357 protein-coding genes, 3 tRNA genes, 2 rRNA genes, 3 pseudogenes and 1 riboswitch (2 of these 366 cut by a window edge) are annotated in these 406,927 nt (G+C 64.5%); of the genes and pseudogenes, 191 read left to right on the forward strand and 174 right to left on the reverse strand.

Annotated features, from left to right (window positions below; genetic code table 11):
• The 3 genes from ABH922_RS09375 to ABH922_RS09385 all read right to left on the reverse strand — a co-directional run.
• Positions 1 to 529 carry the 5' portion of an AMIN-like domain-containing (lipo)protein gene (locus tag ABH922_RS09375; RefSeq protein ID WP_424806655.1) on the reverse strand. It extends 77 nt beyond the left edge of the window, so 529 of the gene's 606 nt are visible here — the first part of the coding sequence; the start codon lies at positions 527 to 529; the stop codon falls past the left edge of the window.
• Between the two features lie 84 nt (positions 530 to 613).
• Positions 614 to 1,249 (reverse strand): response regulator, encoded by a 636-nt coding sequence (locus ABH922_RS09380; protein ID WP_424806656.1) that lies wholly within the window; start codon positions 1,247 to 1,249, stop codon positions 614 to 616.
• Positions 1,246 to 2,445, reverse strand: coding sequence for a sensor histidine kinase (locus ABH922_RS09385; RefSeq protein WP_424806657.1), 1,200 nt, complete (start codon positions 2,443 to 2,445; stop codon positions 1,246 to 1,248). The genes ABH922_RS09380 and ABH922_RS09385 overlap by 4 nt, the downstream gene beginning before the upstream one ends.
• A 109-nt stretch (positions 2,446 to 2,554) precedes the next feature.
• On the opposite strand from ABH922_RS09385, the gene ABH922_RS09390 reads away from it, so the two are divergent.
• Positions 2,555 to 2,728 carry a hypothetical protein gene (locus tag ABH922_RS09390; RefSeq protein ID WP_424806658.1) on the forward strand — a complete coding sequence of 58 codons (174 nt, stop codon included), beginning with the start codon at positions 2,555 to 2,557 and terminating at the stop codon, positions 2,726 to 2,728.
• Positions 2,729 to 2,732: 4 nt separating this feature from the next.
• On the forward strand, positions 2,733 to 3,434 hold the full coding sequence (locus ABH922_RS09395; protein ID WP_424806659.1) for a GAP family protein: 702 nt from the start codon (positions 2,733 to 2,735) through the stop codon (positions 3,432 to 3,434).
• A gap of 13 nt (positions 3,435 to 3,447) precedes the next feature.
• Here ABH922_RS09395 and ABH922_RS09400 read toward each other — a convergent pair whose 3' ends face one another.
• Both ABH922_RS09400 and ABH922_RS09405 read right to left on the reverse strand, forming a co-directional pair.
• Positions 3,448 to 4,374, reverse strand: a complete 927-nt coding sequence (locus ABH922_RS09400; RefSeq protein WP_424806660.1) for a hypothetical protein — start codon at positions 4,372 to 4,374, stop codon at positions 3,448 to 3,450.
• On the reverse strand, positions 4,371 to 4,727 hold the full coding sequence (locus ABH922_RS09405; RefSeq protein WP_424806661.1) for a GntR family transcriptional regulator: 357 nt from the start codon (positions 4,725 to 4,727) through the stop codon (positions 4,371 to 4,373). The genes ABH922_RS09400 and ABH922_RS09405 overlap by 4 nt, the downstream gene beginning before the upstream one ends.
• A gap of 144 nt (positions 4,728 to 4,871) precedes the next feature.
• Here ABH922_RS09405 and ABH922_RS09410 point away from each other — a divergent pair, with 144 nt between their 5' ends.
• From ABH922_RS09410 to ABH922_RS09455, 10 genes are all read left to right on the forward strand, one after another.
• Complete coding sequence (locus tag ABH922_RS09410) at positions 4,872 to 5,624, forward strand: YebC/PmpR family DNA-binding transcriptional regulator (RefSeq protein WP_424806662.1); 753 nt, start codon at positions 4,872 to 4,874, stop codon at positions 5,622 to 5,624.
• 126 nt (positions 5,625 to 5,750) lie between these two features.
• Positions 5,751 to 6,320 (forward strand): crossover junction endodeoxyribonuclease RuvC, encoded by a 570-nt coding sequence (ruvC, locus tag ABH922_RS09415; RefSeq protein WP_424806663.1) that lies wholly within the window; start codon positions 5,751 to 5,753, stop codon positions 6,318 to 6,320.
• On the forward strand, positions 6,317 to 6,916 hold the full coding sequence (ruvA, locus tag ABH922_RS09420) for a Holliday junction branch migration protein RuvA (protein WP_424806664.1): 600 nt from the start codon (positions 6,317 to 6,319) through the stop codon (positions 6,914 to 6,916). Before ruvC ends, ruvA begins: the two co-directional genes overlap by 4 nt.
• Positions 6,913 to 8,010, forward strand: coding sequence for a Holliday junction branch migration DNA helicase RuvB (gene ruvB / locus ABH922_RS09425; RefSeq protein ID WP_424806665.1), 1,098 nt, complete (start codon positions 6,913 to 6,915; stop codon positions 8,008 to 8,010). Before ruvA ends, ruvB begins: the two co-directional genes overlap by 4 nt.
• 138 nt (positions 8,011 to 8,148) lie before the next feature.
• Positions 8,149 to 8,511 (forward strand): preprotein translocase subunit YajC, encoded by a 363-nt coding sequence (gene yajC / locus ABH922_RS09430; RefSeq protein ID WP_424806666.1) that lies wholly within the window; start codon positions 8,149 to 8,151, stop codon positions 8,509 to 8,511.
• Positions 8,512 to 8,678: 167 nt separating this feature from the next.
• A complete protein-coding gene (gene secD / locus ABH922_RS09435; protein WP_424806667.1) occupies positions 8,679 to 10,424 on the forward strand; it encodes a protein translocase subunit SecD in 1,746 nt (581 codons plus the stop codon).
• Positions 10,421 to 11,638, forward strand: coding sequence for a protein translocase subunit SecF (secF, locus tag ABH922_RS09440; RefSeq protein ID WP_424806668.1), 1,218 nt, complete (start codon positions 10,421 to 10,423; stop codon positions 11,636 to 11,638). The genes secD and secF overlap by 4 nt, the downstream gene beginning before the upstream one ends.
• Position 11,639: 1 nt before the next feature.
• Positions 11,640 to 13,367 carry an ABC transporter substrate-binding protein gene (locus tag ABH922_RS09445; protein ID WP_424806669.1) on the forward strand — a complete coding sequence of 576 codons (1,728 nt, stop codon included), beginning with the start codon at positions 11,640 to 11,642 and terminating at the stop codon, positions 13,365 to 13,367.
• Between the two features lie 35 nt (positions 13,368 to 13,402).
• Positions 13,403 to 13,954, forward strand: a complete 552-nt coding sequence (locus ABH922_RS09450) for an adenine phosphoribosyltransferase (RefSeq protein ID WP_424806670.1) — start codon at positions 13,403 to 13,405, stop codon at positions 13,952 to 13,954.
• 98 nt (positions 13,955 to 14,052) lie between these two features.
• Complete coding sequence (locus tag ABH922_RS09455; protein ID WP_424806671.1) at positions 14,053 to 16,464, forward strand: RelA/SpoT family protein; 2,412 nt, start codon at positions 14,053 to 14,055, stop codon at positions 16,462 to 16,464.
• A gap of 52 nt (positions 16,465 to 16,516) precedes the next feature.
• On the opposite strand, the gene ABH922_RS09460 is transcribed toward ABH922_RS09455, so the two are convergent.
• The 5 genes from ABH922_RS09460 to ABH922_RS09480 all read right to left on the reverse strand — a co-directional run bounded on the left by ABH922_RS09460 (position 16,517) and on the right by ABH922_RS09480 (position 20,157).
• Positions 16,517 to 17,083 carry a hypothetical protein gene (locus ABH922_RS09460; protein ID WP_424806672.1) on the reverse strand — a complete coding sequence of 189 codons (567 nt, stop codon included), beginning with the start codon at positions 17,081 to 17,083 and terminating at the stop codon, positions 16,517 to 16,519.
• The gene (locus ABH922_RS09465; protein WP_424806673.1) at positions 17,080 to 17,586 is read right to left on the reverse strand and encodes a flavodoxin domain-containing protein; all 507 of its coding nucleotides are present in this window, start codon (positions 17,584 to 17,586) and stop codon (positions 17,080 to 17,082) included. Before ABH922_RS09465 ends, ABH922_RS09460 begins: the two co-directional genes overlap by 4 nt.
• A gap of 164 nt (positions 17,587 to 17,750) precedes the next feature.
• Positions 17,751 to 18,554: a peptidylprolyl isomerase gene (locus ABH922_RS09470; RefSeq protein WP_424806674.1), complete on the reverse strand. Its 804-nt coding sequence runs from the start codon at positions 18,552 to 18,554 to the stop codon at positions 17,751 to 17,753.
• Positions 18,554 to 19,279 (reverse strand): peptidylprolyl isomerase, encoded by a 726-nt coding sequence (locus ABH922_RS09475; protein WP_424806675.1) that lies wholly within the window; start codon positions 19,277 to 19,279, stop codon positions 18,554 to 18,556. Before ABH922_RS09475 ends, ABH922_RS09470 begins: the two co-directional genes overlap by 1 nt.
• Positions 19,279 to 20,157 carry a peptidylprolyl isomerase gene (locus ABH922_RS09480; protein ID WP_424806676.1) on the reverse strand — a complete coding sequence of 293 codons (879 nt, stop codon included), beginning with the start codon at positions 20,155 to 20,157 and terminating at the stop codon, positions 19,279 to 19,281. Before ABH922_RS09480 ends, ABH922_RS09475 begins: the two co-directional genes overlap by 1 nt.
• Before the next feature lie 205 nt (positions 20,158 to 20,362).
• Here ABH922_RS09480 and ABH922_RS09485 point away from each other — a divergent pair, with 205 nt between their 5' ends.
• From ABH922_RS09485 to ABH922_RS09500, 4 genes are all read left to right on the forward strand, one after another.
• Complete coding sequence (locus tag ABH922_RS09485; RefSeq protein WP_424806677.1) at positions 20,363 to 21,043, forward strand: MBL fold metallo-hydrolase; 681 nt, start codon at positions 20,363 to 20,365, stop codon at positions 21,041 to 21,043.
• Between the two features lie 15 nt (positions 21,044 to 21,058).
• The gene (hisS, locus tag ABH922_RS09490; RefSeq protein WP_424806678.1) at positions 21,059 to 22,330 is read left to right on the forward strand and encodes a histidine--tRNA ligase; all 1,272 of its coding nucleotides are present in this window, start codon (positions 21,059 to 21,061) and stop codon (positions 22,328 to 22,330) included.
• Positions 22,320 to 22,949, forward strand: a complete 630-nt coding sequence (locus tag ABH922_RS09495) for a hypothetical protein (protein ID WP_424806679.1) — start codon at positions 22,320 to 22,322, stop codon at positions 22,947 to 22,949. Before hisS ends, ABH922_RS09495 begins: the two co-directional genes overlap by 11 nt.
• Positions 22,950 to 23,032: 83 nt before the next feature.
• A complete protein-coding gene (locus tag ABH922_RS09500; protein ID WP_424806680.1) occupies positions 23,033 to 24,022 on the forward strand; it encodes a malate dehydrogenase in 990 nt (329 codons plus the stop codon).
• Positions 24,023 to 24,055: 33 nt separating this feature from the next.
• On the opposite strand, the gene ABH922_RS09505 is transcribed toward ABH922_RS09500, so the two are convergent.
• Both ABH922_RS09505 and ABH922_RS09510 read right to left on the reverse strand, forming a co-directional pair.
• Positions 24,056 to 25,525, reverse strand: coding sequence for a hypothetical protein (locus tag ABH922_RS09505; protein WP_424806681.1), 1,470 nt, complete (start codon positions 25,523 to 25,525; stop codon positions 24,056 to 24,058).
• Entirely contained in the window at positions 25,522 to 25,854 is a 333-nt protein-coding gene (locus ABH922_RS09510) for a type VII secretion target (protein ID WP_424806682.1), read from the reverse strand. The genes ABH922_RS09505 and ABH922_RS09510 overlap by 4 nt, the downstream gene beginning before the upstream one ends.
• Before the next feature lie 367 nt (positions 25,855 to 26,221).
• On the opposite strand from ABH922_RS09510, the gene ABH922_RS09515 reads away from it, so the two are divergent.
• Entirely contained in the window at positions 26,222 to 26,608 is a 387-nt protein-coding gene (locus tag ABH922_RS09515; RefSeq protein ID WP_424806683.1) for a nitroreductase/quinone reductase family protein, read from the forward strand.
• A 119-nt stretch (positions 26,609 to 26,727) separates the two neighbouring features.
• Complete coding sequence (otsB, locus tag ABH922_RS09520) at positions 26,728 to 27,513, forward strand: trehalose-phosphatase (RefSeq protein WP_424806684.1); 786 nt, start codon at positions 26,728 to 26,730, stop codon at positions 27,511 to 27,513.
• A gap of 140 nt (positions 27,514 to 27,653) precedes the next feature.
• On the opposite strand, the gene ABH922_RS09525 is transcribed toward otsB, so the two are convergent.
• A complete protein-coding gene (locus ABH922_RS09525) occupies positions 27,654 to 28,382 on the reverse strand; it encodes a TetR/AcrR family transcriptional regulator (RefSeq protein ID WP_424806685.1) in 729 nt (242 codons plus the stop codon).
• Positions 28,383 to 28,461: 79 nt separating this feature from the next.
• Here ABH922_RS09525 and ABH922_RS09530 point away from each other — a divergent pair, with 79 nt between their 5' ends.
• Complete coding sequence (locus ABH922_RS09530) at positions 28,462 to 28,839, forward strand: VOC family protein (protein ID WP_424806686.1); 378 nt, start codon at positions 28,462 to 28,464, stop codon at positions 28,837 to 28,839.
• Between the two features lie 68 nt (positions 28,840 to 28,907).
• On the opposite strand, the gene ABH922_RS09535 is transcribed toward ABH922_RS09530, so the two are convergent.
• From ABH922_RS09535 to ABH922_RS09545, 3 genes are all read right to left on the reverse strand, one after another.
• Positions 28,908 to 29,699 (reverse strand): ABC transporter permease, encoded by a 792-nt coding sequence (locus ABH922_RS09535; RefSeq protein ID WP_424806687.1) that lies wholly within the window; start codon positions 29,697 to 29,699, stop codon positions 28,908 to 28,910.
• A complete protein-coding gene (locus ABH922_RS09540; protein ID WP_424806688.1) occupies positions 29,699 to 30,652 on the reverse strand; it encodes an ABC transporter ATP-binding protein in 954 nt (317 codons plus the stop codon). The genes ABH922_RS09535 and ABH922_RS09540 overlap by 1 nt, the downstream gene beginning before the upstream one ends.
• Positions 30,653 to 30,831: 179 nt before the next feature.
• Positions 30,832 to 32,322, reverse strand: coding sequence for an MFS transporter (locus ABH922_RS09545; RefSeq protein ID WP_424806689.1), 1,491 nt, complete (start codon positions 32,320 to 32,322; stop codon positions 30,832 to 30,834).
• Between the two features lie 110 nt (positions 32,323 to 32,432).
• On the opposite strand from ABH922_RS09545, the gene ABH922_RS09550 reads away from it, so the two are divergent.
• From ABH922_RS09550 to ABH922_RS09565, 4 genes are all read left to right on the forward strand, one after another.
• Positions 32,433 to 33,185, forward strand: coding sequence for a TetR/AcrR family transcriptional regulator (locus ABH922_RS09550; protein WP_424806690.1), 753 nt, complete (start codon positions 32,433 to 32,435; stop codon positions 33,183 to 33,185).
• A gap of 60 nt (positions 33,186 to 33,245) precedes the next feature.
• Entirely contained in the window at positions 33,246 to 34,148 is a 903-nt protein-coding gene (locus tag ABH922_RS09555) for an NADP-dependent oxidoreductase (RefSeq protein ID WP_424809615.1), read from the forward strand.
• 14 nt (positions 34,149 to 34,162) lie between these two features.
• A complete protein-coding gene (gene proS / locus ABH922_RS09560; RefSeq protein WP_424806691.1) occupies positions 34,163 to 35,602 on the forward strand; it encodes a proline--tRNA ligase in 1,440 nt (479 codons plus the stop codon).
• A 168-nt stretch (positions 35,603 to 35,770) separates the two neighbouring features.
• Positions 35,771 to 37,453 carry an ABC-F family ATP-binding cassette domain-containing protein gene (locus ABH922_RS09565; RefSeq protein WP_424806692.1) on the forward strand — a complete coding sequence of 561 codons (1,683 nt, stop codon included), beginning with the start codon at positions 35,771 to 35,773 and terminating at the stop codon, positions 37,451 to 37,453.
• 11 nt (positions 37,454 to 37,464) lie between these two features.
• Here the strand turns inward: ABH922_RS09565 and ABH922_RS09570 are convergent, their stop codons facing one another.
• Positions 37,465 to 38,079 carry a hypothetical protein gene (locus ABH922_RS09570; RefSeq protein ID WP_424806693.1) on the reverse strand — a complete coding sequence of 205 codons (615 nt, stop codon included), beginning with the start codon at positions 38,077 to 38,079 and terminating at the stop codon, positions 37,465 to 37,467.
• A gap of 493 nt (positions 38,080 to 38,572) precedes the next feature.
• On the opposite strand from ABH922_RS09570, the gene ABH922_RS09575 reads away from it, so the two are divergent.
• Positions 38,573 to 39,118, forward strand: coding sequence for a transglycosylase family protein (locus tag ABH922_RS09575; RefSeq protein WP_424806694.1), 546 nt, complete (start codon positions 38,573 to 38,575; stop codon positions 39,116 to 39,118).
• Positions 39,119 to 39,220: 102 nt separating this feature from the next.
• Here ABH922_RS09575 and ABH922_RS09580 read toward each other — a convergent pair whose 3' ends face one another.
• Positions 39,221 to 39,910, reverse strand: coding sequence for a TetR/AcrR family transcriptional regulator (locus ABH922_RS09580; RefSeq protein WP_424806695.1), 690 nt, complete (start codon positions 39,908 to 39,910; stop codon positions 39,221 to 39,223).
• Positions 39,911 to 40,135: 225 nt separating this feature from the next.
• On the opposite strand from ABH922_RS09580, the gene ABH922_RS09585 reads away from it, so the two are divergent.
• The 4 genes from ABH922_RS09585 to ABH922_RS09600 are packed head-to-tail and all read left to right on the forward strand — an operon-like array spanning position 40,136 to position 45,189.
• Positions 40,136 to 41,716: an amino acid permease gene (locus ABH922_RS09585; RefSeq protein ID WP_424806696.1), complete on the forward strand. Its 1,581-nt coding sequence runs from the start codon at positions 40,136 to 40,138 to the stop codon at positions 41,714 to 41,716.
• A 1-nt stretch (position 41,717) separates the two neighbouring features.
• Positions 41,718 to 42,560 (forward strand): urea amidolyase associated protein UAAP1, encoded by an 843-nt coding sequence (locus ABH922_RS09590; RefSeq protein ID WP_424806697.1) that lies wholly within the window; start codon positions 41,718 to 41,720, stop codon positions 42,558 to 42,560.
• Positions 42,557 to 43,210 (forward strand): urea amidolyase associated protein UAAP2, encoded by a 654-nt coding sequence (locus ABH922_RS09595; protein WP_424806698.1) that lies wholly within the window; start codon positions 42,557 to 42,559, stop codon positions 43,208 to 43,210. The genes ABH922_RS09590 and ABH922_RS09595 overlap by 4 nt, the downstream gene beginning before the upstream one ends.
• Positions 43,207 to 45,189 carry a 5-oxoprolinase/urea amidolyase family protein gene (locus ABH922_RS09600; protein WP_424806699.1) on the forward strand — a complete coding sequence of 661 codons (1,983 nt, stop codon included), beginning with the start codon at positions 43,207 to 43,209 and terminating at the stop codon, positions 45,187 to 45,189. Before ABH922_RS09595 ends, ABH922_RS09600 begins: the two co-directional genes overlap by 4 nt.
• A 193-nt stretch (positions 45,190 to 45,382) precedes the next feature.
• On the opposite strand, the gene ABH922_RS09605 is transcribed toward ABH922_RS09600, so the two are convergent.
• The 9 genes and pseudogenes from ABH922_RS09605 to ABH922_RS09645 form a co-directional block, all read right to left on the reverse strand.
• Positions 45,383 to 45,985 (reverse strand): cysteine hydrolase family protein, encoded by a 603-nt coding sequence (locus tag ABH922_RS09605; RefSeq protein ID WP_424806700.1) that lies wholly within the window; start codon positions 45,983 to 45,985, stop codon positions 45,383 to 45,385.
• Positions 45,986 to 46,016: 31 nt separating this feature from the next.
• Positions 46,017 to 46,943, reverse strand: coding sequence for an MFS transporter (locus tag ABH922_RS09610; RefSeq protein ID WP_424806701.1), 927 nt, complete (start codon positions 46,941 to 46,943; stop codon positions 46,017 to 46,019).
• A gap of 139 nt (positions 46,944 to 47,082) precedes the next feature.
• A pseudogene (locus tag ABH922_RS09615) lies at positions 47,083 to 47,427 on the reverse strand (MFS transporter); the annotation flags it as partial.
• The gene (locus ABH922_RS09620) at positions 47,420 to 47,866 is read right to left on the reverse strand and encodes a MarR family winged helix-turn-helix transcriptional regulator (protein ID WP_424806702.1); all 447 of its coding nucleotides are present in this window, start codon (positions 47,864 to 47,866) and stop codon (positions 47,420 to 47,422) included. The gene ABH922_RS09620 and the pseudogene ABH922_RS09615, both read right to left, overlap by 8 nt.
• Before the next feature lie 244 nt (positions 47,867 to 48,110).
• The gene (locus ABH922_RS09625; RefSeq protein WP_424806703.1) at positions 48,111 to 48,905 is read right to left on the reverse strand and encodes a Fic/DOC family protein; all 795 of its coding nucleotides are present in this window, start codon (positions 48,903 to 48,905) and stop codon (positions 48,111 to 48,113) included.
• A complete protein-coding gene (locus tag ABH922_RS09630; RefSeq protein WP_424806704.1) occupies positions 48,902 to 50,335 on the reverse strand; it encodes a putative nucleotidyltransferase substrate binding domain-containing protein in 1,434 nt (477 codons plus the stop codon). The genes ABH922_RS09625 and ABH922_RS09630 overlap by 4 nt, the downstream gene beginning before the upstream one ends.
• 170 nt (positions 50,336 to 50,505) lie before the next feature.
• A complete protein-coding gene (locus ABH922_RS09635; RefSeq protein WP_424806705.1) occupies positions 50,506 to 50,982 on the reverse strand; it encodes a hypothetical protein in 477 nt (158 codons plus the stop codon).
• 34 nt (positions 50,983 to 51,016) lie between these two features.
• Positions 51,017 to 51,382: a RidA family protein gene (locus ABH922_RS09640; protein ID WP_424806706.1), complete on the reverse strand. Its 366-nt coding sequence runs from the start codon at positions 51,380 to 51,382 to the stop codon at positions 51,017 to 51,019.
• Positions 51,383 to 51,452: 70 nt separating this feature from the next.
• Positions 51,453 to 51,785, reverse strand: a complete 333-nt coding sequence (locus tag ABH922_RS09645) for a winged helix-turn-helix transcriptional regulator (RefSeq protein WP_424806707.1) — start codon at positions 51,783 to 51,785, stop codon at positions 51,453 to 51,455.
• A gap of 95 nt (positions 51,786 to 51,880) precedes the next feature.
• On the opposite strand from ABH922_RS09645, the gene ABH922_RS09650 reads away from it, so the two are divergent.
• The 5 genes from ABH922_RS09650 to ABH922_RS09670 all read left to right on the forward strand — a co-directional run bounded on the left by ABH922_RS09650 (position 51,881) and on the right by ABH922_RS09670 (position 57,982).
• Positions 51,881 to 52,495, forward strand: a complete 615-nt coding sequence (locus ABH922_RS09650; protein ID WP_424806708.1) for an NADPH-dependent F420 reductase — start codon at positions 51,881 to 51,883, stop codon at positions 52,493 to 52,495.
• Between the two features lie 69 nt (positions 52,496 to 52,564).
• Entirely contained in the window at positions 52,565 to 52,819 is a 255-nt protein-coding gene (locus ABH922_RS09655; RefSeq protein ID WP_424806709.1) for a hypothetical protein, read from the forward strand.
• Between the two features lie 144 nt (positions 52,820 to 52,963).
• Complete coding sequence (locus ABH922_RS09660) at positions 52,964 to 53,986, forward strand: Rv2578c family radical SAM protein (RefSeq protein WP_424806710.1); 1,023 nt, start codon at positions 52,964 to 52,966, stop codon at positions 53,984 to 53,986.
• A gap of 61 nt (positions 53,987 to 54,047) precedes the next feature.
• Positions 54,048 to 55,442: a 3' terminal RNA ribose 2'-O-methyltransferase Hen1 gene (locus tag ABH922_RS09665; protein ID WP_424806711.1), complete on the forward strand. Its 1,395-nt coding sequence runs from the start codon at positions 54,048 to 54,050 to the stop codon at positions 55,440 to 55,442.
• Positions 55,439 to 57,982, forward strand: a complete 2,544-nt coding sequence (locus ABH922_RS09670; RefSeq protein WP_424806712.1) for a polynucleotide kinase-phosphatase — start codon at positions 55,439 to 55,441, stop codon at positions 57,980 to 57,982. Before ABH922_RS09665 ends, ABH922_RS09670 begins: the two co-directional genes overlap by 4 nt.
• 18 nt (positions 57,983 to 58,000) lie before the next feature.
• Here the strand turns inward: ABH922_RS09670 and ABH922_RS09675 are convergent, their stop codons facing one another.
• Positions 58,001 to 59,230: an MFS transporter gene (locus ABH922_RS09675; protein WP_424806713.1), complete on the reverse strand. Its 1,230-nt coding sequence runs from the start codon at positions 59,228 to 59,230 to the stop codon at positions 58,001 to 58,003.
• Positions 59,231 to 59,299: 69 nt separating this feature from the next.
• On the opposite strand from ABH922_RS09675, the gene ABH922_RS09680 reads away from it, so the two are divergent.
• Complete coding sequence (locus ABH922_RS09680; protein WP_424806714.1) at positions 59,300 to 60,355, forward strand: substrate-binding domain-containing protein; 1,056 nt, start codon at positions 59,300 to 59,302, stop codon at positions 60,353 to 60,355.
• Complete coding sequence (locus ABH922_RS09685) at positions 60,352 to 60,996, forward strand: hypothetical protein (protein ID WP_424806715.1); 645 nt, start codon at positions 60,352 to 60,354, stop codon at positions 60,994 to 60,996. The genes ABH922_RS09680 and ABH922_RS09685 overlap by 4 nt, the downstream gene beginning before the upstream one ends.
• Positions 60,997 to 61,555: 559 nt before the next feature.
• On the opposite strand, the gene ABH922_RS09690 is transcribed toward ABH922_RS09685, so the two are convergent.
• Entirely contained in the window at positions 61,556 to 63,109 is a 1,554-nt protein-coding gene (locus tag ABH922_RS09690) for an MDR family MFS transporter (protein WP_424806716.1), read from the reverse strand.
• A 30-nt stretch (positions 63,110 to 63,139) separates the two neighbouring features.
• Positions 63,140 to 63,769 (reverse strand): TetR/AcrR family transcriptional regulator, encoded by a 630-nt coding sequence (locus ABH922_RS09695; protein WP_424806717.1) that lies wholly within the window; start codon positions 63,767 to 63,769, stop codon positions 63,140 to 63,142.
• A gap of 293 nt (positions 63,770 to 64,062) precedes the next feature.
• Here ABH922_RS09695 and ABH922_RS09700 point away from each other — a divergent pair, with 293 nt between their 5' ends.
• Positions 64,063 to 64,467 (forward strand): DUF1622 domain-containing protein, encoded by a 405-nt coding sequence (locus ABH922_RS09700; protein ID WP_424806718.1) that lies wholly within the window; start codon positions 64,063 to 64,065, stop codon positions 64,465 to 64,467.
• 4 nt (positions 64,468 to 64,471) lie between these two features.
• On the opposite strand, the gene ABH922_RS09705 is transcribed toward ABH922_RS09700, so the two are convergent.
• The 3 genes from ABH922_RS09705 to ypfJ all read right to left on the reverse strand — a co-directional run bounded on the left by ABH922_RS09705 (position 64,472) and on the right by ypfJ (position 66,810).
• Complete coding sequence (locus ABH922_RS09705; protein ID WP_424806719.1) at positions 64,472 to 65,188, reverse strand: SRPBCC domain-containing protein; 717 nt, start codon at positions 65,186 to 65,188, stop codon at positions 64,472 to 64,474.
• Between the two features lie 2 nt (positions 65,189 to 65,190).
• The gene (locus ABH922_RS09710) at positions 65,191 to 65,805 is read right to left on the reverse strand and encodes an ArsR/SmtB family transcription factor (protein ID WP_424806720.1); all 615 of its coding nucleotides are present in this window, start codon (positions 65,803 to 65,805) and stop codon (positions 65,191 to 65,193) included.
• 72 nt (positions 65,806 to 65,877) lie between these two features.
• Complete coding sequence (gene ypfJ / locus ABH922_RS09715) at positions 65,878 to 66,810, reverse strand: KPN_02809 family neutral zinc metallopeptidase (RefSeq protein ID WP_424806721.1); 933 nt, start codon at positions 66,808 to 66,810, stop codon at positions 65,878 to 65,880.
• Positions 66,811 to 66,977: 167 nt separating this feature from the next.
• Here ypfJ and aspS point away from each other — a divergent pair, with 167 nt between their 5' ends.
• Both aspS and ABH922_RS09725 read left to right on the forward strand, forming a co-directional pair.
• Positions 66,978 to 68,765: an aspartate--tRNA ligase gene (gene aspS / locus ABH922_RS09720; RefSeq protein WP_424806722.1), complete on the forward strand. Its 1,788-nt coding sequence runs from the start codon at positions 66,978 to 66,980 to the stop codon at positions 68,763 to 68,765.
• A gap of 207 nt (positions 68,766 to 68,972) precedes the next feature.
• Positions 68,973 to 70,154 (forward strand): phosphotransferase family protein, encoded by a 1,182-nt coding sequence (locus tag ABH922_RS09725; protein WP_424806723.1) that lies wholly within the window; start codon positions 68,973 to 68,975, stop codon positions 70,152 to 70,154.
• A gap of 38 nt (positions 70,155 to 70,192) precedes the next feature.
• Here the strand turns inward: ABH922_RS09725 and ABH922_RS09730 are convergent, their stop codons facing one another.
• The gene (locus ABH922_RS09730) at positions 70,193 to 70,573 is read right to left on the reverse strand and encodes a nuclear transport factor 2 family protein (RefSeq protein WP_424806724.1); all 381 of its coding nucleotides are present in this window, start codon (positions 70,571 to 70,573) and stop codon (positions 70,193 to 70,195) included.
• A 171-nt stretch (positions 70,574 to 70,744) separates the two neighbouring features.
• Here ABH922_RS09730 and ABH922_RS09735 point away from each other — a divergent pair, with 171 nt between their 5' ends.
• The 11 genes from ABH922_RS09735 to aroQ all read left to right on the forward strand — a co-directional run bounded on the left by ABH922_RS09735 (position 70,745) and on the right by aroQ (position 83,237).
• Positions 70,745 to 72,091, forward strand: coding sequence for a replication-associated recombination protein A (locus tag ABH922_RS09735; RefSeq protein WP_424809616.1), 1,347 nt, complete (start codon positions 70,745 to 70,747; stop codon positions 72,089 to 72,091).
• A gap of 76 nt (positions 72,092 to 72,167) precedes the next feature.
• The gene (gene alaS / locus ABH922_RS09740; protein WP_424806725.1) at positions 72,168 to 74,840 is read left to right on the forward strand and encodes an alanine--tRNA ligase; all 2,673 of its coding nucleotides are present in this window, start codon (positions 72,168 to 72,170) and stop codon (positions 74,838 to 74,840) included.
• A gap of 2 nt (positions 74,841 to 74,842) precedes the next feature.
• Positions 74,843 to 75,376, forward strand: a complete 534-nt coding sequence (gene ruvX, locus ABH922_RS09745; protein ID WP_424806726.1) for a Holliday junction resolvase RuvX — start codon at positions 74,843 to 74,845, stop codon at positions 75,374 to 75,376.
• On the forward strand, positions 75,373 to 77,001 hold the full coding sequence (locus ABH922_RS09750; protein WP_424806727.1) for an endolytic transglycosylase MltG: 1,629 nt from the start codon (positions 75,373 to 75,375) through the stop codon (positions 76,999 to 77,001). The genes ruvX and ABH922_RS09750 overlap by 4 nt, the downstream gene beginning before the upstream one ends.
• A gap of 1 nt (position 77,002) precedes the next feature.
• On the forward strand, positions 77,003 to 77,818 hold the full coding sequence (locus ABH922_RS09755; RefSeq protein ID WP_424806728.1) for a shikimate dehydrogenase: 816 nt from the start codon (positions 77,003 to 77,005) through the stop codon (positions 77,816 to 77,818).
• 87 nt (positions 77,819 to 77,905) lie between these two features.
• A complete protein-coding gene (locus ABH922_RS09760) occupies positions 77,906 to 78,541 on the forward strand; it encodes a prepilin peptidase (RefSeq protein WP_424806729.1) in 636 nt (211 codons plus the stop codon).
• 165 nt (positions 78,542 to 78,706) lie between these two features.
• The gene (locus ABH922_RS09765) at positions 78,707 to 79,858 is read left to right on the forward strand and encodes a diguanylate cyclase domain-containing protein (RefSeq protein ID WP_424806730.1); all 1,152 of its coding nucleotides are present in this window, start codon (positions 78,707 to 78,709) and stop codon (positions 79,856 to 79,858) included.
• 90 nt (positions 79,859 to 79,948) lie between these two features.
• Positions 79,949 to 81,136 carry a chorismate synthase gene (aroC, locus tag ABH922_RS09770; protein ID WP_424809617.1) on the forward strand — a complete coding sequence of 396 codons (1,188 nt, stop codon included), beginning with the start codon at positions 79,949 to 79,951 and terminating at the stop codon, positions 81,134 to 81,136.
• Positions 81,137 to 81,167: 31 nt separating this feature from the next.
• Positions 81,168 to 81,677, forward strand: coding sequence for a shikimate kinase (locus ABH922_RS09775; RefSeq protein ID WP_424806731.1), 510 nt, complete (start codon positions 81,168 to 81,170; stop codon positions 81,675 to 81,677).
• Positions 81,678 to 81,702: 25 nt separating this feature from the next.
• On the forward strand, positions 81,703 to 82,812 hold the full coding sequence (gene aroB, locus ABH922_RS09780; RefSeq protein ID WP_424806732.1) for a 3-dehydroquinate synthase: 1,110 nt from the start codon (positions 81,703 to 81,705) through the stop codon (positions 82,810 to 82,812).
• Complete coding sequence (aroQ, locus tag ABH922_RS09785; RefSeq protein WP_424806733.1) at positions 82,809 to 83,237, forward strand: type II 3-dehydroquinate dehydratase; 429 nt, start codon at positions 82,809 to 82,811, stop codon at positions 83,235 to 83,237. Before aroB ends, aroQ begins: the two co-directional genes overlap by 4 nt.
• Positions 83,238 to 83,299: 62 nt before the next feature.
• Here aroQ and ABH922_RS09790 read toward each other — a convergent pair whose 3' ends face one another.
• Positions 83,300 to 83,905: a B-4DMT family transporter gene (locus tag ABH922_RS09790; protein WP_424806734.1), complete on the reverse strand. Its 606-nt coding sequence runs from the start codon at positions 83,903 to 83,905 to the stop codon at positions 83,300 to 83,302.
• 111 nt (positions 83,906 to 84,016) lie between these two features.
• Here ABH922_RS09790 and ABH922_RS09795 point away from each other — a divergent pair, with 111 nt between their 5' ends.
• From ABH922_RS09795 to ABH922_RS09885, 19 genes are all read left to right on the forward strand, one after another.
• Positions 84,017 to 85,111, forward strand: a complete 1,095-nt coding sequence (locus ABH922_RS09795) for a M24 family metallopeptidase (protein ID WP_424806735.1) — start codon at positions 84,017 to 84,019, stop codon at positions 85,109 to 85,111.
• A gap of 34 nt (positions 85,112 to 85,145) precedes the next feature.
• Complete coding sequence (gene efp / locus ABH922_RS09800; RefSeq protein WP_424806736.1) at positions 85,146 to 85,709, forward strand: elongation factor P; 564 nt, start codon at positions 85,146 to 85,148, stop codon at positions 85,707 to 85,709.
• On the forward strand, positions 85,710 to 86,207 hold the full coding sequence (gene nusB, locus ABH922_RS09805) for a transcription antitermination factor NusB (RefSeq protein WP_424806737.1): 498 nt from the start codon (positions 85,710 to 85,712) through the stop codon (positions 86,205 to 86,207).
• 163 nt (positions 86,208 to 86,370) lie between these two features.
• Positions 86,371 to 86,985, forward strand: coding sequence for a bifunctional pyr operon transcriptional regulator/uracil phosphoribosyltransferase PyrR (gene pyrR / locus ABH922_RS09810; RefSeq protein ID WP_424806738.1), 615 nt, complete (start codon positions 86,371 to 86,373; stop codon positions 86,983 to 86,985).
• On the forward strand, positions 86,982 to 87,926 hold the full coding sequence (locus ABH922_RS09815) for an aspartate carbamoyltransferase catalytic subunit (protein WP_424806739.1): 945 nt from the start codon (positions 86,982 to 86,984) through the stop codon (positions 87,924 to 87,926). The genes pyrR and ABH922_RS09815 overlap by 4 nt, the downstream gene beginning before the upstream one ends.
• Positions 87,923 to 89,293: a dihydroorotase gene (locus tag ABH922_RS09820; RefSeq protein WP_424806740.1), complete on the forward strand. Its 1,371-nt coding sequence runs from the start codon at positions 87,923 to 87,925 to the stop codon at positions 89,291 to 89,293. Before ABH922_RS09815 ends, ABH922_RS09820 begins: the two co-directional genes overlap by 4 nt.
• A 5-nt stretch (positions 89,294 to 89,298) precedes the next feature.
• Positions 89,299 to 89,865, forward strand: a complete 567-nt coding sequence (locus ABH922_RS09825) for a transporter (protein ID WP_424806741.1) — start codon at positions 89,299 to 89,301, stop codon at positions 89,863 to 89,865.
• Complete coding sequence (carA, locus tag ABH922_RS09830; protein ID WP_424806742.1) at positions 89,862 to 91,037, forward strand: glutamine-hydrolyzing carbamoyl-phosphate synthase small subunit; 1,176 nt, start codon at positions 89,862 to 89,864, stop codon at positions 91,035 to 91,037. The genes ABH922_RS09825 and carA overlap by 4 nt, the downstream gene beginning before the upstream one ends.
• Complete coding sequence (gene carB / locus ABH922_RS09835; RefSeq protein ID WP_424806743.1) at positions 91,037 to 94,393, forward strand: carbamoyl-phosphate synthase large subunit; 3,357 nt, start codon at positions 91,037 to 91,039, stop codon at positions 94,391 to 94,393. The genes carA and carB overlap by 1 nt, the downstream gene beginning before the upstream one ends.
• Positions 94,390 to 95,211, forward strand: coding sequence for an orotidine-5'-phosphate decarboxylase (pyrF, locus tag ABH922_RS09840; protein ID WP_424806744.1), 822 nt, complete (start codon positions 94,390 to 94,392; stop codon positions 95,209 to 95,211). Before carB ends, pyrF begins: the two co-directional genes overlap by 4 nt.
• Positions 95,212 to 95,292: 81 nt before the next feature.
• Positions 95,293 to 96,489, forward strand: coding sequence for a glycosyltransferase 87 family protein (locus ABH922_RS09845; RefSeq protein WP_424806745.1), 1,197 nt, complete (start codon positions 95,293 to 95,295; stop codon positions 96,487 to 96,489).
• 367 nt (positions 96,490 to 96,856) lie between these two features.
• Complete coding sequence (mihF, locus tag ABH922_RS09850; protein ID WP_003944825.1) at positions 96,857 to 97,177, forward strand: integration host factor, actinobacterial type; 321 nt, start codon at positions 96,857 to 96,859, stop codon at positions 97,175 to 97,177.
• 60 nt (positions 97,178 to 97,237) lie between these two features.
• Positions 97,238 to 97,834, forward strand: a complete 597-nt coding sequence (gene gmk / locus ABH922_RS09855; RefSeq protein ID WP_424806746.1) for a guanylate kinase — start codon at positions 97,238 to 97,240, stop codon at positions 97,832 to 97,834.
• A gap of 89 nt (positions 97,835 to 97,923) precedes the next feature.
• Positions 97,924 to 98,214, forward strand: coding sequence for a DNA-directed RNA polymerase subunit omega (gene rpoZ, locus ABH922_RS09860; RefSeq protein WP_424806747.1), 291 nt, complete (start codon positions 97,924 to 97,926; stop codon positions 98,212 to 98,214).
• The gene (coaBC, locus tag ABH922_RS09865; RefSeq protein ID WP_424806748.1) at positions 98,211 to 99,515 is read left to right on the forward strand and encodes a bifunctional phosphopantothenoylcysteine decarboxylase/phosphopantothenate--cysteine ligase CoaBC; all 1,305 of its coding nucleotides are present in this window, start codon (positions 98,211 to 98,213) and stop codon (positions 99,513 to 99,515) included. The genes rpoZ and coaBC overlap by 4 nt, the downstream gene beginning before the upstream one ends.
• 193 nt (positions 99,516 to 99,708) lie before the next feature.
• Positions 99,709 to 100,923 (forward strand): methionine adenosyltransferase, encoded by a 1,215-nt coding sequence (gene metK, locus ABH922_RS09870; protein ID WP_424806749.1) that lies wholly within the window; start codon positions 99,709 to 99,711, stop codon positions 100,921 to 100,923.
• 40 nt (positions 100,924 to 100,963) lie between these two features.
• Positions 100,964 to 102,982: a primosomal protein N' gene (locus ABH922_RS09875; protein WP_424806750.1), complete on the forward strand. Its 2,019-nt coding sequence runs from the start codon at positions 100,964 to 100,966 to the stop codon at positions 102,980 to 102,982.
• 165 nt (positions 102,983 to 103,147) lie between these two features.
• Positions 103,148 to 103,798 (forward strand): PadR family transcriptional regulator, encoded by a 651-nt coding sequence (locus ABH922_RS09880; RefSeq protein WP_424809618.1) that lies wholly within the window; start codon positions 103,148 to 103,150, stop codon positions 103,796 to 103,798.
• Positions 103,799 to 103,919: 121 nt separating this feature from the next.
• Positions 103,920 to 104,891, forward strand: a complete 972-nt coding sequence (locus ABH922_RS09885; protein WP_424806751.1) for an esterase/lipase family protein — start codon at positions 103,920 to 103,922, stop codon at positions 104,889 to 104,891.
• A 68-nt stretch (positions 104,892 to 104,959) separates the two neighbouring features.
• On the opposite strand, the gene ABH922_RS09890 is transcribed toward ABH922_RS09885, so the two are convergent.
• A complete protein-coding gene (locus ABH922_RS09890) occupies positions 104,960 to 105,166 on the reverse strand; it encodes a hypothetical protein (protein ID WP_424806752.1) in 207 nt (68 codons plus the stop codon).
• Positions 105,167 to 105,413: 247 nt separating this feature from the next.
• Here ABH922_RS09890 and fmt point away from each other — a divergent pair, with 247 nt between their 5' ends.
• From fmt to ABH922_RS10020, 26 genes are all read left to right on the forward strand, one after another.
• Positions 105,414 to 106,337 (forward strand): methionyl-tRNA formyltransferase, encoded by a 924-nt coding sequence (gene fmt / locus ABH922_RS09895; RefSeq protein ID WP_424806753.1) that lies wholly within the window; start codon positions 105,414 to 105,416, stop codon positions 106,335 to 106,337.
• Positions 106,334 to 107,782, forward strand: a complete 1,449-nt coding sequence (locus ABH922_RS09900; protein ID WP_424806754.1) for an RsmB/NOP family class I SAM-dependent RNA methyltransferase — start codon at positions 106,334 to 106,336, stop codon at positions 107,780 to 107,782. Before fmt ends, ABH922_RS09900 begins: the two co-directional genes overlap by 4 nt.
• 67 nt (positions 107,783 to 107,849) lie before the next feature.
• Positions 107,850 to 108,197, forward strand: a complete 348-nt coding sequence (locus ABH922_RS09905; RefSeq protein WP_424806755.1) for an MmcQ/YjbR family DNA-binding protein — start codon at positions 107,850 to 107,852, stop codon at positions 108,195 to 108,197.
• Between the two features lie 63 nt (positions 108,198 to 108,260).
• Positions 108,261 to 108,944: a ribulose-phosphate 3-epimerase gene (rpe, locus tag ABH922_RS09910; RefSeq protein WP_424806756.1), complete on the forward strand. Its 684-nt coding sequence runs from the start codon at positions 108,261 to 108,263 to the stop codon at positions 108,942 to 108,944.
• An 8-nt stretch (positions 108,945 to 108,952) separates the two neighbouring features.
• Positions 108,953 to 110,005, forward strand: a complete 1,053-nt coding sequence (gene ribD, locus ABH922_RS09915) for a bifunctional diaminohydroxyphosphoribosylaminopyrimidine deaminase/5-amino-6-(5-phosphoribosylamino)uracil reductase RibD (RefSeq protein ID WP_424806757.1) — start codon at positions 108,953 to 108,955, stop codon at positions 110,003 to 110,005.
• A 4-nt stretch (positions 110,006 to 110,009) separates the two neighbouring features.
• Positions 110,010 to 110,618 (forward strand): riboflavin synthase, encoded by a 609-nt coding sequence (locus tag ABH922_RS09920; protein ID WP_424806758.1) that lies wholly within the window; start codon positions 110,010 to 110,012, stop codon positions 110,616 to 110,618.
• A gap of 100 nt (positions 110,619 to 110,718) precedes the next feature.
• Entirely contained in the window at positions 110,719 to 111,993 is a 1,275-nt protein-coding gene (locus ABH922_RS09925; protein WP_424806759.1) for a bifunctional 3,4-dihydroxy-2-butanone-4-phosphate synthase/GTP cyclohydrolase II, read from the forward strand.
• The gene (gene ribH / locus ABH922_RS09930) at positions 111,990 to 112,487 is read left to right on the forward strand and encodes a 6,7-dimethyl-8-ribityllumazine synthase (protein ID WP_424806760.1); all 498 of its coding nucleotides are present in this window, start codon (positions 111,990 to 111,992) and stop codon (positions 112,485 to 112,487) included. Before ABH922_RS09925 ends, ribH begins: the two co-directional genes overlap by 4 nt.
• Positions 112,484 to 112,951, forward strand: a complete 468-nt coding sequence (locus ABH922_RS09935) for a PH domain-containing protein (RefSeq protein WP_424806761.1) — start codon at positions 112,484 to 112,486, stop codon at positions 112,949 to 112,951. Before ribH ends, ABH922_RS09935 begins: the two co-directional genes overlap by 4 nt.
• Positions 112,952 to 113,036: 85 nt before the next feature.
• Entirely contained in the window at positions 113,037 to 115,208 is a 2,172-nt protein-coding gene (gene uvrC / locus ABH922_RS09940; RefSeq protein WP_424806762.1) for an excinuclease ABC subunit UvrC, read from the forward strand.
• Positions 115,209 to 115,237: 29 nt separating this feature from the next.
• Entirely contained in the window at positions 115,238 to 116,104 is an 867-nt protein-coding gene (rapZ, locus tag ABH922_RS09945; protein WP_424806763.1) for an RNase adapter RapZ, read from the forward strand.
• The gene (locus ABH922_RS09950) at positions 116,101 to 117,171 is read left to right on the forward strand and encodes a gluconeogenesis factor YvcK family protein (protein ID WP_424806764.1); all 1,071 of its coding nucleotides are present in this window, start codon (positions 116,101 to 116,103) and stop codon (positions 117,169 to 117,171) included. Before rapZ ends, ABH922_RS09950 begins: the two co-directional genes overlap by 4 nt.
• Positions 117,162 to 118,145, forward strand: coding sequence for a DNA-binding protein WhiA (whiA, locus tag ABH922_RS09955; protein WP_424806765.1), 984 nt, complete (start codon positions 117,162 to 117,164; stop codon positions 118,143 to 118,145). Before ABH922_RS09950 ends, whiA begins: the two co-directional genes overlap by 10 nt.
• Before the next feature lie 165 nt (positions 118,146 to 118,310).
• On the forward strand, positions 118,311 to 119,330 hold the full coding sequence (gene gap, locus ABH922_RS09960; protein WP_424806766.1) for a type I glyceraldehyde-3-phosphate dehydrogenase: 1,020 nt from the start codon (positions 118,311 to 118,313) through the stop codon (positions 119,328 to 119,330).
• Between the two features lie 18 nt (positions 119,331 to 119,348).
• A complete protein-coding gene (locus ABH922_RS09965; protein ID WP_424806767.1) occupies positions 119,349 to 120,560 on the forward strand; it encodes a phosphoglycerate kinase in 1,212 nt (403 codons plus the stop codon).
• Positions 120,561 to 120,566: 6 nt separating this feature from the next.
• Positions 120,567 to 121,352: a triose-phosphate isomerase gene (gene tpiA / locus ABH922_RS09970; RefSeq protein ID WP_424806768.1), complete on the forward strand. Its 786-nt coding sequence runs from the start codon at positions 120,567 to 120,569 to the stop codon at positions 121,350 to 121,352.
• A 180-nt stretch (positions 121,353 to 121,532) separates the two neighbouring features.
• Positions 121,533 to 121,766, forward strand: a complete 234-nt coding sequence (secG, locus tag ABH922_RS09975) for a preprotein translocase subunit SecG (protein ID WP_424806769.1) — start codon at positions 121,533 to 121,535, stop codon at positions 121,764 to 121,766.
• Between the two features lie 73 nt (positions 121,767 to 121,839).
• Positions 121,840 to 124,614 (forward strand): phosphoenolpyruvate carboxylase, encoded by a 2,775-nt coding sequence (gene ppc / locus ABH922_RS09980; protein ID WP_424806770.1) that lies wholly within the window; start codon positions 121,840 to 121,842, stop codon positions 124,612 to 124,614.
• 836 nt (positions 124,615 to 125,450) lie between these two features.
• On the forward strand, positions 125,451 to 125,909 hold the full coding sequence (locus ABH922_RS09985; RefSeq protein ID WP_424806771.1) for a helix-turn-helix transcriptional regulator: 459 nt from the start codon (positions 125,451 to 125,453) through the stop codon (positions 125,907 to 125,909).
• Positions 125,906 to 126,316 (forward strand): VOC family protein, encoded by a 411-nt coding sequence (locus ABH922_RS09990; protein WP_424806772.1) that lies wholly within the window; start codon positions 125,906 to 125,908, stop codon positions 126,314 to 126,316. The genes ABH922_RS09985 and ABH922_RS09990 overlap by 4 nt, the downstream gene beginning before the upstream one ends.
• A 60-nt stretch (positions 126,317 to 126,376) precedes the next feature.
• Positions 126,377 to 128,785 carry an ATP-binding cassette domain-containing protein gene (locus ABH922_RS09995; RefSeq protein WP_424806773.1) on the forward strand — a complete coding sequence of 803 codons (2,409 nt, stop codon included), beginning with the start codon at positions 126,377 to 126,379 and terminating at the stop codon, positions 128,783 to 128,785.
• A gap of 182 nt (positions 128,786 to 128,967) precedes the next feature.
• Complete coding sequence (locus ABH922_RS10000) at positions 128,968 to 129,915, forward strand: DUF4132 domain-containing protein (RefSeq protein ID WP_424806774.1); 948 nt, start codon at positions 128,968 to 128,970, stop codon at positions 129,913 to 129,915.
• The gene (locus ABH922_RS10005) at positions 129,912 to 134,681 is read left to right on the forward strand and encodes a hypothetical protein (protein WP_424806775.1); all 4,770 of its coding nucleotides are present in this window, start codon (positions 129,912 to 129,914) and stop codon (positions 134,679 to 134,681) included. Before ABH922_RS10000 ends, ABH922_RS10005 begins: the two co-directional genes overlap by 4 nt.
• Positions 134,678 to 135,823 carry an ATP-binding protein gene (locus tag ABH922_RS10010; RefSeq protein WP_424806776.1) on the forward strand — a complete coding sequence of 382 codons (1,146 nt, stop codon included), beginning with the start codon at positions 134,678 to 134,680 and terminating at the stop codon, positions 135,821 to 135,823. Before ABH922_RS10005 ends, ABH922_RS10010 begins: the two co-directional genes overlap by 4 nt.
• Complete coding sequence (locus ABH922_RS10015; protein ID WP_424806777.1) at positions 135,820 to 139,275, forward strand: DUF5682 family protein; 3,456 nt, start codon at positions 135,820 to 135,822, stop codon at positions 139,273 to 139,275. The genes ABH922_RS10010 and ABH922_RS10015 overlap by 4 nt, the downstream gene beginning before the upstream one ends.
• A complete protein-coding gene (locus ABH922_RS10020; protein ID WP_424806778.1) occupies positions 139,251 to 141,014 on the forward strand; it encodes a hypothetical protein in 1,764 nt (587 codons plus the stop codon). The genes ABH922_RS10015 and ABH922_RS10020 overlap by 25 nt, the downstream gene beginning before the upstream one ends.
• A gap of 20 nt (positions 141,015 to 141,034) precedes the next feature.
• On the opposite strand, the gene ABH922_RS10025 is transcribed toward ABH922_RS10020, so the two are convergent.
• A complete protein-coding gene (locus ABH922_RS10025) occupies positions 141,035 to 141,355 on the reverse strand; it encodes a TfoX/Sxy family protein (protein WP_424806779.1) in 321 nt (106 codons plus the stop codon).
• A gap of 39 nt (positions 141,356 to 141,394) precedes the next feature.
• Here ABH922_RS10025 and ABH922_RS10030 point away from each other — a divergent pair, with 39 nt between their 5' ends.
• Positions 141,395 to 141,535: a hypothetical protein gene (locus ABH922_RS10030; protein ID WP_424806780.1), complete on the forward strand. Its 141-nt coding sequence runs from the start codon at positions 141,395 to 141,397 to the stop codon at positions 141,533 to 141,535.
• Positions 141,536 to 141,728: 193 nt separating this feature from the next.
• Here the strand turns inward: ABH922_RS10030 and ABH922_RS10035 are convergent, their stop codons facing one another.
• The 6 genes from ABH922_RS10035 to tkt form a co-directional block, all read right to left on the reverse strand.
• Positions 141,729 to 142,076 (reverse strand): iron chaperone, encoded by a 348-nt coding sequence (locus ABH922_RS10035; protein ID WP_424806781.1) that lies wholly within the window; start codon positions 142,074 to 142,076, stop codon positions 141,729 to 141,731.
• A 557-nt stretch (positions 142,077 to 142,633) separates the two neighbouring features.
• Positions 142,634 to 143,374, reverse strand: coding sequence for a 6-phosphogluconolactonase (gene pgl / locus ABH922_RS10040; protein ID WP_424806782.1), 741 nt, complete (start codon positions 143,372 to 143,374; stop codon positions 142,634 to 142,636).
• Positions 143,367 to 144,275, reverse strand: coding sequence for a glucose-6-phosphate dehydrogenase assembly protein OpcA (gene opcA / locus ABH922_RS10045; protein WP_424806783.1), 909 nt, complete (start codon positions 144,273 to 144,275; stop codon positions 143,367 to 143,369). Before opcA ends, pgl begins: the two co-directional genes overlap by 8 nt.
• Positions 144,275 to 145,819: a glucose-6-phosphate dehydrogenase gene (zwf, locus tag ABH922_RS10050; RefSeq protein ID WP_424806784.1), complete on the reverse strand. Its 1,545-nt coding sequence runs from the start codon at positions 145,817 to 145,819 to the stop codon at positions 144,275 to 144,277. The genes opcA and zwf overlap by 1 nt, the downstream gene beginning before the upstream one ends.
• A 4-nt stretch (positions 145,820 to 145,823) precedes the next feature.
• Complete coding sequence (gene tal / locus ABH922_RS10055) at positions 145,824 to 146,948, reverse strand: transaldolase (protein WP_424806785.1); 1,125 nt, start codon at positions 146,946 to 146,948, stop codon at positions 145,824 to 145,826.
• Positions 146,949 to 146,953: 5 nt separating this feature from the next.
• Positions 146,954 to 149,053, reverse strand: a complete 2,100-nt coding sequence (gene tkt / locus ABH922_RS10060; protein ID WP_424806786.1) for a transketolase — start codon at positions 149,051 to 149,053, stop codon at positions 146,954 to 146,956.
• Between the two features lie 200 nt (positions 149,054 to 149,253).
• Here tkt and ABH922_RS10065 point away from each other — a divergent pair, with 200 nt between their 5' ends.
• Entirely contained in the window at positions 149,254 to 150,237 is a 984-nt protein-coding gene (locus tag ABH922_RS10065) for a heme o synthase (RefSeq protein ID WP_424806787.1), read from the forward strand.
• A gap of 59 nt (positions 150,238 to 150,296) precedes the next feature.
• Here ABH922_RS10065 and ABH922_RS10070 read toward each other — a convergent pair whose 3' ends face one another.
• On the reverse strand, positions 150,297 to 151,262 hold the full coding sequence (locus ABH922_RS10070; protein ID WP_424806788.1) for a quinone oxidoreductase family protein: 966 nt from the start codon (positions 151,260 to 151,262) through the stop codon (positions 150,297 to 150,299).
• A 104-nt stretch (positions 151,263 to 151,366) separates the two neighbouring features.
• Here ABH922_RS10070 and ABH922_RS10075 point away from each other — a divergent pair, with 104 nt between their 5' ends.
• On the forward strand, positions 151,367 to 151,735 hold the full coding sequence (locus ABH922_RS10075; protein WP_424806789.1) for a hypothetical protein: 369 nt from the start codon (positions 151,367 to 151,369) through the stop codon (positions 151,733 to 151,735).
• Between the two features lie 77 nt (positions 151,736 to 151,812).
• On the opposite strand, the gene ABH922_RS10080 is transcribed toward ABH922_RS10075, so the two are convergent.
• Positions 151,813 to 152,790, reverse strand: a complete 978-nt coding sequence (locus ABH922_RS10080) for a COX15/CtaA family protein (protein WP_424806790.1) — start codon at positions 152,788 to 152,790, stop codon at positions 151,813 to 151,815.
• Between the two features lie 211 nt (positions 152,791 to 153,001).
• On the opposite strand from ABH922_RS10080, the gene ABH922_RS10085 reads away from it, so the two are divergent.
• A complete protein-coding gene (locus ABH922_RS10085; RefSeq protein WP_424806791.1) occupies positions 153,002 to 155,227 on the forward strand; it encodes an NADP-dependent isocitrate dehydrogenase in 2,226 nt (741 codons plus the stop codon).
• Positions 155,228 to 155,300: 73 nt separating this feature from the next.
• On the opposite strand, the gene ABH922_RS10090 is transcribed toward ABH922_RS10085, so the two are convergent.
• Genes ABH922_RS10090 through mptB form a run of 3 tightly spaced genes read right to left on the reverse strand, consistent with a single transcriptional unit; the run spans position 155,301 to position 158,829 of the window.
• Entirely contained in the window at positions 155,301 to 156,140 is an 840-nt protein-coding gene (locus tag ABH922_RS10090) for a multidrug ABC transporter permease (RefSeq protein WP_424806792.1), read from the reverse strand.
• Positions 156,141 to 156,154: 14 nt separating this feature from the next.
• Positions 156,155 to 157,096, reverse strand: coding sequence for an ABC transporter ATP-binding protein (locus tag ABH922_RS10095; protein ID WP_424806793.1), 942 nt, complete (start codon positions 157,094 to 157,096; stop codon positions 156,155 to 156,157).
• Entirely contained in the window at positions 157,093 to 158,829 is a 1,737-nt protein-coding gene (gene mptB / locus ABH922_RS10100; protein WP_424809619.1) for a polyprenol phosphomannose-dependent alpha 1,6 mannosyltransferase MptB, read from the reverse strand. Before mptB ends, ABH922_RS10095 begins: the two co-directional genes overlap by 4 nt.
• 133 nt (positions 158,830 to 158,962) lie before the next feature.
• On the opposite strand from mptB, the gene ABH922_RS10105 reads away from it, so the two are divergent.
• The 8 genes and pseudogenes from ABH922_RS10105 (at position 158,963) to ABH922_RS10140 (ending at position 180,195) form a co-directional block, all read left to right on the forward strand.
• On the forward strand, positions 158,963 to 159,754 hold the full coding sequence (locus ABH922_RS10105) for a helix-turn-helix transcriptional regulator (RefSeq protein ID WP_424806794.1): 792 nt from the start codon (positions 158,963 to 158,965) through the stop codon (positions 159,752 to 159,754).
• 128 nt (positions 159,755 to 159,882) lie between these two features.
• Positions 159,883 to 161,361: a Fe-S cluster assembly protein SufB gene (gene sufB / locus ABH922_RS10110; protein ID WP_424806795.1), complete on the forward strand. Its 1,479-nt coding sequence runs from the start codon at positions 159,883 to 159,885 to the stop codon at positions 161,359 to 161,361.
• On the forward strand, positions 161,361 to 162,575 hold the full coding sequence (gene sufD, locus ABH922_RS10115) for a Fe-S cluster assembly protein SufD (RefSeq protein WP_424806796.1): 1,215 nt from the start codon (positions 161,361 to 161,363) through the stop codon (positions 162,573 to 162,575). The genes sufB and sufD overlap by 1 nt, the downstream gene beginning before the upstream one ends.
• 55 nt (positions 162,576 to 162,630) lie before the next feature.
• Entirely contained in the window at positions 162,631 to 163,446 is an 816-nt protein-coding gene (gene sufC / locus ABH922_RS10120; RefSeq protein WP_424806797.1) for a Fe-S cluster assembly ATPase SufC, read from the forward strand.
• A gap of 6 nt (positions 163,447 to 163,452) precedes the next feature.
• On the forward strand, positions 163,453 to 164,742 hold the full coding sequence (locus tag ABH922_RS10125; protein WP_424806798.1) for a cysteine desulfurase: 1,290 nt from the start codon (positions 163,453 to 163,455) through the stop codon (positions 164,740 to 164,742).
• A gap of 3 nt (positions 164,743 to 164,745) precedes the next feature.
• Positions 164,746 to 165,184 (forward strand): annotated as a pseudogene (sufU, locus tag ABH922_RS10130) (Fe-S cluster assembly sulfur transfer protein SufU); the annotation flags it as partial.
• Positions 165,185 to 165,374: 190 nt separating this feature from the next.
• Positions 165,375 to 165,797, forward strand: a complete 423-nt coding sequence (locus tag ABH922_RS10135; RefSeq protein WP_424806799.1) for a metal-sulfur cluster assembly factor — start codon at positions 165,375 to 165,377, stop codon at positions 165,795 to 165,797.
• A 247-nt stretch (positions 165,798 to 166,044) separates the two neighbouring features.
• Positions 166,045 to 180,195 carry an amino acid adenylation domain-containing protein gene (locus ABH922_RS10140; RefSeq protein WP_424806800.1) on the forward strand — a complete coding sequence of 4,717 codons (14,151 nt, stop codon included), beginning with the start codon at positions 166,045 to 166,047 and terminating at the stop codon, positions 180,193 to 180,195.
• Here ABH922_RS10140 and ABH922_RS10145 read toward each other — a convergent pair.
• The 3 genes from ABH922_RS10145 to ABH922_RS10155 are packed head-to-tail and all read right to left on the reverse strand — an operon-like array spanning position 180,192 to position 182,949.
• Entirely contained in the window at positions 180,192 to 181,010 is an 819-nt protein-coding gene (locus ABH922_RS10145) for a Ku protein (RefSeq protein WP_424806801.1), read from the reverse strand. The two genes, ABH922_RS10140 and ABH922_RS10145, sit on opposite strands and share 4 nt — an antisense overlap.
• 36 nt (positions 181,011 to 181,046) lie before the next feature.
• Positions 181,047 to 182,162, reverse strand: coding sequence for a lycopene cyclase family protein (locus ABH922_RS10150; protein ID WP_424806802.1), 1,116 nt, complete (start codon positions 182,160 to 182,162; stop codon positions 181,047 to 181,049).
• A gap of 7 nt (positions 182,163 to 182,169) precedes the next feature.
• Positions 182,170 to 182,949, reverse strand: coding sequence for an SDR family oxidoreductase (locus tag ABH922_RS10155; protein ID WP_424806803.1), 780 nt, complete (start codon positions 182,947 to 182,949; stop codon positions 182,170 to 182,172).
• Between the two features lie 130 nt (positions 182,950 to 183,079).
• On the opposite strand from ABH922_RS10155, the gene ABH922_RS10160 reads away from it, so the two are divergent.
• Positions 183,080 to 184,711: an ABC-F family ATP-binding cassette domain-containing protein gene (locus ABH922_RS10160; RefSeq protein WP_424806804.1), complete on the forward strand. Its 1,632-nt coding sequence runs from the start codon at positions 183,080 to 183,082 to the stop codon at positions 184,709 to 184,711.
• A gap of 62 nt (positions 184,712 to 184,773) precedes the next feature.
• Here ABH922_RS10160 and ABH922_RS10165 read toward each other — a convergent pair whose 3' ends face one another.
• Both ABH922_RS10165 and acnA read right to left on the reverse strand, forming a co-directional pair.
• Entirely contained in the window at positions 184,774 to 185,340 is a 567-nt protein-coding gene (locus tag ABH922_RS10165; RefSeq protein ID WP_424806805.1) for a TetR/AcrR family transcriptional regulator, read from the reverse strand.
• A 99-nt stretch (positions 185,341 to 185,439) separates the two neighbouring features.
• Complete coding sequence (gene acnA / locus ABH922_RS10170; RefSeq protein ID WP_424806806.1) at positions 185,440 to 188,244, reverse strand: aconitate hydratase AcnA; 2,805 nt, start codon at positions 188,242 to 188,244, stop codon at positions 185,440 to 185,442.
• Positions 188,245 to 188,686: 442 nt separating this feature from the next.
• Between acnA and ABH922_RS10175 the strand changes: the two genes are divergently transcribed.
• From ABH922_RS10175 to ABH922_RS10220, 10 genes are all read left to right on the forward strand, one after another.
• Entirely contained in the window at positions 188,687 to 189,262 is a 576-nt protein-coding gene (locus ABH922_RS10175) for a DUF6676 family protein (protein WP_424806807.1), read from the forward strand.
• Between the two features lie 464 nt (positions 189,263 to 189,726).
• On the forward strand, positions 189,727 to 191,322 hold the full coding sequence (locus ABH922_RS10180) for an NlpC/P60 family protein (protein WP_424806808.1): 1,596 nt from the start codon (positions 189,727 to 189,729) through the stop codon (positions 191,320 to 191,322).
• A gap of 130 nt (positions 191,323 to 191,452) precedes the next feature.
• Positions 191,453 to 192,613: an AAA family ATPase gene (locus tag ABH922_RS10185; protein ID WP_424809620.1), complete on the forward strand. Its 1,161-nt coding sequence runs from the start codon at positions 191,453 to 191,455 to the stop codon at positions 192,611 to 192,613.
• Positions 192,610 to 193,581 carry a DUF58 domain-containing protein gene (locus ABH922_RS10190; protein WP_424806809.1) on the forward strand — a complete coding sequence of 324 codons (972 nt, stop codon included), beginning with the start codon at positions 192,610 to 192,612 and terminating at the stop codon, positions 193,579 to 193,581. Before ABH922_RS10185 ends, ABH922_RS10190 begins: the two co-directional genes overlap by 4 nt.
• Positions 193,582 to 194,562, forward strand: coding sequence for a VWA domain-containing protein (locus ABH922_RS10195; RefSeq protein ID WP_424806810.1), 981 nt, complete (start codon positions 193,582 to 193,584; stop codon positions 194,560 to 194,562).
• An 84-nt stretch (positions 194,563 to 194,646) separates the two neighbouring features.
• Positions 194,647 to 195,396, forward strand: coding sequence for a 3-oxoacyl-ACP reductase FabG1 (fabG1, locus tag ABH922_RS10200; protein WP_424806811.1), 750 nt, complete (start codon positions 194,647 to 194,649; stop codon positions 195,394 to 195,396).
• A 65-nt stretch (positions 195,397 to 195,461) separates the two neighbouring features.
• Complete coding sequence (gene inhA / locus ABH922_RS10205) at positions 195,462 to 196,259, forward strand: NADH-dependent enoyl-ACP reductase InhA (protein ID WP_424806812.1); 798 nt, start codon at positions 195,462 to 195,464, stop codon at positions 196,257 to 196,259.
• A 71-nt stretch (positions 196,260 to 196,330) separates the two neighbouring features.
• A complete protein-coding gene (locus ABH922_RS10210; protein ID WP_424806813.1) occupies positions 196,331 to 197,392 on the forward strand; it encodes a ferrochelatase in 1,062 nt (353 codons plus the stop codon).
• A 46-nt stretch (positions 197,393 to 197,438) separates the two neighbouring features.
• Positions 197,439 to 197,942: a hypothetical protein gene (locus tag ABH922_RS10215; protein ID WP_424806814.1), complete on the forward strand. Its 504-nt coding sequence runs from the start codon at positions 197,439 to 197,441 to the stop codon at positions 197,940 to 197,942.
• A gap of 252 nt (positions 197,943 to 198,194) precedes the next feature.
• Entirely contained in the window at positions 198,195 to 199,907 is a 1,713-nt protein-coding gene (locus ABH922_RS10220) for a hydrogenase maturation protein (protein ID WP_424806815.1), read from the forward strand.
• On the opposite strand, the gene ABH922_RS10225 is transcribed toward ABH922_RS10220, so the two are convergent.
• Positions 199,897 to 200,688 (reverse strand): hypothetical protein, encoded by a 792-nt coding sequence (locus ABH922_RS10225; protein WP_424806816.1) that lies wholly within the window; start codon positions 200,686 to 200,688, stop codon positions 199,897 to 199,899. The two genes, ABH922_RS10220 and ABH922_RS10225, sit on opposite strands and share 11 nt — an antisense overlap.
• Positions 200,689 to 200,755: 67 nt before the next feature.
• Here ABH922_RS10225 and ABH922_RS10230 point away from each other — a divergent pair, with 67 nt between their 5' ends.
• Genes ABH922_RS10230 through ABH922_RS10240 form a run of 3 tightly spaced genes read left to right on the forward strand, consistent with a single transcriptional unit; the run spans position 200,756 to position 203,351 of the window.
• Positions 200,756 to 201,583 (forward strand): DUF3097 domain-containing protein, encoded by an 828-nt coding sequence (locus tag ABH922_RS10230; protein WP_424806817.1) that lies wholly within the window; start codon positions 200,756 to 200,758, stop codon positions 201,581 to 201,583.
• A 52-nt stretch (positions 201,584 to 201,635) separates the two neighbouring features.
• Positions 201,636 to 202,067 carry an NfeD family protein gene (locus ABH922_RS10235; protein WP_424806818.1) on the forward strand — a complete coding sequence of 144 codons (432 nt, stop codon included), beginning with the start codon at positions 201,636 to 201,638 and terminating at the stop codon, positions 202,065 to 202,067.
• Positions 202,068 to 203,351, forward strand: a complete 1,284-nt coding sequence (locus ABH922_RS10240; RefSeq protein WP_424806819.1) for an SPFH domain-containing protein — start codon at positions 202,068 to 202,070, stop codon at positions 203,349 to 203,351.
• A gap of 76 nt (positions 203,352 to 203,427) precedes the next feature.
• On the opposite strand, the gene ABH922_RS10245 is transcribed toward ABH922_RS10240, so the two are convergent.
• From ABH922_RS10245 to ABH922_RS10255, 3 genes are read right to left on the reverse strand one after another with little or no spacing between them, the layout of a single operon-like run.
• A complete protein-coding gene (locus ABH922_RS10245; RefSeq protein ID WP_424806820.1) occupies positions 203,428 to 203,961 on the reverse strand; it encodes a hypothetical protein in 534 nt (177 codons plus the stop codon).
• Positions 203,962 to 204,018: 57 nt separating this feature from the next.
• Positions 204,019 to 204,615, reverse strand: coding sequence for a hypothetical protein (locus tag ABH922_RS10250; protein ID WP_424806821.1), 597 nt, complete (start codon positions 204,613 to 204,615; stop codon positions 204,019 to 204,021).
• Between the two features lie 31 nt (positions 204,616 to 204,646).
• Positions 204,647 to 205,354 carry a TVP38/TMEM64 family protein gene (locus tag ABH922_RS10255; protein WP_424806822.1) on the reverse strand — a complete coding sequence of 236 codons (708 nt, stop codon included), beginning with the start codon at positions 205,352 to 205,354 and terminating at the stop codon, positions 204,647 to 204,649.
• Between the two features lie 400 nt (positions 205,355 to 205,754).
• Here ABH922_RS10255 and mutA point away from each other — a divergent pair, with 400 nt between their 5' ends.
• From mutA to ABH922_RS10275, 4 genes are all read left to right on the forward strand, one after another.
• Complete coding sequence (gene mutA, locus ABH922_RS10260) at positions 205,755 to 207,647, forward strand: methylmalonyl-CoA mutase small subunit (protein ID WP_424806823.1); 1,893 nt, start codon at positions 205,755 to 205,757, stop codon at positions 207,645 to 207,647.
• Positions 207,644 to 209,896, forward strand: coding sequence for a methylmalonyl-CoA mutase (scpA, locus tag ABH922_RS10265; RefSeq protein ID WP_424806824.1), 2,253 nt, complete (start codon positions 207,644 to 207,646; stop codon positions 209,894 to 209,896). Before mutA ends, scpA begins: the two co-directional genes overlap by 4 nt.
• Before the next feature lie 17 nt (positions 209,897 to 209,913).
• Positions 209,914 to 210,915: a methylmalonyl Co-A mutase-associated GTPase MeaB gene (gene meaB / locus ABH922_RS10270; RefSeq protein ID WP_424806825.1), complete on the forward strand. Its 1,002-nt coding sequence runs from the start codon at positions 209,914 to 209,916 to the stop codon at positions 210,913 to 210,915.
• A 214-nt stretch (positions 210,916 to 211,129) separates the two neighbouring features.
• Entirely contained in the window at positions 211,130 to 212,131 is a 1,002-nt protein-coding gene (locus ABH922_RS10275; protein WP_424806826.1) for an RCC1 domain-containing protein, read from the forward strand.
• An 83-nt stretch (positions 212,132 to 212,214) separates the two neighbouring features.
• Here ABH922_RS10275 and ABH922_RS10280 read toward each other — a convergent pair whose 3' ends face one another.
• Together ABH922_RS10280 and ABH922_RS10285 are read right to left on the reverse strand one after the other, a co-directional pair.
• Positions 212,215 to 213,249 carry a nucleoside hydrolase gene (locus tag ABH922_RS10280; RefSeq protein WP_424806827.1) on the reverse strand — a complete coding sequence of 345 codons (1,035 nt, stop codon included), beginning with the start codon at positions 213,247 to 213,249 and terminating at the stop codon, positions 212,215 to 212,217.
• Positions 213,242 to 213,718 carry an OsmC family protein gene (locus ABH922_RS10285; RefSeq protein ID WP_424806828.1) on the reverse strand — a complete coding sequence of 159 codons (477 nt, stop codon included), beginning with the start codon at positions 213,716 to 213,718 and terminating at the stop codon, positions 213,242 to 213,244. The genes ABH922_RS10280 and ABH922_RS10285 overlap by 8 nt, the downstream gene beginning before the upstream one ends.
• A gap of 94 nt (positions 213,719 to 213,812) precedes the next feature.
• Between ABH922_RS10285 and ABH922_RS10290 the strand changes: the two genes are divergently transcribed.
• On the forward strand, positions 213,813 to 214,337 hold the full coding sequence (locus ABH922_RS10290) for a DUF3558 domain-containing protein (protein WP_424806829.1): 525 nt from the start codon (positions 213,813 to 213,815) through the stop codon (positions 214,335 to 214,337).
• A gap of 71 nt (positions 214,338 to 214,408) precedes the next feature.
• Positions 214,409 to 214,738, forward strand: coding sequence for a hypothetical protein (locus ABH922_RS10295; RefSeq protein ID WP_424806830.1), 330 nt, complete (start codon positions 214,409 to 214,411; stop codon positions 214,736 to 214,738).
• Between the two features lie 183 nt (positions 214,739 to 214,921).
• Here ABH922_RS10295 and ABH922_RS10300 read toward each other — a convergent pair whose 3' ends face one another.
• From ABH922_RS10300 to ABH922_RS10340, 9 genes are all read right to left on the reverse strand, one after another.
• Entirely contained in the window at positions 214,922 to 215,362 is a 441-nt protein-coding gene (locus ABH922_RS10300; RefSeq protein WP_424806831.1) for a PaaI family thioesterase, read from the reverse strand.
• A gap of 44 nt (positions 215,363 to 215,406) precedes the next feature.
• Positions 215,407 to 216,750, reverse strand: a complete 1,344-nt coding sequence (locus ABH922_RS10305) for a CoA transferase (RefSeq protein WP_424806832.1) — start codon at positions 216,748 to 216,750, stop codon at positions 215,407 to 215,409.
• A 46-nt stretch (positions 216,751 to 216,796) separates the two neighbouring features.
• Positions 216,797 to 217,669 carry a 3-methyladenine DNA glycosylase gene (locus ABH922_RS10310; protein WP_424806833.1) on the reverse strand — a complete coding sequence of 291 codons (873 nt, stop codon included), beginning with the start codon at positions 217,667 to 217,669 and terminating at the stop codon, positions 216,797 to 216,799.
• A gap of 3 nt (positions 217,670 to 217,672) precedes the next feature.
• Positions 217,673 to 218,761, reverse strand: a complete 1,089-nt coding sequence (locus tag ABH922_RS10315) for a hemolysin family protein (RefSeq protein WP_424806834.1) — start codon at positions 218,759 to 218,761, stop codon at positions 217,673 to 217,675.
• Positions 218,754 to 220,139 carry a hemolysin family protein gene (locus ABH922_RS10320; protein WP_424806835.1) on the reverse strand — a complete coding sequence of 462 codons (1,386 nt, stop codon included), beginning with the start codon at positions 220,137 to 220,139 and terminating at the stop codon, positions 218,754 to 218,756. The genes ABH922_RS10315 and ABH922_RS10320 overlap by 8 nt, the downstream gene beginning before the upstream one ends.
• 310 nt (positions 220,140 to 220,449) lie before the next feature.
• On the reverse strand, positions 220,450 to 221,886 hold the full coding sequence (locus tag ABH922_RS10325; RefSeq protein ID WP_424806836.1) for a GuaB1 family IMP dehydrogenase-related protein: 1,437 nt from the start codon (positions 221,884 to 221,886) through the stop codon (positions 220,450 to 220,452).
• A gap of 3 nt (positions 221,887 to 221,889) precedes the next feature.
• The gene (locus ABH922_RS10330; RefSeq protein WP_424806837.1) at positions 221,890 to 222,771 is read right to left on the reverse strand and encodes a DMT family transporter; all 882 of its coding nucleotides are present in this window, start codon (positions 222,769 to 222,771) and stop codon (positions 221,890 to 221,892) included.
• A 5-nt stretch (positions 222,772 to 222,776) separates the two neighbouring features.
• Complete coding sequence (locus tag ABH922_RS10335) at positions 222,777 to 224,270, reverse strand: DEAD/DEAH box helicase (RefSeq protein WP_424806838.1); 1,494 nt, start codon at positions 224,268 to 224,270, stop codon at positions 222,777 to 222,779.
• Between the two features lie 89 nt (positions 224,271 to 224,359).
• Positions 224,360 to 226,489: an MMPL family transporter gene (locus ABH922_RS10340; protein ID WP_424806839.1), complete on the reverse strand. Its 2,130-nt coding sequence runs from the start codon at positions 226,487 to 226,489 to the stop codon at positions 224,360 to 224,362.
• Positions 226,490 to 226,584: 95 nt separating this feature from the next.
• Between ABH922_RS10340 and ABH922_RS10345 the strand changes: the two genes are divergently transcribed.
• Complete coding sequence (locus ABH922_RS10345) at positions 226,585 to 227,058, forward strand: MarR family winged helix-turn-helix transcriptional regulator (RefSeq protein ID WP_424806840.1); 474 nt, start codon at positions 226,585 to 226,587, stop codon at positions 227,056 to 227,058.
• A gap of 97 nt (positions 227,059 to 227,155) precedes the next feature.
• Here ABH922_RS10345 and gndA read toward each other — a convergent pair whose 3' ends face one another.
• The 4 genes from gndA to ABH922_RS10365 all read right to left on the reverse strand — a co-directional run bounded on the left by gndA (position 227,156) and on the right by ABH922_RS10365 (position 232,436).
• Entirely contained in the window at positions 227,156 to 228,613 is a 1,458-nt protein-coding gene (gndA, locus tag ABH922_RS10350; RefSeq protein ID WP_424806841.1) for an NADP-dependent phosphogluconate dehydrogenase, read from the reverse strand.
• A 212-nt stretch (positions 228,614 to 228,825) separates the two neighbouring features.
• Positions 228,826 to 230,694, reverse strand: coding sequence for a DEAD/DEAH box helicase (locus ABH922_RS10355; protein ID WP_424809621.1), 1,869 nt, complete (start codon positions 230,692 to 230,694; stop codon positions 228,826 to 228,828).
• A gap of 349 nt (positions 230,695 to 231,043) precedes the next feature.
• Entirely contained in the window at positions 231,044 to 231,997 is a 954-nt protein-coding gene (locus ABH922_RS10360; RefSeq protein ID WP_424806842.1) for a M56 family metallopeptidase, read from the reverse strand.
• 49 nt (positions 231,998 to 232,046) lie between these two features.
• On the reverse strand, positions 232,047 to 232,436 hold the full coding sequence (locus ABH922_RS10365) for a BlaI/MecI/CopY family transcriptional regulator (protein ID WP_424806843.1): 390 nt from the start codon (positions 232,434 to 232,436) through the stop codon (positions 232,047 to 232,049).
• Between the two features lie 162 nt (positions 232,437 to 232,598).
• Between ABH922_RS10365 and ABH922_RS10370 the strand changes: the two genes are divergently transcribed.
• Positions 232,599 to 235,172, forward strand: a complete 2,574-nt coding sequence (locus ABH922_RS10370) for a bifunctional lysylphosphatidylglycerol flippase/synthetase MprF (protein ID WP_424806844.1) — start codon at positions 232,599 to 232,601, stop codon at positions 235,170 to 235,172.
• A gap of 15 nt (positions 235,173 to 235,187) precedes the next feature.
• Here the strand turns inward: ABH922_RS10370 and ABH922_RS10375 are convergent, their stop codons facing one another.
• Genes ABH922_RS10375 through ABH922_RS10385 form a run of 3 tightly spaced genes read right to left on the reverse strand, consistent with a single transcriptional unit; the run spans position 235,188 to position 238,614 of the window.
• Complete coding sequence (locus ABH922_RS10375) at positions 235,188 to 236,036, reverse strand: ABC transporter ATP-binding protein (RefSeq protein ID WP_424806845.1); 849 nt, start codon at positions 236,034 to 236,036, stop codon at positions 235,188 to 235,190.
• Entirely contained in the window at positions 236,033 to 237,115 is a 1,083-nt protein-coding gene (locus ABH922_RS10380) for a FecCD family ABC transporter permease (protein WP_424809622.1), read from the reverse strand. Before ABH922_RS10380 ends, ABH922_RS10375 begins: the two co-directional genes overlap by 4 nt.
• A 38-nt stretch (positions 237,116 to 237,153) precedes the next feature.
• Positions 237,154 to 238,614 carry an iron chelate uptake ABC transporter family permease subunit gene (locus tag ABH922_RS10385; protein ID WP_424809623.1) on the reverse strand — a complete coding sequence of 487 codons (1,461 nt, stop codon included), beginning with the start codon at positions 238,612 to 238,614 and terminating at the stop codon, positions 237,154 to 237,156.
• A gap of 210 nt (positions 238,615 to 238,824) precedes the next feature.
• On the opposite strand from ABH922_RS10385, the gene ABH922_RS10390 reads away from it, so the two are divergent.
• Together ABH922_RS10390 and ABH922_RS10395 are read left to right on the forward strand one after the other, a co-directional pair.
• Positions 238,825 to 239,607, forward strand: coding sequence for a hypothetical protein (locus ABH922_RS10390; protein WP_424806846.1), 783 nt, complete (start codon positions 238,825 to 238,827; stop codon positions 239,605 to 239,607).
• A gap of 254 nt (positions 239,608 to 239,861) precedes the next feature.
• The gene (locus ABH922_RS10395) at positions 239,862 to 240,290 is read left to right on the forward strand and encodes a PaaI family thioesterase (protein WP_424806847.1); all 429 of its coding nucleotides are present in this window, start codon (positions 239,862 to 239,864) and stop codon (positions 240,288 to 240,290) included.
• 103 nt (positions 240,291 to 240,393) lie between these two features.
• Here ABH922_RS10395 and ABH922_RS10400 read toward each other — a convergent pair whose 3' ends face one another.
• Both ABH922_RS10400 and ABH922_RS10405 read right to left on the reverse strand, forming a co-directional pair.
• Entirely contained in the window at positions 240,394 to 241,794 is a 1,401-nt protein-coding gene (locus ABH922_RS10400; RefSeq protein ID WP_424806848.1) for an NAD(P)/FAD-dependent oxidoreductase, read from the reverse strand.
• Between the two features lie 816 nt (positions 241,795 to 242,610).
• Complete coding sequence (locus ABH922_RS10405) at positions 242,611 to 243,420, reverse strand: helix-turn-helix domain-containing protein (RefSeq protein ID WP_424806849.1); 810 nt, start codon at positions 243,418 to 243,420, stop codon at positions 242,611 to 242,613.
• Positions 243,421 to 243,561: 141 nt separating this feature from the next.
• On the opposite strand from ABH922_RS10405, the gene ABH922_RS10410 reads away from it, so the two are divergent.
• Both ABH922_RS10410 and ABH922_RS10415 read left to right on the forward strand, forming a co-directional pair.
• The gene (locus tag ABH922_RS10410; RefSeq protein WP_424806850.1) at positions 243,562 to 244,521 is read left to right on the forward strand and encodes a phosphotransferase enzyme family protein; all 960 of its coding nucleotides are present in this window, start codon (positions 243,562 to 243,564) and stop codon (positions 244,519 to 244,521) included.
• A gap of 549 nt (positions 244,522 to 245,070) precedes the next feature.
• The gene (locus tag ABH922_RS10415) at positions 245,071 to 246,168 is read left to right on the forward strand and encodes a diguanylate cyclase domain-containing protein (protein ID WP_424806851.1); all 1,098 of its coding nucleotides are present in this window, start codon (positions 245,071 to 245,073) and stop codon (positions 246,166 to 246,168) included.
• A 13-nt stretch (positions 246,169 to 246,181) separates the two neighbouring features.
• On the opposite strand, the gene ABH922_RS10420 is transcribed toward ABH922_RS10415, so the two are convergent.
• Both ABH922_RS10420 and ABH922_RS10425 read right to left on the reverse strand, forming a co-directional pair.
• On the reverse strand, positions 246,182 to 246,652 hold the full coding sequence (locus ABH922_RS10420) for a DUF5709 domain-containing protein (protein WP_424806852.1): 471 nt from the start codon (positions 246,650 to 246,652) through the stop codon (positions 246,182 to 246,184).
• Between the two features lie 44 nt (positions 246,653 to 246,696).
• Positions 246,697 to 247,053 (reverse strand): hypothetical protein, encoded by a 357-nt coding sequence (locus ABH922_RS10425; RefSeq protein ID WP_424806853.1) that lies wholly within the window; start codon positions 247,051 to 247,053, stop codon positions 246,697 to 246,699.
• A gap of 189 nt (positions 247,054 to 247,242) precedes the next feature.
• Between ABH922_RS10425 and ABH922_RS10430 the strand changes: the two genes are divergently transcribed.
• Positions 247,243 to 247,581, forward strand: a complete 339-nt coding sequence (locus ABH922_RS10430) for an RNA polymerase-binding protein RbpA (RefSeq protein ID WP_424806854.1) — start codon at positions 247,243 to 247,245, stop codon at positions 247,579 to 247,581.
• Between the two features lie 71 nt (positions 247,582 to 247,652).
• Here ABH922_RS10430 and lnt read toward each other — a convergent pair whose 3' ends face one another.
• The 3 genes from lnt to ABH922_RS10445 form a co-directional block, all read right to left on the reverse strand.
• The gene (gene lnt / locus ABH922_RS10435) at positions 247,653 to 249,149 is read right to left on the reverse strand and encodes an apolipoprotein N-acyltransferase (protein ID WP_424809624.1); all 1,497 of its coding nucleotides are present in this window, start codon (positions 249,147 to 249,149) and stop codon (positions 247,653 to 247,655) included.
• A 65-nt stretch (positions 249,150 to 249,214) separates the two neighbouring features.
• On the reverse strand, positions 249,215 to 250,822 hold the full coding sequence (locus ABH922_RS10440; RefSeq protein ID WP_424806855.1) for an amidohydrolase: 1,608 nt from the start codon (positions 250,820 to 250,822) through the stop codon (positions 249,215 to 249,217).
• An 18-nt stretch (positions 250,823 to 250,840) separates the two neighbouring features.
• Entirely contained in the window at positions 250,841 to 251,401 is a 561-nt protein-coding gene (locus ABH922_RS10445; RefSeq protein ID WP_424806856.1) for an FxsA family protein, read from the reverse strand.
• Between the two features lie 182 nt (positions 251,402 to 251,583).
• Here ABH922_RS10445 and ABH922_RS10450 point away from each other — a divergent pair, with 182 nt between their 5' ends.
• The gene (locus tag ABH922_RS10450; RefSeq protein ID WP_424806857.1) at positions 251,584 to 252,270 is read left to right on the forward strand and encodes a hypothetical protein; all 687 of its coding nucleotides are present in this window, start codon (positions 251,584 to 251,586) and stop codon (positions 252,268 to 252,270) included.
• A 22-nt stretch (positions 252,271 to 252,292) separates the two neighbouring features.
• Here the strand turns inward: ABH922_RS10450 and ABH922_RS10455 are convergent, their stop codons facing one another.
• Together ABH922_RS10455 and ABH922_RS10460 are read right to left on the reverse strand one after the other, a co-directional pair.
• Positions 252,293 to 252,952: a response regulator gene (locus tag ABH922_RS10455; RefSeq protein ID WP_424806858.1), complete on the reverse strand. Its 660-nt coding sequence runs from the start codon at positions 252,950 to 252,952 to the stop codon at positions 252,293 to 252,295.
• Positions 252,953 to 253,045: 93 nt separating this feature from the next.
• A complete protein-coding gene (locus ABH922_RS10460; RefSeq protein ID WP_424806859.1) occupies positions 253,046 to 254,209 on the reverse strand; it encodes a sensor histidine kinase in 1,164 nt (387 codons plus the stop codon).
• A gap of 38 nt (positions 254,210 to 254,247) precedes the next feature.
• Between ABH922_RS10460 and ABH922_RS10465 the strand changes: the two genes are divergently transcribed.
• The 3 genes from ABH922_RS10465 to ABH922_RS10475 are packed head-to-tail and all read left to right on the forward strand — an operon-like array spanning position 254,248 to position 257,923.
• Positions 254,248 to 255,015 (forward strand): TSUP family transporter, encoded by a 768-nt coding sequence (locus ABH922_RS10465; protein ID WP_424806860.1) that lies wholly within the window; start codon positions 254,248 to 254,250, stop codon positions 255,013 to 255,015.
• 29 nt (positions 255,016 to 255,044) lie between these two features.
• Complete coding sequence (locus tag ABH922_RS10470) at positions 255,045 to 256,565, forward strand: TldD/PmbA family protein (RefSeq protein ID WP_424806861.1); 1,521 nt, start codon at positions 255,045 to 255,047, stop codon at positions 256,563 to 256,565.
• Positions 256,562 to 257,923, forward strand: a complete 1,362-nt coding sequence (locus ABH922_RS10475) for a metallopeptidase TldD-related protein (RefSeq protein ID WP_424806862.1) — start codon at positions 256,562 to 256,564, stop codon at positions 257,921 to 257,923. The genes ABH922_RS10470 and ABH922_RS10475 overlap by 4 nt, the downstream gene beginning before the upstream one ends.
• Before the next feature lie 4 nt (positions 257,924 to 257,927).
• On the opposite strand, the gene ABH922_RS10480 is transcribed toward ABH922_RS10475, so the two are convergent.
• Positions 257,928 to 259,088: an erythromycin esterase family protein gene (locus ABH922_RS10480; protein ID WP_424806863.1), complete on the reverse strand. Its 1,161-nt coding sequence runs from the start codon at positions 259,086 to 259,088 to the stop codon at positions 257,928 to 257,930.
• 111 nt (positions 259,089 to 259,199) lie between these two features.
• Here ABH922_RS10480 and ABH922_RS10485 point away from each other — a divergent pair, with 111 nt between their 5' ends.
• Positions 259,200 to 259,901: a MerR family transcriptional regulator gene (locus ABH922_RS10485; protein WP_424806864.1), complete on the forward strand. Its 702-nt coding sequence runs from the start codon at positions 259,200 to 259,202 to the stop codon at positions 259,899 to 259,901.
• On the opposite strand, the gene ABH922_RS10490 is transcribed toward ABH922_RS10485, so the two are convergent.
• Positions 259,898 to 260,095: a hypothetical protein gene (locus ABH922_RS10490; RefSeq protein WP_424806865.1), complete on the reverse strand. Its 198-nt coding sequence runs from the start codon at positions 260,093 to 260,095 to the stop codon at positions 259,898 to 259,900. The genes ABH922_RS10485 and ABH922_RS10490 overlap by 4 nt on opposite strands.
• Positions 260,092 to 260,760: a LysR family transcriptional regulator gene (locus ABH922_RS10495; protein WP_424806866.1), complete on the reverse strand. Its 669-nt coding sequence runs from the start codon at positions 260,758 to 260,760 to the stop codon at positions 260,092 to 260,094. The genes ABH922_RS10490 and ABH922_RS10495 overlap by 4 nt, the downstream gene beginning before the upstream one ends.
• Positions 260,761 to 260,872: 112 nt before the next feature.
• On the opposite strand from ABH922_RS10495, the gene ABH922_RS10500 reads away from it, so the two are divergent.
• Positions 260,873 to 261,436 carry an MFS transporter gene (locus ABH922_RS10500; RefSeq protein ID WP_424806867.1) on the forward strand — a complete coding sequence of 188 codons (564 nt, stop codon included), beginning with the start codon at positions 260,873 to 260,875 and terminating at the stop codon, positions 261,434 to 261,436.
• Complete coding sequence (locus ABH922_RS10505; protein ID WP_424806868.1) at positions 261,390 to 262,058, forward strand: MFS transporter; 669 nt, start codon at positions 261,390 to 261,392, stop codon at positions 262,056 to 262,058. Before ABH922_RS10500 ends, ABH922_RS10505 begins: the two co-directional genes overlap by 47 nt.
• 493 nt (positions 262,059 to 262,551) lie before the next feature.
• Here ABH922_RS10505 and ABH922_RS10510 read toward each other — a convergent pair whose 3' ends face one another.
• Positions 262,552 to 262,932: a PPOX class F420-dependent oxidoreductase gene (locus tag ABH922_RS10510; RefSeq protein ID WP_424806869.1), complete on the reverse strand. Its 381-nt coding sequence runs from the start codon at positions 262,930 to 262,932 to the stop codon at positions 262,552 to 262,554.
• A gap of 239 nt (positions 262,933 to 263,171) precedes the next feature.
• Here ABH922_RS10510 and ABH922_RS10515 point away from each other — a divergent pair, with 239 nt between their 5' ends.
• A complete protein-coding gene (locus ABH922_RS10515) occupies positions 263,172 to 264,812 on the forward strand; it encodes a GMC oxidoreductase (protein WP_424806870.1) in 1,641 nt (546 codons plus the stop codon).
• A gap of 20 nt (positions 264,813 to 264,832) precedes the next feature.
• On the opposite strand, the gene ABH922_RS10520 is transcribed toward ABH922_RS10515, so the two are convergent.
• From ABH922_RS10520 to ABH922_RS10540, 5 genes are all read right to left on the reverse strand, one after another.
• Positions 264,833 to 265,030, reverse strand: a complete 198-nt coding sequence (locus ABH922_RS10520) for a hypothetical protein (RefSeq protein WP_424806871.1) — start codon at positions 265,028 to 265,030, stop codon at positions 264,833 to 264,835.
• 246 nt (positions 265,031 to 265,276) lie between these two features.
• A complete protein-coding gene (locus ABH922_RS10525; RefSeq protein ID WP_424806872.1) occupies positions 265,277 to 265,579 on the reverse strand; it encodes a hypothetical protein in 303 nt (100 codons plus the stop codon).
• A 572-nt stretch (positions 265,580 to 266,151) separates the two neighbouring features.
• On the reverse strand, positions 266,152 to 267,699 hold the full coding sequence (locus ABH922_RS10530) for a glycoside hydrolase family 71 protein (protein WP_424806873.1): 1,548 nt from the start codon (positions 267,697 to 267,699) through the stop codon (positions 266,152 to 266,154).
• A 370-nt stretch (positions 267,700 to 268,069) separates the two neighbouring features.
• Positions 268,070 to 269,122 carry an NAD(P)/FAD-dependent oxidoreductase gene (locus ABH922_RS10535; protein WP_424806874.1) on the reverse strand — a complete coding sequence of 351 codons (1,053 nt, stop codon included), beginning with the start codon at positions 269,120 to 269,122 and terminating at the stop codon, positions 268,070 to 268,072.
• A complete protein-coding gene (locus tag ABH922_RS10540; protein ID WP_424806875.1) occupies positions 269,119 to 269,637 on the reverse strand; it encodes a VOC family protein in 519 nt (172 codons plus the stop codon). The genes ABH922_RS10535 and ABH922_RS10540 overlap by 4 nt, the downstream gene beginning before the upstream one ends.
• Before the next feature lie 178 nt (positions 269,638 to 269,815).
• On the opposite strand from ABH922_RS10540, the gene ABH922_RS10545 reads away from it, so the two are divergent.
• Positions 269,816 to 270,352, forward strand: a complete 537-nt coding sequence (locus ABH922_RS10545; RefSeq protein ID WP_424806876.1) for a DUF2716 domain-containing protein — start codon at positions 269,816 to 269,818, stop codon at positions 270,350 to 270,352.
• 4 nt (positions 270,353 to 270,356) lie between these two features.
• Here ABH922_RS10545 and cobN read toward each other — a convergent pair whose 3' ends face one another.
• Positions 270,357 to 273,977 carry a cobaltochelatase subunit CobN gene (cobN, locus tag ABH922_RS10550; RefSeq protein WP_424806877.1) on the reverse strand — a complete coding sequence of 1,207 codons (3,621 nt, stop codon included), beginning with the start codon at positions 273,975 to 273,977 and terminating at the stop codon, positions 270,357 to 270,359.
• Positions 273,978 to 274,200: 223 nt separating this feature from the next.
• Between cobN and cobG the strand changes: the two genes are divergently transcribed.
• The 5 genes from cobG (at position 274,201) to ABH922_RS10575 (ending at position 278,356) form a co-directional block, all read left to right on the forward strand.
• The gene (gene cobG, locus ABH922_RS10555) at positions 274,201 to 275,343 is read left to right on the forward strand and encodes a precorrin-3B synthase (protein WP_424806878.1); all 1,143 of its coding nucleotides are present in this window, start codon (positions 274,201 to 274,203) and stop codon (positions 275,341 to 275,343) included.
• A 19-nt stretch (positions 275,344 to 275,362) separates the two neighbouring features.
• Positions 275,363 to 275,989, forward strand: a complete 627-nt coding sequence (locus ABH922_RS10560) for a precorrin-8X methylmutase (protein ID WP_424806879.1) — start codon at positions 275,363 to 275,365, stop codon at positions 275,987 to 275,989.
• Positions 275,986 to 277,473, forward strand: a complete 1,488-nt coding sequence (cobJ, locus tag ABH922_RS10565) for a precorrin-3B C(17)-methyltransferase (protein ID WP_424806880.1) — start codon at positions 275,986 to 275,988, stop codon at positions 277,471 to 277,473. Before ABH922_RS10560 ends, cobJ begins: the two co-directional genes overlap by 4 nt.
• An 85-nt stretch (positions 277,474 to 277,558) precedes the next feature.
• A complete protein-coding gene (locus ABH922_RS10570; RefSeq protein ID WP_424809625.1) occupies positions 277,559 to 277,858 on the forward strand; it encodes an HNH endonuclease in 300 nt (99 codons plus the stop codon).
• 90 nt (positions 277,859 to 277,948) lie between these two features.
• Entirely contained in the window at positions 277,949 to 278,356 is a 408-nt protein-coding gene (locus ABH922_RS10575; RefSeq protein ID WP_424806881.1) for a DoxX family protein, read from the forward strand.
• Here the strand turns inward: ABH922_RS10575 and ABH922_RS10580 are convergent.
• The 4 genes from ABH922_RS10580 to ABH922_RS10595 all read right to left on the reverse strand — a co-directional run bounded on the left by ABH922_RS10580 (position 278,334) and on the right by ABH922_RS10595 (position 281,258).
• Complete coding sequence (locus ABH922_RS10580; RefSeq protein ID WP_424806882.1) at positions 278,334 to 279,479, reverse strand: RNA polymerase sigma factor; 1,146 nt, start codon at positions 279,477 to 279,479, stop codon at positions 278,334 to 278,336. The genes ABH922_RS10575 and ABH922_RS10580 overlap by 23 nt on opposite strands.
• Before the next feature lie 6 nt (positions 279,480 to 279,485).
• Entirely contained in the window at positions 279,486 to 279,893 is a 408-nt protein-coding gene (locus ABH922_RS10585) for a YciI family protein (RefSeq protein ID WP_424806883.1), read from the reverse strand.
• 40 nt (positions 279,894 to 279,933) lie between these two features.
• Positions 279,934 to 280,233 carry a hypothetical protein gene (locus ABH922_RS10590; protein WP_424806884.1) on the reverse strand — a complete coding sequence of 100 codons (300 nt, stop codon included), beginning with the start codon at positions 280,231 to 280,233 and terminating at the stop codon, positions 279,934 to 279,936.
• Positions 280,234 to 280,358: 125 nt separating this feature from the next.
• A complete protein-coding gene (locus ABH922_RS10595; protein ID WP_424806885.1) occupies positions 280,359 to 281,258 on the reverse strand; it encodes a LysR family transcriptional regulator in 900 nt (299 codons plus the stop codon).
• A gap of 78 nt (positions 281,259 to 281,336) precedes the next feature.
• On the opposite strand from ABH922_RS10595, the gene ABH922_RS10600 reads away from it, so the two are divergent.
• Complete coding sequence (locus ABH922_RS10600) at positions 281,337 to 282,308, forward strand: aldo/keto reductase (RefSeq protein WP_424806886.1); 972 nt, start codon at positions 281,337 to 281,339, stop codon at positions 282,306 to 282,308.
• A gap of 4 nt (positions 282,309 to 282,312) precedes the next feature.
• Here the strand turns inward: ABH922_RS10600 and ABH922_RS10605 are convergent, their stop codons facing one another.
• The 7 genes and pseudogenes from ABH922_RS10605 to ABH922_RS10635 all read right to left on the reverse strand — a co-directional run bounded on the left by ABH922_RS10605 (position 282,313) and on the right by ABH922_RS10635 (position 288,115).
• Positions 282,313 to 282,831 (reverse strand): DUF1990 domain-containing protein, encoded by a 519-nt coding sequence (locus ABH922_RS10605; protein ID WP_424806887.1) that lies wholly within the window; start codon positions 282,829 to 282,831, stop codon positions 282,313 to 282,315.
• Positions 282,828 to 283,469, reverse strand: a complete 642-nt coding sequence (locus ABH922_RS10610) for a ScbR family autoregulator-binding transcription factor (protein WP_424806888.1) — start codon at positions 283,467 to 283,469, stop codon at positions 282,828 to 282,830. The genes ABH922_RS10605 and ABH922_RS10610 overlap by 4 nt, the downstream gene beginning before the upstream one ends.
• A 65-nt stretch (positions 283,470 to 283,534) precedes the next feature.
• Positions 283,535 to 284,512 carry a HAMP domain-containing protein gene (locus ABH922_RS10615; protein ID WP_424806889.1) on the reverse strand — a complete coding sequence of 326 codons (978 nt, stop codon included), beginning with the start codon at positions 284,510 to 284,512 and terminating at the stop codon, positions 283,535 to 283,537.
• Positions 284,513 to 284,604: 92 nt separating this feature from the next.
• Positions 284,605 to 285,363 carry a cobalt-precorrin-6A reductase gene (locus tag ABH922_RS10620; protein WP_424809626.1) on the reverse strand — a complete coding sequence of 253 codons (759 nt, stop codon included), beginning with the start codon at positions 285,361 to 285,363 and terminating at the stop codon, positions 284,605 to 284,607.
• Positions 285,363 to 286,112, reverse strand: coding sequence for a precorrin-4 C(11)-methyltransferase (gene cobM, locus ABH922_RS10625; protein ID WP_424806890.1), 750 nt, complete (start codon positions 286,110 to 286,112; stop codon positions 285,363 to 285,365). Before cobM ends, ABH922_RS10620 begins: the two co-directional genes overlap by 1 nt.
• A complete protein-coding gene (gene cbiE, locus ABH922_RS10630) occupies positions 286,109 to 287,368 on the reverse strand; it encodes a precorrin-6y C5,15-methyltransferase (decarboxylating) subunit CbiE (RefSeq protein ID WP_424806891.1) in 1,260 nt (419 codons plus the stop codon). Before cbiE ends, cobM begins: the two co-directional genes overlap by 4 nt.
• A pseudogene (locus tag ABH922_RS10635) lies at positions 287,365 to 288,115 on the reverse strand (SDR family NAD(P)-dependent oxidoreductase). Before ABH922_RS10635 ends, cbiE begins: the two are co-directional and overlap by 4 nt.
• Positions 288,116 to 288,145: 30 nt before the next feature.
• Between ABH922_RS10635 and ABH922_RS10640 the strand changes: the two are divergent.
• Positions 288,146 to 288,562: a PPOX class F420-dependent oxidoreductase gene (locus ABH922_RS10640; protein ID WP_424806892.1), complete on the forward strand. Its 417-nt coding sequence runs from the start codon at positions 288,146 to 288,148 to the stop codon at positions 288,560 to 288,562.
• Here ABH922_RS10640 and ABH922_RS10645 read toward each other — a convergent pair.
• Positions 288,559 to 289,695 carry a M24 family metallopeptidase gene (locus ABH922_RS10645; RefSeq protein ID WP_424806893.1) on the reverse strand — a complete coding sequence of 379 codons (1,137 nt, stop codon included), beginning with the start codon at positions 289,693 to 289,695 and terminating at the stop codon, positions 288,559 to 288,561. The genes ABH922_RS10640 and ABH922_RS10645 overlap by 4 nt on opposite strands.
• A gap of 37 nt (positions 289,696 to 289,732) precedes the next feature.
• Here ABH922_RS10645 and ABH922_RS10650 point away from each other — a divergent pair, with 37 nt between their 5' ends.
• Positions 289,733 to 290,695 (forward strand): 5'-3' exonuclease, encoded by a 963-nt coding sequence (locus ABH922_RS10650; RefSeq protein WP_424806894.1) that lies wholly within the window; start codon positions 289,733 to 289,735, stop codon positions 290,693 to 290,695.
• Here ABH922_RS10650 and ABH922_RS10655 read toward each other — a convergent pair whose 3' ends face one another.
• The 7 genes from ABH922_RS10655 to pafA form a co-directional block, all read right to left on the reverse strand.
• Positions 290,696 to 291,526: a DUF4333 domain-containing protein gene (locus ABH922_RS10655; protein ID WP_424806895.1), complete on the reverse strand. Its 831-nt coding sequence runs from the start codon at positions 291,524 to 291,526 to the stop codon at positions 290,696 to 290,698. It abuts the gene before it with no gap.
• A gap of 119 nt (positions 291,527 to 291,645) precedes the next feature.
• Positions 291,646 to 294,417, reverse strand: coding sequence for a DEAD/DEAH box helicase (locus ABH922_RS10660; protein WP_424806896.1), 2,772 nt, complete (start codon positions 294,415 to 294,417; stop codon positions 291,646 to 291,648).
• Positions 294,418 to 294,466: 49 nt separating this feature from the next.
• On the reverse strand, positions 294,467 to 295,498 hold the full coding sequence (gene tatC / locus ABH922_RS10665; protein ID WP_424806897.1) for a twin-arginine translocase subunit TatC: 1,032 nt from the start codon (positions 295,496 to 295,498) through the stop codon (positions 294,467 to 294,469).
• 73 nt (positions 295,499 to 295,571) lie between these two features.
• Positions 295,572 to 295,841, reverse strand: a complete 270-nt coding sequence (gene tatA, locus ABH922_RS10670; RefSeq protein ID WP_424806898.1) for a Sec-independent protein translocase subunit TatA — start codon at positions 295,839 to 295,841, stop codon at positions 295,572 to 295,574.
• A gap of 126 nt (positions 295,842 to 295,967) precedes the next feature.
• Positions 295,968 to 296,945: a helix-turn-helix transcriptional regulator gene (locus ABH922_RS10675; RefSeq protein WP_424806899.1), complete on the reverse strand. Its 978-nt coding sequence runs from the start codon at positions 296,943 to 296,945 to the stop codon at positions 295,968 to 295,970.
• Positions 296,942 to 297,976, reverse strand: a complete 1,035-nt coding sequence (locus ABH922_RS10680) for a helix-turn-helix transcriptional regulator (protein ID WP_424806900.1) — start codon at positions 297,974 to 297,976, stop codon at positions 296,942 to 296,944. Before ABH922_RS10680 ends, ABH922_RS10675 begins: the two co-directional genes overlap by 4 nt.
• Before the next feature lie 89 nt (positions 297,977 to 298,065).
• On the reverse strand, positions 298,066 to 299,424 hold the full coding sequence (gene pafA, locus ABH922_RS10685) for a Pup--protein ligase (RefSeq protein ID WP_424806901.1): 1,359 nt from the start codon (positions 299,422 to 299,424) through the stop codon (positions 298,066 to 298,068).
• A 145-nt stretch (positions 299,425 to 299,569) separates the two neighbouring features.
• Between pafA and ABH922_RS10690 the strand changes: the two genes are divergently transcribed.
• On the forward strand, positions 299,570 to 300,997 hold the full coding sequence (locus ABH922_RS10690) for a bifunctional phosphatase PAP2/diacylglycerol kinase family protein (protein ID WP_424809627.1): 1,428 nt from the start codon (positions 299,570 to 299,572) through the stop codon (positions 300,995 to 300,997).
• 65 nt (positions 300,998 to 301,062) lie between these two features.
• Here the strand turns inward: ABH922_RS10690 and prcA are convergent, their stop codons facing one another.
• From prcA to dop, 4 genes are all read right to left on the reverse strand, one after another.
• On the reverse strand, positions 301,063 to 301,830 hold the full coding sequence (gene prcA, locus ABH922_RS10695) for a proteasome subunit alpha (protein WP_424806902.1): 768 nt from the start codon (positions 301,828 to 301,830) through the stop codon (positions 301,063 to 301,065).
• Positions 301,827 to 302,660, reverse strand: coding sequence for a proteasome subunit beta (gene prcB, locus ABH922_RS10700; protein ID WP_424809628.1), 834 nt, complete (start codon positions 302,658 to 302,660; stop codon positions 301,827 to 301,829). The genes prcA and prcB overlap by 4 nt, the downstream gene beginning before the upstream one ends.
• A 35-nt stretch (positions 302,661 to 302,695) precedes the next feature.
• A complete protein-coding gene (locus ABH922_RS10705; RefSeq protein ID WP_424806903.1) occupies positions 302,696 to 302,890 on the reverse strand; it encodes a ubiquitin-like protein Pup in 195 nt (64 codons plus the stop codon).
• A gap of 117 nt (positions 302,891 to 303,007) precedes the next feature.
• Complete coding sequence (gene dop / locus ABH922_RS10710; RefSeq protein ID WP_424806904.1) at positions 303,008 to 304,507, reverse strand: depupylase/deamidase Dop; 1,500 nt, start codon at positions 304,505 to 304,507, stop codon at positions 303,008 to 303,010.
• 57 nt (positions 304,508 to 304,564) lie between these two features.
• Here dop and ABH922_RS10715 point away from each other — a divergent pair, with 57 nt between their 5' ends.
• Positions 304,565 to 305,122: an NUDIX hydrolase gene (locus ABH922_RS10715; protein ID WP_424806905.1), complete on the forward strand. Its 558-nt coding sequence runs from the start codon at positions 304,565 to 304,567 to the stop codon at positions 305,120 to 305,122.
• A 1-nt stretch (position 305,123) separates the two neighbouring features.
• Here the strand turns inward: ABH922_RS10715 and ABH922_RS10720 are convergent, their stop codons facing one another.
• Both ABH922_RS10720 and arc read right to left on the reverse strand, forming a co-directional pair.
• Entirely contained in the window at positions 305,124 to 305,801 is a 678-nt protein-coding gene (locus ABH922_RS10720) for a TIGR00266 family protein (RefSeq protein WP_424806906.1), read from the reverse strand.
• A 110-nt stretch (positions 305,802 to 305,911) separates the two neighbouring features.
• On the reverse strand, positions 305,912 to 307,687 hold the full coding sequence (arc, locus tag ABH922_RS10725; RefSeq protein WP_424806907.1) for a proteasome ATPase: 1,776 nt from the start codon (positions 307,685 to 307,687) through the stop codon (positions 305,912 to 305,914).
• A gap of 194 nt (positions 307,688 to 307,881) precedes the next feature.
• On the opposite strand from arc, the gene ABH922_RS10730 reads away from it, so the two are divergent.
• The gene (locus tag ABH922_RS10730) at positions 307,882 to 308,403 is read left to right on the forward strand and encodes a hypothetical protein (protein WP_424806908.1); all 522 of its coding nucleotides are present in this window, start codon (positions 307,882 to 307,884) and stop codon (positions 308,401 to 308,403) included.
• A 65-nt stretch (positions 308,404 to 308,468) separates the two neighbouring features.
• On the opposite strand, the gene ABH922_RS10735 is transcribed toward ABH922_RS10730, so the two are convergent.
• Entirely contained in the window at positions 308,469 to 309,497 is a 1,029-nt protein-coding gene (locus tag ABH922_RS10735; RefSeq protein ID WP_424806909.1) for a tRNA (adenine-N1)-methyltransferase, read from the reverse strand.
• A gap of 87 nt (positions 309,498 to 309,584) precedes the next feature.
• Between ABH922_RS10735 and ABH922_RS10740 the strand changes: the two genes are divergently transcribed.
• Entirely contained in the window at positions 309,585 to 310,475 is an 891-nt protein-coding gene (locus tag ABH922_RS10740; protein ID WP_424806910.1) for a RecB family exonuclease, read from the forward strand.
• A gap of 1 nt (position 310,476) precedes the next feature.
• Positions 310,477 to 311,283, forward strand: a complete 807-nt coding sequence (locus ABH922_RS10745) for a thioesterase family protein (protein WP_424806911.1) — start codon at positions 310,477 to 310,479, stop codon at positions 311,281 to 311,283.
• A gap of 38 nt (positions 311,284 to 311,321) precedes the next feature.
• On the opposite strand, the gene hisG is transcribed toward ABH922_RS10745, so the two are convergent.
• The 6 genes from hisG to metH all read right to left on the reverse strand — a co-directional run bounded on the left by hisG (position 311,322) and on the right by metH (position 318,656).
• On the reverse strand, positions 311,322 to 312,173 hold the full coding sequence (hisG, locus tag ABH922_RS10750; protein WP_424806912.1) for an ATP phosphoribosyltransferase: 852 nt from the start codon (positions 312,171 to 312,173) through the stop codon (positions 311,322 to 311,324).
• A gap of 99 nt (positions 312,174 to 312,272) precedes the next feature.
• Positions 312,273 to 312,536 carry a phosphoribosyl-ATP diphosphatase gene (locus tag ABH922_RS10755; protein ID WP_424806913.1) on the reverse strand — a complete coding sequence of 88 codons (264 nt, stop codon included), beginning with the start codon at positions 312,534 to 312,536 and terminating at the stop codon, positions 312,273 to 312,275.
• A 58-nt stretch (positions 312,537 to 312,594) separates the two neighbouring features.
• Positions 312,595 to 313,455: a pseudouridine synthase gene (locus ABH922_RS10760; protein ID WP_424806914.1), complete on the reverse strand. Its 861-nt coding sequence runs from the start codon at positions 313,453 to 313,455 to the stop codon at positions 312,595 to 312,597.
• A gap of 58 nt (positions 313,456 to 313,513) precedes the next feature.
• Positions 313,514 to 314,374, reverse strand: a complete 861-nt coding sequence (locus ABH922_RS10765; RefSeq protein ID WP_424806915.1) for a rhodanese-related sulfurtransferase — start codon at positions 314,372 to 314,374, stop codon at positions 313,514 to 313,516.
• A gap of 12 nt (positions 314,375 to 314,386) precedes the next feature.
• Complete coding sequence (locus tag ABH922_RS10770) at positions 314,387 to 315,094, reverse strand: HAD family hydrolase (RefSeq protein WP_424806916.1); 708 nt, start codon at positions 315,092 to 315,094, stop codon at positions 314,387 to 314,389.
• The gene (metH, locus tag ABH922_RS10775) at positions 315,087 to 318,656 is read right to left on the reverse strand and encodes a methionine synthase (RefSeq protein ID WP_424806917.1); all 3,570 of its coding nucleotides are present in this window, start codon (positions 318,654 to 318,656) and stop codon (positions 315,087 to 315,089) included. Before metH ends, ABH922_RS10770 begins: the two co-directional genes overlap by 8 nt.
• Positions 318,657 to 318,707: 51 nt before the next feature.
• On the opposite strand from metH, the gene ABH922_RS10780 reads away from it, so the two are divergent.
• The 5 genes from ABH922_RS10780 (at position 318,708) to ABH922_RS10800 (ending at position 328,292) form a co-directional block, all read left to right on the forward strand.
• The gene (locus ABH922_RS10780; protein ID WP_424806918.1) at positions 318,708 to 319,715 is read left to right on the forward strand and encodes a PAC2 family protein; all 1,008 of its coding nucleotides are present in this window, start codon (positions 318,708 to 318,710) and stop codon (positions 319,713 to 319,715) included.
• Between the two features lie 311 nt (positions 319,716 to 320,026).
• Positions 320,027 to 321,112 carry a helix-turn-helix domain-containing protein gene (locus ABH922_RS10785; protein WP_424806919.1) on the forward strand — a complete coding sequence of 362 codons (1,086 nt, stop codon included), beginning with the start codon at positions 320,027 to 320,029 and terminating at the stop codon, positions 321,110 to 321,112.
• A gap of 114 nt (positions 321,113 to 321,226) precedes the next feature.
• The gene (locus ABH922_RS10790; protein WP_424809629.1) at positions 321,227 to 322,678 is read left to right on the forward strand and encodes a TIGR02677 family protein; all 1,452 of its coding nucleotides are present in this window, start codon (positions 321,227 to 321,229) and stop codon (positions 322,676 to 322,678) included.
• Positions 322,675 to 324,117 (forward strand): DUF2398 family protein, encoded by a 1,443-nt coding sequence (locus ABH922_RS10795; RefSeq protein ID WP_424806920.1) that lies wholly within the window; start codon positions 322,675 to 322,677, stop codon positions 324,115 to 324,117. The genes ABH922_RS10790 and ABH922_RS10795 overlap by 4 nt, the downstream gene beginning before the upstream one ends.
• A complete protein-coding gene (locus ABH922_RS10800) occupies positions 324,114 to 328,292 on the forward strand; it encodes a TIGR02680 family protein (protein WP_424806921.1) in 4,179 nt (1,392 codons plus the stop codon). The genes ABH922_RS10795 and ABH922_RS10800 overlap by 4 nt, the downstream gene beginning before the upstream one ends.
• Positions 328,293 to 328,351: 59 nt before the next feature.
• Here the strand turns inward: ABH922_RS10800 and ABH922_RS10805 are convergent, their stop codons facing one another.
• Entirely contained in the window at positions 328,352 to 328,807 is a 456-nt protein-coding gene (locus tag ABH922_RS10805; RefSeq protein WP_424806922.1) for a DoxX family protein, read from the reverse strand.
• Positions 328,808 to 328,924: 117 nt separating this feature from the next.
• Positions 328,925 to 330,166 carry a cysteine--1-D-myo-inosityl 2-amino-2-deoxy-alpha-D-glucopyranoside ligase gene (gene mshC, locus ABH922_RS10810; RefSeq protein ID WP_424806923.1) on the reverse strand — a complete coding sequence of 414 codons (1,242 nt, stop codon included), beginning with the start codon at positions 330,164 to 330,166 and terminating at the stop codon, positions 328,925 to 328,927.
• Positions 330,167 to 330,297: 131 nt separating this feature from the next.
• On the opposite strand from mshC, the gene ABH922_RS10815 reads away from it, so the two are divergent.
• From ABH922_RS10815 to ABH922_RS10825, 3 genes are all read left to right on the forward strand, one after another.
• Positions 330,298 to 331,413 (forward strand): lipase family protein, encoded by a 1,116-nt coding sequence (locus tag ABH922_RS10815; RefSeq protein ID WP_424806924.1) that lies wholly within the window; start codon positions 330,298 to 330,300, stop codon positions 331,411 to 331,413.
• Positions 331,414 to 331,488: 75 nt separating this feature from the next.
• Positions 331,489 to 331,926, forward strand: coding sequence for a MarR family winged helix-turn-helix transcriptional regulator (locus ABH922_RS10820; protein WP_424806925.1), 438 nt, complete (start codon positions 331,489 to 331,491; stop codon positions 331,924 to 331,926).
• Between the two features lie 517 nt (positions 331,927 to 332,443).
• A complete protein-coding gene (locus ABH922_RS10825) occupies positions 332,444 to 334,507 on the forward strand; it encodes a DUF262 domain-containing protein (RefSeq protein ID WP_424806926.1) in 2,064 nt (687 codons plus the stop codon).
• A 465-nt stretch (positions 334,508 to 334,972) separates the two neighbouring features.
• On the opposite strand, the gene ABH922_RS10830 is transcribed toward ABH922_RS10825, so the two are convergent.
• The 4 genes from ABH922_RS10830 to ABH922_RS10845 are packed head-to-tail and all read right to left on the reverse strand — an operon-like array spanning position 334,973 to position 338,021.
• Positions 334,973 to 335,779 (reverse strand): SCO1664 family protein, encoded by an 807-nt coding sequence (locus tag ABH922_RS10830; protein WP_424806927.1) that lies wholly within the window; start codon positions 335,777 to 335,779, stop codon positions 334,973 to 334,975.
• A 3-nt stretch (positions 335,780 to 335,782) separates the two neighbouring features.
• On the reverse strand, positions 335,783 to 336,382 hold the full coding sequence (locus tag ABH922_RS10835) for a DUF3090 domain-containing protein (RefSeq protein ID WP_424806928.1): 600 nt from the start codon (positions 336,380 to 336,382) through the stop codon (positions 335,783 to 335,785).
• A gap of 42 nt (positions 336,383 to 336,424) precedes the next feature.
• Entirely contained in the window at positions 336,425 to 337,114 is a 690-nt protein-coding gene (locus ABH922_RS10840) for a histidine phosphatase family protein (RefSeq protein ID WP_424806929.1), read from the reverse strand.
• Between the two features lie 58 nt (positions 337,115 to 337,172).
• On the reverse strand, positions 337,173 to 338,021 hold the full coding sequence (locus ABH922_RS10845; RefSeq protein ID WP_424806930.1) for an undecaprenyl-diphosphate phosphatase: 849 nt from the start codon (positions 338,019 to 338,021) through the stop codon (positions 337,173 to 337,175).
• A 225-nt stretch (positions 338,022 to 338,246) separates the two neighbouring features.
• On the opposite strand from ABH922_RS10845, the gene ABH922_RS10850 reads away from it, so the two are divergent.
• The 5 genes from ABH922_RS10850 to ABH922_RS10870 all read left to right on the forward strand — a co-directional run bounded on the left by ABH922_RS10850 (position 338,247) and on the right by ABH922_RS10870 (position 342,898).
• Entirely contained in the window at positions 338,247 to 339,182 is a 936-nt protein-coding gene (locus ABH922_RS10850) for an aldo/keto reductase (protein WP_424806931.1), read from the forward strand.
• Between the two features lie 77 nt (positions 339,183 to 339,259).
• Positions 339,260 to 339,946, forward strand: a complete 687-nt coding sequence (locus ABH922_RS10855) for a heme oxygenase (biliverdin-producing) (protein ID WP_424806932.1) — start codon at positions 339,260 to 339,262, stop codon at positions 339,944 to 339,946.
• Positions 339,943 to 340,950 (forward strand): heme/hemin ABC transporter substrate-binding protein, encoded by a 1,008-nt coding sequence (locus tag ABH922_RS10860; RefSeq protein ID WP_424806933.1) that lies wholly within the window; start codon positions 339,943 to 339,945, stop codon positions 340,948 to 340,950. Before ABH922_RS10855 ends, ABH922_RS10860 begins: the two co-directional genes overlap by 4 nt.
• Positions 340,947 to 342,023: a FecCD family ABC transporter permease gene (locus ABH922_RS10865; protein WP_424806934.1), complete on the forward strand. Its 1,077-nt coding sequence runs from the start codon at positions 340,947 to 340,949 to the stop codon at positions 342,021 to 342,023. Before ABH922_RS10860 ends, ABH922_RS10865 begins: the two co-directional genes overlap by 4 nt.
• Positions 342,020 to 342,898, forward strand: coding sequence for a heme ABC transporter ATP-binding protein (locus ABH922_RS10870; RefSeq protein WP_424806935.1), 879 nt, complete (start codon positions 342,020 to 342,022; stop codon positions 342,896 to 342,898). Before ABH922_RS10865 ends, ABH922_RS10870 begins: the two co-directional genes overlap by 4 nt.
• Here ABH922_RS10870 and ABH922_RS10875 read toward each other — a convergent pair.
• Positions 342,820 to 343,281, reverse strand: a complete 462-nt coding sequence (locus tag ABH922_RS10875) for a hypothetical protein (protein ID WP_424806936.1) — start codon at positions 343,279 to 343,281, stop codon at positions 342,820 to 342,822. The two genes, ABH922_RS10870 and ABH922_RS10875, sit on opposite strands and share 79 nt — an antisense overlap.
• A gap of 205 nt (positions 343,282 to 343,486) precedes the next feature.
• Between ABH922_RS10875 and ABH922_RS10880 the strand changes: the two genes are divergently transcribed.
• From ABH922_RS10880 to ABH922_RS10890, 3 genes are read left to right on the forward strand one after another with little or no spacing between them, the layout of a single operon-like run.
• Positions 343,487 to 344,512 (forward strand): hypothetical protein, encoded by a 1,026-nt coding sequence (locus ABH922_RS10880; RefSeq protein WP_424806937.1) that lies wholly within the window; start codon positions 343,487 to 343,489, stop codon positions 344,510 to 344,512.
• On the forward strand, positions 344,512 to 344,760 hold the full coding sequence (locus ABH922_RS10885; protein ID WP_424806938.1) for a DUF5703 family protein: 249 nt from the start codon (positions 344,512 to 344,514) through the stop codon (positions 344,758 to 344,760). The genes ABH922_RS10880 and ABH922_RS10885 overlap by 1 nt, the downstream gene beginning before the upstream one ends.
• Positions 344,761 to 344,817: 57 nt before the next feature.
• Complete coding sequence (locus ABH922_RS10890) at positions 344,818 to 345,888, forward strand: quinone-dependent dihydroorotate dehydrogenase (RefSeq protein WP_424806939.1); 1,071 nt, start codon at positions 344,818 to 344,820, stop codon at positions 345,886 to 345,888.
• Positions 345,889 to 345,949: 61 nt separating this feature from the next.
• Here ABH922_RS10890 and ABH922_RS10895 read toward each other — a convergent pair whose 3' ends face one another.
• Complete coding sequence (locus tag ABH922_RS10895) at positions 345,950 to 346,486, reverse strand: YbhB/YbcL family Raf kinase inhibitor-like protein (RefSeq protein ID WP_424806940.1); 537 nt, start codon at positions 346,484 to 346,486, stop codon at positions 345,950 to 345,952.
• A 57-nt stretch (positions 346,487 to 346,543) separates the two neighbouring features.
• The gene (locus tag ABH922_RS10900) at positions 346,544 to 347,896 is read right to left on the reverse strand and encodes a M20/M25/M40 family metallo-hydrolase (protein ID WP_424806941.1); all 1,353 of its coding nucleotides are present in this window, start codon (positions 347,894 to 347,896) and stop codon (positions 346,544 to 346,546) included.
• Positions 347,897 to 348,013: 117 nt separating this feature from the next.
• On the opposite strand from ABH922_RS10900, the gene ABH922_RS10905 reads away from it, so the two are divergent.
• From ABH922_RS10905 to ABH922_RS10935, 7 genes are all read left to right on the forward strand, one after another.
• Positions 348,014 to 348,099: transfer RNA gene (locus ABH922_RS10905), tRNA-Leu, on the forward strand.
• Positions 348,100 to 348,271: 172 nt separating this feature from the next.
• Positions 348,272 to 348,357: transfer RNA gene (locus ABH922_RS10910), tRNA-Leu, on the forward strand.
• Positions 348,358 to 348,464: 107 nt separating this feature from the next.
• Positions 348,465 to 349,979: an SDR family NAD(P)-dependent oxidoreductase gene (locus tag ABH922_RS10915; protein ID WP_424806942.1), complete on the forward strand. Its 1,515-nt coding sequence runs from the start codon at positions 348,465 to 348,467 to the stop codon at positions 349,977 to 349,979.
• Between the two features lie 216 nt (positions 349,980 to 350,195).
• The gene (locus tag ABH922_RS10920; RefSeq protein ID WP_424806943.1) at positions 350,196 to 350,606 is read left to right on the forward strand and encodes a universal stress protein; all 411 of its coding nucleotides are present in this window, start codon (positions 350,196 to 350,198) and stop codon (positions 350,604 to 350,606) included.
• A 43-nt stretch (positions 350,607 to 350,649) separates the two neighbouring features.
• Positions 350,650 to 351,900, forward strand: a complete 1,251-nt coding sequence (locus ABH922_RS10925) for a saccharopine dehydrogenase family protein (RefSeq protein WP_424806944.1) — start codon at positions 350,650 to 350,652, stop codon at positions 351,898 to 351,900.
• Positions 351,901 to 352,163: 263 nt separating this feature from the next.
• A complete protein-coding gene (locus tag ABH922_RS10930) occupies positions 352,164 to 353,846 on the forward strand; it encodes a hypothetical protein (protein ID WP_424806945.1) in 1,683 nt (560 codons plus the stop codon).
• A complete protein-coding gene (locus tag ABH922_RS10935) occupies positions 353,846 to 355,009 on the forward strand; it encodes a metallophosphoesterase (protein WP_424806946.1) in 1,164 nt (387 codons plus the stop codon). Before ABH922_RS10930 ends, ABH922_RS10935 begins: the two co-directional genes overlap by 1 nt.
• A gap of 22 nt (positions 355,010 to 355,031) precedes the next feature.
• On the opposite strand, the gene gcvP is transcribed toward ABH922_RS10935, so the two are convergent.
• The 15 genes from gcvP to ABH922_RS11010 all read right to left on the reverse strand — a co-directional run bounded on the left by gcvP (position 355,032) and on the right by ABH922_RS11010 (position 370,390).
• Complete coding sequence (gcvP, locus tag ABH922_RS10940; RefSeq protein ID WP_424806947.1) at positions 355,032 to 357,890, reverse strand: aminomethyl-transferring glycine dehydrogenase; 2,859 nt, start codon at positions 357,888 to 357,890, stop codon at positions 355,032 to 355,034.
• 208 nt (positions 357,891 to 358,098) lie between these two features.
• Positions 358,099 to 358,217: riboswitch (glycine riboswitch) on the reverse strand.
• Between the two features lie 72 nt (positions 358,218 to 358,289).
• Positions 358,290 to 358,880 (reverse strand): MerR family transcriptional regulator, encoded by a 591-nt coding sequence (locus ABH922_RS10945; RefSeq protein ID WP_424806948.1) that lies wholly within the window; start codon positions 358,878 to 358,880, stop codon positions 358,290 to 358,292.
• Between the two features lie 262 nt (positions 358,881 to 359,142).
• Complete coding sequence (locus ABH922_RS10950; RefSeq protein ID WP_424806949.1) at positions 359,143 to 359,616, reverse strand: bifunctional nuclease family protein; 474 nt, start codon at positions 359,614 to 359,616, stop codon at positions 359,143 to 359,145.
• 112 nt (positions 359,617 to 359,728) lie between these two features.
• Positions 359,729 to 360,466 (reverse strand): MerR family transcriptional regulator, encoded by a 738-nt coding sequence (locus tag ABH922_RS10955; RefSeq protein WP_424806950.1) that lies wholly within the window; start codon positions 360,464 to 360,466, stop codon positions 359,729 to 359,731.
• Entirely contained in the window at positions 360,466 to 360,984 is a 519-nt protein-coding gene (odhI, locus tag ABH922_RS10960; protein ID WP_424806951.1) for an oxoglutarate dehydrogenase inhibitor Odhl, read from the reverse strand. The genes ABH922_RS10955 and odhI overlap by 1 nt, the downstream gene beginning before the upstream one ends.
• Positions 360,985 to 361,152: 168 nt before the next feature.
• Positions 361,153 to 361,557: a glycine cleavage system protein GcvH gene (gene gcvH / locus ABH922_RS10965; RefSeq protein ID WP_424806952.1), complete on the reverse strand. Its 405-nt coding sequence runs from the start codon at positions 361,555 to 361,557 to the stop codon at positions 361,153 to 361,155.
• A 44-nt stretch (positions 361,558 to 361,601) separates the two neighbouring features.
• Positions 361,602 to 362,369, reverse strand: coding sequence for a DUF881 domain-containing protein (locus tag ABH922_RS10970; RefSeq protein WP_424806953.1), 768 nt, complete (start codon positions 362,367 to 362,369; stop codon positions 361,602 to 361,604).
• Between the two features lie 45 nt (positions 362,370 to 362,414).
• Positions 362,415 to 362,765 carry a small basic family protein gene (locus ABH922_RS10975; protein WP_424806954.1) on the reverse strand — a complete coding sequence of 117 codons (351 nt, stop codon included), beginning with the start codon at positions 362,763 to 362,765 and terminating at the stop codon, positions 362,415 to 362,417.
• A gap of 13 nt (positions 362,766 to 362,778) precedes the next feature.
• Positions 362,779 to 363,645, reverse strand: a complete 867-nt coding sequence (locus ABH922_RS10980) for a DUF881 domain-containing protein (RefSeq protein ID WP_424806955.1) — start codon at positions 363,643 to 363,645, stop codon at positions 362,779 to 362,781.
• A complete protein-coding gene (locus ABH922_RS10985; protein WP_424806956.1) occupies positions 363,642 to 364,241 on the reverse strand; it encodes a CDP-alcohol phosphatidyltransferase family protein in 600 nt (199 codons plus the stop codon). Before ABH922_RS10985 ends, ABH922_RS10980 begins: the two co-directional genes overlap by 4 nt.
• A gap of 102 nt (positions 364,242 to 364,343) precedes the next feature.
• Positions 364,344 to 364,955: an NUDIX hydrolase gene (locus ABH922_RS10990; RefSeq protein ID WP_424806957.1), complete on the reverse strand. Its 612-nt coding sequence runs from the start codon at positions 364,953 to 364,955 to the stop codon at positions 364,344 to 364,346.
• A 165-nt stretch (positions 364,956 to 365,120) separates the two neighbouring features.
• Positions 365,121 to 367,622, reverse strand: a complete 2,502-nt coding sequence (pepN, locus tag ABH922_RS10995) for an aminopeptidase N (protein WP_424806958.1) — start codon at positions 367,620 to 367,622, stop codon at positions 365,121 to 365,123.
• A 104-nt stretch (positions 367,623 to 367,726) separates the two neighbouring features.
• The gene (thiD, locus tag ABH922_RS11000) at positions 367,727 to 368,527 is read right to left on the reverse strand and encodes a bifunctional hydroxymethylpyrimidine kinase/phosphomethylpyrimidine kinase (RefSeq protein WP_424806959.1); all 801 of its coding nucleotides are present in this window, start codon (positions 368,525 to 368,527) and stop codon (positions 367,727 to 367,729) included.
• A gap of 95 nt (positions 368,528 to 368,622) precedes the next feature.
• Positions 368,623 to 369,270, reverse strand: coding sequence for a response regulator (locus ABH922_RS11005; protein WP_424806960.1), 648 nt, complete (start codon positions 369,268 to 369,270; stop codon positions 368,623 to 368,625).
• On the reverse strand, positions 369,263 to 370,390 hold the full coding sequence (locus tag ABH922_RS11010) for a sensor histidine kinase (protein ID WP_424806961.1): 1,128 nt from the start codon (positions 370,388 to 370,390) through the stop codon (positions 369,263 to 369,265). Before ABH922_RS11010 ends, ABH922_RS11005 begins: the two co-directional genes overlap by 8 nt.
• A gap of 222 nt (positions 370,391 to 370,612) precedes the next feature.
• Between ABH922_RS11010 and ABH922_RS11015 the strand changes: the two genes are divergently transcribed.
• From ABH922_RS11015 to ABH922_RS11030, 4 genes are all read left to right on the forward strand, one after another.
• Positions 370,613 to 371,071: a hypothetical protein gene (locus ABH922_RS11015; protein WP_424806962.1), complete on the forward strand. Its 459-nt coding sequence runs from the start codon at positions 370,613 to 370,615 to the stop codon at positions 371,069 to 371,071.
• Positions 371,072 to 371,331: 260 nt separating this feature from the next.
• Complete coding sequence (locus ABH922_RS11020; RefSeq protein ID WP_424806963.1) at positions 371,332 to 371,763, forward strand: PPOX class F420-dependent oxidoreductase; 432 nt, start codon at positions 371,332 to 371,334, stop codon at positions 371,761 to 371,763.
• 178 nt (positions 371,764 to 371,941) lie between these two features.
• The gene (locus tag ABH922_RS11025; RefSeq protein WP_424806964.1) at positions 371,942 to 372,415 is read left to right on the forward strand and encodes a MarR family winged helix-turn-helix transcriptional regulator; all 474 of its coding nucleotides are present in this window, start codon (positions 371,942 to 371,944) and stop codon (positions 372,413 to 372,415) included.
• 91 nt (positions 372,416 to 372,506) lie between these two features.
• Positions 372,507 to 373,694 carry a CE1758 family FMN-dependent luciferase-like monooxygenase gene (locus tag ABH922_RS11030; protein WP_424806965.1) on the forward strand — a complete coding sequence of 396 codons (1,188 nt, stop codon included), beginning with the start codon at positions 372,507 to 372,509 and terminating at the stop codon, positions 373,692 to 373,694.
• Between the two features lie 856 nt (positions 373,695 to 374,550).
• Here the strand turns inward: ABH922_RS11030 and ABH922_RS11035 are convergent.
• Positions 374,551 to 374,754 (reverse strand): hypothetical protein, encoded by a 204-nt coding sequence (locus ABH922_RS11035; protein ID WP_424806966.1) that lies wholly within the window; start codon positions 374,752 to 374,754, stop codon positions 374,551 to 374,553.
• Here ABH922_RS11035 and ABH922_RS11040 point away from each other — a divergent pair.
• The 3 genes from ABH922_RS11040 (at position 374,753) to ABH922_RS11050 (ending at position 377,267) form a co-directional block, all read left to right on the forward strand.
• Positions 374,753 to 375,532 carry an alpha/beta hydrolase family protein gene (locus tag ABH922_RS11040; RefSeq protein WP_424806967.1) on the forward strand — a complete coding sequence of 260 codons (780 nt, stop codon included), beginning with the start codon at positions 374,753 to 374,755 and terminating at the stop codon, positions 375,530 to 375,532. The two genes, ABH922_RS11035 and ABH922_RS11040, sit on opposite strands and share 2 nt — an antisense overlap.
• Positions 375,533 to 375,693: 161 nt before the next feature.
• The gene (locus ABH922_RS11045) at positions 375,694 to 377,031 is read left to right on the forward strand and encodes a glycosyltransferase 87 family protein (protein ID WP_424806968.1); all 1,338 of its coding nucleotides are present in this window, start codon (positions 375,694 to 375,696) and stop codon (positions 377,029 to 377,031) included.
• Entirely contained in the window at positions 377,028 to 377,267 is a 240-nt protein-coding gene (locus ABH922_RS11050; protein ID WP_424806969.1) for a hypothetical protein, read from the forward strand. The genes ABH922_RS11045 and ABH922_RS11050 overlap by 4 nt, the downstream gene beginning before the upstream one ends.
• Positions 377,268 to 377,297: 30 nt before the next feature.
• On the opposite strand, the gene ABH922_RS11055 is transcribed toward ABH922_RS11050, so the two are convergent.
• A complete protein-coding gene (locus tag ABH922_RS11055) occupies positions 377,298 to 377,786 on the reverse strand; it encodes a DUF1801 domain-containing protein (protein ID WP_424806970.1) in 489 nt (162 codons plus the stop codon).
• A gap of 263 nt (positions 377,787 to 378,049) precedes the next feature.
• Here ABH922_RS11055 and ABH922_RS11060 point away from each other — a divergent pair, with 263 nt between their 5' ends.
• Positions 378,050 to 378,472 carry a DUF4926 domain-containing protein gene (locus ABH922_RS11060; protein WP_424806971.1) on the forward strand — a complete coding sequence of 141 codons (423 nt, stop codon included), beginning with the start codon at positions 378,050 to 378,052 and terminating at the stop codon, positions 378,470 to 378,472.
• Positions 378,473 to 378,942: 470 nt separating this feature from the next.
• On the opposite strand, the gene ABH922_RS11065 is transcribed toward ABH922_RS11060, so the two are convergent.
• Together ABH922_RS11065 and ABH922_RS11070 are read right to left on the reverse strand one after the other, a co-directional pair.
• The gene (locus tag ABH922_RS11065; RefSeq protein WP_424806972.1) at positions 378,943 to 379,935 is read right to left on the reverse strand and encodes a hypothetical protein; all 993 of its coding nucleotides are present in this window, start codon (positions 379,933 to 379,935) and stop codon (positions 378,943 to 378,945) included.
• Between the two features lie 680 nt (positions 379,936 to 380,615).
• Entirely contained in the window at positions 380,616 to 381,461 is an 846-nt protein-coding gene (locus ABH922_RS11070) for a helix-turn-helix domain-containing protein (RefSeq protein WP_424806973.1), read from the reverse strand.
• A gap of 139 nt (positions 381,462 to 381,600) precedes the next feature.
• Between ABH922_RS11070 and ABH922_RS11075 the strand changes: the two genes are divergently transcribed.
• The 4 genes from ABH922_RS11075 (at position 381,601) to ABH922_RS11090 (ending at position 385,061) form a co-directional block, all read left to right on the forward strand.
• The gene (locus tag ABH922_RS11075) at positions 381,601 to 382,566 is read left to right on the forward strand and encodes an aldo/keto reductase (RefSeq protein ID WP_424806974.1); all 966 of its coding nucleotides are present in this window, start codon (positions 381,601 to 381,603) and stop codon (positions 382,564 to 382,566) included.
• A gap of 33 nt (positions 382,567 to 382,599) precedes the next feature.
• Positions 382,600 to 383,757, forward strand: a complete 1,158-nt coding sequence (locus tag ABH922_RS11080; protein WP_424806975.1) for an NAD(P)/FAD-dependent oxidoreductase — start codon at positions 382,600 to 382,602, stop codon at positions 383,755 to 383,757.
• A gap of 412 nt (positions 383,758 to 384,169) precedes the next feature.
• On the forward strand, positions 384,170 to 384,568 hold the full coding sequence (locus ABH922_RS11085; protein ID WP_424806976.1) for a hypothetical protein: 399 nt from the start codon (positions 384,170 to 384,172) through the stop codon (positions 384,566 to 384,568).
• 1 nt (position 384,569) lies between these two features.
• Positions 384,570 to 385,061: a tyrosine-type recombinase/integrase gene (locus tag ABH922_RS11090; protein ID WP_424806977.1), complete on the forward strand. Its 492-nt coding sequence runs from the start codon at positions 384,570 to 384,572 to the stop codon at positions 385,059 to 385,061.
• A 235-nt stretch (positions 385,062 to 385,296) separates the two neighbouring features.
• Here ABH922_RS11090 and ABH922_RS11095 read toward each other — a convergent pair.
• Positions 385,297 to 385,370: transfer RNA gene (locus ABH922_RS11095), tRNA-Pro, on the reverse strand.
• A gap of 232 nt (positions 385,371 to 385,602) precedes the next feature.
• On the opposite strand from ABH922_RS11095, the gene arr reads away from it, so the two are divergent.
• Positions 385,603 to 386,031 (forward strand): NAD(+)--rifampin ADP-ribosyltransferase, encoded by a 429-nt coding sequence (arr, locus tag ABH922_RS11100; RefSeq protein WP_424806978.1) that lies wholly within the window; start codon positions 385,603 to 385,605, stop codon positions 386,029 to 386,031.
• A gap of 104 nt (positions 386,032 to 386,135) precedes the next feature.
• Here the strand turns inward: arr and der are convergent, their stop codons facing one another.
• The 19 genes from der to ABH922_RS11195 form a co-directional block, all read right to left on the reverse strand.
• Entirely contained in the window at positions 386,136 to 387,563 is a 1,428-nt protein-coding gene (gene der, locus ABH922_RS11105; protein WP_424806979.1) for a ribosome biogenesis GTPase Der, read from the reverse strand.
• Positions 387,560 to 388,222, reverse strand: a complete 663-nt coding sequence (cmk, locus tag ABH922_RS11110; RefSeq protein WP_424809630.1) for a (d)CMP kinase — start codon at positions 388,220 to 388,222, stop codon at positions 387,560 to 387,562. The genes der and cmk overlap by 4 nt, the downstream gene beginning before the upstream one ends.
• A gap of 29 nt (positions 388,223 to 388,251) precedes the next feature.
• Complete coding sequence (locus ABH922_RS11115; protein ID WP_424806980.1) at positions 388,252 to 389,628, reverse strand: pseudouridine synthase; 1,377 nt, start codon at positions 389,626 to 389,628, stop codon at positions 388,252 to 388,254.
• Positions 389,629 to 389,721: 93 nt separating this feature from the next.
• Entirely contained in the window at positions 389,722 to 390,438 is a 717-nt protein-coding gene (gene scpB / locus ABH922_RS11120) for an SMC-Scp complex subunit ScpB (protein ID WP_424806981.1), read from the reverse strand.
• Positions 390,435 to 391,298, reverse strand: coding sequence for a segregation and condensation protein A (locus ABH922_RS11125; protein WP_424806982.1), 864 nt, complete (start codon positions 391,296 to 391,298; stop codon positions 390,435 to 390,437). Before ABH922_RS11125 ends, scpB begins: the two co-directional genes overlap by 4 nt.
• On the reverse strand, positions 391,298 to 392,161 hold the full coding sequence (locus tag ABH922_RS11130) for a ParA family protein (RefSeq protein ID WP_424809631.1): 864 nt from the start codon (positions 392,159 to 392,161) through the stop codon (positions 391,298 to 391,300). The genes ABH922_RS11125 and ABH922_RS11130 overlap by 1 nt, the downstream gene beginning before the upstream one ends.
• A 223-nt stretch (positions 392,162 to 392,384) precedes the next feature.
• The gene (xerD, locus tag ABH922_RS11135) at positions 392,385 to 393,308 is read right to left on the reverse strand and encodes a site-specific tyrosine recombinase XerD (RefSeq protein ID WP_424806983.1); all 924 of its coding nucleotides are present in this window, start codon (positions 393,306 to 393,308) and stop codon (positions 392,385 to 392,387) included.
• A gap of 2 nt (positions 393,309 to 393,310) precedes the next feature.
• The gene (locus tag ABH922_RS11140; RefSeq protein ID WP_424806984.1) at positions 393,311 to 393,943 is read right to left on the reverse strand and encodes an NUDIX domain-containing protein; all 633 of its coding nucleotides are present in this window, start codon (positions 393,941 to 393,943) and stop codon (positions 393,311 to 393,313) included.
• Positions 393,944 to 393,949: 6 nt separating this feature from the next.
• On the reverse strand, positions 393,950 to 395,707 hold the full coding sequence (locus ABH922_RS11145) for a CTP synthase (protein ID WP_424806985.1): 1,758 nt from the start codon (positions 395,705 to 395,707) through the stop codon (positions 393,950 to 393,952).
• Between the two features lie 180 nt (positions 395,708 to 395,887).
• The gene (locus tag ABH922_RS11150) at positions 395,888 to 396,841 is read right to left on the reverse strand and encodes a copper transporter (protein ID WP_424806986.1); all 954 of its coding nucleotides are present in this window, start codon (positions 396,839 to 396,841) and stop codon (positions 395,888 to 395,890) included.
• The gene (steA, locus tag ABH922_RS11155; RefSeq protein ID WP_424806987.1) at positions 396,838 to 398,019 is read right to left on the reverse strand and encodes a putative cytokinetic ring protein SteA; all 1,182 of its coding nucleotides are present in this window, start codon (positions 398,017 to 398,019) and stop codon (positions 396,838 to 396,840) included. Before steA ends, ABH922_RS11150 begins: the two co-directional genes overlap by 4 nt.
• An 88-nt stretch (positions 398,020 to 398,107) precedes the next feature.
• Positions 398,108 to 399,886, reverse strand: coding sequence for a DNA repair protein RecN (gene recN, locus ABH922_RS11160; RefSeq protein WP_424806988.1), 1,779 nt, complete (start codon positions 399,884 to 399,886; stop codon positions 398,108 to 398,110).
• 2 nt (positions 399,887 to 399,888) lie between these two features.
• Positions 399,889 to 400,836 (reverse strand): NAD kinase, encoded by a 948-nt coding sequence (locus tag ABH922_RS11165; RefSeq protein ID WP_424806989.1) that lies wholly within the window; start codon positions 400,834 to 400,836, stop codon positions 399,889 to 399,891.
• On the reverse strand, positions 400,833 to 401,696 hold the full coding sequence (locus tag ABH922_RS11170) for a TlyA family RNA methyltransferase (RefSeq protein WP_424806990.1): 864 nt from the start codon (positions 401,694 to 401,696) through the stop codon (positions 400,833 to 400,835). The genes ABH922_RS11165 and ABH922_RS11170 overlap by 4 nt, the downstream gene beginning before the upstream one ends.
• 1 nt (position 401,697) lies before the next feature.
• Positions 401,698 to 401,928, reverse strand: coding sequence for a hypothetical protein (locus tag ABH922_RS11175; protein ID WP_424806991.1), 231 nt, complete (start codon positions 401,926 to 401,928; stop codon positions 401,698 to 401,700).
• 73 nt (positions 401,929 to 402,001) lie between these two features.
• Entirely contained in the window at positions 402,002 to 402,988 is a 987-nt protein-coding gene (locus ABH922_RS11180) for an HAD-IIA family hydrolase (RefSeq protein ID WP_424806992.1), read from the reverse strand.
• On the reverse strand, positions 402,985 to 403,980 hold the full coding sequence (locus ABH922_RS11185) for a hypothetical protein (RefSeq protein WP_424806993.1): 996 nt from the start codon (positions 403,978 to 403,980) through the stop codon (positions 402,985 to 402,987). The genes ABH922_RS11180 and ABH922_RS11185 overlap by 4 nt, the downstream gene beginning before the upstream one ends.
• 61 nt (positions 403,981 to 404,041) lie before the next feature.
• Positions 404,042 to 404,158 (reverse strand): 5S ribosomal RNA (gene rrf, locus ABH922_RS11190).
• A 172-nt stretch (positions 404,159 to 404,330) separates the two neighbouring features.
• Positions 404,331 to 406,927 (reverse strand): 23S ribosomal RNA (locus tag ABH922_RS11195); it runs 536 nt beyond the window's last position.

Consider the following 406,927-nt stretch of genomic DNA (forward strand, 5'->3'; position numbering starts at 1 on the left):
TGCCGATGAAAGTCTGCGCGATCGCGCTGCGGCTCGGACAGCTGACAAGCGCGACAACTGCCGACGTATCGCGTGTAGTCGACTGCTTCAGTGGCAGTTCGTGATTCGACTCGACCCCGGTCAGGTCCATCTGCACGACACACGAACCCGAAATCTGAATCGGCGCGTCGGTGCCGTATCGAAGCGGCGTCTGTACGAATCGGGCGGACCAGCCCACTGATCCGCTGCCGTCGAGGTTGAAGACGACGGTGTCGCCCGTGTCGGTCTGCCCGAAGTTCACGGAGTTCAGCGACGGGAGCGGCGGGGTGGGAGGCGGTCCCTGTTCGGGCTGGTTCGGCGCGAGTGACGGTGTGGTGGGCTGGGCCGCGACATCACCGAAGCTCACGTTCCCTGACAACGACTCGAACTGCCTGCACGCCGGACCGGCGGCATCGGCGTCTCGGGTGTGCGCGCCACACGCCGCGGCGAGGATCACCACCGGAACGACGACCGTGAGTGTGGCGAATGTGCCCAGCCGGGATGTGGTCACGAATCCGCCCCTTCGTCGGCCATCGTCGAATTCTATTCCGAATCTTCACGTTTGACGGTGTTTTCGCCGGTCACACGTCTGGTTTCACAGGCCGAGTTCATGAGCGAGGATCGCTGCCTGTACCCGCGAGGTCAGGTTCAGCTTCGAGAGCACCCGCGACACGTGCGTCTTCACCGTCGGCGCACTCACCCCGAGTCGGTGAGCGAGCTCCGCGTTGGACATACCGGTGCCGAGTAGTGCCAGGACTTGCCGTTCTCGACCCGTGAGTTCACCCAAGCCCGCCGGAACAACCGAAGTGGGGGCACTTCGGACGAATTCGCCGATCAACGTCCTCGCGGCCTGCGGTGCGAGCACGCCGTCGCCCGCCGCGACGCTGCGGACGGCGTGAGTCAACTCGTCCGCAGAGGCGGTCTTGAGCAGGAACCCCGACGCTCCCGCTCGGAGCGCCCCGAAGACGTACTCGTCGAGGTCGAACGTCGTCAGGATCAGAACGTTGCTACGCGTCGAACCGGTGATCTGCCGGGTTGCCTCGATCCCGTCGACTCCGGGCAGGCGAATGTCCATCAGGACTACGTCCGGTTGATGGGTTCGCACGACCGTCACCGCCGACGCGCCGTTGCCGGCTTCGGCGACCACTTCCATGTCCTCCTCGCGGCTGAGGATCATCGACAAACCGAGCCGGATCGCGGCATGGTCGTCGATCAGTGCCACCGTGATCATGATGTGCGTCCTCCTGGGGCTCGGACCGGTAGAGATGCGCGAACCACCCACGTTCCGCCGTCTGCACGTGCGTCGAGAAATCCGCCGAGTAGTTCCGCTCGGTGGCGCATGTTGGCCAAGCCGTGTCGCAGGGTCGACGAATCCGGATTGTGGGTGACCGCCGGGTTCGACATCTCGACACGGACCGTGTCGCCGCCGAGTTCGATTGTCAAGGTGATCGGGGCGCTCGGAGCGTGTGTGAGAGCGTTGGCCAGTGCCTCCTGGATGATGCGGTAGACAGTGTGATCGACGATGCTCGGTATCTCGCCGACGTCGATGCGCGCATCCACCTCGCTTCCCGCAGCTCGTGCCGCGTCGATCAGGACGGGAAGGTGAGCCAGTCGTGGGGGAGCGGCCCGAGAATCGGGATCGGAGCCGGGATCGGCAGCATGCAAGAGTTCGATCATCGAACGCATCTCGGAAAGTCCTGCGACACTGCTGGATCGGATCGACGTCAGGATCAGGCGCAGTTTCTCGTCGGCGCGACCTGCCGGCGATGTCAGAGCGGCTTCGGAGTGGATCGCTATCGCGGACAGATGACTGGCGATCACATCGTGCAGATCGCGGGCCATCGTCGTGCGTTCGTGTGCGATTGCGGCGTCGCGGTCCAGGGCGGCCAATGCTTCACGGATACGCGATTTCTCACGTTCGGCCTCGGTGATCTCACGTTGTCGGCGGATGGTCAGCGCCCACCACATCGGAGTTCCGAAGAACAACGCGGACACCAATGCGACCGCAGCGGCGGTGCCGACGTCGGCAGTTGTGACGTACACCGCTCCGGTCAGCACCGTCAAAGCGCCTGAGGTGGCGGCGAACACCATCCGGCTCAGTCTGCCGCTACCGTATCGAATCGCGGCATAGACGATGTCGGAGAAGACGAGCCACATCGGCAGAGTGGGGCCGAGGGCCGTGTCGACCGCGAGAAGGACCGAGCCGGCGGCGAATGCAGTCGCCGAATGCTTCCGCCGTAGCGACGTGATCGCACACACTACGGCGAGAAGTGCGACACGGGCTGTCAGCGGAACGTCGGCTACGCCGGTGACGTCGGTCCACATACGGCCGAGCCCGGCCAGATAGAGAGTCACCCCGGCCGCGAACAGCCCGAGAGCGATCAGCAGATCACCCCATTTGACGATATGCGGGCTCGACGTCGACACGAAGTCCATCTCAACACACACCGACATCCGACTCGTCATCCGAAATGATGACGCAACGCCGATCCCGACGGCCGATGTGCGGGGCCTTCCCACACCACACGCTTGACGGATGAAACTACGCATCGAGGTGGCTGTCGGGATTCTGTTGGTTCTCGGAGGTGGTGGACTGTGCCTTTTTGCGCGCGACGCCGAGTTCTTCTGGTTCAGCGGTGGACCGCTCGGAGCGGTGCTCGTGATCGTCGGCGTATACGACTTGGTCAACGCGGCGCGCGGCCAGGACTGACTCGATGGACACCGCTCTACTCGCTCCGCTGGTCGCGCTTGCCCTCGTCGACAGCACGAGTATCGGGACCCTGGTCGTTCCGGTGTGGATGATGCTCGTTCCCGGACGGCCTCCGGTTCGTCGGTTGTTGCTCTACCTCGGGGTGCTCGGCACGTTCTATCTGATCCTGGGACTGGTTCTCCTCGCTCTGACGCGAGGTGTCCGGGTAGCGGCAGTCGACGTACTGGACCGTCCCGGCGTGCAGGTGGGCCAACTGGTTCTGGGAGTTGCGCTGTTCGCGTGGAGTTTCCGATTCGATTCCGCGAAGCGGAGAGAAGCCGGCGTCCCCGATCGACTTCGGCAGTGGCGCGGTCGGGTATCGGATCCGAACGGGTCGTCGCCCGCGGTGGCCGGACTGGCCGTCGCGGCCGGTGTCGCCGAAGTGGTGACGATGCTGCCGTATCTGGCTGCGATCGCGATGGTCGCCGCCGCCGAGCCGTCGATCGCCGTGTCGATTGTTCTGCTGGCGGGATACTGCCTGGTGATGGTGCTGCCGGCGATAGTGCTGCTGCAGATCCGGCTCGTTGCAGGGGCGCGCCTCACCAAGCCCCTGGCTCAGCTCGACAGCTTTGTGTCCGAGCACGGCGACACGGCGATCGGATGGACGTTCGGTCTCGTCGGTTTCTATCTCGCGGCCGATGCCGCATCCGCCCTGTTCGTGCGGTGAGTGATCGACATTGTCAGGAGGTGCGCGCCTGGATCAGTGAGTTGATCAGCCGGACACCGCCTTCCGGGTTGTCGACCGTGACGGCGAACTGTCGACCGTTCTCCAAGATCAGGACGATCGCGGCGCCCGATCGCAGGACGACGGCGGTTCCCTTGGAGCTGAGCCGGTATCCCCAGCCGCCCCAGTCGCTCGGACGGATGTCGTCCATCGACGCGGACCGGATCCGGGCGACGGGAATCTTCTTCCACCGCACGCCCCAGGAACTGATGGTCACACCCTGGCGGTTCACCCGGACGGTGACCGAGGCGAATGCCGTGGTGACGATCGTGGTCAGCCCCATGATCGCAGCTACCCACCACTGCGAATAGACGGCAGTCGCGACGGCGAGTCCGGTCATGGCGACGGCAATGAGCCACGGCCAGACGCTGCGAGCCTGTCCGATCCAGACGGCGCGCTCCGTTGCGGCGAGCGGGGTGTCCAACGTCGGAGTGGGAAGTGGCGAGTCCCCTTCGGCGCGTTGCCGATCGATCAACAGATAGGCGGCGATGCCGACGGCCATCGCGGCGATCGGTGCGATGATCCACCATCCCAGCCGCGCGTCCTGTGCGGATCCGGCGTCGAGGGTCAATGCGACGCTCAGAATCCAGATGGTGGCAAACGTGGCGCTGGTGATCGAGGTCAGCGCGAGGAACAGCGGTGCGTTGTCACTCTGCCTGATAGCCACGGTGATCGCGATCGCGACGGCGATGACCGAGAGTGTCAACGACCACGCGAAAAACGTTGAGGTTGTGCTGAATCCGTCGGGAGTCGACCCGGACCAATGGCTGGCGACGGTCTCGGGGAGATTGTCGCCCCACGCCAGGCGGGCGATGATCAGTGCAACGGTCGGAACGAGTGTCAACGAGGCTGAAGTCCACAACCGGACCTTGCTGGTGGTCATCGTGAGTTGATCTCCTTGATGAAGTCGAGCATCTGGGTGGTGTCGAGGCCGATGGCACGCGCTTGCCGCACGAATTCGCGTGCCGACTCGTCGAGAGCGGCCCGGCCGGAGTCGAATTCGGCACGAAGGACGGCGCCACGACCGCGTCGTAGATCGATGAGTCCGTCGTCACGCAATGCGGCGTAGGCGCGAAGCACGGTGTGCAGGTTGACGTCGATCGACTCGGCCAGCGCGCGGGCCGACGGCAGACGGTCGCCGGGCCCGATCTCGCCTCGGATCACGGAGCCGCGAACCCCGGCCGCGATCTGATCGGCGAGCGGGGTCGTGGAGGCGTGATCGATTCGAATGAGCATTGTTTGCATTCTATGCAAACAATGCGCGATTTTGTCAATTTTCGCGGGGGATGCAGCGAACCGCGACGTGGGGCGGGTAACATCGGCAGAGCTGAAACCGCGCATTCGGCGTGCGCAACACAGCAGGAAAGGGGCTTGAATCGCATGAGCGGCCACTCAAAATGGGCCACCACCAAGCACAAGAAGGCTGTGATCGACGCACGTCGTGGCAAGTCCTTCGCGAAGCTGATCAAGAACATCGAGGTGGCGGCACGAACCGGCGGTGGCGATCCCACGGGCAACCCCACCTTGTTCGACGCCATTCAGAAGGCGAAGAAGACGTCGGTCCCCAACGACAACATCGAGCGCGCGCGCAAGCGTGGTGCCGGTGAAGAAGCCGGCGGAGCCGACTGGCAGACCATCATGTACGAGGGGTACGGACCCAACGGGGTGGCTGTCCTGATCGAATGCCTCACCGACAACCGCAATCGTGCAGCCGGTGAAGTGCGTACGGCGATGACGCGCAACGGTGGCAACCTTGCCGATCCGGGTTCGGTCTCGTACCTGTTCGCCCGCAAGGGCGTCGTGACGCTCGAGAAGAACGGCCAGTCCGAGGACGACGTTCTGACGGCTGTGCTCGACGCCGGGGCCGAAGAGGTGACCGATCTCGGTGAAAGCTTCGAAATCGTCAGTGAGCCACAGGATTTGGTGGCAGTACGCTCCGCGCTGCAGGAAGCGGGCATCGACTACGATTCCGCCGATGCCGACTTCCGGGCGTCCGTCGAGGTTCCGCTCGACGTCGACGGGGCACGCAAGATCTTCAAGCTCGTGGACGCTCTCGAAGATTCGGACGACGTGCAGAACGTCTACACGAACATCGATCTGTCCGACGAGGTCCTCGCGGCCCTCGACGACTGACCGATCCGATCATCGACCCGGCCGTGACGGTGTCCGTCGCGGCCGGGTCGCGTGTTGATACGCCGAGGTGCACTCCGGCACCGCTAAGCTATCGAACAGTTGTTCGGTGTGGAGAGGTGTGATGGAGTGCGGGTGCTCGGAGTGGATCCAGGCTTGACCCGGTGCGGGTTGGGCGTGGTCGACGGCAGCCAGGGGCGGACAGTACGTCCGATCGCGGTCGACGTCGTCAGAACACCCGCCGACATGGAACTCGGTTCGCGTCTTCTCCGGATTTCCGACGCCGCCGAGTTGTGGATCGACGAGTACAAGCCGGAGGTCGTGGCCATCGAGCGGGTGTTCGCCCAGCACAACGTCAGTACGGCGATGGGTACGGCTCAGGCCGGCGGCGTGGTCGCTCTCGCTGCTGCCCGGCGCGGCATTCCCGTCTGCTTCCACACCCCCAGTGAAGTGAAAGCCGCCGTCACCGGAAGCGGTAACGCGGACAAGGCGCAGGTGACCGCGATGGTCACTCGGATTCTCCGCCTCAAGACAGCGCCCAAACCAGCTGACGCCGCCGACGCTCTCGCACTGGCGATCTGCCATTGCTGGCGTGCCCCGATGATCGAACGGATGGCCCGCGCCGAAGCGATGGCCGCCGAACAAATGCGCAAATACCAGGCAAAACTGGCTGAGACGAAGAAGGCAGGTACGCGATGATCGCGTCGGTACGCGGCGAGGTGATCGAGATTGCTCTCGACCACGCAGTCATCGAGGCTGCAGGGGTGGGTTACCGGGTCAATGCAACTCCGGCCACCCTCGGCGCGCTGCACCGAGGAAACGAAGCGCGACTGTTCACGACGATGATCGTGCGCGAAGACTCCATGACCCTGTACGGATTCTCCGACACCGAGTCCAAAGATCTGTTCAGCCTTCTGCAGACGGTCTCGGGAGTGGGGCCACGACTGGCGATGGCCACCTTGGCCGTTCTCGAGCCCGACGCTCTGCGGCGTGCCCTGTCCGAGGGCAATCTGACGGCGCTGACCCGCGTTCCCGGAATCGGCAAACGGGGCGCCGAGCGCATGGTCGTGGAATTGCGGGACAAGGTGGACTCCGTACCCGCTTCGGGTGGCGCAGCTCCCGGTCACATCGCAGGCAGCCCGATCCGAGACCAGATCGTCGAAGCACTCGAAGGTCTCGGGTTCCCGCTCAAGCAGGCCGAGCAGGCCACGGACACAGTGTTGGCCGAATCGCCCGAGGCGACTACGTCGGTGGCCTTGCGGTCGGCACTGGCACTTCTCGGTAAGACCCGATGAACTTCGATCCGGGCGAAGACTTCGAGGACGAATCGCCGGTCAGTGCGGAACTGGTGTCCGGGGACGGGGAGGTCGAGGCAAGCCTGCGGCCCAAGAGTCTGGACGACTTCATCGGGCAGCCGCGAGTTCGTGAGCAACTACAGCTCGTCTTGACCGGCGCGAAGATGCGGGGTAGCACCCCGGACCATATTCTGCTGTCCGGTCCACCCGGCCTCGGTAAGACGTCGATGGCGATGATCATCGCCGGCGAGCTCGGCTCGTCACTGCGATTGACGTCCGGACCGGCCCTCGAACGTGCCGGTGATCTGGCGGCCATGCTCAGTAACCTCGCCGAAGGCGATGTCCTGTTCATCGACGAGATACACCGCATCGCCCGTCCGGCCGAGGAAATGCTCTATCTGGCGATGGAAGACTTCCGAGTCGACGTCGTCGTCGGAAAGGGCCCGGGCGCAACGTCCATTCCACTCGAAGTGGCACCTTTCACCTTGGTCGGTGCAACCACCAGGTCGGGCGCACTGACCGGTCCGCTTCGCGACCGATTCGGTTTCACCGCGCACATGGATTTCTACGAGCCCGACGAACTGCAACAGATCCTCATGCGGTCGGCCGGAATCCTGGGCGTCGACATCGACGTGGTTGCGGGCGCGGAGATCGCGCGACGCTCCCGCGGCACGCCACGTATTGCGAACAGATTGCTGCGCCGTGTGCGCGACTTCGCCGAGGTTCGCGCCGACGGAGTTGTGACGGTCGAGGTCGCCCAGGCAGCGCTGGCCGTCTACGACGTCGATCAACTCGGGCTGGACCGATTGGATCGGTCCGTGTTGTCGGCACTGGTGCGCTCCTTCGGCGGCGGCCCGGTCGGAGTGTCGACGTTGGCCGTCGCCGTAGGCGAGGAGCCCGCGACGGTGGAAGAAGTATGCGAACCGTTCCTGGTGCGGGCGGGCATGATCGCGCGAACTCCCCGCGGGCGGGTGGCCACGGCTGCGGCATGGACGCAGCTCGGTATGACACCGCCACCCGATGCAGCCGCCGGTGGTATCGAAGTTCGGGTCAACGAACCGCAGGCGACACTCTTCGACTCCGACGACGGGTGATCCGTGGCGCCTGCGACCGGTCTCTGCGGAGGATCTGTCGGGAATCCGGACGAAGTAATGGCACACTGGTCTATTGCGTAGGTCCAACCGGGACCGACGTGGCGAAAAACGTGCAACAAAACCGAGGTTGATCATCACATGGAATTGCTCTTTCCCCTCCTGATTCTCGCGCTACTGGTGCCCATGTTCCTGGGCATGCGAAAGCAGAAGAAGGCGATGGCTGCTACCAGCGAAATGCAGGACTCGCTACAGGTGGGTGACCGAGTGCAGACCACGGCCGGTCTCTTCGCCACCATCGTCTCTCTCGACGACGACACCGTGGACCTGGAGATCGCCGACGGTGTGGTCTCGACCTGGTCTCGACTGGTCATCCGAGAGAAGGTCGTCGAGTCTGACGAATACGACGATGACGACTACGACGAAGACGAATACGACGATTCGGATTCCGAGGTCGAAGAGACGTCGGCGGACACCGAAATCCGACTGACCAAGGATTCCTGAACCCACGGCACTGGAACATGGTCGAGCGCGATGGGCTCGTGATCGTGTTCCGGTGACGGCGAGGATCGGTGTGATCGCCCGTCGATCGTCCGTTGCAGTTCGAACGTCGCAGCTCGAGTGGTGTTCAACCGCGCTTGTCCTGCACCTATTGAGGAGACTTGAAAATCGTGGCACCTTCCACCGGAACGGTGCATCCGGTCCGCTACCTGGCCCTTTTCGGGGTCTTGGTGGTGGCGCTGTATGCCCTGGTGTTCTTCACTGGCGATAAATCGGGCACACCGAAGCTCGGCATCGACCTGCAGGGTGGAACGCGCGTGACGTTGACCGCGCGCACACCTGACGGCAGCGCTCCGAGTCAAGACAGCCTCAGACAGGCACAGGAGATCATCGAGACCCGTGTGAACGGGCTCGGGGTGTCCGGCTCCGAGGTGGTCATCGACGGTGACAACCTCGTCATCACCGTTCCCGGCGACGACAGTGCGCAGGCCAGATCGTTGGGCCAGACCGCGCGGCTGTACATCCGACCGGTAACCGGCGCGATCGACGTCGCCACCCGCGACGCGAACACGAACGCGACACCCGAGTCGCCGACATCGGGTTCGCCGCCCGCCGACGCCCCGCCCGCCGACGCCCCGCCCGCCGACGCCCCGACTGCGGATGCTCCGGCCCCGCAAAACCGGCCGTTCCCGGCGCAGGCTCCGACGACACCTGATGCCCCGCCGAGTACCGATGCCACTCCCGCTGCTCCGACGACGACACCGCCGGACGCCACACCGGACGACGCCACCGCAGGCGACGCAGCGGCAGCTGAAATCACCGCAGCGCGTGCGCTCCGGCAGAGCGACGATCCGGCAGTGCAGCAGCAGGCCATGGCCGGCCTCGACTGCTCGGTCGCCGATCCGCTGCGCGGTAACGACGATCCGTCGCTGCCTTTGGTGGCCTGCTCGCAGGACGGTCAGATAATTTATCTCCTCGGACCGTCGATCATCGACGGGCAGGAGATCTCCGATGCCTCGTCGGTGTTCAACTCCCAACAGTCCCGCCACGAGATCAGCTTGTCGTTCAAGACGACCGGCAGTAACACCTGGGCACAGTTCACCTCGGCGAACATCGGTAAGCAGGCTGCCTTCACCCTCGACTCCAAGGTCGTGAGTGCGCCTACCATCCAGGGCGCGACCCCGGCGGGTAGTGCAACCTCGATCACCGGAAGTTTCACGGCGGAGAGTGCGAAAGAGCTTGCAAACACGTTGAAGTACGGTTCGCTGCCGCTCTCGTTCGCGGCATCGGAGGCAGAAACCGTCTCGGCGACACTGGGCTTGGCGTCGTTGCAGGCGGCCTTGATCGCCGGCGCTGTCGGTCTCGTTCTCGTTCTGGTGTACTGCCTCGTGTATTACCGAATGCTCGGCGTCTTGACGGCGTTGTCACTGATCCTGTCCGGAATCATGGTCTACGCGATCATGGTCCTACTCGGCAGATACATCGGATTCAGTCTCGATCTTGCCGGCATGGCAGGTTTGATCATCGGTATCGGTATGACTGCCGACTCCTTCGTGGTCTTCTTCGAACGCATCAAGGACGAGATGCGTGAGGGCCGAAGTTTCCGTTCGGCGGTGCCACGAGGTTGGGCCAGGGCGCGACGGACAATTCTGTCCGGCAACGCCGTGAGCTTCATCGCGGCTGCCGTGCTGTACGCCTTGGCCGTCGGGCAGGTGCGCGGGTTCGCGTTCACCCTCGGATTGACCACCATTCTCGACGTCATCGTGGTGTTCCTGGTGACCTGGCCATTGGTCAGCATGGCCTCACGTTCGGCGTTCTGGTCGAAGCCCAGCGTCAACGGACTGGGTGCCGTTCAAGAGGTTGCCCGCGAACGTAAGGTTGCCGCCGCAGCGTCGGCGAAGGAGACACGAGCATGAGCGAGTCCAACAACTCCGGCAAGGATGTGTCGGTGGAACCCGAGGTTCGGTCCGGCCTGACCGATTCCGGAGTCGACCAGTCGACCATGCCTCAGCACAGCTGGCTCTCTCGCCTGTACACCGGTACCGGTGGTTTCGAGGTGGTGGGTCGACGGAAGTTCTACTACGCATTGACCGGTGCAATCGTCTTGATCGCGTTACTGAGCATGCTGGTGCGCGGTTTCACGTTCGGTATCGACTTCGAAGGCGGGTCCCGAATTCAGTTCCCGTCGGACGGAAATGTCGATACCTCGCAGGTCGAGACGGTCTACAACAATGCTGTCGGATTCGATCCGGTCAGCGTGCAGACGGTCGGATCCGGTTCGGGCGCCACTGTTCAGATTCGCTCGGAGACCCTCGACGACAACCAGGTCAACTCGCTGCAGAGTGCGCTGTTCGATGCCTTCCAACCCAAGGACAAGGACGGTAATCCGTCGGCGAGCGCAGTCAGTTTCGCCGACGTCAGTGAGACGTGGGGCGGTCAGATCACGAAGAAGGCGCTCATCGCGCTGATCGTGTTCCTGGTGATCGTCAGCGTGTACATCGCAATCCGCTTCGAGCGGGACATGGCGACCGCGGCGATCGTGGCGTTGTTCTTCGACATCGTCGTCACGGCAGGTGTCTATTCGCTGGTCGGGTTCGAAGTCACTCCCGCGACAGTGATCGGTTTGTTGACCATTCTCGGATTCTCGCTCTACGACACCGTCGTCGTCTTCGACAAAGTCGAGGAGAATACGCGTGGTGTCCTGCATCTGACTCGCCGAACATACGCCGAACAGGCCAATCTCGCCGTCAACCAGACCTTGATGCGCTCTATCAACACGACGGTCATCAGTGTGCTGCCCGTGATCGCGTTGATGGTGGTCGCGGTGTGGATGCTCGGTGTGGGTACTCTCAAGGACCTCGCGCTGGTGCAGTTGGTCGGTATCACTGTCGGCGCGTACTCGTCGATATTCTTCGCCACACCGCTGTTGGTGAGCATGAAGGAGCGCTGGGGACCGGTATCGGTGCACACCCGTAAGGTCCTGGCCCGGCGGGCCACCTTGGCCGAGAAGGGTGCACCCGTCGCGGTGGCAGCCGGTGCCGTCGAGGCGCCGAAGACGCGGAAGGCCGTGAAGTCAGCGCCGCAGCCCGGCGTTCGGCCGACCGGAAAGCGCAACAAGAAGGGGCACTGACATGCGGCCGGCCAGGCGGGTAGTGGTTCGTTCGCTCTCGCTCCTCGCCGCCACATCCGTGGCGGCGGGGTCGCTGGCGGCGTGTTCGCAGGAATCGGAACAGATTCCGTCGATCGGTTACGCGATCGACAACACGATCACCACGTTCAATGCGAACACGACGGCAGGCTCGGTATCGGGCGCGCTGGCGGCCCTCGGGCGGGTGTTACCCGGCTTCACCTATACCGGTCCGACCGGTGCTCCCGTTGCCGACACCGACATCGGCACCGCAGTCGAGGTACCGGGTGACACACTCACCGTGTCGTACACGTTGAACCCGGCGTCGGTGTACTCGGACGGTGTCCCTCTCTCGTGTGACGATCTCGTTCTCACCTGGGCGGCCTCGAGCGGACGATTCACCGCGGAGGTCGACGGTGTGGAGAAGCCGCTGTTCGACGCCGCCAGCACGGTGGGCTACTCGGACATCGACCGAATCGACTGCCAACCGGGTGCCAAGGACGCAACGGTGGTGTTCAAACCCGGTCGCACGTTCACCGAGTGGCGCTCCTTGTTCGGTGCCACCGCCCTGATGCCGTCGCATGTCGTGACCGAACGAACCGGGGTGCCTGACGTGGTGGCAGCGGTGCGCAGCGGTGATGTCGACGAGTTGACGAAGGTCGCGGACTTCTGGAACACCGGTTGGACGTTGCTTCCGGGAGCACTCGACACGTCGTTGCTGCCGTCGTCGGGCCCGTATCGCATCGACTCGTACACCGAGGACGGCGGCCTCGTGCTCGTGGCCAACGAACGATGGTGGGGAAACAAGCCGGCCACCGATCGGATCGTGGTGTGGCCACTGGGTGTCGATCTCACGGATCTGACGGCACATTCGATCGAGGTGGTCGATGTGGCGTCCGGCGGCGTCGACAATGTCGGCGATATCGCCGGGTACACGGTCGAGCGGGTGCCGTCCCGGTCCGTCGAGCAGTTCGTTCTCGGTTCCGACGGCGTATTCGAAGGCGAAGCGGCACGGCGTGCTTTTGCCTCGTGTGTGCCGCGGTCGTCGTTGTTCGAGACGTTCGGCGTCACCGCGGGCGCCCCGACGGTGGGCGTGGGTGCCGGCCTGATCGATTCGCGATTGACAGCGCCGGACGCTCTCGTCTATCGCGAGGCCGCAGCTACGGACGGAGACCGTTTCGTAGATGCCGACGTCGGAGCCGCCCAGTCGGCGTTGGCGGACGCCGGCCTCGAAACGATGACGATACGGATAGGCTATCTCGCCCCCGACCCGGTACGCGCCGAGATCGTCACGCAGGTGAAACAGGCGTGCGCGCCGGCTGGAATCTCGGTCGAGGACGCGGGCCGGGAAGGCTTCGATCCGACCTCGTTGGGGCGCGGTGACGTCGATGCGGTCCTTGCCGGCACGGCCGGTGCGGCCGGTGCGGCCGGAACTGCGGGCATGCTCGACGCGCGGGCCGCCCTTCGATCGGACAACGGATCGAATTTCGGTGGGTACCGTAATCCTCGGATCGATCAAATCGTCGATCAGCTCAACACCGATCCGAACACCGTTGCCCAACTCGGGTTGTCGGTGGAGGCAGAAAACATTCTCTGGCGTCAGATGCCCACGATTCCCCTTTTCGATCAGGTGCGTAGCGTGGCAGTGGCGGAGGGAATGGAAGCAGTGGTAACGAACCCGACTCGCTCAGCGACCGGCTGGAACATGGATAGATGGGTTTTACGTAGATGACGGTCTCGAATGACTTCGTATCGGACAGAGCGGACATGTCCGAGGACGAACTGGCCTCGCTGCACAGCGCGGCCGCCAACGCTGTGGTGCGGTTGACCAGATGGGCGGACAATTTTCCCGGGCCCGGTGTCCGGTTCGCGGATCTCACACCGGTATTCGCGGACGCCGAAGGATTCGGTGCCGTGCTCGACGCGCTGGTGGCGTGTGCCCCGGATGCCGACACCATTGCCGCGATCGACGCCCGCGGATTTCTCCTGGGAGCGGGTGCCGCGGCCCGGATGAGGGCCGGCGTCGTCGCAGTTCGCAAGGTCGGTAAGTTGCCGCCACCGGTGCTGTCGCGTTCGTACAGTCTCGAGTACGGTTCGGCGACGCTGGAGATTCCGGCCAACGGCTTCGATCTGACCGGGCGGAATGTTCTCGTGATCGACGACGTTCTCGCTACCGGCGGAACGTTGGAGGCAGCTGTTCAGTTGGTGGAACTGGCCGGCGCGAACGTGATCGGCATCGCGGTCGTTCTCGAAATCGAGGATCTAGGGGGCCGTGAGCGGTTCGTGAAGTACCCGGTGACGTCGCTGGTTACCGTCTGAGTACTAAAGTTGGATTCTGGGGGTCGCGGCCGACGCCCAGGGCAACGGCTCTCGGTAGGGTGGTTGCCTGAACCAACTCGGTGGTAGGAGGTGGCGACATGACGTCGAATCTTGATCGATCAGAGAACTCCGGTGCACAGTCACGAGGTGCAGGGACCGTCGCCGTACCGGACACGGCTGCGGTGTCGTCCGGTGTATCGGACGGATCGGATCCGTCGCACACCTCCGGCAATCGGGGAGGGCAGTCACTGGCCGTTCCGGCGTCGGCGTCTCGGCGGGTGCGGGCGCGACTGGCCCGTCGCATCACCGGGCAGCGTAACGCTGCTGTTCGCCCGGTTCTGGAACCGTTGGTCAGTTTGCACCGTGAGCTGTACCCCAAGGCGGATCTGGCGCTTCTGCAGCGTGCCTACGATGTAGCCGAAGATCGCCATTCGAGTCAGTTTCGAAAGTCCGGTGACCCGTACATCACGCACCCGCTGGCGGTGGCGAGCATTCTCGCCGAGTTGGGGATGGACACCACCACGTTGGTGGCAGCACTCCTGCACGACACCGTCGAGGACACCGGGTACTCGCTCGAAGAGCTGACCAAGGACTTCGGTGACGAGGTAGCGCACCTCGTCGACGGTGTCACCAAACTCGACAAAGTCGTGCTCGGCACGGCCGCCGAGGGTGAGACGATCCGGAAGATGATCATCGCCATGGCGCGTGATCCTCGGGTGCTGGTGATCAAGGTCGCGGACCGTCTGCACAACATGCGTACGATGCGGTTCCTGCCGCCCGAGAAGCAGGCGCGAAAGGCTCGAGAGACACTCGAAGTCATTGCGCCGCTTGCGCATCGACTCGGTATGGCCACCGTCAAGTGGGAACTCGAAGACTTGTCGTTCGCGATCCTGCATCCCAAGAAGTACGACGAGATCGTTCGACTGGTCGCCGATCGGGCGCCGTCGCGGGACACGTATCTGGCGAAGGTGCGCGCGGAGATCAATTCGACCCTGACGGCATCGCGGATCAATGCGGTGGTGGAAGGGCGTCCCAAGCACTATTGGTCCATCTATCAGAAGATGATCGTCAAGGGGCGCGACTTCGACGACATTCATGACCTCGTCGGCGTCCGGATCCTGTGCGAGGAAGTGCGTGACTGTTATGCCGCCGTCGGCGTCGTGCACTCGCTATGGCAACCGATGGCAGGTCGGTTCAAGGACTACATCGCGCAACCGCGCTACGGGGTGTACCAGTCGTTACACACGACGGTGGTCGGCCCGGAGGGCAAGCCCCTCGAGGTGCAGATTCGAACGCAGGACATGCACCGCACGGCGGAGTTCGGTATCGCGGCGCACTGGCGATACAAGGAGACCAAGGGCAAGAACTCCGGTGACATCGCCGAGGTCGACGACATGGCGTGGATGCGTCAGCTGTTGGATTGGCAGCGTGAAGCCGCCGATCCGGGCGAGTTCCTCGAATCGCTGCGGTACGACCTCGCGGTCAAGGAGATCTTCGTCTTCACCCCCAAGGGCGACGTGGTGACGCTGCCTGCCGGTTCCACGCCGGTGGACTTCGCGTACGCAGTACACACCGAGGTCGGTCACCGCTGTATCGGTGCCAGGGTGAACGGCCGGTTGGTGGCGCTCGAACGTCACCTCGACAACGGTGAAGTGGTCGAGGTTTTCACTTCGAAGGCGGCTACCGCCGGCCCGAGTCGGGACTGGCAGACATTTGTCGTCTCGCCCCGCGCGAAGGCGAAGATCCGGCAGTGGTTCGCCAAGGAACGGCGCGAGGAAGCTCTCGAATCAGGCAAGGATCAGATCGCCAAGGAAGTGCGGCGCGTCGGACTTCCGTTGCAGCGCTTGATGAATGCCGAGTCGATGGCATCCATTGCGCACGAGTTGCGTTACCCGGACGTCTCCGCGCTGTACACCGCGGTGGGGGAAAGCCAGGTCTCCGCGCACCATGTGGTGCAGCGTCTGGTCGCACATCTCGGTGGCGTGGGCGCGGTCGAGGAAGAACTCGCCGAGCGTTCCACGCCGTCCACGATGCCGATGCGTACCCGCAGTACCGCCGACTCCGGGATCCTCGTTCCGGGTGCGCCGGGCACCGTCGCGAAGCTCGCCAAATGTTGCACACCCGTGCCCGGGGACGCGATCTTGGGCTTCGTCACTCGCGGCGGCGCGGTCAGTGTGCACCGGACCGACTGCACCAACGCCAATTCGCTACACGATCAGTCCGAGCGGATCATCGACGTCGAGTGGGCGCCGTCCGCGTCGTCGGTGTTCCTGGTCGCGATCCAGATCGAAGCGCTGGATCGGCATCGGTTGCTCTCGGACGTGACGAAGGCGATCGCCGACGAGAAGGTCAACATCTTGTCCGCGTCGGTGAACACGTCCGGTGATCGGGTCGCGATCAGCAAGTTCACCTTCGAGATGGGTGATCCGAAGCATCTGGGTCACGTTCTGAACGTGGTGCGCAATGTCGAGGGTGTCTACGACGTGTATCGGGTGACGTCTGCATCCTGACGAGAGGTGACGGGTAGGTCGGGCAGAGGATCTGCTCGGCATACCTCGTTCTTCACGGACTGCGTTGCGCTGCCAGGATTCCGGCGTGCCAGCCGGGTGCTCGCCCTCGGTTCGGGGGATGGACGCCGGTGAGGTCGACGCCGCTTCGAGTCAGTACCCACGAGATGACGGAGTTCGAGTTCCACATGTCTCCGGTGCCGAGTTCGTCTCGGCCCCACACCAGTACCGGAACGGAGTGGATCAAGGCGACGACGCGAGCCGCTGCGCCAGGATCGGTGGACAGGTGCTGCGGGCTGGACACTGCCTTGTCGACGTCGTCGATCGTTCCGTTCTTCCAGCAGTGCACCTCGTAGCGGAAGTACCTCGATCTCCCCGCCCACCGGGTTCCGACCGGACCTCGGGCGACTATGCCCCGACCGGGTTGAGTGTGCTGCCACGCGGGAGTCATCTCGACGACGTGGACGTCCGTGTCCACCGTGACCGTCAGGGCGCTGTGGAACAGAGGACGCGGAGTTCGACGCGTCCACCATGCGCTGACCTGCTCGTAGGCGACACCGTTGGCGTGGACCACGCGCCCACCGGCCCCGAGTGGTAGCCAGTAGATGTCGACGGAACTCACGGTGACGTCGGCGGCGCGGCGAGTGTCTCGCCGATGCGGTCGGCCCACGCCTCGACGTCGTCGAACGAGCGGAAATCGCCTTCGGTGGCGTGTGCGGCCCTGGTGGCAAGGCGTTCCCCGAACGGGAGGACGGTGGGGTCGAGCTTGCCGCCGAACATGTGATGCTCCACAGCCCACGGGGTATTGATCCACTTCAGGTTGTCGGCGTTGTCGCCAGGAGTGATCGGGCCGCTGGAAAACAACCATACGGGACGGCTTCGGAGTGCGTCGAGGTCGCGTTCGACGAGCCGTGTTGCATCTTTCAGCCACTTTCCCAGATAGATCGCACTGCCGAGTACCACCGCATCGTAGGACGCAGCGGTCTCGACGTCGTGGGCCGGGACGACGTCGATCTTCGGGTCGATACCGCGAGAGCGTAGGTGGGATTCGAGTGCGACCGCCAATCGTGCTCCGATGTCGGCGGTGGCACCGTGTTTGCTTGCCGTGGTCACCAGCACTCTCATGACAGTCCCCATTTCGTCGGTGAGAGAAAAGCTAGCCGCCCCAAGACTTTAATGTCCGATTTTTCGTGATCGAGTGGTGTAGATCTCTCAGGTCAGTCGACGTGCGCCATGACAAAGGGTGGTGTGAGAATCGTTCTCACACCACCCATTTCGTCTATCTCAGATCAGTTGACCGTGGCGGTCTCGATCGTGATCGGCGTGGCGGGTGCACCGCCGCCTGCGGGCATCGATCCGTCGTCGCCGCCCGCCGCGATCTTTTCGACGGTGCTCAGACCGGCGTCGTCGATGGTGCCGAACACCGTGTAGCTGGGCGGCAGTACCGAATCCTCGTAGACGAGGAAGAACTGGCTGCCGTTGCTACCTGGCCGGCCGGAATTCGCCATGGCGAGCGTGCCCCGCGGGTACACGACAGGTAGCGAGAGATCGGGATCGTTCTCGGCATACGTGGTGGTGGGGTACTCGTTGTCGAAGCCGTAACCGGGACCACCCGTGCCCTGGCCGGAAGGATCGCCGCACTGCAGGATCTGTAGGCCCGGGCTGGTCACCAGACGATGACACGGAGAGTCGTCGAAGTAGTTCTGCTCCGCCAAGCTCACGACGCTGTTGACGGTGCAGGGCGCTTGTGCCCTGTTCAACTGCATTCCGATCGGACCGGCGGTGGTCGACAACGAAACGGTGACCGTTCCCTCCGTCGACACTCCGGTGGTGCTGGGCGGATTGACGGTCTTGGCGGCGCCGGGCGCCGTCGGGTACGAGCAGTCCACGGTTGCCGCCGCAGGTGCTGGTACCGGTGGGAGCGCCTGGAACTGCGACATGTCGAGCGGGGGCGCCACCCTAGTCGTCGTGGTCGTCTTCGACGTGGTGGCATCGGAGGACGTTGCCGCCGAGCCCGAATCAGTGCTCGAACAGCCGGCGAGCAACAGTGCCGCTGCACCCGCAGTGGCAACCATCAGGGGGATTCTTCGCATCAGTCGAGCCTCACAGTCTTGATGTCAGTGGTCAGAATGGGTGTGCCGTCGCGGCTCGGGGTGGCCCCGCCCGCCGCGATCTTGTCGAGGGTGGACAGGCCGCTCGCGTCTACGGTTCCGAACACGGTGTATTGGGGTGGCAGTCGAGAATCGCCGTAGACCAGGAAGAACTGGCTTCCGTTGCTACCCGGCGCGCCGGTGTTCGCCATCGCCACCGCCCCGCGTGGATAGGTGACGGGTTTGTCGACTGCTCGATCTCCCCGGTCGTACGCGGTGGTGGGGAATTCGTTGTCGAAGCCGTATCCCGGACCACCACGGCCGGTGCCCGACGGGTCACCGCACTGAAGCACCTGCAGCGACGGACCGGTGGTCAGACGATGACAGGTGGTGTCGTCGAAATAGCCTTGGTACGCCAGACTGGCGAAGCTGTTGACGGTGCAGGGGGACAGGGTGCCGTCGAGCGCCACGCCGATCGGGCCGTGATTCGTAGCGATCGCGGCGGTTGGAGTTGCATTCGGCGCGATGGTCGATATCGCGTCGACGAGCGGTGGCGTGTTCGTCCTGGCTGCGGTGGACCCGTCGTCCGGGTACGCACACGAGACCGTCGCCGGGAGAGCGGTCCGCAAGCCCGCAGGCATCGAGCCTGCGGGCTGCGAACTCGAACAGCCGACCAGCAGCAGTGCCGCTGCGCCTCCAGCGGCGAATGCCGCTGGAGAGCGCAACATCAGTCGACTCTCACGGACGTGAACTCGATCGGCAGGTTCGGCTTGCCGCCGCCGGCCGTCATCGATCCGTCGTCTCCACCTGCGGCGACCTTCTCGATGGTGGCCAGGCCCGTATCGTCGATAGTGCCGAACACGGTGTAGTTCGGCGGGAGTTGGGAATCGCCGTAGAGAAGGAAGAACTGGCTTCCGTTACTGCCCGGCGCACCGGTGTTGGCCATGGCAATGGTTCCACGCGAGTAGGTGACCGGCGCGGACAATGCCGGGTCGCCGTCGGCATACTGATCGGTCGGGAATTCGTTGTCGAAGCCGTATCCCGGACCACCGGATCCGGTTCCGCTGGGATCACCGCACTGCAAGATCTGCAACCCGGTCGTCGACAAGCGGTGGCACGGCGTGTTGTCGAAATAGCCCTGCTGGGCGAGGCTGACGAAGCTGTTCACCGTGCAGGGGGACAGCGTGCCGTCGAGGTTCAGTCCGATGTTGCCCTGTGTCGTCTCGATGCTGATGCTGGGCGTTGCGTCGGGTGCGGTGGCCGGGATGCCCTCTGTTCGAGGAGGATTGGCGGCCTTGGCCGGGGTCTGGCCGTCGGCAGGGTACGAGCAGGAGACTGTGTCGGGTAGCGGAGTGGAACGGCCGACCGGCATCACTGCGGCCGACTGCTCCGATGCGGCGGTCGTATCGGTGGCGCTCTCGGACGTGTCGTCGTTCCCGGTGTTCAACCAGACCAGGCCTGCCACCACTGCGACCACGACAACCACGCCGAGCGCCGATCCGGCAATCGTCATCTGCTTGCGCTTGCGTGCGCGCTCGGCGCGACGTTCGAGCTGACGCTCGAGTTTCCGTTTCGCCGTCTCCCGGCGTTGCTCGTTACTCGGCACTGCAGTAGTCCTCCGTATCGCGGGTGGATCCAGGATGGATCGTGGTCCGGCCGGTCGCGGGTGGTCGCGTATCGGCGCCGGCATGGTGTTCAACTCGTCGTCAGAGTCTCCCATTGCAACCTGAGAACTTGCTGGCGGGGCAGCCGCTTAGGCTGTAACCGATACCGTGTTACTCGTTTCCGCCCTTCGAAGAGGAGTTGCCCCCGTGCTCGTCACTGGTTTTCCGGCCGGGATGTTCCAAACCAACTGCTACATACTCGCCCAGGACGGCTCACGCGAGTGCGTGGTCGTCGATCCGGGCCAGGACGCAGCCGAGCCACTCTTCGAGTTTCTGGGCTCCGAGGACCTGACCGTCACGGCTGTGCTGCTCACACACGGACACCTCGACCACGTGTGGTCGGCGCGGGCGGTCTGCGAGAGATTCTCGGTTCCGGCATACATTCATCCGGACGATCGATACATGCTCAGTGACCCGGCGCGCGGCATCGGACCGACGATGAAGCAGTTCATCGATGGAATGACGTTCACAGAACCCGACGAGGTGATCGAGTTGGCAGACGGTGACAAGATCACCGAAGCCGGTATCACCTTCGTCGTGGATCACACTCCGGGACACACTCAGGGCTCCGTCGTACTGCGCACCCAGGCCGGCACCGACAGCGCGCCGGTTGATCTGGCCCTGACCGGTGACACGTTGTTCCAAGGATCGATCGGCCGAAGTGATCTGCCCGGCGGAAATCACGAGCAGCTGCTCGACTCGATCGCCCGTAAACTTCTGGTGCTCGGTGACGACACCGTGGTGCTTCCCGGCCACGGGGGCAACAGCTCCATCGGTGCCGAGCGAGCCTCGAATCCGTTTCTCGTTGGACTCAGCGGACAAGAATAAGGAAAAGTAACACTCGTGAGTAAAGCCAGCACCTTCTCCGCGCCCAAAGGCATCCCCGACTACGTCCCTCCGCAATCCGCCGAATTCGTCGCCGTTCGTGACGGTTTGACTCGTGCGGCCCGTCTGGCAGGGTACGGGCACATCGAGTTGCCGGTGTTCGAGGACACCAGCCTGTTCGCTAGGGGCGTCGGTGAATCCACCGATGTCGTGAGCAAGGAGATGTACACTTTCGCCGACCGCGGCGACCGTTCGGTCACGCTGCGTCCCGAGGGGACCGCAGGCGTCATGCGTGCTGTCATCGAACACAACCTCGACCGCGGGCAATTGCCGGTCAAGGTCAGCTATGCGGGACCGTTCTTCCGGTACGAGCGTCCCCAGGCAGGTCGTTACCGTCAGCTGCAGCAGGTCGGGGTGGAGGCTATCGGAATCGATGATCCGGCCCTCGACGCCGAGGTGATCGCGATCGCCGACGCCGGTTTCCGTTCCCTCGGGCTCGGCGGGTTCCGCCTCGAGATCACCTCTCTCGGTGACGAGACCTGCCGGCCGCAGTACCGCGAGCTCCTCCAGGAGTTCCTCTTCGCGCTCGATCTCGACGAGGACACGCGTCGGCGAGCCGAGATCAACCCGCTGCGGGTGCTCGACGACAAGCGTCCGGACGTCCGGGAGAAGACCGCAGGAGCTCCGCTCATGCTCGACCACCTCTCGGAAAGCTGCAAGGCGCACTTCGACGAGGTCCTGGCACACCTGGATGCGATGGGTGTCCCGTATGTGGTGAACCCGCGGATGGTTCGCGGACTCGACTATTACACCAAGACGACCTTCGAGTTCGTCCACGACGGTCTGGGCGCCCAGTCGGGCATCGGTGGCGGTGGCCGCTACGACGGCCTCATGGAGCAGCTCGGCGGGCAACCGTTGTCCGGCATCGGATTCGGTATCGGTGTCGACCGGACGATGCTCGCTCTCGAGGCCGAAGGCAAGTCCGTTGCCCCGCCGGCCCGGGTGGACGTCTTCGGCGTTCCGATGGGTGACGATGCCAGAGCCAAACTCATGGTTATCGCACACCAGTTGCGTGGCAACGGTATTCGGGTGGACCTCGCCTACGGCAATCGCGGTGTGAAGGGCTCGATGAAGGCCGCGGATCGTTCGGGTGCGGCAATCGCGCTGGTTCTGGGTGAGCGTGAACTCGACGAGGGCGTCGTTGTGGTCAAGCATCTCGGCACCGGTGAGCAGGAGTCGGTCGCTCTCGATCAGGTTGTCGATCGGGTCGGGGCCATCGTTGTCCACTGAGGCCGACGCGGTTTCCCTCGATCTGGTTCCGGTCGCGCTGATCGCGCCACGGCTGAAGAAGTTCGCGGTCGCCGTGGTCGTGTTGGGCGTCGTCGTCGGACTGGTTGTGAGTGTGTTCGCATCGACGACGGCCGCACTGGTGGTCGGCTTCATGATTGCCGTCCCTACGTCGGTGTCCGTTCTGTTGACGTTGCGGCGCCATATCTCCTTGTACGGCAATCATATTCGGGCACAAGTTGGTCTTCGGTCGCATGATGTGGACGTTGCCGAACTGATGTCGGTGACTCTGGCGATTCGTTCCGGCCGGATCAGTGAGGTGAGCGTGCACCTGACCGACAGCCGATCGAGTGTCCGTATCCCGCTGGCCCTCTACACGGCGGGCGGAGGGCGGGAGTTGGATATACTCGCGCTTCGCAAGTTGGCGGACGCATTGGCGCTGGGGGAGTTGGCGTCAGCGGCCGCATTGTCCTCGGTATTGATCGAACAACTCCGGGCGGAGGCGCGTGGCGCCGGCCTCGAGGAGCGGCCACTCTACCGGGCCGTCGAGATGGTCAGGGCAGCCGGCCGGGTGCCGAAAACCACACTGACGGATCAGGAATTGGCAGGTTTGGTCGGCTAGCGTGGGTTTCGATCGTACAGCGAAGTCGAACGGACGCCGCCAAGAGTATCGGCGGTGTCGCGCACACCATCGAGGAGACGGCAATGAGCGTTGTGCCTGTAACAGTCACGGTGACCGGGGCGTCAGGACAGATTGCGTACAGCCTGCTCTTTCGAATCGCGGCGGGCGAGATGCTCGGAGCCGACGTTCCGGTTCGATTGCGGTTACTGGAAATCCCGGCGGCGGTGTCGTCCGCCGAGGGCGTCGCGATGGAACTCGACGACGGCGCGTTTCCGCTGCTCACGTCCGTGGACATCACCGACGATCCCGCTGCTGCATTCGCCGGATCGAGTGTCGGTCTTCTGGTCGGGGCGCGACCGCGGTCCAAGGGAATGGAGCGTGCTGATCTGCTCAGTGCCAACGGGTCCATCTTCACTGCTCACGGCAAGGCGATCAACGACAACGCCGCATCGGACGTGAAGATTTTGGTGGTCGGCAATCCCGCGAACACGAACGCACTGATCGCGATGAACAACGCTCCCGACGTGCCTGACTCACGTTTCACCGCGCTGACTCGGCTCGACCACAACCGGGCAATCGCGCAGTTGGTGAACAAGACCGGTGCACCTGCAGCATCGGTGCGGCGAGTATCCATCTGGGGAAATCACTCCGCCACCCAGTATCCGGACCTTTCGCATGCGACTGTCGACGGAAAGCCGGCGTTGGCAGTTGTGGACGATCAGCGGTGGGTCGAGGACGACTTCATCCCGACAGTTCAGTCCCGTGGCACCGCCATCATCGCAGCTCGTGGTTCGTCGTCGGCAGCGAGTGCGGCCAGCGCGTCGATCGATCACGTTCGTGATTGGGTGCACGGCACTGCTCCGGGCGACTGGACGTCGATGGCGGTGCGTTCGGACGGTTCGTACGGGGTACCCGAGGGACTGATTTCCTCGTTCCCGGTGATCTGCGCGGACGGTGGCTTCGAGATCGTCCGAGATCTCGAAGTCGACAGCTTCTCGCGATCGCGGATCGAGGTGTCCGTCGGCGAACTCGAGCAAGAGCGGGCGTCGGTGCAAGAGCTGGGTCTGATCTGATCCGTGCTTTCGCACCGAGAGGTGCCCGCTGATTCAGTCGAAGAAGTACTGTTCGGCGGTCTCGGCTCCGAGCACGGCTGGGGTGATCTTGGGGAGGCCGTCGAGAATGGAATCGTCACCGAGCCCGAGGAGATAGCCCGGCGCTGTGTGTGTCGTTTCTTCCTGGCCACCTGCACCGCGGGCGCCTGCACCCATCATGCCGCCGCCGGCTACTCCCGGTCCTGACGTACTGCTCCCGAGGGCGCCGGCCGCCGACCCCGGCGACGACGTGCCACTGCCGTGAGCCTGGCCAGGAGCGAGACCGGTGGTGGCGCGCAAACCGCCGGCCCCGAGTGGGCCGGCGCCGGCCGCGCCGCCGCCGGCCCACGCACCTGCCGATCCGGCGGTCGGCGTCACACCCGCCGATGACGGGGCCGAAAGACCCCCAGCGCCCCACGCCCGATCTGTGCCGACCGGTAGTGCGCCACCGGCATGCGCTGCCGTCGTCTGGCTGGGACTGGAGTTCGAGTCGTACGGAGCGGCCACGGATCGGCCGGTCCCGACGCCGGCATCGGCTCGGCTCGGCTCGGCCGAGCCGACGAGCCGATTGATTCCGTCGGTGAGGGCGCGTGGGTCGGACATCTTCGATACCGCTTCGCCGATCGGTGCGGCCGGTACAGGTATGGGTCCGGCAAGCGCGTTCATGGCTGCGGTGTGCCCGAACATCTCACCCCGGGTTTGGGTGACAGCCGCTACGGCTGCTTGCAGATGCTCGACGGCGGAGGCGATCAGCATTGCCTGTCCGGGTGGCGTCAACGCTACGGGTGCTGCCGCGATTACCGTGCTTGCGAACGACTCGGCGATAGCGGCCAGGTGTGCGTTACCGCGTTGGACGGATTCGGCCGCGGCAGCAGTGGTGTTCGAGATGGCGACCCCGCGGTCGCTGAGTTCGGAGCCGCTGCGTTGCGCGGACTGTACAAGGTCGGTGGTTGCTTCGTGGGCGTTGCTCTTCCACGTCTGGCCCACATCGGCGAGCCCATTTCGGGAGAGCCCCATCGCCTTGTCGATCAGCGACGATGCCTGATTGAAGATTGCGACCGGGTCTATGCCGCTGAACGTGCCGGTGCCCAAACCCTTCGCGAGATCGAGGAGCGAACCGACAAGCTCGGTGACGCCCGGTATGGCGGGAAGCCCGGCCCCGGACATCAAGGATTCGATCGGGTTGGGCGCAATCACAGGGGCTGGTGCCGGCAGAAGAAAATTTGGTACCGACGGCAAAACCGGAAGCGAAGGGAGCAGGGAACCGAGGTTCGACAAGCCGGAGAGGTCGGGCAGTGCCGGCGTCAGCGTGGATAGATCGGGCGGTGGCGGCAAGACGGGCATGTCCATTCCCAGGACCGGAGCGAAAGCCGACTGTTCGATCGCGTCGACAGCGAGCGTCCCGATCGGAGTGTCGAGAGCAGGGCCCACGACGCCGCCCTGGAGGAACTCGAGAACGGTGGTGTGGTCGTCGTCATCGCTCATGCCAGGGCTCCCGCGGCTCCACCGGCGCGGCGTAGGGCATTGCCGTGATCGGAGTCGGTGCGGTCGTAGGTCTCGGCGGCGGCATCCACCGCAGCGCCGGTGCCGGCGTAGAACGCGGCGAGTGATGCGACATCGCGAGTGTGCGTGGACTGCGCCCGGGCAAAAGCTTCGAGAAACTCGAGACCGATCGGACCGACTGCCGGTCCCACGGTGGCCAGATTGGTCTGTAGATCCACGGCTGCGGCATTGGCGATGTGACCTGCGGCCTCGACGGATGTGGACCCGTACTTGCGGATATCGTCGGTCACAACTCTAAGTTCGCTCATCATTACCCCCCAGTTGGTAAGCGTCGAGAGAACTCTAACGGACACCGAACCTTTCTTGTGCGACCAACTCTCCACCCCGTCCCGAAAAATGCGGCATACACGATCAAATAGCGGCAGGTGTGGACGATCGGGTAGGTCGTTTTCGGACTTCAGGCCCACAGTCGCAGCATCGAACGTGGTGGCCGGTGCCGATATCTTCCATGACCGGGAGCGAACTGACGGCCACCGCCGCGCCCGGCCGGGGACTGATCACGTTGAAAATCAAGAGCTTTGGCGATATGCGAAAATTCGCGCCAGGTTGTCCGGTCACACCCGCTCGGATCCGCCGTCGACTGATCGTTGCGTGGATCCGGAGTGCGATACTGAGGCGGTGACGGTAGAGAACGCGTCCTGCGTATGGTTGACCACTCTTCGGTCGGATGGATCCCCGCACACGACGCCGGTGTGGTTTCTGTTGCACGAAAACATATTTTGGATCGTCAGTTCGACGGCAAACGCGAAGGTTCGGAACCTCGCGGCAGATCCGCGAGTCTCGATCGCAGTCGACGGCTCCGCCTCCGACGACCCGCGGGTAGCGGAAGGTCTCGCCACTGTTCATCACGAGATCGAGAGGTTCGATCGTCTCGTGAGGTTGTTTGCCGTCAAGTACGGCGGCTGGGATGCCACCGACGAATCGCTGGACGGTCCGCGAGTGCTGGTCGAAGTCCGTGTCACGAGATGGTTGCTCGGGCCGAACCGGACGCACGGGGGAATGTAACGCGATGGGTTCGGTGGGCCCGACGAATCGGCGGCCTAATCGGTGGAGCCGACACCGTTTCTCGACGGCGACGTGTACTGCCGGTTCGTCGGGTTCGGATTGTTTGACAGACTTGGGACATGAGAACCGCATCGGACGTCATCGCTCGTCTGGCCGCAGACCCCGTGCACTCCGCCCTGATCATGGACTTCGACGGAGTGCTGGCTCCGATCGTCGACGATCCGTCCAGCAGTGCCTTACTTCCCGGTGCCGCCGAGGTGTTGACCGCGCTGTCTAGCCGACTGGCTCTCGTGGGCTTGCTTTCCGGCCGCCCGGTGTCGTTCTTGCGAGACCGCGTCAGTGGCGACGGATTGGCTCTGATGGGTTCTTACGGGGTGGAGACGTGGACTTCCGAGGGGGTCGAGGTGCTCGATTCCGTGGCGGCATGGATGCCGGCCGTGGCGGCGGCCGAGGCCGAACTTCGCCACGCGTTCTCCGGTTCCGCGTTCGAGGGAATCCATGTCGAGTCCAAAGGCCTTGGGGTTGCCGTGCACTGGCGTCGCGCGCAGGATCGCAGTGCGGCATCGAAGAACGTCCACAGTATTACGGTGGCGGTCGCGCAGCGGACGGGGTTGAGACTCGAGCCGGGCAAGATGGTCGAGGAATTGCGTCCACCCGTGAACGAAGACAAGGGGACGGGGTTGCGGCGCGCGGTAGCTGTCGCACAGGTGAGGACGGTCGCCTATGCGGGTGACGATCGGGGCGATCTCCCGGCCTTCGCTGCTGCGTTGGCGATGGGCGGAGAAGCGCTGGTGGTGCGCGGCGCAGACATTGCCGACGAGGTTGCGGCAGTAGCCGGTGTGATGATCGACGGGCCGCACGCGTACTTGGAATGGATGACGGACTTGGCTCGGGAGTTGGCATGAGGATTCGGGCGCGCTCGCAGCGGGCTTGCTCGTGACGTCCCCGGCCCAGTGCGTGCCTGGCATGCAATGCACGCACAGGACCTGTGGTGCCGAACAGTCGGTTCAGCGATGCCGCAGTTGTCGGTAACTCCGCGGTTCGGTCAACTCTGTGTGTTGACAAGTGATTCCAAGGCGTCCACAACGCGGGCCAAGCCGAAAGTCCACGCCGCATCGGGGCTGTACGGGGCGTTCATGGATTCTCCGGCTGCGGCCCCCACTCGTTGTGCGAGCGGGAAGTCCTCGCCGAGATAAGTTTTCAGGCGTTCGTTCCAGAGGTACCAGACATCTGCCATGTCGGCCGCATGCGGATCCGGGCGTCGCGCCTGGGCGGCTGTGCGGGTGAAGTCCGTGACGAACGTCAATGCCGCATCTCGCTCGACATCGTCGAGGTTCGTTCCGTCGAACGCGTGAAGTTCGTGGTCGTACTTCGCGATGGTGCCGGGCCCCAGGGCCGAGCGCTGGTCGGTCACGTCGATCAACCACCAGTGACGTGTGTACAGGGCGAGATCGGCTTCGGCGATCTGTTCGACGCGTGCCTGCCAGTCGTCGGTGACATAGGGATCGCGGCGCTGGCCGGCGCGGACGGCGTCCGCCATGAGGACGAGGAGGTCGGTGCGCGTGCCGATATGGGTGTACACCGCCATGGGGGAGATGCCGAGTTCGGAGGCCAGCTTTCGCACCGTCAGTGATTCGAGCCCCTCGGCGTCCGCCAGATCGATGGCGCAGTCGACGGTCCGCGACGTTGTCACTTTGGCTTTGGGGCCGCGGCTTCCGTCTCGCGGCGCGTGCGGATGGGCACGCCAGAGCAGGTCGATCAACTCGCGTGGCACGTGTACCTCCTCGGATCGAAAATACAGGAGCTCCCAAAACGATGTACATTGTATATAGTTATTCTATCGGGAGGGCATCATGAAAATCACCGGAACCGCGCTGTCTCTCAATGTGGACGACGTCGATGCGTCGGCTCGATTCGCGAAAATTCACTTCGGCTTCACCGAATCGATGTCCGACGACGGCTTCGTCTCACTCGCGCACCCCGATATCGACGTCAACGTGGTGTTCCTTCGCGTCGGACTGGGAACGTTCAAGCCCGAGTCGATTGCCGGATCGGCTGGGCAGGGATTACTGATCGCATTTGTCGTGGACGATCTCGACGCCGAATTCGCCCGGATATCCGCAGCTGGTGCCACTGTGGTCACCGAACCGGAGACAGAGCCGTGGGGAGAGCGGTACTGCCAGTTCTCGGACCCCAACGGAATCGTGTGGCAGCTCGTCCAGTGGATGTGACCGACTGACGGTGGGTGTACCGACGGACATCTCGTGTCGGTACACCCTCGAAGGTCCGAGCGCGTGGCTCAGGCGTCGCGTCGATCCGCAACGACGAGGCCTGCGCCGAAGACGACCAGGACGAACGCCGCGAAGTAGATCAGGCTTCCCCATGGTCCCCAATGGAAATTGGTGCCCGAGGTGTTACCCAGGAAGTGATCGGCGTTCGCGAACGGCAGGAACGGCGTCACGGCGCGACCGAATGAGCCGAACATTCCGAACAGACTCTCGATCAGGAGTGGCCACAGGAGCAGCAGGGCGATGGCTCCGGCCGACTGGCGAAGCAGGGTGCCGACGCCGATCGCGAGGATCACGCACAGGAAGGCGAAGATCGGGACGCCGTAGACGGCACGCCAGGCGTCGGCGCTGTCGAGAGCCAGGTTGACGGACCCTTCGGTGCCGGCGGACCACCTGGTGACGGCGAGCGCGCCGAACATCAGGACAAAGGTCAACAGCGCGCCGAACGAGCCGAGCAGAGCGACTTTTGCGATCAGGACGGATCGGCGATCGGGTACGGCTTGGAATGTGGTTCGGATGACACCGAAGCGATACTCGCTGGTCACAGCTAGCGCGGCCATGATCATCAACACCATGATTCCGAAGCCGGACACTCCGAGACCTGCCTCGGCGAAGGTGGGTAGGAACTTCTCGAGATCCGAGGTTCCCTCGGCTGCGTGGTCGTTGTAGGAGCTGATGCTGGAACTGGACGAGCGGCCGATCATCCACGCGACGCCTAGTGCGAGGGCGATGATGATGACCGTGCACCACAGGGGTGACTTGGTGGTGGTGATCTTGATTCTTTCAGCACTGAGGACAGCCATTACAGTGCACCTCCCATGGAATTGTTCTGTGCGCCGTCGACTCCGGTCGCCTGGTACTGGACATCGTCACCGGTGAGTTTCATGAAGGCATCCTCGAGTGAGCCCTGATGAGAAGCCAACTCGTACAACATGATCCCGTTCGATCCGGCCAGACCACCGATCACGTCGGTGGTGGAATCGACCACCACCAATGCCGGCGCCGCGCCGGTACCGTCCTCGCGGACGGTGAGCCCCTGCGAGGTCAACACACTGCGCAGTGCATCCAGTTGCGGGCTACGAACACGCACCGTGGACTCCGAGGAGCGATCCACGAATTCCTGGACCGAGGAATCGGAGATCAACCGGCCCCGACCGATGACCACCAGATTCTCCGCCGTGAGCGCCATCTCGGTGAGCAGGTGCGAGGACACCAACACCGTGCGCCCCTCGGACGCCAAGCGCTGCATGAACTTACGGATCCAGACGATGCCCTCGGGGTCGAGACCGTTGACCGGCTCGTCGAACAACAAAATCTTCGGATCCCCCAGCAGCGCCCCGGCCAAGCCGAGTCGCTGCGACATCCCGAGGGAGAATCCGCCCGCTTTCTTGCCCGCGACCTCGGACAACCCGACCAGCCCGAGGACCTCGTCGACGCGGGACTTGGGAATCGAGTTCGATGCCGCCATCCACTGCAGGTGGGCCCGCGCACTGCGGTTCGGGTGCACCCACTTCGCGTCGAGCAGTGCGCCGACGGTCCGTAGCGGGTCTTTGAGTTCGCGGTACGGTTTGCCGTCTACCAGCGCCTGCCCGGCCGTGGGGCGGTCCAAGCCCAAGATCATGCGCATCGTGGTGGACTTTCCGGCGCCGTTGGGTCCGAGGAACCCGGTCACCACCCCCGACTTGACCGTGAACGTCAGATCGTCCACCGCTTTGGTGGGCCCGTATGCCTTGGTCAATCCCCTCAGTTCAATCATGAGGAGAACTCTTCCCGAGCGGGAGCAAGGTACGCATCGTCCCGGGGGATGACATGGACCCTGAAGTTTTTTCCGTCTCGGGTCAGGGAATACCCTTTGGCGGACCGATCCGCCGTGGCGGTCGAAGTACTGGATTGCCGTAGTCGTGCGCGGCCAGGATGGAACGCGCACTTCGTGTGTCAGCGCTCCGACCCGCTGTCGAGGGCGACGGGGGTTGTCCGTGATTCGGCGCGCGAAGCGACCCGGGTGCGAGTAATCGCCCACCCGACGAGTGCGGCGGCGACAAGTGTGATCGTGAGAGCAGCGATCGTGACGGCCTGCCGGAATTCGGCGGTCTGGTGCGGACTCCAGTTCGAGGCGGCGATACTGCCGGTGAACATCGCGGCGAGGATGGTTCCGGTGGCAGCGATACCCACACCGGTGGCTACCTCGCTGGAAGTGTCGACCAGGGCGGCGCCGATAGTGGTCCGGTTCTCCGGAAGACCACGAAGCACGTTGGTTCCGGCGACAACACCGTTCACCCGCATGCCGGCGGCCACCAGCACCAGCGCGACGGCGACCCAGATGTATCCGAGACTGCCGAGTAGGGCGTAGACGGCAAGACCGACCACCACAGTGACCGCGCTGATCCAGGCAGATCGTTCGAAACCGGCCCATTTGACGAAGGGATTGACGAACGCACTACCAGCGATGAGCACCACGACCTGGGGAAGCATGCCGAGTGACGCGAGCGCGGGCGGCCAGCCCCAGTCCAGCTGCAGCTGCAGGGTCACGAGATAGCCGAGACCGGCTGTTGCCAGACCCGTTGCGGCCTTGAAGGCCAGGCCGCTCGAGACCAAGGGGAGTGCGACGAGTTCAAGGTCGATGAGCGGATACCTGGCCGATCGTTCGCGTAGGACGAAGGTGAGCGCTCCGGTCACGGCCACCGCGGTGACACCCCACGGGATCGTCGATCCGGCGCCCTGATGTTCGAACAGCGTCGGGGCCAGAAGAGCCGCCACGATGGTCACGGTGCCGAGAACGGCTCCCAGGACGTCGAGTGGGTCGCGGTGGAGATCGGTTGCCACATCTGCGGCGACTCCGAATCGCACACTGACGATCGCGAGAACTGCGACGGGTACGTTGATCAGCAACAGGACCTGCCACGGGGCTATCTCGAGGACGAGTCCTCCCACTGTGGGGCCGATGGCGAGCCCGACCAGGCCCACCGTCGAAATGAGAGTAATTGCGCGTACCCGTAATTCGTCGTCCTTGAACAGGCGGAAGGCCAGCGCCATCGATCCCGGCGTGGTCATCGCTGCTGCAATGCCCATCGCGGCGCGGACGGCGATGAGTTGCTCGGAGGAGGCGACAAATGCGGTGGCCAGGCTCGAAATGCCCAGTAGGCCAAGGCCGATGAGCATGATACGGCGTCGACCGAAGCGGTCGGCCATTGCGCTGAACACCAGCATCAATCCGCCGAACACCACGGAGTATGCGCCGGTCACCCACTGCAAGGAGGTGGTCGACGCGTTCAGTTCACGCCCGATGGTCGGGAGGGCGACATTGAGAATCGAATTGTCGAGCATCTCGATCAGGAACACCGCGGACAGGCCGGTCAAGGCCAACCAGGCCGCCCGTAGCGACCGGGGTGAGCGCGGGGCCGCCGCGCCGTCGTCGGTGACGTACATCTGTCCTTCTTTCGTTCGGGGAATGAGAGCAACACTGAAGCGAACAGTGTTCGTTAACGAACACTGTTCTATAGACAAACGCTGTTCGTGTCAACTGTTAGAATGAAGAAATGGTCGACAAGAACGCTTCGAGTGACATCGCTGCCCGAGACCGATGGGCAGCACAGATCGCGGCATTGGACGACAAACGCGCCGCCCCGCGGCAGCGCAAGGTGCCTATCACGGTTGACCGGATAGTCGATGCCGCATTGGAACTCGTCGAGACGGAAGGTTTCGACGCTTTGACCATGCGGCGGGTCGCCGTTGCCTTGGACACCGGTCCGGCGTCGCTTTACGCGCACGTGCGTAACAAGGCGGACCTCGACGGACTGTTGATCAGCGAACTGTGCGCGCGGGTGAACCTACCGACGCCGGAAGCCGCACGATGGAAAGAGCAGTTCCGCGACGTGTGCGGGCAACTGCGCGAGAACTACCTTCGATACCCAGGCATCTCGCGGGCCGCGTTGGGAGGGGTTCCGAACAGTCTCGACACCGTTCGGATCAGCGAGGGGATGCTCACGATCCTTCTGTCGGGGGGAGTGGTGCCGCAATCTGCGGCCTGGGCAATCGATGCGGCATTCCTCTATGTCAGCGCGTACAGCTTCGAAGTGTCGCTGAGGTGGCATGCGGAGCAGGACGTCGACGGCCGAATCGTCGACCGGGACGAGGTGGTCGCGCGGTTCGAAATGCTTCCGGTGGAACGCTTCCCCAATACTGTCGCGTATGCGCGGGAGTTGACCTCCGGTGACGGGCACGAGCGTTTCGACTTCACGCTCGACCTCCTCCTCGACGGGTTGACCGCGACCGCGCAGCGCCGGGAATAGTCTCGGAAGTTGATATTTCCACTCGATGACACGACCGCCAGGTCGAGACAGGAGTCGATGATGAAAGCAGCCGCTTTTCGCAGTTTCGGGGGTCCGGAAGTTCTGGAGATCGTGGATCTGCCCGACCCTCACGCAGGTCCAGGCCACGTGCGAATAGCGGTGCGTGCGGCCGGAATCAATGCCAGTGACTGGAAGAAGCGTCAAGGCCTGATGGATCAGGTGCTGCCTCAGACCATGGGCTACGAGGCCGCCGGCATCGTGGACGAGGTGGGCGACGGCGTCACCGATGTGAACGTCGGCGATCGAGTTTTCGGGTTCACCACCGACGGGGCGGCGCAGGCAGAACTGGCGGTGCTCTCGTTTTTCGCGCCGATCCCGGCATCGCTCGACTTCGCAGGTGCCGCCGCCTTGCCATCTGCTGTCGAGACGGCCGTCCGCACTCTCGACCAGCTCGGTGTCGTCGAGAACAGCACGGTGTTGATCAACGGCGCGTCCGGGAGCGTCGGAAGCGCAGCCGTCCAGTTCGCGGTCGCGCGTGGCGCACAGGTGATCGGCACCGCCAGTCCTGCCAACCACGAGTATCTGCGCGGCCTCGGAGCGTGGCCGGTCGCCTACGGCGAAGGTTTCGTAGAGCGCGTCCGTACGCTGGCGTCGAGCGGCGTCGACGTGGCACTCGATGTCGCAGGTAGTGGAGTGTTACCCGAACTCGTCGATCTCACGGGCGGAGCGAACCGAGTGATCACCGTCGCCGACATCGACGGCGCCCTGAAGTACGGAGTGCGCTTCAGTCGAGGAGACTCCGGTCGCGCGATCCACGCGCTTGCCGAGGTAGGACCGTTGATCGAGTCCGGGCGATTCTCACTTTCCGTCGGGCAGACCTTTTCACTCGTCGACGTGATCGAGGCGCACCGAGTCGGCGAAGCCGGACGGGTTCGCGGAAAACTGGTGCTGCTCGTCGAATGAAGTAGTGTCGGCGCATGGTGCGGGACGAACGCGGCGTGACCGATCAAAGTGAGGACTTCGCGGCCTGGTACAACGAGGTCGTGTTCAAAGCTGGTCTGGTGGATCGAGGGCCGGCCAAGGGCACCATGGTCATCCGACCGTACGGTTATCGAATCTGGGAGCTGTTGCAGTCCGAACTCGATCGACGCATCAAGGACACCGGGCACCAGAACGCGTACTTCCCGATGCTGATTCCGCAGAGTTACCTCGGCCGCGAAGCCGAGCATGTCGAAGGATTCTCGCCGGAGTTGGCGGTGGTCACTCACGCCGGCGGTAAGGAGCTCGACGAGCCGCTGGTGGTGCGTCCGACATCGGAGACGATCGTCGGCGAGATGATGTCCAAGTGGATCAACTCGTACCGTGACCTTCCATTGCTCCTCAATCAGTGGGCGAACGTAGTCCGATGGGAGCTGCGGCCACGAATGTTTCTGCGTACCACTGAATTCCTCTGGCAGGAAGGACATACTGCGCACGCCGACGAGAGTGCCGCGCGGGCCGAGACGATGCTCGCCCTGGGCATCTATCAGGAGGTGGCGCGTGATCTGGCGGCGATGCCGGTTGTTCCGGGCACCAAGACGCCGGGCGAACGGTTTGCCGGCGCAGTGGACACGTTCACGATCGAGGGCATGATGCGTGACGGTCGTGCACTGCAGGCAGGAACCTCGCATTACATGGGAACAAAATTCGCCACCGCGTTCGATATCCGCTACACGGGGGACTCAGGTCGAGACGAACTGTGCCACACAACGTCCTGGGGCATGAGTACCCGCATGCTCGGTGGGCTCGTGATGACGCACGGTGACGACAAGGGTTTGGTCCTCCCGCCGCGTCTGGCGCCGTACCAGGTGGTGATCGTTCCGATCACTCGTGGCGACGACACCGCGGTCGACGAGGCTGCTTCCGAGGTGGCGGCACGCCTACGCGCCGCCGGCGTTCGAACACACGTCGATTCTCGTCCACAACTTTCACCAGGTTTCAAATACAACGAGTGGGAGATGCGCGGTGTCCCGATCCGGCTGGAACTGGGTCCGCGAGACCTTGAAGCAGGCAGCACGTTGATGGTCCGGCGGCTCGGAGCCGTCGGTAAAGAGGCAATGCCGATCGCCACTCTGGCCGAGACCATCCCCGCTGTGCTGGACGAGTTCCAGGACTTCCTACTGGCCCGTGCCACGCAATTCAGGGACACCCGCACTCGGACGGCGGAGAACTGGAACGATTTCGTGGACGCCGTGTCGACGGGATGGGCGCGATCGCTGCACTGTGGAGGTTCTACCTGTGAGGCCGAGATCAAATCGCTCACAGGGGCTACTCCTCGATGCGTACCCCTCGACGGTGACCGAACAGTCGGCCCGTGCGTTCGATGTGGCGTCCAATCGGCGTACGGCACGCGAGTTTTCTTCGGCCGGGCGTACTGACGACGTGTATCGGGCTCGACCGACGGAGATCTTCGGCGGTCACGACGCCCGCCGAAATCATGTGAAATAATCTGCGTCGTAGCCGATTGCGGGCATCAGCACGGTACATGCGTTGCGCAGGCGTTTAATCGCTTGGCAATGCCCGCCTCGATAGGGTTCTCTTGGGTAGTGAGTCATATCAACATTGCCGACGTCGAATATTTCCTGCCGGACGGACGGCAGTTGCTCAGCGGAGTCAGTTTTCGAGTCGGCAACGGAGCCAAGACGGCGCTGATAGGCCCCAACGGCACCGGGAAGACCACGCTGCTACGCATCATCGCAGGTGATGCGACTGCTGACGAAGGAGCTGTCACCCGATCCGGAACTCTGGGAGTGATGCGCCAGTTCATCGGTCAGGTTCGCGACGATTCGACAGTCCGCGACCTTCTCCTCTCGATATCGCCGGCGCAGGTTCGTGACGCCGCCCATGCCCTCGACGCGACCGAGAACGCGATGATCGAGCGCGACGACGAGCCCAGTCAGATGGCGTATTCGCACGCCCTCGCCGACTGGGCCGATGCGGGCGGATACGAGATGGAGGACTTCTGGGACAAGGTGACCACGTCAGCTCTCGGAATGCCGTTCGACCGGGCGAAGTGGCGTGCTGCGGACACGCTCAGCGGTGGCGAACAGAAGCGGCTCGTACTCGAGGCCCTGTTCGCCGGGACGGACGAGGTACTTCTTCTCGACGAGCCGGACAACTATCTCGACGTGCCCGGTAAACGATGGTTGGAGAAGACGATCTCCGAGTCGCCCAAGGCCGTACTGTTCGTCAGTCACGACCGCGAGTTGATCGCGAACTCCGCGACTGACATCGTGACGTTGGAACCGGGTGCGAGCGGCGCTACCGCGTGGACCCACGGCGGCGGCCTCGCCGACTACCATCAGGCCCGCGAGGACCGCAATGCGCGCTTCGAGGAGTTGCGCAAGCGGTGGGACGAAGAACACGCGAAACTTCGTGCGTTGGTCTTGCGTCTACGCGAGAAAGCGAAGTTCAACGACGGCGTCGCCGCGCGCTACCACGCATCACAGACCCGTCTGGCGAAGTTCGAGGATGCCGGTCCACCCGAGGCGATTCCATTGCAACAGAAGGTGACGGTTCGACTGCACGGCGGCCGGACAGCCAAGCGCGCCTTGGTGTGTACCGATCTGGAGCTGACCGGACTCATGCAGCCGTTCGACACCGAGATCTGGTTCGGCGATCGCGTTGCGGTTCTGGGATCCAACGGTTCGGGTAAGTCCCACTTCCTCCGACTGCTCGCCGGTGGCGGCACCGACCCCGGAACCGAACATCAGCCGGTCGAAGCACTGGATCTTGCTCCGGTCGTACACAGCGGTACCGCCGTGCTCGGCGCGCGAGTCCGCCCGGGACTGTTCGCTCAAACCCACACTCGTCCGGATCTGATTGGAAACACGCTGCTCGCGATCTTGCATCTGGGGGACGAACATCGGGACGGGATGGGGCGCGAAGCTGCGAGCAGGGCGCTCGATCGATACGGACTCTCGCAGTCTGCCGAACAGATGTACGACGACCTCTCCGGTGGACAGCAAGCCCGCCTGCAGATCTTGTTGCTCGAATTGTCGGGCGCGACCATGCTTTTGCTCGACGAACCTACCGACAACCTCGATTTACATTCTGCCGATGCGCTCGAACAAGGTATTACGCAGTTCGCGGGAACCGTGATCGCCGTGACCCACGATCGCTGGTTCGCTCGGGGGTTCGACAGATTTCTGGTGTTCGGATCCGACGGCCAGGTCTACGAGAGCGATTCACCGGTGTGGGACGAGAAGAGAGTCCAGCGGGCGCGTTGACCGGATGCCACTCAGCCGCGGAGCGGTGGCAGTGCGTCGGTCAGCGCGCGCAGTAGCTCGCCGTCACTGCGGTACGGGCGCGGCGGCGGAAAGCGGTCGGACTCGAGTGGGTCCGGAAAATCCCATAGCACGCGGCCGGAGTCGAGAGCATCGATGGCCGAGTACCACTGAGCGAGCGGTTCGGCGAGCCTGGCGTGGAGGTCGAAATTTCGACGACGCCGCGTGGGGTCACTCTCGCGTCGGCGGACGAGTTGATCGGTCGGTGGAATCGATATCACCGTCAGGTCGGCGAACCCGAGCCGCTCCTGAGCGAAAGCGATCTCGACTGCCGCCAGTTCGTGTTCGAACCGTTCGGGTGGTCCTGCACCGATTCTGGCCAGGCTCCAGCTGTAGTGCAGTTTCAACGGGTCGCTGTCACACAAGGCGATACCGGACACGGATTCCAGTTCAACTGCGTTCGACCACCGTTGTGAATTGACTTCTACCCAGTACATCGCCTGGATGGGCAGATCGGTGCCGTTCGGTTCGGTTCCCGTCGGCTGATACTCCGGGACGAACCTCTCGGCGTGAGATCGGCACCATGTCGTCTTGCCCGTGGCGCTGGGCCCTTCGACGGCGATGATCATCTGCTTATTGTCCATGGGTCTCGCGAGTGCCGGGTCGGCATCGACCCGTGTGTTCCGCGATGGGTGGTTGCCGACCTCACTTCTCGGCTTTCGCTAACACTGGAGTGCATTTTCGGCGTTGTGCGACACGGCCGATTTCAGTGTTGTAGACCACATTTTTTCAGTGACGATTGCCACATAACGAACGGATAACGATCGGTATGGTTGAAGCTCCAATCTAAACGGTGAGCTGGGCGTTCCGGGCATGTCGGGCGATTTTTCTTGCACGTTCGTACCAAAAAACCGACCGTGACCAATCCGTGACCATCACCTACGGTCGTTGACAGCCCGAATCAACCGGGCACACTCCGACCCGCAACCGCGTACTTCTGCCCCGCGGGTCCGGAACTCCCGAAACCTTCGCGGGGCAGAAGTGCAACAGACGTCTTGATCGATCCCGACTTGTTTCTCCGTCGGATCGACGCCGTCCGCGGTCGCGGAGAGGATTTACCTGATGACCAGCTTCACCTTCAAGCGCGCCCTCGGCGCTGTTGCAACCGCCGGTGCAGTCGTCGCCATCCCCCTCGCGATGAGCACCGGAACCGCGTCGGCTGCCGGCCACGACTGGTCCGGTGTCGCCAACTGCGAATCGTCCGGAAACTGGGCGGCCAACACCGGTAACGGCTTCTACGGTGGCCTGCAGTTCACTCAGAGCACCTGGAATGCCTATGGTGGATCGGGCAACGCTGCCAATGCCAGCCAGGCCGAGCAGATCCGCGTGGCCGAGAACGTTCTCGCCGGTCAAGGTGTCGGGGCGTGGCCGGTCTGCGGCAAGTACCTCACCAGTGGCACCACTGCCGGTGGCGCTCAGGCTGCCGCTGCACCCGTGAAGGCCGTGGAATCGGCACCCGTCGCTCACACCGGTAGCGGAAACTACGTCGTCAAGGCGGGGGACACTCTCTCCAAGATCGCCAGTGCGCATGGTGTTTCGCTCGCGGCCCTTGCCGGGCAGGTGTCGAACGTCAACCTGATCTACCCCGGACAGACGTTGTCCGTGTAGATCGCAGGCAGACGTTGTCTGTGTAGATCGCAGGCAGACGTTGTCTGTCTGTGTTGGAACCGCAAACGCGTGGGGTAGGAAGAACTCCGCGTGTTTGCGGTTTCACTGCGTCGAGGGCTGTGCGGCTGGAGTTTGGGTAGTGTGCGAGGCGTTGCCCGTCTCGCGGATGAGATCGGCGGCGTTGCTTCTGGCGTCGGCGAGGCTGTCGGCCAGTCCGAGTACGCGAACAGCTGCCGAGGCGATGATGTCGGCCTCCGGTAGTTCCGTCTGGTCGGCGCGCGCAGCGATAACACTCTCGACCAGTCGAAAAGGTAGATCCGAAAGCTGGTTGTCACTGTCGACGCACTCTCGTGCCAGGGACCGGTAGTGGTCTCTGAGTAGTTCCCGGTCGGTGCGAAATGCCGAGAACCGATCGCTGCGAAGTTCGGGCAGTAGATAGAGCGCGCCGAGATTCCAGCGCTCGGAGATCAACTGTTCGGAATCGAGGTACGCCAGTGCGTAGAGCTTGGTGGGAGCAGGGGCGTCGACTGTAGCGAGTTGATCGGCGAATCGAAGAGCCGGTGTGATCGTCCCCTCGAGCAGGGACAGGAGAATGTCGTCCTTGGTCGCGAAGTGGTTGTAAAGCGACGCTTGCCGCATTCCCACTGCTTCGGCGATATGACGGGTCGAGGTCGCGGCGAAGCCTCGCGTGGTGAAGAGTTCGGCAGCGGCGTCGAGAATTTCCGCCCGTGCAGTCCCGCCCGGACGTCGACGGGCGGTCAGTCGAGGTCTTCCAGGGCCGACGTTGGTCACATCTCCATAGTGGCATTTTCACTCTCCCGCGGTGATCATCGGCGGGTGCGGGCGCGTCGTGACCGGTTGTGAGCATTTGGTCATCTGTCTGAAACCTGATCAACGAAGCTGTTACAGAATTCGGTGAATCGTATACGCGGGTGTCACCTGCGGCGGCTGGATTTCGCGAAAACTGTCAATTGACAGTTATTCGACTCCGATCCTCTTCGTCGAAGGAGTACTCCGTTGAGTGCAACAATCCCGGCGGTACCGCCCGACACAACGTCTGGGCAGTCGCACACCACATCTGCGCTCGATACGCCGCCACACGACGACGGAGACCTCGCGGAGTTCGGCTACGAGCAGCAACTTCATCGATCGTTGGGGAAGTTCGCGTCGTTCGCGGCCGGCTTTTCCTTCGTCTCCATTCTGACCACGATCTTCCAATTATTCGGCCTTGGTTTCGGATTCGCTGGTCCCGCCTTCTTCTGGACGTGGCCGGTGGTCTTCCTCGGTCAGTTCATGGTGGCTCTCAATTTCGCGGAACTTGCTGCCCGGTACCCAATTTCAGGCGCGGTCTACCAGTGGTCCAGGCGGATGGGGGGTGAGATCGTCGGCTGGTTCGCCGGGTGGTTCATGATTCTCGCCCAGATTGTCACCGCTTCGGCAGCGGCGATCGCCTTGCAAGTGGTACTGCCCAACGTCTGGAGCGGGTTCCAGATCATCGGCGACGACAGCGCGCTCACGTCGTCGAGTGGGGCCGCGAATGCGGTTCTGCTCGGTTCGGTGCTGCTGGTTCTCACCACGTTCATCAACTGCATCGGCGTCAACTGGATGTCGCGAATCAACAACATCGGCGTGACCTGCGAGATCGTCGGCGTGATCGCTGTGGTCGGAATGTTCTTCACCCACGCGCAGCGTGGTCCGGACGTGGTTTTCGACACCGGTACCGCGGGCGGTCACGGTGGCTATGCCTGGGCGTGGATCATGTCCGGTCTCATGGCTGCGTACGTCATGGTGGGCTTCGGATCGGCCGGAGAACTCGCCGAGGAGACCCGCAATCCTCGCCGCGTCGCACCGCGCACCATTCGCCTCGCACTGTCCGCCTCGGCACTCGGTGGTGGGTTGATGATCCTCGGCGCGTTGATGGCAGCGCCGTCGCTGACCGACGGTCGTCTCGCGTCCGAAGGTCTGCCGTACGTGCTCACCTCGATCCTGAGCTCACCGTGGGGCACTGTGTTGCTGATCGACGTGTCCATCGCAGTGTTCGTGTGCACCTTGGCAATTCAGACAGCCGCATCCCGGCTGATGTTCTCGATGGCGCGCGACGGTCGGCTGCCTGCTTCACCACTGCTCGCGAAGGTCAATGCCCGCACCGGCACACCGATTGCACCTTCCATCCTCATCGGTCTGATCTGCATTGCCGTGCTGGCCGTCAATGTCGGTAACTCGGCAATCTTCGCGACGTTGTCCAGCGTCTGCATCATCTTGATCTACCTCGCGTACCTGATGGTGACGGTACCGCTGCTGGTACGACGACTGAAGGGTTGGCCTGGCACCGCAGCCGGCCCGAAGTTCGACGCGGAAGGGGGCAAGCTCTTCACGCTGGGTATCTGGGGTGTGCCCGTCAACATTGCCGCCGTCCTGTACGGCGCACTGATGGTGATCAATCTGTCCTGGCCGCGCGCCGAGATCTTCAACCCCACTGGCGAATACCCGATTCTGCAGTGGGCCGCGCCCATCACCGTCGCCGCAGTCGTGGCTGTGGGAATCGCATGCTTCCCACGCGGTCGCGCCACCCCCAACCCCGTCACGATCGGAGCCTGACATGAGTACCCCGAGCACCGGAACTACCGCTGGGGCGCGCGAGCACGCCCGCTCCCAAGCCGGAACCGTCACCGATTCCATGCCCGTCCTGCCTGCCACTCGGTGGCCGGACCCGCCCACCGATGTTTCTGCCGATCGCCTGACCTGGGCGGAGACGGTGCCGGGCGGGCGTTACACGAGTAAGGTTCTCGGCCGCGGTACGCGGTTGCGGCTTCGTGACCTTGCCGGGCATGCTTGCGCCAACATCCTGCTCTACCGCGCCGACGCACCCTGGGAGCGGCTCAACGTCGCCGACACCGTGAAGGTGCCGTGGCAGGCCTACATCGGAGTAGGGCACCCACTGCTCTCCGATCAGGGCCGCGTGCTGGCTACTGTGGTCGCCGATTCCTCCGGTCGTCACGATGCTTTCTGCGGGACCACCTCACGCGCGGGCAACGAGGCGAAATACGGTCAAGGATCGCTGCACAGCGCTGCGCCGGCGGGGCGAGAGCTCTTCACGGTGGCCGCGGCGAAGAACGGTCTCGAGCCCCGAGACATCGCGCCGCCTCTCTCGTTCTTCCACGGAGTGACGGTCGAAGCCGACGGCGTGCTCACCAGCACCGGGTCGGCCGGCGCCGACACCGCAGTAGACCTTCTCATCCACCTGCCCGTCATCGTGATGATCGCCAACACCGCGCACCCACTGGATCCGGCGGCGGAGTTCCCCACGACGGCCCTCGAAGTGCTCGCCTGGGATGCGGTCCACGAACTACGGGTCCTCGCCGAACGAGGACCGGAATATCAACGTGCAGTGCTCAATACCGAAGATGCCTGGATTGCTTCGCAGCTGGAGGAGATCGCATGACCGCCACCCTGGATGTTCCCGCTCTCGTTCCCGGAACGGTGATCCTCGACGAGATAGCCGAGGCGTTCGGACCCTGGTCGGCGGTCGTTCGAGCCGGCGATGTGCTGACCATCGTGGATCTGCACGGCAACCAGGCGGTCGACACGCTGATCTATGCCGCCGACGATCTCGCGCTTCGATATTCTGCTGCGGCGACCGTCATGACGCAGCGCAATCTGTTTCTCACCACCGGTTCCGTCCTGCGTAGCGACGACGGCACCGCGCTTATGACCTTGGTTGCCGACGAAGTGGGCAATCACGACACCGTCGGCGGCGCCTGCTCGCAGGAATCGAACACACTCCGGTACGGCCATCACACCAAACACCAGCACGCGTGCGTCGAGAATTTCCTGATCGAAGGCGCCAAGTGGGGGATTGGCAAGCGAGATCTGGTGTCCAACATCAACTTCTTCATGAACGTGCCCGTCGACCCCGACGGAACCCTCGGCATCGTCGACGGGCTCTCGGCGCCGGGTAAACGGCTCGCGCTTCGGGCCGAACGAGACGCTCTCGTTCTCGTATCCAACTGCCCACAGATCAACAACCCGTGCAACGGCTTCGATCCGACCGAAGTTCGCATGATCGTCACCAGGCCGGAGGCAACCGAATGAACACCAAACTCACCGTCGTTCGGCCGGGGATGCTCGCCACCGTTCAGGACTATCCGGGACGTATCGGATACTGGCAGATCGGGGTTCCGCCATCGGGGCCGATGGACGACCTGTCGTTTCGGTTGGGAAACACCGCGCTCGGAAACCCCGAAGGCGCACCCGGAATCGAATGCGCGATGGCCGGACCCGCGCTGACCTTCGACGAGGACACGACAGTCTGTGTCACCGGCGCACCCGTGCCGGTGTTGGTCGACGGCGTGGCCCACGCCCAATGGCGACCGGTTCACGTTCCGGCAGGGGCGACGCTCGACGTCGGAACTGTCAGCGGTCCGGGTCTTCGACTCTACGTGCTCGTCCGGGGCGGCATCGAGACCGACGACTACCTGGGCAGCGCCTCGACGTTCACACTGGGAAAATTCGGTGGTCACGAAGGGCGAACATTGCGCGCGGGTGACGTACTGACGCTCGGCCAAGCGGCCGGATCGCCGGAATCTGTTCCTGGCGAGCATATCCCGTCCATTCATACCCGGTGGGAACTTGCTGTGACGGAAGGCCCGCACGGGGCGCCGGAGTTCTTCACCCGTGCAGACATCGAGACACTGTACGAGACCGACTACGAGGTGCACTTCAATTCCGATCGCACCGGGGTTCGTCTGGTCGGGCCCAAGCCGGATTGGGCGCGGACCACCGGAGGTGAAGCGGGGCTGCATCCGTCGAACATTCACGACAACGCCTACTCCGTCGGTGCGCTCGACTTCACCGGGGACACCCCGATCCTGCTCGGGCCGGACGGGCCGAGCCTCGGCGGTTTCGTCTGCCCCGTCACCGTTGTGTCCGCAGACCGCTGGAAGCTCGGTCAATTGGCTCCCGGAAACACCGTTCGCTTTGTGCCGGTACGTGCAGAACGGGCCGCCTCGCGCCGCGACCTGGGAGTATCGCGTCGTGCGTCCAGCTCGATCGTTCATTCGACGGGAGGCGACGGCGACGACGGGGTGATCGCCCGCCGTGACGGCGACACGACGGTGACGTATCGGCGCTCGGGCGAGGACAACGTCCTGGTCGAGTACGGCGAGATGAATCTCGATCTGGCGTTGCGGGCGCGAGCGCATGCGCTGCATCAACGGCTCGAACTCGAGAAGCCGGCCGGACTGCTCGATCTGACGCCCGGAATTCGCAGCCTGCAGGTGCGAGTCGATCCCGACGTGCTGCCGATTCCGAAACTCATGGCGATGCTCGGTGACGTAGAGGACACGTTGCCCGCCGCCAACGAACTGGTCGTGCCCAGTCGCACGGTTCGGATGCCGTTGTCGTGGGACGACCCCGCCACTCGTGAAGCGATCCAGCGCTACATGCACGGTGTGCGTGCCGATGCGCCATGGTGCCCGTGGAACATCGAGTTCATTCGCCGGATGAACGGCCTCGAGTCGGTGAACGACGTGTTCGACACCGTCTTCGGCGCGGACTACATGGTCCTGGGACTCGGTGACGTCTACCTCGGCGCGCCGGTCGCCACGCCACTCGACCCGCGACATCGCCTCGTCACCACCAAGTACAACCCGGCCCGAACCTGGACCCCGGAAAACGCCGTCGGAATCGGTGGGGCGTATCTGTGCATCTACGGAATGGAGGGTCCGGGCGGCTACCAGTTCGTGGGCCGTACGACGCAAGTGTGGAATCACCGGCACCCGGAGAAGTCAGGCCCTTTCGAAGAAGGCACTCCCTGGCTGTTGCGCTTCTTCGACCGAATCTCCTGGTACCCCGTCGAACCCGAGGAACTCCTCGACCTACGTGCCGACACCGCTGCCGGACGCGGTGCAGGTGTGAGCATCGAAGACGGCAGCTTCTCGCTCGCCGAACATCAGGACTTCCTGGCTTCGAACTCCACGTCGATCGAGAAATTCCGGGCGATGCAGACAGTCGCGTTTGTCGCCGAGCGGCAGCGTTGGTCGGAGGCGGGGGAGTTCTCGATTCCTCGATGACACCGGAACTCCTCGGTGACACCGGAACTCCTCGGTGACACGGGAACGGTAATCGCGACACCCATCGAGACGCCGTCGGTGCGGTCCGCCACTTGCCCCCGGCGTAGTCCGTGATCGAGAATTCAGGCGATGATCTCGTCGCACGTGTGCTGGGGGAGGAAACCGTTGAAGCCCTCGCACGTAGAGATCAGACCTACCTCTCCTGGGTAGTACCGTCTCGTTGGAACGGCGCGGACAGTCGCGCGGTGAATCCCGGCGTTCGCGCCCACTCCTCGGTGGTGACAACTCGACCGCGCCGAGTGAACACGTCGTTGAGCAGGGTTTCGTGCAGGTTCGGGTTGCGGTCGGCACAGGCATCGGAGAGAACGGTGATCTCGTAGTCGAGGTCGGCGGCCTGCAAGACGGTGGACAGTACTATGCCGCCGGTTGCGACGCCGGCGAGGACGAGATGGGTGAGGTCCTGCGCGTGGAGAATTTGCCGAAGATCGTTTCCGGCGAAGGCGCTGATCCGGTTCTTGAAGACGACGAGCTCACCTTCCTGTGGTGCGACGTCAGGATGGAAGGCCGCACCAGGGTCGTCGTTGGTGAACAGGTGCGTCGGCAAAGAGCCGAAAATCTTGTTGCGAGGATGGACGTCGGTGTGTCCGGAGCGTAACTGTAGAGCCACGTGAATCACGGGAATGCCGGCTTTTCGGGCGGCCCGAAGTGCGTGGGCAGCGTGTGGCAGGTACGTATCGGGGACGTGAGCAAGGTGGCTGAGTTGAAGATCCATCAGGAGCAGCGCAGTGCCGGTCACGGTAGGCCTTTCGGGTTTGTATGTCGGTCGGTCAGGAGGCGACGGAATCTGTCGGGCGAGTACGAGTGAGGCTACGGTCGAAAACCGTGACGAGGAAGAAGAGTCCGCCGGCGGCCAGCATGATCCACGCCAGATGGTGCATCCCGCCGGTGTCGGCGTTCTCCCCGAAGGACGACGCGGTGGCCGCGGAAGCGATCATCGAGCCGATGTATGCGAACGTCCGCAGAAGCCCGAAAGACGAGGCGGTGCGTTCGGGATCGGCCTGGAAGTAGACGGAGTTCTGCAAGGCAAGGTTGTTCAATCCCTGCGGTATTCCGAAGATCAACGCAACCAGTAGCAACATCCACAGGGGGCTGCCGCCGGTGAGAGTGAGCATCAGCAAGCAGGCGACGATCTGGCCGAGACCGCCGATCACCAATTTACTCTTCACGCCCTGGCGGCGACCGAAGACTATCGAGATGCCGATCCCCGTGAGAAACAACGGTATTTGCACCAGACCGGCATGGAACGCGGACAGGCCGAAGCCCTCTTGGGTCCATTGGGTGAAGCCGTAGAGAAATGCGTAGCTCACGACATACGCGACGATCGCCCGACCGTAGGTGGCAAGAAGGGCCGGGTTTCCTCCGAGAACTCGCAGATCGATGAAGGGGTACTGCGCTCGCAGTTCGCGGAACGCGAACGCGGCGCCCGCGAAGACGGAGATCGTCAGTAGATACCAGCTCGAGACGCGCAGGTTCATCAGGAACAGCAGTAACGACACGAGCATCGCGCAAAACAGTCCCATCCCGGGAAGATCGAGTCGGCTCACGAGCCGTCTGCTCTGGGGCGGTGCGGCGGCAGCCTTGGGTAGGCGGAGGTACCCGAGGAGCAGGGCGACAAGTGCGAGTGGGATGTTGAGAGCGAAGGTAGCCCGCCAGCCACCGAATTCGATGAGCAGCCCGCCCAGGAGTGGGCCCACGGACAGCGACCGTCTGACTGGCGACAGCCAGCGCCGTCAGCACTGCGTTGGGATTCTTCTCGCCGGTGCGTTGGGACTCACTCCGCAGCAACGCCATTGAAGCGGGATAACCGGCGCACGTTCCGAAACCGAGGAGCACACGCGCTGCTATCAGAACCGCGATGTTCGGCGCGAGCATTCCCACAACGCCGGCGAGTCCGACGAAGGCGGTACCGGCAAGGTAGACCCGTCGGGGTCCGAAGATGTCGATGAGACGCCCCATGATCGGCTGGCCGAGCGACGTCGCCAGGTACAGGGCGGATACCAGCCACGCGGTGTGCGACGGCGGTGCACCCAGTGCCCGCCCGATGGGGATCAGGGCGACCGCGATGATCGTGGAGTTGACGGGGTTGAGAATCGAACCCAGGATCATCGCAGGCAGCAGCCGTCGGTTGAAGCCCGGCTTCGTGGGTTCGTCGGTTACATCGGGTGCTCGTTCAGTCATCGGTCAACCGGTTCAGCACCGACATGGCTGCGATCACGGTCAGTCGTTCTTCCTCGGTGCACCTGACCTGTAATTGTCCGGTCAGCCATTCCTGCCGAGCCGTGCGTCCTTCCTCTACACGTCGACTACCCGCTGCGGTCAAGCTGAGCAGTACCCGTCGACCGTCGTCGGGATCAGGTCGCCGCTCCACCAGTCCGGAAGTCCCTAACGAGTTGACGGTGGCCGTCATGGATTGATGACGAACACCCTCGACAGTGGCCAACTCGGCCGCCGTCATTCCGGGCGTATCGGATAGTCGGGCAAGAACCGAAGCCTGACCCAGGGTGATGTCTTCAGCCTCTGCCGCCCGCAGAATTCGGCGTCGTAGACGACTGATCACAGTGCGAACCGCCTGGGATGCCTGGGCTGAGGTCGAGGACAACGGTGAATTCTCGGTCACCTCCTCACGGTAATTTATACAGGTAAAACTGTCCAGTTTTACCTGTATAAACTCAGGGTTGTCCGAATATCGACGGGGGACTGTATCTGGGTGGTGAAGCTCGGCGCCATGGGCGCCAGGCCAATGGGCAACGTCGGATTCTGTGCCGTCGAGGATGGCGACGGACTTACCGGCGCCTAGCTGTACGCACTGCTGTCGAGTGAGAATCCGGAGTCGCTCACCACGGCGAGGGTCGCCCGCATCCTCACCGCGTCGACGCTGGTGTCAGTGCCCGCGTGAAAACGCTCATGAACGGGCGAGGCGACGCGGTACCTGTTGCTCGGAACGGCGCCGAATCTCGCGACGCCGACACCCAGTCGGTTCGCGAGACGACCGACAGGTCGAGCCGGTAGGCGGTATCGAGGGTCAGGCGATGTAGAAACAGAGTCCCGGTGCGGCCGTTTCCTTCTCGAAACGGGTGCGCGTGATTGAGAGCCGCGTATATCTCGGCCAGCGCGAATACGGTCGACCCGTGATCGAGGCTCGGCCAGTCGAATCCGGAAATCGTCTCGTCGACGGCGGCGAGGTAACCGCGGATCGTCGACACCGGCGCAAAGGTAGCCGTGCCTTTTCTGATGTCGACGGTCCGGATGTGCCCCGACCACCGGTACAAATCCTGAAAAACGTGCTGGTGGAGGAGCAACAGCTCCGCAGAGTCGCGAGTGTGGGGAACATGATCGCGGCCCAGGTGCGCTTCGCCGAGCCGAAGCGCGGACACGGCGAACTCGAGTGACTGCAGAGCCGCGGGATCACGCAACCCGAAACTGTTCTCGAGCACCGACGTCCCGCGATAGACGTACGGCGCCGCGCGCCGCCACCAAGTCCTGGCCCTCGGTCTCGTCGACATTGCCAGTGCCCGAGCGAGTTCCTGTTCGAAATACTCACGCCGAGAAAGGGTGCCACCGAGCACGGCTCCCAGTTCGTCGATCTGCTGGTCACTCGGTTGCCAGCCCTCGAGCCGCTCGGCAGCCAGAACATGTTCGAGTGCAGTCGAACTCACGGCTCGATATCCGGTAAGGCGGCCGCTGTCGACGCATATTCCAGACGTCGTTGCACGCCTGCGACTTCGCGAACCGCATTACTCAACAGGCTGCGCGAGAGTGGCGTCAGATCGGCGACGACGATTTCGTCGGTGGGAGGATTACCGGCCGCGAACTGATCAGCTTGGTGACGCACCCGGATCTGTTGTAAAACTTCGAAGGACTCGATCAACACCTGGGCGTCGTCGTCGAGCAGGAAACCGCTGCCCGCTGCAGCCTTGAGGCGTTCGAGCGTCGAACTGGTGCGCGCACCCACCGAGATTCCCGCCCAGCGGGCGATGTTCACGATCGGCTGCACAGCCGTGGACTTGAGATCCACCGTTCCCGTGCGACGGGTGACCACGTCCCGGAAGGAATGAAGTTTCGCCTTCTCGCCCACCGCTTCGCGAAGCAGCACACGCATCACCGCTGGGTGAAGGCGTAATTGGTCCAATGCCGCCGGACGCGGATCGAGAGTCGGATCGCCGGCCACCACGCGTGCGTCGGCGAGCATCGACAGCATGACCAGCGCCTGATCCTGATACGGGTTGGACACCCACTTCTCGAGAGCCGTTCGCCACTGCGGAAGAGTGCGGGCAAATCGACTCTGGGTGGCAACCGCGTTCTTGGTATCGCGCGGGAATCCGCACAGGTCGAGAATGTCGTGGATACGTTTCGCGGCAGCCGCACCGTCACGATGTGAGGCCCCGCCCCAGACCAGTGCGCTGTCGATGTCCGACGAGGGAAGTGCTTCGCGACGGGCGACACTACCGAGCGACAACCAGGCGAAGTCGGGGCCTCCGTCGCCACCGACCACCAATTCGATGGCGCGCCGGACGGTGACGTCGATCAGCACAGCCAAGGTTGCACCGATGTCGAGTGGTGACACCCGAGAAGTCACCAATTCGGTGACCAGCACCGGAACCGCCCGCGCCTGCTCGATCAGATCGGCGTCGTCGACCGCGTTGGCCAGTGCGGCACGTAGTTCGAAACCCTGATTGGTCGCCGATGTCAACAAGTCGCTCAACTCGAGCACACCTAGCAGGATGCCGTCGTCGGCGACCACCGGCAGATGCCGGAGCCCGTGTTCGAGCATGTCCGTCACGGCGTCGGCGCCCAGTCGATCCGGGTGGACGGTGACGGCGGACGGTGTCATCACGGTGGAGACCGGTAGTCCCACGTCGACTCCGCCGACTATGACGCGACTGCGCAGATCACCTTCGGTGAGAATGCCGTAAGCATCTGTGTCGGTGGGGATTACCACAGCGCGGCGACCGGCGTCCGTCATCATCGTCGCGGCATCGCGGATCGATCTGTGCGCATCGCAGACAATTGCCGGGCCGTGCAGAAGATCTCGCACCCGACGCAGGGCGGAGCTCGAACTGCCATCTCCTGTGCGGGGCCGCGTCATGAAGTCATTCTTGCAGGTGCGTCCGGTTCTGGTGTACGCCAGGGCCGCGACGTCTCACAGATCGCCGAGCGAGGTGCCGATACGGATACCGCATATGCGAGATCAACGATCAGATGTGCGTTGCAGCCCGCCATCGCCATCCGCACCGGACTGGCCTCGCATTGATCGAATTACTCGAAGTATTTGTCCCACAATGGATTTACTGGAAAACTGACGAACTCGGCGTGTCGGTTCACCAGGTAACGGCGCCGCAACTGCACGCTGATCGAATGGGCCCACTCCGGATTCGAGACCGATCCCGGATCGCGCTGCAAGGGCATGACCGCGTCCGCCTCCACGGCGACCGGTCCCACCGAGAACAGCCCGCGCCGGTCATCGCGCGAGAGCGGTAACGCCGCGATCTCGTGATGGCGTTCGGCAGCGTCTTCGAGGCGGGGGAGTCCGGCTCCGCGCAGTGTCGAGATAGCGCCGAGAGAGGCAATTGTCTGCACGTCGTGACTGCTCAGCGACCTCCCGCATACTGCGAACACGGACTCTCCGGACGCCGCGGTCGCGACGCCCGGAGACCGCAATGACACGGTCGCACCCATCTCCACCAGCAGGGGAACGAGCCGAGTCGACGTGATCGCGCCAGACTGTGCTCGCATCACTACGCCGCGAGGCTACCGGATCGGGTCTGTGTCAGCTCAGAACTGCGTCAGCTTCGATTTCGATCAACAGCGCGGAGTCGATGAGAGAGCTGACCTCGAGGATCGTTGTCGCGGGGCGAATCGCACCGAACACCTCACCGTGAACCAGCGCGGCCTGTTCCCACTGCGACATGTCGCGCAGATAGATCCGAGTACGGATGACGTCGTCGAGCGAAGCGCCCGCATCGGCGAGAGCTGCCTTCACGGTCTCGAGTGCTGCGCGGGTTTGATCGGCGAGGGTGTCACCAGGCGCTGTGGTGCCTGAGACCGCAACCTGGTTACCGACCCGGACTGCGCGCGAGTATCCGATCTTGGGCTCCCACTCGGAGCCCGAACTGATGTTGATTCTGTTCGACATTGTGATCATTCTGCCAACTGCGCCGGCGACCACGGGTTCGGCCCCGCCACACCTCCGTCAGCGCGGGTGTTCATTGTGTTGCCGTGGTCCAGTCCGCCAACGCCCGCAGCGGCCCGTCGACGAACGACCGGCCCTGACCGCTCAGTGCGTAGTCGACGCGCAGTGGCGCCGACGGAATTTCGATACGAACGATCAACCCTCGCCCGAGCAGTCGGGTCAGCGACTCGGTCAACGATTTGTCGCTGATCGACAGAAGCCGGCGTAGGACCTCACGCCGGACGGGGCCTTCGGTCAGTTCGGCCAGAATCAGCGGATCCCACTTGTGCGCGAACACCTGGATCGAGTCGCGCAATCGGCAGTCCACCGCGAACAGATCGCCGTACGTGTTTCGGTCCGGGCTCATCGCTCGATCGTACGAGATGGTTCCCTACCGGGCGGTGTGTCGCGCACACCTACCGTGGCAGTCGTAGGGTTTCGCCACGACAGGACGGATCGGACATGAAAATCGCGATCGCAGGGACCGGCGTGATGGCCCGAATCTTGGGGCAGGTGTGGGCGGAGTCCGGTCATCAGGTGACCGTGGCCGGCCGAGATCGAACAAAGGCACGGGGGCTCGCCGACAGGTACGCACTGGAAGTCGCAGAATTGTGTCATTTGGCCGACACCGCAGATACCGTCCTTCTGGCGATATCTGCCGACGGAGTCGAAGAGGTACTCGACGTGCTCGGTGCCCCGACCGGTGCGTTGCGGGGCAAGGTCGTCGTCGATCCGATCAACGACGTCACACACGGAATCGGCCGGCTTCGACGGCGAACGGGTTCGATGTCCGACATCGTTGTCGGGCGCAGCCCAGGGGCGAAGGTGGTCAAAGCTCTGAATCTGCATCCGGCCGATCATTGGCAGTGCAACCGCGACTCGAAGTCGATCGTGCCGATCGCAGGGGACGAGCAGGCCGCGCTGGACACGGTCGGAATTCTGGTCGAAGACCTGGGGGCCAGAGCATTCACCCTCGGCCGACTCGGCCGCGCTCGTCAGTTGGAAGAAGTAGCCGGATTTGTCATAGCGTCGAGTTTCGCGGGGCTCGACCCTCGGATGATGTTACCGGGAGCATGAGGGTGGGAATGCCCGGTTCGTCGACGAGTCGGTTTCGAGGAAGTTCATGCAGACCAACGGTTCTCGAAAATGAATCACCTTCGACACCTCGACCGGTACCAGGATCACGTGCCGGACTACCGCGTACCGACGTGGTACTCGTGGTCGATCAGGACGAGCGTCGACGAAAGCGCCGCCGGGCAACTGCGGTTCGAGATTCAATTCGACCGGCCTCGACTTGCCGGCGTCATCGGGTCCGACGACGGGGACCAGACGCTTCACGGAACGACGAGTGGCGACCTTCGGCGGCCGCTGTACGGACCGGTTCGGAGGAGAATCTGGTGACCCGGTCGGCGGGACTCGTCATGCCGGTCCCGCTGGTGTGACACGCCTGCCGTCCGATGTCCCAATCTGTCAAAGGCGAGGTGGGGGCCTGTCGGCACCGTGTCCGTCTTGACAGGCCTTAGAACAAGTGTTCGACTTTGTGATATGAGGTGGTCGGGTCAGGCATTGGATGCGGATGACGGCGCGCTGCCCGGACTCGAACGGGCCGGGCTGGTGCGCTCGGTACAGACGCCGGAATTCGAAGGCATCACCTTCCACGAGGTGCTGTGCAAGAGCGCACTCAACAAGTTACCCGAAGACTCTGCGCTGCCGTTCACCTTCACGGTCAACGCATTTCGCGGTTGCTCGCATGCCTGCCGGTACTGCTTTGCGCGGCCGAGTCACGAGTATCTCGACCTCGACGCCGGCCTGGACTTCGACTCCCAAGTGGTGGTCAAGACCAATGTTGCAGCCGTTCTGCGAAAGGAGTTGGCACGAAAATCGTGGAAGCGCGATCCCGTGGCGTTGGGGACCAACACCGATCCGTATCAGCGGGCCGAAGGACGATATCGGCTGATGCCGGGGATCATCCGGGCGCTCACCGAGTCGGGAACCCCGTTTTCGATCCTCACCAAAGGGACGCTACTTCGACGCGATCTGCCACTGCTGAAGATGGCTGCCGAGCAGGTCGATGTTTCGATAGGCGTCTCGCTCGCCATTCACAACGCCGAGTTGCAGAAGCAGATCGAACCCGGAACTCCCTCTACTCGTGCACGTCTGGACTTGATTCGCGCCGTCACCGATCTGGGATTTTCCTGCAACGTGATGGTGGCGCCGGTCATTCCGTTCCTCACCGACTCCAACGAAGACCTCGACGGTCTCCTGGCCGCCATCGCCGACGCGGGGGCAACCGGAGTCACCGTGTTCCCGATGCATCTTCGGGGAAGTACCCGAGGGTGGTTTCTGAACTGGTTGTCCGAGCAGCATCCGGCCCTGATCCGGCGGTACCGCGAACTGTACGGTCGCGGCGCCTACGTCACGCCCGAGTATCGCCGCTGGCTCAGTAGGCGTGTGGAACCGCTGGTCGATCAATACGGGCTGGGTGGGCGGTCCGAACACCGCCCCGTGCAGACACCTGCAGTCGAACGCGAATTTGTCGGGGCCGCAGTGGCGCTCACGCTCTTCTGAACGTAGGCACGCTCGGTTAATTCGAAGGCGCTGCGGCGGCACCGCAGGGTAGATTCAGCCGGTGCTGCTCACCCTGACCTCCACCTCTACTGCGGACTGCCCCGACGCGACTGCGTTGAGTTATCTTCTGCACAAGCATCCCGAGCGGGTACAGGTATTCGATCTTGCAGTCGGCACTGCCACGGTTCTGTATCCAGAGGCGTCGGTAACGCAGACGACCATTGCAGTGATGGTGGACGTCGATCCGATCGATTTGGTACAGAGTAGATCTCGGCGCGGAAATGACAGCTTCGCACTCGGGCAGTATGTGAACGATCGGCCCTATGCGGCGTCGTCGATTCTGGCCGTGGCGCTCTCGAAACTGTTCGGCACCGCACTGTCCGGGGCGTGTAAGTCACATCCGGAGTTGGTCGGAACCGACCTGGCTCTGACGGTGTCGATTCCGGTGGTCCCGTGTGGCGGCGATCCGGGATTGCCGCGCCGCCTGTTCGAGCCACTCGGCTGGGACGTGAGGACAACGGCGGTGGAGCTCGATCCGGAACTTCCCCAGTGGGGTGACGCCGACTACGTTTCGCTCACCCTGTCCGGGGAACTCACCGTGCAGCAAGCGCTTCGGCACCTCTATGTTCTGCTCCCGGTGCTCGACGACGTCAAACACTACTGGGTGGGGGCGGACGAGGCCGACAAACTGGTCCGGGTTGCCGGACAGTGGTTGCCGTCGCACCCCGAGTCGTCGCTGATCATGTCCCGTTACCTGGCACGTCAGCGTGAACTGGTGGAATCGGTAGTCGACCGCTTGATCCCCGATGTCGCGCAGCAACCTGGCAAGGTATCGCGTCCGGAACCTTCGCCGGCCAGGCTCCGCGTCGACACCGTGGTGGACACATTGCGGCAGTTGCCTGTTCGCCGGGTCGTCGACATCGGTTGTGGTGAAGGGAAACTCCTCGAAGCGTTGATGCCCCATGCCCAGTTCGATCGACTCCTCGGCGTCGAAGTCAGCTCTCGTGAACTCGTTCGTGCGCAGCGCAGACTGAAGTTGACCGAACTCTCCGACGTCCAGCGGGAACGGGTGTCGCTTCTGCAGTCGTCGGCGACGTATCGCGACACGAGGCTGAAAGGATTCGACGCGGTCGTCCTGATGGAAGTGATCGAGCACATCGACGTGCCACGCCTGCCGGCGCTCGTGCGCTCGGTATTCACCGATGCGTCGCCGCAGACGGTCATCGTGACCACACCCAACGCGGATTACAACGTCCTGTACCCGGGATTGGCCGAGGGGGAGTTTCGGCATCCGGACCACCGGTTCGAATTCACCAGAAAACAATTCGCAGCGTGGACCGACATGACCGCGACCGACCGAAGCTACGCGGTGACCGTCGAGTTCATCGGAACAGTCGATCCCGATCTCGGTGGTCCCACCCAGATGGCGATCTTCACGAAGGAAGCACGCACATGACGGACTACGAGATCCCTGACCTCGCCCTTGTCGTCCTTGTCGGCGTCAGCGGCTCGGGCAAGTCGACTTTCGCGGCAGACCATTTCGGTGCGTACGAGACGTTGTCGAGCGACCGGTGCCGCGCGCTGGTCAGCGACGACCCCAACTCGCAGGACGCCACCGCCGACGCCTTCGAACTGTTGGAGTTCACGGCGGCAAAGAGATTGAGCCGCGGACGGCTCACAGTCATCGACGCCACCAATGTCCAGCCTGCGGCGCGCAAGCGACTCGTCGCATTGGCACGTGATCACGATGTCCTTCCGGTCGCGGTGGTGCTCCACGTTCCCGAGTCCGTGTGCGCTGCGCGCAACGACGCCCGCCCGGGCCGTTCATTCGGACGCGATGTGATCCGTCGTCAGCACCAACAGCTGACCCGGTCGTTGCGGGGCCTCGGCAAAGAAGGCTTCCGCACCGTCCACATCCTCTCCGGTGTGGACGCGGTCTCCGACGCGAACTTCATCCGGATGCCCCTACGCAGCGATCTACGCACGAATCACGGACCGTTCGACGTCATCGGCGACATCCACGGATGCCGGCGCGAGTTGGAATCGTTACTCACCGCGCTCGGATACACGCTCGAGTACGGGCCGGACGGGGCAGCAGTGAACGCTGCGCCTCCTGCCGGTCGAACCGCGGCCTTTCTCGGCGACTACGTCGATCGCGGCCCGGACTCGGTGGGAGTGCTGCGTCTCGTCATGGCGATGACGGCGGCAGGTCACGCCATTGCGGTTCCGGGTAACCACGAGAACAAACTCGTGAAGGCGCTGCGCGGGAAGAAGGTCACCCTGAGCCACGGGTTGGCGGAAACGCTCGACCAGTTGGCAGGCGAGTCCGACGAGTTCCGCCGCGAGGTCGCACAGTTCTGCGACGGGCTGGTGGCACACCTCGTCGTCGACGACGGTCATCTCGTTCTCGCACACGCCGGATTGAAGGAGGCGTATCACAACCGGGCGTCCGGGCGGGTGCGCAGTTTTGCACTGTACGGCGACACCACCGGCGAGACCGACGAATTCGGCCTGCCGGTTCGATACCCGTGGGCCCAGGACTATCGAGGATCGGCGACGGTGCTCTACGGGCACACCCCGGTGCGCGAGGTGGAGTGGATCAACAACACGGCCTGCCTCGACACCGGTTGCGTGTTCGGCGGATCACTTACCGCGATGCGCTATCCGGAACGAGAAATCGTCTCGGTCCCGGCCGAGCGGGTCTGGTACGAACCGACTGTGCCCTTGGCGCCGCCGACCCGGGCACCCGATGTTCTCGACCTCGACGACGTTCTCTTCACCACCGGTGTGGACACCGAACTGCGGGGACGAGTGTCCGTCCGGCCGGAGAACGCAGCCGGTGCGCTGGAAGTGATGAGCCGCTTTGCCGTCGCGCCGCAGTGGTTGCGGTATCTGCCGCCGACGATGGCGCCCTGCGCCACCGCCAACTCCGACGACTACCTCGAGCATCCGTCGACGGCGTTCGAGGCGTATCGCGCCGCGGGAGTCGAGACGGTGATTTGCGAAGAGAAGCACATGGGCTCGCGAGCGGTCGCGCTCGTGTGCCGGACCGCGGATGTCGCCCGCAGTCGATTCGACGCACCTGACTCGCTCTCGGGAATGGTGCACACCCGGACCGGGCGGCAGTTCTTCGACGATGATCTGACCCAGCACTTGCTCGACGATATCGCGTCGGCGTTCACCGCTGCGGGCCTCTGGGACGAGCTCGATACCGATTGGGCACTACTCGACTGTGAACTGTTGCCGTGGAACGTGAAAGCGGAAGGACTTCTGCGGTCGCAGTACGCCGCTGTCGGCGCGGCAGGTCGCACCGATCTGAGTGCTCGATCGGCAGTACTGGCACAGGTGACTGCGCGAGGTCTCGACGTCACCGAACTGTCCGAGCAGACGGCGAACCGGGCGCACAGCATCAACCGATTCACCGAGGCATACCGACGGTACGTGTGGTCGACGACGGGACTGGACGGGGTGCGCCTCGCGCCGTTCCAGCTCCTCGCCACCGAGGGACGTTCGTACGAGAAACACGATCACGAATGGCACCTCGCGCTTGCCGACCGCTTGGCCGCGGTGGACCCTCGTCGATTCGCCACGACGAGGCGAACAGTGGTCGATCTCGGTGCCGACGATTCGGTGGTTGCGGCAACCGCGTGGTGGGAGCGATTGACCGGTGACGGCGGTGAAGGGATGGTGGTCAAACCGCTCGCCAATCAGCTTCACGGTCCGCGGGGGTTCAATGCTCGCGTGCAACCGGGAATCAAGGTTCGTGGTCGGGAGTACCTGCGCCTGATCTACGGTGCCGACTATCTGGAACCGTCGACTCTCACGCGGTTGCGCAATCGGAATCCGGGACACAAACAGTCGATGGCTCTACGGGAGTACGCGCTCGGCATGGAGGCCGTCACCCGGCTCGTCGATCGTGAACCGTTGTGGCGGGCGCACCAGGCGGTGTTCGCGGTGCTGGCCCTCGAATCCGAGCCCGTCGACCCGAGGCTGTAGTCCGAAAGAGTGGACCCGTCAGTTCGATCGATCCGCTACGACCGGGTCGGGGGAGTGGGGTGTGCGTTCCTGTTCGCGTGGAAACCCGCGTCGGCCGACGAGTACGACACCGAAGGCCCCGAGCATGACAGCCGCACCGATGCCGGCAATGTACGTCAGTCCGCCGTTGTCGACGATTCCAGCACCGAGAAGTGCCCCGGTCGCGATCGCGACCTGGAACACGACCACGTACACGGCGGACGCCTGGTCGGTCCCGATCGGAACGGCGCGCAGCACCGACGACTGGAGGCAGATGGGAATTGTGGTGTACGCCGCGCCCCACAGAATTGTGGCGAGAACGGCGAAGAACCCCACCGACGGTGCCAGGAGCCAGAAAACGGCCAGAGCGCCGGCGACTGTAGCGATCGAGCTCAGGGTGAACAATCGCGCTCTGCGGTCGTAGAACTTTGCGGCCGCCCACACTCCCAGCGCTCCGGCTGTGCCGTACAGCAGGAGCATCATCGTCCGGACGGTGCCGGACGAGCCGAGGCTTTGTTCGACCAACAGCGTGAAATAGGTGTAGGCGGCAAAATGTCCGAGGGCCGCGAGCAGTGTTGCCGTGCAGATGACGGCGAGGGCGCGACGCATGGCCGGTGTCTGCCTCGGTTTGTTCACCGCGGAGCTCTCACCGGCATCGACCGGCATGGTGGGTAGTGCGCGATGCAGCGCGAGAGCAATGAGTACGGCGGCGAGTCCGATTGCCGCCGGAGCGGTTCGCCAGCCCCACGACTGCCCGATTGCCGAGGACAGTGGCCCGCCGAGAACGAGGGCGAGCGACATGCCGGCGTACACCGTCGCGATCGCCTTGCCTTGTTGTGCGCGCGGCACCAGCGCTGCTGCCACCGGTGCGACCACTGCCCAGAACACCCCGTGTGTGCCTGCGCACAGCAGGCGCGCTGCCACGAGCATCGGGTAGTTGACGGCAAGGGCAGCAACGAGTTGCGAGACCGCCAGGACTGCCACGGTGAGTACCACGACGCGTCGGCGTGGCCAGGTCTTGATCGCTGAGATCAGCGGCAAGGTCAGCGCCGCGACCCCGTACGCGTAGAAGGTCAGCAGCAGTCCGACCCTGCCCTCGGTGACGGCGAGGTCGGAGGAGATTTCGGTCAGCAGTCCGACGGGCAGCATTTCCGCCGTGACGTAGACGAACGCGGCTGCAGCCAGGGTGGCCAAGCGCAGCGTGGTTGCGGTTGATGCACGGTCGATCATGGTGTGTAACGATACATGTATCGTTACACAAGCGATAGTGCCGATGTGTACGCCGGTATGCTCGCGGTCATGGACACTCGAGTGCAGCGTTCCTCCCGGCCGACGATGGCGGATGTCGCCAAGGCCGCGGGAGTGTCGGTGATGTCGGTGTCGTACTCGTTCGCGCAGCCGGACAGGGTGTCGGAATCGACGCGATCCAAGGTTTTCGCCGCTGCGGAAGAGCTCGGATATTCGGGTCCGAATCGTGCCGCGCAGTCGTTGCGGAGTGGGAAGTTCAACAACATCGCGGTCGTCTTCAGTGAGAAATTGACCTATGCGTTCGAGGATGCGGTCGCACGCCGGTTTCTGTCCGGGATCGCCGACGCCTGCCTCGACGCCAACGCCGGCCTGATGATGCTGCCCAACTCGGGCCGGCCGGGTGATCTCGACCGGGTTCGCGATGCGGCGGTCGACGGGTACATCGTGTGGACCACCGCGATCGACGATCCGATTCTCGATGCGATTGCCGGAACCGGAAAGCCTGCGTGCATCCAGGGCGGCCCCGTCCACGAGGGCCTCGATCTGGTTGCCATGGACGACATCGAGGGTGCGGTGGCCATCGCCACGGTCGGACTGGTGGGATCGACACGGCCGACGGTGATCAGCGTGCCGTGGGATCGGGAACGTCGGTCGGACATCCGAATGGACGTGGCGCCGGAGGAAGCAGTCTTCCCGGTACCTCGGCACCGACTCACCGGTTATGTGCGCGCCGTCCGCGACGCGGGTCTCGAGTGGAATGCGGTGCGCGTAGGAATCGCCGCAGTCAACGAGAGAAGTGAAGGCGCGCGCCTCGCACGCTTGCTTCTCGACGTGCCGGCGAGTCGTCGACCGGACCTCGTATTGGCCATGACCGACGAACTCGCGCTCGGTGCCCTCGACGCCGTCCGGGAACTGGGCTGCGCGGCGCCGGACGATGTCGCCGTCGTCGGATGGGACGATATCGAAGCGTCCGCGACTGCCGGACTGACCACGGTGCGGCAGTCGCTGTTCGATCAGGGGCGGAACGCGGCCAGAGTGGTGCTCGGTCTGGACGAGCGGGTCGAACCGGTCGAGTGGTCGATCCGTCGGAGAACCTCGACCCGATGATCACGCCGGTGGTGATCGGCAGTATGAAAATCCGATGGTTCGCCCCACCGGAATTGGGGGAGACGATCAGGTGGGGGTTGTTCTGGAATCCGGGGTGTGCGACCAGGTGGGTTGCGCTCACGCCGCCGTGGGCCGTCACCGCTACGGTTCGGTCGAGCTCGAAGCCCCGGACGACGCGGCTGGGTCGTGATTCATCGGTCGACATCGCGGTGCAGCCCTCGATCGGACACCTCGGTTCGTTGCAGTTCATGTTCGACGCGGACATGCCGGTCCCGTCGAGGATCGACGTGTCAGGAGCGCTGATTCTCAATGCCGGGACCTCCCGGAAGGGGCCGATCCTCGGCCAGGTGTGGGCTGATTTCGACGACGACGCTGTCACGGTCGGGGTGGTACGGCGGCTTCGGTTGATGTCGGTCGAGTCGGACGTGCGACCAGATGCGTCGCTGCCGCACGGAACCACGTGGGGTTGGGCTACGCGGCAGTTCCTCCCCGGCACCGAAAGGTTTTACGAACTTCGTCGAGCGCCGAAGGCTCTCGCCTCCTACCCATTGACCGATCGCGCGAACGGAGCGTGGCGAGAGAGCTTCCTCGTGGTGGACGTGGAAACTGATCAATCGCGAAGTCGTAAATCGGTGCGATAGTCGCTAAATCGACTGTCGGCGCACGAGTGTGATCCGGATACCTCATCCAGGCAGAACTTGTTCGTCGTCATTGCTCGCGCAGTAGTGCGGCGGGGTGATCCACAGCCCCGGTAATGTCGCTGACACGTCGCGGGCGCGCTTGCATCTCGCCCCCGGCATTGGCCGGCCGGGGGCGAGTCGCCGTACGAGATCGATCGCTCAGCCGAGTCCGGTGGGGGAGGGTGGCGGTCTGGACGGTCGTCGTCAATCCGGTCGAGGGGCGATGCGCGGGTGCGCGTGGAGTACGCGACCGCCGCCGAGTGGGCCTGCGACTGTGGACGATTTCTGGTCATCTCTCCGGCGGGTTCGCTTCTGCTATTCATCTGCCAATGACGGAACTACACAATTTACCGAACTTTGGCTATGTCAGATGCGCACGCAACAACGGTTCACAGTCACCACTGAACTCACCACCACATCACTAGCTGAGCATCGGGCAACGAAGGTAGGGACCGGAAAATGCCGTACGGCCCGGGCGAGCGATCCGGGCCGTACGGCATGTCGGTGTAGTGGTGTTCGGTCAGTCGAGGGGAGCGGCCGACCGGTCGATGGTGGTTGCCAATGGCTTTTCCGTGACGAACAGCAGCAAGATCACCGCTGCGATGACCAGCGGAACGAGGTACATGAAGATCGGGGCGAGCGCGTCGTTGTACGACCCGACGATGATTTCGCGAACTCGAGCGGGCAACTTCCAGAGAACTTCAGGTGTGAGTGAGTTCGCGTCTCCACCGGCCGACGCACCTGCGGGCAGTCGTTCGGACAGAAGATTGGTCAATCGTGAGGCGAAGAGACTGCCGACTACCGCGCTGCCGAGTGATGCCCCGATCTGGCGGAAGAAGTTATTCGAGGCCGTCGCTGTGCCGACTTCGCCTGCCGGGAAGGTGTTCTGCACGATCAGAATCAGGATTTGCATGACCAGCCCCAGTCCGACGCCCATGAGTGCGATGTACAGGCCGAACACGACCAGTGACGTCGACGGGGTCAGGCGCGAAAGTAGTACGAGGGCGACAGCCACGATCGAGGTGCCGACGATCGGGAAGACCTTGTACCGACCGGTGCGGCTGACCAACTGGCCGGATCCGATAGACGCGACCAGCAGGCCTGCCATCATCGGGATCATCATCAGCCCGGCTTCGGTGGCGTTCTTTCCGGTCACCATCTGGATGTACGTGGGCAGGTAAGCCAGTGCACCGAACATCGCGATGCCGATCACCAGACCGGCGGAGGTGGTGAGAACGAAATTCTTCTGGGCGAACAGGTGCATCGGAATAACCGGTTCGGCGGCGCGGCGTTCGACGTACACGAATGCGACTGCCGCAACAACGGATCCGATCATCAGGCCGATGATGATGCCGGAGCCCCACGCGTAGGTGTTGCCGCCCCAGGTGGTGAAGAGAATCAGACAGGTGGCTGCAGTGGCTACCAGGGCCATCCCCAGGTAGTCGATTCGAGGCTTACCGCGGTTCGGCTTGGGTAGGTGAAGGAATGCGACAGCGCTGGCGATGGCGAGCAGGCCGAGCGGAATGTTGATCCAGAAGGCCCATCGCCAACCGATGCTCTCGGTGAACCAGCCGCCGAGTAGCGGGCCTGCCACCGACGCCAGGGCGAACACGCCACCCATCGCACCCATGTAGCGGCCGCGCTGACGTGCAGGGACGACGTCGGCGATGATTGCCTGGGACAGCAGGATCAGCCCGCCACCGCCGAGCCCCTGAACGGCGCGGCCGGCGATGAGAGTGGTCATGTCATGGGACATGCCCCCGATGATCGAGCCGACGATGAAAATGCTGATTGCGCCGATGAACAGGCCTTTTCGGCCGATCAAGTCGCCCATCTTGCCGTACACCGGCATCATGATCGTCGAAGCGAGAATGTACGCGGTGGTGACCCACACCATGTGGTTCACCCCGTGCAGCTCGCCGACGATGGTGGGCAGGGCAGTACTGAACACCATCTGATCCAATGACGCCAACAGCATGGTGATCATCAGGCCGACGAATACGAGAATCAACGCTCGTTTGTCGGTCGGTGCGTCGACTTCGGTGCCGGTCGGCGCAGCTTCTCGGGTGGACATAGGCATCCTTTGTGAATTAGTGGTGATTTTTCACTGATCCGAGCGTAGGACTCGGGCCATGAGTTCGAGGGCGGGATCGACAAGTTCGGTGCGCGGACTTGCGCGCTCGCTCTTCTGCCATTGACGGAACACGTACCGCATTGCAGCTCCGGCGATGACGACCGTCACGGTGGCCTCGTCGATCGCCGCGGTGTCGTCGAGTAGCCGATGTCCCGGGCGCTGCAGCAGTTCCTGGGTGAGTGTCCGGGTGAGCGTGTCTTCCAGTTCGTGGAATGCGGCCAGATGTTGTTGGAGCAGGGCTGGATGTCGATCGAAGATCTGGCGACGATGTACGAGGATGTCCGGCCGCTCGTCGACCAGTCGCATGGCTTCCTCGAACACGGCAAGTGCGCCGCGAAGGGGATCTTCGGGATGCTCGGCGAGGAGCGTGGTCATGATTTCGGGTGCGGGAACTCTGAGCATCAACCCACCGATGGCGGCGTCCTTGGTGGGGAAGTAGTTGAAGAACGTGCGAGTCGAGAGGTTGCATCTTTCGCAAATGCGCTCGACAGTGACATTTTCGTACCCGAGTTCGAGCACGAGTTCCACTGCGGTTTGTTCGATCTGTTGTCGGGTGGCGATTCTTTTCCGCTCGCGCAATCCCGGTGTCTCGTGCCCCATTTCGACAATTATTGCACACCATGCAATATTTCAGCCACTGCAATATTTGGTCAAAGAATACACAAAGAGCAGGCAAAGAAGGGGGCCAAGTGCGTTCGCTGCGCGCGCATTGAATACATCGACGACGCAATAGAGGCGTTCTACGCAAGACTGCACGGGGGTACCGGCTGCCGCAGCGGTTGAATGTCCTGGCGGGTGGACAGGTGTGCGCCCTGGGGGCGTTGAATGAAATTCATTCGACGATGGCGGCGCGTCCGCTCGACTTGTCCGATTCCGGACCCGAACATGTCCTCATGAACACCACACGATTCTTCGAGCTGGTCACCGAGTGGTTGGAGGTTCTCGGAGTAATCGCGATCGTGATCGGTATGGTGTTCGCCTTCACCATTGCCGGCCGGGCGTGGGCGCGCACCAAAGACGGTGCTTCGGCGTTTCGCACACTTCGGGAAACCCTGGGGGCGGTGATTCTGTTGGGACTCGAGATTCTGGTGGCCGCGGATCTGGTGAAGACCGTGACGTCGACGCCGTCGCTGACCGACGCCGCCGTGCTCGGACTCATCGTGTTGATCCGAACCGTTCTGAGTCTGTCCATCCAGATCGAGATCGACGGCGTACTCCCGTGGCGTAAGGCGCTGACGTCGAGTCCGGAACTGCTCGCCCGCGCAGTGCGACGATCAACCTCCGAACCCGACTCCTAGATCATCAGCCGAAAACCCCGTCGAGCCAGGTCTGCCAAGCCGCCGTCGTGGCATTACCGTCGGTGCCGGCGGCGAACAGATGGTGCGCAGCATCGACCGTGCCGCCGAAGGCATTTCGGCCGTAGAATCGCAACAGTGCGCTCTCGCTCCGCAGGCCGGTGAACCAGTCGTCGAGGTAGTCGACAACGACGTCGACAGGCTCGAGCCCGGGAACGCCGACGGTGAGAGTGTCGCCGACAGCCGTGGTCGGCCCGATGCCGAGCGCGGTGCGTAACACGTCGACGCCGTCTCGGGCGCTCGACGATTCCGGACCCTCGACGGTGACGTAGGTGGCGGTCCGACCGGCGAAGTATCGAAGGTACTGGCCGAGGCTGTGCAGATAGAAGTCGGTGTGTTTGCTTGCACCGTCGTACTGGTTGTCCCAGTCCTGTGTGAAGACGCCCTCGTGAACGTAGCGAACGACAGCAGTGCTGTTGTCGTGTCCTTCGACGACGTATTCGAGATTGTTGAACCAGCCGTCAGGGCCTTCCACACGGATGGCCAGTTCGGTGGGGGGTTCCCACGTGGCGATGACCGGGCTGTCCGGGCGGCTACCGTCGGCCGGAAATTCCAAGGGGGAGGGGAACATCCACCCGCCGGTTTCCGCGGAGATCGCGGCCCAAATCTGCTCGGGTGTTCCGGGTACGACTACTTCGCGGCGGATCTCGAAATTCTCGGGCATCACTACTTCTCCGTTTCGGTCGAGTCGAGTGTTGTCGGTGTGGTGAGGCTGGGATGCAACGCGACTACCAGTCGGTGTCTGCGGCCGGTTTCGGCGTTGCCGTCGTGATACTTGGCGACAAGTGAATTGACGGTCTCGCCGAGTTCGACGGCAAACGCAGCACGGTCGGCGGCGGTCCCGAACGTCACCTCGCTGTCGATGGAGTACGACGCCAGCGGCTTCCCTGCGGCGGTGGCCCTCGCGATGAGCTCGCCGACCTCGCGGACGAGGCGCGACGCCAGAGTGACGAGCCAGCGGGCGGAAAGTTGATCGGGGAACCTGCTCGGATCGGGAGCGAGCGCAGACAATGCGGCGGGGGAGATCACGTACGACGCGGCGCTGGCCTGCATGATCCGCTCGGTCATATTTCCGCGTTTGCGTTCCTGCACCAGTTCGACGAGCCCGTGCTCTTCGAGGGTGCGCAGGTGATAGTTGACCTTCTGTCGAGTGAGGCCCACGCGTGCCGCCAACGACGTAGCCGACCCCGGTACGGCGAGTTCGGCCAGTATCTTCTGGCGCACCGGATCGAGCGTGGCTTCTGCCACGGCCGCTCGATCGATGACTGCTACCTCCAACATGAGAAAACCATTCCACCGACAATGAGATCTGTCAAGACAAAAAAAATTGTCGGCGGAATGGTTCTCCGACGGTCACTTCAGTTTCAGGCCGGGCGGGTTGTTCAGATCCCGAGTCGAATAGGTGTCGCACGAGGAGACCTGTCCGGACTGATATCCGGTCAGGAACCACTTCTGGCGCTGCTCGGAGGAGCCGTGCGTCCAGCCCTCCGGATTGACGCGGCCGGTGGCCGCCTTTTGGATCCGATCGTCACCGACCGCCGACGCTGCCGAGAGTGCGTCACGAATGTCGTTTTGAGACAACGGCTTCAGGAATGGCTGCCCGGACTTGCCGTTGGGTATCGAATCGGCGAAGTGCGCCCACACACCGGCATAACAGTCTGCCTGCAGTTCGGTCCGGACTGCGCCGGACTGCTCGCCCTGCGGGTCGGCCTGCGCACGGCCGATGTCGCCGAGTTGGTTCTGGATATGGTGGCCGAACTCGTGCGCGACGACGTACTCCTGGGCCAACGGTCCGCCACTCGAACCGAAGCGATCCACCAGAAGTTGGAAGAACGACGTATCGAAATACGCCGTCTTGTCGGCCGGGCAGTAGAACGGCCCGACGTCACTCGACGCCTGTCCGCACCCGGTGTTCACCGAACCGCTGAACAACACGACGTCGGGGCGTACGTAGGGCGTTCCGGTCTGGGTGAGCAGTTCCTGCTGCCACACGTCGTCGAGGCTGCCGACGGTCAACGCCACCCGGCAGTTGACGTCGGTGTTGGCCTGGGCGCCGGTGCAGTCGTCCACCGAGTTCAGTCCGGTGGACGAACTCGTGGTCTCGTCCGAGCTGCTCAGCCCGCTAAGGAACGAGCCGGGATCACCGCCGAACAGCAGCGCCAGGATCAGCACGACGATGCCGCCCGCCCCGCCGCCGATCGCCAGTTTCCCGCCCCGACCGCCACCCCCGCCGCCCTGAACCTGAACGCGCCCCGCTTCGCCGCGGGCCCCCTCGTTGAAGGTCATCTGTGTTCGCTTTCTTCTCGCCTGGCCACCATGGAATATGTGCTTGCGCTCACGTCCGGACATAGCTTCGCATGAGACACGTGGTCCGCGTTTCCGCTCTGCCCACTTCGCTCCGTAGGATCGCAGGCAAAGTAGTCGATCGTCGGCTGTATTTCGAAAGGAATCTCGTGCTGCGCACACATCTCGCCGGTTCATTGCGACCCGAGCAGGCAGGGCAGACAGTTACGCTCACCGGTTGGGTCGCCAGGCGTCGTGATCACGGCGGAGTGATCTTCATCGATCTTCGTGATGCGTCCGGAGTGTCGCAGGTCGTCTTCCGCGCAGGTGACGTCGCCGAGCAGGCCCACCGTTTGCGTGCGGAGTACTGCGTCCGCGTGACCGGCGTCGTCGAGGTTCGTCCGGAAGGCAACCAGAACTTCGAGATCCCCACCGGTGCTGTCGAGGTCAATGCCACCGAACTCGAGGTACTCAACGAGAGTGCGCCGCTGCCGTTCCAGCTCGACGATCAGGTCGGCGAGGAAGCGCGTCTGAAATATCGCTATCTCGATCTGCGTCGCGAAGGACCCGGACACGCAATTCGTCTGCGCTCCAAGGTGAGTGCCGCCGCCCGTGGGGTGCTGGCGAGCCATGAATTCGTCGAAGTGGAGACGCCCACGTTGACGCGTTCCACCCCGGAGGGTGCACGCGACTTCCTCGTTCCGTCGCGTCTTCAGCCGGGCAACTTCTACGCGTTGCCCCAGAGCCCGCAGTTGTTCAAGCAGCTCCTGATGGTCGGCGGTATCGAGCGGTACTACCAGATTGCCCGCTGCTACCGTGACGAGGACTTCCGTGCGGACCGCCAGCCGGAGTTCACGCAGCTCGACGTCGAGATGTCCTTCGTGAACCAGGACGACGTGATCCTGCTCGCCGAGGAAATCCTGACGGCGCTGTGGAAGCTGGTCGGTCACGAGATCAAGACTCCGATCGCGAGGATGACCTACGACGAGGCGATGCGCCGCTACGGCAGCGACAAGCCCGATCTGCGTTTCGGCATCGAACTGGTCGAGTGTGCCGAATTCTTCAAAGACACCAGCTTCCGTGTCTTCCAGGCCGAGTACGTGGGCGCCGTCGTCATGCCCGGTGGTGCGAGCCAGCCGCGCAAGCAGCTCGACGCGTGGCAGGAATGGGCCAAGCAGCGCGGGTCCAAGGGATTGGCGTATGTGCTGGTCGGTGAGGACGGCACCCTCGGCGGACCTGTCGCCAAGAACCTGACCGACGCCGAACGCGCCGGCCTTGCCGCCCACGTCGGCGCGCAGCCGGGCGACTGCATTTTCTTCGGTGCAGGGGCGACCAAGTCCACCCGCGCACTGCTCGGTGCGGCGCGCGGCGAGATCGCTCGCAAGAAAGACCTCATCGACCCCAAGGCGTGGGCATTCGTGTGGATCGTCGACGCGCCGATGTTCGAACCGGCCGCCGACGCCACCGCGTCCGGTGACGTCGCTCTCGGGCATTCCGCGTGGACTGCCGTGCACCACGCCTTCACCTCGCCCAAACCGGAGTTCTTCGACACCTTCGACACCGATCCCGGGTCGGCGTTGGCGTACGCGTACGACATCGTCTGCAACGGCAACGAGATCGGTGGTGGCAGTATCCGTATCCACCGTCGCGACATCCAGGAGCGGGTGTTCGGCGTCATGGGTATCACAGAGGAAGAGGCACAGGAACAGTTCGGCTTCCTCCTCGACGCGTTTGCGTTCGGCGCGCCACCGCACGGCGGAATCGCGTTCGGCTGGGACCGCATCACCGCGTTGCTCGCCGGCGTGGACTCGATCCGAGAGGTCATCGCCTTCCCGAAGTCCGGCGGCGGCGTGGATCCGCTCACCTCTGCGCCTGCAGCGATCTCGCTCCAGCAGCGCAAGGAATCGGGCATAGACGCGAAGCCCGAGAAGAAGGACGACGACGCGCCGAGCGCGTAGGCATGTAGGTCGGACAAGTGTCCGGGTACCGAATCATCACGGTGCCCGGGCATTTTGTTCGTCTAGGTGAAATTCGTTTCCGGGCACGATGATTGCGCTATCAACGCTGATAGATCCGGTTTGTGGGCGGTTTTGCCGGTGCCTCCTCGAAATCAGTGGCGGCAAGTGTGCCGTGAGCGTGATCGCTAACGGGTAGGTTGGTCTGTGATGACAGCAATACTGGCAGACCCCGTTTCCGAAGTCGTCGCGGCAGCCGAGCACCTGCTCGCTCGCCGAACCGGCGCACCCGTGACCCTGGTGGATCCCGTGGACCTGGGGGGCAGTGGACGTACCATCGTATTGAGGGTTCGGGTGGACGAGAATCCGTTCTCCTTGCCCAGGACTCTGGTGATCAAGCAGGTTCGCAACTCCTTCGACGGTGGCGCCAAGACGGTGATCGCCCAGTCCACGGACGGCGCGCGCTCGTTCGACTCCGGCGCCGCGTTCCTCCGCGAAGCGGTGTCTTACCAGTTCGCCAACGCATTGGCGAAGGATGCGCGTCCAGGTGCGCAATTGCTTGCATCCGATCTGAACTCTCAACTTCTCGTGCTCAGTGATCTGGGAGATTCGACGCCGATCAGCGCGCTACTGGAAGACCCGGACCCCGACACCGTCACGAATACGCTCATGGCCATGGCCCAGGCAATGGGCCGCATGCACGCCGCAACCGTTGGTCGCGAGGGAGATTTCACGGCCCTGCTGCGTCGAGCGGACGTAGGGCACTACTGCGACGAGATCTCCGACCAGGTCGGCCGCGTCGTCGCCGAAGTACCGTCCCTGCTGGCCGAACTTCTGGGCGTCGACGTCGACGCCGAGGTGACCTCGCAAGTCGATCGCGGACGACAGTTGTTCAGCGGCGGACGTTTTCGGGCATTCAGCCCGTCCGATCTGTGCCCGGACAACATCATCGTCAACGACGAGGGTGTTCGGTTCCTCGACTACGAGTGGGGCGGCTATCGGGACGCGACGCTCGATATCGCCCATTCGCTCGTGTCGTTCCCGGGCTGCCTGTGCAGTGTGGATCTCACCGAGGAGCGAGCGTCGGCAATGGTCGACGCGTGGCGCGCCGAAGTGGTAGGTATGTGGCCGGCACTCGCGGACGAGGCAGAGTTGGGGCGTCGCCTCGTCGAGGCGCAACTTATCTGGGTCTGGCTCAGTACGTATCTGTTTCTGCCCGAAGATCATTCGCGTATCGCTGCGGTCCGTGAACATCACCTGTCGATACCCCGCGCCGAGGCACTGATCGTTCGCTGGGAACGCCTTGCCAGGGCGGCAGACGTTACCGGCAACACGGCGGTCGCATCACACTCGCAGCAGATGGTCACGGCACTTCGAGCCCGCTTCAGCTGAGCCGCGGCGGGCGCGTGCGCGGCCCGCCGCGAGTAGGGTCAGTTGTCTTCGAAGAGATCGTTCTCGGACAGATCAGTTGCCGCGAGAGCTGCGGCAAGGCTGTCGTGCCGGAACGTGGACGTGACCTGATCGCGTACTACCCGAAATGCCGAGGCGACCGTCTGCGGCTTGTCCGGCTCGGCCGCCCATGTCTCGGTCTGCTCCGCCACGACCACCCCGTGGTGGACGTACAGGGCGCCCGGGATCAGCGTCACGTCTGCAGTTTCGGCCCATTCGCGTAGTGCCGCGAGGCCTTGTCCTGCGCCTTTCGGGCCTGCTACCTCGATGTCGTCGCTCGACAGTTTCAGCAGGGTGTCGGTATCGCGGTTGTTGAGTGCGTCGTGCCACGCGAGGACGGTGGCGATCTCGGAGGTGCTCATGGCGACCACGCTATCGAATCCGCTGCGCCGGTGCGTGTGGCGTCACGGCTTCGGCGACAGATTTCGCGTGGCGTCGGTGTGCTCCAGTAACGTCGGGCCGTGAGTGATTGGCAGGGTGAAGGTGACGTGGAGGACAGCGGACTGTTCGAGGCTCCGCAGATCGAGGAGGACGTGGCCGACGAGCCGCGCGCTGTGTCGGTGCCGCGATCGGAGCCGATGGCCGTGGATCTGAGCGCTCCGCTGGCGGTGCGGATGCGTCCCCGCACGCTCGGAGAAGTCGTCGGTCAGCAACACCTGCTCGGCCAGGGGGCGCCGCTGCGACGTCTGGTGGAAGGTTCCGGGGCGGCCTCGGTGATGCTGTACGGTCCGCCGGGTACCGGAAAGACCACCTTGGCGTCGTTGATCTCGGGGGCTACCGGTCGACGCTTCGAGGCGATGTCGGCATTGTCGGCCGGGGTCAAGGAAGTTCGCGGTGTCATCGAACTTGCCCGCCGACGACTACTGGGCGGTGAACAGACTGTCCTGTTCATCGACGAGGTGCACCGCTTCTCCAAGACGCAACAGGATGCACTTCTCGCGGCGGTGGAAAATCGAATCGTGTTGTTGGTGGGCGCCACCACCGAGAATCCGTCGTTTTCCGTGGTCTCGGCCTTGCTCTCGCGTTCGCTGGTGCTGCAGTTGCAGTCGCTGACACCCGCCGACGTGCAGGAACTGCTCGAACGCGCAGTGACCGACGAACGCGGTTTCGGCGGCTCGGTGACCGTCGAGGACGACGCGATGGACCATCTGGTGCGGCTGGCGTCCGGTGACGCCCGCCGTGCTCTGACTGCGCTCGAAGCCGCGGCCGGTGCCGCCCTCGACACCGCGGACGGCGAGTCGGGCCCGGCCGTTGTGGATCTCGCGACGGTCGAGGCGAGCGTCGACAAGGCGGCGGTGCGCTACGACCGGGCCGGAGATCAGCACTACGACGTCATCAGTGCGTTCATCAAGAGCATCCGCGGCTCCGACGTCGACGCCGCGCTGCACTACCTGGCTCGAATGCTGACCGCGGGGGAAGACCCTCGCTTCATCGCACGGCGGCTGATGGTCCATGCCAGCGAGGACATCGGCATGGCCGATCCGATGGCATTGCAGACCGCGGCGGCTGCCGCACAGGCCGTGCAGCTGATCGGGATGCCCGAAGCCAGGCTGGCGTTGGCGCAGGCGACCATTCACCTGGCCACCGCGCCCAAGTCCGGTGCGGTCACCGCGGCACTCGGTGCGGCCATGGCAGACGTGGCCGCCGGAAAATCCGGTTTGGTGCCACCACATCTACGTGACGGCCACTACAAGGGTGCCGAGGCCCTCGGTAACGCGATCGGCTACAAGTACCCACACGACACGCGTGATGGCGTTCTGCGGCAACAGTATCCGCCGGACGACCTGGTCGGCGTCGACTATTACGAGCCCACCAACCACGGCAACGAGCGGGAGATAGCGGATCGGGTGGTGAAGCTGCGCCGGATCGTCCGAGGCTGAGTCCCGGAAAAGTAGCTGCATCGACGCGATAGTCTGGACACCCGTAGCTCGACGTCTTGAAGGTAAGGAACGGTTAGTGCAAACCCACGAGATCCGCAGGCGATTCCTCGACCACTTCGTCAAGGCCGGCCACAGCGAGGTTCCCAGCGCGTCGCTGATTCTCGATGATCCGAACCTTCTGTTCGTCAATGCGGGCATGGTGCCGTTCGTGCCGTACTTCCTCGGCCAGCAGACCCCGTCCTACACCCGTGCCACCTCGGTGCAGAAGTGCGTTCGCACCCTCGACATCGAGGAAGTGGGCATCACCACCCGTCACAACACGTTCTTCCAGATGGCAGGCAACTTCTCCTTCGGCGACTACTTCAAGAAGGACGCCATCGCCCTGGCCTGGCAGTTGTTGACCGGATCGGTCGAAGACGGCGGCTACGGCATCGACCCGACGCGCCTGTGGGCAACCGTCTACCTCGACGACGACGAAGCGTTCGCGATCTGGCGTGACGAGGTCGGCGTGCCGGAAGAGCGCATTCAGCGCCGCGGTATGAAGGACAATTACTGGTCCATGGGTATCCCCGGCCCGTGCGGCCCGTGCTCGGAGATCTTCTACGACCGGGGCCCCGAATACGGCGTCGAAGGTGGCCCGGAGGCCGACGAGGACCGCTACATCGAGATCTGGAACCTCGTGTTCATGCAGAACGAACGCGGTGAAGGCACCAACAAGGGCGACTATCAGATCCTCGGACCGCTGCCGAAGAAGAACATCGACACCGGCATGGGCATCGAGCGTGTCGCGTTCCTGCTTCAGGGCGTCGAGAACGTCTACGAGACCGACCTGCTCCGCCCGGTGATCGAGAAGGCGGCCGAGCTGACGGGCAGCGTCTACGGTGCCGATCACACTTCCGACGTGCGCTTTCGCGTCATCGCCGACCACGCGCGCACGGCCGCGATGTTGATCGCGGACGGCGTCAACCCGGGTAACTACGGCCGCGGTTACGTGCTGCGCCGGTTGTTGCGCCGCATTGTGCGCTCGGCCAAACTACTCGGCAGTGAGCAGCCCACGATGCGTGAGTTCATGGTCGTCGTCCGCGACACCATGGCCCCTTCGTACCCGGTGCTCGAGAGTGATTTCACGCGAATCGAGAACGTCGCAGTCGGCGAAGAGACCGCATTCCTCAAGACCCTGGCCTCGGGTTCGGCGTTGTTCGAAGGTGCCGCGGACGCGGTCAAGTCGTCCGGCAAATCCGTCATCGGCGGTGACCAGGCGTTCGCGCTGCACGACACCTATGGCTTCCCGATCGACCTGACCCTGGAAATGGCTTCGGAGGCCGGGCTTTCGGTCGACGAAGACGGTTTCCGCACGCTCATGGCCGAGCAACGCAAGCGCGCCAAGGACGACGCCCAGGCACGAAAGCACGCCCACGCCGACCTCACCGTCTACAAAGAGCTCCTCGATCGCGGGCCCACCGAATTCACCGGCTTCGACGAGCTGGTCTCCGAAGCGCGGGTGCTCGCGCTCATCTCGGACGGCGTCCGCGTACCCGTCGCCACGGCCGGTCAGTCCGTGGAGGTGATCGTCGATCGGAGCCCGCTGTACGCGGAGTCCGGTGGACAGATCGCGGACATCGGTACCCTCACCGCACCCGGCTTCGAAGCGCGCGTCGACGACGTGCAGAAGATCGCGAAGAAGGTCTGGACTCACAAGGTCACCATCGGCAAGGGCGAGATCGCCGAGGGCGATGCGCTGCTCGTGCACGTCGACGCGCAGTGGCGCAAGGGCTCGACTCAGGGCCACTCCGGCACGCACATGGTGCACGCGGCGCTGCGTCAGGTGCTCGGCCCCAACGCCGTCCAGGCCGGCTCGTTGAACAAGCCCGGATACCTCCGTTTCGACTTCTCCTGGCAGGGCGCGCTGTCGGAGTCGCAGAAGCAGGACATCGAAGCCGTCACCAACGAAGCGGTGGCAGCGAACTATGCGGTGAACACCTTTGTCACCGACCTGGACAAGGCCAAGGCGATGGGCGCGATGGCGCTCTTCGGCGAGAACTACGGCGACGAGGTCCGGGTCGTCGAAATCGGCGGACCGTTCTCGATGGAACTGTGCGGCGGTACCCACGTCGGCAGCTCCGCGCAGATCGGTCAGGTCACGCTGCTCGGTGAGCAATCCGTCGGCTCCGGCATCCGGCGCGTCGAGGCGTACGTCGGCCTCGACTCGTACCGGTACCTGGCCAAGGAACGCGCGTTGATGGCCGGTTTGTCCTCGTCGCTGAAGGTGCCGTCCGAGGAAGTTCCGGCCCGCGTCGAGGCGTTGGTCGAGCGTCTCAAGGTAGCCGAGAAGGAACTCGAACAGACCAAGGCGAAGGCGGTTCTCGCCGCGGCCGGCGATTTCGTCGCCAAGGCCACCCGAATCGGGGGCGTTCTCGTGATCGCAGAGCCGGCTCCAGCCGGCGTCGGCGGTAACGATCTGCGCGCTCTCGTCACCGACGTCAAGGGGCGTCTCGGTACCGAACCTGCCGTCGTTTCGCTCCTCGGTGATGTCGACGGCAAGGTGCCGTTCGTCGTCGCCGTGAGCAAGGCCGCCCAAGCTCTCGGCATCAAGGCCGGCGATCTGGTCGGGTCCTTCGGCCCGAAGATCGGCGGCCGAGGCGGCGGAAAGCCGGATATGGCACAGGGCTCCGGGTCCGACGCCGCAGGAATCCCCGCAGCCCTCGATGCGATCCGGGACCGCGTCGGAGAGCTGGCGAGCGGAAGCTGACGGTGGCGACCCAACCGGGCCCCGACCGTCCGGGTGTCGACGATCCGGGGCGCGGCCGACGAATCGCGATAGACGTCGGAAGCGTCCGGATCGGAGTCGCATCGAGCGACCCGGACGGCATTCTGGCCACACCGGTCGAAACGGTCAGCCGATCCAAGGAACGCGGTCCCGACGCGCCCGATATTCGGCGCATTATCGACATCGTCGCCGAGTACGAGGCCGTGGAGGTTATCGTCGGACTGCCACAGACGCTGCGCGGTGAGCACGGTAAGGCTGCCGGCATCGCAACCGCGTTCGCGAAACGACTGCAACGAGCAGTAGAACCGATACCGGTGCGATTGTCCGACGAGCGACTGACCACAGTCACCGCAGCACGCAACTTGCGTGAGAGCGGCGTCAAGGCTCGCGGACAGCGCCCGATGATCGACCAGGCCGCTGCGGTGGAAATCTTGCAAGGGTGGTTGGACGAGCGGAGTAGAGCAGTGACACCAGTGGAGTCGTCAGGCGACGCATCCGCAGGGGAGGATGGTCGGTGAGCGGGCGTTGGGACGAGGGCGACCCACAGCAGACCGACCGACACGAGGCGTATCAGGCCGGCTGGCGGGAGCCGACCCCGACGGACGGACGGGATCGACAGCACGACGGCCGTGATCTCCACGATGATGGGTACAGCCCTGATGCCTACCGTCCCGACGAGCACAGCGCTGACGGGGCCGGGCACGACCGACACGAGCAGCGTGCACCTCACCTCGCGGAACCGCACCGAACCGACGCCCGCGACCCGGGGGGCGCTCCCGGCAGCGCGCAGTATCCATCCGACGCCCGCGATCGGTACTCCCGTGGTCGATACGAGCCACAACAGCAGGAACCGGCGCCGGGGCGCCGATACGAACGGTCGTTCGACTACGACAACACCGAGACCGTCGTCATGCGGGCGCTGCCACAGAGTATCGACCCGCCGCACACATCCCGCTCCCAAGCCCGCAAGAACCGCGAGGCCCGTGACAAGCGCGCCAAACGTGGCAAGAAAGTCGGCGTGCTGGCGATCCTGGTCCTGGTTCTCGCAGTCCTGGGCGCCGGAGCGTACGGAGCTTTCTGGTATTTCGATCGCACCAGCGCGCCGGCCGACTTCGCCGGCCCCGGTGGTGCTCCCGTGGTGATTCAGGTGCACAGCGGCGATACCGCCACCGAGATCGGCGGTGCCCTCGCGGCCAAAGACGTGGTCGCCAGCTCCGCTGCGTTCTACAACGCCGCAGTAGCCAACCCGACCGAGATATCGAAGGTTCAGCCCGGGTTCTACCAAGTCCCCGTCCAGAGCAAGGCCTCGGATGCACTCGATGCCCTGATCGCACCCGATTCCCGTGTCGGGTACGTCGTCGTGGCCGAGGGCCGCCAATTGCACGATTCGCGGGACGTGCAGACCGAGGCGGTCAAGAAGGGCATCTACAGCCTGATCGCCGAGGCCAGTTGCGTGGGTCCGGCTGATTCACAGAAGTGTGTTTCGGCCGACGATCTCAACGTGGCCGGTGCCTCACCCGATCTGACGGCACTCGGAGTGCCGCAGTGGGCCATGTCTTCGGTGCAGGGTGTTCCGGACAAGGACCGGCAGCTCGAAGGTCTCATCGCCGCGCGCAGTTGGGATTTCGACCCCACCGCGTCACCGACCGACATCCTGCGCGCTCTGGTCGAAGGCAGTGCGGCGCAGTACGAATCGACTGGCATCCTCACCGCGGGAGCCGGCGTGGGATTGACGCCGTACCAGCTTCTGGTGTCGGCATCCTTGGTCGAACGCGAGGCTCTGCCGGTGGACATGTCGAAGGTTGCCCGCGTGATCGTCAACAGGCTTGCCGTGGGTCAGCCGCTGCAGTTCGACTCCACCGTCAATTACTCGTTGGACACCACCGAAGTGGCCACCACCGACGAGGACCGCGCCCGTGTGACTCCGTGGAACACGTACGCCATGCCCGGACTGCCCGCCACGCCTATCGCATCGCCGAGCCTGGACGCACTCAGAGCCGTCGAGGCGCCCGCGGACGGTGACTGGTTGTATTTCGTCACGATCAACAAGGAAGGCCAGACGCTGTTCACGCACAGTTATGAGGAACATCTCGCCAACATTCAACTGGCACTCGAGAGCGGCATCCTCGACAGTGGTCGTTGAGGTGAGCGGGCCGCGTAAAGCCGCCGTCCTCGGGTCGCCGATCGAGCACTCGAAGTCCCCGTTACTGCATCGGGCGGCGTACGAATCCCTCGGCCTGACCGGATGGACGTACGAGCGGATCGAGTGCACCGGCGAGCAGTTGCCGGCGTTGGTCGAGAGTCTGGGACCGGAATGGGTCGGTCTGTCGGTGACCATGCCGGGCAAGATCGCGGCCCTCGACTACGCCACTGAGCGAACCCCGCGGGCTGTCACGATCGGTTCGGCGAACACCTTGGTCCGTATCGACGGTGGGTGGCGGGCAGATTGCACGGACGTCGACGGCGTCAGTGGCGCTCTGATCGCCGGTGGTGTCGGCGATCTGACGGACTCGTCGGCTGTGGTGATCGGGGCCGGCGGAACAGCCCGCCCCGCACTGGTGGCTCTTGCGGACCTGGGCGTGGCGTCGGTCAGTGTCGTCGCGCGGGACGCCGGTCGCGCGTCGGGGGCGATCGACTGTGGAGCGTCGGCGGGACTCGAGATCGATTTCGTGGCGTTCGACGACCCGCGTCTGGGCGAAGTGTGCGCGGACTCGTCCGTGCTCGTGAGCACGGTCCCGGCGGTTGCCGCTGAACCGTTCACCGGGCAGTTGAGTCGGGCGAGGTTCGTCCTGGACGCGATCTACGATCCCTGGCCGACGCCGTTGGCTTCGGCCGTGGCGGCATCGGGCGGCATCGTGATCGGTGGTTTGGCGATGCTCCTGAATCAGGCGTTCGGGCAGGTGGAGCAGTTCACCGGTATGCCGGCACCGCGAGAGGTGATGGCGGCCGCGTTGCTCTGACATCGCAGATCGTCCACAGTCGGTGGTGTTTTCCACAGACCGATTTCACCGGGGCGTAACAAACGTCGATCGGTGAATGCTCGATGCATGTCGGGAACAAGCGTTGTCGAGTTGTCGGCCTGGGCTGTGACCGGCGCTGGTGCCGGACGGGTGGCCAGGTTCCTGGTCGAGCGATGGTTGCGGACTGTGCTGCCCTCGGCACGTCTGCCGCCGAGAATGTGTGAGCTGTCCGTAGCAGTAGGCTGGCCGGCTCTCGCATTCGTGGACACGTCCTCACTTACGCACCTTGTCGGTGGTGCTCTGTTGCTGTGGTGGTGTACTACGGTGTCCGCCGTGGACGTGACGGTCCGGCGGCTTCCGAACGTGTTCACCATGCCGGGCTATGCGGGTGTGCTGCTCTGGGCGGCGGTCGTCGATCAGCTCGGTGCGGCTCTCGTCGGTTCGGCCATGCTCGCCGGCGTTCACCTCACGATGTATCTGGTATCCCCAGGTTCGATAGGTGCCGGGGATGTGAAACTTGCTCTTGCCCTCGGCGGTTCGACAGCCATGCTCGGCTCTCAGGTCTGGCTGGGCGCAGCGGCACTCGCACCGGTCCTCACCGCGACCGCAGGCGCCGTGACCGTTCTGGCGAGGCGACGCGGGCCGTGCGGGGAGCGCACGTCCCTTCCGCACGGTCCTTCGATGTGTGCGGCGACGATGACGTCGTACATCGCGCTCACCTGAATCCGATACTGCGGACCGCCGCCCCTAAAAGAGCAAAAGGATCATATAGGTCATACATCACAAAAGGTTGCAAATTATGATTGCCTGTTCAACTATTTGTTGATAACTGATTATTCGCTGACTGGTGGGGGTCGGTGAGTTGTTCGTCCTGTGTGAGGAGTTGTCATGATCCGCCGTGAACCGATCGTCGTGAGCGGTCCAGGTGGCGCACAACGAAACTCCAGTTCAGTCAGGATGTGGTGGCGGCAGCCGTTCGAGTTCGATCACAGGCAGCGACTCCTGCGCGAACGCGGGCTCCTCGGGTCGACTCGAATGATCGTCCAGATCGGTCTCGGCTTCGGGTTCGGATTCCTGATCCTGATCCAGTTCGTCCCGGACGTCGTGACCACCCCCGTGGAACGGGTGATCACGGTCTTCGGAGCGCTGGGCGTGTCGTACTGCTTCCGTACCTGGTCGGATTCGCGGATCGGCCCGTCCGAGGGACGATCCGCGGAGTTTCTTCTGATCACGAACGCGGTGATCGGCATGGTGTTGCTCGCCGGGGTGAACTCGCAACTTCTCGCCACGACGGGGGTCGTTCTCTACGCGGTTCTGTCGCTGTACGCCGCTCTGTTCCACAGCCCTCGGATGTTGGCTGCGCAGTTGACGGTGGCGGTAGCGGTCGGGGCGGTCACGACAGCGGCGGCGACTCCAGTCCTCGACTCGACCGGTATCTTGATCGTTCTCGCAGTCTTCGTGGTCACCGGAGTCTTGTTCGCCTCGTCCGTGGTCCTTCACATGGCCCTGATGCACCTGTCCGACGACGCGGACCAGGCCAGGGTTGATCCCTTGACGGGTTTACTCAATCGTCGCGGGTTGTCGGAAGCCAGGGCGGCTCTGATCGAGTCACGTGCTCGAGGTCGCTCGACCTTCGTCGTCATGGTCATCGATGTCGACGGATTCAAAGATCTCAACGACGTACACGGGCACGGCGCCGGCGATGCGGCATTGTCGGTCGTCGCCGAACGGATGGCAGTGGAAGTCGGCTCCGACGGCCTCCTCGCCCGGACCGGTGGCGACGAATTCGTGGCGATTGTCGAGGCAACGACGGATTCGGCCACGAGGGTGGCGACGAGGGTTCACGATGCCGTGCATTCGCCGCGGGACGCCCGACCGCTGACAGCGAGTACCGGGGTGTACGACGTCTGCACAGAGTTGGCATTGTTCAAAGACGCCGAGATCTTCGACCTGGCGATTCATCGTGCGGACACCGCCATGTACCGAGCGAAAAGACAGGGCGGTAATCGCATTGCCTGGACCGACACCGCGTGGCAATGACGAGGGCCGTCAACGGTTGGTCCGGGCGGTGCATGCCCGCGGCAGGGCCACCGTGACGACGTACGCCGGTGACGTGGAAAGATGGGCGACGTGCTGCGTTGGATAACTGCCGGAGAATCCCATGGTCCCGCCCTCGTCGCGATGCTCGAGGGCATGGTCGCGGGGGTCGAAGTGACCTCTGAGGCCATCTCGTCCGAACTTGCCCGTCGTCGACTCGGTTACGGCCGTGGCGCCCGGATGAAGTTCGAAGCCGACAAGGTGACGATCATCGGTGGTGTGCGCCACGGATTTACGCTCGGCGGCCCGGTGGCCATCGAGATCGGCAACACCGAATGGCCCAAGTGGGAAACCATCATGTCTGCCGATCCGGTCGATCCGGATCTGCTCGCCGATCAGGCCCGCAACGCCCCGTTGACGCGCCCGCGTCCCGGCCACGCCGATTACAGCGGCATGCTCAAGTACGGCTTCAACGACGCCCGCCCTGTTCTCGAACGGGCCAGTGCCCGTGAGACTGCCGCCCGCGTCGCGGCCGGAACCGTTGCGCGGGCGTTCCTGCGGCAGGTCTTCGGTGCCGAGGTGGTCTCGCACGTCATTTCCATCGGCGCGTCCGAGCCCTACGTCGGTCCGGCGCCCGAGGGCAAGGATCTGGACGCGATCGACGCCAGCCCGGTTCGCGCCTTCGACAAAGCGGCCGAAGAGTCGATGATCGCCGAGATCGAAGCGGCCAAGAAGGACGGCGACACTCTCGGTGGCATCGTCGAGGTCGTCATCCACGGACTTCCCGTCGGTCTCGGTACCTTCGTCAGTGGCGCCGAGCGCCTCGACGCACGACTCGCGGCCGCCCTCATGGGCATTCAGGCCATCAAGGGTGTCGAGGTCGGTGACGGCTTCGAGACCGCACGTCGGCGCGGCAGCGAGGCACACGACGAAATCCGTCCGGGTCCGGACGGCATCGTGCGCGCCACCAACCGTGCCGGCGGTATCGAAGGCGGTATGACCAATGGTGAGGCCCTGCGAGTGCGGGCCGCGATGAAGCCGATCTCGACGGTTCCGCGTGCGTTGGCGACCGTGGACATGGACAGTGGTGAGGAAGCCGTCGCGATTCATCAGCGAAGTGACGTGTGTGCGGTTCCGGCCGCCGGTGTCGTCGCCGAATCGATGGTCGCGTTGGTCGTCGCGCAGGCAGCTCTCGAAAAGTTCGGTGGTGATTCCATTGACGAGACCACTGCCAACTACCGACGCTACGCCCACGGCATCGCATCCCGTCCGCCCCGCTGAGGACGCCGGCAGCATCGAGGTACCGGTGTCGATGAAGCCGATGGCCGTCCTGATCGGGCCGCCCGGCGCCGGGAAGTCGACCATCGGTCGGCGCTTGGCGCAGGCTTTCGACGTCGAACTCGTCGACACGGACGCCGAGATCGAACGTACCGAGGGGCGGACGATCCCGGAGATCTTCAGCCAGGACGGGGAACCTCGGTTCCGGGAGATCGAAGAGTCCGTCGTGCGTGACGCCTTGGTCGGTACGGACGGCATCGTTTCGCTCGGCGGCGGGGCGATCCTCTCGGACCGGACCCGCGAGCTGCTCGAAGGGCACACGGTGGTGTATCTCGAGATCAGTGTCGCCGAAGGGCTGCGCCGGACGGGGGCGAACAATCATCGACCGTTGCTCACCGGCGGCGATCCGAAGGTGAAGTATCAGGAGCTGATGCGCCGTCGTAGGCCGTTGTACCGGCGGGCGGCCACGATCAGGATCAGGACGGACGGGCGCAGTCCGGCTCGGGTCGTCGCTCAGTTGGTCTCGAAAATCGAAGACGCATGAACAAGCGGAGTGGAGCAGTGAAGCAGTGACCGAACCCGTACGTGTAGAGGTGAAGACCGCACATCCTTACCCGGTCGTGATCGGCCGCGGGCTGCTCGGCGACCTGGTGGCCGAGGTCGAAGGCGTGCGCACGGTCGCGATCTTCCATCAGCCCCCGCTCGCGGAGACGGCCGAGGCCGTACGGGCTGCTCTGGCGGAGAAGGGAATCGACGCACACCGCATCGAGATTCCGGACGCCGAAGAGGGGAAGGATCTGGCTGTCGCCGGGTTCTGCTGGGACGTGCTGGGCAAGATCGGCCTGACGCGAAGTGATGCGATCATCAGCCTGGGCGGCGGAGCTGCCACCGACCTGACCGGTTTCGTCGCGGCCACCTGGATGCGTGGGGTGAAGGTCGTTCACGTGCCCACCACCCTGTTGGCGATGGTCGACGCGGCCGTGGGCGGCAAGACCGGCATCAATACCGAGGCGGGCAAGAATCTCGTCGGGTCGTTCCACGAACCCGGTGCGGTGTTCATCGACCTCGCCACGCTCGAGACGGTGCCGCGCAACGAAATCATCGCAGGCCTGGCCGAGGTGATCAAAACCGGTTTCATCGCCGATCCCGTCATCCTGGATCTGATCGAAGCAGATCCGGAAGCGGCGCTCGATTCTGCGGGAACTGTTCTGCCCGAACTGATTCGGCGTTCCGTCGAGGTCAAGGCGAAGGTTGTCGCCGCCGATCTGCGCGAGTCGGATCTGCGGGAGATTCTCAACTACGGGCACACTCTCGGGCATGCGGTCGAGCGTCGTGAGCGGTACAAATGGCGTCACGGCGCGGCCGTCTCCGTCGGTCTCGTGTTCGCCGCCGAACTCGGCCGGCTGGCGGGCCGGCTCGACGATGCCACCGCCGATCGCCACAAGTCGATTCTCGACCTCGTCGGACTGCCCACCTCGTACGACGGCGACGCGTTCGGTGACCTGCTCAAGGGTATGCAGACCGACAAGAAGAACCGTGCCGGGCTGCTTCGGTTCGTGGTACTCGACGGTCTCGCGAAGCCCGGTCGTCTGGAAGGGCCTGATCCGTCGCTACTGGTGGCAGCTTTCTCGGCCATCGCTCGCGATCCGAGGCCTGCGGGCGGAACGGTCCTGTTGTGAGGATCAACGTCGTCAACGGACCGAATCTCGGTCGCCTCGGCAAGCGGCAGCCCGAGGTCTACGGATCGACCACCCACGAGGATCTGGTCGACCTGTGTGTCGAGGCAGGCAAGGAACTCGGCGTCGAGGTCGTGGTTCGCCAGAGCGATCACGAAGGTGATCTGCTCGGGTGGATTCACGAGGCGGCGGACGCCGGGGAACCGGTGATTCTCAACGCGGGCGGGCTGACTCACACGTCCGTGGTGCTGCGCGACGCGTGCGCCGAGCTCACGGCTGGGCTGGTGGAAGTGCACATCTCGAACGTGCATGCGCGAGAAGAGTTTCGGCACAACTCCTACCTGAGCCCGATCGCCACAGGTGTCATCGTCGGCTTCGGCGTCGCGGGCTACCTGTTGGCGATCAGGTTTCTCGCCGAGCGCGACTGAGCCGAGAACGAGCAGCGGGCCCCGGAGATCTCCGGGGCCCGCTGCTCGTTCTCGGTGCTCGGCTACGGACGACTACCCGGGTCCGCCGCCGGAAACGATGTGGTCGGGGCGTCGGAATCTGCGACCGACGCATCGGCCCCGACGTAGGCATGCTGCCCGGTGGGGGAGTCGTGGCCGTCGCCGACCGGCACCGGCTCGCGACGGCGCTCGTGCGACGGCACCTGCGGTGCGGTGCCGTTCTTGCGCTGTTCGCGGCTGACGAAAAAGCGGCCGACGGTGACGGTGAGCATCGCCGGAACGAAGATCAGCAGGATGGTGAAGGCCGCGCCGGACGTCACTTCGAAGAACAGGCCCTGCTGGGTCAGTTCGAGCGCCGGGATCAGGCTGAGCAGCCAGCTTGCGGCGCCTGCGACGAGTCCGCCGACGATTCCGGCCCTGAGCCACACCACTGTCAGATCCGCGCCGTCCTCGGGTTCGGGGAAGGCGCGGCGATCACGGATGCCGTCGATGCCGCCCCAGATCAAGGCGACGACGACGACGATCACCAGTGACGACCAGCGCAGTGTCGATCCCTGTAGCGGCCATTGGGCGATGGCAGCCCCGAGTAGCGCACGAAATACGACATGTACCAGGCTCATGCCGAGGCCACGTACCAACCAGGCGTTCATGACTACACAGTAACGAGAACTACGTGCACACGTGGCGTAACCCACACAGCGGTTCGGTCGGCGTCGGATTCGGCCGAAAACACGCATCGGCGATGCGAGTACCTTCTTGTCATGACGTTCGATTTCTCCTCTCGCCGCGAAGCCCTTCGACGTGTACTCCGCGAACGTGACCTGGACGCGATTCTCGTCACAGACCTGCTCAACATCCGGTACCTGACCGGGTTCACCGGATCGAATGCCGCGCTGGTGGTCGGTGCTACCGACGCAGTGTCGTCCGAGGACGACACGGTCATCTGCACGGACGGTCGCTACGTCAGCCAGGTGGCGCAGCAGGTTCCCGATCTTCGCGCCGAGATCGACCGGTCCAGCGCGGCCAGGCTGATCGAGACGACGTCGGCACCGACACTCGCGTTCGAAGCTCATGTCGTGACGTTCGCTCAGCATCGGTCGTGGACGGAATCGTCACCGGCCACGCAGTTCGTACCGGTGAGCGGGCTGGTGGAACAACTGCGCATGGTCAAGGACGAATCCGAGATCGCGTTGTTGCGTCAGGCGTGTACTGCCGCTGACGTCGCGTTGGTGGAGTTGATCTCGCGAGGCGGTCTCCGGCCGGGACGCACCGAACGTGAAGTGCGCCGCGACCTGGAGAATCTGATGCTCGATCACGGCGCGGACGGAATCTCCTTCGAGACCATCGTGGCGGCCGGGCCCAATTCGGCGATCCCGCATCACCGTCCGACGGACGCCGTTCTCGCGTCGGGAGATTTCGTGAAGCTCGACTTCGGCGCTCAGGTCGGCGGTTACCACTCCGACATGACGCGTACCTACGTTCTCGAGACTGTTTCCGAGTGGCAACGGGACTTGTACGAGCTCGTCGCACACTCGCAGCGAGCCGGACGTGAGGCGCTGGCCGTGGGAGCGGAATGCGCCGCTGTCGACGCCGCCGCCCGAGCGGTGATCGAAGATGCAGGCTACGGCGAGTTGTTCCTGCACGGCCTCGGACACGGCGTCGGCCTGGAAATCCACGAAGCACCGGGAATCGGCAAGCTCGGCACCGGTACACTTCTTTCCGGCGCGGCGGTGACCGTCGAGCCGGGCGTGTACTTCTCCGGTCGCGGAGGTGTGCGGATCGAGGACACGCTCGTTGTTCGTGAGCAGGGGCCAGAGCTGCTCACACTGACCGCAAAAGACCTTACCGTCGTCTGAGACGGTTCCCGACCCCCTAGGAGACGCGAAGCAAGTGGCTTCCACCAGTGATTTCAAGAATGGTCTGGTTCTGCAGATCGAAGGCCAGCTGTGGACGATCATCGAGTTCCAGCACGTCAAGCCCGGCAAGGGTCCTGCCTTCGTGCGCACCAAGCTCAAGAACGTGCTCTCGGGCAAGGTAGTGGACAAGACGTTCAACGCCGGTGTGAAGGTCGAGACCGCCACGGTCGACCGTCGGGACATGACGTACCTGTACCACGACGGTAGCGACTACATCTTCATGGACGGTGACACCTACGACCAGGTCTCGATCAGTGAGGCGACCGTCGGCGAGCAGTCCCGGTTCCTGCTCGAGAACATGGCCGTCCAGGTAGCGACCCACGAAGACGTTCCGCTCTTCGTCGAGCTCCCGGTCACCGTGGAGTTGATCGTCAAGCACACCGATCCGGGCCTACAGGGCGACCGTTCCACCGGTGGCACCAAGCCGGCAACCCTCGAGACGGGCGCCGAGATCAACGTGCCGCTGTTCATCAACACCGGCGACAAGCTCAAGGTCGACTCCCGTGACGGCAACTACCTCGGGCGTGTGAATTCCTGAGTGTCCGGACCGCATAAGAAACTCGGTGCTCGCCACAAGGCGCGCAAGCGTGCTGTCGACTTCCTCTTCGAAGCCGAAGCTCGTGACCTCGATCCGGTAGCCCTGGCGTCGGAGCGTTCGGATCTCTCCGTCAAGGACGACGCCGTCGCGCCGGTCGCGACGTACACGGTCACCCTGGTGTCCGGCGTCGCGGAGAATTTGGATCGTATCGATCAGGTCATCTCCTCGCACTTGCAGGACTGGACGCTCGAGCGGCTACCTGCAGTCGATCGAGCGATTCTGCGTATCGCCGTGTGGGAGTTGTTCCACGCCACCGACGTGCCGCCCGTCGTGGCCGTCGACGAGGCCGTCGAACTGGCGAAGCAGCTCTCGACCGACGACTCGCCGGGATTCGTCAACGGAATCCTCGGGCAGGTCGTTCTGGTGGCGCCGCAGGTTCGATCGGCCGCTGCCGCGACGTCGCAGCGGGCTCGGGAAGCCGACTCGGGTAACGAGTAGCGAGTAGTTCCACCACCTGCCGTGCGCACCGAGTGTGTCTGCACACAGTTCGCTCGAACGCTGGGTTCGCACGGCAGGGATCAGGTCTGTCGGCTGATAGGGTGGGGAACCGTCAGACATCCTTTAACGATCCGTCCCGTGAGGCGGAGAAGGAGGTCGCTGCATGAGCGTGCCCGAAGGGTCTCGCCCATCCGATCTTGCAGGTACGGAAAACGCGTCCGAGATCCGCGAATTGTTGTCCGCCCAGGATGTGGGCCGGACCGTCGCTCGGATAGCGCACGAGATCATCGAGAAGACTGCACTCGACGGCGGCGACGGTACGGCGCCTCGTGTGGTTCTGATCGGCATCCCCACTCGCGGCACCACGCTCGCGACTCGGCTGCGGGACAAGATCGAAGAGTTCTCCGGAGTGCGTACTCCCATCGGATCGCTCGACATCACCCTCTACCGCGACGATCTGCGCACCAAGCCACACCGTCCCCTCGAACGGACGTCCGTCCCCGACGGCGGCGTGGACAACGCCTTGGTCGTTCTGGTCGACGACGTCTTGTTCTCCGGCCGCACCGTCCGCTCCGCTCTCGACGCATTGCGCGATCTCGGTCGCCCGCGCGCGGTGCAGCTGGCAGTTCTGGTCGATCGCGGCCACCGCGAACTGCCGCTGCGGGCCGACTACGTCGGGAAGAACGTGCCCACCGCTCGTACGGAGGACGTGAAGGTCCTGCTGCACGAGCACGACGGTCGTGACGCCGTGGTGATCTCCGGAGGTAAGAGCGCGTGAAGCATCTTCTCTCCATCGCGGATCTGAACCGTCGGTCCGCGACCGAACTGCTCGACGAGGCGCAGCGTTTCGAGCAGGCTTTACTCGGCCGTGAGGTACGCAAGCTCCCGACGTTGCGTGGCCGGACGGTCATGACGGTGTTCTTCGAGAATTCCACCCGCACCCGCGTGTCGTTCGAGGTGGCGGGCAAGTGGATGAGCGCCGACGTGATCAATGTCAGCGCCTCCAGTTCCTCGGTGTCCAAGGGCGAATCCCTGCGTGACACGGCGATGACGCTGCGCGCGGCGGGTGCGGATGCCTTGATCGTGCGGCATCCGGCGTCGGGGGCGGCCCATCAGATCGCCAAGTGGACGTCCAGTGCCGAGGACGGTGGCCCGGCGGTGATCAATGCCGGTGACGGTACACACGAACATCCCACCCAGGCACTGCTCGACGCCCTCACCTTGCGTCAGCGTCTCGGTGAGATCGAGGGCAAACGGATCGCGATCGTCGGTGACATCCTGCACAGCCGGGTGGCGCGCTCGAATGCCCTGCTGCTGTCGATGCTCGGCGCCGAGGTGGTGCTCATTGCCCCGCCCACACTGCTTCCCGTCGGCGCCCAGAGTTGGCCGGTCACCATTGCGCATTCGCTCGACGCGGAACTGCCCGGACTGGACGCGGTGCTGATGCTGCGCGTGCAGGCCGAGCGGATGAACGGCGGTTTCTTCCCCTCACAGCGTGAGTACTCGATCAACTACGGGCTTTCGGAAAAGAGACTGGGGATGTTGGCCGAGCACGCGGTAGTCCTGCATCCCGGCCCGATGCTGCGTGGTATGGAAATTGCGTCCGCTGTCGCAGATTCACCCAAAGCTGCTGTACTGCAACAGGTTACCAATGGTGTGCACATGCGGATGGCCGTCTTGTTCCGACTCCTCGTCGGCTCCGAGGACGGTGCGCTGTGACCACGATCCAGAACGGAGATTCGGCAGTGAAGGTCCTGATCAAGGACGTACTGGTCTACGGCGAGGGTGATCCCGTCGACGTACTGGTCGGCGACGGAGTCATCCTGGCCATCGGTGTCGGGCTCGATTCCGACGAGGCGACATCGGCCGACGAGATCATCGACGGCAGTGGTCAGGTGCTCCTGCCCGGTTTCGTCGACCTGCATACGCACCTGCGTGAGCCGGGTCGCGAGGACACCGAGACCATCGAGTCCGGTTCTGCCGCAGCGGCACTCGGCGGCTACACGGCCGTGTTCGCGATGGCGAACACCAACCCGGTTGCCGATTCGGTGGTCATCACCGATCACGTGTGGCGACGAGGACAGGAAGTCGGCCTGGTCGACGTTCACCCCGTCGGCGCCGTCACCGTCGGTCTGAAGGGCAAGCAGCTTGCCGAGATGGCGACCATGGCCGCCGGTATCGGCAAGGTCAAGGTGTTCTCCGACGACGGACACTGTGTCGACGATCCGCTCATCATGCGCCGCGCCCTCGAGTACTCGAGCTCCCTGGGTGTACTGATCGCCCAGCACGCGGAGGAGCCGCGCTTGACCGTCGGCGCCATCGCCCACGAAGGGCCGACAGCTGCCCGGTTGGGTCTGGCCGGATGGCCGCGCGCGGCCGAGGAATCCATCGTCGCTCGCGATGCCCTGCTCGCTCGCGATGCCGGTGCTCGCGTGCACATCTGTCACGCATCCACTGCGGGAACCGTAGAGCTGATGAAATGGGCTCGCGGTCAGGGTATTTCGATCACCGCCGAGGTCACCCCCCATCACCTGCTGCTCGACGACTCGCGCCTCGAGACGTACGACGCGATCAACAAGGTCAACCCGCCGCTGCGCGAGGCCAGTGACGTCGCCGCGCTGCGGCAGGGTTTGGCGGACGGTGTCATCGATTGCGTCGCGACCGATCACGCGCCCCACGCCGAGCAGGACAAGTGCTGCGAATTCGCTGCTGCCCGTCCCGGCATGCTCGGCCTCGAGACGGCGCTGTCCATCGTCGTGCAGACGATGGTCAACCCGGGCCTGCTGGACTGGCGCGGCGTCGCCCGGGTCATGAGCGAGCGACCTGCCGCCATTGTCGGTCTCGACGATCAGGGCCGTCCCCTCGAGGTGGGGGAGCCGGCCAACCTGACGCTGGTCGATCCGAAGGCCGAATGGACCGTCCACGGCCCGGACCTGGCGAGTGTCGCACATAACACTCCGTACGAGTCGATGACGTTGCCTGCCCGGGTCACGACCACACTGTTACGTGGCCGTATCACCGCACACGACGGAGCAGCGCGGCCCAGAAGCGAGAGCGGGCTTCTGAACAGCAGCAGTGGGAAGTAGGCGTCATGGAGAGAGCACTCTGGATCATCGGCTTGGCGATCTTCTGGGTCGCGATGATCGGCCTGATGTTCGTCGGTTGGCGTGGGCGCGCCAAACGACAGAAGGACCGAATCGGGGAACTCCCGCCGGTTCCCAAGACTCTCGGTGAACTCCTCGTCCTTCCCACCACCGGCCTGTACGTGGGCAGCACCATCGCACCGAGCTGGCAGGACCGCATCGCGGTCGGCGATCTGGGTTTCCGCTCCACCTGCGAGATCTCCCGCTATTCCGGCGGAATCCTCGTCGAGCGCGACGGTGCGTCGGCGATCTGGATTCCGGAGAAGTCGATTCGCGCGGTACGCACCGAGAACGGCCTCGCCGGCAAGGTGATGAGCAAGGACGGCGTCCTGGTAGTCCGCTGGGAGCTGCCGAGCGGCACCGAGATCGACACCGGCGTACGTGGCGACGACAAGCAGGTCTACCCGGACTGGGTGAAGCCACTCGCACCCGCGAACGCGGCACCCGCGACAAGCACGAACAACAACGAAGACGCGAGCTCCGGCGAGATCGAGCAGAACGGAAAGAACGCATGAGCGGCTTTGACCACAGCCCCGCAGTACTGGTCCTGGAAGACGGACGGGTATTTCGCGGAACCACCTTCGGTGCGGTCGGACAGACCTTGGGTGAAGCGGTGTTCAGCACCGGCATGACCGGCTATCAGGAAACGCTCACCGACCCCAGCTACCACCGCCAGATCGTGGTCTCCACGGCGCCGCAGATCGGTAACACCGGCTGGAACGACGAGGACGACGAATCGGTCGGCCCGACCGGAGAGCGTGCAGGCGCGAAGATCTGGGTTGCCGGGTACGTGGTCCGTGATCCGTCCCGGGTCACCTCGAGCTGGCGCGCGACAGGTTCGTTGCAGGCCAAGCTCGAAGAGCAGGGCATCGTCGGGATCGCCGGAATCGACACCCGCGCCCTGGTCCGGCACCTGCGCACCCGCGGCTCGATGAAGGCCGGAATCTTCTCCGGTGACGCTCTGGCTGCCGACGACGAATTGGTCCGGCGGGTTCAGGATCAGCCGACCATGCTCGGTGCCGATCTGGCCGGTGAGGTTAGCACCACCAGCGGTTACGTCGTCGAACCCAAGGGTGGCGAGGCGCTGTACACGGTGGCCGCCATCGACCTCGGTATCAAGACCAACACCCCGCGCATGTTCGCCGAGCGCGGTATCCGCGTGCACGTGCTGCCGTCCACCGCCTCGCTCGAGCAGATCCTCGACCTGAAGGCCGACGGCGTGTTCCTCTCCAACGGCCCCGGCGACCCGGCCACCGCCGACGGCGCCGTGCACCTCACCAAAGAGGTCATCGGACAGGGCATTCCGCTGTTCGGTATCTGCTTCGGCAACCAGATCCTCGGCCGTGCCCTCGGTCTGAGCACCTACAAGATGAAGTTCGGCCACCGTGGCATCAACATCCCGGTGATCGAGCATCAGACCGGCCGCATCGCGATCACCGCGCAGAATCACGGCTTCGCCCTCGAAGGCGAAGCCGGCCAGGAATTCGACACCCCGTTCGGCCGCGCCGTCGTCAGCCACACGTGTGCCAACGACGGAGCCGTCGAAGGTGTTCGCCTATTGGATGATTCGGCCTTCTCGGTGCAGTACCACCCCGAGGCTGCCGCCGGCCCGCACGACGCCGCCTACCTCTTCGACCGCTTCACCAACCTGCTTGCCGCACGGAAAGAAACCGGAGTCAAGAACTAATGCCACGCCGCAGCGATCTCAAGCACATCCTGGTGATCGGCTCCGGTCCGATCGTCATCGGTCAGGCCTGCGAGTTCGACTACTCGGGCACCCAGGCCTGTCGGGTCCTGCAAGAGGAGGGCCTACGCGTCAGTCTGGTCAACTCCAACCCGGCCACCATCATGACGGACCCCGAGTTCGCCGACGCCACCTACGTCGAGCCGATCACGGCCGAGTTCCTCGAGAAGGTCATCGCGAAAGAAGCTCTGCAGGGCAACAAGATCGACGCCGTCCTCGCGACGCTCGGCGGTCAGACCGCACTCAACGCCGCAGTGGCCCTGCACGAGCAGGGCATCTTGGAAAAGTACGACGTCGAGCTGATCGGCGCCGACTTCGATGCCATCCAGCGCGGTGAGGATCGGCAGAAGTTCAAGGACATCGTCGCCAAGGTCGGCGGCGAGTCCGCGAAGTCGGCCGTCTGCTACACGATGGACGAAGTGCACGCCACGGTCGCCGAACTCGGCTACCCGGTTGTCGTGCGACCGTCGTTCACCATGGGTGGCCTCGGCTCCGGTATGGCCTACGACGTCGACGATCTCGAGCGGATCGCCGGTGGCGGTCTGGCCGCGTCGCCCACGGCTAACGTCCTGATCGAGGAATCCATCCTCGGCTGGAAGGAATACGAACTCGAACTCATGCGGGACAGTCGCGACAACGTCGTGATCGTCTGCTCCATCGAGAACGTGGACCCGGTCGGTGTCCACACCGGCGACAGTGTGACGGTTGCGCCGGCGATGACGCTGACCGACCGCGAATACCAGGCGATGCGCGACCTCTCCATCGACATCCTGCGTGAGGTGGGCGTCGACACCGGCGGCTGCAACATCCAGTTCGCGATGGACCCCAAGGACGGCCGCCTGGTCGTCATCGAGATGAACCCGCGGGTTTCCCGCAGCTCGGCCCTGGCGTCGAAGGCGACCGGTTACCCGATCGCGAAGATGGCCGCCAAGCTCGCCATCGGCTACACCCTCGACGAGATCGTCAACGACATCACCAAGGAAACCCCGGCCTGCTTCGAGCCGACGCTCGACTACGTCGTCGTCAAGGCGCCGCGGTTCGCGTTCGAGAAGTTCCCCGGAGCCGACGGAACGCTGACCACCACGATGAAGTCGGTAGGCGAGGCCATGAGCATCGGCCGCAACTTCACCGAAGCCTTCGGCAAGGTCATGCGTTCACTCGAGACCAAGCGGGCCGGTTACTGGACCGGCGCCGACATCGAGACCGAGAACCTGGACACACTGCTCGCCGACCTGAGCGTGCCGCAGGACGGCCGCATGTACGGCATCGAGAAGGCATTCGCCCTCGGCGCCACGGTAGAGCAACTCTTCGACGCCACCAAGATCGACCCGTGGTTCCTCGACCAGTTCCAGCAGATCCACGAGCTCGGTGAAAAGCTGCGCGCGGCAGAGTCTTTCGACGAAGCTGCGCTGCGTCAGGCCAAGTACCACGGCCTCTCGGACCGTCAGATCGCATCGCTGCGCCCCGAACTCGGCGGTGACACCCACGCAGGTGAGGACGCGGTCCGCGCGTTGCGCGATCAGCTCGGTGTCCGCCCGGTGTACAAGACCGTCGACACCTGCGCCGCCGAGTTCGAAGCCAAGACGCCGTACCACTACTCGACGTACGAGCTCGATCCGAACGCCGAATCCGAGGTTGCTGCGCAGAACGAGCGTCCCAAGGTCCTGATCCTCGGATCGGGCCCCAACCGCATCGGCCAGGGCATCGAGTTCGACTACTCGTGCGTGCACGCCGCACAGACGCTGTCCGAGGCCGGGTACGAGACCGTCATGGTCAACTGCAACCCCGAGACCGTCTCGACGGACTACGACACCGCTGATCGGCTGTACTTCGAGCCGCTCACGTTCGAAGACGTCTTCGAGGTGTACCGGGCCGAAGCCCAGTCCGGTACCGTCGCCGGCGTCATCGTCCAACTCGGCGGCCAGACCCCGCTCGGCTTGGCGAAGCGTCTCGAAGCGGCAGGGGTCCCCATCGTGGGAACCAGCCCCGCCGCCATCGACCTCGCCGAGGACCGCGGCGAATTCGGCCGTGTCCTGACCGAAGCCGGTCTGCCTGCGCCGAAGTTCGGTACCGCCACCACTTTCGACGGTGCCCGCGACATCGCCGCCGGCATCGGCTACCCGGTGCTGGTGCGCCCGTCGTACGTGCTCGGTGGCCGCGGCATGGAGATCGTCTACGACGAGGCGTCGCTGGCGAACTACATCTCCCGCGCCACGGAGATCTCCGACGACCGGCCCGTGCTGGTCGACCGCTTCCTCGAAGACGCGGTGGAGATCGACGTCGACGCTCTGTGCGACGGCACCGAGGTGTACCTGGGCGGCGTCATGGAGCACATCGAGGAAGCCGGCATCCACTCCGGTGACTCCGCGTGTGCGCTGCCGCCCATCACGCTGGGCCGCGCCGACCTCGAGAACGTCCGCCGCTCCACCGAGGCTCTGGCCAAGGGCATCGGCGTCAAGGGTCTGCTCAACGTGCAGTACGCCCTCAAGGACGACATTCTCTACGTCCTCGAGGCGAACCCGCGTGCCAGCCGCACTGTCCCGTTCGTGTCCAAGGCCACTGCCGTGCAGCTTGCCAAGGCATGCGCCCGCGTCATGCTCGGCGAAACCATCGCGGAACTGCGGGCCAACGGCATCCTGCCGCCGGCGGGCGACGGCGGGAATACCCCGGCCGGCGCTCCCATCGCCGTCAAGGAAGCCGTGCTGCCGTTCAACCGCTTCCGCCGGGCCGACGGTACCGGTGTCGACACCCTGCTCAGCCCGGAGATGAAGTCCACCGGCGAGGTCATGGGCATCGACTTCGACTTCGGTACCGCATTCGCGAAGTCGCAGACCGCCGCGTACGGTTCACTGCCCACCACCGGAGCAGTGTTCGTCTCGGTAGCCAACAAGGACAAGCGCTCGCTGATCTTCCCGGTCAAGCGCCTCGCCGACCTCGGATTCACCATCCTTGCCACCGAAGGCACCGCAGACGTTTTGCGGCGCAACGGAATCGAGTGCACCAACGTCTTCAAGCAGTCCGGTGAAGACGTGCCCGCAGGTGCGGAAACCATCGTCGACCAGATCAAGAGCGGCGCGGTCGCCATGGTCATCAACACCCCGTACGGAAACTCCGGCCCACGCGTCGACGGCTACGAGATCCGCAGTGCCGCGGTCGCGTCGAACATTCCGTGCATCACGACGGTGCAGGGTGCCTCGGCCGCGGTGCAGGGCATCGAAGCCGTTCTGCGCGGCGACATCGGGGTGCATTCGCTGCAGGAGTTGCACGCGGGCCTACGTCAGCCGGCGTCGCAGTCGTGACGCACGGTTTCGGTCACCGTCTCCGGTCCGCGATCGCGGACCGGGGGCGGCTGTGTGTGGGCATCGACCCTCATCCCGGTCTTCTCGATGCATGGGGACTGCCTCGCAGCGCCGACGGGCTCGAGACGTTCGCCGAGATCTGTGTCGAGGCGTTCGCGGGCGAGGTCGGTCTGGTCAAACCCCAGGTTGCATTCTTCGAGGCCTACGGCAGTGCCGGGTATGCCGTCCTCGAACGCACCGTCTCGGTGCTCCGTGATGCGGGCACTCTCGTCGTCGCCGACGCCAAGCGTGGCGACATCGGATCGACGATGGACGCGTATGCACAGGCCTGGCTCGGTGAATCACCGTTGGCGTCGGATTCGGTGACCGTATCGCCGTACCTGGGATTCGGTGCGCTCACTCCCGCACTCGATCTTGCTCGTGAGCATGGACGCGGCATCTTCGTCCTGGCCCGTACCTCCAATCCGGAAGGCGGGGGGCTGCAGCAGTCGTCGGCAGGTGGAGTGTCGGTCGCCCAGTCGGTCGTGGACGACGCGGTCATCGCCAACGGCGACGGCCGGGACACGGTGGGCCTGGTCGTCGGGGCCACTCGTGACCACGGCTTGGATCTGAGTGCCTTCGGCGGTCCGATCCTGGCGCCAGGACTGGGTGCCCAGGGCGCGTCGGCCACCGATCTTGCCGAGATCTTCGCCGGATCCACCGAATTGCTGCTCCCCAATTCCTCCCGCGGGGTACTGGCCGCGGGACCGTCGGTATCCGCGCTCCGTGCCGCCGCCGCTCGCACCCGGGACGAGATCGAAGCTGCATTGGCGAGCTGACCGGTGAACGCTCGCGGCCGGTCGCCGGCAGAAGGTCGTGAGCTTTTCTCCGGTAAAGCGACTCGGTGGTACCGTCCGGCGGTGAGTCGTTGGTGGCAGGTCGTTCTACTCGTAGTTGCGTGTGCGTTGCTGGCCACCGGTTTTCAAGCCCTCACCGGGGTGCATGGTGACGATCTCGCGGTGTACCGCACCGCCGGACAGGCCGTGTTGGACAGATCGAATCTGTACGACGAGTCGTTCAACGCGAGACTGCCGTTCACCTATCCGCCGTTCGCGGCATTGGTCGCGGTGCCGGTGGCTCTGGGTTCGTGGGGTGCGGTCCAGTGGGGATGGAGCTTTCTGAGCCTGCTGATGTTGGCCGCGATCATCGCGCTCAGCTACCGTGGCGTAGCGCTGACCCGTCGACGACCGGTGGCGGTGTACGTCGGGTTCCTGATTCTGTGGACGGCGACGTCGCCGGTCTCCGACCATCTGGGATACGGGCAGGTCGGTCTGTTCCTGACGTTGCTGTGCCTCGTCGATGTCCTGGCGCGGCCGAGATGGTTGCCGGCGGGGGTCCTGGTCGGCATCGCCGGCGCGGTCAAACTGGTTCCTCTCGTCTACCTCGGGTACTACCTGATCACCGGGAGATGGCGAGCCTTCGCCGGCGGAATCGCCGGCTTCCTCGGCGCCACCGCGCTCGGCTTCGCGATCCTGCCGCAGCAGTCGATCGACTACTTCGGCCACATCGCGTCACTGTCCGGTCGGGTCGCGGTCGGCGATCCCACTGTGTTCGGCAACCAGTCCGTCCGAGGCATGGAACTGCGGATTCTGCCGGACTCGCTCGTGAGTCCGGTGTGGCTGCTCTCGTGCCTGGTCCTGGGGGCGTTCGGGATCTGGGCTGCTCGCCGTGCGCAACGCGAGCGCGGTGACCTCGCCGGCTTCACCGTCGTCGCCGTGCTCGCGGCTGCCGTGACGCCGATCGCGTGGACCCATCATTTCGTCTGGCTGGTCCCGGCGATCGGGGTGCTACTGACCCCGATCGCCGGTACCGGTGCGCAGATGCGTGCGGTGTCGCGGTGGGCGTGGGCGGCAACCGGCTTCACCTTCGTCGTAGTACTGCTTCGTTTGCCCAGGATCGGCTCGGATCTCGATGTTCCTATCGTCGGGTTCCTGTTGGAGAATTCGCTGCTCTGGGCGAGCTTGGTGGTGGTGGTAGCGCTGGCGGCCCCGGATTTCGGGCGTCGAGCCGCCGTTCGGGACGGGGGCTCGGGCCCGAAAGCGGTGCACTCGGGCTGAGAACCGGTCGCGACACGCGCGTACTCGCCGAAATCGGTCGATTTTTTTCACTGTGTTCGCGAGCACGTTCGACTGGCGACGGAAAATCGGCATCCGGCTACACGTTCTCCGACGCACTGTTTCCGAATTATGTTTTCCAGCAACATAATTCGTGAAGTGAATCGAGCGGAGCCCGCCGTGACGCCGCCGCTGTCGATTCGTCGGGTTCGAACATGGTCGAGCTGTTCGCGGCACGCATAACCCACTGCGATCTGCATCGAACCGCGGGGGGTGGGTTAGCAATTCGCGCTCAGCGTGAGTACGGTCGCTATCGCTGCTGGTTATCAGCGGAATAGACAAAATTTGTACACGACGAGACGGAGGAACCGTGGCCCTTCCCCAGTTGACTGATGAGCAGCGCGCTGCTGCTTTGGAGAAGGCAGCTGCTGCCCGCAAGGCCAGGGCTGAGCTCAAGGAGCGCCTGAAGCGTGGCGGCACCGACCTCAAGCAGGTCCTCAAGGACGCCGAAGACAACGAAATCTTGGGCAAGATGAAGGTTTCGGCTCTGCTGGAGGCACTGCCGAAGGTAGGCAAGGTCAAGGCACAGGAAATCATGACCGAGCTGGAGATCGCTCCGACCCGTCGCCTCCGTGGCCTCGGTGATCGGCAGCGCAAGGCTCTGCTCACCAAGTTCGACTTCGAGGCCTGAGCCGAGAAGTGATGAGTACTGACGCATCAATGGTGACGATTGCCGCGACAACCACGTTTCATGAGTGCTGAGGCTGTGTCAGAGAGCAATACCGCAGGACAGAGGGGTCGGCTGGTAGTACTGGCCGGCCCTTCGGCTGTCGGTAAGTCCAGCGTCGTTCGTGAACTGCACACTCGGCTCCCGGAACTGGTGTTCAGCGTGTCCGCGACCACTCGTGACCCCAGGCCGGGCGAGGTGGACGGCAAGGACTACCGCTTCACGTCGAAGGCGGAGTTCCAACGGATGATCGACTCCGGGGAGCTGCTCGAATGGGCGGAAATCCACGGCGGATTGCAACGCTCCGGAACGCCGGCCGCACCGATCGAAGCCGCACTCGCCGCCGGTAAGCCGGTGCTCGTCGAGGTGGACCTGGCCGGGGCGCGCGCGGTCCGCACAGCCAAGCCCGACGCGGTACTGGTGTTCATGGCGCCGCCGAGTTGGGACGTCCTGGTGCAGCGACTGACCGGTCGCGGGACCGAAACGGAGGACGTCGTCGCCCGAAGGCTCGAGACCGCACGGGTGGAATTGGCAGCGCAGGGCGAGTTCGACACGGTCATCGTGAACGAGGATGTCAGCCGCGCTTGCGACGAGTTGGTATCCTTGTTGGTCGGTAACTGATTTCCATCGTGTATGACGGATACCCAAACGATTCCGGCGTGTTTCACGCGAGCCGATCTTCAATCGAATCAATTTCAGGAGACATAAGAGTGAGCAGCATTTCACCCGCAGGCCAGGGCGCTCTGCCTGCCTACGACACCCCGCTCGGTATCACCAACCCGCCGATCGACGAGTTGCTCGAACGTACGTCGTCGAAGTACGCCCTGGTCATCTACTCGGCCAAGCGTGCCCGCCAGATCAACGACTACTACAACCAGCTCGGGGACGGCATCCTCGAGTACGTCGGGCCCCTGGTCGAGCCGGGCTTGCAGGAGAAGCCGCTGTCCATCGCCCTGCGCGAAATCCACGCTGATCTCCTCGAGCACACCGAAGGCGAGTGAGCGCTGCATCTGCCACGCCCGCACCCGGCTCGGGTAGCGGGTCGGTGGCGGAGGGGTCCGTTACGGCTCGTAAACGAGTCGTCGTCGGTGTCGGGGGCGGAATCGCCGCGTACAAGGCGTGCGCGATCATCCGCAGCTTCACCGAGAGTGGTCATCACGTACGTGTGATACCCACTCCGTCCGCACTCGAGTTCGTCGGTCGTGCGACCTTCGAGGCGCTGTCCGGAAACCCGGTACACACCGGTGTCTTCTCCGATGTTCCGCAGGTTCCGCACGTTCGATTGGGGCAAGAAGCCGATCTCGTCGTCATCGCGCCGGCAACGGCAGATCTGATGGCGCGCGCCGCAACGGGCCGTGCCGACGACCTCCTGACCGCCACCTTGCTCACGGCTCGCTGTCCGGTCGTGTTCGCCCCCGCCATGCACACCGAGATGTGGGAACACCCTGCGACGGTCGCCAATGTCGCCACCCTGCGTTCGCGTGGTACGCACGTCGTGGAACCGGCGTCCGGGCGCTTGACCGGTAAGGACACCGGCGCAGGTCGTCTACCAGAACCCGACGAGATCGTCGCACTGGCGTCGCTGCTCCTCGAACGTGGTGACGCCCTGCCACGCGACCTCGAAGGCAAGCGTGTGCTGATCACCGCCGGTGGTACCCGCGAACCGTTGGATCCCGTTCGATTCCTCGGCAACCGGAGTTCGGGCAAGCAGGGCTATGCGTTGGCGCGGTTGGCGGCGCAGCGCGGTGCCGAGGTGACGCTGATCGCCGGATACACCTCCGATCTGACCGATCCCGCTGCCGTGGACGTCGTCCACGTCAAGACGGCCGACGATCTTCGTCTGGCCGTGCAGAAGCACGCCCCCGGTCACGACGGCATCGTGATGGCCGCGGCAGTGGCCGACTTCCGTCCCACCACGGTCCAGGGGAGCAAGATCAAGAAGGGGGCCGACGAACCCGATTCGATAGCCCTCACTCGTAACCCCGACATCCTGGCCGGGCTCGTCGAATCCCGTCGTGACGGTGAGCTGGACAAGAACACGGTAATCGTCGGATTCGCTGCCGAAACCGGCGACGCACACGGTGACGTGCTCAGCTACGCCAGATCCAAACTCGCGCGCAAGGGCTGCGATCTGCTCGTGGTCAACGCCGTGGGGGAGGGCAAAGCGTTCGAGGTGGACCACAACGACGGCTGGCTACTGGGGTCGGACGGTTCGGAGTCGGCACTCGAACACGGATCGAAGGCGTTGATGGCCAGTCGAGTGCTCGATGCACTGGTCGGCCTGTTGACCGAGCGCGCCTGACCGATGAGAGGTTCGCCACCGATTTCGGGTGAGCGTAAGGGTGTTGCGTCGGCGCCGCAGCCGTTATCGTCGGCTCGGTCCGGCATCTGTTACACGCACGGCCTGCCCGATGCAGGAAATCGGCCACCGGACGGTGGCTTCGATACTTCACTAGGCTGTAAGTCAATCAACTCAGGCGTCGAGAGGGAGATCTGTGAGCAAGTCCGGTAGTCGGCTATTCACCAGCGAGTCCGTGACCGAGGGTCATCCGGACAAGATCTGTGACGCGATCAGCGACTCGATTCTGGATGCACTCCTGACGCAGGACCCGCGTGCGCGCGTCGCCGTGGAAACGCTGGTGACCACCGGTCAGGTGCACGTCGCCGGTGAGGTGACGACCTCCGCGTACGCCGACATCCCGCAGATCGTTCGCAACACGGTTCTCGAAATCGGTTACGACAGCTCCGCGAAAGGCTTCGACGGAAACTCGTGCGGAGTCAACGTCGCGATCGGTGCCCAGTCGCCGGAGATCGCGCAGGGTGTCGATCACTCTCACGAAGCACGGGTCGACGGTGTCGACGACGACGAGATCGACCGTCAGGGCGCAGGCGATCAGGGTTTGATGTTCGGCTACGCCACCCGTGACACCCCGGAACTGATGCCGCTTCCCATCGCGTTGGCTCACCGGCTCTCCCGTCGCTTGACCGAGGTCCGCAAGTCCGGTGTCCTGCCGTACCTGCGCCCGGACGGTAAGACCCAGGTCACCATCGAATACGACGGCGACAAGGCAGTTCGGCTCGACACGGTCGTCATCTCCACCCAGCACGCGGCGGACATCGACCTGGACAACCTGTTGACACCCGATCTTCGCGAGAAGGTTCTCAACTCCGTCCTCGCGGACGTGAACCTTGCCGAGTTGGACACCTCCGACGTTCGTCTTCTGGTGAACCCGACGGGCAAGTTCGTCCTCGGCGGGCCGATGGGTGACGCCGGTCTGACCGGCCGCAAGATCATCGTCGACACCTACGGCGGTATGGCTCGTCACGGCGGTGGCGCATTCTCCGGAAAGGACCCGTCCAAGGTCGACCGCAGCGCCGCATACGCGATGCGCTGGGTGGCCAAGAACGCGGTGGCCGCCGGTCTCGCCGATCGCATCGAAGTTCAGGTTGCCTACGCCATCGGCAAGGCGGCACCGGTCGGTCTGTTCGTCGAGACCTTCGGTACCGAGAAAACAGATCCGGCGCGGATCCAGAAGGCGATCACCGATGTCTTCGACCTGCGCCCCGGTGCGATCATCCGCGACCTGGATCTGCTTCGCCCGATCTACGCGCAGACCGCCGCGTACGGCCACTTCGGCCGCACCGACATCGATCTGCCGTGGGAGAACACCGACCGTGCGGACAAGCTGCGTAGCGCAGCCGGTCTCTGATCGGGAGCACGCAGGTCACCGACATACGGGCGGAGCGTGAGTGGGCGCAGAGAGAGTAGCGGCAGATGTCGATCCGGTCGCCCGGGTCCTGCCGATTCTTCCGCTCGCTCACCTCGACCGGGAGTTCGACTATCTCGTTCCCGCCGACATCGAAGCGGATGCGCAACCCGGAGTTCGGGTACGCATCCGCTTCGCCGGTCGTCTGGTCGACGGCTTCATTGTCTCGCGGGCTGCGACGAGTGAGCACCAGGGTAAGTTCGGCTGGCTCGAACGCGTCATCTCACCGGAACGGGTACTGACGACGGAAATCGGTGTGTTGGTCGACCGCGTGGCCGAGCGTTATGCCGGCACCCGTGCGGACGTACTGCGGCTCGCGGTTCCTCCACGTCACGCCAAAGTCGAGGGCGAGGACCGGGAGTCGGCGGGGGATCTACCATCCGTCGAGCTCTCGGAATCGGGATGGGACCGATACCAGCACGGCGGCGCCTTCGTCACTGCAGTCCGCGAAGCTCGTAATCCTCGCGCTGTGTGGCAAGCGTTGCCGGGGGAGAACTGGCCGCTGCGAATCGCCGAGTTGGCGGCCCTGGTCGCATCGTCGGGAAAGAGCGCGGTTCTCGTCGTACCCGACCAACGAGACCTCGATCGGGTGGTCGCCGCCTGTACGGGTGTCGTGGGCGAGCGCGCGGTCGTGGGGTTGTCGGCGGGATTGGGACCGGCCATGCGGTACCGCCGGTGGTTGGCGGCACTTCGCGGAACCGCCCGCATCGTCGTCGGCACCCGCAGCGCGGTCTTCGCCCCCACTCCGGACACGGGTCTGGTGGTGGTGTGGGACGACGGCGACGACAATCTCTCCGAACCACGTTCGCCGTACCCGCACGCTCGCGAAGTCGCGGTCCTTCGTGGACATGTAGCCGGCTGCGCCGTCCTGATCGGAGGGTTCTCCCGTACCGCGGAATCCCAAGTGCTCGTCGACTCCGGATGGGCGCACGATCTGGTTGCGTCCCGTGACGTCGTTCGTGCCCGATCTCCCAAGATCACCGCGCTGGCGGACAGCGATCAGGCGCTCGCCCGTGATCCCGGCGCCCGCGCGGCGCGACTACCCGCGATCGCCTTCGCCGCCGCCCGGCGTGCGCTCGGTGCGGGGCGCGGGGTTCTGGTGCAGGTTCCCCGTCGTGGGTACGTCCCGACTTTGGCCTGCGGTAAATGTCGCGCGCCCGCACGCTGTCGTCGGTGCAACGGACCGCTGGCGCTCCCGGCCGCGGCCGGCCCGGACGGTGCGGGAACCCCCGCGTGTCGATGGTGCGGTGTGGCCGATGCGGCGTATCGGTGTCATGCCTGTGGTGCGAAGGCACTGCGCGCCGTCGTGGTGGGGGCCGGACGCACCGCAGAAGAGCTCGGCCGCGCGTTTCCGGGGGTGAAGGTGGTGCTCTCCGGCGGCGGTGACGTGATCAAGGAGCTCGCTCAGGGGCCGGCGCTGGTGGTCTCGACGGTCGGAGCGGAGCCGGTGATGACCGGCGGGTTCGGAGCGGCGCTCCTTCTCGACGGATGGGCCCTTCTGGGAAGACCGGACTTGCGAGCGGCCGAGGAGACGCTGCGACGGTGGATGACCGCTGCGGCAATGGTGATCCCGCTGGCCGAAGGTGGCGAGGTCGTGGTGGTCGCGGACTCGGGTATCCCGACGGTGCAGGCACTGGTGCGATGGGATCCGGTGGGGCACGCGCGGTCCCAACTCGACGAGCGCGACGAGGTCGGGTTTCCGCCGGCGGTGCACATGGCGGCGATCGACGGTGGAGCGGCGGCGATCGCGGAGTTGGTCGACTCGGCCGAACTCCCGTCGAGCGCAGAACTGCTCGGTCCAGTGGAATTGCCTGCAGGAGAGCGCCTTCCCTACTCCGGCGACGACGAGGACGGGGTGGCTCCGGAACGAATGTTGGTGCGGGTGCCTCGCAAAGACGGTCGCGCGCTTGCCGACGCGCTGGCTCATGCCAGGGCCGCGCGGAGTGCGCGAAAGTCGTCCGGTCCGGTCCGGATCCAGATCGATCCGCGACGGATCGGTTGACAGGCCGGTTGTCGGCAAGTTGTTGCGTGCGACTTTATGACGATATATCGTCGAACTATCAACGATAGGGAGATGATCATGGAAGCAAGTTTTCCCGCCGAGGGAATGTTCGGACGCCGCGGATTCTTCGGTGGTTTCGGGCGCGATCTGCGCCCGCCGTTCGTGATGTGGGTGCCCACCGACGACGAGAACGAGGAGGGGCACAGTGGCCGTCGCGGTCATCCGCACGAGCGCCCGGACTTCGGCGACATGCCGAAGCGGGGTCACCGGCGCGGACGGTTCGGGCCCGACGGCGGGCCGGGGCCCGGATTCGGCCCCGGCGCTCAGTTCGGGCGCGGACGAGGACGAGGCGGGCGAGGACGTCGAGGTGACGTCCGGGCGGCGATCCTGCTCCTCGTCGCCGAAGAGCCGATGCACGGATACGAGCTCATCCAGCAGATCGTCGAACGTAGCGGTGGCGTGTGGAAGCCGAGTCCCGGCTCCATCTACCCGGCCCTGTCCCAACTCGAGGACGAAGGTCTGGTGATCATCGAGAAAGTCGCCGGACGCAAGACCGCCAAACTCACCGAAGAAGGCGTCACATACGTCGCCGAGCACCGCGCCGACCTCGGTGCACCCTGGGACGACGTCCGTCGCAGCGTCGGTGCGCCGGACCAGGATCTGCGCGAACTCATCGGCCAACTGATGGGCGCGGCGGGGCAGGTAGCGGCCGTCGGAACCGCCGCGCAGGTCAGCGCCGCCGCCGAAGTTCTGGTGGAGGCGCGTAAATCCCTGTACCGAGTCCTGGCAGGCGACGATTCGGCAGGTACGGCTTGACAGTCCGCTTCGGCAGCAGGGGTTCAGTGGCCGTCCGGGCTCCGGACGGCCACTGCCACGCGCTCTGATCAGCTTGGTGCTACCTTTACCTTCGTTCGGGACTCAGGCGGAGGAGAACACGGTGTCGGCAGTCATACGAATCTCCAGTCTTGCGTTCACCGGCGCTCTCGCTCTGGTAATCGGCACCAGTGCTCCGGCGTCGGCACTCGAACCGATGGCCGTCCCGATGCAGGCCGGACCCGCTCAGCTCACCCGCACGGCGGCTGCGGCGTACTCGGACACCCATGCGGACGCCGCACCCGCCGGCTCCAACGACTTCGACTGCGAGCCGACGCAAGCCCACCCGCGGCCGGTGGTGCTCGCACACGGCACCGATGCGAACGCGTACCGGGACTGGGCGGCACTTTCTCCAGCACTGGCAGCCGACGGCTTCTGCGTCTTCGTACTCAACTACGGCGGCGAACCGGACAAGACTGATTACGGCACCGGTGACATCACGGCCAGCGCAGCAGATTTCGGTACGTTCGTGCAGCAGGTGCTGGACGCGACCGGTGCCGATCAAGTCGATGTGGTCGGCTATTCCCAGGGCGCCACCGTCTCGCGGTACTACGTCAACACCCTCGGGGGCGCGTCGAAAGTGGGACATTGGGTCGGACTGGCATCACCCACCTACGGAGGTGTGATGTATGGCCTCGTGCCGCTCGTCCAAGCGATCCCGGGCGGGGAGGACGCCGTCGGTGCGCTCTTGTCGACCGCGGTGCGACAGCAGATGCAAGGCTCGGATCTACTGCGCACCGTGAACGAACCGTCCGACACCGTGCCGGGGGTGCAGTACACCACCATCGGTTCGCGAGTCGACGAGATGATCCAGCCGACCTCGAACATCGCCCTCCGCGGTGAGGGTGCACAGAACATCGTTCTACAGGATCTTTGCCCGCAGAACCTGAGCGGGCACTTCCGGATGCCGTACGACCCCTTCGTGATCGACACGGTCCGCATCGCTCTCGATCCCGCCGCCGAGCGGCACGCACCGTGCACCGTCGTGCCACTCGGCGCGGACATTGCCCAGGTGATCGTCGACGCCAATTCGTGAGCTGACGCCGAAGTCTCGAACGGGAAACGTTACGAGGTCACTCGGCGAGCTTCGCGGTGGCGTGCGCCTCAGGACGAACTGTTGGTGCCCAGGTCCTCGACGGTTGTGACGTCGAATGTCGCCTTCGTATGCTCACCGTCGGCGTCGCTGACGCCGTAGAGCGCCGCCAACTCGTCCACCGGTTTTACCGAATACGCCATCTCGAACTTTGCTGCCGATACCCGCCGTCGACGTTTCTGCCTGCGATCGGTGATCCAGAATCCCGGCGGCGCCACCCGACAGTCGATACCGACCTTCGGCGAATGCGCAGTGTTCTGATCATAGGCAGTGTTCTGATCAAAGAACGTGCCGAGAATGCGACCCGGCGCGGCGCGTGGTCATCGGGCGCCGTTCAGGTCTTTAGACTGGCAGTTCCAACCGCCGACACATCCGGGAGCATTTTCGTGAGTTGCAGTCCACCGCGTTCGACAAGCCGATCGGCGAAACAGAGTCCGAAGAGCCCGACGAAGCGGGGGAACTGACATGCGGGTCGTGTTCGCCGGAACACCTGAACCGGCGGTCCCCTCGCTGCGGCGGCTGATCGAATCGGACCGGCACGAGGTGGTTGCCGTCGTGACTCGCCCCGACGCGGTCGCCGGTCGTGGTCGTAAACTCACGCGTTCCCCGGTCGGCGCGCTCGCCGACGAACACGGCATCCCGGTGCTGACGCCGGCCAAGGCCTCCGACGAGGAATTCGCCGCCGAACTGGCGCGCCTCGAGCCTGACTGCGCACCCGTCGTCGCGTACGGGAACCTGCTGCCGCAGAACATCCTCGACATCCCGCGCTTCGGCTGGGTCAATCTGCATTTCTCACTGCTCCCCGCATGGCGCGGGGCAGCACCCGTCCAGGCCGCGATCAGCGCCGGGGACGAGGTCACCGGCGCGAGTGCGTTCCAGCTCGAAGCCGGAATGGATACCGGCCCGGTGTTCGGCGTCATGACCGAGCGGATCCGTGACACCGACACTGCCGGGGACCTTCTGGGCCGACTCGCCGATCACGGGGCCGGCCTGCTGGTGTCTGTTCTCGACGGCATCGAGGCAGCTGAGATCAACGCCGTCCCGCAATCCGAGGACGGAGTGTCGTACGCGCCCAAGGTTACCGTCGATGCCGCCCGGGTTCGATGGAATGTTCCCGCGGCCACCGTGGACCGGCACATCAGGGCTGTCACACCGGCCCCCGGCGCCTGGACCACGATCGGGGACCTTCGGATCAAACTAGGCCCGGTGAGCGTCACCGACGAGGTGTTGGCGGCCGGCGAGATCTCGGTGCGCAAGGATGGTTGCTACATCGGTACCGCGACTACCGCGGTACGACTCGGGCAGATTCAGCCCCCGGGCAAGAAATTGATGTCGGCAGGGGACTGGGCACGCGGTGCCCGACTCGACGCGGAGGTACGAGCACAGTGACCGAATCACGACGACCGGCCCGGCGGGCACAGAGCCCCGCCGCAAAATCCTCCGGCGGCGGCGCGGGCCGCAAACCGAAGCAGGCCAAGCGCCCCGATCCGGCTACGGCCGGGCTCGATCAACCGCGCCTGGCGGCACGCGACGTGCTGCGTGCGGTCCGCGAGCGGGACGCGTATGCGAACCTGGTGCTGCCCGGTTTGCTTCGTGACCGCAAACTCGACGCACGCGATGCGGCGCTCGCGACGGAACTGGCCTACGGCGCCGCTCGCGCGCAGGGGTTGTTGGATGCCGTGATCGCACACGCCGCCGGGCGCCCGATCGAGGAGATCGACGGCACCCTGCTCGACGTGCTCCGTCTGGGTTCGTATCAACTTCTGCGTACCCGCGTGGCCCCGCACGCTGCCGTTGCCACGTCCGTGGATCTGGTGCGCGCCGAGAACGGCCAGGGTCGTGCCGGGTTCGTCAACGCCGTGCTGCGCCGGGTGTCCGAACGCAGCCAGGACGAGTGGGTGGAACTGTTGGCCCCGACGGATCCGGTGGGACGACTGGCGTTCGAGCATGCTCATCCGATCTGGATCGCACAGGTGTTCGCCGATTCACTCGGGCCTGCTGCCGGCGAACTCGAGGAGGTTCTGATCGCCGACGACGCCCGGCCGGCGGTGCACCTGGTGGCCCGCCCGGGGGAGATCTCTGCCGAGGAGCTCGCGCTGGTCACCGGTGGTGAGATCGGCCCGTACTCGCCGTACGCCGTGCACCTCGACGGCGGCGATCCCGGACAGCTCGACGCAGTTCGCCAGGGTCTCGCCGGGGTACAGGACGAGGGCAGTCAGTTGGTGGCCCGGGCGCTGTCGTTGGCACCGCTGGAAGGCGACGACGCAGGCCGTTGGCTGGATCTGTGCGCCGGACCCGGCGGCAAGGCAGCGCTGCTCGGGGCATTGGCCGGCATCGAGGGCGGCCGTCTGGACGCCGTCGAACCGGTCGAGCATCGCGCCGAGCTGATCCGCAAGACCACTCGTGAGCTTCCCGTCGACGTGCGCGTCGCCGACGGCCGTGAGTCGGGGCTCGAGCCCGGGTACGACCGCATTCTCGTCGACGCTCCCTGCACGGGCCTCGGAGCCCTACGGCGGCGTCCGGAGGCGCGGTGGCGTCGTCAGCCGAGCGATGTCGCCCCGTTGGTGAAGTTGCAGCGCGAATTACTCGCCGCGGCAATCGAATTGGTTCGTCCGGGCGGGGTGGTGCTGTACTCCACCTGCTCGCCGCATCTGTCGGAGACCGTGGCGGTGGTCGCGGATGCGGTCCGACGCCACGGTGTCGTGGAACTGGACACCAAAGACCTGGTTCCCGGCGTTTCGGATACGGGTGAGGGGACGGCGGTGCAGCTGTGGCCGCACCGGCACGGTACCGACGCGATGTTCATGGCCGCCCTGCGTAAACCGTTGGGCTGATGCCCGGTGCGCCTTTGCGGTAGTGCGGACTACCGCAAAGGCGCACGGTGTGGCTATGGTGCCATACATGGTTACGTGGGAACGGGTAGTCGTACTGGGATCGGCATTTCCTTCGGTGGAAGAGTCGACCTCGTACAACACACCGGCTTTGAAGGTGGCGGGAAAGACTTTCGCCCGGTTACGAACGGAAGCGGAGGGCGCACTGGTGGTCATGTGCGGTCTCGACGAGAAGGAAGCTCTGCTCGCCGGCGGTGGAGCAGCGTTCTTCACCACCGATCACTATCATGGTCACGGCTCGATCCTGGTTCACCTGGAACTGATCGACGAAGTCCAATTGTCGGAAATGCTCGAGGACGCCTGGCGGATCAAGGCTCCGGCAAAGGTTCGTAAACTCCGGTCGACCGCATCGCGGTGACCGGCGGGCGGAGCCTGGACGGGCGTGCACGGACGGCTATGTCTCACAGCTAAACTCTCGAACGTGCCTTCACCGATGATTGCTCCGTCCATCCTGTCCGCCGACTTCGCTCGCCTCGCCGACGAAGCCGCCGCCGTAGCCGGCTCCGACTGGCTGCACGTCGATGTGATGGACGCGCATTTCGTGCCCAATCTGACTCTGGGTCTGCCGGTGGTCGAGAGCCTGTTGAAGGCGACGGACATTCCACTGGACTGCCACTTGATGATCGAGAACCCGGAGCGGTGGGCACCGCCGTACGCGGAAGCGGGCGCGTACAACGTCACGATTCACGCCGAAGCCACCGACGATCCGCGTTCGGTGGCCCGCGACATCCGCGCCGCAGGCGCCAAGGCCGGACTGAGCATCAAACCCGGAACACCCATCGACGACTACCTCGAGATCCTCGCGGATTTCGACACGCTGCTCATCATGAGTGTGGAGCCGGGTTTCGGCGGGCAGTCCTTCATGCCCCAGGTTCTCGACAAGGCACGCACCATTCGCAATCTCGTCGATTCGGGGGAGTTGACCCTCCTCGTCGAGATCGACGGCGGCATCAACGCAGCCACCATCGAGCAGGCCGCCGAGGCCGGTGTCGACTGTTTCGTCGCCGGTTCCGCGGTGTACGGGGCGAGCGATCCGGGTGCGGCGGTGCGCAAACTCCGCACCCAGGCCGCATCGGCGTCACCGCACCTGACGTTGTCGGTCTGAGCGCCGTGATGGCCAAAGGTGGACAGGCGTCGTCGGCCGATCTCGACGCCGCGATGCAGATCGCCCTGGCCGCAGCGGATTCCGCTCGCGGCTTCACCAGCCCCAACCCCCCGGTGGGGGCGGTGATCCTTGCCGTCGACGGCACCATCGCCGGCGTCGGCATGACGCAGCCGCCCGGCGGGCCGCATGCGGAGATCGTGGCGCTGTCCGAGGCCGGCTCGGCCGCTCGTGGTGGCACGGCGGTCGTGACCTTGGAACCGTGCAATCACCAGGGCCGAACGGGGCCGTGCTCGCAGGCACTGATCGAGGCAGGTGTCGCCGCGGTGGTCTACGCCGTCGGTGATCCCAACCCGGAAGCAACCGGCGGGGCCGCGACGTTGATGCGCGCCGGAATCAGCGTCAGTTCGGGATTGCGGGCGCCGGAGGTGGAAGCCGGACCATTACGGGCCTGGCTGCACAAACAGCGCACCGGCCGTCCGCACATCACCTGGAAGTACGCCGCCAGCCTCGACGGGCGTAGTGCTGCCGAGGACGGGACCAGCCAGTGGATCACCGGACCTCAGGCACGGGCGCGAGTGCATGCTCAGCGCGCGCAGCTCGACGCGATCATCGTCGGCACCGGCACGGTCCTCGCCGACGATCCGTGGCTCACCGCTCGCCAACCCAACGGTGAACTCGCTGCGCACCAGCCCGTGCGGGTGGTCGTCGGTAAACGTGAAGTACCTTCGACAGCAGCCATTCTCGATGACACCGCGCCGACGCTGGTGCTCGACACCGACGACATCGACGAGGTGATCGCCGCCCTCGGTGAGTACACCGACGTCCTCCTCGAAGGCGGTCCGCGTCTGGCCGGGGCGTTCCTTGCCGCCGGGTACGTCGACGTCATCGAGGCGTACATCGCGCCCATCCTCCTCGGCGCCGGGGCGTCGGCGCTCGTCGATGCCGGCGTGCACTCCATTGCCGATGCCCGCCGATTCCGGCTCGAATCCGCGGTAACGATCGGCCCCGATATTTTGTTGAGTCTGGTTCCGGAGATTTCCGCTCCGGGGAACGAGGAGTAGAAGCGTGTTCACAGGAATTGTGGAAGAACTCGGCGAGATCGTCGCCAAGGACGAACTGGTCGATGCGGCGCGCTTCACCGTGCGCGGACCCCTGGTCACCTCCGATGCCGGGCACGGCGATTCGATCGCCGTCAACGGTGTCTGCCTGACTGTCGTCGACATTCTCGCGGACGGTTCCTTCACCGCGGACGTCATGAAGGAGACACTCGACCGTTCCAGCCTCGCCAAGCTCGACGTGGGCAGCCGCGTCAATCTCGAGCGGGCGGCAGCGCTCAACAGCCGTCTCGGCGGCCACCTGGTTCAAGGTCACGTCGACGGCACCGGGCATGTCATCGCACGGTCGCCGTCCGAGAACTGGGAGGTCGTGCGCATCGCGCTGCCCGATTCCATTTCCCGGTACGTCGTCGAGAAGGGCTCGATCACGGTCGACGGTGTCTCGTTGACGGTCTCGGCACTGGGCGGGGAGAAGGGGTTCGAGTATTTCGAGATCTCGCTGATTCCCACCACCTTGGAGCTCACGACGCTGGGCACGGCTCCGGTCGGTACGCCGGTCAATCTCGAGGTGGACGTGATCGCCAAGTACGTCGAGCGCCTGCACGCCGCCGGGCGATAAAACACTCCGGCCCGCCGGGTCGTAGGGTTGTCAGTGCATCCCTCGGATGTACTCGTAGTATTCGATGACGTAGTAAGTCAAGACTTTGGAGTGCGAGCACGTGACCAGGTTCGACAGTATCGAGCGGGCAGTAGCGGACATCGCTGCAGGTAAAGCAGTAGTGGTCGTAGACGACGAGGATCGTGAGAACGAGGGCGATCTGATCTTCGCCGCGGAGAAGGCTACCCCCGAGTTGGTGGCGTTCATGGTCCGGTACACCTCCGGCTACCTGTGCGTACCGCTCGACGGCGACGACTGCGATCGTCTCGGCCTGCCGCCCATGTACGCGACGAATCAGGATAAGCACGGCACCGCGTACACGGTGACCGTCGACGCCCGTGAGGGCATCGGAACCGGTATCTCGGCGTCCGACCGGGCGGCGACGATGCGTCTGCTCGCCGACCCGAACACCGGGGCCAACGACTTCACCCGTCCGGGCCACGTCGTGCCGCTGCGCGCCAAGGAAGGCGGAGTACTCCGGCGCCCCGGTCACACCGAGGCCGCCGTCGACCTGGCCCGGATGGCAGATCTGCGCCCAGCCGGCGTGATCTGCGAGATCGTCAGTCAGAAGGACGAAGGCGCGATGGCTCAGACCGACGAGCTGCGCGTCTTCGCCGACGAACACAACCTTGCGCTCATCTCGATCGCCGACCTGATCGCCTGGCGTCGTAAGCACGAGAAGCACGTCCTGCGGATCGCGGAGGCCCGCATCCCCACCCGTCACGGCGAATTCACCGCCGTCGGCTACACGAGCATCTACGACGAGGTCGAACACGTCGCGCTCGTCCGCGGCGACATCGCCGGCCCGGACGGTGACGGCACCGATGTCCTGGTCCGGGTGCACTCGGAGTGTCTGACCGGTGACGTGTTCGGTTCGCTGCGTTGCGATTGCGGGCCGCAGCTCGACGCCGCACTGGACATGGTCGCTCAGGAGGGTCGCGGAGTCGTGCTGTACATGCGCGGACACGAGGGGCGTGGGATCGGGCTCATGCACAAGCTGCAGGCGTATCAACTCCAGGACGCCGGCTCGGACACCGTCGATGCCAACCTCGAGCTCGGCCTGCCCGCCGACGCCCGCGACTACGGTATCGGCGCTCAGATTCTCGTGGACCTGGGCATCACCTCGATGCGTCTGCTCACCAACAACCCGGCCAAGCGTGTCGGTCTGGACGGATACGGCCTGCAGATCACCGATCGGGTGCCGATGCCGTTGCGAGCCAATGCCGAGAATCTGACGTATCTGCGGACCAAGCGTGACCGGATGGGCCACGACCTGATCGGGCTCGACGAGTACGAGGCCGCACAGAAGGTGTCGGAAAACGGGGGTGCGGTGTGAGTGGCGAAGGCCAACCGGATCTCGCCATCGGCGAGGCGAGGGATCTGAAGCTGGGGATCGTCGCCGGACAGTGGCACCAGACCATCTCCGAAGCGTTGATCGCGGGTGCGTACCGGGTGGCCGAGACCGCCGGGATCGCCGACGTGACGCTGGTGCGGGTGGCGGGCGCAATCGAACTGCCGGTCGTCGCACAAGCACTGGCCCGAACTCATGACGCCGTGGTCGCCCTCGGTGTCGTGATTCGCGGTGGGACGCCGCACTTCGAGTACGTGTGTGATGCGGTCACCGCCGGTCTCACCCGGGTGTCGCTGGACGAGAGCACCCCGGTCGGGAACGGTGTTCTCACCACGAACACCGAGCAACAGGCACTCGACCGTTCCGGTCTGCCGGGCAGCGTCGAGGACAAAGGCGCGCAGGCGTGCGCGGCGGCGTTGGACGCAGCGGTCACCCTGCGCACCCTGCGCGGGCCGGCCGCCGGGAGTGCGCTCCGATGAGTGCCACCGCGAGCGGGGAGTGGGAGTTCGTCGCGGCTCCTCGGAAATCGAAGCGGTTCGCGATCGGTGTGGCTGCACTGTTGGTCGTCATTCACCTCACGCTCGCGTTGCTGCTCCGGCAAGGGTCGACGGGCGTCTACTTTCGGACCGCGGATCAGTTGGCCATGGCATTGATCGGTCTCGTTCTCGCCGGTGGTGTATTGATGCTCACTCGCCCGCAGGTGAAGGTCGGTGCCCGCGGTATCGCAGTGCGCAACATCCTGGGCGAGAAGATCGTCGACTGGGATCTGTTCGAGGGATTGTCCTTCCCGGACGGCGCTGCCTGGGCTCGGATCGAACTACCCGACGACGAGTACATGCCGGTCATGGCGATCCAGGCAAACGATCGCGAGTACGCGGTGGCTGCCGTCGAACGATTCCGGGAGTTGGCAGACCGCTACGACGTGGTGCCGTCCGAGTCCTGAACCCGGCCGGTCAGGCCGGACGGTTGCGGGGCTCGGTGGCGGGTGTCCGGTCGTTTCGGTCGGAGGCGGCGACTAACGTGGAAGCGTGCCGGATCCCTCTACTTACCGCCCCGCGACCGGAACGATTCCGGTGGCTCCCGGAGTGTACAAATTTCGTGATCCACATGGTCGGGTCATCTACGTCGGCAAAGCGAAGAGTCTTCGCTCGCGCCTGAACTCGTACTTCGCCGACGTCACGTCCCTGCACCCGCGAACTCGGCAGATGGTGACAACGGCGGGAAGCGTCGAGTGGACTGTCGTCAGTACCGAGGTGGAGGCACTTCAGCTCGAGTACAACTGGATCAAGGAATTCGATCCGCGGTTCAACGTGCGGTACCGGGACGACAAGACGTATCCCGTTCTGGCGGTGACGCTCAACGAGGAGTTTCCGCGTTTGTTCGTCTACCGCGGCCCGCGCCGACGAGGCGTGCGGTACTTCGGCCCGTACTCGCATGCCTGGGCGATTCGCGAGACCCTCGACCTGCTGCTGCGGGTGTTCCCCGCTCGTACCTGTACGACAGGGGTGTTCAAGCGGCACAACCAGATCGGGCGTCCCTGCCTGCTCGGGTACATCGACAAGTGCTCGGCGCCTTGCGTCGGACGAGTCAGCGCCGACGAGCATCGACAGATCGTCGACGATTTCTGCGACTTTCTCGCCGGCCGTACCGACAAGCTGGTGCGCGATCTGGAGAAGCGGATGCAGCAGGCCGCCGAAGATCTCGACTTCGAGACCGCAGCCCGGCTGCGAGACGACATCGGAGCGCTCCGCAAGGCACTCGAGAAGCAGGCCGTCGTCCTCGGCGACGGGACGGACGCCGATCTGGTGGCGTTCGCCACCGATGATCTCGAGGCCGCTGTCCAGGTGTTTCATGTTCGCGGTGGGCGAGTTCGCGGCCAGCGTGGCTGGGTCGTGGAAAAGGCCGGTGACGCCATCGACTGGGCGGCGCTCGACGCCGAATCGGACCTCCCTCTGCTGGTCGAGCAGTTCCTCACCCAGTTCTACGGGGAACAGGCCTCGCTGGATCCGGGAACCGGCCCGGAGAGTGGAACGAGCGCAGTTCCGAAGGAGGTTCTCGTCCCGGTCATGCCACCCAATGCATCCCAGATCCAAGCCTGGCTCAGTGATCTCCGCGGATCCCAGGTCCAATTGCGGGTGCCGCAGCGCGGCGACAAGAAGGATCTGGCCGACACGGTTGCACGCAACGCCAAGGAAGCTCTCGCTCAACACAAGCTCAAGCGGGCCGGTGATTTCACCTCGCGCTCGGCCGCACTGCAAGGCATCCAGGAGGCGCTCGACCTCGATTCGGCGCCGCTGCGGATCGAGTGCATCGACATCAGCCATGTTCAGGGCACCGACGTGGTGGCGTCGTTGGTCGTCTTCGAAGACGGGCTGCCCCGTAAATCCGACTACCGGCACTACGCAATCAAGGAGGCTGCCGGCGACGGACACTCCGACGACGTCGCGTCCATCGCCGAGGTCACCCGGCGCCGGTTCCTGCGGCACAACCGTGATCTCGGGATCCTCGCGAACTCTGCGGCGGGTATGGACGCCGACGGAGGTGACCTCGCACCCGACGCCGCGATCGATCCGCAGACCGGACGACCACGGCGCTTCGCCTATCCGCCCAACCTGTTCGTCGTCGACGGCGGCCAACCCCAGGTGACGGCGGCAGCTGCGGTGCTCGACGAGTTGGGAGTCACCGACGTCGCGGTCGTCGGTCTGGCCAAACGACTCGAAGAGGTCTGGGTACCGGGTGAGGAGGACCCGGTGATCCTGCCCCGAACGAGCGAATCCTTGTACCTGCTCCAACGTATCCGTGACGAGGCGCACCGCTTCGCCATCACTTTTCACCGCAGCAAACGCTCACGCCGGATGACGGCGTCGGCACTGGATTCGGTGAAGGGGTTGGGCGAGACGCGGCGAACCGCACTGGTCACTCATTTCGGTTCGGTCGCGAAACTGAAAACGGCGACGGTCGAGGAAATCACGGCGGTGCCCGGCGTCGGTGCGACGACAGCGCGGGCGGTCCTGGCGGCTCTGAACAGCGAACCGTCGGACACCGTGAGTACGCCGGATCGGGCTTCCGGTGCGGTGGTAGGAGATGATGAGGTCGACGCACACCGCGTCGCCGTCGATCGGCCCGTCGTGACCGAGGCCGAACCCGGCGGTGAGGGGCGAGAATTGTCCATGCCGACGACAGGGCCGAGTACACAGTGAGCACAGAGCGCGCACAGGAAAGTCGAACCATGGAATTCCTTCTGGTGACCGGGCTTTCCGGTGCGGGATTGAGTACCGCGGCGAAGGTACTCGAGGATCTGGGCTGGTATGTGGCCGACAACCTGCCACCTGAGTTGATCTCGCGGATGGTGGGTCTGAGCCTGACCTCGGACCCGCCCGTCGACCGCCTCGCCGTGGTCATCGACGTTCGCAGCCGCCTGTTCACCGGGGATCTCGGCTGGGTTCTGACCGAACTCGAAGCCGAACCGGTCACCACGCGGGTGTTGTATCTCGAGGCGTCCGACGAGGTCTTGATACGCCGCTTCGAGCAGGTCCGGCGCAGTCATCCGCTGCAGCACGACGGGGTGGACGGCACCTTGTCCGAGGGGGTTGCGGCCGAGCGGCGGCAGTTGGCGGTGGTGCGTGCGGCTGCCGATCTGGTGATCGACACGTCTGCGTTGAAGGCCCACGAGCTGCGACAGAAAATCGAATCCGCCTTCGGTAACGACGCCAACGGGACCATGAAGGTGACCGTGCAGTCTTTCGGGTTCAAGTACGGACTACCGATGGACGCCGACCTGGTGTGCGATGTGCGCTTCCTACCCAATCCGCACTGGATTCCGGAACTGCGTCCGCACACCGGCCAGGATGCGGACGTGCGTGACTATGTGCTCTCGCAGGACGGCGCGCAGGACTATCTCGACACCTATCTGCATCTGCTCGAGTTGACGATCGCAGGGTATCGCCGAGAAGGGAAGCGCTACATGACAATTGCGGTTGGATGCACCGGGGGTAAGCATCGCAGTGTTGCGATGAGCGAGGCGTTGACGCGCAGACTCGGTTCGACCGACGCCATCGCGGTCGGTGTCGTGCATCGAGATCTGGGGCGAGAATGAGCAGCAACGAGGACAGCGCCGTCGGTGGTGCGCCGGCGATCGTCGCGCTCGGCGGCGGCCACGGACTCTTCGCGACGTTGCAGGCCGTCCGCCGGCTGACCCCGGACGTGACGGCCGTGGTGACGGTCGCCGACGACGGTGGTTCTTCGGGAAGGTTGCGCGCCGAGCTGGGTGTCATTCCGCCGGGGGATCTGCGGATGGCATTGGCAGCGCTCGCCGCGGACGATCCGAACGTCGACGACTGGACTCGCACCATTCAGCACCGCTTCGGTGGCGTCGGCGCGCTCGCCGGTCACTCCGTGGGCAATCTCATCCTCGCCGGACTGACGGAGGTGTTGGGCGATCCGGTCGCGGCACTCGACGAGATGGTCCGTTTGCTGCGGATTCGTGGGCGGGTGCTGCCGATGTCCCCGATCGCCCTCGACATCGAGGCCGACGTGCAAGGACTCGAGGACGATCCACGGGTCAGCCGGTGCATTCGTGGGCAGGTCGCGGTCGCCACCACACCGGGCAAGGTCAGGCGGGTACGCCTCCTGCCGTTCAGCCCACCGGCGTGCCCGGAGGTGATCACCGCCGTCGATCGTGCCGACCTGGTGGTGCTGGGCCCGGGATCGTGGTTCTCGAGTGTTATTCCTCACGTTCTCGTTCCCGAACTGCTCGATTCGCTCTCGTCTACTTCGGCACGAAAAGCGCTCGTGCTCAACCTTGCGCCGGAACCGGGGGAGACCGCCGGATTCTCCGCGGAGCGGCACCTGCACGTACTCTCCCAACATGCGCCCGGTTTTCGGGTCGACTTCGTCGTGGTGGATTCGGCGTCGGTACCCCCGGGCCGCGAACGTGAGCACCTGCAACGCACTGCAGGCAATCTCGGCGGCAAGGTCATGTTCGCCGATGTCGCGAACCAGACCGGGGAGTCCGCTCACGTCCACGACCCCGTCAAACTCGCGCAGGTGTTGGCGGACTTGATCGACGTCGACGACCCGATTGCGGCGGCAGGGGTCCGTCGACAGGCACCACAGACACAGCATTCGGCAGTAGAGCAGAGGGAGAACGCTTCGTGGCAATGACAGCGGAGGTCAAGGACGAACTGAGCCGGCTGGTGGTGACGCAGGTGAGTTGCCGCAAAGCCGAGGTCTCCGCCTTGCTGCGGTTCGCCGGTGGCCTTCACATCGTTGCCGGTCGAGTAGTGGTGGAGGCGGAGGTGGATCTCGGATCCACCGCGCGGCGGCTCCGGCGCGAGATCTTCGACCTGTTCACCTACAGCGCCGACGTGCACGTGCTCAGCGCGGGCGGTCTACGTAAATCCGCGCGGTACATCGTGCGAGTGGCCAAGGAAGGCGAAGCACTCGCCCGCCAGACCGGTCTGCTGGATCTGCGCGGACGGCCGGTGCGCGGACTGCCGGCGCAGGTTGTCGGCGGCACCGTCGGCGACGCCGAGGCGGCATGGCGCGGGGCGTTCCTCGCGCACGGGTCGCTGACCGAGCCCGGCCGATCGTCCGCACTCGAAGTGAGCTGCCCCGGGCCAGAGGCAGCGCTGGCTCTGGTCGGCGCTGCACGCCGATTGGGTATCTCCGCGAAAGCCCGCGAGGTACGCGGAACCGATCGAGTGGTCATCCGCGACGGCGAGGCGATCGGTGATCTCCTGACCAGAATGGGTGCGCAGGACACGCGGTTGGTGTGGGAGGAACGGCGGATGCGTCGGGAAGTGCGCGCTACCGCGAACCGGCTCGCGAATTTCGACGACGCCAACCTGCGACGCTCGGCGCGGGCGGCTGTCGCGGCAGCCGCCCGGGTCGAACGTGCGCTCGAGATTCTGGGCGAGGACGTCCCGGATCATCTCGCGGCAGCCGGTGCGTTGCGCATCGAACATCGGCAGGCATCGCTCGAAGAGCTGGGTCAGCTGGCCGATCCACCGATGACCAAAGATGCGGTGGCAGGCCGGATTCGGCGTCTGCTCTCGATGGCCGACCGTAAAGCGAGGGATACCGGGATCCCGGACACGGAATCGGCGGTCAGTGCGGAGTTACTCGAAGAGGGCTGAGCCACTCGGCCGAGTCTGCACAGGGTGGGCTGCGCAGACTCGGGCCTCGCACATTAGGGTAGGAGTGACATCGACCGATGGACCCCACGGAAGTCCATGCACACATGGATTCGATTCACGCGTGGGTAGAAGTGCACACCAGAATCATGGGCAAAGGAGCCAATTGTGACTGTCCGGGTAGGCGTAAACGGTTTCGGCCGTATCGGACGTAACTTCTTCAGGGCGGTGGACGCACAGAAAGCACTGGGCACCACCGACATCGAGATCGTCGCGGTCAACGACCTGACCGACAACGCAACTCTGGCTCACCTTCTCAAGTACGATTCGATCCTCGGCCGTCTGCCGTACGACGTTTCGCTCGACGGCGACGACACCATCGTCGTCGGCGATCAGCGCATCAAGGCACTCGCGCACCGCGGACCGTTGAACGAGCTTCCCTGGGGCGAGCTGGGCGTCGACGTCGTCGTCGAGTCCACCGGCATCTTCACCGACGCAGCCAAGGCCAAGGGCCACCTCGAAGCAGGTGCCAAGAAGGTCATCATCTCGGCTCCGGCCAAGGGCGAAGACATCACCATCGTCATGGGCGTGAACGACGACAAGTACGACGGCAGCCAGAACATCATCTCCAACGCCTCGTGCACCACCAACTGCCTCGGCCCCATCGCCAAGGTCCTCGACGACGAGTTCGGCATCGTCAAGGGTCTGATGACCACGATCCACGCGTACACGCAGGATCAGAACCTGCAGGACGCACCGCACTCGGATCTGCGTCGCGCTCGCGCTGCCGCACTGAACATCGTGCCCACCGGCACCGGTGCAGCCAAGGCCATCGGCCTGGTTCTCCCGCAGCTTCTCGGCAAGCTCGACGGCTACGCACTCCGGGTGCCGATCCCCACAGGTTCGGTCACCGACCTCACCGCGAACCTGCGCACGTCGGCCACCGCCGACGAGATCAACGCCGCGATGAAGGCCGCAGCCGAGGGCCCCCTCAAGGGCATCCTCAAGTACACGGACGCTCCGATCGTCTCCTCGGACATCGTCACCGACCCGCACTCGTCGATCTTCGACTCGGGTCTGACGAAGGTCATCGACGACCAGGTCAAGATCGTGTCCTGGTACGACAACGAGTGGGGTTACTCCAACCGTCTGGCCGACCTCATCGGCCTCGTCGCCAAGTCCCTGTAGAGCGGAGTTTCGATAACAGTGGCAGTTCAGACGCTGAAGGATCTGCTGGACGCCGGGGTAGAGGGGCGCACCGTTCTGGTGCGTTCCGACCTCAACGTCCCGTTGGATGGCGGAGAGATCACCGACCCGGGCCGTATCGTCGCGTCTGCTCCCACCCTGCGGGCTCTGGCCGAGGGCGGAGCGAAGGTCATCGTGACCGCGCACCTCGGTCGTCCCGACGGTCAGCCCGATCCCAAGTTCTCGCTCGCACCGGTGGCGGCGAAGCTGTCCGAGATCCTCGGACGCAACGTGCAGCTTGCCGGTGACGTCGTGGGACAGGACGCGCTGGCTCGATCCGAAGGACTCACCGACGGTGACGTCCTGCTGCTCGAGAACATCCGTTTCGACCCTCGCGAGACCAGCAAGGACGAAGCCGAGCGAGTCAAGCTCGCCAAGGCTCTCGTCGAGCTGGTCGGTGACGACGGCGCATTCGTCTCCGACGGATTCGGCGTGGTGCACCGCAAGCAGGCGTCGGTCTTCGACGTGGCCAAGTTGCTCCCGCATTATGCGGGGTACCTGGTCGGTGCCGAGGTCGAGGTGCTGGCCAAGCTCACTCAGGACGCCGAGCGTCCGTACGCGGTGGTGCTGGGCGGCTCCAAGGTCTCGGACAAGCTGGCTGTCATCGAGGCGCTGGCCCCGAAGGTCGACACACTGGTGATCGGCGGCGGAATGTTCTACACGTTCCTCGCCGCTCAGGGTGTGTCCGTGGGTAATTCGCTGTGCGAAGAGTCCATGATCGACACCTGCAAGGATCTTCTCGATCGGTACGCGGACGTCATCCACATCCCGCAGGATGTCGTGGTCGCGGACTCCTTCTCGGCTGACGCCGAATCGAAGATCGTCTCGTTCAGCGAGATTCCGGACGGTTGGATGGGTCTGGACATCGGGCCGGAGTCGGTCAAGCGTTTCGCGGCGATCCTGCGCGGCGCGAAGACGGTGTTCTGGAACGGTCCGATGGGTGTGTTCGAGTTCCCGAAGTTCGAGGCCGGTACTCGCGGAGTCGCCGAGGCGATCGTCGAAGCCACCGAGGGCGGCGCGTTCAGCGTTGTCGGCGGCGGAGATTCGGCTGCCGCGGTCCGTCAGCTCGGAATCCCGGACGAAGGTTTTTCGCACATCTCCACCGGCGGCGGTGCTTCCCTCGAATACCTCGAGGGCAAAGAGCTTCCCGGCATCGCAGTATTGGAAGGCTGATCGCACATGTCACGTAAGCCGTTGATCGCCGGCAACTGGAAGATGAATCTCAATCACCTCGAGGCCATCGCCCTGGTGCAGAAGATCGCTTTCGCGTTGCCCGCGAAGTACTTCGACAAAGTGGACGTCACGGTCATCCCGCCGTTCACCGACATCCGAAGCGTCCAGACGTTGATCGAGGGTGACAAGCTCCTGCTCACGTACGGCGCACAGGACGTCTCGGCTCAGGATTCGGGCGCGTTCACCGGTGAGATCAGCGGTGCGATGCTGGCCAAGCTCGGCTGCACCTATGTCGTGGTCGGACACTCCGAGCGTCGCACCCTGCACGGGGAGACCAACGAGACCGTTCTCGCCAAGACCAAGGCGGCGCTGAAGAACTCCATCACCCCGATCGTATGCATCGGGGAAGGCCTCGAGGTTCGCGAAGCGGGCGATCACGTCGCCTACAACGTCGAACAGCTGAAGGGCTCGCTCGCCGGTCTGAGCGCGGAGGAGATCGCCAAGATCGTCATCGCGTACGAGCCGGTCTGGGCCATCGGAACCGGCCGCGTCGCCAGCGCCGAGGACGCACAGGAAGTGTGCGCCGCGGTGCGCCGGACGGTCGGTGAACTTGCCGACGCCGAGGTCGCTGCCGGTGTGCGGGTCCTGTACGGCGGGAGCGTCAGCTCGAAGAACGTCGGCGAGATCGTCGGACAGAGTGACGTGGACGGCGCACTGGTCGGCGGAGCTTCGCTCAAGGCCGACGAGTTCGCGTCGCTGTCGGCGATCGCTGCAGGCGGACCGCTGCTCTGATCGGCTGATTCGCAGACAGAATACCCCTGCGGGTGCGTGGCGCACGGTCACCCACCCGCAGGGGTGTATCGGTACCGGTACACCCCGGCAACTGCGGGTGTGTGGTCGGGTGAGCCGCATCCGCCTGTATGGTGTTACCGGTTGTAGTTGTCCCTATTGGATTGGCGGACGTAAACAGACATGAAACTGTTCTTGGATATCCTGCTGGTCGTCACCAGCTTGCTTCTCATCCTGTTGGTGCTGCTGCACCGCGGTAAGGGCGGCGGTTTGTCGAGCCTGTTCGGCGGCGGTGTCCAGTCCAGCCTTTCCGGTTCGACCGTGGTCGAGAAGAACCTCGACCGGCTGACCGTGTTCACGGCCGCGATCTGGGTTATCTCGATCATCGGTATCGGATTGGAAATCAAGTTCGCCTGAGGCGGTCGCCACATTCCGCCACCTGGAACCCCGCCATCGAGCGGGGTTCTTCGTTTCGGTCGATAATTGAACAATGACCGAAATTGTCTCTGTTCGAGAAACACCGCGTGAAGCCACCGAGCCGCTGCGTGAGGATATTCGGCTTCTCGGGGGAATTCTCGGACAGATAGTTCGAGAACAGTCCGGTGATCACGTGTTCGAGCTCGTCGAGCGGGCCCGGGTCGAGTCCTTTCGGGTCCGCCGGTCCGAGATCGACCGCGCCGAGCTGATCTCGCTGTTCGCCGGGATCTCCACCGACGACGCCATCCCCGTCATCCGCGCCTTCAGCCACTTCGCTCTCCTGGCGAACCTCGCCGAGGACATCCATCGCGAGCGCCGCCGGGCCATCCATCTGGGTGCCGGTGAACCGCCTCGGGACAGTACCTTGGCAGCCACCTATACCAAACTCGATGCGGCATCGCTTGATTCCGATATCGTCGCACAGGCGTTGCAGGGGGCACTCGTCTCACCTGTCATCACCGCTCATCCGACGGAGACCCGCCGCCGCACCGTCTTCGAGACACAGACGCGCATCACCGAGCTGATGCGCTATCGCGAGCGCACCGCTCTGACGCCCGACGAAACTGCGGACGTCGATCTGCAATTGCGTCGGCAAATTCTCACGCTCTGGCAGACCGCGCTGATCCGACTGTCCCGCTTGAGAATTCAGGACGAAATCGAGGTGGGTCTGCGGTACTACGATGCGGCCCTGTTCGAGGTGATTCCGACTATCAACGCTCAGGTTCGCAAAGCCCTGCGTGGGCGCTGGCCCGAAGCGGATCTGCTGCCCGAACCGATCCTGCGTCCGGGCTCGTGGATCGGCGGCGACCGCGACGGCAATCCGTACGTCACCGGGGAGATCGTGACGCGAGCGACGACGCGGGCTGCCGCTACGGCACTCGGCCACCATCTGGCCGAACTCGAGCATCTCGAGCGTGAATTGTCGATGTCTGCGCGGCTGGTGGCGGTCACACCCGAATTGGATCTGTTGGCGTCGCTCTCCGGCGACAATTCGGCGTTTCGTGCCGACGAACCGTACCGGCGTGCGGTACGCGGAATCCGAGGCCGTCTCACCGCGACCGCACTGGCCGTACTGGGCGAGTTGCCCCCGCATGCCCTCGACGTCGGACTCGAGGCGTACTCGGAACCCGGCCAACTGCAGCACGATCTGTCGACCATCGACACCTCGCTACGTCGCTACGGTGACGAGACGATTGCCGACGACCGGTTGGATCGGCTTCGAGAATCGGTGGAGGTGTTCGGATTCCACCTGTCCGGGCTGGATATGCGCCAGAACTCCGAGGTTCACGAGACGGTTGTGGCCGAACTGCTGGCGTGGGCCGGGGTGCACCCGGACTACACGTCGCTGTCGGAGGCGGACCGGGTCGAGTTACTGTCGGCCGAACTGGTCACCCGCCGCCCGTTGACGACACCGGACGCCGAGTTCTCGGAGCTGACCACCAAGGAACTGGCGATCCTGCATGCCGGTGCCCGCGCGGTTCGACTTCTCGGGGCGGCAGCAGTACCCAACTACATCATCAGCATGTGTACCTCCGTCAGCGACATGCTCGAGGCCGCCGTCCTACTCAAGGAGGTCGGCGTCTTCGATCCGGGAATCGGCGGCCAACCGTCGTCACCGATCGGGATCGTGCCGCTGTTCGAAACCATCGAGGATCTTCAAGGCGGAGCGAAGACACTGCTCGCCACCCTCGCCGTCCCGGTGTATCGGGCTGTCGTCGCAGCCCGCGGTGACAGCCAGGAAGTCATGCTCGGATACTCCGACTCCAACAAGGACGGCGGGTACCTCGCCGCCAACTGGGCGCTCTACCGCGCCGAGCTGGAACTGGTCGAAGCGGCACGTACCAGCGGAATCCGATTGCGCCTCTTCCACGGGCGCGGCGGCACCGTCGGACGCGGCGGCGGACCCAGCTACGAGGCGATCCTCGCGCAGCCGCCTGGCGCCGTCGCCGGTTCGCTGCGGATCACCGAGCAGGGCGAGGTGATCGCCGCCAAGTACGCCGAACCGCGCCTGGCGCACCGAAACCTCGAGACGTTGATCGCGGCGACCATCGAGTCCACACTGCTCGATGTCGAAGGGCTCGGTGACGACGCCGAGGCCGCCTACGCCGTCTTGGACGACCTGGCCGCCCTGGCCCGGACCGCATACAGCGAACTAGTCCACGACACACCGGGATTCGTGCAGTACTTCGAGGCATCGACACCCGTTGCGGAGATCGGGGCTCTCAACATCGGTAGCCGTCCGGCGTCCCGCAAACAGACCAAGGCCATCTCCGACCTACGTGCCATTCCGTGGGTGCTCTCGTGGAGCCAGTCGCGGGTGATGCTGCCAGGCTGGTACGGCACGGGAGCCGCCTTCGAGCGGTGGATCGACGGCGACGCCGACCGCCTCGCGACACTGACGCGACTGTACGAGAAGTGGCCGTTCTTCCGCACGGTGCTCTCCAACATGGCGATGGTGATGTCGAAGTCCGATCTGGGATTGGCGGCGCGGTACGCCGAACTGGTTCCCGACGTCGAATTGCGCGAGCGTGTTTTCGGAATGATCTCCAACGAACACGAGCGGACCGTGCGAATGTACAAGGCCATCACCGGTTTCGACGATCTGTTCGCCGACAACTCCGGCCTCGAGCGTTCGGTCCACAACCGTTTCCCCTACCTCGAACCGCTCAATCATCTACAGGTCGAACTTCTCCGTCGTTACCGTTCCGGAGACGAGGATGACCAGGTGCGGCGCGGAATCCAGTTGACGATGAACGGCCTGGCCACCGCACTGCGCAACAGCGGCTAGGTGCCGGTGTCCGTCAGATCGGTAGCGGTACCCCGCTGCTGGTCCGACGGACGGGTGCCCGGACCTCAGTTCTCGACGTGCGTGACTGCTCGTCCGGGGAGTTCACCGCGACTACCTACTGAACGCAATCAGACCGGTTCGAATCTCCGATGGATGTGAAGCCCGCGTGCGATAGGTGGACCCGCGCACTCGTCCCGCTACCGCCATCACCCGATGGCGAGGAAAATTGGACGGCACGAGATTTCGAGACGCACATCTGCAGTTGTGCGGATGTGCGAGCTGAATCTTTCCTTCCGGCGTCATTGCTGGTGTACCGCACTGTGCTGACGTGGTGGGCGGTGTGGGTCAGGTGGCCCGGAACGTGCGTGCCGCAATGGTGTCCTTCTTGTTGTTCTGGACGTTGTGAAAGGCGGTGGCCGCTCACCTCTCGGCGGGAGGGCGGCCACCGCGCCCGCGTGTGCAGGTGCAGGGTCGGAAGGTCCGGTTCTACGACCCGGATACGCCGAGATGGCCGGCCGGGCACGCAGCGGACCACGAACGTAAGCGCCGCAAAGAAACATAACGTACGTTCACCCCGAAACGGACGATGCCCGCCAGTGCCGACACGGCAGACGAGACAGTGATGCCGGTCGGCATCGTGAGTTACCCGATGCTCAGGTGTCTTGGCTGCTGTACCGCTGGACTGTTCCTGTCTCCGGATACTTCGTCCTCGTCCTACATGCCGTGCGTCAGGGCGGTCAGGCACAGAGCAACGACGACAAGCCGTCGGCGGCGACCGAGCATCCGCCATCGGCCCCGGATGGCCAAGGCCGGCCGGGAATGGCACCATCTCCCAGGTGACCCGTGCACCTGCCACCGAGGAACGGCTACGCGAACTTGCGGTGCTGCGGCGCGTGCGAGATCGTATCGACCGCGAATACGCGAAACCGCTCGACGTCGAGGCGCTCGCCCGTCATGCGCACATGTCGGCCGGTCATTTCAGCCGCAAGTTCCGTCTCGCCTACGGCGAATCACCGTACGGCTATCTGATGACGCGGCGTATCGAACGCGCGATGGCGCTGCTGCGCCGCGGTGACTTGAGTGTCACCGAAGTCTGTTTCGCAGTTGGTGGCTCGTCGCTCGGGACGTTCAGCAGCAAGTTCACCGACCTCGTCGGAATGCCGCCCGGTCGCTATCGCGCGGAGATGGCGGGTACGACGGCGGGGATGCCGTCGTGTGTGGCCAAGCAGGTGACCACACCGATCAGGAATCGAGAAGCGCCTGCCACCGCATCGGCACTAGCCTCGAAAACATGACACTCACCATTGCCTCGACCTTCCTTCCGCACACCGACCCGGACGCCTCCGTGGCGTTCTACCGTGACTCGCTCGGCTTCGAGGTTCGAGCCGATGTCGGCTACGGCGACAACCGTTGGATCACCGTCGGCCCTGTCGACCAGCCGGGTACCTCCATCGTTCTGGAACCTCCGTACGCCGGTCCGGGCGTCACCGACGACGAGCGTGGCACGGTCACCGAGATGATGGCCAAAGGCACTTTCGCCCGAGTTATCCTGGCGACCGACAACCTCGACGCCACTTTCGAACGAGTGCAGGCCACGGGCGCCGAGGTGGTGCAGGAGCCGACCGAGCAGCCGTACGGGGTGCGTGACGCCGCGTTCCGTGACCCGGCGGGCAACCTGATCCGGATCAACGAGGTCAAGTGAGCTGGTCGGCTACAGTTTTCGAGCTACACCAGTGACCGACCGACACGAGATGGGGACGCGATGAGCACGGGCACGAGGGCCGGATCCAAGCGAGCTGCAACGAAGTCCACTCCGGCCGGGCACGTGGCCGACACCCACGATCTGATCCGGGTTCAGGGCGCGCGGGTGAACAACCTGCAGGACATCAGCGTCGAAATCCCGAAGCGCCGGCTGACGGTGTTCACCGGCGTATCCGGATCGGGCAAGAGTTCACTGGTGTTCAGCACCATTGCCGCCGAGTCGCAGCGCATGATCAACGAGACGTACAGTACGTTCGTTCAGGGTTTCATGCCGGCACTGGCGCGGCCCGACGTGGACGTCCTGGATGGTCTGACCACGGCGATCATCGTCGATCAGCAGCGGATGGGGGCCGACCCGCGTTCGACCGTGGGCACGGCTACCGATGCCAACGCGATGCTGCGCATACTGTTCAGCCGGCTCGGAAAGCCGTATGTGGGTTCACCACAGGCTTTTTCGTTCAACGTCGCCTCCATGTCCGGTGCAGGTGCCGTCACGGTCGAGAAGGCGGGCCGCCAGACGAAAGAGCGCCGCAGCTTCAGCGTCACCGGCGGTATGTGTCCACGGTGCGAGGGCAGGGGAGCGGTCAGCGACATCGATCTGACCGCGCTCTACGACGAGAACAAGTCACTCGACGAGGGTGCCTTGACGATTCCGGGCTACAGCATGGAGGGCTGGTACGGCCGCATCTACCGTGGCTGTGGTTATTTCGATCCGAACAAACCGATCCGAAAGTTCACGAAGAAGGAACTCGACGATCTGCTGTACCGGGAGCCGACCAAGATCAAGGTCGAAGGCATCAATCTGACGTATTCGGGGTTGATCCCGCAGATCCAGAAGTCGTTCCTGTCCAAAGACGTGGACGCATTGCAGCCGCACATCCGGGCGTTCGTGGACAGAGCAGTCACATTCACCGTCTGCCCCGAGTGCGAGGGTACCCGGCTCAGTGCGGCAGCGAGGTCGTCGAAGATCAAGGGCGTCAGCATCGCCGACGCCTGCTCGATGCAGATCAGTGACCTCGCGGTATGGGTTGCGGGGTTGAGGGAACCGTCGATGGCGCCGCTGCTGACCACCCTGAGCGAGACCCTCGACTCGTTCGTGGAGATCGGTCTCGGATACCTGAGCCTGGACCGGCCGTCGGGAACACTGTCGGGTGGTGAAGCACAGCGGACCAAGATGATTCGTCACCTGGGATCGTCGCTGACCGACGTCACCTACGTCTTCGACGAGCCGACGACCGGGCTGCATCCGCACGACATCGCGAACATGAACGATCTGTTGCTGCGACTGCGAGACAAGGGCAATACCGTGCTCGTCGTCGAACACAAGCCGGAGACCATCGTGATCGCCGATCACATCGTCGACCTCGGTCCCGGCGCCGGGAGCGGCGGCGGAAGCGTCTGCTTCGAGGGCACCGTCGACGGACTGCGGGAGAGCGACACCATCACCGGACGCCACTTCGACGACCGCGCCGCGATCAAGGATTCGGTACGCATCTCCACCGATGCACTCGAAATTCGGGGCGCGAACTCACACAACCTGAAGGACGTCGACGTCGACGTGCCACTCGGGGTGCTGGTCGTGGTGACGGGGGTGGCCGGTTCGGGCAAGAGTTCACTCATCCACGGCTCGCTGGTCGGCCGCGAGGACGTGGTGTCCGTCGACCAGGGTGCCATCCGGGGATCACGGCGAAGCAATCCGGCGACGTACACCGGTCTGCTCGAGCCGATCCGCAAGGCGTTCGCGAAGGTCAACGGCGTCAAGCCCGCGTTGTTCAGCTCCAACTCCGAGGGCGCGTGCCCGACCTGTAACGGCAACGGAGTCATCTACAGCGATCTGGCGATCATGGCCGGGGTCGCGACCGTGTGCGAGGAGTGCGAAGGTAAACGGTTCCAATCCGATGTCCTCGAATACAAGCTGGGAGACAAGGACATCAGCGAGGTTCTGGCGATGTCCGTCGCCGAGGCCGAGGCGTTCTTCTCCGACGGCGAGTCGAAAATCCTTCCGGCGCACAAGATTCTCGTGCGCCTGGTCGACGTGGGTCTCGGATATCTCAAGATCGGGCAGCCGTTGACGACGCTGTCCGGTGGTGAGCGTCAGCGCCTCAAGCTCGCCACGCACATGGGCGACAAGGGCGGGGTGTACGTCCTGGACGAGCCGACCACCGGTTTGCATCTCGCCGACGTCGACCAGTTGCTCGGTCTGCTCGATCGTCTGGTCGACTCGGGTAAATCGGTGATCGTCATCGAGCACCATCAGGCGGTGATGGCGCACGCGGACTGGATCATCGATCTGGGCCCCGGTGCCGGTCACGACGGTGGCCGGGTCGTGTTCGAAGGCACGCCCGCCGATCTCGTTGCTGACCGCTCCACCCTCACCGGCGAACATCTCGCGGCCTACGTCAGCGCCTGACAAGGTCGGGGCCGCAGGCCCCGGCCGGGATCGTCACCGCGTTCCGGCCGGCGGAGCGCCGTCCCGAGCAGCTCTGCGTCCACACACAGCCCCACACCTCTCGCCCGGCGGGACTGGGCCACTTGGTCGTAGCCCTCTGCAATAATCCATCCCGAGAATTAGCTGATGAGTTGCACTTCCGAATGTTTGCGGTTGTTGCGTTCGTCTACGGGAGGAACAGCGAATTGGCAGAGCAGGCGTTGGTCGACAGTGAGCCGAGTGAAGTCGGGTCTGCGACATGGACACCGATCGCCGGGCACGCCGGCTACGAGTGCACGGTGATCGACGGCCGGATCGCTGTCCGGAACAAGGGCAAAGTACTGCGGTCGGTGCCCTCGCGGGTCAAGGAGTCCAGCGAGGTGCTCGACCTCGGCAGGTTACTCGACTGGCTCGAAGTGCACCGGCGTGAATGCCGAGCCGACATCGAGGCATGGGTCGGTCGATCCGCGAGAATTCCCGAGGCCGTCCTACTCGGAATCTGGTCGGATTCGGCATGGTCGGAACTCCTCCGCGATCTTGTCGTCGTGGCAGAAGACGGAACCAACGGCCTCCTTCGCGGCGTCGATCCGGAATCAGGGATCGGAATCGTCACTCTCGACGGCGAATCGGTGTGGGCAAGCTCCCCGCACTGGAACATTCCGCACCCGGTCCTGATCGAGGATCTGCCGGACTACCGTGAGCTGGCCTCGCAGCTGAACATCGAACAGCAGATCGCCCAACTGTTCCGGGAGACCTACATCCGTGACGCGGCGGTGCATCCGGATACTTCGACGCAGATCGACGACTACAGCGACGCCCGCTTCGAGGAGCTGCGATTCGCCACCGGAAGATCCGGTTCCGGCGGGTATGCGGTACGCGGCGGATACGCCTGTCTCACGGTTCGCGAGCGGAGTCGGGATCTGCAAGCGCGGTTCTGGATCGGCTCGGACGCCCCGGATTCCGAGACCTGGACCGGTGATCTGTGCTGGGTTGACGAGAAGGAGCGCGTTCTGGCTCTGGCCGACGTGGGCCCGGTCGCTTACTCGGAAGGTGTCCGCATGGCCGCGTACATCTACGCGGGCCGCACCATCAGCGAGGAGAACGGTCGGTGACCACCGAATTCTGGACCGTCGCCGCGGATACGGCAGGTGCCGACGAGCTGACCGTGAGGACGTACGGTCACGGCGCTCTCGGTGATCGCCGGGTGGTTCGCCTGGTGCCCGGGAATGTCGGGGAGGCCGAGGATCTGGCGTTGGACTACCTCGGGTTCGAGACGCCGCAGGTGATCGCTGCAGGCGCGACCGCCAAGCGCACCATCGGCTTTCCGGCCTGGACCTTGGTGTACGACAGGCCGAACGCGGCCTATGCGCTGTCGATGGTCAAGGAATTCACGCGCCTTCGCGCTCTGGCCGGCAAGCGTGCCGGGTTCGCCCGTGACGGGTTCGTCGAATTGTCCACGAGGATCGCCGACCGCGCGCCCCGGACGCTGCCGACGTTCTTCGAGGAGGCGGGCCGCGCATTCGTCGAGGCCGGAAATCCGTCGTTCGCGGCGGGCATGTTCGGCAAGGCGAGAGCAGCGGAGGGGATCTACGCGCTCGAGGTGGACGAGGAGCGACTGCGAGAGGTGTTCCTCGAATTCGCTTTTGCGGGTGCGCTGACCGGTAAGTCGATGACCGACTACTCCAAGGCCCTGGCGACACGCAACTCCGCCGAAGTCGCTTACCTTCTCTTTCGACAGTTGTGCGTTCGCAGAACTGCGGGAGGGTTGGTTCCGTACGCCGGACTCGTCGCAGACCTGCGCAAACTCGGCAAGTCGGCAGGAGTCGGCGCGGACGAGGTGGACTCGATCCTGGTGGAGTTGATCGAGTACCCGGCCCTGGGACAGGCACCTGCAGCCTTCTGGAGGTCGGCGCGAACGGCCGTGGGGAAACTGGCACGCGACAACCCGTCCGTTTGTCGCCGGATGCTCGAGATCATGCCACAGGAGACCTACACCGCGACGTTCGCGGAAGAATGGCTCTCGCTGCTGGCCGACGCCGGATCGCTCGAGCTACTCCGGGACGCGGAGTCCGGCTTTCCCTCCGACGGCGCGGCGGGCTGGCTCAACCGCTACGTGCGCTTGCGCGCCGGAAACTACCGAGCGCGCTCGGCCACGCTCTTGGATCTCGTCGGTCAACTCGCGCCCAGACTGAGAGCGGAGAACACGCCGATCGAGGTGTCGGGCCGGTGGCAGGTCACCGAACTCGATCTCCTCGACCTGGCGATCGCCGAAGACATCCCCGTCGTCGTGTCCGCAGACAGCGATCGCTGTGCTCTCAGCGCGTGGATCGCCGACGACCAGCCCGGACGTCGCCACCTCACGGCATTGCAGACTTCGCGGTATTCGACCATCCTGCGCAGCGGCCTGGACGAGATGTTCGGGGGCATCGGTGACGGCACACCCGCCGAAGCCGCCGTTCGCGACAAGCCGCTGGTCGAGATCGCACTGAGCGTGGACGGTTTACGCGACGAGGCAGTGTCCTGGTTGCGGGATCTGCTCGCCGACGCAGTCGGCGGCGGCATCCCGCAACTGTCGCACTTCGTGAACCATTTCGCCGCACTCAACAGCATGGCATTGCACCGTGAGGCGCAGTTCGTCGAGGAATTCACCAATCTGACCGGTAGTCGAGAACTGTCGGCCGCATCGGCGCTCACGCGCAGCCTTCGTATCGGTCTTTTCGCCGAGATGGGTTGGCCTGCATTCGAACACGCTGTCGCCGGACTTCTTCCCGATATGCAGCGCCGCACCAGCAACAGTGACGATCGCAGCGTCGACATTCGAGCGAGTTGGCCCCATGTCGTCTTGTCCAACGGCAGTGAGGCCGTGGTGGTCGGCGCCACCGCAGAAGTGGCACGGCACACCTTCGCCGTACCGAGTGCGTTCGCGCCGTCGAGTTGGTCCACACCGTCGGCGGTATGGGTCGACGGCGAGTTCCTCGTGCGCTGGTACTCGGCGGGAGGCGGGTACAAGGGCTATTGGTCATCGCGCCCGCACGAGGTGTTCGACCTCGCTGACGGCGCGTGGCAGTGGCGTGGGCACGATGTTCAGCTGCCGCTCCCCGGTGGCGGTATCACCACAGCAGGCAAGCCCTTCCATGCCGGGGAGAAACGCAGCTACGACACCAAAGCCGTGGCGGGTGACGGAACCGACTACTGGATACTGCACGCGGCCGACCGGACTCTCGGTTGGTACGAATTCGATCCGACACTCGGTACCGTCGGGCGTGCCGCATCGCCTCCGTTCTTCACCGCCGGCCTCGAATCCGAAGACGAACTCGACGTGCTGCGTTCGTTTCAGTTGCCTCTCGATGCACCGAGGTCTCCGCTCGGAGTGTCGTCCGGGACGGTAGGGCTACGAGTGTCCTCGCGTGGTGGACAGGTCACCGCCGTTCGCGTCGACGGCAAGTCCGCGACCGTCACCCGCAGTCCTGCCTGCTGGGAGGTGGATGGCCAAGTAGCCGTTGTGGACTGGCCGGGCAGCGACACCGTTCTGCAGGTCGTCGACGGTGGTGCCGGCTGGATGCTGACCACCGCCGACGGCGCCGTGATCAGCGACAGATACCGAAATCCGGTGTCGCATCAGATCGCTGACAGGTTTAAGCTACCGCCGACGCTCTGGTGGAACTACCTCGAGCCGCGAGACCTCGCCGGTTCGGCAGCGCTGCGCACCTTCACGATCGAGCGGGCCGTCGCCCTTCTCGACGCGGTGTCCGCGGCGCCCACATCGGAAGACGCTCTGTCCGCTGTCGGGAAGGAGTGTCCTGAAATTACTGCGCCGCAACTGGTTCGAAAAATCCTCGAGGCCGTTCGTGAAGCGGAACGGAATGCGGAATGCCTCGAAGTGCTGAGTGCACCCCCGACGCGACGCGACGACGACCTTCCTTCCGACGACGCACTCACCGCACTCGCCCGCCCCTTCGAAGCACACCGCTACCACTACTACTACGGCGGAAACAACACCGCGAAGACGGTCAGGTGGGCAGATCAGGCCGGGCGCGCACTGGCCCTGCTCGCCGAGGGCATCGCCGCCGCTGACGGTGAGCTGACGTCGGGGGGCGCGGACTGGCTACGCCCGCTGCAATGGTGGCCGGCGCTGACGGTGTCCGCTCTCTCACCGGCGGCTGATCCGGCCGCACGTCTCGCCCTGGCCGGGCTTCTCGAATTTGCCGTCGACCGAGGGCTCTTCGATCCGGAGCAGCGCTGGTACGCAGTGTCGCGGATCGGTGAATGGAACGAGCCGACCGGTATCGAAGTCCGGGACGGGACCCCGGTGGCGATGCTCCGATCCGGCGGCCGCTACGACCACCCGCGAACCGGTGGTCTGCTCTCACTTCGGTCCGGTCTCGCCCTACCCGCAGTCTTCGACGAATCACGTGCACTCACCAGGTACGGTGACGCCGAACGTGTTCGAGCGGCAGTGGAGGTGCTGCGCGGGGCCGCCTGCGTGCCGTGGCAACCCGACCGAGTCGACGAGCTGGCCGCGCGGACCGGGCTCGGGCGTGCCGAGTCCGCACTGGTCCTGCTCGGGTTCGCGACGTTCGGTACCCAGCAGTCGACCGCCGAACTCAAAGAGATACGGGCGCTGGTCGCTGTGTCGGCTGCAGAGTTCACGGCGGCGTCGAGAGCGCTCACGAACATCGACGCCGACCAGCGGGCCGAGATTCTCGGTGCTGCGCTACCCGCGGATCCACGACAACTCGTGACCGACGGCTACCTACTCGATGCCCTGGCTGCGCTGTGGTCCGACGTCGTCGGTGTTCGGCGGCAACTGCCGGATGCACTGCTCGTGGAATCGAACCGCGCTCTCCAACACGGTGATGCCGAGATGATCGGATCACTGCTCAACTCCGAATCGACCACCTGGTTGCACGGCGATTCGACAACTGATCTGTCCGACCCCCATGGCGTCCGTTCCGCGCGTGAACACTCCTTCTCCGGCGACCGACTTCCGTCCGTCCTCCGGGTGATGCGATGGTTGACCTATCAGTTGGACGGAGATTCACCACTGCGAGCGCATCTCGATCAGGCGCGGGAGTTGACGGCCCGGCGGTTGGCCGCTCCGGGGTTGCTGTGTCAGATCGGGTACGCCGAGGAACGCGGTGTCACCAAGTTGCTTCGAACGGTGTTCACGAGTCTGAGCCCCGGTGATCGGGTTCCCGAGCCGAAGCCGGCCACTGATCAGGTCTTCGACCTCGGTGTACTGGCAGTGGTCGTGAACCATGCGTCCGCGTCGCTGTGGGTTCGCCCGGCACGACTGGCCGATGCGCCTGCAGGTTTGGCGGACCTGCTCGCACCCTTCGAATCCGGGTGGACGACGTGCCTGCACGAGGTCGAGACAGTGCAGGCACTGTGCACGAGGGAGTCGGGGTTCGCCGACACCGGGTACATCGGTGAGGGCCGTGATCCCCGAAGGAGCGCAGCTGCCGTGGTGCAGGCAGTGGCGGACGAACATGGTCTTTCCGAGCAGGCGGCAACCTACTACCTCCAACTGGCGGCGCTACCGGATCCGACGGATGCCCACGTCAAAAGATGGAACGAGTGGAAACCGAAGGATCTGAGTTCCGCTCGCACCGAACTCGTAGCGTCCGGGTTGTGCGTCGAGGCCAAACGTGCCAGAGCCGGACGTTCGGTGTTTCTCCCTGGGGCATGGCTCGAGCTGCGCGCGCCGCGGATTCCGGTCGAGCAGAGCAAAGTTCATTTGTTCGGCTACGAGATCGGTGCTTCCCTGGGCGGTTCGGCATTGGTTCCGACGGCGTCGTTGCCGCAGCTCTTCGAGCAGGTATGGGCTGATCGGGGATCGAGTTCTCTTACGAAACAACCGAAATCAGGTGGACAATGACCACACCACCGACGGGTGTGCCCGAAAAGGATTTCGCCGAAGAACTCGAATTCCTCGCCGCCTACGACGACGGCCCACGGCCACCGGGTTGGGTGCTGACCCCACGTGCAGTGGTGACGTTCGTGTGCGGTTCGAGCGAGCCGTTGTCTCTGCCGGCCGGCGCGAAGCGCAAGGGTCTGACGCCGAGGATGGCCGTCAGCGGCAAGTTCGTCGGCGACCGCGCACTGATCGAGCGCTGCGTGGTCACCCTTGCCGGGGAGCGGGGGCTGATGTTGGTCGGCGAACCGGGAACGGCGAAGTCGATGCTCTCGGAACTACTGTCCGCCGCGATCTGCGGAACCAGCGCGCTGGTCGTGCAGGGCACGGCCGGAACCACCGAGGATCAACTGCGGTACGGCTGGAACTACGCGCTGCTGCTCGCGAAGGGGCCGACCCCCGAAGCGCTCGTCGCCTCGCCGGTGCTCACCGCGATGCGTACCGGAGCCGTCGCGCGGGTCGAGGAGATCACCAGGTGTCTCCCCGAAGTGCAGGACTCGTTGGTATCGGTACTGTCCGACCGGCGCATGTCCGTGCCGGAGTTGACCACCGAACATGCCCACACGATCGCCGCGCAACCGGGCTTCGCGGTGCTCGCCACCGCCAACCTCCGCGACCGTGGTGTCAACGAGATGTCCTCCGCGCTCAAGCGGCGCTTCAACTTCGAGGTGATCCCGCCCATCGCCGACGCGCAGGCCGAAACCGAGTTGGTGCGTCGGCAGGCGAGCGCAGCGGTCGCCAGGTCGGGGGCGCAGTTCAGCGTCGACGACGCCGTGCTCGACGCCCTGGTGACAGTGTTCCGCGACCTGCGTACCGGCCGCTCCGACGAGGGGTGGGCGGTGGAACGGCCGACGGCGGTGATGAGTACCGCCGAGGCAGTCGCGGTGGCGACCTCGATCGGATTGGCGCAGGCGTACCTGGCCAACAGTGCCGGTGACCCGCTCGAATATCTTCCGGGAAACCTGTTCGGAGTCGTCCACAAGGACGAGGCTGCGGATGCGGAACGGTTGATCGGTTACTGGGATTCGGCGGTGCGTCGGCGGGCCGAGGCCGGTCATCGGATGTGGCGGTCGCTGTGGGATCTGCGGGAGAAACTCGAGCGATGACCGGCGACGTCGTGCAGATACGCCGCGACATCTCAGAACAGGTAGCTGCGGTTGTCGCCTCGACGAGGCCCTATCTGATCGGTGTTCGGCACCATTCGCCGGTACTCGCCGCCGCCGTACCGGCCCTGCTCGACGGATTCGGCCCGCAGGTCGTCGTCGTGGAATTCCCCGCCGATTTCCAGTCCTGGATCGAGCATCTTGCCGATCCGCGACTGGTGACACCGGTGGCGCTGGCCGGCGTGCACGACGATCGCATCAGCTTCTACCCGTTCGCCGATTTCAGCCCGGAACTCGCCGCGATCCGGTGGGCGGCGGCGAGGAACATCCCGGTGATAGCCGGGGACCTGCCGCTGGCCTCACCCGCCCGAACCGGCAGCCCGGCAAGCGAATCCACCGGATCGAATCGAAGAATCGAAGCGCCGACCGGCCGGGCCGGGGACGACGCGTGGGATCGTCTCGTCGAAATCGGCGCCCCCGACTCGTCGCCGGAACAGATCCGAACCGCAGCGATCGCCTACGGCTGGGCGATCCGAGCGGCGACGCCACAGATCGGCCCTTCCGATCTCGCCCGCGAGAAGTACCTGCGTGACTGCATCGCAGGACGTACCGAAAGCCGGGTCGCCGCAGTGATCGGCGCATTTCACGCCCCGGCGCTGACGCACACTCGTGACGAGGGCACGCCCCACTCGGGCGTCGGCGAACCGGCGCCTGCAGGCGCGGTGACGACGTCCCTAGTTCCGTACACCTTCACGCTGCTCGACGACCGCTCCGGATATCCGGCCGGCATTCGCGATCCGCAATTCCAACAGGCGGTATGGCAGTCCGCCAACGACGTCGACGCGCTCGAGCGCTCGATCGCACGTCTGATCGTGGCAGTCTGCCGGGAGATCCGCCGCGACGGCGAACCGGCCGGGCCGGCCGAGGCGCGGGAGGCGATTCGCGTCGCCGGTGATCTCGCACGTCTGCGGAACCTGCCTGCACCGGGACGCGGCGAAGTGGTCGAGGCACTGCAAACAGTTCTGGCCGGCGGCGATGTCCTGGGGCGTGGACGGCTCGTCGCCGCTGCGATGGAACGGATCTTGATCGGAGACCGTCGCGGCGCGCTCGCCCCGGGCACCCCGGTGTCCGGACTCCTGCCCGCCGTGGACGACGAACTGCGAAGTCTGCGGCTGCCGAACTCGACGTCCCCGGAGCGCAAGGAGCGCCGCCTCGACCCGTTGCGTTCGGATTTGGACCGTCGGCGCACGGTAGCGCTGGCCAGACTGGCGGTACTGGGAATCCACTACGGCGACCGCATCGACGGGGGAGTAGGCGTCGGCGGGACCGACACCCTGACCATTCGAACGCAGATGCAGTGGACACCGGCCACCGAGGCCGGTCTTCATGCCGCGTCGACGGCTGGAGTGACTCTGGAATCGGCCGCGACCGGACGCCTTCAGATCAGCCGGGATCGAGAGATCCATTCCGGTGGGCCGACTCTCGGTGAATCGAGTGTCGGCTTGATGGAGGCCGCAGAATGCGCGATCGCGGAGTTGGTCGACCGTCGTATCGGAGACCTCGAACGGGCGCCGGTCGTTCAACTCGGAGATGTCGTGCACGCGCTGTCCGCACTCGGTCGGATTCGTGCAGGTATCGGCGGCGTCGACGTCGTAGGAGATCTCGACGACCGGGCGAGGCGGGTGGCCGGCCAACTGCGAGCTGCCGGGCTTCGAGCTTTGAGCGGGTACGCCAACTCGGTGGACGAAGACGATGTGTCCGCCGTGGTGGGTATCTGCCGAGCGGTCGACCGCGACGCGGATTCACGCCGACTGCGAGTAGTCCTGGACAATTTCCGCCGTCACGGATCTCCGATGATGGGTGCGGTGGCGGTGGCGACGTCGATGCTTCTCGAACACGTCGACGACGAGACCGGTGCCCGAATGGTGGGCAGTTGGTTCGACACCGCGCTCGACCTGCACGGGCGGGCGGCACTGCGGGCGCGACTACGCGGACTGCTGCGGGCATCGGGCCCGCTCCTCGAATCGGGCAGCGCAGTTCTCGTCGGTCTCTGCGAGCGCGTCGAGTGGCTTCCCGACAACGACTTCGTCGCCCGACTGCCCGCACTGCGTGGCGGCTTCGACGCACTCAGCCCGGCGGACAGATCACGCCTGTTGCACACGATCCGCCGTCGATATCCCGACGAGGCCGACCGCACGACGTCGATGGATCCGGCTGCGACGGCCGTCGCTGCCCGCGCGGATATCGCGGGTGCTGACGCGGCCCGCGCCATGGGTCTGGCAGTGCCGTCCACGGCAGGTTCCGTCCCGGACAGATCCACGGATCGATCCCACGCGAACACACCAGATTCTCGCCCGACGTCTGCGTTCGGGCCACTGGACCGGTGGCGGCTGATCCTCGGCGCCGGTCGGACGGCACTCCCACCCCGAGCGGTTGCCTACGCCGACGCCCTCGACCAGATGTACGGCCGCGGGCGCGGTGAAGGTTCAGGGCCGTCGATCGGGACCGACGATGCGCCGCCCACCCCGAACGTACGGGAACGGGCGCAGGAGCTTGCCGCGATGTTCGACGCCGACGTCTACGCAGAAGTGCTCTCCGAGATCGTGATTCGCGGAAACCCGGATGCGGCACAGCTGTTGGAATCCGCGACCGTCCGTCCGTCGGTGGAACTGTTGACCGCGATGTTGACCCTCGCCGGGGGCCTACCGGAATCACGGCTCGCACGCCTTCGACCGGTGGTCGCCACCGTCGTCGCCGAGCTGACCCGCGCGCTCGCCGGTCGCCTCCGCCCTGCGTTGAGCGGGATCAACGTAGGGCGGACCACGACCAGGCGCACCAACCGACTCGACCTACGAGCGACGACACGCGCGAACCTGCACACCGCACACGATCGTGGGGACGGAGTTCTGGTGCTCGCACCGCAACGAGCGCTGTTCCGAGCCCGGGCCGCACGAAGCGTCGACTGGCATCTGGTGGTCGTCACCGATGTTTCCGGTTCCATGGAGGCGTCAACCGTGTGGGCGGCATTGACCACGGCGATACTCACCGGGGTGCCGGCGCTGGACGTGCGGTTCTTGACATTTTCCACCGAAGTCGCCGACCTGACCGAACACGCCGGGGACCCGTTGTCGCTGCTGCTCGAGATCCAGGTCGGCGGCGGAACGAACATCGCGAAAGCACTTCGTGTCGTCCGGCAGAGCATCACCGTACCGTCGCGAACCCTTGTCGTCGTGGTGAGCGACTTCGAAGAGGGTGGGCCACTCGGATCGCTGTACGGCGAGGTCCGTGCCTTGATCGACTCGGGGGTCCGACTGTTGGGATGCGCAAGCCTCGACGAGAGCGGAAACGCCAGGTTCAGTGCCGACGTCGGTGGCGGTCTGGCAGCAGCAGGTATGCCGGTGGCGGCGCTGTCACCGGTGCGTCTGGCCGAGTGGATCGGGTCGAAGATCTCGTGACGGTTCCCCTGTCGCTACCCGAGATCGACGCCGGCGTCGTCGCAGTGGCGATCGACGAGCTGCCGACCCGGCTGCAGAAGAGAGTCGATGCGGTGATCGCCACCCGCAAGGACTGGGTGCTCGCCGCCTCGGACAGCGGGATTCGCGTGACCGTGGCCGGTGAGATCGTCGTGGACCTCGCCGTCACCGGTAACCTGGTCGACTCCGCGGTCTGTTCCTGCCTGTTGTCGCCGCGATGCGCGCACCGCGCTGCCGTTCTGAGCGCCTGCCCGCCCGTCGAGCTGGCTGTCACCGCTCACTCGGCCGTCGCCTCGGACGCGAGGCATATCACGATCTCGGCGGCCCACCGCGACGCAGCTCGACAATTGTGGAATGCCGCCGCGGTCGTCGTCGAAAATGGTTGCACAGCAACAGGTGCCACCGATCGTGCAATTCTGTTGCGGGCCGTTCACGCAGCGCGGGCCGTCGGTATGCACCGTGGTGCACGATCAGGATCCGAGCTCGCGGAACAGCTTCGACGATTCGGCGAACGGTCGGCGGAGTTCTCACTCGCAGGCCTGCACGAATCGGCCGTGGACACTCTGCTCGCAAGTTTTCTGGTGGCGACCAGGGAGACGTTGACCGGCGTCGAGATCGGCACGGCCAGGCGGATCTACGAACCGGTCGGCGGCCTGCAGTTGTCTGGCATCGTCTCCGAACCCGTCGCCACGGCCGGTGGTTATGCGGGCGTCGTGACCTGGATGGTCGATTCGAGTGGCGTGCGGTACTCGATGGGTGACGTGCAACCCGGCGGTGTCGAACGCTGTGTTCCGGATCTTCCGGTCGCACTGGTCGGTTCGGGAATCGATCATCAGGGCCTGGTCCGGCACGGCCTGACACTCAGTGGTGCCACCGTCACCGACAGCGGGCGATTGGGGCGGGGATCGCGGGTCGCCACAGTTCTGGGAGTAGTCGCGGATCGAGCGTGGTCCTCGGACGTGGTCGGGAAATTGTTCGACGTACCCGTCCGGGAGCAGCTGGCCGGTGCACTTGCCCACTCCGCCGACCACACCGGTCGACACGGCTTGATCTGCTGCACCGTCGAGGTATCCGGAGCCACGGAGCACACGGTCCGCGTGGTGTCGGACGGGTGGCCTCTGGATCTGACCGTACCGCCGGGTCTGTCCGCACTCGCCTATGCGCACAACCTTCGACAACTCGGGCGGGTGCCAGGCGCACAGCTGCGTCTGGTGGGGCGGGTCGCCGCTGACAGGCCAGGGCAGATCGTCGCCCTCGCCGTCAGTACAGGCGGGCATGGCACCAGCGGGAACGTTCGAAATCTGGCGTGGGATGCGATCACACACGCCGAGCTGACCGCGTCGGTGCGACCACCTGATTCACCGACGATCATGTCGGAAGCAGCAGCCGAGCGGCGCGGCCAGGCGGGTGAGCCCGGCGCTATTGCTGCGCCACTGGCGCGCGCGAGTGATCGGCTACATCAGGTGCTTCGGGGAGGCCGACGGATGGCGACAGGCGCGGCCTGTGTCCGCGATGCGGACGTCTTACGCGCCTCCGCGATGCCATACCTTGCCCAGGCGGTTTCCGAATTGTCGTCAGCGGCGCAGGCTCCCGATCGCGACGAATTCGGTCGCCGCGGTGCGGAGAACAGCGAGCGATTCTCCATAGCCTGGTTACGGGCCGCTGTGATGGTGACCGCAAGTCGAGACCACTCACTGCACGAGTCCTGGGGGATCCGATAGTGTCCGCCGCCGCCGGGTAGTCAACGCGCGAAATCGAGAGCTTCTTTGATCCAACCGTCGAATTCGATGTTCGAACTGGTGCCCCTGCGGTCGACAGACACCCATCCTCTGCTCATCGGTTTTCCGCGCATCTCGGGCCAACTTGCGCCCGTACGAGTGAGTAGTTGGTCCACCCGCTCGGGATCGACCCGCACCATGATGTTGCCGTGCGAATTTGCGTTGGCGGCAATCTTTCCGCTCACCAGGAAACTGATGCCGCCGAACATCTTCACCTCACTGACGTCGTCCTCGTCTGCGAGAGCATCGCGTATCCGTTGCGCAAGTGCCTTGTCGTAAGCCATCTGGGAACTCCTTCGGCGTTGGAGTCCAGGCTAGAGCAGATGGCGAAGATGTGCCTGCGGGTCATCGAGGCCACGGCGCCAGTCGGGAAACCAGGTCGAGCTCTCCCCAATGCGCACGGCGGACCCCCACGCACCGATCTCGAGAAGGTGGGCTCCCGCAAACGCGTCAAGAACGGGTGAATGCGTGGCGATCCTGTGTCCACCAGATCATCGAGGAGCGCCGACAGAGTCGGGGTGCCGCGAAGACCATCTGCGCAACAGCCGGAACTGTCATCGGCCTCGTCGACGGATCGTGGCCGCCGTGGTATCCGCATGTGATCGGCCGGATGGGTTGTCTGTCCACGAACGCAGTCTCCCAGGATTTCGGATCGACTCACCACTGCCGGCCGGCGAGTTGCGTGACTATTCGTCGTATCACATCGAGTGGGATCGGCCGGCTCAGCGGAAATTTAACCGTCGATCTCCCCGATCGATAAGCGTCGACGACCCTCTCGAATTCGACATCGCCGGCCGGTACCGGATACAGCGAGATGTGGTGCTTCCATCCGGCGAAATGCACGAAGTTCCGCCCGTCGACCGTCAACGTGGGAATTCGATATCGGATCGTTTCACCGAGATCGGGAATCGTGTCGTGAATCGCCTGACGGACACTGTCGAGAAGTGGCTGCACGTCGACGGGAAACGACCCGATGTATTCGTCGATCGTTGTCCAATCGGTCATGCACGGATATTAACTCGACGAGGTGCCACACTGCCCGTTCGGCAGGGCGGGAATAGTGGAAGGTTTTGCATGCCAATGGCGTATGGCCGCCGACGATATGTGCCGGTACCTTGGCGGACCGCTCACGCTGGGAGGAGAACCGTTGACGGTTCTCGCGGTCGGAGGAGTCGTAATCGTCATTGCTGCCACCTTCTGGGGACAGCGAATCGAACTGGGGTGGCGAGAGTCTCGCGAAGTGAAAGCGGATGCAACGACCTCATCGGTGCCGCCGACCCGTGGTTGACGACGGTTGGGGCGGAACCGAATCGTCGACCGCGGCGTCCAAGGTAGTGATCACTCGGGCAAGCACGCGGTTGGGGGAGAGATGAATCGTTGCGCAGCACACGGCACCGGCTGGAGAAATGGAATCTCGGGGACGAGAACTGTTTCGTCACAGCTTCGTTCGCGTCAGACCGGGATTCGGTGCTGCAGCGGCAATCCTGCCGGCGGCAGTGCTGTCGACGCTCCACCCGGTCGGGAGCCGCCCGAAGACGACCCCCGACCGGTCTGAGGTCAGATCACGGAAGCCTCGACGCCGCGTCCGTGTCGAGGAACCAGCGGGTGGTCTCCGACCCGGTGGCGCCGGCACACGGCCAGTCCACAGCGGCAGCGCCGCCCAGAGCCTCGGCGACAGCCTCGGCTTTGGCGCCACCCGAGACCAGCAACCACACCTCGCGAGCACGGCGAACGGCGGGCAGCGTCAACGTGATTCGCACCGGCGGCGGCTTGGGGGAGTCCGTGACCGCGATGACGAAACGAGAGTCCTCACGCACGGCGTCGGTGTCGGGGAACAGCGAGTTCACGTGCCCCTCACCACCCATGCCGAGCAGGTGGACGTCGAACGCCGGCACGTGCTCACCGTGTGCCTGAGCTGCAAGTAGCTGCTCGTAAGCGGTAGCCGCGCCGTGCGGATCGTCGCCGTAGATGCCGTCGGACGCAGCCATCGGGTGCACGCGATCCGGATCGACGGGCACATGATCGAGCAACGCCGCACGAGCCTGGACTTCGTTGCGTTCCGGATCTCCGGAGGGCAGGAAACGTTCGTCACCCCAGTACAGGTCGACGCGAGACCAGTCGACGTCACCGGAGGCGGTCCGCAGCTGCGCCAACAACGCGATCCCGGCGCCGCCGCCGGTCAATACGATCGACGCGAACCCGCGCTCGTTCTGGGCGGCAACGATCGTCTCGACCAACCGAAGGGCGGCCGCGTCCACGAGCCCGTCGACATCGGCGTACTTTTCGACTGCGATCTCATTCATAGGTGACCTTCTCGAGGCCTGCGAGTGCCTCTTCGTAGATTTCGTCCGGATCGAGTCGACGCAATTCCTCGGCGAGACAATCACGGGTTTCGCGGCGTCCCAACGACACCAGTGCATCGGGCTGCCCGGTGCGGCTCAACGTCGCCGTCGTCCCTTCCTGCGGACGGCTGATGGAGATGCTGTGATCACCGAGTTTGAGTTCGACGGCGAGTTCACCGGTACGTCGAATGACCGGCCCGTCGATCTTGGCTGCCAACCAGCCGGCCAGAATATCGAGTGCAGGTTCGGTTTTCAGGCCCGACACCACCGCTGAGGTGATCTTCTCGTGTGGTGGCTGATCCAGAGCCGACGCCAGCAGAGCGCGCCAGTACGTGATCCGGCTCCACGCCAGGTCGGTGTCGCCCGCCGTGTACGACACCAACCGACTCTTGATGGTGGCGGTGGGATCCGGCGCGCCGGTGGCATCGGTGATGCGCCGGATCGCGAGCTTGCCGACCGGGTCCTTCGCCGGGGTCTCGGGTGCCTCGAGCGGCCACCAGGCCACGACGGGTGTGTCCGGCAACAGGAACGGGATGACGACGCTGCTCTCGTGATCGGCGAGCGGACCGTAGAGGCGAAGGACCACTACCTCCGACGCGCCGGCATCACCGCCCACACGAATCTGGGCGTCGAGGCGAGGTTCACTCTGCTCGTCGCCGCGCAGCAGCACGATGACGCGGCAAGGGTGTTCGCGACTGGCCTGATTGGCAGCCTCGATGGCTGCTTCGGCGTTCCCGTTGTCGCGAGTGCACACGACCAGAGTGAGTACCCGAGAGAGCGAGACGGCGCCGCCGGTGGTGCGCACTTCCACCAGCTTCTTGCTCACCTGCACTGTGGTGGTGGACGGCAAATCGACAATCACTAGGGTCGCCTCCATTCGCGTCCGGTACGGTTCAACATTTCGTCCGCCGAGTGCGGACCCCAGGTGCCGGCCTCGTACGGTTGCGGCTTGCCACCTGCTGCCCAGTATTCGAGAACGGGATCGAGTATCTCCCAAGACAATTCGACCTCGGCGTTCACCGGGAACAGTGACGGTTCCCCGAGGAGGACGTCGAGGATGAGGCGTTCGTACGCCTCGGGCGAGGACTCCGTGAACGCCGTCCCGTACGAGAAGTCCATGTTGACATCTCGTACTTCCATGCTCGAGCCCGGAACCTTGGAACCGAATCGCATGGTGACGCCCTCGTCGGGCTGCACTCGGATGACCAACGCGTTCTGGCCGAGATCCTCGGTCATGGTCTGATCGAACGGCAGATGCGGCGCCCGCTTGAACACCACCGCGATCTCGGTGACCCGGCGTCCGAGACGTTTGCCGGTGCGCAGGTAGAACGGCACCCCGGCCCAGCGGCGGGTATCGACCTCGAGTGTGATTGCCGCGAAGGTCTCGGTCGTGGAATCGGCCGCGAAACCGTCTTCCTCGAGAAGTCCGATCACGGGCAGACCACCCTGCCACCCGCCCGCGTACTGGCCGCGAGCAGTGGTCTCGTCGAGGGGTTCGGCGAGACGGGTGGCAGAGAGGACCTTGATCTTCTCGGCCTGCAAGTTCAGCGGTTCGAAGCTGATGGGTTCTTCCATCGCGGTGAACGCCAGAAGTTGCAGCAGATGGTTCTGGATGACGTCGCGGGCAGCGCCGATCCCGTCGTAGTATCCGGCCCGACCACCGAGACCGATGTCCTCGGCCATGGTGATCTGGACGTGATCGACGTAATGGGCGTTCCAGATCGGATCGAACAACTGGTTTGCGAACCGCAACGCCAGAATGTTCTGGACTGTTTCCTTGCCCAGATAGTGATCGATACGGAAAACGCGGTCCTCAGGGAAGACCTTGTTGACCACCGCGTTGAGTTCGCGAGCACTTTCCAGATCGTGACCGAACGGCTTCTCGATGACCACTCGTCGCCACTGTCCGTCCTCGCCGTGTGCGAGCCCGGAAGCCGACAGCTGTTCCAACACCTGAGGAAATGCATCCGGTGGGATCGCCAGGTAGAAACCGTGGTTACCGCCGATCCCACGTTCGTCGTCCAACTTCGCGAGCGTGGCGGCCAGATTCTCGAAGGCTTCGGCTTCACCGAAACTGCCCTTGACGAACCGGATACCTTCGGCGAGCCGCTCCCAGACATCCTGACGGAACTCGGTGCGGGCACCGGCCTGCACCGCATCGAGGACCACACCGGCGAAGTCCTCGTCGGACCAGTCGCGTCGAGCGAACCCGATGAGAGCAAATCCGGGCGGCAGTAACCCGCGGTTGGCGAGATCGTAAATGGCGGGCATCAGCTTTCGGCGCGCGAGATCACCGGTCACACCGAAGATGACCAGAGCGCACGGCCCCGCGATATGGGGGAGCCGCTTGTCCGTGCTGTCTCGAAGAGGGTTGACCCACTCGGCTGCCGCCGCGGAATCGCTCATCTGGTCAGCTCTTCTGCGTTGCTGCGCGCAGCTGCTCGGCGGTGGCGTCGAGAAGCTCATTCCACGAAACCTCGAACTTGTCGACGCCCTCGGTCTCGAGGACGGCGAACACGTCGACGAGATCGATGCCCACCGCAGTGAGCTGATCGAAGATCGCCTGAGAGTCCTGGGCGGTGCCCGAAATGGTGTCGCCGGTGACCTCGCCGTGATCGGCGAGAGCGTCGAGAGTCTTCTCCGGCATGGTGTTGACCGTGTTCGGAGCAACCAGTTCGGTTACATACAGGGTGTCCGAGTAGTCCGGGTTCTTCACGCCGGTGGACGCCCACAACGGACGCTGCGCCTTGGCGCCGTCGGCGATCAGAGCCTGGAATCGCGGCTGCACCTCGAAGATCTGCTGGTAGGCGTTGTAGGCCAGGCGGGCATTGGCGAGTGCAGCCTTGCCGCGCAGCTCCAGCGCCTCCGGGGTGCCGACAGCGGTGAGTCGGTTGTCGATCTCGGAGTCGACGCGCGAGACGAAGAAGGAGGCAACCGACTCGATTTTCGAGATGTCGCGCCCGGCCGCCTTCGCGGCGTCCAGTCCGTCGAGGTAGGCGCCCATGACGGCTTCGTATCGCTCGACCGAGAAGATCAGCGTCACGTTGACGCTGATGCCTTCGCCGATGACCTTGGCGATGGCGGGGATACCGGCCAACGTCGCGGGAATCTTGATCAGGACGTTCGGACGGTCCACGATCTTGTGCAGCTCGATCGCCTGCGCGATCGTGCCGTCCGTATCGTGAGCCAGCCGCGGATCGACTTCGATGGACACGCGCCCGTCGACGCCGTTGGACGCCTCGAACTGCGGGGCCAGGATGTCGCAGGCCGCACGCACGTCGTCGGTGGTGACGGCAGTGATGGTGGCGTCGACGTCGGCCCCGCGTTGGGCCAACTCGCGAACCTGAGCGTCGTAGTCCGAGCCCTTGGACAGAGCCGCCTGGAAGATCGACGGGTTGGTGGTGACACCCACGATGGACTTGGAGTCGATCAGGTTTTGCAGGTTACCCGACTGGATGCGATCGCGTGAGAGATCGTCGAGCCAGATGGATACTCCTGCAGCGGAGAGCTTTTCGGTGTTCACGTTCTGAGTCATCGAGATCATCCCTTCAGGGCGGCGAGGGAGCGCTGCGCGGCTGCGACAGTCGCGTCGGCGGTGATGCCGAACTCCCGGAACAAGGTCTTGTAATCGGCGGAAGCGCCGTAGTGCTCGATCGACACGGCCTGGCCCGCATCGCCGAGAATGCGCCACCACGGCATGGCGATGCCGGCTTCGACCGACACACGAGCGCGGACGGCAGGCGGAATCACCTCGTCGCGGTACGCCTGATCCTGCTCGAGGAACCAGTCGAGGCACGGAACGGACACGACGCGGGTGGCGACTCCCTGAGCCTCGAGGGTCTCCCGAGCCTGCACTGCGAGGTGCAGTTCGGAACCGGTTGCCAACAGCACGACCTCCGGGGCACCGTTCGCGGCGTCGGCGAGCACGTATGCGCCCCGCTTGACGCCCTCGGCTGCCTTCTCCTTGGTGCCTTCGAGGACCGGGACGTCCTGACGGGTCAGCGCCAGCGCGGTCGGGCCGTCCTTGTGTTCGAGCGCTGCCTGCCAGGCGAACGAGGTCTCGTTGGCGTCACCGGGGCGCACGACCGACAGGTTGGGGATGGCACGCAGTGCCGCGAGGTGCTCGATCGGCTGGTGCGTCGGACCGTCTTCGCCGACACCGATGGAGTCGTGGGTCCAGACGTAGGTGACCGGCGTCTTCATGATCGCGGCGAGGCGAACGGCAGGGCGCATGTAGTCGGAGAACACCATGAACGTTCCGCCGTACGGGCGGGTCGGACCGTGCAGCGCGATGCCGTTGAGGATGGAGCCCATCGCGTGCTCACGGATACCGAAGTGCAGGGTGCGGCCGTACGGTTCGGCATTCCAGTCGCTGGTGGAGATGGACGTCGGACCGAACGAATCGGCGCCCTTGATGGTGGTGAGGTTGCTACCGGCCAGGTCGGCGGAGCCGCCCCACAACTCGGGCAGAACCGGACCCAGGGCACTCAGCGCAGCACCCGACGCCTTACGCGTGGGGATACCCTTCGCGTCAGCCTCGTAGGTGGGCAGTGCATCCGTCCAGCCGGCCGGGAACTCGCCGGCGTGCAGCCGGTCGAAGAGTGCCTTGCGCTCGGTCTCGCGAGCGGCCCAGGCGTCGAACTCGACCTGCCACGCCTTGCGCGCATCCGCACCGCGGGCGACGACCTCACGGGCGTGAGCCAACGCGTCGGCGTCGACGTCGAAGGATTTGCTCGGATCGAAACCGAGAGCCTCCTTGACCGCTGCCACGCCCTCGACACCCAGGGCCGAGCCGTGGACGTCACCGGTGTTCATCTTCGGTGCCGGGTATCCGATGATGGTGCGGAGCAGAATGATCGACGGGCGATCGACGACGGCCTTCGCCGCCGCGACGGCGTCGAGGATGCCGGAGACGTTCTCGCCACCGAGCACGTGCTGGACGTGCCAGCCGTACGCCTCGTAGCGCTTGCCGACGTCCTCACCGAGAGCGATCGCGGTGTCGTGCTCGATGGAGATCTTGTTGTCGTCGTAGAAGACGATCAGGTTGCCCAACTCCTGGACGCCGGCCAATGACGATGCCTCGGAGGTGACGCCCTCTTCGATGTCGCCGTCGGAGGCGATCACGTAGATGTGGTGATCGAAGGGAGATTCGCCTGCGGCGGTTTCGGGATCGAACAACCCGCGCTCACGCCGCGCAGCCATTGCCATCCCGACGGCGGACGACAGGCCCTGACCGAGCGGGCCGGTGGTCATCTCGACGCCGACGGTGTGCCCGACCTCGGGGTGGGCCGGTGTCAGTGAATCCCAGGTGCGCAATGCCTCGATGTCCGACAGTTCGAGGCCGTAGCCCGACAGGTAGAGCTGGGTGTACAGCGTCAGGGACGAGTGCCCGCAGGAGAGGACGAAACGATCGCGGCCGACCCACTTCGCGTCGGAAGGGTCGTGGCGCAGGACTCGCTGAAAAAGGGTGTACGCCAACGGCGCCAAGCTCATGGCGGTTCCGGGGTGGCCGTTGCCGACCTTCTGAACGGCATCGGCCGCGAGCACGCGGGCGGTATCGACAGCCTTGGTGTCCAGGTCGGTCCAGTCCGAGGGGTGGACTGGTTGCGTGAGGACGTGGATCTCGTCTGTGATCGACACTGGCAGATGTCTCCTGACATGGTGTACGTGGATTGCGAGGGTGGGGTGTCCCTCCACTGCATCTGCCAGCCTAATGGTCCTGGCACTGCGGGTCGATTCGGTTCCGACATGGCCGCGGTCTACCATCGTCCGTAGTAGAAGAAAGTGTCAGCCAAGGTCGTGAAGAGATAGTGCGGTAACGCGTGGTGCAAGGAGAGAACGTGCGGACAGGGCAACAGCCGACCGGACATGGCTTCGGCAGCCCCAGTGCCGCCCCGCGAGCAACCAACACCGCGACGGTGTGGGGTCGAGCAACGGGCAAGGTTCTGGCATACATCGCGCTCACGAAGCCGCGAGTGATCGAATTGCTGTTGGTGGCAACCATTCCGGCAATGCTGTTGGCCGATCGAGGATCGGTCGATCTGGTGCTGATCCTGAGCACGCTGTTCGGTGGCTGGATGGGTGCGGCGAGCGCCAATTCCCTGAACTGCGTGGTCGACGCCGACATCGACAAGGTCATGAAGCGCACCGCCAAGCGGCCACTCGCCCGCGAGGCGGTACCCACCCGAAACGCGCTGGTCTTCGGACTGGTACTCGGGGTGGCGTCGTTCGCCTGGCTGTGGTGGCGGGCGAACCTGCTGGCCGGTATTCTCGTCGTGATCACCATCGCGTTCTACGTGCTGATCTACACCATGATCCTCAAGCGCCGGACCTGGCAGAACGTCATCTGGGGTGGCGCCGCCGGCTGTATGCCCGTCCTCGTGGGCTGGGCAGCGGTCACCGGTTCGTTGAGCTGGGAACCGGTGGTGTTGTTCCTGATCATCTTCTTCTGGACGCCGCCGCACACCTGGGCGCTCGCCATGCGATACAAGGAAGACTACGAAGCGGCCGGTGTTCCGATGCTGCCGGTGATCGCCACCGAAGAGCATGTCACCAAGCAGATCCTGTACTACAGCTGGGCCATGGTGATCACCACCCTGCTACTGGTCCCGGCATCGGGTGTCGTGTACGCGGCGGTCTCCGTCCTCGCCGGAGCCTGGTTCCTGCTCATGGCGCATCAGCTCTACCGCAGCGTCCGGGGCGGCGCGGCCGTCAAGCCGCTGCGCCTGTTCCTGCAGTCCAACAACTACCTGGCCATCGTCTTCGTGGGCCTTGCCCTCGACTCGGTCTTCGGGTTGCAGACGATCGCCGACATGCTCAACTGACCCTGCTGTGCGCCTTTGTCAACCGCCCGCGGTCGACAAAGGCGCACAGCAGGTATTGGTCAGGGGATCAGAACTATCGATCCCGTTGTCGCTCGGCCTTCCAGATCACGATGCGCAGTTGCCGCGTCGGCCAGCGGATACTGCGCGCCGACCCGGATGTCGAGAGTGCCTGCCGCGATCGCGTCGAACACTTCCCCGGCCCGCCAGGTCAACTCCTCACGAGTGCGGATGTGATGGCCCAGCGTCGGCCGGGTCAAGAACACCGAACCGGACGAGTTGAGTCGCTGCGGATCCACCGGCGGAACCGGACCACTCGCGGCTCCGAACAGGGCGACCGTTCCGCGGATCCGGACCGACGCCAAGCTCGAATCGAACGTCGTCGCACCGACCCCGTCGTAGGCCGCTGCCACACCCTCCCCGCCGGTCAGGTCGCGTACCCGTGCCGCCACGTCGTCGTCGTATCGCAGGACGTGGGATGCGCCGGCCGCGCGTGAGAGGTCCGCTTTCGCGTCGGAGGACACCGTGGTGATCACCGTGGCACCCAGGCTGACGGCCATCTGGGTGAGAATCAGTCCCACCCCACCTGCGCCGGCGTGTACGAGCACCGCGTCGCCGCCCCGGATCGGATAGGTGGAGTTGGCGAGATAGTGCGCTGTCATGCCTTGGAGCAACGCGGAGGCCGCTGTCGGGGCAGGAACACCGGCGGGCACTTTCACGGCCACAGCGGCGGGAACAGACACCTTCTCGGCATAGCTGCCGGCCACCGCCGCCCAGGCGACGCGATCGCCCACCTCGAAGTCGGTGACGCCCGAACCGACGGACTCGACGACGCCGGTGCCCTCGTCCCCCGGAACGTAGGGGAGTGGACGCGAATACTGGCCGGTTCGGAAATAGGTGTCGATGTAGTTGACGCCGATCGCGTCGGTACGGACGAGGAGATCGTGTGCATCAGGTGTCGGGTCGGGAAGCTCGGTCGGGATCAGGACGTCGGGTCCACCGGTTTCGGTGACATGTATTGCGCGCATGAGTCCTGTTCTACACGCGAGCCACGGTGTATTGCACCCGCGCCGCAGTGGCGACTGTCGGTGCCTGCCTTCACCGGCGTGCTACCGACCAGTATGGTCGAACCATGAGCACCGATACCGAGAAGTCGGACGCGACCCCGTCCGCACCTGCGCCGGCCTTGCCGAAGTCGACGGTCAAGGCGATCGCCACGTTCGTCGCCGATCACGGCGGCTCCGCCAGTGCCGTCATCCAACCGGTCGGCGGGTCCGGTGTCCGCATCACCCTGGTCGGCGCCGACGGAATCCTCGGTGACCAGGTGGTCGCGGATCTGGCCACGGCCAACGCGGTGGTCGCGTCCTTCGACACCGTCACCGTTGCCGAATGGGAACGAGAGATCACCAGCATCGTCACCCCTGCGCCGGGGCACTGGAAGAAGATGGCCGGGTGGGTCGCACATCAGACGCGTTTCCCGAAACCCCGTAACGAAATCTAGGCAGACGCAGACGCGGGCTGCCGGTGAGCATCACGCTCACCGGCAGCCCGCGTCTGCATTCGAGGACCGAGTTCGGGTCAGGACGGCGCCGCAACCGCGTCGGGTGACCTGTCGAACTGACGAGTTTTCCCCGCCGCCCAGACCGCCGCCGTCGCCGCGGTGCACAAACCGGCACCGGCGACGTGCATGACCACGAGAGCGGAAGGCACATTCGTGAAGTACTGCACGATACCGATCAGGGACTGCGCGAGTATGAGCACCAGCAGAACTTTCAGGCGCAGCTTCACCGCCGCCGACGTACCCATCGCGTACAGCCCGAAGGTCAAGCCCACGATCAGAGCCAGATAGCCCACCAGCATCTGCGAGTGCAGATGAACGAGCGTCACGATCTCGATGCCCAGACGCGGTACGGTGCGCTCGATGTTCTTGTCACCCGCGTGCGGGCCGGCTCCGGTGACCAACGTTCCCGCTACCAGGACACCCGCCAACGCGACGGCGGACAGGGCGGTGAGCCAGCGCAACGGACGAGCCGTCACCGTCAACGTCGTGGCATCGTCCGGTTCGGAGATCCGGGCGTACATCACGGTCGCGACCCACACCATCAACATCGACGCCACCAGGTGAATGGCCACTGTCCACCACAGCAGCCCGGTCAGGACGGTGATGCCGCCCATGATGGCCTGCAGGACCGTTCCGAGCGGCATCATCCACGCGTAGACGATTACTTCGCGACGGCGTCGAGCGCGCGTGACCGCCAAGACCACGGCCGCTGCCGTGACCACCACCACGAAGGTCAGCAGTCGATTGCCGAACTCGACAGCCTGGTGCAGTACCGCGACCTCGCCGTGGCCGACGGGAACGAAACTTCCCGGGAAGCACTGGGGCCAGGTGGGGCAGCCGAGCCCGGACGCCGTCACCCGAACCACTGCGCCGGTGACAGCGATGCCGCCCTGCGTCAGGATCACGATGAACGCGATGATCTTCTGCGTTTTCAGCGAGGGGAGAGGTAGTCGATCCACCACGCGCAAGAACCCGGCATACACACTGTTCGCCACATGGACGATCGTAGAGTGCGGTCAACTACACAGTGTCGTTGGGGGCGTGCCCGGGTGGGTGTGGACGACTCCCGTCGGTGCGTTCGGGTCGGCCGAAGTAGTCCGATCCGGCCAGTGGTCAGCACACGTGCGGGTCGAGTGTTTAGGGTTGACGTCGGACGCAGTCACACGAAGACGATGCGTCTAACGGACACTGAGGCGAAGGCGAAACATGAAGGCAAAAAAGCCGACTATCATTTACACGCTGACAGACGAGGCACCGATGCTCGCGACACACGCGTTTCTTCCGGTCGTACAGGCATTTGCCGGTGCGGCCGAAATCGACGTCGAGTCGTCGGACATCTCGGTAGCCAACCGTATACTCGCAGAGTTCCCCGATTACCTCGAAGAGAACCAGCGTGTAACGGACAACCTGGCGGAACTGGGTCGACTGACGCAGTTGCCCGAGACCAACATCATCAAGTTGCCGAACATCAGCGCGTCGGTACCCCAGTTGCTGGCAGCCATCGACGAGCTGCAGGCCAAGGGCTACGCAATTCCCGACTACCCGGGAAATCCGAAGACCGACGAGGAAATCGTGATCCGCGACCGATACACCAAGTGTCTCGGCAGTGCGGTGAACCCCGTCCTGCGCGAGGGCAACTCGGATCGGCGCGCGCCGAAGGCGGTCAAGGAATACGCCCGCAAGCATCCGCACAGCATGGGTAAGTGGTCGATGGCGTCACGTACCCACGTCGCACACATGCGGGAAGGCGATTTCTACCACGGTGAGAAGTCGACCGTGGTCGACGGTGACCGTGACGTCAAGATGGAGCTGCTCACCGCAGACGGCGAGACCATCGTGCTCAAGCCCAAGGTGTCCCTCACCGACGGCGACGTGATCGACAGCATGTTCATGAGCAAGAAAGCGCTGATCGACTTCTACGAAGAGCAGATGCAGGACGCCTACGAGACGGGCGTCATGTTGTCACTGCACGTCAAGGCGACCATGATGCGGGTTTCGCACCCGATCGTGTTCGGCCATGCCGTCCGGGTCTTCTACAAGGACGCGTTCGCCAAGCACGGTGAACTGTTCGAGGAACTCGGCGTCAACGTCAACAACGGTCTGTCGGATCTGCACGCCAAGATCGACACGCTCCCGGCCTCCAAGCGCGACGAGATCGTCGAGGATCTGCACAAGTGCCATGAGCACCGCCCGGAACTGGCGATGGTCGACTCTGCACGTGGAATCTCGAACTTCCACTCTCCGAGCGATGTCATCGTGGACGCGTCGATGCCCGCGATGATCCGCGCCGGCGGCAAGATGTGGGGAGCGGACGGTCGTCCGAAGGACACCAAGGCAGTCAACCCGGAGTCCACGTTCGCCCGGATCTACCAGGAGATGGTGAACTTCTGCAAGACGAACGGTGCGTTCGATCCCACCACGATGGGTACCGTTCCCAACGTCGGCCTGATGGCGCAGAAGGCCGAGGAGTACGGATCTCACGACAAGACGTTCGAGGTTCCGACGGCCGGCGTCGCCAACATCACCGATCTCGCCACTGGTGAGGTGCTGTTGACGCAGAACGTCGAAGAGGGCGACATCTGGCGGTTGTGCATCGTCAAGGATGCTCCGATCCAGGACTGGGTGGCGTTGGCCGTTCGGCGCTCACGCGAGTCCGGAATGCCGGTCGTCTTCTGGCTCGATCCGTACCGCCCGCACGAGAACAACCTGATCACCAAGGTGCGCACGTACCTCTCGGATCACGACACCGAGGGTCTCGACATCCAGATCATGTCCCAGGTTCGTGCCATCCGGTACACGATGGAGCGGCTGGTTCGCGGCCTCGACACCATCTCCGCAACGGGCAACATCCTGCGTGACTACCTCACCGACCTGTTCCCGATCATCGAGCTCGGTACCAGTGCGAAGATGCTCTCGATCGTTCCGCTCATGGCGGGTGGCGGCCTGTACGAAACCGGTGCGGGTGGTTCGGCGCCCAAGCACGTCAAGCAGCTGCTCGAAGAGAACCACTTGCGCTGGGACTCCCTCGGTGAATACCTGGCTCTTGCCGTCAGTCTCGAGGATCTCGGACGCAAGACCGGAGACGCCAAGGTATCGGTTCTGGCGAAGGCACTGGACGCGGCCACCGGCACGTTGCTCGAGAACAACAAGGGTCCTTCACGCTCGACGGGCGAACTCGACAACCGCGGCAGCCAGTTCTACCTCGCCCTGTACTGGGCGCAGGAGTTGGCGCAGCAGACCGAGAGCCCGGAACTGGCAGCGCATTTCGCTCCGCTGGCGCAGCGGTTGGCCGAGAACGAAGACGTCATCGTCAAGGAACTCAACGATGCGCAGGGCAAGCCGGTCGATATCGGCGGCTACTACCTCCCTGATCCCGAAGCCGCTTCTGCCGTCATGCGGCCGAGTAAGACCTTCAACGAGGTCCTGGCTTAGGTGAATTCGGCACCTGTGAGTGGAAAAGTGTTGCCCAGCATCCTTTTCCACTCACGGGTGCTCGTGTGTCGATTCAGACGAACTTGAACCATCGGGCCGCGCACAGTCCGCCCACGCCGGCCCAGACGATCAGAACGAGTACCGAGAACCAGTCGACGGACGACGCGAGCGCGGAGTCGAGCGCATGAGCGAGCGCTCCGGACGGCACGATCCGCACCAGGACGTGTACTGCGCCGGGCAGATCGTCACCGGCGAACGCGACGCTGCCGATACCGAGCATGACGAACCAGAGGATGTTGGCCAGGGCGAGAATGATCTCCGCCCGCAAGGTACCGCCGAGCAGTAGCCCCAGAGCCGCGAACATGACCGTCCCCAGAGCGATCATCACGGCGCCGACTGCCAGTTCGGCAATCGACGGTCGCCACCCGAGGGCGAGACCGATCGCACCGAGCAGCACCGATTGCAGAGCCACCACGATGATCACCGCGGAGCTCTTTCCCGCGATGACGCCCCATGTGGGGAGCGCAGTGGCGCCCAGACGTTTGAGGGCACCGTAGCGACGGTCGAACCCGACGGCGATGGCCTGGCCGGTGAACGCGGTCGACATGATCGCAACCATCATCACACCGGGAAGTACCGTGTCCACTCGTGACTCACCGAGGTCGCCGACGGGCAGGAGAACCAGACCGATCAGCAGGGTGATCGGAATGAACATCGTGAGCAGAAGTTGCTCACCGTTACGCAGCAGCAACGTCAGTTCGAGCCGCGTCTGGGCGGCCAGCATCTTCGCTGCGGAATTGGGGCGCGGGTCGGGACTGAACGTGCCCGGGGCGAAACGGTTCTCTGCCAACCGCCGGTCCCTGGCACCGTTCGATGCTGTTGTTGCGCGATTGTTCGATGCTGTGTCGTTCATGGTTTTGATCACCGTCATCCCCTCAGTTCCCGACCCGTCAATTCGAGGAAGACATCTTCCAAACTTCGTTGATCCACGCGAATGTCGTTGATCAGGACGTCTTGATCGGCGCACCACTGTGCCACGGCCGCCACCGTGGACGGCGCGATGGCGCCTTCGACGACGTACGTTCCGGGGTTGGATTCCTCGATCCGGAATCCGGGCAGTGCCCTCTGCAAGGCGTCGAACCTCAGTCCGGGAAGGGTGCTCAGGCGTAACTGTCCTTCAGCGCCCTTGCTGGTGACTTCTGCGGGCGTTCCGGATGCGACGATCCGCCCGTGGTCGATGATGACGAGTTCGTCGGCGAGTGCCTCGGCCTCGTCCATGAGATGGGTGGTCAGTAGGACACTGACCCCGTCGCGGCGCAATGCGTCGATCAACTCCCACACCAGAAGGCGCGCTTGTGCGTCCAAGCCGGCAGTCGGTTCGTCGAGGAAGACGAGCTCGGGCCGTCCGACCAGTGCGCACGCCAACGACAGTCGTTGTTGCTGTCCGCCCGAGAGTCGGCGGTACGGAGTCTTGCGTGCATCGGTGAGTCCGAGCTTGCCCAGTAGCCATTGCGGGTCGAGCGGATCTGCGGAGTATGCGGCCACCAGGTCGAGCATTTCGCCGGCTTTCGAGCCGGGGTAGGCGCCGCCACCTTGAAGCATCACGCCGATCCGCGAACGTACGTCGCCCGAGTCTGCTATCGGATCGAGCCCGAGCACCCGGACAGTTCCCGAATCAGGAGCGACGAAGCCCTCGCACATTTCGACGGTGGTGGTCTTACCTGCCCCGTTGGGGCCGAGGAGCGCCACCACCTGGGCGGTTTCGACGGTGAGATCGATGCCGTCCACGGCTCGAACGCCGTCGAAGGATTTGACGACACCGCTGATATGGACGGCCGGCGTCGACGATCTGGAAGCTCTCGAGGTCACGGGGAATCAGCGTAAGCCCCCGTCGGGGAGCCACCGCCCACCGGTCCGGGTTTCGTGATTTCCGCTACTGGCTCCTCGACGCGCCAGGGCAGAGTATTTCGGGTGAAGACGATGAGGGTGCCTGCGGTGAAAATGGTGGCGATCGCGGCCTGCACGATCATGAACGGCAAGTACTCGGCTCCGTTGGACATCAGCATGACGCTGACGACGGAGGTGAACACGACCGCGGGTACCCGGAACGCCGGCGCCGTAGCCCAGGCGGCGAGGGGAAGGATCGCCCACAGCAGGTACCAGGGTTGCACCACCGGGAAGAGGAGCACGATGGCGCCGAGCGCGATGCCGAGGCCGCCGACGGCGTGGAGGCGACCCATGTACACCGAGATCAGCATCCGTCCGGTGATGATCGCAGCCATCAGATAGGCGATCGGGCGAGTGATACTCAAGATCGCGGTGGTGTGGTCGCCGAGGCCGAGCAACACTCCGACGAGTCCGGTTCCCACTCCGAGAATTGTCGGTATCGACATCCAGCTCCGCACGACGGTCGCAGTGCCGAGGGTGTGAATCCATCCCATACCGAGTCCGCTCGCGGCACTGACGAAGAACGTCACCGCCGCGGCCACGATTGCGAGTAACACGGCCGCCCCGAGGAAGGCCTTCCAGGTGCCGCCCCAGCGACGGGCCAGCGCCATACCCACGAACCCGAGGGCGAGCAGCGACGGGATCTTCACGGTCGACGACAGGGCGATGAGCCCGGAACCGGCGATCAGCAACGCCAGTGATCGCCCGCGTATCGGACCGGCGCCCTCGACCGCACGTAGTGCCACCTCGATTCCGGCGAGCATCAGCCCGAGCATCAGGGCCTCGTTGTGAATACCGGCGACCAGGTGGAAGAGCAGCAGCGGGTTGGCGGCGCCGAGCCAGAGCGAACTGACGGCAGAGACCCCGCACCGTTTGGCCAACCGGGGCAACGCCCACACGATCAACGCGACGCCCGCGAGAGCGAGTAGTCGATGCAAGAAGATTCCGGCCACGATGTTGTCACCGGTCAGGGAGCTGATTCCGCGGCCGATCCACAGGAAGAACGGCCCGTACGGTGCCGGCGTGTCCCGCCAGATCGTCGGCACCGTTCTGGTCAGGACGTTGTCGACACCGAGAGCGGCTTTGGGACCGATCACGTACGGGTCGAGCCCGCGCGCCGCGATTTCGCTCTGTGCCAGATACGAGTACACGTCGCGGCTGAACATCGGTGGTGCGACGGTCAGCGGCAGTATCCACAGCAAGAGTGTGCGGTCGAGCTGGGACCGGCTCATCCGTCTGGGCGCGCCGCGTCTGGTGCGGAGGTCGCCGACCGCGAATCGTCCCATCAGCAGCCACGCCAGGACCACCAGTACCGTGCCGGTCATCGTCATGGTCAGCGCGACCGTCGGCATCCGGCCCGGAAGGCTCAGGACTCGAAGGCCCGCCGTCGGATTCTGCAACACGGGCTGGGCGCCTGCACCGAGTGCGCCGACTGCCATGAGAACCGCGCCGGTGGCCCCGAAGCGTCGGATACCACGCAGCTGTGCGGTTTCCTTCGCGTTGAGACCGGGGCGCTCGTCCTCGTCGCCGTGCAGAGCAGCGGCTCGGCTGGGGCGCGGTGCGGATCCGAACGGGCGGATGCCGATGACGGAGAGGAACAGAGACTTGGGCTTGTCCAGCAGAATCGCTCGTGCGGACAGCGCGGTCGTCGTCATCGCTCGCGCTGACTGTGCGGTCGTCGTCGGCTCGGGGGTCTGCGGCACAACTGGCAGCGTAGCGGCTCGCGGAAGTGGTTCAGACAACCACGAACAACGGCGACCGACCCGTTATTCCCGAATGTAATGCAGGATGCCCTTAGTAGACCTGCGAAAAGAATTCCGTCACACTTGTGTTGTGAAAAGAAATGCGACAGGCACTCGAAAGCAGGAAGTTGCAGGTCAGCCCTCTGCAGCGGCCTCGTCGAGTCCTGCCGCACATCCGGTGACGGTCAGTGTCGAAGGCCAGACTCGCGCAGCAGTGGTCAAGTTACTGCTCGAAGAAGGTCCGATCACGGCCTCCGAGATCGGTACTCGTCTGGGTGTGAGTGCGGCGGGTGTCCGACGTCACCTCGACGCACTCATCGAGTCCGGCGAAGCCCGCACCGCGTCGGTATCCGCTCTACGTCAGCGTGGACGCGGACGCCCGGCCAAGCAGTTCCAGATCACCGCCACCGGACGCGGGCGTCTCGGTCATGCGTACGACGACCTTGCCGGTGCCGCCATGCGGCAACTGCGTGAGATCGGCGGTGACGCGGCCATCGAGGAATTTGCCAAACGGCGGGTGGCGGCGATCGTCGGTGACGTCGAGGCCGCCGATCCCACGAAGATCGACACTGTCGAGGCAACGGCCGACGCCATTGCCGAAGCGTTCAACGCGGTCGGATTCGCCGCCTCCACCAGGCCGGTCGGAAACGGTGTGCAGATCTGCCAACACCACTGCCCGGTTTCTCATGTAGCAGAAGAGTTTCCAGAACTCTGCGACGCCGAACAGGAGGCGTTTCGACAACTACTCGGAACGCACGTCCAACGGCTCGCGACCATTGCGAACGGTGATTGCGCCTGCACGACGCACGTGCCGCTCGTGCCCAGCGGGAGCAGATGACGACGTTCCCGCGCTCGACAAGATTTTCAGCAGCTAGTTCGTCACCGTCAGAACTGCTCGTCCGCCGCGACCAGCCCTCGCCGCAGCAGAGCAGCCGTCAAGAGAACAAGACTCCGGAAGGAGCTCGCATGACCGTCACATCAGACCAGGCGACCACCGCTGCAGCAGGTAGCAGCGCCGCGGCTGCAGGCACCGAGCCGCTCACGCAGGAAGAGACCATCGCGTCCCTCGGCCACTACGGCTACGGCTGGTCCGATTCCGACGTCGCGGGAGCCAGCGCCCAGCGCGGGTTGTCCGAGGCTGTCGTGCGGGACATCTCCGCCAAGAAGAGCGAGCCCGAGTGGATGCTCGACATCCGTCTCAAGGCGTTGCGCACCTTCGACAAGAAGCCGATGCCGAACTGGGGCTCCGACCTCGAAGGCATCCACTTCGACAACATCAAGTACTTCGTGCGCTCGAGCGAGAAGCAGGCCGAGTCGTGGGAAGACCTGCCTGAAGACATCAAGAACACGTACGACAAGCTCGGCATCCCCGAGGCGGAGAAGCAACGCCTCGTGGCCGGCGTCGCAGCGCAGTACGAGTCCGAGGTCGTCTACCACTCGATCCGTGAAGATCTCGAGCAGCAGGGTGTCATCTTCCTCGACACCGACACCGGTCTGCGTGAGCATCCTGAGCTGTTCAAGGAATACTTCGGCTCCGTCATCCCGGCCGGCGACAACAAGTTCTCCGCGCTCAACACCGCCGTGTGGTCCGGCGGCTCGTTCATCTACGTCCCGCCGGGAGTCCACGTGGACATCCCGCTGCAGGCGTACTTCCGGATCAACACCGAGAACATGGGTCAGTTCGAGCGCACCCTGATCATCGTCGACGAAGACGCATCCGTGCATTACGTCGAAGGTTGCACCGCACCGATCTACAAGTCCGACTCGCTGCACTCCGCCGTTGTCGAGATCATCGTGAAGAAGGGCGGCCACTGCCGCTACACGACCATCCAGAACTGGTCCAACAACGTCTACAACCTGGTCACCAAGCGCACCAAGGTCGAAGCCGGTGGATCGATGGAGTGGGTCGACGGCAACATCGGTTCCAAGGTCACCATGAAGTACCCGGCCGTGTGGCTGATGGGTGAGCATGCTCGTGGTGAGGTTCTCTCCGTCGCCTTCTCCGGTGAGGGACAGCATCAGGACACCGGCGCCAAGATGCTCCACCTCGCGCCGTACACGTCGTCGACGATCATCAGCAAGTCCGTCGCTCGCGGCGGTGGCCGCGCGTCGTACCGCGGTCTCGTGCAGGTCAACAAGGGTGCGCACGGCTCCAAGTCGACGGTCAAGTGTGATGCACTGCTGGTCGATCAGATCAGCCGCAGCGACACCTACCCGTACGTCGACATCCGCGAGGACGACGTCACGATGGGTCACGAAGCCACCGTCTCGAAGGTCAGTGACGACCAGCTCTTCTACCTGATGAGCCGCGGACTGACCGAGGACGAGGCCATGGCCACCATCGTGCGTGGATTCGTCGAGCCCATCGCGAAGGAACTCCCCATGGAGTACGCGCTCGAGCTCAACCGCCTTATCGAACTTCAGATGGAAGGGGCAGTGGGTTAGTGACCACGCCAGAGACCGGAGTAATCGGAGCTGTCGTCGGGGAGAACCCGACCGCTCCCACCAAGGGTGCCGCCACGGGTTCACCCATCACGAACAAGGGCGAGCAGTTCTCGTCGTACGACGTCAACGCCTTCGAGGTTCCAGGAGGCCGCGACGAGATCTGGCGGTTCACACCGCTGCGTCGTCTCCGTGGCCTGCACGACGGCAGTGCCGTTGCCAATGCGTCGGTGACCGTGGATGTCGAGTCCGGCAGTGACGTCACCGTCGAGACGGTCGGACGCGACGACGAGCGCCTCGGAACGGCCGGAGTTCCCGCCGACCGTATTGCAGCGCAGGCATATTCGAGTTTCGACGCTGCGACGGTTCTGTCGGTGGGCGCCGAGGTCGAGGTGGACAAGCCTGTCGTGATCACGGTCACCGGCCCCGGCGCCGGTAACGTCGCCTACGGCCACACCCAGATTCGGCTGGCGCAGTTCGCCAAGGTCACGGTCGTCATCGACCAGCGCGGCAGCGGAACATTCGCCGAGAACGTCGAATTCGTGGTCGGCGACAGCGCTCAGCTGACCGTGGTCGCCATTCAGGACTGGGCTGACGACGCCGTGCACGTGACGTCCCATCACGCCCGTCTGAGCCGCGACGCGGTACTGCGCTACACCTCGATCAGCCTCGGCGGTGACTTGGTACGACTTTCCGCCACCGTCAAGTACGACGGTCCGGGTGGCGACGCCGAACTGCTCGGCCTGTACTTCGCCGACGCCGGTCAACACTTGGAGCAGCGTCTGCTGGTTGATCATTCGCAGCCGAACTGCAAGTCCAACGTGGTCTACAAGGGCGCTCTGCAAGGTGAGCCGGGCAAGCCGGACGCGCACACCGTGTGGATCGGAGACGTTCTCATCCGCGCCGCAGCCGAAGGCACCGAGACGTTCGAACTCAACCGCAACCTCGTCCTCACCGATGGGGCACGCGCGGATTCCGTGCCGAACCTCGAGATCGAGACCGGGGAGATCGTCGGTGCCGGGCACGCCAGTGCCACGGGACGTTTCGACGACGAGCAGCTGTTCTATCTGCGTGCTCGCGGCATCCCGGAGGACCAGGCGCGTCGCCTGGTCGTGCGCGGGTTCTTCCACGAGATCATCAACAAGATCGCTGTACCCGAGGTGCGCGATCGCCTCGAAGCCGCGGTCGAAGCCGAACTCGCCGCTGTCGGTTCCTGACCGCGACGCGCTCGGCTCCCCACCGCACGGATACTTCCCATCTTGAAGGAATTTCATGTCTACCAGTGACAACACCACGGAAAACCCCACCTCGGTTCTCGAGGTTCGTGACCTGCACGTCGAGGTCGCCAACTCCGATGCGAACGCCGATCCCATCCAGATCCTCAAGGGCGTCGACCTCACGGTCCGCTCCGGTGAGACCCACGCGATCATGGGCCCCAACGGCTCGGGTAAATCGACGTTGTCGTACGCCATCGCCGGTCACCCCAAGTACCAGGTGACCTCGGGCTCGATCACCCTCAACGGTGAAAACGTTCTCGAGATGAGCGTCGACGAGCGCGCCCGCGCCGGTCTGTTCCTCGCCATGCAGTACCCCGTCGAGGTACCCGGCGTGTCCATGTCCAACTTCCTGCGCACCGCAGCGACTGCCGTGCGCGGCGAGGCTCCCAAGCTCCGCCACTGGGTCAAGGAAGTCAAGGAAGCGCTCGGCGAACTCGAGATCGATCCGTCGTTCATCGAGCGGTCCGTCAACGAAGGCTTCTCCGGTGGTGAGAAGAAGCGCCACGAGATCCTGCAGCTGGGCATGCTCAAGCCGAAGATCGCTATCCTCGACGAGACCGATTCCGGCCTCGACGTCGACGCTCTGCGTACCGTCTCCGAGGGCGTGAACCGTTACAAGGAGCGTGAGAACGGTGGCGTTCTGCTGATCACGCACTACACGCGCATTCTGCGCTACATCACCCCCGACTTCGTTCACGTTTTCGTCAACGGTCGCGTCGTCGAGTCCGGTGGACCGGAACTGGCCGACGAACTCGAGACCAACGGCTACGTTCGTTTCACTGCGGACGTGCCCGCTACTCAGGGAGCGTAATCCACGATGACCACCTCGGTGCGTGAGCTCGACGTCATAGGAGTTCGGGCCGATTTCCCGATTCTGGCGCGGACGGTGCGCGACGGAAAACCCTTGGTGTACTTGGACTCCGGTGCCACATCGCAGCGACCTGTCCAGGTTCTCGATGCGGAACGGGAGTTCTTGACCACGTGCAACGCGGCCGTGCACCGGGGTGCTCATCAGCTTGCCGAAGAGGCGACCGACGCCTACGAGAACGCCCGCGCCGCCATTGCGGCGTTCGTGGGTGCCGATACCGACGAACTGGCGTTCACGAAGAACGCCACCGAAGCCTTGAACCTGGTGACGTACGTCCTGGGCGACGACCGCTTCGATCGACATGTCGGCCCCGGTGACGAGATCGTCATCACCGAACTCGAACATCATGCGAATCTGGTTCCGTGGCAGGAGCTTGCGCGTCGTACCGGTGCAACGCTCCGGTGGTACACCATTACCGACGACGGGCGGATAGACCTGGACTCGCTGGAGTTGACGGATGCGGTGAAGGTGGTTGCCTTCACACATCAGTCCAACGTCACCGGCGCCGTGGCGCCGGTCGAGGAACTGGTGCGTCGGGCCCGAGCGGTCGGCGCTCTCGTAGTGCTCGACGCCTGCCAGTCGGTGCCGCACATGCCGGTCGACTTCCATGTGCTCGACGTGGATTTCGCGGCGTTCTCCGGTCACAAGATGCTCGGCCCCACCGGAATCGGGGCCCTGTACGGGAAGGCCGCGCTGCTGGCGGCTATGCCCCCGTTCATCACCGGAGGGTCGATGATCGAAACGGTCACGATGGAGGCGACGACGTACGCCGCCCCGCCGCAGCGTTTCGAGGCAGGCACCCAGATGACGTCGCAGGTGGTCGGTCTCGGTGCTGCCGTCGACTACCTGAACACTTTCGGGATGGACGCCGTCGCCGCCCACGAGCACGTGCTGGTGGAGGCTGCGCTCACGAAACTGTCGGCGATCGACGGTTTACGGATCATCGGGCCGCTGACGGCGGAAAACCGTGGCGGAGCGATTTCTTTCGTCGTGGACGGTATTCACGCCCATGACCTGGGGCAGATTCTCGACGACGACGGTGTCGCCATCCGCGTCGGGCATCACTGCGCGTGGCCGCTGCACCGTAAGTTCGGTGTCGCGGCGACAGCACGGGCGTCGTTCGCGCTGTACAACACGGTGGCGGAGATCGACGTGCTGGCGGCGGCGATCAGGCGGGCTCAGCAGTTTTTCGGCACCGCCGACGGGGAATTTTTCGGGGTCACCGAGGAGTTGAGCTGAATCATGCGCATGGAGCAGATGTATCAGGAAGTGATCCTCGATCACTACAAGCATCCGCACGGCCGCGGACTCCGTGAACCGTTCGGTGCGCAAGTGCACCACGTCAATCCGACGTGCGGCGACGAGGTGACACTTCGGGTTCAGATCGACGATGACGGAACGGTGTCCGACGTCTCCTACGACGGGCAGGGTTGCTCGATCAGCCAGGCGTCGACCTCGGTGCTCAACGACCTGGTGATCGGGATGCAGGTCACCGAGGCGCTGAGGACGGTGACTGCGTTCAGCGAGATGGTGAGCAGTCGCGGAACCGTCGAGGGTGACGAGGATGTGATCGGCGACGGCATCGCGTTCGCCGGTGTGGCGAAGTACCCGGCGCGTGTGAAGTGTGCGCTGCTCGGATGGATGGCTTTCAAGGACGCGGTCGTTCAGATCGTCGACGGCGGAGCCGCTGGTGTGCAGGACGGCGGAGCCGCTGGTGTGCAGGTCGGCGGAGCCGCTGGTGTGCAGGTTGGCGGAGCCGCTGGTGTGCAGGTTGGCGGAGCCGCTGGTGTGCAGGTCGGCGGAGCCGCTGGTGTGCAGGACGGGACGTCCGAATTGGTCGACACGGCAGTTTCAAGTGGAGGACAGGGATCATGACCGAGACACAGGCAACACAGGACGCCGAGGTGGGTACGCCGGCGAATCCGAACCCCGATTCCACCGCTGAGTTCGGTGGGGCCCAGGGCAGTGGCACTGTGCCCTCGCCGGAGCGGCTGGACGAGCTCGAAGAGGCGATGCGCGACGTCGTCGACCCCGAACTGGGCATCAACGTGGTTGACCTCGGTTTGGTGTACGGCTTGTTCGAGGACGAGGGGGTCGTGACCATCGACATGACTTTGACGTCGGCGGCGTGTCCGCTGACCGATGTGATCGAAGATCAAGCCCGTGGTGCGTTGGTGCGTAGTGATCTCTGCACGGACATGAAGATCAACTGGGTGTGGCTGCCGCCGTGGGGGCCGGACAAGATCACCGAAGACGGACGCGAACAATTGCGCGCATTGGGTTTCACAGTCTGACGCCTGCCGTCTGGCAGAATAACTGAACAAGCTTCTATCGGAGTGTCGGCACCGTTCGAGGTGCCGGCACTCCGGTTTGTTTCCCCGGGACCTAGTGTCATTATATAGAGGACAATAGTCCCGAATGGACGTTTGGTGTGGATTCGGATTTCGGAGCTGCACCACGGGCTCCTCACGGCTCGGGGCGGTCGGTGGGGGAGTAATTTCGTCCGTCTGCATCATGACGAGCCATACAAGGGAGATACGCGTGGAAGGCAGTCCCGATCGAGGATTCGCATCAGTTCATCCCATCGATGCCTTCCCGCTCTCGGCCGCTCAGCATGCGCTGCTCGTCGCCCAGCAGCTTCGACCGGAAGTTCCGGTATGCATCGCCCAGTATTTCGACATCTCCGGTGCTCTCGACCTCGATGCGCTGGTCACAGCCTCGAAACGGGCTGGACGGGAGATCGGATCCGGGTACCTTCGACTGGTCGAGATCGACGGGATCGTCATGCAGTACGTCGACCCCGAATTGCAGGACACCCTCACCGTGGTCGATCTGCGAGCGGAAGCCGATCCGGCAGCGGCCGCGCGCAGGTGGATGCACGACGAGTACACACGCCCGGTCGACCCACTCCGCGAGCGAATGGTGCTGCTGGCCGTTCTGATACTCGACGACGGTCACCACTACTGGTACAGCCGGATCCACCACGTCGCGCTCGACGGGTTCGGCGCCATGGCGATGATGAGCCGCGCTGCGGAAATCTACACGGCTCTCGTCCTCGGGCATCCGGTGCCGGAGCTGGTTGCCGAATCGTTGCAGTCCCTCGTCGGGTCGGAAGCGGATTACCAGCATTCGTCCCGGCGGGCTCGCGATCGTGAGTACTGGCACGGGAAGATGCGACGGGCAGGCGCAGCCACGTCACTTGCCGGCAGATCCGCCCCGTCGACCGTCCGCACCCGGCTGAGTTCGGTCACGGTACCCAGAGCGCTCGGGTCGGCGATCTACCGCGGCGCCGACAGACACGACGTGAGCACCGCAACCCTGATCGTCGGTGCCCTCGCCGCGTACCTCGCTCGCGCTGTCGGTGTCCGGGACGTGACACTTAGCCTGCCGGTGTCGGGGCGAACCACCAAAGCTGCCCGCCGATCCGGCGGCATGATGTCGAACGTCGTACCGATCACATCCAGAGTCGATCCGACTCTGGATGTGGGATCACTCCTCAGGGAGATGAAGCTCGAGCTCACCGGCGCGCTCCGCCACCAGAAGTACCGGTACGAGGATCTTCGCCGTGATCTCGACCTGACCGGGGACCGGGTGGTTCGGCGCGATTTCGGTGGCCCGCTGGTCAATCTGATGCTTTTCCACACCGGCGTCGTCCTCGGGGACGCACACGGACTACTCCGAGTTCTCGCGACCGGTCCGATCGAAGACCTGTCGGTCAACGTGTACCAGACGTCGACCGGGTCCGAGTTGCAGATCGATTTCGTGGCCAATCCCGACCTGTACTCCGACGACGATCTCGCCCGCCATCACCACCGGTTTCTCGAGTTCCTGGACCTGTTCTGCGCGGCATCGACGACGACACAGTTGATGAACGTCGACCCGGAGTCCGCGTCGACGTGGGTCGGGCGAGTACAGCAGGCCACCAACCTCGAATACTGGACCGCGAAACTCGCCGTCCCGGCCGAAGAACTCGGACTTCCGGTAGCCGAATCCGGTGGCCGGTCCACCACCGCCGTCGTCGTCGAACACGAGATGCTCGCGCAGCTCGACGCGTTGGCGGAAGCGGCGGGTACGAGCCTGTTCGTGGTGCTCCACACCGCGATGACCGGGCTTCTGCGCCGTCTGGGTACCTCGGAGGAGGTGTCGATCGGAGTATCGGTTCGCGGGTACGGTGCCAACAATCCGGATGATTTCGTCTCGATGTTCGCCAACCAACTCGTGTTGCGGACCGCTGTCTCGCCCACATCGTCGATGGCGGCGCTGATCCGCACCGTGGACTCCGTCGCCGTCGAGGCGCTCGAACACGCCGACATCCTGTTTTCCGCGGTGACCTCGGCGATCGGCGAACGAAAGTCGGTTGATCCAGGTCCGTCGTTTCGGGCGATGATCTGCTTCGAGGAGCCGGTGGACGCGCATCCGGGCTTCCCCGGACTGATGGTCGGTGCTCCCATCGCCTCGGATCTGGCATGTGTACCCGAACTGTTGATCTCGCTGTCCGTCCCCACCGGTTCGGGTGAAGGTACCGACCGTCGGATCACCGGACTCCTCGATTGGTTGGGCCCGGCGGATCAGGCTGCCGACCTCGCAGATAGGTTCCTGCGAATTCTCACCGCGATGATCACCACCCCGGACGGAGCACTCGCTGCCGTCGACCTCCTTCGGCCGGACGATCGACTGGCGCTGGTGCCGCCTGCGCTGCCCGCGGCGACCACCCGTACGCTCGTCGAGGTCTTCTCGGCTGCTGCGGCCGAGTTCTCCGATACCGACGCCGTCGTCGCCGATTCGGTTCGGATCACGTACCGCGAACTCGACGAGCGGTCGAACCGTCTGGCGCGCAAGCTGATCCGCCTCGGTGTGCGCAGCGAGTCGATCGTCGGAGTGATGCTCGGAAAATCGGTCGACCTGGTAGTTGCCGTGATCGCCGTACTCAAAGCCGGCGGTGCGTACCTGCCACTGGACCGCGCGCACCCGGCCGACCGGATCGCCTACATCGTCGCCGATGCGAAGCCGGTCGCCGTCATCACCGACGACGCGAAGCCGGTCGCGGGCATCACCGACGACACCGGCGACGAGCTTGGGGCGGTTCCCTCGATCGGGGTCGATGCCGACGGATATTCGGAGGCGGCGATCACCCCGTCCGGTTTTCACTCAGCGGCAAATCTGGCCTATGTCATCTACACCTCGGGTTCCACCGGACGTCCCAAGGGTGTTGCCGTCACCCACGAGACGGTGGTGCGACTGTTCGAGAACACCCGCACCGACTTCGACTTCGGGCCGAACGACGTGTGGACGATGTTCCATTCGTTCGCGTTCGACTTCTCGGTCTGGGAACTGTGGGGTGCCCTCCTGCACGGCGGACGGTTGATTCTGGTCGACCACGATCTGGCCCGCGATCCGGAGAAGTTCCGTGCCGTCGTCGCCGCCGAAGGTGTGACCGTACTCAACCAGACGCCGTCGGCGTTCTACCAGTACATCGAGGCTGATCGGATCGCCGACTCCACCACGAGTCTGCGATACGTGATCTTCGGCGGCGAAGCGCTGGACGTGCGCCGGCTCGATCGTTGGTACGGGCGTCACACGGACTCGGTCCCGCAATTGGTGAACATGTACGGCATCACCGAAACCACGGTGCACGTAACACGTTTCGACCTCGATGCCACGACGACAGCTCCGGTATCCGGAAGCCGAATCGGGGACGCCATCGACGGGCTGCGGGTCTATCTCCTCGACGACCGGCTGGCACCGGTACCGGTCGGCGTGGTCGGCGAAATCTACGTCGCGGGCGGGCAACTCGCCCGCGGCTATCTCAGTCGCCCGTCGCTGAGCGCCGGCCGGTTCGTGGCCGATCCGTTCACGTCGGACGGTCGACGCCTGTACCGCTCGGGTGATCGAGCCCGTTGGGCGGCGCCAGGGCGCCTCGAATACGTCGGACGTGGCGATGCGCAGGTCAAACTGCGCGGATACCGGATCGAACTCGGTGAGATCGACGCCGTCATCCGCAGTGCGCCGGAGATCGTCGAGGCGGTCACGGTGGTGGCCCCTACCCCGGCCGGCGGCGCCCTGGTGACGTACGTGACCGCTGGGTCCTCCCGGGTGGACACCGAGGTGCTCCGCTCGTGGGCGGGTGAGCGCTTGCCGTCGTACATGGTTCCCGACGCTGTCATGACAATCGACTCGATTCCGCTGACCACCAACGGCAAACTCGATCATCGTGCACTACCGGCGCCGATTCTGGGTTCCGTCACCGACTTCCGGCCACCGGTCACCGAACACGAGATCCTGGTGGCGGAGACTCTCGCGGACGTACTCGGGTGTGAGCCGCTCGGGCTCGACGACAGTTTCTTCCGGCTCGGCGGAAACTCACTCGTCGCCACGACTGTGGTCGCCCGGCTGGCCGAGGCGACCGGTTCCCGTATTCCATTGCGGGCGTTCTTCGATCAGCCCACAGTTGCCGGTATCGCCGCGGCGATGGATCGAGAGTCCGTGACGACGGCCGCTGAAGCGATCGGACCGCAGCCTCGACCCGATGTGCTCGATTTGGCCCCGGCGCAGCAACGCTTGTGGTTCCTGAACCGGGTGGCCCCGGAGTCCGGCGCCTACAACATCCCGTTTTCGGTGTCTTTGCGTGGCGCGATCGATGTCGACGCTCTCGAAGCCGCCCTCGGTGACGTGGTGGCCCGGCACGAATCCCTGCGCACGATCTTTCCGCAGCCGGGGGAGTATCCGGTGCAGCAGATCCTCGACGTCGACCACCCCGCGACACCGCTGACACGGATCGAGTCGACCCGCCGAACGGTGAACGCGCAGATCCACGAGTTCGCTTCGGCGGGATTCGACCTGCGCACCGAACGTCCGCTGCGTTGGATCCTGATGGACGTCGTGGACGGCGACGAGTCGATCCTCGTGCTGGTCCTGCACCACATCGTGGCCGACGGATGGTCACTTGCACCGTTCGCCGCTGATCTGACGGCAGCGTACGCAGCCCGAGCCGCCGGCGCCGCGCCGCACTGGCCGCCGCTGCCCCTGCAGTACGCGGACTACGCGCTCCGGCAACGCGAATTTCTCGGTGATCTCGCAGACCCGGGCTCGCCTGCCGCACGACAGATCGCGTTCTGGACCGACACCCTGCACGGCGCGCCCGCGCAACTGGAACTGCCCACCGACCGACCTCGGCCGCTGGACCCGACGATGCGCAGCGCGCATACGAACTTCGGGATCGACGCATCGACTCACCGACGGCTGACGGCTTTCGCGTCAGGACGCGAGGCCACCACGTTCATGGCCGTGCACGCCGTTTTCGCGCTACTGCTCGCCCGCTACGGCGCCACCGACGACATCGTGATCGGTACCCCGGTCGCCGGCCGCGGCGAGCGGTCTCTCGATCTGCTGGTCGGCATGTTCGTCAACACGCTGCCGCTGCGGGTTCGGGTAGATCGCGATGCGTCGTTCGAGAAGTATCTCGACGCGGTCCGGTCCGTCGACGTGGATGCGTTCGCCCATGCGGACGTACCGTTCGACGTGGTCGTCGACGCACTGCAGGTGGAGCGGACGAGCGCACACCATCCGGTTGTCCAGGTGGCGATCACCTCCCGCATCGTCACCGCACACACTGCCGAGGTGGCCGGTGTGTCGATGACGGCCTCGGCGATCGACACCGGGATCGGCAAATTCGATCTCGAACTCACGATCACCGAACGCACGTGCACCACCGAACTCGGGTCGGTCGAGCCGGACGGCATCGACGCCACCTTCACGTACACCAGTGAACTGTTCGACGCCGCGACGATCGAGGCGCTTGCCCGTAACTTCGTGACACTGCTCGAATCGGCGCTGGCGCAACCGTCGACCCAGGTCGGTGACTTACCGCTGCTGAGCAGCGGCGAACGTGAGCGCATTCTCCCGAAGGTCGGTTCGGACCCGGAACCGCAACGCACTCTCGCACGGATACTCGAAGCGACAGCCGCTGCCGTACCCGATGCGGTGGCGCTCGAGGGCGCCGACCATTCACTGACGTACCGCGAGCTCGACGAGCGCTCCAATCAGCTTGCTCGATACCTGATGGATCTGGGAGTGGGAGCGGAAGCGCCTGTCGCGCTCGCACTCGAACGCAGTATCGCGTCGGTCCTCGCGGTGTGGGCGGTCACCAAGGCCGGCGGTGTCTTCGTGCCTGTCGATCCCCGGTATCCAGCCGATCGCGTCGCCCACATGCTCGACGATTCCGGAGTTCGGATCGGTATCCGGTCGGCCGGGCCACATGCCACCGAGCACGACGCCGTGTTCTGGATCGACCCGAGCGAGTCGGTGGTGTCCGCGGACATCGACACGTACCCGACCTCACCGGTCACGGACGACGAACGAACCGCCCCGATCGGAACCGCGTCGGCGGCATACGTCATCTACACCTCCGGTTCCACCGGAGTGCCCAAGGGCACCGTTCTCACCCATTCGGGACTGGCCAACCTCGCCCGCGAACAGCTCGACCGGTACCGGATCGACTCCAGTTCGCGCACTCTGCATTTCGCGTCACCGAGTTTCGACGGCGCTGTGCTGGAACTGCTCCTTGCCGGTGCGAGTGGCGCGACGACGGTGATCGCACCCGCCGACGTGTTCGGTGGTGACATGCTGGCAGCGTTCCTACGGGAGCGGGCCGTCACCCATGCGTTCGTCACGCCGACGGCGCTGGCCACCGTCGATCCCGACGGTCTCGGAACCCTCCAATGCGTCGTCGTGGGCGGCGACGTGTGCACACCGGAACTCGTCGAGAGTTGGGGTCGGGACCGTCGTCTGCACAATGGGTACGGACCTACCGAAACCACTGTCATGGTCGCGATCAGCGATCCGCTCGAACCCGGCGATCCGATCACGATCGGCGGACCGATCAGAGGGATCGACGCTGTGGTGCTCGACTCGCGGCTGCAACCCGTCCCGGTCGGGGGGGTGGGCGAGTTGTACATCGGCGGACCGGGGGTGGCCCGCGGCTACCACCGCCGGACGTCGCTGACCGCAGCCCGTTTCATCGCCCACCCGTACCGCAGTGACGGCTCGCGGATGTACCGAACCGGTGATCTGGTGCGCTGGACCGAACATCTGACCCTGCGGTACGTCGGCCGCAGCGACCACCAGATCAAGATCCGTGGATTCCGCATCGAACTCGGTGAGATCGACGCCCGCCTGATGGAATATCCGGCGGTGACGTTCGCCACGACGATCGGTGTGGACGGCGCCACCGGAACCGTCCTCGCGTCCTACGTGACCACTGTCGACGGCGGCGAGGACACGGCGCCGCTGTTCGATTTCCTGGCACGCACCTTGCCGCCCTACATGATTCCCGCGACGATCACGCACATCGAGACGATTCCCCTCACTCCGGTCGGAAAACTCGATCGCGCCGCCTTGCCCCGTCCGGTACCGCGCAGTCGGGGAACGGAGCGGCGAGAGCCCGCAGCAGGTCTGGAACGGACCGTCGCCGACGTATTGGCCGCACTTCTCGACGTCGCCGACGTCGGCGCCACCGACAGCTTCTTCGATCTCGGCGGCAATTCGTTGATCGCCACGCAACTGACGGCCAGGTTGGCCGCCGCCACCGGATTCGACGTCGACGTCCGCACCGTCTTCGAGGCTCCCACCGTCGAGGGGCTCGCGGCTCGACTGGGCTCCGGCTCTCAACGAATCGACGACCGTCCGGCGTTGACCGCGCAGGATCGTCCGGAGCGGGTGCCGCTCTCGGCGGCCCAGCAGCGTCTGTGGTTCGTCAACCGCTTCGACCCGGCGTCACCGAGTTACAACATCGCCTTCTCGATCCGCCTCACCGGGCGTATCCACGCCGACGTCCTGGAGGCGGCACTCACCGACGTGATCGCCCGGCACGAATCCCTGCGCACCACCTACGCCGAGGATTCCGAGGGATCCACGCAAATCGTGCACCCCGTCGATGCCGTCGAGTTCTCGTTGCAGCGCGGCGTGGGTTCCGACGACTCGACCACCGCAGCGGCCCGCTTCGCGGCGCGAGGGTTCGACATGGCGATCGAGCAGCCGATCCGTGCGCTGCTGGTACCTGACGGGGCGCAGTCACACGTCCTCGTCGTGGTCGTGCACCACATCGCATTCGACGGTTGGTCGCTGACACCGTTTGCCGCCGACTTCGCTCAGGCGTTCGCCGCGCGGACGGTGGGCGAGGCACCCACATTCACGCCGCTCGCAGTGCAGTACGCCGACTATGCGCTCTGGCAACAACAGTTGTCGGGTCGCATCGACGACCCGGACACCCGCGCCGGACGCGAACTCGCATTCTGGCTCGACACCCTGGCCGGTGCGCCCGAAGAGTTGGCACTTCCCACCGACCGACCTCGCGTCGGACGCGCCGATACGTCCGTCGGAACCGTCCCCGTCCGGATCGACCCGGAGGTGTCGTACCGGTTACGGGCCCTTGCAGCGCGTACCGGGATCACCCAGTTCATGGTGCTGCACGCGATCGTGAGTGTGGTCCTGGCGAAACTCGCCGCGACCGACGACATCGTGATCGGCACCCCGGTCGCGGGCCGGGGCAACCCCGAACTGGACGCGCTCGTGGGAATGTTCGTCAATTCGGTGGCGCTGCGGACCCGCGTCGACGCCGAACTCACCTTCGCCGACCACCTCGCTGTCGTGCGCGATGTGGATCTGGCCGCGTTCGCGCACACCGACCTGCCGTTCGAAAACCTGGTGGACGCGCTCGCCCCGGATCGCTCGACGTCGAAACACCCTGTGTTCCAAGTGATGCTCTCCTACCATCAGAATCTGACCGCCACCCGCATGACGGTGCGCGACGTGCTGTTCGAGGCCCAGTCGCTCGAGCCGATCGCCGCGAAATTCGATCTGGAACTGACCTTGATCGACGACGGCCGCGACGGTACCGCGCTCGAAGGTTCGCTGCGATACGCGCACGCCCTGTTCGACCGGAACACCGCGGCGGCGATCGCCACCCGATTCGAGCAGGTCGCCCGCGCGGTGACCACCGATCCGGGTCTACGGATCGCCGATGTCGACGTCCTCACACCGGACGAAAGATCGGCCCTGACGCCGGTACGCGGGCGTCATTGGCAGCAGACCCGCACCCTGCCCGACCTTCTCACCGCCGCCGCGACCAAGGCTCCTGACGCGGTGGCAGTCGTCGACGGGAACCGCACCGTCACCTATGGTGAGCTACTCGGACGCGCGTGCACCCTGGCGCGGCGGTTGACCGTCGAGGGAATCGGTGCCGAAGACATCGTCGCGATCGCCATCCCCAGATCCGTCGAATCGGTACTCGCCCTGTGGGCGGTCGCCTTGACCGGTGCCGCTTTCGTACCGGTCGATCCCCGGTATCCGACGGACCGCATCCTGCACATGCTCGTCGACTCGGGTGCAAGTCGCGGCCTGACCACGACAGCAGAGGTGGACGCCCTCGCGCGGACCGTTCCGTGGATGATCCTCGAACCGGTCGACGAAACGCGGATCGAACAGTTCGTTCCCGCGGCGCCGATCCACGTCGACAACGTCGCTTACATCATCTACACCTCGGGTTCGACCGGAAAACCCAAGGGGGTGAGCGTCACCCACCGCGGGCTCGCGGCACTGGCCGCCGAGCAGACCCAACGCTACGACATCGACGAAACGTCACGGACGCTCCATTTCTCCTCACCGAGCTTCGACGCCTCGATCCTCGAACTGCTCCTCGCCGTCGGCGTCGGCGCGACGACGGTCATCGCCTCGCCGCAGATCTACGGCGGCGACGACCTGGCCCGGTTGGTGACCGAACAGCAGGTCACCCACGCGTTCATCACACCGTCGGCGCTGGCGTCGGTGAATCCGGACGGACTCGACGTGCTCCGCTCGGTGGTCGTCGGCGGCGAGGCCTGCCCGCCCGACCTGGTCCGCAGATGGGCGCCCGGCCGCCGGCTCTTCAACGGGTACGGACCCACCGAGACCACCGTCATGGTCTGCATCAGTGACGCGTTGACGGTGGGCGCGCCGGTCACGATCGGCGGCCCCGTCCGAGGAGTCGCCGCCCTCGTTCTCGACTCGTCCGGACATCCCGTCCCGCGGGGCGTGCGCGGCGAGCTCTACATCGCCGGCCTCGGCCTCGCCCGCGGCTACCACGATCGACCCGGCCTGACCGCCTCCCGCTTCGTCGCAGCGCCGTTCGGGCCGGCCGGATCGAGGATGTACCGCACCGGAGACATGGTCCGATGGACGGCGACCGGTGAAATCGAATACCTCGGTCGCTCCGACCATCAGGTCAAGATCCGCGGGTTCCGCATCGAACTCGGCGAAATCGACGCCGTGCTCTGCACATATCCGGGAGTCGACGTCGCGGTGACGGTCGACATCACCTCGCCGGCCGGACAGACCGTCCTCGCCTCGTACGTGGTGTGGGCGGGGGAGCCGGACGTGCCTGCGCTGCTCGCACACGCGAAAGCCGCACTACCGGCCTTCATGGTTCCCTCCTCCGTCACCGCCGTGGACCTACTGCCGCTGACTCCGGTCGGCAAACTCGATCGCAGTGCGCTCCCACAGCCACAGACCGTCCAACGCACCGTCGAGCCACCGTCCTCCGACCTGGAGCGGATGATCGCGTCGGCGATCGAGGAACTGCTCGACTGCGGACCGGTGGGCGCGCGCGACAGCTTCTTCGAACTGGGCGGCAACTCACTGCTGGCAACTCGACTGGCAGCACGCTTGAGTGAGTCCGTCGGAACTGACATCTCGGTTCGAGTCCTCTTCGAGCACAGCGAAGTCCGAGCCCTGGCCGCCTATCTCGCCACCGCCGAGCGGGCGATCGGGCTGCCGCCGATCACCCCGCGAGAGCGCTCGACGCAGATTCCCCTCTCGTACGCCCAAGCCCGCATCTGGTTCCTCAACCAGCTCGACACCGGCTCGGCCGCCTACAACGTCCCGGCAGCGCTGGTCCTGGACGGCGCGCTCGACATCGCCGCCATGGACAACGCGATACTCGACGTGATCACCCGACACGAAATCCTGCGAACCGTGTTTCCCGACACCGCTTCCGGCCCGATCCAGGTGGTGCTCGAACCGCGCCGCATCCTCGAACGAGGAGGATCGTCGACCTCGCCCACGCAGTTCGCCGCCCGTGGATTCGACGTGAGCAACGAGATCCCGATCCGTGCGCTACTGCTCGAATCGGCACCCGATCGGCACGTCCTCGTCGTCGTGATTCACCACATCGCCGCCGACGGATCGTCGATCACACCGTTGCTGCGCGATCTCGTCACCGCCTATCTCGCGCACACCAGCGGCTCGGCTGCGCCGAGTGAACCGTTGCCGATCCAGTTCGCGGACTTCGCGTCGTGGCAGCGTACTGCCCTCGGCAGCGCCGACGATGCGTCCAGCGTGCTCGGCATCCAGGCACAGTTCTGGCGCAACACACTGCACGGAGCACCGGATTTGATCGACCTGCCCACCGATCGACCCCGTCCACAGACCCAGTCGCTGGACGGAGCACACGTCCGGTTCACTGTCGCGGAGCAGACCCGCGCCGCCGTGACGGCCTTGGCGGCAGCGTCCGGATCGACGCCGTTCATGGTCCTGCACGCGGCGTTCGCGGTGCTTGTGGCACGGCTGTCCCGCAGCACCGACGTCGTGATCGGCTCGCCCGTCGCCGGTCGCGGGAAGCGGGTGCTCGACGATCTGGTCGGCATGTTCGTCAACACGGTGGCGCTACGGACCCCCGTCGATCTCTCCGATCGGTTCGTCGATTTCCTCGACACGGTGCGCGCGGTGGACCTCGACGCGTTCGCGCACGCCGACATTCCGTTCGAGCAAGTCGTGGAAGTGACCTCGCCGCCTCGCACCACCGACCGCCACCCGCTCTTCCAGACGGCTGTCTCGTTCCACTCCGAAGTCCGGACCGACTTCGCCTTGCCCGGCCTCGCCGTGCAGGTGCAGGAAATCGCTCCGGACATCGCCAAGTTCGACCTGCAGTTGACGATCGTGGAGCAGGGCGCCGGGTACGCTGCGACATTCACCTACGCGCGGGCACTGTTCGACGCGGACACCGTGGAGCGATTCGCCGACATGTTCACCGCGGTCCTCGGCGCGCTCACCGCAGCCCCGACCACTGTGATCGGTGACGTGTGCCTCGAATCGCCCCGAGCGCCACAGGAAACCCTCGACCCGCCTGCCGCCACCCTTGCGGAGTTGCTGATGCGGGCGGCCGCCGATCCGGACGCCGTCGCCGTGGTGGACGTGGCCGGTGCCCGACAACTGACCTACCGGGAACTCGATCGGCGCTCCGACGCACTGGCGTGGGCTCTGATCGGGCGGGGAGTGCGGTCGGACGTAGTCGTCGCCATCGCACTGGCCCGGTCGGTGGACTACGTGGTGGCCCTGTGGGCAGTGGCGAAAGCCGGCGGCGCCTTCCTGCCCGTCGACCCGTCCTACCCGGCCGACCGGATCACCCACATGCTCGCCGACAGCGGGGCGGCCCTCGGCCTCACCGTCGGAGCACACCTCGATCGCCTGCCGGGAGCATCTACCTGGACGGTGATCGACACACCCGAATTCCAGGCCGAACTCGAACGTGCCGTCCCGGACGCACTACCCGAGGTCCCCCTCGAACTCGGCCACCCCGCCTACCTGATCTACACCTCCGGCTCCACCGGCCTGCCCAAGGGCGTGTTGGTCACGCACGCCGGCTTGGCAGCCCTGGCCGCCGAACAACGCGAACGATTCTCGATCGAACCGACGTCGCGGACACTCGGTTTCGCCTCACCCAGTTTCGATGCGTCGATCCTGGAACTGCTCCTGGCCGTCGGAGCCGGCGCCGCCATGGTCATCGCACCCCCGGACGTGTACGGCGGCACCGAACTGCACGAGTTGCTGCGCCGCGAACGAGTCAGCCATGCCTTCGTGACCCCCGCGGCTCTGACGACCGTCGACCCGGCCGGACTCGACGACCTCGAGGTGATCGTCGTCGGCGGTGACGCCTGCACCGCGGAACTGGTGTCCCGCTGGGCGGCGGACCGACAGATGTTCAATGCGTACGGACCCACCGAGGCAACTGTCGCTGTCACCGTCAGCGACGCCCTCACCGTCGGCGAGATCCCCGACATCGGGCGCCCGGTCCGCGGTGTCGAGACACTGGTCCTCGATGCACGACTGCACCGGGTACCCACCGGGGTGGTCGGTGAGCTCTACGTGTGCGGTCCGGCGCTGGCACGCGGCTACGTCGGGCGAGCGGCCTTGACGGCGTCGATGTTCGTCCCGCACCCCGACGGTAGGCCGGGAACCCGGATGTACCGCACCGGCGACCTGGTGCGGGAAGCATCCGACGGCTCACTGTCCTATCTCGGTCGATCCGACAACCAGGTGAAGGTGCGTGGATTCCGAATCGAACTCGGCGAGATCGACGCCGTCCTCGCAGCCGCAGCCTCGGTGCGGTCCGCGCTCTCCGTCGTGATCGGTACCGGCGGTGACGCCCGAATCGTGTCGTACCTCGTTCCCGAGGCCGGGCACGAACTCGACACCACGCTCGTCCGGCGCCATGCGGCGACGTCGCTTCCGACGCACATGGTCCCGTCGCAGGTGGTCGTCATCGACACGATTCCGCGAACACCCGCCGGGAAGATCGACCGCGACGCGCTACCCGAACCCATTCGGGAGCAGACGGCAGGACGTCGACCGGCCGACGCGCGGGAGATCGCGATCAGCGCCGCGTTCGCCGACATTCTCGGCCTCGACACCGAAGCGGTGTTCGCCGACTCCGATTTCTTCGACCTCGGCGGAACCTCGTTGGCGGCGACGCGGCTGATGACCGCGATCGAAGAACACACCGGACGATCGATCCCGGTGTCGTGGATCTTCACCGATTCGACCCCGGAAACCCTCGCACGCCGACTCGGCACCCAACCGACCCACACCGACACCGCGGCCGGACTCGGAGTGCTGCTGACACTGCGTGAAGGTGGTAACGCGGAACCACTGTTCTGCATCCACCCGGCAGTGGGACTCGCCTGGTGCTACGGCGCCCTGAGCAACCACGTCGATGCCGACCGGCCACTGTACGGACTGCAGTCGCCTGCCCTCACCGACCCGGACTTCGAGGCGGCCTCCGTCGAGGAACTCGCTGCCCGGTACGTCGAGGAAATCCGCGCCGTCCAGCCGCACGGTCCCTACCATCTGCTCGGCTGGTCGATCGGCGGACTCGTCGCGCACGCTGCGGCCGTACAACTACAGCACGCGGGGGAGCTCGTCGGCGGGCTGATCATGCTCGACAGCTATGTACTGACCGACCCCGACATGACGGGCGCCCGGCCCTCACTCGGCGAACTGGTCGGTGGACTCGGCGTCGACGTCTCGGGTGTCGAGGATCTCGACGCCGACGACGCCGCTCGGCTGCTGCGCGGTGTGGTGGGCGAGCATCCGCTGGTGTCGAGGGACCGGATCTCGCGGCTGTTCGACGAGTACTCGTCGGGCGCGGACCTCGCTCACCGTTATCGCCCGACACGGTACGACGGCGACCTGTTGTTCTTCTCCGCACAGCCGGTCGAGTTCGATCCGTCGCGGACCGCGTCGGCCTGGCGTCCGTTCACCTCGGGCGCCATCGTGGACCATCCGATCCCGACCTCGCACGCCGACATGTTCACCGACGCCGGAGTCGAGATCTTCGGTCCGTTGATCCAGCGAGCGCTGAACGAGCGGGCCGCGGTGCTCTAGGCGCGTTTCTTGTCTCCGCCGTGCGCCTTGGCCTCGTCGACGCTGCGCTGCAACGCGGCCACGAGATCCACCACGTCGGCGTCGGCACCACCCTCGACGACCTCGGCCGCCGGGATCACCTTCTTGCCGCCGTTCTCGATCATCTCGTCGAGCAACTGCCGGAGCTGGAGTTGGTAGTCGTCGGAGAACTCCGTCGGATCGAAATCTCCCGCCATGCTGTCGACGAGTGTCTGCGCCATGGTCAGTTCTTTCTCCTTCGGCGGCTCCACCCCGTCGAGGGAGGGGAACTCCGCCGCCCGCACCTCGTCCGGCCACAGCAGCGTCTGGATCACCAGTACGCCGTCTCGGGTCCGCATCGCCGCCAGCCGGGTTTTCTGACGCAACGTGAAATGAACCAGCGCGGTCCGGTCACTGTCCGCCAACACCGTCGAGAGCAACACATACGCCTTCGGGGAAGCGGAATCAGGTTCGAGGAAGTAGCTCTTCTCGAACAGCACCGGATCGATCTGCTCGGTCGGAACGAACTCCAATACCGGAATTTCGTGCTTCTCCGCCGCCGGGAGCTTGTCGAAATCCTCGTCGTCGAGGATCACCCGCGAACCGTCCTCGGCGTCGTACGCCTTGTCGATGTCGGCGAACTGCACGATGTTCCCGCACTCGGAGCACACCCGGTTGTACTTGATCCGGCCGCCGTCCTTGGCGTGGACCTGATGAAATTTGACGTCGTGATCCTCGGTCGCGGAGTACACCTTCACCGGAACGTTGACCAGACCGAACGCTATCGAACCTTTCCAAATCGATCGCATGCCCTCCATGATGGTCGCCCTGGCGGGTTCGTGCGCGACAAACCGTCAGCGCAGAGGAGCCCGCAGCAGGGTCCGGCGCACCCGCGGCGATGACGACCGCAACATCGCCGTCATCGCTTTCGCGGCGCCGACCACGTCACGTCGGTCGGACAGGTACGCCCGTTGGGCCTCGATCGGCAGCGCGAAGAACACGTCGAAGAACGCCGCTGCGTCCTCGTGATGCAGCGTCAGCAGCGCCGTGACGCCGACCCGGCGCAGTGCGTGCACTGCCCGCGCGGTCGGCGGCCACAACACGGCGTTCGGATCGCGTCCGTTCACGATCGCCGCCGCCGCACCGTCGGCTTCGGACAGAGCCGCCGCCACGCTGTACCCCGTACCGGGATGCATCATCGCAGCCGCAGCACCGAACCGGATTGGTCCGCGCCGTGCACGCGAACCCTCGACGGAAAACCGCACCCCCTCGACATCGGCATCAGCGGGGACATCGCAGCCGCGGGCCCCGAGGCGGGCGTGCAAGCGGCGGCGGAGTTCGGACAGGGCGAGCGGTGGCCGTCCCACCAGACAGGTTTCCTCGAGGAGGATGCGATCGTCGTCGAGGGGGACGGCGTACAGAAAGGACGGCGCGTCGCCGAGAACGGTGCCGTTGTCGGCCCGCCAGTCCATGAACCAGGCCTCCTGCCCGCCGAGTGCCGGCGCTGCCGACTCCCGATCGAGGACCACGCCGTACGCGGTTTGTCGCGCGGCGTGGGTGTTGCGAGAACTGCCGCGCGCGTCGACGATCACCGCACCGGTGAATTCGGCTCCATCCGCCGTTCGGACGGTGTTGTTGTCGACACTTTCCGCTCTCAACGTCTTGAACTGCACGGATGACGACGACAGAAATGATTGCAGTTTGGATGTATTCAATACAACATAGGTGCGATCGAGTGTTCGGGTCCGGGTGGCCCACACAGCCGGCCGTTCGGTCCGGCTCGCGACGACACCGTCGGCCACCCATTCGGGCAACTCGTCCTCCCACATCGCGTAGGTGGGAGTCCAAGCTCGGTCGGCGCGCGGATCGAGAACCGTCACCGACAATCCCCGCACCGCACACCTGTATGCGAGCGAGCGCCCTCCCGGGCCGCCGCCGAGAACCACCACATCGGTGTCGAATCCCGCCATGTGCGAGTTACCGGGACCCGGTGGCGAGAAGTCCACCGTCCACACGCACCGTCTCGCCCGTGATCCACGACGCCGCATCCGAGACGAGGAAGCCGATCAGCCCGGCAACGTCCTGAGGGGTACCCAGGCGCCGGAGCGGATAACCAGCCGACACCGTTTCCTCGCCCGCCGCCACCAGTGCCGCGGCAAACTGCGTCTTTACCACCGCTGGCGCCACCGCATTCACCCGGATCGACGGACCCAGCTGCCACGCCAACTCCTCCGTCAAGCGGATCAGTGCGGCCTTCGATGCACCATAGGCGGCGATCACCCCCGTCGAGCGAATTCCCGCCACACTCGCCACGTTCACCACCGCGCCGCCGTGCGCACCCATCCACGCCCGATGGGCGTGCTGGATGTACCCGAGCGCGGCCACGACGTTGACGTCGAAGATCTTGCGCACCGCGTCGAGATCGGCGTCCATCAGCGAACCGAACACCGGATTGATACCTGTGTTGTTGATCAGGATGTCGAGCGAACCGAATTCGGTGACCGCCAGATCGACGGCGTCGGCCCGCGCCTGTTCGTCGGCGGCGTTGCCCGCGAACGCGAGCACCGTGCCACCGTGGCCGAGTGCGGTCAGCTCCGCAGCCGCCGCATCGAGAGGCTCGCGTGTGCGGGCGGTGATCACGACATTCGCGCCGCGGGCGAGAAATTCGGCCGCCACGGCCTTGCCGATACCTCGACCGGCCCCGGTCACGAGGGCGGAGCGGCCTTCGAGATCACGAGTTCTGGATTCACTGGTCATGTCCCGGACGTTAGCGGATTCACAGTCCGATGGTCGGAACTTGCCTCGGAGCACGGTAAAATCGGTGGTTCTTGTGTTTGCCGCCAGGCATCCTTACACCCGATAGTGCAATTTTTCTGAGGAGTTCTGCTTGATTACCGCCACTGACCTCGAAGTTCGTGCCGGTGTCCGCACACTTCTCACCGCTCCCGGCCCGTCACTGCGTATCCAGCCGGGTGACCGTATCGGTCTGGTCGGTCGTAACGGTGCGGGTAAGACCACCACGCTGCGAATCCTCGCAGGCGAAGGTGAACCGTATGCGGGAGCCGTCGTCCGCACCGGAGACCTGGGCTACTTGCCGCAGGACCCCAAAGAGGGCGACCTGAGCGTCCTGGCCAAGGACCGGGTGCTCTCCGCCCGCGGACTGGACACCATGCTCCGCGAGATGGAGAAGCAGCAGATCCTGATGGGCGAGGTGCTCGATCAGGAATCGCAGGACAAAGCCGTCCGCAAGTACGGACAACTCGAAGACCGGTTCTCGGCACTGGGCGGATACGAAGCCGAAAGCGAGGCAGCGCGCATCACCAGCAGCCTCGGCCTCGAAGACCGCATCCTCGGACAGCCCCTGAGCACCCTCTCCGGCGGACAGCGTCGACGCGTCGAATTGGCCCGCATTCTCTTCGCGGCCTCCGACGGCAGCGGCGCTCGCTCCGACACGACGCTGCTCCTCGACGAACCCACCAACCACCTCGACGCCGATTCCATCACCTGGCTGCGTGGATTCCTCCAGAACCACGAGGGCGGTCTCGTGGTCATCAGCCACGACGTGGACCTGCTCGACGACGTCGTCAACCGGGTGTGGTTCCTCGACGCCGTGCGCGGTGAGGCCGACGTCTACAACATGAATTGGAAGAAGTACCTCGACGCCCGCGCCACCGACGAACAGCGTCGTCGCCGTGAGCGTGCCAACGCCGAGAAGAAGGCAGGGGCGCTGCGCATCCAGGCCGCGAAGATGGGCGCCAAGGCCACCAAGGCCGTCGCCGCCCAGAACATGGCCAAACGAGCCGACAAGCTGATGGCCAACCTCGACGCCGAACGTGTCTCGGACAAGGTGGCGCGCATTCGTTTCCCCGAACCGGCCGCCTGCGGCAAGACGCCGCTGATGGGCAAGAACCTCACCAAGGTGTACGGCTCGCTGGAGATCTTCACCGGTGTCGACCTTGCTATCGACCGCGGCTCACGAGTAGTGATCCTGGGACTCAACGGTGCCGGTAAGACGACCCTCCTGCGTATTCTCGCCGGCGCGGAGAAAGCTGACGCGGGTGAGTTGATCGGCGGTCACGGACTCAAGGTCGGCTACTTCGCGCAGGAACACGACACCCTCGACGACAACGACTCGGTGTGGGAGAACATCCGCCACGCGGCCCCCGACACGGGGGAGCAGGAGCTGCGATCGCTGCTCGGCGCGTTCATGTTCACCGGGCCGCAACTCGAGCAGCCGGCGGGAACCCTCTCCGGTGGTGAGAAGACCCGTCTGGCGCTGGCCGGTCTGGTGTCCTCGGCCGCAAACGTCCTGCTTCTCGACGAGCCCACCAACAACCTGGACCCGATCTCGCGTGAGCAGGTCCTCGACGCACTGCGCAGTTACACCGGCGCCGTCGTCCTGGTCACCCACGACCCGGGTGCTGCCGAGGCGTTGAACCCGGAGCGCGTCATCCTGCTGCCCGACGGCAACGAGGACCACTGGTCGCAGGAGTACCTGGAACTTATCCAGTTGGCGTAAACGCCGGTGCGCCTTTGGCGGTAGTCGGACGGACCGGCAAAGGCGCACCGGGGCTGCGCCCCCTACTCTCGTCGGCGCACCGATTCCTCGACCAGGTCGAGCACGGCCGACAGGTTCTGGCTGCCGTGACCGGACGCCATTCGGGCGACAAGGCCGTCCATCACCAGATCCAGGTAGCCGATCAGAACCTCGGTGGGAACGTCGTCCCGTAGACGGCCGGCTGATTTCTGACGGGCCAGACGTGCACTGGTCGCTTCCGTCAACTCCGCCGATCGCTGTGACCATTTGACGCGGAAATCGGTGTCGTTGCGCAGCCGCCGCGCGATCTCCAGTCGCGTACCGAGCCAGTCGAATTGATCCGGTTGTGCAAGCATGTCGCGCATGACCTGCACGAGCCCCTCTTCGGCGACCACATCGGCCATACGGCTCGCATCTTCGCTCGCCAGTGCCAGGAACAGGCCGTCCTTGTCCTTGAAATGATGGAAGATGGCTCCGCGTGAGAGCCCGGTGACCTCTTCGAGTCGTCGAACGGTGGCCCCGTCGTAGCCGTACTCCGCAAAGCAGCGGCGAGCGCCGTCAAGTATCTGACTGCGCCGTGCCGCGAGATGGTCTTCACTGACCTTGGGCACGTCTGTTGTCCTCGTCTCGCGCTTCTCGGTGCTCGTACACACGTGGCGGACTCAGCACCTCGCTGAGTCCGCCACGTGGGGTAGAGCAGGGCTCGTTTACTAGCCCCGGATCATGTTGCGGAGCACGTACTGCAGGATGCCACCGTTGCGGTAGTAGTCCGCCTCACCGGGGGTGTCGATGCGAACGACCGCGTCGAACTCGACCTTCTCGCCGTTCTCGCGCGTCGCCGTGACCTTCATGGTCTTCGGGGTGACGCCCTCGTTCAGCTTCTCGACGCCGACGATGTCGAACGTCTCGGTTCCGTCGAGCTTGAGCGACGCGGCGGACTCGCCGGCCGGGAACTGCAGCGGGACCACGCCCATGCCGATGAGGTTGGAGCGGTGGATGCGCTCGAACGACTCGGTGATGACGGCCTTGACGCCGAGCAGGCTGGTACCCTTGGCGGCCCAGTCACGCGAGGATCCGGAGCCGTACTCCTTGCCGCCCAGGACCACCAGCGGGATGCCGGCCGCCTGGTAGTTCTGCGACGCGTCGTAGATGAATGCCTGCGGTGCGCCGTCCTGCGTGAAGTCGCGGGTGTATCCGCCCGAGACGTCGTCGAGGAGCTGGTTCTTCAGCCGGATGTTCGCGAACGTTCCGCGAATCATGACCTCGTGGTTACCGCGACGCGAGCCCAGGGAGTTGTAGTCCTTGCGCTCGACGCCGTGCGAGTCGAGGTACTGCGCGGCGGGAGTGCCTGCCTTGATCGGGCCTGCCGGGCTGATGTGGTCGGTGGTGACCGAGTCGCCGAGCAGGGCCAGGACGCGGGCGCCGGTGATGTCGGTGACCGGAGCCGGATCCATGGTCATGCCGTCGAAGTAGGGTGGCTTCCGCACGTAGGTGGAGTTCTCGTCCCATTCGAAGGTGGAGCCTTCGGGGGTCTCGAGGTTCTGCCAGCGGCTGTCGCCCGCGAAGATGGTCGCGTAGGACTTGCGGAACATGTCCTGATCGATGGCCGACTTGATGGTCTCTTCGATTTCCTGCGTGGACGGCCAGATGTCCTTGAGGAAGACGGGGTTGCCCTCGTGATCGGTGCCGAGCGAGTCGGTCTCGAAGTCGAAGTCCATCGTGCCGGCGAGGCCGTATGCGATGACCAGCGGCGGGGAAGCGAGGTAGTTCATCTTGACGTCGGGGGAGATGCGTCCCTCGAAGTTGCGGTTACCGGAGAGCACGGCGGTCACCGAGAGGTCGTTGTCGTTGATCGCCTTCGATACCGCCTCGGGCAGTGGACCGGTGTTACCGATGCACGTGGTGCAGCCGTAGCCGCCGAGGTAGTAGCCGAGCTTCTCGAGGTACGGCCACAGACCGGCCTTCTCGTAGTAGTCGGTGACGACCTGCGAGCCCGGAGCCATGTTGGTCTTGACCCACGGCTTGGTGGACAGGCCCTTCTCGACGGCGTTGCGGGCCAGCAGTGCGGCTCCGAGCATGACCGACGGGTTGGACGTGTTGGTGCAGGACGTGATGCCGGCGACGACGACGGCGCCGTGATCGAGAACGAACTCGCCTGCCTCGTCGGAGACGACGCGAACCGGCTTGCTCGGGCGGCCTTCGGCTCCGTTCGCCGCGGACAGCACGTCGACTGCTCCGTCGTCGGCGAAGGAGAGCACGGCCGGGTCGGACGCGGGGAAGGACTCTTCCACTGCCTCGTCGAGCTGCGTGTGCGAGGTCGGAAGGTTCTCTTCCACGTAGTTGTGGATGTCCTTACGGAACGCAACCTTGGACTCCGACAACAGGATTCGGTCCTGCGGACGCTTCGGGCCGGCGATCGAGGGAACCACGGTTCCCAGATCGAGCTCGATGTACTCGGAGAAGACGGGCTCCTTGTCGGGATCGTGCCACAGGCCCTGTTCCTTGGCGTACGCCTCGACGAGAGCGAGCTGCTCGTCGCTGCGACCGGTCAGGCGCAGGTAGTCGATCGTCTCGCTGTCGATCGGGAAGATCGCTGCGGTGGAACCGAATTCGGGGCTCATGTTGCCCAGGGTCGCGCGGTTCGCTAGCGGAACCTCGGCGACGCCCTTGCCGTAGAACTCGACGAACTTGCCGACGACGCCGTGCTTGCGCAGCATCTCGGTGGCGGTCAGCACCACGTCGGTGGCGGTCACGCCGGGCTTGATCTCACCGGAGAGTTTGAAGCCGACGACGCGGGGGATGAGCATGGAGACCGGCTGGCCGAGCATGGCTGCCTCGGCTTCGATGCCGCCGACACCCCAGCCGAGCACGCCGAGGCCGTTGACCATGGTGGTGTGCGAGTCGGTGCCGACACAGGTGTCGGGGTACGCCTGACCGTTACGGGACATGACCGTCGGTGCCAGGTACTCGATGTTGACCTGGTGGACGATACCCATTCCGGGGGGAACGACCTTGAAGTCGTCGAATGCGCCCTGGCCCCAACGAAGGAACTGGTAACGCTCGCCGTTGCGCTCGTACTCGAGGTCGACGTTGCGCTCGAGGGCGTCGGCCTGGCCGAAGACGTCGAGGATGACCGAGTGGTCGATGACCATGTCGGCGGGGGAGAGTGGGTTGACCTTGTTCGGGTCGCCGCCGAGGGTGGTGACGGCCTCACGCATGGTGGCGAGGTCGACGACACAGGGGACGCCGGTGAAGTCCTGCATGATCACGCGGGCCGGCGTGAACTGGATTTCGATGCTCGGTTGAGCTGAAGGATCCCAGCTCGCGATGGCACGGATGTGATCCGCGGTGATGTTGGCACCGTCTTCGGTGCGGAGAAGGTTCTCGGCGAGAACCTTCAGGGAATAGGGCAATTTCTCGGTGCCGGGGACGGCCGCGAGGCGGAAGATCTCGTAAGAGTTCTCACCGACCTCGAGGGTTCCCTTGGCTCCGAACGAATCGATACTGGTGCTCACGTCTGCTCCACTCGTCTATGAGGGTCGCTACCGACGGGGCTGTGTCGGCAGCTGAAGCGAGGTACTTCGGATCAGGTGGTTCCATCCGTAGCTCACGCCGATCGCACAGTTCGCGTGAGAACTGTCCGAACATCGGAGCTGCAGTGTGGACCCGGCCTGTCCCGGTGGTACCTCTCGGTACAAGTCTAACAGTACGCTTGTCCTGTGAGAATTCGGGGCAAGTCGACCGAATCAATCTTGGTGCAGTAACGGAACCGGCGCAACGCGGGCGAGGACCGGGTGCGCGGATGGACCACGGGCGTGTCGGACGGGTACGGACGGGTCCGACTCCTCGTGACGGTATGGTGCATTTCAGGCCGGTTGGGGGTCGGCTGCCGCCCTTGACCGCGAATGCCGACCACAAGCAGTCGTGACCGACATTCGCACAGCACCCGGATGAGAGATGTCTGCCGCTAACAATCACCTAGTTGTCCTCGCACAATCACCTGTGCATCTCGCTCTTCCCGGGAACGTCGACGTCGACGAGGTGCTCGCCGACGTCGCCGTCGACGGTGTCTTCGCGCCCGCCGCCGACGTACCCGGTCTGACGACAGTCGTCGCGGATGCGCGCGAGCGAGGTGTGGAGCTGAGTGTGGTCGTACTCGACAGCAATCCGGACCGCGACTCCGATCTGCGGGATCTCGCGACCACGGTGGGTAAGTCCGAAGGCGGAACAGTTCTGGTGCTCAGTCCCAACTGGATGGGCACGTACAGTGACTCGATCAGTCGTGTCGAGTTGGAGACCGCGCAGGATCGTTCCTTCGGCGAGAGCGCGGCGACCACTGCGGAGCGTTTCACACACGAGATCGTCGAACCCGGTCCGCCGTGGGCGGCGTACACCGTTGTGATCGTGGCTGTCGTCGCGGCGTTCGTCGGCGCGGTATTTCTGACCAAATGGCGCAAAGCGCACGACGTCACACAGAATTCGGACACGGTAGAGCATCCGACGCGCCCGGACGTCGGATCCACTTCGAGCTGATCGGATCGTGGTCGACGGCCGTGCCGAGTGCAGGGTTCAGACGCCGTTTCCGTGGTCAGGCCCTCACGATGGATCTGTTCCGCACCCGCGTCGCCTTCTGGTTGCATAAATACTGTTTGTGTTATTTGTGGCTGGAGTTTCCAAAGGTCTCTCGAGTGTCGTACGGTGCAACTGGCACTTTTTGGGGAAGAAGTGTCGCAGACAAGTTCGTGATGTCAGACCGTGCGTGTACGGTGCCGTGGTTTTCGGCCCCGGAGACCACGGTCCGGTTGACGATCGACGCAAGGACTCCGGCCGAGGGAAGCCGGCCGGCCGTCGTGGGTCGTCGACGTGGCATCAGATCTGTGTGCGCATTCCCTCCCCGCACGGATCGGCGACTCTGCGGGCCGTGGCGAACACGCGAGGGAGAGTTATTTGTGAGGCAAGTAACGGGCAGTCGACCGCGTCGGCGCCGATCTTCCGGTGTGTCGTTCCGCGGTATCCAGGTTGCCGTCGGGCTGGGCCTGGTCAGTGCTCTCATCGTAGTCACCCCCGCAGCGGCTGTTCCGCCGCCCCCGCCCAATCCCAGTGACGCCGACATCTCGGCCGCCGATTCCCAGGTATCGGCGGGGGTGGGAACGGTCAGCGCGCTGATCAACGAGGTCGCCGCCGCGGACCAGCAGTTGTCCGCGCTCGACGACGATGTCGCAGTCAAACGCGAGGAAGTCAACAAATCGCTGGTCGATCTGCAGAACGCCAGGTCGGCCGCTGATGCAGCAGCTCAGGCTGTGACGATCACGAAACAGGCCTTGCAGGACGCCTCCGCGCAGATCGAGGTTGCGCAGAACGATTTCGACAAGTACGCCCGTTCCAGTTACGTCAAGGGAACCAATACCTCGTCCATCACGTCGTTCCTCGACGCCAAGGGCCCGGCCGACGTTCTCGATCGAGCGCAGGTGCTCAAACTTCTCGCCAATACCCAAAGTGCGGTTCTCGACGGCCTGCAGCGTGCGCGCACCGAGCAGGCCAACCGGGACTCCGCGACCCGCCAGGCCAAGCAGCAGGCGGACGCCGCGGCCGAGATAGCTGCCAATCTCAAGGATCTCGCCGAGCAGGCCATCGCCGTCGCACGCAACGCCCTCGCCCAGCAGGTGGCCAAGAAGGCGTCGATCGAAGCGGAACGCAATTCCGCGCAAGCTCAACTCGACGCCGCGCGCAACGCGGTCGCGGGCTTGCAGAACCAACGCCAGGCCTACGCGACGTGGGACGAGCAGCGGCGGGCCGAGGAAGCCCACCAAGCGGCACTCGAAGCTGCTGCCAAGGAAGCTGCGGTTCAGGCCGCGGCGCGGGCGGCGGCGGATCAGGCGGCCAAGGACCGGGCCGCGGCGTTGGCTGCCGCGCAACGCCCCCACACCGCGGTGGACGATCCCGACCCCACGGTGATCCCCGATATCGACGTGCCGTCCATCCCGGGGACCGGTGGTACGACGGTCACGACACCGACGACCGGCAACTCGGCGCCTGCCGCACCGACGACCGGCAACTCGGCGCCTGCCGCACCGACGACCACTGCGCCGACGACTGCCCCTGTCGTGGCAACGCCCAAACCGACCACGACGACTGTGGCGCCGAAACCGAGTACCCCGTCGGTGACCGGAGGCGCAGCGATCGAATCGGTCATCGATCGAGGGATGTCGCAGCTCGGAGTGCAATACGCGTGGGGAGGTGGAAACGAGAACGGGCCGACCAAGGGCATTCGCGACGGCGGCGTCGCGGACAGTTACGGAGACTTCAACAAGGTCGGATTCGACTGCTCGGGGCTGATGATCTACGCCTTCGCCGGTATCGGTATCTCCCTGCCGCACTACACCGGCTACCAGTACACGGCGGGCAAGCAGGTGCCGTCGTCGGAGATGAAGCGTGGGGACATGATCTTCTACGGACCCAACGCCAGCCAGCACGTCGCCCTCTATCTCGGCAACGGTCAGATGCTCGAGGCGCCGCAATCCGGTTCGAGCGTGAAGGTCTCGCCTGTTCGTTGGGGCGGCATGACCCCGTACGTCGTGCGGATGGTCTCCTGAGTGCGGGTGCGGCGCGCGGCGGCTCCGGCATCGAATGCGCGGACCTGGAATAGTTGACTCGGTACGCTTCGATGTCAGAACTTTTCTAGGTGAAAGCGATGGATACTCGGTGACCTCAGGTGACGATTCGATCGGTTCGACCGGCGCGAACGGCAACGGTTCGGTGGACGGGCAGGCGACGTCTCTGGCAGCCGATGTTCAGACACTCGAGCGGGTGATCTACGAGGTCAAACGCGTCATCGTCGGGCAAGACCGGTTGGTGGAACGGATTCTGGTTGGCCTGCTCGCCAGAGGACACGTTCTCCTCGAGGGCGTACCGGGTGTGGCGAAGACCTTGGCCGTGGAGACGTTCGCGAGTGTGGTGGGCGGGTCTTTCTCCCGGGTCCAGTTCACTCCCGACCTGGTACCCACCGATCTCATCGGAACCCGTATCTATCGCCAAGGTCGCGAGGAGTTCGACACCGAGCTCGGGCCGGTCGTCGCCAACTTCGTACTTGCCGACGAGATCAACCGGGCACCGGCCAAGGTGCAGTCCGCTCTGCTGGAGGTGATGGCGGAACGGCACGTCACCATCGGTGGTAAGCGATATCACATGCCCGATCCGTTTCTGGTCATGGCAACTCAGAACCCCATCGAGAACGAGGGTGTCTACCCGTTGCCGGAAGCGCAGCGCGACCGTTTCCTGTTCAAGATCCTGGTCGATTATCCGAGCGTCGAGGAAGAACGGGAGATCGTCTACCGGATGGGTGTGGCGGCGCCCCAGGCACATCGAATTCTCGGACCCGAAGAGCTTGTCCGCTTGCAGAAAGTCGCGGCCGGAGTGTTCGTTCATCATGCGCTGGTCGACTACGTGGTGCGGGTCATCGCGGCCACGCGCACTCCCCGCGAGGTCGGGCTCGACGACGTGGCCGGTTGGATTGCCTACGGCGCCTCGCCCCGCGCGACGCTCGGTATCATCGCCGCGTCACGGGCCCTGGCTTTCGTGCGAGGCCGCGATTACGTGGTCCCGCAGGACGTCGTCGAGGTGATCCCGGACGTGCTGCGTCACCGTCTGGTTCTGTCCTACGACGCGTTGGCGGACGAGGTCACCCCGGACGCCGTGATCGCGCGTGTGCTGCAGACGGTCGGGTTGCCGCAGATCGCGGCGCGGCCGGTGCCGATTCCGGCCGGCCCGCACCAACCGATTCAGCAGCCTCAGAACTCGCCTCAGTTTCCGCAGCCCGGTGGTGCGGTACCGACCGGTAACGGCGCTCCGTACGTTCATCCCGAATCGCCGAGCCGCCCGCAGTGACGGCAGCAGGCGCGGCAGGCCACGACGGTTCCCCACCGAGGTTCGAATCCGGGGAGCTCCGTGACCCTCGCCTGACGGCAGCGCTCCGCACACTCGAGTTGACGGTTCGACGCCGGCTCGACGGTGTCTTGCACGGCGATCATCTCGGGTTGATTCCGGGACCGGGTTCCGAACCGGGTGACGCCCGCGAGTATCAACCCGGTGACGACGTGCGGCAGATGGACTGGTCCGTGACCGCCCGTACCACCCATCCTCACGTCCGTCAGGCTGTAGCCGACCGCGAACTCGAGACGTGGCTGGTGATCGATCTTTCGGCGAGCCTCGATTTCGGCACCGCGGGGTGCGAGAAACGTGATCTGGTCGTCGCGGCGGCTGCAGCGGTGACGCACTTGACCAGTTCCGGGGGCAATCGAGTGGGGGCGATCATCTCGACCGGCGCGCAGACGACGCGAATTCCGGCGCGCGGCGGTCGAATTCACGCACAGGCGATGCTCCGAACGATCGCGACCACACCGCACGCCCCGGACGGGGTGCGAGGTGACCTGGTCGGCGCGATCGAGGCGTTGCGTCGCCCGCAGCGTCGACGTGGCTTGGCTGTGGTGATCAGCGACTTCCTCGGCCCGATCGATTGGGAGCGCTCGCTGCGGGCCATCGCCGGTAGGCACGACGTGCTCGGGGTGGAAGTGGTCGACCCGCGCGATCTGGAGTTGCCCGACGTCGGCGACGTGGTTCTGCACGACCCCGAGAGCGGACGTACTCGCGAATTCTCGACGACGCCGCAGTTGCGGGCGGACTTTGCCCGGGTCGCCGCCGCACATCGAGTCGACGTGCGGCAGGCTCTGCGCCGATGCGGGGCACCGTTGATGTCCCTGCACACCGATCGTGACTGGATCGCGGACGTCGTGCGTTTCGTTTCCGCTCGTCGACACAGCCAGGGCGCCGGTTCACGAGCGGGAGGCGTGGGGTAGTTGAGTCTTTCTCGGTTCACGTCACCGTGGTGGCTGTTGTTTCTCCTCGTCGTCGCTGCCCTGATCGTCGGGTACGTGATCGTCCAGCGGTCGCGGCAGAAGAACACGTTGCGCTTTACGAACTTCGCCCTGCTCGAGAAGGTGGCCCCGTCACGCCCGGGTCGGTGGCGCCACATTCCGGCACTCGCAATGGTGATCGCACTGGTGTTCTTCACCGTCGCGCTGGCCGGTCCCACGGCGGACACCAAGGTGCCGCGGAACCGGGCCACCGTGATCCTGGTGATCGACGTGTCGTTGTCGATGCAGGCCACGGATGTGCAACCGACACGGCTCGCGGCGGCGCAGGAAGCGGCCAAGTCGTTCGCCGACGGGCTCACCCCGGGGATCAACTTGGGTCTGGTGGCGTTCGCCGGGACCGCGTCGGTACTGGTGTCGCCGACGACGAACCGGGATGCGACGAAGGCTGCGATCGACAACCTCAAACTCAGTGAACGAACTGCCACGGGTGAGGCGATCTTCACGTCCCTGCAATCGATCGACACGCTTTCCGCGGTACTGGGCGGCGGTGATCAGGCGCCGCCGGCGCGGATCGTGTTGCTCTCCGACGGCAAGCAGACGGTGCCCGAGGGTGAAGACGATCCGCGCGGGGGGTTCACCGCGGCCCGGCAGGCAAAGGACAAGGGAGTACCGATCTCCACCATCTCGTTCGGTACGACGTACGGGCGGGTCGAGATCCAGGGCGATCGGATTCCGGTCCCCGTCGACGACGCGTCGTTGAAGGAGATCGCCAACCTGTCGGGCGGGAGTTTCTTCACCGCGTCCAGCCTCGAAGAACTGCGAGAGGTCTACAGCACGTTGGAGGAGCAGATCGGATTCGAGACCACTCGCGGCGACGCGAGTCGGCCGTGGTTGATCGCGGGTGTCTTCTTCGCCACGGCCGGTTTGGTTCTCGCGCTCGTGCGGCGGCAGCGGCTGCCCTGACGCCGTGTCCACGCCACGCGGACGTACCTCGTGTTCGAACGACGCCGGAAACGATATCCGGCTGCAATTGATAGGTTGATCGCCATGTCTACCCCTTCCACGTCAGTGCAGTCCGAACGGACGGTCACCACTCCTCGATCGATACTCGTCACCGGCGGCAACCGCGGAATCGGCTTGGCCGTTGCGCAACGACTCGCCGCGGACGGACACAAGGTGGCGGTCACCCATCGTGGCTCCGGTGTTCCGGAGGGCCTGTTCGGAGTTGTCTGCGACGTCACCGACACCGAGTCGATCGATCGTGCGTTCAAAGAGGTGGAGGCGCACCAGGGTCCGGTGGAGGTCATCGTCGCCAACGCCGGCGTCACGGACGACACTTTGATCATGCGTATGTCCGAGGACCAGTTCACCAGCGTCGTCGACGCGAACCTCACCGGAACGTTCCGTCTGGCCAAGCGGGCCACGCGGTCGATGCTGCGGGCACGGTTCGGCCGGTTCATCTTCCTCGGCTCGGTGGTGGGTCTGGCCGGTCAGGCCGGTCAGGTCAACTATGCCGCGTCGAAGGCGGGCATCGTCGGCATCGCGCGTTCGCTGACCCGTGAGCTCGGTTCCCGTTCGATCACCGCCAACGTCGTCGCACCCGGTTTCATCGAGACCGACATGACGGCCGCTCTCGGGGACGACGTCAAGGACAAGGCCACCGAGTTCATTCCGTTGCAGCGCACCGGAAAGCCGGAAGACGTTGCGGCAGTGGTCAGTTTCCTCGCTTCGGATGATTCGGCGTATGTCTCGGGCGCGGTCATTCCGGTCGACGGCGGCCTGGGAATGGGCCACTGACGCACCCGGATTTGGTTCCGAACACTCACACATTTTCCGTACGTCTGACATCAGGAGGATCACTTATGGGCGGTTTACTCGAGGGTAAGACCATTCTCGTCACCGGCATCATCACGGACTCGTCGATAGCGTTCCACGTGGCCAAGGTGGCGCAGGAGCAGGGGGCGAAGGTCGTGATCACCGGTTTCGACCGTCTGCGCCTGATCGACCGCATCGCGCAACGACTGCCGCAGCCCGTGCCGCCGGCTGTTTCCCTCGATGTGCAGAGCGAGGAAGATCTGGCCTCGCTCGCCGAGCGCGTGCGTGTACTGGCTCCCGAAGGTATCGACGGAGTCGTCCATTCCATCGCGTTCTCGCCCCGCTCGGGTCTGGGTAGCCCGTTCCTCGATGCGCCGTGGAGTGACATCTCGGCGGCGGTCGAGATCTCCGCGTACTCCTACGCCGCGCTGGCGAAGGCACTGCTGCCGGTGCTCAACGACAATGCGTCGATCGTCGGCATGGATTTCGATCCGTCGCGTGCGATGCCGTTCTACAACTGGATGGGTGTCTCGAAGGCCGCGCTCGAAGCTGTCAACCGGTATGTGGCCAAAGAGGTCGGCGGTCGTGGTATCCGCTCCAATCTTGTTGCGGCCGGACCGATCAAGACTCTCGCCGCGAAAGCGATCGCCGGTAGCAGCACCGGACCGGCGGACGAGCTCAATCAGCTGAACACCGCGTGGGACAACGCGGCGCCGATCGGCTGGAACGTCGACGATCCGGAGCCGGTCGCCAAGTCCGTGTGCACGGTTCTCTCGGATTGGCTGCCCGGAACCACGGCGTCGATCATCTACGTCGACGGCGGATTTCACGCGGTGGTCGGCTAGAAGCCCGGTTCTACTACGTGGGCGCGTACCCGGGTGCGTAGCGTCGGACGGCATCACGGAAGATTGAACGCATGACCTTGGATGTGCCGTTCGATGCTCTTCTCGTGTTGTCGTTCGGCGGCCCCGAAAAACCCGACGATGTTCGCCCGTTCCTGGAGAATGTGACTCGCGGTCGGGGTGTTCCGCCGGAGCGCCTGGACGCCGTGGTCGAGCATTACATGCATTTCGGGGGGGTATCTCCGATCAACGCACTCAATCGTGAGTTGATCGGCCGGGTCGAGGACGAACTTGTCGCGTCGGGCCTGGATCTGCCGGTGTACTTCGGTAACCGGAACTGGCATCCGATGGTGGAGGACACCGTGGCGCAGATGCGCGCGGACGGAATCCGGAACGCCGCGGTCTTCGCGACGTCGGCATGGGGCGGCTATTCGGGGTGTCGTCAGTATCACGAGGACATCGCGCGGGCTCGGGAGAGCGTCGGCGCCGGTGCGCCGGTTCTGACCAAGCTACGTCAGTATTTCGATCATCCGCTGGTGGTGGGGGCATTTGCCGATGCCGTCCGTGCGGCCCGTGCGGAGTTGCCTGCGACGACGCGCGAGCAGGCGAGGCTGGTGTTCACCGCTCATTCGGTTCCCAGCGCCGCGGATCGCAACGCCGGACCACCGGCCGAGGGTGGCCATCTGTACAGCCGTCAGGTTGCCGAAGCGGCGAAGTTGGTGGCAGCCGAGGCCGGCGTCGACGATTTCGACCTGGTGTGGCAATCGCGGTCGGGCCCGCCGCAGGTACCGTGGCTCGATCCGGACATTTGTGATCATCTCGATGTCTTGTCGGGCAAGGGTGTTCGTGCGGTGATCGTGTGCCCGGTGGGATTCGTCTCCGATCATCTGGAAGTGGTGTGGGATCTCGACACCGAAGCGAAGGACAAGGCGGACGAACTCGGTATGGATTTCGTACGCGCGGGTACCCCAGGTCGAGATCGACGTTTCGCCCGGTTGGTTCCCGCCCTGATCCAGGAACGCCTCGCCGGCCAGGCGCCGGTGCGACTCGGAGTCGAACCGTTGCTCGGGTCGACGGAGAACGGGGTACGGTGCGCCGTCGACTGCTGTGCTGCCGTCACCCGCCCGACACGGTGACGCCAGTCCTCCGCTGACCCTTTCGAACATGTGCTGGACGGATGCTGTGACTGACTTCGAGGACATCTACCACCGCTTCGAGTTCACCTTCATCGTCGAACTTGCGACGACCTCGCGGGAGGAGTCGGTGATTCGGGACTGGCCGGCGCGTTTTCTCGATCGCGGTGGCCTGCGTTTGTTGACGGTGGAAGCGGACGGAATGCGGGCTCCGACGACGGCGATCACGGTTGTCGACGGCTTGACCGACCTGGGTATCGTGATCGATCGTACGCATCCGGACCTGGTCACTCGCCAAGACATCGCCGACCGGGTCGGGATGACGAGGCAGGCGGTCGGGCAGTGGGTGCGCGGTGTCCGGCAGGCTGCCACGCCGTTCCCGGCCCCGTACAACACGGTTTCGGGTGGAATCTGGTTCTGGGGTGACGTGGCCGTATGGCTCGCACGTCACGGATATCGAACGGGTACCGGTGAGCGCTCGGCGATGCACTTTCCGACGTTGGACGAGCACATCAGGATCGACCGGTACATCGCGCTGCAGCGCACCCTGTAAATCACGCCGTCACGAACTTCAAGTTTGTTACCAATGTCCGAACAGTCCATTTGCTCGCTATTTGCTATTGAAACAAACCGACCGTAGGTATAAAGTCCCTAAATACGTCATTAAACCTATCGGTGGACTGGGCAGGGTCACGACCTTCCCGGTGTTGCGGATACCCGAAGATTCGAGCAGAAATACATGGTTTCGACTCATAGCGCCACCCCTGTGCCGGTGACCACTTTAGCGCCCCCGAAGGATGTTCGGGTGTCGACACCGAGAGCGGTCAGACCGGGGGGTGTGCTCCTGCGGGCAGCCACGGCAGCGCTCTTCCGACGTGGTCGACGTCACGAGCCACCGGCGCGAACCTTGGACGTACTGCTGCTGGTCACCTCCGACAACGGATTGTCACAGCGTGCTGCGCTGACACTGCGCGAGGCCGGCCATCGAGTACGTACCTCGGTGGTCGCCGATGCCGACGAGGTTGTCGCTGCCACCGATCGAGGCGATTTCGATCTCATCATCTGCCCGTATCTGAAAGCCTATGTCCCGGAATCTGTCTGGCGACGGTGGACAACCATCATCATCCATCCGGGACCGCCCGGAGACCGAGGTCCGTCGTCATTGGACTGGGCGATCACCGAACGAGAAGCCACCTGGGGCGTCACTGCGCTGCACGCGGCGGAAGAGCTCGACGGCGGGCCGGTCTGGGCCTGGCGCACATTCGAGATCAGTGCCAACACCCCCAAATCGTCCGTGTACAACGGGGCGGTCGCCGATGCTGCGATGGAATGCATTCAGGACGTGATCGAACGGTTCGGCGACCCCGACTTCGTTCCCACGCCGGCCGATCAGATCACGAAGCCGGTGCCGACAGCGCGGACCAATCCGACGATGAAGCAGTCGGATCGTGCGTTTTCCTGGGGTGACGACGCTCCGGCGATCGTGCGGGCGATCAACGCGGCGGACGGATTCCCCGGAGTGCTGACCGAACTGGGCCTGGACAATGTGTACGTCTACGATGCGCATCTCGACGCGCACGTCGACGTCGAACCCGGAACCATCGTCGAGCACCACCTGCAGGCCGTCCGGGTGGCGACCGGTGCGGGGAGCGTCTGGATCGGCCATGCTCGGCGCCCTGGCGCGGAGAACTTCAAGTTGCCTGCGGCCGCGGTCGTTCGTCCCGTCGGACTGATCCGGCAGGCCGAGGACGGCCGCTATCCGGAGATCAACTATCACCGCGAGGGCGACATCGGTTACCTCTCGTTCCGGTTCTACAACGGTGCGATGAGCACCTCGCAGTGCCTACGACTGGCGAGCGTGCTGCGATGGGCCGTGGCGCGCGACACGAAAGTGCTGATGCTGACGGGCGACTACGACAGGTTCAGCAACGGCATTCACCTCAATGTCGTCCATGCGTCCTCCGATCCCGCCGGTGAGGCGTGGGCGAACATCCAGGCGATCAACGAGGTGGCCAGGGCGATCGTGAGCTGCACCGATCAGGTGGTGGTGGCGGCGTTCACCGGCAACGCGGGGGCGGGTGGAGTCATGCTGCCACTCGGCGCGGACGTGGTGGCTGCTCGAGACGGTGTCGTTCTCAATCCGCACTACGCCACGATGGGTCTCTTCGGCTCGGAACTGCACACGTACACGCTGCCTGCTCGGGTCGGCCACGAGCAGGCGAACCGGTTGCTCAGCGAGTGCGCCCCGATCGGTGTGCGCCGCGCCCAGGAGATCGGTTTGGTCGACATCGTCGGACCCCGTGAGCCGCGTCAGTTCGAGGCGTGGCTGAACAAGGTGGGACAAGGAGTCCTCGACGGTGGCCGACTGGAATCAACTCTGGAGCTGAAAAAGCAACGCCTCGAACTCAATCCGTTCGCGCCTTACGAGACCCGTGAACTCGAGGAGATGAAGATCGATCTCTTCGGCGACCGCAACGGTTTCGCCGAGAAACGACGGAACTTCGTACTCAAGCTCTGATCGACATGCTGTCCGCCGATGCGATCCTCGCGGCCCGCACCACATCCCACAGCCGTCGGAGAAGCTCTTCCCGGGAGTATTCCGCCGCAGCTGTCGGCGGTCGATGTGTGGCGGCGGCCGCGGCGACGTCCAGGATCGCCGCCACGTTGTCGGCGGTGTCGAGTACCTGGAGGTGTCGCGGTGACAGTGCAGCCGGCCATCGGTGGCGAGCTTGGGCCTGCATCGCTTCGGCGATCAGCGCTCGGGCATCGGATCCGCGCGTTCCGGTGGCGACGGTCTGCAGGCTACCGAGCGCGTCGGCAGCTTCTCTGACTGCTTGTCGCAGTGCGTATTCCGCTTCCCGGAGGCTGCACTGACCGGGATGAGCGGCCACTGCCGGTATCGGATAGAGCGTCCATCGCATCACGTCCGGGCCTTCGACCACCGGTACCAGTCCCATCCCCGGTTCGCCGGTGGTGCCGATTTGCACACCCTCACCGGCCGATATCGCGGCACGGGCAAAATCGGTCCCCACCGGTAGGCCACGGACATCGCCTGCGGTGGGCAGGACCAGCCGGATATCGGTGTTCTCGGTCCGCAGGATCCGCAGCAACGCCGAGACACCCGACGCGGTGACACCCGGCCAGTCCAGTTCGTGACGCTCGGCCGTCTGCTGGTCGGCGGCGCCGAGTAGATGCATCGGTGCCCACTCGGCGAGAGCGTCGATGACGTCGTCCGGCGCGGTGTCGCCTGCGAGCCATGATGCCGCCCACACGGTGAGCGTTGCGCTGGGAGAACTCATGACCGAGGAGTTTAGTTCGGCGTGGCGACATGCGTGGCGCCGACGTTCTCGCCTAGCGTGGTCGCTCGTGAGTGGTGGCAATGGATACGGTGACATATTCGCGGGTCACGCCCGTAGGCAGAAGCGGGTGACACCGCGGGTAGCGGCCGAACGTGATCTTGTCGTCGAGGACGCGGCGACAGGATTCTGTGGAGCCGTGGTGGGTTTCGAACGCACCTACGACGGCGATTTCGTTCGCTTGGAGGATGCCCGAGCCCGCACCCGACTGTTCGCGATGCGTGAGGCGGCCTTTCTGCTCGACGGAGTTCCGGTCACCTTGCAACGCCCGGCTCCGAAAACCTCGACTACCAAACCGGTTCGATCGGCGTCGGGGTCGACGCGCGTCGAAGGTCTGCGCGCGCGGACGGCGCTTCCGAGCCGGATCTGGGTGGAGGGAGTGCACGACGCGGCGCTCGTCGAACGAGTCTGGGGGCACGACCTGCGCGTGGAAGGTGTTGTCGTCGAACACCTCGAAGGGCTCGACAATCTGGGGGAGCGGCTGATCGAGTTCGGGCCCGGCCCCGGCCGTCGGGTGGGTGTGCTCGTCGACCATCTGGTCACCGGATCGAAGGAAACGCAGCTGACGCAAGGGCTCGGCCCGCACGTGTTGGTGACCGGTCATCCGTACATCGACGTGTGGGAAGCGGTGCGGCCTGCATCCGTCGGAATCGCCGCGTGGCCGAAGATCCCACGTGGCGAGGACTGGAAGACGGGAATCTGTCGGGAACTGGGATGGGGCACCCCCCAGGAGGGGTGGCGCCGCGTCTACAACGCGGTCGAGAGCTTCCGTGACCTCGAGGCTCCCCTGCTCGGTGCCGTCGAGCAGTTGGTCGATTTCGTAACCGAACCGAGCTGATCCGGACCTGCGGTTCTGCGGCCCGGATCACACTCTCTGGTTAGATGGAGTCGTGGCTGCACTTGTCTGGTTGGTCGGAGCACTGGTGCTCGCCGGGGCCGAGGCGTTGGTGGGAGATTTCTTCCTCCTGATGCTCGCCGGTGGGGCGCTCGCCACTGCCGGTGTCAGTGCGGTCACCGATTTTCCGGTATGGGTGGATGCCATCATGTTCGGTGTCTTCTCGGCCGCTCTCATTGCAGGTGTTCGCCCGTTTCTGTTGCGGCGCTTCGGAACTCCACCGCCGCTTGCCACTGGAATTGCGGCATTGGAAGGCAAACACGCCATCGTGTTGGAAGAGGTCGGGGAGCACGCCGGTCAGATCAAACTGAACGGCGAAGTCTGGACGGCACGTCCGCTCGATTCCACCGAGGTGTACCCGCCGGGCATCACGGTGACGGTGATGGAAATCAACGGCGCAACAGCAGTCGTATGGAGGGAACCCTAAATGGCAGCACTGATCGTGCTCGGCGTGCTGGTGCTCTTCGTGATCCTCGTGGTCGCGAAGTCCGTTGCACTGGTACCGCAGGCAGAAGCAGCAGTCATCGAACGGCTCGGCAGATACTCGAAGACGGTGTCCGGACAACTCACGTTCCTGATTCCGTTCGCGGATCGAGTGCGAGCGAAAGTGGATCTGCGCGAGCGGGTGGTCTCCTTCCCGCCACAGCCGGTGATCACCCAGGACAACCTGACGCTCTCGATCGACACCGTGGTGTACTTCCAGGTCACCAACCCACAGGCGGCAGTGTACGAGATCAGCAACTACATCGCGGCAGTGGAGCAGTTGACCACCACGACGTTGCGTAATGTCGTCGGCGGCATGACGCTGGAAGAGACCCTCACCTCGCGTGACTCCATCAACGGTCAGCTTCGTGGTGTTCTCGACGAGGCCACCGGACGGTGGGGACTGCGCGTGGCCCGTGTGGAGCTCAAGAGCATCGATCCGCCGCCGTCGATTCAGGAGTCGATGGAAAAGCAGATGAAAGCGGACCGGGAGAAGCGCGCCATGATCTTGACGGCGGAAGGTCACCGGGAATCGGCGATCAAAACCGCTGAGGGCGCCAAGCAGAGCCAGATCCTTTCGGCGGAGGGTAACAAGCAGGCCTCGATCCTCAACGCCGAGGGTGAGCGGCAGTCCCAGATCCTGCGCGCACAGGGTGATCGCGCCGCGAAGTACCTGCAGGCTCAAGGTGAGGCCAAGGCTATCGAGAAGGTGTTTGCCGCCATCAAATCAGGCAAGCCGACACCGGAACTCCTTGCCTACCAATACCTTCAGACGCTTCCGCAGATGGCTCAGGGCGATGCGAACAAGGTGTGGCTGGTGCCGAGCGACTTCGGCGACGCCCTCAAGGGATTCGCCAAGACGCTGGGCGCGCCGGGTGAGGACGGTGTCTTCCGCTACGAGCCGCCGGCCGCGGAAGAGAATCTTCCCAGCCCCGAAGACGATTCGGCCGAAGTGGCGGAATGGTTCGAGACGAAGTCCGATCCCAAGATCGCCGAGGCCGTGCGGGCAGCGGAGGTTGCCGCCCGTACACCCGTCGAAGATCCGGGTGCCGCGGCGCGCCATCTTCGTGACAACCCGCCCGTGCAGCCGGGATTCGCCGATCCGGCTCTGGAACAACCGCGTGAAAATCCGTGGCCGGGTGAGCTTCCGCTGCCACCCGAGCGCGAAGAGTTCCAGCAGCGGTACCCGTACCAGGGTCAGCCGCCCGAAGGGGGTCAACGCCGATAGTGGGCAGCGGCGGAATGTGCGGGGCGGGCGTCGATCACGGTGGTTCAGGTGCACGGTGGTTCAGGTGCACGGTGGTTCAGGTGATCAGTGCCCGCCCCGTTCCGCATACGGCCACCGCCCACAGGACGCTGACGAACGTTCCGATGATGAATTGTTCGGATGCGTGTGGTTCACGCAGTTCGGGATAGCGGGCCAGACCCTTGACCGCCAGGACTATCGCGATGCCTTCCGGCCACGTCGCGAGGATCGAGGCTGCGACGGCGATGCGTTCGAGAATCCCGATGACACGTCCGCCGCGTAGTGGACCGGCATCGGGTGCGGGACTGCCGTCGGGTTGGCGTCTGGCGATCTTGAAAGCAGTGAGGACCAGCGGCGCACCGGCAGTGGCTGCTGCGCTCACGCACAGGACGAGTGTTGCGCCGAGGGCGAAGCCGGTCACCGGCGTCGTGTGCGCTGCGGCCAGTGCCGCGACACCGAGCGCCGGCACCGCGACAACGGTCGACGACCACTCCGGTACGGCGAGGTACCCGCTGCTCAGCGGTGTGAGCGCTGCGGCCACGAGCGGGGCCAGTGTGGCAATTGCCAGAGCGATCAATGCCAGTGCAACCATGAACCGAATACCCCCTGTGCGTCGTGTGCCCGTGTACCGGGTGCGAGCGTGTGCAGTCTAAGGGTGGGCTCTGACGAGTAGTCGGTGCGCGAGTCGTCGACCAGCGAGTTCGGTCTGCCATTCCGCTGCGGCCAGCCGTCGGGACATGGCCTGTTTGGTGATCGAAAGGTGCCGAGCGGCAGCTACCTGGGTGAGTCCGGTGTCCATCAGCGCGATCGCTTCCCGGCCGTCTGAGGTCTGGCGGTTCATGACGGTGCCGAGCAGGGTGAACGCGGCGTCGGCGTCGGCGGTCAGTTCGACGTGGTGTGTGTCGGTGGACGCATGTGCGAGTGCGATGCGGGCGGGGGCTTTCTTGGCGCGATCGACGGCGAGGCGGGCAGCCTCGAACGCGGGCCCGCGGCCGGCGCGGGTCTGTGGTGGAAGTGGTTCCTGCACCGGGCCGATCCCGATTCCGACGCTCCAGTGCCCGTCTCGGATCAACGTGAGCGCGACATCCACGACCTGCGCAGCGTTGTCGGAGACCGCTTGGATTTCGTCTCCGGCCGTGCGTTCGAACTTTCGGAGCAGAGAATACGTCGACAGCGCGTCGAGGATCGGGGCCACGCGGTCGATGTCGCGTCGACTACCGCGTTGGTCCACCGTCAATACCAGCACGGGTCAACTCTAAATAGTTGACTTCTATTAGTCAACTATTTTGGCTTGACTTTGTCAGGTCAACCTTCACAGCTTGACCCTCGGTAAGGGTGTCGACTGTGTTCGGTGATCTGCGCGCGTCGAAAACCAGCCCGGCTATGCCCAGTGCAATGCAGAACCCGGACAGTACGAGCAGTCGCGGATCGGCTTCTCCGGTGAGAGCATCGCCCAGGACCACGATTCCCACGGTTCCGGGCAGGATGCCGATCACCGTTGCCAGGGTGTATGGCACCAGTCGGATCGAGGAGATGCCGCAGCAGTAGTTGACCACCGAGAACGGGACGAAGGCGATCAGGCGTAGTGAGCCGACCGCCAGCCATCCACGTTTCGCGATCCGCTCGTCGACGCGACGAATGGTCGGACTCGAGATCTTCTGCCAGACGACGTCTCGACCGATTGCCCGAACCAGATAGAGCGCCAGGATCGCACTGACGGTCGTGGCGGCAACGGTGAGTCCCACGCCCGTCACGGGGCCGAAGAGCAAGCCCGCGCTGAGGGTGAACACCGTGCGCGGAAACGGCGCGACGGTGACCACGGCGTGAACGAGGAAGAACACCAACGGAAACAGTGGTCCGATCGAGTCGGCCCACTCGCGGATCTGAAGCACGCTCGGGTGCGGGGCCAGTACAGCCGCACCGAACAATACGAGCACTACCAGCACTGTTGCTATCAATCTTCGGTCAAGCAGGCGCCCTGTCACAGCTCACAACGGTACCCGCCGAGTATGCCCGGCATCGACTTCGAGACGACTCGACAACCAGGAGTGAAAGTGTGCTGTAAAACACTCGACGGTATGTTGTGACGAATGCCACTCCAGTGGGCGAGGGGGTGGACGGGGCGTCAGGGCTCGCCGAACCGAACCCGTCGGTAACCGGCAAACGTGCTGAACAATCGCTAGGTAAGCCGAGGAAACGAATCTCCCGGGATCGACATCGGTCTCGACACTGCTCTCCGTACCGGCCGGTACCCGATACTGCCCCGTCGAACCTGACGGGATCCTCGAGATGAACGGGGCTGAGGTCGGGTTAGCATCACAGAACTGACTGACGGATTCGATTACGGGAATACGCTCACGCACGAAACGAGAGGGAGCGGACACAGTGTCATTAGCTTCAGAAGCCGAGGCTGTCGAGCAGGCGTACGCGGAGTGGCAACGCTCCGTGGCCGGTGTGCTGGCCAAGTCTCGTCGGGTCGACGCCGCGGAATTGGGCCCTGAGCCACAGAAACTGCTCGAGACCCTCACCTACGACGGTGTCACCGTAGCCCCGCTGTACAGCCCCCGTGACGAACACCCCGAGCAGCCGCTCCCGGGTAGCTTCCCGTACGTTCGCGGTGTCGACGCCCACCGCGACGTCAACGCCGGTTGGTTGGTATCGGCTCAGTTCGGCACCGACTCGCCGACCGACACCAATCGCAGCGTCCTCGATGCACTCGAAAACGGTGTCAGTGCATTGTGGCTGAAGGTCGGTGCCGCCGGAGTTCCCGTCGGCGGTCTTACCGCTGCACTCGACGGTGTACTCCTCGACCTCGCTCCGTTGACTCTCGACGCGGGCGAGAACGCGAGCGATGCAGCCCACGCCCTCTTCTCGCTGCTCGACGCTCGGGCCGCCGCCGGCGACGGTGTCAGCGATCGCAGCAAGATCCGCGCCCATCTCGGCGCCGCCCCGTTGACGAGTTCTTTCTCCGGTGCACCCGACATCACCGTCGACCAGGCGACAGCACTCGCCGCACTCGCAGCCGCGCGTTCGGAGACGATCCACTCCGTCACCGTCGACGGCACCGTTTTCCACAACGCGGGTGCGGGCGACGCGGACGAGCTCGGTGCGGCAATCGCTGCCGGTCTCGAATACCTGCGCACCTTCACCGCGAACGGACTGACGATCGGTGCTGCGTTGGGGCAGTTGGCTTTCCGCTACTCGGCCACCGACGACCAGTTCCAGACGATCGCCAAGTTCCGAGCAGCGCGTCTGGTGTGGGCTCGGATCGCCCAGGTGTGTGGTGCCTCCGATTTCGGTGATGCTCCGCAGCATGCGGTGACCTCGGCCGCGATGATGGCTCAACGTGATCCGTGGGTGAACATGCTGCGCACCACCCTCGCCGCATTCGGCGCGGGTGTCGGCGGCGCAGACGCGGTGACGGTCCTGCCGTTCGACGTCGCTCTTGCCGACGGCGCTCTCGGCGTCAGCAAGTCGTTCTCGTCACGCATCGCCCGCAACACCCAGTTGCTCCTGCTCGAGGAGTCGCACCTCGGCCGTGTCCTCGACCCGTCGGCGGGCTCCTGGTACGTCGAGGACCTGACGCAGCAGATCGCCGCCACCGCGTGGGCGTTCTTCCAGGAAATCGAAGCAGCCGGCGGATACCTGGCTGCACTCGAGGCCGGAATCGTCTCCGAGCGCATCGCCGCCACCAAGGTCAAGCGCGACTCCGACATCGCCCACCGCAAGACTACGGTCACCGGTGTCAACGAGTTCCCGAACCTCGGCGAAACACCGCTGTCCGCCGAAGCCGTCGAGCCCGGTCAGGCCGTCGCTCGCTATGCAGCGGCGTTCGAAGCGCTTCGTGACCGTTCGGATGCCTACCTCGCCGCCGCCGGCGCCCGTCCCACCGCACTGCTCGCCCCGCTCGGCTCGGTCGCAGAACACAACGTGCGCACCACGTTTGCGTCCAACCTGCTCGCTTCGGGCGGCGTCGACGCAGTCAACCCCGGCCCACTCGAAGTAGGCACCGAGGCGATCTCCGCAGCGGTCAAGGCTTCCGGAGCCACCGTCGCGGTGCTGTGCGGCACCGACAAGCGGTACGGCGAGAGTGCCGCAGCCGCCGTCGCCGAACTCCGCGCGGCCGGTATCACCAAGGTGCTGCTTGCCGGACCGGAGAAGGCCGTCGGCGACGCCGGCGGGGATGCCCGCCCGGACGGGTTCCTCACCGCCCGCATCGACGCAGTCTCGGCGCTGACCGAACTGCTCGACTTCATCGAGACGGGAAGCCCCAAGTGACGACACGAGAGGTCAAGCACGTGATCGGCAGTTTCGCGGAGGTCCCGCTCGAGGACCCGCAGTCTCCGGTACCCACCCCGCCGTCCGCGCAGCAGGCGCAGGCGCTGATCGAAGAGGGTGCCACCGCCAACAACTACGCCGCCGAGCAGGTTGTCTGGTCCACTCCCGAGGGAATCGACGTCAAGCCGGTCTACACCGGCGCCGACCGCGCCCACGCCGCAGCGTCCGGATATCCGCTGGGTAGTTTCCCGGGTGCGGCGCCGTTCCTGCGTGGCCCGTACCCGACCATGTACGTGAACCAGCCCTGGACGATTCGTCAGTACGCTGGCTTCTCCACTGCAGCCGAGTCGAATGCCTTCTACCGTCGTAACCTCGCGGCCGGGCAGAAAGGCTTGTCGGTAGCCTTCGACCTCGCTACCCATCGCGGCTACGATTCCGATCATCCGCGCGTCGCCGGCGACGTCGGAATGGCCGGTGTGGCAATCGATTCCATCCTCGACATGCGTCAGCTCTTCGACGGCATCGACCTCTCGCAGGTGTCGGTGTCGATGACGATGAACGGCGCTGTACTGCCGATCCTCGCGTTGTACGTCGCGGCGGCAGGCGAGCAGGGTGTCACGCCGGACAAGCTGGCCGGAACGATCCAGAACGACATCCTCAAAGAGTTCATGGTTCGTAACACCTACATCTATCCGCCCAAGCCCTCCATGCGGATCATCTCGGACATCTTCGCGTACACCAGTACCGAGATGCCGAAGTACAACTCCATCTCCATCTCGGGTTACCACATCCAGGAAGCCGGAGCGACGGCCGATCTCGAGTTGGCGTACACCCTTGCCGACGGCGTCGAGTACATCCGCGCCGGCCTCGATGCGGGTATGGACATCGACAAGTTCGCGCCCCGGTTGTCCTTCTTCTGGGCCATCGGCATGAATTTTTTCATGGAGGTCGCCAAGCTGCGAGCCGGACGCCTGCTCTGGGCCGAGCTGGTGGCCAAGTTCGATCCCGCGAGCGCGAAGTCGCTCTCGCTGCGCACCCACTCTCAGACCTCCGGTTGGTCGCTCACCGCGCAGGACGTGTTCAACAACGTTCCCCGAACCTGCGTCGAAGCCATGGCCGCCACGCAGGGGCACACCCAGTCGCTGCACACCAACGCACTCGACGAGGCCATCGCGCTGCCGACGGACTTCTCCGCCCGCATCGCCCGCAACACCCAGCTGCTGCTGCAGCAGGAGTCCGGGACCGTGCGACCCATCGACCCGTGGGGCGGGTCGTACTACGTCGAGTGGCTCACCAACGAGCTCGCCAATCGGGCGCGTAAGCACATCGAAGAGGTCGAGGAAGCCGGCGGCATGGCGCAGGCCATCAACGAAGGCATCCCGAAGCTGCGCATCGAGGAAGCCGCCGCCCGCACCCAGGCACGCATCGACTCCGGCCGGCAGCCGCTGGTCGGCGTCAACAAGTACGTTCCCGACGAGGTCGACACCATCGAGGTGCTCAAGGTCGAGAACTCCAAAGTGCGCAAAGAGCAGCTCGAGAAGCTGGTTCGCCTTCGCGCCGAACGTGATCCGGCAGCCGTCGAGGCCGCACTGGCGAACCTGACCCGGGCCGCCGCGTCCACCGAGGGCGGCATGGAGAACAACCTCCTCGCGCTCGCCGTCGTCGCTGCCCGCGCGATGGCCACCGTCGGGGAGATCTCCGACGCACTCGAGAAGGTGTACGGACGCCATCAGGCGGAGATCCGGACCATCAGCGGCGTGTACCGCGACGAGGCCGGGAAGGTGAGCAACATCAGCAACGCCATGGCATTGGTCGAGAAGTTCGCCGAGGAAGAGGGGCGTCGCCCCCGTATCCTCGTTGCGAAGATGGGCCAGGACGGTCACGACCGCGGCCAGAAGGTGATCTCCACCGCCTTCGCCGACATCGGATTCGACGTGGACGTCGGACCGCTGTTCCAGACCCCCGAAGAGGTCGCCAACCAGGCGGCCGACAACGACGTGCACGTCGTCGGTGTGTCGTCGTTGGCAGCCGGCCACCTCACCCTGGTACCGGCCCTCAAGGAAGCCCTGGCTGCGGCCGGGCGACCCGACATCATGATCGTCGTCGGTGGTGTCATCCCGCCCGGCGACTTCGACGAGTTGTACGAGGCCGGTGCCGCGGCGATATTCCCGCCCGGAACCGTCATCGCGGACGCCGCCAGCGGTCTGCTCGAGAAGCTGGCGACCGCCCTGGGTCACGATCTCACCTGAGAAGGGGTTCACTGAAGATGGCCCGTCAGCCCATCGACATTGATTCCCTTGCCGAGGCCGTGCGTGCAAATCAGCGCGCCGGCCTCGCCCGGGCGATCACTCTCGTCGAGTCCACCCGCGACGACCACCGGGCGCTCGCGCAGCAACTGCTCCTGAAATTGCTCCCCGAAGCCGGGGGAGCGCACCGGATCGGTATCACCGGCGTTCCCGGCGTCGGCAAGTCGACCTTCATCGACGCACTCGGAATGTACCTGCTCGGCAAGGGACATCGGGTCGCGGTCTTGGCGGTCGACCCGTCGTCGACCCGCACCGGCGGTTCCATCCTCGGTGACAAGACACGCATGGCGCGGCTCACCGTCGAGAAGAACGCGTACATTCGGCCGTCACCGACGTCCGGCACGCTCGGCGGGGTCGCGAAGGCAACCCGGGAGACCATCGTGCTGCTCGAGGCAGCCGGGTTCGACGTCATCCTCGTCGAGACCGTCGGCGTCGGACAGTCCGAGGTGACCGTCGCGAACATGGTGGACTGCTTCACGTTCCTCACGCTCGCTCGGACCGGGGATCAGTTGCAGGGCATCAAGAAAGGTGTCCTCGAACTCGCCGATCTGGTCGCCGTCAACAAGGCCGACGGCAAACACGAGCGGGAAGCGAAGGGAGCGGCTCGCGAATTGGCCGGCGCCTTGCGTCTGATCTACCCGCACGATGCGATCTGGAAGCCACCCGTCATCACGATGAGTGGCCTCGAAGGAATCGGTTTGGACGAGTTCTGGGGAACCGTCGTCAAACATCGCGAGGTGCTCTCCGACGCCGGGCAGTTCGAGGAGAAGCGCCGCAAACAGCAGGTGGACTGGACGTGGACCATGGTCAACGACCAACTGCTGCGCCGGTTGTCCGGCAACGACCAGGTGCGATCGATCCGTGCCGACGTGGAACAGAGCGTCCGTGACGGATCGTTGACGGCGGCGCTGGCGGCTCAACGCATTCTCGACGCATTCGACGGGACCAGTCGACAGGCATAGGTCGACGCGGATATTCGGTGGCGGTCGCCGCAACAGCTCGATCGGGCTGTGGCGGCGACCGTTCCATTTCACCCTCGGCTTCGCCCTCGGAAGTCGTGTCGGGTTGTCCTGCCTCGAGTTAAATTGGCATAACTCGTAATTCGCCCACTGCCGGGCGGGTTTCCGTCAGCTACCCGAATGCCGCACCGATGTTCCGCGAAAGGGCACTCCCGCAATGACAACGATCGATCGTGTGCGTCCTCGACGCCGACGCGGACACCTTCATGCAGTAGCCACGATGGTAGCTGCGGGCGCCCTGGCTTTCATTGCTCCGACCGTTGCTGCTGCAGCACCAGTGCCCGGCACCGTCAGCGTGTGGGGAAGTAACACCTGGGGCCAGCTCGACGGCGCGCCCACGGGTGACAACGTCGTCACCATCGCCGCCGGTGAGTTCCATTCGGTGGCATTGACATCCGGCGGCACCATCGTTTCGTGGGGAGACAACTCCGACGAACAGCTGTCGGGCCAACCGACCGGCAGTGGTTACACGGCCGTCGCGGCAGGGTGGGGCCATTCGCTGGCGCTGACATCGGACGGCGCGATTGTCGTGTGGGGACATCAGGGAAATCACCAACGAAGCGATACACCCGTCGGCACGGGCTACACCGCCGTCGCGGCGGGAAGTGACCATTCGGTCGCATTGACGGCGGACGGCACCGTCGTCACGTGGGGCAACAACGACCGCCACCAACGTGACGGGTCACCGACCGACACCGGCTACACCGCGATTGCCGCAGGTGGTGACCATTCGGCCGCCTTGAAGGCCGACGGCACCATCACGGTGTGGGGACGATCCGATCAGGGGCAACGCATCGACGCTCCCACCGGGAGCGGATACACGGCTCTCGACGTCGGAACCTTCCACGCGGTGGCATTGGCGGCCGACGGTACCGTCACCACGTGGGGAAGCACTGCTGACGGCCAGCGTCAGGACGCACCCACCGGTAACGGGTACACGGCGGTGTCCGCAGGGTGGGGTCATTCGGTCGCAGTGAAGGCGGACGGCACCATCACGGTGTGGGGGAACGACACCGACAGCCAACGCGTCGGTGCTCCGACCGGTAGCGGGTACACCGCCGTCGCTGCCGGTGGCTGGCACACTGTGGCGCTGAAAGCTCAGGGGCAGGGATCGACCGGTTCGCTCGATCTGTTGCCCGGTTCCCTTTTCGGTAGCTGAAGCTGAACAAATTGACGTAGCGTGCCGTGCAACCTCGTCCGAGAATCCTCGGACGGGGTTGTTCCGTCAGGCTCGGCGGGTGTTCAGCCCACGGCGGCGGCGTACGTACCCACCCGGCTGATCAGACGATCGAAGAATTCGGCCGGAACGGTACCAACGGCGATGTCCGCGTTCGGTTCACGGTTCCAATGCCCGACCCAATCGGCGACGGTGGTGCCGATCAGAAGTGGGCTTTGCGTCTCCACATCCACGGTCGCCGGTTTCAGAGTTGCCAACGCTGGATCCAAGGCCACGGCAGCGGCAAACGGATCGTGCATGTGCGCCAGAAAACCCTGATCGTATTTTCGGTGAAATTCCATGTAGAACCGGATCGCATCGGAAAGATGACGAATCACCTTGTTGGAGGCGGAGCTTCGCACATCCGGGCCGTCGTCCGGGGAAATGACCTCCGCTGGGGTGCTCCCGGCGGCTGCTGCCAGGCGTCGGACGTGTTCGGGGACCATCTCGATGGTCTCGGTGACGTTGAGCCCACAGATGATCGGACGCCGATGCGCCGGCACCACCGAGAACGCGTCGAACACCTCCTTCGCAGCATGCGGATCCACGGAGACGTTCCACTCGGCGGTCGGGGTGGTATTGCCAGGATAGTTGAACGAACCACCCATCACGACAAGACGTTTGAGAAGTTGCGGGAGGTCGGGTTCGCGCCGGATCGCCAGGGCCAGATTGGTGAGGGGGCCGGTTACGAGTCCGGTGATCTGACCGGGGTGCTCGCGGACCAGGTCCACCCACAGATCCGTGGCGGTGCGGATCGACAATTGCCGGCCGGCGTCCGGAAGTATCGCGTGTCCGATGCCTTGCGGCCCGTGCGTTTCCTCGGTGGTGCGCAACGGGATGACCAGGGGATCGGTGGCGCCGAGTGCGACCTCGATGTTCGGGGCCCCGCACAGGCCGAGCCAGTTCAGGTTGTTGGCTGCGACCTGTGCAACCGGTACGTTCCCGGCGGTGCTGGCAATCCCCAGGATTTCGGCTTCCGGGCTGGCGAGCAGGTACATCAGGGCCAGCGAGTCGTCGATGCCGGTATCGACGTCGACGAGGATTTTGGTGCGGTCAGTCATCGGTGTCCACCAGAGTTGTCGGGTTGTGCAGTACCGGGAAGTTCACGGAACGGGCGATGAAGCATTTGTCGTGGGCGCCGCCGTGTAGATCGTGTGCTTTGTCGACCATCGTCGTGTCGGCCACCAGGACAGTGGGATTCAAGGTCACTTCGATGAACTGGCCGCCGCCGTCGGATTCCTCGATCATGGTGCCGACGGGTTGATCGATGTAGTCGAGAACCACCACTGAGGCAGAGGCTGCCAGGCTTAGATACCAGAGCATGTGGCATTGGGCGAGTGAGGCGACGAGAAGTTCTTCCGGGTTCCATCGCTCCGAATCACCGCGAAACGTGGGATCGGAACTACCGAGCAGTTCCGGTTTTCCCACCGCCGAGACCGCATGGTTGCGCGAGTAGGCCTGAGGGCTGGATGTCCCGGATCCCAGATCGCCCGTCCACTGGAGATCCAGGGTGTAGGTATGCGACTTCACGCGTCCATCTTGCCTTGCTCGGCGCGAGGTGTCCGATTGCTTCTCGGTGGGGTGGAACCGTTCTCTCTCGTGGTGCGTCCAATCAGGTGTGTCGGTGTTCGTGCGGGGTGTGGAGAGGTCTGGTCGTCTGTTGTCGATCGGGTTGGTGTTGTGTCTGTTGGGTGCGTGCGGCTCGGAGGTGGGGGGAACTGCGCAGCAGGCGTCCGGCCAGGACGGGTTGTTCGACCCGTGCAAAGAGGTTCCGGCGGCGGCAATCGAATCGGTGGGTCTCGATCCGTCGACAGCAGATCCAGGTATCGAGATAACCAGTCAGAAGGCGTGTGAGTGGACAGGGCCGTGGTACTTCTTCGGCATTTTGTCGAGGAGAGAATCTATTGACGAGATAAAAGGAAATGTAAAATTCTCCGGTTTCGAAAGCCTGAAAGTTGGTGATCGGAGTGGTGTTCAGTTTCATTCGGCGAGTGACCAGAACATGGAGAGGTGTTTTGTTGCCCTTCCTGCGAACGGGGGATCAATCTGGTTGAGTGTCAGCACGAAAACGGGCGATATCTCCGAGGAACCGACCTGCCCGCTGACTGTGACCTATGTCCGATCTCTGGAGGAATTTCTGCCTCGTTGAGAAAATGTCCGGTGAGTTTTTTGAAGCACGTATGTAGTTTTCCAGTACGCGGAAGCTAATGAAGGGTCGTTATGTCTGACGACGATTTTTATCTGGATTACGAAACCTCGAAGAAATTGCGAGACGCATGCGACAAGCTTATATCCAGCTACAAGTCTCAGATGCAAAAATTGAAAGACCTGGAGATAGGAAATGCATTCGGGACCTTGCAGTCGGGCAAGGATATGGCTACCAAATTCACGGACAAGGCGTTCGCGGACACGGATTCGCTGAAAAGCGCTCTCGAGAGCCACATTAAGGTGGTAACGGAAATGCGAGACTATTTTGTGGAGTGCATCCGGTATTACAGCCAGGTGGACAAGGCCAATGCCGCTCACTTCGATCAGGCTTACGAGCTGTAGACCGACCAGTCCACGGCACCGACGAACACGGTTGCTCGTATCGGATCGTCGTCCATGCACCCCGTCAGAGCGGCGGTCGGTAATTCCTGAATGCTGCTGAAATAGTAGGCGGGCGCAGTAGGGCTACCCGGCCTCCTTCGAGGTGAGTCACGGAAGATCTGGCTCCAGCGCGCTCGGATCATCTCAACTCAGAAATTGCGGAGGTGCCACCGAGGTGGCAGGAATCAGAGAGCCAGTACTCGCTGCGTCTGAATGGTGGTGACGACGGCGAGGCCCTGTTCGTCGACGACGGTGGTGTTGACGACGATCACAGATCGCCCGATTTTGACGGGTACTGCGGGCGGTCAGCCGTCCGGTGCGTGCCGCGCGGAGGAAATTGGTTGTCGAGGTGGTGGTTGTCGTCGTGGTGCCGGGGGTGAGGTTGAGGAATGCCAGGATTGCACCGGCACTGTCGGCGAGCGTCAGCAGTGCACCGCCGTGGAGTGCGGAACCCGCAGTGGTGAGTTCGTCACGCCAGGGCAACGTGCAGGTGACCAGTTCCGGCGTGGCGGAGTCGATCGTGATGCCCAGATGGTTCGCGAACGGCATGACCGTCTGCAGTTCTTCGAGGGTGGGGGTAGCCATAGTGGAGTTCCTTGCTTCCGTGAAGTGGTACTCCTCACAGAACGTCACCGGCGATGCGCTCGGTGCGCCCACTCGGCACGATCGGCGCCCCACGGGCGAGCCTGCTGGGGATAGTCGTCGAACTCGACGAGGGCCGGCCGCGTCGCGGTGACTTTTCCGTGGGTGGCTGTGACGCGCGGACCGGGGGTGGTGGGCGCACCCGGATCGAGGGTTCGCCCCGGCGCGTCGAGCAGTCTGGCGCCGGTACTGGCCAGGGCGAGGTCGACATCGCGGCCGTGACCATCGCTGTTTCGCAATGTCAACGCGTCGACGATCGCGGCGGCCAGGAAGTATCCGGTGGCGTGATCGAGGGCCTGAGCCGGTAGCGCTCCCGGTCGTTCACCGCCTTCGAGGAACGAGATCCCCGACGCGGCCTGCACGATGCTGTCGAATCCGCGCCGATCCGCCCACGGCCCGTCCCATCCCCAGGCGCTGACCCGGCCGTGCACCAGATGGCCGGGCAGTTCCTGCCCCAGCAGTGCCTCGAGAGCGCCCGGCCGGTATCCCGTCACCAGCACGTCGGCGTCCTCGAGCAGGCCGAGGAAGGTGGCATGTCCGCCGGTGGTCTTCAGGTCGAGGAGGGTCGATCGTTTCCCTTGCCCGTTGTCGAGGTGTTGCCACTCGATTTCCGGGATTGCCGGCGGGTCGATGCGCAGGACGTCGGCGCCCAGCAATGCCAGTGCCCGGGTGGCGACGGGTCCGGCGATGACGCGGGTGAGGTCGAGGACTCTGATGCCGTCGAGGGGTCGGCCTATGCCTGGCGAGCGGGGCGTGGCAGAACCCGTGCCGCGGGTGCGGACGGTGACCAGTGGCGCCGATCGGGCTGCGGCACTCTGTTCACCGGCCCGCCACTGCGCCTCGGTGCGTACTCGAACGGCGATTGCCCCGGCGTCGACGGCGCGCTGCTCCACCTCGACGGCGTCGAGAGATGAGATCTTCTGGGCGACAGATGCTGTGGTGGCAGTGCTGTCGAGACCGAGGATGGCCAGCAATCTGTCGCGGTGATGTGGATAGTTACCGTGCGTGCGAACCCATCCGTCGGCGGCAGTGAAGAAGCCGGAGTACTCGGAGAAACCGGACACCGCTTGGCCGTCGATGCGGATGAGCCGATCACTGGCGAACGAGGCGGCGATGCGTTCGGGATCGAGTCGCCACCGAGGTGCGGTCTCGGGTGCGGCTCGGGTGATCGCGGCGGCGTAGGCGGCCACGGAACCGGCGGCCAAGTCGAATACCGGCAGATGCGCGGCAAGGAAGCCTTCGGAATCGGGGCAGTCGACGCAGGCGTGTGCGGCCTGAATTCCGATGTCGCGGTGGTACTCGTCGAGGTAGTGCTGGAAACCGTCGTCCATGACCGGTCCTTTCGATTCGGTGCACCCGGCCTCGCGAGTAATCAGCTCACCGATCGAGCAGGGCTCGGCACTGTTCGATCAGCGCCGCTCGAAGCGGTGTCGCGCGCTCGGCCAATTCCTGTTGCCTGCGGACGTACTCGGCACGCCCACCGGGAGTTTCGATGGCAATGGGGGTGTAGCCGTACGCGCTCAGATCGTAGGGGCTGGCGCGCATGTCGAGTTCGCGGGCGAGGAGGGCGTGCTCGAAGGCGCGCATCACCAGATCCGAATCGACCAGCGGCAGAAGTTTGAAGCTCCACTTGTACAGATCCATTCCGGCGTGCAGGCAGCCGGGTTGTTCGTGGTCGATCTGCGTGTCGCGGGCCAGTGGCAGCGCATTCTTCGGTGCGGCGTCGGGGGTGAAGAACCGGAACGCGTCGTAGTGGGTGCATTTGAGCGGCAGGGATTCCACGACGGCGTCGGTGCCGGCGGACCCGAGCCGTAGCGGCACCGACTGGTGCCGGATCGCGTCCTCGCCGCCGCGGTAGACCATCGCCCACTCGTGCAATCCGAAGCAACCGAGCACCGCAGGCCGCGCAGACGTTCGGTTCAGGAGATCTGCCACGAATTCGACAGTATGCCTGCGACGCTCCAACACCGAGGTGTCGACAGTGGCGCAACCGTGGTCGTCGACGCGGTATCCGGAGTATTCGGCGTACTCCGCTCCCTGGTGCAGAGCGACCCCGTATCCGGGATGCCAGCGCCGAAGCTGCGCAGGCTTGAAGTTGTAGTAGGTGAACAGGAAATCGTGCACGGGATGACTGATACCCGCACTACGACGCGCACGGTGCGGCTCGACGAGCGACTCCACCTTCTCGAGGTGCAGTGCCCGCCGAGCCGTCCACTCGCCGCGAGCGAGTGCGAGCACCGAACGCGTCATCGGTCAGCTGCTCCGTTGACCGGGAACTGCGTCGGTTCCGCGGTGCGTTCCGTCACGGACCGTGCCCACGTACTCCTCGAGGAGGTCTTCGAGGGCGACGATGCCGATGACGACACCGTCGGAATCGGTGACGGCGCCCAGGTGCGAGCTCGCTCGTCGCAAACCGGCCAACGCCTCCGCCAGGGGGGTGCTGAGCGGAATCAACGGCAGCGGGCGGATATCGGAGGTGGGTACGACGGTATCCGGTCCGGCCGCCTCGTCGAGGACCTCGTCGAGGACGTCCTTGAGGTGGACGTAGCCGGCAAGGGTGCCGTCGGTGGCCTGCACCGGGTACCGGGAGTACCCGGTCTCGATGACCGCCCGCTCGATCTCGCCGAGCGTGGTTCCGGACTGTGTCAGGGGGATGGTCCGGACCTTGTCCAGAGTGATCAGCACCTCGACGACGGTGCGATCGGTGGATTCGAGGGCCTGCTTGAGGCGTCGATGCTCCTCGGCGTCGATCAAGCCCTCCGATCGGGATTCACCGATCATCGCCGACAGCTCCACCGCGGAGACGGTGACATCGAGCTCGTCCTTCGGTTCCACGCGCAGGAGTTTGAGTATTCCGTTGGCACAGAGGTTGTAGAACGCGATGATCGGCCGGGCGATCTTGATGAAGGCCAGATGGATCGGCACGAGCAGCATGGCGGTCTTCTCCGGGCCTGCCAGCGCGATGTTCTTCGGGACCATCTCACCGAGCAGGATGTGCAGCACCACCACCAACGACAGCGCGATCGCGAACGAGATCGGATGTAGCAGTCCGTCGGGCAGACCGATCGCTTCCATCGGCACCTCGAGCAGATGTGCGATGGCCGGTTCGGCGACCTTACCGAGCAGGATCGAGCAGATGGTGATGCCCAACTGTGCGGCGGCAAGCATCAGCGACAGATTCTCACCTGCTTTGATGACCGTAGAGGCACGCTTCTTGCCCTGCGCCACCAACGCTTCGAGGCGGTCGCGGCGGGCCGAGATCAGTGCGAACTCGGCGCCGACGAAGAACGCGTTACCGGCCAGCAGAACCACGGTCAGGAGAACTCCGAAGAGGTTATTCATCGCCGGACTCCTTCTCGTCGCGTTCAGCTGCTGATTCGGGTTCGGTCTCCGGCGGTACCGGAGTGATGGTGACGCGGTCGATGCGGCGTCCGTCCATTCGGGTGACGCGGGCTATCCACTTCCCGCGTGAATCGCCGGATGGGTCGACGTCGGGAAGTTCGACTTCGTCACCGTCGACGGGGATACGGCCCAGTTCGGTGAGCACCAGACCGCCGAGGGTGTCGTAGTCGCCGTCAGGGGCGGTGTACCCGGTGGCGGTGTTGACCTCGTCGATACGTAGCAGGCCGGAGCAGGACCAGCCATCGCCGATCCGCTGGACGTCGAGTTCGGGACGGTCGTGTTCGTCACGGACGTCGCCGACGATTTCCTCGATGAGATCTTCCATGGTGACGATGCCGGCAGTTCCGCCGTATTCGTCCACCACCAGGGCAACCTGCATACCGTCGGAGCGGATGCGTTCCATGACTGCATCACCGTCCAGACTCGACGGAACCACCGGCACTCGGCGAGCCAGCCGATCGACACGGGTGGTGAGCCGGCGTTCGGCGGGCACGGTGAAGGCATGTTTGATGTGCACGACGCCGACGGTGTCGTCGAGATCACCGCGCACCACCGGAAATCGGGAGAATCCGGTGCGAGAGGCGGTGACGATGAGGTCGGCGACGGTGTCGGAGAGCTCGAGGGATTCGATTTTCACTCGTGGTGTCATCAATTCCTCGGCGGTGCGGTCACCGAATTGCAGCGACCGATCCACCAGGAGCGCGGTGCCCTTGTCGATGGACCCTCGCTGCGCGGACGTGCGCACCAACGAACCCAACTCCTGTGGTGAGCGTGCCGAACGTAGTTCTTCGGCAGGTTCGATACCCAGGCGGCGCACGATCAAATTGGCAGTTCCGTTGAGCCCGTTGATCGCCCATTTGAAGATCAGCGAGAAACCGGCTTGCAGACCGGCGGTGGCGCGGGCAGTGGGCATGGGCCGCGAGATCGCGAGGTTCTTGGGGACGAGTTCACCGAAGATCATCGAGAACGACGTCGCGAGCACCAGCGCCAGGATCAGCGATGTGGTGGATGCGGCGGATTCACCGAGCCCTACCGCTGTCGCGACGGGGGTGATGAACCGTGCGAGGACGGGCTCGGCGAGGTAACCGGTGATCAGCGTGGTGATCGTGATACCCAGCTGAGCGCCGGACAGCTGGAACGACAACGTCTTGTGAGCGTGTTGGACCTGGCGGGCGCGTAGATCGCCGCCACGGGCGGCCTCGTCGACGGTGCTGCGTTCGAGCGCGGTGAGCGAGAATTCCGCCGCCACGAACAGGGCAGTGCCTGCAGTGAGCGCGATGAAGCCGAGAAGGCTGAGAATGGTGAAGACGACGTCCATGGATCATCGCCGCCTGTACGGGTTGGAGCCGCCGGGTTTGTCTCCCGGCTCGCTAGAGGAGCCCTCCGAACCAGCGGAATCAGATGATTCCTCGGATACGACGACAGATGTTGCGCCGGATGAATGTGTGGGTGCCTCGGGCACCGGGTTCCTTTCGTCGAAGCCGAGAGTCCTCTCGGCTGTAGCGGTTCGGTCGGGCTCCCGAAGGACACCCGACCGATGTTGTTCGTGTGTATTGCAGATTCCGATGATAGCGGCGAGTGCCCGGTCGTACAGACCCGAGCACCCGCAACGTCACGCCGACCGTGGTTCACCAACCGGACGGAAGTGGCCGCCCCTCGGCGAATCCGGCCGCCGACTGCACGCCCAGAACAGCCTTCTCGTGCAGTTCCTCGAGTGAGCGGGCACCTGCATAGGTGCACGTGCTGCGCACTCCGGAACAGATTTGGTCGATCAGGTCTTCCACGCCGGGACGCTCCGGATCCAACCGCATGCGGGAACTGGAGATTCCTTCCTCGAACAGGCCCTTGCGGGCGCGGTCGAACGCGGTCTCTGTGGCGGTGCGGGCGGCGACGGCACGTTTGGAGGCCATCCCGAAACTTTCCTTGTACGCATTGCCGGCCTGATCGACTTTCAGGTCGCCGGGGGACTCGTACGTGCCGGCGAACCAGGAGCCGATCATGACGTTCGACGCACCCGCTGCCAAGGCGAGGGCGACGTCGCGGGGGTGACGAACGCCACCGTCGGCCCACACGTGTTTACCGAGTTCCCGCGCCGCGGCGGCGCATTCGGCCACCGCGGAGAACTGGGGGCGACCGACGCCGGTCATCATGCGCGTCGTACACATCGCACCCGGGCCGACGCCCACCTTGACGATGTCGGCGCCTGCGGCAATCAGGTCGCGGGTGCCCTGGGCGGAGACGACGTTCCCCGCGACCAGCGGAACACCGAGATCGAGTGCCTTCAATGTGGTGAGAGCGTCGATCATGCGCTGTTGGTGGCCGTGAGCGGTGTCGACGACGATGACGTCCGCTCCGGCGTCGACGAGAGCTTTCGCCTTGGCTCCTACGTCACCGTTGACGCCGACTGCCGCCGCGACCCGCAGAGCGCCGTGGGCGTCGACGGCGGGAGTGTAGATACCGGCGCGCACCGCACCGGTCCGAGTGAGCACACCGGCCAGCGTTCGGTCCGCCTCGACGACGACGGCGAGCGAGTCGTGGGCGGCGTCGAGAAGCTCGAACACCTCGCGCGCAGTGGCGGTGACCGGGGCGCAGACGAAGTCCGTGACCGCGACGCTGCGCAGACGGGTGAATCGGTCGACGTCGGCGCAGGCGGCTTCGGTGACGATACCGAGAGGCTTACCGTTCTCGATGACCACGACGGCGCCGTGGGCTCGTTTGGGGAGCAGCGCCAGTGCGTCGGAGACGGAATCGTCGGGACCGAGGGTCACCGGGGTGTCGGCCACCAGGTGCCGGCTCTTGACGAAGGCGACGGTATCGGCCACCGCTTCGGTGGGAACGTCCTGGGGGATGATCACCAGTCCGCCGCGTCGGGCGACGGTTTCCGCCATCCGGCGACCCGCAACGGCGGTCATGTTGGCGACGACGACGGGGATCGTGGTTCCCGAACCGTCCGACGAGGTGAGGTTCACGTCGAATCGCGATGTCACCTCGGTCCGGTTGGGGACGAGGAACACGTCGTCGTAGGTCAGGTCGTATGGGGGGCGTTGCCCGTCGAGGAACTGCACGTTTCACGAGGGTACCGGCGACGGGCCGGTTACGCCTGCGGTATCGCGAGCCTGGGAGCGGGACAGGCCGACGGCGGCGGCGATCATGACGATCACCGAGACCGTGACGAGGGCCAGAGCAGCGCCGTCGACGCGCAGACGTTCGCCGAGCACCGTCATGCCGAGGAAGATCGCGGCGATGGGTTCGCCGATGGTCAGGGCGGGTAGCGACGCGGACAGCGGACCCACCTGGAAGGCGCGTTGTTGCAGGTAGACGCCGAGGATGCCGGAAGCGATCAGAGCCCACGTCTGCCAAGCGGTGAGCACACCGCCGAGCCCGTGCCCGAACAGATCCGTCACGTACTTGGTGAAGGCGACGGCGACACCGTAGAAGATTCCGGCTGCCGAGCCGAGAAGAAGTGCCCGCCAATTGCTGTCGAGTTTCGACAGGCCCGCGAGGGTGGCGACGGTAGCCACTGCGACGGTGAGGGCGAGCGGTAGCGTCCACGTCGACCACGGCGCGTTCTCGTTACCTTCGGTGGGATCGCCGACCACCAGGAACACCGCCAACGCCGCCGCGAGCAGGATCGCCAGCGACCACGCCGAGCGGGTGATCCTGATACCGGAGAACTTCGCCGACAACGGCAACGCGAACAGCAGCGATGCGACGATCAACGGTTGCACCACCAGGACCGACCCCATCGCCAGGGCGAGGGCCTGCATGACGTATCCGCCGCCGTCGCCCACCAGTCCGGCCCACCAGCGCGGAGTGCGGATCAGCGTGGAGATGAGCGCGCCGTCTTCCGGCACCGCCGACGCCGCGCTCTGCTGCGCCACCGACGCGCACGCGAACAACAGCGCCGCGGCGAGGGCGCAGAGAATCGAGATCAATGGAAGAGCGCCCATGACGGTCAGTGTGCGCGTTTGCCGCCTTGATGTCCGCCGCCACGCCGACCGGCACCGGTACGAGGCGTCAGACCCTTGGATGCGAGTCGCTCCGAACGCGTGGGCACCGGGGTGCCGTCGGCGCGGATCTTCTTCACCGATTTCGGATCGGTGACACGGCGAGACGCGACGGCCCGTGTGTCACCGGTCTTTTTCATCCGCCCCCCGACGGCTGTCCGACCGGCGGTGTCGTGTTCCTGACGGCCCCGCTTGGCGGTGTGCGTCACGGCGACGGTGGTGTCCGGGGCGGCGACCGGGATACCGGTGGGCTCCTGGGCGCCGGTGATGCGGGTCAGTTCGAGATCGTCGGGGCGTACCCGAACGCCGTGTGCCGTGATGCCTGCCGCTTTGGTCAGCTTCTCCACGACTGCCCGCTCGTCGTCGGTGACGATGGTGACGACGACGCCCGCCGCACCGGCCCGTGCGGTACGGCCGGCCCGGTGCAGGTAGTCCTTGGCTTCGGCCGGCGGATCGACGTGCACGACCAGGGTGATGCCGTCGACGTGGATACCCCGCGCCGCGACGTCGGTGGCCACCAACACCGGTGTGGTGCCGTCCGCGAAGGACTCGAGGGTCTTGGTGCGCTGGTTCTGTGTCTTGTCGCCGTGCAGGGCACCGGCGGACACTCCGATCAGATGCAGTTGCTGCGCCAACCGGTCGACGCCGTGCTTGGTTTTGACGAACATGATGGTGCGGCCGGCGCGGGAGGCGATGTGCGCTGTCACCGACCGCTTGTCGGCGGCGTCCACGTACAGCAGGTGGTGCTCCATCGCCATCACCGACGCGATCGGGGGAGCGGTGGCGTGGGAGGCCGGGTTACGCAGGTACCCGGAGACCAGATCGTCGACCTTGCCGTCCAGCGTGGCCGAATAAAGAAGGCGCTGACCGTCTTTCGGTGTGGCATCGAGGATTTTCGCGACCTCGTCGATGAAACCGAGATCGGCCATGTGATCGGCTTCGTCGATGGTGGTGATCACGACGTCGTCGAGCAGTACCGAACCCTGCTCGATCAGATCGATCAACCGGCCGGGCGTTGCCACCAGCAGATCGACCCCACGGGCGAGGATGTCGGCCTGGCGCTTGATCGGAATACCGCCGACCGCGCTGGCGACCCGCAGCCCCACCTCGATCGCCGCGTCGTCGAGAGCCTTGTGGATCTGTACCGCAAGCTCACGCGTCGGTGCGAGCACGATCCCACGCGGACGGTTACGTTTGCCGGCGCCGCCCTTGAGTCGCACCAGCATCGGCAGCCCGAATGCCAGCGTTTTTCCCGACCCGGTCGCCCCGCGTCCGAGCACGTCGCGGCCTGCGAGGACGTCGGGGATGGTCGCCACCTGAATCGGGAACGGTGCGTCGATTCCGCTCCGGCGCAACGCGTGCACCATCACGGCGGGGATTCCGAGGTCGATGAACGAAGGCCCTTCGGTTGCAGCGGGCGAGTCCAACGTCGGTTTCGGCATACGTCCAGGTTACCGCCTGCGAACCGGGCTGCAGAACACGACGTGTCGCCGCAATGCGGCCGTTGATGCCAACCGTGGGAAGATTCGGGTCATCGCCGATCGGTGGCCTCGGGGGACCTGCCGCCGGGCGCCACCAGATCCGATCTGCCCGAGTCGATGCGACCGGGCCACCATACGCGGGGGCCGACGATGGTGAACAGGGCCGGAACGACGAGTGTGCGGACGACGAAGGTGTCGAGCAGGATTCCCAGACCGACAATGATTCCCAACTGCGTCAACGTGATCAACGGCAGAACTCCGAGCACGCAGAACACAGCAGCCAAGACGATGCCCGCACTGGTGATGACCCCACCGGTTGCCCCCACCGCGCGCACGATCGCCGCGCGAGTGCCGTGACGCGGCGTTTCCTCCCTCGCTCGGACGACGAGGAAAATGGTGTAGTCCACACCGATCGCGACCAGGAACAAAAACGAATACAACGGGACGTTGTCGGCGAGTGCGGGAAAACCGAACAGGTGCGCACTGACCCAGCTGCCGATACCGAGAGCGGCGAGTGAACTCAGTACGGTCGTCGCCACCAGCAGCAGCGGGGCGACCACCGCGCGCAGAAGGACGACCAGGACGGCGAGTACGACCGTGAGGATGGCGGCCGCGATCACCACGCGATCTCGGGCGGCGGCATCTCTGGTGTCCAATGCCTGAGCATCGCTGCCTCCCACCTGTGCCAGCGCGTCAGGAACGGCGGCGAAGGCGCCGCGAAGGCTCTGCACCACGGCGAACGACTCGGCCGAGGCAGGTGCGGTGTCGGTGACGACGGACCACCGGGTCCACCCCGTGTTCGAGTCGGCGACTCTGGCGAACGATTCGACGCCGCCCTCGGCGGCCTGCACGGACTCGACGGCCGATGCGAACTCGGTGTGCGCGACCACGATCATCGGATCAGCCAACCCCGACGGGAAATGCTCGGCCAACGTCTCGAAACCCTCGACGGACTCGGCGCGAACGCGGAACTGTTCGGTCTGTGAGAGACCGATCTCGGTGCCGAACAGCGCCATGGCGCCCGCGATCAAGGCGACGATCGTGATCGAGGCCGTGCGTCGCGGGTTGCGCGCGACGGCCGCGGCGACGGCGAACCAGGGCCCCGCAGTGGCCGTGTCCTTGTCGTCAGGACCGGGAACGAACGGCCAGAACAATCTCGGCCCGCACACCGCCAGGAGCGGCGGCAACACCACAAGTACGAAGACCGCGGCGACGACCAACCCCGCAGCAGACAAGGCCCCAAGGCTTCGAGTGCTGGGCAGGATCGCCAACAGCAACGTCAGCAACGCCAGTACCACCGTGACGTTGCTCGCGACGATGGCGGGGCCCGCATGACGGACAGCTCGCGCCAGGGCCGCTCGATGGTCCGGTTCGTTGCGAAGTTCCTCGCGGTATCGGGAGATCAGCAGCAAGGCGTAGTTGGCTCCGGCGCCGAAGACCAGCACACTGGTGATGCCTGATGTGGATCCGTCGAACGAGAGTCCGGTGACGTCGGCAAGTGCGGTCCCCACCGAGGTTGCCACGCGATCGCCCATCCCTATTACGAACAACGGCACCAGCCACAGCACGGGGGAGCGGTAGGTCAGCACGAGCAGCACGGCGACCACGATCGCGGTGATCGCGAGGAGCAGGACATTGGCGCCGGCAAACGAATTGGCGATGTCGGCACCGAAAGCCGGTCCGCCCGTGACCGCGACTCGCAGTCCGTCCGGAAGTCCGTCGCCCGCCGCCGAACGGAGTGTGCCGACGAGATCATCGAGTGCCAGTCCCGACAGTGATGCATCGATCTGAACGGGCCCGAGTACCGCCTTTCCATCGGGTGCGGGGATCATCGGCGCAGTGCTCGGTGTGTCTGCGACGTCGTGCACTCGGTCCACCGTCTGCTGTGCTGCCTCCAGATCGGCCGGCGTCAGCGCAGCGCTGTCGATCCTGCTGACGACAACGAGTACCGGCGCGGTGTCGGCCCCGGGAAATTCGGTGAGGAGTTCGCTCACCCGCGCGGACTCGGCGTCGGGCGGGACCGACGACGGTGCGTTTCCGGCTGAGTCGTTCTTCCCGACGCCGATCGTGAACGCCACCGACAGGACCAGCACGACAAGTGCGAGCGCCCAGGAGCGACGGTCGGTGACAACGCGCGCAAAGCTGCTCCACGAGACGACCGGGCGGCGGGTACTGTCCATCTGCAAACAATTTCATCAACTGAATCATTAAGCAACTGAGAGATAATGCGGTGACGAGTCACGCAACCGTGACGGCACCCGATGGAAGGACAACTGTGCCGATTCGCAACGAATGGGAATCGAAGATCTCGTCCGATGTTCGCGCGCTCTCCGCTGTCTCGGAGGAGATCGGACGCGCATTCGGATCTCGGCACAAACTGCGGCCCAACGACTTTCGGGCACTGATCCTCATCATGGTCGCCGATGTCGAAGGCAGCCCGCTCACGGCGGGAGAACTGGGAACTCGACTCGGGCTCTCCTCGGCGGCCATGACCTACCTCGTCGAGCGCATGATCGAGTCCGGACATATTCGCCGGGAAAAGGACACTCACGATCGTCGTAAAGTCATACTTCGCTACGCCGAGCACGGCATGGATGTGGCCCGAAACTTCTTCGGCCCACTGGGCATTCGTACCAACGCGGCCCTCGCGGATCTACCCGACGCCGACCTCGCCGCCGCGCACCGCGTATTCACGGTCCTCGTCGAGGCAATGCGTGCGCACGTCGAGGAACTCCGATCACAACCGTGACCGTGCCGACCTCCGGTTCGGTGACACGCCCCGCAGACGTGCGGGGCGGTACACCACGTTCGGTGTACCGCCCCGCACGATCATGCTGCGAAAGCGCTCAGGCCTCGATCTCGCTGCGGTCACCGCTCCACAGCGTGTGGAACTTGCCCGGCTTGTCGATGCGCTCGTAGGTGTGCGCACCGAAGAAGTCGCGCTGGCCCTGCGTCAACGCGGCAGGCAGACGCTCCGCCCGCAGACCGTCGTAGTACGAGAGCGACGACGCGAACGCCGGAACCGGAATGCCGAGCAGCGTCGCGGTGGCAACCACCCGGCGCCAGCTGTCGATGCCTGCCTCGATCGCCTCCCGGAAGTACGGAGCCAAGATCAGACTCTCGAGCTGCGGGTTCTCGTCGAACGCATCTTTGATGCGGTTGAGGAACTGCGCCCGGATGATGCAACCGCCGCGCCAGATGGTCGCCAGGTCGGCACGCTTGACGTCCCACCCGTACTCGGCGCTACCAGCGGTGATCTGGTCGAAGCCCTGCGCGTACGCCACGATCTTCGACGCGTACAGCGCTGCCTGGATGTCCTTGGCGAACTGCTCGGCATCGGCCGGCTTCTCACCGAGGTTGCCCGACGCGAGCCCCTGTGCCTGCGCGGCTTGACGCTGCGTCCGTGAACCCGACAGGGCGCGCGCGAACACGGCCTCACCGATGCCGGTGACCGGCACACCCAGATCCAGAGCGGACTTAACCGTCCAGCGGCCGGTGCCCTTCTGCTCGGCGGCGTCGACGATGACGTCGACCAGCGGCTTGCCCGTCTCGGCATCCACCTGTCGGAGCACCTCGGCGGTGATCTCGATCAGGTACGACTCGAGCGTGCCCTTGTTCCATTCGGTGAAGACGTCCGCTACCTGACCGGCGTCGTACCCCAGCGCGTCACGGAACAGGTTGTAGGCCTCGCCGATGAGCTGCATGTCGGCGTACTCGATGCCGTTGTGCACCATCTTCACGAAGTGGCCGCTGCCGTCCGGGCCGATGTGCGTGCAGCACGGTGTGCCGTCGACGTGAGCGGAGATGGACTCGAGCAGGGGGCCGAGAGCCTCGTAGGACTCCTTCGGGCCGCCCGGCATGATCGAGGGACCGTTGAGGGCGCCTTCTTCGCCACCGGAGATACCGGCGCCGACGAAGTGCAGCCCGCGAGCGCGGACCGCGGCTTCACGGCGAATCGTGTCGGTGTACAGCGAGTTGCCGCCGTCGATGATGATGTCGCCGGGCTCCATCGCGTCGGCGAGCTCTTCGATGACGGCATCCGTCGGATCGCCTGCCTTGACCATGATCAGGACGCGGCGCGGCTTCTGCAGCGCGGCCACGAATTCCTCGACGGTCTCGGTGCGCACGAAATCGCCCTCGGAACCATGCTCGGAGATCAGGGCATCGGTCTTGGCGATGCTGCGGTTGTGCAGGGCAACGGTGTGACCGTGGCGGGCGAAATTGCGGGCAATATTCGAACCCATCACGGCCAGACCGGTGACGCCGATCTGAGCTCGGGGTGATTCGGTGCTAGAGGTTGACATACTTACAGCTTTCCCTTTCGGTCCGCGGCTGTGAAATCCTGCCGTGGCAGAGCAGCGAATGCTGCCACCACGACGTGAACATCAGACCGTGCGTACAAAACACGGATGCAGATCACTTTAATTGCAGTGACCTGCATCCGTCTCGACACAGCTTCCGGCCAGGCCGGAACATGTTCGGTGTTCAGTTGTAAAAGCCCAGCTCAGCGCCGATATTATCGCTGATCGCGCTTCGGGCCGTCGAAGCCGTCGTAGCTACGACGATCGGTGCGGCTACGGAAGCCGCCTCCGGTCGATGCACTGCTGTTCTCGCGGCCACCTTGGTAGCCGCCGGAGGTCCGGTTGCCCTGGTAGCCGGCGGACGGGCGGCTGTCGCGGTCGCCGTAGGAGCGGTTGTTTTCGCGGTTGCCCTGGTACCCACCCGACGAACGGCTCTCGGAACTACGGTTGCCTTGGTAGCCGCCGCGGCTTTCGCTGCTGTCGCGGTTGCCCTGGTAACCACTGCCCGAGGACCGGTTGCCCTGGTAGCCGGTGGCGGGACGGCTGTCGCGGTCACCGTACGAACGGTTCTCGGAGTTGCGTCCACCCTGGTAGCCGCCGCGGCTTTCGCTGCTGTCACGGTTACCCTGGTAGCCGCCGGAGGTTCGGTTGCCCTGGTACCCGCTACCCGAGCTGCGTCCACCTTGGTAGCCGCCGCGGCTTTCGCTGCTGTCGCGGTTGCCCTGGTAACCACTGCCCGAGGACCGGTTGCCCTGGTAGCCGCCGGACGACCGGGTGCCCTGGTAGCCACCTTCGCGGTTGCCCTGATATCCGCGCGATCCGCCGCCGCCGAAGGAACGCTCACCACGAGAAGAGCTCTCGCGCAAAGGTTCTCCCGTGGGCTTCTTCGCGCCGGTGATGCGAGCGAGTTCGGCCGAACCCGGGGTGACGGGAACGGCGGCGGCGTTGACGCCGGCCATGGCGGTCAGACGCTTGAACGGACGCTTCTGGTTGGGGAGCACGATGGCGACGACGGTGCCCTTCTCGCCGGCGCGCGCGGTACGACCGGCCCGGTGCAGGTAGTCCTTGTGATCGGCCGGGGGATCGACGTGAACGACCAGATCGATGCCGTTGACGTGGATACCGCGAGCAGCGACGTCCGTTGCGACGAGGACCGGGGTCCGGCCGTTCTTGAACCGCTCCAGCACGCGGGTGCGCTGGTTCTGTGCCTTGCCGCCGTGCAGCGACTCGGCCGCGATGCCGACTGCACGCAGGCGATCGGTGATGCCTTCGCAACCGAGCTTGGTGCGGGCGAACATGATGGTGCGACCGTCGCGAGCACCGATCTCGGCGAGGACGGCGTCCTTCTGCCCTCGATCGACGAGGAGAACGTAGTGCTCCATGGTGTCGACGCTCGCGCGGCCGTCTTCGGTGGAGTGGGTGACGTGGTTGGCCAGGAACTGGCGAACCAGCGACTGGACCTCACGGTCGAGGGTCGCCGAGAACAGCAGGCGCTGTCCGTCGGCCGGGGTCTCGCCGAGGATCGAGCGAACTTCGGGCAGGAAGCCCATGTCGGCCATCTGATCGGCCTCGTCGAGAGCGGTGATCTCCACCGAATCGAGGATGCAGGTGCCCTGACGCAGGTGGTCGCCGAGGCGGCCCGGGGTGGCGACGAGGACGTCGACGCCGCGACGAAGCTGATCGACCTGCTTGGTGAACGGCGTGCCGCCGACGGCGGGGCGGACGGTCAGCCCGAGCGCACCGGCGTACGAGTTCAGGGAATCGACCACCTGGAATGCGAGTTCACGGGTGGGAACGAGAACGAGAGCGCGGGGGCGCTTCGCAGCCGGCCGATCCTCGTGGCGTGAAAGGCGAGTCAGCATCGGCAGTCCGAAGGCGAGGGTCTTGCCCGAACCGGTCTGGGCACGGCCGAGGACGTTCACGCCTGCCAGCGCGTCCGGGATGGACTGCGCCTGAATCGGCGAGGGGCTGGTGATGGAGTTGCGCGCGAGTGCGGCGACGAGCTGCTCGGGCAGACCGATCTCGGCGAAGGTGATGCCGGGCTCCGCTGCCACTGCTGCCTGCTCGGCACCAGGAGTGTCGATGACGACGGCGTCGTCGGAAATGTTCTGGGAAGACGGGGTGTGGACAGCGGGAATTTGAACAGCGGGAATTTGAACAGCGTTGGTCACGCTTGAAACCTCTCCGGACTACGGGCACGTCGCGGCGCGGAAGAAGCCATGCTGATTTACACGACACAGTTCGCAAAGGGACGAGCCAGGGCACATGTCACCTGGCAATCCGAACGCATTTTGCGGGGAATTGGGCTGTGTGCCGTTAAATGTTGACTGACCACGATGGTGGCCGAGTACTACTGTACGCCACGGACCAGGCTCGAGTCAGATCGAGTGCACTGTGACGTCCACTACTACACCGAGTTTTCGTGGTCAAGGGCTAACTCGCGTGAAAGAGCAGGCGAAGCTCGGTCAGCCACGGCACCGCCACGGCCAGCGTCGGCACCACCAGGATCGCGATGGCACTCAAATACGCAATCGCGGAGATACGGGGGTCGGGATCGCCGGCGGAGAGTCGCTGAACCCGGATCAACGTGGACGGCCCACCGGCAGCCATGGCGCCGCGCGGAGCGGTCGATCCGGCGCAGGCGACCAGAGCGCGAGCCAGGGGAGCGGGGCCGGTGACACGGACAGCGGAATCGTCGGCGAGCAGTTCGACGAGCAGCTGTACCGATCCGAGCGCCGACTTGCTACGAACAAAACGGGGAAAGGCGTGGTTGACGGCGGTGAAGGCTTCGAGGACCAGATCGTGGCGGGCGCGCAGATGCGAGCGTTCGTGGGTGAGGATCGCCTTGATCTCGGTCTGCTCGAGATTTTGCAGCGTCCCCTGGCTGAGTACGACGCGTTGGCGAAGCCCGGGCAGGCAGTAGGCGATCGGCTCGTCGACGTCGAGAACACGCAAATCCGAGGTCCGCTCGAACGACGCGGGCATCGCACAGTGGTCGAGGAGATCGACGAGTACCCGATGCCGCGATCGGCGCCGTCGGGTGCGCACGGCGACCTGGACGACGGAAAATATCAGCTTGGCCCCGATGAGCAAGGTGAGCGCGAAGATGACGACGTACAAGGTCCACAGTGGCAGGCCCAGTGCATCGATTTCCGCAGTAGGGGCGGTGGTCGGGCGGCCGTCGGGCCCGGGCACCAGTAGCTGACTGGCAATGGCCAATCCGGAACTGAAAGCGGACAGCACCGCAGCCAGGGCGATCGCCTGCCACAGGACGAGAGCGGCCCGAGGCGCGCGATACGGCCAGGTGGCTCGACTGAGGAGTGCCGGGATCGGGCCGGCGAGCAGCAAAGCCAGCAGGCCGAAAACCAGCGCGGTGGTGGCGTTCATGACCTACCCATCATGCACGACGAACTCTGCGCAACCTAGAAAACTCGGGCTATCCGTCCCTTTTCGCGGACTCACGCATTTCCAGTGCTGCCAATGCCTCGCGAAGGGCGTCGGCTTCGTCGGCGTTGACCTGCCCCACGAAATGCACGAGCGCTGCCGCGCGGCCACCGGACTCCGGTGCCTGAGCCAAGGCGTCGACCATCAAGCTGGCGACCAGTTCCTCGCGCTTGTTCACCGGGAGGTACCGGTGCGCACGGTCGTCGCGCTGTTGGATGACCAGATGTTTCTTCGCGAGTCGCTGTAGGACCGTCATGACGGTCGTGTACGCCAGCTCACGATGAGTCGCGAGAGCTTCGTGCACCTGTCGAACGGTTTGGGGTTCCGTGGTGGACCACAAATGATCCATGACTGCACGTTCGAGTTCACCTAGACCTGCCATCCCACGATTCTACGGACTTCCACGACGAAATACGTACTACTGGTGGTAGTAAGCATCCGCGAGTGGGTGTGGTATTAGCCATAGTCGTCACCCGGCCGGTTACCGTAGTGACAGGACCGAACACGCCGTCGGCCGTTTCAGGAGAAAGTAGCCGGACCGCAGATGACGATCGACAGTCCACCGGACACTGTGAAGTCGACCTCGCGAACTCGCACGTACCTTCGAAATGTCGTCGACATCGTCCGCTTCGGAGTTCGCGATGCACCGTTGACCGCGGTGTTGCTGGTGACGATCTGGATCCTCGGAGCCGTGACCGCAAGCCTGGTCCACGGACCGTCACGGTCGTTGGCTCATTCGATTTCCGCGGGAATGGGATCGCTACAGCACGGGAAGATCTGGACTCCGCTGACCGCGATCCTCTGGTCGGGCAATCTGCTCGGATACATCGGCGCCACAGTGTTGTTGGTTGCCGTGGCAGCTCCGTTGGAACGGCGGATGGGCTCGGCCAAACTCGCGCTCGCCGGCGCCACCACTCAGATACTCGGTGTGATTCTCGCTCTGGGTTGGGCGACGATAGCGAAGGGTTTCGATGCGAGTTGGGGGTTCCGACTGCATGTCGGCGGTGCCATCGGAGCGAGCGCAGCGATCGTCGGTGCGGCCATGGTCGCGAGCGCGAACATGCAGACCCTGTGGCGGCGTCGAATTCGGGTCGGGACACTCGCCCTCACGATTACCCTGGCTCTGTTCAGCGGACAGATTCAGGACCTGATTCGGATGTTCGCGGCAGTGGTGGGTTTGGTCATCGGCCAGTGGATCGTCGGTCGATCGGCTCGCGGTGATCGTATTGCCGGAACACAGCGCGAAGGCCGGGTTCTGGTGGCCATCGTGGTCGCCGCAAGTGCGATAGGCCCGATGATCGCCGCATTGTCGCCACAAGCAGTCGGACCCCTGGCCGTACTTCGTGACTTGTTCCGGGGTGTGCCGTGGACGGTCGCCGAAGTCAGAGAATTGTGTGCTGAATCCGCCGCCGACCCGGACTGCCGCCGCGGTTTGCTCTCACTCAGGCTCTCCGGAGTGGGACCGACGTTGCTCTCGTTGATGCCGTCGATCTTCGTGGTGGTTCTCGGTGACGGTCTACGCCGTGGTCGTCGGTTTGCCTGGATCGCCACAGTCGTCGCACAGGTCGTCCTGCTGGTCCTGTCGATCGGCAACTTCGTCATCCGGTTCATCGACGCCACCGACAGCGACAGCCTGTTCTACGGGCTCAGTGATCCCAACGTGTATCGGACGCTGGTGCCTTTTCTGACGCCGCTGTTCGTGCTGATCATGCTGATCTGCACGCGCCGGTACTTCGACGTGGCGGCACCGGCGAAGACGTATCGCCGGTTGGCCGCGGTGATGGTCGCGACGTCGGCGGTGTTGGCGCTCGTCTACGTGGGTGGCGGGATGCTGGCCCGGCACGGGTTCGATCGAGAACCCACCGTGGGTATGCTCCTGGCGGACTTCCCTCAGCGGCTCGTCCCGCCGGTGTATCTGCAGTTGATCGATCCGAGACTGCTTCCGGTCGACATCGAGGCGACACTGCTGTTCGAGTGGACAGGAGTCGTGTTCTGGCTCGTCGCGGCGATCCTCCTGTTCGTGACCTTCCTCAAACCCGTCAAGGCGGTCGATCCGCAGGCCGGTGAACGTGCCCGGTCGATGTTGTTGCGGGGAACCGGAAGCCCCCTGTCCTGGATGTCGACATGGAAGGGGAACACGTACTGGTTCAGTGCGGACGGATCGAGCTACGTCGCATACCGCGTTCTCGTCGGCGTCGCGTTGACGACCGGCGATCCGGTAGGGCCACCAGACCGAATGCGGTCGACCATCCGAGAGTTCGCCGAGTTCTCGTCGGCGAACGGCTGGATACCGTGCTTCTACTCCGTCACCGACGACGTTCGCGCGATCACCGATTCGATGGGTTGGAGTGGATTGCAGGTGGCCGAGGAGACTGTCCTCGACCTCGGCCGGATCGCATTCACCGGTAAACGCTTCCAAGATGTACGGACTGCACTCAACCGCGCGAAGAAGTCCGGCATCACCGCCGAATGGATCTCCTACCCGTACGCCCCCCTTGCGATCAAAGACCAGATAGTCGCGATCTCCGAGGAGTGGGTCGCGGACAAGGGCATGCCGGAAATGGGCTTCACACTCGGCGGTCTCGACGAGATCGACGACGACCGAGTACGGTGCCTGATCGCCGTCGACGAAGACCGGACGGTCCACGGCATCACGTCGTGGCTGCCGGTGTACCGCGACGGGCAGGTGGTCGGCTGGACGCTCGACTTCATGCGCCGCCGCTCGGAAGGGTTCCGGCCGGCCATGGAATTCCTCATCGCCTCCGCAGCCCTGACCCTGGAAGCGGAGGGAGCGGAGTTCCTCAGCCTCTCCGGCGCCCCGCTGGCGAAGATCACCACCGACGACGGACCCAATCCCAACGAGGCCGAAGCGTCGACGTTGTCCGCGGTGATGGACACCGTCCTCGACTTACTCGGCCGGACCCTCGAACCCGTGTACGGATTCCGATCCCTGCTGGCGTTCAAGTCGAAGTTCCAGCCGCGCTACGTACCCATGCACATGACCTTCGCGGATCCGGCCGCGCTGCCGAGTATCGGCAACGCGGTCGGCCGCGCGTACCTGCCGACCGTGTCGATCGGTCAGGGATTCAAACTGGTGCGAACCATCATCGGCCGCTGAGGGGCTGAGCGGTTGTCACTGCGGAACAGCGGGCCCGCCAACTGCGCCGAACACGTGCCGAGTACCGATGGGCACGATCAGAGGCCGGTCCGAGACCGGGTCGTCGATCACTGCGGCTTCCAGACCGAACACCTCGAGCAGCAGTTCGGCCGAGATGATGTCCTTGGGAATCCCGGCGGCGACGACGGCGCCGTCACGCATCACGATCAAGTGATCGCTGTAGCGCACCGCGAGGTTGAGATCGTGCAGGACCATCACCACGGTCCGGCCCATTTCCTCGTGCAGTTGGTCGACGAGATCGAGTACCTCCATCGAATGTGCGAGGTCCAGGTAGGTGGTCGGCTCGTCGAGCAGCAGAATATCGGTGCCCTGCGCCAACGCCATGGAAATCCACGCACGCTGGCGCTGGCCACCGGAGAGTTGATCAACCGGCCGATCGGCGAGGTCGGAGACGCCGGTCAGCTCCAACGCCTCGGCGACTTCACCTTCGTCGTCCGCGGACCACTGACGAATCCACGATTGGTGCGGATGGCGACCACGCGAGACCAGATCGGCGACGGTCAGTCCTTCCGGCGCCACCGGCGTCTGCGGAAGCATGCCGAGGATCCTGGCCACGTCTTTGGTTTTCATCGAGCTGATCGACTTGCCGTCGAGAACGACCGATCCGCCTTTGGGCTTGAGTAGTCGGCCCAACGCTCGCAACAGCGTGGACTTACCGCAACCGTTGGGGCCGATGACCGTTGTGATCACTCCGGTAGGGATTTCGAGGTCGAGTCCGTCGACGATGATGCGGTCGCCGTAGCCGAGTGTCAGATTCCGGGCAACCAGCCGGGTCGACGCGTCATGGGCATTGGTGGTGGTCATGCTGTGACCTTCCGATTGTTACGGACCAAGAGGTAGAGCAGGAACGGTCCACCCAGAGCGGACGTCACGATTCCGACGGGCAGCTCCACCGGGAGGATTGTTCGCGCGATCACGTCGCTGCCGACGACCAGTACGGCGCCGGTCAGCGCCGAGGCGATGATCGGGGGACCGGCCGAGCGCACCAGCCGCATCGCGACCTGCGGCGCTGCGAGGGCGACGAACCCCACCGGGCCGGCTGCGGCGGTCGCGATGGCCGCGAGCGCAACCGACGAGAGCAACAGTTTGGCTTGCGTCGATTGCAGGCGCACACCCAGGGACGTCGCATTGTCCTCACCGAGACGCAGCGCCCCCATGTTGAAGGACGACATCACCGCGTACCCACCGATGACGACGACGGCCACTGCCACCGGCCACACCTGGTTCCAGCCGGCCCCGTTGAGGGAGCCGTTCAACCACACCTGCGCGCGGGAGGCGTCGTTGATGTCTGCCGAGATCAGCAGCCACCCCGTTGCGGCCACCAGCATGGCGTTGACGCCGATACCGATCAGGATCAGTCGGAAACCTTCTACACCTTTTCGCCACGCGAGCGTGTAGATCAACACTGCCGTGATCAACCCACCGCACAGCGCCGCCAACGGAATGCCCAGTGTGGCAAGCAATCCCACGAATGATCCGCCGCCGCCGAGGACGATGAGGGCAACCGCTGCAGCGCTGGAGCCCGCCGTGATTCCCAGGATGTCCGGGCTGGCGAGCGAGTTGCGGGCGATGGTCTGCGTGATCGCACCGGCCATGCCCAGCGACATCCCGATCAGCAGAGCAGTCAACGAACGGGGCAGACGCAGGTCGAAGACGATCAGATTTTGGGTCTTCGTACCGTTGCCCAACAGCACGGACACGACGTCGGGGATGGAGATCGGGTAGTCACCACGGCCGATGTTGACGCAGAGCAACACGAACACCGCCACGGCCAACGTCACGCCGACCGTGACGGCGAGGGGGCGATACACCAGCGAGAACTTGCCCACTCGGATCGCTTGCCGAGAGGGGACTGTGCGGACCGGTGCCCGGGATTCGCCCACATCGGGTTCGCCGAGTTCGGATTTGTCGATGTTGATCGTCACAGACTTGCCAACTTCCTGCGGCGGACGAGTGCGATGAAGAACGGTGCGCCGAAGATGGCGAGAATGATGCCCACCTGAAGTTCACCCGGTCGAACGACGACCCGGCCGATGATGTCGGCGGTGATCAACATGACGGCACCGAGCATCCCCGCGTACGGCACCAACCATCGGTAGTCCGGGCCGGTGATCGCTCGGGCGACGTGGGGGACCACCAGGCCGATGAAGGCGATAGGGCCACACGCTGCGGTGGCTGCGCCGGTCAACAACGTGATGGCGACGATGCCGAGGGTACGACTGAAGAAGATATTGGTTCCGAGCGCCTTGGCCACGTCGTCACCGAGGCTCAGCACGTTCAACCCAGGGGTGCTGGCGAGCGCGATCACCAATCCGAGGAGCAGGAACGGCAGAACCTGCCACAACACGTCGAACCCGCGTCCGGACACCGATCCGACCACCCAGAACCGGTAGGCGTCGAGGCTGGTCTGATCGAGGATGATGACCGCGTTGGTCATGGCGCCGAGGAAGAACGCGACGGCGGCCCCGGCCAACGCCAGGCTGAGCGGACTGGAACCACCGTTACCTATCGAGGAGATTCCGAACACCACGACACTCGCCACGAAGGAGCCGGCGAAGGCGAACCACAGGTACTGACTGGGAGCCGTGAATCCGAACAGGTAGATCGCCATGACGACGAAGAACGCTGCGCCGGCGTTCAGTCCGAGCAGGCCGGCGTCGGCGAGCGGGTTTCGGGTATGTCCTTGGATCAGTGCGCCTGCGACACCCAATGCGATACCGACGGCGAGACCGATGATGGTGCGCGGTGCGCGCAGAGTGCGGACGATGATGTCGGTTTGCGATCCCTCGGAGCTGAAGAGTGCGTGGAAGATCTCCGCGAAGGTCAGTGGTCTGGCGCCGACTGCGATACTGGCGAGCATTACCAGCGCCAACAGGATCGTCAGTACCGCGAGACCGACCAGGCGACGCCGGCGCGTCGCACCGACGCTGTTGTCGCGCTCGAGTTCTTCGAACCCCTCGTCCTTGGCGGTGCTCTCGCGCACCACCTCGATTCCCGATCGATCGAGAGGTCTGCGCAATGCCCGTCGGACGCCTACGGGTTGTCCGGTCTCGGCGTCGCGGGTGACCAGCCCTACCCAGCCCTTGCCCGAGGTTCGGCCCGTCGCGCCCTCACGAAATCCGAAATTCCAGATGAGAAGCCCGGCAGCGATCGCAACGGCCGTGGCACCGAATACCGCCCTGTCGGCTTCGCCGCCGCCGTTGTCGTCCTGCAGAGACTGCACGATGTACCAACCGATCACCAGCGGAAGAGCGATGACCAAGGTGTCGAGAAGCGCTGCCAGGATCCTCAGCCGGGCCGGAGCAGGCCCTCGGGGCACGATCTTCCGGCCGTACGTCTCGCTCGGTCCTCGGGGGCGGCCGCTCCCGAGTGGTTTCGTCATGGTCACTGTCGGTTCTTTTCTCCTGATCCGGATGCGCAGAGAATTCAGTACTTAGGTTACGGAACCCTAGGTGCTCACGCGATCTGTGGGGCTGGCATCCGACCGAAGTGCACGTTTTGTGCTGTGCGTCACAGCGTTTTACCCTTGAGTTCTGGTTAGGCTAACCTACGTTAGGATGTACAAACTACCTTCGGCCGATTGGAGTGCACGGTGACCGTCACCCTGACCACCCAGCATGCGGAGATGCGCGCATTCGACGACAGCTCGAATGCACTGAGCAGCACCAATGTTCGACTTCGCGCACTCAACCCCGATTACCCGCGCGTCTACGCCGTGGCGACGATGGCCAACGAGGGTAAACGCCGCTGGTGGCAGTTGGAGGCGGGCCTGCAAGGCGAGCGAGTTCAACTCATGTTCGTCCGATCCCTGCAGGATCTCGACAGCGCGGAAGCGGCGGCGGTCCAGGTGGCCACGTCGTTGATTCACGCAGTGGTCGGCCGGGTGACCGCGTCGCTGGTGCTCGAAGGCTCGGCGTGGGACGCCGGACTCGAGAACCTGTGGATTCACATGGACAGTGACGGCGGCATCGACTGGGCAGGTGTTGTCGACGAAACCCTGCGCGTCGCACCGAGTGGCCGCGAGTTCGGTGGCCCCGGCGTCGTGGACATGCCCTGCGAAGAGGCACTGCTCGTATGGACGGCGCATCGATGCCTGACATCGTTGCGGGCTATCTACGAAGGCGTCTCGCGCTGCGGGCCGCTGGACGCACAACGATTCTGGGGCCTGGTCGGCGAAGCTGTTCTCGGAGCGACCGCGTATGTACCGATCCTCGCCGGAGGTGGCGAATCGGCAGCGCAGCGGCGTGGGCAGGGCCTGTTGGATGCGTTCGCCTCGGCTGGTCTGCCGGTCCGACTCCGTCGTCGAGTCGTCACTCGGCCGCGCTGGAATCAGATCGACGAAGGTATTGCTAAATTAGGTCAGCCTTGCCTATAATTAGTTCATACGACGCGGACGCGAACATACCGCATTCGTACCGAAACTGCCGGACCGCGCCGGAGTCCTGAGGGCTGCAGAGACTCCCGGTCCTTCCCACGGCGGGTTTCACATCACACGATGTGAAACCCGCCGGTTCTTTTTCCCGGCCAGTTCGCATCACACCACCTGGCCGACAGTGATCAAAACCGTTCGTGTAGGCAAGTAGGCGAGCGGCAGCCGCCACGGCGCCACGACAATCGGATGGAGCGAACATGGCAGACTCTGCAAACCTCGACGGAATGGACCGCCTGTTGGGCACCGGGTTCGACGGCACCCTCGGACTCCAGTACACCGAGGTGACTGCGGATCGAGTGCGAGCCCAGTGGACAGTTGCACCGTCACTACACCAGCCCGCCGGGATACAACACGGCGGCGTCTACTGCTCGGTCGTCGAATCGATTGCCAGCGTCGGCGGAATGGCATGGCTCGCAGGCCGCGGCCACGTGGTGGGCGTGAACAACAACACCGACTTCATCCGCGCGGTACGAGAGGGAACTCTGGCCGCCGAGGGAACTCCCATTCACCGTGGCCGCACCCAGCAGCTGTGGGAAGTTCGGATCACCGACGAGAAGGACCGGCTGATCGCCAAGGGCCAGGTCCGCCTGGCAAACATCACCGACACCGCGAATATCGGTAAATAAACCCAGCGGGCCAGGCATGACACTGTGGGCGGTGACCGGAATTGCTTCCCGTCACCGCCCACAGAACGATTCAGCAGAAATCACACCCACTACCGAAACTGAGTCAGCTGGCGTTCTTCGTCGCCTCGTCGTCGGTGGCTGTGTCGCCGAGGGCTGTCGAATGCTCCTTCTGCTTCTTCTCCAGCTCACCGATTGCGTTGCGCGCGAACACCTGCTGCTCGGTCGACGCCATCTGAGCTCGACTACGACTGAAGAACGTCACTGCCCACGACAGCAACGTGGACGCGCGGGACCGGAATCCCACCAGATACAGCAGGTGGATTGCCAGCCACGCCACCCAACCGATGAAACCACTGATCTCGAGCTTGCCCACCTTGGCGACGGCGCTGAAACGCGAAATCGTCGCCATACTGCCCTTGTCGAAGTACTTGAACGGCACGCGATCAGTGGGGGACTGCCCGCCGAGCCCAGCCTTGATCTGCTTTGCCGCATACTTGCCGCCCTGCATGGCCACCTGAGCCAGGCCGGGCAACTTGTCGAGAGACATCATGTCACCGACGACGAAAACATTCGGATGCCCGGGTAATGAAAGATCGGGGTTGACCAGAACCCGGCCGGCCCGGTCGGTCTCACCACCACTTTGCTCCGCGAGCTGCTTACCGAGCGGGCTGGCCTGAACCCCGGCCGACCACACCTTGCACTGCGACTCGATACGACGAAGAGTGCCGTCCTTCTCCTTGATGATCAGCCCGTCGTTGTCGACGTCGGTGACCATCGCATCCAACTGAATCTCCACGCCCAGCTTCTCGAGAGTCTGAGCGGCCTTACGGCTGAGCTTTCCGCCGTAGACAGGCAGCACCGCCGGCGCGCCGTCGAGCAGCACCACGCGAGCCTCCCGCGAATCGATGTTACGAAACGCGCCGTTGAGGGTGCGCTTCGACAACTCCGCGATCTGTCCGGCCAACTCGACGCCGGTCGGACCGGCGCCGACCACCACGAACGTCAGCAGACGCGCACGTTCTTCCGGATCGTTCGACAACTCGGCTTGCTCGAATGCGCCGAGGATGCGACCACGCAGTTCGAGCGCGTCGTCGATGGTTTTCATGCCGGGAGCGAACTCGGCGAACTGGTCGTTGCCGAAATACGACTGACCGGCACCTGCGGCGACGATCAGACTGTCGAACGGCGTCACCGTGTTGCGCTCGAGCAGACGCGACGTCACGGTCTTGTTCTCGAGATCGATCGATTCGACGTCACCGAGCAGGACCTGTGCATTCTTCTGCTTACGGAGCACGAGTCTGGTAGCCGGCGCGATATCGCCGACGGACAAGATGCCGGTGGCCACCTGATAGAGAAGCGGCTGAAAAAGATGGTGTGTGGTCCGTGCGATCATCGTGATGTCGACATCGGCTTTTTTCAGAGCCTGCGTGCCGAACAGTCCACCGAAGCCGGAACCGATCACCACGACGCGATGGCGGTGCGGTTCAACCGACTGGATACTCATTCCGTGCTCCTCGAGTGTTAGGCGACATTCTCACGGTAGTCCCCACCGGGACGACCTTCTCGTCGAGATGATCCACAGGCGGTCGAAGTCCGAATCGATCAAGACCTGGATATCGGCGGTTCCGCCATGACTGCCGATGCCCGGCAGCCGTGACGGAATCCGAAAACCTCCAGGTGCGACTACTGCCGAATCGAGAGTACGAAGAGCGCGATGCACCCGCCGACGAAGACCAGAATCGACAACGCCACCGACGCGTAGCCCACTCCGACACCAATTGCTGCCCAGTCCATGTGCTCAACCTCTCCTACTGCGCGACCTGACTTCCAGATCACCTCACCGTACCGATACCGTCGCTCCCTGCTTGTCAGATCCCCCTCGCGTCGCGCACATTCGTTGGCACACCAATCGCGCGCTACATGAGTTGACACGGGCAATCGACCATGTCGATCTTCGGGAAACGTTGCATTTCAAAAACATTGGATGCTCGGCCGAGGAAATCCGCCGGAGGCGTGGGTGCTACGGGGAATCAGCAGCGAGTGTCCCATCTACCCAGGCGCCGCGTCGAGCAGCATCTCGCGTCGCCATCGATCTGACAGCCGCACGGCGTCATTGTGCGGCTGTCACACTCACACACACCGAGTTAACCGACCAGGCCGACCGCGGTACAGGAGATGTCCGACAGGTCACAAACCCCCGTCGGCACTTCAGCGCGGCACCTGCGTCCTGCCGCTGTTCGTTCGATACCGAAATGACCGGATGAGCGACGAGAGCTACGCGCGGGTGTCTGGATCCGCGTGCGGGCTGACCGCTCGAGATTCAGCGGGGGGAGTAGGTATCAGCGAGCTCGAGAAGCCGCTCGGCGGCACCTGTCGCCGCGATCTTGTGAATGGTGCCCGGCGCGTTCACCGCGGAACGAATATCGACAGGCACGCTGTCCGCTGCGACCACCGCCGACCAGGCGACGGTGCGCCGGTGGCAACGCAGGGGATCGCTGTCGAGTACGAATTCGTAGTCGCCGGTGACGCGGCCGATGGCGACGTTGTAGCCACTGACCACTCGTCGTCGTCCGGCCATCGTGACTACCTGAGTACCCGCGGAGTCACGATGGCCGGACAACGGCATCACGACAACGTCTCCGATGGACATGGCCTCGCCGAAAGCGCGAACATAACCGACGAAGACGCTGATTCCCCGCGGCGATCGGTCGGGATATCTGGATTCGGTCAGCCGTCGCAGTTCGGCGTCCGTTCGACGACGGTTCATACTTTCGTCGAACTCATCACCGTTACTGATCGCAATGATGCCGTGATTCATGCAGAGGCTTTCGTGCCCGCGGTCGTTTCGACCACGAACACACCACGCTTCGACGTCAGGGGTGACGGGCAGGGTGGCGGTAGGTAGGAGCAGCGTATGGTGATGGTCTCCGAGATCGATCGTTACCGTCGCCGAGCCGCCTAACGCGGCCACGTAGCCGAGGATCGTGGAAATCCGTGGATTACTCGCTCGTTCGAGTTTGACCACCGCATCTTGTGAGATGCCAAGTGTATGTGCAACTTCGGCCTGTGTAAGTTGCGCCGAGGCGCGCAACTGCGCAAGCGTACGAGGAGTTTTCGCCCGATTCACCACTTCGTGAGCATATATGCAGTGTCAGTCATGCAATACATGCAGTTTTATACATGTCAACCAAGACGACAAAAAATTTGGTGACAAAGTCGCCCACAAATCTCACGTCTGTAAAAAGCGCAACGAACGACTAGGGTCGGGGCCATGCTGCAAGCGGGATTGTCGATGCTGTGGGAATCGGCGGATCCCGTAGTTGCGCTGAGGGATCGGTTCGGATTCGAAGATGTCGAGTCGGTTGCGGCGTGGATGTCGCGGAATCTCGCCGGCGTGTGGGGGATTACCGCCGGGGAGTGCACTCGGATAGTTGTCAGTGACCAGAACGCGATCGCGTGGGTGGGCAGTGACGGGGGAGACCTGGTGGTGAAGTGGTCCGGAGATCGCGAACGCTTCCCGGCCCTGCAGGGCTCGACGCGGTTATTACCTGTTCTCGCCGGTTGGGGTGTTCCGGTGGCATCGCCGGTTGCAGCGGCAGGAGGGTTGGTCCGGGTGGAGGTCGACGGTCCTGTCGGGACGCTGTCGGTCACCGTGCTGCCGGAGATCGAGGGGAGTTGGTTGGATGTCGAGGATCGTGCTTCGGTGCTTTCGGCCGGAGCCCATTTGGCGAAGCTGCATCAGGCGCTCGGATTCGTCCGCCACGACCGGCAGTCGTCCACGGGCTTGAAGAGCCGGATCAGCACCTGGTTGTCACACTCGGATCGAGGACGTGCACCCGCGGCGTCACGAATATTGGCCGCGCTGCTGTCCGGGATCGGCGATCTCGTGGATACGCCTCAGTTGGTGCACAACGACTTTCGGGCAGCCAATATCTTGACACGAAACTCCGAGGTGTGCGGGATCCTCGACTTCGACGAGGTGACGGTGGACCATCGCGTGAATGATCTCGCGAAGGCTTGCACGTATCTGAGCACGTTGTTCACCGACTGGCGGCCGACGCCGCCAGCAGTTCGGCAGGTATTTCGTGCCGGATACGAATCGGTGCGGCCGCTGGGGCCGAGCGAATCACAGTGGTTGGAGATTCTCATGCTGTGGCACGCCATCGCGGCGATTCCCGTCGACGACTCGTTCGGGTGGGCGTCAGCACTGGGTCCGGTGACGAGTACGTGATCGGCCCGCAAGTGTGGAATCGGATGCGAAGTTGTGGGCGTCGCGTCCATAGCGGTCAATACGCCAAGCCGACCGGGGAACACCTTACTTGACATAATGTAGATTATCGGCAATTTATCGACCTGCGATTCACGGTGAGTCGACCTGACATTTCTTCGCGGCGCCCTTCGTTGACGACCTCCGGATGTATGTGTGTAGACAGACCTACAGAACGCATCGCAGGGCCCGCGCGGTACAGGTTAGGTGCGGCGTGTCTGCATCCTCGGCAACCGAGGGCTCGCCGGCGCCTGTGAGAACACTCTCAGCGAGTCGGTCGCCAGTAGTGAACACGCCTGCCGGCAGGTGTGTGTTTGGCGGAGTTACAGGTGAGTAACGGCCGGCCGTGGCGTTCCCCTTCGGCAGCCCCAAGGTATATTACGTCACTGTGACGTAATATTATCGACGAATCCCGGCTATCGGCGCATGTTCACGCTTGGTTACCGACTACTATCCCGTCATGTGCACAACCGGGACAGCCACTTTGCGCGGTCGGCGCCGTCGGTGCGGCTGATGCCCAATGCCGTACGACGCTGGTTCTCGGCACCTGACCAGTTCGACCGTTTCACCCGATTTTTGCGTGACAACGGAATCCTGATCCCGACTCGGGTGGTTCTCGGTGTCCTGATCTTCCTGATGGGCACCTCGATCGTGTTCAAGCGTCTGGGTTCGAGGTCCGAGTCGGTTGGCGAGTTTCCCTTCGACATCGTCATTGCGGCGCTCACCCTGATTGCCGCGTTGGTGGTGCCACTGCTGGTCACCACACGCCAGCGCTCGTACGTGATGGTCTTCCTCGCAGACGTCGCCATCACCGTGGTGGTATTGACCGAGGGGAATCTCGACCAACGACTGCTGGGATGCCTGGTTTTCGGGATAATCGGCTCGTATATCGCCTTTTTTCACAGTTTGCGTGTCCAACTCCCCCATCTCCTGGCCGCGTCGGCGGTTATCGTCGTTGCCGCGCTCGGGGTGTTCTCGAACGCGGAACCGTCCACTCTCGACGTACTGGGTCGAACGGTTTTCGCGATCACGGTCATCACGGTCATCCCGGTGGTCACTCAGATCGCGTTGTCGCGATTGAGTAACGACGCTCAGGGATCGGAGTTGGATCCGCTGACGGATCTTCTGAATCGACGTGGCCTGGCTCGGCGTACTGCCGAACTTCTGCACGCCCATTCCGAGCCGGATCAGTCGTTACTCGTCGTTGTCATCGACATCGACAACTTCAAGCATTTCAACGATACCTACGGACATGACGTCGGCGATCGGGTGATTCTCCGAACGGCGTATCGCCTGCACGAGTGGGCGATTTCGGATGCTGCGATCGCCCGGGTCGGCGGTGACGAATTCATCGTCGTTCAGATCATGCCGCAGCAGAGCGTCGGATATCTGTTGGCGGACATCGGTCGCATCATGAACATGTCCGCCGGGGAACCTGCGTCGACCACGAGTATCGGGATCGCCATTCACAACGGTATCTGGGCGGACGACGAGGACATGGACGAGGGGATCCAGTCGCTGCACCGCCTGGCGGATTCTGCGATGTACGAGAGTAAACGCCTGGGTGGCAATCATGTCCACTCCATCGTTTTGACGCGGCCGCGAGACTAGTCTTCCAGGGACGTCAGTCGGCATCTTCGATCAGATGGACAGCTGCTTCCTCTGCCGAAGCTGCTCCGCCGTCGATTCCCACGTCCTCGGCGAAGAGTTCGCTTTCCTCGTCTTCGTATCTGCCTTCGTCGCCCGCGACCAGCCGACCGACTCGGCGGTGTCCGACCTCGTCGTCACCGGGGAATTCGCTGGTACGTTCGGACTCGTCGTCATCGGACGGGTCGAGAAGCGGATCTCCCAGACGTGCGTACGGGTCGGGTTCTTCCTCGGCGAGCCGTTGGTCGAGCGTCTCCCCCGCTGCTTGTTCGTCGCCGGTCAATCCGTGGGCGTTGAGCCCGAGTGGGCGTTCCGGTGGGGAAATCCCCTCGTCGAGGATGTCGTCCACTCCGCGGTCCACCAGGGAGTCCTCGGCCTGCAGTTGGTCGTCGGCGTCGAGACTGTAGTCGCCGCTGTTCGCCGTGCTGGTGTCGTCGATGTCGCTCATGGATTCAACGATGCCATGCCTGGCCCACGTTGGCCATGGAATGCTCAGCGGAAGCGTTCGGCATCGCGTGCGAGAGCCACCAGGCGGCCGGTGATGTCGACAAGCTCGTCGCGGTCGGCACCCTCGGTGACAGCTGTCGCGATATCTTCTGCAGCGCAGCGTATTTCGAATATCCTGTCAACCAGGTCGCCGGCTTCGGTCGCGGTGAGAATGACAGCGTCCTCGGGGATGCTGGTGCCTTTGACGGCGCTGCGTTGCTCGTAGGCGCGTTGCCTGCAGGACTGGCTGCAGTATCGACGTCGTCGGCCGATTCCGCCGACCGCCACCTCGCGGCCACACCATACGCACGGGGCTCCGGCGCGAGTGGTCACCGAGCGTGCGTTGTCAGTGGTGTCCGCCATGACTGCACACTGTACTCGAGGTGTGGACGCCTTCCGTGCATCAGTCGGCCACCCGGTAAGATGGCGTGGTTGTGTCTGCTCGCCACACGGGAACCAATCGGGTGCTCGTTGCGTTGTAGATGTATGTGAGCGTCCCCTGGCTGGTCCACGACGCACACCAGCGGTGACGAACGAAGAGAGGACACCACCATGGCAGATCGCGTACTTCGAGGTAGCCGTCTCGGGGCAGTGAGTTACGAGACCGACCGTGATCATGACCTCGCACCCCGCCGGATGGCCAAGTACAAGTGCGACAACGGCGAGATTTTCGATATTCCTTTCGCCGACGAGGCCGAGATTCCCGGTACGTGGTTGTGCCGCAACGGGCTCGAGGGCACGTTGATGGAAGGAACCGCTCCCGAGGCGAAGAAGGTCAAGCCGCCTCGCACCCACTGGGACATGCTGCTCGAGCGTCGTTCCGTGGAAGAGTTGGAAGATCTCCTCAAGGAACGTATGGATCTGCTCAAGGCCAAGCGTCGCGGAGCCTGATCCCCCGAATTACCGAAGGCCGCCCGATCTGATGATCGGGCGGCCTTCGCGTTGTCTGCGGTTCGGTCGATTCAGTTCTGGCGTCGGCGCCCGAGTAGCGCGATACCGACAGCGCCGACGGCGAGGACGCTGAGTACGACCTCGGGTGCGGGCCCGACGCGGGTGGCGAGGGTGGTGGACGTGGACAGCGGCACGTCGGCCACCAATACTTCCGGGAGGAACAGGTCGGTCTGGGAATGGACGGTGCCGTCCGGGCCGATGATGGCGCTGACGCCGCTGGTGGCGGCGACGACGACGGCTCGGCCGTGTTCGACGGCGCGTACCCGTGACATTGCGAGCTGTTGGTAGGTCATCTCGGTGTCGCCGAAGGTGGCGTTGTTGGTGGGGACGGCGAGTAGCTGTGCGCCGTTGCGGACGGATTCCTCGAATGCCCGGTCGAACGCGACCTCGTAGCAGGTGGCGACGCCGATGGGGATTGCGGCGGCGTGAACAACGCCGTTGCCGTTGCCCGGTACGAAGTTTCCGGCTCGGTCGGCGTACGAGGAGAAGTTCCGGAAGAAGCTCCGGTACGGCAGGTATTCGCCGAAGGGTTGGATGATCTTCTTGTCGTGGCGCTCCTGGGGCCCGTTCTCGCCGTCCCAGACGATCACCGAGTTGGTGGTGGTCTGGTCGGAATTCACCAGGACGGTGCCCACGAGGATCGGCGCGCCGACGGCTTCGGAGGCGCGGGTGATGTCGGCGGCGGCGTCGGCGTTGCGCAGCGGGTCGATGTCGGAGGCGTTCTCCGGCCAGATCACGACGTCGGGACGGTCTGCTTGACCGGCGTCTATCGCGTCGGCGAGTTTCAAGGTTTCGGCGACGTGGTTGTCGAGGACTTGTTTGCGCTGGGCGTTGAAGTCCAATCCGAGGCGCGGAACGCTCCCCTGGATCGCCGCGACGGTGATCGTCTTGTCTCCGGAATCCATGGTGGCCAGGAACGGCGCTACCAGCAGGGCCACGATCACGGGTACGACGGCAGCTGCGACCGCGCCGACGAAACCCCGGTTCCACTGTTTCGCTCCGATGCGGACGGCGACGGCGGCGAGTCCGGTTCCGGTGAGTGCGACCGCGAAGCTGAGTAGTGGGGCTCCGCCGATTGCAGCCAACGGCAGCAGCCATCCCTCGGATTGGCCGAAGGCGAGTCGGCCCCATGGGAATCCGCCGAAGGGCACGCTCGAGCGCAGCCATTCGGTGAGCGTCCAGGTGGCGGCGATCCACAGCGGCGCCCACGGTAACCGTGAGACCAGGACTGCCAGTAACCCGAACAGTCCGATGAACAGTGATTCGACGGCGGCGAGTGCGAGCCAAGGGACGGCGCCGACGAAGACCCCGATCCACGGCAGCAGTGGTACGAGGAATCCGAGGCCGGCGAGGTAGCCGTAGCCGAACCCGGCGCGCAGCCGTAGTCCACCGCGACCGAAGTTCGTCAGCACGCAGGTCAGAAGTGCGATGCCGACGGGGGCGAGAAACCACAGTGGCCGGGGTGGAAAGCCGGCGAAGATCAGTAGTCCACCCGCAGCGGCGTACAGGGAACGTAGCCAGGCGGAGCCGGTGAGGACGGTGCCGAGCCGCGAGTGGTGGTCGACCTGTTCGGTCACCGGGTGCCGCGCTCGTAGACGATGCGTTCACGGTGGACGGAACGGATGCAGACGGGCGTGGGTGCGTCGTGCGTCAGTCGTGGGAGGGCGGGCACGCGGGACCGCGGATCGGTGGACCAGCGCTGTACCGAATCTGCCGGGGCACTGACTTCGAGTTCTCCGACCTCCCACACGACGTACGAGGCGGGTGCGCCGGGGTTGAGGGTTCCGGCGAGGCCGTCGCGTATGCCGCCGGCGCGCCAGGCTCCTCGCGTTGCCGCAGCGAACGCGGCTCGCGGGGAGATACCGCTGCCGTCGGTGTGGTGATGGACGGCAGCGCGCAGCATCGCCCACGGGTCGATGGGGGTGACGGGCGCGTCGGAGCTCAGTGCCAACGAGACGCCTTTGGCTGCGGCTGCGGCGAACGGGTTGAGGGCGGCGGAGCGTTCGACTCCCAGGCGGGTTGCGTAGAGGCCGTTGTCGCCGCCCCACAGAGCATCGAAGACTGGTTGGACGTTCGCGATGACACCGAGTGCGGCGAAGGTGTCGGCGTCGTCCATCGACATCATCTCGGCATGTTCGAGGCGATGGCCGAGAGCGGCGACCTTGGGGCCACCGAGTTCGTCGGCTACCTGACGGAATGCGGCAGCTGCGGCCGAGACCGCGCCGTCGCCGATGGCGTGGAAGCCGGCTTGAACACCGGCGAGTGTGCACGCCCGGATGTGGGTGGCGATGGCGTCGACGTCGAGGTAGGGGTTTCCGGTGGATTCGGGTAGGTCCGCGTACGGTTCGCGGAGCCAGGCGGTGTGTGATCCGAGGGAGCCGTCGACGAACAGGTCGCCGCCGAGTCCGTGGGCTCCGGTCTTGTCGAGGAGGGCGCGGGCGTCGGTCGCGGTGCTGACGTGTTCGCCCCAGTAGCCGCGGACTTCGACGCCGTGGTCGTGGGCGAGGAGTTCCTGGAAGTCGGTGAGGCCGGAGATGTCCGGTCCCCCGCATTCGTGGACGGCGACGATGCCGCGGGACGCGCACAGGTCGAGTGCCGCGGTGCGGGCGGCGGCGCGTTGACCTTCGGTGAGGAGGGCTCGGGCTGCGGTTCGGGCGAGGTGGTGGGCGTCGAACGTGAGCGGGCCGTCGGCGGAGTATCCGGCCGCCGATGCCAAGTTCTCGATGTCGTCGCGAAGGGCGGTGGAGCACACTGCGGAGTGCACGTCGATTCGGGAGAGGTACACCTTGCGGCCGGGTGCGACGGTGTCGAGGTCTGCGGTGCCAGGAGCGGTGTGATCCGCCCAGGCCGTGTCGTCCCAGCCGTGGCCCCAGATGACGGCGTCGGGGTTGGCCTCACCGAATTCGGCGACGCGGGAAAGGCATTCGGCGAGTGATCGGGTGCCGACCAAGTCAAGTCCGACGAGATTGAGCCCTAGTGCGGTGATGTGGACGTGAGTGTCGACGAAGCCGGGTGTGACGAACGCGCCGCCGAGATCGACGATGTCGGCGCCGGGATGCAGGGCGCGCCCGGCTCGTTCGTCACCGACCCATACGACGATGCCGTCGGTGATGGCGATGGAGGTGGCGTCGGGGGCCGAGGAACTGTAGATCCGGCCGTTGACCAGCAGGCGAGTAGTCACGAGGACTCAGTCTGCCTCCTACCGCTGTGGTCCTGGTGAACGGGTGGGGGTATCGGTGTCCAGAATCTCACCTTCGAGGACGAGTTCTTTGCCGTTGCTCGCGACGTACTCGGTGGTGGCGGTGCCGTCGGCGACGACTTCCCCGTCGATGACCTCGCCCTTGCCTCGCATTCGGGCGGCATAGCCGACAGTGCCGGCGAAGGCGTCCCCGCCTGCGGCGAATGCGGCGGCTCGCTTACCTGCGAGAAGCACTGCCAGTGGGCGTAGCGCCCAGCGAGTCGGCGGGATGAGCAGCAGTAGGCCGATCACGGAGGTGACGAGCCCCGGGACGAACATCAGCGCGGAACCGGCTGCCACCAGTGCGCCGTCGGCCACGGCGAGGGACGGTGAGCCTTCCCCACGGGTCGCTTTGCGGAATCCGTCGAGGACGCGCCGCCACTGCGATCGCATCAGTACCAGTCCGACCAGCGATCCTGCCAGGAACAGCAGGACTGTCCAGGCGATTCCGATGGCGCTGCCGACGAGCACCAGCGCGGCGATCTCGACGATGACGTAAAGCAGGAATACGGCGGCGATCATGACGTCCCCTTTCAGACGATCTACCGGTACAACGATCGAAGTACCCGTTTTTCTCCCGGTAACTCATATCGCTGTCCAACGGTTCTCTAACGGTAACAAGTCTCAACTTGACCTTGAGACTTTACTCGTGATGTGGTCATCTCGGGCCGAACGGTCGGTCCCAGGAACCGAAGGGGCCTCACATGAGCCGATCCTCTGGTAGATGGCGATCCGGACGCCTACGCACCATGCTTGCCGGCGCCGTCGCGGTCATCGCAGTGACAGCCGGCACCGTCCTCGGAGGTGCCGCAACTGCCGGGGCGGATCCCGCTACGCCGACTCCGATCGTCGAACCGGTGGCCGCCGACGACCTCGCGGCTCTGCTCACCCAGGCTGCGGCAACCTCCCCCGAAGCCTTCGACGCCGTCAGTCACCTGCTCGCGCGAGCCGCAGCCGATCAGATCGCAGCCGCTCTCGACATTCCTGCCCTCGGGGTCACCGTTCCCAAGCCGTTCCTCTATCCGGCCCCGACACTGGGCTGCGGCGTCGCCGGTAACCCGGTGACGTTGACAGTCAGCACCGCCCAGGGCGGACCCAATTTCCCGATTCCGCCGTGGGTCAAGGACAACCAGCTGCGTTTCCAGGCAATACCGGGATATCTGGGGATTCCCGAGTCCTCGGGTTTGACGGTGGCCTGGCTCAACGTCAACACGCTCGCGGGCGGAATCGTTCCCCTGGACGAGAAGCTGCCTCTGCTCGACACTCCCACCCTGTCCACCGTGGTGGACACCGGCAACGGCAAGGTTCTGGCGGCATTGTTCGGAACCGTCGACTACATCGGCGGCGAGAAGTGCTACGTATTGCCGACAGTGGGAGCGTTCGACTCCTGATCGAGTCGGTCCGGGTGTGGGGCTATCCGCCGGGTTTGACGACGCCGGTTTCGTAGGCCAGCACCACTGCCTGGACGCGGTCTCGGAGATCGAGTTTCGTCAATATCCGTCCGACGTGCGATTTGACGGTGGATTCGGACAGGAAGAGTTGTCGGGCGATCTCGCCGTTGGACATTCCTGATGCGACCAGTCCGAGTACCTCGCGTTCGCGCTCGGTCAGTACGTCGAGGACCGTCGGATCGCGGTGCGGTGTCGGACCGTCGGCGATGAACCGGGACAGCAGGCGCCGGGTGACCTTCGGTGAGACGACGGCGTCACCGGCGGCGACGCTACGAATGGCCGACACCAGATCTTCCGGTGGCGTGTCCTTGAGCAGGAACCCGCTTGCACCGGCGCGGAGTGCACCGAGCGCATGTTCGTCGAGATCGAACGTCGTCATCACCAGGACGCGGGAGGCGATACCGGCTGCCATGATCTGCTCGGTGGCGCTGACCCCGTCGACTATGGGCATCCGGACATCCATCAAGACGACGTCCGGGGCGAGCGCGATTGCCGCGCTCACGGCGGCGGCACCGTCTCCGGCTTCACCGATCACCGTGATGTCCTCGTGGGCGTCGAGGACCATGTTCAAGCCCATCCGCATGAGTTCCTGGTCGTCGACGAGAAGCACTGAGATCGGCACCGGGTAAACCTATCGGGGCCACTGCTCGAGGGCAAAACCTCTGTGCGCGTTTTCTGGTAGTTCGTACTGGCTGAAAACGCGCACAGAGGTGGGTCAGTCCTCGATCGTGAGCGGCAGCTCGGAGAAGACTCGCCAACTGCCGTCGGGGCGACGGCCGGCCTCGAGGGTTCCGTGCATCACGGCAACTCGCTCGCGCATCCCCAGCAGACCGTTTCCACCTCCGTGGGTGAAGGACGACGGCGAGGTCCCGTTGTCGGTGACCTCGACGAGAACCGATTTTTCGGTGCGACGAACCGTGACACGAGCCTTCGGATTGGGTCCGGCGTGCCGCAGTACGTTGGTCAACGATTCCTGGACCAGACGGTGCACACCCAGGCTGACGGTCGGTGGGATGTTGTCGAGTTCCCCGGTCAGCTCCAGTCGGACGGTCAGTCCGGTGGCGCGCATCATGTCGACGACCTTGGCGATGCCGGCCGTGCCGTGTTGGGGCATGGCGTCGCTGTTGACTTCGGTGCGCAGCAACGAGACGGTGCGGCGCAGCTCGGCGAGCGCGTCGCGGCCGGTGCTCGAGATGTTGCCGAGCGCTTTCTTGGCGAGCGCCGGGTTGGAGTCCACGGCGTACGACGCGCCGTCGGCCTGGACGATCATCACGCTGACGGCATGCGCGACCACGTCGTGGAGTTCGCGGGCGATACGGGTACGTTCGGCCGCTACCGCATCTTCGGCCCGTCGATCGCGGTCGTACTCGGCAACTTTCAGCCGGGCGGCGACCTCGTCGACGTAGGCACGTCTGGCACCCATGAACTCGGCGGTGATCCACGCCAGGGCATATGCCATCGTGGAAATGACGAAGCCGAGAATCACGTCCTTGCCGTTGACCAGAGCCGACGCGACCAGGTCCAGTGCGAGGAACCCGACGTATACGGCCGCCACTCGACGATTGACGTAGGAAACCAGGGTGTACAGCGCAACGACCAGCGCCAGCAGCCCGGGGTGTTCGATGCTCGCGTTGCCGCTCGCCCACACCGACAGAGTGCTGAGGAACGACATGGACAAGATGGCGAGAGCCGATGCGCGGGGGTATTTGCGGCGCCAGACGATCGGCAGGCAGATCAGGAACCCGCCGATGATCTGCACCCAGTTCCCTGGGTTGGGCGGCATGACGAACGTGACCACTTCGAGGGCGAAGAAAAGCACTGCCAGAGCGCTGTCCGCGATCATCGGTCTCTCCCGCAACCACAGACTGAACCTCCTCATGAGATCAAGACTGTCACAGCTGTGAGAGAGTCACGGCCGTGAATATCGCGGACTGGGGCTTGTTGCTGACCGCTGCGGCAGCGGCCGGGTGGGTCGACGCCGTCGTCGGTGGCGGCGGGCTGATTCTGTTGCCCGCACTGTTCCTCGTCGCTCCGCAGTTGACGCCGCAGGCGGCGCTGGCCACCAACAAGTTGACGGCGATCGCCGGGACCAGCGCGGCGGTGATCACCTTCTCCCGCAAGATCTCGATGCAGTGGCGGCAGCTGGTTCCGGCTGCCGCGCTGGCCGCGGTGGCATCGGGGTGCGGGGCGGCGGCGGTGTCGTTGATCGACAAGAAGTACTTCATCCCCATCGTGATGGTGGTGCTCGTCGGTGTCGCGGCCTTCGTCACTCTGCGCCCGACTTTGGGCACGTCCGTCGCCACGCACAAGCCGACGACGCGCAAAACGGTGCTGGTACTTCTGCTTGCGGCGGGGCTGATCGGTCTCTACGACGGCCTCCTCGGTCCGGGTACCGGTACGTTCCTGATCATCTGCTTCGCGACGTTTCTCGGTACGGAGTTCGTACGCAGTGCCGCGATGGCGAAGGTGATCAATCTCGGCTCCAATTTCGGTGCGCTCGTGTACTTCGCGGCCACCGGCCACGTGTGGTGGACATTGGGACTCGCCATGGCGACGTGCAACATTGCCGGCGCTGTCGTCGGATCCCGGATGGCGTTGAGCAAGGGTTCCGGATTCGTGCGGATCACCCTGCTGGTTGTGGTGATCGTCATGGTGATCCGTCTGGGGTGGCAGCAGTTCGGGTGATTGCCGGCGCGGTCGGCTAGCGTCGTGACGTGACCGTCACCAGAGATGTCGACGCAGAGTTCCTGTCCTTCCCGCTGCGCGCGGTAGCCGATGCCGCGCTGTCGCTGGCCCGGGCCGCCGGCGCCGAGCATGCCGATGTTCGGGTGCACCGATTGTCGACCCAGTCGATTCGGTTGCGGGACGGCGCCGTTCAGTCCGTCTCCGACGGTGACGAGATCGGCCTGGCCGTGCGGGTCGTCGTGGACGGCACCTGGGGGTTCGCCTCGCATGCGGAGATCACCCCGGAGACGGCGGTGCGTGTAACTCGCCAGGCTGTGGACGTGGCGAAGGCGTTGCGCTCCCTCAACCGCGATCCGGTGATCCTGGCCGACGAACCGGTGTACGCGGATGCGACCTGGGTGTCGCCGTATCTCGAGGATCCGTTCGCTGTGCCCACGTCGGAGAAAGTGGAGCTGCTGGTCGACTATTCGGGGCGCCTACAGGCCGCCGACGGCGTCGATCACGTCACGGCGAGTGTTCTTCAGGTCAAGGAGCAGACGTTCTACGCCGACCTCGCCGGATCGACGATCACCCAGCAACGGGTGCGCCTGCATCCGGAGTTCGAGGCAACCGCCGTCGACAAGTCGGCGGGCAGTTTCGAGTCGATGCGCACGCTCGCTCCCCCGGTGGCGCGCGGCTGGGAGTACCTGGGCAGCGGCAGCACGTGGGACTGGTCGGAGGAGTTGGCGCAGATTCCCGCCTGGCTGGCGGAGAAGACCAAAGCTCCGTCGGTGACCGCCGGTCCGACGGATCTGGTGATCGATCCCAGCAACCTGTGGCTGACCATCCACGAGTCGATCGGCCACGCCACCGAATACGACCGCGCCATCGGCTACGAGGCCGCGTACGCGGGAACCTCGTTCGCGACGCCCGACAAGTTGGGGACATTGAAATACGGGACCGACGTCATGCACGTCACTGCCGACCGCACCGTCGAACACGGGCTGGCGAGCGTCGGCTACGACGACGACGGTGTCGCATCCCAACGCTGGGATCTGGTCGCAGGCGGCATCCTTGTCGGATATCAGCTGGATCGGGTGTTCGCGCCCCGCCTCGGCCTGACGCGCTCCAACGGGTGCTCGTACGCGGATTCGGCGCACCACGTGCCGATCCAGCGGATGGCGAACGTGTCCTTGGCCGCCGACCCGGTCACCGACACCTCGACGCGGGAACTCATCTCGCGTGTCGAGGACGGTATCTACGTGGTCGGCGACAAGTCGTGGTCCATCGACATGCAGCGTTACAACTTCCAGTTCACCGGGCAACGGTTCTTCAAGATCACCGGCGGCAAGCTCGCCGGCCAGGTGCGCGATGTCGCCTACCAGGCCACGACCACCGATTTCTGGGGTTCGATGGAAGCCGTCGGCGGCGAATCCACCTGGCGTCTCGGCGGGGCGTTCAACTGCGGCAAAGCGCAACCGGGGCAGGTTGCGGCCGTCAGTCACGGCTGCCCGTCCGCGCTCTTTCGCGGCGTCAACATCCTCAACACTCGTTCGGAGGCACAGCAGTGATCAGCCCGCAGCAGGTGGTCGAACAGGCACTGGCCGTAGGTACCGTCGACGAGTCCATCGTGATCGTGACCGACGCCAGCGAAGCGTCGCTACGGTGGGCCAACAACTCGATGACCACCAACGGGGTGTCGCTCTCGCGGCAGTGGACGGTCGTCTCGATCGTGCGCGACGGTGAGATCACCCGCGTGGGCACGGTCACCTCCAGCAGCGTCGACCCGCAGCAGATCGCCGCCGTGGTGGCGGCCAGCGAGAACGCCGCGCGCACGGCAACTCCCGCCGACGACGCCGAACCACTCATCCCCGCCGGTGATGCTGATGCCACCTGGGACGAGCCTGCAGCCCTGACCGGCATCACCGTCTTCACACAGCTGGCCGCCGACCTCTCGACGGCATTCGATGGCGACGACCGGTTGTTCGGTTTCGCTCACCACCAGTTGCACACGAGCTGGCTCGGCACCTCCACCGGCGTCCGGCGTCGGACGGCGCAGCCCACCGGCTCCGTCGAGATCAACGGTAAACGCGGCGACGCCAGCGCCTGGGTGGGATCGGGCACCGTCGACTTCACCGACATCTCTATTCCGAACCTGCTGTCGCAGTTGAGAACTCGACTCGACTGGTCGAAGAACACGGTCAGCTTGCCTGCTGGTCGGTACGAGACGATTCTGCCGCCGTCCGCGGTCGCGGATCTGATGATCTATCTCATGTGGACGATGGAGGGGCGCGGCGCCGAAAAAGGGCACACCGCGCTCTCCGCGAACGGCGGAACCCGGATCGGGGAAACCCTCGGCACGACGGCGTTGACGTTGACGTCGGACCCCGACGCCGAGGGCCTGCGCAGCGCGCCGTTCGTCATCACCGCCGCGTCGAGCGAATCGGTGTCGCTCTTCGACAACGGCATGGACATCGACCGGGTCGACTGGATCAAGGACGGCGTCGTCAACGCCCTCGCCTACCCGCGCCACGCTGCCCGGGAGTTCGGCCGCCCGGTTGCCGTTCCGGGCGACAATCTGATCCTGACCGGCGGCGACGACACGTCCCTCGACGACATGATCGCCCGCACCGAAAGAGGGTTGCTGCTCACGACGTTGTGGTACATCCGTGAAGTCGACCCGACGACACTGCTGCTCACCGGCTTGACCCGTGACGGCGTGTACCTGATCGAAGACGGCCAGATCGTCGGGGCGGTCAACAACTTCCGCTTCAACGAGAGCCCCCTCGATCTTCTTCGCCGCGTCACCGAAGTCGGCCGCACCGAGATCACCCTGCCCCGTGAATGGAAGGACTGGTTCACCCGGACGGCGACGCCCCCGATGCGGATACCCGATTTCCACATGTCCTCGGTCAGTCAGGCGCAGTAGTCCGCTACCAGTACCGATGTTGCCGTCCGTCGGTGTCGGCGAGGAAGACGACGGCGTCGGCGCCGTCCACCTCTGCCGGGGTGAGCGGGATGTGGCCGCGCACCATCGGTTCACCGGCAGCGACGGACGGGTCGAGTGCTGCGGACAGTTCAGGGGCCGGGAAGAGGGCGCGCCGATCGGTCGCGTTTGCCAACAGCCGTTGGAACGTGCCCGTCATGGCGTGCGGGTCGGCGTCGGAGGCGAGGAACAGGTATCGCTCACCGAGAGCGCGCCCGACCAGTGCGCCTGCGCTCCCCTGCGTACGTGTCAGGTGGGCGTTGTGCGCGAACACCAGGCTCTTGCCCCGCTCGGCGATCGCCAGCAGGTTCTCGGCCATCATCTCCGCGCGCACGCGCAGCAGGTCTGCGATCCGGTCGGGGCCAGCACTCGCCATGGCGGCGTGATAGCGCAACAGCCCCTGGGCGGTGCGTGCGCAGGCGAGGGCATGCCGGTAGCCGGCCGAATCGAGCGTCGGCGCGGCGCGGGCCAGTGCTTCGGCCGATTCGTCGGCGACGACGCGCAGTGTTCGCGCCCGATCGGAGTCGCCGACCGACATGGCCGGGTCGAACATCGCGGCCGGGTTCGACCAGTCCGCGTCACTGCCGAGCAACGCGTCGATCTCGAGACTCGTCGCCGGTCGTGCTTCGACCGGCAGGTAGTCGGAGGCCGCGATCAGCGTGTGGCGGGGGCTCGGCGCGCCGGAGTACTCCACCGGCGCGTCGAAGCCGTGGACGTGAATCCGATCCTGCGGTGCGAGGTCGCCGTTGTGGGTGCGGAGTCGATCGACGAGTTCACGATTGCCCGGTACCGCTCCGAATCCGTGGCTGAACCCGGTCGCGAGAACCGTCTCGATGTCGCCGGCGCCGCCGGTGACGTAGTCGTCGATCACGGCTGCGGCGAACAGATCGGTTTCGAGCGCGACCGATCGGTAGCCTCGTGTGATCAGGTGTTCGGCAATGTCGTTGCGCAGCAACGTAAATGCTGCGATCCCGTGGGTGGGTTCACCGAGACCGAACAGAACCGGTGGTGCGGACCGTGTGGCGATCAGCTCGTCGACGACGCGGCCCAGCGCGGCCTGGTCGTCGAATTGTCGGCCGATCTCACGCAGTGACGAGGTGGCGGGCATGAACATCCTTTCGTGACGTGGAATGCTGTCGACCGTATCGTTGAAGATTCGAGTGAAACTTGAACGCGTCGACCTGCTGATAATCGAGAAAAGCTTCACAGGAGGTGGTCGGTGCGGCCGATCGATCTGGCTCGCGAACACGGATTGTCCGCTCAGGCGATCCGAAACTACGACGACGCGGGCATCTTCCCTCCCACCGGACGCAGCGAATTCGGGTACCGGAACTACACGCCGCTGCACGCACTGGCGTTGCGGGCATTTCTCTCGCTCCGGAAGGGCCACGGGCACCAGCAGGCGACGGCTATCATGGCTGCAACCAACGACGGGGACATCGAGTCCGCGTATCGGCTCATCGACTCGGCACACGCCGAATTGCTCACCGAGCGTGGCACCCACAGGGAGGTCGCGGCCGCTCTCGGCGCGCTGTCCTCGGCGGGCCGAGAGCCGATCGGCGGTTCGGCATTGACGGTGGGTGAACTCGCGCACCGTATAGGCGTGCATGCGGCGACGCTGCGATCGTGGGAGTCCGCCGGCATTCTGAGTCCCGAACGTGACGGCGTCACGGGATACCGCCGATACGGCCCGGACTGCGTACGGGACGCCGAGATTGCACGTCAGTTGCGACGTGGTTCCTTCCCGCTGCAGCAGGTCGCCCGGTTCGTCGGCGTTCTGCACACGTCGGGTGGGCACGACGCGCTGGCTACCTTTCTGAACTCGTGGCAGGGCCGTCTGCGTACACGCAGTCGCCACTTACTTTCGGGCGCAGCACAATTCGACGCCTACCTCACCCAACTCGACCAGGCGGCGTGCTAGCGGCTCGCCAGAAGTTCCGTCGCCGGCATCCTGGCCAACTGCCCGAGATGCTCCGACGCCCGGTCTCGCCGCCACACCAGACCCAGAGCGGATTCGGGGCGACCGACGACGGGAACGTAGGCAACGTCCGAGCGCTGGTTTCGTTCGGCGATGGGAAGGCACACGAGCATCGCGGGGCGCCCCGTCGCGATCATCGACAGCCCTTCCTGGATGGTCGGGACCTGCGCGGCCGACGCGACGGCCCGGCCCTGCGGCGTGGTGGGTGGAGTGTGGGCGTGCTTCCAGTAGTCCGGGGCGTTACCGGCGATCGACGTGCGCTGCGCGAAGGGGTGCTCTGAGCCGACGCCAACATCTCCGGCTGTGGCGGGAATGCGGTTCCGACGATCAGTTCGGGTTCGAACGCAGGCAACAGCACCACCGCCGCGTCCACCCGTCCGAGCCGAACGGCGCTGAACGGATCACCGAGTGGAACTTCTTCCCACACGAAGGAGATGTTCGGATATTCGGTGGTGAACGCGCTGAACGCCACGGCGACGGGTTCGTACACTGTGCCCTGGAATCCGATGCGCAGGACTGTCTGCTCGCATCGCGCCGCCTGCGCGGTGGCGTCGGCAACCACGCCGAGAAGGTCCGCGTAGCGTGGACGCAGGCGCCGGACGAACGATTCCCCGAATTCCGTGAGCGCCACGGTGCGACTGGTGCGGTAGACCAGTGTGGTGCCGATCTTGTGTTCGAGCGCGGCGACGAGTTGACTGGCCCGACTCTGCGAGAGGTACAACCTCTCGGCGGTCCGCCCGAAATGGAGCTCGTCCGCCAGCACCAGGAGGCATTCGATTTCGCGGATCGGCAATTCCGGCACGCCACGTCCTTTCGTCCGCCGCGCCGCGTCGACGCGAATCCATGAGCTGAGCTTATTGATCGATGACCTGATCGGTGTTGTTCCCCCACCACAGGCCCAGTTGACTCGACTGATGAACGAAACACATGGCGCGGAAGCGGCATCGGAGACGGCATCGGCATGCAACCGTTGGCGCCCGATCGCCGTTCTGGCGCTCTCGACGTTTCTGGTCGTCACCTCCGAGATGCTCCCCGTCGGTGTGTTGACGCCGATGTCGGACAGCCTGCAGGTGTCGGACGGCACCGTCGGGTATAGCCTGGCGATCACCGGTATCGTCACCGCGGTCTCGGCCCCGCTGATCGTGCGCGTCATCGGCCGACTCGATCGTCGTCTCGTCCTCGCAGCTGCGATGGCACTGCTGGCGGCGGCGAATCTGATCACTGCCCTGGCACAGAACTTTCCGGCACTGGCCGGGTCCCGCGTCCTCCTCGGTATCGCCTTGGGCGGTGTGTGGGCGCTCGCTTCTGCGGTCGCGCCGAGCTCGTCCGGCCGGAGTCGGCGGCCACGGCAGTCTCGTTCGTCATCGGCGGCGTGGCCGTCGCCTCGGCACTGGGTGTACCGCTGGGGACTCTGGTCGGCGAACTCGTCGGATGGCGCGTCGCCTTCGCACTCCTGGCTGCGGGTGGCGTGCTCTTGACGGTGGCGCTGCGGTTCGCGTTGCGCCGTTGCCTGCCCGACCCGCGCAACCGGGCGGCGGGTTCGGTGTCTTGCTGAGAATCCCCGCTGTCCGCATCGGGCTGGCGGTGATCGTTCTGGTGGTGACCGCGCACTTCGCCGCATACACCTACGTGCGGCCTGCGCTGGAACACTTCGCCGGATTCGGTGCCACCGAACTGGCCGTCATGCTGCTTGTCTACGGAATCTTCGGTGTGGCGGGCAATTTCGCGTCCGGCGCGGGCGCCCAGCGCAGCGCCCGACGAACCTTGCTCGTCCTGGCCGGTGGTATCGGGATCGCGTTACTCGGCGTGCAGTTCGTCGGCACCACCACACTCGGGTCGGCTCTGACCACGGCCCTCTGGGGCGCCGCGTACGGCGGACTGTCGGTGTGCGGGCAGATCTTGACGGCCCAGACCGCACCGGAGCACCGTGAATCGGTCACCGGCCTGTACGTCGGCGTCTTCACCGCCAGTATCGCGTCGGGAGCCTTCGTGGGCGGCGTCGTCATCGACCACTCCGGGCTGCCCATGCTGCTCTGGCTCTCGGCGGCCGTCGCGATCGCCGGAGTTGCGCTCGCGACACGCGTGCCGGCGGCCACCTGACCCGCTGTCGTCAATTTACGGATGAAAATCAGCGAAAGGGTTTACGGCATGCCTGATGCAGCAGCCAACAGCACCAGGGACCGTTTCCTGCACGACGACCTGCCGTTCGAGGACACTCTGAAGGAGATCACCGGCACCGCGCTCGATCGCCCAGCTCACCTCCACCGGCCAGGTGCCGCACCTCGACCGGATCGTCCCGTTGCTCGAGTCCGACATGCATCCGTTGTCCGTGCAGGCGATACCGACTGCCCCACAACAGCCATTGGTCGTCGACTGTGAATATGTGTCGATTGCGACATGGCTGATCGGATGCGCCGGAACCGAGGACGACATCAGCCACGCCGTCGATGTCATTGCTGCGGCCGGGTGGGAGTCCGCACAAATGGCGGCGATGCTCCCTGTGCCGCCGTCGATCGAGGTACGGAATCTGGTATGTCGCAAGCAACCCCCGCGGCGTACGAACTCGGTTACACGTTCATCTGAAGGACGGCAGTCAGGCCGCCGAGATCGCAATCCCGATCGTACCGGTCTTTCCGCGGCGAATCAGGCTGCCTTTCATGGTGATCCAGCCGATGATGCCGTAGCGGCGGGCGATCGCGGCGCGGGCATGCTCGGTTCCGGGGCCGTCGAGAAGTTCCGCGGTGGCATCGACCGGTTCGCCCTTGGGGTTGCCGCGGGCATCACAGGCGGCGACGGTGACGGAGGTGTTCTTCCTGATCCGCTTCACTTTGTACGAATCCGTGACAGTCCACATGAGCAGCTTCCCACCGTCCACCGCAGCCCACAGCGGGGTGGCGACAGGGGTTCCGTCCTTGCGGAACGTGGTGAGGAGGACGTACTTCGATTCGGTCACACGCTGGAAGTCGGAGTTCACGGGTCAAGGATAGGTGCCCGGGCGTCCAGCTGACGCCGACGTGAACAGGGCAACTGTCAGTGAACCGTCAGGCGGTGGCTCACATCACATATATATGCAGTACATACGGTTTGTCTCATTTTCTTCCGGCTCGGTTTCCGTGATCGACACAACTCGAGCTATTGTTTCGCAAATTGACTTCGAACTGGGCGTGAGTGTCTCACGCGTGTGTTCACTGACGTTCAGGAGCCGACTTTCACATGCAGCGTCGTCACTTTCTGAAAGCCGCCGGGGTGGGCGTTGTGGCAGCAGGTGCTGCGCCTGTGCTGTCGACTGTTCCGAGTGCGGCGGCGCCCGCTCCCCAACGCACCTTGCCGGTCGGTGTCGATCACTACCGTTCCCTCGTGCCCGAACTGTTCGAGCCGTCTCCGGTTCCGCGCGCCCATTCGGAGGCCATCGTCATCGGCTCCGGATTCGGCGCCAGTGCCACCGCGTTGCGGCTGGCGGAGTCCGGTACACAGGTCACGATCCTCGAGCGTGGCCTGCGGTGGCCACACGATCCGCAGCGCGAAATTCACACCTCGGACATGCTCGCCGACGGGCGGGGCGTGTACCGCCGCACCTCGTTCACCAATCTCACCGGTCTGCCCGTCGTGTGCGACTACTTCAGCGGAGTGCTCGACGCCACCGACTACGACCACATCTCCGTCTGGCGGGGCGCGGCAGTGGGCGGCGGGTCCATCGTGTTCACCGGCGTCATGATCGCCCCCGAGAAACGATTCTTCGACGCCGTGTTCGGGAACTCGCTGAGCTACGACGAGATGACCTCGACCTGGTACCCGAAGGTGCGGCGCATGCTGCGTCTGAGCCCGCTCCCCGACGATCTCTACCAGGCCCCCAACTTCGGTCACTCACGCCGCTGGGATCAGGACGCCCGCCTGGCCGGCTACTCCCCGCAGCCTATCGACGGAATCTGGAACTGGGACGTCGTCCGCTCCGAACTCGCCGGCGGCAGCAGACCGTCGGCCACTGTCGGCGACAGCAACATGGGCAACTCCAACGGCGCGAAATTCGACCTCACCCAGAACTACATCCCCGCAGCCGAAGCCACCGGCCGCGCCACCGTCTGCTTCGGGCACGAGGTCACGCGGATCGGTCGCGAGAAGAACGGTCGCTACACCGTCGACGTGGAATCCACCGACCCCACCGGCGCAGTGCTGAGCCGTACCACACTTACCTGTGACCGACTGTTCCTCGGAGCAGGATCGATCGGCACGTCGGAGTTGCTGGTGCGCGCCCGCGCCACCGGCGCCCTCCCCGACCTCAACGAGCACATCGGAGCAGGTTGGGGTACCAACGGCGACGGCGGCATGGTGCGCTCCTTCGGATTCAGCGACGGCATGCAGCAGGCAGCGCCGTCCGCATCACGGATCGTCGACGAGTCCGGTATGCCGTTGTCTCTCGAAAACTGGTACGTACCAGGACTTCCCGTCAACATAGGGATGCTCGGCACCCTCGGTATGACACTGGATCCGCAGCGCGCCGAGTTCAGCTACGACGCCAATTCCGATCGCGTCGTCCTCAACTGGCCGGAGCACGGCAACGACGCCACCGTCGAGGCGCTGCGCGCGGTGCAGAACAAGATGTCCTTCGCGGGCACCACACTCCCGTCGGCGCTGCCCTTCGCGAAAGACGTCAACTCGTCTTTCACCGCGCACCCTCTCGGCGGCGCAGTGCTGGGTAGGGCGACCGACGGCTACGGACGTGTCAAAGGCTACGACGGTCTGTACGTCATGGACGGCGCGGCGATCCCCGGCAGTACCGGAACCGTCAACCCTTCCCTGACCATCACCGCGCTCGCGGAGCGGAACATCGCGGAAATCGTCAAGTCGGGGCGCTGACCAGCCGATTGTTCGGCGGGTCAAGTGCGTGTGAAGAAGGCGAGAATTCTCCGGGCAGCGCCCGGGGCCGCAGGGGTTTCCTGCATCTGTGCGGACTCACGGGAGGCAGCGTCGGCGCGTTCGAACATCTCATGTTCGTAGTCGGCGACGGCAGCAGGAATGTCGCCCGGACGTGCGGCCGGCGCGAGACCGAGCGCAACGCCGTCGAATAGCGCCATGTCCCACCGGCGACATCAGGTGTGCTGCATCCCCCAGCAAAGTCACATCGGGCATCGGCGACCACGTCACGACCGGCAGTGTCGTGATCGAGCGCGGTACGATCGCGTCGTGACAGGCTGCGATCAAGGCGTCGCCGCGAGGTCCGGATACGTCCGGTCGATATCGAGTTCAGATCGTCGATCCGTGCGGGGTCGAGACCGAGCGGACGTCGCCTCGGCCTGCTGCACCGAGTACGCCGATCCTAATCAGAGCTTGACGCGGGCCTTGCCAGGGTGGACGCGGAGCCGAATACCTTGGTACTCCACTGTGTAGGGCATGTCCTCGTCGTTATCCGGGTCGCCGGAGTCGGCAGGATCCGGCAATTCCGCCATCTGCTCGATGACAGTTTGCGCTCGCGCCGCACCGGGATCGAACATCTCCTGAAACGGCCCGACGAGCGAGCCCCCCAGCCCACGGTGCTTCGCTCGAAGGGCCGCCCACCCGAGCACCGTCACCGGGCCGATGACAATGAACAGCAGTAACAGGTCCCTGCCCATGTCCATGTCCATGTCCACGAGCGTACCGATGACGTCGTGGGCTGACCCGGGATCGCACACCTGCGACTCGTCCCGGAATCTGGCGTGGTCAATTGTTCGGGGTTGACGATTGGGACGATACTTTCGGCCGGATCGTCGAAGCCCTACCGAATCGAGGCAGCGACGGAGTGGAGCAAGGACCGACAATGGTCTGCGATCAGCGGGTCTGCGATCAGCGGGTCTGCGATCAGCGGGTCTGCGATCTCGGCGCGCTGAGCCCGCAGCAGTGGCGCCCTCACTGCCGAATGCGCCGCCTGGACGGTCGAGGAACCCTGGCGCACCAAACCGCCGCGTCCACGGGGCGATGGCGAGGGATACGAAGCATGCTCGGCGCACGGTTCGATGCCGATCTACACAATCGCCGCCGGTTGGACGAACAACTCGGCGGCTCTCCGGCCCAGACCCTTCGGCGTATTCAGGCGGCAATCGGCAGTCGCGTCGAACCGACCGGGGCGACCCGCTCATCTGACACATCTTGTCGGATCGGGCGTCGCCGTCCTCGAAGCGCCACGCAACCGAAAGGCTTCAGCTATCGAGAAGGTCCGTTATCTTCTACTGGAATCGACCAGGTACTCCATATTCTGGTTGTACGGGGTGGCCGTCACCGGTGTATGTGAACTTACCCTCGCCACTTCCGCCGTACCCCGAACGACGCTGGCTTTGACAGTACCGATCTTCGAAGGTGCGATGCAGCTACTCATCCCGGCCGGAGCATTACAGGTGACAGTTGTCGTTCCTACTATCACCTTGACCACTGCGGGCGCGGTCAAGAACGTGAGAACCTCGACGGTATCCCTTGCCGGAGAGGATGACGGGCGCAGCTTCATCGGGGCGGCCGAACGATTGACAGGCACCGCGGAGACCAGCTGATTGCGATAGACCAGATACGCGGTATCGCGAACGATCGTAGGGGAAGTGCCGGTACGGAAGGTGTACAACCCGTAGGAATTCAAGTCGAGCAATGCACGTCCGTGGCCGGCGCTGGGTGCGAACGACGTGCCCTCGCTGTAGTCGTTCCAGGTGACGAGTTGGACCCATTGACTGTCGGACGCAATCGCGATCTGCCACATGTTTCGCAGGTTCTGTGAATTCTGTGCTTCGTCGTAGATCGACTGGCTCGGACGCACATCTTGGAAAGCGACAGGTTGCATCCAGATCTTCCCCAAGGACCGAGCGGCAGCGGCGAGTCCCATCGGGAAGTTCGGGTTCGAGGTCGAGAGCGGATTTGCCGCCGGATTTCGATTACCCCAATTCGACATCCCGTAGCTGATCGAGGCGAATGCGTTCCGGTTGGCAGCGGCGTCGAGGAAAACTGGAACAAATGCCACATTTATCCGGTAGGTATTCTTCATGACGGTGATGAATTCCGACCACCAGCTTGCAGTCTTGTTTTCAGCCAGAAATGGCGATATCACCAGACGTCCGTCGTTCAATGTGAAGGACGAGGACATGGTCGAGTACGGCTTCATCTCGGCTGCCATTTGAGCTGCAGTCATGTTTTTGAACGCGCCGTTCATATCGGGCATGAGCATGATTTTGAAATTCGGATCGACTGAAGCGGCCGCTTTGATCAGGGCCGTCGGTACAGTAGAACCCCACCAACTGGTATCGGACGCCTTGGCGATGATGTCGACGGAGAATCCGTCGATCCCGGCGGCAATCGCCGAACGAACTTCGTTTTCGAGGTCGCGTTGACGCCACTGTGAATCGGCGATGGGTGAGCGTGGAATCGGTCGATCACGGAGGAACCCCCCGTAGCGAACATTCTGATTGTTCTCACCGTTCACTGTAAGATACTGCGTCGCATAATAATCGCTGGACGGGTTCGCATTGTCGATCGATACCGGATACGGCGGGAAGTAGTGGGCGAAAACCAGCTTTCCGTTCAGAGCCGACTTCGGCGGTATGTCGAAAGGTAGTGCTGCGGAGTTGGGATTCGCAGAGAACGTGACTGGTGCATATGCGGGCGTTGAGCGTGGTTGCACGTCGTAGCCGGCGACGAGTGCGGCCACGACGATCACGGCCAGCGTCAGACAGCAGGTCTCGAAAGGGTATTTTGCCGCTTTTCGAAGCCGGTGAATTCGAATACTCATGGAACGGCCGGCCTTCCCGGGTTTCCGAATTGCGCATCGTCCCCGCATACACAGAATCTGTGATTCAATTTTTTTCGGCCTCTATCTGATTAACGTCGAGATTAGACACCGTATGTTAACCGCTGTCGGTGATCATCGCTGTATCGAGCGTGATCTTCTCATCCGATGCGCAAGGATGTTCTCGGGCGCGATGTCGACAAGTATGGAATATTGCCGAAAAAATCCACTATGCCGAATCTCATTAGATTGACCGGTATATCCGGAAGGCAGGCGCACAAGCGCGTCCGGGCAGCACCCGCCCTCGATCGGACCCAGGGGTGAGAATTCGGCCATCGATGAACGGGCAGAAATGATCAGGTGAATCTTTTCTTCATACTCGGGTGAGATCGTGGGCTACCTGCGCTCCGATCGCTCCGGCCAGAATGATCGCCGGGTGCACGGCCGCCAGGTACAGACCTGAAACGCCCGCCGCATGGCGCAAAAGTGGACGACCATCGCGCGGGACGGGACGATCGGCCACCACTGCGTCGATCAGTTCAATCTGCTCACCGCCGACCAGGAGCCTGCGGATCGCGTCGGTGGTCGGTATTGCGAGTGCACGCGGATCGCCCGTGAACCCGGCGGGAACGTCTTCGGCGGCGATCAATGTCGTGTCGTCCCCTTGCCGGACCTCGAAATCCGGGGTGGACAGGATTCCGTTCACCAATGGACGGGGCGTCGAATATCGGATCAGGCAACACGGTGACGCATCCACCTCGGCGACCGCTCCGGACGACGTCGCGAGCGCCGGGATCGCGGTACCGGCGGCAAGTACCGTCGTCGACGCCGAGATCGGTCCGTCGGAGGTCGCGACACCGCACACTCGCGCCCCGTCGGTGATCAACGACTGCACTGTACTGCCGAAATGAACTGTTGCACCGAATTTTTCGGCACTGTGGAGCAACGCTCGGGTGAACGCCACCGGGTCCACGCCGCCGTCTCCCGGCGCGTAGGCGGCCACCGCTGGTACCGCGCGCAGTCCCGGCTCGCGCACCAGTACTTCGCGGCCGGTCAGGAGTTCGATCGGATGACCCAGCGCGCGATGGGTGTCGACGAACCGTCGTGTCTCGGTCTCGGTCGCTTCCCAGGTGATCGCGCCGCCGCGGTGAATGTCGAAGCGGTGAATGTCGAAGGTTCCCGCGAGTTCGCTCTCGAGACGGCTGAACTCGTCGGCGGCGGTTCGTCGAAGCGTCTGCGAATACACGTCGGCGGCGCTCTTCGCCAGGCCGATCCACGCGAACGAGTCACCCGTGACCCCGGCGGCGGCGCCGTCCCGTTCCACCACGGTGACCCGGTGACCGGCACGAGCGAGACGGTAGGCGATCGACGCACCGACGATTCCGGCGCCGACCACGAGTATCGACGTGTCGTCGTGATCGTTCACGCCTGCCACTTGGCTCGCGGCGCGGTGTGGCGGTACGGCTGCGGTGTCGGATAGGTGATCAGCTCGATCGTCGATCCCCATGGCGTCCGTGCGTAGACGAAGCGGTTACCTGCTCCCCCCTCGGCGCCCTGCAAGTCCTGCGGGTCGGAGTTACGCCGTCCGCCTGCGCTCTCGAACCGGGCCAGCGCCTCGTCGATGTCGTCGACGTAGATGCCGACGTGCTGCCGGCCGATGTCGGAGGGCACTGCGGCCGGACGCTGGTCCGGGCCCTGATACTCGAAGAGTTCGATTCCGGGGCCGTTCGGGAGGGCGAGCATCCTGATCGCGCGCTGTGCCATGTCGTCGGGGATGCCGAGCCGCTCGTGAGTCCGTTCGCTGTCGCGCGGAGGTTGAACTTTGCGGTAGGTGTCGTAGAGAACCGTCGCCTGCAGTGCGTCGACGAGGAAGGTGGTTGCCGCCTCGATGTCGGGCACTGTCAGGCCGATGTGGTCGATGCCGCGTACCGGATGTGTCATCGATATGTCCTTCCGGGTTGCTGATCAGGTCTGGGGATGCAGGACGACTCGACCCGTCGTCGTTCGGTCACCGACGACGACCACGAGAATCGTCGCGATCATTCGGGTGTGACGTGAGTCGAAGGTTACTATCTGCCCTGTCGTGACACGATTCCACGGCGCGGAGGTCGCAGCTCGCATGAGGTACACCCACGATTTCGGAACCCCGCTGTCCGCGGGCTGGTCGGAGCTGACCGAGAATCGCAGGTACTGGGACGAATTCGTCGACAGATTCGGATTTCGGCCGGGACTCGATGCATCACTGTGGCCGGCGATCACCGAACCCGTACCGTCGTTGACGTTCGACCTGCGCGCTTCCGGCCTGACGGCGGGTGAGGTCTTCGCCAGGTTCGACGCCGTCAACGCCGAAGCCCTACGTTGTTTCGTGACGCAGTTCGCCGACGACCCGACGTTCGTCGTGCTCGACTGGCAGCACCCCGGCTACCGGTTCGACGCCGCCGAACATGCGGCTGCTGCCGATGCCCGGTGGCGGGTCCCGGTCTACCCGGACGGCGACTACTACATCTTCCTACGAGAAGACCTCGGCGAAGGAACGTTCGGCCACCCCTGGGAACACACGCTGTGTGTCTTCGGAGAACGGCTGATCAGTTCGCTCGGCCGAACCTTGGCGAGCTGGTTGCCCGTCGTACGCGTCGACGGGCAACCAGTTCCCTGATCCGCTACTCCCCTTCGAGTTCGCCTTCGGTCTCGAGATACACCTGACGCAACCCGTCGAGGGTTTTCTGCTCGGGGTGCTCCCACATGTTGCGTTCGGCGGCCTCGAGGAGACGTTCGGCGATACCGTGCAGTGCCCACGGATTGGATTGCGTCATGAATTTCTGGTTCTGCTCGTCCAGGACGTAGGTTTCGGCGAGCTTTTCGTACATCCAGTCTGCGACGACGTTGGTGGTGGCGTCGTAGCCGAAGAGGTAGTCGACGGTGGCCGCCATTTCGAAGGCACCCTTGTAGCCGTGACGGCGCATCGCGTCGAGCCAGCGCGGGTTGACGACGCGGGCCCGGAACACGCGCGCGGTTTCTTCCGACAGTGTGCGGGTGCGAACAGATTCGGGACGTGTGCTGTCACCGATGTACGCCTCGGGCGACTTACCGGTCAGTGCGCGCACGGTGGCGACCATGCCGCCGTGGTACTGGAAGTAGTCGTCGGAGTCGGCGATGTCGTGCTCGCGGGTGTCGGTGTTCTTGGCGGCCACGTTGATTCGGCGGTAGGCGCTGCGCATGTCGTCGGCGGCCGGGATGCCGTCGAGGCCACGCCCGTACGCGAAACCGCCCCAGTTGGTGTACACCTCGGCGAGGTCGTCGTCGCCGCGCCACGACTTGGAATCGATCAGCTGTAGCAGTCCGGCGCCGTAGGTTCCGGGTTTGGAGCCGAAGATGCGGGTGGTCGCGCGGCGCTGGTCTCCGTGTTCGGCGATGTCCGCCTGCGCGTGCGCGCGGACGTAGTTCTGCTCGTCCGTCTCGTCCAGGGCGGCGACGAGTTGCACGGCGTCGTCGAGTAGCGCGAGAACGTGCGGGAACGCGTCGCGGAAGAATCCGGAGATGCGGACGGTGACGTCGATGCGGGGGCGGCCGAGTTCCTCGAGGTCGATCACCTCGAGGTTGACGACGCGGCGGCTGGCCTCGTCCCAGACGGGTCGCACGCCGAGGAGTGCGAATACTTCGGCGATGTCGTCGCCGGAGGTTCGCATGGCGGCGGTGCCCCACACCGACAGACCCACCGAGCGCGGGTATTCGCCGTGATCGGCGAGGTAGCGGGCGGCGAGGGATTCGGCCATGGCCTGACCGGTCTCCCATGCCAGGCGCGAGGGCACGGCTTTGGGGTCGACGGAGTAGAAGTTACGTCCGGTCGGAAGGACGTTGATCAGCCCGCGCAGTGGTGAACCGCTCGGTCCGGCGGCGATGAAACCGCCGTCGAGGGCGTGCAGGATCTGCTTGATCTCGTTGTCCGTCTGCCGCAGGCGCGGAACGACCTCGGTGGCGGCGAACTGCAGGATCTTCACGACGGTCTCGTCGTCGCTGAGAGTGTCGGCGGCAGCGGGGTTCCAGTCGGCGTCGTACATGGCGCGGACCAGTGCGTGTGCCTTCTCCTCGACGTCGTCGACACGGTTGCGTGATTCGTCGCCGTCTTCGCTGAGCCCGAGTGCCTCGCGCAGGCCGGGCACGCTCTGCTCGCCGCCCCACATCTGGCGGGCCCGCAGCATCGCCAGGACCAGTTCGATTTCCGCGTCGCCTTCGGGGGCACGACCGAGGATGTGCAGGCCGTCACGGATCTGGACGTCCTTGATCTCGCACAGCCAGCCGTCGACGTGCAGGAGCATGTCGTCGAACACGTCTTCGTCGGGGCGCTCGGCGAGCCCGAGGTCGTGATCCATCTTGGCCGCCCGCATCAGCGTCCAGATCTGCTGACGAATCGCCGGGAGCTTCGCCGGGTCGAGGGCGGAGATGTTGGCGTGCTCGTCGAGAAGCTGCTCGAGGCGCGAGATGTCGCCGTAGCTTTCGGCGCGTGCCATCGGCGGGATCAGGTGATCGACGAGCGTGGCGTGCGCGCGGCGCTTGGCCTGGGTGCCCTCGCCCGGATCGTTGACCAGGAACGGGTAGATCAGCGGCAGATCGCCGAGAGCGGCGTCGGTGCCGCAGGTACTGGACATGCCGACGGTCTTACCCGGTAGCCATTCGAGGTTGCCGTGCTTGCCGAGGTGTACGACGGCGTCGGCGCCGAATCCCCCGTTCTCTTCGGTGGCCGCGATCCAGCGGTACGCGGCGAGGTAGTGGTGGCTCGGCGGCAGATCCGGGTCGTGGTAGATCGCGACGGGGCGTTCACCGAATCCTCGGGGCGGCTGCACCATGAGCACGATGTTGTTGAATCGCAGTGCAGCGATGACGATTTCGCCGTCGGGGTCCTGGCTTCGGTCTACGTAGAGATCGCCGGGCGCGCTGCCCCAGTGCTCTTCGACGCCGGTGCGCAGGTCCTCGGGCAGGGTGTCGAACCATTCGCGGTATTTCGATGCCGAAATACGGATCGGGTTACCCTCGAGTTGTTCGGCGGTGAGCCAGTCCGGATCCTGCCCACCGGCGGCGATCAGGGCGTGTATCAGGGCATCGCCGTCCTTGGCCGCCAAGCCGGGAACCGCATCCGGTCCATCGACAGGTCCGAGATCGTAACCAGCGCTGCGCATTTCAGTCAGCAGGTCGATGGCGCTCGCGGGAGTGTCGAGGCCGACGGCGTTACCGATGCGGGCGTGCTTGGTGGGGTACGCCGAGAGCATCAGCGCGATCCGGCGCTCGGTGGTCGGGATGTGGCGCAGCTTGCCGTGTCGCACCGCGATCCCGGCGACACGGGCGGCGCGCTCGAGGTCGGGGGTGTACGTGGAGAGCCCGTCCGCGTCGATTTCCTTGAACGAGAACGGAACCGTGATGATGCGGCCGTCGAACTCCGGCACGGCGACCTGCGTCGCGACGTCCAGGGGGGAAAGTCCGTCGTCGTTGGAGTCCCAGGTGGCGCGGCTGCTGGTCAGGCACAGACCCTGCAGGATCGGCACGTCCAGAGCGGCGAGCGCGGCCACGTCCCACGCTTCGTCGTCGCCGCCCGCGGATGCGGTCGCGGGCTTGGTGCCGCCCGCGGCGAGTACCGTCACGACCATGGCGTCGGCGCGCCGCAGCGTCGTGAGCAGTTCGGCTTCCGCGGTACGCAGCGACGCGCAGTAGATCGGAAGCGCGGTACCGCCGGCGTCGGAGATCGCCTCGCAGAGCGCCTGGATGTACCGGGTGTTCCCGGCCAGGTGTTGCGCTCGGTAGTAGAGCACGGCGATGACGGGTCCGGAGTTCTCGGCGATCTCGGGTGCGAAGTCGGCGACACCCCACGCGGGCAACCGTACCGGCGGCTCGAAGCCGTGACCGGTGAGCAGGACCGTGTCGGAAAGGAAATGGTGCAACTGCACCAGGTTCGCGGTACCACCCTCGGCGAGGTAGTTGTGCGCCTCCGCCGCGACACCGGCGGTCACCGTGGAGCATTCCATGAGGTCGGCGTCCGGGGCGTGCTCGCCGCCGAGGACGACGACGGGAAGTCCGGAGGCGAGGACCATGTCCAGGCCCTCTTCCCAGGAGCGGCGACTGCCGAGGATGCGGACGATCACCAGATCGACACCGTCGAGAAGGGGTGGCAGATCTTCCGAGACGAGCAGCCGCGAGGGGTTCGCCCAGCGGTAGGAGACGCCGTCGCCGGCCTCCGCACTGGCGCGAGCGCTCAGCAGATCGGTATCGGACGTGGAGAGCAGAAGAATCACGGGTGAAGCCTTCCTGGGGTTTCGCGCCCCGTGGCACAGAGCTGTTCATCGACGGCAGTTCGAGGGTCTGACTCGTGTTTCCAGGCGGAAACATATCCGCCCGAGCTCACTCACAGTGGCGCGACCGCACCGGGTTCGCACCGGTTTCCTCAACTGCCGTCACTGGTGGTGGTGATGCTACCGGTCCGGGGAGGCCGGATCGGACGGGTCGTACCCTTGACCCATGCCCAAGGACCGTTCCCAGCCAGACGCGTGCCCGGGTGCACTGCATGTCCACCAGGCCGCCGATGGCGCGCTGGCGCGGGTGCGCCTGCCCGGCGGGCTGCTCACCGCCGCCCAGTTGCAGGTCCTCGCCGATGCGGCCCGCGATCTGGGTAACGGGCAGATCGAGCTGACTTCACGCGGGAACGTTCAACTGCGTGCGGTGTCCGACCCCGGGGCGTTCGCCGAGCGTATCGCGGCGGTCGGACTGCTGCCGTCGGCAACGCACGAGCGGGTACGCAACATCCTCGCCTCGCCGCTGACGGGCCGGATCGGGGGTGTCGCGGATCTGCGCGAGGTGGTCGGCAGTCTCGACGCCGCATTGCAGGCTGACGCCGCGCTGGCGAATCTGCCCGGCCGGACCCTGTTCACTCTCGACGACGGCCGCGGCGACATCAGCGGCCTGCACGGCGACTTCGGCCTTCACGCCCATTCGGACACCGAGCACACGCTGGTATTGGCCGGTCACCGCACCACCCACCGCGTTCACGCCGACGACGCCGTCGAGTTGATCCTCGGCGCCGCCCACGCCTTCCTGGACCTGCGTGATCGGCACTGGCGTCTGCACGAGATCCCGGACGCGATCCCCCGCACCCTCGAGCGGCTCGGCCTCGACGCGGAAAGCGCGGGGCCGGCGCAGCTGTCCGCCGAATCGCGACCGGCCATCGGCTGGTTGACCCAACACGACGGCAGTGTCGCGCTCGGCGGCGGCCTGCAGTTCGGGCTTCTCGATGCGCGCCTGGCCGAGTTCCTCGCCGCGGTCGACAAACCCGTCGTCGTGACGCCGTGGCGATCGCTGCACATCTTCGACCTCGAGGAATGGGCGGCCGAGCAGGTGGTGCGGGTGCTCGCGCCGATGGGCCTGATCTTCGACGAGAACTCCCCCTGGCTCGAGGTCACCGCCTGCACCGGCAGCCCCGGCTGCGCGAAGTCCCTCGCCGACGTCCGCGCCGACGCGATCACCGCCGTCGAGCAGTCGGAACTGCCCGTCGTGGGGCGCCAGCACTGGGCGGGCTGCGACCGCAGTTGCGGCCGTCCCCGCGGGGACGTAGCCGACGTGGTTGCGACCGGTGACGGTTACCGGGTGAATCAGGCAGATCGGTGAAGCCTCTATCGTGTGGCACATGATCGACTACATCCGTGACGGTGCGGAAATCTATCGCCAGTCCTTTGCCACCATTAGGGCCGAAGCCGACCTGAGCCGTTTTCCGGCGGATGTCTCCCAAGCCGTGGTGCGCATGATTCACGCCAGCGGACAGGTGGATCTGGTCGACGACATCGCCTTCACTCCCGGAGTCGTCAGCACTGCCCGCACGGCGTTGCGCAACGGCGCGCCGATCTTCTGCGACGCCACGATGGTGGCCGCGGGCATCACCCGTAAGCGCCTGCCCGCAGGCAACGACGTCGTCTGCACCCTCGGCGATCCGCGAGTACCGGTGTTGGCATCGACGATCGAGAACACGCGCTCGGCGGCCGCCCTCGAACTGTGGGGACCGAAGCTCGAAGGCGCGGTCGTGGCGATCGGCAATGCCCCCACGGCACTGTTCCACCTGCTGAACTTGATCGAGGCGGGCGCGCCTCGCCCCGCGGCGATCGTCGGCGGCCCGGTCGGGTTCATCGGCTCCGCCGAATCCAAGGAGGCTCTCATCGAACATGCAAGCGGTATAGAGTATCTGGTGCTGCGAGGCCGGCGCGGCGGCAGCGCGATCACCGCGGCCGTCGTCAATGCGATCGCGAGTGAAACCGAATGAGCACCGGCAAACTCTGGGGTGTCGGCATCGGACCGGGTGATCCGGAACTGGTGACCGTCAAAGCGGCCCGTGTCATCGGCGAAGCCGACGTGGTCGCCTTCCACTCCGCCCGGCACGGCAAGAGCATCTCCCGCGCAGTGGCCGCGCCGTACCTGCGTGAAGGGCAGATCGAGGAGCACCTCGTCTACCCGGTCACCACCGAAACAATCGAGCACCCCGGTGGCTACCAGGGCGCGATGGACGAGTTCTACGAAGCTGCCGCGCAGCGCCTGGCGGTGCACCTGGCAGCGGGACGCTCGGTGGCGCTGCTCGCGGCCGGTGATCCGCTGTTCTACAGCTCCTACATGCACATGCACAAACGCCTCGCCGACCGCTTCGACGCCGAGGTGATCCCCGGTGTCACCTCCGTCAGCGCCGCCTCGGCCGCGCTCGCGAAGCCGCTCGTCGAGGGCGACGAAATCCTGACCATTCTTCCCGGCACGCTGCCGCAGGCCGAGCTGACCCGACGATTGAAGGACACCGACGCCGCCGCGATCTTGAAACTCGGGCGCACCTTTCCGCCGGTGTTACGTTCCCTCGAGGACGCCGACCGTCTCGGTGAAGCGCATTACGTCGAACGCGCCAGCACGACGCGCCAGCGCGTCGAGACCGCCGCCGACGTCGACCCGAGCGGGGTGCCGTACTTCTCCATCGCGATCGTGCCCAGCCCGTCGAACAATCCCGACGCCCGCCGGGAATCGGCCGGCGAAGTGGTCGTGGTGGGTCTCGGACCGGGCGATACGGCCTGGACCACGCCCGAGGTGGCGCGTGAACTGTCCCTGGCAACCGATCTGGTCGGCTACGGACCGTACGTCGACCGCGTGCCGACGCGCCCCGGCCAGCGCCGCCACTCGAGCGACAACCGCGTCGAGGCCGAACGCGCCGCGATGGCACTCGATCTCGCGAAGAACGGTGCCCGCGTCGCCGTCGTCTCTTCCGGTGATCCGGGCGTGTTCGCCATGGCCGCAGCAGTTCTCGAAGTCGCCGCCGAAGACCAGTGGCGCGGCGTCCCGGTCCGGGTTCTGCCCGGTATGACCGCTGCCAACGCCGTCGCCAGCCGCGTCGGCGCGCCCTTGGGACACGACTATGCTGTGCTCTCGCTCTCCGATCGACTCAAGCCGTGGGACGTCGTCGCTCGCCGCATCACCGCAGTTGCGGCGGCGGACATGGCATTTGCCGTCTACAACCCGGCGTCGAAGTCCCGGACGTGGCAGGTGCAGGCAATGAAGGATCTGGTACTCGAACACCGCTCCCCCGAGACGCCCGTGGTCATCGGTCGCGACGTGGCGGGGGTCGAGGAGTCCGTTCGCATCGTCACCCTGGCCGAACTCGTACCGGCCGAGATCGACATGCGGACCCTGCTGATCGTCGGATCGTCGATGACCACCGTCGTGGAAACAGGCTCGGGCCGACAAGTGTTCACGCCGCGCCGTTATCCCGACTGAACCGGCCGGTCGGCACCGATACGATGGGTCGGTGCCGGTCAACCGCAGTCGTCAAGCCCGATCCGCCCGCAAACGTCAACGGCGGATGGCGCTGGTGGAACACGATCTCAGCGCCGAGCAGTGGTCGGCCCTGCAATCCGCTTGGGACGGCTGCGCCTACTGCCGACAGTCAGGCGAACCGCTACAGCGAGACTGTGTCCTTCCGATCTCGCGCGGTGGGCGTTACACCCTGGGCAACATCGCACCTGCATGCGCTGCATGCAATGCGAGCAAATGCAACAGCGAGGTCACCTTGTGGCTGCGACGCAAAGGCTACGACGAGAAAGCGTTCCTGCTGCGGCACGCCGAGGTCGCAATGGTGATGCGGGCACAGTTCGTGGAGTGAGCCCCGGCGACGAGTATCTTCGATGCCGAGACGGGTGGCGCCACTACCGGCGTCGACCCGTCGACACGTACGAGACTGGGGGAACAATCGATGGTTGCGCTCACGAGGACGATTTCCGATCCGCGAGTATTTGCACTCTTCGCCGCATTTCAGGCGGGTGACGCGGTGATCTCCGTCAAACCGATTGACTACGTCGCCCGGTGCCTGGACTCCGTGCACTTCCCCCAGCGGAACCGGTGGATATTTCCGGTGATCAAGGCAGCCTCGGCCGTCGGGCTTGCTGTCGCACCGAAATTTCCGGGCCTGGCCCGCGTCACCGCGATCATGCTCACCCTCTACTTCGCCGCCGCCGTCGGCGCGCACGTCCGCGCGAAAGACCTCGGTTTCAATGCTGCAGCAGCGACGTCGCTATTGGTGTCCTACGCTGCTCTGGCCCTCGTCGGCACCCACACATCCACCTCGGTCGCGACTACCGTCACCGGCGCAACTCCTCGTTGAGCCGCGCGGCCTGGCGCGTGAGGTGATCGCGTTCGGGAACGTTCGGTGCGGAGCGGGCAGCAGCGGCGTACAGGCGGGCTGCCGTCGCTCGGTCGCCGCCGCGTTCGTGCAGATACGCCGCCACCGCGTCGTATCGCGGTAGCGCGGGATCGAGCCCCGACAGCGCCGCCAACCCGGCCCGCGCACCGTCGGCCTCCCCCAGCGCGACGACGCGATTGAGCCGTGCCACCGGACTGTCGGTGATCCGCAACAATTCGTCGTACCACTGAACGATCTGCACCCAATCCGTGTCCTCGACAGTGCGGGCATCGGCGTGCAGTGCGGCAATCGCGGCTTGAGCTTGGAACTCGCCCAACCGATCCCGGGCCAGCGCCGCCTGCAACACGGCGACGCCCTCGGTGATCAGCGTGGTATCCCACAGCGTGCGATCCTGCTCTGCGAGCGGGACCAGGCTGCCGCAGGTTCGGGTTCGGGCCGGGCGGCGAGCGTGATGGAGCAGCATCAACGCGAGCAAACCCGATACTTCGACGTGCGTGAACTGCGCGTGTAGTTGGCGAGTGAGTCTGATCGCCTCGTCGGCTAGATCCACATCACCGGAGTAACCCTCGTTGAACACGAGATAGAGAACCCGCAGCACCGTCGCCACGTCACCAGGCCGATCGAAGCGGACATTCGACACGGTGCGCTTTGCCCGACTGATCCGCTGAGCCATGGTCGACTCGGGAACGAGGTACGCCTGCGCGATCTGTCGGGTGGTCAAGCCGCCCACCGCCCGCAACATCAACGCGACCGCCGACGACGACGACAGCGACGGGTGAGCGCACAGGAAATACACGGCCAGGGTGTCGTCCACGGTCTCGGCCACACCTGCCGCTGGTTCGGTGGCGACGAGGCTCTCACGGCGACGGCGGGCAGCATCTGCGCGGACGGTGTCGAGGAACTTGCGCCACGCCGCCGTGACCAGCCAGCCCTTCGGATCTCGTGGCGGATCGCCCGGCCACACGCGCGCCGCCTCGATCAGGGCTTCCTGTACACAGTCCTCGGCCGCCGCGAAGTCAGCTCCGCGGCGGACGAGAATCCCGATCACCACCGGTGTCAGGGCACGCAGGCCGGATTCGTCCACCGACGATCAGTCCGAGACGGGCGACGGGTGCGCCAGAAACGGGCGTACCTCGAGCCATTCGTGAATCGGCATTCCGCCCGCGCCGGGAGCCGCCGACAGCTCTCCGGCCACTGCCAATGCCCGCTCGTGGGAATCGACGTCGATCACCATCCACCCCGCGATGAGGTCTTTCGTCTCCGCGAACGGGCCGTCCGTGACCGGGGGCCGCCCCTCCCCGTCGTAGCGAACCCACGAACCCTCCGGCGCGAGTGCTTGCGCGTCGACGAATTCGCCGGTCGACTCGAGCTTGCCGGCGAGGTCGTTCATGTACTGGATGTGGGCGTCGATCTCCGCCGGCGTCCACTGATCCATAGGCACGTTGTTCTCGGGGGCGGGTGCGCCCTGGTAGTGCTTGAGGAGCAGGTACTTGGCCATGTCGATCTCCTTGGGTCGGTGCGGTCCCTCGTGGCCGCATTCAACCCTGGGACGGAGCTGCGCGCGAGTTCTCGACATCGCAGTCCGAACGAACCACAGTGCGCTCGTCTACACCTTCGTGATCGGACACGTCATCGAGGAGCAGCACCGCGCCTCGGCCCCCGGGCGCTACCCATCCGCTCGGCGGCGCAGTCGCATCGACACCGAGCGGTTTCTCCGCACCGTCGCCGCCAACAACACCTTCACCGATGCTTCCCGGGCCGGTCTCGAATGGGGGGTCGGCCACGATCATCGCCGGCATCGCCGCGCGACGGCATGCATGACCCTTCGATCGGGTCATGCTGAGTCTTCTGCATGCCCGAGCCACGGCAGGGCAGTGGTAGCACGCGAGCGGTGTGGACACATGTTGCCGCGTAGACCACGATGCTGTTCAACGTGTTCGCGATCAACGTCGTGGCATCAGGGCTACTGTCGTACGCTGGACTGCGCTGATCGCAGATGCGTTTCAGCGCAAATGAATTCGATGAATGCCGCGGCCGCCACCGATGACCGACCCGAGGCCCCGAACGCGCAGATCGGCGGATGCTCGGGAACGTCGGGCACATGGTGGATCCGAATCGGCGGTCCCGGTTCGATCGCCGACGATCGCGCCACCAACGCCACACCGAGTCCCTCCGAGACCAGGGCGCGAATACTCTCGGGTCCATGGGTTTCGAACTCGACGAGTGGGCTGAAATTCGATATCGAGGCCCACCGATCGAGGAGGCTTCGTAGCCCGCTCCCTGCGGGCAGGCAGACGAAAGGACACTCGCGCAGATCGGACAAGGAGCGAATTTCAGGAGTGCCGAAGTCGACCGCTGTAATCACCACCAGCGATTCCTCGGACAGCCGCGCCGCCACGAATCGAGGGTCGGTCCGATGCTGGGGGCCGACAACCACATCCAACGAGCCGGCGTCGAGTTCGTCGAGCAGACCGTCGATCAAACCGGTCTGCAGTCGGAGGCGAACGCCCGGATGTTTCGAGGCGAAGGCCGTCAATGTCTGCGCAAGACGAACCGTTCCGGTTACTGCAGTCGCTCCGATGCGGACGCGGCCACCGGCAACCGTTCGTTGAGACTGCATGTCGTCGACGGCCGCATCCATGTCGGTGAGTATCCGCTGCGCGTGAACGAGAAATCGGTCACCGGCAGGCGTGAGCGTGACACGTCGAGTTGTTCGGGTGAACAGGGCTGATCCGAGTTCTTTCTCGAGCAGTCGAATCTGAGCGGAGACAGCCGGTTGGGCGATACGAAGACGCTCTGCGGCGCGGGTGAATCCGCCGTGTCGCACGACCGCTGTGAAGTAGACGATCTGACGAAACTCCATTGATTGAGCGTATGTCGTTATCAGAGCCAGCGCTTCTCGGTATTTCTCGTGCATGTCGTCGGGGCGGATATTGGACGCATGAAACAGCGAACATTGGGCCCGGAGTCGTTTGTCTCGTCGTCGATCGGCTTGGGTTGCATGGGGTTCTCGCAGGGTTACGGCCCGGTAGACGACGGCGAGTCGGTGACTGCGATACGCGCCGCCCTCGATGCCGGAGTCGACTTGTTCGACACGGCACAAAGTTACGGCCGCGGGCACAACGAAACCTTGCTGAGCACTGCGATCTCCGATCCGTCCGTCAAGATCGCCACGAAGTTCGGGATAGTACGCGATGACGCCGGGGTACGTCTGGACGGGAAACCGGAGCACGTCGCGCACTACTGCGATGCGTCGTTGAGGCGGCTGCAACGAGACACGATCGATCTGTACTACCTGCACCGCGTCGACCCGACGGTGCCGATCGCCGACACCGTCGGCGCCATGGCAGAACTGGTGACCGCGGGAAAGGTTCGTCACCTCGGACTCTCGGAGGTGACGAAAGCGCAACTCGACGCCGCGGTCGCCGTTCATCCGATCACCGCCGTGCAGTTCGAATGGTCGATGCTGTGGCGTGTGCCGGAACGAACACTGATTCCTCACGCGCGTCGACTCGGGGTGGGACTGGTGCCGTACAGCCCGCTGGGACGGGGGCTTCTGACAGCTACTCTGGGCGCCGCCGACATCGGGTCGAGTCCGTTTCGTGCGTCGGATCCGCGCTTCGACGGCAACGAGCTGACACAGAATCTCGCCCAGGTTCACCGGTTGGAGCATCTCGCACAGTCGGCGGGTATCACCGCCGGTCAACTGGCGTTGGCGTGGTTACTTTCCCGGGGTTTCGACATCGTGCCTGTTCCCGGTAGTCGTAAAGCCCGCCGCGTGATCGAGAATTGTGATGCGGCGGGCGTCACGCTCACCGAGGACGTCCTTCGTCGACTCGACGACGCTGTGCCGGCTGACGGATGGATCGGTGATCGGCGGTCGTTCGCAGCGGCGGTCACCACCCGGACCTGATCGGTCATCTACCCTGCCGGGAGACGTTGTCGCGAACCGAGTCGAGGTAGCGGCGCGTCATCGACCTCTGCACTCGGCGACCGACCGGGGTACCGAGTCGCACCCACCAGGTTCCCGGCTTGGAGAAAGCGACGATCTCGACACTGACCTGCTCGGTCGCCGGGTCGAAGCGAACGACGAACGATTCTTCACCGCATTCCGGGTGCCCGGCTCTGGTGCCGTAGGCAAATCCCTGACGGTTCACCTCGTTCACCTCGTACACCACACGTACCGGGATACGCACCGGGCCGAAGCCGAGCGTGGCGTCGTGCCCTGCGATCGCAGTCCGTGGTCCCGAACGCAGGGTCAGACCGGCGCCCCGATGCATCTGCCACGACATGACGACGCGCGCTGCCACCTCGAAATCGGCGCGACCGGTTCCGACGACCGCCACCTCGTGAAGATGGTGGTACCCAGATGGGAGGGCACCTGCCGTCGCTCCCACGTCCGGATAGGTGAGACCGGCCGGCGAGAGGTCACTCATGCTGCGGTCGGCTCGAACCGCGACCGGACGAGTTGGTCGATCCGATCGACGTACCCCTCGGTCAGGAGACCGGGAAGAATGATCCGCCACATCTCCTCCACCCGTCGCTGCAGGTCCGCGCGTTTGGTGAGTACGTTCGACACCAGTTGCACACCGGTGAAGGCGGCGGGTAGTAGGTGGCCGAACATCGCCGGCTGCACCGAACTACGTATCTGCCCTTCCGTCTGTGCCCGAGTCGTCAACGCGGTACTCGCGGCGATCCAGTCCGCGTACGGTTCGACCGGTCCTTCGAAGGTGCTGAGCTCGAGTGTCAAACGGATCCCGGCCCGGACGACGGGTTCGTCGACGATCTGGCGTGCCATCGAATACGAGAGCATGATCATCTGCTCCAAACCCGGTGCGCCCTGCGCGGCGATCGTCTCGACCGCTTCGATCGACAGGCGATGTTGCTCGGCGATGATGTGCTGGGCGAGATCGTCTTTCGAGGTGAAATGGAAATAGAGTGCGCCCTTGGTCGTCCCGGCGGCTGCCACGATGTCGGCCATGCTGGTACTTCCGTACCCGGATCGTTCGAATTGGGTGGCGGCGCCCGAAACTATGTGTCGGCGAGTCAACTCGGCGCGTGCTTGTTTGACCACTGTCAGCCTTTCTCGTACTTCGGATCGTCCTGACCGGACGACTGCCGTGACATTTCTGTGCGGGATCAGCGGGCGGGTGTGTCGCCAACCGGCAGCGCTCCCTCGTCGACTCTCGCTCGATCGACCAAGTCACCGACCAGTACCGTCAGCTCGGTCATCTGTTCGGTGATCTCGCGGGGCAGATGCGCAAGCTCCGCATTCGCCGACGTACCGGTCCGAGGATCGAGTGACATCAGTAACTCGATATTGGTGCGAAGCGCCGTCAACGGGGCCAAGAGATCGTGGCCGGCTTCGGTGACCAGAGCACGTTGCCGGTCCCTCGACTCCGAGAGCGTCCCCAACATCTTGTTGAAACTGACCGTCAACGAGGCCAGCTCGTCGTCACCGGAAATCGGGATCGGCGCGAGGTCGTCGGTCTCGGCCACCCGGCGGGTAGCTGCGGTCAGTCGTGAAATCGGTCGCAGGCCCGTGCGCGCCACAGCGTCGCCCGCCGCGTACGCCAACGCGATTCCCGCTGCCCCCAGGGCTGCGAGCACCACGGCGAGCCGTTTGATGACCGAACGAGTCGAACTCAGCGATTGCGCCACCACCAGCGTCTGACCGGCCACGGACGGCGTGACCAACACCCGGTAGGCGTCGACGGTTTCGATGGTCGGCGACGAGATCGATTCGGCGAGAGTGATGATCGCGGACGCCCCGGTACTGAACGGCGGCAGTCCCGGGGTGGCTGTCACCAGGGCGCCGTCACCGGTGACGAGACCGACGGCCTGGATCACCGCGGTATCGGCGCCGGCGGTCAAACCGAGTACCGGAGTCTGACCGCCGAGGTTCGCGGTATCGGTGATGGCCTGAGCGGTCCGCTCGAGTTGTCGGTCCACGTTGCCTTGCAGGTACGCGTTGAACACCACGTACACCGCGGACGCGGAGACGATCACCGCCACGGCGACCAGACCCGCAGTCAACAGTTTGACTCGGGCATGCAGGCTGCGAACCGCGATCGCAGCAGCCTTGCGACGCCGAAGCCCGGGAACCGGCACCCTCACGGAACGTCCCGCAGGGTCGTGCTCGTGGTTCCGTACATCCGACCAGTATGTGCGGGCAACCTTAGACGAACCTGAATCCCGCTGCCGCCCTGTTACCCACGTATCCGTTCCAGCCAGTGAACGGCGTCGTCCACCGCGTTCACGACCGGCGCGCCGGCCGGCACGGGCGGGCGGGCGAGCACGAGAACCGGCAATGCCAGACGCCGAGCGGCCTCGATCTTGGCGTACGTCTGATCACCGCCGCTGTCCTTGGTCACCAGCACCTCGATCCGGCGGTCCCGCATCAAGGCGATTTCATCGTCCACCGCGAAGGGGCCCCTGGCCAGGAGAAGCTCGCAGCCGGCGGGTAGCGGGTCGGGCGGCGGATCGATGGCTCGGATCAGTAGCCGTACCCCCGGCACGCCACCGAAAGCCGAGACACCTTGCCGACCGATCGTCAAGAACGCACGAGTGCCGTACTGCGGCAGCAGATCCGCCGCCTGCTCCAGATTCTGCACCCGGATCCACCGGTCACCCGGCTCCTCGACCCACGGCGGCCGCCGGTACATCGCGTACGGTATCGCTGCTCGGCGCGCCGCATCGAAGGCGTTGGCGGAGATCCGCGCCGCGAACGGGTGGGTCGCGTCGAGTACCGCGTCGATGCCGTTCTCGGGTAACCACTGCCTCAGTCCGTCCGCGCCACCGAAACCGCCGACTCGCACCTCACCTCGGGGCCACCGCGGATCACGGACCCGCCCGGCAAGTGAGGTGACCACGTCGATGTCGGCAGAATGAGCCAACCGGGCCGCGATCTGCCTGCCCTCTCCGGTTCCGCCGAGCAGGAGAACACGAAGGCGCCCGTTTCCGGGTATCAGTGCGTGCTCCGTTCCCGGGCCGCCGAATACAGATAGCTGTCCGGGAATCCCTCGGCAGTCAAAACCCGGCCGACGATCACCACTGCGGTCTTGGTGATGCCGGCGTCGTGGACCAGACCGACGATGGTGTCCAGCGTTCCACGGACCACGATCTGATCGGGCCGCGATGCGAACGCGACAACGGCCACCGGGCAGTCCCCTCCGTAGTTGATCGTCAACTCGGCGGCGATCTGCTCGATTCGATGGGCGCCCAGGTGAACGACCATGGTGGCCCCGCTCCTACCGAGGGACCGCAAATCCTCACCTTCCGGCATGGCCGTCGACAGGGTCGACACCCTGGTCAAGATGATCGTCTGCGAAACACCGGGAACAGTCAGTTCGCGGCCCAGAGCGGCCGCCGCGGCAGTGAACGCCGGCACCCCGGGCACCATCTCGAACTCGACACCAGCAGCTTGAAGTCGTCGCGCCTGCTCGGCGACCGCACTGAAGATCGACGGGTCACCCGAATGCAGTCGCGCCACGTCCAACCCCGACGAATGCGCCGCCACCAGGATCGCGGTGATCTCGTCGAGGCTCAATCGCGCCGTATTCACGATCTGCGCACCGTCCGGGCACCACTCGAGCAGTTCCACCGGGACCAGGCTTCCGGCGTAGAGGCACACCGGACTCGACGCGATGATCCGTTGAGCGCGAACCGTGATGAGATCGGCCGCCCCCGGGCCGGCACCGATGAAGTGGACTGTCATTGCGGATCTTCCTCCGACGGCTCTGTTCCCGACTGGGCGGGAGCGGTGATTTTGACGGCAGACCATTGCACGACGGGAAGTTGGGATCGCCAGACGTGGAACGATCCCAACGGCTCCGCACGCTGGATCTGCAAGCGGCGCAGTGTGCCCCCGAAACGGCTTCGGCACTGCACGAGTAAAGCCTCGGATTCGGCGGTGACGGCGTTGACGACGATGCGTCCACCCTCTCCGAGTCGCTCCCAGCAGGCGTCGATCATGCCGGGTTGGGTCACACCGCCACCGACGAAGATCGCATCGGGCATGGTGGTGACGTCCGCGAACGACTCCGGCGCTTTCCCGGAGACGACGAGAGCGGGCACACCGAGTGTTCGGGCGTTGTCGACGATCTGCGCAATCCGCCCATCAAGAACCTCGAAAGATGTTGCGGTACAACGACGATCGGTACGCATCCATTCGATGGCGATGGTACCGGAACCGCCTCCGACGTCCCACAGGTGCTCGCCGGGAGCGGGAGCGAGTGCGCAGAGAGTGAGCGCTCGAATTTCCTGTTTGGTCATCTGCCCGTCTCCGGCGAAGGCCGCGTCGGGCAGACCCGGCACCCTGGTCAGACGGACCGGCGGATCGGTTGCGAGGCACTCGAGCGCGACGACGTGCAGAGGATCGACGTCCCCGACATGCCAGGACTGCGCCGAACCGTCGATTCGGGATTCCGTTTCGCTGCCCAGGGAGCCGAGCACCGTCATCACCGTGCCGCCGTATCCGGCGCGTGTGAGCAGCGCCGCCACCGCACCCGGTGTGGAACGCCCGTTTCCGAGGACCAACAGACGCGCACCGTCCGTCACGGCGGGCAGTACCGTCGCCGGGTCACGATTGACCACGCTCACCACGTCGACCTCGGCCAATGCCCACCCCATCCGAGCCGCCGCCAACGACACCGACGACGGATGCGAGATCACCCGCACGTTGTCGACACCCAACAGCCGAATCAAGGTCACTCCGATCCCGTGGAACATGGGATCGCCGCTGGCCAGCACACACACGCGGCGGTCTGCGAGCTCGGCGAACAATGCGGGTAGTGCTGGAAGCATCGGTGACGGCCACGGCACTTTCTGCGCCGCGACGGACATCAGATCGAGTTGGCGCGGTGATCCCACCAACACCTCGGCGGAGTGGACGGCGCTCCGCGCGCTCTCCGACAGTCCGCTCCAGCCGTCCGCGCCGATTCCGACGACGACGACGGGTTGGCCGGTGGTCATCGCGGCATCCGCCGCCACACGAATTGCGGGAGCAGACGCATCAGGAAGAAGACCGGTTGCAGCGTACGCGGCACCCACACCCGCGCGGCACCTGAGGTGAGTCCACGAATCACCGCATCCGCCACCTGGGCCGGAGTGCTCGACAGGGGTGCCGGTGACATTCCCTCGGTCATTCTCCCGATCACGAATCCTGGACGCACCAGCATCAGCCGAACGCCGCTGCCGTGCAACGCGTCTGCGAGTCCACTGGCAAAACCGTCCAACCCCGCCTTCGCCGAGCCGTAGACGTAGTTCGCCCGGCGCACCCGCACACCGGCTACCGAGGAGAACACGACGATCTGACCGTGGCCCTGCGCCCTCATGAGCTGCGCGAGGTGTGTCAGGACGCTGACCTGCGCCGAGAAATCGGTGTGTATCACCGCAAGGGCATGTGCCGCATCGGTTTCCGCGCGTCTTTGATCGCCGAGTATCCCGAAGGCCAGAATCGCGATCGAGATCGGTCCGACGGCGGCCGGCACCGCAGCGTGACTACCGGTGTCGTCGGCGTCGAACTCCACGGTCGCCACGTCGGCGGCACCGGGCGGCAACCAGCAACCGCTTCTGCGACTCCAGATCGTCACTGCGTCTGGCAGCGAGCACGATCTTCCGACCCGGCGCCAGACGCGCCGCCACCTCGAGGCCGATCTCACTTCGCCCACCGAGCAGCAATACCGTCCCGGTTTTGTTCTTCTCCACTCCCGCAGTCACTGCACCAGTGTCCTGGATTACCGTCGTGGCATGACGATCACCCCCTCCGCCCCGTCCGCATTGACCGAAGAAGGACTGGCGTTCGTCGGTGAGTACCATCTCGCCACGCTGACGACACTTCGCCCGAACGGGACGCCGCACGTCGTAGCCGTCGGATTCACCTGGGATCAGGACGCCGGGAAGGTCCGCGTCATCACCAGCGGAGGTTCGCAGAAGGCGATCAACGCCGCCCGCGGCGGATATGCCGCCGTCAGCTCCGTCGACGGCGGCCGCTGGCTCACCCTGGAAGGCCCGGCACGAGTCTCCGGCGATCCAGACGACGTCGCAGACGCCGTGCGGCGCTATGCGGAGCGGTACCGTCAGCCGCGAGTGAATCCGGCCCGCGTCGTCATCGAGATCGACGTCACCCGCATCCTCGGTTCCGCCGCGTTCAAACCGGGCAGTTAGCCCAGCACCGTCAGGCCGTGCGGGCGGTTGTTCAGCGATTCGCATCCGTCCGCGGTGACGACGACGATATCCTCGATGCGCGCTCCCCAGGTGCCGCGGAAGTAGATTCCCGGTTCGATGCTGAACGCCATGCCCTCGGTGAGTTCGATGTCGTTGCCCGCGACGATGTACGGCTCCTCGTGCACCGAGAGTCCGATGCCGTGCCCGGTGCGGTGCACGAACACCTCCGCCAGTCCCTCGGCGGCAAGCACGTTACGGGCGGCGGCGTCGACGGATTCGGCGGTGACACCCGGCCGTACCGCGTCGACGGCGGCCCGCTGCGCGGCCTCGAGAACGGCGAACTGTGCGGCGACCTCCGCGGACGGCTCACCCATGCTGTACGTGCGGGTCGAGTCGGAGTTGTAGCCCGGTTCCACCGGTCCGCCGATGTCGATGACGACCACGTCACCGTGCTCGATCACCCGGTCGGACACCTCGTGGTGCGGATCGGCGCCGTGCGGACCGGAACCGACGATGACGAATGCGGCCTCGGTGTGCCCCTCCTCTTCGATGGCCGCCGAAATGGCCTCGCCCACTTCCGCTTCGGTGCGGCCGACGATCAGGAACTCCGACATCCGCGCATGCACCCGGTCGATCGCGGCACCCGCGCGGCGCAGCGCGTCGATCTCGGCACCGTCCTTGACCATGCGCAGCTCGCGCACCACGGCGGTCGCGAGAATCGGCAGCGCGCCGAGAGTGTCGGCCAACGGGATCAGATGCAACGCGGGCATCGCGTCGGTCACGGCAACACGGGCTCGTGAGGGAAGCAGCCCGGCGACGATCGCGTACGGATCGACGCCGTCCACCCAGTCGAGTACCTGCACCCCGAGATCGCCCACCGCCGACTGCGACAGCGCCGCCAATTCCAGTCGGGGCAGCACGATCGACGCCTGTCCGCCGTCCGCCGCGATCACCAGCGCGGTGAGTCGTTCGAACGTGTCGGCCCGAGAACCGGTCAGGTAGCGCAGATCCGGGCCCGGAGTGACCACCAGACCGTCCAGGCCGGCCACACGCGCCAACTCGGCTGCACGGGCGATACGGGAGCCGTACACGGCACTGGGAAATCGGAAGTCCTGGGCGGCTGTAGAGGTCATGACGTCCAGATTAGTGCCGACTGGCAGGATGGTTCCCATGAGTGGGCCTTTGCTTCTCCTCGACGGTGCCAGCCTGTGGTTTCGCGCGTTCTACGCCCTGCCCGAGTCGTTCGTCGACTCCGCGGGCAGACCGGTCAACGCCGTCCGCGGATTCACCGACATGGTGGCGTCGCTGATCACCAAGCATCAGCCGAGTCGCCTGGCAGTGTGCCTCGATCTCGACTGGCGTCCGCAATTTCGGGTCGACGCGGTACCCACCTACAAGGCACATCGGGTCGCCGAGGGTACCGGCGGAGCCTCGGAAGAGGTCCCCGACACTTTGACTCCACAAGTCGACATGATCATGGATGTGCTCGCGGCCACCGGGATCGCCACTGCCGGAGCCGCCGGCCTCGAAGCCGACGACGTCCTGGGTACGCTCGCCGCGACCGAACGCGACGACCTCACCATCGTCGTCAGTGGTGACCGAGATCTGCTTCAAGTGGTCTCCGACGACCACGTACCGGTCCGAGTGCTCTACGTCGGGCGAGGACTGTCCAAAGCGGAACTGTTCGGCCCCGTCGAAGTTGCCGAGAAGTACGGGGTGCCCGGCGATCGGGCCGGTGATGCCTACGCCGAACTCGCCGTCCTGCGTGGTGACGCATCCGACGGACTGCCCGGCATCAAAGGTGTGGGAGAAAAGACAGCCTCGACACTGATGCTGCGCTACGGCTCACTCGCCGGAATCCGCGCCGCCGCAGCCGATGCGGAATCGGACATGGCCAACGGCGTGCGCGGGAAACTGACCTCCCCCGAGGCGGTCGCCTACCTCGACGCCGCGCTGCCCGTGGTGCGCGTAGTCCGGGATGCAGACGTGCACTTCTCCACCGACGATCGACTACCTGCAGCGCCGCAGGACCCGACAGAGTTCGCGGCCGTCACCGCTGCGCTCGGCATCGAGCGTTCCGCCGGCCGACTGGTCGCCGCACTGGAGGCGGCGGCCGCCGGCCGAGTGGACTAGTCACGAGCTGGGACGGCCGACCTCGTACGTACCGTCGTCGTCGACGAAGGTCACTTTCACCGACGACTTGACCCCGGAAATGGACAGTGTGCAGGTGAAGGAGTCACCACTGTTGATCTTCTGACCGGACGGGCACGACACGTTACTGACGTTCTTGGAACCGTACGACTCGGTGACTATCTTCTCGACACCGACCTGAGCCGCATTGCTGTCGAGCGTCTTACCGCCGAGCAGAACGGACAAGCCCACGCCCACCGCCGCCAGCACCACGAGAATGCCGACCACACCGAAGATCAACGGCAACTTCGACTTTCCGCCGTTCCCAGGAGGTGGTGGCACCGGTTGGCCCTGGCCCCACGGGGTCTGATGAGCAGGCTGCGCTGCACCCCACGCCTGCTGTCCAGGCCCCTGCTGCGGAGGCTGCCCCCAGGCCTGGGTCGGTTCGCCGGCCGGCGGCCACTGCCCGCCAGAATTAGGATACCCGGGACCCTGCTGCGGAGGCTGCCCCCAGGCCTGGGTCGGTTCGCCGGCCGGCGGCCACTGCCCGCCAGGATTAGGATGCCCGGGACCCTGCTGCGGAGGCTGCCCCCACGGCTGCGGCGGCTGGCCGGGTTGCGGTGGTTGACCGTAAACCGGTGATCCCGGCTGGTGTGCCGGTTGTCCGTACGGCGGTGGCTGTGCCCCCGGCCCACCCCACTGGCCGGCCCCGCCCCACGGCTGAGGGCCGGCCGACTGGGGGGCTTGCCCCCGTTGCTGTTCGTCGGGCTGATTCGGCTGATCACCGGGAGCCCACTGCCGATTCGGATCGTTCGGTCCGTAAGGCCCGCTCATCTTCGCCTCCACTCGCGTGCGTCAGTTTCCCGCCGCTGTCGACCCGACAGAAAACGTGAAAAATTTGTCAATCTCGAAGAAATTCTTGCAACCTGCGAATCAAACCACAGACGTCGACGTCAAGCCGCGTCGACAGCGACGACGCCGCGACGTATCGACGCTACGGCTCTGGCTGCCGTCCTGGCCACCTCGGGATCCACTGCGGTCAGACGAACCTGATCGAGCAGGTCGATCACCTGGCGACACCAACGGACGAAGTCACCGGCCGACAACGGGCGGCCATGACTTCCCGTCGCGATCAACGCCTCGACCAGGGAGCTGTCGCCGGCCCAGTGGTAGACGGCGGTCACGAATCCGAGGTCCGGTTCGCGGGTCGGTGGCAGTTTATGTCGGATCTCGTCCGAACGAAGCTCGCTCCACAACCGCTGTGTGTCATTGAGCGCGTGCCGTAGCGCCTGCGTCGGAACCCGGTCCACGGTGTCCCCGTCACGCCGGGATTCGTAGTTCACCGACGACACCACTGCAGCGAGTTCGGCCGGAGTCAGCCCGGCCCACACCCCGGTCCGCAGACATTCCGCGACCAACAGGTCACTCTCACTGTAGATCCGGCTCAGGCGCACACCTGCCTCGGTGACCTTCGGTTCGGTATCGGCGCTCATGTATCCGCGTTCTTCGAGCAACCCGACGATCCGGTCGAACGTACGTGCCAGCGAGTTGGTCGTCGCGGCGGCCTTTTCCCGCATGGTCTGAGTTTCCCGCGCCAGCCGGTTGTACTTGTCGCCGATCCGGGCAAGGTGATCTCGGTCTGGCCGGCTATGACACGGATGAACCCGGATCGCGCGGCGCAGCGTCGCCGTCTCGGGGTCCTCCGAGGCCCCACTTTGATGACGCTTCTTTCGCCGTGGTGCCGTTATCCCGGTGCTGCGCAATGCCGACGCAAGATCTCGACGGACTCTCGCGGTGTGGTGGTCGACGTGTTTGGGCAGACGCATCCGACCGAGGGTTTGCGCTTGTTCCGGAAAATCTCCGGAGGAGATCCGCCCAGCCCACTGATCCGCAGTAAGCACGACCGGACGCGGATCTCGTGGATCGTCGTCCCCGACGAGGACCACGGCCACACCCGAATGGCGACCGATGGGAATCGCGATCACGTCGCCCCGCTTCAACGCGCGCAGGGATTCGACCGCAGTGCTACGTCGGTCCTCACGACCGGAACGTTCGAGGGCGCGCTCACGTGACCTCAGACGCTCCTTCAGCGATGCGTACTCGAAGTACTCGCCGTCCGACCCACCCAGCTTCTCCAGCAGATCACGCAACGACGCCTCGTTGCGTTCGATGCCGCGCACCACTCCCACCACCGAACGGTCGGCTTGGAATTGGGCGAACGACCGCTCGAGGAGTTTGCGGGATTCGGCGGCGCCCATCCGGTCCACCAGATTGATCGCCATGTTGTACGACGGTTTGAACGAGCTGCGCAGCGGGAACGTCCGTGTCGACGCGAGGCCCGCGACGTCGGTCGGTTCGACGCCGGGCTGCCACAGCACCACCGCGTGCCCCTCGACGTCGATGCCGCGGCGACCAGCGCGGCCGGTGAGCTGTGTGTACTCGCCTGGGGTCAGTTCTGCGTGGGATTCGCCGTTGTACTTGACCAGCCGTTCGAGTACCACGGTGCGGGCAGGCATGTTGATGCCCAGTGCGAGAGTTTCGGTGGCGAACACCGCGCGGACGAGACCCTTGACGAACAATTCTTCGACCGTTTGCCGGAAAGCGGGCAGCATTCCCGCATGGTGGGCGGCCAATCCTCGCCGCAGTGCTGCGCGCCAGTCCTGGTAACCGAGTACCTCGAGGTCTTCGGGTGGGAGAGCCCCGGTGTGACGTTCGATGATCTCGTCGATGACCGGCAGCTGTTCCGGAGCAGTCAGGTTCAGGCGCGATCGCAGACACTGGGCTAATGCAGCATCGCAACCGGCGCGGCTGAAGATGAACGTGATCGCCGGCAGAAGTCCTGACTGATCAAGTTGGGCAATGACTTCCGGTCGAGGGAGGGGGCGAAAATCCGACGAGTTCTGATAACTTCCACGTCGGCCACGGCCGCGAGGTTGCCAACTTTCGACCCGCTCGAGCGCTTGTCGCTGCTTGACGTGCCGGACCAGATCCTGGTCGACGACAATCTTCTTCGCCGCGTCGGTGCCGTGATGACCGCGGGTGTCGAACAGGTCGAAGACGCGACGGCCGACCATGATGTGTTGCCACAGTGGAATGGGGCGGGTCTCGTCGACGATGACGGTGGTGTCGCCGCGAACGGTTTCCATCCAGGCACCGAATTCCTCGGCATTGCTCACCGTGGCGGACAAACTCACCAGACGGACGTCCTCGGACAGGTGCAGGATCACTTCCTCCCACACAGCGCCGCGGAACCGGTCGGCAAGGTAGTGCACCTCGTCCATGACGACATGGGACAGACCGCGCAACGCCTGCGACTCGGCGTAGAGCATGTTACGCAGCACCTCGGTGGTCATCACCACGACCGGCGCATCGGAATTGATACTGGAATCGCCGGTCAGCAGCCCGACCTGCTCGGAGCCGTAGCGCTGCACCAGCTCGGTGTACTTCTGGTTGCTCAGTGCTTTGATGGGGGTGGTGTAGAAGCATTTGCGCCCCGCCGCGAGTGCGAGATGCACGGCGAACTCCCCCACCACGGTTTTGCCCGCACCGGTGGGCGCACACACCAGCACCCCGTGCCCGGCTTCGAGTGCGATGCATGCATCGCGTTGGAAAGGATCGAGTGCGAATGCCAGCCCGGACGCGAACTTGTCGAGTTCGACGGTGTCGGCTCCCGCGTTCACTGCGGGAGCCGACACCACGTCCTGGCCCGGCTCGTTTCTGCTCATAACCACCTAGTCAGGATTCCACACGGTGCCGACCGACGGCGCACGGCGATCACAAGGTGTCGGTGAAGTCCTGGCCGGGACCGTTGTCGGATTTCGTCTCGGTGTTCTTCGGCACCGACTGTTCGGCCTTGGCTTTGGCCTTGCGTCCGAACAAGCCCTTCGATTCCGCTTTCGGTTTTGCCGGATTGTCGAAGGCTTCGTTCAGATCCGACGGCGCCGAGATCGACGATGCCTCCTCGTCCGACAAGGCCGCCCAGTCCTCGCTCTTGCGTCCCTTACGGCGATCGTTGATTCTGGCGATCTGCACCGCGAATTCGAACAACAAGGTCAACGCGAACGCCAGCGCGAGCATCGAGAAGGGGTCCGAACCCGGAGTGGCCACGGCCGCGAAGACGAAGAGCCCGAAGATGAGACCTCGCCGCCACGCCTTGAGGCGCTCGTACGTCAGGATTCCGGCGAAGTTCAACACGACCACCAGGAGTGGAATCTCGAAACTGACGCCGAAAATCAACAGCAGGTTGATGATGAACCCGAAGTACTCGGTACCGCTCAGAGCGGTGATCTGTACGTTGTCGCCGATGGACAGCAGGAAGTGCAGTGCCTTGGCGACCACCAGGTAGGCCAGGATCGCGCCGAGGATGAACAGGGTTGCACCGGCGGCGACGAACGCCACGGCGAATCGGCGTTCCTTCGCGTAGAGCCCTGGGGTGATGAAGGCCCACAACTGGTACAACCAGATCGGTGACGCCAGCACGATTCCCGCGGTGAGAGCCACCTTGAACCGCAGCATGAACTGCTCGAACGGTCCGGTTGCAAGCAGTCGGCAGGCATCGTCGGTACTGAGATTGGCGCGCGTCTCCGCCGGCAACTCGCAATACGGACCCCGCAGCAGATCGCCGAGGCTTTCGATACCCAGCATCGAATGCGAGTACCAGAAGAACCCGAATGCGGTGGTGATGATGACGCCGAGGAAGGCGAAGAGAAGTCGCGTTCGCAGTTCGTAGAGATGATCCACCAACGACATGGTGCCGTCTGGATTGACCTTCCTCTTGCGTTTACGCGGGTCTAACGGAATACGCACTGTGCATCCTGGGTTTGGTCAGCAGAGAACCGGGGTGAACGGATGTTCCACCCCGGCTGGAGCACAGCGTGTCTTACAGAGACTTCGGTTCCGTGGGCTGCGCGGCAGGCACAGCAGCCCCGTTGGTGACGACGCCGCCGGCAGGCAGTTGCGTCGTCGGCGCGACGACGGGCACTACGGGAGCGGGAGTTGCATCGTCGTTCTGCATTTCCTTGACTTCGCTCTTGAAGATGCGCAGGGACCGACCCAGTCCGCGGGCCGCGTCGGGAAGTTTCTTCGACCCGAACAAAATTACGACGACAACAGCGACAATCAACCAGTGCATAGGCTGCATTGCACCCATAACGACCTCCCATGATCAGATTCTTCGATGCTACCGGACAACAAGGGTCACCCGAAGACCTGCGGGTAAAAACTTCGGTGAGCCTTAACCTGTACGTTTCCTTCACCGCCACGACGCACCGACTGTTCACGAACCGATGACGTCGTAGGCATCCAACGCCTGATGAGCGAGCCGCCTCACCTCCGACGCGAGTTCAGCAGGCTCCAGGACCCGGACCCCGTCGCCGAAGCCCAATACCAGTCGACTCATCCATTCGAGTGTGCCGTAATTCATGACCGCTTCCACCGACCCGTCGTCGTGTACGACGTCGACATCCATCGAATAGTTGTCGAGCATCCACACACAACTGCGGGCGATGAACAACCGTGCGCGCGGCAACGAACCGTCGGTACCGAACAGTTCCAGGCTCGAATCCTCGTCCAGCGCGTGCAGCGGCGGGTCCGACGGCTCGTCGAGTTCGGTGGCGTTGTCGATCCGATCGAAACGGAACAGTCGCACACCCTCCGCTTGCCGGCACCAGCCCTGCAGATAGCTGTAGTTGTCGACCAGCACGATCCGAACGGGGTCCACTACCCGCTCGGAGACCGCATCACGCGAGGCCGAGTAGTAGGTCAACCGTAGGGCTCGCTGGTCCACCAACGCCGATCTGACGGTGGCCGCGACCGGATCCTCGGCGATGTCGACCTCGGCGTGAGGTCGCTGCGCCCGACCGGAAGTGCGGGCCGCCGCAGATCCGGCAGCGTCCTCGATTTTCGCGATGGCGCGCTGAGCGGCCGACGGATCGACCATGCCGGGCAACTCGACCAGCGAGCGGAGCGCGATCAGCAGCGCCGTCCCTTCGGTCGAGGTCAACCGCAGCGGCCGGTCGATACCCGCCGAGAACGTGACCTCGATACTTTCCTCGGAGAACGACAGGTCGATGAGGTCACCGGGGCCGTACCCGGGCAACCCGCACACCCACAGTTGATTCAGGTCGTTCATCAACTGGGTGGTGCTGACCCCCAATTCTGCGGAAGCCTCGGCCGCGCTGATACCGGGGTTCGCGATGAAATACGGGATCAGGTTCAGCAGTCTCGCCAGTCGGGACGAGAGACGATTACTCACCGGACACTCTTTTCTGCGCGGGGCGATCCACCGCGGTGTGCTTGCGCATCCTCGACCGCCGTCGCGCCTCGAAGCTTCGACAACACCTCGGCTCGAAGATCCGGGGGATCGAGGACCAGCGAATCGCGGCCGTGACCGGCGATCACCCGCGCGGTCCATTCCAACGACCGCACCGGAATCGTCAGAATACTGCCGTCACGGTCGGTCAACCGGTGATCGCGAGCCGACGTCGCGAGCCGACGCAGTTCGTAAGCCCGGTCGGCCGCGACCCACACGGTCGCCGTCCCGGTGACAGCACTGGAACCGGTGACCTCGTCGACGACGGCGCGAAGATCGACACCCTCGGGTTTGTGCACGACTCCGGCCGGGCCGAAAGCCCGAACGTCGTCGTCGATGCGGGACAGGCGAAATGTCCGCACCGCCTGCCGATCGAGGTCGTGACCGACCAGGTACCACTTACCACCGCGTGTGACCACGCCCCAGGGGTGCACGGTCCGTTCGGTGAACGGCTCGCTCAGTGCGCTGCGATGCCGAAAGTGCACCGCCCGTCCGGAGTCGACGGCGGCGAGGAGTTTGCCCAGCGCAGGTTCCGATCCGCGTGTGCGCGCCGGGATCGCAGTCACCGGAGCTGCGGATACCTCACCGTCCACCTGGACTCCCGCCGCACGCAATTTCAGGAGTGCACTCTGGGCCGCGGAGATCAGTTCCGGTGACTCCCACAACTGAACGGCGACAGCGACAGCGGCGGATTCCTCGCTCGTCAGATCGACTTCGGGAAGCTCGTAGGCGTCCCGATTGATGCGGTATCCCTCGACCGTCGAGAATCGGCCGGCCAGGCCGGTCTCGAGCGGCACGCCCAAATCTCGCAGTTCGTTCTTGTCCCGCTCGAACATCCGGCTGAACGCCTCGTAGTTCGCCGAATCGTTGTACCCGGCCACGCTGTCACGGATCTTCTCCGCCGTGAGGAATTGTCTGGTGGACAGCAACGCGATCACCAGATTCATCAACCGCTCGATTTTCGATGTCGCCACGGCCGAAAGCCTAGTGGTTAACCGATGGGCGGGCGCGCTGCCTCGAGGTCCGAGACATCGCGCCCGCCCATCGGTACCGGTCGAACCGACTACATGGACGCGATCAACCGCTCCACTCGCTCGTCGACGGATCGGAACGGATCCTTGCAGAGCACAGTGCGCTGCGCCTGATCGTTGAGCTTGAGGTGGACCCAGTCCACCGTGAAGTCACGGCCTGCTTTCTGGGCTGCGGAGATGAAGTCGCCCCGCAGCTTCGCACGAGTCGTCTGTGGCGGGTTCTCGACCGCCTCGTCGATCGTCTCGTCCTCGGTCACCCGCTTGGCCAGACCCTTGCGCTGAAGGACGTCGAAGACGCCACGTCCACGCTTGATGTCGTGATATGCCAGGTCGAGCTGAGCAATCTTGGGGTCACTGAGATCGAAACCGTGCCGATCCTGATAGCGCTGGAACAGCTTCCTCTTGATCACCCAATCGATCTCGGTGTCCACCTTGGCGAAATCCTGAGCCTCGACGGCATCGAGCGTGCGACCCCACAGATCGACCATCTGCTCCACCTGCGCATCGGGTTCGCGGGTGCGCAGATGCTCGACCGCCTTGGAGTGGTACTCACGCTGGATGTCGAGGGCGCTGGCTGTTCGACCGCCCGCCAACCGAACCGGTTTCTTGCCGGTCACGTCATGACTGACCTCGCGAATGGCCCGGATCGGGTTGTCGAGCGCGAAGTCGCGGAAGGACACACCGGCTTCGATCATCTCGAGTACGAGCGCCGCCGACCCGACCTTGAGCATGGTCGTCGTCTCGGACATGTTCGAGTCGCCGACGATCACGTGCAGGCGACGGTACTTCTCCGCATCCGCGTGCGGCTCGTCGCGAGTGTTGATGATCGGGCGGGACCGCGTCGTCGCGGAGGACACCCCCTCCCAGATGTGTTCCGCCCGCTGCGAGAGGCAGAACGTCGCAGCTTTCGGGGTCTGGAGAACTTTCCCGGCACCGCAGATCAACTGCCTGGTGACCAGGAACGGCAACAACACGTCCGAGATGCGGGAGAATTCACCGGCCCGCGCGACCAGGAAGTTCTCGTGGCACCCGTAGGAGTTCCCGGCCGAATCGGTGTTGTTCTTGAACAGGTAGATGTCGCCACCGATACCTTCTTCCGCCAACCGGGTCTCCGCGTCGATCAGCAAGTCCTCGAGAACACGCTCACCAGCCCGGTCGTGATTGACCAGCTGGATGAGGCTGTCACATTCGGCGGTCGCGTACTCCGGATGTGAGCCGACATCCAGATACAGACGCGCTCCGTTCCGAAGAAAGACATTGGAACTGCGCCCCCACGACACCACCCGACGGAAGAGATACCTCGCAACCTCGTCAGGACTCAGTCGCCTGTGCCCGTGAAAGGTGCAGGTGACGCCGAATTCCGTCTCGATACCCATGATTCGTCTCTGCACACTTCGACACTACAACCAGAATCGGCGCTTGACTCGTGAGAGAGCATTCGCGTCGCACACCGCTGCATCCACCACGATCGTGTCCACATAGGGTGTCGACGTGAGACGACTTCTCCGAAAACTGCTCCGAGCCGATGTTCACGCCATGGAACGTACTGGCGCCCTGCGCCCTTCATGGTTGGATCCGGCGATGCGCGCACTCTCCCGCGGCGCCGACCGCGGCGTGTTGTGGCTGGCTGTCGCCGGAATCCTCGCGCTGGTCGGTGGCCGGCCTCGACGCGCTGCCGCTCGGGGCGTTCTGGCGCTGTGGATGTCGAGTGCGTTGGCCAACGGGATCCTCAAACCGCTCTTTCCACGTCGGCGACCGCCCGTACAGGCCTGGCTCAACCCGAAACGGGGAGTTCCCCTGCCGCGGTCGTCCTCGTTCCCGTCCGGACATTCCGCTTCGGCCGCCGCATTCACGACCGCGGTGGCAATGGAATCACCCGCCGCGGGGGCCGTCGTCGCACCACTCGCCGCTGCTGTCGCCTATTCCCGCGTCCACAACGGCGTGCACTGGCCATCCGACGTGCTCGCGGGTATCGCGGTCGGGGGCGTGGTGGCAGCAGGAACCCGACGCTGGTGGGCGATCCGCGACGAAGAGCCTGCCGATCTCGGCCCGCAAGCCGCTGTACCAGCACTGCCCGGCGGCGACGGGCTGGTCGTCTTCGTCAATCCAGGGTCCGGCTCCGAGGACGACGGGATCGTGGCCACTATCGGCCGGTGTCTGCCGAGCGTCGTCATCGTGGAGCTCGATCCTCAGACGGATTTCGGGGAGCAGATCGAGGCCGCCGTCACCGACAACGATCCGCAGGCTCTCGGTGTGTGCGGGGGCGACGGAACTGTCGTCACCGTGGCGACCGCCGCAGCGACGCATTCACTGCCATTGGCAGTCTTTCCCGGCGGGACGTTGAATCATTTCGCCCGCGACCTCGGTGCCGCCGACACCGAGGACACCGCCCGGGCCGTGGAACTCGGGCACGCGGCATTCGTCGATCACGCCATGGTGCGCACAGACACCGGAATCACCGCACGTTTCCTCAACACGGCCAGCCTCGGCGGGTATCCGGACGCCGTCCGATTACGCGAGAAGTGGGAGCCCAGATTCGGAAAATGGCCGGCTGCCGGCCTCGCGATGGTTCGGGTACTCGCCGCAGCCGAGCCGATGCTCGTCACGATCGACGGCGCGCCGGCATCGGTGTGGATGCTGTTCGTCGGTAACGGGCGGTACTCCCCCGCCGACCAGGTCCCGATGTCACGCCCGCACCTCGATCGCGGAAAGCTCGACGTACGCTATCTACGGGCGGACCGCAGATTCTCCCGGAGCCGACTGCTGTTCGCGGCAGCGACCGGCACGCTCGGCCGGTCACGGATCTACGTCCACGACGAGGTCACCTCGATCTCCGTGCGCGTCCTCGACTCGCCGGTCGCCGTCGCCACGGACGGCGAAGTGGTCGCCGACGCACGTCAATTCGAGTTCCGAACCGAGCCCGCGGCGACAGCGGTGTACCGGCTGAACCCGAACTCCGGGTAACCGGTCGACCCGCGACGAGGAGGGTCGGGTCCGTCGACGCCGCAGCGGACCCGACCCACCCGGTACTAGCTCTCGCTAGTGTTCGGCGCCTCGCTTGTCACGTCGGCGACATCCGGCGTCGGCAGGACCGCCTCGAGCACAGGCCCGTTGATTCGCTTGAACGCACGTCGCGGACGATTCCGGTCGAGCACCGCCACCTCCAGCGACGTGACGTCGATGACCCGCGGTTCGGCCTCGGCCGCTCCGGCCGGAACGGGGCCGCCCTTCTGCAAAGCACCCACCGCGACGCGCAGTGCGGCGTCGAAGTCGAGATCACGCTGGTACGACTCACGCATCGCGGCCGCGATAGGTTCGGTGGTTCCACCCATCACCACGAAATCCTGCTCGTCCGCGATCGACCCGTCGTAGGTGATCCGGTACAGCTGCGATCGAGAGTCGGCGGCGTGCCTGCCGATCTCGGCAACACAGATCTCCACCTCGTACGGTTTGGGCTGCTCGGTGAAAATCGTTCCGAGCAACTGCGCGTAGGCATTGGCCAGCGAGCGACCCGTGACGTCCCGGCGATCGTAGGAGTATCCGCGCATGTCGGCGTGAACGATCCCCGCCCGACGCAGATTCTCGAACTCGTTGTACTTGCCGACTGCCGCGAAACCCAGACGGTCGTAGAGTTCGCTGACCTTGTGCAGCGCCCGCGACGGGTTCTCCGCGACGAACAGCACGCCGTCGCGGTAGGTGAGAACCACGACGCTGCGACCGCGCGCAATTCCCTTGCGCGCCAACTCCGATCGATCACGCATGATCTGTTCGGCCGATGCGTAGTACGGCATGGTCATGACAGCGAGCCTCCTTCCGCGTCAGCGGTACGAGCGGCGATGATGCTCCGTGCGATCTCGGCTGCCTGCGTAGCGGGCAACTCCTGTGCACCGTCGGCCGTGATGGTGACCGCGGTGGGGTAGATACCCCGGGTCACGTCGGGTCCCCCGGTGGCCGAATCGTCGTCTGCGGCGTCGTAGAGCGCTTCGATCGCAAGTCGCAGAGCGGTCTCCTGATCGATGCCCGGCGAGTAGGTCTTCTTGAGTGCCGACTTGGCGAACAACGATCCCGAACCCACCGCGTGGTACCCGGCTCGCTCCTCGTAGCGTCCGCCGACGACGTCGTAGGACACGATTCGCCCCGCCGCTGCCGGATCGACGGCGTCGAGGTCGTACCCCACGAGCAACGGAACCACCGCAAGCCCCTGCATGGCGGCACCGAGATTGCCGCGCACCATCGACGACAGCCGATTGGCCTTGCCGTCGAAGGTCAACGGCACACCCTCGATCTTCTCGTAATGCTCGAGTTCGACCGCGAACAGGCGCACCAACTCGATGGCGATACCCGCGGTGCCGGCGATGCCGGCTGCCGAGTAGTCGTCGGTGACGTACACCTTCTGCACGTCACGACTGGCGATGAGGTTTCCCATGGTCGCGCGGCGGTCACCGGCGAGTAGTACGCCCCCGGCATAACTGATCGCGACGATGGTCGTTCCGTGCGGGGCAAGATCACTCCCGGCCGTCAACGAACCTCCCGCGTCGGCAAACCGGTTCTGCGGCAGATATTCCGGAGCGTGTGCCCGCAGATGATCCGAGAAGGACGACAGCGCCGAGCCGAAGCCCGCACGCATGTCGCCGTCGGAGACTGGTCGTGGCAGGTTCGGGATCACTGGCCGCCCTTCTGCACGTAGGCGCGAACGAAGTCCTCCGCGTTCTCCTCGAGGACGTCGTCGATCTCGTCGAGAAGGTCGTCGGTTTCCGCCGCCAGTTTGTCGCGACGTTCCTGACCGGCACCACCGTCACCACCGGTGACGTCGTCGTCTTCGCCGCCACCAGCCCGCTGCGTCTGTTCCTGAGCCATCGCGGTCGACCTCCTTGTGTGAAGGGAGCTCTGACGAGCATCCTGTTCGGACTTCAACCCTACCGACCGGCGCCCTCAGGTGGGTGGAGACTCGGCGACGAATGTCCCGCAAGGTTGTCAGTGAGTGAGTTGATCCACCAATTCGGCCGCACTGTCCACGGAGTCGAGCAGTTCACCGACGTGTGCTTTCGTCCCACGTAACGGCTCGAGTGTCGGGATTCTGATCAACGAATCTCCGCCGAGATCGAAGATGACCGAGTCCCAACTCGCGGCGGCGATGTCCGCGCCGAACCGGCGCAGGCACTCGCCACGGAAATACGCGCGTGTGTCCGTCGGTGCATTGGTCACGGCGTCGAGCACCTGCTGCTCGGTGACCAGACGCTTCATCGAGCCACGCGCCACCAGCCGGTTGTAGAGCCCCTTGTCGAGTCGGACGTCGGAGTACTGCAGGTCCACCAGGTGCAGACGGGGTGCTGACCACGTCAGACCTTCGCGGTGACGGAACCCCTCGAGCAGACGCAACTTCGCCGGCCAGTCGAGGATGTCGGCGCACTCCATCGGATCGCGCTCGAGCAGATCGAGAACGTTCGCCCACTGGGCGACCACGTCGGCAGCGCGCGCATCATGATCGGCTTCACGCTCGAGGTATGCCGACACCCGTTCGAGGTAGATGCGTTGCAGCGCAAGTCCGGTCAATTCCCGCCCGTCGGCCAGCGCGACCGTCTTACGCAGAGTCGGATCGTGACTGATGTGATGAACGGCAGTGACGGGACGGGCCAATTGCAGATCGGACAGATCCACACCGGCCTCGATCAGATCGAGCACCAGGGCGGTGGTACCGACCTTGAGATAGGTCGACATCTCGGCCAGGTTGGCGTCACCGATGATGACGTGCAGGCGACGGTACTTGTCCGCGTCGGCGTGCGGTTCGTCGCGAGTGTTGATGATGCCGCGTTTGAGAGTCGTCTCCAGACCGACCTCGACCTCGATGTAGTCGGCGCGCTGCGACAGCTGGAAACCCGGCTCGTCCCCGGACTGGCCGATCCCGACGCGGCCGGAACCACAGATCACCTGACGTGAGGCGAAGAACGGAGTCAGACCCGCCACTATCGCCGGAAACGGTGTCTCTCGTGAGCAGAGATAGTTCTCGTGGGTGCCGTACGAGGCGCCCTTGCCGTCCACGTTGTTCTTGTAGAGCTGCAGTCGGGGCGCGCCGGGAACGCTGGACGCATGCCGGGCCGCTGCCTCCATGACACGTTCTCCGGCCTTGTCCCAGATGACGGCGTCGAGCGGGTCCGCGACCTCGGGTGCCGAATACTCGGGATGTGCGTGGTCGACGTACAGTCGGGCGCCGTTGGTGAGGATCATGTTCGCGGCGCCGATCTCGTCGGCATCGATGACCGGAGCCGGACCACTCAATCGGCCCAGATCGAAGCCGCGGGCGTCACGAAGCGGGGATTCCACCTCGTAGTCCCAACGGGTGCGCTTGGCTCGCGGCACACCGGCTGCGGCGGCGTACGCGAGGACGGCCTGGGTGGAGGTGAGGATCGGATTCGCCGAAGGCTCACTGGGTGACGATATTCCGTACTCGACCTCGACACCGATAATCCGCTGCATGCCGTCAACCCTAGGCGATCGAGCGCAGTCACCTGACAGCGTGGCACAGTAGGCGGAATGCATGAACAGCCCGGTTCGGAGTCGAACCCAGCAGACGAAGTGGTTGCGGTGTACGACTCGGACGCCGCCGTCGTCGGCCAGGCACCACGGTCGGTGGTGTATCGCGAGGGTCTGTGGCATGCCAGTTCGGGTGTACTGGTGCGTTCGCTGGACGGTTCGCGGCTCTACGTGCACCGACGAACCGACAGCAAGACGGTGTTCGGTGGTCTGCACGACTGCATTGCCGGCGGTGTGGTCGATCCGGGTGAAACTCCGCGGCAGACCGCTGTGCGCGAAGTGGGCGAAGAACTCGGAATTTTCGGCGGCGAAGACGATGCGTTGAACGTGACGGAAATCTCACGAATATCGTGGGACGGGCAGTGGAACGGCTACGAGCTTCGCTGTCACCTGTTCGCCTTCGAACTACGGTACGACGGTCCGATCGTGCACCAGCCCAGTGAGATCGCCGACGGCTGGTGGTGGACGCGAGCCGAATTCGACGCACACCTGCAGGACCCGCAGTGGCCGTTCGTGCCCGACACCCGGATTCTGCTGGAGAACTATTCGTGGGACTGAATCACCCCGGGGTGATCGCCGACAACCAGGCCGCAAAGGCGCTCGGATTTCTGGTCTGAGCCAGAACGCGTCCCGGTCCGGTGAAGTCGAAGACGAAGCCCTCGCCCGACTTCATCGACTGAATGCTGCGGCCACGGACCGCTCGCCGGAGTTCGAAATTGATACCGAGGTCGTAGGCGACGACGTGACCGGTGTCGACGGTCACGGACTCCCCTGGTTGCAGGTCGATGACGTCGATCGCCCCGTAGACGGCGAGAACGACGTCGCCGTCACCGCTCGCGCGCAGCCCGAACCCACCCTCACCGCCGAAGAGGTTGGCCATCCCGCCCCATTTCGCCTCGACGGTGACGCCGTGTGAATTGGCGAGCCAGGTTCCCCGGTTGAGGAAGAACGGTCGATCCTTGGTGATGGTCAGCGGAATCAGATCGCCGGGAAGAGCCCCTGTGACGTCGACCCAGCCGCCCTGTTGCGGGGCGGTGAACGTGGTGACGAAAAACGATTCACCGCTGAGCATCGACCTCTTGAGCCCCTGCAGAACACCGCCTTGGGCTTTGGACTCGAGGACCACACCGGAGGAATGGGCGATCATCGCGCCACTCTCCACTCGCATCGGCTCTCCCGGCGCCAGGTAGCACCGCGCGACGGTCGATGACGGGTTGTGTCGAAGATGTATCTGCACGAGGCGGACTTTAATCCAGCGCGATCGTAACGGTCTAGTCCGGCAAATCGACCACATGCTTTCGGGTCGGCACCCCGAAAGGTGCCGACCCGAACTCGCACGAACTATTCCTACAGGTACTGGCCGGTGTTCGCTTCGGTGTCGATGGCGCGACTGGCACTGGCGCTCTTGCCGGTGACCAGCGTGCGGATGTAGACGATCCGCTCGCCCTTCTTGCCCGAGATCCGCGCCCAGTCGTCCGGGTTGGTGGTGTTGGGCAGATCCTCGTTCTCGGCGAACTCGTCGACGATGGAATCGAAGAGGTGCTGAACCCGCAGGCCCGGAGCGCCGGTGTCGAGAACCGACTTGATCGCGTACTTCTTGGCGCGGTCGACGATGTTCTGAATCATCGCGCCCGAGTTGAAGTCCTTGAAGAACAGAACCTCTTTGTCACCGTTGGCATATGTGACTTCGAGGAAGCGATTCTCCTCACTCTCGGCGTACATGCGGTCTACGACTCGCACGATCATCGCCTTCAGGCAGGCCGCCCGATCGCCGCCGAACTCGGCGAGATCGTCGGCGTTGATCGGCAAGCCGTCGATCAGGTACTTCGAGAAGATGTCCTGAGCGGACTCGGCATCCGGACGCTCGATCTTGATCTTCACGTCCAGACGACCCGGACGCAGGATTGCGGGGTCGATCATGTCCTCACGGTTGGAAGCGCCGATGACGATGACGTTCTCGAGCCCTTCGACACCGTCGATCTCACTGAGCAACTGCGGTACGACGGTGGTTTCGACGTCGGACGACACGCCGGAACCACGGGTACGGAAAATCGAATCCATCTCGTCGAAGAACACGATGACCGGGGTGCCCTCGGATGCCTTTTCACGGGCACGCTGGAAGATCAGCCGAATGTGGCGCTCGGTTTCGCCGACGAATTTGTTGAGAAGTTCGGGTCCCTTGATGTTGAGGAAGTACGACTTGGCGTCCTTGCTGTCCTGACCACGCGCTTCCGCGATCTTCTTGGCCAACGAGTTGGCGACTGCCTTCGCGATCAGCGTCTTACCGCAACCGGGAGGACCGTAGAGCAACACTCCCTTCGGCGGCCGTAGCGAGTATTCACGGAACAGATCCTTGTGCAGGAACGGCAACTCCACGGCATCACGGATCTGCTCGATCTGACGACCGAGGCCACCGATGTCGTCGTAGTGGACGTCCGGAACCTCTTCCAGGACAAGGTCTTCGACTTCGGCCTTGGGAATGCGCTCGAATGCGTAGCCCGCTTTGGTGTCGACCAACAAGGAATCACCCGGGCGAAGCTTCCGGGTCGGCGAATCGGCGTCGTAGGCGATGCTGTCCGCCTCCGGATCAGCGAACACCGCTGCCAACGGTGCAGCCAGCCAGACGATGCGTTCCTCGTCGGCGTGACCGACGACCAGGGCCCGCTTGCCGTCGTCGAGCACCTCACGCAAGGTGCTGATCTCACCGACCTGTTCGTAGGTGCCGGCTTCGACCAGTGTCAGCGCCTCGTTGAGTCGGACTGTCTGGCCGAGCGACAACGTCTCGGTGTCGACGTTCGGTGAGCATGTCAGCCGCATCCTCCGACCCGATGTGAACACGTCCACCGTCTGATCCTCGTACACCGACAACAGCACGCCGTAACCGCTGGGAGGCTGCCCCAGTCGATCTACCTCTTCGCGCAGTGCGATGAGTTGCTGACGGGCCTCCTTGAGAGTGTCCATCAACTTGGCGTTCCGGATGGACAGCGAGTCCACCTTCGATTCCAACTCACGCACTTGTTCCGGTGATTGGGCAAGTTGTCGGCGCAGAACTTGGGCCTCCACTCGTAGTGCATGGAGTTCTTCTGCTGCCGCAACCGAATCCGGGTTCTCTGTCGAGCTCATGTGCGTCTCCTCCCAGGGCGATTCATCAACGCTACCGGCATCAGGCCTCGCGTGCCGACAGACACGGTGTGCGAGCGCAAATTCACACTCCGATTGCCGGTACCGTTCACCGCCCCGAAGGTCTTTTCGGTCATGTTAGCCTTGCCTACACAAGGGAGACGGTGCCTGTGTCTCCGCTAACGAAAGGTCACGCTGTGATCCTCCGCAAGACTCTCGTCAGCGCCTGTGCGGTCGCTGCGGTATTCGCGCTCGGCGCCTGTAGCTCCGACGACACGTCCGATTCTTCCGCTACGAGCTCGACGTCGGTGGCTGCCGCATCCAGCACGTCCGCTGCCGCGACGTCGTCGTCGGCCGCTGCCGAGGCTGCCACTGCGCCCACCGCGGAATCGCTCAACGCAGACCTGACCGCGCTCATCGATCCGGCCAAGCCGATCGACGAGAAGACGGCACTGGTGGTCGACGGCGCCAAGCGTCAGGCCAACATCGAGACGATGGGCGCTGCCCTCGGCGGCAACCCGGGCTACACCATCACGTTCGACGTGCAGAACGTCGAGGTCGAGGGCCAGACCGCCACGGCCGACGTGGCCGTGGTCAGCCCGCACGGCGCTGCGCCTGCTGCTCCATGGACCTGGGAATTCGAAGACGGCACCTGGAAGCTCTCCGATACCTCGGCGTGTGGCCTCCTCGAAATGGGCCGCGCTCCCTGCACCGCCTGAGGTGCAAAACCGAAAGAGCGGCGATCCGGCATACCGGATCGCCGCTCTTTTGCGTCTCGGACGAGTTACTTCTCCACCGTCTGGGAACCCTTGCCCGCCCGGCGCTGCGGTTTCGGGGTCACGGTGCCCTCGGCCAGACGCCGCGCACTGATCAGGAATGCCGTGTGGCCCTGCATCCGATGCTCCGGACGAACTGCCAGGCCCACCACGTGCCAGCCGCGCACGATCGATTCCCACGACCTCGGCTCGGTCCAACATTCCTGCTCACGCATCGCCTCGACGACCTTCGACAGCTGGGTGACGGTCGCGACGTAGACGATCAGCACTCCGCCTGGCACCAGCGCCTTGGCGACCGTGGGCAGCACGTCCCACGGCGCGAGCATGTCGAGCACCACGCGATCGACCTTGCCGCCGTGTGCGGCCGGATCGAACTCGGCGAGGTCGGCGATGGTCAGTTCCCAGTTCGGTGGGCGCTCACCGAAGAACGTCTCGACGTTCCGCACGGCATGTTCGGCGTGATCGTCGCGGACCTCGTAAGAGATGACCTTGCCTTCCGGACCGACTGCGCGCAGGAGCGAGCACGTCAGTGCGCCGGAACCGGCACCGGCCTCGAGAACTCGCGCTCCGGGGAACACGTCACCCTCGTGGACGATCTGGGCGGCGTCCTTCGGATAGATCACCTGAGCACCGCGCGGCATCGACAGCACGTAGTCGACGAGCAGTGGGCGCAGCGCCAGGTACGGGGTGCCGTTGACGGACTTGACGACACTGCCCTCGTCGGCACCGATCAGATCGTTGTGGACGATTCCGCCCTTGTGCGTGTGGTATTCGCGGTTGGCTTCGAGGACGATCGTGTAGTGCCGTCCCTTGCCGTCCGTGAGTTGAACGCGGTCACCGACGCGGAACGGTCCGGACGGACGTTTACCCGGTGCGATGTCGGCTGGTTCCTCGACGACCGCTCGATCGATGTCCTCGGACTCTTCGGTCGCGTCAGCAGGGTCGGAAACAGTGGACTCGGCCGTATCGGAGACAGCGGGCTGCGCAACCTCGTCGACTTCGGTCGTGATTTCTTCCGGTTGCAGCTCGTTCGCCATGCGTGATTGTTCCCTGTTCGTTCGTCTCCGGTGTCCTCGCCACCGGCTCCGACGGAGTTGTCGGACCAAACGCATAGCCTGCCAGGTGTGAGCGCCATAGAACTGCCAGCCCCCTCTCTACCTGCTCCGCCGACACCGCAGCGCCCACGTAGCCGGCCGGCGCTCTCCCCCTCCCGGGCAGGTGACTACAAGCAATGCCCGCTTCTGTATCGCTTCCGGGCGATCGACAAGATTCCGGAAGAATCGACGCGAGCGCAGGTCAGAGGCACCGTGGTACACGCGGCACTGGAGTCGTTGTTCGCACTGCCCACCGAAAGTCGAGTTCCGGATCGGGCTGCCGAGCTCGTTCGTCCGGCGTGGGAGCAGGTCCGAGCGGACTCGCCAGAGGTGTCCGAGTTGATTCCCGACGAAGAACTCGACGATTTCCTCGCCGAGGTGAGCAAGCTCGTCCAGACCTACTACACGCTGGAGGATCCGACGCGTTTCGACGCCGAAGCGTGCGAGGTGTACGTAGAGACCGAACTCGACAACGGTGTCCGTCTCCGCGGTTTCGTCGACCGGATCGACGTGGCCCCGACCGGTGAGGTGCGGGTGGTCGACTACAAGACCGGGCGGGCGCCACGTGAGTTCACCGAATCCAAAGCGCTGTTCCAGATGAAGTTCTATGCTCTCGTGCTGCTGCGTACCCGCGGGATCGTGCCTGCTCAGTTGCGGCTGATCTATCTGGCCTCCGGTTCGATTCTCACGTACGCGCCCGATCGCGACGAGCTCGTCCGCTTCGAACGGACCCTGTCCGCGATCTGGAAGGCGATTCTCACCGCCGGTGCGAGCGGAGACTTCCGACCCAAGCCTGGCAAACTGTGCGACTGGTGTAATCACAAGTCGCGCTGTCCCTCGTTCGGCGGAACACCACCGCCGTACCCGGGATGGCCGGAAGCGCTCGGCACCGAAGGTGGCGACGCGAAGGAGAGCAGCTGACATGACGAGTTCGTACTACCGCTTCCTCGGGACCACGCAGGACGGACACGAGCGGTTTGCGAGTTCCCCGGCCACGATCAGTCTGTGGGGGCCTGATCTTCAGCATGGAGCGCCGCCGTCGGCGCTGTTGGTGCGGGCTTTGCAACGGTGCGGGGCGCGATCGGATGTCAGGTTGACGCGCGTTGTCGTGGACATTCTCGGACCGATCCCCATTGCCGAACTCGAAGTTCGGTCTTGGATCGAAAGGCCGGGTCGCAGAATCGAATTGGTGGTCGCAGAGTTGTGGGCGACCACACCGGGCGGAACGGCTCGCGCGGTAGCGCGTGGTACCGGGTGGCGAATGGAAACCGTCGACACCGCCGACGTGGTGCACGTGGTCGATCCCGTTCTCGAATCGAGGGAGGGCGGCGATCCACGACTGGTCGACGAGAGTTGGAACGTCGGCTACCTGAAGACGGTCGACTGGTCGTGGCTCACCCACATCGGGTGCGAAGGCACCGGCAAGGTGTGGATCAGGCCGCGAACCGATCTCGTCGAAGGCGAAACCATGACCCCGCTCGAGCGGTTGTTCGCCATTGCGGACGTCGCCAACGGAGTGGGAGCCAAACTCGACCTCACCAAGTGGACATTCCTCAATACCGATCTGACCGTGCACATCTCCCGCATTCCGGAAGGCGAATGGTTCGGCATCGCCGCAGAAACCACCACCGGCCCGGACGGCGTCGGTATGTGCGCCGGCGTGCTGCACGACGAGAAGGGGCCGGTCGGGCGCATCGCCCAGACGTTGCAGATCCGCGCCCGCCCCTGATCGGGGAACGGGCGCGGTCGACGTTCGTTTCGTTCGGGTCAGAAAGCCCGGACGGAGCGGATGTTGGATGCCAGGATCGCCTTGGCGCCCAGCTCGGCCAGGGCGTCCATCACCTGATTGTGGCCCTTGATCGGAACCATCGCGCGCACGGCAACCCAGTCCGGGTCGGCCAGCGGCGACAGCGTCGGCGATTCCATACCCGGCGTCATCTTGATCGCGTCGTCGAGGATGGAACGCGGGCAATCGTAGTCGATCATCAGGTTCTGCTGCGCGAACACGATGCCGCGCACCCGCTCGATCAACTGATTACGGGCCGCGTCGTCCTGCGGGGCGCCGGTCCTCTCGATCAGCACACCCTCCGAATCGCACAGGGAATCACCGAACGGCACGAGGTTGTGTTGCCGAAGTGTGCGACCCGAGCCGACGACGTCGGCAATGGCGTCGGCGACACCGAGTTGGATGGAAATCTCCACGGCGCCGTCGAGCCGGATGACCGTCGCGTCGAGTCCGCGGGCGGCCAGATCCTTGCGCACCAGGTTCGGGTACGAGGTGGCGATACGCAGACCATCGAGGTCTTCGACGGCCCAGTCCTTGCCTGCTGGTGCCGCGTAGCGGAACGAGGAGCGTCCGAAGCCCAGCGCGAGACGCTCGGAGACGGGAGCACCGGAGTCGCCCGCGAGGTCGCGGCCGGTGATTCCCAGGTCCAGTTCACCGGATCCGACGTAGATCGCAATGTCCTTGGGGCGCAAGAAGAAGAACTCGACCTGGTTGGCCGGGTCCAGAACCGTCAGGTCACGGGAATCGGTGCGACGACGGTAGCCGGCTTCGCTCAAGATTTCGGCGGCGGACTCGGACAACGAGCCCTTGTTGGGAACTGCTACGCGCAGCATGGTGATGGTCCTTTCGACAGGTGTGTGGTCGGACGTGCGAGACGGTGAATCGGAAGCCCAGGACGAGCGGAACGGCGACGTCCCACTCGTGCGCTCCGATCACAGATGTCGGTACACGTCTTCCAAGGTCAGTCCGCGACCGACCATCAACACCTGTGTCCAGTACAACAACTGGGAGATTTCCTCGGCCAGTTGCTCGTCGCTCTGGTACTCGGCGGCAATCCAGACTTCACCGGCTTCCTCGATGACCTTTTTGCCCTGGGCATGGACACCGGCGTCGAGGGCGGCGACGGTGCCGGATCCCTCGGGGCGGGTGGTGGCACGCTCGGTCAACTCGGCGAACAAGGATTCGAAGGTCTTCACGGGGAGCCATTCTTTCACGAACACGGAAGCAGTTTTCACATGCCTGTCGGCAGCGCTGTCACAGACCCCGATCGAGGCTCCGAGAACTGACGAATCGGCGGGTAGCGCCGGTGATCGGATCCGGATATTCGAGTGATCGCGCCAGTAGGCGCAGCGGGATCGAGAAGTCGCCGGGAGCAGCGGGCCGGTACTGCGGGTAGTAGTTGTCCCCCACGATCGGGATGCCCAGCGAGTTCAGGTGAAGCCGAAGCTGATGTGTCCGGCCGGTGCGGGGCCGAAGCAGGTAACGGGCCAACGTGCGGCCGGCGGAATCGGTGAGCGTCCCGACCAGATCGACGTAGGTCTCGCTGTTCGGTTCACCGTCGATCTCAGTGGCCGTCATTTCGCCGTGCACCTTCTCGATCCGGCTGCGCACCGTCCGCGGAAAGCTCAGCGCGGGATCGAACCCGGCGATCGCCTCGTATTCCTTGACGATGCGTTGCTCGGCGAACAATTGCTGATACGGCCGACGCAGATCCGGCGTCACGGTGAACACGATGACACCTGCGGTCATCCGGTCCAGGCGGTGAACCGGGGCGAGATCCGGCAGGTCCAGGTCGCGTCGCAGACGCACCACCGCGCTTTCGACGATGTGGGCGCCACGCGGAATAGTGGCCAGGAAGTGCGGTTTGTCGATCACCAGAATCGACTCGTCCCGATACAGGATGTCGATTTCGTACGGGACCGGGATCTCCGGGGCGGGTTCGCGGTAGAAGTAGACGAAGCGGGTCGGCTGGTATCGGGTGTCCGGCGTGATCGTCCGCCCGTGCTCGTCGACGACGCCACCGGAGTCGACGAGATCGCTCCACCACCGACTCGCGTCGGGGAACGCTCCGGTCAGATACTGCAGAACTGTGTCGGCCGGTGCGACGGACGGCATCCGCAGCCGATCCGGACCAAGGCCGTTTCGTATCGGTAACGGAGCTTTCGGCACGGGCTCAGACCTGCTCGAGGTCCGGCGCGCAACTCTCGCACAACAATTCCAGCGTGCGGCCGTCACCGTCGACGCGGTTGCGGTATCGCGGGGTCGGCGTTCCGCAGTCGGCACACACTCCGAGTGTCTTCGCCTCCGAGGTGAACTCGATGTTCATCCGCTTGTCGAACACATACAGCGATCCGTCCCAGAGGCCACGATCGCCGAACGTCTCGCCGTAACGGACGATCCCGCCGTCGAGTTGGTAGACCTCGCCGAATCCGCGTGAGCGCATCAGCGCGGACAGCACCTCGCAGCGCACTCCCCCGGTGCAGTACGTGACCACTGCCTTGCCCTTGAGGTGGTCGTACTTGCCACTGTCGAGTTCGCCGACAAAATCCCGGGTCGTGGCGACATCGGGCACCACCGCGTCACGGAAGCGTCCGATCTCGGCTTCGAAGGCGTTACGGCCGTCGAAGAACACCACGTCGTCACCGCGACTGTCGACGAGTTCGTGTAGTTCCTTCGGCGCCAGGTGCACCCCACCACCGATCACCCCGTCTGCGTCGACCTCGAGTTCGTCCGGGGCCCCGAAGGTCACGATCTCGGAGCGAACCCTGACGCTGAGCCTCGGAAAGTCCTCACCCAGACCGTCGGACCACTTGACGTCGGCGGTGCGGAACGGCGCATACCCTCGGGTGCCGCGCACGTACCGCTTGACCGCTTCGATGTCGCCGCCGACCGTCGCGTTGATCCCGTGCCGGGAGATCAGGATGCGGCCGGTGAGATTGTTGGACTCGGCCAGACTGTGCTGCCACAGTCTGATCGCCTCCGGATCGGCGAGTGGAGTGAACTGGTAGAACAGAACGATTTTCGGAATAGCCACTGCGTATCCAGCCTAACGGGCGGCGCTCGCGTGAACGTCGCGAAGATCGTGAACGGACAAGCCCACCAAGGATTTCCGGAAAATCCGTCCCGGCCCCGCCGGAACATCGACCTCGCAGGGAACTACCAGCACGGCGCACCCGGCGGCGCGGGCCGACTCCGTGCCAGTCGGGGAATCCTCGACCGCCAAGCACTGCGACGGCTCCAAACCGAGCAGATGGGCACCCCGCAGATACGGGTCGGCGGCCGGCTTACCGAACGCCACCTCGTCCCCGCACACCGACTGGTCGAAGAACTCCGGTCCGAGCATGACCATAGCCCGATCGACGAGACTGCGTTCGGTGTTGGTGACCAAGGCCGAACGCAGCCCGGCTTCGCGTACCGTCGCCAACGCTTCCTGCGCACCCGGACGCCAGCGAACACCGTCCTCGAAGAGTTCGCCGACGCGGGCGTACATCCAGTCCTTCGCCTCCGCCACCGCCTCGGGATGCTGATCGAGGCCGAGTGCGTCGAACACCGTCGCCAGGGCGAACGGCGCCGACGCACCGATGACGGCGACTCGTGTCGCTTCCGTCATCTGCCCACCCAGGCGCACGGACAAATCGCTCAACGCGATTTCCCACAGCTTCTCGGACTCGAGCAAAGTGCCGTCCATATCCCACAGAACACCACCGAGAGCGGACTCCGCGATGACGGTCTGGGAACTCACCGTGTCAGACATTGAAATACTTGGCCTCCGGGTGGTGGAGAACGAAAGCATCAGTGGACTGTTCCGGATGCAACTGCAACTCCTCGGACAGTTCGACGCCGATACGCCCCGGTTCGAGCAGTTCGACGAGCTTGGCGCGATCTTCGAGGTTGGGGCATGCGCCGTAGCCGAACGAGTACCGCGCCCCGCGATACTCGAGGTCGAAGTACCCGGTGACCGCGTCCGGATCCTCGTCCGCAACGGCGTGACCGCCGGGCAGAATCAGTTCCTGACGGACTCGCCGATGCCAGTACTCGGCCAACGACTCCGTGAGCTGCACACCGATTCCGTGCACCTCGAGATAGTCGCGGTACGAGTTCGACGCGAACAACTCGTTCGCGAAATCGGCGATCGGCTGCCCCATCGTGACCAGCTGGAACGGCAGCACGTCCACCTGACCGCCGGCTTCGGCGTCCTTGCGGGAACGCACGAAGTCGGCGATGCACAGGAAACGGCCCCGGTGCTGACGCGGATACGTGAACCGGAATCGTTCGGGCGCATCGGGTTTCGGTTCGGTGAGCACGATGACGTCATCGCCGTCGGATACTGCCGGGAAGTATCCGTACACCACCGCTGCGTGCGCGAGGATGCCCTCGGACGTCAACCGGTCCAGCCAGTACCGCAACCGCGGCCGGCCCTCGGTCTCGACCAGTTCTTCGTATGTGGGCCCGTCGCCCTTGCGTTGACCACGAAGACCCCACTGGCCCAGGAACAATGCACGCTCGTCGAGCAGTCCCGAGTAGTCGGACAGCGAGATGCCCTTGACGATGCGGCTTCCCCAGAACGGCGGTGTCGGTACTCCGACGTCGGTCGCCACGTCCGAGCGTTCCGGCAGGACCACGGGAACCTCGGCTGCCTTGCGCTTTTCGGCGATCCGCTTGGACCGTTCGTGTCGCGCCTTGCGTTCGGCGGCCTTCTCGCGGGCCGCGATGGCCTCCGGACTGTCCTCGGCCGGGCCGCCACCGCGCTTGGTGGTCATGATCTGATCCATCAGGTTCAGACCCTCGAAGGCGTCGCGGGCGTAGCTGACGTCGCCTTCGTACACCTCCTGCAGGTCGTTCTCGACGTACGAACGCGTCAACGCCGCGCCGCCGAGCAGAACCGGGAACTTCTCGGCGACACCGCGCGAGTTCAATTCCTTGAGGTTGTCCTTCATCACCACGGTCGACTTGACGAGCAGCCCGGACATACCGATGACGTCGGCCTTGTGTTCGATCGCGGCATCGAGGATGGTCGCGATGGGTTGCTTGATGCCCAGGTTCACCACGTCGTAGCCGTTGTTGCTCAAGATGATGTCGACGAGGTTCTTGCCGATGTCGTGGACGTCACCCTTGACCGTCGCGATGACCAATCGACCCTTGCCGTCGTCGTCGGTGGCTTCCATGTGCGGCTCGAGGAACGCCACGGCAGCTTTCATCACTTCGGCGGACTGGAGCACGAACGGCAGTTGCATCTGTCCGGAGCCGAACAGTTCACCGACAGTCTTCATGCCGGAAAGCAGTGTCTCGTTGATGATCTCGATGGGCGACTTTTCCTTCATCGCCTCGGTGAGGTCGTCGCCGAGGCCATTGCGTTCACCGTCGACGATGCGTGATTCCAACCGCTCGAACAGAGGAAGCCCGGCAAGTTCCTGCGCTCGTGACTCACGTGCCGACGCCGCCGACACACCCTCGAACAGTGCCATCAGCTTTTGCAGCGGATCGTAGCCCTCGCGGCGTCGGTCGTAGACCAGATCGAGCGCCGTCTCGCGGTGCTCGTCCGGAATCCGAGCCATGGGCAGGATCTTCGACGCGTGCACGATGGCCGTGTCGAGCCCGGCCTCGGTGCACTCGTGTAGGAACACCGAGTTCAGCACCTGACGCGCCGCCGGGTTGAGGCCGAACGAGATGTTGGAGATACCCAGCGTGAAGTGCAGATCCGGGTATTGCGCCTTGAGCTGCCGAATGGCTTCGATGGTCTCGATGCCGTCGCGGCGCACCTCTTCCTGCCCGGTGGAGATCGGGAAGGTCAAGGCGTCGACGATGATGTCGGACTCCGCCAGACCCCAGTTTCCCTTGATGTCTTCGATGAGACGCCGAGCGATCGCGACCTTGGTCTCGGCGGTGCGAGCCTGACCCTCCTCGTCGATGGTCAGCGCGACCACGGCCGCACCGTGTTCCTTGACCAGCGTCATGATCTTGTGGAAACGCGAATCGGGGCCTGCGCCGTCCTCGTAGTTGACCGAGTTGACCGCGCAGCGGCCACCGAGATGCTCGAGACCTGCCTGCAGAACCGCCGGTTCGGTGGAGTCGAGCATGATCGGCAGTGTCGACGACGTGGCGAACCGACTGGCCAGCGCGGACATGTCCACAGCACCGTCACGGCCCACGTAGTCGACATTCAGATCGAGCATGTGAGCGCCGTCGCGGGTCTGGTCCTTCGCGATGTCGAGGCACTTCTGGTAGTCCTCGGCGATCATTGCTTCACGGAAAGCCTTGGAGCCGTTGGTGTTGGTGCGTTCACCGATCATCAGGATGCTGGAATCCTGTTCGAACGGCACCGCGGTGTACAGCGACGACGTGCTCGGCTCGTGAACAGGCGACCGCTGCGCCTTCTCCACCAGACGGACGGCCTCGGCGACTGCACTGATGTGCTCGGGGGTGGTGCCACAGCAGCCCCCGACCAACCCCAAACCGAATTCGGAGACGAATCCGCTCAGGGCCACTGCCAACTCGTCGGCGGTCAACGGGTACTCGGCGCCCTTGGGGCCGAGCTGTGGGAGGCCGGCGTTGGGCATCACCGAGACCGGGAGGGTCGAGAACTTGGAGAGATGGCGCAGGTGCTCACTCATCTCGGCGGGACCGGTCGCACAGTTGAGGCCGATCATGTCGATGCCGAGCGGTTCCAGCGCGGTCAACGCCGCACCGATCTCGCTACCGAGCAGCATGGTCCCGGTGGTTTCGACGGTGACGTGAGTGATGATCGGCAACCGCAGGCCCAGCTGCTCCATCGCACGCCGGCTACCGAGAATCGCAGCCTTCACCTGCAGGAGGTCCTGGCACGTTTCCACCAGGATGGCGTCGGCACCGCCGTCGATCATTCCGAGAGCGGCCTCGGTGTAGGCATCACGCAGCACCGCGTACGGTGCATGCCCAAGACTGGGCAACTTGGTTCCCGGGCCCAGTGAGCCGAGTACGAAACGCGCCAGGCCGTCGCGGCCTGGCCCCATTTCGTCGGCGACCTCGCGGGCCAGAGCCGTACCTTTCTCCGACAATTCGCGGATCCGGTGTGAAATATCGTAGTCGGCGAGGTTGGGCAGGTTGCAACCGAATGTGTTGGTCTCAACGGCATCGGCACCCGCGGCGAAGTACGCGCGGTGAATGTCTTTGAGCACGTCAGGGCGGGTGTCGTTGAGAATCTCGTTGCACCCCTCTAGTCCGAGGAAATCGTCGAGAGTCAGATCCGCGGCCTGCAACATGGTGCCCATCGCTCCGTCGCCGATGACAACGCGCTGTTTCAACGCATCAAGCAGGGAAGAGTTAAATGGGGCAGACATAACCACAAGAGTAGTGGGCGCACCGACAGAGCCTGGCCGTAGGCTGGGTGGGTGAGTCCAAGTGAGTTCCCCGTCACCCCAGACGGCCCGGTCGATCCCCACCCTACCGACGCCTCCGCGAGCGCGGAGGGCTTTCCCGTCGTGGACGGCTTTTCCCTCGTGGACGGCTTTTCCCTCGTCGACGACGACGGTGTGCCGACCGACATCCCTGTACTGCGTGATCCCATCCTGGTAGCCGCGTTCGAAGGGTGGAACGATGCCGGCGACGCGGCGAGCGGAGCCGTCGAGCACCTCGAGCTCATCTGGGATGCGCAGCCGTTGGCAGAGCTCGATTCCGAGGACTACTACGACTACCAGGTGAACCGGCCGATGGTTCGCCAGGTCGACGGCGTGACCCGTGAAATCGTCTGGCCCGCCACTCGTCTGTCGGTGTGCTCCCCACCCGGGAGCGAAAGCGACATAGTGCTGCTTCGCGGTATCGAACCGAACATGCGTTGGCGGAGTTTTTGCGAGGACCTCCTCGAACTGATCGATCAGTTGAACGTCAAAACCGTGGTCATCCTGGGTGCGCTGTTGGCGGACACCCCCCACACCCGTCCGGTGCCGGTGACCGGAACCGCGTACAGCAGTGAGTCCGCCGCCCGGTTCAATCTCGAACAGACACGTTACGAGGGGCCGACCGGCATCACCGGTGTGCTGCAGGACGAATGCGTCCGGGCCGGTGTACCTGCAATCTCCTTCTGGGCGGCGGTGCCGCACTACGTCTCGCAACCGCCCAATCCCAAAGCCACTGTGGCGCTCCTGCAACGGGTCGAGGACGTTCTCGATATCGAGGTTCCCCTGGGTGAGCTTCCCGGCCAGGCCGAGGACTGGGAGGAGGCGGTCAACGAAATGACCGTCGACGACGAGGAGATCGGCGACTACGTGCGCACTCTCGAAGAACGGGGCGATGCGGAAACCGATATCAGCGACGCTATCTCCAAGATCGACGGCGACGCGATCGCGGCCGAGTTCGAGCGCTATCTCCGACGCAGAGGCCCGGGCAGCTTCGGTCTGTGATCGAAAACTTCTCGGGCGGCTCCCCCTGCTGAACAAGACATTTCTCGGTTCGTGCGTGGCGGCGGTCTACATCTGACGTCGGTAGCGTCGAAGCGCGTTTCCCCCACTTCCCTCCTGGGATCAGCAGCGATCCCAGGAGGGAAGCAGTGCCATCGGGGTCGTTCCCGCCCGGTGTCGTTGCTGATGCATCCTTATTTTCGAGTTTGGTGAGTGACGTGGTTTCTGTACCCCCGTGGTGCCTGGGAACTGGATGCCGAATATTCGGGAAAGCAGGTGTTTCCGTCATCGACAGATATTGATAGTATGGAAAGATGAGTGAGTCCGAATCGGAACCCGAACGCCCCATCGATATTTTTCGGCGATCCGTCGCCGTGATCGAGGAAAACCTGCCACCCACCTGGTCGCTGTCCACTCAGCGCTCCCCCGATCTCTCCGAGGCCCCCCTCCGCCTGGACCTTCGCTCCCCCGAGGGCTCGGTGGCGCGGTTCGGCGTCTACGCCGCTCACGGCGTGCTGAGCAGCGACGTTCCCGGTATCGCCGAACGCTTCCCCACCGGGCAGGCCGGGTTCGTCTGTTCCAAATATTTGTCAGAGCCGGTGCGCCGTCAGCTCGACTCCCACTCGATCTCGTACGCCGACGCCACCGGGAACGTCTCGCTCAGTGCCGACCGCCCCGCCGTCTGGGTGCGCGGACGCGGCGCCGACGCCGATCCGTGGCGCGGCCCTGGTAGACCGTCCGGGCAATTGACCGGTGATCCGTCCGCCCGAGTGGTCCGGGCGCTGGCCGACTATGCGCCGCCGTTGGCGATCACGGCGCTGGTGCGGCTGGCCGGTTCGTCGACGGGAGCCACGTACCGAGTGGTACAGACCCTCGACGACCGTGAACTTGTGACCAGACTCCCCCGCGGAGGTATCGGCGACGTCCGCTGGCCGACGATGCTGCGGGAATGGGCCGTGGACTGCGCCGCCAAGGCGCCAACGGCGCACGAATTTCACGCCCCGGACGGACTGGAACAGCTGTTCGACCGACTCCGCAATCTCAGTGGGCACATCTATGCGGCCACCGCGTCCGTGGCTGCCGCACCGTTCGCCCGCTACGCTCCGACTCGGCGTGCTCACTTCCACGCCGACAACGTCGATCAGTTCGCCGACGCCCTCGGCCTGCGACGCGTAGAAGCCGGGGGTGACGTGTGGATCACCGCGCCGCTGTCCCCGTCGGCATTCGATCGGATACTGACCCGCGACGGCATCCGCATCGTCGCGCCCAGTCAGGCATTCGCCGATCTGGTGGCCGGCCCGGACGGCGACGAAGCAGCGGCGGATCACCTACTGAGGTGGATGATCGAGAACGAATCGCAGTGGCGACGCGCCGCGTCCCCTGCCAAGGATCGACCGTAGGCATTGTCGAATGCTTCTCTCGCCTACCCTGTCATGGTGACAGATACGCGTGCACCGGGCAGCGACGAGGCGGGGAACGCGGCCGGTGCTCCTGGATACGCCGATGCCAGTCGATTGAAGCTGTTCTCCTTCACCGTCGCGGAGAAGCGCGCCGAGTACCTGTGGGTGCTGCGCGCATTCGATCACGCCCGCGCCAACTACACGGTGCTCCTGCACGCAGGTTCCGTCGCCCAGATTCTGGAGAAGATCGGCGGCTCGGATCCCGCAGCCACGCTTTCGGCGGCCGAGGTCGCTCCCCTGTTGGATCAGCTTCACGTCTGGGAAATCCTCGAGCGGAGCTACGACGGCACCCGCGCGGCCTCGCTGGCCGAGTACCGCAATCGGCATTTCGTCTATCAGTTCGGGCAGATCGGGTATCAGGTCTACCGGTCTGTCGAGGACGTCCTGGCGGCCCGTCTGGATTCGGCGTCACTCTCCCGCCTCGCGCTACCCGATCTGCTCGCGGACATGTCGGAGTTGGCCGAGGCGAACCGAACCTCGGACGGCGATCTGATCTTCCGCAAGCTCAAGCGCCTCGACTCGACCCTCTCCGACATGGCCGATCGGGCAGCGCACTTCTATCTGACGCTGGGGGACCTGGTTCGCACCACGGAAATCACCCCGGAAGCGTTCTTGACCCACAAAGACGCACTGCTCACGCATATGCGGGAGTTCAGCTCCGATCTGGCGCGGTATGCACCGAAACTCAAGGTCGCGATCGAGAATGTGGAAGCCACCGGCGTCGATCGAATGATCCGTCTGGCCGCCGCCAGCGACGAGCGGGTGTTCGTGCCGGTCACCGAGCGGGAAGACGACTGGGCGACCCGATGGCGCGGGTTGACCGCCTGGTTCGTCGCCGCCGAATCGGGGATCAGCGAATCGGAGCGCCTACGTGAGGGCACCATGAGTGCCATTGCGGCTGTCCTCTCACTCCTGCGCCGGGTCACCGAAACACGTCGCGGCGGTGTGAGCCGGGAAAGTCAGCTTCGGCACCTGGCCGGCTGGTTCGCCGCCACCCCGTCCGAGGACGCCGCGCACGCGCTCTTCCAGGCAGTATTCGATCTGGGTCGGCCACGACACCTGTCGATGATGCATCCCGACGCGGACATCATCTCGCACTCGCGTTCATGGTGGGAGGCGCCGCCGGTGGAAATCGCCCGTACTCTCGCCGAGACGGGACGGCCGCCCTCCCCCGGTCTGCCGGGAAAAGTGGCCCGAAACGAGGGAAGCGTCCGACGCCTGCGCGATGAACAACTGGCCGCCCAGCGCAGGCGAAGCGCCGCCGCGCACTCCTTGGCGTCCAACGGTGTGTACGAACGCGAGTTGGGCGAACAGGAGACCGAGGTTCTCCTGAGCCTGCTCAATGCCGCGTTGACGGCCCGGGTTCCGGTGTCCGGCCGGGTGAACAGTTCCACCGGAAGTGAGAACGGAGTGAAGTTGACACTGAGCCCGTCCGACGGCTCCACCACGATCAAGACGGCACGCGGGCGCATGCATCTCGACGGTATCGAGGTCAGCGTTCGATGAGAGCTCGCGAAATCAGTCCCCTCGCCTTGGACTCGTATCAGCGCGCCGCCCGGGTCGCGTTGTCGAATCACCTGGTCACCACGTCGTACCCGGACCGGGCGGCGCTGCCGCTGCTTCGCCGGTGGGCCACAGAACTGCGTGATGACCTGCTCGAATTGTTCGGATACCGGCTCGAGGTCACCGAGACCACAGCTCGGTTGTTCACGGTCTCCGATCGCCTCGACCCGACCGCACCGGCACGTACCGCGACGGAACGGACGTTCGATCGCACTCGCTATTCCTATCTGGCGTTGTCTCTGGCCGCATTGGGTCGGGCCGGTAGCCAGATCACGCTCTCGGAGTTGGCCGATCACGTGGCCGCCGATGCCGCGCAGGTCGACGGTATCGAGCTGTCCACCGATCGTGCAGCGGACCGAGACGCCTTCGTCGATGCCGTCGGCTGGCTCGGAGTTCGTGGAGCCATCACCCTCGCCGACGGCGACGCGAACGGCTGGGCATCGAATCCACAAGCGGGAGAAGCGCTCTACGACATCGACCGGTCTGTCGTCGTGGCATTGTTCCGGCCGCCCCGAGCGCTGCAACATCTGCATTCCATCCGGGGACTGCTCGCGGCGCAGACCTCGACTGCAGCCGAGGACGACGGAGTTCCCGTGGACGCCAAAGAAATCGGGCGTCGAGTGCGCCGTGCCCTGGTGGAACGTCCGGTGGTCTTGGCCGGAGAACTGGACCAGCATGAGCTGATCGCGCTGGCACAGCCGAAAACCACTGCAGAGGTGGAACTTCTGACAGGACTGGTGGCCGAGCGCCGAGCCGAGGGTATCGCGATGATCGATCCCACCGGGCGCCTGTCGGATGTGAGATTCCCCAGTACCGGCACCGTCGCTCAAGTGGCACTGCTGCTGGCAGGGGAGATCTGCGATCGGGTTCTCGACGTCGACGCACCGACCCTCGAGCAGCGTCCGTTACCCGAGGTGTCCGACGATCATCTGATCGGAGAACTTGATGCCGCGATCCCCGAGGTCGGAATCTTCGTAGATCTTGCCGATCCCGAGTTCGACGACGAATTCACTTTGCCTCCAACCGAAGTCGCTGAACCACCGGAACCTGTACGGTACCCGATGATCGATGATCACTGGCTGTCCGCCAAGGTCACCGAACTGGTCGACCAGTTCGGGCGCACGTTCGCCGCGCAATGGCAGGCCGACCACGACGGTCTGCGTAAACAGTCTCTCGGCCTGCTCGAGCGGCTGCGGCTGACCCACGCGGTACCAGGCGGTGTACTGGTTCTTCCCGTCCTCGCCCGATACCGCGACGTCGTGGTCAGTGTGCGTGAACGCGACCCCCACATCGACTTCGCGGTGGACAATTCCGCTCCCGATTCCGTCGACGAATTCGACACCGATACCACCGGCGCACTATCAGAGGTAGAGACCGTATGAGCAACGCCCGCTTCCGACCTACCCGGGCCGGGATCATCAATCTCTGGGACTACCGGGACCAGGAATTCTCCTTCGCCGACGGTCGTCTCGTGCTGCGCGGTCCCAACGGTTCGGGCAAGACCAAAGCCCTCGAGGTGTTGTTCCCGTTCGTCTTCGACGGCCGGATCGAACCGCGTCGACTCAACCCGTTCGCCGGTGAAGAGCGCACCATGAAGTCGAATCTGCTGTATCGCGGCCAGGACAGCGCGTACTCGTACGTGTGGATGGAGTTCTGCCGTGGCAGCGCCGAGGACCCGGAAGCGGTCACCGTCGGCATCGGCATGCGCGCCACCCGCACCAATGACAAGGTCACCCGCTGGTACTTCGTTGCGGACGGGCGGGTCGGAGTGGACTTTTCCCTGATCGGCAGCGATGACCGACCGCTGACGAAGAAGCAGCTGGCCGAACAACTCGGCAGCGACGCCATCACGGACCGTCCGCTCGACTACCGCACCTCGATCGACGCCCGCATGTTCGGGCTCGGGGTGCAGCGCTACGACCAGCTGATCAACCTCATCCTGACGCTGCGTCGACCACAGCTCGCGAAGAACCTCGACCCGAAGGGCCTCTCGCAGGCACTCACCGACGGCTTGCGGCCACTCGACGACCAGTTGGTGCTCGAGGCGGCACGCTCGTTCAGCGACATGGAAGAGGTCGGTCGCGCCCTCGAAGGACTCGCCGCCGCCGATCAGGCCGCGCAAAGTTTCATCGGCGTCTACACGAAGTATCTGCGTCAGCAATCGCGCGGCGAGATCGAACAGGTCCGCACCCGGCTGGACGCGGTGACCCGCGGGATCGCCGCGATGGACGAATCCGCCCTGGCGCAGGCCAAGAGCCTGCACGCACGTGCTGTGGCCGAGGAACGATTCAACAAATCAGAACAAGCCCTCGACAACGCTCGCGCGAATGTCGAAGCGCTGCAACGCTCGAGCGCTTACGAAGGTAAGCAACAGCTCGACGACCTGGCCCAGGCCGTCGCCACGCTCAAGCTCTCCACCGAGCAACAGGCCGACAAGTCACGCAAAGCCCAGGCAGCGCTCGCGCAGCGTGGCGACGAGGCCGAGAAAGCCGCGTCCTCGGTGAAACGAACCGCCGAAGCTCTCGCTCGCGCGGAGGACGAACTACGGGCGGCAGCGGACGACGCGGGCATCCTGTGGACTCCCCTGCCGGACGGCTCGCGCAGCGATCAGATCACTGCGGCGGTGCGCGGACACGCCGAAGAACGCGACGGCGACGTCCGCGTGGTTCGTGCAGCGCTCGGAACCGTCGACAAGGCTGCGACGGAACGTACTCGGGCCGACAACAGCTCACGACGCGGCCACGAGCTTCTCGAAGCGGCCAAGGCAGCTGTGCTCGAGGGCGAAGCAGCCGTCGAGCTCGCCCGCAATGAGTGTGCGAGTGGACTTCGCTCGTGGTGGACCGAGCACTCGGCGCTCTTCACCGCCGTCGGGGCGGACGCGTCGCTGTTCACCGAACTCGACGCCGCGCTGGTCGACATCGGCCACGAGGACGCACCGGCACTGGCCGCGGTTCTGGCAGAACGCACCGAAGCCGGCACCGAAGCGCTGCGCGAGCGGCGACGAGCAGCCGAAGCGGACATCTCGGCAGCACACTCGACCATCGCGACGCTGAAGGCCGAACGCGCGGCAGTCTCCGCGGAGCACGACGACGCCCCACCGATGTTCCTCGCGCGCACCGACAATCGCAGCGCTCTCGTCGGCGCGCCGTTCTGGCAGCTGGTGCGCTTCGCCGACACTGTCGAACCCGACGTGGCCACCGGTATCGAATCCGCACTGCAGGCGGCCAATCTGCTCGACGGCTGGGTATGTCCGGACGCCGAGATTCCCGAGCACCTCAGCGAACAGTTCCTCACGGCGCTGCCTGCGCAGCAGCGCCCCACCGGGCGCACCCTGGCCGACGTCCTCGAGGTCGAGGGCAACGCGGACGTCCCCGATGCGCAGGTCCACGCGATCCTCGAATCGGTTGCCGTGGTCGAGTCGGGCGGTGACACCGATTCGAACGTCGCGATCGGCGTCGACGGCCGCTTCTGGCACGGTGTCGCCCGAGGTCGCCACGTCAAGGCGGACGCCGAGTACATCGGCACCACCGCGCGGGCGCGTCGTCGGGCGGTGCGCATCACCGAGATCGACGTCGCCCTCGAAGATCTCGCGGTGGCCGTCGAGCAGGCCACGGCGTTGGTCGCCGACATCACGAGGACGCTCGCACAGGTCAATGCCGCTGCGAAGGAATTACCCAGGACCGGTTCGATCCTGCGTGCCTTGACGTCGGTGGCCGAATCGGCGGGCGCGTTGCGCACCCGGTCCGAGGCCGCGCAATCAGCGCAGCGTGAACTCGACGGCGCGATCACCGACCTCAAGGCGAAGGAGAAGCATCTCCGCACGATCGCGTCGGCGCACCGAACACCGCACGACAGTCGCGAACTGGATTCACTGGCTGCAGCGATCCGGCATTTCGAGAAGCAGGGCGAACTCGCGCTGCGCTGCCGACGCGAGCACGCCAAGGAGGTGGAACTCGAGCACGAGTCCCGTGATCGACTCGACGAGTCCCGCGCCAATGCCGAGGAATTCGCCGAAGAGGCGGCAATCGCCGAAGAGAGCCTGCTACAGCAGGTACAACGACTCGACACTCTCCGTGACTCTCTCGGTGCCAGCGCCGAGCAGATCGACCTCGACCTCGCGAAAGCACGGGCCGAGATCGAGGAATTCAAGGTCGAACAACGCGGCGCACGAAAGGCGTACGACGCTGCCGTCCTCCAGATCGGCACGGCCGAGGGTGCCTACAACACCGCCGTCGAAACGCTGCGCCACACGCTGACGGAAACCCGCAGCGACGCCGAACGGCTCGCGCCGTACGCCCGCCCGGATCTGCTGCGTCTGCTCGGCATCGAAGATCACCTTTCGTGGCCGTCGAGTTCCGCAGCGTGGATGTCGCCCGATCAGTTGATCTTCCGCATCCAGAACGAGGACCGCAGCGACGAGACCACGGCGCACCAGCCGATCCTGCCCGAGGACGTCGACCGCCTGTACCGGGCGCTCGACGCCGCCACCTCGACCGTCCGAGTCACCGACGGTGCCCGCAAGGCAACCCGCACGGCATTGACGGCGGCGCTGCAGGAATTCGACGCCCAACTCGCCGCAGCCGGCCAGGACTACCGCCTGCAATGGGACGCACCGGACGGGCTCACCGTCGTCCGGGTGCAAGATGATCAGGGGTATTCGTCGATCGGCGAGTTCGCGGTCCGAATCCACGACGCGCGCAGCGATCAGCAGCAACTACTCACCGAGTCCGAGCGCCGCATCCTCGAGGACGCGTTGCTGACCGGTCTCGCGCAGCAGATTCACGAACGCACCGCCGACGCACGGGTGCTGATCTCACAGATGGGTACCGAGATGCGCGAGAGGCGCATGTCCTCGGGCAGCACGATCGGTGTGCACTGGGTTCTCGCCGACAACCTCGACGACAGCTCGCGGGCGATATCGAAGCTGCTCGATCGGGATGCGTCGGCGCTCAGTGTGGACGAACTAGCCACCCTACGAGCACATTTCGCTACCCGAATCCGCAATGCCCGCGCTGCCCACCCGGAACGGTCGTACCCGGAGATCTTGTCCTCGGCACTGGACTACCGGCAGTGGCGGGTCTTTTCCTTCACACTCGTCAGCGGTGAGGGCAAGGAAGACCGGCTCACGGTGGCCCGACACAGCGCGCTCTCCGGTGGCGAGCAGTCGGTATCGCTGCATCTACCGCTTTTCGCGGCAGCCCACGTCATGCTCGATTCGGCGGATCCACACGCACCGAGACTGCTCGCACTGGACGAGGCCTTCGCCGGTGTCGACGACAACGGCCGCAGCGAGCTGCTCGGCCTGAGTGTGCAGTTCGATCTGGACCTGTTCATGACGGGATACGACCTGTGGATCACCTACGCGGACGTGCCCGGCTGTGCCCATTACGACCTCGCGCATTCGACCGCCGAGCAGGCCGTCAGCGCCGCGCTGCTGGTGTGGTCGAACGGTGAGCTGCTCGCCGAACACGACGGGACCGACCTCGCGCGAGCGCTCGGCTCGCCCTTGCGACGTCGAGTGCCTGCACCTACAGAAGGCGCACTGGAATTGCTCTGACAGACGTGCAGTGGTCGAAGGGTTGACCTTCGACCACTGCACCTTCCCCTGTGTGAAGTTTACGCGCTCGTGACCAGTTCCGACTCGGAGTCCGCTTCCGGCGTCGATTCCGAGCGAGTGCGCCCGAGCACATTACTCAGTGCTGCAGCGCCCGGTCCGATGAACACCAGAAGGAGCAGCGCCCAGCAGAAGAGAACCACCGAGTCACCGTCGTTCTGGATCGGCAGGACACCGTCGGACTGATGCTTCCAGAAGTACGCGACGGCCATCGACCCGGATCCGATGAAAGCTGCAGTGCGAGTGCCGAATCCGACGATGATCAGAATTCCGCCGACCAACTCGATGACGGCCGCCCACCCACCGGGCCAGTCCGTCCACGTCGACGTCTGCCCGCCCCACGGAGCGACCGGCCACGCAAAGAGTGTCGACAAGCCGTGACACAGAAACAGAAACCCGACAACTACCCGAAAAGCTCCTATTGCCCATGGTGCACCGATATTCAGTGTTTTGTTCACCGGAAAAGTATGGCACACCTTAGTAAGGCATGGCTTCCCTAGGTTTAATACTCAACCAGTCTGCTGTGCGTCTTGGTCAACCCCGGGAGGTTGACAAAGGCGCACAGCAGTCTGGGTTCAGCGAAGCGAAATCCCCAGCAGTGCATCGACGGCATCGGCAAAATCGGCCGGTGCCTGCGAATCCGAGCCGCCACCCTCGATTGCGCGGGTCGCCCATCCGTCCAGAGCGTCGAGAGCCTTGGGGGTATCGAGATCGTCCGCCAGGTGCTGACGCAACCGCGCCACCGTATCGGTAACCGACTGTGCGGAGGTCAGGGCTGCGGCGCGACGCCACAATGCAACACGAGCCTGTGCGGCCTCGAGAACCTGCCCCGTCCACGCCCGGTCCTGCCGGTAGTGCCCCGAGAGCAACCCGAGCCGGATCGCAGCCGGATCAACACCTTCACCGCGGAGCTTGGACACGAACACCAGATTTCCGCGGCTCTTCGACATCTTCTCGCCGTCCAAGCCGATCATGCCGGTATGGACGTAGTGTCGTGCGAAACGCCGATCCCCCGTGGCAGATTCGGCATGTGCAGCCGAGAATTCGTGATGCGGGAAAATCAGGTCGCTGCCGCCGCCCTGGATGTCGAAACCCGAGCCGATGCGGTTGAGTGCGATCGCAGCACACTCGATGTGCCAGCCAGGACGACCCGGACCGAACGGCGACGGCCAGGACGGCTCCCCCGGCCGCTCGGCGCGCCAGACCAGCGCGTCGAGCGGGTTCCGCTTGCCGGGACGATCCGGATCTCCACCGCGCTCGGCGAAGAACTTCTCCATCGTCGCGCGGTCGTAACCGGACTCGTATCCGAACTGCTCGGTGGCGTCGGCACTGAAGTAGACGTCGGGGAACTGGGCGTCGTCGACCGTGTACGCGGCGCCGGAGGCGAGGAACTTCTCGACCAGCTCGATCACCTCGTCGATCGACTCGACCGCACCGATGTAATCCTTCGGCGGCAAAACGCGTAGCGCCTCCATGTCTTCACGGAACAGCGCCGTCTCACGCATGCCCAGCACGATCCAGTCCTCGTTGTCGCGCGCAGCGCGCTCGAACAGCGGATCGTCGACGTCGGTGACGTTCTGGACGTAATGGACGTCATGGCCGGCATCGCGCCACAGGCGGTTCACGAGATCGAACGCAAGATAGGTGGCGGCGTGACCGAGATGGGTGGCGTCGTACGGTGTGATGCCGCACACGTACATGGTTGCCGTTTTACCGGGGGTGACCGGGCGAACCTGACGGTCGGCTGTGTCGTACAGCCGCAACGGCGGACCCTGACCGGGAACGGACGGGAGTGCGGTATCGGACCAAGACTGCATGACGAAGAGCCTAGTGGAGGCCGTTGCGAGCGTCGAAAGGTGTTGGCCGATCGAGGCACCCCACAACCGCTCGGTCCGCCGCTATGGTCGTTCAGCGAGCTCCACCGGACCCTCAGAAAGGCACTCACCACATGTCGCGCATCGCCGCCTGGTTCACCGGAATCGTCGCCGTGTCGCTTGTGACCACTACCGCCTCGACGGGAGTGGCGGCCGGCATTCCGGCAGTCGGCGGCACCGTCGTGGCGGTCGCGGATGCGACCGACGTCGATGTTCCCGGTGCAACCGACATCCGGACGTTCACTTACCGGACATCCGGCGCCGAGGGAGTGTCGAGCGCACAAGTGTTCGTACCGGAGGGCCGAGCGCCCGACGGCGGCTGGCCCGTGCTCGCGTGGGCGCACGGCACGGTCGGGATGGCCGACGAGGACGCCCCGTCGCGATCGGGAGTGATGTACGAGATCTATCGCAACCTGTTCGCGGACTGGTTGAGGCGCGGCTTCGTCATCGTGGCCACCGACTACGCCGGCCTGGGCACCCCCGGCGTCCACCCGTACCTGAACGCAGACGTGGCCGCGCACAACGTCGTCGACTCGGTGCGAGCAGTGCACGAACTGGTCCCGGCAGTGTCGGATCGATGGGCTGTTGCGGGTCAATCCCAAGGCGGTCACGCCGCGCTGGCAACCGCAGCGCGCGCCGAAATCCTCGCCCCCGAACTCGATTTCCGCGGCACACTCGCCAGCGGTGCCCCGGTGAACCTCGACCGACTGGCCGCACTCGCAGGTCCCGAGTTCCCAGATCTGCAGCTCGACGGACTGACACTGTACATGGCGTACATCGCTGCCGGACTCCGAGACACCCGGCCGGATCTCGACGTCGACGGATACCTCACACCGCGCGGGCGCGAACTGGTCGACGCTGCCGACACGATGCCACTCGCTCAGTTCAAACCACGCGCCAACGAAGTCCAGGTCCGCGAGCTCTTCAATCGACCGCTCGCCGGTACCGCCTTCCCCCAGGCGCTGACCGAGTACCTCGGCGTACCCACCACGGGATTCGACCGCCCGGTCATGCTCATCCAAGGACTCGGTGACCAGGTGGTGCCACCGCCGCTGGCATTGTGGTTCGCCGCCGAACTCGCCCTGGCCGGCGGGAAGTTCGACCTGCGCCTGCCCAGCGGTGGCCACGTAGACGGCCTGGCACAGTCCAGCGACGAGGTAGGCGCATTTCTCGATCGCGTTCTTCGCTGACTGTCGGCATGCCCAGATCGAGAAGAGCCGGCACAATCCAACGAAGGCGACGAACCCGACAGGAGGGTGGCAGGCGTGAGCAGCGACGGCCTGGACGGCTGGCCCACCGGCCGACTGCTCTCCACCGCTGCCCGTCTGGTCGAACACTCGTGGGAGAAGGTTCTACGATCTCAGGACATGACTCACGCCGGACTCATCGTCCTGCACTCCATCGTCGACGGTCCGGCCTCCCAACGCGACATCGCCAAGAATGCCCGAGTGACTGATCAGACGATGAGCCGAACCGTCGACAAACTCGAACGAGCCGGATTCGTCACCCGAGACACCGATCCACGAGACGAGCGCCGACGTGTTGTCGCGATCACCTCGCAGGGGCGGCAAACGTACGAAAGGCTGCTCGCGCTGGAAGAACACGATGCCGCCTTGACGGACGGAATCGGTGACGTGGATGCACTACGCGAACAGCTCTTACGACTGGTGCGGTCCCCCGAACTCAACCCACCGGAAAGCTGAATACTCCATCATGCGCGCTTATATCGCCGAGACGATCACCTATCGCCGCAAATAGTTCACAAAATTTTCTTCCAATGGTGAAAAGACATGCAACCGCAATACTTGATCGAGTTCGGCTTCTGACCTTTGTGCGCAAAATGGCTCGATACTCTAAATTCGACAAATCCATGCGGCCGATGACTGTGCGCGATTCCTTCATCGTCAGCGAGGATCTGAACCTCTTCTCGCCCTTCGTCCTCACCAGAAAAGGTCGTGGCGCGCACGTCGGCAGTACCGGGCCGTTGACGGCACCGGTCTGCAAGTTTTCGAAAAGGAACCAATAGCCGACTAAATTACCTATGCCAGAGCGACTGCTCCAGCCTTCGAGGAAATCGAGGCCGCGACCACGCACAGTCCCACACCCCCCTCACTTTCGGTGCCGTGTCACACTGCCCACCAACGACACGATATGTTCGAATCACACAGGACTACTGTCTGTACCACCGCTTCCAAGAACCAGAATTACTCGGAGGAATTGATGAAGGCTGTCGATGCACCGCTGCTCGATCTACTGAAAAAGAGCACTCAGTTCGTCGTGCCCATCTATCAGCGTCGATACTCCTGGCAGCAAGCCGAATGTGAGCGACTCTGGAACGATATCCTCCATGCGGGCTCGACAGATACTCTTGTTTCGCACTTCGCCGGTTCGATCGTCTATGTGGAACGAGACGAAGGAACCAAGACCTCGTCCGAACCTGATCTGATCATCGACGGACAACAACGGGTCACGACCGTCATGATCCTGCTCGCAGCACTTGCCACGACACTCGACAATGCACCCGTCGGCCGGAACGAGCCCGTAGAAGGATTCTCCCCCAAAAAAATTAGGGGCCGATATCTCACAAACTCCGACGAGGACGGCGAGCGGTATTATAAACTCGTCCTCTCCAAATCGGACAAAGGTGCCCTCAAAGCGATCCTCGACGGCTCGTCTGACCCACAAGGGCAATCAAGCCGCGTCCTGGACAACTACAATTGGTTCGTATCAAAACTAGGGTCCTCAGATCTCGACATGACGCAGATCTGCCTGGGGCTCAAAAAACTGATAGTAGTCGACGTCAAGCTCACTCGAGGTTCTGACGATCCGCAACTGGTCTTCGAAACCATGAACTCCACTGGCAAGAAGCTCTCGCAAGCCGATCTGATCCGAAACTTCGTTCTCATGGACCTGCAACCCTCCGAGCAATCGCAGTTGTACGAGCGGTATTGGCTTCCCATGGAACGTACATTTGCCGGCCCGGACGAAGGACGTTTCGACGAATTCGTGCGCCATTATCTGACACTGAAGACTGGAGCTATTCCACGCCTGGGCGATATCTACGACGCTTTCAAGACCTACGCCAGTGACGAGGCGAAAATCGGCACAAATCGAAACCAACTGGTGGTCGATCTACACAAACACGCTATGTGGTTCTCAGCTATCGCGCTCGGAACCGAAGCAGACCCAAAACTTGCTCACGCTTTCCAAGACCTCGAACAGCTCAAAGCTACAGTCGTCTATCCCTTCTTATTGCGGGTGTATTCCGACTACGACGCCGGCTGCATCAGCAGCACCGAGGTCGAAAAGATACTCGCAATTGTCACGTCCTACTTGTTCCGCCGGGGTGTCTGCCAAATACCCCCCAACAGCCACAACAAGACTTTTGCCGTACTAGGCGCAGCGGTCGATCCGACCGACTACGTCAACAGTGTCGCCGCGCGATTGCTCTTGGCTCCGACGAATGCCCGATTCCCAAGCGACGACGAGTTCCGTGGCTCGCTCACCACTAGCGACTTGTATCACTTCAAACGTGCTCCGTACCTACTGCGCAAATTGGAGAATGCCGGCCGAAAAGAAGAAGTCCGGACCGCTGACTACACGATCGAACACATAATGCCGCAAAACCCGAACCTCTCGGCAGAGTGGCGCACCACTCTCGGAGCGGATTGGAAAATAGTGCAGGAGTCATACCTTCATACACTCGGGAACCTCACCCTCACCGGGTACAACCCTGAGTACTCCGACAAACCGTTCTCCGAGAAGCGCGATATGGAGGGAGGGTTTCGTCAAAGCCCGCTCCGCCTCAACCACGGGCTTGGCCAACTTGAACAGTGGACTGCGACTGAAATCCTTGATCGAGCTGACCGCCTGACAGCCAAGGCTATGACGATCTGGACACACCCCGACATTGGTACTGAAGCACTCGAACTGTACCGCAAAAGATTTGCCGAACGGTCCGGATTTGACTGGAGCCTCCTTCATTCAATCCTCGCCCTATTACCCTCGGGTAAATGGACCAGCTACTACCTGCTGGGCGAAGCCATAGATACCCATGCCCAGCCCGTAGCCAACCATCTCAGCAGATGTACTCACTGCACAAACGCGCACAAAGTTCTTACCTGGGACGGAAAGATCGCCCAAGGGTTCCGTTGGGTTGACCCGAAAGATCAGCGGAACCCGCAAGCACTACTTGAAGCGGACGGAATTGCTTTCACCGATGGCGTCGCTGATCACGACAGCATGCTCGTGGCTGAAGACCTTCTCGCCCTCATCGGCGATTGACACGCGCCGCATGATAGTGCGGGCAAGACAATCCTTCGGCTGGATCTCGCCAAGTGCAGCACCAGAGGCATCGGAGATCCTCACCGACGGATCTGTTTCCAGCTGTCCCGACGGTGACGCACGTCATCGCAAGCTCGCATTTCGCACTCGCGGTGACCAGCAATGCGGCGCCGGCCGACTCGCCGCCACACAATGGCGGGGTTCGGCAACATCGGGATCGAATACGCAGTTGCTCCGTCGTCTACCGGACCTGATTCCATTGTCGCCCCTGAAGATTGGCGCACGTTCATCGAGCTGCCGACCGCCCCCTGGCAGACAATCGCTACACCTACTGAGAGGGAAGGCACTCCACTCCGACGGTTCGGATCGGCTGCAAACCTGGTCACCCGTGCAGGAGCTGTCCAGGCGGTCCGGAACGATCCGCCGATACGGCGTCATAGCAGAACCCCACCCTACCGGCGAGGCTCAGAACGCCGGCCAGGGAATGGTTCGATGTCCACTCGGGAACGGCATCACCGGAGTCTGGGCCACAGCGGCAGCTCGCGCCGCCAGTGATGCGACTTCCTCGTCGGTGATCAACTCGGACAGTTCGTCACCCAACCTGCCGGAGACGGTCGTGACGAATTCCGCGACATCCACCACCAGCGGGGCCGGGATCTGCTGACCGGCCCAACCCCAGAGCACCGTGCGCAACTTGTTGTCCGAGTGCAGACAGATGCCGTGGTCGACGCCGTACACCGAACCGTCGACGCCTTCGAGGGCGTGTCCGCCTTTACGGTCGGCGTTGTTGATGACGACGTCCAGCACAGCCATGCGCTGCAGTCGCGGATCGTCGGCGTGGATCAGCGATACCGGTTGTCCTTCGGAATCGTAGGCCTGCAGGATCTCGAACCAGCCGACGGGAACGTTGTCCGGACTGCACAGATCGACCACGTCGAGGCCACCGAGATCGTCTGAGCGCCGATCGACGGTCTCGATGAACCTTTGCACCATTCCCGGTCCGAAAGGACCGTCCCGCCACACCGTTCGAGGTATCACACCCCACCCGAGCGCCTCGGAAATCCGGTAGGACGCAACTTCTCTACCGGCGAGGGTGCCGTCGGGAAAGTCCCACAGGGGTTGCTCCCCTCGCACGGGTTTGTAGACCACCCTCATGGAGTCGTCGCCGATCGTCGCATCGCACACCAGCGTGGCGTTGCTGGCGGTGGTGATCTGTCCGATGACGGTCAGCTCGCCGTCGAGCAGGACGTCGGGTTCGGCGTGTCCTGCCATCGTTCAGTCCTCGTCTCCGTCGGCGTCGTCGACGGCGAAGCCGAACGACTCGCCACGGCGGTACCCGTTGGTGCGGACGCAGACGTGACCTTCGGGCGCGAGCGGCTCGCCACACAGCGGGCACGGCGCTCGGCCGGCGGCGATGACTCGTTCGGAACGCAGCGCGAACTCCCGTGCCTGTTCCGGGGTCAGGAAGACGCGCACCGCATCCGGGCCGTCGTCGGCGTCGTCGAGGACCACGGACTCGTCGAATTCCGTTTCGGTCACAGCCAGCAATTCGACGACCACCGCGCCGGCATCGGCGTCCCAGCCCAGACCCATGGTGCCGACCCGGAATTCTGCGTCCAACGGTGTGATGAGCGGGCTCAGATCGTTGATGTCACCGGCTTCGGGCGGAACGTCGGTTCCGAAGCGCCGATGAACTTCCTCGAGAAGCAGACCCATCCGATCCGCGAGAACCTGTACCTGTTGTTTTTCGAGCAGAACACTCACCACACGGGTGTCGTGTACAGCCTGCAGGTAGAAGGACCGGTCTCCCGGCTCGCCTACCGTCCCTGCGACAAAGCGGTCAGGAGTGCGAAAAACGTGAATCGCCCGCGACATTGCACCTCCTCGGGTTCGAGCCGGATGATCGGTCGTGCTCGCTCATACGCCGGTCTCCCCGCCAGGAACAGAGGCCGACGCGCCGGCCGACGCCGGGGTCCTGGCCGCACCGATGGCCGCCAGAACATCTCCGGTGTCGTTGACACGCAGGACGAACGGTGACGTTTCGGTGTAACGGACGACGCTCATGGATGCCGGTTCGGCGACGATTCGTTGGAATGCATCGAGGTGCATTCCGAACGCGTCCGCGAGAATCGACTTGATGACGTCACCGTGGCTGCATGCCACCCACACGACGTCTTTGCCGTGCTCCTGCGCCAGACGCGCATCGTGCTCACGAATCGCTGCCACGGCGCGAGCCTGCACCTCGGCCAATCCTTCGCCGCCAGGAAAAACCGCGCCCGAGGCGTGCTGCTGCACCACTTTCCAGAGTGGTTCCTTGACGAGCTCGGCGATCGGTCGACCGGTCCACTGCCCGTAGTCCACCTCGATCAGCCGTTGGTCGATCGTGGGAATCAGCGCCCGATCGGCTGCGAGCGGTGCGACGGTCTGTTCGCACCGCTCGAGCGGCGATCTGACGATCTCGACGACGTCGAGACCGGTGAGCCGATCGACCAACGCCGCCGCCTGGGTTCGACCGTGATCGTCGAGTTCCACACCGGGCGACCGACCGGCCAACGTGTGGGCCGTGTTGGACGTCGACCGTCCGTGCCGAAGTAGGACAACTGTCATGCCACAACCCTAATAGGCCGTACGGACTTCGGTTCGATCGTCCGGGATGAAAACCGGGCTAAGTCGCCGACACCACGCCCGTGGCCAGCAGCGCAAGCACGACTACGCCGAGAGCGATGCGGTATCCCACGAACCAGTACATCGAGTGATTCACCACGAACTTCAAAAGCCAGGCAATGGATGCGTAACCTACCGCGAAGGCGATCACGGTCGCGACGAGCAGTTGGGCGCCACTCGCGTTGAGACCGTCACCGGCAGGTTCGAAGGCGTCGGGAAGACTGAACAAACCGGATGCGAGTACTGCCGGAATGGCCAGGAGAAACGAGTAGCGCGCGGCAGCTTCACGGGTCAAACCGAGGAACAGACCGGCGCTGATGGTCCCTCCCGAGCGAGAGACGCCGGGGATGAGGGCCAGGGCCTGGGCAGAACCCATGATGATGCCGTCACGCATGGTCAGCGACTCGACGGGTCGGATCTTGCGTCCGTAGTACTCGGCTGCCGCGATCACCAGAGCGAAGATGATCAGCATCGAGGCGATCAGCCACAGATTTCGTGCGCCGGTACGGATCTGATCCTTGAACAGGATTCCGAGAATACCCACCGGAATGGTACCGATGATCACGTACCAGCCCATCCGGTAATCGAGGTTCGTCCGGTAAGCCGGATTGAACACTCCGCGGAACCACGCCGTCACGATCCTGGCGATGTCGCCGGCGAAGAAGATCAGCACCGCCAGTTCGGTTCCCAGCTGGGTCACCGCGGTGAACGAGGCACCGGCGTCGCTGCCGAAGAAGATCTCCGAGACGATCCGCAGATGACCGGACGACGAGATCGGGAGGAACTCCGTCAAACCCTGCACCAGGCCGAGAACCACTGCCTGTAACCAGGTCATCGCCTCGCCCGTCATCGGCCTGCCTCGCTGGTTACGAACAGGGTTCCTGCGCACCGATTTCGTGCGTCGAGTTCACGTTTCACCGGCGTGAGGTTACCGGTGCTCGAACCCGCCCGCAGACTCCGGCACGCTGGTGTCCGAATACCCCGACACTCGGGGGACGCACACTACGCTTCTCATGGTGAGATCTCCCGGGTGCAGCACTTGCGCATCCGGGTCGAGTGCGAGATGCAGGCGGTTATGAAACACAGATCAGTCGGAGCGAGCGGACTTCGAGTCTCGCGACTTGGACTCGGTACCCTCACCTGGGGGCGCGACACCGACGGCGACGAGGCCGCCGCACAGCTGTTGGCGTTCGCCGAGGCCGGGGGAACTCTGGTGGACACCTCTCCCGCGTACGGCGGCGGCGCTGCGCAACGCATCCTCGCCGAACTCCTCGACGACGTCGTTCCCCGGGACGAGCTGATCGTCAGCTCCAGCGCGGGAATCGATCCGACGCCGGTAGGGACGGACCGCGTCGACTGCTCCCGGCGAGGACTGCTCCGACAACTCGACGCGACGTTGCGCGAGTTGGGGACCGATTTCCTCGACATCTGGCAGGTGGCGGCGTGGGACCCTCTCACGCCGGTCGACGAGGTCGCCGCGACGCTCGACTACGCGGTCGCCAGCGGCAAGGTGCGGTACGTCGGTGTACGGGGATATCTCGGGTGGCAGCTCGCTACCGCCGTCGGAGCAAGCGGAACGGCGGCCCTGACCGCGACCCAGGCCGAGTACTCACTACTCGCCCGCGGCGTGGAGGAAGAGTTGTTCGCCGCGGCCGATCACCACGGAGTCGGTGTGTTTGCCGCGGTTCCGCTGGCAGGCGGAGTTCTCACCGGGAAGTACCGCGACGGCATCCCGGTCGATTCGCGTGGCGCGGACGATACCCATTCCGAAGACGTGCAGACCTATCTGACCGATTCGGCCGTTCGAGTCGTGGATGCGGTGATCACCGCCGCCGACGGGTTGGGCACTTCACCGCTGGCGGTGGCACTGGCTTGGGCGCGGGATCGGCCCGGGGTGGCCAGTGCCGTCGTCGGAACTCGTGACCTGGCGCAGCTGACCGGGGTCCTCGTCGCCGAAGAACTGGAGCTGCCGAAAGCGATCAGCGCCGCACTCGACGACGTGAGTGCTTGACCTCACGCTCCACCGCCTATCGGGCGAGGGCAGGCTAACCTGTCGGGTGAAGGTTTTCCACAGCCCCAGGAGTATCCATGACCTCGCTCGACGCAGGTGACCGTTCCACCGATGCCACTGCCGCCTTCTCCGAGCGAATCAAAACGGAAACCGAGGTCGCGCACCGGGCGACCGAGCAGTCACGTTTCGTCGGCGCCCTGCTCGGCGGCGAACTGACCACGGCCGGGTATGCGGCCCTACTCGGTCAGACGTACCTCGTCTACACGAGCCTCGAGGCAATCGGACGCACGTATGCCGACAACTCACTGGTGTCGCCGTTCCTCTCGGACGATCTACTGCGCGCCCGGGCACTGGAAGCAGATCTGGAATTCCTCAACGGCCCGCAGTGGCGGAACGACCTCGAGGCACTACCCGCAACGACTCGGTACGTCGCTCGTCTGACCGACGTCGCCGCCGAGTGGCCGGCCGGGTTCGTCGCACACCATTACCTGCGCTACCTGGGTGATCTGTCAGGCGGTCAGATCATTCGTCGAATGCTCGAGCGCGCCTACGGGTTCCAGACGGACGGCCTGCGGTTCTACATCTTCGAGGGCATCCCGAAACCGAAGCCGTTCAAGGACGCGTACCGAGCCAATCTCGACGCGCTGGACTTGTCCGCGCAGGAGCGGCAACGCTTCATCGACGAGGTGAATCTCGCGTACCGGCTCAACGGCGATCTGTTCGCCGATCTCGAATCCGACATCGAGAGCTACCTGGTCAAATGATGAAGCGTGTCGCCGCAGCAGCGCTGGTGACGATCGTCGGTTTCGGATTGGTCGCCTGCAGCACGAGCCCCGATGTCGCGTCGGCGCCATCGGCACAGACCGCGGTTCTCGACGACCCGAGCCCGATTCCGGTCTCGACCGATCCGGCTGCATCGCTGCCGGTGACCGTCACGGGATTCGACGGCGTCGACGTCACGATCACCGACAACAGTCGGATCGTTGCCGCAGACCGCTACGGGACACTCGCCGCGACGACGGTCGCGCTGGGCCTCGGCGACAAGTTGGTCGGCCGCGATACCGCCGCGAAGTTCCCGTCCGTCGCCGACGTCCCGGTTGTGACGGTCGGCGGTCAGTCGCTGAACACCGAGGCGATCCTCAACCTGAATCCGACCGTGGTCCTCACCGACACCAGCATCGGGCCGCAGAGTGTGCAGGATCAATTGCGCGCCGCGGGTGTCGCGGTCGTCTTCTTCGACCCAACCCGCACCCTGGCGGGCTTGTCCGGCCAGATTCAGGCCGTAGCCGACGCACTCGGTGTTCCGGCGCAGGGTGAGGCTCTCGTCGACCGCACCGCATCGGAAATCACCGACGCACGCTCGTTGGTTCCCGGCGAGGAACAACCACTGAAGATCGCGTTCTTGTACATGCGGGGCTCGGCGATCACGATGATCGGCGGAAAGGGTTCGGGCGCCGACTCGCTCATCGACGCTCTCGGCGGAATCGACGCGGGCAGCGCGTCCGGCATCACCTCGCAGTTCGTGCCCATCACCAGTGAGGCATTGATCGCGGCGGCGCCGGATGCACTGCTGATGATGACGGACGGCCTGGCGTCGATCGGCGGCATCGACGGACTCGAGAAGATACCCGGCATCGCCCAGACCCCCGCAGGCAAGAACAAACGGGTGGTCGACATGGCGGACGGTGTACTGCTCAGCTTCGGGCCCAACACCGGTCGTGTCATGCAGGCACTCGCCCAAGCGTTCTACCAGCCCGCGTCTTCGTGACCGCCGGTACGGAAGGCGACGCACCGGCCCGAGCCGCGTCGAGATCCCGCGTCGGAATCGTGCTGACGGCACTGGCGATTTCGCTCGTCGTCGTCGCCGTCCTGGCGGCATGCATCGGGCAGGTACCCACGTCACCGATGGAGGTGCTGGGCAGTATTCTGCACCGCATCGGTATCGATCTGGGCCCCATGCCCGCCCACCCCAGTGGCGAGGTGACGCTGTGGGAAGTACGTTTCCCGCGCGTGACACTCGCGATCTGCGTGGGCGCCGCACTCGGATGCTCGGGCGCGCTCCTGCAAGGGGTGTTCTCCAATCCGCTGGCCGAACCCGGAGTCATCGGTGTCTCGGCCGGGGCGGCGGTCGGTGCCAGCGCGGTCATCGTCGTCGGCGGTACGTTCGTCGCCGGTTGGGCTGTCGCTGCCGCCGCATTCGTGGCCGGACTGATCACCACCGCCGCGGTGTATCTACTCGCTCGCCACGAGGGTCGAACCGAGGTGGTGACACTCGTTCTGACCGGGGTTGCGATCAACGCGTTCGCCGGTGGGCTCATCGCGTTCTTCACCTTCGTGGCCAGCCCGTCCGCCCGCGATCAAATCGTGTTCTGGCAACTCGGTTCACTCAACGGCGCCACCTGGAGCGCCGTTCTGATCGTCGCCCCCATGACGGTGGTCGGGATCGCCGCAACCATGCTCATCGCTCCCCGACTCGACCTTCTCGCGCTCGGTGAGAGCGCCGCACGGCATCTGGGGGTGAACGTGGAACGGTTGCGCCAGTTCGCTGTTCTGATCGTCGCGCTGCTGGTGTCCGCCAGTGTCGCGTTCACCGGAATCATCTTGTTCGTCGGACTGATCATTCCGCATCTGATGCGCATACTCGTCGGCCCCGGACACCGGGCGTTGATCCCCGCAAGCGCGCTCGCGGGCGCCCTCGTGCTACTGCTGGCCGACCTCGGGGCACGGTCGTTGGTCGCCAACGCCGATCTACCTCTGGGAATGTTGACGGCATTGGTCGGTGGACCGTTCTTCTTCTGGCTTCTGCGTCGAACTCGCTCACGGCAAGGTGGGTGGGCATGAGTTCCCTGATCCGTAGCTGGCGCGAGAAGTTCGGACGGATCCCCCCGGATCCGGTGCAGCCCGCGATCGGGGAGGTCACACTCAGCGCAGTCGGTATCACCGTCGAACGCGGCGGGCGGCCCGTCCTCGACGGGGTTTCCATGGACATTCGCGCCGGCGAGGTCACCGTTCTCGTCGGACCGAACGGTGCCGGAAAATCGACCCTCCTGGCTGCCCTGGCGGGCGATCAGGCCGTCGTCGCCGGGCGGGTAGAGGTCGACGGTGACGAACTGTCCACCTGTACACCGGTTCAGATGGCCCGCCGGCGTGCGGTTCTTCCCCAGAAACACACCATCGGATTCTCGTTCACGGCGCAGCAAGTCGTCTCGATGGGTCGAGCGCCCTGGACCGGTACCCACCGCGAAGACCAGGATTCGGCTGCCGTCGCCGACGCCATGACGATCTGCGATGTGACGAAGTTCGCGCACCGCCCGTTCGCGGCACTGTCCGGGGGCGAGCAGGCACGCGTCGCGCTCGCTCGTGTGCTCGCCCAGGACACCTCCACGGTCCTGCTGGACGAACCCACCGCCGCCCTGGACCTCGGACATCAGGAAGCAGTCATGGCTGTGGCCCGCGACCGCGCCGCCGCCGGCGCTGCGGTCGTCGTCGTCCTGCACGATCTCGCCCTCGCCGCGGCCTACGCCGATCGCATCGTCGTCCTCGAAAACGGACACATCGCCGCTGACGGTTCACCACGTGAGGTTCTTCGCGAAGCCCTCCTCACCCGCGTCTACGGCTATCCCATCGAGGTTGTCGATCACCCGAGAACCGGAGCGTCGCTGGTGATCCCCCGTCGCGATGCCGACCCGCACCACGTCGAGCAGCACATCTCGTAGATGGTGACCATCGAATTCAGTCCACCACGAACATATTTCACCGGAACCGAGATCGAGAATCCGGCTTCCCGATCGCCGGCATCGAACTCGCACAGCCGAATCCATGACACAGCGTCCCGTACCAGAGCCGACACGCTTCGCGGATCCGCCAGGTCTGTGTCGGTCACCGACCATCTGACCGTCGCGGCTACGTCGTCGACACCCGGGACGAGCGCTTCCGCCTGCACCGAATAGACCGTGACGACCATTCGATGTTCCTGCACGCGGAAGGCGAACGCGGCACCGTCCGAGCGACCGAATCCGTGCGCGTACGCACCCGTCGACAGGTACTCGACGACGAACTCGACGGGCCCGCACTCGGGAACGACATCTTTGACGGACACGATGATTCCTTCCTCGACCCCATCCTCGACTCCGCCCCCTGAATCCGCTCTGGTCTCCACCGGGGACGCTAACGCACAGGCGGACGTCACCACCGCAATATCCGACGATCGCCGAGGCGATGCCCGCACTCGGATACCGATCAGGGATGATCGTGGGTAGTGGCATCGCGTCGTGCACAGATGACAAGAAAACGAGGAACTACACATGGCTCGCCTACGAATCCGCACCACCGTCGCCGCGTTGGGAGCGGTGGCATTGCTGGTGACAGGGTGTTCGTCGGGCGAGGACGGTGACAAGCTCATCACCATCGATCCGGCTACCGCCGCACAGTCTCCGGAGACGACCCGCGCCCCGGACGGAACGGTGCATCCACTGACCGGGCGTGTCGATTCCATCACGTTCGATCCGATCACGCGCACCGCGGTGATCGTCGAGGAGAACTCACGAACGCTCACTCTGGTTCCGGCAGACGCACTCTCGTCCGCCGATCCTGCTGCTGCCGGGCGGCAGATACCGCTCGACGGCGACGTCCGTGGCGTGACGATCACCGCCGACGGCACCGCACTGTTGGCCATGGACCAGCAGGTAGTTCGCCTCGACACGGCCACCGGAGAACAGAACCCCCTCTCCGTGGACGGGCGGGCGAACTCCGTTGTCGAGTTACCGGACGGTCGCCTGGCGGTGGGTACGGACGCCGGCAAGATCGAGATCATCGATCCCGGTAGTGACCAGACACACACCATCTCAGGACTCGCATCGGTCGACGAACTGGCTGTGACGGACGGGCATCTGTCCGCGCTCGATCATCGCCAGACATCGCTGACCGCGATCAATCTCGACAGCTACGGCCTCGGTATCGCATTGCGCGCCGGCGAAGGCGCGACGCACCTGACCACCGACCGCTTCGGCCGCGTCTTGATCACCGACACCACCGGCGACGAACTGCTCGTCTTCACCGCCGATCCGCTGCTCATGCATCAGCGATATCCGGTCGGACTGTCGCCGTACGCCATCGCCTACGACGAGACCGCCGACCGGGTCTGGGTGACCTTGACGGCCACCAATGAGGTGGTCGGCTTCGATCTCTCGTCCGGAATCCCCGTCGAGACCGGCCGATTCCGAACTGTGCGGCAGCCGAATTCGCTGGCAGTCGATTCCGAATCAGGCAACCTGATCGTCGGTTCCGGTACCGGCGACGGTCTTCAGATCATTCCGTCGCGGACGAACTGATGGACAAGCGGGCGCGCGGACTACCCGCGCAGTGGGAGACCTCGGACGAGAAGTACGACTACGTGCCGCTACGGTTACCGCCGAACGTCTCACGGGTGACGGCGTCGATGCGTCTGGCGATCTCGGCGGAGTTCGGTGGCTGGGAACTCTCCCGCGTCCGCCTGTACCCCGACGGCAGCCGACGCGTGCTGCTCAAGCGCAAGAAGACGCCGCTACACGTAGCCGATCCGGACGGCATTCAGTACTGAGCATCGTCGCCGACCGTCGGCGCTGTCAGAAATACATCATCGAAAAGCTGGAGAATCGTGTACCAACTGCTGCTGAACCTGATGTTTCGGGTACCTCCGGAGCGCATCCACCACATTGCCTTCACCGCGATGAAATGGGTGACCCGGTTCGCACCTGTTCGTGGGCTGGTCGCCAAGGCCCTCGTCGTCGACGATCCGGTTCTACGCAGTCGGGCGTTCGGGCTGACGTTTCCCGCGCCGCTCGGGTTGGCCGCCGGTTTCGACAAGGACGCGACCGGCGTCGACGTGTGGGGACCGTTGGGCTTCGGGTTCGCCGAGATCGGCACGGTGACCGCTCGAGCTCAGCCCGGTAATCCTCAGCCGCGGCTTTTCCGGCTGCCGGCCGATCGCGCTCTGGTCAATCGGATGGGCTTCAACAACCACGGCGCCGGTCACGCCGCGAATCACCTGCGCCGGCGCCGGGTGAGCGTGCCGATCGGCGCGAACATCGGCAAGACGAAAATCGTCGAGGCCGTCGACGCGCCGGCCGACTACACGGCGAGCGCACGACTACTCGGCCCCCTCGCCGACTTCATGGTTGTCAACGTCAGCTCCCCCAACACTCCGGGCCTGCGAGATCTGCAGGCCGTCGAGTCACTGCGGCCGCTGTTGCAGGCAGTGTTGGACACGGTAGCTGTTCCGGTTCTGGTGAAGATCGCGCCCGACCTTTCCGACGACGACGTCGATGCGGTGGCCGACCTGGCTGTCGAATTGGGGTTGGCCGGCATCGTTGCCACCAACACCACCATTCGTCGCGACGGATTGAAGACGCCGGACGACGAGGTCGCCGCTCTCGGTGCGGGCGGTTTGTCCGGCGCACCGGTGGCCGAACGCTCACTCGAGGTCCTACGGCGCCTCTACGCCCGTGTCGGGGACAAGCTCACCATCATCTCCGTCGGCGGGATCGAGACCGCCGATCAAGCGTGGGAGCGCATTCTCGCGGGTGCCACCCTGGTGCAGGGCTACACCGGTTTCATCTACGGTGGCCCGTTCTGGGCTCGCACCATTCACAAGGGCATCGCCAAGCGTGTGCGCGCTGCCGGATTCTCCTCCATCGCCCAGGCGGTAGGAGCGGAGAACCCCCGCTAGAAAAACTGCTGTGCGCCTTTCTCGACCCTATTCGGTTGGGAAAGGCGCACAGCAGGCGTCGTTAGTTGACCTCGAAGGTACCCGTCAGGGTTGCCCGCGCAATCGCGTGTGAGAAGACGTTGAACCCGAGGAACGCCGGTGACGAATCCGCACCGACGCCGTCCAAGCTCTCCACGTCGAGCGCGTGGACCGCGACGATGTACCGGTGCGGCCCGTGCCCGGCAGGCGGTCCCGCTCCGATGTACCCGAAGCCGCCGCCGTCGTGGCGGAGCGTTACGGTTCCGGAAGGCAGGTCGGAACTGTCGGCTGCTCCCGCACCGGACGGAAGGTCCGTGACCGACACCGGAAGGTTCGCAACCGCCCAATGCCAGAATCCCGAGGCCGTCGGAGCGTCGGGGTCGAACACCGTCACGACAAAACTCTTCGTCTCGGCCGGAAAACCGGACCAGGACAGCTGCGGTGAGACATCTTCACCACCGGGAACCCCGAACGCGCCGCTTGCTTGAGCGAGTTTCAACGGCTGGCCGGCGGTGATGTCGTCGCTGGTCAGATCGAAGCCGGGCAATTTCGGCAATGGTTCGTACGGATCGTGAGCCATGCGAATCCTTTCTGTGACCGAGCCCGAGACACGTCGGACTCTTCGAGAAGTGACGGATCAGGAGTTGAGGAGGAAATGCTCCAGGACCCGTGTTCCGAACTGTAGTGCGTCCACGGGAACGCGCTCGTCGACGCCGTGGAAGAGTGCGCTGAAGTCCAACTCCGGCGGCAGCTGCAACGGCGCGAAACCGAAGCACCGGATGCCGAGTTTCGCGAACGCCTTGGCGTCGGTACCGCCCGAGAGCATGTAGGGGACGGTGCGGGCTTCGGGATCGTGCGCCAGGACCGCGTCGTTCATGGCGTCCACCAGGTGACCGTCGAACGTCGTCTCGTAGGAGTCGAGTTTGGTGATCCACTCGCGGGTAACGTCAGGTCCGATCAGCTGATCGACGGTTCGTTCGAACTCGGCCTGACGGCCCGGGAGTACGCGGCAGTCGAACACCGCCTCGGCGGTCTGCGGGATGACGTTCGCTTTGTAACCGGCCTTGAGCATCGTCGGATTGGCGGTGTCGCGCAGAGTTGCTCCGATGATGTTCGCGATCGAACCGAGCTTTGCCAGAGCCCCGTCGATGTCGGGCGAGGTGGGATCGAAATCGAGGCCGGTTTCCTCGCTCACCGCGGTGAGGAACTCCGCTACCGAGTCCGGGACGACGATGGGGAACTGGTGCGCGCTCAGGCGCGCGACGGCACCGGCCAGCGTTGCGACTGCGTTGTCATCGTGCAGGAACGAACCGTGTCCGGCCCGCCCCTTTGCGGTCAGTCGCATCCAGCCGAGACCCTTTTCCGCGGTCTCGACCAGGTAGAGACGACGGTCGGTGCCGTCGGGGCGCGGTACGGTCAGCGAGAAGCCACCTACCTCTCCCACTGCTTCGGTGACGCCCTCGAAGAGGTCCTTGCGATGTTCGACCAACCATTGGCATCCGTACTTGCCGCCGGCTTCTTCGTCGGCGACGAAAGCGAAGACCAGATCTCGCGGCGGAACTGTGCCCTCGGCCTTGAACTGACGTGCAATCGCCAGGATCATCCCGACCATGTCCTTCATGTCGACAGCGCCGCGCCCCCAGACGTAGCCGTCCTGCACCGTTCCGGCGAAGGGGTGCACGCTCCAGTCGGCGGGCTCGGCCGGTACGACGTCGAGGTGCCCGTGCAACATCAGCGCGCCACGTGACGAATCGGCTCCGCGCAGGCGTGCGAAGACATTTCCACGGCCCGGTGCACCGGATTCGACGTATTCGGTTTCGTATCCGACTTCCTGGAGTTGCGCGGCTACCCATTCGGCGCACTCGCGCTCACCTTTGGTTGTCGCCAGTTCTCCGGTATTCGAGGTGTCGAAGCGAATGAGTGAGCTGACAAGGTCGACAACCTCGGCTTGGGCGCGACTGTTTCCATTGACTATCGGGTTGGTAGACATTCCACTTTCCTACCACTCGAATCGGGAGAACGAAGGATCGAGAGCGCCACGACCTGGCGATTTGGGGCCGGTCGGGTAATCGGATACTCTTTCCCAGCACCGAGAAATCGGGGCCGAGTCCGAGTGGCGGAATGGCAGACGCGCTAGCTTGAGGTGCTAGTGTCCTATTAACGGACGTGGGGGTTCAAGTCCCCCCTCGGACACTCGAATACAGCAAAAAGATCCCAACCTGCATCAGGTTGGGATCTTTTTGCTGTGCGCCTTCATTAACCCCCGGCGGTTGACAAAGGCGCACAGCACTTGCGCCGGCTAGGCGATTTGGGACTTCGTCGCGGCATCGGATACTCTTTCCCAGCACCGAGAAATCGGGGCCGAGTCCGAGTGGCGGAATGGCAGACGCGCTAGCTTGAGGTGCTAGTGTCCTATTAACGGACGTGGGGGTTCAAGTCCCCCCTCGGACACTCTGTGTTGAGACAGACAGGAAAAGCTCCGGTTCATTGAACCGGAGCTTTTCTCGTAACGGCGGCATTCTCACCTACGGGAACTGTTCGCTCACGACGCGATCGAGATGGAACAGAAGTTCGAAGTGACTACACACGCAACTACCGGCGGCGCCACCGATTCAGAATCTGCTCGAGCGGAACTGCCCGGACTGGACCCCACCGAACTCGAAATTTGTCTGAAGGTTCTGCGCGAGGCCGCGGAACTCGACGACGAGCATCCCGATTCGATCACCATGCAGCGTGCGGTCGGTCATCTGTTCAAGCGACTGAAGAAGCGGCGGCGTCTTGCCTCTCGTGCTGCAGTCCAGGAAGCGGATCGCACTGTCGTCGCGGCAACCGCTACCGGATCACCGGACCGAATCGACGACGAGACTGCGGGTATCCTCATCTCGTCGAACACGGCGGGCGCGCTCGCCGGTACGCTCCTCAAGGCCCGCCCCTGTTACATCTGCAAGCAGCGGTACACCGAGGTCGACGCCTTTTACCACCAGCTATGCCCCGAATGCGCCGCCACCAGCCGAGCCAAGCGGGATGCGTCCACGGATCTGACGGGCCGACGAGCCCTGTTGACCGGTGGACGCGCCAAGATCGGCATGTACATCGCGCTGCGGCTGCTGCGTGACGGCGCACATCTGACCATCACGACGCGCTTCCCCAACGACGCGATCCGCCGCTTCAAGGCAATGGAGGACAGCGGCGACTGGATTCACCGCCTTCGCATCGTCGGCATCGATCTGCGTGATCCGGCCCAAGTGGTTGCACTCGCCGATTCGGTCGCGGAGCAGGGTCCGTTGGACATCCTCATCAACAATGCGGCGCAGACGGTTCGGCGCTCCCCCGGGGCGTACGGTTCGTTGGTCGACGCCGAGTCCGGCGCTCTTCCTGCCGGTGAGCTGCCCGAAGTCCTGACGTTCGGCAAGACCAGCGACGCGCATCCCGCCGCGTTGGCCGGATCACTGCCGGACGTGGCTGCGCTGTCCGGCAACCTGTCCGCGGACGCCGTCAGCTCGCTCGCGTTGGTGGCGAAGTCCGCGTCGCCCGAGCGGATCGAGCAGGGCATCGCCATCGACGCCGGTGGGCTTCTCCCGGACCTCGCGCACACGAACAGCTGGGTTCAGACTGTCGAAGAGGTCGATCCGATCGAACTCCTGGAGGTGCAGCTGTGCAATTCGGTGGCACCGTTCATCTTGGTGTCACGGCTGCGCCCGTCGATGGCCTCGGCCGCTGCGCGGCGCAAGTACGTGGTGAACGTGTCAGCGATGGAAGGTCAGTTCAGCCGCGCGTACAAGGGTCCGGGCCATCCGCACACCAATATGGCCAAGGCCGCCTTGAACATGTTGACGCGAACCAGCGCCAAGGAGATGCTCGAGGACGGGATCTTGATGACGGCCGTCGATACCGGCTGGATCACCGATGAGCGCCCGCATTTCACGAAGATGCGTTTGGCGGACGAGGGCTTCCACGCTCCCCTGGATCTGGTCGACGGTGCAGCGCGTGTGTACGACCCGATCATTCAGGGCGAAGCCGGCGTCGACCTGTACGGCTGCTTCCTCAAGGATTACAAGCCCTCACCGTGGTGACCGGCGCAGCCGTTGGGTGACCGGCGCAGCCGTTGGGTGACCGGCGCAGCCGTACGGCAAAACGGCTCAGCCGTAGGGTGATCGGCGGCACGAGCGACTGAAGGTGTGACGACGTCGATGCGATCGGGCGGCCGTGTCCACTGCCGCTTTTCGGGCAGCGGATCTGCATGGCAGGCGATAATGGCATGGACATCCGAGGGCAACAGTGGAGGAATCATGTCGATCGCCGTCGTTCACAAGGACAGCCCGGAAGGCCGTGCCGCGATTGTGCACGGTGCACGGGAATCCGCGAGCCGGGGCGAGAAGTTGTTGATTCTGCATGTTCTCGACGACGTCAATCTCGCGCAGGTCGACGACGGAGCGGCGTTGCGGGGCGAGATCCAGTCCGCGCTCGATGCGGGCGGCTTCACGGAGCATTCGTGGGAGTTGCGTACCACCGAGCACGAGGGTGACCCGGTGACGGCGCTGGTCGATCTCGTGCACGGCAGCGGGACGACGTTACTGGTTGTCGGTACACGCAGAATGTCCGCGATCGGCAAGTTCCTTCTGGAGCGGCCTCTGCAACGCCTGCTCCTCGAGGTCGAGGTCCCCATCTTGGTGGTCAAAGACGAGCTACCACCGGAGTGAACCGAATCACATGACTTCCGGAGCATGTTTGTAGGGTGGTTTCATGACTGAAACCTCGGCAGGCCGTGAACTCGACATCATCGTGTACGGAGCGACGGGATTCGTCGGCGCGTTACTCGCGAAGTATCTGGTCGAACATGCGCCGACGGACACGAAGATCGCTCTGGCCGGCCGTTCGCTCGAGAAGTTGGCCACGGCGAGGGCCTCGCTCGGTTCCGCCGCCGCCGGTTACCCCTTGATCGTGGCCGATGCCGACGACGGGCCAGCGCTGAAAGCCCTCGCCGAACGTACCCGTGTTGTCGCGACGACAGTGGGCCCGTACGCCAAGTACGGGCATGCGATCACCCGGGCGTGCGCCACCGCCGGTACCCACTACGTCGATCTGACGGGCGAGGTGTTGTTCCATCGTGAGAGCATCGACGCGAACCATGACGTGGCCGTGTCGACCGGTGCCCGCATCGTTCACTCGTGCGGTTTCGATTCGGTCCCTTCCGATCTGGGAGTTCACGTCCTCCACGAACTGGTGCAGGCCGACGGCGCCGGAGAGTTGACCGACACCACGTTGGTCGTCACGGCGCTCAGTGGTGGGGTGAGCGGCGGCACGATCGATTCGCTGCGCAATCAGATCGACGTGTCGAAAGATGATGCGCGGCTTCGTAAACTGGCGGCATCGCCGTATTCGCTCAGTCCTGACCGTGAGCGGGAACCAGATCTGGGTCGCCAGAGCGACGTGTCGATCGTCGACGGCCGAAAGATCGATCGCACGCTCGGGGGCTGGAAGGCGCCGTTCGTCATGGCGTCGTACAACACTCGCGTCGTACGCCGCAGTAACGCTTTGCGTCAGTGGGCGTACGGCACGAACTTCAGGTACAGCGAGGTGATGAGTGTGGGATCGTCGGTGCTTTCGCCGGTGATCGCGGGCGGTGTGGCCGTCGGTCTCGGCGCCCTGCTCGGCGGTCTGGCACTTCCCCCCACGCGATTCGTCCTCGACAGGATATTGCCCTCACCTGGACAGGGGCCGAGCGAAAAAACGCAGCGGAACGGTCATTTCACGATGGACCTGTTCACCGTCACGACGACCGGTGCCCGCTACACGTCGAGAGTGAAAGCGAAAGGTGATCCCGGGTACCGGGCGACGGCTGTGATGCTCGGCGAGTCGGCCTTGGGTCTGGTGGCGGACGAGAAGGAACTACCGCAAACCGCAGGTGTTCTGACGCCCGCGACGGCGCTCGGGGACGTGCTGGTTCGACGTCTGCGTGCGGCCGGTTTCGAGATCGCAGCTCGAAAACTCTGACCGCGCCTCGGCGCGGAGACCGCGGGGCCCAGTGCCGTCAGGTCTCGGGGCGACGACACGATCGGTTCGACGGACTCGCCGCTACCCCCGTCTTCACGGAAAGGACCGTGAAGAGGTCGCAGATCTCGTCGTGGGCTGCTGCATACGGACGCGTGTCGAGTTCGACGGGCGTCGCAGTTACGAGGCCGTTTCGGGATGCCGATCCGAACGCTCACTAGACTGCAGGAGAACCAACGCGACTTTCGAACGACAGGGCAGCATACGTGGGCGAGCATCGAGGTAGATCGGGTGTCAGAGGTATCAGCAAAGGCCCGATCCTCGTACTCGTTCTCGTGGCACTGATCGTCGGCGGGCTCGTCGGGTGGCGCTCCCTTGCCGACCGCATCAGCGATCAGGGCAAGCAGGCAGCGGGAACATGTGTGGAGGGCGAGCGGACCGTCGACGTGACTGTCGATCCGTCGATCGCCGCTCAGGTGGACGAACTGGGCAAACGCTACACCCAGACCGCCCCGGTGGTCCGTGATCACTGCATCTCGATCTCCGTGCACGCGCAGCCGAGCGCCGCGATCGCGACAGCACTCGGCGACGCGCCGACGCCGTGGGACGACGCGACGCTCGGCCCACGGCCCGCTCTGTGGATTGCGACGAGTTCGTTCGAATTGGCGCCCCTGGTCGGCAAGTCCGTGATCGACGGCGATCCGCGGTCGCTGGCGAATTCTCCGATCGTGCTGGCCGTCGGCCCGGCGACGGCCGCCGAGTTGACGACATCGAACGCGGGCTGGGCGTCGCTGCCGCCCCAACTCACCGTCGCGCTGCCGGCGGGGAGCACCCAGACCGTGATGGCCACTCAGGCGATCGCCGCCGGCGCCGGCGGCGCAGGTGCCGGACCGGTGACGCCCGAACAAGCCGCGTCCAGTGAAGTACGTTCGGTGTTGAACACCCTCGCCCTGCGCTTTCAGACGCTACCCATGCCACCGGCCACGACAGCCGATGCACTGGCAGCCTTGAGCACCGGTGCGCCCGATTCCGAAACTGCCGTTCCCGCGACCGAACAGTCGATAGCGCAATCGGCGAATGCGGCCATCACCTCGTTCGCCCCGGCCGGCGCAACGCCGGTCGCCGATTATCCCGGAGTGATCGTCGCGGGCGAGAGCATCGACGAGACGGCGTCGCGGGCAGCAGCACAGTTCGTCGACTTCATGCGCGATCCGAACCAGTCCTCGCTGTTCGTCGGTGCCGGCTTCCGGGTCGACGGGCAGAATCCCCCTGATCTCGGTGCGCTGACACCGGTGACCGTCACCACTCCCCTCTCGGCTGCCGGCGCGGAGACGGCGGCAGCGCTGAACGAGACGGTGGCACATCCGGTTCCGGTACGCAGCGCCACGATCGTCGTGGACAGCTCTACGACGATGGGCACCGACGACGGTGGCAGCACACGTCTGAAGAACGTCGCGGCCGCACTGTCGGCACGTCTGGAGGCTCTGCCCGATGCCACGGTCGTCACGGTTAGACGGTTCGGCGGTGGGAACGCCGACGGCGAGGTTGTCGTGCCGACCGGGCCGCTGTCGGAACCGCAGCGACGCGCCGAGGTCTCCAGCGCACTCGGTGAGCTGGAACCTGCGGGTAAGGACGTGAAGTATCCGGCGCTGGCGGCGGCGTACACCGCGGCGGTGGCAGGCTTCGCCCCCACCCACGCCAATTCTGTAGTTCTGATCACCTCGAGTCAGGTCGACGAGTCGACCATGACCAAGGTGGAGCTACTCAAGGCGATGTCGGCTACGACCGATCCGACTCGGCCGGTGCGGATCGACGTGCTGGTGGTCGGACCGGAGTCCGATGTCACCACCCTTCGTGAGATAACCCAACAGACAGGCGGAACTCTGGTGCACGTGGATTCGACCACCGGTCCGGCATTGCCGGATGCGATCGCGGAGTTGATGCCCTGATGTGGCGTTTTGTCGTTCTCGTGATCTTTGCGGCCCTGATGACGTGGTTCCTGCACCGTCGGCTCGTGCGCGCAACCGGTATGCCGAAGCGATGGGCACGAATTGTCGACACGTTGCTCGTCCTGCTGGCGGTGACCATCGCCATCGGGGTGGGCAGTGGAGAAGTGTTCGCGACGTCGTGGGCGCGCCCGGTCGGCTTCGTCGGCTGGGTGTGGTTGGCGTCGTGGCTGTACCTGATTCCCGGACTACTCGTGGTCGGGCTGTTCGCCGGTATCTACAAGCTACGTAACCGGCGCACCCCGCCCACCGGTACCCCGCCCACCACTGCGCCCGATCCAGCCAAGCGTCGGACATTGCAGTTGGCGACGGCGGCAGTCACCGTCGCAGCGCTGGGAACCGTCGGGTACGGCGTGCACGAGGCGTCGGGGCCTAAGGTGTCCCGAGTGCGGGTGCCGCTGCCCCGACTACCCGAGGAGTTCGACGGCTACCGCATTGCACTGGTGTCGGATCTGCATGTCGGTCCGGCCCGCGGCATCTCCTTCACACGCAAGGTGGTCGACATCGTGAACTCCCAGGACGCCGATCTCGTTGCGATCGCAGGCGATCTGGTGGACGGCACCGTGGCGAAGGTGTCGCCGGATCTGGGTCCGCTCGCCGATCTACGTTCGAGAGACGGCATTTTCGGAGTCAGCGGCAATCACGAGTTCTACGCGGACGACGGTGGTCGGTGGCTGGACGTGTGGGATTCCTTGGGCATCACGACACTTCGTAACAGCCGCGCATCGATCGAGAGAGGTGGCGCGTCCATCGACGTCGTCGGAATCCACGACTACTCGTCGCCGGCTCCGTACGAACCCGACCTCGCGGCGGCTTTGGCCGGACGCGACCGCGACACCTTCGCGCTCCTGCTGGCCCATGAACCACGGCAGGCCGAGCAAGCTTCGGACATGGGGATCGATCTTCAGCTGTCCGGCCACACACACGGCGGTCAGATGTGGCCGCTGCGCTATCTTGTTCCGCTGCAACAGCCGTCGGTGCAGGGTCTCGACAAGATCGGGAACACGGTGCTCTACACCACCCGTGGCGCCGGCGCCTGGGGGCCACCGGTGCGGGTGGGCGCACCGCCGGAGATCACCGTTCTCGAACTCGTTCGCGAGAACTGACGACCTCCGGCGGCCGAGCGGCCTAGTTGCCAGCGAACGCCTCGATCGGGGGGCACGAGCAGACGAGGTTACGGTCGCCGTGCGCTCCGTCGATACGGCGCACGGACGGCCACACCTTCGGACGTGCCTTACCGCGCGGGAAGACGGCGATCTCGCGCGAGTACGGATGATCCCAGTCCGCCACGATGCTGCCCGCCGTGTGCGGCGCTCCGCGCAGCGGGTTGTCCTCGACACTCCACTCGCCGCTGCCGACGCGATCTATCTCGCCGCGGATCGCGATCATCGCCTCGCAGAATTCGTCGATCTCCTCGAGATTCTCGCTCTCGGTGGGCTCGACCATCAGGGTACCGACCACCGGGAAGCTCATCGTCGGCGCGTGGAAACCGTAGTCGGCCAGGCGCTTTGCGACGTCGTCCACGGTGACACCGGTTGTCTTGGTGAGTCCACGCAAGTCGAGGATGCACTCGTGCGCGACCATGCCGTTCTCGCCGGTGTACAACACCGGGAAGTACTCGTCGAGGCGGCGGGCTATGTAGTTGGCGGACGCGATGGCGGTCAGGCTGGCGCGGCGCAGGCCGGCTGCCCCCATCATGCGGATATAGGTCCAGGTGATGGGCAGAATCGAGGCGCTGCCGTACGGTGCGGCGGCAATCGCACCGGAGCCGCCGAGTCCGGGCACCATCGGATGTCCGGGCAGGAACGGCGCCAGGTGGGAGCGGACTCCGATCGGTCCGACGCCGGGGCCGCCGCCGCCGTGCGGGATGCAGAAGGTCTTGTGCAGGTTCAAGTGGCTGACGTCACCACCGAATCGTCCGGGACGGGCCAGACCGACGAGCGCATTGAGGTTCGCGCCGTCGACGTACACCTGGCCACCGGCGTCGTGCACGGCAGCGCAGATGTCGGCGATCTCGTGCTCGTACACACCGTGCGTGGACGGGTAGGTGATCATGATCGCGGCCAGCCGCTGCGCGTGATCGGCGATCTTCGCCCGCAGGTCGTCGACGTCGACGTCGCCGTTCGGGCGGCACGCGACTACCTCGACGCGCATTCCGGCCATGACGGCGGACGCCGCGTTGGTGCCGTGTGCACTCGAGGGAATCAGGCAGGTGTCGCGGTGATCGTCGCCGCGACTGAGGTGATAGTTACGGATCGCGAGCAGTCCCGCATACTCCCCCTGGCTACCGGCGTTCGGTTGCAGGCTGACGTTGTCGTAACCGGTGACGGCGACGAGCCAGTCCTCGAGGTCTTCGACGATCTGCAGCAGTCCCGGTGCGTCGACGGTCGGTGCGAACGGGTGGATGGCGTTGAACGCGGGCCAGGTGATCGATTCCATCTCCGCGGTGGCGTTGAGTTTCATGGTGCATGATCCGAGCGGGATCATGCTGCGATCGAGCGCGATGTCCTTGTCGGACAACGCACGCAGGTAACGCAGCATCGCCGTTTCCGTACGGTAACGGGTGAAGGCTTCGTGCTGTAGGTAGTCCGAGGTGCGCTTCTGCGACTCCGGAATCGAGTTGTCACGAGACTGAACGGCAACCACGGCATCGTCGGCGCCGAAGGCTTCGAGTACCGCGAGGACGTGCTCGGGGGTAGTTGCCTCGTCGCAGGCGACACCGACGTGATCGGCGTCTACCAGACGCACGTTGATACCGGATTCCTTCGCGGCGACAACGACGTCGGCGGCTGTGCCCGGTACCTCGGCGAGCACGGTGTCGAAGAACGAGTCGTGCACGACGGTGACGCCCGCGGCCCGCAGACCGTCGGCGAGCGCGTGAGCGCGCGCCGCGACGCGCTCGGCGATGGCCTTGAGCCCCTCGGCGCCGTGATAGCTGGCGTACATCGCCGCAAGTACGGCGAGCAGCACCTGTGCGGTACAGATGTTGGACGTCGCCTTTTCCCGGCGAATGTGTTGTTCTCGGGTCTGCAGTGCCAATCGGTATGCCCTGTCGCCGTCAGCGTCGACGGACACGCCGACGAGGCGTCCGGGCAGCTGCCGTGCATGCTTGGAGTGCACGGCGAGGTACCCCGCGTGTGGCCCACCGAATCCCATCGGAACACCGAAACGCTGGGTGGTGCCGAAGCAGGCATCGGCACCGAGTTCACCGGGCGAGGTGATGAGCGTCATCGCGAGGAGATCGGCTCCGACGGCCACCAGGGCGCCGCGTTCGTGGGCCTCGGCAATGACGGCCGTGTAGTCGAGGATGCGTCCGGATGCCCCGGGGATCTGGGCGATCACGCCGAAGAAGTCGCCCGCGGGCAGTCCGAGCGCGAGATCGGCTTCGACGATCTCGATACCCAGCGGTTCGGCGCGTGTCTCGATCACCGCGCGGGTCTGCGGGTACAGATCGACATCGACGACGAATCGAGGGGACTTGCTGCGGCTTGCGCGGCGTAGCAGTGTCATCGCTTCGGCGGCGGCGGTGGCTTCGTCGAGCATGGACGAGTTCGCCAGTTCCATGCCGGACAGATCCGCGACCATGGTCTGGAAGTTGAGGAGCGCTTCGAGACGGCCTTGGCTGATTTCGGGTTGGTACGGGGTGTACGCGGTGTACCAGGCCGGATTCTCGACGATGTTGCGCAGCAGGACCGGCGGCGTCAGTGTGTCGTAGTAGCCCAGACCGATCATCGACGTGGCGACGGTGTTTCGCGCGGCCAGCGCGGTCAGTTCGGCGAGCGCTTCGTGCTCTCCGACCGGGAGCGGAAGGGCATCGAGCCCTTCGGCGATACCGCCGGGTGCTGCGTCCAGAATGACGGAGGGTACTGCCTTCTCCGCTAGATCGTCGAGCGATTCGACTCCGATCACGTGGAGGATGCGCGCGAGTTCCGCGGCGTTCGGACCGACATGACGGTCGGCAAATATACGGCTTGCAGCGTCGATCACGACAACTCCCGGAGCGTTCGGAGGATCAGGACACACACCTGTTTCTCGGTGTGTTCCTCCCCCTCTGTCGCCTGCTCGACATACGAGCGCCTGAGAGATTCGGTGGGGACGGGTCGAGTTCGGGACCTTCAGAGGAACCGCGTCGTCGAATGCGTCACTACCTTTCCCCTTGGGCGGGTGGGTTGTCCCACCGCTTTCCAGAGGCGTCGGAGCCCGTACGGTCCTGGTTGCCTGAGAGATTGACGGGGAGGTATTGCTCCTTCGGCGCCCGAACATCGTTCACGATCAACTGTGACGAAGAATTCGAGGCTCTCCCGTACGCCGGCGACGCGGGTTCGAGTCTAGTCGACTGCGCCACTCGACCGCATCACGGCATCGACTTGCCCGATGTGATGTCGGCTATCCCGTTTTGCGGTTGGTTCGGTTCCTCCGGCGCGAGGCCAACTCGTCCTCCGGGTTCGGATTCGAATCGCCGCCGTCGGCGCGTTCGGCCGGGAAGTCGGCGATGGTGCCGGTCAGTTCACGCATTGCGCCACTGACTGCGATACCGAAGACGCCCTGCCCACCTTGAAGGAGATCGACTACTTCTTCCGGGGACGTGCATTCGTACACCGTGGTCCCGTCCGAGAAGAGGGTGATGTTGGCGAGGTCTCGCACTCCCCGATTTCGGAGGTGATCGACGGCAACCCGAATGTTCTGCAGGGATATTCCGGTATCGAGCAGACGTTTGACGATCTTCAGGACAAGCATGTCCTTGAACGAGTACAGACGTTGGCTGCCTGATCCTGCTGCCCCACGGATGGACGGGACCACCAGTGACGTCCGTGCCCAGTAGTCGAGTTGACGGTAGGTGATACCCGCTATCTGACAGGCGATCGGAACGCGATATCCGACCAGCTCGTCGGGAATGGAATCGTCCGGAAACAGTCCGGGTTGCAGCTCTTCCGACGTCAGTTGGGAATCAGAGTACGAGTCAACGGTTGACCTCACGTTGTCTTCGCTCGACCGAAAATCCACTGCCGTCTCCCTATCGCTTTGCCAAAACGTAACCACTCTGCGGCAGTCAACGCGAATCTGCAGCGGGTAATTCCGTCAATGGACTAACTCAGAGTACGCCTCGCAGTACTGAGCGAGAAGGCCTCTACCGAACGTTACGGTAGGACTGCACCGGGTCCCGGTCAACGCAACACGCCGTTGTCGAGGCCACCGATGGCCAGGGCCGGAGCCGAGGAAGCATCTGGCAGGGGTGTCGTCAGCCGTCGGTTGCCTTGAAATCATCCGGTGAAATGGTGTCGAGGAATTCCTTGAACTTCTCGACCTCGTCTTCACGCTCGTCGGGAATCACCAGCCCGGCTTCGGCCAGAACCGATTCGGAAGCGAAGATCGGCACCCCCACCCTGAGTGCCAGAGCGATCGAATCGGACGGCCTGGCGGAGACTGTGGTGTGCTCGTCGAATACCAGGTCGGCGTAGAAAGTGCCTTCCTGCAGATCCACGATGCGCACCTCCTTGAGACTTCGACCGAACGATTCGATGAGAATCTTGATCAAATCGTGAGTCAGGGGGCGAGCCGGTTCGACGCCCTGCTGTTCGAGGACGATTGCCGCAGCTTCGGTCTGGCCGATCCAGATCGGCAGGTACCGGTCGCCGTCCGACTCGCGGAGCAGCAGGACCGGCTGATTCTGAGGCTGCTCGACACGAACTCCGATCACACGCATTTCGCCCATCGAGCTTGCCTCCACCCTGACGTGATTCGGACGGCCTCAATACGGACCGCCCTTGAATTCTATTGGAGAGATCCTCGTCGATCGAGGATCTCGGCATCACAGTTCGAGAACCTCAGCGATCGAGGTTGCCGCGAACTGCAGATTTGACCAGACAGGTATGCAAGGTCAGCGACAGGGCCGCCAACTCTCGCACCATCTCTTCGGCCCGATCACGCGAACCTGCATCGCGACTCTTGGCCACCGGACCGGCGATCTGAGTCACCAGACTTGCCTCACGATCGGCGGCCAGCTTGAATGCCCGAAGATGGCGTACTTCGAGGCCGTACTCGGACATGGCCTTCGCGGTCCGAGCCAGCGTCACCGCGTCCTCGTCGAAGAATCCGGCCGGACCCGGCACCACCAGACCTGTTCGAATCAGGTCGGTGAGGAAACTGTCGTCGATACCGGCGCGGGCCAGGAGATCTTGCCTGCCCACTCGAACCTCGCGGTCCGTCCGGAAAACGTCCGGCGATACGTCGCCCGGGGCGATCGACAGGACCCGCGCAGCACGGGGAGCAGTTTTTTCCGCTCCGACCGTCGCCGCGCCGCTGTCGATCGCCTCGAGCTGTTCCTTGATGACCTTGAGCGGCAGATACTGATCGCGTTGCGCGGTCAGAACGAAACGAAGCCGTTCGCAGTCCTCGTTCGAGAATCTGCGATATCCCGATGGTGTCCGCTGCGGACTGACCAAACCTTCCGATTCGAGAAAACGAATCTTCGAGATCGTCACATCGGGAAAATCCGGACGCAACCGATCCAGTACGGAACCGATGGACATCCCGGGCTGGCTCTGCTGCCGCACTGCTGTCATCAGCTACCCGTACCTGCTGACGACTCGGGAACCTGCGCACCGTCGGCACGCGGACCGGTCAGGAAGACCAAGCGAAACTTGCCGATCTGGACCTCGTCACCGTTGGCGAGAACAGCCGAATCGACCGGTTCCCGGTTGACGTAGGTGCCGTTGAGGCTTCCGACGTCGACGACATGGAACTCGGACTCCTCCTGCCTGAATTCCGCGTGGCGACGGCTCACCGTCACGTCGTCGAGGAAGATGTCGCTGTCCGGGTGGCGTCCGGCCGACGTGGTCGGCTGGTCCAACAGGAACCGCGAGCCCGCATTCGGGCCTCGCTTGACCACCAGAAGCGCTGCTCCCGCCGGAAGTCCCTCTACACCGGAAACCGGCTGCTCGGTGGCCGGTGCCGCTGAGGAGTTGTTGTCGAGCTCATTGAGGAAGTCTGCACGGAATACCGATGTGGTCTCCGCCGGCGACTCCCCAAAGCCCGCGTCGTTACCGTTCTCGCTCACTGTTTCTCCTCCTCGGTCAATCATCCGGATCATCATTCACCGGACTACGCAGTGCACTTGCTGTACGAGCTGTTTCCTACTTGTCACACTCGGATACGACCCTGCACCCCGACTCGGCACATGCGTATCGTCTGACCGTACCTTGCGCGGCCCCCTACGTGCATCGAGAGCACCGGTGACCGTTGTCGGGTACTAGTCCGAGGTGAGTGCCGTGTAGGCGGCACTGTCCAGTGTGTCCGCCAGAGCGGCGTCCAGTGCGGACTCGTCGCTCACCTCGAGTTCGACCAACCATCCGTTTCCGTACGGAGCGGTGTTGACCAGTTCGGGCTGCCCGTCCAATTCGCCGTTCGCGGCAAGGACTTTCGCGGTCAATGGCGCGAAGATGTCGGAGACGCTCTTGGTGGACTCGACTTCACCGAGAGATTCACCGGCCGCGACGTCGTCCCCGACAGCGGGGAGCTGGACGAAGACGACGTCTCCGAGCTGCGATTGCGCGAAGTCCGTGATGCCCACCCGAACTGCCGTGGGACCGATTCGCTTCACCCACTCGTGCTCCGCGGTGTAGCGAAGATCGTTCGGGGTTTCGAGCTCACTCACAGTGGCGTCCTTTCACAGGCCGTCCGACAGGCGGACGCTTGTAGTCAATTTCCAGGTTGAGCGTATTGGCGTGGATTCAATTGTCGCAAGACGGCGATGGTGACCTGCTGCGATTGCTCGATCGACACGTTTCCCCCGTTGCGGGCGACGTTGTCGATCACCCCGCCGGGGATGTTCAGCGCCGCAGCCAGGGTCGGCGGATCCCCGATTGCGACAACAGTGTACGGCGGCGAGATCGCCGTACCGTCGAGGTGGATGTCGCCGCTGCGGCCGCTCACCCACGAGTTCACGCCGATCCGTATCGGATCGGCGTCCGCCCCGCTGATCGAGAGCGCTTCGGCGCCCGCTGCACGCAATTCCTGGATCAGATCGAGCAGTACTTCCGATCCGACACGGTTGCCGGTGTCGGTGATGGTCATTCTCACGCCAGGACCTGTCGCAGCAGCCGTGCCCACCTGGATCGACAACGACGTCAGGCGCGCCTGTGCCTCGTCCAGCGCGAGGGTGGCGCTGTCACCGGCCTCGAGGTTCGTCAGCGAGCGTTGCAGGTCTGTCACTTCCTGCCTGAGCGCGGCCTCGCGTCGAGTGAGATTATCCAGAACCACCAGCAGATCGGACGGGCGGGCCGAGTCGAGTGAGTCGCCCTCGACGGTGCTTCGCACCTGGGTGGCAATGGCTACACCCAGCACTCCCAGCAGCACCGCGGCGAGGATGACGAACACGACACCGGACCGGTACCGAGCTTCTCGGCGCACCTCGTGTCGCCCCTGATGTGATGTGGAGATCCGCTCGGAGACAGATGAATTCGACAACTCAGGACTGGAGGCGGACTTGACAGGATCGGAGTCTGCCACCGGTCACGCCCCGAACAGTCGTCGACGCAATGCAGCCGCGTTGCCGAAGATGCGGATTCCCAGAACCACCACGATGGCGGTGGACAGCTGAGTTCCCACCCCCAACTGGTCGCCCAGCCAGACGATCAACGACGCGACCAGGACGTTGAAGACGAACGAGACCACGAAAACCTTGGCATCGAAGATCTCGTCGAGGTACGCCCTCAGTCCACCGAACACGGCGTCGAGTGCCGCTACCACCGCGATGGGCAGGTAGGGCTGTATCGCGTCGGGCACCTGCGGACTGAACACGACCCCGAGAATGATCCCGATCACGAGGGCTGCGAGCCCGTACAGGGCGGATCCGGCCTTCATCGATCTCCCCTCCTCACTTGGGAACGGCTGCTTCGGACGCGACCCGTACCGCCCGCGGAGTCGCAGGCGGCATCGAAATCGAACGATCTTCGGCAACGGCGAATCCGACACCGTACAGTTGCGCGACACCCGACATCCGCGAGTAGGCGTCACTGACGACGAAGGTTCTCTGGAGCACGCGGCTGTCGCCGATTGCTTCGAGCCGGTACGGCGAGAACACGGGTTGGTTGTCGACCAACATGGCGCCGCCCGCCTGACGGACGGTGACCGCCGGACCGATCCGAACGCCGCCGACGGTGACGGCTTCCGCTCCGCCCGCCCACAATGCGTTGATCACGATCTGCAGATCGCGATCGAGGACCACGGTCTTTCCACCGACAGTCCTCTTCGAGGCATCGGACAGGTCCGGTCGCGCTGCGGGGTCGGTCAACGTGACGACGATTCCTTCGCCGTGCACCGCCTCGAGTCCCGCTGCGGCTTCGACGACGCGAAGCTGGTCGAGGACGGCGCCGCCGTGCGTGTCGCCTGCCAGCGCCGACGCGCGCGCCACGTCGACTTCGCCGCCGAGGGTCGCCCTCGACGCATCGAGTTCGTCGATCGATTCTCGGACATCGCGAACCTTCGCGAGCAGGTCCGCCTGAATTTCCTGGTTACCCGAGACCGCCTTGGCGGCCTGTACGGCAGACACGGTCAGGACGAATCCGACGAGTACGGCGCCGAGCATCAACCACGGTCCGCCGCGTTGGGTCCTGTTCCGGCTGTGATCGTGTTCGCGTTCGGCCGCCGCAGCTTCGTAGCCGGGATCGAGATGGTCGGTCATCAGCGACCGCAGTAGCGACGGCACCGGGTTGCGGCGGACGTCTTCGCGATTGTTCTTCACCGACGCACCACTTCGTGTGAGCGGGCGATGTCGGCGGCCTTGAGGACGTAGATCAATGCTGTCCACACGTACAAGGCGGTGCCCCAGATCAGGAACGCAAACCCGAACGCGTGGGTGGCGGGCCCGACTGCCCAGTCACCGTGTCCGGCCAGGATCAGCGGCAGCGCGAACATGAGCAGGAAGGTCGCGGCCTTGCCGAGATAGATCACCTCGGGCGGCGGGAGTCCGCGGCGCCGATAGATCGGAAGGGTCAGGGCGAGAAGGAGGTCACGGCCGATCAGGATCGCGGCAACCCACCACGGAATGAAGTCGCGAGCAACGAAGGTGACCAGTGTGGTGACCACGTACAGTCGATCGACGAGTGGATCGAGCAGCGCGCCGAGACGTGACGTCTGACCGAGGACTCGGGCAAGTTTGCCGTCGAGCCAGTCGGTGAAGCCACTGAGCATCAACAGCGCGAGGGCCCACCCGTCGGCATGGGTGACCAGTAACAGGTACGCGAAGAAGGGCAGGGCCAGCAACCGGACGAGACTGAGCGCATTGGGAACAGTGAGAATCCGATCCGTGGGGATCGGTTCGTGTTCACCAGAGCTCACTGCACACCTCGTGTCATCTGTTCGGACTGTGCAGTCAGCTTTCCACAGCGGGCCGGTTGCTGCGACGCGCCGCTGCTATGGCGCGCTCGAATCTGCTCGGATTCAACTCCAGGCGAACACCGGTTGTTCGAACGTGTCGATACGGGTGGATCGCCCGCGCAGGACTTCCCGGAACTGATGCACGATCGCTCCGGTGGGAGCGTGGATCAGGCTCGTCCGAAACGGCCACTGAATCACCGGTTTCGGCGACTGCTCGATGGTGACGAAGCGCGGGTCCACGTCGAGTTCTTCGGCGGTGACGGCATAGATCTCGGCTATCTCGCCGGGGTTGGGGGCCACGGTATCGACGTCTGCTTCGGACCAGAGCACGAACGGGCGGATCACGAACCCGGATCTGGTGACGTAGTCGTCGAGGCAGCCGAGCACGTCGGTCGATGTCGCCCGAATCCCCAATTCCTCGGACAACTCTCGCAAAGCCGCATCTTGCGCGGATTCTCCCGGATCGACCCTGCCACCGGGAAGGGCGAACTGGCCGGGATGTGCCCGCAGCGTGCTCGCTCTTTTGGTGAGCGGAAACACAGTTGCCCCATCGGCAGATCGAAGAAGGACGATGACCACCGATGCCGATCGACGACCGCGCACATCGATCGGTCGGGGTTCGAAGGTGGCCAGTGATGCTTCGACGTGGGCTCGATCGAACAGGTCCGAGTTCATCGCTCGACACTAGCGCGGGACATCACGGCACCACGCCGGCGCCCGAGCGGGTCGTCGTGTCCAGCCGGTCTGCGTCGTCGATCTTTTCGTCACCTCGCGGCGCGGCCCGTCCGTCGTCGGGCGTCAGTGGCCGGTCGTCGATCGAGCGGACCTGACGTAGCCCCTTCAGGGCTCGGCGTTCGGTCCGAGGTCGGCGTTGAAGTCCCGGACTCGGCGGTCACGCCCGAGGTTGTCGTGCTTCTCTCGCACCAACCGAAGCAGCGATGCCGGCGCATCGTCGTTGGAACCGAGCCATCGGTCCACCGCGGCCGGATCCGAGGACGACGGAAACAGGCCGTTCACCAGACGCCGGGCGATCTCGATGCTGCGCTCGGCCCACCACGTCCGGACGGATGCGAAGTACTCGTCGACATAGCGCTCGATCAGGGCGCTGTCCGTGCCGGAGCGAAATCCCGCGACGGTGGCGTCCAGCCGGTCGTTGGACAGGGTGTGATCGGTTGTCGCTGCCGCCCACGCTGCGGCCTTGGTGGCCGCATCCGGTTGCGATGCAACTGCTCGACCGTGTGCCGTCCGGCCCGTCGAGGTCTGGTCCAGGCGAAGTTCCGCGTCGAAGTCCGCGAGATCGGCGTGCCCCGTGGCGGAGAGCGCGATCCAGTATGCCCAGCGCAGGTCCGGATCGAGAACCAGTTCGGGCGGGCCCGGGCGGTCACCGAGAAGGATCGCCCGTAGCTTCTCGGCCCGGGAATGGTCTACTGCTGCAGCCGATGCCAGAGCCCGTGCCCACGCCAACTGTGTGCCGGAACCTGGCGAACTGTCGAAGGTGGCATTCCACGTCGTCGCCGTCCAGCGCGCGCGGACGCGCGCGAGAGCGTCCTCTGGCACGTAGTGCTCTACCGCGTACTGTGCGTCGACGAGAATGGAACCGGTGATCGTGGAATCGGTTTCGGACGGACCGAACTTCTCGACGATGTCGAGGTACCGCAGCACCGGCAGTTCGGCGTCGCGCACGGAGTTCCACAGCGAGGACCAGATCAGGCCCCTGGCCAGTGGGTCGACGACCCGATCGAGAGATGCTTCGACGGTGGTGAGCGAGTGTTCGTCCAGACGTACCTTCGCGTAGGTGAGGTCGTCGTCGTTGATCAGTGTCAACGCCCCGACCGGTAGGTCGACGCGGGTGCGCGCTGCCGTGACGTCGAGTTCGACGCGTGCCGTGCGAATCAGATCTCCGGAGTGGTCGTAGTCGTACACGCCGACGGCCAGTCGGTGCGGACGCGGATCGGTCTGCACCAGTTCCGAATCGACGAGTGCGAGGGTGGACACTCCGGTGGTCTGCAACCAGATTCGAGCCCACGCACGTACGTCACGACCAGAGGTTTCGGCCAGAGCGTCGAGCAGATCCGCGAGAGTCGTATTGCCGAACGCATGGGCCGTGAAGTATCGACGTGCCGCCTCGAAGAACGCGTCCCGGCCGACGAACGCGACGAGTTGTTTGAGTACGCTGGCGCCCTTGGCGTAGGTGATGCCGTCGAAGTTCAGTTTGGCTGCCTCGAGGTCGACGATGTCGGCCACGATCGGGTGGGTGGTCGGCAACTGATCCTGAAGGTAGGCCCAGGCTTTGCGTTTGACGGCGAACGCCACCCAGGCGTCGGTGAACCGGGTTGCCTCGGCGCTGACCAGCGATCCCATGAAGTCGGCGAACGACTCCTTGAGCCACAGGTCGTCCCACCACACCATGGTCACGAGGTCGCCGAACCACATGTGCGCCATCTCGTGCAGGATGGTGTTGGCGCGGCGTTGACGCTGGTCGTCGGTAGCGGCCCCTCGGAAGACGTAAGCCTCGGTGAAGGTCACCAAACCCGGGTTCTCCATGGCTCCGAGGTTGTATTCGGGAACGAAGATCTGGTCGTACTTGCCGAAGGGATACGGGTAACCGAAGTGCTCGGCGTAGAAATCCAGGCCCTGCCGAGTGATGGTGAAGACCTCGTCTGCATCGAGGTATTGCGCCAGTGAAGCTCGGCACGACACGGCGAGGTCGACAGTCAGATCGGCCTGGCACCACGAGGATTCGACGCGGTGATACGGGCCGGCGGCGATCGCGGTGATGTAGGTGGAGATCGGCAGGGTCGGCGCGAACGCGACCCGCACACCGTCGTCGACGGCTTCGGTGGTCTCGACGCTCTGGTTCGAGAGCACCTGCCAGCCGTCCGGGGCTGTCACGACGAAGGTGAACGGCGCTTTCAGATCGGGCTGCTCGAAGCACGCGAACACCCGGCGCGCATCGGCAGGCTCGTACTGCGTGTACAGGTAGGTCTGGCCGTCGGCGTCGTCGACGAAGCGGTGCAGTCCCTCCCCCGAGCAGCTGTAGCGACCCTGGGCGGCTATCCGAATCGCGTGACGGCCGCTCAATCCGCCCACCGCGATCCGAGCGCCGTCGTAGTCGACCGGAATCGAGACGCCGTCGACGTGAACGGTATCGACGGCATCTCCGATGAAGTCGATCCAGGTCGAGGTGGCGAGCGCGTCCACGTCGACAGTGGTGATCGTCGTGAACGTCGCCGACGACTGATCGACGGCGGACCGCAGATCCACCTCCACCCGGTACCCGGTGACGGTGATCGTCCGGGATCGTTCGAGGACTTCGGCTCGATTCAGGTTCGCAGTGCTCACGAAGGTAGATCCTGCCAGTTCGCGGTGCAGACGTCCGCTCTCAGGTGACCAGCACCGTCGATATGTCGCTGTCCGACCCGTGCTCGGACAGCGACATTCGCGAACTACCCGGTGTACGCGCCTTGCCAGACGGTGTCGAACGGCGTGTGTGCGGACACTCGGCCCTCGATACCGGCGGTGACGAACTTCTTGGCCAACTCCACGGCATCGCCGACGGGCGTGCCCTTTGCCAATTCTGCCGTCACCGCAGCAGCGAGGGTGCAGCCCGCACCGGACACACGCTCGTCGCCGACCTTCGGAACCGAGAGAACCGTGACGTCCGCACCGTCGAAGAGCACGTCGACGGCGTCGTCGCCGGCCAGTTCGACGCCGCCCTTGGCGAGTACGTACCGGGGTCCGAGTGCATGGATCCGCCGCGCGGCCTCGATCAGGTCGTCGACGGAATCGATGCTCTCCATACCGGCGAGGGTGCGTGCCTCGAACAGGTTGGGTGTGACAACTGTTGCGAGGGGCAAGATCGAATCACGAAGTGCCGTATCGGTATCGAGCGCGGCACCGGGTTCCTGGCCCTTGCAGATCAGAACGGGGTCGAGCACCACGTGGCGCCAGGACTGGCGTCGAAGCGCGTCGGCCACGACTTCGATGGTCGCCGGGGTGCCGAGCATGCCGATCTTGACGACGTCGAGATCGTGAGCGGCGGTGGCAGCCTCGATCTGATCTGCGATCACCTCGGGCGCAATCGGGACGAACCGGTGGCCCCAGTTGTTCTTCGGGTCGAAGGACACGATGCACGTGGTGGTGGCGATTCCGTAGACTCCGAGCGCCTGGAACGTCTTGAGGTCGACCTGCAGGCCTGCACCGCCGGTCGCCTCGGACCCAGCGATGACGTAAGCGAGGTCAACCACAGTTCTGTCTCCTTGTTCGAAACGTGTCGCCCCCGCGAACGTTCACGGAGGCCGATCGTCGAGTTTATCCAATCCGGCGACGACCCCGGCAGTGCCTACCGCTCGGTCGACTCCAGCAGTGCCGCTGCTTCACCTCGGGAGGTGACGTGAAGTTTGCCGAAGAGATTGTTGACGTGCGTCTTGACGGTGGCCACGGACACGAACAGCGCACCGGCGATCGCCCGATTGGTCATGCCTTTGCCGATCAACTCGAGAACGTTCTGCTCCTGAGGCGTCAACCCGCGATCACGGGCCAACCGTTCGAGCGAGGCCCGTGCGTCGAGCCCGCGTAGAACCAGGTCGGCCACCTCCGGTGCGAAAGTTCGATGTCCGTCTGCCGTCGCGCGGATCGCCGACGTGATCTGTTCGCGACCGGCGCTCTTGGTCACGTATCCGGCGGCACCGGCTCGCAGCGCCGACGCGATGGACTCGTCGTCGGCGTACGTCGTCAACACCAGAACCTTGGAACCGGACGAGCCTGCGACTATCGCCGCCGTCGCCGACGCGCCGTCCACCCCTGGCATCCGAAGATCCATCAAGACCACTTCCGGCCGCAAGTCTTCTGCGAGTTCGATTGCGCGAGGTCCATTTTCCGCCTCGCCGACGACCTCGATACCCGGCGTGTGCTCCAAGATGGTCACCAGTCCGTCTCGGACCACCGCCTGGTCGTCGGCGACGACCACCCGCACCACGCGTTCAGACATACGGCACCTCACAGTCGACGATCCATTGTCGCGTATGTTCGCCTGCGCCGAGCTGTCCGCCCACCAGTTCGACTCGCTCCCGCATCCCGCGCACCCCGTGACCGCCTGCCGTCTCACTGCGAAAGCCCGGGACCATCGGATTGGAAATTCGCAGATGCGCTACGTCCCTGAGCACCTCGGCCTCGATGGCGACCGGTGTTCCCGGCGCATGGGAACGAGCGTTGCTCAGCGCCTGGACCGCCACCGAGACGAGGACGTCGGATATCCCGGCAGACAATCGCCTCGGATCTCCCGAAACCGCCATGGTGACGTCCATTCCCGTGCTGACTGCGCGGCGTACGATCTCGCCGAGCGACTCGTCGAGTGGGCCGGGAAACGTTCGCAACGCATCGACCGCGTTCTTGGCGTCGCCGAGACCTTCCACTGCCAGTGTCTTCGCGTTACGAATCCGCAGCAGCAGGTCGTCGTCCACCGAGCGCGCGGACGCAGCGGCGTCGAGGGCTTCGAGTGAGATGACGAGACCGCCGAGGCTGTGCGCGAGTACGTCGTGAATGTCCCGGGCCAGGCGCGCACGTTCGCCGAGCACCGCTGTTTCCGCCCGCTGCTCCACCAGATGACGCTCCATCCGCCGTTCGCTCGCCGTCTGCCGCAACATCAATCCGAATCCGGCACCGAACACCGAGGAGAGCGCCAAGGCTTCGGTATCGACCATCGGCCCGTCGAACAGGGACGCCGAGATCCAGAGCGCTCCGACGCACACTCCGCCCCAAACGGTGGCCGAGGAGATGGCGACACCGTCCGAGGTGAGCAGGATCAGCAGGCCGGCGGCTACGAGCACGGTGCAGCCAGGCGAGCCCAGCCCGGCGCCGACGGCCGCGAACAGCAGCATGGCCGCGGCCGATATTCGCCGCGGGGTGAGCGTGGCCGCCGGAATCACGTTCGCCACAGCGATCCACGCCCACACCAGGACGCCGACAATGAAGGCGGCTGTCGGCACGTCGACGGCAGAATAGGTCCATTCGGTCGCCACGGCCGCCGCGATACCCACTCCGTGCATTGCCACTCGCGACCAGGCCCCCGCGGTACCCGCAGTCCGCAGTCGTTCCGTCACCGACGTCATCGGACCATTGTCGACTACCGCGCATCCTTCATGGCTCTCGAAGCCGGCCTCGGCACCGGCGAACGTAGCTGCCCACCTCCGTCGCTGCGCCGCCGGCCGTCCTCCGTTCGCCGGCATCGGAGATTCTCCACCCTTTTCTCCACCCGAACGGCTGATCCGTTTCCTCGCCCACGAGACGACAGTGAAGCGGTAAGCACGTCGAACTCCGGAAAGTGACATGTCATGGGAACCGCAGGGATCACCAATATCCTCATTGCCGCCGTTGTGCTGATCTGGCTGATGTTTCGTCAACTCACGGCGCAACCACTGCGTGAGCATTCCCGCCTCGGGCTGGTTCTGATCATCATCGGCGCCGTTGAAACGGTCAGCGCATTCTCGGTGAATTCCTTTCCCGTCAGAGATTTGGTGTGGGTTGCGGCAAGCATCCTCGTCGGTGTCGGGATCGCAGCCGTTCGTGGGTACACCGTCCGGATATGGCGCCAAGATTCGGATGTCTACCGTCAGGGCACGTGGATCACGGCGATTCTGTGGATCGTCGGAATCGGCCAGCATCTATTGGTCGACCAAGTCGTCAGTGCCGGTTTGGGCGCCGCGACCCTGCTGTTGTACTTCGGTATCGTGATCGCGGCCCAGCGTCAGGTGATCCTTTCCCGCGCTCGGTCCGAACGTCTTTTCGCCTGAGCACCTACGACATCGAGCGGACTTTGCGTTCTGACGTCACGACGATGACCACCTCTCGATCAGTCCTGACTGTGGTATTGCCCACCTCAACCCGGATTGTCCGATCTGCGGCTGAGGTCGGCGCGGATCGGCGATTCCGTCCGGGGCCTCCGCCCGTCGAAGGAATCGGCGCCGGGCAGAATCGGCCCATCCGCGACTTCGACCGACCGACAGCTTCCCGACATCGACCGGCAGCCCGAGCATTGGCCCATAATCGAGATATGAACTCCGCACCGTTCGACGCACGCACTCTTCTCGCCGCCAGCCGTCTGGGAGTGCTCGCCACCATCAAGCGAAATGGACTTCCCCAACTGTCGCCGGTCACACCATTCTTCGACGAGCAGGCGGACGTCATCTATATTTCGACCAGGTACGACCTGGCGAAGACGGCCAATCTTCGACGCGATCCACGGGCAGCGCTCGAGGTCACCAGCTCGGACGGTTGGTCGTGGGCAACAGCCGAAGGCACTGTCACGTTGACCGGCCCGGGTACCGATCCGAACGGACCGGAGGTCGATGCACTGGTCGAGTACTACCGCTCGGCCGCAGGCGAGCACCCGGACTGGGACGAGTACCGCACCACCATGGTCTCCGATCGTCGAGTACTCATCGCCCTGTCCGTGGACAAGGTGTACGGATCCCGAGTCAACTGACCGCAACCGCGAACAAGTCGTCGGGCAGCGACTCCGGTTGATTCGACGCCCGGGCAGTCCCGGACGGTCGAGGGCTCCGGTCTGCACGCACGGATGCGGTCGAACATCACAATCCATCGAATTGACACGTCAATTCCCTGCTCGTACGGTTGAGATGTCGACAACGGGAGGATGTGTGGTGAACGAAAGACGTCGCGCACTACCCACGCGTGACGAGCTGCGGGTGTGGCGGAACTACATCGAGACTGCCGAAGTACTGCGCACACGCCTGGCCGCACGGCTGCAGAGCGAATCGTCCTTGTCGTCCGGTGACTACCAGGTGCTGTTGGCACTGAGCGAGGCAAAACTCGAAACCCTGCGGTCGTCTGAGCTGGCCACGTTGATCGGGTGGGATCGCAGTCGTCTCTCGCATCATCTGGGACGGATGGAAAAACGTGGGCTCATCCGCCGAACCGCCTGCGCCGACGACGTGCACGGCGTCGATGTGGCGATGACCGAGATCGGATCGACTGCGTTCCGGGCCGGGTCGATCCCCCATCTGCGTGCTGTCCGCGAACTGTTCGTCGACGCCCTCCCCCCGGACTCTCTCGCGCAGGTCGACACCATCACCACTGCACTGCGGCGACATCTCGATCTCGACCAGGAAAGTTGACCCTCCGATTTCCCAGAGGACACCGCGCGCCCCGGCACTCATGCACCCGCACGGTTCCTTCGCACTCGTTTCAGCGAAAGGACCAATTGTCATGCAGTTCGGCATTTTCGGCGTCGGTGATATCGCGCCGGACCCGGCCACCGGCGTTCCCCGTTCCGAAGCTCGGCGCATCCGGGATACGATCCGGCTGGCGAAGGCCGCGGACGAACTCGGCCTGGACGTGTTCGCGGCCGGCGAGCACCACAACCCGCCGTTCGTAGCTTCGAGTCCACCGGCGTTGCTCGCGTATCTGGCAGCCGAGACGAAACAGATCGTCCTCTCGACGTCTGTCACCTTGATCACGACGAACGATCCGGTGAAGATCGCCGAGGACTACGCCTTCGTCCAACATCTGGCGAACGGACGCCTCGACCTCATGCTCGGTCGCGGGAACACCGCCCCGGTGTATCCCTGGTTCGGGCAGGACATTCGGCAGGGGATTCCGCTCGCGCTCGAGAACTACGATCTTCTGCACCGCTTGTGGCGCGAGGACGTCGTCGACTGGGAGGGACGGTTCCGCACGCCCTTACAGGGGTTCACCTCGACACCACGGCCGCTCGACGGCGTGGCGCCGTTCGTCTGGCACGGAGCGATCCGCACTCCGGAGATCGCCGAACAGGCGGCGTTCTACGGCAACGGCTACTTCGCCAATCACATTCTCGCGCCGAACTTCCACTTCAAACCGCTGGTGGACTTCTACCGGCAGCGATTCGAGCACTACGGCCACGGCCGGGCCCAGGACGCGATCGTGGGCTTGGGCGGCCAGTCGTTCATCGCGAGAAGATCACAGGATGCCTACGACCGGTTCCGCCCCTATTTCGAGAGCTACCCGATGTTCCGCGGGACGAGTCTGGAACTGGCCGCTCGGAATACGCCGCTGTCGATCGGCTCGCCGCAAGAGGTTATCGACAAGACGCTGACGTTCCGGGAGGGTTTCGGCGACTACCACCGCCAACTGTGGGCAATGGACATCGGCTCCATGCCAGTCGAGATCGCCCTCGAGCAAGTCGAACTGCTCGCTACCGAGGTAGTTCCGGTTCTGCGTACCGAGCTGGATGCCGTGCGAGCGCCAGGCGTTCCCGACACACCGACGCATGCATCGCTGGTCGCGGCTACCTACGGTGACGGCGAGCCGAGACAGCCCCGGCCTCGACCCAACAGCGGTGACAACACCTCGGGTTCGTTGCCCTATCTCGACAGCGATCCGACCCGCCGCGCGACCATGCCGAAGTCCTTGTGAGCCTGGGTAAAACACCGCTCCCCCACCTCACCATCAGCGTGGGCACGAACGATCCGTCCACGACGCGGAGGCTTGCAGACCGCGCAACTCAGGCCGTCGGCACGCACGTGCGGGACTCCCGCAACGTGGCGGTCCGAGCCATCGATCTTCGCCCCGCTCGCCGCGAAGATCGCCCAGAGGATCGTCGGCGGCTATCCGGACGAAGCGGGGCGACAGCCGGTCGAGCAGATGGCGCGGCCGACGTGCTCGTCGTCTGCACACCGGTCTGCAAAGCCGGTACCCACGCCACTGTTTGCCGCCCAGCGGACCTGGGGTTCGGCCGCGACGTCCACCCGGATCGAACGAGCGGCAAGCGCACTCGCATCACCGATCGTCGGCGGACCTGAGCGATGCGTACCGACGTCGTTTCGCCGGTGACTTCGGTTGTATCCGATCACCGGCCGTGACCGACCGGTGATCGGGTGCGCCGGGACACGACGTCAGCCGAATCCTGACGATCTGCGAAATCGATTCCGAGACTGTCAATCTCGCGATCGACGAGCAGTTCACCGGACCGAAGGCACGGGCGTGTTGCCGGCGTCAGGTACTGATACACGCCTGGCCGAACACATCCGATCGAACCAGCAGTTCCACCAACAGCGTTGTCGGTGAATTATTTTCGATTCGAAGCCGGCAAATTCGGAGTTGTCGACCTGGATTCACAACGGTAGGCACCGTCGCGACCGCTCACTGCCGGGACGGCAAACATCACGGGCAGTGCCTACCGAAAGACCGCACGTCGCCCGGATGGCGGGGCACCCGTTTCACACAGCGCTCCTGTACCCTCGTGTCGAAATACCTGATGCAGCGACAATGCTCAGCGCGCCACCTTGCCGTCGAGACTGAAACGGAACCAATATATGTCGGAGTCGGGGCGCTCGACCCCTACGAGAATGCGCGCGGCGTTACTTACCGTGCTGATCGTCACCGGCATCTCCTTGACTGCATGTTCGCGCACCGCACTCGACGACTCGGCCGGCGACACCCGATCCTCGATCAGCCCTCGGATTGCCCAGCCCATGCGAATCGCGTACGGCGACAGCCCCGACAATTACGGGATCTTGCACCTTCCCGACGGCCCCGGCCCCCACCCGGTGGTGGTGATGATTCACGGCGGAGGATGGCAACAGGATCACGATCTGACGTATTTCGAGCCCCTTGCTCGTTCGCTGGCCGACGAGGGTGTCGCGGTCTGGAACATCGAGTACCGACGGGTGGGCGGGGCAGGCGGATGGCCCACGACGCCGGCCGACGCGAACGATGCAACCGAGGCCCTCTCCACCGTCGTTCGAGACGCGGCCCCCGGCTATCTCGACTTGGATCGAGTTCACCTCGCCGGCCACTCCGCGGGCGGCCATCTCGCCGCATGGGTGTCCGGACGACACCGCCTCCCGCCGGAGTCACCAGGGCAACAGCCCCGAATTCGAGCGCGTAGCGCAACAATCATGGCCGGGGTTTTCGATTTACCGCTGGCCGCCACCGCCGGGAACGACAAGTTCGTTCGAAATCTCCTCGGCGGTTTTCCTCGCGAGTTCCCCGACCGCTATCGGATCGCGTCTCCGATCGACAACCTACCGATCGGATTGCCCGTGACCGCGATTCACGGCGACGCGGATCGTACTGTCGATCCCGTGCAGTCCCGCAATTACGTCAATGCCGCCAAAGCCGCCGGCGACTCCGCGCAACTGCGCATCCTCGACGGTGTGGGCCACGGCGATTTCGGGCGTGTCGACTCCCCGGCATGGGCCACCGCCAAGCAGGTCATTCTCGACCACGTTGCGGCCGACAACGTTCGATAACGGCTCGCACCACCCGTCGACGAACCCGCCTGCGGCAACGACGCCCGCCGTAATCTGCGCCGAAACCGATAAACGGCGCGCCTGGTCGGTACTTTTTCCTCGATCTTGTAGCGTGCTGTGAGTCAGTTCAAGACATAGAGCGCAAATACGATATGGCGGTCATGGGCGTGAGCAACGCGTCGAACGAACCTATTCCCGGTATCACCACGCTGCCATCGAACGACGAGGACGGAATCGGCGTGGCGCCGCGCACACTGCGAGTGGGCCTCCTCGGATTCACAGTGCTCACGGCAGTGGCCGCCGCGTCGGTGTGGATGGTGTTGTACGGCGTGCCCTTGGACGCGAACTACTGGGGCATGTTCGACAACTTCCTCGACCTCGACGTCTATCGCCACGGTGGGAGTGTCGTCGTGCAAGGACTTCCGCTGTACGACGGACCGGTACTACACGGGATGTTGTTCACGTACACCCCGTTCGCGGCACTGCTGTTCACCGTCTGGGCCGTGCTCTCGTTCCAACAGGCAATCGTGATGTGGTCGATCCTCAACGTGATCGCACTGTTCACAGTCGTGGTGCTCTGCTGGAGGGTTCTCGGTTACCGTCTCGACGCCAAGGTTTACGCGGTCAGCGCTCTGACCACCGCGATCTTCTTGTTCATGGAACCTATCCGCACCACGGTCTGGCTCGGTCAGATCAACATCTTCCTACTGCTACTGATCGTGTGGGACCTCGGGCGAGACGAGAAAAGCCGCCTGCGCGGAATCGGGGCAGGTATCGCCGCCGGTGTGAAACTCACGCCGGCCTTCTTCTGGGCATATCTCCTCGTCACACGTCAGTGGCGCGCACTGGTGACAGCAATGGTGACGTTCGCGGCAACGGTCGTGCTCGGATTCCTGGTGATCTATCGTGACGCCGTCACCTACTGGACCGGGACCCTCGTGGACAGCGAACGAGTCGGACCTACCGACGCCCCGAGCAACCAGTCGGTGTCCGGTCTGATCGCCCAGCTCGCTCACACTCCTACCCCGTCTCGGGTATTGATTCTTCTGATCAGCGCGCTGGCGGCGTGCCTGGGTCTCGGTGCGGCCTGGGTGGCGCATCGGCACGGCGAAAAACTTCTCGGTCTGACCTTGACCGGGTTGACCGCCACTACGGTATCTCCGTTTTCATGGGGACATCACTGGGTGTGGTTCGTACCGCTGATCGTCCTCGCCGCTCACTACGCGATGGCGGCGAGGAAGGTCTGGGCGTGGCTACTGCCGGTGGCCTTTCTGCTGCCGGTGCTGAACTGGTCGCACACGTGGTGGGGGCCGTCGTTCGTTCCCGGCACCGACCGGTTCGTGGGCATGGGATTGTTCATGCTCGTCGTCCCGGATTGGCTCCGAGTCTTCACCGCCGGGGTCTACCTGTGGATGTTCGTCCTCGCGGCATTCGGCACTCTGATCGTATTCGGTGTCAAGAAATGGGTTGTCCCCGAATTCGAACCTTCGACGCCGTGATCACGCAGTTCAACGACGCTGCCACCCACGTCGAGACATTGATGGAGGTGGTTGGGTCCGGCACGGTCACCGCCTGCCCCGTAGACCCGCACACCACGGCCATCCGTCGCCGCTCGCTTCTGCGGCGCGGGAGCCGCGCTCTTCACCGACCGCCCGACGTCCTGATTTTTCTCTCGCTCATGACGGCGGTCATCGTCAACTCGGCGGCAGCAGCAGTTCCCCTACCACGGTCGTGACGGGACATCTCTCCGGCATTCGACAACGAACTACGTACGCTTCTTTCCCCCGACGCCCGGCACGGATGCGACCTGCAACATCCATGCGGCGATCTGGTGTTCATCCAGATCGTCCACAGACTCGAGCTCCACGCCCCGCGTCGCCTTGCCCATGCCGACCGGCGTGACGGGTGGCACCGGATCGAGAGCCGCGCCACCTATGAACATGAGCTTGACGTGGCCGGCGAAGCCCCCGCAGCTGAAGCACCAGCCGTCACCGACTCCGTAGTAGGCCATACCCCATTTCACAGAGCGCCGTAGCTTGGGCAGCGTCTTGGCTGCCAGCGCATCAACCGCCTCGGCAATGCTGCGCTGCGGTTGCGGCAGACCGGCGATGTACGCCAGGACCGGCTTGTCACCGACCGCTGCTTTGGCGGGACTCGCCCTGCCGGTCATGGCGTCCGGTAACGTCCAGGACGCGGCAGCGTTGCCGGCGTCAGGCCTCTGAGCGTCACCCGAACCGACCTCCCCACTGTCCATTTCAGAACCGTACTCCTCGAACCGTGCGAACGAGTCGTGAAACCTACTGTGAAAGGGTGCTGGTCGACAGGGCACGCATCACTGTCCAGACAACTTGAAGCGGCTGCAGTGGTGACTCACGCAGTAAAGCATGCGACTACCAGCGGTAAGAAGGTGCACACGACTCGTTCGTGCAGACCGCGACGGTGGGTATATGGACGGTCCAGCGCCCGACACACGCAACACCTTGGAGATGATCAGCCCATCGCGCTAGAGCCGGCAACATGATCCGCGAACATAGCCTGCCAGACACGGGGTTCCGGGTGCTAGGCGTTGTGGAGCTGGCCTGCAACCTCCCCGACCACGGGCTGAGCGCCTGGGACCGGGGCACGATCGTCGGCGTGTACCCAACGGGAGCCTTCGAGGTCGAGTTCATCGACGCAGCTGGTAGGACGGTCGCGGTGGTAACACTCGAATCGGAACAGCTAAGGGCAACGCGTAAGCAGTCCTGTCGGCGCCGACAGCGACGCTGGGGGCAGGGAATCTTGGGATTCGCGAAGAAGGCCATGACGGAGGTCGACGAGAACAGTTACTGGCCGACGGACAAGTCGATATTCCCAGCGCACCTCGATGACTCTGGCGAGGGCGCCGAAGAACCTGCAGTCGGGCCCTCGACGTTGTTCTTTCTGCGATCAATGTCGGCCTGATGCGCCCCGGATTGTCCGGAATTCGTTTGTGTTACTTCAGGTATTGATGCACCCCAGAGAGGTTCACGATGCCCCGATGCTATCCACCTTCAGTTTCGCCGAAAAGTTCTCGACATGTTGAAGTCAGGACGCACGGTCGCCGACGTCGCCTCAGGTCTCGATGTCACCGAACAGACCATCTACACCTGGCTTAGGCCAGGAGCTCATCGATACCGGTCAAAGGCCGGGGCTGAGCTTGATCGAGAGCGGAAGAACTCGCCGCCGCCCGTCGTCGCATCGCTCAGTTGGAAACCGAACTCGCCATAGCCACACGGTCCACGGAACAGCTGAAGTCGGTGGCGGCCGCAAGGACGGTTCGAAGTGATCGAAGCGATGGCCAAGGAACGTCTACCGATACAGACCTCGTGCCGGGTTCTGGAGGTATCGGAGTCCGGATTCTACGAGTGGCGAAACCGGCCATCCCGGAACGCTCACGGCGTCATACCTGGTCGACGCAGCTGATCACCGAGGTGCACACCGCTTCGCATGGCACCTACGGTGCCCGCCGGGTCCACGGAAGAACTCACCCTTGGCCACCGTATTGCTCTTGGACACGGCTGCACCGAGTTGTTGGTGAGAGCTGCTGGTGTGAACGGACTTCCGGGAAACAACCGGGCAGGGCGAGTTCGACCTCGGCCATGCGGTTCGCCCGCGGCTCGGAAGCGGATGCGGTCAGAGTCCGTACGGATCAGATAGGCGCTGCACTCGCACGAAGTCATGAATGCGTAGAACCGCCCCTGGTGCGATTCATGCAATAGTGCCGCGGGGTAGTAGATGTCGTGCTTGCGGCACAGCGCGGGGACTTTGATCGCACCGTTCTCGAAGTCGCTCTGCGGGAGGTGAGCTGCGTGTGACCACGGTTGCAGTCGCACCTCCCCACCCGTTGCTCGCAACGTCCCCCCGTCTGCGAGAGCAAGCAGAGACTTCTCCGTGCACGTCTGCCCCGCTGGCCACATCACCGACGTTTCCGACGGCCACAACGGTGGCATCCCCAGCTCCGTCTTCGTGTCCGCCTGAAGACCTGGAGTGGTGAACCGCACGCCGTGCAGGAGAAGCGCTCCAAGGACGATCGTCATCGCGTAGCCCTGAGGCAGCGGTGGCTCGGGAAAGCCTGGGATGCGAACCGTCAGCGGAGTGACGCGTACAGCCGAGAATCCCTTGACTCCCTCGAATCGGCCGACCCAGAACTGGCTGAAATCCAGCGGTTGCACCAGCTCGCGGCGCTCGTAGAGCGCCCTGTACTCCGATGGGGCGAGACCGTAACCGTTCTCCCGCTGCTCCTTGCTTGAGAGGAGCATCGCTGTCAGCGCGGTCTTTTGCACCCACGTTGCGATCGCCGCTTGATCTTCCAGCGCGATCGTTCCGGGCTCGTCAAGGATCAACGGGGTCAACACTCGCTGCGCGGCAGTTTCGAGGTTGCTCATCCACCCGTTTGTTACACGCGCCGCAGAAGCTCTTGACGGTTTGCCGGAATGGGGGCTGCTCCCCCATGTCGCGCGGCAGAGCATTCAACGGGCCTGCGTGATGACGCATCGGGGCGAGATCCAAGCCAGTCCTGCTCACCCACTGACCGAAAACGTGCTCGCGGGTCAGGGGCCCCACCGACCCGCAGAAAGCACAAGATTCAGGCATGCACCCATTCTCCGGCACAGGTGCTGCTCCTCGACCTGCAAGAGGCGTGGTAGCTCAGCGTAGACCTCGGCCTCGGAATCCGAGGACGACTTCGAGGCGGAGGGCTGTCCCGGCAGTGGGGTGGTCGACGCAGTCGGCAGGTGACCAGTTCGGCTATGGGACTCGGAAGCCGTTCCTCGCCGGGGTCAGCGCGATCACCGTAGCAATACTCGCCTGTCTACCTCAGCCGGACCCACACCCCTAGCACCAGCGACCTCGCCACGGCCACCCCCTACACACGCAGAATGCTGCTCGCATCCTCCAATGCCCACCTGTTCCTGACTGTCGTCAGGATGATCGCGGTGGTGCCAGCTCTCAGCCCTCACGACACCCGGACCATGACGACCACGCCGACGCAGTCGGAACACGTTCGCCTAAGACCGCCCGGCGGGTCTATAGCGGTCGTCAAGGTTCGGGACCTGCATGGTCGCGGTTAAACGGCCCGAAGGGGCGTGATGTTCTCGCCGCGGTGTGACGCGAACGCGACCCGAGTCTCATTGTCGGCGGGCATCAGGATCACGATCTGTTGCTCAGGCTCTGCGGGGATGTCGAGGACCTCGCGCTGCCAGCGTGTGATGACACCGTCGGGCAGTCGAATCTCCCAGGGATGCGGTACGGGTGGGAGCATCTGATTGACCCGTGCGGTGAAGTCAGGGCCAGCCTGGGGTGCGATCTCTGCAGTGAGCCATTCGCTTGCAGCGATTGTGGGGGCATGCCAAAGATCGAATGCCTGGACGTCAGCGACCTGATCCCAGTTGATCAACACATCGTGCGATCGAGCGTCGGTGAAGAGATAGCGAACCAGGTTCGGCTGATCCGGGTCGAGCAGCCCGGTCGGCTCCATGAGCTTATGGAAGGCGCGTGTGCTGGCGAGGACATCACCGAGTTTGTTCGTGACCATGGCGACGCCGTCGGGCTCAAGCAATCGGAGCGTTTCCAGTGCGGCGGCCCTGGCTTCCCGGCGCAATGGCGCGGGAGCAACGTTGCGCTGTCCCGCGCAGGCGCCCCCGGCGATTTTCGCGAGGTAGTGCAGGTGCCGACGCCCAGTCACATCCAGGCTCAGCCCGTCTGCGATGGAGTTGAGGACGGGCAGAGTGGGGTTGCGGTCTCTGCCCTGTTCGATTCGAGTCAGGTACTCGACGCTTATCTCCGCTCGAGCGGCCAGCTCGGTTCGACGGAGACCAGGGGCGCGGCGGCGTCCGTCATCGGGAAGTCCCAGATCTGCGGGCAGCGTCGCATCACGCTTAGCGCGAATGAAGTCTCCCAGCGGTGTGCCCACTTATCAAATTCTACGCCACCCGCATGAAGTCAAGGGTGGCCCTGATGGGGCCAGCCTCGTCCCGGCCTGGTTCACGACTAGCCCTCGGCCGAGTCTTGACATGCATCAGGACTTTCACAACGACGGCAGGAGCCACGCGATGCAGAGCGTCAGACTCGGAGGTACCGACCTCGTAGTCAGCCGAGTTGCGCTGGGCTGCATGGGTTTCGGCAGCGGCGACGCTCACAATCCCTGGGCCTTGGATGCAGCATCGGCAGAGCCTGTATTTCGGCGCGCGGTCGACCTTGGCGTGACTTTCTGGGATACCGCAAACGTCTATGGGGGCGGGTCGTCTGAGGTCCTGGTCGGCGATGCAATACGGCGATACACGCGGCGAGACGAGGTAGTGCTTGCGACGAAGGTGGGGTTGCCAACGGGCGATAAGCCGGAAGACTCCGGTCTGTCCAGCGCGGCGATTCTTCGTGGGATCGACGCGTCGCTGCAACGCCTGGGAACTGACTACGTCGACCTCTACCAGGTTCATCGATTTGATCCGACGACCCCGGTCGAGGAAACGATGGAAGCCCTTGACGCTGTCGTCACGTCGGGAAAGGCACGTCACATCGGGGCTTCCTCGATGGCCGCCTGGCAGTTCGGAAAGATGCAGCATGCCGCCGACCTCGGGGGGTGGCAGCGCTTTGTCACGATGCAAGACCAGTACAGCTTGGTTCAGCGCGAGGAAGAACGCGAGATGCTACCGCTACTCGCGGATCAAGGTGTCATGAGTTTACCGTGGTGCCCCCTCGCCAAAGGACGGTTGGCTCGCCCGTTCGGGGCTGTCACGACGCGCTCCGGATCTGACCCCATAGGGACTGCAATTTTTGAGGGGCGAGACCGAGGAATCGTCGACGCGATCGCCGCCGTAGCCGACGCCCGATCAGTGCCGATGGCGCAGATCGCTCTTGCCTGGATCTACAGTCACGCTGCAATCGCCGCGCCGATCGTCGGAGCCACCAAACCTTCCCATCTTGACGACGCCGTCGCAGCGACCAGGCTGCGGCTCACGCCGTCCGAGATCTCCCGGCTGGAAGCGGCCTACACGCCGCGAAACCCGTCGGGCTACTGACGCCAAATTTCGTTCCAAAGGAGAAACATCATCATGTCCACCACACGAGTCGCCATCATCGGAGCAGGGTACGGCGGAGCAGCATTGGCCCGCCAACTACAAGACCGCGCGGACATCACGCTAATCGAACCACGCGACGCATTCGTCAACGTCGCCGGATCACTCCGTGCGATCGCGCGGCCAGAATGGGCGAGCAACATCTTCTTCCCGCTCAACCGGATACTAACCCGCGGCACCCACCTCAAAGACCGGGCCGTCTCTGTCGACCCCAGCGGCGTCACTCTCGCCTCCGGAGACCGCGTCGAGGTTGACTACATCGTCCTGGCCACGGGCTCGACCTACCCATTCCCGGCTAACCCCGTCTCTGACAACACAGAAGCAGCGCTAACGGACTTCCAAGCCACTCACGACGCACTCGCCGAAGCCGGGCGCGTGCTGATCGTCGGAGGCGGACCTGTTGGACTTGAACTCGCCGCCGAGACAAGAGAGATCTGGCCACACAAGACCATCACCGTCATCGAACCCGGCACCGAGCTGCTGCCCGGATTCCTCCCTGAAGTTCGCGCGGCCCTCCACGACCAGCTCACGATGCTTCGTATCGACGTGCTCACCAACACGCGCATCGACGAACTTCCTGAAGTTGCACCCGGCGTCCTCGACGACATCTCGGTAACAACGACCGACGGACGCACGATCGAAGCCGACATCTGGTTCCGCGCATATGGGGTGTCGCTGAATACCGGCTACCTCACAGACGGCAACCTCACGAGCCTCAACGGGCGCGGCGAAGTCGCCGTCAACGACAACCTCACCGTCGGGCAACACTCCAACGTGTACGCCATCGGCGACATCACGAACATGGCCGAAGCGAAGATGGCTGGATACGCCGGGCAGCACGCCGCCATCGTCGCCCAGAACATTCTGGCCCAGATCGACGGCGCCGAACCTACCGCCACCTATCAGCCTCTCGGATACCCGATGATCTTGCTCCCGCTCGGCACGAGCACCGGGGTCGGACAGCTCCCTGCTGAAGACGGCCCAACCATGGCCCCAGCAGAACTCGTCACCCAAATCAAGGGCGCCGACATCTTCACCGCGAGCTTCGAACAGCAGTTCGGCATCACCCAGTTGCCCATTGGAACAGAAGCAGACGCCCTTACTGACACGACCGCACAGGTCGAACCGGCATGACGCAATCCCGGGAAGCAACGTCGGGCGAGACCTTCCCACCCACCGTCGTTCGCATTGGCATTGTGCACAGGCGTCTCGCGCCCCACGGGGTCGACCGCGCCGAGCCCAAGATCCTTCGGTACTTGACGGTCCGCGATGCTTGTTCGGCAGAAGCCGCCACGTTCTTTCTCGACACATTGCACGGAAGATCTGGATCTCTGGCGCCCACCAGTTACCCGGTTCATGAGGCCACCGGGTACCCGGCGCACACGTATCGTGAGTTGGCCGAGCACCGCCGAATCGATCTGAGCGCGCGTCGATGAGCGCGCCACTCGATCGTCGTCGTGTCGGAGCGCTTCTATCCCGCAGCGCGGCAGCTCGCGGCTGAAAAGCTCATATCCACATCTACCGGCCACCACGCACGTCCGCCGTCATGAATCACGCCAACCTCGGTCCGGTGCGCGCGTTCACCCCGATAGTGGCACGCACTCGCGCGATACATCGCCCCATCGAGCCGGTGGCCTACGACTGCGTGAAGCTAATATTCGTCCGCGCTGGCTCCGCGATTCTCCTCAGCGAGTTCGGCGAGAAATCCATCCGGTTCGGTGACGTCGTCGCCTTAGCCGCAAATACGCATTGTGGGAGCAAACCTGAAGGCTCCATCACCGTCAGCACCCTCTACCTCGACCGGGATTACGTCATCGACCAAGTGTTCTGGCAGCACCCTGCGTTGCTCACCGACCGATGGGACGCGCAGGACTTCGCTGGGTGCGGATCGCGTCGAGCAGGATGTTGGTGGGCATATAGCGGCGCAGGAAGTACCGGCAGGTGACGTGGACGGGGAAAACCACATCGTTTGGATCAGACGCCAGCACTACCCCGGCCGAGGCGGTCTCGTCATCAAACAGACCAAGGGTCGCCGAGATCGCCCGGTCCCGATGCTCGACGCTCTCGAACCCGTCCTCGAACGTCTTTCCGCTGAGAAAGAGCCCGACGACCCACTCCTGCGGGGGCCGCGCGGCGGTGTCCTCACTACAGCGACGGCCCGCGACGCCACCCACTGGGACGACCTCGTGGCAAAGCTCGGCTTCGACAACCTCACCCGCCACGGGCTCCGCCACACCGGAGCAACCTGGATGGCCGACGCCGGCATCGCCCTCCATGTGCTCCAAGAGATCCTCGGGCACCAGTCGATCGAGACCACCAAGGGCTACCTGCACCCAGACCACCGGCACCTCGCCGAAGCCGCCAGGCAGGCCAACCAGTTCCTCTCCGCAGCACCCATCAGAAGGGACCCAGCCCGCCGCGACGGACCACACCTATGACCACCGCTGAACAGCCGCTCCGACCCTTCCAGAAGAGGCCGGAGCATCGGCCTGCTCGGATTCTGGTCCACCTCATGGGCACCTGTTGGTGCACCCCACGGGCGACGAGCCTGATCTGGATTGGTCCACTTAGTCCGCAGAAGGCTCGAGCAGATCGAGCGAGTGGACCAGCCAGTGACCGCATCCAGAAACGACGAAGCCCTGGTGAAAGTTGCCTCTCACCAGGGCTTTTTTGTCGGGCTGACAGGATTTGAACCTGCGACCACTTGACCCCCAGTCAAGTGCGCTACCAAGCTGCGCCACAGCCCGTTCCACGCCCTTGTTTCGGGCGCTTGAAAAGATTACATCAGGGATGCACCGAACCACCAATCAGCTGGTCAGAGGCCATTTTCGCGGCAAACCGCCCTTGCCGGTCCTGCTTGTGCGCTCACATTCGAGCTTAGGCTTCGACACCCGCGTCAGCAGGCGCGCCTAGCGCGTTCGCGATCACGCCGGAACCAAGTCACGCCGATCGACGTTCTCACTCGACAGGAGGGTGCATATGACCGACAAGCTGACACCATTCGAAGTCCACGAGTCCGGATCACTGTTCCACGGAACCAAGGCCGATCTGAGGGTAGGCGACCTGCTTGTTCCAGGGCAGCGCTCGAACTACGAAGCCGGAAGGATCACCAATTACGTCTACGTGACGGCAACCTTGGATGCGGCAGCGTGGGGTGCCGAACTCGCCGTCGGTGACGGCCGCGAACGAATCTACATCGTCGAACCCACCGGCGAGGTGGAGGACGATCCCAACGTCACCGACAAGAAATTTCCCGGAAATCCGACCCGGTCGTACCGCTCCCGCGAGCCGGTGGAAATTATCGGTGAACTCGGTGACTGGCAGGGCCACTCCCCCGAGCAGATACAGCCGATGCGGGACGCTCTGGCCGATCTCGTACGTCAAGGAGGCGCGGTCATCTACGATTGACCACACCGACCGGCCCGAGTGCCGATTACGGCGAAGCGCACCTGACCGGCGGCCAGGTGCGCTTCCTCGTACGGCTGTCTCGAACTATGCAGTGGCGAGTACTGTCAACGCCCTTTGCGGTCACGCTTCTCGCGCACTCGCACGGAGACGCGGACGGGGCTGCCGTCGAAGTTGAACTCTTCGCGCAGACGACGCTCGATGAACCGGCGATAGCCGGCCTCGAGGAAGCCTGTGGTGAAGAGGACGAACGTCGGCGGACGGGTACTCGCCTGGGTAGCGAACATGATGCGGGGCAGTCGCCCACCGCGCATGGGCGGCGGGGTGGCTGCCACAACTTCCTTGAGCCAGTTGTTCAATCGGCCCGTCGGAACGCGCTTGTCCCATGATTCCAGTGCCGTGTCGAGTGCCGGCACCAGCTTCGCCACAGCGCGACCGGTGTGCGCGGAGATGTTGACCCGCTGGGCCCAGGGAACACGAACCAGGTCGCGGTCCACTTCCTTGTCCAACATGAGCCGGCGGTCCTCGTCGACCAGATCCCACTTGTTGAAGGCGATGACCAGTGCGCGGCCGGTGTCGGCCACCATGCTCAGGACACGCAGGTCCTGCTCGGTGATCGGTTCGGACGCGTCGATGAGCAGGATCGCGACCTCGGCGGCCTCGATGGCACTCTTGGTGCGCAGCGATGCGTAGAACTCGGCGCCACTGGCGTGACTGACACGCTTGCGCAGCCCCGCAGTGTCGACGAAACGCCAAGGGCGCCCACCTAGTTCGACGATGGAGTCCACCGGGTCGACGGTGGTGCCTGCAACGTTGTGCACGACGGAACGCTCGTCGCCGGACAGCTTGTTGAGCAAACTGGACTTGCCGACGTTCGGCTTTCCGACCAGTGCGACCCGACGAGGTCCGCCGCCGGGGATTCCTTCACGCGGCGTTTCCGGCAGCTTCGCCAGTACCTCGTCGAGGAGGTCGCCGGTTCCGCGGCCGTGAGTTGCACTCACCGAGTACGGCTGGCCCAGGCCCAGGGACCACAGTGCTGCCACCTCGGACTCGGTACGCCCGTCGTCGACCTTGTTGGCGACGAGTATGACCGGGGTCTTGGAGCGGCGCAACACTCGGGCGACCGCTTCGTCGGTTGCGGTGGCACCGACAACGGCGTCGACAACGAGAAGGATCGCGTCGGCTGTTCCCATGGCCAGCTCGGCCTGACGTGCCACGGCCTGCTGGAGCCCTTTCGCGTCGGGCTCCCATCCGCCGGTGTCCTGGACGAGGAACCGTCGGCCACTCCAGTTCGCCTCGTAGGACACCCGGTCGCGAGTGACGCCGGGGATGTCCTCGACGACTGCTTCGCGGCGCCCGATGATGCGGTTGACGAGCGTCGATTTTCCGACGTTCGGTCGACCGACGACGGCAAGAGTGGGGACAGCTACGTACGCCTCACCTTCACCGTCTGCGTCGAGGTCGGCGTATTCCCAATCCGATTCCTCGCTCCATATTCCGTCGCCGGCGTATTCGGTTACCAGGTCGTCGCTCACTGCACTGCTCCACTTCTGTCACTGACCACCATCAGCAACCTGGCGATCACGTCTTCTATGCCCAATTCGCTGGTATCGACCAGTACGGAGTCGTCAGCCGGCCGGAGCGGTGACACTGCGCGGGTCGAATCGAGGTGGTCACGGCGTTGCACGTCGGCCAACACCGCTTCGTAGTCGTCGCCGCGACCTTGATTGATGTTCTGCGTATTGCGCCGCGCTGCACGGGTTTCCGCAGATGCTGTCAGATAGATCTTGACGTCGGCGTCCGGAAGTACCACGGTTCCGATGTCGCGGCCTTCGACGACGATCCGATCCGCGCTCGAGGCCAATTCACGCTGGGTGGCGACGAGGAGTTCGCGAACTTCGCCCACGGCAGAGACCGCGGAAACCGCTTTGGTGACCGCGTCTCCGCGGATTTCCTCGCTGACATCGAGACCGTCGAGCGAAACCTGCTCGCCTGCCGGGTCGGTTCCGATGGACCACGGCAACGCTGCAACGGCCGCCGTGATCGCCGCGCGATCACCGAGGTCGATTCCCTGACGAAGGACGTGCAGGGTCGCGATTCGGTAGATGGCTCCGGTGTCGAGATAACGGGCGTCGAGTCGCTGCGCCAAGGCGCGCGAGACACTGGACTTGCCGGTTCCGGACGGCCCGTCCATGGCCACTACCAACGGCGTCGTCGATGCGGTCACAGGCCGACCGCCTCGTACAGGCCACCGACCTCGCTGCGACCGAGTACCCGTTGGGTGCCCGGACGCTGATCACCGAGAGCGACAACTCCGATGTTGGTTCGCACGAGGCGGACCACCGGGTGACCGACGGCGTCGAGGAGTCGACGCACGATGTGCTTGCGGCCTTCGTGCAGAACGAGCTTGACGAGAGTCTTGCCTTCGTTGACCTCGAGCACGGTGAACGCGTCCACCTTGGCCGGGCCGTCGTCGAGTTCGACGCCGTCACGCAACTTCTTACCGGTGCTGCGTTCGACCACACCGTGAACGGTAGCCAGGTAGGTCTTGGGTACGGCGAACGACGGGTGCATCAGTCGGTGCGCGAGGTCTCCGTCGTTGGTGAACAGGAGCAGCCCTTCGGTGGCGGCGTCGAGTCGTCCGACGTGGAACAAGCGCTGACCCGACTGGACCCGCTCGGAGACGATGTCACCGACGCACGGACGGCCGAGGTCGTCGGACATCGTGCACTGCCAGCCGCGTGGCTTGTTCATCGCCAGGTAGACGAGGTCTTTCTGAACCACGACGCGGACACCGTCGACGCGAACAACGGCGTTCTCGGGGTCGACGCGCAGGCCCTGCTCGACGACGATGCGGCCGTCGACCTCGACGCGACCGTCGGCGATCAGCTCCTCGGCGGCACGGCGGGAAGCGACGCCTGCCTGAGCCAGGACTTTCTGCAAACGGACGCCGTCACCCTTGGGTGGGCCGTCCTGCTTGCTGATCTCGGCATGCTGGTGACGCGCTGGTTTGGCGTTCGAGACCAGCGGGTTCGAACTGACCACTCGCTGCGGCTTGGCAGTCTTGGGCTTGCCGCGCTTGTTGACTGCGGGCGCGGTGGGCGCCGCGGGGCGCTTGCGCTGCGGTCCGTCGAACTTGGATCCACGGGGTGCGTTGGACCAGGCACCACCGCGGGGTGCGTCGGTGCGGCCGCCGCGCTGATCGTCGGTGCGGCGGTCGTCTCCGCCGCGGGGTGCGCGGCGAGCGTCGACGTGCGGCGTGCGCCGGTCGTCACTGCGCGGGCCGCGCCGGTCGTCACTGCGCGGGCCGCGCCGGTCGTCACTGCGCGGGCCGCGCCGGTCGTCACTGCGCGGTGCGCGCCCGTCATGACTGCGCGGTGCGCGCCCGTCATCACGGAAGTTCTCGTTCCGGCCGCCACGGGGGCCGTCTGATCGGGAGGTGCTGCGCGGGGCGTCGCCGCGCCCACCACGAGGGGCGTCGCCGCGTGCTCCGCGGGGAGCTTCGCTGCGGCCGCCGCGGGGGGCGTTACTGCGCGCTCCGCGGGTTTCGCTGTATTTGTCACGGTCCGGTGTGCCATCACGGCGAGCGGGATTGTTCACTTTTTTCCTGTCGGTTCATTCTTTGTGTCCCGAGTGTGCTCGGGACCTTCTTCGTGCTGACTCTGCCGGGGCGATAACTCGCCGAGGTACTGGTCAGTCGTCGACGTCGGCGTCCACCAGGTCGGTGGGCACTTCGGTCTTGTTCATTCTCGCAAATCGCGGATCGGATTCCAGGCTTTCGCTGATGTCGTCGATCAGATCGACGTCGGGCAAGAGCGGTGCCAACTCCGGGAGCTCGCTCAGCGATGCCAGGCCGAGCCGTTCGAGGAACAGTTCGGTCGTGGAGTACCGTGTCGCAGTGGTGTCCGGGTCCGGCCCGGCTTCTGCGATCAGTCCGCGGGCGAGGAGTGTGCGTACCACCCCGTCCACGTTGACGCCTCGTACCGCACTGATCCGCGCACGAGTCAACGGTTGACGGTATGCGACTACGGCCAAAGTTTCCAATGCCGCACGGGTCAGTTTGGTGCGCGCTCCGTCGAGGAGCAGCCTTTCGACGTACGGGGCGAACTCTTGCCGTGTGTAGAGCCGCCACCCGTCGCCGGCGTAGCGCAGGTCCATTCCGCTCCCCCGCGCCGTCAGTGCAGCGGCCATCGCCGTCAGTCGTTCGGTGACGCGAGCCGCATCCGTGCCGGTGACGGAGGCCAGTTGTCCGACGTCCGCCGGGGAGTCCACCACAAGAAGCAAGGACTCGAGAACCGCGTCGAGCTGAATGTCGTCGAGGGTGCGGTCTGCGGCGGAGGTGGCCGGGTGCGCCGCCTCGGTCGACGCATCTAGCTGGGAAGATACCGATTCCGTCGACCCGGTACTCATAGTTGAACCTCTTCGGTGATGCGGTCGGTGTCTTCGTCGGTTGTCAAGGTCACCAGTAGCGGCCCCAATGCGTCGGACTGATCGAATGCGATGGTCTGCCGTCGATACAATTCGAGGAGCGCCAAGAAGCGAGCGACGATGTCGATGGTCGTTGCGCAGTCGGCGACCAGTTCACCGAAGGAGACCCAGCGGCCCACTCCCAGCTCGCGGAGCAGGGCGAGAACAAGGTCGGCATGCTCCGGAATAGAGACATTCGACACATGCAGGTGATCGAGAGCGACGGTCGGCACCGGGGGTGGCGTGAACACCGTCGCGGCGATCTCCGCGAACCGTTGCGAATCCACCCCCAACAGCACTTCGGGTAACAACTCGGCGAACTGGTCTTCCACCGATACCGAGCGCGGATACCGTCGCAGTGCGGCTTCTTCGAGTTCCCCGAACAAAGATGCCACCTGCTTGTACGCCCGATACTGCAACAGCCTCGCGAAGAGCAGATCCCGCGCTTCGAGCAGCGCCAGATCTTCGGTGTCCTCGATCTGGCCGGCGGGCAGGAGTCTGGCGGCCTTCAGATCGAGCAGTGTCGCTGCGACGACGAGAAACTGCGTGGTTTGGTCCAGTTCCATCGCGACACCGAGTTCTCTGGTGTATTCGATGAAATCGTCGGTGACGGTGTGCAGTGCCACTTCGGTCACGTCGAGTCGGCGCTCGTTGATCAGGTTCAGCAGTAGATCGAACGGGCCTTCGAAGTTTCGGAGGCTGACGCGGAACCCGGTAACGGCCCGAGCATCCGACTTTCCGTTCGAAATCCGGGGCTCGGGTTCGAGAAGGACCGAATCCTCCTGCGGTGCAATTAGTTCCACTAACGACCAGACCGATGGATGACTTCGCGCGCCAGCGCCCGATACGCCAGTGCCCCAGCAGATTTCGGAGCCCATGTAGTGATGGGTTCGCCGGCGACACTGGTTTCGGGAAAGCGGACGGTACGGTTGATCACAGTGTCGTAAACCACGTCACCGAATACTTCGACCACCCGTGCCATCACGTCTCGGGCATGCAGAGTGCGCGAATCGAACATGGTGACGACGATGCCCGCGAGTTCGAGTTTCGGATTCAGACGATCGTGCACCTTGTCGACCGTGTCGTTGAGCAGGGCCAAGCCCCGCAAGCTGAAATACTCGCATTCCATCGGAATGATCACCGAGTCCGCGCACGCCAACGCGTTGACCGTCAGCAACCCCAGCGACGGTTGGCAGTCGATGAGCACGTAGTCGTAGCGATCGAGTACCGGTTGCAGCACGCGGCCGAGAGTCTGCTCGCGACCGACTTCCGTCACCAGCTGGATTTCCGCGGCGGACAAATCGATGTTGCTCGGCAGCAGGTCGAGTCCCTCGACCCGCGTCCGCATCAATACCTCGTCGATCGGAACCCTCGGTTCGACCAACAGATTGTGGACCGTCAGTTCCAGATCATGATGCTGAACCCCCAACCCGGCAGACAGCGCGCCTTGCGGATCGAGGTCGACCAGGAGGACGCGTCGACCGTACTCGGCCAGAGACGCACCCAGGTTGATGGTCGACGTCGTCTTGCCGACGCCACCTTTTTGATTGCACATCGCGACGATGATCGCCGGACCGTGACGCTCCAACGGTGCCGGTTCCGGTACGACCCGCAGTGGTCGACCGGTAGGCCCGAGTTCTTCCGAAACCGGTTCGGTGTCCAGCACTGTCGCGGTGTCACCGAGCGATCCGTCGTCCGAGGTGACACGCGGCGGCGCGGACTCCGCCGCTGGTGGCTGCGATGTCGACACGGTCCGATGCTCCCCTACTCTTCTCGGCGGTTCGTCACTACTCACGGGCCCCGATTTCCCCGCTGGGACCTCACGCGCTCCCTGAACGCTACCGCTTCCACCGCGAGAAGGGACACTGACACGCGTCGCGCAGGCTCGCTCAACGGGCGCGCGGGTGTGCTTGCGCCCATACTTCGCGCAGCGTCGTGACCGTGACCAGCGTGTAGATCTGGGTGGTGGTCACCGAAGCATGACCGAGTAGTTCTTGGACGACACGCACGTCGGCTCCGCCGTCGAGCAGGTGTGTGGCGAACGAATGCCGCAACGTGTGCGGTGAGACATCGGCCGTGATGCCCGCAGCGGAGGCCGCATCCTGCAATATCTGCCAGGCGCTCTGACGGGACAGTCGACCGCCTCTGGCGTTGAGGAAGAGCCCGGGCCCGCCGCGAGTCGCCAGGGCAGGCCTACCGCGAACGAGATAGGCGTCCACCGCAGCGATCGCCGGCCTACCGATCGGAACGATTCGTTGTTTTCCGCCCTTGCCTTTCAGAATCACCGATCGCGACTTGGTGTCGATGTCGTCGACGTCCAGATCGACCGCCTCGGTGATGCGCGCCCCCGTCGAGTAGAGCAGTTCCAGGAGCGCCCGATCTCGTAGATCTCGGGGACCGTCACCGGCCGCGCCGCCCCCGGAGGCCTCCAACAGCGCCAGGACGTCGTCGAGCGGAAGCGCTTTGGGTAGTCGACGCCCCGGCGTCGGGGGTTTGACGGCGCGGGCGACGTCGAGTTCCACCGAACCTTCGGCGACCGAGAACTTGTGGAAGCCCCGGACTGCGATCAGGGTGCGCGCAGTAGAGCTCGATGCCAACGGCTGAATTCCGGCGTCCACGTCGCCGATTCGCAGGTGCGTGGTGAAGTCGGTGACGTCGGTTTCGGTGACGTCGGCAATGTCGTCGATACCACGGGCCGCGAGATACTCGACATACCTGTTCAGATCACGACGGTAGGAGAGCAAGGTGTTACGGGCGGCTCCGCGCTCGACGGTGAGGTGGTCGAGATACGAAACCACTTGTCCGGCAAGCATGGTCAGGGCCTTGACTTGCGATCCTCGAACGCCGTGGGTCGATCGGGCCAGGGCGCGTCCGCAGGTCGAAGCTCGGTACCCGACGCACGCGCGGCGACGAGCGCGAGGATTCCCGCCACAGCGGTGGCATTGACGATCTCACCGGTCAGCGCCATCTCGGCCGCTCTGGTCAGTGGCACGCGCGAGATCTCGAGGTCCGCTTCCTCGTCCTCCGGGTCGTCCCGCTCCACCTCGTGTAGATCCTCCGCCAGAAACACCCGCACCGACTCGTCCGTGAATCCGGGCGAGAGTGCCACGTCGACGAGCACCGACCACCGTTGCGCGCCGAGCCCGGTTTCCTCTCCCAACTCACGGGCGGCCGCGCCGACTGCCGACTCCCCCGGCGCGTCGAGCAATCCGGCCGGAATCTCCCAGAGTCGGTGCCCCAGCGGGTGACGGTACTGGTGGATGAGGACAAGATTGCCGTCGCTGTCGACGGCCACCACCGCAACGGCGCCGTGATGCTCGACGACCTCCCGGTCGGCACGACGACCACCCGGCATCGCGACGGTGTCCACCCGCAGCGCGATGATCGCGCCGCAGTACTCCGTCCGGGAGTCGAGGGTCTCGAATTCGTGCCGACCGGGATCGCTCATCTCTAGCTAGACCTTCTCTGCAGTCTCGGCAGTGTCGAGCGCTGTTTCCGCCGCTGCCGTGTCGATCTCCACGTCGCCGTGAACGTCGACGGGCAGGCGCTCCTCGAGCTTGTACGTCAGCGCAGCTTCCACGAACGCCGCGAACAGCGGATGCGGACGCGTCGGGCGGCTCTTGAGTTCCGGGTGCGCCTGCGTGGCGACGAAGAACGGATGCTGCTCACGCGGATACTCGACGAACTCCACGAGGTGTCCGTCCGGGGAGGTACCGCTGAAACGCAAGCCGGACTTGGCTATCCGTTCGCGATAGGTGTTGTTGACCTCGAAGCGGTGCCGGTGCCGCTCGGACACGTCCTCGGTGCCGTACGCCTGAGCGACGACGGAACCCTTCGTGAGGACGGCCGGGTAAGCGCCCAGACGCATGGTGCCACCCAGATCGGCGTCGCCGGAGATCACGTCTTCCTGGTCGGCCATCGTGGAGATGACGGGATGCTTGGTGTCGGGTTCGAACTCGGCGGAGTTCGCATCCGTCAATCCGACGCTGCGAGCGGCCTCGATGACGACGCACTGCAGGCCCAGGCACAAACCGAGCAACGGCAACTTACGTGACCGAGCGAAGCTGATCGCACCGAGTTTGCCCTCGATGCCGCGGATCCCGAAACCACCGGGGATCAGCACTGCGTCCACATCGCCGAGAGCTGCCTGCGCACCGGCTTCGGTGTCACACGCATCGGATTGCACCCAGGAGATCTCGACCTTGGCGCGGTTCGCGAATCCACCCGCGCGCAGTGCTTCCGTCACCGACAGATACGCATCCGGCAGGTCGACGTACTTGCCGACCAACGCGATCCGCACCGTTTCGCGCGGCTGGTGAACACGGTCGAGAAGGTTGCCCCACACCGTCCAGTCCACGTCACGGAACGGCAAACCGAGCTGGCGCACGACGTAGGCGTCGAGGCCCTCACGATGGAGCACCTTCGGGATGTCGTAGATCGACGGCGCATCCGGCGTCGAGATGCAGGCGTCGACGTCGACGTCGCACATCAGGGCGATCTTGTTCTTCAGCCCCTGCGGGACGTCACGATCGCACCGCAGGATCAGCGCGTCCGGTTGAATACCGATGCTGCGCAACGACGCCACCGAGTGCTGCGTCGGCTTGGTCTTGAGCTCCCCGGACGGGCCGAGGTACGGCACGAGTGAGACGTGCAGGAAGAAGACGTTGTCACGGCCGACGTCGTGGCGCACCTGACGGGCGGCTTCGAGGAAGGGCTGCGACTCGATGTCACCGACCGTGCCACCGATCTCGGTGATGACGACGTCGGGTCGGTGCCCCTGCAGATCGGGGCCGCTCATCGCGAGGATGCGACTCTTGATCTCGTCGGTGATGTGCGGAATTACCTGGACGGTGTCGCCGAGGTACTCGCCGCGACGTTCCTTGGCGATGACCGTCGAGTAGACCTGGCCGGTGGTGACATTGGCCTGACCGGACAGGTCACGGTCGAGGAAACGCTCGTAGTGTCCGACGTCGAGGTCGGTCTCGGCACCGTCCTCGGTGACGAAGACCTCGCCGTGCTGGAACGGATTCATGGTGCCCGGATCCACGTTGAGATAGGGATCGAGCTTCTGCATGGTCACGCGCATTCCTCGCGCGGTCAGCAGCTGTCCCAGGCTCGAGGCGGTCAAACCTTTGCCGAGCGAGGAAGCTACACCTCCGCTGACGAAAATGTGCTTGGTGGCGGTACGCGTATTACTGCGTGACTGTGGCAAAGGGGCTCCCGTGACGACTGTGCAGGGCTTGGTTTTTTGACGCATGCTGGGGCCTGCCGACCCACGGGATTTCACGGTAACACCTCTGGGGCGCGGATGCCTACACCGCACCCCGACGGGGTGTCGGATGTGACCGGGGTATCAAGACCGAGATGTCGGTTCGGCCTGTCGACCGGGACATCAGTTCGGCGGGGCGCCCACGGTAACGGCAGCCGCGCCCGGCCCGGTTCCGTATCTTCCTGCTTCACCGTTCAACTGTTCTTGAAGCGCCAACGGAGTGGTGATCTTGCCCGACTCGCGGTCGATGTTGTCGATGGTCGTCAGACCCGCTGACAGCGCCGCGTCCGCACGAGCGACGGCGATGGCACCGTTTCCCTGCGCCGAGCCTTCTCTGCCGACGAGAACCGTTCCTGCGCCGCGCCCGTCCAGAGCGCCTGCGAACCGGGCGACGACAGCGCCCCGATTCCCCGAGTTCGAGTCCTCCCCGGTCGAGTTGTCGCCGGTCAGCACGACGGCGAGCTGCGCGGGTGTGACCGCCCCGTCGTCGTAGGTGATGAATCCGGCGCTGCGCAGCGTGTCCAGTGCCAGATTCATCTCTTCGGGTGTGCTTTGCGGCTCGCTGGACTGGCCGTTGAGCAGCAGCACCGAACCGAGGAGATCACCGGCCATACTGCCCTGATCCACGGCCCCGGTCTTGAGGGTGATGCCGGCAGGGATCACGTTGTTCACCACCGTCCGCAGCCGATCACCTCCGGTGGCGTCGACGAACGAATCCGTCAGCGACACCCGCCCGGTCACCGCGCCGCCCGCTGCCGTGACGAGCCGTGTCACTCCGTCCAGATCGCTCGGATCCGCGTCGGGTGCCGTGATCAGCACGACGGTGCGGCCGACGAGTGTCTCGCGCACGATCCGGCCACCTACGGCCGCGTCGAATCCGTCCGCGAGATTGAGCTGCTGGTTCAGTTGATTCTGCTGCTGATTGAGATCCTCGATCCGACTTTGCAAGCCGGCTTTGTCGTCCCGCAGGCCGGACACCAGACTGCCGGAGAGCAGACCTGATCCCAGCACCACACCGACCGCCAACGCCAGAAAAATCGCCGCTATCGAAACAGCGTGTTGACGCATGGAAATCACTTGAAGAGCCCCTGAACCCACAACGCGAAGCTGTTCCACGTGTTGATCGCCCAGTCGAGTACTTCGCTACCTGCGTTCGACACCATCAGCGCGACGATGATCGCCACCAGCGCGGCGAGCACGAGCAGTGCTATCGCACCCCCGGACACCCGACTGCGGTACAGCGTGGCCACGGCTTTCGCGTCGACCAGTTTCGGCCCCACTTTCAGCCTGGTCATGAACGCGGACGGATTGCTTTCCCGACGGCCGCGATCGAAGAATTCGTCGAGAGAGACAACGCTGCCGACGGTAACTATCAACGATGCACCGTGATGATCGGCAAGTAGTAGTGCCAGGTCCGTCGGCGAGCAGGTCGCCGGGAAGGTCATGGCTCCGATGCCCAGATCCTGAATCCGAGACAGTCCGGCCGCATGGCCGTCCTGATCGGCAGGAAGAACGACCTCCGCCCCGGATTTGAGGGTGGCGCTGGTGATCTCCTCGGGATCTCCGACGATCAGATCGGGGCGATAGCCCGCCTTGGCCAGAACGTCGGCACCGCCACCGACGCCGACGAGGATCGGCGAGTACTCCTTGATGAACGGTTTGAGATTCTTCAGGTCCGCTTCGTGATCCGGTCCGTCGGACACGATGACGACGTGACGGTCCTTCATGTCGATGTCGATGTCCGGAACACCGATACCGTCGATGAGCAGTGGGCTTTCCGTGCGGATGAACTCGATGGTGTTGCCCGAGAACGCCTCGAGATGATCCACGAGTCCGGTCTTCGCCTCGATCATCCGATCCGAGATTTCGGCCTCGGTCTGTTCCTCGCCCTTGACGAGGCTCTTCTCTCCGTTGAACACCTCACCTTCGAACAGGCGGATCTTGCTGCCGTCCTTGATGTTCTTGAAGACGTCGGCGGGTGCGTCGACCAGAACGATGCCGTTGGCGACGATCACTTCCGGACCCAGATTCGGGTAGCGGCCGGAAATCGACGGCGACGCGTTGACCACGGCGAGTACGCCCGCCTTGACCAGAGCATCGGCCGTCCGTCGGTCGAGGTCCACCTCGTCGAGTACGACGATGTCTCCGGGCCCGACGCGACGCAGCAGCTTCGCAGTATTGCGATCCACCCTGGCGATGCCACTGATCCCAGGTAAGGGTTCGGTGTTACGTGAGAGCAATCCGGGCATCTTCATGGGTTCGATGATGAACCCGAAGGTGCGGCTACCGGTGGAGGCGCGCCGAATCAACTACCACATCAGTCACTACTACACCACGAAACGGTCAGTCTGTGACGCGGGCCGCATGTGCGAGTTCGAGTAGCTCTTCGGCGTGCGCGCGCCCGGTCTCCGTGTCGTCCAACCCGGCCAACATGCGGGCCAGCTCCACCACGCGATCGGTGTCGGAGAGAGTTCTGACACCGCTACTGATCACCCCGCCCTTGTCGTCGACCTTGTCGACCACGAGATGAGTGTCGGCGAACGCGGCTACCTGCGGCAGGTGCGTGACGACGATGACCTGGTGGGTTCGAGCGAGTTTCGCCAACCGCCGGCCGATCTCCACCGCGGCCCGACCACCGACGCCCGCATCGACCTCGTCGAACACCATGGTCGCGCCGGTGTCGCTGCCTGCGAGCACCACTTCCAGGGCCAACATCACCCGCGAGAGCTCGCCGCCCGACGCACTCTTGCTGATCGGCAATGACGGCGCGCCGCTGTGAGCGGACAACCGGAACTCCACCTCGTCGACGCCGGCCGAACCGGCATGCACGTCGGATCCTTCGACCCGCAACGGCGCTGAATCCTGCGGTCCGGCCGGCTGCGAGCGCACACTGACGTCGAGGCCGGCTCGTCCCATCGCCAACCCGGCAAGTTCCGCGCTCACCGACTTGGACAGCTTTGCCGCTGCTTTGCTCCTCGCCGCGCTGAGCTTGACCGCCGCTGCCGCGGTGAGTTCGGCGTTCTCCTCGACCGCTTCGGCCAACAGACCCAGCGCATCGGAGGAGACGTCGAGCTTGGACAACCGCGCCCGAGCCGTGTCGGCCCACTCGAGTACGCCGTCGACGTCGGCAGCGTACTTGCGGGTCAATGTCTTGAGTTCGGACTGTCTCGACAACAGCGAATCCAGGGCGCCCGGATCTGCGGGGAGACCGGCAAGGTAGGTGTTCAGGTCACCGGCGACATCCGTCACGACGGCTATCGCATCGGCAAGCCGTGCGCCCAACCCGTCCAGATTGGTGTCCGTCACCGATTCGATCCTGGCCCGGGCCTCCGACATCAGATCCAACGCCGGCGAGACTCCGACCTCGCCGCTGGACATGTCGTCACCGCCTGCCAGCGCAGCATGTGCCAGTTCTGCCGCGGAGCGCAGCGAGTCCAGATCACTGAGCCGACGCACCTCGGCGACGATCGAGGCGTCCTCGCCGGGTTCCGGTGCCACGCCGTCGATCTCGTTGAGAGCGAACGTCAACTGATCGGCTTCCTGGGCCAGTTCTCGCGCCTTGGACGTGCGCTCGATCAGCTCCGATCGAGCGTCGAGCCAGTCCTTGCGATGCTTGCGGTACTTCGCGAGCAACGCAGTGATCGTCTTGTCACCGAACCGGTCGAGAGCGTTACGTTGTTGATCGGGCCGCAACAACCTCAACTGATCGTTCTGGCCGTGCACCGTCAACAGCGGATCGGTGAACTCGGACAGCACACCGGCCGGCACACTGCGACCTCCCAGATGGGCGCGGGAGCGTCCGTCGCTGCCGACGGTGCGGACGGCGATGACAGTCCCGTCCTCGTCCCGCTCGGCACCGGATGATTCCAGTATCCGAGCGATCTCCTTTTCGACGGCCGGTGATACGCCGTCGGCGACGAAGCGCCCCTCGACGACCGCGCGGGACGCACCGAGCCGCACCCGGCCGGCGTCCGCGCGGGCACCGCTGAGCAAGTGCAAACTGGTGACCACCATGGTCTTTCCGGCGCCGGTTTCGCCGGTCAGAACCGTCAGGCCTTCGTGAAACTGTGCGCTGGCCTCGGAGATCACTCCGAGGCTGTCGATTCGAATCTCTGCGAGCACCGTTACGGCTTCCTTCCCCGCCACCCGGTGACCGGTAGTTCGAACTTGCGAACCATCCGATCAGCGAAGGGAGCAGAATCCAACTTCACCCACTGGACCGCAGTAGTCCCACGGACCACCTCTACCCGACCGCCCGCGGGCAGTTCCAATGTGCGACGTCCGTCCAGGAAGACGAGTCCGTCATGGCTCCCGGCCACCGTCTCCACCGCGATCAGCGATTCGGGGCTGGTCACCAGCGGACGCGCGAACAGTGCGTGTGCATTACTGGGAACGACCAGTAGCGCCTCGAGCTCGGGCCACACCACCGGTCCGCCTGCCGAGAATGCATATGCGGTGGAGCCGGTGGGCGTGGAGATGAGCACCCCGTCGCACCCGAATGCCGACACCGGCCGACCGTCGACCTCGAGCACCACTTCGAGGACTCCGAGACGCGACCGGTTTTCGATACTCGCCTCGTTCAGTGCCCAACCGCGGTCGATGATTTCGTCGTCGACGCGAACCAAGACGTCCAATGTCATCCGGGGTTCGACGCGATACTCGCGGCGAACCACCTTCGCGAGCGCCTCGTCCAGATGCTCGGCTTCGGTCTCGGCCAGAAATCCGATTCGGCCCAGGTTGATCCCGAGAACCGGGATGGATGCCTCCAGAGCGAGTTCCGCGGCACGCAGGAAGGTACCGTCCCCACCGAGCACCAGTACCAGTTCACAGCCGACAGCCGCATCGGGTCCCGGATGAACCACCGTGACATCGAGATCGGGTGCCGAGAAGCCCTCGGGTTCGGTCATCGCCTCGATACGCGAACTGTCGGCCTCGTCGACGAGCACTCGCAAGCTGATGCCTGCTCGTTCGAAGACCTTACCGACACGTCGCGCGGTTTCTGTGATGTCTCTACGGCCGGGGTGGGCGACGAGCAGGATCTTTCTCGGCTCGCCGGTGGCGGTGTCGATCATTGTGGCCCCTTCTCGACCGCTGCACGGATCAGCTCCTCGACAGCGGGCAGCACTTCCTCTGATTCAACGCCGTCGGACGGAGCCCCGTCCGAGGCCTGCCCGCCATCCGAGTCCTTCCGGAGCCACAGGAAGTACTCCACGTTTCCGGATGGACCGGGCAGCGGGCTGGCGACAACCCCGAGAGTTCGTAGCCCCACCTCCGCAGCAGCACGCGCAACGTCGAGGACGGCCGACACTCGTAGTTCCGGATCACGCACGACTCCGCCGGAGCCCACTCGATCCTTACCCACCTCGAACTGGGGCTTGACCATGGGAACCAGGTCGGCACCCGGCGCAGTGCACGCGACGAACGCCGGCAGGACCAGCTTGAGGGAGATGAAGGAAAGGTCGGCGACCACCAGATCGACTACGCCACCGATCTTTTCGGCGTCGATGCTGCGGACGTTGGTTCGGTCGACCACGCGTACACGCTCGTCCGACTGCAACCGCCACACCAATTGTCCGTAGCCGACGTCGACAGCAACGATTTCCTCGGCCCCCCGGCTCAAGAGTACGTCGGTGAAGCCACCCGTCGAAGCGCCGGCATCGAGGCATCGCCTGCCCTGCACACTCAGACCCGAACGACCGAACTCGTCGAGGGCGCCGATCAACTTGTGTGCCCCTCGTGACGCCCAGGACACTTCCTGTTCGACGTCGACCACACGCAGCGGCGTTCCGGCCTCGACAGCGGTCGCGGGCTTGGTGGCAGCGGCTCCCGAAATGAGCACCCGTCCGGAAGATATCAGTTCTTGTGCATGGTCCCGTGATCGGGCAAGTCCCCGACGGACCAGTTCGGCGTCTACCCGCGCTCTTCGTACCACGTCAAACCCTGTCCACAGTTGTCAATGCTTCGGTCAGCACCTCGTGAGCCTGTTCGAGAAGATGTGTCCTACCCGAGATCACCTCGGCTGTGTTCGAGCCGACGACTCCGTTCAATCGCCCGAGCAACCGGTCGACGTCGGACCGTATCCGATCAGGATCGCCAGTAGGTCGGGGTCCGGGTAGCGGCGAGCCACTCGTCGTATTTCCGGGGGTCGGTATCGGCGTACTCATCGCCCGCAACGCTAGCCCATCGGTGTTGCAGACGCATACAGCCGTACCATCGAGCGTCGAACACACGTGCGATTCAGTGAATCTTCCAGGACGTCAGGATCGCCTGCACCTTCGGATCCGACGCCTCGATGGTGTCGAATCCGGGGTTGGCCCATGCCACCGGAGCGAGCGAGCGTAGGAGCGCGATGTCGTCGCCGACAAGAGGACCTTCCACGAACAACGCCGACCCACGCACGGAGATCGTCCACGACGACGGTTCACCCACCCGAGCGGCGGCCGCCGGCTCGTTGAGCGAATCCAGCGAAGCTGCGATGTAGGTGGGATGTTGCGTCGCTGGTGCGCGCAGCACGTCGGCCGGTGTGCTGACGCCGGTCAGAACGAGCAACGAATCCACCGACACCGCCTGTGCGCCTTCGATATCGGTATCGAGCCGGTCACCGACCACCAACGGACGCGTGCATCCGCTTCGGCTCAGCGCATCGTCCATGAGCGGCGCTGCAGGTTTACCTGCCACCAGAGGTTCGATTCCGGTCGCTGCGCGAAGAGCAGCCACCATCGAGCCGTTACCCGGCACCAGACCACGTTCCGTCGGCAACGTGGTGTCCAGATTTGCCGCCACCCACAGCGCTCCGCTGCGAATAGCGAGCGTCGCCTCGGCAAGGATCGACCAATCGGTTGTCGGCGAATGCCCTTGCACGACAGCCGACGGCGCGTCGGTGAATGCCCGCACCGGGTGAAGTCCGACTCGCGTCACCTCGTCGCACAATGCGTCGGTGCCGACCACGAGAACGCGATCACCTGGTTGCAGGCGCTCCGCCAACAGGCGAACAGCAGTTTGCGAACTGGTCACGACTCGCTCGTCGGCCGAATCGAAACCGAGTTCGGTCAGATGCTCGGATACTGCCGACGGCGACCGACTGGCGTTGTTGGTCACGTAATACAGTGACTGATCGCCCTGGGCCAGAGCGGCCTGCGTTCCGGGAATCGCATGCGCCCCGGCATACAGTGTTCCGTCCAGGTCGAGAAGCAGTACGTCGTACCGGGCACGAAGCACCGTCACAGACCTTCTCCGGTCAGCTCCGCTACCCGCTCCTCGGCGTCGGTGTCGCCTTCGAGATCAGCGGCGGCCGTGTTGAGGAACCACTTCAACCCGTCCTCGATTCGACCGGCCGCGACCAGAGCATCGGCGTACGCGTAGAACAATCGTGCTGCACTTTCACCGGTGCGCTTGGCATCCAGATCAGGTGTCTGCAAGGTGACCACTGCCTGATCGAACTGGCCGAGATCCATCCGCGCACCCGCAACGACGATACGTAGCTCGGATGCCTCGTCACCGGAAAGCTGCGCAGCTTCGTCGCTACGTCCCAGCTCGATGGCACGTTCCGGGCGCCCGAGCCCACGCTCGCAGTCTGCCATGACAGCGAGAAGGCCTGGCCCACCCGCCATCCGGCGCGCAGCACGCAGTTCTGACAACGCTTCAGCCCACTCACCGGCGTGATACGCAGTGATCCCAGCAGCCTCACGAACAACAGCAACACGACCGGCGCGTTGCCGAGCAGCACGGGCATGAAGCAGCGCGAGCTCGGGATCCTCGTCGACGAGTTTGCCCGCCATCACCAGGTGCCGCGCAACCGTGTTGGCATTGTCTTTCTCGAGGCTGAGCAAATCCCGCCGCACAGCCGGATCCAACTCGGTCGGCTCTACGTTGTCGGGCAGATCGGGTTCGTCGGGCCGTTGAGCCTGACGTTGATTTCGGTCACCGTCACGTCCACGAGGGACGAATCCACCTTCGCCGCCGCGACGCGCAGGTCCACCTCGACGATCGTTGCCACCTCCGTGGCGATCGCTTCCGCCTCTGCGATCACCGGCGCTTCCGCCTCTGCGATCACCGGCGCTTCCGCCTCTGTGATCACCGGCGCTTCCGCCTCTGCGGTCTCCGCCACCAGCACTGTGTGATCCACGCCCGTCGTTGTCACGACGGGGGCCACCTGATCGAGGCGCTCCTCCCCCACGGAAGGACCGGCGCTCGTCGCCATTCTCCGACACAGTCATTCCTTTCATACAACGCACGAAAGGGGACCCAATATTTTGGGTCCCCTTTCGGTTAACGGGTGTTCGGCGGTGTCCTACTCTCCCACACCCTGTCGAGTGCAGTACCATCGGCGCTGAAGGGCTTAGCTTCCGGGTTCGGAATGGGACCGGGCGTTTCCCCTTCGCTATGGCCGCCGTAACTCTATGAAACTGTCACAGTGGACGATAACCGCGATCAGCGGACACCATGTTCGGATCCACCCCTGTGGCCGGCTCGGTGAGCTGGGGTGGGGGGGTGGGTGCGAACATCATGTTCGGTGATCGGGTATCTGTGTTGTTTCAGATACCGCACAGTGGACGCGTAGCTTCTTTGTGGTAAGTCCTCGGCCTATTAGTACCAGTCACCTGCATGCGTTACCGCACTTCCAGTTCTGGCCTATCAACCCGGTGGTCTGCCGGGGGCCTTACCCCCTCGAGGGGGTGAGAAACCTCATCTTGGAACAGGCTTCCCGCTTAGATGCTTTCAGCGGTTATCCCTTCCGAACGTAGCTAACCAGCGGTGCTCCTGGTGGAACAACTGGCACACCAGAGGTTCGTCCGTCCCGGTCCTCTCGTACTAGGGACAGCCTTCCTCAAGTTTCTTACGCGCGCGGCGGATAGAGACCGAACTGTCTCACGACGTTCTAAACCCAGCTCGCGTGCCGCTTTAATGGGCGAACAGCCCAACCCTTGGGACCTACTCCAGCCCCAGGATGCGACGAGCCGACATCGAGGTGCCAAACCATCCCGTCGATATGGACTCTTGGGGAAGATCAGCCTGTTATCCCCGGGGTACCTTTTATCCGTTGAGCGACACCGCTTCCACTTGCCGGTGCCGGATCACTAGTCCCGACTTTCGTCCCTGCTCGACCTGTCAGTCTCACAGTCAAGCTCCCTTGTGCACTTGCACTCGACACCTGATTGCCAACCAGGCTGAGGGAACCTTTGGGCGCCTCCGTTACATTTTGGGAGGCAACCGCCCCAGTTAAACTACCCACCAGGCACTGTCCCTGAACCAGATCATGGTCCGAGGTTAGAGGTCCAATTCGATCAGAGTGGTATTTCAACAACGACTCCACGATAACTGGCGTCACCGTTTCACAGTCTCCCACCTATCCTACACAAACCGAACCGAACACCAATACCAAGCTGTAGTGAAGGTCCCGGGGTCTTTTCGTCCTGCCGCGCGTAACGAGCATCTTTACTCGTAATGCAATTTCGCCGAGTCTATGGTTGAGACAGCTGAGAAGTCGTTACGCCATTCGTGCAGGTCGGAACTTACCCGACAAGGAATTTCGCTACCTTAGGATGGTTATAGTTACCACCGCCGTTTACTGGGGCTTAAATTCTCAGCTTCGCTCCGAAAAGCTAACCGGTCCTCTTAACCTTCCAGCACCGGGCAGGCGTCAGTCCGTATACATCGTCTTACGACTTCGCACGGACCTGTGTTTTTAGTAAACAGTCGCTTCTCACTGGTCTCTGCGGCCCCACCCAGCTCAGGAAGTAAATTCCGTCACCAGACGAGGCCCCCCTTCTCCCGAAGTTACGGGGGCATTTTGCCGAGTTCCTTAACCATAGTTATCTCGATCGCCTTAGTATTCTCTACCTGACCACCTGTGTCGGTTTGGGGTACGGGCCGTGTGAAAGCTCGCTAGAGGCTTTTCTCGGCAGCATAGGATCACTGAATTCGCCTCAATCGGCTACGCATCACGTCTCAGGCTTGTATGCGCCCCGGATTTACCTAGGACACGCCCTACACGCTTACACCGGTATTACCACTGACCGGCCCAGCTACCTTCCTGCGTCACCCCATCGCTTGACTACTACCAGGAAAGGTCCCACGCATCCACCAACTCGAGACCCGAAGGTCTTCTCGCGGCTTCAGGGCAGTTAGTACTCCTGATTCATCATGGGCGCGTTCACACGGGTACGGGAATATCAACCCGTTGTCCATCGGCTACGCCTGTCGGCCTCGTCTTAGGTCCCGACTCACCCTGGGCGGATTAACCTGGCCCAGGAACCCTTGGTCATTCGGCGGACGAGTTTCTCACTCGTCTTTCGCTACTCATGCCTGCATTCTCACTCGTGTGGCCTCCACAACTAGGTCACCCCGCTGCTTCCATGGCCACACGACGCTCCCCTACCCATCCACACACCTGGCTCACCCCCCGCAAGGAATGAACGGGCTATTGTGTGAATGCCGCAGCTTCGGTGGTGTACTTGAGCCCCGCTACATTGTCGGCGCAGGATCACTTGACCAGTGAGCTATTACGCACTCTTTCAAGGGTGGCTGCTTCTAAGCCAACCTCCTGGTTGTCTTCGCGACCCCACATCCTTTTCCACTTAGTACACGCTTAGGGACCTTAGCTGGCGATCTGGGCTGTTTCCCTCTCGACTACGAACCTTATCGCCCGCAGTCTCACTGCCGCGCTCTCACTCACCGGCATTCGGAGTTTGGCTGATTTCGGTAAGCTTGTAGGCCCCCTAGACCATCCAGTAGCTCTACCTCCGGTGAGAAACACGCGACGCTGCACCTAAATGCATTTCGGGGAGAACCAGCTATCACGGAGTTTGATTGGCCTTTCACCCCTACCCACAACTCATCCCCTCAGTTTTCAACCTAAGTGGGTTCGGTCCTCCACGACGTCTTACCGTCGCTTCAACCTGGCCATGGGTAGATCACTCCGCTTCGGGTCTAGAGCATGCCACTGACTCGCCCTATTCGGACTCGCTTTCGCTACGGCTACCCCACACGGGTTAACCTCGCGACATACCACTAACTCGCAGGCTCATTCTTCAAAAGGCACGCCATCACCCCCAGTGACAAGTCACTCAAAGGCTCTGACGGATTGTAAGCGCACGGTTTCAGGTACTATTTCACTCCCCTCCCGGGGTACTTTTCACCTTTCCCTCACGGTACTAGTCCGCT

The organism is Rhodococcus sp. 27YEA15, from assembly GCF_049739425.1.
Lineage (GTDB): Bacteria > Actinomycetota > Actinomycetes > Mycobacteriales > Mycobacteriaceae > Rhodococcus_F.

Excerpts from the sequence above, each read along its gene's own strand:
- ABH922_RS09380 (WP_424806656.1), bottom strand. The coding sequence starts at position 1,249 with ATGATCACGGTGGCACTGATCGACGACCATGCCGCGATCCGGCTCGGT.
- ABH922_RS09390 (WP_424806658.1), top strand. The coding sequence starts at position 2,555 with ATGAAACTACGCATCGAGGTGGCTGTCGGGATTCTGTTGGTTCTCGGA.
- ABH922_RS09395 (WP_424806659.1), top strand. The coding sequence starts at position 2,733 with ATGGACACCGCTCTACTCGCTCCGCTGGTCGCGCTTGCCCTCGTCGAC.
- ABH922_RS09400 (WP_424806660.1), bottom strand. The coding sequence starts at position 4,374 with ATGACCACCAGCAAGGTCCGGTTGTGGACTTCAGCCTCGTTGACACTC.
- ABH922_RS09405 (WP_424806661.1), bottom strand. The coding sequence starts at position 4,727 with ATGCTCATTCGAATCGATCACGCCTCCACGACCCCGCTCGCCGATCAG.
- ABH922_RS09410 (WP_424806662.1), top strand. The coding sequence starts at position 4,872 with ATGAGCGGCCACTCAAAATGGGCCACCACCAAGCACAAGAAGGCTGTG.
- ruvA (WP_424806664.1), top strand. The coding sequence starts at position 6,317 with ATGATCGCGTCGGTACGCGGCGAGGTGATCGAGATTGCTCTCGACCAC.
- ruvB (WP_424806665.1), top strand. The coding sequence starts at position 6,913 with ATGAACTTCGATCCGGGCGAAGACTTCGAGGACGAATCGCCGGTCAGT.
- yajC (WP_424806666.1), top strand. The coding sequence starts at position 8,149 with ATGGAATTGCTCTTTCCCCTCCTGATTCTCGCGCTACTGGTGCCCATG.
- secF (WP_424806668.1), top strand. The coding sequence starts at position 10,421 with ATGAGCGAGTCCAACAACTCCGGCAAGGATGTGTCGGTGGAACCCGAG.
- ABH922_RS09445 (WP_424806669.1), top strand. The coding sequence starts at position 11,640 with ATGCGGCCGGCCAGGCGGGTAGTGGTTCGTTCGCTCTCGCTCCTCGCC.
- ABH922_RS09450 (WP_424806670.1), top strand. The coding sequence starts at position 13,403 with ATGTCCGAGGACGAACTGGCCTCGCTGCACAGCGCGGCCGCCAACGCT.
- ABH922_RS09455 (WP_424806671.1), top strand. The coding sequence starts at position 14,053 with ATGACGTCGAATCTTGATCGATCAGAGAACTCCGGTGCACAGTCACGA.
- ABH922_RS09465 (WP_424806673.1), bottom strand. The coding sequence starts at position 17,586 with ATGAGAGTGCTGGTGACCACGGCAAGCAAACACGGTGCCACCGCCGAC.
- ABH922_RS09470 (WP_424806674.1), bottom strand. The coding sequence starts at position 18,554 with ATGCGAAGAATCCCCCTGATGGTTGCCACTGCGGGTGCAGCGGCACTG.
- ABH922_RS09475 (WP_424806675.1), bottom strand. The coding sequence starts at position 19,279 with ATGTTGCGCTCTCCAGCGGCATTCGCCGCTGGAGGCGCAGCGGCACTG.
- ABH922_RS09500 (WP_424806680.1), top strand. The coding sequence starts at position 23,033 with ATGAGCGTTGTGCCTGTAACAGTCACGGTGACCGGGGCGTCAGGACAG.
- ABH922_RS09505 (WP_424806681.1), bottom strand. The coding sequence starts at position 25,525 with ATGAGCGATGACGACGACCACACCACCGTTCTCGAGTTCCTCCAGGGC.
- ABH922_RS09510 (WP_424806682.1), bottom strand. The coding sequence starts at position 25,854 with ATGATGAGCGAACTTAGAGTTGTGACCGACGATATCCGCAAGTACGGG.
- otsB (WP_424806684.1), top strand. The coding sequence starts at position 26,728 with ATGAGAACCGCATCGGACGTCATCGCTCGTCTGGCCGCAGACCCCGTG.
- ABH922_RS09530 (WP_424806686.1), top strand. The coding sequence starts at position 28,462 with ATGAAAATCACCGGAACCGCGCTGTCTCTCAATGTGGACGACGTCGAT.
- ABH922_RS09535 (WP_424806687.1), bottom strand. The coding sequence starts at position 29,699 with ATGGCTGTCCTCAGTGCTGAAAGAATCAAGATCACCACCACCAAGTCA.
- ABH922_RS09540 (WP_424806688.1), bottom strand. The coding sequence starts at position 30,652 with ATGATTGAACTGAGGGGATTGACCAAGGCATACGGGCCCACCAAAGCG.
- ABH922_RS09545 (WP_424806689.1), bottom strand. The coding sequence starts at position 32,322 with ATGTACGTCACCGACGACGGCGCGGCGGCCCCGCGCTCACCCCGGTCG.
- ABH922_RS09550 (WP_424806690.1), top strand. The coding sequence starts at position 32,433 with ATGGTCGACAAGAACGCTTCGAGTGACATCGCTGCCCGAGACCGATGG.
- ABH922_RS09555 (WP_424809615.1), top strand. The coding sequence starts at position 33,246 with ATGAAAGCAGCCGCTTTTCGCAGTTTCGGGGGTCCGGAAGTTCTGGAG.
- proS (WP_424806691.1), top strand. The coding sequence starts at position 34,163 with ATGGTGCGGGACGAACGCGGCGTGACCGATCAAAGTGAGGACTTCGCG.
- ABH922_RS09570 (WP_424806693.1), bottom strand. The coding sequence starts at position 38,079 with ATGATCATCGCCGTCGAAGGGCCCAGCGCCACGGGCAAGACGACATGG.
- ABH922_RS09575 (WP_424806694.1), top strand. The coding sequence starts at position 38,573 with ATGACCAGCTTCACCTTCAAGCGCGCCCTCGGCGCTGTTGCAACCGCC.
- ABH922_RS09590 (WP_424806697.1), top strand. The coding sequence starts at position 41,718 with ATGAGTACCCCGAGCACCGGAACTACCGCTGGGGCGCGCGAGCACGCC.
- ABH922_RS09595 (WP_424806698.1), top strand. The coding sequence starts at position 42,557 with ATGACCGCCACCCTGGATGTTCCCGCTCTCGTTCCCGGAACGGTGATC.
- ABH922_RS09600 (WP_424806699.1), top strand. The coding sequence starts at position 43,207 with ATGAACACCAAACTCACCGTCGTTCGGCCGGGGATGCTCGCCACCGTT.
- ABH922_RS09630 (WP_424806704.1), bottom strand. The coding sequence starts at position 50,335 with ATGACGCGGCCCCGCACAGGAGATGGCAGTTCGAGCTCCGCCCTGCGT.
- ABH922_RS09635 (WP_424806705.1), bottom strand. The coding sequence starts at position 50,982 with ATGCGAGCACAGTCTGGCGCGATCACGTCGACTCGGCTCGTTCCCCTG.
- ABH922_RS09640 (WP_424806706.1), bottom strand. The coding sequence starts at position 51,382 with ATGTCGAACAGAATCAACATCAGTTCGGGCTCCGAGTGGGAGCCCAAG.
- ABH922_RS09645 (WP_424806707.1), bottom strand. The coding sequence starts at position 51,785 with ATGAGCCCGGACCGAAACACGTACGGCGATCTGTTCGCGGTGGACTGC.
- ABH922_RS09650 (WP_424806708.1), top strand. The coding sequence starts at position 51,881 with ATGAAAATCGCGATCGCAGGGACCGGCGTGATGGCCCGAATCTTGGGG.
- ABH922_RS09655 (WP_424806709.1), top strand. The coding sequence starts at position 52,565 with ATGAATCACCTTCGACACCTCGACCGGTACCAGGATCACGTGCCGGAC.
- ABH922_RS09660 (WP_424806710.1), top strand. The coding sequence starts at position 52,964 with ATGAGGTGGTCGGGTCAGGCATTGGATGCGGATGACGGCGCGCTGCCC.
- ABH922_RS09670 (WP_424806712.1), top strand. The coding sequence starts at position 55,439 with ATGACGGACTACGAGATCCCTGACCTCGCCCTTGTCGTCCTTGTCGGC.
- ABH922_RS09675 (WP_424806713.1), bottom strand. The coding sequence starts at position 59,230 with ATGATCGACCGTGCATCAACCGCAACCACGCTGCGCTTGGCCACCCTG.
- ABH922_RS09680 (WP_424806714.1), top strand. The coding sequence starts at position 59,300 with ATGGACACTCGAGTGCAGCGTTCCTCCCGGCCGACGATGGCGGATGTC.
- ABH922_RS09685 (WP_424806715.1), top strand. The coding sequence starts at position 60,352 with ATGATCACGCCGGTGGTGATCGGCAGTATGAAAATCCGATGGTTCGCC.
- ABH922_RS09690 (WP_424806716.1), bottom strand. The coding sequence starts at position 63,109 with ATGTCCACCCGAGAAGCTGCGCCGACCGGCACCGAAGTCGACGCACCG.
- ABH922_RS09695 (WP_424806717.1), bottom strand. The coding sequence starts at position 63,769 with ATGGGGCACGAGACACCGGGATTGCGCGAGCGGAAAAGAATCGCCACC.
- ABH922_RS09700 (WP_424806718.1), top strand. The coding sequence starts at position 64,063 with ATGAACACCACACGATTCTTCGAGCTGGTCACCGAGTGGTTGGAGGTT.
- ABH922_RS09705 (WP_424806719.1), bottom strand. The coding sequence starts at position 65,188 with ATGCCCGAGAATTTCGAGATCCGCCGCGAAGTAGTCGTACCCGGAACA.
- ABH922_RS09710 (WP_424806720.1), bottom strand. The coding sequence starts at position 65,805 with ATGTTGGAGGTAGCAGTCATCGATCGAGCGGCCGTGGCAGAAGCCACG.
- ypfJ (WP_424806721.1), bottom strand. The coding sequence starts at position 66,810 with ATGACCTTCAACGAGGGGGCCCGCGGCGAAGCGGGGCGCGTTCAGGTT.
- ABH922_RS09725 (WP_424806723.1), top strand. The coding sequence starts at position 68,973 with ATGACAGCAATACTGGCAGACCCCGTTTCCGAAGTCGTCGCGGCAGCC.
- ABH922_RS09730 (WP_424806724.1), bottom strand. The coding sequence starts at position 70,573 with ATGAGCACCTCCGAGATCGCCACCGTCCTCGCGTGGCACGACGCACTC.
- ABH922_RS09760 (WP_424806729.1), top strand. The coding sequence starts at position 77,906 with ATGTCGGGAACAAGCGTTGTCGAGTTGTCGGCCTGGGCTGTGACCGGC.
- ABH922_RS09765 (WP_424806730.1), top strand. The coding sequence starts at position 78,707 with ATGATCCGCCGTGAACCGATCGTCGTGAGCGGTCCAGGTGGCGCACAA.
- ABH922_RS09775 (WP_424806731.1), top strand. The coding sequence starts at position 81,168 with ATGAAGCCGATGGCCGTCCTGATCGGGCCGCCCGGCGCCGGGAAGTCG.
- ABH922_RS09790 (WP_424806734.1), bottom strand. The coding sequence starts at position 83,905 with ATGAACGCCTGGTTGGTACGTGGCCTCGGCATGAGCCTGGTACATGTC.
- ABH922_RS09795 (WP_424806735.1), top strand. The coding sequence starts at position 84,017 with ATGACGTTCGATTTCTCCTCTCGCCGCGAAGCCCTTCGACGTGTACTC.
- pyrR (WP_424806738.1), top strand. The coding sequence starts at position 86,371 with ATGAGCGTGCCCGAAGGGTCTCGCCCATCCGATCTTGCAGGTACGGAA.
- ABH922_RS09825 (WP_424806741.1), top strand. The coding sequence starts at position 89,299 with ATGGAGAGAGCACTCTGGATCATCGGCTTGGCGATCTTCTGGGTCGCG.
- carA (WP_424806742.1), top strand. The coding sequence starts at position 89,862 with ATGAGCGGCTTTGACCACAGCCCCGCAGTACTGGTCCTGGAAGACGGA.
- carB (WP_424806743.1), top strand. The coding sequence starts at position 91,037 with ATGCCACGCCGCAGCGATCTCAAGCACATCCTGGTGATCGGCTCCGGT.
- gmk (WP_424806746.1), top strand. The coding sequence starts at position 97,238 with ATGAGTGCTGAGGCTGTGTCAGAGAGCAATACCGCAGGACAGAGGGGT.
- ABH922_RS09880 (WP_424809618.1), top strand. The coding sequence starts at position 103,148 with ATGTGGGTGCCCACCGACGACGAGAACGAGGAGGGGCACAGTGGCCGT.
- fmt (WP_424806753.1), top strand. The coding sequence starts at position 105,414 with ATGCGGGTCGTGTTCGCCGGAACACCTGAACCGGCGGTCCCCTCGCTG.
- ABH922_RS09905 (WP_424806755.1), top strand. The coding sequence starts at position 107,850 with ATGGTTACGTGGGAACGGGTAGTCGTACTGGGATCGGCATTTCCTTCG.
- ribD (WP_424806757.1), top strand. The coding sequence starts at position 108,953 with ATGGCCAAAGGTGGACAGGCGTCGTCGGCCGATCTCGACGCCGCGATG.
- ABH922_RS09935 (WP_424806761.1), top strand. The coding sequence starts at position 112,484 with ATGAGTGCCACCGCGAGCGGGGAGTGGGAGTTCGTCGCGGCTCCTCGG.
- rapZ (WP_424806763.1), top strand. The coding sequence starts at position 115,238 with ATGGAATTCCTTCTGGTGACCGGGCTTTCCGGTGCGGGATTGAGTACC.
- ABH922_RS09950 (WP_424806764.1), top strand. The coding sequence starts at position 116,101 with ATGAGCAGCAACGAGGACAGCGCCGTCGGTGGTGCGCCGGCGATCGTC.
- tpiA (WP_424806768.1), top strand. The coding sequence starts at position 120,567 with ATGTCACGTAAGCCGTTGATCGCCGGCAACTGGAAGATGAATCTCAAT.
- secG (WP_424806769.1), top strand. The coding sequence starts at position 121,533 with ATGAAACTGTTCTTGGATATCCTGCTGGTCGTCACCAGCTTGCTTCTC.
- ppc (WP_424806770.1), top strand. The coding sequence starts at position 121,840 with ATGACCGAAATTGTCTCTGTTCGAGAAACACCGCGTGAAGCCACCGAG.
- ABH922_RS09990 (WP_424806772.1), top strand. The coding sequence starts at position 125,906 with ATGACACTCACCATTGCCTCGACCTTCCTTCCGCACACCGACCCGGAC.
- ABH922_RS09995 (WP_424806773.1), top strand. The coding sequence starts at position 126,377 with ATGAGCACGGGCACGAGGGCCGGATCCAAGCGAGCTGCAACGAAGTCC.
- ABH922_RS10000 (WP_424806774.1), top strand. The coding sequence starts at position 128,968 with ATGTTTGCGGTTGTTGCGTTCGTCTACGGGAGGAACAGCGAATTGGCA.
- ABH922_RS10010 (WP_424806776.1), top strand. The coding sequence starts at position 134,678 with ATGACCACACCACCGACGGGTGTGCCCGAAAAGGATTTCGCCGAAGAA.
- ABH922_RS10015 (WP_424806777.1), top strand. The coding sequence starts at position 135,820 with ATGACCGGCGACGTCGTGCAGATACGCCGCGACATCTCAGAACAGGTA.
- ABH922_RS10025 (WP_424806779.1), bottom strand. The coding sequence starts at position 141,355 with ATGGCTTACGACAAGGCACTTGCGCAACGGATACGCGATGCTCTCGCA.
- ABH922_RS10030 (WP_424806780.1), top strand. The coding sequence starts at position 141,395 with ATGGCGAAGATGTGCCTGCGGGTCATCGAGGCCACGGCGCCAGTCGGG.
- ABH922_RS10035 (WP_424806781.1), bottom strand. The coding sequence starts at position 142,076 with ATGACCGATTGGACAACGATCGACGAATACATCGGGTCGTTTCCCGTC.
- pgl (WP_424806782.1), bottom strand. The coding sequence starts at position 143,374 with ATGAATGAGATCGCAGTCGAAAAGTACGCCGATGTCGACGGGCTCGTG.
- zwf (WP_424806784.1), bottom strand. The coding sequence starts at position 145,819 with ATGAGCGATTCCGCGGCGGCAGCCGAGTGGGTCAACCCTCTTCGAGAC.
- tal (WP_424806785.1), bottom strand. The coding sequence starts at position 146,948 with ATGACTCAGAACGTGAACACCGAAAAGCTCTCCGCTGCAGGAGTATCC.
- ABH922_RS10070 (WP_424806788.1), bottom strand. The coding sequence starts at position 151,262 with ATGCGCGCAATACATGTCACCGAAACCGGTGGACCCGACGTCCTGATC.
- ABH922_RS10075 (WP_424806789.1), top strand. The coding sequence starts at position 151,367 with ATGAGCACCGATACCGAGAAGTCGGACGCGACCCCGTCCGCACCTGCG.
- ABH922_RS10085 (WP_424806791.1), top strand. The coding sequence starts at position 153,002 with ATGAAGGCAAAAAAGCCGACTATCATTTACACGCTGACAGACGAGGCA.
- ABH922_RS10090 (WP_424806792.1), bottom strand. The coding sequence starts at position 156,140 with ATGAACGACACAGCATCGAACAATCGCGCAACAACAGCATCGAACGGT.
- mptB (WP_424809619.1), bottom strand. The coding sequence starts at position 158,829 with ATGACGACGACCGCGCTGTCCGCACGAGCGATTCTGCTGGACAAGCCC.
- ABH922_RS10105 (WP_424806794.1), top strand. The coding sequence starts at position 158,963 with ATGCCCTTAGTAGACCTGCGAAAAGAATTCCGTCACACTTGTGTTGTG.
- sufB (WP_424806795.1), top strand. The coding sequence starts at position 159,883 with ATGACCGTCACATCAGACCAGGCGACCACCGCTGCAGCAGGTAGCAGC.
- sufC (WP_424806797.1), top strand. The coding sequence starts at position 162,631 with ATGTCTACCAGTGACAACACCACGGAAAACCCCACCTCGGTTCTCGAG.
- ABH922_RS10125 (WP_424806798.1), top strand. The coding sequence starts at position 163,453 with ATGACCACCTCGGTGCGTGAGCTCGACGTCATAGGAGTTCGGGCCGAT.
- ABH922_RS10135 (WP_424806799.1), top strand. The coding sequence starts at position 165,375 with ATGACCGAGACACAGGCAACACAGGACGCCGAGGTGGGTACGCCGGCG.
- ABH922_RS10145 (WP_424806801.1), bottom strand. The coding sequence starts at position 181,010 with ATGGAGGGCATGCGATCGATTTGGAAAGGTTCGATAGCGTTCGGTCTG.
- ABH922_RS10150 (WP_424806802.1), bottom strand. The coding sequence starts at position 182,162 with ATGGCGGGATTCGACACCGATGTGGTGGTTCTCGGCGGCGGCCCGGGA.
- ABH922_RS10155 (WP_424806803.1), bottom strand. The coding sequence starts at position 182,949 with ATGACCAGTGAATCCAGAACTCGTGATCTCGAAGGCCGCTCCGCCCTC.
- ABH922_RS10175 (WP_424806807.1), top strand. The coding sequence starts at position 188,687 with ATGTCTGCCGCTAACAATCACCTAGTTGTCCTCGCACAATCACCTGTG.
- fabG1 (WP_424806811.1), top strand. The coding sequence starts at position 194,647 with ATGTCTACCCCTTCCACGTCAGTGCAGTCCGAACGGACGGTCACCACT.
- inhA (WP_424806812.1), top strand. The coding sequence starts at position 195,462 with ATGGGCGGTTTACTCGAGGGTAAGACCATTCTCGTCACCGGCATCATC.
- ABH922_RS10210 (WP_424806813.1), top strand. The coding sequence starts at position 196,331 with ATGACCTTGGATGTGCCGTTCGATGCTCTTCTCGTGTTGTCGTTCGGC.
- ABH922_RS10225 (WP_424806816.1), bottom strand. The coding sequence starts at position 200,688 with ATGAGTTCTCCCAGCGCAACGCTCACCGTGTGGGCGGCATCATGGCTC.
- ABH922_RS10240 (WP_424806819.1), top strand. The coding sequence starts at position 202,068 with ATGGCAGCACTGATCGTGCTCGGCGTGCTGGTGCTCTTCGTGATCCTC.
- ABH922_RS10245 (WP_424806820.1), bottom strand. The coding sequence starts at position 203,961 with ATGGTTGCACTGGCATTGATCGCTCTGGCAATTGCCACACTGGCCCCG.
- meaB (WP_424806825.1), top strand. The coding sequence starts at position 209,914 with ATGGCCCGTCAGCCCATCGACATTGATTCCCTTGCCGAGGCCGTGCGT.
- ABH922_RS10275 (WP_424806826.1), top strand. The coding sequence starts at position 211,130 with ATGACAACGATCGATCGTGTGCGTCCTCGACGCCGACGCGGACACCTT.
- ABH922_RS10280 (WP_424806827.1), bottom strand. The coding sequence starts at position 213,249 with ATGACTGACCGCACCAAAATCCTCGTCGACGTCGATACCGGCATCGAC.
- ABH922_RS10295 (WP_424806830.1), top strand. The coding sequence starts at position 214,409 with ATGTCTGACGACGATTTTTATCTGGATTACGAAACCTCGAAGAAATTG.
- ABH922_RS10300 (WP_424806831.1), bottom strand. The coding sequence starts at position 215,362 with ATGGCTACCCCCACCCTCGAAGAACTGCAGACGGTCATGCCGTTCGCG.
- ABH922_RS10305 (WP_424806832.1), bottom strand. The coding sequence starts at position 216,750 with ATGGACGACGGTTTCCAGCACTACCTCGACGAGTACCACCGCGACATC.
- ABH922_RS10310 (WP_424806833.1), bottom strand. The coding sequence starts at position 217,669 with ATGACGCGTTCGGTGCTCGCACTCGCTCGCGGCGAGTGGACGGCTCGG.
- ABH922_RS10315 (WP_424806834.1), bottom strand. The coding sequence starts at position 218,761 with ATGAATAACCTCTTCGGAGTTCTCCTGACCGTGGTTCTGCTGGCCGGT.
- ABH922_RS10320 (WP_424806835.1), bottom strand. The coding sequence starts at position 220,139 with ATGGACGTCGTCTTCACCATTCTCAGCCTTCTCGGCTTCATCGCGCTC.
- ABH922_RS10330 (WP_424806837.1), bottom strand. The coding sequence starts at position 222,771 with ATGGGCGCTCTTCCATTGATCTCGATTCTCTGCGCCCTCGCCGCGGCG.
- ABH922_RS10335 (WP_424806838.1), bottom strand. The coding sequence starts at position 224,270 with ATGCCGAAACCGACGTTGGACTCGCCCGCTGCAACCGAAGGGCCTTCG.
- ABH922_RS10340 (WP_424806839.1), bottom strand. The coding sequence starts at position 226,489 with ATGGACAGTACCCGCCGCCCGGTCGTCTCGTGGAGCAGCTTTGCGCGC.
- gndA (WP_424806841.1), bottom strand. The coding sequence starts at position 228,613 with ATGTCAACCTCTAGCACCGAATCACCCCGAGCTCAGATCGGCGTCACC.
- ABH922_RS10360 (WP_424806842.1), bottom strand. The coding sequence starts at position 231,997 with ATGAACGCCACCACCGCGCTGGTTTTCGGCCTGCTGGCTTTGCTGCTC.
- ABH922_RS10365 (WP_424806843.1), bottom strand. The coding sequence starts at position 232,436 with ATGGCAGGTCTAGGTGAACTCGAACGTGCAGTCATGGATCATTTGTGG.
- ABH922_RS10370 (WP_424806844.1), top strand. The coding sequence starts at position 232,599 with ATGACGATCGACAGTCCACCGGACACTGTGAAGTCGACCTCGCGAACT.
- ABH922_RS10375 (WP_424806845.1), bottom strand. The coding sequence starts at position 236,036 with ATGACCACCACCAATGCCCATGACGCGTCGACCCGGCTGGTTGCCCGG.
- ABH922_RS10385 (WP_424809623.1), bottom strand. The coding sequence starts at position 238,614 with ATGACGAAACCACTCGGGAGCGGCCGCCCCCGAGGACCGAGCGAGACG.
- ABH922_RS10395 (WP_424806847.1), top strand. The coding sequence starts at position 239,862 with ATGGCAGACTCTGCAAACCTCGACGGAATGGACCGCCTGTTGGGCACC.
- ABH922_RS10400 (WP_424806848.1), bottom strand. The coding sequence starts at position 241,794 with ATGAGTATCCAGTCGGTTGAACCGCACCGCCATCGCGTCGTGGTGATC.
- ABH922_RS10410 (WP_424806850.1), top strand. The coding sequence starts at position 243,562 with ATGCTGCAAGCGGGATTGTCGATGCTGTGGGAATCGGCGGATCCCGTA.
- ABH922_RS10415 (WP_424806851.1), top strand. The coding sequence starts at position 245,071 with ATGCCCAATGCCGTACGACGCTGGTTCTCGGCACCTGACCAGTTCGAC.
- ABH922_RS10420 (WP_424806852.1), bottom strand. The coding sequence starts at position 246,652 with ATGAGCGACATCGACGACACCAGCACGGCGAACAGCGGCGACTACAGT.
- ABH922_RS10425 (WP_424806853.1), bottom strand. The coding sequence starts at position 247,053 with ATGGCGGACACCACTGACAACGCACGCTCGGTGACCACTCGCGCCGGA.
- ABH922_RS10430 (WP_424806854.1), top strand. The coding sequence starts at position 247,243 with ATGGCAGATCGCGTACTTCGAGGTAGCCGTCTCGGGGCAGTGAGTTAC.
- ABH922_RS10445 (WP_424806856.1), bottom strand. The coding sequence starts at position 251,401 with ATGATCGCCGCCGTATTCCTGCTTTACGTCATCGTCGAGATCGCCGCG.
- ABH922_RS10450 (WP_424806857.1), top strand. The coding sequence starts at position 251,584 with ATGAGCCGATCCTCTGGTAGATGGCGATCCGGACGCCTACGCACCATG.
- ABH922_RS10460 (WP_424806859.1), bottom strand. The coding sequence starts at position 254,209 with ATGAGGAGGTTCAGTCTGTGGTTGCGGGAGAGACCGATGATCGCGGAC.
- ABH922_RS10480 (WP_424806863.1), bottom strand. The coding sequence starts at position 259,088 with ATGCCCGCCACCTCGTCACTGCGTGAGATCGGCCGACAATTCGACGAC.
- ABH922_RS10490 (WP_424806865.1), bottom strand. The coding sequence starts at position 260,095 with ATGATCGCGACGGGGCGCCCCGCGATGCTCGTGTGCCTTCCCATCGCC.
- ABH922_RS10500 (WP_424806867.1), top strand. The coding sequence starts at position 260,873 with ATGAACGAAACACATGGCGCGGAAGCGGCATCGGAGACGGCATCGGCA.
- ABH922_RS10505 (WP_424806868.1), top strand. The coding sequence starts at position 261,390 with ATGGCGCGTCGCCTTCGCACTCCTGGCTGCGGGTGGCGTGCTCTTGAC.
- ABH922_RS10515 (WP_424806870.1), top strand. The coding sequence starts at position 263,172 with ATGCAGCGTCGTCACTTTCTGAAAGCCGCCGGGGTGGGCGTTGTGGCA.
- ABH922_RS10520 (WP_424806871.1), bottom strand. The coding sequence starts at position 265,030 with ATGGCGCTATTCGACGGCGTTGCGCTCGGTCTCGCGCCGGCCGCACGT.
- ABH922_RS10525 (WP_424806872.1), bottom strand. The coding sequence starts at position 265,579 with ATGGACATGGACATGGGCAGGGACCTGTTACTGCTGTTCATTGTCATC.
- ABH922_RS10530 (WP_424806873.1), bottom strand. The coding sequence starts at position 267,699 with ATGAGTATTCGAATTCACCGGCTTCGAAAAGCGGCAAAATACCCTTTC.
- ABH922_RS10540 (WP_424806875.1), bottom strand. The coding sequence starts at position 269,637 with ATGACACATCCGGTACGCGGCATCGACCACATCGGCCTGACAGTGCCC.
- ABH922_RS10545 (WP_424806876.1), top strand. The coding sequence starts at position 269,816 with ATGAGGTACACCCACGATTTCGGAACCCCGCTGTCCGCGGGCTGGTCG.
- cobG (WP_424806878.1), top strand. The coding sequence starts at position 274,201 with ATGCCCAAGGACCGTTCCCAGCCAGACGCGTGCCCGGGTGCACTGCAT.
- ABH922_RS10560 (WP_424806879.1), top strand. The coding sequence starts at position 275,363 with ATGATCGACTACATCCGTGACGGTGCGGAAATCTATCGCCAGTCCTTT.
- cobJ (WP_424806880.1), top strand. The coding sequence starts at position 275,986 with ATGAGCACCGGCAAACTCTGGGGTGTCGGCATCGGACCGGGTGATCCG.
- ABH922_RS10570 (WP_424809625.1), top strand. The coding sequence starts at position 277,559 with ATGGCGCTGGTGGAACACGATCTCAGCGCCGAGCAGTGGTCGGCCCTG.
- ABH922_RS10575 (WP_424806881.1), top strand. The coding sequence starts at position 277,949 with ATGGTTGCGCTCACGAGGACGATTTCCGATCCGCGAGTATTTGCACTC.
- ABH922_RS10585 (WP_424806883.1), bottom strand. The coding sequence starts at position 279,893 with ATGGCCAAGTACCTGCTCCTCAAGCACTACCAGGGCGCACCCGCCCCC.
- ABH922_RS10590 (WP_424806884.1), bottom strand. The coding sequence starts at position 280,233 with ATGACCCGATCGAAGGGTCATGCATGCCGTCGCGCGGCGATGCCGGCG.
- ABH922_RS10595 (WP_424806885.1), bottom strand. The coding sequence starts at position 281,258 with ATGGAGTTTCGTCAGATCGTCTACTTCACAGCGGTCGTGCGACACGGC.
- ABH922_RS10600 (WP_424806886.1), top strand. The coding sequence starts at position 281,337 with ATGAAACAGCGAACATTGGGCCCGGAGTCGTTTGTCTCGTCGTCGATC.
- ABH922_RS10605 (WP_424806887.1), bottom strand. The coding sequence starts at position 282,831 with ATGAGTGACCTCTCGCCGGCCGGTCTCACCTATCCGGACGTGGGAGCG.
- cobM (WP_424806890.1), bottom strand. The coding sequence starts at position 286,112 with ATGACAGTCCACTTCATCGGTGCCGGCCCGGGGGCGGCCGATCTCATC.
- cbiE (WP_424806891.1), bottom strand. The coding sequence starts at position 287,368 with ATGACCACCGGCCAACCCGTCGTCGTCGTCGGAATCGGCGCGGACGGC.
- ABH922_RS10640 (WP_424806892.1), top strand. The coding sequence starts at position 288,146 with ATGACGATCACCCCCTCCGCCCCGTCCGCATTGACCGAAGAAGGACTG.
- ABH922_RS10645 (WP_424806893.1), bottom strand. The coding sequence starts at position 289,695 with ATGACCTCTACAGCCGCCCAGGACTTCCGATTTCCCAGTGCCGTGTAC.
- ABH922_RS10650 (WP_424806894.1), top strand. The coding sequence starts at position 289,733 with ATGAGTGGGCCTTTGCTTCTCCTCGACGGTGCCAGCCTGTGGTTTCGC.
- ABH922_RS10655 (WP_424806895.1), bottom strand. The coding sequence starts at position 291,526 with ATGAGCGGGCCTTACGGACCGAACGATCCGAATCGGCAGTGGGCTCCC.
- ABH922_RS10660 (WP_424806896.1), bottom strand. The coding sequence starts at position 294,417 with ATGAGCAGAAACGAGCCGGGCCAGGACGTGGTGTCGGCTCCCGCAGTG.
- tatA (WP_424806898.1), bottom strand. The coding sequence starts at position 295,841 with ATGGGTGCAATGCAGCCTATGCACTGGTTGATTGTCGCTGTTGTCGTC.
- ABH922_RS10690 (WP_424809627.1), top strand. The coding sequence starts at position 299,570 with ATGGAACGTACTGGCGCCCTGCGCCCTTCATGGTTGGATCCGGCGATG.
- prcA (WP_424806902.1), bottom strand. The coding sequence starts at position 301,830 with ATGACCATGCCGTACTACGCATCGGCCGAACAGATCATGCGTGATCGA.
- prcB (WP_424809628.1), bottom strand. The coding sequence starts at position 302,660 with ATGCGTGCGGGCTTCGGCTCGGCGCTGTCGTCCTTCTCGGATCATCTG.
- ABH922_RS10705 (WP_424806903.1), bottom strand. The coding sequence starts at position 302,890 with ATGGCTCAGGAACAGACGCAGCGGGCTGGTGGCGGCGAAGACGACGAC.
- dop (WP_424806904.1), bottom strand. The coding sequence starts at position 304,507 with ATGCAGCGGATTATCGGTGTCGAGGTCGAGTACGGAATATCGTCACCC.
- ABH922_RS10715 (WP_424806905.1), top strand. The coding sequence starts at position 304,565 with ATGCATGAACAGCCCGGTTCGGAGTCGAACCCAGCAGACGAAGTGGTT.
- arc (WP_424806907.1), bottom strand. The coding sequence starts at position 307,687 with ATGAGCTCGACAGAGAACCCGGATTCGGTTGCGGCAGCAGAAGAACTC.
- ABH922_RS10735 (WP_424806909.1), bottom strand. The coding sequence starts at position 309,497 with ATGGCGAACGAGCTGCAACCGGAAGAAATCACGACCGAAGTCGACGAG.
- ABH922_RS10745 (WP_424806911.1), top strand. The coding sequence starts at position 310,477 with ATGACGAGTTCGTACTACCGCTTCCTCGGGACCACGCAGGACGGACAC.
- hisG (WP_424806912.1), bottom strand. The coding sequence starts at position 312,173 with ATGCTGCGCGTAGCAGTTCCCAACAAGGGCTCGTTGTCCGAGTCCGCC.
- ABH922_RS10760 (WP_424806914.1), bottom strand. The coding sequence starts at position 313,455 with ATGCCGTCCGTCGCACCGGCCGACACAGTTCTGCAGTATCTGACCGGA.
- ABH922_RS10770 (WP_424806916.1), bottom strand. The coding sequence starts at position 315,094 with ATGTCTGACACGGTGAGTTCCCAGACCGTCATCGCGGAGTCCGCTCTC.
- metH (WP_424806917.1), bottom strand. The coding sequence starts at position 318,656 with ATGTCTGCCCCATTTAACTCTTCCCTGCTTGATGCGTTGAAACAGCGC.
- ABH922_RS10785 (WP_424806919.1), top strand. The coding sequence starts at position 320,027 with ATGAGTGAGTCCGAATCGGAACCCGAACGCCCCATCGATATTTTTCGG.
- ABH922_RS10795 (WP_424806920.1), top strand. The coding sequence starts at position 322,675 with ATGAGAGCTCGCGAAATCAGTCCCCTCGCCTTGGACTCGTATCAGCGC.
- ABH922_RS10800 (WP_424806921.1), top strand. The coding sequence starts at position 324,114 with ATGAGCAACGCCCGCTTCCGACCTACCCGGGCCGGGATCATCAATCTC.
- mshC (WP_424806923.1), bottom strand. The coding sequence starts at position 330,166 with ATGCAGTCTTGGTCCGATACCGCACTCCCGTCCGTTCCCGGTCAGGGT.
- ABH922_RS10815 (WP_424806924.1), top strand. The coding sequence starts at position 330,298 with ATGTCGCGCATCGCCGCCTGGTTCACCGGAATCGTCGCCGTGTCGCTT.
- ABH922_RS10825 (WP_424806926.1), top strand. The coding sequence starts at position 332,444 with ATGAAGGCTGTCGATGCACCGCTGCTCGATCTACTGAAAAAGAGCACT.
- ABH922_RS10830 (WP_424806927.1), bottom strand. The coding sequence starts at position 335,779 with ATGGCAGGACACGCCGAACCCGACGTCCTGCTCGACGGCGAGCTGACC.
- ABH922_RS10835 (WP_424806928.1), bottom strand. The coding sequence starts at position 336,382 with ATGTCGCGGGCGATTCACGTTTTTCGCACTCCTGACCGCTTTGTCGCA.
- ABH922_RS10840 (WP_424806929.1), bottom strand. The coding sequence starts at position 337,114 with ATGACAGTTGTCCTACTTCGGCACGGACGGTCGACGTCCAACACGGCC.
- ABH922_RS10845 (WP_424806930.1), bottom strand. The coding sequence starts at position 338,021 with ATGACGGGCGAGGCGATGACCTGGTTACAGGCAGTGGTTCTCGGCCTG.
- ABH922_RS10850 (WP_424806931.1), top strand. The coding sequence starts at position 338,247 with ATGAAACACAGATCAGTCGGAGCGAGCGGACTTCGAGTCTCGCGACTT.
- ABH922_RS10855 (WP_424806932.1), top strand. The coding sequence starts at position 339,260 with ATGACCTCGCTCGACGCAGGTGACCGTTCCACCGATGCCACTGCCGCC.
- ABH922_RS10860 (WP_424806933.1), top strand. The coding sequence starts at position 339,943 with ATGATGAAGCGTGTCGCCGCAGCAGCGCTGGTGACGATCGTCGGTTTC.
- ABH922_RS10870 (WP_424806935.1), top strand. The coding sequence starts at position 342,020 with ATGAGTTCCCTGATCCGTAGCTGGCGCGAGAAGTTCGGACGGATCCCC.
- ABH922_RS10880 (WP_424806937.1), top strand. The coding sequence starts at position 343,487 with ATGGCTCGCCTACGAATCCGCACCACCGTCGCCGCGTTGGGAGCGGTG.
- ABH922_RS10885 (WP_424806938.1), top strand. The coding sequence starts at position 344,512 with ATGGACAAGCGGGCGCGCGGACTACCCGCGCAGTGGGAGACCTCGGAC.
- ABH922_RS10895 (WP_424806940.1), bottom strand. The coding sequence starts at position 346,486 with ATGGCTCACGATCCGTACGAACCATTGCCGAAATTGCCCGGCTTCGAT.
- ABH922_RS10900 (WP_424806941.1), bottom strand. The coding sequence starts at position 347,896 with ATGTCTACCAACCCGATAGTCAATGGAAACAGTCGCGCCCAAGCCGAG.
- ABH922_RS10915 (WP_424806942.1), top strand. The coding sequence starts at position 348,465 with ATGGAACAGAAGTTCGAAGTGACTACACACGCAACTACCGGCGGCGCC.
- ABH922_RS10920 (WP_424806943.1), top strand. The coding sequence starts at position 350,196 with ATGTCGATCGCCGTCGTTCACAAGGACAGCCCGGAAGGCCGTGCCGCG.
- ABH922_RS10925 (WP_424806944.1), top strand. The coding sequence starts at position 350,650 with ATGACTGAAACCTCGGCAGGCCGTGAACTCGACATCATCGTGTACGGA.
- ABH922_RS10935 (WP_424806946.1), top strand. The coding sequence starts at position 353,846 with ATGTGGCGTTTTGTCGTTCTCGTGATCTTTGCGGCCCTGATGACGTGG.
- ABH922_RS10950 (WP_424806949.1), bottom strand. The coding sequence starts at position 359,616 with ATGGGCGAAATGCGTGTGATCGGAGTTCGTGTCGAGCAGCCTCAGAAT.
- ABH922_RS10955 (WP_424806950.1), bottom strand. The coding sequence starts at position 360,466 with ATGACAGCAGTGCGGCAGCAGAGCCAGCCCGGGATGTCCATCGGTTCC.
- odhI (WP_424806951.1), bottom strand. The coding sequence starts at position 360,984 with ATGATTGACCGAGGAGGAGAAACAGTGAGCGAGAACGGTAACGACGCG.
- ABH922_RS10975 (WP_424806954.1), bottom strand. The coding sequence starts at position 362,765 with ATGAAGGCCGGATCCGCCCTGTACGGGCTCGCAGCCCTCGTGATCGGG.
- ABH922_RS10990 (WP_424806957.1), bottom strand. The coding sequence starts at position 364,955 with ATGAACTCGGACCTGTTCGATCGAGCCCACGTCGAAGCATCACTGGCC.
- ABH922_RS11005 (WP_424806960.1), bottom strand. The coding sequence starts at position 369,270 with ATGTCTGAACGCGTGGTGCGGGTGGTCGTCGCCGACGACCAGGCGGTG.
- ABH922_RS11010 (WP_424806961.1), bottom strand. The coding sequence starts at position 370,390 with ATGACGTCGGTGACGGAACGACTGCGGACTGCGGGTACCGCGGGGGCC.
- ABH922_RS11015 (WP_424806962.1), top strand. The coding sequence starts at position 370,613 with ATGGGAACCGCAGGGATCACCAATATCCTCATTGCCGCCGTTGTGCTG.
- ABH922_RS11020 (WP_424806963.1), top strand. The coding sequence starts at position 371,332 with ATGAACTCCGCACCGTTCGACGCACGCACTCTTCTCGCCGCCAGCCGT.
- ABH922_RS11030 (WP_424806965.1), top strand. The coding sequence starts at position 372,507 with ATGCAGTTCGGCATTTTCGGCGTCGGTGATATCGCGCCGGACCCGGCC.
- ABH922_RS11040 (WP_424806967.1), top strand. The coding sequence starts at position 374,753 with ATGCGAATCGCGTACGGCGACAGCCCCGACAATTACGGGATCTTGCAC.
- ABH922_RS11035 (WP_424806966.1), bottom strand. The coding sequence starts at position 374,754 with ATGGGCTGGGCAATCCGAGGGCTGATCGAGGATCGGGTGTCGCCGGCC.
- ABH922_RS11045 (WP_424806968.1), top strand. The coding sequence starts at position 375,694 with ATGGGCGTGAGCAACGCGTCGAACGAACCTATTCCCGGTATCACCACG.
- ABH922_RS11055 (WP_424806970.1), bottom strand. The coding sequence starts at position 377,786 with ATGGACAGTGGGGAGGTCGGTTCGGGTGACGCTCAGAGGCCTGACGCC.
- ABH922_RS11060 (WP_424806971.1), top strand. The coding sequence starts at position 378,050 with ATGATCCGCGAACATAGCCTGCCAGACACGGGGTTCCGGGTGCTAGGC.
- ABH922_RS11065 (WP_424806972.1), bottom strand. The coding sequence starts at position 379,935 with ATGAGCAACCTCGAAACTGCCGCGCAGCGAGTGTTGACCCCGTTGATC.
- ABH922_RS11075 (WP_424806974.1), top strand. The coding sequence starts at position 381,601 with ATGCAGAGCGTCAGACTCGGAGGTACCGACCTCGTAGTCAGCCGAGTT.
- ABH922_RS11080 (WP_424806975.1), top strand. The coding sequence starts at position 382,600 with ATGTCCACCACACGAGTCGCCATCATCGGAGCAGGGTACGGCGGAGCA.
- ABH922_RS11085 (WP_424806976.1), top strand. The coding sequence starts at position 384,170 with ATGAATCACGCCAACCTCGGTCCGGTGCGCGCGTTCACCCCGATAGTG.
- arr (WP_424806978.1), top strand. The coding sequence starts at position 385,603 with ATGACCGACAAGCTGACACCATTCGAAGTCCACGAGTCCGGATCACTG.
- cmk (WP_424809630.1), bottom strand. The coding sequence starts at position 388,222 with ATGGACGGGCCGTCCGGAACCGGCAAGTCCAGTGTCTCGCGCGCCTTG.
- scpB (WP_424806981.1), bottom strand. The coding sequence starts at position 390,438 with ATGAGTACCGGGTCGACGGAATCGGTATCTTCCCAGCTAGATGCGTCG.
- xerD (WP_424806983.1), bottom strand. The coding sequence starts at position 393,308 with ATGCTTGCCGGACAAGTGGTTTCGTATCTCGACCACCTCACCGTCGAG.
- ABH922_RS11140 (WP_424806984.1), bottom strand. The coding sequence starts at position 393,943 with ATGAGCGATCCCGGTCGGCACGAATTCGAGACCCTCGACTCCCGGACG.
- steA (WP_424806987.1), bottom strand. The coding sequence starts at position 398,019 with ATGAAGATGCCCGGATTGCTCTCACGTAACACCGAACCCTTACCTGGG.
- ABH922_RS11165 (WP_424806989.1), bottom strand. The coding sequence starts at position 400,836 with ATGATCGACACCGCCACCGGCGAGCCGAGAAAGATCCTGCTCGTCGCC.
- ABH922_RS11175 (WP_424806991.1), bottom strand. The coding sequence starts at position 401,928 with ATGAGTACGCCGATACCGACCCCCGGAAATACGACGAGTGGCTCGCCG.
- ABH922_RS11185 (WP_424806993.1), bottom strand. The coding sequence starts at position 403,980 with ATGACTGTGTCGGAGAATGGCGACGAGCGCCGGTCCTTCCGTGGGGGA.